We start from the raw sequence: 461,373 nt of genomic DNA on the forward strand, positions 1-461,373 counted from the left end.
TGGAACATAACGTAAGTCAATCGCCTGATTATTAATGAACAATTCAGGGCGATAGCCATTAGTAACCGGATCCTTGCGTTGCTTACTAGTATAGTATTCATATAGGCTAGGCAAACTCTTATTAATCATTTCAGCAGTAATCTTAGTCTGATTTTCTTGCAAGAATTGTTTAATATCTGGATCTGCTAAAACTTGTTGATAAATTTCTGTCAAATTATACTTTTTAACCAATTCTGGATCTAATTTACTAATCAAATTGCTAATCGCTTGCATCATCTTGCACCTACTTCATACCATTCTTATCTTCAAGATTTTTAAAGAAATCCTTCAAATCTTTAGAAGAAATATCTTGATTAACTGCCGCTTGCTTTTTACTCCAGTCAGTTCCCTTTTCAACACGCTTATTAGCACCATAACGTGAACGCGGCTGCCTTTGTGCTTTTTTCTTTGCCCGATTAGCCATATACTCCAGTGCCTGTGCTCCGGTTTTTACACCATGCTGGAGCCAATCATGTAAAATCGTATTAGCAAGCCGATAAGAAACCGTTGAACTTTCTTGTAAGCAGGCATAGGCCAAAATATTAAGCAACTCCGTTTGCACATTTTGCTTGTTGTATAAATTATCAAGCACCTTATATTCACTAGCATCAACATAGTCATGCTTAGCAGTCTTTAACTGATACAGAAATTGCGCAGGTGCCTTTTCTTTTGCCATGGTTAAAATTTGCTGCTCACGTGAATTAAACTTTTGCTTTACTTGGTCAGAAGCATCCTGATTTTCAGACTTAAGACGAGCTTTAGTATCCACACTATGAATATTTTCAGCAATCGTTTGCTTAATTAGTGGCATATTCAACTGATAGCTACCGTGCAAACAAGATAATGTTTCATCAACAAATTCTTGCTCTGACAAGCCATACGTCCGCATCAGTCCAGCAATATCCGCTTGATGTTGATCAATTTCACTAGGCGCAATTTGGTATATTTCAAATTGCTGTTTCATGAATTCCCAATCAATGTGTTCTGCTTGGTTAATCTGGGCTTTAGTTGGCCGCTTGACTTGATTTTCTTGTGCGGCTTGTTGCACATCTTCAGACGGACTGATGGCCTCTTGACTAGGTAAACGAAAGACTTCCATGAATGAAGCAGAAACATCTTGCGCGGTTTGTAAGCCATTAAGTTGATTTTCATCCTGCTGACTTTCCCTAGCAAAACTATGACTTAAGTCATGAAAAGCAGCTTCACCCACCTTTTCTTTTAACAGGCTAGCTAATAAGGCAGTCGCAAAAAATTCGCTACTGCTAGGTACTGCATTTAAACTGAATACCAAAACTTGACCCATGATTTCATTGTCGAGCAGCCTTGTTTGCAGTAATCCTACGCCTTCAAGCTTGTGAATTGCGGCAAACAGATCTTGCAAACTACAATCTAATTGTTCTTGCAAGCTATATAAACCTTGGGCATCAGAGATCATCGCAGTTTCGCTATAATCTTCATTTAAAGTTAAATAAAGTGAACTGCCAAGTCCCCCAAGTAGCGGCTGATATAGTTTCAGCAAGATTCTCAGGTCACGTGGAAAAATTGGCACTCGATTATTAATTAGAAACGGCTGCTTTGGATTAGCACTTTCAAACATCAACTAATCTTCCTGCTCACGTTTAGCAATCATATCTTCCATAGTCTTCATGAAACTGGACATGTCTTTGAATTCACGATAAATGGAAGCAAAACGAATATAAGCTACATCGTCAATCTTCGCCAATTCATCCATAACCTGCTGGCCAATCTTTTTAGAAGAAATCTCACTGCCACCTTGCTGACGAATTTTATTTTCTACATGATTAACCAACTCTTCGAATTGACCACTAGTAATTGGGCGTTTTTGACCTGCCGCCATTACTCCATGTAAAATTTTCTTCCGGTTAAATGGTTCACGAGTACCGTCATTTTTAATTACCAACAATGGGGTTGTTTCAACTCGCTCAAACGTAGTAAACCGAAATCCGCAGTTCTCGCATTCGCGACGGCGTCTAATCGCGCGGTTCTCATCACTTGGACGTGAGTCAATCACCCGCGAAGCATTCTGACGACAATGAGGACATTCCATATAATCAACCTTCTTTTAACTTAAACATTAATTGAGCTAACTTCGCATTCAATTCTGCTACAGTACCGGTATTTTCAATTACATAATCAGCTAATTGGACTTTTTGTGCTAGCGGCATTTGGCTGTTAATCCTAGCTAAAGCAGCCGATCTAGTCAATTGATCCCGCTGCATCAATCTTTCAAGCTGCAAACTTTCGGGCAAAGCAATCAATAAGGTTTGATCACAATAACTTTGACCATTAGCCTCAAACAGCAATGGTACATCAACAACTATTAATGGTACATTTGCTTGCTTATGATGCGTAATTTTAGCCGCAATTGTCTGAAAAATCAAGGGATGAGTTAGTTTGTTTAACTTTGCTAACTGCTGTTTATCATTAAAAACTAGCTGACCTAATTTACGTCGATTAATCGTTTGATCAGAATTTAAGTATTCCGGGCCAAACTGTGCACTAACTCTTTGATAGCCTTCTTGACCAATATTCAAAATATCATGACTAATTCGATCACTGTCAATAACTGGCACACCTTTAGTTTGAAAGAAAGCATCAGCAGTACTTTTGCCACTGGCAATGCCGCCTGTTAATCCAAGGACAATCGTCATTAGTATGTCACCTGACAATTTGGACAAAAAGTAGTCCCGCGACCATTGACTTTAATCTTTTCTAGTTTAGTCCCACAGCGCTGACAAGGCTCGCCTCGGTGACCATAAACTTTCAGCATCGTTTGAAAAGCACCCGTTTGTCCATTCGCATCAAGATATGTATGAACCGTAGTGCCGTGTTGTTCAATTGCCAATGCAATCAAAGAATTGATATTGTCATGGAGTTGGGCAATTTTTTCTTGTGGAAGATTGCTAGCAAGACTTAAGGGATGAATTTTTGTTTGCCAAAGAACTTCATCAACGTAAATATTTCCTAATCCAGCAACAATCGACTGATCAAGCAAGGTACTCTTAATATTCTTGTGTTTATGACTTAGTCGCTCTTGCAAATACGCCGTGGTAAATTCTGCAGAATTAGGTTCAACACCTAACTTGCTGATACCAGTAACTACTTTTTCAGTGCCTGTTTCGACCAATTGCATGCGGCCAAACTTGCGAACATCGTTATAACGTAAAGCTGTACCATCAGTAAAAGCAAACTGCACATGATCGTGTTTATCTTTAGCAGTATCAATTGCAACTAAACGATATTTACCTTCCATGCGCAAATGTGAGACAATCGTTAAATTTCCGCTTAACCGAATCAGTAAAAATTTGGCATAACGATCAATCGTCATAATCTTTTTGCCAGTTACTCGCTTAACAAAATCTGCCGCGTCTTCTGTAATGATTTTAGGATACCACAAAGTCACTTCCGCAATAGTTTTATCCTTAATTAATGGTAAAAGTGTGCGGCGAACTGTTTCTACTTCAGGCATTTCAGGCATTAGACGTCACTTCCTTACTTAGCATCATACCAATTATGTCCCCACCCAGAATCTGCTACGAGCGGTATATCAAGTTTTACTGCAGACTGCATAACTTCTGGAACCAGCTTTTTAATGGTTTCCAGTTCCTCTTTAGGCACATCAAAAATTAATTCGTCATGGACTTGAACTACCATTTTGGTCTTAAGTCCTAATTCAGTCAATTTTGCTTGCATATTCATCATAGCAATCTTAATAATATCAGCTGCAGAACCCTGAATTGGCGAATTAATCGCTGTTCGTTCAGCAAATGACCGTACATTGAAATTCTTAGCGTGAATATCTGGTAAATAGCGACGACGATGCATAATTGTTTCTGCATAGCCTTTTTCACGGGCTACTTTCACTGCTTCATCCATATAATTCTTAATTTGCGGATATTGTTCAAAGTAATTATCGATAAATTCTTTGGCCTGCTTACGACTAATATTTAAGTTTTTCGACAAGCCATAATCAGATATCCCATAAACAATCCCAAAATTGACCGCTTTTGCCCGGCGACGCATGAGCAGGGTGACTTCGTCTGGCGATTCCAAATGAAAAATTTTCATAGCAGTATGTGAGTGAATATCATACCCCGTTTTAAAGGCTTCTTGCATATGTTCATCCCCAGAAACTTGGGCTAAAACTCGCAACTCAATCTGGGAATAATCACAAGAAAAGATATAACCATCTGGTTCACTTGGAACAAAGGCCTTTCTAATCTGCTTACCCTCTTCAGTACGAGTTGGGATATTTTGCAAATTCGGATCGACTGAAGACAGCCGCCCAGTAGCAGTCAAAGTTTGCAAATAACGTGTATGAACTCTGCCATCTTTTTGAATGACATCAAGCAACCCTTTAACATACGTTGACTGAATCTTAGCTAATTGGCGATAAGACAAGATTTCAGGAATAATTGGACTCTGATCTTGTAATTGATTTAGCACATCAACAGAAGTAGAATAGCCAGTTTTGGTCTTTTTGACCGGTGGTAATCCCAGCTTTTCAAATAAGATATGACCTAGCTGTTTAGGAGAATTAATATTAAATTCCTCACCTGCATGCTCATAAATCTTGTGTTCCAAGTCTGTTAATTCTGCTGCAAATTCATCTTGCAATTTGGTCAAAGTAGTAGCTTCTACCTTGATGCCATTCATTTCCATAATTGCCAAAACCCGCGCAACAGGAAGTTCAATGTTAGCAAATAAATCGTCTTGCTCATGGTCTTGCAATTTATCTAGTAGCTGCTCTTTAAGATTAGCGATTGCCTGCGGTTTGCTGGCTAAGTGACTATACAGAACCTGCTCATCTTCAGGAATCCGTGTCTTTTGACCCTTGCCATAAACATCATAATCACTCTTAACTGTATAATCTCCGTATAACCGGCAAACCTCACCGAGATCGTCAGAATTGTTTTCATTATTAATTAAATAAGACGCCAATAGCATATCGTAGTCAATTCCGGCAATTTTGATACCCAAACGGCTTAAGCCAACCATTGTGCGCTTGAGATCAAACACATCTTTTTTAACTGTTTCATCTTCAAGTAGCTGTTTCAATTCAGCCGATTTAAGCAGGTCTAAATTAGCACTAACATAGGTTTGCTGACCAGCTTCAATTGCAAAACCAATTATGTCGGCCAAATGATAATTGGCTCCAAGCATCCCTAAATAAAAGCTAATTCTAGTTCCAGCTTGATCAACTAACTTTGATAATTTTGACTCGGTTAACTCAGTATATTCAATCTTAACATCAGCAGCTTGATATTCCGGTGTGACTTCATCGCTACTATCTAATTGTTCTAAGAACTTCCGAAAATTCATTTTTTCATAGAACTTCCGCAGTTGTTCTTGATCTACTTCTTTACGTTTCACATCGGCTAACCCAATAGTTACTGGACTATTACGATCAATTGTCGCCAACTTTTTAGCTAAAAAGGCCTTGTCCTTGTCGTTAATCAAATTCTCTTTAAGCTTTGATTTTTTCATATCAGCAACATGATCATATAGCTTTTCCACTGAGCCGTATTCCTGAATCAAACGTGAAGCAGTCTTGGGTCCAACCTTGGTTACCCCGGGATAATTATCTGAGTTATCCCCCATCAAGGCTTTCATATCAATAAACTCGGTTGGTGTAACTCCATTGACTTCTTTCATATGTGCAGGGGTATACGCTTCTAAATCCGAAACCCCCGACTTAGTTACCATAACTGTTGTTTTATCTGATGCTAATTGCGTCAGATCTTTATCGCCTGTCACAACTGTAACTGTAAACTTTTGTTCTTCACCTAGTCTGGCAAAAGTACCAATAATATCGTCTGCTTCATAATCAGCTAGTTCATAAGTAGAAATTCCTAAATCATGCAATAATTCCTGCACGTATGGTAGTTGTTCCAATAATTCAGGCGGAGTTTTTTGACGTCCACCTTTATAGTCATCATACATTTTATTTCTAAAAGTGGTTTTACTCTTATCAAAAGCAACCAAGGCATAGTCTGGCTCAATATCTTTAAGCAAAACGTCAAGCATATTCTTAAAAGTATAAATGGCATTGGTATGTAAACCTTCAGCGTTTTTAAAATTTTCCAGTTGCCGATACAATGCGTAAAAGCCGCGAAAGGCAATTGAATTACCATCTATTAAAAGTAATTTTTTATCAGCCATTATTTCTCCTTATTAATTTAATCTGGGTAATCAGTCCTGTTACCATTTTAGCAGCTTTTAGCAGTAGCAAGCTAGATAATAGTGTCAGGATAAAAAAAACTAGTCGCTACGCAACTAGTTTTTACTCAAATTCAAATTACTGCAGTAACTTTTCAAACGCAGTTTCATATTTAGTAATATCGCCAGCGCCCATAAAGATTATGACACTATCACGATTTTGCGTTAAATCTCCAATATTGTCTAAATCAATCACCTCTGAATTGGGAATTTGTGCTGTCAAATCTTCACTGCTAATATCACCAGCCTGCTCTCTTGCTGATGCATAAATTGGTGTTAAATATGCTTTATCGACGCCACGCAAAATATTAACAAAGTCGTCAGCATATTTTTTAGTTCGTGAAAAAGTATGCGGTTGAAAAACTACAACCAGTCGTTTGCCAGGAAATTTCTGCCGTGCGGCCTGAATAGTTGCCCGCATTTCTGTTGGATGATGCGCATAATCATCAATAATATTAAGATTACCGTAATCCACTTCAGCAAATCGGCGCTTGGCTCCTTGATAAGATGATAATCCTTGCTGAATAACAGCTTGTGGCACCTTTTCAGTATAAGCTACGGCAATTACAGCTAAAGTATTCAAGATATTATGATCACCAAACAAGTGCACAGTGTATCTACCAATATTTTGCCCATGTGCTAAAGCAGTAAAAGTCGATCCAGTAGTAGAGCGATTAATTTCAACTGCTTGGAAATCATCATTTTCATCAAATCCATAGGTATATTTAGGAATATCAGTTTGCAATTGCTGCAAATGTTGATTGCCTCCCCAAACAAATAAGGCCTTCTTAGTCTGCTTTGCGGCTGTTTGAAAGGCAGCAGTATAATCAGCTTGATCCTTAAAATAATCGGGATGATCAAAATCAATATTAGTCATAATCTGATAGTCTGGATGGTAGGCCAAAAAATGACGACGATATTCATCAGCCTCATAGACAAAGAATTTAGAATCAGCAACGCCCTGGCCTTCACCATCACCAATCAAATAAGAAGTTGGCACAGCCGCACCTAACACATGGGCCAAAAGTCCAGTTGTTGAGGTCTTACCATGAGTACCAGCTACTCCAATACTAGTATGCATCTTGACAACTTCTTCAACCGTATCAGGATAACTTTGCCAAGCAACGTTGTTAGCTGTACATGCCGCTACCTCAACGTTATCTGCTTTAAAAGCATTACCTTTGACCACTACTTGACCAGTCTGCTTAATATTATCCGCAGCAAAATCAACTACCTTGATCCCAGCTTTTGCTAATGGTTCCTGCGTAAAAGTATACTTGGCAATATCGCTACCAGCTACCTGATAACCTAGATCATGCAACAGCAATGCTAATGCAGCCATACCAGTACCTTTAATTCCGATAAACCAAATTTGTTTGTCTTTATCTAACATCTTACAATTGCTCCAAAATATTATTTTATAATCAAGAAACATTTTACCATTATTACCATTAAAAAGCAGTCTGAGCAAAAAGGTAATAAAACTTTTTTAACAAAAAAAGAACTTCATCAAGAAGTTCTAGGCTATTTTAAAGTTGAATTTTACCATTAGCCAAAAGTTCGTCACACTTTTGTGCTTCAAAAGCAGCACCTACTGTAAAATCATCTGGCACTACCATAATACCGCGCTTTTGTTCTGCATGTGGCAAACCTAATTCACGTGCCGCACAAATCATGCCAAATGAATCAACACCGCGCAAGGCACCTGGCCAAATTTGCTGGCCATTTGGCATTAGCGTCCCTGGCAATGCGACAACAACCTTTTGACCTTGAGCAATGTTAGGAGCTCCACAAACAATTTGGACTTCACGATCATTACCAACTTCAACGGTTGTGACGTGCAAATGATCAGAATCTGGATGAGGATCACAGGTTTTAACATAACCATAAACCAACGTTGGCTCACCATACGCTAATTGAGTGTCAAAGCCCACCTGTGACAATTTTTCATTAAGTTTAGTTAGCTCTTCATCAGTTAGCTCAACTTGACCGTCTGGCAATTTATCATAATCAATTAGCTGGTCAACATTAAAAAAGTTATAGCCAGTAACATTGCCCTGTTCATCCGTAACTTGAGTAATGTCATTTTTTTCAATATAGCTACTCTTACCTTGATCTTGAGCCAAAATCACAATTAGAGTATTGGGATAACTACGTTTGTTTATACTAGTAATCATTTAAAAATTAATCTCCTTCACTAATCTAGGGATCGCAAAAATTGCTCTACTTCATCCTTAGTCTTACGGTTCTTATTAACTAGTCTACCAATTTCTTTACCATCTTGGTAGACAACAAATGATGGAATTCCCATAATATTTAAATCCTTAGCCAAGTCAATACAACCATCTCGATCGATTTGATAAAACTTGCTCTTATCAAAATCTGCTTCAATTTCTGGTAAAAAGGGATCTAAAAATCGACAATCTGGACACCAATCTGCCGAAAATTCCAATACTGTTCGCCCATTTTGGGTAATTTCAGCTAATTTTGTTTGAGTTAATTCTTTAATTTGTTCCATCACTGAACTCCTTTGATTTAATAATAATTATTATTTTACCTCAAAATCTGCATGAACAGCATAAATTGGATTACCTTGTGCAGCAAATTTGTGCTCATATTCAGTTTCAACATTTGTTTTAGCAAATTCTGATTGTTCATGATGCAAATCAACTGACACAAAGTCGAAATTCATGCCATAGTTATTCATACTCTTTAGCGAATAAGCAAATAACCCCGCATTGTCAGTTTTAAATTCAAGCTGGCCACTTGGCTGTAATACTTCTTGATATTTCTTTAAAAAAGTATGGTAAGTTAGTCGCCGCTTTTCATGACGAGCCTTAGACCAAGGATCACTAAAGTTAAGATAAATCACATTGGTACTGGCAGGTGCAAAAAAGCAATTAATATTAGCCGCATCAGCACAAAGAATTTGCAAATTAGTCAGCCCTTTTGCAAGTTTAGTCCGTAAAATCATCCCTGCTGCAGTCATTTGTAACTCTAAAGCGATAAAGTTCTTTTCAGGATGCTGCTGAGCCAGAGTTGTAATAAATTGCCCTTTCCCTGATCCAACCTCTATTTCAAGTGGCTTAGAAAAATCGCTAAATCGTTTTGTCCAGTCAATTTTGCGTTTTGGATCAGGTCGATCAAGCACACTTTCTGGGTGTTCAGCAACTAATTTAGTTGCCCAAGGCTTATTACGTAATCTCATCTATGAAATCTTCCTCTTCTTAATTTTATATGGTAAATAAATCCGCGTGATGCACAGGCTAAATACTAATAATATTCCAATAGCTGCCCACAATTGCCCATTAATCGGTAAAATGAGCAACCAAAATAGACTAACAATTAACCATTGCAATAACAAGCCAAAAGTTAAGACCGCAATCAAATCTTGACCACGCTTGCCCCGATCAATTGGATATACACGATACATTAAGTTATCGTCAAATTCTTCAGCCATCGGCAATAATTGGTAGACTGTTAAAAAAATTACCAAGCACGCTAAACCAAGTGCCCATGATGTCTCCTGAACCAGCCAAGAAATTAAAACAGCAAACATTGTCATTCTAACTAATAAGTTCAAGTTTTCCGGATTACGTAAAAGCGAGCGTCGATATAAAAATTTATTCGGATTTTCCTTAGATAATGATTTAGGTAACAGAAAATCCAAATATTTACGACGTTTAATGCTAACTCGCTTTTCTTTGACATCGGTAAACATACTAAAAGCGGCATAGACACGATTTTTCCGCTTGTTTTCCTGATTAACTGCGTATTGCCAATCAAATAATTTAGTCGCAGTTGGTTTTGCATGCAACAGTACCACTGCAGCGAGCAATAAAATAGTCACTACTACCATACTAATTGGTAGCCACATTCCAATTACAAAAATTAGCAAAAAAGCCAAGTTAAGCCAAGTTAAGTTAAGCTTTTTGCCAAAATAAAGATTGCGCTGAGATAATTGCAATTGCAACACTTTGGCAGCCAACACAGCCAACAAGGAAGCACCATAAATTAATGGACTAATCTCTGCTTTAATTGTAGCAAAAGGAAATAAAATTCCGGCAATTACTAATGTCATAAAGATTGGCAATAGTAAACTGTAATAAACCATTGGCTTCAGATACTCAAGCATTTGTTCATCTTGTGGCAATAAAAATTGTAAATCTGCTCTATCAATTAAGGTAACCAAGTTACCCATTAATAATGGTAGCCACAAAATGGCACCTACTAGCGGACGGTAAAACCACAATCCTTGTGGCATGGTCTTCATACTCTGGGCATACCAAAACATTAACGCACCAAACAAGAAAATCAAGGCCAAGACAAAAAAATCATTAAAAACCAAAGTCAAATACTTAAGTGATTTGCGGAAATTTTTTTGCAGTCGTTTATTCGCTAACTCACGCATGCTGTTGCTCCTGATTTAAAATCTGATAAAGCTTATCAAAAGCGTCAGTCGGTTTTAACCCATAATGCGTCCGAATTTCATCAAGACTGCCAATAATTTCAATTGTGCCATTATTTAAAACCGCATAATTGGAAATTGCTTGTTGCGCATCAGCCAACACGTGAGTAGTCATTAAGACCATTTTACCTTGACTAATAGCCTGCTTAATTAAATCAATCAGGTTCGCAACTGCCAAGGGATCAAGCCCAGTGAACGGCTCATCAATCACTAATAAATCAGTCTGCGGCAAAAAAGCCGTCACGATCATCACTTTTTGTTGCATGCCTTTAGAAAAATGAATTGGCAACCAATCCATTTTATTGTCCAAACGAAACATCTTCAATAGCTCGTCAGCCCTGCTCCATGCTGCTTGCTCATCGAGTTGATAACTTAACATCGTTAACTCAAGATGTTCTTTTAACGTTAATTCTGGATACAAAACTGGTGTCTCTGGAATATAAGCTAATTTTTGCTTAAAAGCCGTTGGTTGCGCCGCTAAGCTTATTCCGTTCAAACTGATCGTACCCTTTTGCGGTCTTAACAAGCCTAAAATATGCTTAATTGTCGTTGATTTTCCAGCACCATTAAGGCCAATTAGCCCTAAGGCTTGGCCCGGCTTTATTTCTAAGTTAACCTCTTTAATAACTGGTACTCCAGTATACCCACCAGTTAGGTGCTCAATTTTTAGAACCATATTTCCTGTCTTTCTTTTAATGAATTTACTCAATTTATATGATAGCATGATATTAAAAGAAACTAAATTTTGAAAAGAGGTTTTAATATGAATAAATTAGACAAAGATTGTTTATTTTGTAAAATTATTCGCGGCGAAGTAGCTAGTTATACCGTTTTTGAAAACGAAGACGTCAAGGCGTACTTAGATATTTCACAAGTAAATCCTGGACATACACTGCTAATTCCTAAAAAGCACATAACTAACTTTTTTGATTACAGCGCTGAAGATGCTCAACAATATCTGCAATACATTCCAGTAGTTGCCAATGCTATCAAGAATTTTGATCCTAAAATTACAGGGATGAACGTTACTACTAATAATGGCGAAAGTGCTGGGCAAGTAGTAATGCACTCACATATTCACTTTATTCCACGCTTTGCAGGTGATGGACTAAATAATCAAACACGCAACAACGCAGATAACTACGAACCAGCAGATTATCAAAAAATTGCTGATGCGATTAAAGCGCAATTTTAAGGGAAAATGATGAAACACTTTAGTCTAGGAGTAATTTTAGGAGCTGTTATTGGCGCGGGACTTTCGCTAGTACCTGATAAACAAGGAACCCGCCTGGGTAAACACTGCAAAAAAAGTATTATACAAACCACGCAGGACTTTTCCAATCTTTCTTCAGCAATTACGGATGTTAAACAAGCAAAAGCTGAACTAACTAATACTTTGCCTCAAGCCAAAAAAACAGTTACTGAACTCCAAAATGATTTAGAATATTATCAATTGAACATAGACAGACAATTAACTGAGATAAAATCGGAAATTAATCAGCTAAAGTAATTGTAAAACTGTTTAAAAATAGTAAAGAATGTGTGATTTTTCTGTGAAAATCGCTAAATACAAAATCTTATTAAGCAATTTGTGTTATATTAATGGACAGTGATTTAAATTTGTTAAGGATGTGGAGAATTTAATCTTATGAATAAATATATTAAAAAAATTGCTGCAGTTGTTGCTGTAGCTGGTATTGCATTGTCAACTGCTGCTTGTTCTAATGGCGGCAAGACCGTTGCCTCATACAAAGGTGGCAAGATCACTCAAGACGACTACTACAAAGAAATGAAGAAGTCTCAGGCTGGTCAAACTGCTTTAGCTAACATGATTATCAATCACGTTTTAGATGAACAATATGGTAATAAAGTTCCTAAGGACAAAGTTAATAAACAATTTAATAATTACAAAAAGCAATACGGTTCTCAATTCAGTGCCGTTTTACAACAAAACGGTATGACTGAAGATGGTTTTAAAGATAACCTCAAGACGACTTTGCTTTCTGAAGCTGCTCTTAAAGACATCAAGAAGATTTCCAAGAGTCAAGAACAAAAAGCTTGGAAGTCATACCAACCTAAAGTTACTGTGCAACACATTTTAGTTTCTAAGAAATCCAAAGCTCAAGACATTATCAACCAATTAGATAATGGTAAGAGTTTTAAGAGTTTGGCTAAGAAATATTCACTAGATCCTGGTACCAAGGATAAGGCTGGTAAATTACCTGCTTTTGATTCTACCGATTCTAGCCTTGATCCAGCTTTTAAGAACGCCGCTTTTAAACTTAAGACCGGTCAAACCACTAGTAGTCCAGTTAAATCACAATCTGGCTACCATGTAATCAGAATGATCAAACATCCAGCTAAGGGATCATTTGCTTCACACAAGAAGGAAATTGATAACGAAATTTATCAATCCATGTCCCAAGATCAAGAAACTATGCATGATGTCATTGCTAAGGTCTTGAAGAAGGCAGATGTTTCCATCAAGGATGACGACTTGAAGAACGTATTATCTTCATACATTCCAAAAGCAAAAGATAAAAAATAATACTAAATTTTAAATAAGTAAAAAAGAAGTTCCATCTGGAGCTTCTTTTTTTATTCTAACTTATGTGAATTACTCAATGCTTCATCAATCTTAGGACGATAGAACTTTCGCCCACCTTGACTCATAATATTATTAGTAAAATGCCCTGGCTTAGTATTCTGCAAGGCATTGGTTATGGCATAAACTGCAGCATCAAGATCATCAATGCGGTGCAGTAACTCAGCTTCTAAAGTTGCCGGCAATTTAGGAGACCCATATTCATACTTACCATGATGCGACAATACTAAATGCCGTAACATCAACAAATCTTCAGATTCGGTATCAATCTTTAATTCACTAGCGGCCAGCATAATCTGTTCATCAATCAAAACTAGATGACCGATTAAATTGCCTTCTGCAGTATATTGGGTTGCCGCCGGTCCAGTTAATTCTAAAACCTTACCCATATCATGCAAAATACACCCAGCATAAAGCAATGACCGATTAACCTGAGGATAATTATCAGCAATTGCCTTGGCATCACGCAACATCGAAAGTGTATGGTAGGCTAAACCCCCACGAACAGCATGATGGTTACTTTTACCAGCTGGATAATCAAAGAAACGTTTATCCCACTTTTTTAGTAAGTAACATACGATCTGATTCCAGGTTGGATTCAGAACCTCAAGGACATACTGATTAATTTCATCTTTCATGTTCGAAATTTCTTCCGGAGCAGCCTTAATAAATTGATTAAGGTCATACCCTTCCTCAGGTCCGACCACTCTTAAACTATAAATTTTAATCTGTGGTTGATCTTGATACTCTTCACGCTTACCATTTAATTCGACCAACGTGCCATCATTATAAGTAGCCGCATCCCGTTCACTAGCATCCCATAGATTACCACGTATCTCGCCAGAACTATCGCCAAAAGACATAGCCAAATATAGCTTGCCTTTCTTAGTATGACGCAGTTGCGAATTTTTAATTAAAACTACCAACTCCAGCTCTTCACTATCATTGTAATCCAGTAAACGTTTAAACATTTTCTGTCCCCTTCGTAAAAGTTAGTGGCTGAAGTTGCAATTGCTTCGCCACCTTAGTTTGCGCCGTAAAGATTAAAACTTGATTATTCCGAGCAATTTGCTCCAATAATTGCTCAATCTGCTTGGTTCTTTGCTCATCAAAATTAACAAAGGAATCATCAATTAAAATTGGTAAATTAATTTGATCCTTAATCTGTTCAGTGAATGCTAATTTTAAGGCAAAGTAGAGTTGTTCTTGGGTTCCACGCGATAAATATTGGGCACCAATATTTTTGCCATCATTCCGCGTAACCGCTATTTTTTTAGAAAACTCAATATTATTATACCGATTTTCCGTTAATAAGCGCAAATATTCCTTAGCAGCAATAATCATTTTCGGAAATCGCTCATTGGAAGCTAAATCCAGTGCTCGATTAATCCACTTAGCAGCCGACAAATTAGCTAGATATTCTCTACTCAAGCGTTGAAATTCTGTTTTAGTATTTGCCAATTGCTGTTTAGCAGAAAAAACAGCTGTCGAATTAGCTAGATTGGTCATCTTAACCTTAGTTTCAGCGATCTTTGCTTGCTGTTGGCCTAATTCTTTTTGTACAACAGTAAGCTTCCGGTTTAAATCTGCTTGCCTATCAGTTATTACTGTCTGATTTTGCGCCAAATGTTCTAATTGGTCTAAATCAGAGCCTAAATTAGCTGTTAAAGCAGCAATTTCAGTCTTAATAGTAGCTTGATTTTGTACTTGCTGCTGCAATTGATCATATTCAGCTAGATCCTTAACATTCGCCTGTGCAAAATTAGTCTGCAATTTTAATTCTGTTTCATGTAAAGCAGCCTGACTTTCAGCTAAATTAGCTGCTAGGCTTGCCTTAGTTGCTTGCTGTTTTTGACTCTTAGCTACTAACTCTTCTACTTGGGCAAAAGCTGTTAAAACTGCCGTAAAACTAGCCGCTACCCGCTGTCCTAACAATGCACTCACTTGCTGAGCAAGTGAAGCTACTTGAGTATCTATTTCTTGCATGTGTTGCAGATTGCTTTGCTCATTTTGCTTTTGTAACTGATACTGGCGCCAATCATTAAACAAATTTGCTAGATCAACTTTGCTTGCATCTACATGATATTTTTGTAAAAAGTCTGCTTGCAACCGATCAAAATTAGCCTGTTGTTTTTTGTAAATCTGCTGCTCAGCACGAAACTTTTTTTGTCGGTTTAATCCTAGCAAAATGCCAGCTCCACCAAATACTATTGCTAAAATTGCCCAAACTTTAGGCATGAACATTAATAATATAATCCCTAACGCGATTAAACCAGCCCCACCAAATAAGAGGTTTTTCCCCGTATCCTTGACAGCAGATTCACCTTTAACTTTCTCAGGGATCTTTTGATAATCTGCTTGTAAATTGTTAATTTGCTCTTGATCAAACTCTGCAACTGCTGCTAAGTCAGGATTTAAGGACAATAACTGATGCTTAGACGTAGCTATTTCCGTCGTCTTTTGCTGACAGTTCCGATATTCAGATTGCCATTGCAATAATTCTGCTTTTTGTTGAAGTAGTTTTGTGGCATTTTCAGCAAGTGGCTGTCCTTTAAGTTCATCCAAACGAGTTTGTACTGATTTAATTGACTGTTGTAAACTCTGTTGCTGCAAATATAATTTTTGCGTTGCTTGGTAGTTAGCTTGATCAAACTTAACTGATTTGACCTGCTTTTTTAACTCCTGCAATTTTTGATAACTAGGCAATAATTTTTGTAATTGCGCAACTTTGCCTATTTCAGCTTGCAAATCGCCTAGTTGGGTTGAAGTCTTGTCCTGCAACTGTGTTTGCTCCGCAAGCTGTGCTTCAAGTCTTTGATAGTCAGTAAATTCCTGTTCTGCTTGAACAAGCTGCTCACGATCTTGGCCTAGCTGCTTGAGCAATTGATTAATTGGTGGCTTACTGCCACCTTTTTTGAATAAGTCACTAGCTGCTTGAATAAAAATATTCCGCTGATCGATTAGTTGATCACTATTAGCAGCTCCTAAAAAATAAATTCGTTCTAGCAATTCATCTTGGCTGATATTAGTCACATTGGCTAGCATATCTTGATTAAAAATAAAGCTCTGTGCGTAAAAATCAGCATCGATGTTTTTTAGTTGATCAAAAAACACACTTTCTGGAACTATCTGGTTGTCACGCTTAACTGTTAGAGTTCCTAATTTTGAACCTTTGCCACTAGCATACAAGCGTTCTAATTCATAATGGCTACCTTGCTCATCTTCAAAAAAGAGCGAGCCACCCATTGGACTAACTCTTGCCAAAGGCTTGTAATCTTCAAAAAATGGACCAGTTCTCTTAGATAAATGAAAGCCGAACATAATCTGCTTTATGAAGGCAACAATCGTACTCTTGCCTGCTTCATTAGCGCCAAAGAAAACATTAAGACCATGATGTGGCACGGCTAAAGTAAAATTCGAAAATTGACCAAAATTAACTATCTCGATTCTAATCAGTTTCATGCTCAATTCCTTTCAACCGCCGATTCAGCTCCACTTCAGTTAATTGCTGTACCTCCTGCTTAAACTGCGGATCTTCAGCTAACTGCGCGGCGTAATCATCTTTTTTCAGCCAATCTTTAGCTAATTCAGCAAATTCTTGATCTGTAAAAAGCTCTGTTTTTGCCTGCTCAAAATAAGGCCGATCACTTTCAGCAATTTCTAAATGTTCCGTAGTCACAAACCGCACATCGACTAACTGAGAGTTTGCTGTCAACTGCTGAGAAATCTGCTGCCAAAATCCACTATCTTGCATTAGTTCACGCTGTGCATCGGTTAAAAAATCAGCACCAATAATTTTCAAACTGTAATACGTTGTTACTTGTGGATGTAAATTAGCTAAAATTTGCTCTTGTAGGTCATTAAGACTAACTTCGCTACTTAATTCAATTTTAGTCTGCTCCCAAGTAATCGGACTAGTCGGCACAAACGTGATAGAAGTTTGTCTAGTAGCTTCATTGATTTCTCCTAAATAACATCCCTTAGCACCAAGCTCATTAATATGTCGACCCTGAATATTACCTGAATAGACAATCAGCGGATTCTCAGATAAAACTTGTCGCAAATGAATGTGACCCAAAGCAAAATAGTCATAATTCAAATTTTTTAGATCACTTGACCTAAAAGGAGCATAAACATTTTGATTGCTTTGACCGGCTTTTTCCTGTGCATGCATCAATCCAAAAGTGTACTGACTACTTTTAGCTGGAAATTGTTCTAACATATCGGTTGTAATGTGATTATTAAGATATGAAAAGCCGTTAACCGCATAGTTAAAGCCAGTCTTAGTCTGGCAAGTAATAGTTTCCACCTGCTCGCGATTGCCTAATAGCTTAAAATATGGACTATCTGGTATTAACAAATCACTTTCCTGCATATGATCATGATTTCCAAAAATCATCACTACTTGAATTTCAGCTGCAGTCAATCGACTAATTTCTTGAGCAAAAAATAACTGACTACTCGGATCAGGTCTAGCACTATCAAAAGTGTCGCCAGCGATCAGCACTAAATCAACTTGCTCTGCTAATGCCAAGTCAACAATCTTAGTCAACGACTCATTAGGTGCCTGACGAATCTGTGAAAATTGCTCAGATGGCAAAAAAGATAGCCCCAAAAATGGACTATCTAAATGTGCATCTGCTAAATGAATAAATTTCATTGTTATAATTATTTTCTAAGATCATTATATAGATCATTAATTGGCTTAGTCAGTGTCTTTTGAACGTCATCAATTATCTTATACAATCCTTGCTCTGCTTGCAAAAGCTTCATAATTGTAGCATCTTTTTGCACTTTTTCATCCAATTTTTGGTACTTGTCTTGCAGCTCTTGTGATAATTCTTCACCTTGAGCCTGAGCATTCATAATTTGTGATTGGATCTGATCCATTTCCTTAAACAATGCTAGACTAGTTGCGTTCTGCTTAACGTCATCAAGTGCAGCCGACAAAGCCTTATATTCATCAATCTCTTGTATGTTAGCAGCTAATTCATTAGCTGAATCATAAATATTTACCATAAAGTCCTCCTAAATTAATGTCCTAAAAAACCTTTGAAATCATTATACCATTCATTAAACTTTTCACCCGCAGATTCTATCCCTTTTTCAATTTTTTCGCCTAGGCCACCAGTCCAATCTTTGCCAGAACCATTATGCTTGATAATTTGTCCAGGTGCCTTTTCACTAAACTGATTTTGCGCGGTATATGGCAAAATTCCTTCCATCTCAGCTTTATAGAGTTTAGTAATACCAGTTTCAGAGATGCCATGCATATAATGCTCACGATTAGTCCGATCAAAACCAACCCACGTAGCAACCACAACATCTGGTGTATAGCCAACAATCCACTGATCTTTGGTTCCAAAGCCATACGAATTAGGAACTTCAGTTGAACCAGTCTTACCTGCTACCCGATAACCTGCTGGTTGGGCCGCAGTCCCCGTACCATTATTAAAAACGCCTAGCAACATGGTCGTCATTTCTTTAGCAGTATTATTCGAAACAACTCGGTGAGTTCCCGGATCATGATTTTCAGCTAAGACATTACCACTAGCATCAGTTACCTTGGTAATAAAATAAGAATTGTCAGGTAAATTACCTTTATTGGCAAAGGCAGAATAAGCACGTGCCATCTGCAGCGGTGAAACACCGCTAGATAATCCACCTAAAGCTAATGCTAAGTTTTGATCTTCTTTTGGTACCTTTAGCCCAAAGTTCTTGGCGGACTCAACCCCTTTAGCAACTCCGATTTTGTCTAATAACCAGACTGCTGGAACATTTTTACTTTGAGCTAAAGCCGAATACATGGGAATCTTGTCAGAATAAGCATTATCAACGTTATGTGGTTCATAATTGTTCTTACCAAACTGCTGTAATTTATTGGACAGCGGCGAATCATAATGATAACCAGCTTGCAGTGCAGGTGCATATGAAACCAGTGGCTTAATTGATGAACCAGGTTGACGTTTCATTTGAGTGGCGCGATTATAACCACGAAAAATATGCTTACCGCGACCACCAATCACCGCACGCACAGCTCCAGACCCCGGATCCATCACCACGCTAGCACCTTGAGTTTGAGTACCATCAGCAGCTGACTGTGGAAATAGCCAATCTTGTTTAAATTTTTCTTGTAATTGGCCCTGATAGTCCTGGTTTAAAGTTGTGTAAATCTTTAGGCCCTTATTCATTACGTCTTCTTCTTTTAGTCCATAACGACTAATCGCTTCATCAACCACAGCATCAAAGAAATAAGGATATCGGTAACCATTCTGATTATGATAAGTATCTTGTAAAGTAAGCCCCTGGCTTTTAGCGCTTTTAGCTTGCGCATTTGATAACTTATGGTTGCTAACCATTAAGTCCAAAATCAGATTGCGCCGCGATAAAGCATACGACATATGATCAATCGGATTATATTGGCTAGGGTTACGCAAAATTCCGGCCAAAGTTGCGCCTTCACTGGCAGTTAATTGACTCGCATTCTTACCAAAGTATTTTTTACTAGCATCTTGAACGCCCCAAACCCCGTTACCAAAATAAGAATTATTTAAGTACATAGTTAGCACGTCTTTTTTGGAATAAACATGATTAATTTCCACTGAAAAAAATAACTCTTCTAATTTCCGTGAAAAAGTCTGCTTTTGCGTTAACAGGGCATTCTTAGCTAATTGTTGGGTAATGGTTGAACCGCCACCCGAAATCTGACCGTGATGAATCACTAGCCCCAAAGCAGAACGAGCCATCCCTTTAATACTGAAACCAGGATTAGTCCAAAAAGTTCTATCTTCAGTTGAAATTACCGCGTTCTTGACATTTGACGAAATTTGATTATATTCAACAAAGGAACCTTTTTGCGAATATAGCGAGCCGGCTTTTTGACCTTTAGCATCGTAAATCGTCGTCGTTGTTGACAAAGAGGCTTTCAAGTTAGCAATGTTGGAAGTCTTAACTTTGACAGTATAATACGAACAAATCAAAAAAGTTATGCTTAGCAAGATCAAAATGATCCAGCGACCAACGTAAAAGCGGCGGTCAAATCGCTGCCACGCGCCACGAAACCCGTTTTTCTTTGGTTCATTATTGTCCATTGAATCTGCTCCTTTTAGAAACACCTAAAATTGTACCATATCTAAGAGGACTGGTTTATTTTACCAGAAATACTTAACAAATATTTATGAGCTATTATTTTACCCTTAATTATCCCAAAAATCTCAAACCGTGTTCGGTCAGCGATTTGTTAAAAACATTATTAATTCCGCGCAAATGGCGCCACTACCTGCGCAGTGATCAAAAAGTGCTGATTAACGGTTGCTATCGGTCAGTTAATCAGTTGGTTTATCCTAATGACAAAATTGAACTGACATTAGATCGGGTTGAAAGTCGTCAAAGCAATTATCCATCAAGTAGCAATTTGCCCGATATTATTTATGAAGACGCTAATCTATTAGTAATTAACAAGCCAGCTGGTCAAAAGACACATCCCAATCAAGGTGAAACTAATACTGCATTAAATGACTGCGCTACTTATTTAGGTCGAAGTCCTTATATTGTCCACCGATTAGACATGTTAACTTCTGGTTTATTGTTAGTTGCCAAAAATCCAGCTGTGGTTCCGATTTTAAATCGTGAATTAACCACTAAAATCTTTCAGCGTGAATATTTAGCTACCGTCGCGCATGCAGATAAGCTAGCTGGCACAGGTAGTATCAGACAACCATTAGGACATGACCCCCACGACCAACGTAAACGTATGGTGCAACCTGATGGCTTAGCTGCAGTTACGCATTACCATATTATCCGATACATGCCAGATAACACGGCTTTAGTTAAGCTTACTTTAGAAACGGGGCGTACTCATCAAATACGGGTTCACCTAGCTAGCCTTGGGTCTCCCATAGTTGGCGATCCTTTGTATAACTCCGAATTTCAACAGGGCGAATTCCTACACCTAACAGCCTACCGAATGTCATTCATTAAACCTTTTTCCTTTGATAAAGTTCAAGTAGAGTTACCAAATGCAAAGCGGCGATTTTGATTAATGGCTATTCTGTGTAATAATCAACTTAATGCCATAATGACAAAACTATCACTAGATCTTACACTGATATATGGAAGACTAACATGGATTATCAAAAACGCTTAGCTACTCTTAGCGAGCTCAAAAAAAGTTAGACACATATCGCCCTTTGTCTCCATTAGAGATTAAACGACTAGAAAAAAATATTAGAATTGAACATGTTTGGTCATCAGCCGCAATTGAAGGTAACACCTTATCTGAGAATGAAACAGCCGCCATTATTGATAGCGGAATAGGAGCAACTATTCATGGTAAGACGATCAAAGAAACACTAGAGATACTTGACCTAAATCGAATAGCCACTTTAGAAACTAGTCAACCTAAATCAGAAGCTGGTGCTTATCGGACAATTGAAGTATATCCTTATGGCTCAAATAAAAGACCCTATGCACTTCCATTTGAAATTCCAGAAAAGATGCAACAATTACAAAATTGGAGTGATCAAGCTAGAATAAACTTGCATCCTGTTCAATATGCCACTGATTTACATCAAAAATTTGTTACTATCCACCCATTTAGGGATGGTAATAGTCGTACAGCAAGACTACTAATGAATCTAGTTTTAACCGAAAATGGATATCCTGTTATCAACGTTAATCCATCAAAAAATGCTAGAGATAAGTACATGCAAGCTTTAGCCAGCGCAGAATCACCGGAAAATAATTCACAGCCATTTAGGGATTTAATTGCTGACTACGTTGAAAAAGAACTAAATAATAGAATTGACATCCTGCATTTAAACGAAAAATATACTAAAGAAGCTGAAGAATCATTTAAGGACAGTAAAATTAATTGGGATAAACTAGAACAGGATGCCCGAGCAAAACTTAAAGCTCAAAAGTCAACTTCGAATTTAAAAGCAAAAGATTAAAAAAGCAGATACGCAAAATCAGCGTATCTGTTTTTTAACGGTCTTAACTTATCTAAGTGTAATTACTCGTTGACACTTTGCTGCCACATGGTCATCATGAGTGACAACTACTACTGTTTTGCCAGAATTATTAAGTTCCAGCAACAAATCAATGATTTCATCACGATTTTTACTATCTAAGGACCCAGTCGGTTCATCTGCTAAAACCAGTTCGCTGGGCTTAATCAGAGCGCGAGCTACTGCAACTCGCTGCTGTTGACCACCAGATAATTCGTAAACTCGACTTTGAACATATTCTGCCAAACCAACTTTTTCAAGAGCTGCCCTGATCAATGTTGTCTTCTCTACCTTAGACTTTGACACATACTTCAATGCAAGTAATAAATTTTGCATAACCGTTTTTTCTTCAATTAAAGCAAAGTTTTGGAATAGATAGCTTATCTGTTCCCTAATAATTTTTTGCGCTAAACGACTATTTGGTCTGACATTGACATGCTGATCAAAAATATATTCTCCACTATCAACTTGTTCAATTAAGCCCAAAATATTCAAAAGGGTACTTTTTCCTGATCCGCTAGGACCAATAATTGCTACTAATTCGCCTTTAGCAATTGTCAAATCAAATTGATCTAGAACTACTTTAGTACCGAATTTTTTAGTAACCTGCTTCATTTCAATCATGATAGTCCTCCTTTTAAAAGAAATGGTAGATCGCGAGATTCCACTGACTGGATAATTAAGTTAAAGATTGCCAAATCACTTACTAGCATGATAATAGCAAGTACTAAAGGAACGATTGATGCCTTTAAAACTAGTAGTGAAGCAAATTCACCAATTCCTAAAACAAAAATAATTAGCATTTGTAATAAATAACGATCAAAGCGGCGGAATCCAAGTAATCGTTCAACAGCGAGTTGCTTTTGTTTATTCAAAATAACACATAGAGTCAAGAAAACTGTTGTAAACAAATTGATGATTAGAATAACGATTAAAGCCACCACTGTTGCTTTTAGCCCTTGATACGATGAATCTAAACTAGTAGACAAAATTGAATTTAAAGTGACAAACTTCAAGTTTAGTCTCTTAATCTTAGGATTTTGTGCTAGCTGATGCAGTTGCGTCTTCATTTTTTGATTATTTACAAGTTTAATTGGACTATTTTTATCAGTGTTACTTAATGTCATCTGTTGACTATCTGTCATTTGAGACTCTTCAACGATTTCAACAATTGGATTATTAAAACGTTTAGGTAAAGCAACATTATAGGTAATGGGATTTATTGATTCATCGTAATATTTGAGCTGAATGTTAACTTGTGTTGGCTTAATTTTATTCTGTTCTTTACTGGATAAATCATTATACCTAAAACATTGGAGTAAATACTTAATTTGCTTGGCATGTTTACGTTCCTTTTTCGGAACTAAAAAAGTTGGTTTTCTCGATTGTAAATACGACTGCAACTGCGGTAGTTTAGCTTGGACAAAATTACGGTTGGCTGAGATAATCGATATTTTTTGATTTGTCTGTTGCCGCCAAGAATTTTGTTCAGGTAGGATATCTTTTACTGAATAAACAGCACTATTCACATAGTAGGCTCCCTTATCTTGAGCCAATTGACGAAACCATTTACTCATAGTCCGATTAGCTTCGTGTTCATTAGTCAAAATATATTCACTCGTAGAATTTAATGTGAATAAGTTCCCTTCTTTTTCCCATTGTTCTTGAAGTTGATAATTCTCAATTGCCTCTTTAATCCCACTAGACATACCAAAAAGTAAAATTCCAGAGGCAATCGTCATCAAAATTTTTAAACAATAAGCAACATTAATTCCCAAATTGAAATGAAAACTACCATTTAATAAATCTGCAATTGACACTTTTTTAATCAAGAAAAAGGTAAAAGCATTAGCAAGCAAATACAACAACAGAATTACCAATTGCCCTAAAATAAAAGTAAATATTAAGCCATGTGGTTGATAAGGAAATAGCAAGTAAGTGGTTAAATTTAAGATAAGCGCTGTAGCAATAATCGTAATAATTCCAAAATTAATTAATGTAAAAAAGATATCATTATTTTTCCAACCATTGAGCTTCTTAATACCAATTGTATTTGCTTGTGCAGATGGATAATAGGCATTAACCAATAAGAAAACCAGCACAGTTAAGAAAAGAATAAATCCTATAATAACAATTGTCCTGTTGAAGTATTCTGTCTTCCTACCAGCACTTGGAGTAGTTAGTTTCTGCCTAGATATTCCATAAAAATGCGACAAACGCTTAAGAATAATTTTCTTATCTGATCTACCTGGAATAATCGTATAAACCCCATCAACCGTCCTTTTATCTTTAAAGTAACGTGCTAATGGTTGCAAAATTATGCGATTGCTTTTAGCAAAAACCGGAATCGTTCCTTTTTGAGTAGCTCTATTAGTTTGAAAGCTAGCATAAAATTCGTTATTGTTAGCATTGTCAAGACTAGCAGTTTTGGACAAACGGAATGATTTTGTAGGAAAAGTTGCAGGATTACTAATCACTGATTTTTGAACGGTATTATTAGTCCCGTTAGTAGTTAAGACAACCGACAATCCATACTGCTTAGATAACTGTTTAAAGAAGGCTAATTCTTCGTCGGGACTAACCTGGCTATCTTGAACGTAAATCTGATAAGAGTCAGTTGTTTGACCCATTTTAGCTACTTCATCATAATCTTTTGACTGATAAAAATTAATAGTCATTAAATAAGTCAGAATCGTGACAATGACTAAACAGGCAGAAATCACTTTTTTCATGATTGTCCTCCATAAAAATAGGTATAGTTAATAACGAGATTAACTATACCTACAATTAATTAACTTAATCTAATACACATTCCAGTAGTACGATAATCCCGTAGCTGGAATTTTATTATACGTAGCCTCTGCAGTTACGCCTTTTTTGGCAACGTTACGATGTAAATCACCATTATGTGCAACTGATGCACTATGCTTTTTAGTACCATGATAATAATTAGACCAACCATAGTTCCATTTATATCCATAAGTCCAGTTGCCACCACCAACATTTTTAGCTAATACGGTACTCACTGGAGCAACTGACAATAAAGAAGTAGAAACAGCTAAAATTGAAAATTTCTTCTTCAAATTTCTTATTTTCATAATAGTTACCTCCTTCATAACTATTAAATAAACTAAATAAGGAAACTCGTAAATATCAAAAAGTAATAATAAGTATGTTGTAACTTAGTCACGCTTCCTTTGCAAAAACAATAATAATAAACTTATTTTACTCCTTAATAATTTACAGGACTTTTGTTACAAATTTATAATATAACATTTTTCACTTTTTGCAAGCGCTTTTAAATATAAAAATATCTTTATTTATCAATACTTTATACAAGTGTTTTGATTGCCTAAAATAACTATTAAATATAAAAAAGAACAGACCATTCAGTCTGTTCTTGAAATCACTCTATTTTATTTATAAAATTCGCCAGTTGATGGTGAATAACGCGCCTTGATTTTACGGTTAAAGTAATACGACGGAGTCAATCCTTTTTCTTTAATCACCAATGCCTTAATCTTTTTGTTATTATAAGTCATCGACTTGATTGACAAATACTGGCAATATTTCGGCATTTTCTTCCCTGGATAAATTAAGTACTTGTTCTTGTTATACTTACGCACAGTCACCTTGTGATAATACGGTTTGGTATCCGATGTATAAAAAGCTTCCTTATTTTTAGTATATTTCTGAATAGTATAGGAATCATCAGCATTATAACTATACCATGATCCACGAAACTTCTTAGGAACGGTATGACTAACCGTACTTTTGGCATTAACTGCTTGACTACTATTAGGAACAACCACTCCTAGACCAATTACTAAGCTAAGGCTAGCAATTACAATGGCTAAAATTCGCTTTTTTCTTTTCATAATACTCCTTACATAACTAAAACAAATATAACTTATCTTTGCACATACTATAACTGTTGTCTACAAATATGATTATATCATTTATATCTAAGTACTAAAAGCAAATTTTGCAAAATAAAAAAGCCCAATTACTCTTTCAAATAATCAGACTTCCTTTATTATGCTTATTAATATTATTCTTCGTTCAATGAACTCTTGTCAAATGCTGCAGACTTAACCTTGTCATCAATTGATGGAGTACCAAGCCAGCCGATCATTTCCTTCATTGAATTAGTGATTGCTTCAGTACCTGGAAGCAACAATTTACGAGGATCATAGCCTTTACCAGCTTTATCTTCATCTTTGTGAGCTTCAAAGTATGCACGAGTAGCTTCTTGGAAAGCCAATTGGAATTCAGTGTTAATGTTAACCTTTGAAATACCAAGAGAAATAGCCTTCTTAACTTGTTCTTCAGGAATACCTGAACCACCGTGAAGTACCAATGGTACATCAACAGCATCAGCAATTTCCTTCAAACGATCAAAGTTAAGACCAGTCCAACCTTCTGGGTAAACTCCGTGGATATTACCAATACCACAAGCAAGTTTGTCAACACCAGCAGCAACGAAAGCCTTAGCATCTTCAACAGAAGCTAATTCTCCACCTTCACTACCTTGGTTTTCACCAATCTTACCAATTTCAGCTTCAACTGAAATGCCGCGTTCATGAGCTAACTTCACGATTTCCTTAGTCTTAGCTAGGTTCTCTTCAGTTGAAAGTGCATGACCATCAAACATAACTGATGAATAGCCGAGTGCGATACATTCTTTAGCTGATTCAAAATCACCGTGGTCTAAGTTCAAAACAACAGGCACTGAAATGTTCATTGCGTCCATTTCGTCTTCAACTAAGTCCTTAACAACCTTGTAACCACCCATGTACTTAGCAGCTCCAGTTGAAACTTGAATTAATACTGGAGTTCTAGTTTCTTCGGCAGCTTGCAAAATTGCACGTGTCCATTCCAAGTTGTTAGTGTTATAAGCACCTACTGCATAATGGTTTTTACGAGCGTCTTTAAAGATTTGATTACCATTATCTAAATATGCCATTAAAAATACCTCCTATAAAACTTACAATAATATTGTACCGTATTAATTAAAAATTGAACAATCTTTTCTTCTGATGTAACCGCTGTTTTGAAAAATATTTACAATTACATTTCCTTAGGTGCATTTACCCCTAATAATCGCAATGCTTCGGTCAATACAATCGAAGTTGCTTCAACTAAAGCTAGACGTGCATTGATTTGCTCATCTTGGGTTAAAATCTTCACATTAGCGTAATATTTATTGAACTTCTTGGCCAAATCTAAAGCATACTTAGCAATAATTGACGGTTCAAATTTATCATTAGCACGAGCGATAATCCGTGGAAAATCAGCAATTGTCTTAGCAACACTAAAAGCCCAATCATCGCTTAAGGCAAGATCTGTCAAACTTGGTTCTTGTCCAATTTTAGCAGCCTTGCGCAAAACGCTTTGTGCCCGGGCATTGGTATATTGCACATAAGGACCAGTATCACCTTCAAAGCGCACTACTTCATCTAAATCAAAGTCAAAATTATCAGTCCGGTTGTTCTTTAAATCATGAAAGATTACGGCACCAACACCAACATCATGGGCAACTTGTTCTTTATTAGCTAAGTCTGGGTTCTTCTGTTCAATTTGTTTTTGAGCCAAGTCAACTGCATCGTTTAACACCTGATCAAGAAAAACAACGTTACCCTTCCGAGTTGATAGCTTCTTGCCATTCTGCGTAATCAAACCAAATGGCACATGCGTAATTTCGTCTGACCAATCATAACCCATACGCTTCAAAACTGCCTTAAGTTCCACAAAGTGATTAGATTGTTCATTACCAACAACATAAAGCATCTTAACAAAATGATAATTATTCATTCGGTAAATCGCTGCTGCTAAATCTCGAGTCAAATAAATACTTGTACCATCGGATTTAACAATTAATGCTGGATTCTCTTCACCAATATCAACTACTTGAGCACCATTTGATTCATAAAGCAAACCTTTATCTTTCAATTCATCAATCACAGGCTGCATTTTATCATTAAAGAAGGCCTCGCCTTTATAAGAATCGAACTCAACCCCTAGTTGTTTATAAATCCGTTTAAAATCAGTTAGCGAAACATCTCGGAACCATTGCCACAATTCAACAGCTTCAGAGTCCCCTTCTTCTAGCTTCTTAAACCAAGCACGCCCCTCATCATCAAGGCTTGGATCTTTTTCAGCTTCTTCATGGAATTTGACGTAATATTTAAACAAATTCATGATCGGGTCCTTTTTGACATCTGCCTCAACACCCCAGTGCTTATAAGCAGCAATTAGTTTACCAAATTGGGTACCATAATCGCCAATATAGTTGATCTTAATTGGGGTATAGCCAACCTTTTGCAAAGTTTTAGCAATTGAATTGCCAATCACTGTTGAGCGCAAATGTCCCATCGACATCGGCTTAGCAATGTTAGGACTAGACATATCAATTGGCACATTGCCTTCGCCCAATTTTTGATCACCATAATGCTCTTTTTGCGTCAAGACATCTTGCAGTGTCAGCGAGATCAGCTTTTCATGGTTAATTGAGAAGTTAACATATGGGCCTGCAGCCTTGATACTAGCAAAATCACTGCTAGTCAATTCCGACGCAATCGTTTGTGCAATTTCTGCTGGATTCTGATGCAAAACCTTAGCTAAGGCAAAAGCCGGAAAAGCATAATCCCCCATCTTTTCATTCTTTGGTCGCTCAATCAGCGAATCAATCTGTTCTTTGGGCAAATCAACTTTGCTAGCAATTAGCTCAACCACTTTATCCTTAAAATTCATCTTTAACCTCCTAAATGCAATAAAAAAGTCTCTTCCTACATTATCGTAAGAAGAGACGAGTTTTTACCCGCGGTACCACTCTTATTGATACAAAGTATCCGCTTATTAATTTACTAAGTTATCAGTTAGGCACGCCTTCAGCCAATTCTCTTACTTGCCTTTCACCAATTGCAAATTCGCTATCTAGAAAAATTGAATTACTACTCCTAACCCCTTTAAATCATGATTATAACAGGAAAATCGTAGTTAGCCAATCTTTTTACTGATTTATTCTGATTTCTTTTATCAAAAAAACAACGAGATAATTGTGGTATAACTAACTTAACAATTTATTGGGAAAGGATTTATTATGAAAAAACATAAACTTTTCGCTTTGCTTATCACCTTTTGTGCACTAATTAATACCCAAGCTAATGTGCAATCGGTGCAAGCTGCAACTTACCACGTTGTCAAACAAAAGAATTACTCAAAGATTAAACCTTATCATGCTAAAGATCCTGACAAAAGCGTCAAGATTTGGAATAAAAAGCATACCAAAACTATAGGTAACTTGCAAAATTATCCACACACAACTTGGTATGCTTCAGCTTCAGTTACTATGAAGCATGATTCAACTAAAGCTATTTATTATAAGGTTAAAAGCGGTAATAAGAGGCACTCTGGCTATGTCTGGCATGGCTATTTAACTAAGGGGAAATATGCAGCTACTAGCACCCCTACCACAACATCAGTATTATTTAATCCACTAAATCCAGAATATGGCATTCACACTAAAAATATTGATAATACCTTAAACAATCTGGTAGTTAGCCTATTTCCAAATACTATTCATGATAAGCAGACTCAATTAGCTGCTGACCTTTTTGACCACTATGTAATTGGAACCGAGGATTGTATAAAACTGGAAAGTTACGCAAAATTAAATAATCAAAGTGACTTTAAAAACTTTATATACAACCAATTAAAAAAGGAATTAACTAAATATAACAAAACCTTTACCGACTTTAATGGTTATAAGATTGGTGCTTATGTAGATCCAAAAAATAAACAGACTATTGTTCTATTAAAGTCACCTGAGTCAACACCAACTAAGTTACCGACCGTATTTTATGATCCCAAAAATTATGCTGGGGTAACTTCTTCTGAGTATATTGATACAAAACGTAACGATGAGTTAATAAGTCTCTTTCCTGGAACTATCAAAAACGATCAAGTTCAATTAGCTGACAATTTGTACCAATCATATTTTGATGTATCCGCTGACTATCCAGAGCGCTATGATGACATTTGTAAAGATATTCTTGGTAAAAATTATAAGAAAAAAGTGGTTTTTGTTAGGAGCATGTTAGGTTGGAAAGATTCAACATACACAGAAGGAAAAAGTGATGAAGAAATCTACGAAGCTGCTAAAAAAGAAATTGCAAAAGACTTAAAACGTCAGCATAAGAATTTTGATGACTTTAAAGGATACAAAATTGGGGCTTATTTCTGTCCTAGCACTGAAGAAAATAACTATGGTGTTACCCAAATTATCTTAGTTCCACCAACAGTTAAATTACCCAAAATAGGTAAATGTACTTTTACTATTGATGATGTGCCATTAGACTAAAATCGATCTTACCATACAGTTAAATTCCCAGTTAGTGACCGATTGTGCTCCTGCAAATAAGGTTGGACAACTTTAATTAGTACCAGTCAATTTGATAAATACGCTGCTTAGTTATTCTTAGGCGTTTACCTGTTTCAAAGTCCTTAGCCTTTTTATGATACGATACTGTTAAGTACAGAGTATTTGCGTCAGTAACTTGGATACTTTCAAATTCAGAAATGTACCCAAGTATATCCATGTGCTCACTATCAAGATCAGCAAATTCCCATTGGGCTGTATCAGTAATACCCCAAGGAATTTTGACAATTTTTCTTGGCAACTGTTTTAGATCACCCTGTTTAGGAGATTTTTCACTAGAAATATAGATATTAAGGTTATCATCTATATCATAACCTTGAATTGAACCACCTTTTGGATCATGTTGAAGATTACCTAAAATATTGACAAAGTTATCAATTTTAAACGCAGATTGACATGATAAGTCCATAATTGGTACGTCAGGAATATGCTTTGGATTATTTGCTGCCTTGTCAAGGGCATTGTTAACCTCTGCTAAATTATAAATAGAAAAGTATCCAGTACCTGTAGTATCTACGCTTGCAATAAGCATATAGACATAATTAGGTGAAACAGCTGCCTCAACACGCTTCATATTTTTACCCAGATAATTGATGTCAAATTCTTTACCTGCACGATTAAGGTACGACAATCTTGGCATATCTGTATTGTAATAAATATGTGTAGTACCAGATGATGGAAATTTAACACGGGCAATTTGGGTATTCCAGTTTGCATTGTTAGGTTTGGTACCCACAAACCATGATTCTGGCTTATTAGCATATTCCCAAGTTTGTGTATGACCACCAGCATTATATCCCTTAGTTTTATCACCATGTAAAATTAATGCTGGCGTTTTATTAAAAATACCTGTTGCTCTAGAACCACAAATTACATATGTATCAGTTTGGCTATTACGAAGTTGCAAAGCATAAATATTATTCTGCGTTACGTTACCATTTTGAATTACAACTTTGTAAGCACCAGATAGATCTTTTAATAATGATACATTAGGGAATTTTTCCTGCATTTTTATCAGTCCTTTTTAAATAAATATTCTTTATAAGCAAATTCCTTAAAATTATGATTGATGTATCACTGTTTTATGAATTATGCAAGTAAAAAGTCCAGAAATTCACTAAAATTCCTGGACTTGCTTAGAATTATTTATTGCAAATTTATCGCTAGTCTCTGCAACTATCAGAGCAGGTCTACGTTTACCACCCTTACCATTAACAAAAGTGATGTAAGCAGTAACAATGTCAGACATTCCTAAATCAGTATTTTTCACTCTCATTAATCCATTCTTCTAATTCATGGTCTGTAGCTATTTCTTCATTTGGTAATCCTTTAAAAGCATCTGTTAAAGCAATGTTTGTTTTTTCACGTTCTGTTAAAGCAACATCAAAAGGTAATTTACCTTCAGCAGCAACTCTAGAGTAAAACAACATAATTGCCGTAGTTGGATTTATTCCTAACTCTTCAAAAACTATAGTTGCATTATCAGCTATAGTCTGATCGAGTTGTACTTGTCTTCTTTTTAGTTGAACTTTGCATGTAAATCGCGCTTTCTTTATACTTAAATTATACTATAAAATGAGCATTTAATATTAACTTTGCTTATTTTTATAAAAAGGATGCTTGATACAGAGTCAATCACTTTTATTACGATCATTGATTAATTTCGCTAAAAGTATTTAAAGGCTGCAACTTCTTTCCAGCAACATATTTAAAATCTTTAGCTTTAATATATCCTTTCGGTTGATTATATATTGCACTAAAGTCACTGGTGGGAGCAAGTTTGTATAGTAACTCAGTTTTTGATTCACTTTTAATCCATACATATGTTGCTGCTGTAACTACTAAATCTGTCCCTTTCTTTATATGTTGATTATATTCGACATCATCAGGTGTAAACAGTTCCCCTTGAGCTGTATAGTCATGTGTATCCTTTTTGGCAGCTACATGCATAAAGTTAGAAAAGGTTGGTAATAAAGCTTTTGATCCAAGCTTTAAAAAACTTTTTTCTATAAAATTATTTGTCCCCTTAATCCGATAATAAGTAGTTAGCCCGTCATAGCCGTCACCCATCTCAGTAAAGTCTGTTGATTCAGATTGCTTATCTAATATTATCTTTTTACCTATTTCTAAAGTCTTTTTGATCTTATTATTCTTAGTATCGTATAATGGTGCTACTTTTGTAGTTGGAGAATTTGCTATAGTAGTAGCTTTAATTTCATTGGTATAAAGATAATTATCGTTGATACTATCAACATTTACAGCCTTAATATAGCCACCATGACCTAGGCTATAGTATTCCTTGCCCTTGATTGTCTTATATGGCAGGTAGAACCAATTCCATTCATCATGGAAGGAATATCGTTTAGTACTTGGATCAGCAACTGGCTTAACTTCCTTGGCATATTCAACTGACTTGTTCTTCTTTAGTAATGAACTCTTACCTTGGAACTTTTTTAATTTCTTGCCTTTTTTTGTTATATACTCGAGCATTATGGTTAAGCTCTAAAGTTCCCTGCTCGTCAGCCGGATCTTTGGTTGTATCTTCTACTGCATGAGCTTGATTAGTGTTGGTCATTAACGATACTGCTGGAGTGGTTAACAACAATGTTGCCGCTAGTCCTAGCAGAGCCTTATTTTTCTTCATATTGGTCCTCCTTATAGCATTTTGTAGTCTGCTATTTTTAGTCTAATAGCAATCAAAAAACAGCCGATTTATTAAGCAGAAACTAAATCAATTTCAAGTTTTAAGCCCAACCCTTTGGCATATCTATTCAATGTTGCTAATGTTGGCACTGAATCTAACATTTCTAACTTTGCTAACTGTGGCTGCTTCATACCAATTTTTTTTGCAAATACTACTTGCGGGATATTACGTCTAATTCTCTCCGCATAAAGCTTTGCCATAGTGTCAATACTTACTTTTTCATCTTCTGAAATAGACGAAAAGCTACCCTCGATATCATTAAGTTTCATCTAATCACTGCCTTTCTAACCAGTCTTCTAAAAGATTAATTGCTCGCTGAATTTGTTTTTTATCAGTTTTATTCTGCTTCTTAGTATAGTGATTCAGTAAAATAAATTTATTTTCGTCATAACTAGCATAAAAAATTCTATCCGGTAAAGGACGCAATTCCATAATAGGATATTTATAGCCTTTAAGAATTTTAGATTGCGGTGGCCTAATATTGGGACCTAGGGCTTGCAACAACTTTAATTGATACCTTACTTTTTTAAGTACTCGTTTATCTTCTGTTTGTGAACTATTATTCAACAAATCTAGCCAATCTTTTATTTCACTATGACCACACTTATCTTCATAAATTTCTACATCATACATTGCTTTCCCTCAAATATAGCAAATAGGTTATATTTGCTATTATAACTTACTTGCTATATTTGAGCAATTGCTCATTACTAAGCACTTTAAAATCTTCTGCATATTTTTTAAGCTTTGAATTTCTTCTTTTACCCATCAGTATCCCTACATTAATGATCTCCACTACAAAATTATGCAACAAAAAATTGAAATTAATTAAAAAAATATATTACTTATTACTTGATAATATATCACGTCCACCAATGAATCTTGTATCAGATACTTTTATAAATCCGACACCTTCACCACTTGTATAACTCTGTCCAAGTTGATAGCACTGTTCCACTTTATTTTCTTCTTTAATCCAAATATCTCTTACTTGTGTGACTATAACTTCAGAATTTTTCTTAAATCTCGGTTTATTAAAATTCGAATTAAATCTGGCACCTTTTTCAGTATACATATATGAGTCATTTATAAAAAGTACATGTGTATAATTACTATATAGAGGCAAATTATGCCTAATATTTCCTTTTACATTATTTTTATTGATAAAGCCATTTGTGCCTTTTATGCGATAAAAAATAGTACCTCCATTGTAGCCATCACCTTTTTCAGTAAGATCAAAAATATTTGCTCGTCTATCCAAAGTGATTTTTTGACCAATTTTTATACTTTTATTTGTTTTCTCACCTTGTCTATTATATAAAAATATTTTGTAATTATTAGATCCCCACTGTTTTCCAACCCCAGATACGCTGTTAGTTACACAAAGGTTTCCATTAATTTTAGCAACATTCACTGCCTTAATATAGCCACCATGTCCTAGGCTGTAGTATTCTTTACCCTTGATTGTCTTGTATGGTAAATAGAACTAATTCCATTCATCATCATGGAAGGAATATCGTTTAGTACTTGGATCAGCAACGGGCTTAACTTCCTTGGCATATTCAACTGATTTGTTCTTTTTCAGCAATGAAGTTTTACCTTGGAACTTTTTTAATTTCTTGCCTTTTTTGTTATATACCCGAGCATTGTGGTTAAGCTCTAAAGTTCCTTGCTCGTCAACTGGATCTTTGGTTGTATCTTCTACTGCGTGAGCTTGATTATTGTTGGTTATTAATGATACTGCTGGAGTTTGCCGCTAGTCCTAGCAGAGCCTTCTTGTTCTTCATATTGATTCTCCTTATAACATTTTGTAGTTTTCTATTTTTAGTCTAGTAGTTATCCGTTTACTTGTCCATTCTTACAAAGTTAAGCAAACTAATCTTGTAAATCCTCTTTACTAATTTCTAGAGAAGGATAATGTCCTAAACCTGGTAAATATGTATCCTCATCGCAGCTATAAATCATATAAAGATCGTCATTTTCTTTATATTCATTTAATTTTTCAAATTGTTCTTTTGCTAGCTCTACATCTCTAGTTATATATACCACTGAAACAACGCCAATTTTTTGATCATTTTTTAATTCCGTAGTACCTTTAAGAATCAACTTGAGCTTACCATCATTTTTAAGTACCATTTTAATATATTCATCCATAACAACTTTACCTCTTATTTGCTACATTAATATTTATAAAATTAATATCAGATTATCGTTACTTTAGCATACATATAAAGCGACTTCAATTTTATATAAAAATAAGTTAGTGTAAAGTATTTGTGGAGAAAATAAAAAATAGAAGATTGCCTTCTGAATGTAGTTTGAACAAAATTACATTCAGAAGTAACACGACATAATTGCCATGATTGAATTCAGAACTTATAATTTAAATAATCTACAGTCTGGCTTATAATTGCCTTAAAACATTAGTTAATATTTTGAGGTGAATTATGAAATTAAATAAAAAGCTTTTACTTGGAGCTATTAGTAGCGTTTTAGCTTTGGGAGTAGGATTAGCATCAACTCAGGTGTTTAATTCTAATACTGTCACTGCTGCCACTAACACAATGAAACTGGCTCATGGGGCTTATGTCTACAACAAACAAGGTAAGCGACTGAAAAAATATCGGGGTAGTAAAAATAAAACTCATTTCCACAAAAATACTAATGTAAAACACCAAGGAACAATTAAGTCAATTGAACGTGATAGTAAGCAATACTATCTTTTAGATGATGATAATTATAATCAGTCATGGTTGCCGTATAAGAAAATTAAAGGTAAATATTATTACAATATTGGTCATGGTGGCTATATTAAAGCCGTCAATGTCAGTAAAATTAACGGCCAACCGCTTTACGTTGCTGACGCTACTGTTACACTCAAAATAACAGGTCCTGTATCCAAGAACTTTAGTACCGGAACTGGAACTAGTAAAACTAAACTTAAAAATGGCATGAAAGTAAAGATAGATTATATATGTTCAACCCTTTCAGGAAATGGATATGAAAATTGTTACCACATTGCCAATACTAATGATGCTATCTTTTCAACCAGTCTGGTCAAAAATAAACCACATCAAAGATTAGCAACCAAAACAAAAGATACTTATATAAAATTAACCCCAAATAGTAGTGCTTACAACATTTCAAGTCTACAAAACTCTGATAGTATTACCATTTCCGGTCCAGAAGCAGTTGACTATATTCCGGTAATTGAAGCATTATATCTTTGGGTACCACAAGATAACAAAACTGAACTTTTCTACTGTATGGCGAATTCTGATGACACAGCGTTTTTATACCGAGCTGTTGAAGCCAATGCTTTCTATATTAAAGCTGCTGATACCAAATATATTTCAGGACCACAGTTAACTCCCATTAACACGCCTGAGGAAGCTAAAAGTGATAGCAAAATTGCGACTACTTCTGACAAGCAATCGTTACAAAACTTAATTGATCGAGAAGCAATAGTTAAGGCTACTGAAAATTATAATGATGCAGCCTATTATCGCTACAAAAAATCATATGATAAATACCTAGACTATGCTAAAAAGATTAGTGCTTCTAAAACACCAACCATTATTGAAGTTAAACAAGCAGCTTGGTTATTAAACAGAGCTCAACAACTTATTGCAATTACAAAGGAAGAAGCAAACAATTCAATGGTGGGGGTAAGACCTGTCGTATATTAAAAAATCTAATTAAGTAAAAAGTTCGTTGCTTGAGCAACGAACTTTTTTAACACACTATTATCGAACTTTTGTTTGACAAACTTATGTTCTGATGATATATTAATCGTGATCTCGAGATCATATTAACTTGTTTTAAATTTTAATTTTATAATTCGAAAGGAACAAAATATGAAAGCAATTACCTATCCCAACATTTCTTTAGCTGCAAATTTAAAAACTGGTGGTAACACCGGAGTTTATCAAAACGTGGTACAAAAAGGCAATGTTGGTTCTAGTTATGTTTATGCTATGCAATTACATAAGAAACTGGACTCAAAAACTAATAAAAAGGTTGAACTCAACTCTGTACTTCGAGCTGTACCTAAAGCTAGTCCTTCCACTCCAATTACCTATGGATCCGCCATATTAAACATGAAAGATCTGGCCTGTAGTCATAGTCAAACTTGGGAATACGCTGGTAGAAAAGGAGAATGGTTTATTGGGACTAAGGGTGTTAAGACAGATCCTGGCAGTAAGTATAAGTGGGCAACACAAGTAGCTCGAGTATCAATGCCACCTGATAAAACAACGTATACTAAGAATACACAATTACCTAGATTATCACATCTTGATCAAGCTGGTGGTTTTAACATTAATCTTAAGCGATCGGAAGCTGCAATATCTCCTAATCACATGTACTTCTTAATTGCTACTATTGATCTTAATAATAACGGATATTTTTCTCTCTATAGACTTACTGATATCAACAATGCGTTAGATGAATATGGAACTACTGCATGCAGTATTACTAACTTACAACCAGTTATTGAGTACCCAGCATTTAGTATTTCCAATATGGCTGGAATTGGTGGCTTAATAGGTTCTATCCAAGGCTATGATATTGATGATGACTGTAATATTTATATTTCCAGTGAAACCCCGCCTTCTGAGGGTAGTTCCTCAGAACCACGTCATATTTACAAAATACCATGGGGCGCTGACGCCACACAACAATATACTTGGACAGATATCAACTTAATTAATAATACAAATGTTGATTACAAAGGGTATGCTACTGAATTTGAAAGTGTACAGGTCATTGATGAAAATCATCTTTATCTAACAGTGGCTTATCATGGATATTACTATAAAAAGAATTCAAAAGGTAAAAAGATAAAAACCTGGGGAACAATCAATAATCGAATTTACGAAATTCAATGGTAAATATAATTTAAACTAAAAATATCGCTAGGTCTCTGACCTAACGATATTTTTGTTTATTTTTCTAATGAGTCCTCCGTTTACTCGTCCATTCTTACAAATGTCACTTTTATGAAATCGCTAACCTTAATCCTAGCCCTAAAAACAACAAACATGTTATGCTAATTGAGACAGAGCTATTCAAGCATTACGTTCTGCCATGGTAAACTTCACCATTTTAATCATTAACAACATTATTCTTAGTAATAATGCTGTTTTTTTATTTTTAGTGACTATAATAGTAGTCTTCATCGTTATTTGAATCACTGCATTCATTACCGATTTTCGAAAATAAATTTATTACTTGGGATAGCTATTTTTATAACTTGTACGAAAAAACCTCCAAGCTGGTTTTAACTTGGAGGTTCGATTTAACCAAACCAATACGTACGATGAATTGTCTTAAATAAATGTGTACGTTTGCTATTAGAGTAATACTTTATAATAGTTTCTTGACCTATTCTAGCTGTATAACCTACAGGAGTTTTAGCCATAATATTTCTTAAATTCGAAGTTGGCCAAACATCTGGATGCTGTGTGGCTATTGCACTACTAACTGTATATATACCATATATGGTCTTAGCATATTTGTTAACAATTAATGGAGATAAAACAGTTTCAGTAATTACCTTTGCTACACGCTTAGTTTTCGTAGACATGACATTAGTTGTACCTGACCATTTACTCTTAGAAAAGTTTGAATATCCTAACTTTTTATATCCTTCAATACTATTTGGACTAGCACTGCTACGTAGCGAATCATCATTAAAAGATACTGGTTGTATTTTTTCAGAATCTTGATAAGATATAGTACCAACAGATACTGGTTGTACTTCTTCAGAATCTTGGTAAGATATAGTAGCATCGCTTGCATTAACTTGACTAGAACTACTAATTAACAAACCACCACTAATTAAACATAATATTGAAATTGCATATAAAGATTTTTTCATTCGAATTCACACTTTCTTTATACATAGTCTACAGTTTAGCATTATCATAAAATTTAAAAATAGGAGCTTAACCATGTACAGCAGCATTATATATTTATTATTAATCATTTCGATATCAACTTGGACATATCAGAAGCATATATCTGATAATAGATTGAAATATATTGAATACACTAGTAACACTTTATTAGTAATAGCAATTATTACCCAATTTATATTTCTGATATTCTTTAAGAAGTCTTTTTTGATCAGTGATGATAGTAGTAAAATTATTTTAGCAATAGTTTTATTACTGTCGGCATGCATATTTAAGATTGTTAATACCAAAAGTAAATATCATAATTTTTTAAAAGAACTATCTAATCAATTCCTGATACTTGCAATTATGCTTTTTATTGATGGAAATGTAGTCCCTTTGTTTAACTAGACCAACAAAGCTTTTACTTTTCATGTTATCTCTTCCCTTCAACTTTATATCATTTAAAAAAGAAAATCGTGTCTTTAATGACACAATCTGACAAAAAACAAGCAAAAGTGATCCACCTCACTTTAAACAAAATTGCTACCATGTAATAGCCAAAAAACAGCGTTTAGCACCCTTTCCATTAACAAAAGTGATATACAATGTCAGACGTTCCTAATCAATACTTTTTGCTTTTATTAATCCAATCTTCTAATTCCTGATCTGTATCTATGCAAGATAATGTTCACTTTCTGTTAGGCAAGATCAATCTGACAATAAAAAAACCAACAGCTCTAATATCTATTGGTTTTTGTCTATTCATTTTTAATAATTACCTTTGTTCCAGTGGGAATATTATCTTTAAGCCATAACGAGTCGGCTACACTTAAACGAATACAACCATGAGAGGCTGGCTCTTTACCCAATTTTCGTGCTTGCGTCAAATTATATTTACCATTATTCTTGGTTGGCACGGAGTGAAACAGATAGACATTCTGTTCATCCCAACTGGTCCAATTATTGGCACCTTCATTCAAGTTTGGATTATAAAAGGCGTCTCCTCGCCCACCTTGAATCTTAAAAGTGCCAAGTGGCGTCAATGATTTACTCTTCTTAAACAATCCACCACTAGCGAGCATCGTATAAATTCGTTCATTATTACGTAAAATATAAACTCGATTTCCTTTAAGTGAAACCCGAATCGTTAAATCATTTTCTATTCGCTTAATTTTAGGATATGCTCTAACCTCACTTGATCTGCGCCAATCATAGGGTTTGCGTAAAGTAGCAGGATCGCGATATGGACGATAAGTTGGCTGCGATTTTTTGACCAAGGATTTTTTAGGCGCTACTTGTTTAACATCAATTTTATTTGGTGGCATTGAAACTCGCGCTAAACTAATTACTCCAATTAATGCTATTGCTAAAAAAGTACCCCATTTCAGCAACCTATTTTTCATACGCTCTTCCTCTTTTCCGCTTTATATCACTTATTTACTAGCATACTGCTGCATTAACTGCGACAACAATTCACTCAGACTAGTTGGCTTAACCACATAATTATTTTGGGCTAACACATCCCCTGCTAGAGAATGCAGATATACAGCAGCTAAAACACTGTCAAGCTCGCCGCCAAATTGCGCGGTAAACCCACCAATAATTCCTGCAAGGGTATCACCCATTCCACCAGTCGCCATACCAGGATTGCCGGTTGGATTGACAAAAACTCTGCCCTGATTATCATAAACATGTGTCTGATTTGATTTTAATACTAAAATCGCTTTTTGCTGATCAATCAGCTCATTAAACGCTGCTAAATTAGCACTGTCAGTTTGATAAGGTATCTTTATTCCACTTAAACGTTGCCATTCCATTTGATGCGGCGTCAGCACAATTGTCCCGGCATGCTTTGGCAACAATTGCCGCTCTTGAGCAAGTATATCAAGCGCATTTGCGTCTAAAACTAATGTCTGTTTGCTAGTAGTATATTCTCCTATTAGTTGTAAAATTTGTTTAGCAAATTTACCAGTTCCTAATCCTGGACCACAGACTACAACATCGACTTTGCCAATCAAGCTAGCTAAATTATGATCACGCCAATCAAGATACATTGCTTCAGGGTCGCGAGCATGAAGTGCGGTTAGATTAAGCGAATGCGTCGCTACGGCCACTAAGCCCGCACCAGTATTGAGCGCACCCTCTGTAGCCATAATAATTGCACCACCATAATTTTCGTTGCCACCGATTAGCAATACGCGACCATAATCTCCTTTGTGTGTTGCGCTATGTCGTTTTTTAATCACTTTGGTCAAAATATCTGCTTTAATTTCACTCATATTATTCTCCAAAAAGCCAACGCCAGAAACGAACAAATATATTAACTTTGTCAGTTGCTTGCAATGAGCTAGCTGGCATACGTAAACCAGTAGGATTCTGTACAGACAACAACTTCTGCTTGCCAACTTTAAACTGATAAGCATTGATTATTTGTCCGCGCTTTATTGGCGCCTCAACACTCGAATTGACTAATTCTACCTGCAATTTTGGACCATTTACTGGTAGCCAAATCGCTGAGGCACTCTTCATTCCTAGATTAACCTGCTTTTGCTTACCATTCTTAACCTTCATCTTGGTTAAACCCGTGATTACTTCGTTTGGTTTAAAGATCAATGGTCGATAATTCTGATAGAGATATTGCAATAAATGGCTAGTCTGAACGAAACGAGCCGGATCCGTCGGACTCTTGTGCGCTGCTCCAAGTACTACCGTAATAACACGTGCTCCCTCATGTTTAGCTGTAGCAATAAAACAAGCACCAGCTGCATCTGTTGTCCCAGTCTTGAGACCATCAACTTTTAGTTGCGGTTGATATTGCGGCAAGCCTTTAAGCATCCAATTAAAATTAGTCATAGGATAGCGCTGATTTTGATCAACAAAATCACGTCTCGCAATCGTAGTAGTCTGTACCACATCAGGAAAATCCTGCAATAATCGCTGCCCGACAATTGCCATATCTCTAGCGGACATTTGATTTTCTGCATCAGGATCTGCATTAGGGTATGCATCACTGCCGACACTCTTATTAGGTAATCCACAAGTCGTATAAATTTTGGCATCCGTAATTTGCCACTTACGCAGCTGCTCGCGCATCTGTCTTACAAATGCCTGCTGCGAGCCACTGACAGCTTCAGCTAGTAGCATCGCAGCACCATTAGCTGACTCAATTAAAGTTGCTTGATAAAGCTGTTTAACCGTGTATGAATGCCCTGCTTTTAATGGTACATTGGAAAAATCCCGATTGCCTGCTACTTTGACAATTGCCGGCGTTGGTGTAATTTTAGTTTGCCAAGTAATTTTTTTTCGTTGAATTGCCTGCAAAGTCAGGTAAGCTGTCACTAACTTAGTCATTGATGCAATTGGTAGCGGCTGATTAATATTTTTGCCGTATAAAAGTTGACCAGATTGACTATCGATCGCAATTGCCGCCTTAGCATCCAATTGCAAATCATTATGATAATTAGCAGGCAGCTCTTGGGCACTGACTTTATGAATTGGCAGCAGTAATAATACGGCTACTACAGCAATTATTACCTGCTTAACTCTTCTTTTACAATTCATAGAATCTCCTTTACCAAAAATTTTTGAGATAAATTACTATTTATGCTTACATTTTACCAAATTTTTGGTATGATTATTACTGTATTAAAAATTCTTAAGCCCCGATGGCGGAATTGGCAGACGCGCAGCGTTCAGGTCGCTGTTTAGGTAACTAAGTGAAAGTTCGAATCTTTTTCGGGGCATCAATCTTTAAGAGCTAATCAAATTGATTAGCTTTTTTTGTAAAATCAACCTCAAATTTCAGTAAAGGAAGGCCAATATGCGAAAAAGATTAACTAAATCTCATAATAAAATAGTTGCTGGTGTATTCGGCGGAATCGCTGAATACTTTAATTGGGATAAGGCTTGGACTAGAATCTGTGGTTGCGCGCTAATGCTTGTTTCCGGTTGGGGTATCATCCTTTACATCGTTGCTGCTATTGTAATGCCTGAGGCAAATCACCACACTCATGTTACAGATGGTGAATTTCATCAATCATAAAATTGCATCTTGTAACAGCAATTGATAAAATAAAGTTCCTTGGCAGGGGCAGCCAAAAGTAAATCAGCTTTTGACAAAACCAAAAAGACGCTATCATTCACAATTGAATGATGGCGTCTTTTTTATGCTTTAATATGCAATTTAGCTAAAATTGCCGTAAATTTATTACCTAAAATCTTTTGTGCTAATTCTGACTTAATCGTCATAACTACGTAGAATATTGCACCAACTAGTACTGCAATAACAACAATAATCAAAGCATGCAAGCGATTAGCAGGACTTAGGAACAGTTCCAAGCCTTTTTCTACTGCTAATACTAGCAAAAACATTAATACTGAAAATGCAGTAATCCCGATAAAACGGCGACTAGTTCGACTAGCATTGAAATGATAATTAACCCTTAAATGCTTCAAAGCCAACCAAATAATTGCTAACATCCCAACATTAGTCGCAACTAGCGGCCCAAAGGCCTTAAATAAGTATACCATTGGATATTGCACAACAAACTTAATTATCAACCCAAGAATCAGATATTTAATTGCCAGACCATTTTCAGATAAACCTTGCAAAATTGCTGTCAAAACAGTAAATAAACCTAAAGTGATTGCCGTAAAAGCTGAAAGATACAAGATGTTGGAACCCAGCTGATCAAAGCCATAAAAGATAGTATAAATTGGCTTGGAAATTGCTGCCATACCAAACGCTGCCGGTATCATCACAAACAAAAATAAATCAATAATACTACCAATCTGTCTGGAAATGCCATGCTGATCATGTTTCGTGTGTGCTGCAGATAATAGTGGAATTGCCGTAACCGCCATTGCGCTAGCTAGCGAGACAATAATCATAATTAGCTTGTTAGCATTAAGTGCAAATAAGGCGTACCAAGTTTCAATCGTATTTGTAGATACCTTCATGATACTAGCAATCATCGGATGAAAAGTATACTGATCAATCAAATAGAATAATTGAATTCCAGCATCTGTTATAACGAAAGGCACTGCTTGACCAATGATTTCCACAAATAAGTCTTTAGTAGAAACTTGTACCTTATTAGCAGAATTAGCCACTAATTCGTTCATCTGCTTGCGTCGAGAAAACAAAAACCACGCTAAGATACCAATCCCAAAGGCCGCCCCAATTGCAGCAGCAAAGTTCGACTGGACAACTGCATCAACATAAGAACCGTGTTGCACTTGCATAATGACATAAGCAGTCAGAAGTATCCATGTAACCCGCGCAAGCTGCTCCACAAATTGTGACATTGCGGACGGCATCATGTCAGTATATCCCTGGAAATACCCGCGCATAAAACTCAAAATCGGAATAATTAAAATCGCATACGACAAACTCCGCATTACTGCAATTTGGCGTGGATCGCTACTTGACCCATTTGATGCTAGTAGTGGCGAAGCAAAATACATTACCGCCGCCGAAATTACCCCTAACGCTGCCATTAGTAGTAAGCCTTTGCGGAATAGCTTTTGTCCAACCTCATATTCATTTAGCGCGTTATATTTGGCTACCTGCTTAGCAACAGCACCAGGAATCCCAGCAGTTGAAATCAAAATAAAGATACTATAAATATTATAACTTCTAGCAGTTAACGCATTAGCGATATTACCATAAGGTGCCATCCACATAAACCAAGGAATAATATATAAAGCACCTAAAATACGAGAGGTAATTGAGCCAAAAGTCATCCATGCACTACCTTTGATAAAGGTATCTTGCGTGCTTTGTTCTTTCAAATTATTTTCTTTCATTAATTTTCCCTAAATCTAATGTTCTAACTATCCTATTTTGAAACAAACAGGCAGATTAACAACAAAATAACTATTCTTTTTAGGAAAAATTAAATTTTATTTAGCTACAATATTAACAATCTTGTTTGGTACCACAATTACTTTTTTGATTTCTTTGCCAGTCAAGAACTTTTGCACATGTGGCAACTCTAAAGCTTGTTCTTGGACCTGATCTTTCGCAGTATCCTTATCAATCTTGAAACTACCACGCAGCTTGCCATTAACTTGAACCATAATTTCAACCGTGGCTTCGACTAATTTAGTTGCATCATAAGTCGGCCATTTGGCATAAGTAATCGATTCATCATGACCAAACACCTGCCAAATTTCTTCCATCATGTGTGGAGCAACTGGCGCCAGCAATTTAATAAAGCCTTCTGCATATTCAACTGGGATCGTTTTGGCCTTTTGTGCAGCATTAACGAAAACCATTAATTGTGAAATAGCGGTATTGAAATGATAATCTTCAAAGTCTTCAGTAACTTTCTTAACGGTTTCGTTATAAACCTTATCTAGACTACCATCATTTTCCGCAACAATATTTTCTTGCGGAATTGCCTTAAGATCAAGATCATTAACAAATAATCGCCAGACCCGATCTAAAAACTTCTTAGTCGAAGCAGGGCCATTATCGTCCCAATCAATTGACGCATCTAGTGGCCCCATGAACATTTCATACATCCGCAAGCTATCAGCACCGTATTCTTCAACCACATCTTCTGGGTTAACCACGTTACCCTTAGACTTGGACATCTTTTCATGATTCTTTAAAATCAAGCCTTGGTTATATAAGCGCTGGAATGGCTCTTCATTAGGAACGATCCCCAGATCATAAAGCACCATATTCCAAAATCTAGCATACAGTAGATGCCGCACAGCGTGCTCTGCACCACCAATATAGATGTCTACTGGTAGCCACTTCTTCAAAATATCGTAATTGGCTAGTTCCTTGTCATTATGTGGATCAGCAAAGCGTAAGAAGTACCAAGAAGAACCAGCCCAATTCGGCATCGTATTAGTCTCTCGCTTACCCTTGCGGCCATTTTTATCAACAACATTAACCCAATCTTTTAGATTAACTAGTGGACTCTCTGGAGTCCCTGAAGGCTTAATATCGGTTGCATGTGGCAGGACCAGCGGTAATTCATCTTCTGGAACCAGTGTGGTTTCGCCATCTTCCCAGTGAATCACTGGAATTGGCTCACCCCAATAACGTTGACGACTGAATTCCCAGTCACGCAGTTTGTAGTTGACCTTCTTCTCACCAACATGATGTTCTTCAAGCCAAGCTAAAATTTTCTCTTTGGCATCATCTACATTTAAGCCATTCAAAAATTCGGAATTGATGTGTGGTCCTTCGCCAGTATAAGCACTCTTACTGATGTCGCCACCTTCAATTACTGCTTTAATCGGTAAATGGAATTTTTGTGCAAATTCATAGTCACGATCATCATGAGCGGGAACTGCCATTAGCGCACCAGTGCCGTAACTTGCCAAAACATAATCAGAAATCCAAACTGGAATTGCTTCATTATTAACCGGATTAATGGCATAAGCACCAGTAAAGACTCCAGTCTTATTCTTATTTAAGTCTGTCCGTTCCAGATCAGATTTAGACTCAATTTCTTTAAGATAAGCGTCAACTTCAGCCCGATGTCCATCAGTCGTAATCTTTTCAACCAATTTATTTTCTGGAGCAAGTACTGCATAAGTTGCGCCAAACAAAGTATCAGGACGCGTAGTAAAGATGTCAAAAGACTGATCAGAATCTTGAATCTTGAAAGTAACTTGCGCACCTTCAGAGCGACCAATCCAATTACGTTGCATTTCTTTAACAGGTTCAGGCCAATCAAGGTTATCTAACCCTGCCAATAATCTATCCGCATAAGCCGTAATCCGCAGCATCCATTGCTTCATGTTCCGCCGATAGATTGGATAGCCACCACGCTCGGTTTTGCCATCAACAATATCCTCGTTAGCAACAACAGTTCCTAAATCCGGTGACCAGTTAACTGGCGCCTCAGCCTCATAAGCCAAGCCATTCTTGTACATTTGTTCAAAAATCCATTGAGTCCACTTATAATATTCCGGATCACTAGTCGCAAATTCCCGATCCCAATCATAAGAGAAACCCAATTGGTTGAGCTGCTTCTTAAAAGTTGCGATGTTTTCTTTAGTAACAACAGCTGGATCTTCACCCGTCTTTAACGCATATTGTTCAGTTGGTAGACCAAAAGCATCCCAACCCATTGGGTGCAAAACATTGTAGCCTTGTGCCCGCTTCATCCTTGAAACAATATCAGTTGCCGTATAACCCTCTGGGTGACCAACATGTAGACCTTTGCCTGACGGAAAGGGAAACATATCTAAGGCATAATAATTTTTCTTCTTAGGATCAGAACCAGTCTTAAAAGTATGGTTCTTAGCCCAATAATCTTGCCACTTTTTTTCAACAACTTTGTGATTGTACATATTCTTTACCTCATAAAAAAAAGCCCTATGAACTCACTTCATAGGACGAATAATCGCGGTACCACCTAAGTTTCACGCTCGCACGTGACCCTCAAACGCTTCCTTAACGCGGAAAGCACAACGAAAGGCTTGTTCTAGGCTCAGTTCACAATTTATTTTTTAAGTCTTGCACCGACCGACTTTTCTCTAAAGAAAAATAAAATTGCTATTAGTTCCTAACCTTTATTTTTTATTTAATAATGATTATAATTTACCACAAACACTAAAAAAAACAAGGGGAGAATATTATTTGAACAATACAAATCAACCAAAAACAGATACGATTGTGCCCGCAAGTATCTTTTTGGTTATTTACGCAATCTGGGCTATTCTAGTTTCTGCGGGCAGTAATTTTATTCAGCAATTCGATAAAATCGTAATTGGGATCGTTACCAACAATAACGAATCTATTACCCAATTTACTAAATCTTTTACTAATTTGGGTAATACCAGCGTAATTATTGCTGAAACTATAATTTTAGTAATAATTTTAGTAATTTTTAAAAAATATGCTTATGCCTTTTTTACAGCTGGTACTATGATTGCTGCTAATGGCTTTAATTGGATTATTAAACATGCAATTGCCAGACCAAGGCCAAGCGTACATCATCTCGTCTATGCAGATGGTTACAGTTTTCCATCAGGACATTCTGTCGGTAGCGCAACTTTATTTGGCATTTTAATCGTTTTAACACTTCTGTTAGTTAAAAATAAGCCACTCAAAACAATTATGTGTGCAATTTGGTTTTGCTTTCCCGTGTTAATCGGTTATACTCGAATCTTCGCGCATGTCCATTACCCTTCAGATGTAGTCGGCGGTTTTCTTGAGGGAATCAGCTTTTTACTAATCGGCTATTCTTGCTTGTATCATTACTATTATGCTAAATCATAACTTAATTTACTAACGTCAAAAAAGCTTTATTGCGTTTTAATCTGCAATAAAGCTTTTTTAGTTAGCGACTATTATCACGACGCTGCTTGCGCTGACGTTTTGCCTTGCGAATTTCATGACGTTGTTCAAGTCGGCGTTTTTGTTGCTTATCTTGTTCAACAACCCGCTTAATCTTTTTCTTATAACCAGGTTTGCGTTTCTTTTTAGCTTTTTTAACGTAGCCATTCAAGTGGTTATCAACCTGATGGGCAGATTCTTTGCGATTATTGCGGCGTGCGTAATGTTTACGCGGGACTAATTCATCATGCTTAATTTCCACAAAATCAAACTTGATGCCTAGCTTTTCTAAACCAGCAATCTTCGGCATTTCTTCTTCACGAATTAAAGTGATGGCATGACCAGAGTGACCGTTGCGCCCAGTTCGCCCGATGCGATGCACCACAAACTCTAAATTACGAGGAATTTCATAATTAATCACTAAACTGACGCCGTCAATATCCAAACCTCGCGCTGCTAAATCGGTTGCCACAACATACTGATATTGACCTGCAGCCACTTCACGCAACGCCCGCTTGCGTTCACGCTCAGTAATTCCCCCGTGAATTTTAGCCACCTTAAGACCTTGATTTTGCAAATAAGCAGTTATTTCATCCACCTTTTGCTTGGTATTAGCAAAAACTAGTGCTAAGTATGGCTGTCCCATGGTTAATAACTTATATAAGATAGTCTTTCGATTTTTGGCACCAACATCGAGCAAGTCATTTTTGACAGTCGGTGAAATCACACTAGGATTATCAATTACAATTTGTTTGGGTTTAGCCATATATTTACGCAAGAAGTTCATCAATTGGACAGGTAAAGTGGCTGAAAAAGCTGCTAAAACTGCTTTTTTCGGCAATCTTTGCGCAATAAAATCGATATCAGCTAAAAAGCCCATGTCCAAAGTCATGTCTGCTTCGTCAATAATAAAGTATTGTACGTAATCTAAAGGCAAAAGCTTCTTTTCCACAAAATCATGTAACCGACCTGGTGTGGCAATTATCAATTGAGGATTGTGATTAGTTAACTTAGTCAACTGTCTTTGGCGATCACTACCTCCAGCTAAATGCGCAATCGAAATCTTTAAGCCCGCAGCATCCCGCAATTGTCTAGCAACTTGGTACAGTTGCTCGGAAAGTTCACGACTTGGCGCAGTAATTATCGCTTGGGGAAAAGCCAGCTGCTCATCAAGCTCATTTAAGATTGGTACCAAAAATGCGTGCGTTTTTCCTGACCCAGTAACCGCCTGTACAACAGCGTTTTGCTGATCAAGTAATACTGGAATCACTGCTTCTTGCACCTTAGACGGCGTAATAAAATTAATTTTGCTCAATCCAGCTTGCAAGGCAGGCTTTATTCTTTCAGATGTAAAAATATTATTCATAATTTTTTTGATATTCCTTAGTTACTTGGACTAATTCTGCGAAAATCTGCTTTACTTCGGTCAAATCTTTCGCATTGGCACCACTTGCTAAGGCGTGTCCGCCGCCATCGTGTTTAGCAGCCAATTCGTTAATTACTGGACCTTTAGAACGATAATGTACTCGGTAAGTACCATCGGGTTTTTCCACGAAAACATTCCACGCAATGATATCTTTAATCCGACCTGGAGTTGAAACCGTGCATGAAGCTTGTTCAAAATCAACCCCCAATTTGGCTAAGGTTGCTTGTGATAGCACCGCATACGCAGCACCACTTGGGTCAGCTTCCATATAATCTAAAACGACTGCCTGTAGCTTCGCTTGTTCAAAAGTTACATCACTGATCTGACGAGCAATTTCATTAATATTAATACCAGTAGCTGTCAATTTAGCTACCACATTAAAAGTATGCTCAGTAGTTTCCGGATACATAAAGCGCCCTGTATCCCCAACAATTCCCGCATACAAAGGATAAGCGACTTGGTCAGTAAGTGGCAAGCCTTGTTCAATAATAAAGTCAGCCACAATCTGTGAAGCGGCCGGTGCATCAGCATCGACATAGCTTAAGTCAGCATATGGTTCAACATCAGGATGGTGGTCAATCTTAATTAACAAATCACCCTGATCATATAATTTGTTAGCAATCCGAGCAGTGTTGGCAGTATCGGTAGTAATAACTAGTGCTCCCTGATAATCTGTAGGCTCAACTTGATCCATTTGGTTAATCCAGCTTAAGTCGCCCTCGTCATTTTCACCTGCACATAGAATACGCTTAGCAGGAAATTTAAGTTTCAAACTGCGAGCAAGCCCAGCTTGTGACCCCAAAGCATCCGGATCTGGACTAGTATGCCGATGTAAAATAATAGTCGAAAATTGTTCGATTTTTTGATAAATTTGCGCAAAAGTGCTCATAAATTCTCCTTCAGATTTTTAAATATCAATATTTAGTTTAACAGAAAAGTTGGCTTAATCCGAAAACAAGTCTAAATCGATGTCAGAAAAATTAGCCTCGCTAAAATCTGTTGCAGTGACTCCCAACAATCTAATCCCGTCATTAAGGAAACTACTAGAAATTTGCCCAAACAAGTCACGGGCAACTTCATAAATCTGGGTACCATCATTAGTTGCCTTGCTTAGTTTTTGCCGTTTAGTGACCGTTACAAAGGAGTTATTGCGCGTTTTTAGGACAATAGTCGTTGCATAAAAGTTACGCTCTTTTAACTTGTCTGCCAAGCTACTGGCATAATTACGCAAATTGGTTAGAGCTGCTTGTTCTGCATAAACGCAGGGTTCATACGTGCGCTCAATACTAATTGATTTGCGATTACGCTCGTCATCTGGAACTACTCTAGATAAGTCAATGCCATGCGCGTGTTCTGCCATCAGATAGCCCATGCGATTAAAAGTTTTAATTAAGTCACGAACGTGAATTTCTCGTAAATCTTTACCCGTATAAACCCCCATTTTATGCAATTTTTCCTGGGTTTTAGGACCAATCCCATGAAACGCGGCAATCGGTTGTCTTGCCAAAAAGTCCTTAGCTTCACTAGGTAAAATGACAGTTCGCCCCATTGGCTTTGAATATTCAGAACCCATTTTAGCCAAAAACTTATTATAGCTGACCCCAAAAGAACAATTTAGCCCTAATTCTCGGCGAATTCTAGTTTGCAAGTCGATTGCTAATTGCACGGCAGATGTACTACCCAACTTATTTTGCGTAACATCAAGATAAGCTTCATCTAACGCAATCGATTGCACTAGATCGGTCAGATCATGCATCAATTGGTGAATTTGTGTTGAAACTTCATGGTATTTTTCAAAATCAGGCATCTTAAAAACTAATTTTTCTGCCGGAACTAACCGCACCGCCTTAATGGCTGGCATAGCAGAATGAACTCCATATTTACGAGCAACATAATTAGCAGTAGCAACCACTCCATGCCCATGATTTTGCCTTGGATCTTGCCCAATTATCAACGCCTTATTTTTCAACGAAGGATCGTCACGCATTTCAACTGATGCATAAAAGGCATCCATATCAAGATGGATAATGCGCCGATGCAGATCATTTTGAGGTAATAAACCGTCGCTCGTATCACTCATAGATCCAATGTTCTGTTGGTCTTTCAAAAATTTGGTCAGCTTCCTTAGGTCCCATGCGGTATGGCAAATATTGGGCAGGTTTTTGACCAGCTTGATCAGCCTTTTGCCAAGCCGACTCAATTGCATCAATAAATTTCCAATAAGCTTGCAATTCGCTCCAATGGGTGAAGTTAGTCGAATCATTGACAAACACGTCATGCAGCAATCTCTCATAGCCATCTGGAACTTCAGCTAACTCATCTTTAGAAAAATTATAATCCAAATTCTCACGGCGAATCCCAGTTTGACTAATCTTTTTACCATTAATCGTAATATAAATTTCCATATTAGGGTCAACAATAAGCGTAATATTATTCGAATGAGCTTGACCGTATGGATTAGATCTATGCTTTAAGACAATATCAATTCGGGTCTTCTTTTCCTTAAGTTCTTTACCCGTTCTAAAATAGATTGGCACATTGGCTATTGGACCATTTTTAAATTTCATCTCACCTGCTACAAACGTTTCAGTAGCCGAGTCTTCTGCCACATTGGCTTCTTGCAAATAACCAAAAGTTGTATCACTACCAAGATATTGCCCACGAACAAAATGCTGAGCAATTTCTGCTTCACTGGGAATAATTAGACCTGCTAAAAGTTCTTGCTTAGCTTCATGAATACTGCTGGCATTCAGGTCCTTAGGCTCAGGCATCGCCAGTAAAGTCACAATTTGAAAAATGTGATTTTGCACCATGTCTCGCAACGCTCCTGAAGTATCATAATAACCACCACGCGCTTCGACCCCTAAGCGTTCAGCCAAAGTAACTTGGATATTCTTAATTTCGGAATTATTCCACACATTTTTAATTAGCGGATTAGTGAAACGCATTGGCAAAATATTCTGCACCATTTCCTTACCTAAATAGTGATCAATGCGAAAAATATCATCTTCTGCAAATGATGCCGTTATTTGCTGATTCAACTTCTCTGCGGACGCTAATTCATGACCAAATGGTTTTTCCACCACAATCCGATTAAAACCTGAACTGGTTAAATGTTGATCATTTAAGTGAGTCGCAATTGTCCCAAAAAAGCGTGGCGCCATTGCTAGATAAAAGATGCGATTACCTTGAGCGCTATAACGATCATCAAGTTCTTGCGCTAATTCCTTGAGCGTTTCATAATGCCCAACATTAGTAACATCATGTGATTGGTAATAAAAGTGTTGTGTAAAGTCAGCCAAATTATTCTCATTGACTTCAGTATGAGTTTCATGAACTGCATCAGCTATTTGTCCCCGCAAATATTCATGAGTCCAAGGACGTCTTGCAGTCGCAATCACCGCAAAGTTATTACGAATTAGACCTTGTTCATATAAGTTAAACAAAGCTGGATATAATTTTCGATGCGCTAAATCACCACTACCGCCAAAGATGATCATTACCACTGGAATATTTTTCATAAGGACATCCCTTTCATTAACTATCATGTTACCTCTATTTTATAATATTTTTAGTCAAATATTAATCCTCGCAATCTAGAAATTAAAAAAAGGCACCAATGTTGCAAATTGATGTCCTCTTCTATTAGCTGCCAGTACTCTGGTACTTAGTCAAAAATAGTCGCCAAATTTGATAAATCGCTAGAAAAAATCCTAAGCAGACCGCCGGAATAATTAGCAGCCAAAACCACTCATGCTTAACTGCGATTGCCTCCTGCGGAATCGAAGCCACCCAGCCTAGCGGTATAACCCAAACCAAAAATATTTTTAATACGTTTGAATAAATTGCTAATGGATACTTGCTAAATTCAAAAAAATCAAAAACCGTTTCTGCCAAATCTGCTAAACCATTAGAAAACAGTGCGGCGATATTGCCAAGCAATGCAATTCCTAAAAAAATTAGTGACGTAAAAATAGCTATAAACAAAAACATTAACATGATATACCAGGGATTGTGCAAACGGATATCAACGCCAATTAACAAAACTAACGCCACTAATAAATCTCCCCACGCATCATCATCTACACGGGCATTAATTAGCTGAAATAGCGGATTAACTGGTTTAGCTAAAATTTGATCAAGTTCACCATTATGAATATAATCAGCAATGTTTAACGTGTTAATAAAAAAACAGCGAAAAATTGCAAAAGCCAGTGTTGCCAAAGTATAGGTCAGTAGCAGTTCAGTAAAATTAAAACCTTTGATTTTAGGAACCACATTAAACATAAAACGTAAGGCAATGATATTTAAAAGATTTTGCGTTATCATTCCAATAATCGCAAAATAAAAATCAATATCATAAATTGCTAGTGATTTGAGATTAGTTCGTAAATAACAGCTAAATAATTTTAAATAACGCATCGCTAACCTCCTTGAATCACAATTGAATTAACCGCATGCTTAAATAGTAGTTGCCATAACAAGTAAAATAATACTACATATCCTAACTGAATTAAGATAGTTTGACTCGCTAAAGTAAAAGTTGGATTTTGCGCTAATAAACCAATTGCGCCAAACGTATACTCAAATGGCAAGCAATGTGCAAGAGCTTTAATTACTGGCGGATAAAAGTTAGCCGGAAAGAGATTGCCAGAAAAAATCAACAAAATTGCGGATTTGAAAGTTGTAATTCCCCAAATACTACATGTATAAAACGAAAAAGTACCAATCAACAATTCCAGTTCATAATAAAGCAAATAGGCTAGCAGCCCACTGATAATCATACTTAAGCTACTTGATATCGGTATTTTAAAATCTAAAATCCAGCAGTAAAGTATGATTTCAGGAAGACCAATTATTAGTAATTTAGCAAGTGAATAGCCAATATCTTCCCACAGCAGCTTAGTAAATAACGATAGCGGTTTAATTAAATCAATTGCGATGTCGCCATTAGCAATTTCATGATAGATTTCATAACTCGCCTTAGGAAAGAGCAAACTTAAAAACTGCATTACTAACAGATAGCTGATCGTCTGCTGAAATACTTGACGCGGACGTCCTTGCAAAACAGATTGCCATAAAGAATACTCAACTACAAATGAAATTACTGCTGAAAATAATAAGAACACCAATGCTAACTTAGAGGATAAACCTTTTTTGAATCCGATTTTAAGTAATGAGAATCTAATTTTCATCCGCTGCACCTGCTTGAAAATTAGTTTGTTCTAATAAATACTCCAACTTGCGATTTTCAATCGTGACTTGCTCAACAGCATAATTATCAGTTATTTGTTTAAGTAAATGTGAAACATTTGAACGCTTGACTGCAGAAATCTCATATTCACCACTTGGTAAGCGCACTAAATTAGGCAAATCAAGCTTTGGATCAGCACAGGTAAACTTAATTGTCACTGGTAGATCAAGTTGCCTAATTTCCTGCATGCTTTTGTCAACTATCACCTTGCCATGGTTAAGAATTATTGCCCGATTACAGACACTTTCGACTTCAGTTAAATCATGGGAAGTAAAAATAATCGTTTTCTTCTTTAAGCCGTTTAAAAATTGGATAATACGCTTTTTAGAGATTATATCCAAACCAATTGTAGGCTCATCTAGAATAATTAGCTCAGGATCATGAATCAAAGCCGCAATAAACTCCGCCTTCATTCTCTGACCCAAGCTCAAGGTTCTGACTGGCTGATTAACAATCTCTTTAGCATCAAGCAAAGTAGTTAACAGCGTTAATTGCTCTTGAAATTTTTCTTCAGATATCTGATAAATCTCTTGGTTCAGCTTAAATGTATCGCTTGCTGGCAAATCCCATCTTAACTGACTTCTTTGACCAAAAACTATACCAATCTTTAAAGCATTCCTCTGCCGATTTTTTACTGGATCTAGTCCAAAAGTGCTTATTTTGCCTTGTGAAGGCTGCAAAATTCCCAGAATCAGTTTAATTAAAGTTGACTTTCCTGAGCCATTTAAGCCAACTAGACCAATACGCTCCCCAGAATTAAGCTTTAATGAAATATTTTGAACAGCAGCAATTTTTTGCGAATGGTGCTTCCATAAGCTAGCTGACTGCTTTTTTTGATAAAAACGAGTGAGATTCTCCATCTCAATTAACATGACTTTTACTCCATTCATTAGTTAATGAGTATTCTGCCATGCTAGAAATTAAGAAATTACTCTAATTTAAAGTTATTTTCTATTTGCCAGATTAGCAGAATTACTCGTTTGCTTGGTTAAATTTGTGTTTAAAATTGTATTTTTCATAGTTACCACCTTATCTTAAAAATAATATCTTCAGTATAAGTCACATGATTAAAATTGCAATAGAAAATTAAGGCAAAATAAAAAAGCACCAATAGGTACTTTTTTAAAAAGTTAATTATTCAGCACTTGGCTTGTCTTGTTCAGCTTGATCTGCAGGCTTATCAGGAGTTTGTGCTTGTTCTTCAGTTGATTCATTTGCTGCAGTTTCAGCTTGCTCTTCTTGCTTGGCTTCATTTGCTGGAATAGCAGCCGGATCAGTAGTATCGCTTGAAACAATCTGTTGCACGGCCATCCGGCTGAAAGTCAGGTAAATACCATCAGCATCAACAACCACTGTCTTATCCTTAGTATTAACGGAATCAATCTTAGCATGCAAGCCATCAATCAAGATAACATCGTCACCTTTTTTCAATTGATTCATCATTTCTGCTTTTTTCTGTTGTTGCTTTTTCTGCGGTTTAATCATCGTGAAGTACATCAGGGCAAATAACACTACTAAAAGAATTATTGACCACATGCTACCATTCATACCGCCACTAGCTTTTGCTAAAAATAAAGTATTCAATTCTACACCTCATATTCAAAATTTTCGAACAAGATTAACTATCTAATTATACAAAAAAATAGCAACAATTGCACGGCTAACCCGGAATTGGTAGCCCTAATTGTAAATAAGCCTTATCAGTGACCATCCGGCCACGTGGCGTCATGATAATAAAGCCATTCTGCAATAAGTATGGCTCATAAAGTGATTCAATAGTTTCCACATCTTCACCTGCATTAGCTGCCAAAGTACGCACACCAACTGGCCCGCCATGATAGTTTTCAATCATTACCCGTAATAACTTGCGATCAGTTTGATCAAGTCCTTCATTATCAACTTGTAATTGCTCTAAAGATGCCTTAGTAGTTTCAAAAGAAATCACCTTTTCACCTTTAACTTGGGCAAAATCCCGCACCCGTCGCAATAAGCGATTAGCAACCCGCGGCGTTCCTCGCGAGCGCCGTGCCAGCTCATGAGCTGCCTGCGGCGCAATTTCAATCTTAAATACCTTACTCGACCGCTGAATAATTTCTTCAAGTTCTGGCAGTTGATAATATTCTAAGTGTGCCATGATTCCAAAGCGATCACGCAGCGGAGCAGATAACTGTCCTGCCAAAGTCGTTGCTCCCACTAAAGTAAATGGTGGCAATGGCATATGCACTGCATGCGTAGTTTGTCCCTCACCAATCACAATATCAATGTAATAATCTTCCATAGCGGAATACAATACTTCTTCAATCGGCTTTGACAACCGATGAATTTCATCAATAAACAACACATCTCCCGGTTCAAGTTCAGTTAATAGTGCCACTAAGTCACCAGCTTTTTCAATTGCTGGCCCACTAGTACTCTTCAAATTAACTCCTAGTTCATTGGCAATCACAAATGCCAAGGTCGTTTTTCCTAAACCAGGCGGACCATAAAGTAGCACATGGTCTAACGCTTCGTCACGTTTTTTAGCAGCCTCAATATAAACCGCTAATTCTTTTTTGACTGCCGCTTGACCTAAATAATCCTTTAAAGTTTGCGGACGCAGCGACATCTCACTAGCTGTTTCTAAATCTCCTTGACTTTCTCCAGAAACGATTGGTTCTTCTTTATCTGTCACTTGTTTCACTTCCTTTGCCGTATCAGATTCTTGCCCAGTATTACTTCTTTAACAATAATACCAAGCCTTTTTTAATATATTGGTCAGCACTAGTTGCCTCTTCTTTAGCAAGCTTATCAGTTATCCGATCAACTTCTTTTTGAGTATATCCTAGCGCCAGCAATGCTAACAGTGCATCATTTAACTCTGGTGAAATATCCTGTTTAGTTGTCTGATCAACTCGCTGCACATAATCGCCTAATTTTCCTTTTAAATCAAGCACGATTTGCGAAGCAGTTTTTTTGCCGACACCTGGAAATTTAGTTAAATACTTTACTTCACCTTGTTCAATGGCTTCAGCTAGCGAATCGCTGTTTTCTGCGGCCATAATTGCAATCGCAGATTTCGGTCCAATCCCACTAACGCTAAGTAATTTTAAAAATAGCCCTTTATCCTCTTCAGTTTGAAAACCATAAAGGGTTATCCCCGTATCACGCACAATTTGCTCAATATAAACTTGAGCTTTTGCTCCTTCATGATAACTATAAGGCGTTGGACTAAAAACTTTGTAACCTACACCGCCACATTCAACTACGATAAAATTGGGCATAATCTTAGTCACCACACCCGTTAAATATTCATACATTTATTACTCATCCTTTTTAAACATTTTTTGTAGTTGTGTTGCTCGCAAACACACCAATACCACATTTCCCTTAGCATCGTGATAGGGATCGCTTATTTGGCGCAGTCTTGTCAATATGTCTTCGCAATCAGCACAGTTTAACTTGCTCCGGCTAGAGACCATTTTCTGAGCCTGATCAGCAGCAATCCGATTAATTAAAGTAACAGAATCAGTTTGATCCACATTTAAATAGCTATCAATAATCGATCTAACCGATGTTTCTAAATTGTCACTTTGCAGCCAAGTCGGATATGACCTTAAAATAAACGTGTCTTGACCAAACTCTTCTAAAAACAAACCGATTTTCTTAAGTTCAGGGAGTTTGGCTTGAATTTGAATAAAATCTAAGTTGCCAAAAGTTAAGGTTAACGGTGTTAATAACCCTTGCTCAGTAATTTTTTGTGCCGTAATTTGCTGTTTAAGTTCCTCAAATTTGAGCAATCTTCTTGCCGCTAGCTGATCCACTAGATAAAGGTCATTATTAGCGCTAGCAACGATATAGTTGGCTGTTTGACCAACCAAGGTTAATTCCGGCAAGCTATTAATTAATAATTCAGCCCCACTTGTCATGACTTCAGCAGTTTGATTAGTACTTGAAAAAGGTCGCAAAACCTGCTGTTTTTGGACATTTTGCGCCCAAGTTGCAGTAATCAGATAGCGTGAATCATCTCGAGGCACAGTCAAATCAACGTATTTTGCTGGCTTGCGACTAGTAATTTTGGCTGGTTGACTTTCGTGAACTTCTGAAGATTCTGGTCGCTTAGTGTCGACCACATTTTTATTTAAATTAAATTTCAATTGATCGACTAAAGTGTCCTCTTTGCCACCAGCAAGATTAGCAAGCGCATCAGATTGCGTAGTTGCTCGTAGCAAACAATCGCTAATAGCGCTAGTTACCAATCGGCTCAATTCCTGTTCCTTTGATAAGCGAACTTCTTGCTTAGTAGGATGCACATTTACATCAACGAGCAAAGGATCAACCGTAATTTTAATAATAGCAATTGGATAATGCTTAGCAGACAATTGGCTACCATACCCAGCCATCACAGCCGCAGCCAACTTAAAGTTCTTAATATACCGACCATTAAGTAAAATCGAAATAAAATTTCGCGTCGAGCGGGTCAATTCTGGTTTAGAAACTAGGCCGCTAACTGTAAAATCATCATTACTCTGCTCAAAAGGTAACATCTTTTCAGCAGTATGCCGACCATAAATACTGGAAGCGGCTTGTTGCAAATTGCTATTACCAACGGTTTTTAGTAATTGACGTCCCTCATTAGTTAGGGTAAATGCAATTTCTGGATAACCTAAAGCAATCCGATTCACAATATCTACTAATTTCATAATCTCGGTTCGCTGACTACGTAAATATTTTAATCGAGCAGGAGTATTATAAAACAGATCTTTAACTGTAATCTTGGTTCCTTGTGCCCCGCCAGCTTCTTCTTGACTAGTCTTAACTCCTGCACTAAATTTAGCCAGCGTTCCAGCCGCACTACCAGCATTAGTCAAAATTTCCACATGACTTACCGCAGCAATCGAAGCTAAAGCTTCACCCCGAAAACCCAGTGTTCCAACCTTAAATAAATCATGTTCATTATTAATTTTACTCGTAGCATGTCTTTGAAAGGCCAGATCAATTTGATCACTGCGAATTCCACTGCCATTATCCTGCACGACAATTTGCTTTAATCCACCATCAATAAAATCGATCCGAATTCTGCTACTACCAGCATCAATCGCATTTTCCACTAGTTCCTTAACCACACTAGCTGGTCGCTCAATAACTTCACCAGCTGCAATTTGATTGGCTAAATTTTCTGATAATTCATGAATTTGTGCCATGATTATTCATCCTTTAAGTCCGCTTGCCAATTCGCAACTATTTGCATAATTTCCAGTGGGGTTTTATCAGCTAGATACAACCCATTAAGTTCTTTTAAGACATCTTTTTCCTTAACTGTAACTTCATCAGTCGTCACCTCTGGAGTTTGACTAATCATATCTTCATCGGTTTCCGTTGCAAACAAATCAAGTTGATGCGTGCTTGGTCCAAGGCTACTTCCTTGAGCCTCTAGACGATTTAATAACTTAGTTGCTTGACGCAAAACCTTACTTGGTAAACCAGCCAATTGCGCAACATGAATTCCGTAGCTTTGATCTGCAGGCCCTGGCAAGATTTTATGCAAAAAGATTAATTTACCATTTTCCTGAGTTGCCCCAACATGAATATTTTTAAGACGTGGTAAAGTTTGTTCTAAATCCGTTAATTCATGAAAATGAGTCGCAAACAGTACTTTGGCTCCTACTTCATCATGTAAATATTGGACAATTGCACCGGCCAGGGCCATCCCATCATACGTTGCCGTTCCGCGACCAATCTCATCAAATAGCACCAGACTACGTTTAGTTGCCGCTTGCAAGGCGTCATTTGCTTCAGTCATTTCTACCATAAAGGTGCTTTGCCCAGAGATCAAATCATCAGCGGCACCAATTCGCGTAAAAATTTGGTCAAAAATCGGTAATTCAGCACTATCTGCCGGGACAAATGAACCAACTTGCGCCATAACAGTTATTAACGCTAACTGCCGCATATAGGTGCTTTTGCCTGACATATTCGGTCCAGTAATCAAAAAGATATCTGTTTCTTCATCAAGCTGCACATCATTAGGGATGTACGCACCAGCCTGCATTACTTGTTCTACAACTGGATGACGACCATTAACGATCTTCACGTTCTGGCTGTCAGTCTGAAAATGTGGTCGACAATAATTGTTGGTCTCTGCGACTTGGGCAAACGAACAATAGACGTCAATTGCTGCTACTTGTGAAGCTAACTCCTGTAAGGCAGAAATATACTTTTTCACTTCTTCACGCAATTTGACAAATAAATCATATTCCAAATCTGTCGATTTAGTTTGTGCCTCTAAAATTAGATTTTCATGTTCTTTTAGTTCTGGCGTTATATAACGCTCGGCATTAGTCAAGGTTTGCTTACGAGTATAACGCTCAGTTGGCACCTTATTTTTATTAGAATTAGTCACTTGTAAATAATAGCCGAAAACCTTATTATAGCCAACTTTTAGGTTCTCAATTCCAGTCTTTTGCCGCTCTTGAGCTTCCATCTCTGCTAGCCATTGCTTACCGTTATTCATTGCGTCGCGGTAACGGTCGAGTTGCTGGTCAACACCTTCACGAATTAGACCACCTTCAGTTGTAGAAATTGGTGGCTCAGCTACCAAAGTATCGCTAATCAATTTAGCTACCCCTTTTAACGGATCAATTTTTTGCGCGAAGTTTTGTAAAGCTGAACTATGAGACTTAGTCAAAGCTGCTAAAATCACTGGAACAGCAGTAAGTGAATTGGCTAATTGAAGCAGTTCACGTGCATTGACATTACCAAAAGCAATTCGACCAGTCAGCCGTTCCAAATCATAGACTCCCTTTAGCGCATCTACGACATTTTCGCGAGTAAAATAATCGTCTACCAATGCTTGTACCATTTCTTGGCGCTTATTCAATTCATTAGTTGAAAGTAGCGGTCTGGCTAACCATTGTTTTAACAGGCGACCACCCATTGCGGTATGCGTCTTATCGAGTACCCAAAATAGCGAACCCATTTTTTTGCCAGTCTTAGCTGACGCTACCAATTCCAAATTATTTTGTACGGTATGAGACATTTGTAGATATTGACTGACTTCATAACTTTGTGCAATTTGTAAGTGGGCTAAACTACGTTTTTGGGTAACTAGCAGATAACTAACTAATTGCTTAACAGCCGTCTTTTCTGCTTGATTAGTTAGCTTTTGCTGAGCAAACGCTATCTCTGCATGTGTCTTAGTTAATTCAACTGGTTTTGAAACTGTGATATTGGCTTTGCGTAACGTTTCCTGCTCCTGATCGCCCAAATATCCACCATAAACAACTTCTTTGGTACGCAATGATAACAGCTCATTTACCACAGTGGCAAATGTTTTTAAGTGAGTCGCAAAAATTTCACCAGTTGATAGATCGCTATAAGCTAATCCGAAGCCGCTTTTGGTAGTAACGACTGAAGTTAAATAATTAAAGTCTTTTGCTTCACTAGGCTTATCATTCATCTTGGTACCTGGAGTAACCAGCTGAATAATTCCACGCTTAACCATCCCTTTAGCATCTTTAGGATTTTCCAGTTGCTCACACAAAGCTACCTTATAGCCTTTATCAACTAAAGTATCAACGTATGAATCAACTGCTACATGGGGCACACCTGCCATAGGAATTGGATTGGCAGTTTTATTTGAACGATGTGTCAGAGTCAGCTCAAGAAGCTGCGCACCTTTAACTGCATCATCTTCAAACAACTCATAAAAGTCTCCGACCCGATAAAACAGAAAAGCATCGGGATATTGCTTTTTAATTTCATAATATTGTTCCATCATAGGCGTCGTACTTGAATTAACCATTTGTTCCTCTTCTTTATTTTATTTATCATTACTATTATACGCTAAAGGCAATAGTAAAAGAAAAATCCCACTAACAAATCCTTAAATATTTGTTAGTGGGAAATTTTTTAGTTAAGCTATATGTCCTTCAATGCTAGCAATATCTTCCTTGCCATCCATCTTAACAATTGCTTCAATGGCTGCAGTAATGCCTTTAACATCATCTGCTAAACTCAAGCTAGGAGTATCTGGGCGATCAACAACTTGCTCAGGCAAAAATGGAATATGAATAAATCCGGCCTTTAACCCGTGAAATTCCTTATCAATCATATACTGAACTTGATACATAATATGGTTGCAAACATAAGTGCCAGCAGTAGTTGAAACCACACTTGGCACACCAGCATCCCGAATTGCTCGCGCAATTGCTTTAACCGGTAATTGCGTGAAGTATGCATTTTGTCCATCTTCATGAATTGGTGTGGCTAGTGGCTGATAGCCCTTATTATCTTTAATCCGACCATCGTCAAAATTAATTGCTACCCGTTCTGGAGTCAAAGCATAACGACCACCAGCTTGACCGATATTTAAGACATAATCAGGTTGATGCTTGATAATTGCTTCATGCACTACTTCAGCACATTCACCAAAAACAGTAGGAATTTCTAGCTTAACAATTTTTGCACCAGCAATTTCATCATCTAAGCGCTTAACTGCTTCAATTGCTGGGTTAATCTTATCTTCACCAAAAGGATCAAATCCCGTTACTAAAATCTTCATTTTATTTACTCACCACACGTGTTAAGATAGTATTAAAATATTATCTCTATATGATATTAAAAAAAGAGTTAGCTGTCAAAGTAAGATTTTAAGAACTAAGATAATAATCCTAATAATTTTGCTGCCTGCTCATATACTGCTTCATCAGAACGTTTACCCACACAAACAATATCGATAATCTGAATTGCTTGATTATTTTGTTTAAAAACTATTCTTAAACCTAATCGTCGCATCTTAATTTCACGACACATTGACAAATCATATTTTTTCTTTACAAGTGGCTTACCAGCCTGCATACCACGTTCAGTAATTCTCGCAATCCCTTTTTTAATTTGGAGTTTTTGAGAACCATCTAATTTTTGATACTCCGTTACCGCTTCTTTAAACCATGATAACTGATACATTAATCCCACTCATCCGGAATTTGTTCCAAATTTTTTCGCCAATTTTTACCAAGAACTTCTTCATTAGAAAGATTTGAGTCTTTATCTGAGTTTATCCGTTGTTCAATTTTCTCTTGATAAGCATCCTCAGCCACATTATCAATTATAGCCTGAGCTTTTTCAATAAAATCAACGATTGAATTATACTGGTCTATGTCTAACACAACCCCAACTTCCTTATTATTATTAAGAACATAGACTGGCTCTTGCGTTTTTTTTGACAATGAAAAAGCCGTCATTGGTGCTTTTTTTATTTCAGAGATTGAAGTTAACGGTACATTTATTCTACTTGCTAAAACCATTTTATACCTCCATACAGTCTTTTTATAGCACTAATTATAGCACCTTGTTTAGTGCCATAGCAAAGAAATTACCAAAAACAAAAAATTGCTCATCACAAGCAATTTTTTAAAATTATTTAATTATCTATTTACAAACCATAATAAATTAATTAAATTATCCAATAACACAGAGCTAGCCTAACTCCAAAAAAGCCTATCATGACCAATAAATTTTGCACTCCGACTGGCCAATGATAAACCGGACAAAAAGTACACGCTAGCCATAGCAGACTCAAACCTAGCAACGTTAATAATGAATAACCCCAGTTACCGTAGTCAAAGGCAAATACATGTACCAACAAGAAGATGACTAAGTATTGCCAAACCTGTGGGGCAATATTTTTTATTAGTTGTTTAAAAGTCGGTTTGCGAACCTGCATTAGCGGACTAATATTATGTAGCCCACTTCGTGGCAACCAAACTGCTAGAGAATCAAAGAAAAACAAGTTAGTCGCTAATAAGGCAAATACCATCGGCTTAGTAATCCAGGCAAAATTAATCTGCCATAACTTGGCAGCAGATAGATAGCTAGACCAATTCACACGCGCTAAACAGACTAACAAAGCACTGACAGCAGCATAAGCCAGAAAGATTCGCTTCTTATTCATCTTCATCACTAAGTACACCGCCCTGCAAATTTAAACGGCGATCATATTTAATTTCGGCAATTCGGTCATGACTAGCAACAATTACCGTTTTATTCTCTTGCTTAAGTTTGATTAGCAAATTAGCAAATTGTCTAATACTTGCTTGATCAATCCCGCGAGTCGGCTCATCAAGCAAAATAATATTTTGATCTTCCATAACTGCTTGAATAATACCCACTTTTTGCCGCATACCAACCGAATACTTAGCAATAGCTTGATTATCCGCTGGATCTAGTTCGAAATATTGCAGTAATTCGCTAACTTTTGCTTCATTAAAATTATGGTTAAGATTAGCCAAGAACTGAAGATTGGTCATTGCGGATTCATATTCCAGAAAACCGGGATTCTCAATTAAGGCGCCAATAACATCGTTTTGTCCCAACTTGACTGTGCCACTATCGGGCTTTAGCAGACCAGTTACAATTTTAAAGATCGTTGACTTGCCTGAGCCATTAATTCCTGAAATATGAATCAACTCACCAGCTTGAGCGGATAGTGTCACATCCTGTAAAACTTGCTTACGACCAAACGACTTTTTTAACTGTTTAATTTCTAACATAATAATTCTCCATTAATATCCACCATAAATCCGATGAACTGCTCGGTATAGTGGATCATATAGCGGACTATACAGTATCAAAGCCTGCTTTTCAAAATAGAAATGATACACCAAATCGATAATAATAACGATGAATACCAATAATTGCGGATAGCGCATTTGATAGGCACCAACTAGTAGCCAAGCCATTAAGATCAGCACCGCAACATGTAACAGCAGTAATGCCGTACCAAGTAGAGGACTGCCATTACGGAAGAATGGAAAATCAGTCATCAGATAAGGAATTATCAGTCCAGCACAGAAGAGTAGACAATCTAGAGTTGCCAAGATTAATAAACGGGCAATCATCTTATTAGTCCATTGCCGCACGCCAACCAGTAAGTTGATTTTACGAAAAGTTAAAATCTGGTTGTAAATTAAAATTAAAACTGCTGGCTGCAAATACAATGATACTAAATTGGCATTAAGATAGGCATTGGGTAATTCCATCGTGGCAGGCTCACTTTGTGTAGTTAAATACCAACCACCCCATAAGCCAAGTAACGTAATGATTAAACTGGTTAAAAATAGCTTTCGCCAAACATGTTTAGCTTGCATGATTAGGCCTCTTTTCGCTGCTTACTATACCAAATCCCAATCAAAAGCGCTGCTATTGCTAAATAAATAATAGCAGCAATTACAAATGATAGTCCCGGCTTAATCGGTGGAGCTTCACTGATAAAAGTATACTGTCCGGGAGCAATTAGAGTATAGACAAACCAAGAATACGAAAATACTCGCCAAACTAAACTATGTATATTACCCAAAATTGGCAATAAAATCAATATCAGACCTAATACAGGCCCCATTGCAAAATACAAAGCCGTTTTCCGAACAAATAATCCCACACTAAAAATAAAAATAGCAAAAATACCCCAGCCAATCGCGGCAAATATGATAAATAAAATGATCTCCGTTAAATCGTTGTTAGTCAGGTTACTAGGTCTAAAACTATTTAGATCTGGATCGGCAAAATTATAAACAAACGGATAATAAAACCAGTTAATTAAGCCCATTTCATAAAGATTGGTTAGTAAAGAGATTCCAGCACCAGCTAAAAAAGTAGTGGTTATTCCTCGTTTAAGAAAGCCCCTATAGCCAATACGCTGCTGAAGATTTACTAAACTATTATTCTTTAGATAAATAAACAAAACAGAACCGAGCAATGGAAAAAGAAACATTTCCAAAATATCAACCATAATATTGTCATTTAGCCCTGATTGAAGCTCAAAAAAAGTATGTACGGAAATATTGCCTTGCTTTAAGAGGCCAGCCCTGTCTTTAAAAGTAGTAAATGCATATATTGTTATCAATATCAAATAAAGTATTACAGCAATGACGATTATCTTTTTAGTCCTTTTTGGCATAAAACTACTCCCTAACTTATGCTCACTGTCCTAATCAAACTAAAAGGGGATAAAATCCCCTTTTAGTTTCATATTTATTGTAATTACAATAAATAGACTTTACTTACGATCAGCACTAAAGTGCAGTTTTACTCTACTTGAATTTGGTTCAACTGCTTTAGACCGAACATCTGCATAGTATTTATAATTGACTTTGCCAGAATTGTCACTCCCATATGTAGTCTGATCCTTGTACAAGCCAGTTTTTCCTGATCTTGCTGACGCATTGCTATTAATCAACTTTACATTATAGCCTAGTGCATTAGGAAGTGCATCACCATTAAATGATGCTACGTTAGAATTGTTCTTCTTAGTGTTAGGAGAACCATAAGAACTCCATCCTCCACCAGCACTAACCGTTTCAGTAGTAACCGTCCATGTACCTTTGGCAGCTCCTACAACTGCAGTTCCACTTAATGCTACCACAGTTCCAGCTGCTAATATTGCTTTACCCCAGAAATTATGTTTAAAAAATGTCATTTTAACACACCTCCATAGATGTTAATAATTTTTTTGCAAAGATACAGGTAATTTCAAGCTTGAAATCAGCTATTCCCTTGCTTTATAACGATTCCAAGGACTTAATATCCAAAACGCGTTTCTAATGTCCTTAAGAGTATATTACCACCCTTTTGTAAAAAAAATAAAGCGATTTCATATATTTATTATGTATTTAATATGATTTATTACTTTTGCTTTTAATAATTAAATATCTTATGATATTATATGAGAATCAATCATACTTATCTGTGCAACTAAATTAGTATTGTATACCAAACAAAGCAATGATACTATTAATCAAAACTTTTTAAACAGTTACAGTTATAAATAACAATGATAGCACACAAAAAGAACCACTCAATCGAGTGGTTCTTTTAAAATATTAACTATTTAATTACATCATTCCTGGGGCACCAGCAGCTGCAGCATTTGGATCAGCAGCAGGCTTGTCTTCAGGAATATCAGCTACAACAGCTTCAGTAGTCAGCAATAATGCAGCAATTGAAGCAGCATTTTGTAAAGCAGTCCGAGTAACCTTAGTTGGGTCGATAATTCCGGCTTCAACCATGTTTTCCCATGCGCCATCAGCTGCGTTATAGCCAATTTCATTATCCTGTTCTTCAAGCTTGTTCAAGATAACTGAACCATCTTCACCAGCATTTTCAGCAATTTGACGAACTGGAGCAGTTAAAGCAGTCAAAACGATGTTGATACCAGTTTGTTCATCTGGAGTATCACCCTTAAGATCTTTAACGGCACCCTTAACATCAACTAAAGCAGTACCACCACCGGCAACGTAACCTTCGTCAACCGCAGCACGAGTTGAGTTCAAGGCATCTTCAATCCGGTAACGACGTTCCTTTAATTCAGTTTCAGTAGCAGCACCTACGTGGATAACCGCTACACCACCAGTTAATTTAGCAAGACGTTCTTGCAACTTCTTCTTGTCAAAGTCTGAAGTTGATTCTTCGATTTGCTTTCTAATTGAATCTTCACGATCCTTGATTGCATCAGCAGCTCCGCTACCATCAACGATCGTAGTTGAGTCCTTAGTTACAGTAATCCGGCGAGCTTGACCTAATTGCTCAATCTTAGTGTCCTTAAGGTCAAGACCAAGATCATCGGTAATCACTGTACCACCAGTTAAAGCAGCAATATCTTGTAATTGTTCTTTACGTTGGTCACCAAAGCCAGGAGCCTTAACAGCTACCACGTTGAAAGTTCCACGAACCTTGTTCAAGACTAAGGTTGGCAATGCTTCACCAGAAACATCATCAGCAATAATCAATAATGACTTACCTTGTTGTACAATTTCTTGTAACAATGGCAAAATATCTTGAATATTAGAAATATTCTTATCAGTGATTAAGACGTAAGGATTATCCAAATCTGCTTCCATCTTATCGTTGTCAGTTACCATGTATTGTGATAAGTAACCGTGATCAAATTGCATACCTTCAACTACTGACAATTCAGTTTCAATTCCACGTGAATCTTCGATAGTAATAACACCGTCATTGCCAACTTTTTCCATTGCTTCAGCGATTAAATCACCAACTTCTGTAGAAGCTGAAGATACAGAAGCAACTTGCGCGATTTGATCTTTAGAAGAAACATCGTGACTTAACTTGTGCAATTCATCAACTACAGCACTAGTAGCTTTTTCAATACCGCGACGAACACCAACCGGGTTGGCACCAGCAGTTACGTTCTTCATACCTTCACGTACAATTGCTTGAGTTAAGACAACAGCAGTAGTAGTACCATCACCAGCAATGTCATTAGTCTTTTGTGCAGCTTCAGCAACTAACTTAGCACCCATGTTTTCATAGTGATCTTTTAATTCGATTGACTTAGCAATTGTCACACCATCATTAGTAATATCAGGGTTGCCGTATGATTGCTCTAAAACAACATTTCTCCCCTTAGGACCAATCGTAGTCTTAACAGTGTCAGCTAACTTATCAACACCCTTTAATAAGGAACGTCTTGCTTTTTCTGAGAATTTAATATCTTTTGCCATTCTTAATTCACTCCTTAACTATTCAACAATTGCCAAAATATCTTTTTCATGAAGAACTAAATATTTTTCGCCTTCATATTTGACATCAGTACCTGAATACTTGTCGTAAAGAACAACGTCACCCTTTTTAACGGTCATTAGAATCTTATCGCCATTATCTGCAAAGTTACCTTGGCCGATAGCAACAACTTCACCTTCAGTTGGTTTTTCCTTAGCGTTGGAAGCTAGGACGATACCGCCAACAGTCTTTTCTTCTTCTTCTTTAACTTTTACGATCACGCGATCACCGATTGGTTGTAACACGTTTGTCCCTCCTATAATCAAAATTTTAACTTTTTAATAATTATTAGCACTCTTATTACCCAAGTGCCAACCTACAAATATGATAATAACCCCTTTTGAAATAGAATGCAAGTAAAAATTAGCACTTTTTTGGTTAAAGTGCTAATTTCTGCTTTTATCATGAAATCTTGCCATGGCAAATACTCAAATTACTTATCTTCATCAGCCTTATCAGCATCCAAGAAATAAATCAGCGTCTGCAATTCTGTTGCCAAATCAACATTTTGAATGCGCACACCACTTGGTGCCGAAAGTCTGATCGGAGTAAAATTCATAATTCCTTTGATTCCAGACTCGATCATTTCATCAGCCGTCTTTTGCGCGGTATTAGCTGGCACAGTTAAGATAGCGATCGAAATTTGTTGATCACTGAGTTGTTTAGTTAGCTCACTCATCCCATAAACCGGTACACCACTCAGTATCTTACCGGTGATTTTTTCATTGATATCAAAGGCACAAGAAATCCGAATATTGTTGCTACGCTTAAAGTTGTAGTTGAGCAGCGCATGACCCAAATTACCAACACCAACCAATGCCACATTAGTTAAGGTGTCTTGGTTCAAAATTTTCTTAAAAAAGGTCAGCAAACTTTTGACGTCATAACCATAACCTCGCTTACCCAATGCGCCGAAATAAGAAAAGTCGCGCCGAATTGAAGCACTATCAACTTGAACAGCTTCAGATAATTCAGTTGAAGATACTTTCTCCTTACCGCTATCATTCAGGATAATTAAGTACCGATAATAAAGCGGCAGCCGCTTGGCCGTTGCCGTTGGAATTTTAATTGTTTCCATTATTTAAAAAGCCTCCCAGATTTTATTTGTGAACCAAATATTAATTATCCTTATTGTACCCGTGAAGCTTAGCTATTTGCAAATATTTTTTTCACAATCTACGGATAACTTTGCAAATTTTCTGGCGATTTTTGACACCGCTTAACCTGCTAAGCTTACTCTTTGCCTACTTCAGCTAACCACTTACCTCAATCTTACAGACAAACTGGCCAGCAATCAGTACAATTGGCATATAAGTTAAGGAGGTGAGACCGTGAAGTTAATTTTTGAAACTAATCCAGAAATTGATCCACAAGAGCCAACAATTATCATTCAAGCGGCAAAACAAACTGAGAAAGCAGCAGCTATTATGGCGGCTCTTGAACATTTTCAAGCAGAAAAAAGTGACATTATTCCTGTCAAAACTTCGCAACAGCTTAACATGGTCAAAACTAAATCGATCATTTTAGTGGATCTTGTCGATAATCTATTAGTAATTTATACAGTTGATGGCATTCTTAAAACTAAAGAAACTCTAGTCAGTTTTCATCAAAAGCTAACGCCTAAACACTTCTTGCAAGTTTCAAGACAAGCCATCATTAATGTTGACTACTTATTAGCTTTAGAAGACAGTTTTTCTGGTAACCTGACAGCAAAACTGGCTCATCAGCTTACGACTAGCGTTAGTCGCAAGTACGTAAAGGATTTAATGCATTTTTTAGGCATTTAGGAGATTAAAAATGAAACAAAAAATTATCAATATTCTTGTCAACGGTACTACTGGGATTGGCTTTGGCTCTTTTTCATACTTGTTGATTCTACTATTTAAGATACAGTCTGCATTTCCAACAGCAAAAAATATTATCAGTATTTGGATTATGAGTTTTCTAATTGGACTTTTAACCCACCTCTTTAGTCAAGGGATTACCATTAAGACATTGCTGATCCACTTTAGTGCTACCTTTGCGCTAGTAGTTGCCATGATCGCCTATAATGGCTGGATCACCAGTCCTACTAATATTTTAACCTTTAGTGGAGCCTTTTTTGCTATTTATCTGTTAATCTGGGCAATTGTGATTTTCTTTGAGCGATTATCAATTAACAAAATCAACCGTAAGCTAGCCGAAAAGCAGCGAACTACTAATAATTAACCATGACTTTTTACCTTTAAGACTATCCAATAAAATCCGGCTTTATGCTAAAATAGTTTTTAGGTGAAATAAATGATAATTGCACAAGGACATGATATCGAAAAACAATTCGGTGCTAATATACTATTCAAAAATGTAAATTTTTCTATTGCTGATAATGCCAGAATTGGCTTAGTCGGCTCAAACGGAGTTGGCAAAACCACTCTGCTGAAAATTATGACTGGACAAGAAAGTTCAACTCATGGCGAATTCACTATCAATAAAAACGTCGACGTTGGCTATATTGCACAGGAAAACGGTCTAAACGAAGAAAAAACAATTTGGAACGAAATGCTAGGCGTTTTTGAGAGCTTAATTAAGCTCAACTCTAAAATCCAAGCTATGCAAGAACAAATTGCTCAACATCCAGAAAATAAAGACTTATTAATGCAATACGATCAATTACAATTTGACTTCGAACAGCGTGGTGGCTACACCTACCAAGCTGACATCAAGAGCATTCTCAATGGTTTTAATTTTCCACAACCGACTTGGTCTAAGCAAATTGCGAGCCTTTCTGGTGGTGAAAAAACTCGTTTGGCTTTCGTTAAGCTGTTGTTGCGCAAACCACCGCTATTACTGCTAGACGAACCGACTAACTATTTAGATATTGATACCTTGGATTGGCTTGAAAACTATCTTAAAGGATATTCTGGAGCAATTCTGACGGTTTCGCATGACCAATACTTTTTGGATCATTTAGCTAATCAAATTTTCGAATTACGCTTTGGTAAATTAACTACTTTTAAAGGTAACTACTCTGATTATTTAGCACAGCGTCAATTACGTGATCAGCAGCAAGAGCAGGCCTATGAAAAACAGCAAGAGCAAATTAAAAAGGATGAAGAATTCATCCAAAAAAATATTGTTCGGGCAACTACTACCAAACGAGCCCAAAGCCGGCGTAAACAGTTAGCCAAAATTGATCGCATCAATCCTCCTAAGCATCAAAGTAAGGTGCGGATTAACTTTCAGAGTGAACGACCATCTGGTAAAGAAGTACTAATCTTAAATAACTTAACCATTGGCTACCCAACTAAAACCATGGTTAAAAACATTTCATTGCAAGTAAACAAGGGAGATCGCGTAGCTGTCATCGGGCAAAACGGGATTGGTAAATCCACTCTCTTAAAAACCGTAATGCACGACTTAAAGCCCAAGGATGGATCCATTAAATACGGTGCCTCACTTGACATTGGTTATTACGATCAGGAATTGCAGCAGCTCGATTCCAGCAAGACCGTTCTCGATACCATTTGGGATCGCCATAAAACAATGCCTGAACGCGATGTACGTTCTGTTTTAGCCAGTTTCTTATTTACTGCACAAGATATTGACAAAACCGTTGGTCAACTTTCTGGCGGTCAAAAAGCACGATTAACGCTGACAGTCTTATCGCTTGAACACAACAATTTTCTGTTAATGGACGAGCCTACCAACCACTTGGACATTGAAGCTAAAGAAGTCCTTGAACAAGCCTTGCAAAAGTTTGATGGCACTCTGCTGTTTGTCTCACACGACCGTTATTTTATTAATCAATTAGCTAATAAAATTGTTGCAGTTAAAGACGGAGGTGCCAAAATTTATGAAGGCGATTACTCCTATTATTTAAATGAAAAAGCTAAAGAACAACTGGCCAGTCAGCAAATTCAGAATGAACAAGAGCAACCTGTTGACACCAGTAAACTTAACTATCAACAACAAAAGCAACGTGATTCACAAAAACGTAAGTTAGAACGCCAAGTTGAGCAGGCTGAAGCAAAAATCGAAGAGTTAGAACAACAACAAACTGCTGTTCAAACAGAAATGGCTGATCCAGAGATTGCTACTGACTTCAGCAAATTAGGACCACTACAAGAAAAATTATCGGCCGTACAAACAGAACTCGATCAAGCAAATCAACTTTGGGAAACCGCATTAACTGAACTAGATGAATTTTAAAAAATGACTAAGAATTAGATCTGATAGATCAAAATTCTTAGTCATTTTTGTTCAATAGCTATTCCAACATACTGTCAGCATACGGCAATTCTAATGATGGATCAGCATTCAGCGTTAAATCCGCAAACTTACCTTCATTGTATAAATTATAAGCAGCTGCGCCAATCATTGCCGCATTATCACCACACAATTTAAGTGCTGGTAGAATTACTTTCGGTTGCATAGAATCAGGTAACTTAGTAATTTCCGTCTGCATCTGCTTACGCAAGCCAAGATTAGCTGCTACTCCGCCACCCAAAATAAAAGTTTTAGGTTGATATTGTTTGATTGCCCTAATTGTTTTGGTGACTAAAACGTCAACGACAGCAGCCTGAAAACTAGCTGCTAAATCATATTTATTAAGTTCTTGATGAATTTGGTCAGCATGATGACAGGTATTAATAAAGGCACTCTTTAATCCAGAAAAAGAAAAGTCATAACTAGAATCATCAATCATCGCCCGTGGAAAGTTGAACGTATCTTGACCCTGATGTGCCCACTCGTCAATCGTTTTTCCCGCTGGATACTGCACTCCTAAAACGCGACCAATTTTGTCATAAGCTTCTCCTGCCGCATCATCTCTAGTATCACCAACAATTTCAAAATGAGTAGGATCTTTTAACAAGACAATTTCGGTATGCCCACCAGAAACTTGCAAAGCCAAAGCAGGATACTCAATTTCCGTTTCTAGTTGAGCTGCCATAATGTGACCCATAATATGATCAACTCCGATTAGTGGAATACCAGTAGCCATCGACGCAGCTTTAGCCGCACTAACCCCAATTAATAAAGCTCCTACCAGTCCTGGACCATAGGTAACCGCAATTGCATCAATATCCTGCCAAGTTGCATTAGCCTTAGCCAATGCCTCTTTGGTAATTTGACTAATCACTTCAATATGGTGCCTGCTGGCAACTTCGGGGACCACTCCGCCAAACCGTTGGTGACTTTTAATCTGTGTAGCTACAATTAGGCTTTCTACTTCACGCCCATTTTTAACGACTGAAGTGGAAGTTTCATCACATGAACTTTCATAAGCCAAAATTCGAACATCTTTTTTGCTCTTCAAAATAAAATCTCCTCTGTCACAACGAATTAATGACTATACTTCTTCCACATAATCACTATCAGGTGCAAAAGGCTGACCGGTCTTTTGATGCCAATCAACTTCAGCTTGTGTACGCCGTAAATAATTTGGTAACAATAGATCTGGATCAACTGGCTGCACGGATTCAGCTAATTTTCCGATTAGACCGGCATGAATCAGGTTTTGCCGCTCAGTACCATAACTAATTGGCAGAGGCAATTGTGTTAACGCTGATGCTTGTTTATCAAAGCCGGTACCTAAGAATTCGATTTTACCAAAAGAATTAGTATTAGCAATTTGTTTAACCGCCTCAAACAAAGTGGTGATATGATAATGGCCATCGGCAAGCACATTAGTTAGTTGACCACCACGTTTGATATATGCTCCAGCAAAGTAATTGTCATTACGTGCATCAATTCCAGCAACAATTAACGTGTTTTCTGCAGTTGAACTAGCTGCTAAGGCTTCAAGCGTTGAAATACCAACTAATTCCTTATTTAAAATACTGGCAAACATCTTCATGGTAGTTACCCCAATCCGCAAACCAGTATATGAACCAGGACCATTAGCAACTGCAAAACGATCAATATCTGCTAACGCTAAATTATTACTAGTTAAAATCTCATCAATCAATGGATCAAGGTGTTCACTATGATTCCGTTCATCAGGTTCACCTTTTTCCACCAGTACTTTTTGTCCATCATTGAGCGCTACACTCAGATAATTAGTTGCAGTTGACACACTTAAAATTTTCATTTCAGATTACTATTCCCTTTTTAAAAATCTACCTTTTTATTTTAACACGAGAAATGGTCTGTAAAACAAAGAAGCTAACAAACATTTGTAACCAAGGTACAATTATTTCCTTAGGAATACGTTGAACTAGTGCAGCCCGATAATCTAAGCTATATAAAATATGCAACCACAATGTATTCAAGCCAATATTAATAATCAAGGTAACCATAAGCGTTGCTAGCACAATCCGCCAAACTTTAACGGGTTTTTGATAAAAAAAGCAACCATAAATCATTGGCTCAAGCATTGCACTGATAGTGAAACCAACAAAGAACCCACCTTGGTTACCAAAGATAGCTGACGAAATTAAGTCACCGATGCCACCACCGACTGCTCCCCAAACCGGACCAAACAAATATCCCAATAGAACACTACCAATAAATTTTAAGCCGACGTGTACCGCAGATGTCCCAAAACTAAATCGTCCCAGTATAATTTGCATCGCCACAATTATGCCAAGCAGAACTAACTCATTTAAATCAAGTTTGAGTAATTTTTTTGAAGACATAGCTGCCACTTCCTTTCATTAAAAAAGCATGACTGCGTCATGCCTGTTTAATTATATTATACTTGCCGCCAAGTTAGCTCACATATTGCTCTAGCAGCCTCATTATCCTTAACGCAATGATAAGTTTTACATTCGTTTGCTGCACAATCCGTGCTAAGAGCAACTTGCGGTTCTTGTCCGTAACTAACTTCTTGGTTAAACTTAATATCAATTTTTTGGACTACATGTGTTCTTAGAAAATCACGATCTAAAGTATCGATAAACCAGCTAAAGTAGTGACCATTAGTCATGTGATGATTAGTATCTAAATCATCATAGCGCACACGATATTGTCTTTGAAGTTGATACTCACTATGAGCACGCAAACGAGGAAATTTGGGGATTTTTTTTAATAACGGAATTCCTAATTCAGTCATCATCTTTTGATCCGTTGGAACCATTTTACGTTTTTGCAAATCAAACAAAACCCATTCACTCTTAGCTTTAATCAGCTGATTACCAGCTTGATCGGTAAACGTAAAATCACGATATTCTAAAAAGCGATTATATCCTGTTGCCTGAGTACTAACTGTAACTAAATCATTGGGTTTAGGCAAAGTATTAACTTCAATCTGATATTGCGTTACTACCCAGCCTAATCCCCTTTTGGTTAATGCATCGGTACTAGCGCTGCCACTGACTAATTGATGTTCAGAAACACTCATCATTAAATCAACCATTGCTGGTAATTTTAAGCGTTCATTTTCATCACATTCATAAAATTCAATGCGTTTTTGTTCACTATACTCCATTAGCTTCCTCTACTTATGATTATACTGATCATACAACATATTCTTAGAAACGTGCTGCTGCTGAGCTACTGCCCTAATTGCTGACTTTTTAGTCTGACCTGCAGCTACTTGCTGATCAACTAATTTAATTAACTCCGGCCAAGTTAATTGCTGTGGTTGCTCCGTATTTGGTGAAACCAAAATCACAAACTCGCCACGCGGCGGCGTTTGTGTAAAATAGTCCGTCAATTCTGCAACAGTCCCACGAATAAATTCTTCATGAATTTTAGTTAATTCACGTGCCGCTACAATTTTACGATTAGCTGGCAAGACTGAAGCCATATTGGTGAGAGTCTTAAGCAATCGATGCGGTGCTTCATAAAAAATTGAAGTTGCCCGTGCTTCATTCATCTGCTTAAAAAACACCTGTTGTTCACTAGTTTTGCGCGGCAAAAAACCATAATAGGTAAATGGTTGCGCATCAAACCCAGATGCAATCAAAGCTGTTGTAAACGCTGACGCACCAGGTAATGGCACAACTGGAATATCGTTTTTTAAACATTCCTGTACCAAAATAAAACCAGGATCAGAAATCACCGGCATCCCCGCATCACTAATTTCGGCAATCACTGCACCATCTTGCATCAGCTTAACTAGCTCTGGAGCCCGCTGCTTAGAATTATATTTATGAAATGACAACATGTGATTATGAACGCCAATTTTCTGTAATAAAATCCCACTGGTTCTAGTATCCTCAGCCGCAATATAATCAGCCTGAGTTAAAATTTTTTTGGCACGAATGGTGATATCTTCTAGGTTTCCAATCGGAGTTGGCACCAAGTAAAGCTTTCCTGTTTCTTGCGCATAACTACTTTGCTGCTGCATTATCTAACCTTTGTGTACTTTCTTTTTTTCACCAAAATTATCAAGAATATCCAAGCAAAACATGCAATCTGAACTAGGATCACGATGTGAACCATAATACATATTACAAATATGATAGCCAGAATTATAAATTTGCCTTAAAGACTCTAGTCCACTCTGAGTTTTAATCGTTCCATTATGGGCATTCGTCATCTTGTCTAGCTTCTCGCGTAGAAGTTGATTTTCTACCTTTAATTCCGTATTTTCTTTAAGTGTATCTAAAATATCATTTTCTAAGCTCGCAATTGTCTTAGTCATATTAACCATTGAGTCATGCAGCTGTTGCAATTTTGAATAAGAATCCACCTGTAAAAACACCTACCGTTTCTACTGCAAAGCAAGATAAGTCAAAAGATTACGAAAACTGACGTTACTATGTTGCATGCGATCAATTTTCAATAAGTTCTTTAATATTTTTGCTCCAGCTTGCTGTTTATGTGTTAAATCTTGTTGTGCCAACAATTTTAACATATTAATAATATAATTTTGTGTTATTTTTTTCTTAGCTAATTCACCCAATTTATGTGCACTAACAACGGCTAAGGCATTTTTTTCACTTAATTCTTGATAAAAATACTTAATTGACTGATCTAGCGCTTGAGTATCTCCTAGTTCAGCCAAGTCTGCTGAACTGAAACCAGCCTGCATTAAGAACTTAGTCCTACTATCTGCTAGTACTTCACCAGCAAAATTAATAATCTGCGTCCGTGAACGAACGGTCGGCAAAATCTTATCAGCATTATTAGTGATTAAAATGGTAACAACTGGTGCAACTGGCTCCTCAAGCAAGTTCAGCAAAGCATTACTGGAAGGTAGCGTTAACTTCTGGGCTTCTTTAATGAAAAAAAAGCGGCAATCACTCTGCACTGGACTTTTAGCAAGTTCGGACTTTAATACGCGCACCTGATCAATCCCAATCGTCTGTTTATCGCCTCTGGTAATCTCCAAAACATCGGGATGATTACCTGAGATAATCTGCTGACAAATTCGACAAGTCCCATCAGGCCGATCAGCACCAGTACAATTATATAAACAGGCTAACCAATATGCCGTATTTAGCGCTTCTTGCACATCCGTTGCAACGAACAAATAACTCTGTGCCAATTGCTTTTGCTCGAATGCCCGTTTTAAAAAAGCCGCCTGTTTAGCATTTTTCTTGGTAATTTCAATCGTCATTAAAATTGTTTAAACTCTTCAACTGGTAAAACAAAGCAGGTTGCTCCACCAACAGTAAATTTAACGGGTTGATTGCTAACTTCAAAACCAGCCATAGTCATGTTAGGATTCATATATTCCTCACGCGCCTGAGATTCATCCTTAATAACCTGCAGGACTCTTTTAACATGATCATCGTCTGTTCCAATTAAAAAAGTAGTGTTTCCTTGGCTCAAAAAGCCACCCGTTGTAGCCAACTTGGTTGCTTGAATGTTTTCTTTGACAAAGGTTTGTTGCAGCCGATTGGCATCTTCTTTTTGTACAATTGCAATTATTAATTTCATTAAAATCAGTCCTTTAGCAACTCTTTTGGTAAACGTTTTATGATAAGTTTAACACAGTCGTCTACCACATCTGTAAGCAAACGATTAGCATCAATTACCTGAATTCGTTCCGGATACTGCTTAATAACCGTTTGGTAACCTGCATAAACCTTTTGATGAAAAAGTAACTTTTCTAGTTCCAAGCGATCTTCTTGACCTGAGCGTTGTTTAGCAATCCGTGCCAATCCGATTTCAGGCTTAACATCTAAAAAGATCGTTAAATCAGGGGCAATCCCTTTAGTCGCAAAATCATTAATTTGTTTGACTTGCTTAATCCCCAAATCACGTCCAACTCCTTGATACGCTAGCGAACTGTCAACAAACCGATCCGAAAAAACAATTTTGCCTTCTAAAAGAGCTGGAATCACCGTCTCCTTCATATGCTGACTCCTAGCCGCTGCATAAAGCAAAGCCTCTGTTTCAGCACTCATCGCGTCGTTAGCCGGATCCAAAATCAACTGACGAATTTGTTCCGCAATCTTCGAACCTCCTGGTTCACGAGTCACAAGATATGGTACTTTTAAAAATGGCGCGATTTGCGTAACCATTTGCTGAATTACCGTGCTTTTACCTGACCCATCTGGTCCCTCAAAACTTACAAAAAAACTTTTCATAAAACTCTCCCTGCTTTTATTTTACAGAAGATTTTTCGTTCTGAACACCCTAACCAACTTTTATTTTATAAAAAAGAAAAAAGCCTACTTCAGTAGACTTTTTAGTCAGAAATTGCATTAGTATAACCACTAAATCTAGTATTACGCCGCCGAGCCTCATTATATAAGAACGAGTACTTAGCTTGTAAAATTTTATTAGCCACAATATTATCAGTTGACATATCTAATGTGGTTGGTGCAAGTGTTTTTTGCACAGCGATTTCAGATTGCAATTTTTCAACCATCATGACCAATCTCTGGTCACCTAACTTTTTAACTTTATTGCGTGCCATTTAAATCGCCGTTCTTCCTTGAACTGCCCGTTTTAAAGTAATGGAATTAGCATATTCAATATCACTACCAACTGCCAAACCTGCTGCTAAGCGGGTAACCTTAATTCCAGCTGGTTTAATTAGTTTACTAAGATACATTGCAGTTGATTCACCTTCTGGAGTGGAATTCAATGCCAGAATCACTTCTTGAACACTATCAAGCTTTTGCAGGCGAACAATTAGCGACTTAATATTAATCTCTTCAGGTCCAATACCATCCATTGGCGATAAAACTCCATGTAAAACGTGATATAGACCGTCATATTCACCCATATCTTCAAACGCCATGACATCTTTAGGTTGTTCAACTACCATAATCATTGTTTGGATACGATCAGGATTAGCACAAATTGAACAAGGATCTTTTTCAGTAATATTGCCACATACTGAACAACGATGCAGCTTATCCTTAACCTCACTAAGCGCACTGCTAAAATCCGTTACATCTTTATCCGGCATATCCAAAGTATAAAAGGCTAAACGAATCGCGGTTTTCTCGCCAATTCCCGGTAATTTCATATAAGAATCAATTAAATGTGCAATTGGTGCTGGATACTGCACTTAAATCATACCCTTCGTATATTTTCCTAAACTGGCTTGCGTTGCTTCATCAATTCCTCTCAAGCCCTTATTAACTGCATCAATTATTAAATCTTGCAACATATCTGGATCATCTGGGTCAATGGCTTCTTGATCAATCTCAAGGTTCTTTAAACGATGATCACCTGTCAAAGTAGCCGTTACTAAATCTTCCGCAGATTTACCAACAAATTCTTGGCTGGTAATATTTTGTTGTTCTTGCGCCATTTGATCCTGCATCTTTTTGGCTTGCTTCATCATTTGTTGCATATTCATGCCGCCCATCGCGCCAAAATTAGGTTTTTTACTCATTATATTCTCCTTAAATTTCAATCCTTAACATTAACCGTATCGCCAAATAACTCCTTAGCCTTTTGAATAACTTCCTGGCCAGTGTCTGATTCTTGCTGAGTATCTTGATCCTGCGAGCCACGCTTTTTAGCCAATAATTCTTTACCGTGAGTCTGTACAAATTCTTGGCGCACCTTAAGCCAATCCTCATCAGGCACCAAGACAATCTCATAATCATGCTGAGTAAATTTGGCAATTTCTCCAGTTAATTTAGCTAATAAATCATCATCAGAACTAGCTTTTTCAAACCATAAGGTGTACTTACACTTCATTACTACTTGTTCAGGACTAGCTGCAACCGGCTCAAGCACGTCTAGTAGTGCTCGCTGCGAGACGGCTAAAACCGACTGTAAATCAGGCCAGATATCTTTAATGGCTTGCAAGTCAGTTTTAGTAGCACTTTCTAGCACCTGGTATACCTGCTCACGATTTCGTTGATTAATTCGCTGAGTAGTTTTGACCGACCGTTTTTTCTGCTTCGGTTTAGTCGCAACTGGCTCGTTTGCTTTAGTCGAAGAACTTGGTCCATCATCAAGATGAAAAATCTGATTATTCTTGCCAGCTGGTTTTTGGGAAAGTTGAGCAACTTGGTCAGCCAGCTTAACAACCTGTTTTTTTAAACTAGTAACTTCGTTAGCTAAATCTGCATCAGCAGACTGCAATTGACTAGGGTGTGCTTGCGACGTTGCTGTGTCGTTAGTACTCTCAACAATAAAAACTTCTAACGGGATTTGTTGCTGATTAGTATAGCGTAAATCGTTTAAAGCAGTATTAGCCGCCTTAATCAATTGAAAGTAGCGCTCAACTGGCACACTTTTAATTTGATCAGCAAAACCAGTCGTCATAAACGTGTTCTGGTCATCACTGCCTGCCTTAATTACCATTAAAGCGGTAGTCGCCAAATCAATAATTTCATCCAAGATATTCTTAGAACTAGCACCATTTTTTAGTTCATCTTGAGCTAATGTTAAAGCCTGACTGGCATCATGATCTAGCAGTGCCAGCAAGAGTTGCTCAATCTGCTCTTTAGCCGCAAAACCGGTAATCTGCAAGGCATCTTGATAGTTAACCGAATCTTTTTCATAACTAAGCAATTGATCTAAAATGCTCAGGGCATCCCGCATACCGCCATCAGCTACTTGAGCAATTACTGCCAGTGCTTGATCATCATACGCAATTTTTTCTTGATCAAGAATATAGGTCATTTGCTTAACTAGCTCTGTTGCTGGTAACCGTTTAAAATTATAACGCTGTGTCCGTGAAATAATGGTTGCCGGAACTTTTTGAATTTCGGTAGTTGCTAAGATAAATACCACATGCTCAGGCGGCTCTTCCAAAGTTTTCAATAAGGCATTAAAAGCGCCCATTGACAACATATGTACCTCATCAATAATGTATACTTTATATTTACCCTGAGTCGGAGCATATTTTACCTTATCACGAATTTCACGAATTTCATCAACACCATTATTTGAAGCCGCATCAATTTCAATAATATCAGGCAAAGCCCCCTGATCAGCAGCTTGACAATTAGCACATTCATTACAAGGTTCACCATCCTGTAAATTAGTACAGTTCAACGCTTTAGCAAAAATCTTGGCGCAAGAAGTTTTCCCAGTTCCGCGCGGTCCCGCAAATAAAAAAGCGTGCGAAATCGTGCCACGCTCAATGGCATTCTTCAGAGTATTCGTAATGTCTGCTTGACCAACCACACTTGCAAAAGTTCTCGGTCGCCACTTACGGTATAACGCTTGATAAGCCATGATAATCTTTCTCTAGTAAAAAACTCTTAACTCTTGTTTAAGAGTTAAGAGTTTGTAAATGTCTAATAAAAGGCACATGCCTGAAGCGACCTTAGTGCTGCTACCTTCCGGTCCTGACACGCTTCGGAGGTCAAACATTGCCCAATAAATATAATACCGTATTTTGACTAAAGTTGCCACTATTTTGCCGATTTTTTTGCTGATTTTTGTTTCTGTCTAATCTCTTTAAAAAAACTTTTCATCATCTGACTAGCACGATCGCGATATAACCCACGAATCACGTTGGGATGATGATTAAATTTAGGTACAGCAAATAAATCAACAACACTTCCACCAGCACCAGCCTTAGGATCAAGCGCACCATAAAAGACATTTTTGATTCGCGCATTGATAATTGCTCCAGCACACATGGGACACGGCTCCAAAGTTACAAAAAGACTACAATCAATTAAACGCCAAGTCCCTAAGTTAGTACAAGCCTGTCTAATCGCAATCATTTCCGCATGTCCTGTAGCGTCTTGGTTGAGTTCGCGCCGATTATAACCACTACCAATTACTTGTCCGTCAGGATCAATTATTACTGCACCAATTGGAACTTCACCCAAGTTTTGTGCGATTTGCGCCTGATCAAAGGCTAGCTGCATATATTTCTGCTTGTTTTCACTAGTAAATTCCATTAATTATTCACTGCCTGCAAAACATAATAGCCTTTATCACGAGTCAAAATAGTGCAGTTACTATAGGTCTCTTGAAGCAATTTTCGACTACTCGGTTCGCCCTGCTTTTTTTGAATAACTTCTAGTAAAATACCACCATTAATCAAATGGTCTTGAGCTTGCGCAAGCATTTGCGTAACTACATTTTTACCAGCCCGAATAGGCGGATTGGTAATAATTAAGCCAAACTTCTTAGTCGAATCAATCTGTTCATAAATATCTGAAGCATAAATTTCCACATTAGTTATCTGATTTAATTTTGCATTTTGCCGTGCTAAATCTAGCCCGCGTTCATTAACATCAACTAAATGAACCGTATGCTGCGGCCAAATTTTAGCAGCAAATAATCCCAAGGGGCCATAACCCGCCCCCAGATCTAAAATATCTCCTGCAGGAAGTTGCACATCACTCAATGCCTTAATCAAGACGCCAGAACCATAGTCAACCCGCATTTTAGAAAACACACCAGCATCAGTTTTAAACTTCAAATTAATGCCATTAGCACTATAATCAACTAGATGCTCATCGTGAGCAGCAGTCGGATTAGCAGCAAAGTACATTTGATTTTCTTCTTTAGTCATTTTTGCTCATTTCTAAATTACAATCTACTATTTTATTCTAGCAAAAAAGACGCTTATCGACAAAGCGTCCTCATCTTCATTAATTTAAATTATCATAAGTAAAGTTCATTAACTTGGTCGTATCAGAAAATTCATCGGGATCGTTAAGCACAACCGTTATCAGACCGTCGTCTTTTTGACTACTACCAACAAAACAATAACCTGCTCGCGGCGTCCAACCTGTTTTCATACCATCAGGTTTGAGGGACTTTTGATAAAATTTTTGACCCGGTAATGTGCGATTTTGGTTAACCAGCTTTTGCCCAGCAACCACTTTGGAAGTAGTTTTAAAGTATTTCATTAACTCTGGATAATCATTAGCAACATGATAAGCAATGATCGCTAAATCTTTAGCGGACAACAAGTTCCCGGAATTAAGATCACCTTGTACCCAATAACCATAAGGAGATAAATCATCATTTTCTAAACCTGAAGCAGAAGTAAAGGTCGCTTTTAGTCCCCACAACTTAGCTTGTTTATTCATCATTTTGATGAATTCTTTGTTTGAACCAGCAACCCACTGTCCCAGCCGAATCGCCGAATTATTAGCTGAATTAATAATGGTTGACTGCATCACTTGCCTAATCGTATATTTTTTCCCACTCTTAACATGAAAACTGTCAAAATTAGGATTATTCCCCATATTAACTAAGGTTTTGGAAAACTTAACTTTTTTATTCCAGTTTTTAGATTTATTATCAATTTTACGAGCCGCCAAATAGATCGTCATTAATTTACCTGTTGAAGCAGTTAAGTATTGCTTGTTAGCATTCTTTTGTACCAATACTTCACCCGTTTTGCGATCTAAAACTGCATAAGCTTTAGCCTTAGTTTTTGGTTTCTTAGCCTTAATGACCTTACTGGTTTCGCCAACCGTTTCGGCTTGTTCAGTGCTATATTCAGTAGCATGAACAGAAACATCACTACCAATAACTATCAAGCTAATAAAACCGATACCTATTAATAAGTATTTTTTTAGTTTAAATTTCAATTGGAAACACTCTTTCATCAGTTATTATTTTTTATCTTAGCACATAACCTTTACAAACCAATTACATCCAGAACAACTTTATTGTTCATTCTAATTACTATTGCTTTTTACGTCTAATGAAATATATAATATTAGTATTAATATTTTATTTATAGGAGTTATATATGAAAAAGACTAAAGTCATTACTAAGCTAGTAACTTTTTCTGCCGCTATTTTGTTAGCTGCACCTGTGGCAATGCCAACTGCAGTCGCTTTGGCAGCAGAAGAACCTACTAGCTCAACTGAAGCCCAACCTACTTCACCAGCTACTGATGCTGGCCAAACAGCTAACACTACTAGTCCAACAACTACAACTAATGAAAAACCAGCAGGGACTGCTACTACCACGGCTGCTAAGCCAGTGGCCAAGCCTGCAAAAAAGAAACAATCTTCAACTAAAGCCAAAAAAGTTAAGTCTTTTAAAGTTTATATCATCAAGAAGAATTATGGTATTTACACTGGTAACTTTGCTAATAAGAAATCAGCTTCGAAGTACTTCCACAAACCATATACTGTGAAGAAGTCATTCAAGCACAACAAGAAGACTTATTACTGGCTATATAAAGGCAAGAAGACGATTGGTTACATCAATAAAAAGGCTGTAGCTAAATCCAGTCAAAAGAAACTGGTCAAAGTACCTTACGTTAGTCAATACACTCCGGTTAAAACTCCTTGGGGTTGTGCCGGCGCATCTTTAGCGATGATGCTAGGCTACAAGGGCCAAAAGATTACCACTTCCTTATTACAAAAAATCCAAAACAACTTACCAATGCAGCCAACTAAGGGTGGCCAAAAGGGTAACGTTTATACTGGCGAAGGCTTTGGCTATGTAATTAGTCCCGGAGCTTTAACCAAGTATGGTCATACTTTTAAAAAAGGTAAGGATCTAACTAATATTACCAGCAAGAAGCCGACAGTTAACGACTTCAGAATGTATATCCAAGCTGGCAAGCCAGTTTTGTACTACGGCTTTTCTTCATATCAAAAAGCTGGCGATTACAACCGCAATCACTGTAAGGTAATCACTGGTTACAAGAATGGTAAGTTCAGGGTTTACGATCCACTATACTACTCCAAGAATGCTGGCGCTGGTACTGGTGGTAAGAATATGAACTACGACCATGGTGCTATTGCTTGGGTAACCAAAAAGCAAATTCAAAACGAATATAACCATAAAGCAATCACTTTTAAATAACTTACAGACTAAAAAGAACTTCAACTCAATGAAGTTCTTTTTTTAACCATCATATTCTACTGCTTGTAGCTGCTTGATTTTATCATAAACTTGACCACGCTCTCCCGCATCAAGCTCTAAGACTAGATTGTCACCATTGGCAATTTTGGTCTGACCATTAGGAATAACATCCCTTCCGCCACGATGGATTACCTTAACCAAAGTGTTTTTGGGCCAAGCTATCGCTGCAATTTTTTGGTCAACTAGATTGCTATCCTCGTAAATAGGTATCGTTAATTGATCGCGTTGGCCGATAGTCGCGGTTCTGCGTGTCTTTTGCTTATCCATCATCGCTTGGGCCAAGCTATCATAAATTGGCAAGCCTCCCAACAATTCATCAACTAATAGCGATATAAACGAAACCACCGCTAGCGGCATTAAATGCAAAAGAGAACCAACCATTTCAGTAATTAAGATAACTGCTGTAAATGGGGCTCTGATAATTGCAGCAAAATAACCTGCCATTGCAAAAATAATCAGGTTAATGACTAGTTTTTGTGGTAATAGATGAAGTTGCACCATGAAAAGGCCATAGACAGCACCAATTAAAGCTCCCATTGTTAAAATAGGTAAAAAAATTCCACTCGGCAGTCCCGAATCATAGGAAATAATTGAAAAAATTAGTCTAATCACATAAAAGGCCAATAACAGACCAATTATTGACCAACCCGGTTTAGTGATTAACTTAGGCAAAGCCAAAATTAGGCGATTACCTGGACCAGTAATTAATGGTAAGAAATAAGCAATTGGAATTAAAAGCAGTAACGGAATGAAGCCAAAAAGCCATTTAGGTAGAAATCTAACTTTTTCATATAATTTTTTACAATTAAACAGACCAATTTTATATAAATGGCCCAAAATACCTAACAGTACACCTAAAATTAATAAATGCCAATACAATGGAATCGGGAATGAATAGTTATAAGTAAGTGCAAGTGTAGCATGTTGCCCAAACAAATTAGAAACAACAAAATCGGCAATCATTGCACCTGCCAACGCATTTAACCAGACGCGTTGTGAAAAGTTATGAAAAACTTCTTCCAAAACAAACAACGCTCCACTTAGCGGTGCACCAAAAGCCGCAGCTAAACCACTTGCTGCCCCGGTTGCAATCAAAACTCGAATATTGGTTTTAGTTTGCTTAGCAGTTTCACCAACGCCTTGGCCAATAGTTGCTCCTAATTGCAGTGACGGTCCTTCAGGGCCCAAGAATAGACCTGTACTAATAACCAAGATACCACCAATTAATTTCCGCCATAAAATTGGAAACCAGGAAAGCGATAAATTTCCTTGCAATTGCAATTTTACTTCGGGAATTCCTGAACCACCAACATGGCTATATTGCTTCACAAAATAGCCAGCAATAATCCCAACGATACATAAACCAATCACAATTACGATTAGCCAGTAAAGATTAGCGTGTGCCAACTGAAATAATTTTAACCAAAAGGACGTCATCCTTTCGATCCCCAAACGAAAAATCCCAACAACTATTCCTGTAAATAATCCAACTAAAAGTGCTTGTCCCAATAATTTTATTTCTGAGCGATTGCGCACAAAGCTTCATCCTCCTTGACATACATAAGTTTGCTTTTCCATTTTACACCAAAACAGCTAAAAAGTGAGGTTAATTCTATACTAGTATCTCTTATCAGATTACTAGTTGCCAAGACATTGACAACGCCAGTTAACTTTATTGCTCAAATCATTCAGACACACTAAAACCCTGAAATTAGATTATCCTAACTCCAGGGTTCAGGCTAGCTTTTAATTGCCTTATAATTTTTAACTATTTTGATGAACAACTTTAGTCTTAGCAACTGGGAAAATTCGTTTAGCATAATAGTATGGTCGGAAGTTTGCGTTAGAAACAGTTACACCCCAATTTGGCCATGAATGCAATACCTTATTCTTGCCTAAATAAATCCCAACATGATAGTTACTTGGCTTAGGTTTACCATAAAAAATAATATCGCCACGTTTAAGGTTCTTTAACTTAACCGTTTGTAGAGTTTTACTTTGAACTAATGAGCGACAACCCCATTCATGAGTTGCATGCCATTTAGGGTTAGATGGGGATGGATCAATTCCCGCAGCATACATACATTGCATAATTAAACCGGAACAATCAACAGAGGTACCTGGCTTTTTAGAAGTAAAATCAATCCAAGCAGTACCTGCATTCTTATATTGATATCCACGATTAATAAAGGCCTTAATATAATCTTTTCTAGTAGAAGCATAATTCAAGCTCTTGTCAAGTGGACTAACATAGTAGCCTTTAAGATGCATGCTCTTGTTGTGAATTTGGCGGTACTTCTTTGGAATTTGATAACGACGAACAGTTGAGATACCAATTTTTTGGCTTTTAACAGCAGTAGCATCATCAGTGGCCGGTGCAGACAGGCGCCATGTAGAATGTTGATGGTGATACCAAACACTAGGATAGGTTATTTTAAAATTACCATTTTCATCAGTATGGTATGTTTTTTGATTAATATACTTTTTACCATTCCACTTTTGTAACTTAACCTCACGCTTCCCCTTGCCGTTTAAGGAAACTTGATCAGTAATCTTATCTCCAGCTGTCCACTTATATTTAGTATGCAAACCGCTAAAAGCAGACTTTGTCTTAGCTTCCGTAGCAGCTGGCTGTGAGTCTGCCGTTGGCTGTGCTACATCAGTCGAATCTTGAACTGGTGGCACAGTATTTGTACTCTCTTGAGCAGCAACAACGGTATTAGCTGTCCCCGATAATAATAGGATAGCAGCTAACCCTGTATATAGTTGTTTACGATATTTCATATTCTTTTCCCTTCAAAATAAATAAACAATATTAATAACTTAATGCCCTAAGGCCATCTCCACGCCAATGTGGCATAAATTTTTTCTCACTAATTGATGACTTTTTACCAGTCCAAGGATCGTTGTAATATAACTTACTTTTATGATAGCCGGTTAGAGTTAATGCATGATTGGCTAGACCGTCAATTCCTTTAACCCAAACGACCACTAAATGCGAGCGTAGCAATTTTTTCTTAATTGACTTTAAACTTTTACCGCTCATTACACTCGCCTTGCCCAAATAATGTTTAACTACTCCCTTGATTCCATCTGGTGCTACCCAATATCCCGCTGGATATTCTTTATACGGCGAACCAATAAAACCACGATTAGGATTATTGCTGCGCGGGGTCTTTTTGGCAACAGTCAATTTAGAAACCTTTACTCCAGCAAAATTTAGCATCATCGTCACTGCAGTCATTTCGCAACCGGTTGGCAATTCAGGCTTTTGACTAATTACCTTTGCCTGATTTTTGATACCCGTAATTTTGCCCTGCTTAATCCAATAGTGTGCTTTTTTAGTGGAAATCGATTTTTCACTTCTGCGACCATTAGCACGATAATAGCTATAATTTTCTTGATGCGGAGTTTTACGCACGCCAGTCAGCATCTGACCTTTTTTATCAAACAAATAATTAAAATTTCCAATCTTAACTAGACCTTTGACTAGATGGCCTGACTTATAGTAATAAGTCTTCTTTCCAACTTTAACCCAGCCATCCTTTTCAGTATCTGCTGTGGTTTGAGTGTCATTCGTACCTGTATCAGCTTGGCCATCATCGCTGTCTGCTGCAACAATACTAGTTGGCCAAGCTAACTTTATAACCAATACGATGGCCAGCAATACCAAAATTATTCTTCGCTTCATACTCACTCCCTTAATTCCAAGCAAATTATTTTTCCATTATATTAATTTACTCTTTTAGGAAAATAAGTACAATACTTTATATAAAAAATAACACAATTTAATCATAACTACTCAGTTAAATAGCCTTAAAAAGTTAAAATTTTACTTGTAAATTCAAAACTCTAGACCTGATTAATAATTATTATTTTTATAACATGATTACTGATAAAAAATAGAAATTTAATCATTACTTGTAAAAAATATCGACTGTGCTTTGTACAATTTATAATATAGCCCTTTCAAGCTCACTAGCTTGTTATGATTTCCCTGTTCAACCAATTCTCCCTGATTAAAAACATAGATATAATCGCTCTTTCTAGTGGAACTCATTCTATGGGAAATAAACAATGCTGATTTGTGGTGGGTCAATTGTTCAAATTGATTGAAGACTTCTTCTTCAGAAATTGGATCTAATGCTGAAGTTGGTTCATCTAATACGTAAAACTCACTTTTACGATAAGCAGCACGGCCAATAGCAATTTTTTGCAATTCTCCACCAGAAAAGTTAATACCTTCATCATAACTAGTTTTAAGATAATATTCTCTTGTTAATTGTTCAGCATCAATACTTGTTCTAATTTTATTTCTCTTGATAGTTAATTGTCGCAATAACAAATAGCTAAATCCAACACTGATAGCAATTATCACTAAAACAATTGGACTTATTTTTATAGTCAAAATTGAAATAACAACCAGTGAAGCTGCAGATGATATAAATTTAACCAAGCTTGGTATGAAAATCCCAGCACCAGAATTTTCATTAAAAAAAGCATACTGTGTATCTGAAAATCTTCTATCCTGTATTTTATTTGACAAGCTGTCAGCAAATGGCTCACTATAATACAATTCAGCATCTTCAATATCAAGTCTCATAGTTAGCTTGGTGTTTTCCCAAAACATTTTTCGATTATACCAACTATCAAACCATGTTAAAATTCCTGTTAAAACACATAAAGCAACTAGAAAACTAAATTTAAAAGTTATATGACTTTCAGAAAATGCCCATATTACAACTGCCGGTAAACTAGCATCTAAAATAGAACTAACTAATTTAACAATACTACTTAAAAGTGGCCAACTTTCTAAATAAAGCCGTTCCTCTTTCATAAATTTTCTTAGCCAGCCAAGGTTTTGTAATACATTATATTTCATAACTATTTCCTCTACACATGAATGCTACAAAAGAAAAATTTGATTCCAATCTTCTATATTAGGAATCACAACAAGAAAGAAGTTCAAGGATTATTCCACCGCTACCTTACTCAGTCAAAACGACTAAAAAGATTGCCATTTGCCATCTAGTTGACTATTATTTGCCTATTGCAGTTAATTTTCCTTAGTCACGTAGTCATTAACATCCAGCTTATACTTTTTCATAGTTGCGGGTTTACTACTCGAATCCGTGATAAATAAATCTAGCTCGGTCTTATCATCATTAAACTTCACTTGGCGATTTTGAAAATTATTAGTTTTCGGATATTTCAGGTAGCTAGCGTGGTCTGCTAAAGTAACAATCTTTTCAGCTTCATCATCAGTTATGTGCTGCAAATCCTTGACAGGAACCCTTTTCCCATCATTTAAAGTTTGGTCAGCACCCTGCAAATTAGCTATTGCTGCCTTTATTTCTGTATCTGAGCTAATCAGTGCGTCATAAACTCTTTGCCCCTCCGTTATTGCACTATCATAATAAACTTCAAACTGCGAATAACTATAGCGTTCACTTGCTCGTACTTTTGGTGCTTCATCCAGTAATGCTTTTAACTCGGCCCGATTAGCGTCAGTTGCCAGTGCCTTGCCGCTCATGGCATCAGCTTCTGTATTAACAATTTGCAGCCTTGGACCGTAAGCATATTTAACATCGGCAGCTTTGACTAAATTATAAGCATCCCATGTAGCCCAGCCATCTTGAAATTGATAAAACAATTCTGCCTTACTTTGTCCAGGTAGCCGAAGATACAGTTCCTTAGTGACACCATAAGTGCTATTACCCTTCTTGAGTGTCACCTTGCGTTGGCCATGATTAGTATGTTCCTTGGCTAATTCACCGTTTTCGTTATATAAAGGTGTATTAGCAATAACTGCAACTTGTTCATACTTGGCATATGGCAATAAATTTTTAGTAGTATAAGTCGGTGTTAAGCTATCACCATCTTCATCATATTCCTCGACAAAATACTTATCGGTTCCCTTAATCCTCAACAGGTAGTATGTTCCCGAATCAGTACGAAAAGTTCCCCAATCATTGTTACCATCTACTTGAGCATCAAATGTAACCTTTTGACCCAATTTAAAATGCACTGGTTGCTTTTGATCACTTGTAGCATCATAAACTTTAATCGTATTTTTCTCGTCAAGCATCTTTTTCGTCAGCTTGATTGTCACCCGATTGGTCATCAATTCCTGTTTGTTGACTGTATCAACATTGGCCGCCTTAATATAACCACCATGACCGATACTGTAATATTCTTGTCCCTTGATTACTTTATATGGCAAATAGAACCAATTCCATTCATTATCATGAAATGAATACTGCTTCGAATACGGATCAGTAATTGACTTAATTTTTTTCGCAGCTTTCACGGTCTTTTTACTAGATATAAGTGCGCTTGAGCCTTGGTAATACCATAATTTCTGTCCTTTTTTATTATAAACACGTGTCTTATGATTTAGACCTAACTTAACCGTAGTTGCAGCAGCTTGCACTGAAGCTGAACAATTTAGCAACATAGTAGTTGGTGCGGCAGCCAATGAGACTGCTGTTAATAGCAACACTAGTTTTCTGTTTTTCATTTTATTATTTACCTCAAAGCAAATCATATTAAATATTTCTATTAGTAATAATTATACACCTAGCTATTAGTCAATCGCTTTAATTATTTGCCCGTACTTCCACAACAAATTAATTTTATTATCGTAATCTTCTAAATAATGATAAAGTAATTTTCGTTGTACAAAAACGAGAAACAAAAACCGCACAAGCTCTAATTTTGAGCTTGTGCGGTTTCTTATTAGCTTGACCAGTTGGTCAGTAACTATTTCAAAGTTACTGAAGCACCAACTTCTTCAAGCTTAGCCTTAATGTCGTTAGCTTCGTCTTCAGAAACGCCTTCCTTAACGTTCTTAGGAGCACCATCAACAAGGTCTTTTGAGTCCTTAAGGCCAAGACCAGTAAGGTCACGAACAGCCTTAATAACTTTAACCTTTTCTTGGCCAGCTTCTGTCAATTCAACGTCATAAGTTGATTTAGCAGCAGCTTCAGCGCCAGCACCTGCAGCAGCAACTGGGGCAGCAGCAGTAACATCAAATTCATCTTCAATAGCCTTTACTAGGTCATTTAATTCAAGAATTGAAGCACTCTTTAAGTCTTCAATAATCTTTTCAGTATCTAAAGCCATATTTAAGTATCCTCCGAAAAATCAGTATCAGATATAATTTACAATATTTTATTCTGCAGCTTCATCTTTTGAATCAGCAACAGCCTTAACAGCACATGCGAAGTCGCGCACAGGAGCTTGTAATACAGAAACAAGCATTGATAGCAAGCCTTCACGACCAGGGATAGCAGCGAGTTCCTTGATTTCTTCTTTAGAAGTCAACTTACCCTCAAGCATACCACCTTTAATCTCGATCACATCAATGTCATCTTCATATTTTGAAACAATACGAGCAGGTTCAGTTACGTCATCAGCATTATCTGTATAAATAACAGCAGTTGGACCAACAAAAGTATCATCAAGACCTTCGATACCAGCTTTAGCAGCAGCACGTCTTAGGTAAGTATTCTTGATAACTTTCATCTTAACATCGTTATCACGAAGTTCCTTACGCATATTAGTAACTTCTTCAACTGACATCCCTAGGTAATTAATTACCAAGATAGCCTTTGCACTCTTAAGTTCTTCAGCAAACGCGTCAACGTATTCAGCCTTTGCAGCAATAGCAGCTTTACTCAATTAGATTCACCTCCACAAATTCATTAATAAATCCTAATAAGGCCAAAAACTCCATGCCAAGCAAGACATGGAGTTCCTCAAAAAGTCTTCATTATCTTCCGGCCTCGGCGGGAAATTAAGGCGTTATGCCACCCGAGTCTTAGGTAGAATTTACTCTGATCAGTATAACAGTAACAGCTTTCCAACGCAAATTTTTTATTCAATCTTTGGCTCTGCTAATTCGAATAATTCACCTGAAGTTTTGTAAATAACCCAGCTGGCCAAATTAACAATATGATCACTAATCCGTTCTAGCAATCTGATAATCACAAAATAACTAGCGGATGCTACCGCCACATTGGTATCTTGTTCAACACCATCAATAATAACTTTTCGTGCTTCTTGATAGTCATTCATTACTGTTTCGCGGTCAGACAACATTTTGCGGGCCGTCTTCTCATCCTCTTGGACATAGGCAGTCAATACCTGAATTAGCATTTTGCGAACTTGGTGGGTCATTTTCGAAATAATGTCTTCCACCGCTTTAATTCGCGGATTACCCTTAACGCGAATCGTTTCCAGCGCGATGCTAAGTGCATTTTCGCCAATTCGCTCTAAGTCAGTTGTTGCTTTTAAAATGCTAATCACAACTCGAAAATCAGTTGCCACTGGTTGCTGTAATGCCATTAGATCAAGGGATTTCCTTTCAATTCTGATGGCTTCTTTAGGGACAACATCAGCTTCAGTAATCATTTTTTGGGCCGATTTTTTGTCATGATCGACAAACGACCTGGTCCCCTGATCGATTAAATCATTAACTAAAACTCCCATTTCCATAAATTGCGTATTTAGTTTTTTCAATTCATCTAAAAATATCTCGTGCACTTTGCTACCTCAAACTTTCTATCCAAAACGTCCATTTAGATAATTACTGGTGATTTCTTTTTTTGGTGCCAAAAACATTTCCTGAGTGGAACCTGCTTCAATCAAATCACCATTCATCAAAAAGGCAACTTGATCAGAAATACGACTGGCTTGTTGTAAATTGTGGGTCACCATGATAAAGGTATAATCTTGCTTTAGGCCAAGCAATGTCTCTTCAATTTCGGCACTTGAAATTGGATCTAGCGCTGAAGTTGGTTCATCAAGTAAAACCACTTCTGGTCTAATTGCTAGCGCACGAGCAATACAAATTCGCTGTTGTTGTCCACCAGAAAAATCCTGAGCATTGCGTTGTAAATTGTCCTTAGTTTCATCCCAAATAGCTGCTTGCTTAAGACTCTCCGTTACTCGTTCTTCAATAACGTCTTTATCTTTAATTCCAGCAATTTTTAGCCCATAAGCTACATTATCAAATACTGAGAATGGAAATGGCGTTGGCTGCTGAAACACCATCCCTACTTTTTTACGTAATACAACTAAATCCAGCCTAGATTGATAGATATCTTGATCTTCTAGCAGAACGTTGCCAGTAATCTTAATGCCTTCAATATCATCATTCATCCGGTTCAAACAACGTAAAAGAGTAGATTTACCACAACCGGATGGACCAATTAAGGCGGTCAATTTTTGCTTGGGAAAAGCCAAGTTAATTCCATGCAACGCTTCAAAGCTACCATAGTTTAACTTGACATTCTTGACTTCCATAATGTTTGTCATAATTTCGCTCCTTTAGCCAAAACTCCCCTGAATATATTGCTCAGTAATTTCACCTTGAGGGTTAGTAAAGATATTAGTTGTCGTATCATATTCAAGTGCTCGTCCTAAATGAAAAAAGACAGTATAATCGTTAATTCGTGACGCTTGCTGCATATTGTGCGTTACCATGATCATCGTGTACTTACTCCGCAATTGCTTAAGAGTATCTTCAAGTTTAGCTGTGGAAACTGGATCTAATGCACTTGCAGGCTCATCAAGTAATAAAATTTCAGGCTTTAGTGCTAATGCCCTCGCAATACACAAGCGCTGCTGTTGTCCACCCGACAGAGCTAAAGCACTTTGATCAAGTTTATCTTTAACTTCATCCCATAGCGCTGCTGCCCTAAGGCTTTCTTCAACTGTTTGCTCAAGTTTAGCCTTGTTTTGAGAGCCATTGGCCTTTAGCGCATAAGTAATATTTTCCCTAATTGATTTAGGAAAAGGGTTCGGTTTTTGAAAAACCATCCCGATCGCTTTGCGTAGCTCATAAACGTTAATCTTTTTTTGATTTACATCTAAACCATGAAACATGATTTGACCATCAACTGCCGCCACTCGGTCATTCATCCGATTTAGAGACCGTAAAAAAGTCGATTTTCCTGAACCAGAAGCACCAATTAAAGCGGTAATCGTATTCTTTTTAAAGCCCAAACTAACATCAAACAACTTTTGATTAGTCCCGCCATAACGAACACTTAAGTCCTTGGTGGTAATCGCACAATCTTGCTGCTTAAAAGTCTTAATGTAAGCCTGATTTTGCATATTTTCCATAAAAACTCCTTACTTTGCCCTAGCACTAGTCAACCGCTTATATAGCCAGTTACCTAAAGCACGTGCACCAAAGTTAAAAATGATGACTACGATGATTAACAAAGCAGAAGTCGCTGCCGAGACCACATTAACATCAGGAACAATTCCTTCCGTATTTACTTTCCAAATGTGAACCGCCAACGTTTCAGCTGGGCGCATCACATTAAGAAAGCTCGTTGGACTAAAGATATTCCAATTAGCATAATCGATTGTAGACCCACTTTGACCAGCCGTATATATCAAGGCAGCTGCTTCACCAAAAACTCTTCCAGCACTCAAGATAACCCCGGTAATTATTCCAGGTAAAGCTGCTGGCAAGACAATCCCGCGAATCGTTTTCCAATTAGATAAACCTAACGCCCAACCCGCTTCACGCTGAGCTTGTGGCACACCATTAATTGCCTGTTCAATATTGCTAGTCAAAATCGGCAAATTAAAAAAAGTTAATGCAAGAGCACCAGCAATAATCGAAAAGCCGAGTCCAAACTGAACGACAAAAACTAAGTAGCCAAATAGCCCTACAACAATTGATGGTAGCGAACTTAGAATCTCGATTGTCGTACGAATTAACCTGGTTAGCCAAGTATCTGCCGCATATTCAGCCAAATAAATTGCTGCCCCTAAGGCAATGGGTAACGAAATTAATAAGGTTAAGACTAATAGATATAGTGAGTTAAACAATTGATCCCGAATCCCGCCGCCTGCTTCAAACGACGATGATGCCTTAGTCAAGAAGTCCCATGACAAATGTGGCACACCCGACAATAAAATATTACCAATAATTCCAATTAATAATAGAATTACTAACCCAACTAAGAAATAAATAACACCAGTCGCTATACGATCGTTCCTTTTTGAATTCATTTAATGTTAGCTCCTCTTTCCAATCAAGCGTACCAAGAAGTTGAAAAATAACGACATTGCCAATAACAGCAACGCTAGTGACCAAAGAGCATTGTTAGGTAAAGTTCCCATAACCGTATTCCCCATTTGGCTAGTCAATTGACTAGTTAGTGTGGCTGATGGACTAACTAGGTTAGCCGGCATTAACACTGCGTTACCAATTACCATTTGAACAGCCAAGGCTTCTCCAAAAGCCCGCGCCATTCCAAAAATAATTGCAGTCAAAATTCGTGAACGAGCAGCTCGCAGCACCACATGATAAATCGTCTGCCACCTAGTTGCCCCTAAAGCAGCTGATGACTTGCGTAATTCTTTAGGAACAGCTTTAAAGGCATCAACAGTTAGTGAAGTAATTGTTGGTAATACCATAACAAATAAAATTAAAGTTGCGGCTAAAATACCAAAACCAGTACCACCAAAGATAGTTCTAATCGCTGGTACTACTACAGTTAATCCCAAAAAGCCATAAACTACTGACGGAATACCAACTAACAGCTCCATTACCGACTGTAACAAGTTAGATCTTTTTCCTAATTCAAATTCTGTCATAAATAAGGCAACAGCAATCGCAAAGGGGGTAGCGATTAGTGCAGCCAGCAAAGTGACGGCAAACGACGTAACAATCATCGCTCCAGCACCAACATGACTACTGCCAGCACTGGGATTCCATTCGCTTGAAAATAAGAAGTGCCCAATATTTACTTTGTCACTAGTAAAAGTTGCCAGGCCATGCATCCCGACAAAGCCAATAATCGCAATGATCAAAATACCAATTAAAATTATCGCCAAGAAAGTCAACCCTTTACCCCAGCGTTCCTGACGAGTTTCCTTTGAAGCTTTAGTTAACTTCGCAACATCTACATTTTGTGGAGCTGTCTTTTTAAATTTAACATGCGGCACCTTTTGCTCAGCAATCGCTTGTTCAACAACTTCCTGTAAGTCCTGCTTATTTTTGCTCATGTGGATCACCTATTTTTGTAATTTTATTTTTGCTATCACGTGATACTTTCATTTCATGAATACTCAAGTAACCAGTCTTAGGAACCAAATTTTTCTGGACTTTTTCACTTAGTACATAGTCAATAAACGCAGCAGTTGACTTATTTGGTTTACCCTTAGTATACATATGCTCATACGCCCAAAGCGGCCACTTATTAGTCAAAATATTATGATTTACTGGCTTAACTTGATTAATACTTAATTTTTGAATATGTGAATCATTAGCATAAGGAAAAGAAATGTATGAGATCGTCCCTGGAGTAGAACTGACAATCTTTTTGACTGTCCCATTAGAGTCTTGCTCTTGTGAATTAATTGCCTCTTTACCTTGCAAAATTAAATCTTCAAAAATTGTCCTAGTACCACTACCACGAGAACGATTAATGACAATGATCGGTAAATTCTTGCCACCCACTTGCCGCCAATTAGTGATTTTACCAGTGAAAATTCGCATTAAATTTTTAGCCGACAAGTTGCTAACACCAACATCCTTATTGGCAATTGGAACTATCCCTACTACCGCAATTTGATGATCAACTAACTTCCGGGCATTAATTCCCGGTTGTGTTTCGGCGAATACATCAGCGGTACCAATTTCAACAGCACCAGCCTGAACTTGACTTAGCCCGGTTCCTGAGCCGCCGCCTTGTACGACAATGTTACTACTTAGATGAGCAAGATGATAATCATTACCTGCCTGTTCGACTAGTGGCTGTACACTACTAGCACCAACAACCGTAATTTTGGCTTGATCTTTACTACATCCCACTAATAAAAGTGGAACAAACAAAATCAAGGTTAATAAACTGCCCAAGTTATTTTTACGCATTGTAATCCCTCAATTAGATATTAAAATTCTACCCTAGTTTACCAAAACTTAACAGAATGACCAATCATAATTGTCGAAATTGAGTAAAAAAAAGCAATCTGTTAAAAATAACAAATTGCTTTTTTACTTTTTAATTAACTTAATTATTCTAAGTTTAGTGGATCTAGCTTAATCCCTGGGCCAAAGGTTGCAGCAACGGCTACTCCCTTAATGTATTGACCTTTAGCAGCTGATGGACGAGCACGTAAAATAACATCACGCAATGCGTTAAAGTTTTCAATTAATTGTTCGTCAGTAAATGAAACTTTACCAATAGCTGCGTGAATAGCGGCTTGACGGTCAACGCGGTATTCAACCTGACCGGCCTTAACGTTCTTAACAGCCTTTTCAATGTCCATAGTGACTGTACCAGTCTTCGGGTTTGGCATTAAACCTTTAGGTCCCAATACTCTACCCAAACGTCCTACTTTAGCCATCATCATTGGTGTTGCAACAACAACATCAAAGTCTAAGTAGCCATTTTGAACTTTTTCAACTAAGTCATCTGAACCGACTTCATCAGCACCGGCAGCCTTGGCTTCTTCAGCTTGTGGACCTTCAGCAAAGACTACTACTTTTTGGGTCTTACCAGTACCGTTAGGCAACACAAGTGAACCACGGATTTGTTGGTCAGCTTGCTTTGGATCAACACTCAAGTCGTATGAGACCTCTACTGAAGCATCGAAGTTTGCATATGAAGTTTCTTTAACTAACTTCATTGCTTCGGCAATTGAATATAATTTCTTTGAATCTACTTTTTTAGCAGCTTCTGAATACTTTTTACCATGCTTTGGCATGTGATTTCCTCCTTAATATGTGGTCAAACAAACATTTCAGTTCTCCCACCTAAATTGTTATAAATAACAGGATTAGTCTGCGACTTCGATACCCATGCTTCTAGCAGTACCTTCGATCATCCGCATAGCAGCTTCAACATCTGCAGCGTTGAGATCCTTCATCTTAGTTTCGGCTATTTCCTTAACTTGGTCCTTGGTTACCTTACCAACTTTCTTGGTATTTGGTTCACCTGAAGCCTTTTCAAGGTTAGCAGCTTGCTTCAAAAGCACTGGAGCTGGTGGAGTCTTAGTAATGAATTCGAATGAACGATCTTCATAAACTGTGATGACTACAGGAATAATCATGCCCTTTTGGTCAGCTGTTCTAGCATTGAAGTCCTTAGTAAAACCAACAATGTTAATCCCCGCTTGACCTAAAGCAGGACCAACTGGAGGTGCAGGTGTTGCAGCACCAGCTGGGATTTGTAATTTGACAACATTAATAACTTTCTTTGCCACGGTCAAAACCTCCTTGATTCCGTGATGTGGTGAAAATGGAGAGGTAACTTACTTCTCCTCCCACAGTAATAAAAGTACTTAAGTATTTTAGCATTAACTACGGATAATTGCAATTTTAACTAATAAGTTAGTCAATCTTTTTAACTTGCTCATAATCAAGTTCAGTCGTAGTTTCTCGACCAAACATATCTACTGAAACAAATAATTTATACTTATCAGGCTGAATTTCTGTAATCTTGCCTTCAACACCATTAAAGGCACCATCGATAATCGTGACTGTTTCACCAACTTCAAAATCAACTTGTGCTCTTTTGGCCGGTTCACCTTGCTGGCGCAATAAGCGATTGACTTCTTCTTCAAGTAGCGGTGAAGGCTTAGAACCACCACCGTGAGAGCCGACAAACCCAGTAACATTAGGTGTGTTACGAACCACAAACCAACTTTCATCAGTCATGACCATTTCCACCAAAACATACCCTGGAAAAATCTTTTCTTCGACTTGTTTTTTCTTATCCTTGACCGTTTCAATCTTTTCTTGTTCCGGCACCATTACTCGAAAAATATAATCTTGCATTCCCATGGTTTGCGCACGTGATAACAGGTCGGACTTAACCTTATCTTCATAACCTGAATAAGTATGCAATACAAACCATTGCTTTTTCGTTGTTTCAACCATTACTTAACTCTCTTTTCTATTTTGACCAACAAAAAAAGCCTCTACGTAAGAGGTTTTTCTAACTGAAACTAGTATAACATACATAGGAAAATATTGCTATTACATCACTATCTGTGTCAGACTGCTAAATAACAAATCCAATGCACCTAAATATACCGCAAACAAGATTGAAGTACCAACCACAATTGCAGTATCATGGCGATTTTGCTTAGCTGTTGGCCAAGTTACCAATTTCATCTCATGTCCAACACTCTTTAAAAATTTAATCACTACCGCTTACCTCGTTTCCTTATGCAGAGTTTTTTTACCACAATGCTTACAAAATTTATTGAGCTCAAGCCGCTGTGTGCGATTCTTACTGGTGGTAATTGAATAGTTACGCGAGCCGCAAACGCTGCAAGCCAAAGATGCTTTTTTCACTACCATAATCTCACTTCCAAACTATTGTAGTTTATCAAAAAAATCAAGCTGGGGCAATTAATTTAATGATTAGCTTACTTTTTTAATTGTTCATCAGCAAAGGCAATAATTTCTTGATCACTTTTTTGCAATAGTGGCAACATGGCGGTTTCTGCTGCTACACTATCATTGCCAGCCTGCTCCATAAAATAATTCCATAAAAAGCTTCTCATTGTTTCAGTATCGCTACTATTATCAAGAACCTGCCTCATTGGTTGATCCAAAATACTATTTTGACTGGTTTCTCTAGTCATTTACGACTCCCCTTATCATGCACAAGCAAAAATTATTTAGTTACACGACTATCAAGCATCTGGTACAGCAACACCCCAGTTGCCACACTAGCGTTAAGTGACTGGACATGTCCACGCATTGGCAGAGTCAGCATTTGATCCATTTGCTCTTTTAGCAATCTGGAGATACCCTTACCTTCATTACCAATCACCAGAACTGTCTTACCATTAGCATCCCATTGCCGATAATCTGTTCCTTGCATATCAGTGCCAAAAAGCCAATAACCACGCTTTTTTAGCATTTGACTAGTCTGGACTAAGTTATTGACCCTGGCAACTGGTACATAATCAATTGCCCCAGTCGATGTCTTGGCAACCACCGAAGTTAATCCAGTAGCGTGACGCTTAGGAATAATAATCCCATCAACTCCGGTAGCATCTGCTGAACGCAAAATCGAACCCAAATTATGCGGATCTTCAATTGAATCAAGCATTAATAAAAAGGGACGCTTATCCTCGTCTTCAAATCGATTCAGCAATTCATCTAAATCCGCATATTCAAAGCTGGCAATAGTCAAGACCAAACCTTGATGATTACCACCTTGCACTAACCGATCTAGCTTATTCTTAGGCACAGTTTGCACTACGATACCCTTTGGTTTAGCCAAGGAAAACACTTCGTTAGCAAAACTTTCCTGAACGCCCTCTTGTAAAAACACCTTATTAATCCGCTGCGCAGATTGAGTCTTTAAAAAATCTAAACCTGCATGTTTACCAAATACAAAATCTTGCTCATTTGAAGTCATATTGCTCAATTCCACCTTCCTCTACTGTCTTAATGCACCACGAAGTTAATTCCGCAATGCGCGCTTCTTGACCTAATAGTTCTAAATAGCCCCAAACGGCTTCAAAACCAGTTGACATCTGATAAGTTGACAAACTGGTATTTTTAGCTTTGGTATGACTCTTAGCATTGCGTCCGCGGCGATATGTAGCTAATTCATCTGCTGTTAGCAAATCATCTGCTTGTAATTTAGTAATTAAAGCTGCTTGGGCTTTAGCCGAAACATAGTAGGTTGCCTCACGTTGCAAAACCTGGGGCTTAACAATTCCGCCTTTAATTAAGTGCTGTCTAATTCTAATTTCATAAACTGCATCACCCAAATAAGCCAAAGTTTGTCCATTTAACGTATCTGGATTGACTTGTTCTTCCGTTAATTTTTTAATTTTAGTCACGACTCCACCTCGTTCCTTGAGCAGTATCTTGAATAGTTATTCCCATTTGCTTTAATTGGTCACGGATCTGGTCGCTTAATGCCCAGTCTTTATTCTGTCTTGCTTGCTCGCGCTTAGCAATTAATTCAGCAACTTGTTTGTCATCATCAGCTTCCTTGGCAATTAAGCTGGACGTATCAATTCCAAAAATTGCTAACCAAGTGGTTAATGCTTGTTGTACTTGTTTCAAAACAGGTTTATCCACCTCAGCTTCACTAAGATGTGCATTAATTATTGGCAAAAAATCATAAATTGCCGCTAGAGCATTTTGCACATTAAAGTCATCGTTCATTGCGGAATCAAATTTTTGTTTAGTCTCAGCTAAAGCTTGTTCAAGTTGCTTTGCTGGTTGGCTTGACGTATTATCAGTTAATCGATAAGCCAAATTAGTCAAGGTGTTCTTAAAGCGCTGCAAGATAATCTGTGCCTGCTCTAAATTTTTAGCCGAATAATTTATCTGCTTGCGATACTGCACACTAGCCATAAAGAAGCGCAACACCTGTGCATCAACATCTTGCAGTATGTCATGAACGGTAACAAAATTATGCAGTGACTTAGACATTTTTTCTTGCTGATTACCCACCGTTACAAAGCCATTATGGAGCCAATAGTGGACAAATTGCTTGCCAGTTGCAGCTTCACTTTGAGCGATCTCATTTTCATGATGTGGAAATTCCAAGTCTTGACCACCACCATGGATATCAATGGTTTCACCCAAATATTTAGTAGCCATAACAGAGCATTCCACATGCCAGCCAGGACGCCCCAAGCCCCAAGGAGAAGCCCACGCAATTTCATCAGGAGCTTTTTGTGCTTTCCACAAGGCAAAGTCAATTGGGTCTTCCTTACGCTCTTGCTCACGAACATTAGTGTGTTGCGAAGCACCTTCTTCAAGCTCTGCAATATTTTGACTACTTAGTTGACCATAATTTTCAAATTTTTTGGTACGATAATAAACGTCACCATGACTTTCATATGCATATCCTTTAGCAATTAACTTCTGAATAAAGGCAATAATCGCTGGTATTTCTTCAGTTGCACGTGGATGCAAAGTTGCTGGCTCAACATTAAGTGCTTTAGTATCAGCTAAATAAGCCGCAATGTAACGCTCAGCTAGCTTAGGTACCGTCGTTTCTTCAGTTTGTGCTTCATTAATCATCTTATCATCAACATCAGTAAAATTTGAAACATAATTCACCTGATAGCCGTGATATTCAAAATAACGTCTAATAGTATCAAAAGCAACAACACTGCGGGCATTGCCAATATGAATGTAATTGTAGACAGTCGGGCCACAAACATACATCGAAATTTGCCCCGGTTTAATTGGCTTAAATTCTTCTTTTTGCTTGGTCAAAGTATTATAAATCTTCATGGCCAGTTTGCCTCTTCCTTAAATATAACTATTTCCTATTTTAGCAGAATTATGGTTTGCAAACACTATTGGACAATAAAATTAACCACAAAAATAGCAATGCTGCTCCTTAGCGACATTACTATCATAAAAAATTATTGAAGATAAGCTCTTGTGTAGTCGTCTTCACCAACTGGATGGCGCAAGACACCTTTTAGTTTAGGATTAACAAGGTGGCTTTCAACCATTTGATATAGTGGAATAACTGGCATAGTTTGGTTTAATTGCTGCTGCATCTGGCGTAATTTTGACCAATAAACTTTTGGTTCACTGGCAAGACTAGCAGCATGGTAAAGTTTATCAAATTTTTGATTATGGTATTTACCCTTATTTTGCGGATTACTGCTACTCAAAATATCCATAAAACTAATTGGATCAGAATAATCAGCAAGCCACAATGTTTGTCCCAATGAGAACTTACCATTACTAGTTTCACTAGATACCGCCTTTTCAGGTATATTGCGGATTTCTACCTTAACTTTAGGTAAATGCTTCTCAAGCGAATCTTGCAAAAATTGTGCAACATTCTTAGTAATCGTTTGATCATCACCTAGTAGTTCTAAATTAACTGTCTTACTTAAATGGCTTTCTTTTAGCCCTGCTTGCCAAAGCTTTTTAGCCTTAGCAACATTGTATTTGTCCTTAGGTGTGGTTTCTGTAGCGAAATCCTTGTTACTAGTAGGATCATTAGCCAAATCTTTAGCAGTATAAGTATAAGCTGGCAGTGAACCATCTGCCAACACATTTTTAGTTAGCGCCTTGCGATCTAGCACTAGGCTAATTGCCTGACGCATCTTTTGATTAGTTAAAGGTTGCCCACCGCGCAAGTTAACCCGCAAATAATAATTGCCGGCTTTACGTTCATGGACAATATTTTTGTCACCTTGCAATTCTTTTGCTGTCACACCGGTAATGGTTGCATCATCTAACTTGTTACGTTCAAATAATTCATGTGCAGTATTAGCATCCTTGACAACTAAATACTTTAAACTAGTTAAATGCACTTTTTTCTTAGCATAGTAATATTTGTTTGGCTTTAATACCCAACTATCATTTGACCCATCCCACTTAGTAACCTTAAAGGCACCATTATAATAGACATACTTTGACTTGGTACCATACTTGGTTTTAAATTTCCTTAAAGCTGTGCGATTCTCTGGGAAAAACGCTGGCATCACCATCATCTTATCAAAATATGGCATTGGGTGTTCCAATTGTACTCGTAAAGTATGATCATCAAGTGCAGACACTCCCAAGCTGCTAACAGGTTTTTTGCCAGCAGTAATGTCATCGGCATTCTTTACTCCAGAAAAAATATAATTGTAGCCTGATTTGGACTTAGGTGAAACTGACCGCCGCCAAGAAGCAACGAAATCCTTAGCACTAACTGCCTCACCGTTACTCCATTTGGCATCTTTGCGTAAATTAAAAGTGTAAGTCAAGCCATGATTAGTTGGTTTAACTACTTTAGTTGCCATTGCAGGAGCTGGCTCGTGCTGACTATTCGCTTTATAAAGCCCCTCCATTGAATTCTCTAAGGTATTCCAAGTTGGCAAATCTGCATGTTCAGAAGTATCTAGTGATAATAAATCACTAGTCTGCATTAATGTCAGCTTTTGAGCAGGCTTAGCACTAGTACTTGATTTCTGTTCATGTCCACAGCCAGCTAATAAAACTGCCGAACTAGCTAGCAATGTCAATAAAAATTTATACTTCATCAGTTAATTCTCCTCAAAATCGGTCCGTTTCTACATCTGTTAAAAATTCTCCTAAAGTCTGGAAGAATGCCTTAGGATTATCACTGCTGTGACAATGGCCACCATCAGGTGTCAATACTAAGCGCGAGTTTGGCATCTCTTGATGCATGCGCTGCGCAACAGCTAACGGCATTGTATCGTGATCGCCAAAGGTCAATAGCGTTTTATTAGTAATCTTGTGTGTATCGCTGCGGCGATCCCAATCTTTCAGGGTTCCAGTCATCACAAACTCATTATTTCCCTGGAAATAATTATAAACTGGTGTAGCATTAGTCGATACGGTATGATGTCCAGCATTTTCTGGATGGCGCATAACATAAACTTGATAGAGCTTAGCAACCAATTCATTATATTTTGGATCGTCAAAACGATTTTCCGCTTCAACTTCTTTCATATAATTAACTTCAAACTCTGAAAACATTTCATCGCGTAAACGATTAATATTTGTAATGTACTCTGGAATATTGTCAATCATGCTCATAATTATTAGCCCTTTAAGATGTTGACCATATTTTAAGGCATACTCTTGGGCCAATAATCCACCCCATGAATGACCTAGTAAATAAAAATTATCCAAGCCCAGCTTTTGTCTGACTTCTTCTAATTCTGATAAATAATAATCGATGGTCAAATATTTTTGATTAGCTGGATCAGAAAAATCAGGTTGATCGGAATAAAATGAGCCTAGTTGGTCATACATTGAAACCTCAACGCCGTAATTGGCTAATTCATCGCCAAAGTTTTCAAATTCCTCATGATTACTCCCTGGTCCTCCATGGACACATAATAATTTAATTTTGCCACTGCCCACAGTCCGGGTAAATAAATGAAATCCATTAGTTAATGTTACAATTTTGCTTCCTGTCATTTTGTTCTACTCCTTTATTTTTTTGATAAAAAAAGCGTCCTATTTAAGAATAAATCTTAAATAGGACGCTACTAGCGCGGTACCACCTAATTTTGCTTTTTGCTTTACCAAAAAGCCTCTTTCCACAAACGGCAGACTAAGCTGCGATTTGCTGCGAAAATAACGGATGCATCCCGGCAATACTTACTAGTTTTCAGCTTGCAGCTCAAAAGTGATTTTCAGTTAGTAACAGTTACACCTGCTTGCACTAGACCAGGTTCGCTAAGCAATTATTACTTCTTACTTACTTTTTCTTTGCTTTTATTTTTTTATCATTTTTATTTAACTTAAATCATAAGGCTAATCTTTCTACTTGTCAATTACTTTTTTTAAAAATAAATTACAAAGTCTTATTTTATTTTTATCTTTTTACGCTAAAATAATATTAATTGGAGGTACCAAAATGAAAACTTTTCTTAGCAATTTTTTTAAACAACATCAGCTGGTAAGTACGATGGCTTTAATTAGTATAATCACTGCCATCTTAGATATAATTCGCTATCCAAAATTGGCTTTTGCCGATCTGATATTAGGAATTGTTATTGCGGCAATTGGCTTTTTAATTGAGCCACACATTAAACCAGTTAAACAAAGCTGGTCTGAACTATTTATTGCAGGTGGATTCGTAGCATTGTATTTGCTAAGTATTCTAGGAGCTGCTTTTCTAATTCGCTACCTATTTAAGCTATAAAGCATTACATCAATCTCAAAAATCTCCTCTTGAGCACAATCTTGCTTAAGAGGAGATTTTATATTTCTACTACTTCTTAAATAAAGAAAAACGCCACTTAGGTGTTTCTTTTTGTAACATCAACTTGCCGTACACTCGGCAAAGATACCATAGGAAACCGCAAATCGTGACTAACAATAGCAACAAGGATACCAACACTTCCCACGAATTAACCTTGTCCGCAAACATTCTCACCGGCATCAGATATGATGAAAATAAAGGAACGTACGACAAGATTTTAACCAAAATGTTTTGCGGCTGATTGATAAAAGTTATTGCTATTAAAAAACCGGCTATTGCTAACATTGATGCTGGTTGTGCAGCTTTAGCAGCATTATCACTACTTTTGACCAATGCGCCAAAATAAGCTGATAAGACAGTATAAGCAACTACTCCTAGCACAATATACAACACTATTGAACCAGTAAAATTATGTAAAATTTCTCCTAAAACTGGCTGATTAGCAGCCAGCCAATCTTTGGTCGTCGGAATAGTTTGGGCAGTGGCTAAAGCAGCTAAAGCCATTAAGACATAAGCGACTAGTTGTGTCATAATCATCAACAGTAAGGCAATAATTTTGCCGCAGACATACACTCCGGGCGTGGTACTCGAAAAGATCACTTCAATTATTTTATGACTTTTATCACCAGCTATTTCCTGGGTAATAATTGACGCATAAGTTAAAACAATCATATAAATAATAATCAAAACAACCATAATTGTAATATAACGTACATCATCATTATTACTAGAATTATTCAAACTAACAGTTTTTAAATTTGGTTGCACTTGCAAAGCCTGCAATTGTTGACTAGTTAGGTGCCCTTGACGAATATTCAGGCTACTTTGCAATTGAATTAAAGTTGCATTAATATCAGCTTTTTTAGGCGTATTGGCATTATCACCATGATAAAAAGTGGCCTCTAATTTGCCATGAGTGTTAGTTAAAAGCAAGTAACCCTTAATTTGATCTTGCTTAACTGCTTTTTTTGCCGCAGCTTGCGTAGTAATTGATTGCTTAATCTTAACTTTACTTTGCGCAGCATAATTTTGCCGCAAATCTGCTTGTGAACTAATTACTGCTATTTGTGGTTTCGTCAATTCCCCACTATTAACAGCTGCAAGATAGCCTGCTCCAAGACTAACTGCTAACAGCAAAAATGGTCCTAAAACTAGTAACAAAAAACTCCAAGATTTAACTTGACGGCTATACGTTTCACTAATAATCGTCCATAATTTACGCATTAGCTGCACCAGCTTTCATACGAAAAATTTCTGCTAGACTAGGCGGCTGCTGACTAAATTCTTCAATATAATTGCCATTAGTTAATTGCTTAAAAATTGCTGGTCCAAAAGTCTCATCACGTAACTTAAGTAAATACTGTCGCGAATTGCGTCGTATTACTTCAGCAACTCCTGGAAGTTTTTGTAGCTGCTGCTCAGACCAATCTGTCGTAATAAATAAATTCACCCTGCCAAACTGGGCCCGCACTGACTGTGTGCTACCCGCTAAAACAATTTGTCCCAAATTAAACATTACTAACTTGTCACAGACAGCTTCGACGTTAGCCATATTGTGACTAGAAAAAATAATTGCTGCGCCATGTTGCTTAGCTGCTATAATTGCCGTTTTAAGTAATCCTGCATTAACTGGATCTAATCCACTAAATGGTTCATCTAAAATAATCAATTTTGGCTTATGAATTAAAGTGCAAATTAATTGCACTTTTTGTTGATTACCTTTAGACAATGATTTTATCTTAGTCTGTCTATTTCCCTTAACTTCAAAACGAGCTAACCATTGATCGATTAATTCATTACTAGCCTTGAAATCCTTCAACTTAGCCAAGTATGAAATTTGTCGTCCAACAGTCAAATTAGGCAACAAACTACGTTCTTCTGGCAAATAACCAATTTCATCAAACGCCTGCGCCGTAATCGACTGACCGTTCCAAGTAATACTCCCTTGAAACTTAATCAACCGTAAAATACTATGAAATAAGGTCGACTTACCTGCACCGTTTTTTCCAATTAGCCCCAGAATTTCTCCAGGTTTTACAGTAAAGCTAACCTGCTTGAGGGCCGCTATTTCGCCATAATTCTTACTAACCTGGTCAATTTTTAACATAATTTCCCCTTTAAAAAAATAAACTCCCACTTATAAATTCTTTACTTCAGATTATCCCATTCCTTTCTTGAAAGCCAATACATAATTAATGGCAAAATGACAAAACCAAAAATCATGGTTGCAACAGCAAACCAATTTACTCCGACAACTTGACCATTATCCACTATGCCAAATTGCACTCGCCAGTTATATTCAATTAACATAAAGATCACAATCAAAATTGAAAAAATTGGTGCAATTAAATCAGTCCAAATATTTTTGTGTGCAGCAATCGTCGGCTGCTTAGCACGTCCACGGTAAAATTGAATGACTGCTGCTGGCACAATGGCAAATTCCAAAAAACGCACAATCGAACCCAAGGTAACTAGATTAGTTAAATCATATTGAAACGCCATCGGAATTACTACTGCAATCACGGCCGAAATATAGAAAGCACGGCTAGGAAAGTTCCTCTTGGTTCTTTTAGTTAGTTTCTGTGATAACTGATGTTCTTTAGCCATTGCTTCTAAAAAACGTGGGGCACTAAAGCTATAAGCAAAGTTAATTCCCAGCATAGAAATAATTGCTCCACTCAAAATAATGCCACTTAAAAGCGGATTATCAAAAATTGCAGCAAGTGCCACTACCTGACTAGTCTTCATTAAAGCACTTGGATTTAAAATCATCGCAACTGCTAAGACGCCAATATAAATAACGGCAATTAAAATTACTGCTAATGGAATAGCTTTCGGCAAATTTTTTTCTGGATCGGCCATATCTTCTGCACCTGAAGCCACTGCTTCAAATCCAGAAAAAGCATATAAAGCTGAAACAACCGCCATCATAAAAGTGCTAAGTGTCACTGCCGGCACAATATTTTTGCCACCCTCTTTAATGCGATTAACTGCACTCAAATCAAAATTCGCACCAGATTTAAAAATTAGAAAGCCTCCTGCAACAATGATGACCACTAAAGCTAGTGTTTTACAAATTGTCGACAAGTTCATAACATATTTAGTGATTTTTTGACCAAATAAATTAACTACCGTATCTAACAACATGATTAGCACTAAACCAATGGTAATTAGCCAGTTATTATCTGCCTCACCGCCAAGTAAAGCAATAACCGCCTTAACAACACCAACTAGCCCTGTACTCCAAACGGCATTATTAGCAAAGTAACAAGTAATTCCAATATAAAAGCCAAACTTATTACCAAAAGCTGCTTTAGCATAAGCATAAGAAGCACCAGACTTATTAACATATTTAGAAGCAGCTGCAAACGGCAGTGCCAAAACTGCGGCAAAGACTGCTGCTAATAGATATACCCATAGTGCTTTACTGCCGACTTGCCTAACAACGCTACCGGGAGTTAAAAAAATCCCCGAACCAATAATTAAATTGATTGCCAAAAAGATAATTGCAATAAATCCTAATTTATCATTTGCCTGCTGCTTCATAATTTTCACCTCATGCTTAAAATCTTCAACTGAATTATCAACATTATATGGGAAAGCAGCAGATAAAGCTAGCAAAAAATAAAATTATTATTAGAACATTAAAAAAGCATTACTGCTTAATCACAATAATGCTTTCTCATTAATTTAAAGTCCGTTCGCACTCATCTGTTGCAAAGTCAGATCAAGGTGCTGCATAACTCGTTTTTTACCTAATAATTCCATTGCTTCGCCAACACCAGGTCCAACCATTGATCTAGTAGTCGCAATCCGAATCGGCATAAATAACTTACGTCCTTTAACTCCAGTCTCTTTACGTGTTGCTTGCACAGCATTCATAATCTGTGTTGCGGTAAAACGCGGCAGTAATTCAAGCTGATGTTTAAACTCCTCAATAACTGGTCGCGCTTCATCTTGCCGAAACTCATCAAGTTCTTCAGCTGATAATTCTTTTGGAGAAGCAAAGAATATCTTCGCTAAATCCACGATTTGCTTAGTATACGACATTTGCACAGAATAAATATTAACTAATTGCCTTACCCATTCCAACTTTTCAGGTGTAGGATCCGCTTCAACCAGCCCTGCCTCTTGCAGATTGTTCAAAGCCAGATCAAGCAATTGATCACGGTCAGCATGCTTGATGTATTGGTTATTAATCCATTCCAACTTCTTTTGGTCAAAGGCGGCTGGTGACTTAGATAAGCGATCAGGATCAAACTGTTTAATCAAATCCCGTTGATTAAAGATTTCACTTTCACCAGCAGGCGACCAGCCAAGCAAAGTAATGAAGTTAAACATGGCATCTGGCAAATAGCCTAAGTCGCGATATTGTTCAATAAACTGTAAGACAGATTCATCACGCTTAGATAACTTTTTGCCAGTTTCGGCATTAATAATCAAAGTCATATGACCAAATTTCGGTGGTTCCCAACCAAACGCTTCATAAACAGCTAATTGCTTAGGAGTGTTAGAAACGTGGTCATCCCCGCGCAATACATGAGTAATTTGCATTAAATGATCGTCGATAACAACGGCAAAATTATAGGTCGGCATACCATCACGTTTTTGGATAACAAAATCGCCGCCAATTGTATCTGATTCAAAACTTAAGTGACCCTTGACAATATCTTCCCAAGCATAAGTTTCCATTTCGGGAATATGAATCCGTACAACTGGTTTTAAACCCTTAGCTGCTGCCGCATCTTGTGCCTGCTTAATTTCATCAGCAGTCATACCTTCATATTCATAAGTATAATGCGGTGCTACACCCATAGCCCGTTGTTCTTCGCGCTGCTCGTCTAATTCTTCAGAAGTCTTATAAGAATAATAAGCTTTACCTTCATCAAGCAATTGTTGCACATATTTTTGATAAAGAGCTTTACGCTCAGATTGACGATAAGGGCCGTAATCGCCACCCTTATCAGGACCCTCGTCCCAATCAATTCCCAGCCAATGTAAATTATCCATCTGAGAAGCGGCGCCACCCTCAACATTACGTTTTTGGTCGGTATCTTCAATTCTTAATACAAAAGTTCCCTTATTATGCCGCGCAAACAAATAGTTAAATAATGCTGTTCGCGCATTACCAATATGTAAGTGACCCGTTGGACTTGGAGCGTATCTTACCCGAATTTTTTGTTTTGCCAAAATACTTGCCTCTTTCAAAATAGTAAATTCAATGCTTTTAGTTTACCCGTTATGAGCCAAAAGTTCAATCTTTCCTAGCCTAAAACTAGCTTTAGTGCCTGTCTGATACTAGCAACTGGAATTACTTCAATCCCCAAGTTTTTCAAACCGGCTTGCATATTATGTTTAGGAATATAAATTCGCTTAAACCCTGTTTTAGCTGCTTCTTTAATCCGTGCTTCGATTTTATTAACCCGGCGAACTTCTCCAGTTAAGCCAACCTCACCAACAAAACAATCAGTAGGGGAAATCTCTTGATTTTTATAACTAGATGCAATCGCCATAATCACTGCCAGATCAACAGCAGGCTCATTTAACCGAATCCCACCAGTTGCCGTCAAATAGACGTCTTGATTCTGCAACATTAGGTTGCCTCGCTTTTCCAGAACTGCCAAAAGCAAAGCAGCCCGATTATAATCGATACCAGAAGTCGTTCTCTTAGCGTAGCCAAAGGCCGTTGGCGTTACCAAAGCTTGAATTTCAGCAAGCAGCGGCCGCGTTCCTTCAAGTGAAACCACAATTGCCGAGCCAGTTGACTGCGGCAAGCGTTCATCGAGAAAAATTGCTGATGGATTGGTGACTTCTTGTAAGCCCTCGTTAACCATCTCAAACATCCCAATTTCATTGGCAGCACCAAAGCGATTTTTAACAGAATGCAAGATTCGATAAGCATGGTGTTCATCACCTTCGAAATAAAGTACTGTATCCACCATATGTTCCAAAATCTTAGGCCCGGCGATTGTTCCTTCCTTAGTCACATGCCCAATGACAAAAACGGTAATAGCCTGCATCTTGGCAATTTTCATTAGTTCACTGGTCACTTCTCGAACTTGTGAGGCGGAACCAGTCATCGAATCAAGACTGGGCTCGTTCATCGTTTGAATAGAATCAATAATCACAAAATCCGGCTCAACCTCTGCAATTTGCTGGCGAATATCCTCCATGTCGGTTTCCGGGTAGAGTAACATATCACTAGCACCTAGGTCCAAGCGATTAGCTCGCAGTTTTATTTGACTTGCAGACTCTTCTCCTGAAACATATAAAACTTTATATGTTTTAGCTAGATCACTCATAATCTGGAGCATTAATGTGGACTTTCCAATTCCGGGATCGCCACCAATTAAGACTAAAGACCCTGGAACAATACCGCCTCCTAAGACACGATTCAATTCCTTAGAACTTGTCAAAATCCGTTCTTCTTTTTCCGCTTGAACACTATTTAATTTAACGGGATCATTAGTACCAGTCTTTTTAATTAACCGGCTAGGACTTCCCTTAGTAGAACGGTTAGCAACTGCTTCGCTTTCTTGTTCAAATTGGTTCCAAGCACCACAATTAGGACAACGTCCTAAATAACTTGCCGAAACATAGCCACAAGAACGACACTCATACTTAGTTTTTATTTTAGCCATTAATTCTCTTCCTTATTAGTTGAACCAAAACCATTCATCCGTTTACGGCTAACTGGTAAATCCTGATCAGTTTTTAAATAGTGGACAAATATCCCCTGCCCGATTCGATCACCTTTACGAATTTGCAGCGGTCTAACACCATAATTAATTACCTGCATAAAAATTTCGCCCTCATTATTCGGATTATTGTAATAATCAGCATCAATTACTCCAATTCCGTTAGGCAAACTCAAATTTTTCTTCATTGTATTGGACGAACGATTAGCAAGCAGCAATACCTCGTCATCTGGCATATAAGCCTTAATTCCAGTCGGAATCAGCAACGGCTTTAACACATGATCAGCTAATTCATAATCTGGTTCGTATAATTGATGTCCATTTCTGATTAAGCGAAAAATCCGGACAAAGTTTAACCGCCAAATACTTGGCACTAATACGTCTTTAGCGGCCTCCAAGTCATAACCCGCACTAGCAATCGTCTGTCTTCTAGGAAGGTTAATATTTTTATTTTGATACTTAGAAACTCTTTCAAATCCACGTGTCTTAATCATACTTATCTCCTTATTATGCTCCAGACACTATTCTACAATAAATTACGCATTTTATTGAAAAATCTTCTATAATAAATACAGAAATAGCAAATTTATTCTTAAAAGGAACCATTTATGTTTAATCTTAACGATCCCCACCAATTTTTCGAACTTTACGACGATGACGACGTTTTAACTTGCCGCTGGACAATGGATAAAATGCAGCGTCAAGACGGTGAAGTTTGGGTAATGAATCACCTTTTTATTAATCCACAAGCAGACAGTAATAAAATTCTAACAGAAGAAATGGAATTTATTTTAGAAATTGCTCAAGAAACTAAAACACCTATTTGGCCGCTAGATCCCATGGTAATTGACTATTTTAATAAGCATGATGAATTCTCTAAAATTTGGTATCATAAACCAGCAACCAGCTGAAAAAAATTAATTTACAACTTCTAATTTCACTGTATTCAGATAAATAAAATCCGTAACTTTAGATTTAAAGTTGCGGATTTTCATCATTTTTTTGCTTTTTTATACTAATTAATCAAGTGAATTTTCAACTAAATTCTTTTGAAATTTAACTAATAGACAACAGCAACTAATAACTATTGCCAAAATACCACTAACTGAAAATACATTTAATCCTATCCCTTTAACAGCATTAGTCAACGGATTTATAACAAACGGACTGACTACGCCACCAATTGAATAAATAGCCACATAAATTCCTAGAGCCATTGAAACACTATTATCATCAACAGCAAGTGAAATTAAATATGGAAACTGCCCCATTGCAATGCTCATTGCTGCTCCGACTAAAAAACTGCCAATAAAAACAACTATTAATGAATGAATCATTCCAATTAATAAATATGAGATACCATATATCAAAAACGACAAAGCAATTGAAGAATATCTAAACTTTTTGCCAATACTACCAACAACTAGGCCACAAAACATGCCGCCAATTAAGGATATAGTCGAAGTAAGAGCTGCCTGTGACGTAGCCCCAAGTTGTTGCTTAGCAACAAATAAAGAAATGTTATTGTTTAGTACATTGTTTAAAAGCATCGTAAAGAATGCCCATAATGAAGAATAAAAAACGTATTTATTTAGCTTTATTTTGGTATCACCATCGTTTACAGAATCGTTATCACTAACATTTTTGGGATGTAATGGGAGAAGTAATAAAACAACTATCAAAATAAAGAAAGAAAAAAGATAAATCCAATAATTATTTACCCAATTACTTGTAGCAGCTATTTGACCGCCACCCATAATAAAGACAATGCCACCAATATTGATAAAAGTAGTCGACAAACCCATTGTCGATTCGCGCTCATTTTTAGGTAAAATTTGCGAAATCAATACTTGCGTTAAATTTGTACACGCACCTTGTCCTAAACCTACTAAGCAAGAACAAACAATTAAAAATAGAAAACTTGTATGAAGCACTAGGGGCAGCATACCGCCAATTATGACCAATAAAATTGACGTAATAGTTAGAGTTTTAAGGTTAATTTTGCTTGCTGTTAATTTTCCTATTACCAAACCGGCAATCATCATAAACAAATTTGGTAAAGAGGTCAACATTTGCACACCAGTATTACTCAAAGTAAAATATTTAGCAATTGCTGCATATGATGGTGTAATTGCTAGAGCAGCCATACCAATCATGCTGACAGCTAAAACACCAATTCTTGTTTTTGTAACATATTCTTTAGAAATTGCCATTATTTCACTTCCCACTACAAATACTCAAAACAGCATTGCGACCAGAAAACGCTGCATATCCTGCCGTACTTCCCGGCAAGGTAACAGCATAAGTATCACCTACTAGCATACCTGCAGCATCATTACCAACTGCATATAATCCTGAAACAGGATAACCATAACTATTTAATACAGCATTATCATCGTTTACTCTAATGCCACCAAGTGCACACGCCATGCCAACACCTAATTCAATCGCATAGTATGGCCCTTGTTGAATTGCCGTTAAGTAGGATGGAGATTTACCAAAATCAGTATCCTCTCCTTTAGTAACAAATTCATTGTAATGCGAGATAGTCTTTTCTAAATGTACTAGACCTAATTTTTTAGATAATTCCTTAATTGAATCGGCTTTGGTTAAATATTTTTCATTATGATCGAGATCACTAGCAATTTCTTTTGACAATTTGTCTAATTTCTTTGGTGAAACTGGTGAGTTGCCTAATTCTTTGTACAAGCCAATATTAGTCAAATGGTCAACTGCAGCTTGATCAAGAATTGAAAATGTTCTTGACTGTATCAAAATACTACCACCAGCATGACACATATTATCATTGACATCTTCGTTTACAAATCTATCACCACGTTCATTAACCCATAAAATTGCTTCTTGGGTAGCAGCTGCAGCTAATTGAGAGTCCATATGCATAAATGGCGGTTTTACCTTATCAAGAATTGCTCCACCACCATATTGAATAGCTCCCATCTGATAATGCTCAGCACCAACCTTCCATGCAAGCTGAATTCCATCACCAGTTGACTTACCATCGCTAACTGATAATAGTCTATCAGTTAATGGAGTTCGTTTCTTTACCATTTCTGGATTGTCAACATAACCACCAGTAGCCAAAATGACATTTGAAGCAATTAATTGACGTTCCTGTCCAGTAGCTTCATTTTTGATTAGTAACCCAGAAATATGACCATTTTTCTGCAAGAGTTTTTGGGCACTAATACTAGTAGCAATCTCAATTCCAAATTCATCTACTTTTTCCAATACAGTTTCAATTGCTTGATGACCACCGCCAGAAAAAGTATGAATTGTTGGCCAACTTTTACCTTGTGGACCTACCTTAGAAAATTCCACTCCTAAACTATGCAGCCAATCTATGGTCAGACCGCTATTATCAATATATTTTTTTAAATGTGGTGCATTAGCTTCATAATGTGAATAAGTCAATTCATCTTGCAATAGACTTGTCGAATCTATTACAACATGCTCCTGCTTTTGCAAGTAACTATCTACACCCATCGCACCTTCAACATAATTTCCATCACCGCCTAAAGTGCGTCCTTTTTCAATCACCAAAGTATCAAGATGTCTTTCACCTGCACTAACTGCAGCAGCTAATCCAGACAAACCACCACCAACAATTACTAGGTCATATTGTTCTTTTTTAGGAAACATAATTTTGCTCTCCTACTTTAAACCAACAGAAACGCCACCATCACTAAGAATGGTTTGACCAGTCATAAATGTAGCTTCACTTGCAACAAAGACAAATACTTTAGCTACTTCAGCGGCTGTTTCGCAACGCTTCATTGGTACAGTTGGCAAAATCTTTTCCAAAAAACCGCCTTCATTTAAAGGTGTCTTAGTCAAGCCTGGCGCAACACAATTTACCCTAATATTATTTTCAGCGTAATCAACTGCAGCAGCTTGAGTCATTCCCATAATTCCATTTTTTGCAGCATTATAAGCGCCCATGCCACCAGGATTATAAATACTACCTAATGCTCCAGTATTTACAATTGAACCATATCCTTGCTTCAAAAATAATTTAATTTCTTCACGCATACATAGAAAAGTACCGCGTAAATCTAGATTAATCGTTTTGTCAAAATCATCATCTGTTAATTCAGCAAATGGCTTAAGAACACCACCACCAGCATTGTTAACAACATAATCAAGTTTGCCATAATCAGAAATAATAGTACTTAATGCAGCTTGAATACTGTCAGTTTTCATTACGTTAAGTACAATACCAACAATTTTACCGTTATAATTCTTGTTCATATCAGCAGCTACTTCTGTAACCTTAGGATTATAATCGGTTAAGATTACATCAGCTCCTTGTTTAGCGAATTCCTCACTAATTGCATAACCTATTCCCTGAGCAGCTCCAGTAACCATTGCAACTCTATCTTTTAACATTTTAAAATCCTCCTAATTTAAAGTTTTAATTGCTTCTTTAGCAGCAATCCAACCTGAGACAAAAGCAAAACCATTTGCAATTCCTTCATAACTTGGATAACCATCTGAATAAAGCCCATTTGCATTATTACCAACAATATATAAGTCTTTAATCGGTGTACCATCTTCCCTTACTGGTTGACAATTTCGATCAACATTCACACCATCTAAAGTTCCTAAAATTGCACAATGTTCAATAATTGCATAAAATGGTCCATTCTTTACGCTAAACATTAACTCATCTGCTGATTTCAAAAATGCATCGTCTTTTTTTGTAACAACTGCATGGTTATATGAATCTAAGCTCCGTTTTAAAGCAGAAAGTGGTAAACCCAATTTTTCTGCTAATTCATCGATTGTTTTAGCTTTAACTACCTCTCCTGTCTTAGTTGCATTATCAAAGTCCATTTGAATATTTGGCAATGGTCCAACATTGATTTTTGGTTCTTGGCCAACATCACAAAATTGCCGTTCAAATGTATCTTCTAAATCTACTGTTTTAGTTTTCAATACATCTAATGTAGTTTGGTCAACTACTACATAATATTTACCATGAACGTTATGAGCAGCGTTACCCCACATGGCAAAATCATAAACAACATCTTCATTAACAAATCGGTTAGCAGTTTGATCTAGCCAAAGTAGCGGTAAATTAGTTAGCGTTTCTACTGCACTTTCACGTTTCATTGGATTAATTGTCATACTTGGCGCACAGCCATGAGCAAACAAAGCAGGGCTATGTCTTAAATCGGCTCCTAGTTTTGCCGACAAATTAATTCCAATCCCCGTAGATTTTCTCTCACCTAGATTAAGCAATTCAGCAGCATCAGAATAATTCTTCTTCAGCATTTCTTCATTGCCACAATAACCGCCATCTGCAAAAATAACCTTTTGAGCTTCTATCCTAACTTTATTATTTTCCTTATCTTGAGCAATAACTGCTTTTAGCCCATTATCATAGTCAATATCAATTGCTGCTGTTTCTAACAATACTTTATTTTGGGCTGCTTCAAATTTTGCTGGTAATTTATCCCAGTTGATAACTTTTTCTTTAAAATTAGTAAATTTGTGATAAACAAGTGGATCATGTAGATGAGCCTTTTGTTCACTTTGCTCAACCACCACCGGTAAACCCATCTCTTCTAAACGATCAATATTTGCTCCTGATTCTTTTAAAAAGCGGCTAAGTAATTCACCATTCACGAAGAAATGATTATAGTCGGTTAATCCTCTAAAGGCATCAGAATAACTATATTTAACTCCCTTTTCTTTTTGTTGCTCTGAATCAATTGCAAATACTCCATGAGCTCCAAATTTTCCTGCTCCCCCAACTTTGTTTCCTTTTTCTAAAAGGACAAATGGTACTCTTTGTTGATAAAGTTCAAAAGCTGCTGAGATTCCTGATGAACCCGAACCAACAATCACAACTTTAGTTGACATACTTTTCATAAGCTTTAACCTTTCTATGTTACTCATTACATAGAAATTGTAATTCACTTCACATAAAAGCGCTAGCATAAAAAAGTTGCCACTGATAACTTAAAGTTGTGTCCTAGAAATTATCTTTCCCAAGTCTCTTTGCTTATCACTATTTATGCCAGCAACTACATGAAATTTGTTTTTTAAATGATCAGGAGAAAACTTGTATATATTTTCACATATATGGGTAGAATTGAAAGTAGATGGAACCATTGTCATTCCGCCTTTAAAATTAACATTTAAATAAGCTGCAGAAAAACTATTTACTTCAGCTACATCTCTATATAGCCACCCATTTTGACTATAGGACTTGAGCATAGCAGTTTGAATATCCAAAATACCTGTAGATTTCCAGTCCTGCATATAAATTCTGGAATTCTGTGCCAAAGCCTTTAAATTATTATGATATTGCTTGACCTGTTCAGCATTAAAAATCAAGTCAAAATCAACAGTGTTCAACGGAAAGGTCATTATCTTATTATTACCAGTAAATCCAAGTTGAAAACCAATTAAAATATCGTAATTATTCTTAACAAGTCGACTAATACTTGTGTCAAAGTTTTCTTCATCAAAACAGATTTCATAATTATTAGGTAATTTGCTAGCAAGCCCGGCTGCTTCATTTTCTAATCCCTGTAAAAAATGAATTCGCAATAATTTTTCTGGATGTTCCTCTGGATTATGCCAAATTTCGTTATAAGAGTTGAGAATTTCAACTGCTCTCTCATAAAAAACTTCTCCGGTCGGAGTCAATGATAATTCACCAGAAGTTCTATTGAGCAATTTATGACCGAGATTATTTTCTAATTTTTTAATAGCTGAACTAACAGCAGTTTCAGAAACAAAGTTTCTTCTAGCAGCAGAAATAAAGCCATGTGTTTGCACTACATCAACAAAATACTTAACTGGCATTAAATTATAATTCATAATTGAAAGTCCCCACCAAACTGTCTTAACTAAATTCAGTATATTATAGAAAGCGCTAAAATTAAACAAGATATTGAAATTAATATCACAAGTATCTTTTTATAACATAATAGACGTTGCAGCTATAATAGGCTAAAATAGAATACATACCAATTTTCAAGGAGGAAAAATTTATGACTAAAGAAATTACTGAGCAAGCAGTTGCCGAATTTACTAAAGATTTAGCAAACCATGCTGGCAGCAATATTGCTGCCAATGCCGCTCAAGAAAATGGCATATACAAGGCCAGCCAAAATACTCAATCAAAGATTGATTTAGAACCAACTTTTTCAGTAGAAATTGCCACGGGCAAACCGGCTGATCAAAAGCAATCTGGACGTTGCTGGATGTTCTCAGCCTTAAACACCATGCGTCACCCTATGCAAAAAGAATACAAGATTAAGGATTTCGAATTATCCCAAAATTACACTAACTTCTGGGATAAATTTGAAAAGTCTAACTGGTTCTTTGAAAATGTAATTGCATCTGCCAATCAACCTTTAGGCGATCGCAAAGTCGCCTTCTTATTTGCCACTCCACAACAAGACGGTGGTCAATGGGATATGCTCTGCGGCTTAATCGAAAAATACGGAATTGTCCCAAAGTCGGTTTATCCAGAAACTGCTAACTCTAACAATTCTAGTGCCTTAAATGATACGCTAAACACGTTATTACGTAAGGACGGCTTAGAATTACGTGAGTTAGTCAATGCTGGTAAAACAGACCAAGAAGTTGAAGACCGTAAAAATGAGATGTTAAATGATGTCTTTCGGATTTTGGCTATTTCATTGGGTGTGCCACCAACGAAATTTGATTTTGAATATCGCGACGATGACAATAATTATCACCGTGAAGCTGGAATCACGCCCAAAGCATTCTTTGACAAATATGTGGGCATGAATTTGGAAGACCACGTTTCAATTATCAATTCACCAACTGCTGATAAACCTTATCACCAAGTCTTCTCAGTTGAATATCTGGGTAACATCGTTGACGGTCGCCAAGTCCGTCACCTTAATTTAGAAGTTGCTGAAATGAAAGACCTAATCATCAAGCAATTGCAATCAGGCGAAGTAGTTTGGTTTGGCTCTAATGTCGGTAAAGATTCAGAGCGCCAACTTGGCTTGCTTGATACTAAGATTTATCAACGTGATCAATTGTTTGATATTGATCTCTCAATGTCTAAAGCTGACAAACTTGATTCTGGCGAAAGCATGATGGATCATGCGATGGTTATTACTGGCGTTGATTTAGTCGATGACAAACCAACTAAGTGGAAGATCGAAAACTCTTGGGGCGACAAACCTGGTTTTAAAGGTTACTTCGTGATGAGTGATGCTTGGTTTGATGACTTTGTTTATCAAGCTGTCATTAACAAGAAGTTCTTGTCAGATAAAGTTAAACAAGAATTTGACGAAGGCAGCAAGAACCCAACGCAATTATTACCATGGGATCCAATGGGTGCTTTAGCTTTCAAATAATTTTACTAGAAAAAATAAGGGCGTTACTTTGCGAAAGTAACGCCCTTTTTATTTGCCAATTAATCTAAAGATACAGTATGTAGTTTTAGTCCGGCAACTTCAGCTTGACGATGGGAAATCAAGATCACACTATTTGTTTGCTTGAGCACTGCTTCTAGCAAAACCTTGCTGGTCGGAAGATCGACACTAGAAAAACTTTCATCTAACAAGACCAATTTATCTTTGACAGCGACTAATCGTGCTAGTGCCAGACGCTGCCGCTCCCCACCTGATAAACTCTCAACTTGCCAGTTATCATTAACGCCAAAAGTCTGCTTTGTCTTTGCAACTGCTTGCGTCTTGAGCTCACGCCCCAAAGTAACATTATAGTCAAGCGATTCTGGAAAAATGGTAATATTTTGTGGAACAGCCACAATTATACGGTTGATTTGCTCACGCGATAACTGACAAAGATCAATCCCATTTAACAAGATCTGCCCAGATTGTGGTAATAATTGCTTGGTCGCAAGCCGAAATAGCGTTGTCTTACCTCGTCCAGATATCCCAGTTAATTGGTAAGTTTCACCTGCAGTAAATTTATATGAAAAATTATCAATAATGTCAGTTTTGGTATTCGGGTAACTAAAGCTAACGTTGCGAAATTCAAGTGACTCAAATTGGTCATTCGGCAAACTTATCTGTTGTTCATCATTATCAGTTTGAGCATCAATTTGTTTGAACTTAGCGAATAGTCCAGTAACCGACATCATTTTCGCAAAGTTATTGTTAATAATTCCTGCTGAATCAAACACCTTGGTAGCTAGTTCTGCTGTTGCCAAAATTGCCCCAGCGCTAACTACACCCTGAAAATGTAAATATCCAGTCATTCCCAAAACAACTAACTGACTGCCAATGTTAATCATTCCAGTTACCAAGCCAACCGCACCCTGACGACAAGCGTTATGCACATTGGCGCGTTTAACAAATTGAGAACCAACCTTAGTTAAGTGTACCAACTCCTTTAACGCATTAAAGGCAGACAAGGTTTCGTAGCCATGTAAAGCACTGCTAGTTACTTGCAGAAATTTTTCATTAGCAGCCGAAATTTCGCTGGCTCCCTTGGTTAAAAAGGGTTTAACCAGCTTGGGCACAGCAATAATTAAAATTAACAAAATAAGAGCAATGCTAAAGAGCAGATAACTGTAATTAAGTAAGGCACCTAGAGCAAAAATAGCATTACCACTAAACCTAATAATCACAAACAAAGAATTAATACCTTGTTGCCTAATTAAGTTAACATCATTTTGTAGCCAGGACTCATAATAATCAACCGATTTTTGTTGGAATTCCAGTGTAGACAAGTGACTTAAGCTCTCAACTAAATCAGTTCTAATCGAAGTAACTATCTGTTGCGTCACCAATTCTTGTAGATAACCCTCTATAAAAGTCAAAACAAAGGTAATGAGCCAAATGCCAAAGATGAAAGCTAGTGTTGTCATGAAGGCAGTAAATTTACGGGCTATTAGAAAGTTGGCTAATTGTGCCATTTGGGTAGCTGCATAAACCTGTAAGAATGAGTTAGATAACAGCAATATACTAGCTAAAACTACTAATAAAAAATGCTGCTTCAGATATTTAAACATGCCTACCCTCCAAAAATAAACAAAAATTACTGTTGATCTATTATTTAATAATTTGCTTATTTTTGCAATGCTTTTTTAATTGCTAAGCAGAAACTAACACTAGCTATTTTAGTTATATTTAGAAAATCATAAGTTACCTATTCTATTGCGGAATTAAGGCCAAACAAAAAATGCAAACTACCAATAAGACATCGGAAACTTTGACTTTTTCCTTCAAGACAATACTGCCAATAATCACACTATAGAGGTTGGTCATGTTGAGAAAGACCCAGGCGATACTGGAATTAGGTGAAGAGGTAGCCAGAGTATTGGTCACTTGTGCTAGTAAGGTAAGCACTGCCCGCGTCAAGTAAATTAGCGTTAATTGGCGATCGGCTCTTGCCAGCTGCATTTTTAAACCATGATTTTTTACTACAAAAGTAATAAATGAAATAATAAACCGAATATAAATGGTCGCAATCGTGAAATAAATTAAATCAATCGCCTTAATTAGTCCTTTGGTTAACAGCGGCGAAAGCGCGGCTTGCAGAATTAATAACGGTGCAATTACTATGAAAGTTTGCAAAAGAACTTGCAAATTTAAACCATCACGCCTTTGCTTAAAAATAACATACACAACCACAATTACCGTAGAAATAATTGAAATGAGGTATGAGCCACCATTAAGATAACCCATAGTTATAAAAATGGCCAATGGAATAAACAAGTCGGTTAACTTACTTAAAACAATTGACTGCATGATAGTTACTTTTTTAAATACATAACTATAACCATAAGCAACCAATTGGGCTAATAGCCCATAGATTAATACTCGAAATAAGTAACCGGCAGTGAGTTTAGGGCCAGGGATTTTAGTTAATAAAATAATTAAAAAGATCGTTACTAGCAAGGTACTACACAAGTTGTTGATAAAGTTAACATTAATTGAGCTTTGCTTGCGATACCCCATCTGATAGCGATCGATCACCGAAATTATTCCCCGTGAAAAAGCCGAGATACAAGCAAAGGTAATTAAAAGCAGATTACTGATTGGCATTGGACTACTCCTTCAAAACAAATAGACTCACTTTTTATTTATTTTACTATTTTGTCAGAAAAAATGTAGAGTATTTTTTAGCCAAGTTGCTAACCTGCTAGGTCAATTACTTGATCATACTTAGCCAAATCAGCAGTGTGATAGTGATGAATTACTTCTATAAAAGTTAAATCTGATTGCAATAATACTTGATGAATCGCATTAGAAGTTGCTTGATCAAGCGATGAATTAATTTCATCAAGTAACAAAATTGGTCGTTTAGACAGAATTGCCCGTGCCAATTCAATTCGCGCTAATTGCCCACCAGATAATTGATCCGCATTATCCCCTAGTTGATAATCAAAGCCTTTTTCCGCCACCATAGCAGTCAATTGCAATTGCTCACAAACTTTTTCGACTGCTTTGATAGGTAACTCCTCACCCAAAGTTAAGTTAAACCATAGAGTATCCGCAAAAATCACAGGCGCTTGACTAGCATAAGCAAATAGCTCGGAAATTTGTCCTGCTTTAAATTCTTGATTATCAATCATAATTTTTGCTGCTTTACCAAACTTACCAGATATCATAAATTGCAGCAAAGTAGATTTGCCACTACCAGAAGGTCCAATAATTGCTACCTTTTCTCCTGAATTAATCGTTAAATTAAGTCCACTAACTAGCTGCTGATTAGCCCGAGTTAAAGTAATACCTGCTAAACTTACCTGCTTATTAAAAGTGGTTACAACCGCTGGCATTTTAGCATTTGACAAATCTAAATAGTAATTTACCTTTTTAACAATATCTTTGGTAGTTGACAAGTGATTACGTTCTTCCAAGATTTGCATCAGCGGATTAACAAACGAATTAGATAATTGCACAATTGCAAACAAAGCGCCAATAGTAGTCTGATTATGCAACACCATTAACCCACCTAAATAGGCCGGAATAACGAAGGTACCATAAATTCCCACAAAACCGACAATGGTTTGAATATTATCGCTTAACAAGTTCATCCTGCACAGAGCCTGTTCTAAACGTGAAATCTTTGGTCGATTTTCCGCAACTGCATTGGCCTGCTTGCGATATAGCTTTAACGAGTCCGTGCCTGCTAAGATATTTTTGATTTGACTAACATACTTGCCATTAGCTTTAGTCCACTGGTTAGCAGACTTGCGTATCGGCTTTTGCAGTAAAGCTGAAAGTAGTATTGGTATAGCAGAACCAATTAGGAAAAATAAAGTTAAAAGCGAATTAATATAAATTGCATAAATTAGCGAAACAACTACCGTAACAAAATAAAAAACGATATTAATTTCCGCGTTAAAGCGATTAGTTTCCAATAATTTAAAATCATTGGTCAAAAATCCTAAAGCTGAGGCATTATCTTCAGTCGAAGTCCGCAGCATCCCTGCTAGGATCTTACCACGCAACAAAGTATTGACTTCTCTAACCGCGTTATTCTTCAAATAATTGTAGCCTAATTCAGCCGCTAAGACGATTAACAATAAAACGAGGGCATTTGCAAACATCTGTGGTAATTCATGTAGATCACGCTTGGCTAAGGCATTAGTCATCGTTTCCATTATATAAGCCATCACAATATTCCGCGTACTAGCAATCACGCCCAACACTACCAGTGCCACAAGTTTCCATTTAGCATAATATTTTATAATCATAAAAAAAGCCTTTCTAACAGTTAAATTGATGTTAGTTTAAGGCTTTTTTAAGACTATTTACAAGGCTATTTGACCAAGTGGTTACTCTAGCCAGCTAAGTGGCGGCATTTAATGTCTCAAAAGTTCGATTGTAATTTTCATTATTCTATACCGACAGTTTGCACAAATCGCAAAAACGCTGCTTGACCTTGCGGCGTTTGTTTAAAGACACCGGCATCCGCCAAAACACGGACAAATACCTGCCCTAACGCAGTTTGTAAGATCTGAGTAACATTTTTGGGATTAATTTCAAAATCAGTTTTTAACTCATTGGCCCAAGCAAGATGAATTGACTTAATCTTGTTAGGTTTATCTAAGAGATATTTTTCGACTTCATGTAATTCATCCTGCAGTCGCGGCGGCAAAATTGCTAAGCCCATTACCTCGATTAAGCCAATATTTTCCTTTTTGATATGTTGCACGTCAGGATGCGGATGAAAAATTCCGTCTGGATATTGCTTAGAAGTTTGATTATCACGCAAAACTAAATCTAGTTCAAACTGATCATCGTGCATGCGGGCGATTGGGGTCAACGTATGATGTGGCGTTTCACCAGTAAAGGCGCGAACATTGACGGTTTCATCGCTATAGGTGTGCCAAGTGGTTAAAATTTTATTTGCCAGTTCTACCAACTGCTCTTTTTTAGAACTACGCAAGCGAATAACTGACATCGGCCATTTCACAATTCCAGCCGTCACATCAGTAAAGCCGCGAAAAGATAGCTTCGTCATTATTGATGCTTTAGCCATCGGAAAGTCATGCCGACCACCTTGATAATGCTCATGAGTTAAAATTGAGCCACCAACAATTGGTAAATCAGCGTTGCTACCGACAAAATACCCGGGAAACTGCTCGAGAATTGTCAACAGGCGCTCAAAAGTTTGTCGTTCAATTTTCATTTCTTGGTGCTTAGCCGCTAAGAAAATACAATGCTCGTTAAAATAAGCATAAGGTGAATACTGAAACCCCCAATCTTCTTGCCCCAGTTGAAAACGAATAACCCGGTGATTACTACGCGCTGGATAAGCCATTCTCCCCAGATAACCTTCGTTTTCTAGACATAATTGGCATAAGGGGTAGCTATGATTGGCCTGCTTTTTAGCCGCTGCAATTTCCTTGGGGTCCTTTTCAGGTTTAGCCAAATTAATGGTGATTTCTAAATCACCATATTCGCTAGGCGTAACAAAATAGACATTTTTGGCAATTGCACGAGTTTTGATATAGTCGCTACTTTTACTTAAAGTGTAAAAATCGTTAATTGCTTGAGTCGGACTATCCTGATAAGTCTGCCAAAAGCGCCAATTGACCACACTTGGCCTGGGCACGATTAACTCCATTAACTGCGCTTCTAGTATATCAGCCTCATTATTTGATGTACCGCATTTACCAGCTACCTGTGCAGTTTTAACTAGTTCAGCTTTTAAGTCTAGCAAGTCACCGCTACTTGTCTGCTGATGAAGGGCCTCATCGCCAACTAAGCGCAAAACACGATTAGTCAAATAAATTCGGTCTAAGTCAGTATAGTCGCTCATGCTAATCACCTGATCGACAAATTCTTTTACTAAATTGGACTTTTTCATCTTAATAATCCTTACTAAATTTTATTGCCAAACTTTTGCACCATCAGCCGTTTCAGCTAAGTAAAATGAAGGTGGATACCCAATTTTTTGTTCATAAATGGCACCAACTTGTTCTTGAAAAGCAGTGACTTGCTCCTTTTGCACCAAAGCAATTGCACAGCCACCAAAACCAGCACCAGTCATTCGCGCACCCAATACCCCAGGCTGCTGCCAAGCCGCATGTACTAGAGTATCAAGTTCCTTGCCAGTAACCTCGTAATCATATTCTAGTGAAACATGTGAAGCATTAATTAAACGACCAAAGCGGGCTAAATCACCATCCTCTAATGCCGTCTTTGCCAAGAGTGTTCGGTTATTTTCTGAAACCACATGACGCGTTCTCTTTAACAGCTTTAGGGGTAGCAGATAACTATATTCATCAAGTGTCACGCTATCAAGATCACTAAGTGAATCAAGTTTTAATTGGTTTTGCAAAATTTGCAGTGCCTGTTCACATTCTTTTCGCCGTTCATTGTATTTCGAATCTGCTAGTTCTCTACGTTTATTAGTATTCATGATAACAATTAGATTGTCTGCCAGTTTTAACGGTACTTGTTGGTAAGCCAAAGTGGTAGTATCAAGTAAGATCGCCTGGTCCTTTTGACTAAGCGCTACGGCAAATTGATCCATTACCCCAGAATTCACCCCAATAAACTCATTTTCGGTTTTGACACCTAATTTTACCAAAGCGAGTTTACTAATATTTAACTTAAATTGATCCTTGACAATTATTCCAATCAACATTTCTAAAGCCGCTGAAGAGGACAAACCGGCACCATCAGGAATATTACCATTAACGTAAATATTTAGGCCATGATCCAATTGATAGCCATTTACCAATAAAGAATACAACATCCCTTTAGCATAATTTACCCAAAAGTCAGTTTGAACATATTTTAAATCAGCCAAATCTACTTCAATTGTCCCAAGTTCACTAAAATTGGCGGAGTAAAAGCAGAACCTACGGTCACTGCGCCGACTAACTGCACCATAAATTCCTAAGGAAATAGCACATGGAAAAACTTGCCCACCATTATAATCAATATGCTCGCCTATTAAGTTAATTCGTCCGGGTGAAAAATATAACCTAGTCGGCTTCTGCCCAAAAACTTTCAAGAATTCATCTACTAATTCTACTTGTTGCATTATTTTCACCTATTTTTCTAAAAAGCGCTCTCAAATACTTATCCCCATTATACTTGATTTAGGTGTAACATTAAAGTAGTCAAAAAAAGACACTGCTAATGCAGCGTCCTTTTTACCAAATATGCAACAATCGATCTGGATGCAACTTACTCAAATTAAATTGATGAACCTCTTGCGGTCGACTTTGAGGAAACTTTTCCGCAAAATCGGCTAAATTAACCAAGCCAGTTGAATACGTCCAGACCCCCTTAACCTTTTTGATTGGTTCTAGCATTTCATTTCTAATGGGATAAGCTGAAATGAGAAAATGCTTGTGATGAAATTTAAAGACAAAAAATGGTAACCGAAATTCATCCACAATTTCCGTTTTAGTTTTACCAATCGTAATCACATTGCGATAAGTGCCATACTTGGCCGTAAATTGATCATTAAACGAAAAATAAAAATTAGAAATATGCACATGGGGAAAATCCGCTTCAGCAACTTGATCTGGTATTGCCATCACATGGGCAAACCGATCCAAATTACTTTCTCTTTGCGCCAAAGCACTATCCATCTGGTTAGGGCTAATCACATGCACCCATTCAGGGAGTCGAAAATTATCCTTATATGTTAAATACATCTCCCTAATGACATCTGGCTTGACCCAATCATATTGCTTTCGCACTTCATTACGATTAAGCAAATTCCGTAAACTCTTATGATACATCAAATCAACAACGAATAATTCATAACGATAACGATCGACCCACGGTTTGTAGTGCTCAATATTGTCTGTCACAATATGTGTGCTATCAACAATTACCGTTTCACCGCGTTTCATTTTTTCTTCTACGAGAAAGTCAACTAGCTGCTCCGTCTGCTTGTTTGCATAACGCGGAATTACTTGATGCAAGTAATCGGTATCTTCTTCATAATAATAGGTTAAATTTGCCAATAATAATCTAATCTGATCACGACTGATTGAATATGGCTGTAAGTGGTGACGAGCAATGAAAGAAGATTTACCGGAGCCAGGTGCGCCTCGTAATAAAAATATTTTACGCATACCTTTACTCCAAACTAAGAATTTAAAATTTATTTAGTATCGTAATAAATTCTACCATATATCTTGCGAAATCCTTAATCAGAAATAAATTGTCAACCTAACTTTAACTCAAAATCTTTTTATCAATAATTTCTAGCTGATCATCTAACGTGTACACAATTGGCTCAGCATTGGGGACTTCAAGATTCACAATTTCCTGATCAGTGATTTTTTCTAATTGCTTAATCAGTGCCCGTAAACTTGAACCATGAGCGACAACCAATTGATCTTCTGCTTTAGCTAAACGACTGGCAATCTGATTATAATAGTATGGCAACAGTCGTTGCTGAGTTTGATACAGGCTCTCTGCCTGCGGCAGATGGGCAAAGTCACAGTTATGATAGCGACGATCAATGATTGGCTTGCCCTTAGGAGGTACTGCATAAAAGCCACGCCGCCATTTCAAGATTTGCTGTTCACCATAAATCTGACGTGACAGATCTTTATTAAGACCACGTAATTTACCATAATTCCGCTCATTTAATCGCCAAGTCTTAGTAATTGGCAAATATAAAAAATTACTCACATCTGCAATAATATTGGCTGTTTCAATGGCCCGAGACAAAATTGAAGTATGCAATCGTGTCGGCTTAAAATCTGCTAGCTGGGTAATTAATTGACCTGCATTTTCAGCCTGCATCCGACCCTTTTTGGTTAGTGCAACATCGTTCCAACCGGTGTAGATATTGGCTGAATTAGCTGTACTTTCACCATGCCTAACCAAGACTAACTTGACCATTGCTTAATTCACCCAGTGCATAATTAGCATCACTATACCGCCGATAGTAAAAATAATCCCCAACCACATAAAAGCTTTTGCAGCTCCATTACGTTTTTGCTGACGACGATTATAAGCATAAGATAAGTCATAGAGGCCAACGATTAACACAATAATTGCGGTAAAAATATTAACTTTCAATTTTTTCTCCTAATTTTCTGACTTTTGCTGGGAAACAATCATTTCATCATATTTGCCACGATCACACTCTGCTTGAAAATTAAGGTGATTAATTCCCAACTTTTGTAAATCATGACTAAGTTGCTGCGTTAGCTTTTCAAACTCTTGCACAGTTAAATCCGGTGCTACATTGACGTGCGCGTCTAACATAATATAGTCATCGCTATAACGCCAGATATGAACATGATGAATATTCTTAATTGCTGGAATTGCCAACACAATCTTATTTACCTGATCTAAATCAATATCTGGATTAGATTCCATTAACACATTTGCTGCTTGCTTGGTAATTTGATAGGCTTCACGCAAAACAAAAATAGAAACTACCAACGTCATGATTGGATCAAGCAGACTAACTTGCCAAAAGTAAATGAAAATTGCACCAATCACCACTGCTACACTTGATAAGGCATCACTCAACATATGCAAAAAAGTTGAGCGGACGTTTAAGCTGCCTTGTGCATCCTGATGCATGGTCAACATCGAAATGACATTAGCCAGTAAGCCAATTATCGAAACAATCAACATTACGCCACCATTGATTTTAGTTGGTTGCCAAAAACGTTCGATTGCTTCAGCAAACAATGACAAACTAATAAAAATCAAGATAATACCATTGGTAAACGCCGCTAAAGTTTCAGCTCGCTCATAACCAAAAGTTTTAATTTGATTACGCTTGCGATTACTAATTAAATGCGCCACAAACGAAATAATAATTGCCCCAACATCACTCAGATTATGGACGGCATCAGATAATAAGGACAGTGATCCTGAAATAAAGCCGCCACAAAATTCAGCAATCGTGATCACGATATTGAGCAATGTTACCCAAAAATAGCGTTTAGTAGTCTGATCTTTCATCTTGCATGTCTCCGATTAATAATCTAGATAAATTACGCCTGTCTACAACTGTTTTGCATTAACATTATAGTCAACAATTTCAAATTTACCATTATCATTCAAAATCCCGCGACTGACACTGCCATTGTCAGGAAAAACAATATCATGCAGTCCATCACTCTTGCGCCAATACTTAATGCCTAGTGTTTTAATAAAGTCACCGTGTGACACCAATAAGACCCGCTTCTCATTTCTAGTCAATTCAGTTAGCACTTTAACTGCTCTAACCATGCGCTCATCTAGTTCTTCTTTATCTTCAGCCAAGTGCCTTGGATCAGCCTTTTTGGTAGCCTGGCGAAATTCGTAAATCCCAACTTGATTAATAATCTTAGTGACATCCGTTTCTTCGCCAATTCCAGCTGCTAGACCAACTTGCTGCCAGGTATCAACTACATCATCACCTTCAAAAGAGCCAAAAAAGACTTCCCGAAATTCCGGTAACTTTTTAATTTTACCAATTTCTGAGACTCGGTTAGCATCCTTCATCAAGTGAACCGTATCAATTGCTCGTTTTAAATCAGAAGAATACATATTATCAAAATGGACTTGGCTCAGTGCCTCAGCTGTCCGTTTTAGATCATTGATACCCTTTACCGTTAGTGGTGAATCACACCAACCTTGGACCTTATTTAGTTGGTTAAACATGGTTTCGCCATGGCGAATTAAATATACTTCTGTACTCATTGGCATGTTCCTTTCCTAATAAAATTAGTTTATCAGACTATCAGCCAAGATGCTTACTTAGCTAATTTTTACTTATAAAAAAGTCACAACTAACCTACCACAATTATATCTATTATAATGGTATCTAAGAAACAAATAAAGAAGGTAATCATCCATGACCAAATTTGAAACATTGATCTTCATCCCTGAAGGAAGTCTGCTAAATGAAAAACTAGCACAAAGAACAGCTCTTAGCCAGACCTTAGCAGTATTAAAAGAGGGTTTTGGGCCTAAGGAACGTTTGCAGTACACTGAAATACAGGAACAAGCCAAGTTATTGGGACTAAATGAACGCATTGAGTTAACTTTACAGACTTTTTGCAAAGCAAATTATCAAACTGCCAAACCAATCTTTTGGCAAAAATTAGCTCACCAAACCCAATTAGTCAAAGGCGCAATTTCCTTTTTAGAACAAATTCCGGACCAAGTAAAATTAGTTTTATTGGCTAAGGAACCCAAACAAGTTATTAGCACTCGCATAACAGATAGTAAATTGCTAAACTTTTTTAGTGCATGTTATTTTAGCGAAGATTTCTCTGATACTTTTACCCAAACAATTTTAGGGCAAGTATTGCAAGCAGAACCTGCAATTAATCCTGCAACCTGCTTGGTTATTGGAACAGACTTAGCTGACGAAATTCAGGCAGCCAATCAAGCCAATTTAGCCTCTGTTTGGCTTGCTCCCAAAAAAGTTAAGCTGCCGATTAATCCGCGTCCAACCATGCATCTAACTAGGTTAAGTGATTTATTATTTTACCTCAACCTAAGCTAGTTTATAATAAAAGAAAAGAATTGTGAGGTAATAATAATGACAAAAATTGCGGTTGTTTTTGCAAATGGTTGTGAAGAAGTAGAAGGTCTCAGTCAAGTCGATGTCTTTCGCAGATTAGGAATTACTACAGATATGGTAGGTTTGACTAGTACAGAAATTATTGGCGACCATCAGATCAAATTAATCTGTAACCAAGTTATCGGGTCAGACCTGCTTGATTATGAAGTGGTCGTTTTTCCTGGTGGCAAGCAAGGTGCAGAAAATTTGCGCGCTAGTCAAGAACTTGGCGATATCATGATTAGCCGTCAAGCTGCTAATAAGTGGAATGCTGCTATGTGTGCGGCACCAATTGCGTTTGCACATTATGGTTTACTAAATAATGCTGATTATACTTGCTATCCTGGTTTTGATAAGCAAACTAAAAAAGAGGCTCCTAGCGGTCATTTTAAAACTACGATAACCGTTACTGATTACCAAAATAGAATCATTACTAGCCGTGGTCCAGCTACTGCCTGGGCCTTTGCATATGCGATTGCTGAAGCTGTTGGTGTTTCAACTAAGGAGTTGAAAGAAGGCATGCTCTACAATTATTTAGCCAATAATATTAAGGATAGTCTTTAAGACTATCCCAACTAAAAAACAGCTGCAGATAGCAACTGTTTTTTTAGTTTAAATAAGTTCTTTGACATTAATTGATTCAATAAATTCAAATTTTTCCTGATCATAAGTAAATTTCAGAATACAACAATTGTGGAAATTCTTAACTCGCTTTTTAATATCGGCATATGGTAACCATTTTTGCAAAAACATAAAACAAGCGCCGCCGTGGCTGACTGCTAAAACCCGCTGATGATCTGGCTGATTCATAATATCTGTCAAGGTTGCGTTCATCCGCTCTTGCACTTGCAAATCTGACTCGCCACCAAATTGCAGAAAAAAGTCACCATAAGAATGACGCTGACTATCATCTTGGGGATTTAATTGTTCACTTTGGCCTTCAAAAACGCCAAAGTTCCACTCCTTGATCCCTTTTAACCTTTGGTAAGGTTGGCTAGTAATATTCTCAAGCGTGTCACAAGCTCGCTCTTGCGTTGAGGCATAGGCATGATCAAAACTGATATTATTTTTCCGAAAGTATTGTCCTACTTCTTTGGCATCTGCTATTCCTTGTTTAGTCAATGGTGAGTCTGATGCCCCTTGAATCCGGTGTAATTGATTGAATAATGTTTGCCCGTGACGCATTAAATATAGTTCTTTCATGATTTACTCCTTACCTATTTTACATTTAATCTTTGTCTAGCAATATTGTACCATCTGGCGGGTTTTGACTTATTGCGCCAACAATTCTATGTGGTACATATGGTTGCTCAAGATACGAAAGGTCAGCTTTAGTCAATTTAACTTTTAATGCCTGATTAGCATCATCAAAATGATTTGCCTTCGTTGCACCAATAATTGGTGCTCCTACACCCTTGGACCATAACCAGGATAAAGCAATCTGCGACATCTTAACTTGGTATTTTTTAGCTAATTCAGCTACCCTACTGGTAATTTGCATATCAAACTGTTTAGTATGATCGTATTTCCCTTTGGCAACCTGATCAGTCTGACTACGCAAAGTATCTGTATCCCAGTTAGGACGTGCTAAACGACCGGCTGCAAGAGGGCTATATGGCATCAAAGTAACATTTTGCTGCTTACAAATTGGCATCAATTCATGCTCATCCTCACGATATAACAAATTGTAATGATTTTCCATTGCCGAAAATTGTGCCCAACCATGCTCACGCGCTACCAACTGCATATTGTAAAATTGATAACCATACATGGCTGATGCGCCTATCGCACGCACTTTCCCCGCTTTAACTAAATCATTTAAAGCCGACATAGTTTCTTCAATTGGCGTTTCATAGTCAAAGCGATGAATAATATATAAGTCTAAATAATCAGTACCTAAACGTTTAAGTGTACCATCAATTTCTCTGGTAATTGCAGCTTTTGATAAACGTCCTGGATTAAAATAAACTTTTGAAGCTAAGATTACCTTATCTCTAGCAATATTGCGTTTAAGTGCTTTACCCAAGTATTCTTCACCAGTACCTGCAGAATAACTATTAGCAGTGTCAAAAAAGTTGATTCCCAAAGATAACGCATGAGCAACTACTTCTGCAGTTTTTTCTTCATCCAGAGTCCAATCATGCATAGTACCGGCTTGGCCAAAACTCATCCCACCGACACATACTTTTGATATTTTTATATTTGTCTGACCTAAATTTATATATTCCATTTTCTATTGCCTCTGCTTAATACACAATTACATCCTTTTCTTATTATATTTTCAAAAAAGCAGTATGTCTAATACTTATTTTATATATTGAGGTATAATAAATATGCATATCAATAATTTATTTAGTGGGAGTAAAATATGGAACTTAGAGTATTGAAATATTTTTTAGCAATAATCCAAGAACATAATATTTCAAATGCAGCTAAAAAATTACATCTTTCTCAACCAGCAATTTCACGACAAATTGCTGATTTGGAAAAAGAACTAGGCACTACATTATTCAAGCGTGGTACCAAAGTTATTGAATTAACACCTGACGGTGAATATTTGGCCAATCAAGCTACACAAATTCTTACTCTAACTAGTAAAACGGTTGCTAACCTAGGTAACAACCGTGAAATTAAAGGTAGTATTATGATTGGCTGTTCTGAGGCACCCATGATTACTATTATTGCTGACACAATTAATAACATTAAAAAGATAGCACCTAACATTACTATTAATTTACATAGTTGCGATGCTAACGAAGTCCAGACTAAAATTCAAAATGGTCTGTTTGATTTTGGTTTTGTATTGGAACCATTTAATAAAATTAACTATAATTTTTTAAACTTGCCTGGAACAACTCGCTGGGGAATATTAACTAGAAAAGATTCAGCTTTAGCACAAAAAAGTCAGATCACAGTAGCCGACTTAGATTTGCAACCACTTATCATGCCACAAAGACCAGATAGTCGCAGCCTATTAAACAATTGGTTAGGCGAAAGTGAGCACAATTTTCAGGTTATTGGCAATTATAATCTACTTAATAACGCCGCAATATTGGCTGAAAGTGGCGTGGGTCATGTACTTTGTTTAGATGGTATTATCAATACAACACAATCAAATCTAGTTTTCATTCCATTAGCGCCAAAAATACTCATTCACTCAATCTTAATCTGGCCAAAAACTGCGTCCTTGTCACCAGCTGCGGAGCTCTTTTTGAGCCAGTTAAAACAAATCCTAACTTAACATTTTATTAGGTAATCAACTCATCTTGCTGAATATGGTAAGTGCATCCAATCAGCCACTTCATCCCAAGGCACTTGAACAGCCGCTCCCTTAGCACAAAAAACCGAATCGGGTGTATTATCTAAATCACTAGTTGGCTGATAATTACTTTGCGCAATAATTGCTGCAGCTTGACACGGCTGGTATCCCGCAAAGCTACATTCTAATTGTCCCTGACCATGGGTATACGATCGCAAAGTTTGGGCATAATTTTGCATTTTGACAACTGGAGCCTTACCCTTAATCGTTTGCGTTGCTTGTTGGCCATTTATTTTAGGCAATTGAAATGTAGCATTCATTAACTGCAAATCATTAAGCGCACGTCCTACTTGCTCTTGATTTACTGTCAGACTAAATTGATACCACGGTTCAAGCAACTGACACTGTCCTTGCTTCTTTAAAACCATTAGTCCCTGTCTAACAGCTCGCCACGTGGCCTGCCGAAAATCGCCACCAACAGTATGTTTGTTACTATATTTCCCGCTAATCAAAGTCAGCTTTACATCAGTCAATGGCGCCCCAAGTAACACCCCCAGATGTTCTTTATTTGTCAAATCACTCATAATCTGCTTTTGCCAATTTGTTGCCAGCATATCATTGGGGCAGTTATTGGCAAAGGTCAGGCCACTGCCAAGAGGTCCTGGTTCAAGTAATAAGTGAACTTCTGCATAATGACGTAATGGTTCAAAGTGACCTACTCCCTCGACTAATTGGGTAATTGTCTCTTGATAAAGCACCTTACCTTCAACAAATTTAAGTTTTAAGTCATATCTATCAGCTAGTAATTGCTGTAAAATTTCCAATTGCACTTTACCCATAATCCGAATACTAAGTTTCTGCTGGTGCTGGTTCCAAAGAACATGCAACTGCTGATCTTCATCTGCTAATTCTCGTAGCGCTTCAAGACAAATTAACGGATCGTACTCTCCAGTAGCAACTTCATAGGTTAGAACTGGTTTAAGCTCCGGCTGCACACTATCTGAAAGTTTTCCTAAACCTTGACCTACATAAGTATTTTTTAAACCCGGAATCGTACAAACTGCTCCAGCTGTAATCCTGTCAACTCCTTGATACTTATCTCCTTGATAAACTCGGAGTTCACTTACCTTTTGCTCACTACCTAAAGGCTGCCGCGGCTGCAATTTACCAGCAAAAACTCTCAGCCATGTTAACCGCTCACCTTTTTGATTATGTGAGATTTTAAAGACTCGTGCACTAAATTCCGTTTCTTCAGAATGATACTCTGCTGTCCAATCATTCAACCCTGTTAAAAATTTACTAATTCCTGTTAATTTGAGTGCTGAACCAAAAAAGCAAGGAAATACTTTTCGCTGTTGAATAAGTACTTGAATTGTTGCAGTTGCTAACTTCCCCTTAGCCAAGTATTCGCTGAGCAATTGTTCATCTTGTAAAGCAAGTTCTTCATATGCTTCAGCTGATAAATTAGTTTTATCAGCAAAAGATATGCATTTGGTAGAGAGATTTTCTTGTAATTGACTCATTAAACAACTAATTTCTTGATTAGCGACATCCATTTTATTAACAAAAATAAAAGTAGGAACTTGATAGTGATGCAATAGTTGCCAAATTTTACGTGTATAACTTTGCACTCCAGAGGTAGCTGAAACTACTAAAATCGCATAGTCTAACACACTCAGGACTGCCTCTGTTTGACTAGCAAAATCAATATGTCCTGGAGTATCAAGTAAAGTCAGCTGCGTTGTTTGATATTCTAGATTAGCCTGGTGTGAAAAAATAGTGATACCACGTTGTCTTTCTAGTTGATCAGGATCTAAAAAAGCATCTTGCTTATCCACTCGACCTAAATGGCGAATAGCTCCAGACTGATAAAGCATTGCTTCTGCAAGCGATGTCTTTCCAGCATCAACGTTAGCCAAAATACCGATTACAACCTTTTTCATAGCAATTCCTCCGTTCACCAATTAGTAAACAAAAAAAGTATCCCGCAAAGGATACTTTTTTGAATAAACGTAATGTAAATTAACGTTTTGAGAATTGAGAAGCCTTACGAGCCTTCTTCAAACCTGGCTTCTTTCTTTCGACCATTCTAGGATCACGAGTTAGGAAGCCTGCCTTCTTCAAAGGACCACGGAAATCTGGATCAACTTCAAGAAGAGCACGTGCAACACCTAAACGAATCGCACCAGCTTGACCAGCAAAGCCACCACCGTTAACATTAACGTTAACGTCATATTGACCTTCTGTTTCAGTTAAAGTCAATGGTTGCTTTAAATCCTTAACCAAGTTAGGAAATGGGATGTATTGATCAACATCCTTATTATTAACTGTAATTTTTCCACTGCCTGGTACCAAACGTACACGCGCAACTGCATCTTTGCGCCGACCAGTACCTGCATATGCAACTTGTTGTGCCATTATTTAACCTCCTAGATTAATTTTTTAATGTCTAATTCTTCAGGCTTTTGTGCTTCATGCTTATGATTAGCATCTGCATAAACGTGCATCTTCAAAAATTCTTGATGACCAAGAGTGTTCTTTGGAAGCATACCCTTAACTGACAATTCAACTAATCTAACTGGATTCTTGGCAAGCAATTCACCAGCTGGAGTGGCCTTCATACCACCAAGATATTCAGAGTGATGGTAGTAAATCTTATCAGTAGCCTTTTTACCAGTCAACTTAATCTTGGCAGCGTTGATAATAATCACGTTATCACCAGTATCAACATTCGGTGTATATTGAGGCTTATTTTTGCCTCTTAATATAGTGGCTACTGCAGTAGACAGACGACCTAAAGATACATCTGTTGCGTCAATAACATACCACTTACGTTCAATTTCATTAGGTTTTGCTAATTGTGTAGTACGCAATGTAATTTCCTCCGTTTATACGTTGTTTGAAAACAATAAGTTTCCGGGGCCTATCATGGACAAACATACTGTACTAGAATACGCCATTTTTACTAAAATGTCAATGTTAGGCTAAGTCTTGTCGATATTTTTCAGGTACGTCTTCATAAAAAACATGGTATAGATATAACCCACTTGCTTGAGCTGTTTCCCTGACTTGTTCACGATCTTTAGCCATTATTACCCGGGGAATATCATCTATAGGTCGTTTATCATTACCTATTTCAAGTAAAGTAGCCACTAAAATCCGCACCATATTATACAAAAAGCCAGAGCAAATAAAGTCAAAAATCACTTCATTGCTAGCCTCATCTTTTTCAACATTGACATAATACATAGTGCGAACCTTATTTTTTATTTGGCCACCACTTGCCGCAAAACTTGTAAAATCATGCCTTCCCAGTAAATCATGCCCAGCTAATTTCATCTTTGCGATATCAACTGGATAAGGATAGTGACCGGTATAAAATCGTTTGAAAGGATCAACGAACTTATCCAGACTAACTCGATATCGATACCATTTACCTTTAACACTGTAACGGGCATGAAAATCCGAATTAACAATTTCACACTCTTTAAAAACAATATCTAGCGGCATCATTGAATTTAGCGCAAACAACATTCTTTCAGGAACAATCGGATTGCCTTCATAAATAAATTGAATTACTTGACCTAGCGCATGAACACCAGCATCAGTTCGACCTGAGCCTTCAACCTGAATCGTCTTACCCTTAGACATTTTTTTCAGAGCAGCTTCAATAGTACCTTGAACCGTTCTCTGGTTTGGCTGTGACTGGAAACCATGAAATAAATACCCATCATATGCCAGGGTCATTTTATAATTAGTTTTCATTATGCAGTCCTAAAAATTATTAGTAATATAATTAAACTAGCAAAATAGCCTAAATTATATAGATCATATTTTGACCAGCGTAAAATACGATATTTGGTTCTGCCTGCATCACCGCGATAGCCACGTGATTCCATTGCCGTTGACAAATCAAGGGCTGTTTCCAAAGAACTAATAAACAATGGCACTAATAAAGGCGTGATTGCTTTAGCGCGCTTAATCAAGCCTCCGTCATTAAAATCAGCTCCGCGAGAACGTTGTGCATTCATTATCTTAACCGTTTCATCAAATAAAGTTGGCACAAAGCGAAGTGCAATCGACATGACTAAGGCAATTTTATCCACAGGAACTTTAAACAATTTCAATGGCGTCAGAAGCCATTCCATCGCATCCGCAATTTCAAGCGGCATCGTAGTTACCGTCATTACCGTTGAAATTAAAATAATCACCGTAAATCGAATAAAAATAAAGACTGCATTCTCTATCCCATAACTTGAAATCGCGAGAAATGCCCACTGCCAATAAACAGTTCCACCCACTGTGAAAAATAATTGTAAGACAGAAGTGAAAAAAATTAGCCAAATCATTGGCTTGACGCCATCCCAGAAAACTCGTGGTTTTAGCTTTGTTGCTGCAACTGCTAACAAGCTATATATTGTTACAATTGCATATGTGACTGGATTATTAGCTAGAAAAATGATCAAAATAAAGAAGATGGTTGCTAGCAGTTTTCCACGCGGATCCATTTTATAAACAAGTGAATTTCCCGGGACATAACGTCCAATTAAAATCTTACTCATCTAAACTACCTCCGCAAATTTTCTGCAATTGCTTTCACCAAGTCATTACTTGTAAGCGGCAGCTGTGGAAAAGTATAATTATGCAAACGACTGGCAAACAGCATTGCTTTAGGTTCATCTAAGTGATGTTGTCGAAGCCAACTGCGCTTCTGAAAAACTTTGCTTGGACGATCATGCTTTATCATTTTTCCTTGTTCCATAACAATTACGTCATCGGCATAATCTACTACATCATCCATATTATGAGTTACCAAAATAACAGTGTGCCCTTCTGTTTGATATTCAGCAAATAGTTGCATAATTTGCTTGCGCGCTTGTGGATCAAGTCCTGCGACTGGTTCATCTAAACAAAGAATATCTGGTTCATAAGCCATTACCCCAGCTATTGCTACCCGACGCATCTGTCCGCCAGATAATTCGAATGGAGATACACTAGCAAGTGAATCAGGCAATCCCACTTTTTTCAACCATTTTTTTGCTAGCTCATTAGCCTCTGCATTATTATAACCGAAATTTTTTGGTCCATATGCAATATCATCTAAGACAGTACTTTCAAATAATTGCGATTCTGGAAATTGAAAAACTAAGCTCACTCTTCGTCGTAATTCTTTTAAATTTTTATTGGTTGTTTCAGGTGTAATTGTCGTCCCAGCAATTTCAATTTTCCCTGTTGCAGGCTTAAGTAAGGCATTAAAATGCTGCATTAAAGTCGACTTGCCACTACCAGTATGCCCAATGATTGCTACAAAAGAGCCATCTTGTATTTCAAAATTAATATTCTCCAACCCAATTTTTTCAGTTGGCGAATCTTGTGCATAAATATAGCTTACATTTTCGAATTTAATTGACATAAGTAATTGATCATCTCTTCTTCTGAATCAATATCATTAGGCAGTTTGATGCCATCTTGTATAAGTCTTATTTTTATTTGTTGAAAAAATGGCACGTCAAGCCCTAAATCATCAAGTACTTGTGTTTGATTAAAAATCTTTTTGGTTGATCCTTGATCAACTAGCTTGCCATCATTCATAACGATTACCTGATCGGCTTGACTAGCCTCATCAATATCATGCGTAATTGAAATAACTGTTAAATGATATTTTTTTTTCATTTGGCGCACAATTTCCAAAATTTGATTTTTTCCTTCAGGATCAAGCATTGAGGTTGCCTCATCTAAAATAATAATTTTAGGTTTAATTGCCAAAATACCAGCTATTGCTACTCTTTGCTTTTGTCCTCCTGACAAATTGGCAGGCTCAACATCACTACTTGAAGACATTCCTACTGCTTCAAGAACTTTAGGAATAATCTTCAACATCTCATTACGAGCAACACCACGGTTTTCCAAACCAAAAGCCACATCGTCAGCTACAGTAGCGCCAACAAATTGATTGTCAGGATTTTGAAAAACTACCCCGACCTTGTTTCTAATCTGCCAAACTGTATCATCAGTTAGCTCTACACCATCAACTTCAATATACGGTTGTCCCTGTTCATCTGGAACTAACAAACCATTAATTAATCTAATAATAGTTGATTTGCCACTTCCATTATGCCCAATTACTGCAGTCCATGATCCCCTTTCAACTTCAAAACTAATCTGATCTATTGCTGGCTTTTTAGTTTCGGGATAAGTATAACTTACGTTTTTAATCTTAATAATACTATTTGCAGCCATTTTTTCACCGTCCTATAATCTTTTCTATTGTACCAAAAATGACCAGTTATTTGTGATATTACTTAATTTATTTTTTTATTAAGTATTAATTTTAATTATAATTTTTCCATTCTTAACTATAACTTAATTAATATACAGTAAAATATATATTATATAAAAGGGTGGTGATCAATATGGGCTTTACAATGCTACTATCAACATTAATTATTGGAATAATTTTACTTGTTATAAGTTCCAAAATTACATCTAAATTTTGGAAGATGTTAATAATTACAGTCGGAATAGCTCTACTTTTACTAGGGATAATTTTGTTATTTGCACCTGGATTCTCACATCAAGTATATGACCAGCTATACAATTTATTGAATTAAGTGTCTAAATAATTAAAATGGCTACTAACAAGATAAAATATAAATCTGTTAGTAGCCATTTTTATAAAAAAGCAAAAAAAATCATCCATGAAGAGGGATAACTTTTATTATCTAAGCTAGACTAAACTTTCGTCATCATCTTAACGCTTATTCTCACTTTCATGGATAATTCTTAATAGCTATTAAGTTTGTTGTTCTGAAACTAAACTAATTCAAGAACAACCATTGGAGCTGCATCACCCTTACGAGGGTTAGCTAACTTCATAATTCTAGTATAACCACCATTACGATCTTTGTAACGTGGAGCAATATCACTAAAAAGCTTTTGCAATGCTGATTTAACAACTACTGCATCATCTTCTTCATGGATATCAGCAACTTCATCGCGAACAAAAGCAGCAGCTTTTCTTCTTGCGGCCAAGTCACCACGTTTACCTAAAGTAATCATTTTTTCGGCTGTTTTACGAATTTCTTTGGCACGAGTTTCAGTAGTAACAATCCGCTCTTTAATGATCAGTTGAGTGGTCATTTCTCTCAGCATTGCTTTCCTATGTGCACTGTCCCAGCCTAATTTACGGTATGCCATCAAGTTTACCTCCTTTTATTTTTCATTAATCTTCTTGACGAAGTGAAAGTCCTAAGTCAGCTAATTTGTTCTTAACTTCTTCCAATGATTTACGACCCAAATTACGTACTCGCATCATATCTGCTTCAGTCTTATCAGTTAACTCTTGCAAAGTATTAATGCCTGCACGTTTAAGACAGTTATATGAACGAACAGATAAATCTAACTCTTCAATTGTCATTTCAAGTTTTTTCTCTGCTGTGTTGTCTTCTTTTTCAATCATAACATCATCAAATTTTGTACTTGCATCAGCAGTTTCAAACACTTTGAAGTGTTCTACTAAAATTTTAGCAGCAAAACTAAGGGCATCATTAGGTTTGATTGAACCATCAGTCCAAACTTCTAAAGTAAGCTTGTCAAAGTCATCCCTTTTTCCAACCCGAGTCGATTCAACCTGATAATTAACTTTTTTAATTGGTGAGAAAAGAGAATCTACTGGTATAACCCCAATTGGCATATCTTCACTCTTATTGTCACTCGCCGCTACATATCCACGACCATTTTTGACAGCAATTTGCATATGCAAGTGACCGCCATCAGCAATAGTACAAATATATTGATCTGGATTCAGTATTTGAACATCTGAATCAACTTTAAGATCATCGGCAGTTACAGTAGCCGGTCCTTCAATATCCAACTCAATAAGCTTTTGTTCATCTGAAAGAGACTTTAATTCAAGTTTCTTCAAATTCAGAATCATTTTAGTTACATCTTCGCGAACACCGGGTACTGTTGAAAATTCATGCAAGACACCATCGACTTGAACATAAACCAGACCGGTTCCTGGGATAGACGTAAGTAAAACTCTACGTAATGAGTTACCTAAAGTAGTACCAAAGCCACGTTCAAGTGGTTCAATAATAAATTTGCCGTAAGACTTCTCTTGGTCAACAACGGTAATATTGGGTTTTTCAAATTCAATCATTACTAGGCCCCTTTCAAAACGCAATGTTCTTCATTAAGAACAAAATTATACACGACGACGTTTTGGTGGTCTGGAACCATTGTGGGGAACTGGAGTAACATCACGAATTGTAGTGATTTCAAGACCAGCGGCTTGCAGTGATCTAATAGCAGATTCACGACCAGCGCCAGGACCCTTAACAGAAACTTCTACATGTTTCATGCCTTGATCCATTGCACTCTTAGCTGCTGCTTCTGCTGCCATTTGAGCTGCAAAAGGAGTAGACTTACGACTACCCTTAAAGCCCAATGCACCAGCTGAAGACCAAGCAACTGCATTACCTTGTACGTCAGTAATCATGACTAAAGTATTATTAAACGTTGAATGAATATGCGCAACGCCCTTTTCAACGTGCTTCTTCACACGACGCTTACGTGCTGTTTTTGGCATCAATAAACCTCCTTATAAAATTTATCTATTCTTTTTACTACCCTTACGAGTCCGTGCATTATTCTTGGTATTTTGTCCACGAACCGGAAGGCCACGACGATGGCGAATGCCGCGGTATGAACCGATATCAATTAACCGCTTAACATTCATGCTAACTTGTCTACGCAAGTCACCTTCAACACGGTATTTGTCAACTTCCATCCGCAGCTTTTCTTGATCATCTGGAGTCAAATCTTTTGAACGGATGTCTTCAGAAACACCAGCATCTGAACAAATCTTTTGAGCTGTTGGTTCACCAATACCATAAATATATGTTAAAGCAACAACTATTCTTTTATCTCTTGGTAAGTCAACACCAGCAATACGTGCCATAAATTGCACCTCCTATTTTATTTTTAACCTTGACGTTGCTTGTGCTTTGGATTTGCAGAACAAATAACCATTACACGACCATGTCTTTTAATAATCTTACAATGTTCACACATTGGTTTAACAGATGGTCTAACCTTCATGTTTACCCCCGTTATTACTTTATAAACCGATACGTAATTCTACCTTTTGTTAAATCGTAAGGAGAAAGTTCCACAGTAACACGGTCACCAGGCAAAATACGAATGTAGTGCATTCTAATCTTGCCGGAAACATGTGCTAAAATAACAGCTCCATTTTCCAATTCAACTTTAAACATAGCATTAGGCAAAGTATCTACAACCTTACCTTTTACTTCAATGACATCATCTTTTGCCAAAGTCTTTCCTCCGCAATTAAACAGTCATACTTTGAGATTATAACACGTCCAAGCAAATATCTAAATTATTAGTTATCGCTTAAAACAGTGTCTACACTTTCAAAAACTTTTTCTGGAGTTTGTTCACCATTTACAGTTGTTAGCAAACCCTTTGCTTGATAAAAGTTTTTCAAAGGCGTATTCATCTTTTCGTTAACTTCTAAACGATTCTTAACTACTTCTGGTTTGTCATCTTCACGTTGATAAAATTCATGACTACCACAACGATCACAGGTGTCTTTTTCTTTAGGCATCTTAGTAATCTTGTTATAAGTAGCACCACATTTTTTACACATAAAGCGAGCAGATAAACGCTTGACTAGAGTATCTTCTTTAACTTCAAGCGAAATAACTTTTGTTAAAGGTTTACTAAGCCTTTTAGTGATTTCATCCAACATTTCAGCTTGGACAGTTGTTCTTGGAAAACCATCCAAAATATAACCATTTTTAATGTCAGGCTGAGCCAGACGTTCCTCAACTAATTTAGCAGTTACTTCATCAGGTACCAAATTACCTTTGTCAATATAACTTTTAGCTTCAAGACCAACTTTAGTCTCATTAGCCATTGCTTCCCTAAACATATCCCCAGTTGAAATATGAGTTAAGTGATATTTATCAACAATTTGCTCTGATACCGTACCTTTGCCAGCTCCAGGCAATCCCAAAAGAAATAAGTTAATCATTTTTCCATTTCCTATCTGATGAATCCAATATATTCTCTCTTCATTAATAATCCATTAATTTGACGAGATAGCTCCAAAACTACTCCAATAACAATCAAAAGGCTTGTTCCACCTAAACCAATTGAACTAGGTAAGTCCCAGAAATTAGTAGCAAGCTGTGGCAATAAGGCAACTAAACCTAAGAAAACTGATCCAACCGTTGATAATCTAATCAACAATTTTGAAACGTAACTTTGGGTATCCTTACCAGGCCAGACACTTGGTATATAAGCACCTTGTTTTTGCAAATTCTTAGCCAGCTTCTCAGGGTTAACCTGAACAAAAGCATAGAAGAAAGTAAACAAGATAATTAGTACAGTGTAAATGATAACACCTGGTGTCGTTTGCATACTAAAAATACTGGTCATTACTTTGTACCATTGCTGATCGCCTTGAGTTCTTTGAAAGAGCATTAGAATAGTTGCAGGTGTAATAATAAACGAACTTGCGAAAATTACTGGAATAACACCTGAAACATTGACCTTTAATGGCAAAAAACTTTCTGAACCACTGACAGTAGCCCTTTTTGTATATTGAATTGGAATACGACGATCTGCCTGTTCAACCCATGTAACCAATTGCGTTACGATGAGAATTGCAATGATAATCGCGATGAAGAACAAAATTCCTTGCCAACGATCACTCGCGTTATTATTTATAACGTCCTCTTTGAAAATTTGCCAAAGACCACCTGGTAGTCGTGCAATAATTCCACCAAAGATTATAACAGAAACACCATTACCTAGTCCTTTGTCAGTGATTTCATCACCAAGCCAAGTAAGTAGCATAGTGCCGGCAGTCATAATTATGGCAATTTCTACATAAGTCTGCCACGTTTGCGTTTTTACTAATCCCATTTGTGTTAACGAATTGAAACCAAGAGTGATCCCAATACTCTGAACAAATGCAACTACAAGTGCAAGCCAACGAGTGACCTGATTTGTTTTACGCCGACCTACTTCTCCTTGCTTTCCCCATTCAACTAAAACAGGAACAATATCCATTTGCAACAGCTGAATAACAATTTGTGCTGTTATATAGGGAGAAACTCCGAGAGAAAAAATTGAATAATTATCTAGTCCACCACCTGAAACAGTATCCAACATTGGTACTAATCCAGTCTGAGCAACTTGAGTGATCGCTTTTGCATTAACACCGGGAACAGTGATATTGGCACCGATGCGATATAGCAAAAGGATAAAGAGTGTAAAATAAATTTTATTTCTAATTTCTTTATCCTTAAAGGCGTTCTTCAAGGTCGAAAACATTAGATCACCTCAACAGATCCACCAGCTGCTTCAATAGCTTTTTTGGCAGCAGCGGAAACTTTATTAACCTTTACATTTAACTTAACTTTTAACTCGCCTTTAGCAAGTACTTTAACACCTGATAACTCTTTCTTTACCAAGCCTTTTTCTTTTAGATCAGTAATAGTTACATCACTGTTATCTTCAAACTTGTTTAAGTCATCTAAATTAACAATTGCATATTCTTTACGGTTGACATTCTTGAAACCACGCTTAGGCATAGTTCTAAACAATGGCATTTGGCCACCTTCAAAACCTAAACGAGTATGTCCGCCTTGACGGGCCAATTGACCCTTTTGTCCACGACCAGAAGTCTTACCATAACCACTTGAAGTACCACGTCCAACACGTTTTCTAGTATTGCGTGAACCCTCTGCAGCATGTAATTCATGAAGCTTCATTAATTCGGCACCTCCTCAATAAATTATTTATTAATTTCTTCAACAGAAATTAAGTGAGCAATCTTCATCAGTGCCCCACGTGTAGCAGCATTGTCTGGCAGAACAGCTGAGCTGTTAACTCTACCTAAGCCAAGAGCCTTAACAATTTTCTTTTGGTTAGGTAGACGGTGCGCAGCACTTCTAATTAAAGTAACTTTTAATTCAGTCATTTATTGTCTCCCTAATCTAAATCTGCGTGGCGAAGCTTTTCAACTTCTTCACTCGTTCTAAGTTTTTTCAAACCATCAATTGTTGCACGTACAACATTAATTGGTGTATTGGAACCAAGTGACTTAGAAGTAACGTCAGCAATACCTGCCATATCCATTACGATACGAACAGCACCACCAGCTGCAATACCTGAACCAGCTGGTGCAGGCTTAAACAAAATACTACCTGAACCATAGTGACCAATTACTTCGTGAGGAATGGTAGTACCAACCGTAGGAACATTAATCATGTTCTTTTTACCAGCTTCAACAGCCTTACGGATTGCTTCTGGAACTTCTTGAGCTTTACCAGTACCAAAGCCTACACGACCTTTTTTGTCGCCAACAACTACCAAGGCAGCAAATCTCATTCGCTGACCACCCTTGACAACCTTAGTGACACGATTAATTGATACTAACTGATCTTCGATGTCGTCTTTATTTCTGCGATTATTACGAGAATCGTTGCGGTTTGCCATGTATTATTCTCCTTCCTAGAAATCTAATCCGTTTTCGCGAGCAGCATCTGCCAAAGCTGAGATACGGCCATGGTATAAATAACCACTTCTGTCAAAAACAATATTTGTAATATTCTTAGCTTTTGCTGCTTCAGCGATTGCTTTACCAACAGCTTCTGCTTGTTCTACTTTAGTGGAATCCTTAGCAATGGAATCATCTAAAGTTGAGGCACTTGCTAGCGTTACACCCGCTACGTCATCAATTAATTGAGCGTAGATGTTTTTGTTTGAACGAAAAACGCTTAAGCGTGGGCGCTCAGCAGTACCAGAAATCTTGCCACGAATACGTTTGTGACGCTTTAAGCGTAACTTATTTTTATCTGGTTTTGAAATCACAATTTCACCTCAAAAAAATTAATTATTATTTACCTGTTTTACCTTCCTTACGACGTACGTATTCGTCAACATAACGAATACCTTTACCCTTATAAGGCTCAGGTGGACGTACACCGCGGATTTCAGCGGCAAATTGACCTACACTTTGTTTAGAAATTCCTTCTACTTCAATTTCAGTTGCTGAAGTAGCTTTAACGGAAATTCCCTTAGGTGCAGTCATTTCAACTGGTTGTGAATATCCAACGTTTAAAGTTAACTTGTCACCTTGAGTAGTAGCACGGTAACCAACACCAATCAACTTTAAAGTCTTCTTATAGCCATTAACTACGCCTTCAACCATTGAAGCTAAATTAGCTCTCTCAGTGCCATGAAGTGCTTTATCATTTTCATTTGAACGAGAAAAGTTGATTTTGCCATCAGCTTGATTGAAAGTAATCTTTGGGTCAAAGTATCTAGTTAATTCACCCTTTGGGCCCTTAACAGTTATATTGTCGCCTTCTTTGGTAACAGTGACACTTTCAGGGACCTCAATTGTTTTTAAACCTATACGGCTCATTGCATGTTCTCCTTTCTGTCAGAATTACCAAACGTACGCAAGAACTTCGCCACCGACGTTTTTCTGTCTTGCTTCCTTATCGGTAACTACACCGGCAGAAGTAGAAACGACGGCAATACCTAAACCATTAAGAACTTTAGGTAAGTCTTCAGCACTTACATAATTTCTAAGACCTGGCTTAGAAATACGTTTTAAACCTGAAATGACACGTTCTCCGTTTGGACCATATTTCAAGAAAACCTTGATAATGCCTTGTTTGTTATCATCAGCAACTTCGTAATCACGGATAAAACCTTCGCGTTTCAAAATTTCCGAAATAGATTTTTTAATATTTGATGCAGGAATTTCAACTGAATCATGCTTTGCCATGTTGGCATTTCTAATTCTAGTCAAATAATCTGCGATCGGATCTGTCATGACCATTATGCTATCCTCCTAACCGTATTACCAACTAGCCTTTTTAAGACCTGGGATTTGACCTTTGTGAGCTAAATCTTTCAAGCAAATACGGCATAAGCCAAACTTACGGTATACTGAGTGTGGACGACCACATTGCTCACAGCGAGTATATTCGCGTGATGAAAATTTAGCAGGACGATGATTTCTGATTTTTTGTGATGTTTTAGCCATTAATGTCCTCCATTATTTTGCAAACGGCATACCAAATTGACTTAAAAGCTCACGTGCTTCTTCGTCTGTATTGGCAGTAGTAACGATAACAACATCTAAACCTCTAGTACGGTTTACCTTATCAAAGTCAATTTCGGGAAAAATCAATTGCTCTTTAATACCTAAAGTGTAGTTGCCACGACCGTCAAAAGACCGACTTGAAACACCGCGAAAGTCACGAACACGTGGAAGAGATACGTTGATTAACTTATATAAGAAATCATACATTCTATTCCCTCTAAGAGTAACCTTAGCACCAATAGACATACCTTCACGCAAACGGAAGTTAGCAATGGATTTCTTAGCCTTTGTAACCAGTGGCTTTTGACCAGAAATCAAAGTTAATTCTTCAACAGCTTCATCTAAATTTTTAGCATTAGAAACTGCATCACCAACACCCATGTTCAAGACTACTTTTTCGATCTTTGGTACCTGCATAACAGAGTCATAACTAAATTTTTCCTGCATTGCTGGAACCATTTTTTCTTTATATTCTTGAGCTAAATAATTTGCCATTTGTATCCTCCTCTCTATTCCTTATCTTCTTTTTTGTTTTCAGCTTTTGCAATAACTTTAACATTGGATGCGTGAATTGAACCTTCTGATTCAACCACACCACCGTTAGAATTATTTTGTGAAGGCTTTTCATGTTTCTTAACAGTATTTACGCCTTTTACAACCACACGGTTTTTCTTGACATTAACTGAAAGAACAGTACCTTCTTTACCTTTATCTTTTCCGGCAATAACTTTTACTTTGTCACCAGTTTTAACAAACATCAGTGCACCTCACTTAATTATAAGACTTCAGGAGCAAGAGAGACGATCTTCATAAAATCGTGCTCACGTAACTCACGTGCAACAGGCCCAAAGATACGAGTACCACGTGGGCTCTTATCTGCATTAATAACTACGCCAGCATTCTCATCAAACTTGATATATGAGCCATCTTCGCGACGAGCGCCTGATTTTGTTCTAACAATGACAGCTTTAACAACGTCACCTTTTTTGACAACGCCACCTGGTGTTGCTTGTTTAACAGTTGCTACTACGACATCACCGATGTTACCGGTCTTACGCTTTGATCCACCTAAGACTCTAATAACTAATAGTTCTCTAGCACCAGAGTTATCAGCAACTCTCAAACGGGATTCATTTTGAATCACTGTTTAATCCTCCCCTCATAAAATCCGCAAAATTAAACAGATTTTTTAACAATTTCTACTAAACGGAAGCGCTTTGTACGAGACAATGGACGAGTTTCCATGATACGAACAGTATCGCCAACTTTAGCTTCATTATTTTCATCTTGTGCATAATATTTCTTAGAATATCTAATGCGCTTCTTATAAACAGGGTGATTCTTATAAGTGTCAACAACAACAGTAATTGTCTTGTCGTTCTTATCAGAAATTACACGACCTTGATATACATGACGATGATTTCTTTCGATTGATTCGCTCAAGTTAATAACTCCCTTCCACTAATCTTTTTTCAGTGCATCTTCACTGAGAATTGTTTTAATTCTAGCAATGTTTTTACGGACTTTACTTAGGCGAGCGGTATTTTCTAATTGACCCGTTGCTTGTTGAAAACGCAAATTAAAAAGTTCTTCTTTATATTGCTTTTCCTTATCCAACATTTGCTCAGTGGTTAGCGCTCTGATATCCTTAGTCTTCATTAGAATTGCCACCTACTTCCGAACTTTTAGCTACAAACTTACATTTGATTGGTAATTTAGTTGAAGCAAGTCTTAAAGCCTCACGAGCAGTTGCTTCATCAACACCACCAATTTCAAACATAATCTTTTCTCTTTTTACTACAGCTACCCAGCCAGCAGGTGCACCTTTACCAGAACCCATACGTACACCAACACCTTTAGCAGTGTATGACTTTTGAGGGAAAATTCTGATCCAAACTTTACCACCACGCTTCATGTAACGAGTCATCGCTACACGAGCAGCTTCAATTTGTTGAGTAGTAATCCAGTGCGATTCGAGGGCTTGCAAGCCATATTCGCCAAAAGCGATTGTCTTGCCACCTTTAGCAGCACCACGCATCTTACCACGGAATTCACGACGGTGTTTTACTCGTTTTGGTACTAAAGGCATTATTTGTTTCCTCCCTTCGCAGCTTTAACGGGTTGCTTACTCTTAGTAGGCAAGACTTCGCCACGGTTGACCCAAACTTGGACACCAATTTCACCATATGTAGTGTAAGCATTTACCCAAGCATAATCAATATCAGCTCTCAAAGTTTGCAATGGAACACGACCTTCTGTGTGCCATTCTCTTCTTGCCATATCAGCACCATTTAGACGACCAGAGGTTTGCACTCTAATTCCTTTGGCACCTGCACGCATAGTTCTTTGAGTAGCTTGACGCATTGCACGTCTAAAAGCAATACGTGCTTCTAGTTGACTAGCAATACTATCAGCTACAAGCTTGGCATCAAGATCTGGTTTCTTAATTTCAACAATATTGACGTGAACTTGTTTCTTAGTTAAAGCATTTAATTCTTTTCTTAATGTTTCAACCTCAGAACCGCCCTTACCAATAACCATTCCTGGTTTTGAAGTATTGATTGAGACATTGATTCTGTTTGCTGCACGTTCAATTTCAACAGTAGAAACAGAGGCGGATTTTAACTTTTTAGAAATAAATTTTCTAATGCGTAAATCTTCATTTAAAGTTTCCTTATAACCTCTGTCAGCATACCATTTAGATTCCCAATCGCGAATAACGCCGAGACGGAACCCATTTGGGTTAATCTTTTGACCCATTAATATACCTCCCTTAATCGTTCTTTTCTGAAACTACAACAACTATATGGCTAGTTCTCTTATTGATTGGAGAAGCCATACCTTTGGCACGTGGCCGAAATCTCTTTAAAGTTGCACCTTCGTTAACATATGCTTCAGATACGTATAAATTTGCACTCTCAAGATCGTAGTTGTGTTCTGCGTTAGCAATAGCTGAACGTAAAACTTTTTCAACGATTGGGGAAGCAGCTCTAGGCGTGAATTGCAAAATTGCTAACGCTTCAGCAACGTCTTTACCACGAATTAAGTCGATAACTAAACGAGCTTTTCTTGCAGTAATCCGAACAGTTCTTGCTTCAGCCTTAGCTGAACTAATTTGTTCTGCCATTTAAGTGTTTCTCCTTCCTTTAAGCTTTTGCAGTGGCTTTATCGTCAGATGTCTTGTGTCCACGGAATGTTCTCGTTGGGACAAATTCACCTAATTTATGACCAACCATGTCTTCAGTAATATAAACTGGAACATGCTTTCTACCATCGTAAACAGCTATAGTCAAACCAACAAAGGAAGGGAAAATAGTTGAACGACGTGACCAAGTTTTAATAACTTGCTTCTTATCCGCATCAGCTTGTGCATTGACCTTTTTTAACAATGACTCATCAGCAAAAGGCCCTTTTTTAATACTACGGCTCATTAATTAACCCTCCTTTTATTATTTGCTACCCTTACGGTGACGAATAATTAACTTCTCGCTGGCCTTCTTAGAATTTCTAGTCTTAACGCCACGACTCTTCTTACCCCAAGGAGTCATAGGTTGTGGACGTCCAACTGGAGCTTTACCTTCACCACCACCATGTGGGTGATCGTTAGGGTTCATTACAGAACCTCTAGATTGAGGACGTCTACCCAACCAACGACTACGACCAGCTTTACCAAGTTGAATTAATGAATGTTGCTCATTACCAACAACACCAATAGTTGCACGACAAGCAGATAAAATCTTACGAACTTCACCACTTTGTAGTCTAACTAAGGTATAGTTGCCATCAACACCTAATACTTGAGCACTAGTACCGGCACTTCTAACTAATTGACCACCTTTTTCAGGTTTCAATTCAATATTGTGAATTGAAGTACCAGTAGGAATATTCTTAAGTGGTAAAGCATTACCTGGCTTGATGTCTGCATCAGCACCAGATTCAACAACATCACCGACTTTTAAGCCTTTAGGTGCCAAAATATAAGTTTTCACACCGTCAGTGTAGTGAAGAAGAGCAATATTAGCAGTTCTATTTGGATCGTATTCGATTGTCTTAACAACTGCTTTAGTATTGTCCTTATTACGCTTAAAATCGATAATACGGTACTTTTGCTTATGTCCACCACCACGATGTCTACTAGTAATATGACCATATGAATTACGACCTGCTGTATGTGATTGTGATTCTAACAGAGTCCGTTCTGGCTTGCTAGTAGTAATCTCAGCAAAGTCGGAAGAAGTCATATTACGGCGACCATTTGTGGTTGGCTTATAAATTTTAATAGCCAATTGACTGACCTCCTATTACTTGTTTTCTTTATTCTCTTCGTCTTTGAAAATCTTAATGTCATTTGAATCGTCAGTTAAAGTTACGATTGCTTTACGACTGCGAGCGGTCTTACCAGTGTAACGACCAACACGTTTGTCGCTTCCGCGAACATTCATGATATTAACTTTTTTGACTTTAACATCAAAGATTTCTTCAACAGCATTGCGAACTTGTGTTTTGGTTGCGGTCAAAAGCACGTTGAAAGTGTACTTCTTATCATCCATTAAGTTCGTTGACTTTTCAGTAATGACAGGTCTTAAAATGATATCATGTGCACTCATTTTTCTGAAGCCCCCTCAACATTCTTTTCTAGCTTTTCCACAGCGTCTTTAGTCAAAATCATCTTGTCACAATTAACAACATCTTCAACATTTACGCCATTAATAGTAACTACTTTAACCTTAGGTAAATTTTTAGCCGAAAGTTGTACGTTTCTATCTTCTGAAACAATTAAAACCTTACCTTCAACTTTTAAACCATCTAAAGTTGACTTAAGCTCTTTAGTCTTTGGAGCAGCCATAGTCAATTGATCTAAAACAACTAAGTCATTGTCAAGTAATTTTTGAGAAAGAACTGACTTGATAGCCAACCGGCGTTGCTTTCTTGGCATTGAGTATGAATATGAGCGAGGAGTTGGGCCAAATACTACACCACCACCACGCCATTGTGGTGATCTAATGGAACCTTGACGAGCACGTCCAGTACCCTTTTGCTTCCATGGCTTTTTACCACCACCGCGAACTGCAGATCTATTCTTAACTTTAGAAGTACCTTGACGCTTACCAGCTCTTTGTCTGATAATTGCATCAAACACAACACTTTCGTTTGGTTTAATCCCAAATACTTGATCATTTAAAGTAACTTCACCAGCATCTTTGCCTGTTTGATCGATAACTTTTAAATTAGCCATTCTTGTCCTCCTTTCTACTTATTAATCTTAACAGCAGATTTAACAGTAATTAATGAGTTCTTAGCACCAGGAACATTGCCTTTAATCAGCAAAACATTCTTATCTGCTACAACTTTTTCAATTACTAAGTTTTCAATGGTAACTTTCTTAGTACCCATGTGACCTGGTAATCTCTTACCCTTTGGTACACGATTAATGATTGAACCCATTGAACCAGGAATTCTGTGATATCTTGATCCGTGAGTTTCTGGTCCACGTGATTGGTTCCAACGCTTAATGTTACCCTGGTATCCATGACCTCTTGTAATTCCGGTAACGTCAACAACGTCGCCATCCTTAAATGTGTCCACAGTTATTTCTGAGCCGACTTCGTAGTCCTTAAGCTCAACTCCGCGGATTTCACGTATGAAGCGCTTAGGCGAAGTCTTTGCTTTAGAAGCATGACCCTTTTCTGGTTTGTTGCTCAAAACTTCACGCTTATCTTGGTAACCCAATTGCACTGCTTCATAGCCGTCTGATTCAACAGTCTTAACTTGCATAACAACGTTAGGTGTTGCTTCGACAACAGTTACAGGGACAAGGATACCATCTTTAGTGAAAACTTGAGTCATACCGACTTTTTTTCCTAAGATTCCTTTGGTCATGATTACACCTCTTTCTCTTTAAAAATTATAATTTGATTTCGATGTCTACACCACTTGGTAGATCGAGCTTCATTAAAGAATCAACAGTCTTAGGTGTTGGATTTAAAATGTCGATTAACCGCTTATGCGTGCGCATTTCAAATTGTTCACGTGAATCCTTGTTCTTATGTGGTGAACGAAGAACAGTAAACAAAACTCTTTCAGTTGGAAGTGGAACTGGACCTGAAATTTCAGCACCAGTTCTCTTCGCAGTAGCTACAATCTTAGCAGCTGATTCATCGAGAATACCATGTTCGTAAGACTTAAGTCTTATTCGAATAGATTGACTTGCCATTGAATTACCTCCTTATACGTCTTCTTTAAAAGATGACTGGCCTCCGCAAAAATTACCGGCTACGCCTCCTGTGGCAATGCAGCCTGGTGTGCCGCAACCTTTTGCATCAACGCTTTACTACATTTCGCGGCTTAAGACAGAATATGCCCTAAACACACAAAGACTAGTATACCTGCTTTTAGTTGAAATATCAAGGCTTACAGGCTTTTAATTATTTTTTTTAGATCATTTTCTAACAAAATTACTGATTAAAATAAATTGTATTTTCACCATATAAATATTTTATAAAAAACTAAAAATATCTACTTACAAAAAAAGAGATACTGGCTCTACCAGTATCTCGATTTAAAATTATTATAGTAAGCTATTCGGATTTTCCACCACGTTGCTTAATAATATCTTCTTGAATTGACTTAGGAGTTGGTGAATAGTGATCAAATACCATTGTAAATGTCCCACGACCTTGAGTTGACGAACGCAAAGTTGTTGCATAACCAAACATTTCAGCAAGTGGCACCATTGAATTCAATACTTTAGCACCTGAACGATCTTGCATGTTATCCATCGTACCACGACGTGCAGTAATCGAACCCATTACATCACCAAGATATTCTTCAGGAGTAATTACTTGTACCTTCATGATTGGTTCCAAGATAACAGCACCAGCCTTAGGTGCAGCATTTCTTAATGCATATGAAGCAGCAACTTTAAAGGCAGTTTCACTTGAATCGACTTCGTGATAACTACCATCATAAAGTTTAGCCTTAACATCAATCAGTGGATATCCAGCTAAAATACCATTCTGCATTGATTCTTGCAGTCCAGCATCAACTGAAGGAATAAATTCACGAGGAACTACCCCACCAACAATGGCATCTTCGAATTCGTAGCCTTTACCGCGATCATTTGGAGTAAATTCAACCCAAACATCACCATATTGACCCTTACCACCGGATTGACGAACAAACTTACCTTGAGCCTTGGCACTCTTAGTGAATGTCTCACGATAAGCAACTTGTGGCTCACCAATCTTAGCTTCGACATGGAATTCACGTTTCATACGTTCAACCATGATCTGTAAGTGTAATTCACCCATCCCAGAAATCAAAGTTTGCCCAGTTTCAGCGTTAGTTTCGGCTCTAAAAGTAGGATCTTCTTCAGTCAGTTTTTGCAAAGCAACATCAAGTTTATCACGGTCAGCCTTTGATTCAGGCTCAATTGAAACTTGAATAACTGGATCTGGAACTTCCAAACTTTCCAAAATTAATGGATGATCTGGATCAGTCAATGAATCACCAGTAGTAGTGTTTTTCAAGCCGATTGCACCGGCAATATCACCTGAAAAGACTTCTGAAATTTCACTTCTTGAGTTAGCATGCATCTGAAGCAAACGACCAACACGTTCACGACTATTCTTAGAAGCATTCAACACGTATGAACCTGATTCAAGTGAACCAGTATAAACACGAATATAAGTTAAACGACCAACAAATGGGTCAGTAGCAATCTTAAAGGCTAAAGCTGAGAATGGCTTGTCATCTCCTGCAACTAATTCAACTTCTTCGTCAGTCTTAGGATCATGAGCAACATAAGGCTTAACATCTAATGGTGATGGTAAGTAATCAACCACACCGTCAAGCATCATTTGTACACCCTTGTTCTTAAATGCCGAACCAGCAAAAACTGGGAAAGCCTTTAAGTCCAAGGTAGCCTTACGAATAGCAGCTTTTAATTCATCGATAGAAATTTCATCACCATTAAGGTACTTTTCCATGATGCCATCATCAACGTCAGCTACTTGCTCAATTAATTCATTACGACGCTTTTCAGCTTCTTCTTTGTATTCATCAGGTACTGCAACAGTTTCCCAACTTGAACCAAGCTTATCTTCGTCGTAAATATCAGCTTCCATATCAATTAAATTGATAACACCTTCAAAAGTATCAGCAGAACCAATTGGCATTTGTACTGCTATAGCGTTAGCATTTAACCGTTCATGTAAAGAAGTAACTGATTTATCAAAATCTGCACCAATTTTATCCATCTTGTTGATGAATACGATTCTTGGAACACCATAAGTTTCAGCTTGACGCCAAACATTTTCAGTTTGTGGTTCAACCCCAGCTTGTGCATCAAGCACAGTTACAGCACCATCAAGCACACGTAATGAACGCTCAACTTCGATAGTGAAGTCAACGTGTCCTGGTGTATCAATAATGTTAATTCTGTAGTCTTTCCATTGAGCTGTAGTAGCAGCTGATGTAATGGTAATCCCACGTTCTTTTTCTTCATCCATCCAGTCCATTTGGCTGTCACCCTCGTGGGTTTCACCAATTTTATGGATTTTACCAGTGTAGTAAAGGATACGTTCAGTAGTGGTAGTCTTACCCGCATCGATGTGGGCCATGATACCAATATTACGCGTCTTTTCTAATGGAAATTCACGCTTATTAGCCATAAATTCTTATCTCCTTAAAAAATTAATCAAATTAGAAGCGGTAGTGAGCAAATGCCCGGTTAGCTTCAGCCATCCGGTGAACATCTTCACGCTTCTTAACTGCTGAACCAGTGTTATTTGAAGCGTCGATAATTTCATTAGCTAAGCGTTCATCCATTGTGTGCTCATTACGTAAACGTGCGTATGAAACAAGCCATCTTAAACCTAAAGTAGTTCTTCTTTCTGGACGTACTTCAACTGGAATTTGATAGTTAGAACCACCGATCCGACGTGCTTTAACTTCCAAAACAGGCATCACATTGTTCATTGCTTCTTCAAAAACATCAAGTGGCTCTTTATCGGTCTTGTCCTTGATAATATCAAAAGCATCATAAAGAATAGAGGAAGCCTTAGCTCTCTTACCATCAACCATCAAATGGTTGATTAACTTGGTAACAAGTTTTGAATTATATACTGGATCTGCTAAAACGTCTCTTTTAGTTACATGTCCTTTTCTAGGCATTATTTAACTCCTCCTTAATCTTTCTTGGCACCGTACTTGGAACGACCTTGTTTTCTGCCGTCAACACCAGCAGTATCAAGCGCACCACGAACAATATGGTAACGAACACCAGGAAGGTCCTTTACACGTCCACCACGGATTAAAACAACAGAGTGCTCTTGCAAATTGTGGCCTTCACCAGGAATATATGCAGTAACTTCGATTAAGTTTGACAAACGAACACGGGCATACTTACGTAATGCTGAGTTTGGCTTCTTTGGTGTCATAGTACCAACACGAGTTGCAACACCACGCATTTGTGGTGCTGGGTTGAATACTAATTCCTTCTTCATACTGTTGTAGCCGTAACTTAGGGCTGGTGATTTTGATTTAGTCGTCTTAGTGTGACGGCCTTTTCTTACCAATTGATTAATGGTTGGCATTAAATGTTTCCTCCTAAAAAAATAATTGTTGTGTTCACACATCCAGGAGTTTCTTTTTTAGATCCTGAATAATCATTAAAAACATACAAAATCTATTGTACTCGCTTTTAGAGATAAATCAATTGCTATTATTTATTTTAAAAAATAAACTGCAATATTTTTCATACTTATGTTTGAATTAAAAAACTAAGGAGCTTATTATGGAATGGTTTTATTCAATTACTAACTTTTTAATCGGAGCTTGTGTTGCCTCACACGCTGCCCTTATCTGCGATCGGTTTGATCAAGCAAATTTTTGGTCTCCACACTCTTACTGTCAAATTTGTTATACCGAACTAGGCTTGCTGGATGAAATACCACTAATTTCTTATCTTTTTTTGCACGGTAAGTGCCGCTATTGCCACAATCCTATTCCAGTGAAATTACCAATAATTGAAGCATTCGGTGGTTTCTCCTTTATAAGCCTGGATTTGAGTCAATCCAATGATCTCTTAACCTGTATTATTCTTTTTTCGATTTTATTAGCCGCGATTTGCGATTTCGAAGTGCAAGAGTTTCATCTAGTGATGATTTTGCCAGCAATTTTTTTAGCTTTCATTAGACTTACTAGCTTGTCTCACTATCAATTGCTTGATTACCTAGAATTTTTGCCAATTTCACTACTATTGATAACGTTCGTTTGGCAACACAAACTTGGTAGCGGCGACTTAATTATTTATCTAGTTCTAGTATTTTTCTTTAGTCCTCATTTCGCTAATCTAGTTTTTTTAACTGGATCAGTTTGTTTAATTTTGTACTTTTGTTTCCAACGTAAAAAATATTCAACACAAAAAGCAGTTGCCTTTATCCCATATTTATTCTTAGGATTAATATTGCAACTGCCTTTCAACTAAAAAGTGTTCTACTAAAAATAATAGTAGAACACTTTTTTATCTATTTTTGTGGCACCTTTGCCTTGTCAGCTTCCTTCATCTGCTTTTCAATATCAGCAATTGAATAAACAGACTTCGGCTTCTTAACATCAGCATCAGGTTCCATATCACGGTAAACTGGGAGACCAGTACCAGCCGGAATAATTTTTCCGATAATAACATTTTCTTTTAATCCAAGCAATGGATCATTCTTGCCTCTAATAGAAGCATCAGTCAGAACACGAGTCGTCTCCTGGAACGAAGCGGCAGACAAGAAACTGTTAGTTTCGAGCGCAGCCTTAGTAATACCCAAAATTATGCTCTGTGCAGTTGCAGGTATCCCACCAGAAATAATAACTGATTTGTTACGTTCCTTAAATTGATCGATATCTAAAGTTTCACCTGGTAATAGATCTGTTTCACCTGGATCAAGTACTCGAACCTTTTGCAGCATTTGTCTAGTCAATACTTCGACGTGTTTATCAGAAATATCAACCCCCTGCATTCGATAGGCTTTTTGAACTTCAACTAAAATATATTCTTCAGTAGTTAAAGTATCAGTTACCTGAATTAATTCTTTTGGATCGACTGATCCCAAAGTCAGCTTATCACCACGGCGAACCTCATCACCTTCTGCAACAGCTACTGAAGCAGTATATGGCACACTATAACTTCTAGTATCAATCTTACCTTTAACAGTAATTTCACGTGTATGCTCCGCCGGATTTTCTTGAACTGAATCAATTACACCGTCAACTTCAGAAATAACCGCACGACCTTTAGGATTTCTTGCTTCAAACAATTCTTGCACACGAGGCAACCCTTGAGTAATATCCTCAGCACCAGCAACCCCACCATTGTGGAAAGTACGTAAAGTAAGTTGCGTACCTGGTTCACCAATTGATTGAGCGGCAACAGTACCAACTGCTTCACCGACTTCTACTTCTTCAGCAGTAGCTAGGTTCATTCCGTAACATTTACGACAAACACCATGTGAAGTATCACAAGTTAAAATCGAACGAATCTTAACGTTAGTTACACCAGCATCACAAATCTGATGTGCTAGCTTTTCATCTAACATTACGTCAGGACCAACAATTGTTTCACCTGTTTGTGGATCTTTAACAGTTTCACCAGTAAAACGTCCAAGTAGTCGATCAAACAACGGCTCGATTAATTCGTCACCTTCCATGATGGCGTGAACCACAATACCACGGTCAGTTCCACAGTCTTCTTCACGAATAATCACATCTTGGGCAACATCAACCAAACGTCTAGTTAAGTAACCAGACTGAGCGGTCTTTAGCGCCGTATCAGTCATTCCCTTACGAGCACCGTGAGTTGACATGAACAGCTCCAAAACGGACAAACCTTCTTTAAAGTTTGAAGTAACTGGAATTTCAAATAGTCCACCGTTAGGAGTAGCCATCAAGCCACGCATTCCGGCCAGCTGAGTAAAGTTGGAAATGTTACCACGCGCACCCGAGTCAGCCATGATTGTAATTGGATTATGTGGATCATAAATTTGGGCAATTTCGTCCTGAACTTGATCCTTACAATCATTCCAAATACTAATTACACGATCGTGACGTTCTTGTTCAGTAATCAAACCACGTCTGAATTGCTTAGAAACTACGTCAACTTGCTTATGGGCTTTGTCTACCTTTTCATCTTTATCATCAATTTCTGGAACATCAGTCATCCCAATAGTAATACCAGAAGTTGTTGAACTAGTATAACCCAAAGTCTTTAAGTCATCTAAATAATCTGAGGTTCTTTGTACTTTATAGTACTTATAAATTGTGGCAATTGAATCCGATAAGAATGACTTCTTAAATGGAGTATCCACTAAGTCAGATCCAATATTATCAATCTTCTCATAAATATCTTCACCTGGTTCTAAGAAATACTTCCTAGCCAGTGGATTATTCAAGTTCTCTTCAGTTGGTTCATTAACATAGAAGTAATCTTCAGGGAAAATTTGGTTAAAAATCGCCTTACCATAGGTAGTTACAAAAATACCATTTTCGCAATCCTTAGGCCAAGTTTTATCAGGCATCGACGCAGCATTAAGCCCAATAATAGTATGGTAATGAATTATCCCATTGTTATAAGCTATTGTAGCTTCAGCAATCGAATTAAAAATCATGCCCTCACCCTCGCGGCCACGTTCTGCTTGGGTTAACCAATAATTACCTAACACAACATCCTGAGATGGAGTTACGATCGGCTTACCATCTTTAGGCGCCAAGATATGGTGCGAAGCCATCATTAACATTCGTGACTCAGCTACGGCTTCATCAGATAATGGCACGTGAATCGCCATCTGGTCACCATCAAAGTCGGCATTATAAGCCTCACAGGCTAATGGATGTAACCGAATTGACTTACCTGGTACCAAAACCGGTTCAAAAGCTTGAATACTCAATCGGTGCAATGTCGGCGCCCGATTTAACAAAACCGTTCTTTCTTTGATAACATCTTCAAGTACATCCCAGACATCATCGTCTTCACGATCAATCTTACGCTTAGCACTCTTAATATTGGATGCAATTCCGCGCTTAACCAGTTCATGCATTACAAATGGCTTAAACAATTCCAAAGCCATTGGACGTGGAACACCACACTGGTAAAATTTTAATTTTGGTGAAACATCGATAACCGAACGACCAGAATAATCAACCCGTTTACCAAGCAAGTTTTGACGGAAACGTCCCTGTTTACCCTTAAGTAAGTGTGATAAGGATTTTAAAGGTCTATTACCTGGTCCAACAACTGGTCGACCGCGGCGACCATTATCAATTAAGGCATCAACAGCTTCTTGCAGCATTCGCTTTTCATTTTGCACAATAATATTTGGTGCATTTAAATCAAGCAATCGCTTCAACCGATTATTACGATTAATTACCCGCCGATATAAGTCATTCAAATCAGAGGTAGCAAATCGTCCACCTTCCAGTTGCACCATTGGGCGTAGGTCCGGAGGAATAACTGGAACAGCATCCATTACCATCCACTCAGGACTATTACCCGAATCCTTAAAGGCATCTAAAATGTCTAATCTACGAATAGCTCTAGTCCGTTTTTGGCCAGTTGCTGTTTCTAGTTCTTTCTTTAAATCAACGACTTCTTGATTTAAGTCAACTTTGCGTAATAAATCTCGAATGGCTTCAGCACCCATTTTAGCAGTAAAGCGATTACCATACTTGCCTTTTTGTTCACGATATTCAGCTTCAGTTAATAACTGCTTAAATTCAAGATCTGTATCACCTGGATCAATCACGATATAAGCTGCAAAATAAATTACTTCTTCTAATAACTTTGGTGAAATATCAAGAATTAATCCCATTCTTGATGGAATTCCCTTGAAATACCAAATATGAGTAACAGGAGCAGCTAATTCAATATGACCCATCCGCTCGCGTCTGACTTTAGCGTTAGTAACTTCAACCCCGCAGCGATCACAAACAATTCCGCGATATCTAACACCCTTATACTTACCACAGGCACAAGCCCAATCTTTAGTTGGTCCAAATATTCTCTCGTCAAATAAACCATCTTTTTCTGGTTTCAGAGTACGATAATTGATCGTTTCCGGTTTTTTGACTTCACCGTATGACCAGCTACGGATTTTATTAGGTGATGCAAGTCCAATTTGCATACTTTCAAACTTATTTACATCGATCAAAAGCTTAACCTCCTACTTATTTAGAAATTTTGGTGTCATCATTAGAGTTATCAGTCACTGGTTCAGCATTTGCTGGTAACTCTTTAGTGTCTTCGTCTTCAGACTTGACAGTTTCTTGGGCTAACTTTTTCTTTTCTTGTTCTTCAGCCATCTTCGATAAGGTATCAATATTTAAATGCTCATTAGAATCTTCATCCATATCCCGCAACTCAACTTCCTTATGATCCAAATCAAGTACACGGATATCTAGTCCTAATGATTGTAGTTCTTTTACCAAAACTCGGAACGATTCAGGTACACCTGGCTTAGGAATTCGCTCACCCTTGACGATTGCCTCATATGCCTTGACACGACCAACAACATCATCTGACTTGTAAGTCAAAATTTCTTGTAAAGTATACGCAGCACCATAAGCTTCCAGAGCCCAAACTTCCATTTCACCAAAACGCTGACCACCAAATTGTGCTTTACCACCTAAAGGTTGTTGAGTAACCAATGAGTAAGGCCCAATTGAACGAGCATGAATCTTATCATCAACCATGTGAGTTAACTTCAGATAATGCATAATTCCGACCGAAACACGGTTATGGAACGGCTCACCTGTACGACCATCATATAAAACAGTCTTACCATCTTTGTCAATTCCTGCTTTATGAACTGTATCCCAAACATCGTCCTCATTAGCACCATCAAAGGCTGGGGTAGCTACATGGATACCCAACGTATTAGCAGCTCTACCTAAGTGCAATTCCAAAAGCTGCCCGATATTCATACGTGACGGAACACCCATTGGGTTCAAACAAATATCAACTGGCGTACCATCTGGTAAGTAAGGCATATCCTCTTCAGGCATAACAGCTGCTACCGTACCCTTATTACCATGTCGACCAGACATTTTGTCTCCGACTTGAATTTTACGTTTCTGCGCAATATATACCCGCACTAGCGTATTAACACCTGGTGAAAGTTCATCGCCTTTTTCACGATTATAAACTTTTACATCACGGACAATTCCGCCACCACCGTGTGGTACACGCAATGAGGTATCACGTACTTCACGAGCTTTTTCACCAAAAATCGCATGCAATAATCTTTCCTCAGCTGATAATTCAGTAACTCCTTTAGGCGTTACCTTACCAACTAAGATGTCCCCATCATGAACTTCGGCACCAACCCGAATAATACCGTGCTCATCAAGATCTTTTAATGCATCCTCACCAACATTAGGTAATTCACGTGTAATTTCTTCTGGTCCTAGTTTAGTATCACGGGCTTCAGATTCATAATCTTCAATACTAATTGAAGTATAGACATCATCTTTGACTAACCGCTCAGATAGCAAGATTGCATCTTCATAGTTGTACATGTTCCAGGTCATGAAAGCAATTACTGGGTTTTGTCCCAAAGCTAGTTCACCATTATCCATAGTTGGACCATTCGCAATAACTTCACCCTTGACAACTTGATCGCCTAATTTGACAATTGGCGTTTGATTGTAAGATTTAGAGTTGTTGGAACGACGATACTTTTCAAGTGTGTACTTATCTAAAGTATCATCCTCACGGCGAATGCGAATTGTATCAGCATCAACATATTCGACCTGACCATCTGCTTTAGCAAGCAAAGCCGCACCCGAATCATGAGCTGCCCGATACTCCATCCCAGTACCAACTAGTGAGCTATGCGGATTAATTAATGGAGCTGCCTGACGTTGTTGGTTAGCACCCATCAAGGCACGATTGGAGTCATCATTTTCCAAAAATGGAATACATGCCGAAGCAACCGACACAACTTGCTTAGGAATAACGTCCATATAGTCAATCTTGTCTGGACTAACTTCGACGTTGTCTTCTTTTTGACGTGCTAAAACCAACTTATCTTTAAAAGAACCATCTGGATTTAACCGCGTATTAGCTCCAGCAATCGTATAATTATCCTCAACGTCAGCGGTCAGATAGTCAATCTTGTCAGTAACTTTGTGAGTCTTCCATGAAACTCGCCGATAAGGAGTCTCAATAAAACCATACTTGTTAATAACTGCATATGTGGCAAGTGAGTTAATTAACCCAATGTTAGGACCTTCTGGAGTTTCGATTGGGCATAAACGACCATATTGAGTATAGTGAACATCCCGAACTTCATATCCAGCACGATCACGTGTCAAACCACCAGGCCCTAATGCAGACATCCGACGCTTATGAGTTAATTCGCCTAAAGGATTATGTTGATCCATAAATTGCGACAATTGTGATGAACCAAAAAATTCTTTGATGCTGGCAACAATAGGTCTAATATTGATCAATTGTTGTGGAGTAACTGTTGCTTGATCCTGAGTAGACATCCGTTCACGAACTACTCGTTCCATTCTGGATAAACCGATTCGTAATTGATTTTGCATCAATTCACCAACACGGCGAATCCGCCGATTACCCAAGTGGTCGATATCGTCAACGTTACCAATACCATCTTGTAACAAGAAAAAGTAATTGATTGAAGCTAACACATCAGCTGGAGTTAAATATTTAATATTCTTGTCAATATGACCGTTAGACATAATCTTAACAACACGTTCAGGATTATCTTTAGAAAAGACTTTAATTTCTTGAACAGTAATTGGATCAGGTAAAACCCCCTCTTTTGAAGGCTCATACGTTACCATCTTAAAATCATCACGGTCAAGATAAGGATCCAAAGTATCCATGACAGCATGAGTCATTACCGTACCTTTTTTAGCAATAATTTCACCAGTATCTGGATCTGCTAAAGTTTCAGCTAAGGTTTGGCCATAAAGGCGATTCTTAAGCGACAATTTTTTATTGACCTTGTAACGACCAACAGGTGCCAAATCATAACGACGTGGATCAAAGAAACGTGAATACAACAATGAACGTGACGAATCTGTCGTCTTCGGTTCACCAGGACGCAATCTTTCATAAACATCCTTTAAAGCCTCTGCAACACGAGAATCAGCTGGATTCTTATGGACATCCTTATCCAAAGTAAATTGCAGAGTATCACTCTCACCAAACATATCTAGAATGTCACTGTCAGAGCCAATTCCCATTGCTCTAATTAAAACAGTTAATGGCAATTTACGAGTCCGATCAACTCGAACATATGAAATATTCTTAGCGTCAGTTTCATATTCTAACCATGCACCCCGATTAGGAATAACTGTTGTACCAAAGATTTGCCGACCATTTTTATCATAATCACCAGAATAATAAACACTCGGTGATCTAACCAATTGTGAAACAATAACTCTCTCAGCACCATTGATAATAAAAGAGCCAGATTCAGTCATGAGTGGCAAATCGCCAAAGAAAACATCCTGGGTCTTAATCTCACCGGTTTTTTGGTTAGCGAGTTTAAGCGTAACATGCATCGGTGCAGAATAGGTTGCATCGTGATCACGAGCCTCATCAACCGTATACTTCGGTTTTTCTAATTTATAGCCCATATATTCTAGGGAAAGTTTACCAGAATAATCACTGATTGGCATAATATCATCAAAAACTTCCTTGATACCCTCATCAAGGAACCACTTGTATGATTCAGTCTGTACATCAGTCAAGTTAGGTAGATCCAGCACTTCTTTAATGCGTGAAAAACTACGTCTTGTCCGGTGTTTACCATAGTTAACTACGTGTCCATTTAACAAAGAGAAACATCCTTTCTGTTGGAGAAAGCAAATATTACATTTCGATTACAAAAATAAAAAACTGGAATTTTTTGCATAAAAAAGACAAAAACAACACACGTCATTTTTGTCTTTTATTATTCTGCTGGACAATAGATCAGCAAAATTCTGAAACTCAGCATTTTTAAATCAACAATTATAGTAACAAGTTACACTTCATTTGTCAATTAACTAAGCTTGATTTACTAGCACTATTGCCAGCTTTAACTACAGCAAATTTCAATTTTTGATGACTGCTGCCAATCTTTAATAAATCTCCCGACTGCAGATCACCAGCAATCAGCAGTGAAGCAATTTTGTCCTCAATATCAGTTTGAATAGCTCTACGCAGAGGTCTAGCTCCCCACTGCGGACTATAACCATCCTTAGCAATTTTGTCTAATGCAGCTGGTGACAGTTTCAACTGAATTCCTTGCTTTTGCATGCGAGTAACTAATCTTTGAACTAGCAAAGTTACAATTTGCCGTAATTGCTTTTGATCAAGCTCATCAAAAATGATAGTTTCATCAATCCGATTCAAAAATTCTGGTCTAAAGAATTGTTTTAGAGCTCGATCAATGCGCTCTTTTTGTTGCTTTGCCTGACTAGTTTCATTAGCCGCAAAACCTACTTGTTTGGTTTCAAACAAAGAACGTGAACCCAAATTAGAAGTCATGATAATAATTGTATTGCGGAAATCAATTTTTCGACCCTTAGAGTCCGTTAAAAAGCCGTCATCTAATACTTGTAATAGCAGATTAAACACATCAGGATGCGCCTTTTCTACCTCATCTAGCAAAATCACTGAATATGGGTGGCGGCGTACCCTCTCAGATAACTGACCACCTTCATCATAGCCAACATAACCTGGTGCAGAACCAATCAATTTACTACTGGCAACCTGATCCATATATTCTGACATATCAATTCTAATTAAATTATTCTCAGAATCAAAAACTGTTTCAGCAATCGCTTTGGCAAGTTCCGTCTTACCTACACCTGTTGGTCCTAAGAACAAAAACGAGCCAATTGGGCGATTTTCATCCTTGATACCACTACGACTACGCCTAATTGCACGACTGACTGCCTTAACTCCTTGATCCTGACCAACAATCCGTTTGTGAAGCTCATGCTCTAGATCGGCTAATCGTTTGGTTTCGCTTTGAGTCATTTGAGTGGCTGGTACGCCAGTCAAAGCAGAAACTACTTGGGCAACATCTTTAGGTAAAACAGTATCCTGCCCCGAAACACCTTGTTCCAACTTAGCATTCAATTGAGCTTTACGATTTTGTAAAGCATTCTGCTTTTCTTGTAAAGTAGCTGCTTGGACAAAATTCTGATTAATTGCGGCCTGATTTTTTTCATCAGTAATAGTTGCAATTTGCTTGGTCAGTTGCAATAACTGATTGCTAGGTTGATTAGGCTGATGTGCAATCTTAACTGCCGCACTAGCTTCATCAATTAAATCAATCGCTTTATCTGGTAGATACCGATTAGAAATATACCGAGTAGCCAAGTCAACCGCACTAGCTAATGCTGCATCTGCAATTTTAACGTGATGAAATTTTTCATACTTAGGCTTTAAACCTTGCAAAATTGCCAAAGTTTCAGCTCGTGATGGTTCGTCTAGGCGAACCTGCTGAAACCGTCTCGCCAACGCTTGATCTTTTTCGATATACTTTTGATATTCGTTATAAGTAGTAGCACCAATCATTTGAATATCGCCACGAGCAAGTGACGGTTTCAATATATTAGACGCATCAATTGATCCTTCTGCACCGCCAGCTCCAACTATCATATGTAATTCATCAATAAAGAGAATAATTTTGCCATCACGCTTGATTTCTTTGAGAATATTTTTTAAACGTTCCTCAAATTCACCACGATATTTGGTACCGGCAACTAATCCCCCCAAGTCTAATGAGATTACTCGTTTATTAAGTAAGTCAGCTGGCACTTTTTTATTGACAATCGCAGTTGCAATTGCTTCAGCAACCGCAGTTTTACCCACACCTGGCTCACCAATCAAAACCGGATTATTTTTAGTTCGCCGTGACAAAACCTCAATTACCCGACTTACTTCTTGCTCGCGTCCAATTACGGGATCAATTTGATTATTTTTAGCCTGTTCATTAAGGTCTACTGAAACTTGATCCAAAGTCTTAGTCAAACTTTTAGCCTTATTTCTTCCAGGATTTGTCGGTTTAGCATCAATCAAATCATCGTAATCTTGATAATTCTGATTATCAGGAGGAGTAATCGCCAATGCTTTTTTGACATTAAGTCCTAATTCATGAATATCAACATTTAAATTACGTAAAATAACAGCGGATAAAATTTGCTCACTAGAAATCAAGCCTATTAGCAGAAATCTTGAATTAACTTCGTCATACCCCATATGAACAGCCATATTTTTAGAATAAGTCAATGCCATACCTAAACGGGGAGAAATTTCCATGTAAGATGTTTTAGCTGCAGAGCCGTACCCTGTATATCGTTCAATTTCTTCACTGACTGCCTTAGGAGTAACGCCCCATGAACGCAAATCTTTCCCAGCTTCGCCATCAGATTCAATCACCATCGCCAATAATAAATGTTCAGTTCCAATCAGTCGATGATGAAATTTTTGCGCTTGTTCACGTGCAATTTCCATAATTTGATTTGCACTTTTGCTATAAGAAGTTTCCATCGATAGCACCACCTTTTAATAACGTAATATTTGCCTTAATTGCCTTATGATTTTTTGTCAAAAACGTTGTTACCATTATACCAAAGACCTTTAAGCCACGCTAATATTCTGGTTTTTACAAGCAACAAAAAAACTGCCCATTCTCGGACAGTTGGTATCGGGAAAACAGGATTCGAACCTGCGACCTCTACGTCCCGAACGTAGCGCTCTACCAAGCTGAGCTATTTCCCGTTTAATAAAAAGACTCACCGAGATCGGTGAGTCAATCATATTAAGCGGAAGACGGGATTCGAACCCGCGACCCCCACCATGGCAAGGTGATGTTCTACCACTGAACTACTTCCGCAAGACATATTTTATTATAGCAAACTATTTTAATTTTGCAAACTATTTTTGAAAGAAAAAGAGAGATTCCGTTAACAGAATCTCTTTTTGACTAATTATATTGCTTACAATAAGTTTATTCTTGCTTTTGTTTAGCTAAATCAGCTTGTAACTCACGTTCAATTTCTTCATCTTTTTCAGGACGCATCGTTGGGAAGAGTAAAACATCCCGAATTGCTGGCGCATCAGTTAGAAGCATCACTAACCGATCAATCCCGATACCTAAACCACCTGTTGGCGGCATACCATATTCCATGGCCCGCAAATAATCCTCATCGATCATATCGGCTTCATCATTACCAGCCTCACGTTCAGCCATTTGAGCTTCAAAACGTGCCCGTTGATCATCTGGATCGTTTAGTTCAGAAAAAGCATTACCATATTCTTCACCTAAGATATAAATCTCAAATCGGTCAGTAAATCTTGGATCATCAGCATTTTTCTTAGCTAAAGGCGAAATTTCAACTGGATGTCCGTATACAAAAGTTGGATCAACAATTGTTTCTTCACAGTATTTTTCAAAGAAAGCGTTGATAATATGACCTACTTGCCAAAAACTTTCAACCTTAATGCCATGATCTTCAGCAAGTTTAGTTGCTGTTTCTAGTGACATCTTTTCCCAGAAATCAATTCCTGTCTTCTCTTTGATTAGATCAACCATATGAACCCGTCTAAATGGTTTACCTAAATCAATATCAGTACCTTGGTAATTAACCTTACCATCATTGCTAACAACTTTAGCAGCAGCGCGGATAATACCCTCTGCTTCATTCATTACGTCATGGAAGTCCCAATATGCAGCATAAGTTTCTAATTCAGTAAATTCTGGATTGTGATGTGTATCAATTCCTTCATTACGGAAAACCCGGCCAATTTCATATACCCGCTCCATATCACCCACAATTAGTCGCTTAAGTGGCAACTCAAGAGCAATCCGCATATACAAATCAATATCTAAAGCATTGTGGTGCGAAATAAATGGACGCGCTTCTGCACCACCCGGAATATTATGCAAAACTGGTGTTTCGACTTCTAGAAAATCTTGCTTATTTAAATAATCACGAATTGCTTGAATAATCTTACTTCTATTAGCAAAACGCTTACGACTTTCATCATTAGTAATTAGGTCAAGATACCGTTGCCGATAAATCTGTTCAACATCCTTAAGACCATGGTATTTTTCAGGTAATGGACGCAATGCTTTCGATAAAAAAGTAACGTGAGTAGCTCTAATCGTTAACTCACCAGTATCAGTCTTCATGACTTCGCCATCAATACCTAAAAAGTCACCAATATCTGCCTTCTTGAAGATTTGATAATTTTCTTCCCCAACGATATCTTTACGCACATAAATTTGAACTTTTCCCGTACGATCATATAGATCAGCAAAGCCGACTTTACCCTTGCCACGCTTAGCACGCATCCGACCAGCTACTTTGGTCTTAGGCATATCATTGTTCAATTCATCTTTATCTTCTTGACCGTATTTTTCGTTTAAAGTACTTGCCAAATCTTGACGATCAAATCTTCTTTGTCCAAATGGTTCAATTCCCTTGTCCCGCAATTCTGTCATCTTTTGGCGACGAACTACAAGTTGGTCATTCATTTCATTTTTTGCCAATTATTTTTCCTCCATTACTAGTTTAGTTTTAACATTTTTAGCTTTCATTGCCTGTCGCTTTTCATATTCAGCAACAAAATTATCAAGTAAATCATAAACTTCCTGAGCAGTCCAAACCTCATTTATCTTAGCGCGAGTTCTGGCTGAACGCGGGATTCCTTTTAAATAGTAGGCTGCTTGCTGACGAAACTCAGGAACAGCTATCCGCTCACCCTTTAAGTCAACTAATGCCTGCAGTTGGTGTTTAGCCGTAGCAACCTTTTCAGCTACTGTTTGCGGAATTAACTTTTCACCAGTATCAAGATAGTGAACCATATCTTTGATAATCCATGGATTACCAAGAGCAGCTCGGCCAACCATTACCGCAGTTGAACCAATTTCTTTTAGGGCTTTTTGAGCTAATTCTGGAGTAGTGATATCTCCATTAGCAACAAATGGTACATCAAGAACCTTAGCTACTTCATGTAACGTTTCCCAGTCTGCTTGTCCTTGATACATTTGCTTACGTGTACGACCATGCATCGCGATCATACTGGCACCTGCCTCTTGAGCAGCCAATGCATTTTCAACCGCAAAAATATGCTTACGATCCCACCCAATTCGCATTTTAACGCTGACAGGTTTAGAAACATTCTGAACGACAGTATGCACCATTTGATAAATCTTGTTTGAATCAAGCAACCACTTCGAACCTGCATCAGTTTTAGTAATCTTGGGCACAGGACAACCTAAGTTAATATCAATAATATCAGCAGCAGTGTGTTGATCAATATATTGCGCCGCCTGCAATAGAGTCTGCTCAGTACCACCAAAAATTTGAATACTCATTGGATGTTCACGCGGATCAACCTTGATCATCGACATCGTCTTTTTATTTCGGTAAATAATTCCATGATCAGAAATCATTTCGCAAACTACCATTCCGGCACCAAATTCTTTACAAATCATCCGAAAGGCAGAATTTGAAACTCCTGCCATTGGTGCGACAACAACGCGATTAGGAATAGTAATATCGCGAATTTTCCAGCTATTATCCACTAAATCATCCTTTCAAATACCCTAACATCATACCAAATCCTGCTTGATTAACAAAACTTCTTAATCAAAAAGCGGATAAATTGAACTCTTATTTTTCAATAAAAAATTTACCAGGAGCAACACGGTTATAATAACGCAAAAAAGTTTTTTTAGTCCGATCATCAACAGAAAAGTTAATCACACCAGCATTCTGTACTTCACCAATTAATGTAATGTCAGGTACTTTTAAAACATTCTGCACTAGCGAACGAGAAGCGGTCCCATGAAAGACCACCAAGACAGATTCATCTTCATGCTTTTGCACTAACTCATTCCAAAATTCCATTAGTCGTGCAGCCAAGTGTTCATAGCTTTCACCATGACAATAATCACTATAATTTTTCTTAAAATAACCTAGCTCATCAAAGACTTGTGGATAATTAACACGGACTTCGGCACTAATTTTGCCATCCCAATCACCATAATCCATTTCCTTAAGCCGGTCATCAGTAATAATTTCCCGTTTACCTTGGGTTAAAATTTCTGCTGTTTGCTTGGCCCGAGTTAATGGACTAGCATAAACACAATCAATTTTATTAATATCAAAGCTATTATGTAAAGTTTCTACTTGTTTAATTCCCGTTTCATTTAGAGGTAAGTTAGTTCCTGAACCATTGATGGCGCCAGTTTTATTGGTATCTGTTTGACCATGACGCACAACATACACGTTTAGCATTTTTGCACTCCTTTTCAAATTTCTTTAACTTCTCCATTATAAACAAGATTATTACTTACTGCACCCTGATTTTTAACTTAATCTGATTAAAAAATACTAGTTAAGTTTTTGATCCAAAATATTTTGTAATTGTTCTTGAGTAAATTGATACTGCTGCGAGCAAAAATTACAAGTCAATTCAGCCCCATGATCTTCGGTAATCATCGCTTTTAGTTCAGACGACTTGAGTGTTCTTAATAGTTCAGTATACTTTTTTCTTGAGCAATCACATTTGAAAGCAACCTCATCTTTAGTCAAAATTTTGCAGTCAGTTCCCAAAATCTTGCGAGCTAAATCCTCAGGGGTCATGCCAGCCAAAAAAGAAGTCGATAATGCCGGCAACTCATTAATTCGATTAATTGTCTGATCAATTAGGCTATCACTAGCTCCCGGCAATGCTTGCAATATAAAGCCACCAGCTTCACCAATTGTATTGTTAGGATTTACAAATACTGACAAACCAACTGCAGATGGAATTTGCTCTGATTTAGTTAAATAATAAGCAACATCCTCAGCAATTTCTCCAGACACGATTGGAACCTCACCTGTATAAGGTTCTTTCAATCCCAAATCTTTAGTTACTTGCAGCCAACCTGATCCAACTGCACTTTTAACATCAATGTGCCCAGCCTTTTTCGATGGTAAAGCAATATGGGGATTTTTGACATAGCCTTTGACTGTCAGGTTTGATTGAGCAGTGACAACTGTCGCTCCCACAGGCCCATCTCCTAAAAGTCGCAAAGTCAGTTCTTCTTTGTCACTCAATTCGGCTCCAGCTAGCAAAACACCAGCAATAAGTGTTCTACCTAAAACAGCCGAAGAAGCTGACCAAGTATCCTGCCTAGTCTGAGCCTCTTGTACTAGGTCTTTAGCCGTAATCGTCAACAACCGCAAATTTTTAGTTTTATCTAATGCCTTAATTAAATAGTCACTCATTAATATTCTCCTAAAAAAATAGAGCCCTTTACCAGGCCCTATTTATATTAATCTTGTTTTTGATCATCCGTTGGATGGTCATCGTTATTAGCTTCAGACTGTAATGACGATGCAGGTGCCGTGTCAGACTTGGTTGTCTGTTCACTGTCCTTTTGTTCAGCATTAGTTTGAACTTCATCATCTGCTTGTGTCTTGTCTGCAACTTGTGCCTTTAAACTTTCCTTTTTCTCAGCTGCAGCCTTAGCTTCTTCATAAGTAGAAGCCTTTGACTCACTAGGAAATTGTTCAGTTTTTTCTGGCATTTTACCAGTTTCATACAAGGACATAATTTGTTTTTCGTCTAAAGTTTCATATTTTAGCAAAGCTTCGGCAATAATACGATGCTTTTCGCGATTGTTCTTAACAACTTCAACCGCTTTTGCATGAGCCTCATCTAGTAATTGCTTCACTGCTTCATCAATTTTAGCTGAAGTAGCTTCACTGTATGGCTTCATTCCATAAGGATTGGTTTCGCCCTCTTTTTCAAGTTCAACCATTCCTAAAGACTCGGTCATCCCATAATTAACAACCATACTGTGAGCAATTTGCGTAGCCTGCTCAAAGTCATTAGAAGCTCCAGTTGATTGATCACCAACTACAACTTCTTCACCAGCACGACCACCCATCAGACCAACTAATTGCTCCATTAACTGCTTCTTAGTTAACAAGAATTGGTCATCTTTGGGTAGCATCAAATTGTAACCACCAGTACGACCATGAGGTACAATTGTTACCTTGCGCACTGTTCTTGAATCACTTAATACCAACCCACAAATAGAGTGTCCAGCTTCATGGAACGCCACGCGCTGACGTTCTTTCTTAGAAATAAGACTGTTCTTTTTAGCTGGTCCAGCAATTACACGATCCTCTGCTTCATCAAGGTCAAGAGCAGTAATTTCACCACCATTACGACGTGCTGCTAGCAAAGCTGCTTCATTTAATAAGTTGGCCAAATCTGCCCCAACAAAACCAGGAGTTTGTCGTGCGATTTCTTTCAAATCAACATCGTCAGCCAATGGCATATTTTTGGCATGAACTCGTAAAATAGCTTCACGTCCGCGCACATCAGGAGTCCCAACTAATACCTTACGGTCAAAACGTCCTGGACGAAGTAAAGCTGGATCCAAAACATCTGAACGGTTAGTCGCAGCGATCACAATTACTCCCTCGTTGCCTTGGAATCCATCCATTTCAACTAGTAATTGATTTAATGTTTGTTCACGTTCATCGTTACCGCCGCCACTGGCACTACTACCACGGCTACGCCCAATTGCATCGATTTCATCGATAAAGATAATACTTGGTGCATTCTTTTTAGCATTAGTAAACAGATCACGCACCCTACTAGCACCAACACCAACGAACATTTCAACAAAGTCTGAACCAGAAATCGAGAAGAATGGTACATTGGCTTCACCAGCAACTGCCCTAGCAAGTAAAGTCTTACCTGTACCCGGAGGACCCTCAAGTAAGACACCAGAAGGAATTTTGGCTCCTAATTTAGTAAATTTAGCTGGATTCTTCAAAAATTCAACTACTTCTACTAATTCTTGCTTTTCTTCCTCCTCACCTGCAACATCCGAGAAACGAACTTTATTTTTCTTCGGATCCTCAGGTTTAACATGTGAACGACCAAAGTTCATAATGCCGCCATTGCCGCCGCGGCCACTACCGCCGCCACTTTGGCTAACCATCATCCAGAGCATCACGATAAAGAGAATAGTTGGTACCAGCATCACAATGGTTGATAGCCAACTACCTGACTGGGATTCCCCTTGGGTCGTCATCTTGGTATTACTCTTTTGTGCCAAATCTTGCACATTAGCCACACTTGAATCATTTTGCAACATCGTAGTTGAAAAGCGTTTTACCTGTGAGCCAGAATTACCATTTAAGAAGTCAAAACTATTTTTTGTTTGTCCCTTAGTTTCTTGAGCATTTTTATAGCTCCCCGAAACGGTATAAACACCGTTAGCAGGCTGAACATTAAAGTTTTTAACTTTGCCCTGACGCAAGTCCTTAACAAATTCTGAGTAACTAATATTTTCACTGCCACCTGATTTGTCTGATCCACCAAGTGCCCAGTTAATGCCACCCAATAATAAAAGGAAGACAACAATATAGAACAAGCCGTTCGAAAACAGCCGATTCCGGTTATTTTTCATAAAAAGCCTCCGCAAAGTTTATAGAAATATACGAATAAAAGTTTAACACAAATTTCACTAATGCTCTAATATTTTAAATTTTTTTACCATTTTTTTGATATACATAATAATTAATCATATTTTGATTGCATTCCTGATTACGGTATGTTTGCTCAATAAAAACTGGTTCCCCATCAGCATAAATCGTTAAGCAGTATGGCCGAAGCACGTTAGGAATCCCTTTTTGGGCAAACTTTTTCTTACTTTTAACATGCTGACCGTTTCGTAATCTTAACTTAGTTCCAGCTGCAAGTGATCCAGCATAAAAAGTTACCTGATCTGGAGCCAAAAAGCAATCTAATAGAGGGAAAGCTCTCAGCTCTTTAGTAACCAAAAATTGACGATCCAAAAAGTTAAAAACATGATTTAAGCTAATTGCATTAATTTCCACAGGCTGTGGCAAGTTATCTTTAACCAAATAAAAATAATCTTGATAATTAATCAATTTAAAGTTAGCCAAGTTTTCGTTTACTCGCCTTTGAAACGTCTGCCAAATAAAATTCTGCCAATAACTAGTTTGCTCAGATACAGATAAAGTGCTAAGTACTTTACTAGGCAAACGATAGGAACAACCCAAAAATTCTTGGGGCTTAGGAAGATGCTCAAAATTGCGTTCAGTAATTTTACTCAATACTTCCATTTGTCTGCTAAAGCGTACCGCATTCGTACCAACTTGCGCATTTTCTTGTTTTAACAGTGGGATGATGTGATGACGAATCCGATTTCGTAAAACATCGTCCTCATCATTAGTTATATCTTTTACAAAAGTAATTTTTTTATCTTGGACATAATCTAATAATTGTCCTTTTTTCACAGTCAATAAGGGCCTTAATAAAGTAATTTCTTCCCTTTTAGTAACTGCCTTTAAACTATTCATTTCATTAGGATTACCTGAACGAATAAACTTCAAGATAATATTTTCTAGCAGATCATCATTATGATGAGCAGTTAATAGATAGTCGCCATGCTCCTGACGCATTACCTTTAGTAAAAAGTCATAACGATACTGACGTGCCGCAGCTTCAATCCCAACTTTAGGATGAGCAGACTTAGGCCAATAACCATTAACTTGCTTAATTGGTTTATCTTGGCAATATTCAGCAATGATTCTTGCTTCTTGCAGTGAATCTTTTCGCAACTGGTGATCTAAATGAGCGGCGATTAACTGCAGTTGATAGCGTTCCTGAATTGTATTTAATAAATCTAGTAAAGCCATAGAATCGGGGCCACCACTGACGGCTACAACTAAAGTTTTACCAGTTAACGCCAAATGGTTTTGTTTAAAAAATGCATCAATCTGCATACTTCACCAAATTCGCTGTTAATTTTACAGTTTCACTTTTAGCAGCACTGAGTGTCTCAGTCAAAACAGTCTGAAAATCTGCTGGCTTAGTAGACGAAAATGGATTAGTTGGATCAAGCAATTCAGGATCATTAACCCGCATTTTAGATAATGCTAGCTTACCATGGTGATTATGTAACACAACCACTCGAATTGTTTGCCCAACTTGATAATTATGACTTTCACGCAGCCAATTATTACCAAAGTCACTATGATGAATCAACCCAGTTTGATGATCAGCTATAGTGATAAAAATCCCTAGTTTAGTAATATTATTAATCTTGCCAGTAAGTCTTTGTCCCACTTGATATTTCATTATTTATTGCTTTTTCCATCTGGAATATTATAAATCGTTTCATTTGGCTTGGAATACAAAAATTTGAATCGCACCAATTTCGCTACATAATCTGGGTCTTTTAGGTCATCACGTTTAGTCGATAGTGCCCGTTTCTCATGATTAATTTGCTTTAAAGACTTTTTAGTAGTTTCAACTTGCTGATTGATTCTAACCGTTTTAGCATGAGTAATTGCTATCTGCACACCTAAAACCAAGAATAGAATTGCAAAAATGGCCGCAATCCGATTCCGCCGATTACGATGAACTTCTTTTGCTCTTTTTTCTTGTTGACGCTTTAAACGCGCTGCTCGCTCTTGTGGGCTGAGTGAATTATAAATACGTGGTCCCTTCATCATGATTATCCTCTATCACTAAAACAATTTAATTCATTATAGCAAGGCCAACTATAAAAGTCATTAAGTCTAGCTACTAATTAATCTAGCAATTCATATAATTCACTTGCTTCAGCTTTTTTAGTAGTTTCCCTAATTGCACACACTTTAGCCTTAACTTGTCTTGAACCATAGCCAACTTCAATTATGTCACCTATTTGGACATCGTAACTTGATTTAACAACTCGATCATTAACCTTAATTCTTCCTTGATCGGCCATTTCTTTAGCAATGGGTCTTCTCTTAACTAACCGAGAAACCTTTAAAAATTTATCAATTCTCATTTTAAACCTCACTTTATCTTTGAATAATATCACTTGCTGCCGTTAAAAACGTTGTCAACTCATTAACTAACAAGCGATCATTACACTTTGCTGGTAATTCAAGTAAAACTAACAGTGATTTTTGCGGATCCAATGTGATTTTTGCTTTAAGTGAAACATGTTCAAGTGCCTTAAACACATTAGGTCCCTCAAGCTGGCGACTTGCAGATTCAGTAAATTTAACCTGAACTTTCAAATCAGTACGGCTAATACTTACCACCTGAGCTAAATCTGCCATAATTTTTAAACTCGAGATTGCCAATAAATTCTCAACTGGCACCGGATAATCGCCAAAACGATCTATCAATTCATCTTGAATTTGAATCAGCTCATCAGAATCAGCAGCTTTGATTTTTTTATAAAATTCAATTTTTTCTTCCTGATCACCGATATAAGTATCTGGAATATACGCTTCCAATCCCAAATCAAGCTCAGCATTGGTTTTCTTAACAACCTTCTTACCCTTACGTTGCTTGATTGCATCACCTAACATCTGAGAATACAAATCATAACCAACGCTATCAATAAAGCCATGCTGCTGAGCACCTAGCATGTTCCCGGCACCGCGAATTGACAAGTCTCGCATAGCAATCTTAAACCCTGACCCTAACTCAGTAAAATCTCTGATGGCATCAAGCCGTTTTTCACCAATTTCAGTCAAAACTTTATTAGGCTGATATAAGAAATAAGCATACGCTAATCGTGCACTACGACCAATTCGGCCCCGCAATTGGTAAAGCTGACTTAATCCATAACGATCCGCATCTTCAATAATCATTGTATTCACATTCGGCATGTCAATGCCTGTTTCAATAATCGTAGTCGTTACCAAAATATCAAACTCACGATTTAAAAATCGATATAAGGTATCTTCCATTTGGGTTTGACTCATTCGACCATGAACGCTGGCAATTCTGGCCGTTGGAATCAAGTCCTGCAATTGATTGACTACCTCATCAATATCGCCAATTCGATTATGCAGATAAAAAACTTGTCCCTGCCGCTGCATTTCTCGCAAACATGCATCTTTAACTACACTAGGGAGCTGTTCCATAACATAGGTTTGGATCGGATAACGATTTGAGGGTGGAGTTTCCATTACCGACAAATCCCGCACACCAACCATTGACATGTGCAGCGTACGCGGAATTGGCGTTGCGGTTAAAGTAAGTACATCAATATTAGCTTTTAATTCTTTTAACTTTTCTTTATGTTTAACCCCAAACCGCTGTTCTTCATCGACAATTAGTAAACCTAGATTTTTAAAATGAACGTCTTGTGAAAGTAAACGATGCGTGCCTACAACTAAATCAATTTTACCAGTTTTTAACCCAGCAATAATTTTTTTAGATTCAGCAGGAGTTTGAAAGCGTGACAACATGGCAAAGTTGACTGGAAAGTCCTTAAAGCGATCCTGGATAGTTTCATAATGCTGCTGAGCCAAAATTGTGGTTGGCACTAAAAAGGCAACTTGTTTATTATTTTCAATTGCCTTAAAGGCTGCTCTTAAAGCCACCTCAGTTTTACCAAAACCAACATCACCTACTAATAACCGATCCATCGGCTTAGACTGTTCCATGTCATGTTTAATTTCCTTAATTGATCGTAATTGATCAGGGGTTTCAACATAAGGAAAAGCCGCTTCAAATTTATCTTGTAATTCATCGTCCTTTGCAAAAGCAAAACCTGTTTCAGACTCACGTTTAGCATACAAATCAATTAAATCATCGGCAATATCTTCAACTTTAGCTTGAACTTTGCGCTTAGTCTTAGCCCATTCGCTGCCACCAAGTTTGCTAATATGGGGATGCTTGCCTTCGGAAGTAACATATTTTTGAACTAGGCTAAGCTGATCAGCTGGCACAAATAATTGATCACCTTTTTGATAAGTAATCGTAATATAGTCACGCTTGACGCCATTATTTTCTAGGGTCTGAATCCCCTCAAAACGACCAATCCCGTGATTAACATGAACCACATAGTCTCCCGGTTTTAATTCAGTATAATTACGTAATCTTTGGGCATTCTCGAGTGTGGGGATCCGCTTTTTATGATGAGTTGTCTTGTTAAATAACTCATGCTCAGTTAAATAAATTAGATTGCTGGTAGGTAAATTAAAGCCGCTGCCAAAACCACCAACTGTAATTTGGGTTTGCCCTAAAATTAAGTCTTCTGGTGCAACAATTGGTGCAGCTACATCAAAATCTGCCAAAGTCTGACTAATCTGATTAGCTCGTTTTTCATTGTCAGCTTGTAAAATCACAGTTTGTCCACTTTTTTGGTAAGATTCAAGTTCAGTCTTAAGCAAAGGCATTTGACTAAAAAACTGTTCTGGCTCACGGGTTTTCCAATCAAACAATTGACCTAGTCTAATTCGCCCCATGCTGCGCTGAAATAGTGAAAAATATATGCGATGATGAACATCTTTTGTCCATAATTCGTTAAAATTAGCACGCAACTCTTGGCCAGGAAGCATACCTCCAGTTTTTAACTCATCATCAATAAAGCCAGCATTCTGTTGATCAACCGTTTTAATTGCTTGATCAATCAACGGCCAATCATCGACCAAAATCTGACCTTCCTTTGCCAAATAATCTAACAAGCTACTAGACTCTTCAAGCAAAAAATCAATTAAAAAAGCATAATTTTGTGGTAATGTTTGATTCTTTAACTCATCAAGAGTTTGAGCAAAGTGTTCTTTAATTGCCGCTTCAGAAGCTGGTGCCGACTCCATAGCTGCCAAGATTGCGTCTGCTGCACGCGTAAAATCTTCGGTCGTAAAAATTCGATCCTGCGCCGCACCAATTACCACTTGCTCCAATGTTTTTTGACTGCGTTGGGTTGCTAGATCAAATACTTTAATCGTATCAATTTCGTCACCAAAGAATTCCATTCGGATTGGATTTTCTTGATCAAGTGGATAAATGTCAAGAATATCTCCTCTTAATGCAAATTCACCCGGTTTAGCAACCAAATTTTCTCTAATATAACCAGAATTTACCAACCAGTTAGTCAAATTAGTCAAGTCAGCTTCTACACCTGGAGCAAACTCGCGCCTAGCATTAGCAAAATCCTCTGGTACTGATAGCTGATATTGCAAACCCTGCGGTGTAGTGACGACTATTCCCAGCTTTTTACTCAACAAAAAATTAAGCGCCTGAATCCGATCGCTTAACTCGTCAGGCGAACTGACCGCTGTCTGTGTAGCAATAGTAGCATCAACTGGAAAATTATAAACTGTATTATTCGGCAAAATCGCACTTAACTCACTAAATAGCTTTTGCGCCTTATTTTCATTTTCTTCAATCAAGATTAAGGGTTGCTGCAACTGCTGCAGCAATTCTACTAGCAGCAAACTAAAGGCACCAGCATTAGCCCCAGTTAACAGCGAATTTTTTACTTTAGTTGTTTTAGCAATAAAATTTGTTAAACTTTGATCTTGTTCCAGTATATTTGTTAAACGCATATTAATTATATTTATTCATCAAAAATTGACTACTTTTACCCGCAATAAAATCAGCAATAATCTCACTGCTCGTAGCGAATGCAGCAGTCATTTGAGTTTGTTGCTGACTAGTAAATGGTGACAAAACCCAAGAAATAACGCTTTCCTTAGTAGCGTTATCTGGATGACGAATACCAATTTTTAGCCGATTAAAATCACTACTACCCAAATCACTAATAATGCTTTTGATACCGTTATGACCACCAGACTTGCCGTTAGCCCGAATCCTAATTTTGCCAAGCGCCATGTCCATATCATCATGAATGATTAAAATATCTTGCGAGGCAACTTTAAAAAAATGGGCTACCTGGGCAACTGAACGTCCAGAATCATTCATGTAGGTTTGTGGTTCAAGTAAAATAACATCTTCGCCAGCTATTTTCTGTTTAGTGTATTTCCCTTCAAACTTTTCACGTTCTAATTGTAAAGCATTATTATTTAAATAATAATCAAGTGCCATAAAACCGGTATTATGCTTTGTTCCATCATATTTTTTCCCTGGATTACCCAAGCCTGCAATAATTTTCATTAAAAAATCCCCTTATTTTTTATCGTATTAATGATAGCATACTTATCGACATTTGATTTTGAAATTGCTATCCTTTAACTTTTAGTCATAACTAACTATTTAGTTAGATTCCGACATAAAGTCCAACTTTAATATATTTTTATTTTAATATTTGTTTAATCGCAAAGCTTTCTATGCTATAATTACTTAGATTATTTTTTCAATGGAGGTAATTTCGTGCTTATTAAATCCTTGGTTATCAAAAAAGATTACCTAACAACTGTTAATGAACATGCTACGCTTGAAGAAGCGCTAAAAATTCTTGAAGATTCCGGTTTTCGGTGTGTGCCAATTTTAGATGATACTGGAACAATCTTTCGTGGTAACATTTACAAAATGCATATTTATCGCCATAAATCACAGGGCAAGGATATGAGTTTACCAGTTACCGAATTACTCAAAAATGCTACTAAAACTATTAAAGTCAATTCACCATTTTTTAAAGTTTTCTTCACAATCAGGGACTTACCTTACATCTCAGTTTTAGATGAGAGCGGTAAATTCTATGGTATCTTAACCCACTCACGTTTATTAGACATGCTATCAGATGCATGGAATATTAAAACTGGATCCTATGTTTTTACGGTCTTAACCAATAATGACCGTGGCAACTTGGTCAAAATGACAAAAATTATCAGTAAATATTCAAGTATTGCAGGAACCATGAGTTTAGACGCTGCTTCTGCAGAAAAAGGCAACCCAGTTCGCCGTATTTTGTTCACTTTACCCGCTGATGTTAAAGAAGACACTTTAAGAGAAATCGTCAAACGCCTTGAACATAAGGGTTACGTTGTAGCTGAAATCGAAGATTTACAAGCCGGCATGACAATTATGAGCGATGAAAACCCCGGTATTTATTTAACTGATGATCAGAATTAATGAAGCTTAATTTCAAGATTAAAGCGTTGCTAACAATATGTTAACAACGCTTTTTTAGTCGTCTAGATAATATGTTCTTGGCAAACGCTGCGACAATGCACACGCAACCTCATAATGAATAGTCCCTAAATAATCAGCTGCGCGCTTCAAACTATTAGGAGCTTTGGGATCTTTTGATAACAAAATTACCTGGCTACCAACTGGCATTTCATGTGGCAAACGCACCATTAACTGATCCATGCAAACTCGACCAACAATCGGACAATAAGCGTCTCCAACCTGAATCTTAAATCCTTGAAACTTACGATTAAAACCATCAGCATATCCAATCGGGACAGTCCCAATAATTTGATCAGTCTCTGCTACATATGTTGAGCCATAACTAATTCCTTGACCTTGATGAACTGTGTGAACTTGGACAAGTTCGCTCTCAAATGATAATGCAGGTTTTAACTTTATTTCACTAGCTATATCCGGACTAGTAGGATTAGATGAAGGGTTTAAACCATACATTCCTATCCCAAATCTGACAATATCACTCTTAACCTGCTTATCAAAAATACTAGTCGCAGTATTAGCAACATGAATCCACTTAGGCTTAACTTTTAGCAGATTTTTAAAATGGGTAAAAGATTGCACCTGCTTATCAAAATAAGCACTATCTGCACTATCGGCTGAAGCAAAGTGAGTATACATTCCTTCAACAGTGAAATATTTATTGGTTAGTAAAAAGTCATTAGCAGCCACAAATTCTTCATCTGTATTAAAGCCGATACGTCCCATACCAGAATCAATCGCTAAATGAATTTTTAATTGCAAATCTGTCCTGGCCAACCTAATCGCTGCTTGTTTTAACCAATCAAGATCCGGGACAGTTAACGAAATGCTATTGGCTGCTGCCAATTCGACGTACTGAGGTGACGTTACTCCCAAAACTAAAATTGGTAATACAATCCCCGCACGACGCAATTCTAAAGCTTCATCCAAAATTGCTACACAAAAGCCGCTTACTCCAGCATTGACAGCTGTTTGAGCTACCCTAACAGCGCCATGACCATATGCATCTGCTTTAACTACCGCAAATAACTTCTGTCCCGGTGCCAAATGCCGCATTTCTTGTTCAAGATTTTGTTTGATTGCCCCTAAGTCGACTCGGACTACCGCTGGGCGATGAATTCCTACTACCATTATTTCTCCAACACAACTAACGTAACAATTTCATGATTATCATGACTAATACTCGGAAAAATTTTCCCAGCAAACTTATTCGAAGTAGTAACAGGGTGGCCCAAATCATCCCAGAGTGTTTCTACATCCTGCAAGCCAACATGCTTTCCCAATCCCGTTCCTAATGCCTTAGAAAAAGACTCTTTGATTGAAAATCGTCCACCTAAATATTCAACTTTTCTTTTGCCATGTAGCCTTTGATACTGCGTAAATTCATCAGCAGTCAATACTTTTTGGGCAAAATTGTCGCCTTTAGCAACAATTTTTGCTACACGTGCTACCTCAATTACATCTATTCCAACGCCATAAATCATTATATTACCTCAATGAACAAATTATCATATAAAAAAAGAGTTGTATAGTAAAGACAACTCTTTTTGTAAATTTATTAATCTTTTTTATTTTTAATCACAAAGTTGTGACCACCGTGATGGCCACCACTATGACGATTGCGATCACCGCCGCGATAATTACCACGACTCCGATTCCGATCACCACTTCCACGGTAATTGCCATGACCGCCGCGTGAACGTCCACCGCGTCCGTGACCGCCGTTACCACCACGATGGCCACCTCTGCCACCACGATAAGGCAAAGGTTTTTCTGAACTAATTTTAACTTCAACATCAGATGAATCTTTTGATAAATTCTTCAAAAATGCTGAAACCAAATCAACAGCAGAATAATTATCTAATAACTCACTAGCATCCTTAGTATACTTTGATAAATCATCCTTCATCAAATCTGTTACTTTAGACTTAGCCACCTTTAATTGACCCTGTAAAGCCTGGTCATCAGTTGGTGGCATTAACGGTGTCATCTTTTTCTTGGTTAACTGCTCGATTGTCTTCATATAACCAATTTCATTTGGTGTAACAAAAGTAATTGAGTTACCGTTTTGTCCTGCACGACCAGTACGACCAATACGGTGAACATAAGAATCAGGATCTTGTGGAATATCGTAATTGTAAACGTGCGTTACACCAGAAATATCTAGTCCACGTGCCGCAACATCAGTTGCCACTAAAATATCTAATTTACCAGCTCGGAATTTCTTTAAAACGCTCATTCTCCGTGCTTGAGTCAAATCACCATGAATACCAGCAGCATTATAACCACGTGCCTGCAATCCGCGAGTCACTTCATCAACGCGACGCTTAGTCCTTACAAAGACAACCGCTAAATCCGGACTTTCGACATCGAACAGGCGACACATAATATCAAATTTTTCAGAGTCTTTTGACCGGACAAAATATTGATCAATCAAATCAGCAGTTAATTCCTTAGCCTTGATTCTAACGATTTCTGGATCCGTCATAAACTTTTCACTAATTCGCAAAATCGGCTTAGGCATAGTAGCACTGAATAGTAAGGTTTGCTTACGATTCTTGACATAACCAAGAATGCTTTCAATATCTTGGATAAAGCCCATATCAAGCATTTCATCAGCTTCGTCAAGCACAATCGTGCTAACATCTTCAAGACTAATAGTCTTGCGCTTTAAATGATCAAGCAACCGCCCTGGTGTTCCCACCAAGATTGCTGGTACATGGCTCTTGAGTGAACGAATTTGGCGACCGATATCTGCCCCACCATAAACAACTTGCACACGTGCATTTTCATCACGGCCTAAACGGAAAAGTTCTTCTTGTGTTTGAATTGCTAATTCACGCGTGGGTTCGATTATCAAAGCCTGAATTGTCTTATGTTGTTTTTCCAGGTTTTGTAAAATCGGTAAAGCAAAAGCAGCAGTTTTACCAGTACCAGTTTGAGCTTGACCAATTACATCCTTACCTGCTAATGCAAGTGGAATAGTCTGCTCCTGAATTGGTGTTGCTTCCTCAAAGCCCGAACGTTTAATTGCCTTCAGCAATTCATCATTTAATCCTAATTCCGAAAATTTCACTAAATTCTCCTTATCTAAGCCGCTCTAATACTTTTTCAAGGTGCATTCCATGCGACCCCTTTAAAACGACAATGTCATGCGGCTTAATATCGCTTTTTAGATCAGCAACCATGTGTTGCATCTGATCTTCTTTATAATAATGTAAATATTCTGGCGCGTACTTATCTTTTAGCGCAGTTGCAAGATAACCCATTTGCGTGCCAAATAAATATACTTCGTTAATCACTCTGGGGTCAAGACTATCGGCCAGGTCAGCATGCAAAGCAGCTGAGTTTTCTCCTAATTCAAGCATATCACCTAAAACAGCAATTCGCCGGCTACCAACTGGTACTTGAATTTGACCAAAACTAGTCAATACAGCTCGAACAGCAGTTGGATTGGAGTTATAGACATCACTCATAATGTCTTCGCCTACGTCGCCTTTTTCCCACTCCATCCGATTAGCAGTAGGAGTAAAACTAGCTAACGCCGTTGCAATCTCTTCATCACTTTCACCAAAATGACGACCAACACAAAGCGCTGCAACAGCATTCGCCACATTGTGCTTACCAATCATTGGAATGGTGAATTGATGCTCAGAATCATTTACGTTAAAGCTAGCATGGTGCTTATAAGTTCTAAAACTAGTTGCAAAAACCGTATCATCCTTATTAAAACCAAAAGTTACTTGTTCTTGCCCAACATGCTCACTGCGCTGGCGCAACAATGGTTCATCCCCATTATAGATGAGTACGCCATCTTCACGCAAGAAATCAGTAATCTCCATTTTAGCGTCTGCAATTTTTGCCCTAGAACCTAAAAATTCAATGTGAGCTTCACCAATCATGGTAATAACTGTCACATCGGGATGCGTTAATTCGCTTAAGTGATGTAGTTGACCAGCGTGATCCATACCCATTTCCAAGACTAAAATTTCAGTATTAGGCTTCATTTCTAAAATGGTCATTGGTACGCCAATCTCATTATTGAAATTACCCTCAGTTTTATGGACGTTAAATCTTTTAGCTAAAACCGCAGCCGTCATATCTTTGGTGGTTGTCTTACCATTTGATCCTGTAATACCAATAACGGTTGGATTAACCTTTTCTAGATAATATTGCGCTAACTTTTGCATACTCAATAACGGATCGTCAACCTCAATAACTGCTATTTTATCAGGTTTATTGGGATGACCTTTTTGCCATAAAGTAGCAACTGCCCCATTATTAATCGCGCTATTAATGAAGTCATGACCGTCTCTTTGCCCTTCAAGTGGAACAAATAAACCACCAGCTGCAATTTTTCTTGAGTCAAAAGCAACAGAAGTAACAATAATTTGTTCGTCGCCTTCACAAGTTGCATTTATTGCCTTGGCAATTTCTGCCAGTTGCATTTTCATTTGAGTTTTCTCCTGTAAAAAGAAATTTCACATAGCAATCATTACACTTATTCTTGACTTAGTATAACAATTAAGTTTCACATAAAAAAGCAGTCCCAATGGGACTGCTTGCACCAGATCAAAGGTATTACTTGCTGCTTGTATTGAAGTCCTTGCCGTATTTCTTGTTGAACTTCTCAATTCGACCATCTGCTTGAGCAAACTTCTGCTTGCCTGTGTAGAATGGATGTGAATCAGAAGTAATTTCAACCCGAACTAATGGGTAAGTCTTACCTTCGTAATCAACTGTTTCATCTGGTTTTAAAGTTGAACCTGCAAGGAACTTAGCACCTGTAGCTGAGTCCATGAAGACAACTTCTTGATAATCTGGATGAATGCCTTGTTTCATGTTTATTACTCCTTTGCCATGACTCTATCTCAAGTCATAGATTAATCGATTAACGTTAACTACCTTAACATTTTTAGAAGCAAATTTCAAGATTTATTATATTTTTCATTAGTCTAGGACAATATCACTAGGCTTTACTTCTTTACCAAAATAAGGTTTTAACTCTTGATTATAGTCATTAATAAAGAATTGCCGTTTGTTTAACTTAGCTAGATCCTTATTTACCCAATTTAACAACGACTTATTACCCTTTTTAACCGCTGGTGAAATAAATTGCTGTGGCCCAATATTCTTAATGCCAACTGTATAATTTGGATTATGCTTTACCCAAGCATATAAATAAGAATTGTCGTCAGCCAAAGCAGCTGCACGTTTATTCTTGATTGCATTAAACTGTTGTGTCTTAGAATCAAACTTCAGCAAGTCAACGCCTTTTTGTTTAGTGAAGTAATTTTCAGCAGTTGTACCTTTGGTTACAATTAAGTTCTTACCTTTTAATTGGCTAGCCTTAGTCACTGGATTTTTCTTAGGTGAAATAACCCCGACTGATACTTTCATATAAGGCTTAGCAAAATCCACAACTTCTTTACGTTCAGGTGTAACTGTAAAGTTAGCCAAGACTAGATCTGCCTTATTAGCATTCAGCGTATCTACTCGGTTATTAGCATTGACTTGAACAAACTTGACTTTAACACCCATATCTTTAGCTAATTGGCGAGCTAAACGGACATCATAGCCAACCCGTTTGCCATGATCATTAACCCAACCATAGGGCGGCAAATCGCCAAAGACAGCTACTTTTAATGTTCCGCGTTTTTTAATTGCACTCACACTGCTATCATTAGCAGCAGAATTATTGCTACTAGATGACTTAATTCCGAAAAAGGCAGCAATTGCAATCACAACTACTACCAAAACACCAATCACAATATTTCTAGTCTTATGTGTCTTCATCATTTCTCCTTTAAAAATCCATACTAGTCAAAAAGTCCTGTGCACGCTTAGTTTGCGGTTTAGTGAAAAATTGTTTGCCGGAAGTACTTTCTACAATTTGACCAGACTCTAAAAATAACACCTGATCAGCTATTTGAGCAGCAAAGTTCATTTCATGCGTCACAATAATCATGGTCATGTGCTGCTTTTTAGCGAGATTGGTCATAATTTCTAGCACGCCACGCACCATTTCTGGGTCAAGCGACGCCGTAACTTCATCAAACAACATCATTTCTGGCTGCATTGCTAGAGCTCGCACAATCGCGATCCGTTGCTTTTGCCCACCAGACAATTCTCGCGGATAAGAAGCTGCGTACTCTGATAAACCAACTTGCTTTAATAATTGAGTTGCCCTTTTTTTAACTTCTGTTTCAGAACGTTTTTGTACTTTAACTGGAGCTAATAGAATATTGTCAAGAACAGTCAAGTTAGGGAATAGATCATAACTTTGAAAAACCATGCCAATCTTTTGGCGTAATGCTTGCCAATTTTGCTGTGTGGGCTGAATCTGTTGTCCTTTAAAATAAAGCTGGCCATCACTAAAGTCTTCCAGTCCATTCAGACAGCGCAAAAGTGTACTTTTGCCTGAACCAGATGGCCCAAGTAACGTCAACACTTCTCCTTCATTCAACGTAAAATTAATATCTTTTAATGCTTGCCAATCACCATAAAATTTATTCAAATGGTCAACACGTAAAATTTCTTCTGTCATTTATTTCACCTACTTTTGTTTAGCAGACAGGCGCTTGGCCCAAGCTGATAGTGGATAATCAATTGCAAAGTACAAAATAAAAATCAAACCATAAATCCAAAAGACTGCATTAGGATACCGTTGATTATTAGCTTCCATAATTTGCTGTCCAACCGCGATAACATCAATAATGCTGATCGTCATTAACAATGATGTGGTTTTAATCACTCGCGTAGCCAAATTAATTGTAGCCGGCAATTCCAATTTAGCAGCTTGTGGAAGTAAAACGTACCGAAATAGCTGTACCTGACTCAATCCCAAGGCAAGTCCAGATTCTTTTTGCGTTACTGGAACCGATTCAATGGCTCCTCGCACAATATCACTAAATTCGGCAGCTATCCATAAAGAAAAGGCAATCACTGCCATCCAGCTAGCTGGCCAGTTAATATGCAAAGAACGCGGTAAAATATAATATGCTAAATACAATAAAACAATTGTTGGTACAATTCGAAAGAATTCCAGGTATAGCCGTAAAATGAACCGAACTACTTTGTTTGGTAGCGTTCGTAAAATCCCAAAAATTGTCCCTAAGATCAAGCCAATAATTAAGCTAACTGCAGCAATCCAAACAGATGTCCACAATCCCTGCATCAGCCTTGCAAAGTTGTCACCGGCAAACAAAACATTAATCGCCGAATGTTCCATAACGAACTCTCCTTTCCCAATAATTAAGTAATAAGATTACCGGAATTAAAATAATCGCATAGGCAATTACCAATATTAGTAGATATTCATTTGACCGATAATACATACCGATTAAGTCAAGAGCGGTATTGGTTAATTCTGGAATAGCAATTACTGAAAAGATGGAAGTTTCTTTGATTAAAAAAATAATATTGGCCGTTAAAGCGGGCATGCTCAAAGCAAAGCCTTGTGGAAAAATAACATATCGAGCTAACTGAAACTGATTCATCCCCAAGGCTTTACCATCATCAATTTGATTGGAACTGACTCCACTAAAGCCGCCACTAAAGCCTTCAGCCATATAGCCACCGCCTAAAAAGATCAGTCCAATAATCCCACAAGTAGTTGCTTTCAATTTTAACCCCAACACTGGAAAAGCATAATACAAGAAGAACAATTGAATTAATAATGGCGTATTACGTGCTACTTCAACATAAACCGTTACAATTTGGTTTAAAATTGGCACTTTGAAATACTGGATTAAACTACTGATGACTCCAACAATTAGCGAACCCAAAATTCCAACTAAAGCTAGACCAATGGTTAATAAAAAGGCCTTACCAAAAATTGGTAAACTTTGCGCAATAATTTGCCAACTCATCTTTTACCCCCAATTCCTAATCAAACTACTGGCACTTATTTGCGTCCAGCTAACCGTTACTAAGAAAAAGAACTACGCGTCTATGTGACTTTGCGTAGTTCTTTCCTATTGTCAATAAAAAAGTAGAATACAACTACAGCACCAAATAGCAAACAGTTAATTTATTTAAACATTGAATTGGACAAGTTTGAAGCTGCATCGTAGATTATATTCCTTTCTTACTTATTATCTGTAAGTGTCTTATATGCTATGCTTTTACTTACTTTTTGTCAATCTTTTTATCCAAAGTATGAGCCAGTAATCTCACTTTTTTATGATAAAAAAATAGAAACTCTACAAGAAGTTTCTAAGTTTATTACTAATTTAAAGTCGTACTAAATAAATTCTGTCACCGCCGCAGCAATTAAGATGATTACTAAACCAATAATGGTAATTATCAGCTCTTTTTTAGTCTTTTTTTGTCCTAAGAACCAAATACCTGTTAAAGTTGCCAAGATAACTGAAGTCTGTGACAAAACGAAGCCAGTCGCTAAGCCATTCATATTGGGTTGTGCCGAAATTAGATAAGTCAAAGCAGCAAAAGCAAAAAAGAACCCAGCAAAAATTTGTTGATATGAAACTAACTCTTTAAATGGATTTTGCTTCGGATTTTTAAGAGAAACATAAATACCATAGCCAATCCCAGTTAAAAGCATCCCAATTGCTTGCGGTAAAAATGCATGTTGCCCATCAACGCGGGCTGCCTGCGGCGCAGCTGAATATAACCAATAACCAATTTCACCAAATAATAGCCAGATAACTGCTTTTTTAAGCAAATTCGTTTTTTGTGCTGTTTTATTTTCGCTCCAAACTGTCATATAAGCACCAATAATAATTGCTACTAATGCTAACCCACCGATAATTTTAGCTTTGACTCCGGGCCAATTTCCTAGGGCAATTACACCCCACAAAGAGGCCCCAAGTAATTGAAAGGCAGTGGTAATTGGCATGACCCTCGAAGAACCAACCAAGTTAAAGGACATGAAAGTGACAATTTGGGCACTAGCCCAGCCAATTCCAGAAATAATTGACAGAAATAATGAGCTTCCAGTTGGTAGTGAGTAACCACCAATCAAGGCAAACGCTAATCCAAAAATAAAGGTACCCAAGGTAGTTCCTAAAATTTGATTAGCTGGCTTACCACCAATTTTAGACGCAATAGTCGGAAACAATCCCCAACCAATCAATGGTCCTAGCCCAACTAGTAATGCAGTCGTATTTAATGTAGCTATTGGCAATGTTTGCTCCCCTTTTTAAAAAATCACGTTGCTTTCAAGCAAAATATTAGCATATGGGGTCATTTCACCAGTTCTAACAAATGCCTTACAATCACTCAGGCTGGCTTTTAACTCTTCGTGGGTAATAAACTCAATTGGCGTATCAGGCAGGCGTTCTTTAATACTAGCTAACATTTGTGGATTTTCCGATTTGATTTCGGTTGCTAGAAAAACGCGCTGAATTTCTAGTTCTTCTAGAACATTATTTAATACGTCCATAAAACTAGGTATGCCCTTAGTAACTGCCAAGTCGATTTTCTCGGTTTCCTGAGGAACAGGCGTTCCAGCATCACCAATAGCTAATTTATCAAAGTGCCCCATTGTAGCAATTACTCGTGATAAATTTGAATTAATAACTGCAGTTTTTTTCATTTGTTACCTTTCTATTTATTAACTTGTTCAATCTCAGCTTGATAAGGAATCGCCGGTTGTGCACCATAGCGGCTAACCGTCAGTGACGAAGCCTTGTTAGCAAACTTAATTGCAGCTGCCAAATTACTAAAATCGGGTTTAAGTACACTAACCATAGCGCCAATAAAAGTATCACCTGCAGCAGTGGTATCAACCGCCTTAACTTTAAAAGCTGGAACTAGTGCGCTTTGACCATTAATATCATAAAAAGCACCTTTTGAGCCAATAGTAATTACCACCGCAGCAATTCCTAAAGCATGCAACTTAGCAGCTGCTTTGCGAGCATCAGCTTCAGTTGTTACATGCACTCCAGTAATGGTTTCAACCTCTGTTTCATTAGGCGTAATCATATCCGTCAACTCAAGCAGTTCTACTGGAATCTGCGTCATTGCCGGAGCAGGATTTAAAATCGTTTTAGCACCAGCTTGACGTGCTAATTCAAACCCTTTAATAGTTGCCTCAACTGGCGTTTCAAATTGGGCTAGTACAAAATCACTGTTAGTAATCAAAGCACGATTTTGAGTTACTTCTGCGCTGCCAAAAGCAGCATTGGCACCTGCATAAATAATAATTGAATTCTGTCCTGCATCATCAACGCTGATAAAAGCTTGACCAGTTGATTCCTCCTTAACAACCTGAATGCCTGATGTATCAATTCCATCTTGTTTTAACAAATCCAGCATTTGCTCTCCGGGTGCATCATTTCCTACTGCACCAATAAAGCTAGTTTTACAGCCTGAACGTGCCGCAGCTACTGCTTGGTTTGCTCCCTTACCACCGGCTGCGCTGTAATGCTCTTTAGCATGGATTGTCTCCCCCGGCTTGGCCATTGCCTTAACCCGTAAATTAGTATCCAGATTAATACTGCCAATCACTGCAACTTTGTTCATCTGTATCTCCTTTATATCGTGTTATTTTTGTTTTCATTAAAAATGATAGCATACTTGGATTCGCTTTCAAACATATAGCGATTAACACCAATTTATCAGGAACAATTTTGTCTTTAGCTGCTTTTGGCATATAATGACAAAGATTATTTAATTAAGAGAGGTCACAAATCATGAAAAGACAATTAAATCTTTTTGCCGCCTTAGCTACCGTCATGGGTACCATGATTGGTGGGGGAGCATTTTTTAAAATTGCCAGTGTTTCTAGTCTAACCCATAATGCCTGGTTAAGTATTCTGGTCTGGCCACTAGCTGGTTTAATTGCACTCATGGCCGGCTTAAGTGTAGCGGAACTAGCCGCTAGCTTCCCAGAAGATGGTGGCGCCGTAAAATATTTAACTGTCATTTATGGACCCAAAATTGCTTTTCTGTTTGGCTGGTCACTAATTATTATTTATTATCCAGCTAATATTGCAGCACTTTCGATTGTCTTTGCAACTCAATTAAAACAGTTACCACATCTACAAGCTTTATCGACCACAAGCATTGCCTTACTAGTTATGCTCATCATCTTATTAATTAATTGGCTTGGCTCGAAATTAAGTAGTGGGGTGCAAAAATTAACTTTAATTATCAAATTATTACCTATTTTAGCAATCGGTATCTTCGCAATCTGGTCAAACCAAACCAATCAATTAGCTGGTGCACCAGGTCCTCAGATCACCTCAGCTACCAGTGCCTTTTCCTTTGGTCAGGCTCTACTTGCCGTATTGTTTGCCTATGATGGCTGGCTCAGTATCGGTAACTTAGCCAATGAAATTAAGAATCCAGCCAAGACATTGTCCAGAGCAATTACCTGGGGACTACTAGGTGTCAGCGTGATTTATACCTTACTTAATTGGGGCTTCATTAAAACTATTCCTTGGTCCAAAATCGTTGGCAATCAGGGAACTGCACTATTAGCTGCTCAAAAACTCTTTGGTAGTTTTGGCGGCCTTATGATTAGTTTAGGAATTCTAGTTTCAATTTTTGGTGCAATCAATGGTCATTTGATGGCTGGTTCAAGAATGCCTTATACCCTAGGTAAACAAAAAAAGCTGCCTCAAGCAGCCTTTTTTGCCAAATTGAATCCCAAAACCTTAGTACCAACTAATAGCATGCTTTTCGAATGTGCAATTGCAGTTATCATGATTTTTTCAGGAACCTTTGATAGTTTAACTGATATGTTGGTTTATGTTTCCTGGATTTTTTCCTTATTATTATTTATTGGTGTCTTTATCTTGCGCAAACGCGAACCTGATTTACTGCGTCCATACAAAATCCCCTTATATCCCTTGCCACCCATTCTAGCAATTATTGGTGCGATATTTATCATTATTAACACCACACTGACACAGCCTAAATTGGCATTGACTGGCATTTTATTAACTTTGACCGGTTGGCCAGTGTATAACTGGACTAATAAACATAATAGAGCCTAAATGAAATAACCTCCAATCTATCTTAATGACATGATTGAAGGTTATTTTTCGATAAAATGAATTTTTAACTAAAAAAAGATTAAGTATTTTATAAAAAGTACTATAATTAGTTCTAAAAATAATTAATTGCTTTAGGAGGACATTATGCGTAACCAAAAAAATTCTTTAACAGCTTTAACTATGACTGGAATGTTTGCGGCCATCATTTATATTGGCATTTGGATCTTACGATTTCCGATCCCGGCAATTGTTGGACGGCCATTTATTCACTTCGGCAATACGTTAACTGTAGTTGCAATCCTTTTTTTAGGTAGTCGCAATGGTATTATTGCTGGTCTAATTGGGCTTGGAGGCTTTGATATCTTAAATGGTTATGCTGCCACTTCATGGCTAACCATGATTCAAGTAATTATTCTTGGCCTAGTTGTTGATGGCTTATTTCGCTTAGCTAAATATCACGATACTAAGAAAAATATTACGATTATTGCGGTAGTTGCAGGAATTACCAAACTAATTACCAGTTATCTTGCTTCTATTGTTGAAGCACTAATGGTTGGTACTAGCTTCAAAGTAGCGATTATTTCCTCATTCTTTAGTCAAACTGCAACAGTCATCAACTCAATTTCCACAGCTATTATGGTACCAATCATCTACTTCTTTGTCCGTAAAATCTATCATTCTATCAAAAGATAGATTAACTAGCCATACATTTCTTAATCAAATAAGCTAAATTAAAAATTGTTCTTTCTTAAGATAGAAATGCTTTACCCAAGTTGTCAACAGAATATAAAAGATTAGTATCACTAATACGAACCATAAGAAACTTAAAGGTAGCTGGCCAAATTGTAACGGCTCTGCCAAGAATGAAAATGGAATAATCGTACCAATAACTCCCGCACCAAAAGTAGCTAGCGTAACCGGTGGCGTTGCATGCTGCTTAATAAACGGTAACCGGTGGTCACGCAAGGCGTGAATCACCATTTCTTGTGTCCACAAAGATACAATAAACCAGCCAGTGTGGAATAAGGCAATAAACGCTGTTTTTTGAGCTGGTGCAAGCGTGCTAAAGTTGCCTCCCACTAATTCAGGACAGATTACAAAATACAACATTCCGAAAGTGATAATATCAAAAACAGAAGAGGTTGGGCCAAAGTAAAACATAAATTTCGGTAGTTTTTTAGTTGACCAAGTTCGCGGCTGACTTAAGTAATCACTAGACATTGAGTCAAATGGCAATGACAAACAACTAGTCCCATATAGTAAGTCTAAAATTAATAGCTGTAAGGGTAACATCGGTAAGAATGGTAAGAATGATGAAGCTAGCAGCACTGATAGGATATTACCGAAGTTAGATGACAGAGTAATTTTAATATACTTCAGGGTATTGCCAAAGACTTTGCGTCCAATTCTTACGCCTTCTTCAAGCACATTCAAATCTTTGTGTAATAAAATGATATCGGCAGATTCCTTAGCAATATCCACTGCAGTATCAACCGAAACAGATACATCAGCTGCTTTCATGGCTGGTGCATCATTGATACCATCACCCATGTACCCAACGGTATGCCCATTTTCTTTCAATAAATTAATAATCCGAGTCTTATCTTCAGGTGATAATTTGACGAAGATATTGCATTCTTCCACCATCTTGGCTAGCTCTTCATGGCTTTTATCTACTAAATCACTGCCAGAATAAACGGTATCTACGTTCAATCCCACTTGCAAGCCAACCGTTCTAGTGACAGCTTCATTATCTCCAGTTAGGATTTTGACGGTAATACCGTCAGCTTTTAACCTTGCAAGTGCTGCCTTAGCACTTTCCTTAGGTGGGTCAAGAAAGGCTAAGAAGCCACACAAAATCAAATCATTCTCGTCAGTAACCGAAAATTCACCAACAGGTGCAGGATTATTTTTATAACCCAACATGATAATCCGCAAACCATCATCATTCATCTCGTTAACTTGAGCCATAATCTTGTCTCTTCGGGCAGCCGTTAACGGTAAAATCTGGCCATCTACTTCCACCTTGGTTGACACACCTAGCATTTCCTCTGCGGCGCCTTTAGTCACCAGCAAATGCTCACCATGTTTATGGTCAGAATTAGCCATTACCACACTCATTCTTCTTCTTGAAAAGTCAAACGGAATTTCATCGATTTTATAATAATCACGCTGAATTTCGTTGATGTCGAGCTCGTCTCCGGCTGCTTCAATGATTGCCTTATCGATCAGGTTTTTCATCCCAGTTTGATAATAAGAATTAAGGTAACTTAATTCCAAGATTTTTTTACTTTCATGCAAATTCAAATCATAGTGGCGTTCTAGAACCACCTTATCTTGTGTTAAAGTCCCAGTCTTATCGGTACACATCACATCTGCCGAGCCAAAATTTTGAATTGCATTCATCTTCTTGACAATTGTGCCATGCTTAGACATTTCAATTGACCCTTTAACTAAATTTGTAGTCACAATCACTGGCAACATTTCTGGAGTTAGACCCACTGCAGTAGCAATCGCAAAGACTAACGCATTTAGCCAATCTCCTTTGGTTAAACCATTAATTAAAAAAACCAGCGGAGCTATGACCAAGGTCATCGTAAGTAGTAACTTAGAAATACTCTTAATACCAGCATCAAAATTGGTATTCTTAACATCATTTTGGGAAATATCATGGGCCAATTTACCAAACATGGTGTCCGTCCCTATTGCAAAGACAACACCTAACCCAGACCCAGAAACAATAGTGGTCCCCTCGTACAAAATATTAGGGTAGTTTAAATAGTCATTATCTTGACCAATACTCGGCTTTTTACTAGCAATCTTTTCAACTGGATTAGATTCACCATTTAATGAACTCGATGAACAAAACAAGTCTTTACTAGATAGTAAGCGCATATCTGCCGGAACCATATCTCCTGCTCCAAGACGGATAACATCACCAACTACCACTTGACTGGTGGCAATCTCCTGCTCATTACCATCACGCACAGCAGCGGTCGTAACTGAAACTAATTTGAGTAAACTATTTACCGCATTAGAAGATTTAACATTTTGAACATAGCTAGTAATTCCAGAAATAAGTACCATTGTTACCATAATGATTACTGTACTTAGATCGCGATCTCCTTTGGGAGCAAACAGATAATCGCTGCATAACGACACAATTGCCAGTATCAATAAGATTAGCGTGAATGGTGTCACAAAAGCTTCAACTAAGAAACGTAACTTTGAATTCCCCTGTTTAGTGGTAATTTCATTAGAACCATATTCTTCACGATTTTTAGTCACCTGCTTACTAGATAAGCCATCACTGCTGGCATGCAGTCTAGCTAAAGTCTCAGAGCGGGATTCTTTTGCGATAGTCTGAACTAATTTTAAGTCCTTACCATTGCCTAAATCACCAGTTTTTCTTAACATTGTCATCACTCCTCATTTAGAATTTTCCAAATAAACCAAAAAGAGCCGCCTAAAACTGCGTTAGGCGACCCTTTAATTAAACAAGGTATCTTCATCACTCGTCGTTCAGTTTTAACACTACGTGACGTAAGCAATTGCTAGCCATCTGGATGTCGCCTTATGTCGACGACACCTATTTAACCCGTTGGCATCTCTGGATGTTTCTGGGCGATAGCGTATATTCACGTAGGAGTCTCACCTAACAGTTCATTTGTTTATTTAATTGACAATGTGAGTGTAATGCAAAAGCTACACATAAGTCAAACTTTTTTACTTGTTTTCTACATGAGAATGCTTTTTTAAAAATAATGCTAAGCCGCTAATCACTAGCACTAGCGCCAATGCAATCGGTAGCGCCATTCGGTGCGGATGCGTAATTTGCGCTCGTTCATCGTTAGTTAAATCATATTGATCTAACGCATATTGATATTCCTGATCAATTGTAGTGGCACAAGCCTTAAAGACAAAACGCAATCCTACGTTAAACTCTTTTTGATTATTGCTACGCAATTTTTCTGATTGTGAACGCAAAATATTGCCCCGCACATCAGCGCTAAATGCACTATGCAAATCTTTGCTCGAATAAATTTGTACGTTGCGCTTCTTTTTTTGCGAGCCAACTACAATAAAAACTGTTCGATGCAATTTATTCAAGTGCTTGGGAGTTAGATGCTCGATTCCTTTTTGCGTGCGCACCACGATCCGTGGCTGCTCACTAGTTTGAAAATACCGATCATTTTTCGCCCTAATTAATTTACTGGTTTTACGATCTAAAAGCTGACTGTTATCTTGAATATTAGCGTTAGTAAAAGCAGTGGTCATAACAAAAAAGCCCATAATGACACTAATTAAAGCCAGCTTAATTTTCAGCATCCTCCAATTTACGGGCCAATTGCTCCACGTACTTACGATCGATTTTAATTTGTTCATAGGGAACCCCACAATCTTCAAACAGTGCAATTGCTAACGGATTATCATGATAGTCAAAGTAATAATTAACCTTGGTAATTCCCGCTTGAACTAGTGCCTTGGCACAGTTATAGCAAGGAAAATGTGTTACATAGATTTCCGTATCAGCAGTTGATACACCATTTTTGGCACACTGAATTAACGAATTCATTTCTGAATGAATGGTACGTACGCAGTGACCATCTACTAACTGATGACCAGCATCATCACAATGTGGTTGTCCCGTTACAGAACCGTTATAACCAGTACCAATAATCCGGTTGTCTTTGACTAGTACATTGCCAACTAACGCACGATCACAAGTTGAACGTTGCGCAATGACTAATGCCTGCATCATAAAATATTGCTTCCAAGGAATTCGCGCCCGCATCATTGATTACCTCTCAAAATAATTTAGACCAATTGCTGAGCGTACTTGGTTCAAAGTTTCATTAGCAACTTCATTAGCCTTTTTGGAACCAGCAATTAACATATCATAGACTTCGGACGGATTTTGCTCATACTTAGCGCGGCGCTGCCGAATTGGCGCAAGCTCTTTTTCCAAGACCTGATATAAATACCGCTTAAGCTTAACATCCCCTAAGCCACCTTTTTGATAATCTGCCTTGAGCTCTGCTACCTGATCCTTATCAGGATCAAAGGCATCTAGATAAGTAAAAACTGTATTACCTGCAACTTTACCCGGATCTTCAACATGAACGTGGTCTGGATCCGTATACATTGACATAACTTTCTTTTCGACCGTTTTAGCATCATCAGACAAATAAATCGCATTATTCAGTGACTTCGACATCTTCGCGTTACCATCAAGTCCTGGCAATCGTCCTTGTCCTTTTTGCGGGAAATAGCCTTTAGGTTCAACTAATACGTCACAATCATAAACCCGATTAAAAGTACGCACAATTTCGCGTGCCTGCTCTAACATTGGCTCCTGATCATCACCAACTGGCACTGTATCGGCTTTAAAAGCAGTAATATCCGCAGCTTGTGAAACTGGATAGTTCAAAAAGCCAACTGGAATAGAATCGTTAAAGCCTTTTTGCTTAATTTCGGTTTTAACAGTTGGATTACGCTCTAGCCGACTAACCGTTACTAAGTCCATGTAGTAGGCTGTTAATTCAAACAAAGCAGGAATTTGCGATTGTACAAAAATCGTTGATACTTCTGGATTAATCCCAACAGCCAGATAGTCCATAGCCACTTCTAATAAGCTATTACGAATCTTTTCTGGATTACGCGCGTTATCTGTTAAAGCCTGGGTATCTGCAATCATAATATATGGATGATATTCACCAGAATTTTGTAATGCTACCCGATTTTTTAAAGATCCAAGATAGTGACCGATATGCAACTTACCAGTTGGCCGATCAGCTGTCAAAATAGTTTTTTTTGTCATTATTATTTGCCTTCTTTAACAAGTTAAATAGTTTTATGCTATGTTATACTTGATTTTACCAAAAATTAAGCGATGATTAAACTAGGAGAACAAAATGTGTAACCAATTCCAATTACCTAGCCTAAGCGCAATCAAAAAATATTTAGCAACCGATTTACATTTGCCCTTAGTAGAACCAGCTGCTACTTTACCGCAAAACCGGGCAATCTTTCCTAAAGATCAAGCACCAGTGCTAATCTATCAAAATCAGCAGCTACAACTAATTAGCAAATCTTGGGGCTATCCAAGTCCAATTAATCAACAAAAAGTGCTTTTTAATGCCAGAGTTGAACGCTTTTTTGAAAGTAAAGCTTCAATGTGGGATACTTCATTTGCTAAACAGCGTTGCCTAATCATTGCTGAACAATTTTTTGAGACTGGCAAACAAACTTACATTGCCAATCAAAGACGCTACCATGAACGTTTTAGTTTTCGTAATCCGGATGAACCATTGACATTGATTGCTGGAATTTATCAAGCTGATCGATTTGCCATGGTTACAACTAGCCCCAATGCAGTGATGTCCCCGATTCATGACCGCATGCCACTGGTAATCACACCTCAAGAATTACGCCAATGGTTATTTCAAAACTTTTCTTCGCTAGTAAATCGCAGCACAACTCCATTAGCAGCTAGCAAATTACCTAACAGAAACTAAAATTTAGTCTTGGTTTTAACATTAAAACATGGTAAACTATTTTAGTAATGCGGGTATAGTTTAACGGTAGAATATTAGCTTCCCAAGCTGAAGATGCGGGTTCGATTCACGCTATCCGCTTATTAGTACTTAAATAGTAAAGTTGATCATAATTTCAGCTTTACTATTTTTTTGTTTAACTACTCAAAAAGGGTTTGCACAGCCAAGTTACTGGGCAAACCCTTTTAATATAATCTAATTTTACGTCATAATTAATAGAATAACACCGTTGACTACCGCCAAATAAATTGGCATCCAAATGGTCTGTGTATAAAGATACGACCACGCAAATAAACAGCCAAAAATCGCATTAACTACCAGTAGCGAAAACGAAAACTGCCAATTAAGTATACTAAACAACACTCCTGAAAAAATGATACCGCAAATTGCTACAACCATCGTATTACGCCTGAAAGCATAATTAAAAAGAAAGCCTGAGGTCAAAAATTCTTGCAAGATCGGCAAAATAATTCCGATAGCCACTAACAAAAACCAGTATGTCGTTACCGACTCATGCTTTAAATAAGCGGTTTGAAAATTGTATAGTTGCAATTTACCCGTAGCTTGTAAATAAGCCACGCTGATTCTTAGCGCCGTGACAACTAAGGTTAATCCAACGATCAAGCCGAAGTTTCCCAGCCAAGAAGCCGAGGCAAAATTATGGTCAAAATAGCGCTGCTCGCGATTAAAACGATAAATATAGAATAGTAAAATCATTAATGAAATTACTCCAAATAATATCAAATCCCAGATATGCAGCGGTGAATTCAAAGTTACTAATTTAACTACACCAGCAACCATTAAGTAACCGATGAAATAGACAATATACCTAAATAAATTGCCCTCTCTAGATCTTGGTGTATTCACAAAATTACCTCTATCTAATCATGTACCTTACAAGTCCCATATTATAGCAAAAAAAGGTCACTTTATGAAATATCAAACGATTTTTTCTGATCAATTTCAATATTATTAATATTGGTTAATGCCACTTTTTGCTCTGCAATGATGATCGACTCTTCATCATAACCTGTGACAAAACCGACCAAGTCCGCTGGTGGCTGCTTGTCCTCATTCAGCTCCTTAAGCTGCACACGTACTACTTTATGATTACTATATGCCTCTAATAACTTGCACCCAATATCCTCTAAGCTCATTGCTGGTTTTAACGAATTATGCACGGCATTGCGCCGCTTTTGCTGATTAATACTTAATGTATGGTCACTTAAAAAATATCCTTGCCACTTTTGCATCCCGCGATCATGATAATTTTTAAAGAAGGCTAAAACTATTTGGTCGAACTCACTCATAAGCATTGCCTCCACTATGTCCTCCGACCAGACCACTGCGTCTAATGGCCGTTGCTCCGTCTAGTAGACTAGAAGCCTTAACTAAGCTGGTAAAACCATATTTTTGACGTATTTGATCAACCGTTCTATTAAACTTGCGCTTTTTAAGTTGCTGTTCAGTTGGCTCTAGCAAACTCAATTGCTCACTCGTATCTGGAGTTAAATGGCTATAATTCACGCTTAAATTGCGCACAGCTTCATGATGCCAATTGGTACGAAAAAGTGCGATTAATTCTTGTACCAGCAAGTCGTTGTCATTAGTTGGAGTTATTTTATGCTGCACATTAAAACCTTGGTGCTTACCAGTTTGCTCATACTGGGCAAAACCTACCATTAAACTCACACAAGCAGTTTGCAAGCGGTGTGCACGAATTCTGGCAGCAACTTGTTCGCCAATTTCGCGAATCACTATTTCAATTTCGCGCTGAACTATATAATCCTTAGTTAAAACTTGTGAATTACCATAACTCTTTGTTTTAGAGACATATTTTTGACTGATAATACTCCGATCAACTCCCCAACTAAGTGCAAATAATTGCTCACCGATTACGCCAAATTCCTGCTTTAAAATAGCTGGATTCGCATGAGCGAGTTGATACATAGTATTAATTCCCAATCGCGACAAGCGCTTGGCTGTTGCCTTACCAATTCCCCATACATCTGTTAAATTAGTAATTCGCCAAATCGTATCTGGTACATCAATATAATGCCATGAGGCAATCATCGACTTACGATGTTTAGCCTCAAGATCCATCGCTAATTTTGCTAATAGTGGATTTTCACCGATGCCACATGTCGTATATAAACCTAGTTGCTCACGAATTTCTTGTTGAATCTGACGTGCAACTAGATATGGATCTTCACCAAACAAGCGCCAAGATTTAGTCATGTCAATCATCCCCTCATCAATCGAATAGACATGAATATCCTCTTGAGCTGCATATTTTTGAAAAACATCTAGTACTTGCATGCTACGCTTAATATATAAATTCATGTGCGGTTCAACTAACATGAGGTCTGGAGCCACACTTTTAGCTGGTAAGTCACGTACACGCATTACATTAGTCAAGCCATACTTCTGTTTGGCTAGTGGAGAGGCTGCCATAATTAATCCCGAACCAAACTTAGTATCCGGCTGATGCGAAACTACAGCAATCACAGCCTTCATTGGATTAAGTCCTAGCCGTAACGCCTCACAGCTAGCAAAAAAAGATTTATTATCAATCATAAAAATCACACGATGTGGCTCATAACGGTAATCATACATTTTAGTCGCCTCTTTTGATGACAAACGTTAGTTCGGATAACTAATCACTTCAATTATACAAACGTTCGTTCGAAAACGCAAGGGCAAAATAAAAAAACACAACCTGAACAAAAGTTGTGTTTTAATAATTGATTACTGTTTATCGGCAGCCAACTGGCGCATTTTACTTTCACTTTTAGCTGTATAAAGTAAGAAAACAATCGCTAATCCCGAAGCTGCATATAATACAGTGTTGCTTGCTATCCAGCCAAATTGATTAACTAAAATACCGATAACAGCTGTTGCTAGTGTTTCACCGAAGATATATTGGAAAAAGCCCATAAATCCAGTCGAAGCACCAACCGCAAACTTCGGAACGACTTCGTTTACCATCAGCCCGACTAGCGTTAATGGTGCATAGATTAGATTACCCATAATAATTAATGCAGTCAAAATTAAAGCATGGTTATTAGTGAAGAAATAAACTGTTAAACAAATTAACACTCCAACTACACAAGCAATTGAAACCTGAGCCCTACGTCCTTTTAGCCAATCGGAAATCGCACCAATAATAATTACGCCAGGTACCGAAGCTAATTCAAAAATTCCAATCACCCATTTAGCTTCACTAGGATCAAATCCCTTAGTCTGAACTAGATATGACGGAATCCAACTTTGGATGCCATAGCGTACTAAGTAAAGTGACATCGAAGTTAACGTTACTGCCCAGACCAGCTTATTCTTCAAAATATATTTAACAAAAATTTGTGTCACACTTAAGTCAGTTTTATCAGAGGTAGAAACTTGCCCATCATCTAATACTACCTTGTCACCTGTATAAGTTGAAATATCTGGCAAGCCAACCACAGCGGGACGATCAGCTCCTAAAACTAAGATTAGAATACAAATTACAAATGAAACTGCAGAAGCCGTATAGAAGACAGCAGACAGCGAGCCTGCAAATAAGAAAGTAGCAAGCTGCACAATTGCCACACAAATAAACGAACCAGCATTATGAGCAGACGACCAAATAGAATACATGGTACCACGTGTTCTTGGTCCCCACCATAACTGGATCATGCGCTGACAAGCCGCTGCTCCCATTCCTTGAGTAACCGCAATCAGTAGCATTAAAAACATCATTATATATAAATTATGCGTTGAACCCAAAAAGATATTCAAAAATGCTGATAACAATAATCCAACCATTAAATAACGGTTAGAGTCGCACTTATCAACTAGTGCTCCCATAAATAACTTGGCAATCCCATAGCCAATGCCAAAACATGAAAGTACCAAACCGATATCGGCAGTGGAAAAATGATAAGCCTTCATAATATCGTTTTGTTCAGTAGTAAAAACGAGTCGGATAATATAATAGCCAATGTACCCAATACAGGTAGCTAGCAACACACCAAACTGCCGCCACTTATACGTGCTAGCGACTTTATCTTTTGGAACTAATTTTTTGGAATCTGGTTGAATCAACATGAACTTGAACATTTTTATTTCCTCCATTATCATCCTATGATAGCACTTTCAAAGAAGATAAAAAATATCATTTAGTAATTATCTTAAGCAGATTTACGGATTCATCAGCAAATCTGCTTACACTTGCAGATACCATAAATTTATGTAGGTTGTTCACAAGGGGTCATTCAACCGCCAAAATCGTAACCTCATAACTACCAGCCGGAGCCTCCACGGTAACAGTAGACGGAGCCGATTGTTTCATAACAGCCTGCCCCAGTGGTGAATCAAAAGCAATTTTATTTTCAGCTAAATCTGCTTCCATCCGGCCAACAAGTTGATATTGTTCAGACTCTGATTCATCTTCAAACTTTAGAGTGACTAAATTTCCTAGGTCTACTTGACCATTTTGTTTAGGCTCAATTACTTCGGCATAACGCAATTGCTTATCTAAATACCGTAATCGACTTTGCAAATGTCCCAAATCACGCTTGGCTTCAGTGTACTCAGTATTTTCTGACAGGTCTCCTAAACTTCGCGCCTCTTGTAAAATTTTTATTCGTCGTGGACGATCTTTTTTTAGCTGCTTAATTTCAGCTTCTATTTTATGATAGCCTTCTGGTGTCATCTTTTGATAATAAACCAACTAGTTACTCCTTTGCCATTCACACAAGTTGTCCACAGGGCAGCTTGCAATTTTTAGCACTCAAAGCAATTAAGTGCTAATTGCTTTATTTTTTCTAAGTCACCTTCTATAATAATCAGTGTAAAGCAGAAATGAAAGTTTCTACTTACAAAACAGTTTTGAAAGGAAGTTTTTTATTATGAGTAATGATATGATGAATCATCGTGGTGACATTTTCGATGCAATGAACGACTGGTTCGACCTTCCACGAAAATTCTGGGATAACAATAGCGGTCGCAATTTAATGCAGGCTGACGTTGCTGAAACTAAAGACAACTATGTGGTCAAAGTGGATTTACCAGGAATGGATAAAAGTGAGCTTAAACTTAATTACCAAAATGACACTTTAAGCATAGCTGGAACCAGAACTTTCAACCAAGAAACCACTAATCAGAAGAATTTAATCCATCGCGAAAGAAGCATGGGACATATTTCACGCAGTTTTAGATTACCTAATGTTGAAGCTAGTCAAATTCATGCTAAGTATCAAGATGGTGTTCTAACTGTTACTTTACCTAAACGAGTAGCTAGCGAGCAAGATAGCTCAATCAATATTGACTAAATTTTTATAACTAAATAAGCTTTAACCGAGTTCTCCAATTGAACTCGGTTTCTTTTTGCCTTAAAATAAAAGGTAATTCTAAAATTCAAAGGAGACTATCATGGGACATAAACTAACTCAACAAGAAGTGGAAAAGTTTTCCGCTAATTTTAACGAAAATCCGCAAAATCAGGTTGTTGCACGTGCTACACAAAAAAACGGCGTTATGAATGCCGCCTATAATGATCGCGTTCAATCAGAACTAACTCGGGTTTTTTCCACCGAATTAGACACCCAAAATGTGACTAACCAGCGCCAATCCGGTCGTTGCTGGGAGTTCGCTACTTTAAATATTTTACGGCATAACTTTGGCGAGAAATATCATGTCAAGAACTTTACTTTTTCACAAAGCTATAACTTTTTCTGGGATAAAATCGAAAGAGCAAATATTTTTTATGACAACATCATCAACACAGCAGACCAAGAACTAGACAGCCGCGAAGTTAAAGCATACTTAGCAGACGCTGGTGAAGATGGTGGTCAATTCCATATGGCCGCTGCTTTAGTCGCTAAATACGGAATAGTGCCAACATATGCCATGCCCGAAAACTTCAACACTAACAATACTGCCGGTTTTGCTAAAGCATTAGGCGACAAATTACGTAAAGACGCCTTGGTTTTACGTAAATTAGCCCAGGCAAATAAAACCGAAGACTTAGAACAAGCTCGTGAAGAGTTTTTGAGTGAAGTTTACCAAATGACTGCTATTGCAGTTGGTGAACCACCTAAGAAATTTGACTTGGAGTATCGTGATGATGACAAAAAATATCACTTAGATAAAGATTTAACACCAATAGAATTTTTAAATAAATATCTAGGTGACGTTGACTTTGACGATTATGTTGTCCTAACTAATGCGCCTGATCATGAATATAATAAATTATATGGTCTGCCATTCGAAGATAATGTTGCTGGTTCATACCGAATTAAGTTTTTAAATGTACCGATGGATTATCTAGAAACTGCCGCAGTTAGTCAGCTAAAAGATGGCGAGGCTGTTTGGTTCAGTAACGATGTCGGTGAGCAGAGTGACCGTAAAACCGGCTATCTTGACACTAATCTTTATCAATTTAATGACCTCTTTGGAGTTGACCTAAAGATGTCTAAGGCAGATCAATTACGTACTGGTTCAGCTGCCTCAACTCATGCGATGACTTTAGTTGGTGTTGATGAAGACCACGGCCATATTCGGCAATGGAAAGTTGAAAATTCCTGGGGTGAGAAAAACGGTGACAAAGGCTTTTTCGTAATGTCCAATGATTGGTTTAAGCAATACACTTATGAAGTCGTTGTCCACAAGAAATACCTAACAGCTGAGCAAGTTGCATTGGCTGAAGGCCCAACCTACGACTTACCTGTTTGGGACTCATTAGCATAATTATCAATAAAAAAATTCTGACAGCTAAATTGCTAGTCAGAATTTTTTTATTGGTAATTATTTAGTTTGTTCTAAAAGTTCATCCCACTTGTGGAAAAATAATTCTTTATTTGCCTTAGTTACCAAGGTTATCTCTTTACCAGCTGGATCCTCTACCAGCCTACCTTGGGCAATTCCTGAAGTAATCACTTTAACATGATGCTCGGCAGTTGCCGAAACTACTTCTGGATACAAAGCGCTAATTGTCGTTAATACATCCCAGAAATAAAGTTGCGCACTAGGAATTGGTGGATTTACTAATAAACTATAGCCCTGTCCCACCAAATCCATTGCTGGATATTTACGCAAACTAGCCCAATGAAGCCGTAAATCATCGGTTAACGGCAGCTCTTCACTACTTTCTAGTCCAATTACCTGCATCGGGATGCTTGAAGCAAAGACACGTTCAACAGCCATCGGGTCCCAATAAGCATTCCATTCTTGGCTACCGTCAGCATTAACCATTGACACATTTCCATGACCATCAAGTGAGCCACCCATCCAATATAACTTGGCAATTTTTGCTTCAATAGTTGGATCCACTTCTAAAGCACGAGCTAAATCCGTCAATGGACCAGTCATTACCAGAGTTACTGGTTCTTTAGCTGTCTTAAGTTTGCTAACCATATCCAAATGAGCAGGCTTAGCTGCCTGCTTAGTCACCATCTTGCCTGATTCATTTAAAATTGGTAAATAATTAAATGAATAAGCCGCAGAACGCCAAGCTTCAGGAAATTGGTTGACAGCCCGCGAGTCTGATTTGGCAATCTCTAATTGGTCACTGCGCAGATTAAAGCGATCAGTCATTTTGCGACAAACTTCAACCGCTGGATCAACATAACCATCAGCGTCAATTGCACTAACTCCTAGTAGCTTAATATCTGGAGCTTGCAACAATAACAAATATGACACCAGGTCATCAATATTACCATCGTGGTTAAAATAAATTTCTTTCATTAATCTTTTCCTTAATTCTACTTAGATTTAATATAATTTTCGCCATCAGCAGCCGGGGCAACGGATTTACCAAAGAATAGTACCAGAACTATAATCGTAATCACATATGGTGCAATCTGCATATAAACTGCCGGAATATGATTGAAGAATGGTAATTGGTTACCAATAATACTGATGCTTTGAGCAAAACCAAAAAATAACGACGCTAGCATTGCACCAATTGGATTCCATTTCCCAAAAATCACTGCTGCCAAGGCCATAAACCCTTGTCCGACAATCGTAGATACTGAAAAGTTCCCAGCAATTGCTTCAGCGAATACGCCACCACCAATGCCACCTAAAAAGCCTGAAATTAGGACCCCAGCGTAACGCATGCCATAGACATTAACTCCTAAGGTGTCAGCAGCCTGCGGATTTTCCCCACAAGCACGTAATCGCAGACCAAAACGGGTTTTATAAAGTACCCACCACAAAACGATTGCAACTAAAATTGCCACCCAGGCAGGAGCAGAAGTGCTCTTAAACAAAATTGGTCCAATTATCGGAATATCAGCTAATCCTGGAAAAGAAAAATAGCCAAAACTTTGCGTAATATTTTCGGTTTGTCCCTTATCATACATCGCTTTAATTAAGAATACACCTAGAGGTGGTGCCATCAAGTTCAGTACGGTGCCGCTAATAATGTGGTCTGCATGAAAATTAATTGTGGCGACTGCATGCAATAACGAAAAGATTAACCCGACGATTCCACCAATTAAGGCTCCTAACCATGGAGTAGCCTTGCCTAAAGTAGATGCACAAGTCAAATTAAAAACAATTGCTGCAAAAGCCCCCATCGTCATAATTCCTTCTAGACCAATATTGGTTACCCCAGAGTTTTCACTATAAACTCCACCTAACGCGGTGAAAATTAAGGGCGCGGAATAGACCAAGGTTGAGGACACTAACAATGCTAATATAGCAACAAAACTCATCATTCTTCTCCTTTAGACGCAACAGGCTGCGTAGAACTTTCATTTTGAGTAACCAGTGGTGATTTCGCCTGCTTATTTTTAAACATTAGCCCAATTACATACTGAATCGCAATAAAGAAAATAATCGCCGCAATGACAATTGAAACAATCTCATAAGGAATCCCGGCGATAGTCTGCATTCCTAAACCGCCAATTTTTAAAATCGAAAACAATAAGGAGGCTAGCAAAATACCAATCGCCGTTCCACCACCGAGTAGCGCCACGGAAAGACCATCCCAACCGATATCTAAACTTGCTGTTTGAGTAAAATAATTTTGGTAAGTTCCCAAGCCTTGCACAACTCCGCCCAATCCGGCAAAGCCGCCAGACAACAGCATTGATAAAATGATGTTCTTCTTAGTCGACATCCCAGCATAACGACTAGCAAACGGGTTCGCACCAACTGCGCGAATTTCAAAACCAGTAGTCGTCTTCTTCATCAAATACCAAAAAATCACTACTGCGATCAAGGCTAAAAAAATCCCTGCATTAATCCGTGAATCGCCAAACATCTCACTTAGCCAATTAATCTTCAAACTACCATTAGCAGCAATCGTTTTAGTCGTATCCGTATCTAATCGTAATTTACTAGACATTACTTGCTGCATTAGGTGCTGGCAAGTATAGAGCACAATATAATTAAGCATAATGGTAGTAATAACTTCGCTGGTACCAAATTGTGCCCGCAAATAGCCAGCAATGCCAGCAACTATTGCACCTGCCAGCCCACCAGCAATCACTGCCAATGGCAATAAAACCACTTTGGGTAAATGTGGATTAGCTAAAACGATCCAAATCGAAGTCAACCAACCAGCCTGTGCTTGTCCTGGCAAACCAATATTAAAAAAGCCCGCACTAGACGCAATGGTAAACCCAACCGCTGTAAAAATTAATGGGGTAGCTTCACGAATTGTCTCACCAATCCCATTCAGATTGCCCAAAGCACTAGTAAACATTGAAGAGTAAGCCGTTAGCGGATTATAATTCCAAATCAGCATAATAACTGCTCCAACTAAAAAGCCAGCTATAATTGAAATAATTGGTACCAAAATTTTCCTGGTTTTTGCTGTTATTTTAAGCAAGAGCGGTACCTTCTTTCTTAACTCCAGTCATCAATAATCCTAACTCTTCATCACTAGTAGTTTCAGGCTGAACTTCTCCTGAAATTTGACCGTCATGCAAAACGATAATGCGATCAGATAATTGCATGATTTCATCCAATTCATAAGAAATTAACAAAATTGCCTTCCCTTGTTCTCTTTCAAGCAAAAGCTGCTTATGAATATATTCAATCGCACCAACATCTAAGCCACGTGTAGGTTGAAAAGCAATGATTAAATTACTATCACGATTAAGTTCCCGAGCGATGATCACTTTTTGCTGGTTTCCTCCTGACAAGGCACCAACCTGAGCATTAGGTCCAGTAGTACGAATATCGAACTTATTAATTAACTCTTGAGCATTATGTTTAATGGCATCTTGGCGCAAAATATGGTGCCTTGAAAGTGGTGCTTGATAATAAGTTTGTAAAGCTAGATTATCGGCAATCGTAAACGGTAAAATTAGACCATATTTTTGACGGTCTGCTGGAATATGAGCAACTCCATTTTCAGTAATTTGCCGAACCTTATGATTAGTCATATCTTGATTATTAATTATCACTTGACCTGTATCAACTGGCGTGAGACCGCTCAAAGCCGCAACTAGTTCGTCTTGACCATTGCCATCAATTCCAGCTACACCTAAGATTTCACCTGCTCGCAAATTAAATGATAAGTTCTTCAGTGCCGCAATCCCCTGCTTATTTTTAACCGCCAAATTATCGACCTTGAGTACAATCTCACCAGGTTTGCTAGCAGTCTTGGTCAACTGCATATTCACATGATGCCCAACCATTAGCTCAGCTAAACGGTTATCATCAACTTCAGCCACATTAAAACTACCCACGCTTTTACCAGCGCGAATAACAGTTACTCGGTCAGCCGCACGCTTGATTTCAGCTAATTTATGAGTAATTAAAATAATCGACTTACCCTCTTTAGCTAGTTCTCGTAAAACTTGAATAAATTCGGTAATTTCTTGCGGTGTCAGTACAGCTGTTGGCTCATCAAAAATCAAAATATTCGCACCACGGTAAAGCACTTTCAAAATTTCCACCCGCTGCTGCTGCGCTACCGTAATATTGCTAATTTTTTGGTCTAAATCAATATTTAGTCCATAACGCTTAGAAAGCTGGGTAATTTGCTGCTTAGCCACTTTAAAATCTAATCTTGGCCCGCTAGTAGTTTCATGTCCCAAAATAATATTCTCAAGGACCGTAAAGGAATCCATTAACATAAAGTGCTGATGCACCATGCCAATACCCAAGTTTTTAGCAACAGTAGGATTTTTAACTTCCGTTTTTTGCCCATTAACCCAAATTTCACCAGCAGTTGGCAACAGCAGACCTGATAAGATGCTCATCAAGGTCGACTTACCCGCACCGTTTTCTCCCAATAGTGCTAAAATTTCGCCTTGATGCAGCGTGAGATTAATATCATCGTTGGCTTTGAAGCCATCGAAGTCTTTCACAATATGACGCATCTCAATTACATTAGTTGCATTTTTCATTTCACGTATTAGTCCCTTTTATCCAATAAATACGAACTTTTAGTATTAATTATATTATAAAAATACGTATAATTTCAATATATTATTGCAAATTAATTTTTTTATTTTTAAAATTGCTAAAAACACGAACTATTTTTCAGGATGAATTGGAACTTTGATTTCACCGTTAAGAATTTTTGACCGAGCAGTACGAGAATTTTTCCAAGCAGCAGCTGAAATCTGTCCACGCGTAATGGCAACCCCATCATCTTTAAGACCGTAAATTAAATTCTTACCGCCAGGAAACTTCCCCGCATATGCTCTGTTAGCAATATCTTGAGCCGCGATATTAACCCCAGTAATTACAGACGTTAAAATACAATTCTCTTGCTTGCCTGACTTAGTCTTATACTTACCTAAATATGATTGATCGACATCGACGCCAATGGCCCAAACCCGCTTACTTTCTGGTCGCGTCTGATTAAGTGACTTAGCTTCTTGAAAAAGGCCATTACCAACAGGTCCAGCAGCATGAAAGATAATGTCAGCTCCCTTAGCATACATTGATTGGGCGATCGCTTTACCTTTATCAACGCTAGTGAAATTACCAGCATATTGGTTCATAATAGTCACCTTTTTGTGCATTTTTTTAGCTTGATCATTGACCCCTTTAGTAAAACCAGCGTCAAACAGATCAATAATATTGCCGCGCACGCCACCGATAAAACCAATCTTATTAGTCTTAGTTTGCGTAGCTGCCACAACACCAGCTAAGTATGCTGCCTGCTCGCTCTTAAAGTTAGCAGAAGCCACATTTTTCTGATTCTTAATTACCTCATCAACAATGACATAATTCTTCTTAGGATTCTTCTTGGCAGCCGCGCTAACTGCATCCTTTAAGTTATAGCCAATTCCAAAAATCGTTTGATAACCAGCCTTAGCCGCTTGAGCAAAATTGGGTTCAAAATCAGCATCGCTGCTTGATTGAAAATATTGGTAACCATTCTTGCCACGTTTTAAGTTATGTTCCTTACCATAAGCCTTAAAGCCGTTCCAAGCCGATTGGTTAAATGAATTATCATTTACACCAGTAGTGGTCGTAACTAGCGCAATCGAATGTTTAGCACTACTACTTGAATTGCCACTGCCACCTTGCTTTTTTCCCGAACAAGCTCCTAACACTAAACCCGTTGCCAACGTTAATGCCGAAACAGCCAATAACTTCTTGAACTTCACTTTCATGATTGAGCCTCCTAAATAATTTATCCAGTAACCAAGATAACAATATTTAGTGGCTATGTCAAAATACAGATACAAGATGCAGTATTGACCTGACGGGATTTGTAAATTGGTCTAGAACTGAAACGAAGCCTATCAGATTAAGTGATTGCATAAGCCAAGTACAAAAAGTTGAAAAATTTTTGTACTAACCAAAAAACGAAATTCAAGTATGAATTTCGCTTTAAGTTATAAGACTTATTTAGTTGCTGTCGCAACTTTAATTTTTCCAGCAATAATTTGTTTACGAGCCTTTTGTGCTGCATTCCAAGCAGTTGCATCAAGCTTGCCCTTAGTAATGGAAACCCCATTGTCCTTAAGTGTGTATACTAGATGCTTGCCACCAGGGAATTTGCTATTTGCTGCATCTTCAGCTAGTGTCTTAGTGGCCACATTCAATCCCTTCAAAACGGAAGTTAAAGTGAAATTATCCTTCTTGCCATCCTTAGTTTTGTAGTTACCCAAATTGGATTGATCAACATCAACTCCGATAACCCAAACCTTTTTAGCACTCGAACGAGTCTGGTTATAAGCCTTAGCTTCTTGAAAAATCCCATTGCCAGCATTACCAGCGGCTTGGTAAACAATATCACAATTACTAGAATACATTGATTGAGCAATTGACTTCGCCTTATCAGTTGAAGTAAAGTTACCAACATACTGCATTGAAACAGCGATCTTCTTGTGCTGCGCCTTTGCTCCAGCTGCCACACCTTGTTTAAAACCAGCTTCAAATAAACTAATAATCGCTGATTTGGCACCACCGACAAAGCCAACTTTCCCAGTCTTGGTCGTATACGCTGCTGCCACACCTGCTAAATATGATGACTCATTACTCTTAAAGGTAACTGATGCCACATTCTTTTGACCAGCAACAACATCATCAATGATTACAAAATTCTTTTTTGGATTTTTCTTAGCTGATGCCTTAACTGCATCCTTTAAGCTATAGCCAACGCCAAAAATCGTTTGATAACCTGATTCCGCAGCTTGATTAAAGTTAGGCGTATAATCAGCTGCACTACTAGACTCAAAGTATTGATAGCCCTTGCCTTTTTGATAATGATGCTTTTTGCCATATTCTTTAAAGCCTGACCAGGCCGCCTCATTAAAGGAATGGTCATCTACACCATTACTATCAGTAATTAAGGCAATACTATCTTTAGTATCCTTCTTGCCTTGGCCACTTTGTTTTTTTCCCGAACAAGCAGTTAGGGTCAAACTTAAAATTGCTGCTAAAGCTCCCAAAGACAATAGACGCCGACTTTTTTTATTCACGATTCGTAAACCTCCATATAAATTATTAACGAACTATTTTACCAAATAATAATATAAAAGTACGTATAATTGCAATACTAAAACTGAATTTATTTTTGCATTTGATAATTTTAAATAAAATACGAACTTTATTTTTAAAAATGATTAACAAAATAGACCAACTTTACGTTGGTCTATTACTTAGTTTTCAAAATTTGCTGAAGTCTTGCAGTTAGCTGGCTTGGCTGTAAATTAAGCTGCTCCAAATCAGCTAAATTAATCCAAGTAGGTATGTAGACATTACTTTCACTTGTTCTAGCAGCCTCTTCACCGCTAATTTTGGGAGCGTCACTACTAATAACTTGACCCAAAAAGAAAATTTGCTGCTCTACTCCGACCTCTGATAAGGCAAATACTTCCTTCAAATCACTAGGTTTAAATTTAATTTGTAACTCCTCAGTAATTTCACGAATTGCAGTTTGCACAGGAAGTTCTACACCTTGCGCGCCGCCACCTGGCACTACCCAGTATTCACGTCCATTCTTAAAACGGTGGATTAATAAAACTGCATCAGTTTGAGGATTATGGATAATCACTCGAGCACGCATTTTAAACTTCCCACTCTTGCATAAATTTATTAACAAAATCCCGCATATATTCAGTTCGCTGATATGCCTCTTTTTGACCACCAACTGTATTCATTAGCTGCTCTAGCTTAAACAATTTTTCATAAAAATGATTAATCGTTGTTTCTGTATGCTCACGATACTGAGCATGACTCGTTAACTCTGCCGGCTTAATTTGTGGATCATATATCACATTGCCATGCGCGCCACCATAGGTAAAGGCACGGGCAATTCCCATTGCACCAAGGCTCTCAATTCGATCAGCATCTTGTACATATTGTCCTGATAATGGTAATTGATAATGGTGCTCAATGTTTTTGGAAAAAGACATGTGCTGCATAGTAAACAGAATATCTTTAATTTCTAATTCAGTAAAACCAACCTCTACTAGCAAAGCTTCAATCTCAGCTAAGACTCGGCTGGGATCAGGACAAATCTTCTCATCAATTGTGTCATGTAAATAGCCAGCCGTCTGAATAATTGCAACCATGCGACTATCCTGATGGGCACTTGGTTCATCTTTTAGATACAATTTACTAGCTAAATGTGCCACACGCTGACCATGGTAAAAGTCATGACCAGTCTTTTCGTCTTTTAATTCTGTCTTAACAAAATGAACTACTCGTGTTAAATCCAACTCTAAGCTTCCTTTCTCTAAGTTAATCAAGCCACTTCCCAGATTTGAACTGGGGACCTCCTCCTTACCACGGCGGTGCTCTACCTTCTGAGCTAAAGTGGCATCTTTATTGTACCAAAAAGCAGCATTTTTGGTAGCCGATAATTACAACGCTGATTAAACAAAACAGGCTACTAGCATTTATACTAATAACCTGTTTACTAATTATTTAAATTTTTAAGATAATTCTGGTACCAATAATATGAATCCTTCTTAATCCTTTTACCACTACCATGGCCTTCATTATCTAAATCGACGTAAATCATACCATAGCGCTTAGCCATTTCACCCGTAGATGCACTAAGCAAATCAATACCGCTCCATGCCGTATAACCAATTAACTCGACACCTTCAGCTGTAGCCTGGTTGATAGCTGCCAGATGCTGGTCAAAATAATTTATTCGATAATCATCATGAATTTGCCCATCACTAGTAACTGTATCGCGTGCACCCAAACCATTTTCAACAATCATCAATGGCTTTTGGTACCGATCATATAATGTATTAAGTGTAATCCGTAATCCCAAAGGATCAATCTGCCAACCCCATTCGCTAACTTGGAGGTTAGGATTTTTAACTGAAGCAAAGGCGTTGCCAGCAGTCATATTCTGATTAATTTTAGGATCTGTCGAAACACAACGACTGGAATAATATGAAAATGAAATAAAATCAACTGTATGTCGTAATGTATCGCGATCTGCTGGCGTTATATCTAGTTCAATATTCTGATCCGCAAACAGCTTAGCTGCATAACTTGGATAATATCCTCTGACTTGGATATCCGTAAAGAAATATTGTTCACGATTTTTTTCTAGGGCACTCATAATATCTTCTGGCGCACATGAATATGGATAGACATCCCCTGCCGCCAGCATACAACCAATCTGGTTAGTCGCATCAATTTCATGTGCTAGTTTAGTTGCTGAAGCGGAAGCAACTAACTGATAATGTGCTGCCTGGTATTTGATTTCCGCTTCATTTTCTCCTTGGGTAAAAGATAAACCACCACCAACAAACGGCAGATTTAAAATCATATTAATTTCATTAAAAGTAATCCAATAATGGACTTTGCCCTTGAAAGTGGTAAACAATACTTCACACAAGTGTAAATATAGGTCAATTAGTTTACGATTACGCCACCCACCATAACTTTTGATTAAGTTAATTGGTAAATCAAAATGACTAATCGTAATAATTGGTTCAATACCATACTTCAAGCATTCATCAACTACATCGCTATAAAATTGCAATCCAGACTGATTAGGCGTAACTTCGTCGCCATTAGGAAAAATCCGTGACCACATAATTGAAAAGCGAAAAGAATTAATCCCCATTTCAGCTAACAGCTTAATATCTGACTTATAAGTATGATAAAAATCGATTGCCTGATGAGCAGGATAATTTTTCTGTTGCGGTAGATAATTTTCCAGAGCATAAGTACCATTTAACATACATTGCAATCGCTGCTTTTTATCGCTTGGTAACACATCTGCCATGCTTAGGCCTTTGCCATCTGCTTGGTAAGCACCCTCAATTTGACTAGCTGATGTTGCCACTCCCCAGAGAAACTTTTTCTTAACCAAAATAACTCGACTCCTTAAGCTTTTTCAACAAGATCAATTGTCATGACATTTTTAATCGCTGACATATCAAAACCCTGCATATCAACTTTAAATTCCGGACTAGCCATATATTTCTGATTCAATTCATTCAAATCCTGATCAGCATCACATTTAACTAATGCCAGAACCTGCTGTTCTTCATCTGCTTTATTATCAGTACGAAAAACATTGCAAGTAGTAATACCATATTTTTTTAGACTAGGTATATGCCTTGTCCAATGAACATCTAAATAAATCTTGGCATTCTTTAAGTTATTAATCGTATATACTCTTAACTGATACATTATTGCTCCTTAATCCGTTACTTGAAACACAGTTCGTTTTTCTAAAATCTCACTACCAGCCTTAGCTGTTAATACTAAAGTTCGTTTGCCTGAGTTAGTGATAATCATCATGGCAATTGGATCATAACCTGCTTTTCTAATGGCATTAACATCATAATGCGCTAACTTTTGTCCTTGAAAAACTTGGCTATCTTTTTCAACATAATTAGTAAAATATTTTCCGTTAAGTTCAACGGTATTAATCCCCAAATGAATTAATATTTCTAATCCATCTGCGGTCGTAATCCCTAAGGCATGTTTTGTAGGGAAAACTAACGTTAATTTCCCAGCTACCGGTGCAAAAATATCGCCAGTTTTTGAGTTAAATGCTAACCCTGTTCCTAAAGCACCACTAGCAAAGGTTTCATCGTTAACTTTTGCCAAATCAACTACTTGTCCAGCGGTAATAGCTGTTAACGTAGCAGTTTGCTCATTGGTTACAACAGCCGTACCAGTTGAAGCATCTGCTTTAATAATTAACAAGCCAGCAACAAAGGAAACAACTAGCGAAATGATCATGGCAATTATCGCATTCAAAAGATTTTGCGGCGTTTTAGCAAACAAAGCCAAGGCTAAAATACCTGGGCTAGCCATAGCTGTTGAAGTTACAAAAGTTAACCCAGCATACAAGCCACCAGCAGCGCCACCAATTATAGCGGCATACAGTGGCTTTTTCAGTTTTAAGTTAACCCCATATAACACTGGCTCAGTAATTCCCAACAGCGCGGTAATTGAAGTTGAGACTGCAGTTGAACGAAGTTTACTGGCTTTATTTCTAACCGCCACAGCAAAACCCGCTCCCGCTTGAGCCGTATTGGCGCACAATCCAGCTGGTGTAAAGAAAGAATCATAGCCAAACTTGGCAATTGATTGTAAGGCAATCGGAAACATTGAATAATGCATCCCCATCATAACTAGTAATGGTGAAAAAGCACCTAAAATAGTAGGAGCAAGCCATGGCACTGTATTATTTAAAAATGCAATTGCCATTCCTAGTAAGTCGCCTACATAGCCGCCAAGTGGTCCTAAAACAACTAAGCCTAAAATAGCATTGACTGTAATCGAAATTGTCGGAGTCGCAAACATCGCAACAGTATCGTTAAAAATACTATTCAGCCATTTTTCTATTTTAGATTGAACATAAACAATCAACAAAATTGGAATTACACTTGAGCCATAATTGACCGCCTTAATTGGTAAGCCAAACAAAGCAATTTGATGGCCACTATTTACCATCGCAGCAAAAGTGGGATGTAATAGCACCCCCGCCAAAGTTACTGCAATAAACGGATTTGCCTTTAATTTTTTAGCAGCAGTATAAGCCAATAATACTGGCAAGAACTGAAAACTTGCATCAGCAATTAAAGATAGTATTTTATAATTTTGACTGGTTGTAGTTAATAAGTTAAGGGCAACAAAAATAGCAATAAAACCTTTTAATAACCCACCACCAATAATTACTGGTAAAATTGGCGTAAAACTACCAGAAATAAATTCAATCAGCCGTGAGAATATTCCCTTTTTTTCTTGTGGCTGACTACTTAAATTAGTCTGATTAACTTTAGGCAGCAACTCCACAAATGCTTCATAAACCTTAGCAACATTAGGTCCAATGACTACTTGCACCTGTCCAGCCTGATAAACCGCATCAACTACACCAGCAATTTTTTTAATATCAGGCAAACTCACCTTATTAAAATCAATCACATTTATTCGTAATCGAGTCGAGCAATGAGTTACTTGATCAATATTTGTTTCATTACCCAAAAAATGTAGAATTTCTTGAGCTAATTTTTGATAATCCATAATGTTCCTCTCTTTCTACCAATAAATTTAGCATGACTGCGGTTTCAAAAAAATCACTAAATTTAAGCTAAAAGTCTGATAAGCAACTTTAATATTAAATCTGTTGCTTATTGAACTTTTAAGTTAAAATATACGGTGCAACTGTTTAGTAAAAAGGATACAATTAATGGCAACAGAAGATTTACGAGTTAGAAAAACTAAATTAACCATTCAAAAAGGGTTTGCTGAATGCATCAGTAAAAAAACTTTTTCAAAATTAACCATTCAAGATCTGACCCAAGCAATGATGATTAATAAGTCAACCTTTTACAAATATTATCAAGACAAATACGACTTAAGAGATACAATGGTTCAAGAAACTCTCAAAAGTTTTGTACAATATCTCAATATTTCTTTTCTAAATCCAAGTAAAAGTGACACTCTAGCACACTATCGTAATCGCTTAATCAAAATTCTCTTACCCATTTTTCATCATAAAGACTGGCTAAATGTTCTTTGGTCAACCAATCTTGAACTCGACGTTTTCAACGAAATGCAAACAAAGTTAGCCCAAAAATTTAAAACACACATTTTAACCAATGATCATCATGATGAAAAATTTAACAACTTACAAGCAAATTTATACTCTGCTTCGATCATGCAAATCTTAAAATGGTGGTTCTATGAAAGTCCAACATCTTCAGTAGAAAATATTGCCGATATTATTATTAAGTGCTTAAAGAATAGTACAAACATTAACCTTAAAGAAACAAACTAAAAAAGCTGCTGAGAAAAAATTCTCAGCAGCTTTTATCTTCTTCATTTGATTAATCTTTAAACTTAACAGCTGTCCCGTAGGCTATAACAGACTGCATATCACCACCGATTGACCCAGAATCAAAGCGCATCATGACGATTGCATCTGCACCCTTATCTTGAGCAGCTTGCCGCATGCGACTCAAAGCCTTATTACGTGATTCTTCCATCATTTTAGTGTAACTGCGGATTTCTCCACCAACCATTGATTTCAGTCCCGCACCAAAGTCTTTAATAAAATTCTTGGATTGAGTTGTTAACCCAAAAACTTCACCGACAATTTCATATTCTCGACCGGGTATGTTCTCCGTAGTTGTTACCAACATTTGCTCTGCAGCCATTCTGCTTCCTCCCTAAAATGATTTAGTTTAAGCATACCACTAATTTAGTCAAAGATTGTCATTTTTAAACTATTTAATTGTAACCAGAGTATACTTCTTCTTACCCTTACGAACGATGACATATTTTCCAGCAAATGCTGAACTAGGATTGACTTCGAAATCAACTGATTGTTGACGGTCGCCGTTTAGATAAATTGCACCATTTTTGACATCTTCACGGGCTTGGCGTTTAGAAGATTCAATCTTAGTATCAACTAAAAAGTCAATAATATTTTGTGGTTTATCTTCAGCAACTGCAGCTGGTGCACTCTTAAGACCTTGCTCAATCTGCTTAACAGATAAATTCTTGATATCACCAGAAAATAGCGACTGAGTGATCATTTGTGCTTCACTAAGTCCAGAATCCCCATGAACAAACCTAGTTACTTCTTCAGCCAATCGTTTTTGTGCTGTCCGCTTCCATGGCTCTTTTTCAGTCTCCTGCGCTAAATCTTCAATTTCTTCGCGACTCAAGAAAGTAAAGTACTTAAGATACTTGACTACATCACGATCATCTTGATTGATCCAAAATTGATAAAACTCATACGGACTAGTCTTCTCTGGATCAAGCCAAACTGCTCCTCCAGCTGACTTACCAAACTTAGTGCCGTCTGCCTTAAGCATTAGCGGGATCGTTAGACCAAATGCTTGCTGATCAGGTCCCGCTAGCTTGTGAATTAGATCAATCCCGGCAGTAATATTGCCCCATTGGTCACTACCACCAATTTGTAGTTGTACGCCATAATTTTTATTTAGCTGATAAAAATCAATTGCTTGCAAAATTTGATAGGCAAATTCAGTAAAGGAAATCCCACTGTCCAAACGGCTAGCAATTACGTCCTTATTCAGCATCGTATTAACTTGGAAAAATTTACTGTAATCACGTAAAAAGTCAATTAACCCAATTTTACCTAACCATTCAATATTATTTACAATTTCAAAATTTTCAGTACCAAACAACTGTTCCATTTGAGTAGTTAATGCTTGCTCGTTGTGCTTTACCTGCTCAGCTGTTTGCAAAACTCTCTCAGATTTTCGACCAGAAGGATCACCAATCGCACCAGTACCACCACCGATAATGATTACTGGATGATAGCCTGCCTCTTGGAATCTTTTTAAGATCATAAAGGGAATTAAGTGTCCAATATGCAGCGAATCACCAGTCGGGTCAACTCCGCAATATAAAGCTAGATCATCATGAGTTTGCAAATATTCACGTAGTCCTGCTTCATCAGTTTCTTGATTAATGGCGCCACGCCATTTTAAGTCCTCAATAATATCAAAATTTGCCATTTTTTCCTCCAATAAAAAACGTCCCTAGATTCAATTAAGAATCTAGGGACGACTAAATTACTTCTTAGCCGCGGTACCACCCACGTTCACGTATTATCACGTGTCTCAACTTGGTTTCTAAGGTAACCACCCCATTAGTAATTCGTAACCACAACCTGCCTAGCTCACACCTACCACTAGTTCTCTGTTCTCTGAGTCGAAGCACTACTTAAATTCATTACAAATGATAATACTAATTTATTTCTAATTAGTCAATACTAGTCCAATTTATTTGTAAAAACCTTTACTCTCTAATCCATAAGCCTTGCCAGAAGTCATATCATATTGAATCATTTCATAATCAGCTAACAGTTCTTGTTGCTTCTTAGTCAATGATTTAGGGTCAACAACCTGACCCTTACGTCCAATTAACTCAAAACCTTTATCACCTTTGAAGTTAATTGAAATAGCTGGCAGTTTCTTATGGACCTCAGTTAGCAATGCTTGATATGGTGTCACTTTAGAGTCTGTCTGTTCTAGCATCATGGCAATGAAGTCACTAGTATTGACATAATTATTGGCCTTGCGTGGCAGTCTAGTTTTGGCACCATGTTCACGTGCATACTTATTAGAATAGATAAAGTAACGGGTTGAATGCATCTGTAATGGGTATTTGGCTGTGTAATTTTGCGATAAAATACTTGGATAATGATCACCGTAGAAGACCAAAGTAATTGGCTTCTTAACCTGATCGATTTGACCAATAAATTGCTTAACAGCTTTATCTGTATATTGAGTACCCTTGATATAAGTTGACATCTGTTCACGTACAGCAGCTGTCTTGAACAAATCACCTGAAACTTTACCCATGTATTCATTATCTGGATACCAATCATTATATGGCATGTGATTTTGAATCGAAATCAGATTAATAAATTGTCCACCTTTACGTGAATTAATCTGACGCATACCGTTACTGTAAGTTGTAAAGTCAGAATTATAACTGTTTTTACCTAACTTCTTCTGATCGACAATCTTATATTTTGAACCTTCATAAGCAAATTTATCAAACTTAAAACGATGATAATCTTCCATCCGTGAATAATAGGTTCCGATGAATGGATGAATCGCCGACTTATAATCAAAATTCATCCCAATAGTTGGATAAAAGTCATAATTGGGAACAACCTGAACATATGGTGTCAAAGTTGACTTAAATAACCCCATATTAAGTCCTGTAAGTGTCTCCCACTCCATATTGGCAGTACCGCCACCGTAACCGGCACTAAGCATAGTACCATAAGTTGAACGTGACTTCATCGATTGGATAAACTTAACCGGATTTGGCACATCCTTATCAATTCTAATCGTTGGGAAAGTATTCGGATCAACAAAACTCTCACTTAAATTAAAGACAATTGTTTGCTTGTCCAGATCATTCTTACGAGTTTTATTAATCTTGTTAGCAACCTTGGCATATTTATCATTTAAATGATTAATCGTAGTTTTAGAATAATTGGCCGGTTGATCCATAATCTGTAAATCAATATAATTTAGAAAATTAAGAACTGGTCCATTAACCTGAATATCACGTTCAGGGTTACGAAATTTCTGCTTATTATCAAAGCCATGACTAATATGATAAATAACTCCGCCATCATGATTGAATCGTAGTGGTGTCAAAAACAAGAGTAAGCTAATTAGTGCCCAAATTCCACGCCGCTTCCACGAACCTTTTTTCTTAATTGGATATTTATGCTCTAAAAAGATATCTAAAATAATCACAACTACTAAGGCAATCACAATGGCAATGACCATCGTCTTACCAATCATTGGTAACAGCGTATTTAAATTGACAATTTCACTTAATTCAGTTGGATAGATTGGTTCACCACGTAAGTTAAGCTTAATCTTGTTAGCAACTGCCCAACCAATACCAATCACACTGACTAACATATTAGACGTCCAATACCTTGTCGTAACAAAGTAAAAGACAGAAAATAGGGCATCAAGAAAGATTGTAGTCAGCACAATTGCGAAAAATTTAGTTCCTAGTAAATAAACAATCGCATTAATCGTCGAAGCTGTATTAATCTGAATTCGTAAGTTATCTGATTCAATTAAGAAAGAAGCAAAACTAAGTACGTAAAACCAGGCCCAAGTTAGTAAATTAACCCGATTACTAATTACCCAGCTGGTAAAATGACCCCATGCCGTTTCACAAATCTTAGCCAAGCTCGATTCTTGATTAAGGTAATGAATTACTTTAGCAAATGGCTTAACTTTAAATAAGTAACGCTCAAGTAGACCACTCCAAACCCAAGCAATAACTGCCATTATGATTAACAAGATTAATTTGTTAAGTGCCGAGGAATCCGTAAAGCGAAATGCGTTCATAAATTTACTGGAAATCGGAGCGTCCATAAAGATAATTATCGGAATGAATAAGTGCATCTGTCTACTGCTAAAAGATACAATTACTTTTTTGAACAGTAAAAAGACTGCAATCACCATTAATAACATAAACGGTGAAGAAGGGTTATTTAAAAATTCCCGATTCCAATCACCGCCGCCATTGCCAGAGATAATCTGTGACCAATAAACCGCATCAAAGCCTGGCACACCAATTAAAACTACAAAAAAGGACACTAAGCCAGTAACTAGTCCTGCCCAATAGAGCTTACGAGGAATTTCTATATTAGCTAAGAACATTCCCCAGCTAAAGAACAAGATTAAATAAAGCCCATAAAGCGAATATTGAAAGGTTAAATTACCGGCGCTTAAAGAAAAGCCTAAGACCGTTAACAAACTCAAAATTAGTAAATTTTGTTTTTTAGTTAGGCGATGCTGTAAGTCGTACAAATAAGGTTGCGCCAGCAAACTAAAAAATAGACCAGCAAACAAGACAGAAGTACTAGTAATAATTGGAAATAACATTCCCCAAACACGCCACATATTGAAGCGTCCTGGTGACTTAATAAAAAATAAGACATAGTAAATGATTAAAGTTACAATGGCCATCAGCCAAAACTTAAAGCTTTCACTAGGACGTTGCTTCTTTTTACTATAAACTGCACCAAAAACTAACGGAACAATTATCAAAGTCGCATTATGCAACATATTCGGCATAAAATTAATAAACGAATATGAGGTTCTAGCAGCGGCTCCTTTTAGATTGTACATCTGCACCAACATAAAAAAAGTAGCAGCTAATAGGCAGATTATTTGCCAAGCTTTTGAAGTTTTTTTATTTTTATTCATTTTTCTAGTTATACATCCTCACTAAAAGATTACTGCCCAAAGATTATTCCATTAACTGACCAATTTTTTTCTTAACAGTGGTTAAAACATCAACACGTTTAGCCTGCCCTGTAAAAAAGTCACGTAAATCAAACCTGAACTTATACCCCATGACCAGAGTAATTATCGCTAAAACCACCCCTGCTTGTGTGAACTGTGTAAACTCATAAAGTGTAAACAATAACATAAAGGTTAATGGAGGGATAGTTAGGTTTTTTAGCCAAATCATCAGTAGTAGGGCAACCAATAAGCTAAGAGCACCAGCCTTTAGATCATAGCTAATAGTCAAAATAGCAGCGATAGTTACACCTTTACCACCCTGAAAATGATTCCAAATTGGAAAGCAATGACCTAATACTAAACCTAAACCAGTATACAGCAAATTCAGTCTTCCTGGTAAAAAATAATGCACAATTAATAAAGCAGCGATACTTTTAGTAACATCACCAATGCAAGTAATAATACCCCATTTTTTGCCAAAAACAGCACCAACATTAGCCGTACCGGGATTGCCTGAGCCAACTTTAGTCGGATCCTGATGCAACCAAAAACGGCCCACCAACATAGCAAACAGCAAATTCCCAAATAAATATCCAATTATTAAAGCCCAAAAGTGCGCCATTAATTATCATCCTTTTCTATCAACTGTTGGCTAGAATTACGATAAATATGATAATTCTGTGCTTCAGCATCACTAAACTTAAATCCCTGCTGTTGATTCAGTTTATTTTGCTGAGTTTCATTATTATTAACTGTTTCTTGCGGCAGACCCAGTTCTTGTCTTAAATAGTCTGAAACTCGCTGTAATTCTTTAGTAGATTGAATTTGGTAGGCAGCATCATCAACCATGGCGCTGTGACCATGTAAATAATCATTTTTGACATGTTTAGTCGATGAACGATAATTAAAAGCAATTGCTTCTAATGCTTTAAAAGGTAAATTAGTTTTAACATTACCAGAAATTGCTTCTAAAACGGAATCAAGTTTAGGTAAAGTATTCAATGATAAGGACTTTTGAATTAAAGCCGTAATAATTTGTCGCTGCCGTTTCTGGCGACCATAATCGCCCTCAGGATCATCATAGCGCATTCGCGAATAAGCAAGCGCACCACCGCCACCCATATGGGTTAGTTGACCTTTTTTAAAGATATAACCGCCATACTCAAAACTAAGGGTTGGCTTGATATCCAGCCCATCAACATCTCGAATTAATCGCATAATTCCTTTCATATTAACTAAAGCATAATACTTAATTGGAATGTTAACTAACTGCGAAACACTGGACATCGCCATCTTGGCACCACCTAATGGATAAGCCGCATTAATTTTTTCAATTTGAAATTTTTCTGCGCCAACCATTTCAGCCATAGTATCTCTAGGAACAGACATTAAGGTATAGCGTTTTTTACGTGGATTAACAGTGGCAATAATCATCGTGTCAGTATTACCGACTTTTTCCTTACGATCAAGTGCACCAGTATCTGTTCCCATTAGCAAAACTGCAAATTCATTTTTTCCATTGAATTCATCATTTTTAATTTGAACCTGATTATGACGATCATAAGTATTATCAACAGCATTTTTAGTTTGATAATAAATATAAGCTGAATAAATCGCAACAGCCAAAACACCAGCTGTTAAGATCCCTAGCACCCAACCTAAAATTCGCCGCTTCTTATGATAATCTTTTGCATGTATTTCGACCCGGGTCTTATCCGGGTGCCTATCGTTATGAGTCATAATTTATTTACCTGAATAATTAATTAACAATGAATGTATTATAGCAAAAAAGGCAAATCAATGCTGATTTGCCTTTGATTTCTTATTAAAATCATTACAATCTTAGTTAAGCGTCAAGCTGAGATGATATTCCGTATTACTGTCACCAGCAAGAAGCTTGTCATCTTGAACAGCGCAAACACGTCCGTCACCGACTTGCAAATTCAGTTGCGGTGACGATAATTCTAATTTAAGCTCATCTTGCGTTAATTCTACATTTTCCATGATTGGTTCAATCTGCCAATCTACAAGCTGATCTAATACCAGTTTTAAAGAAAATGGCATCTGCTTATGCGAATTGTTTTGTACATAGCATTTTACTGCTATCCGGTTTCCTTCAAGTTGATAAGTCAAAATTACTTCAAAATGATACGGAAACTGCTTATAGCTAGCAGTATCATCGATTAAAGCAAAACTGACTTGTGTATCTCCCTTATCAATTATCGTCCAGGGCAATGAACTCGCCAAATTATCTTTTTGCTCATTTTCAGCAAAAAAAATCGCAAGCTTACTTTGGTTAATTCCATTTTTGAAATAATCACGCTGATTGTTAGGTGAAATCACACTAACCAGTTCTGCCCCCTGCTCATCAATCGACAGTCGTAAAAGAGAATTTTCAATTGTCTGCATAATTCACTCCAAACTTTTTCCCATTTAAAAATAGCACTCAAACCCTAACTCTGTCAATTTTGATTAAAACTAGCAATTTGGACAATCAGAGAAACTTTCCTAAGTGAGTATCAATTATAGTGCCACCAAGTTATACTCGTTTAATAACTTTTGAGTTAAATTGATAGTCAAAATCAGTTCAATATAATATAATTAGTTTGTTCGCGAGAATTATAATAATTGATTTTTGGAACAAGTTAATACAAAAAGTACCTCAGTTTCTGAGGTGCTTTTTTGTTTAAATTCGATAATTTATTCGATCACGCGCTGCTTCAGTCAAGTCAGCTGATACTGGTGCCACAAAAGAGCCATCATCTGCAAGCTCAATATCATCAATTGCAGTAATTTTAGGCAATTGTGCTTTATTGTATAACCTACTTGCCAACGTATCAGCAGCCATTTTAAGTGATTCTCGCAAGCCTTGTCCTTCAGTAATCGCGCCCTTAACATCAGGAAAGCTAATTACATACACATCATCTTCCAATGGTTTAAAAATGGCAGGGTAGGTAACAATTCTATGGTCCATTCAACAATCCTCCTTGTTTACGCTATCATTTCTCCTATAGTAATCATATACCTAAAAGTGCGAAATGTAACAATAAATCATTAAAAAATTAGTTTTAGTAAAACAGCGCCAAAATGTTAACATCTAAATCAAAATCAACATTTTATTTTTATTCAACTTAAAAAAATTTATAAATATTATCATGCTGATTTAATCTTAAATATCAAAAAAGCAATCATCAAAATTTAATTGAAGATTGCTTAATTTTTATTGTTGATATTCTACTAAAGTTTGACAAAGCAAACGACCAACTGACTGCAAAAAGGTTACTGCCTGGCTTCTTTTGCCAGTGGCATATTTAGTCATTACCACACAGTCAAGCCAAGCATCACCGAGATAAAAACGTGCAGCATCATGGTCATACCCAAGTAATTCACCAGTTTTATTGTACGTTTTAATTTTAGTATATTCACCAATATTAACTGGCCAAACCAATTTATCATGACTCATTTGATGGTGCAGACTTACCTGCACGGTTTGTCCATATTCATCTTGATAATCAAAACAAGCTGCTAATAATTGCGCTATGCTTTTAGCAGTTGCCAGATTCTCGCCATTAACTGCTAGTGCCATCAAGCGCCGCTGCAGTAATACTTGAGGATAATTTTGGTTAAGCCATGCCTGAATTTTAGCTAATTGCCAAGTCGATAATAACGCATTGGTAGCAGTATTATCTGACTGAATTAACATCAGCTGTAACAGGTCTTTTACCGTATATGTCTGCGGTGAAAGTAATTGCAGCGTTCCGGCACCACCAACAATATCTGCTGGTAATAAAGTAACTTTTTCTGTTAATAATTCTGGCTTTTTAAGAGCTATTTGTTGCCCATATTCAGCAATGCCTAATTTGATCAGGCTTGCACATGGCCATAGCTGACTAGAATTAATTGCAACTTCCATTCCCCACGAACTAGATAGGTAAAGTTGATAATCAATTTGCGGTTGTAATTTAGCAATTTTTTGTTTAAAATCTGACATTATTTTATCCGTAATTCTGGCCCATTTAATATCAGTCCTTCTGGAACTTCTTTAGTCATATAAACAGAATCAAGATCAGCAAATTTTACATTCTCATGACTCGCTGCAAAGGCAATTGCCGCCTGAATACTATTGGTTGGCTCAATCATGCAGCCAATCATGCAGGAAATCCCAGAGGCAGCACAAATATCATTAATTTTTTCAGCTTCAGACAATCCACCGGTTTTCATTAATTTAATATTTACGTAATCCACTGCATGCTCACTGCATAGGCGAATTACATCTTGATAAGAAAAGGCACTCTCATCCGCCATAATTGGCAAAATGTGCAGCTGCGTTAATTCTCTTAAACCTGCAATATCATTTGCCGCTAATGGCTGCTCAACAAATTCAATTGGCAAATTGGCATTAGCTAGTTCACGCAATGCTTGAGCAGCTTCCATCCGGCTCCAGCCCTGATTAGCATCAAGGCGCAGCTTAATCTGTGGTCCTACAGCTTTACTGATTGTTGCAATTAAATGCAAGTCCGCTGCAATCCCATTAGAACCAACTTTGATTTTTAATGTAGTAAAACCTTGCTTAACAAACTCTTGGGCAGCCGCGACCATTTGATCAAGTGGCTTAATTCCCAAAGTCATATCAGTAGTTACCGCAGCCTGCCTACCGCCAAGCAATTTAACTAAACTAGTCTGATAAGTCTGACAACGTAGATCGTATAAGGCAAATTCAACAGCAGCCTTAGCCGGTTGATTATCTTGAATCGCGTTTTTTAAAATTGCTAAATTGCTAGACCAATCCTCAAATTCACAACCAATTAAGCTGGGAATGATAACATCTTCTAATACTGCTCGACTACTTGCTAAAGTGTCACCAGTTACCACCTCATTGGGAGTACCTGTACCAACCCCAATTAATCCATTAGCCAATGTGACCTTTACCTGAACTGCTTGAGCAGCAGTGACAGTATGACGAGCCGTTGTAAATGGAGTTTTTAGCGGTAAACTTACTATTCCTACTGTTATTTCAGTGATTTTTGTCATTGATTCCACTCTCTCTTACGTCCAAAAAAGGCTTGTAATAGTTGCCTTCTAGTATGCACAAAGCCTTTATTAGTTCTAGTCGGATAAATTCGATTAGTCAAACAAACAAAGCCAGTGTGCTTTTGACGATCAAATGCAATTGATGTGCCAGTAAATCCGGTATGCCAGTATTGCTCATCATGACTCCAACGTTGCCAACCAAGAGTACGTGCACCAACATCATACTTTGCCAGCAAATCGAAAGCCGCTTGCGGCATTACCTGTTCATTAGGTGTTAATCCGCTTAAAACACGGGTAAATTTAGTCAAATCAGTTAGCGTACCAAACAAACCTGCATGACCACTAACACCATTAAGTAAATGTGCCTTATAATCATGCGCCTCGCCCTGAACTAGACCGCGTTCTTCCTGATATTCAGTTGGCACACAAAGGCTAGTGGCAATATGTAACTCTGGTTGATAGAAGGTATGTGCCATATTCAATGGTTTAAACACATGCTCTGTAATACTTTCTAATAAATCACCATCAACTTGAGCAATAATCCAACCTAATAAAATAAAGTTTAGATCTGAATATTCCGTTTTAGTCCCCGGGGTTACTTGCGGTAAACTTGCCAAAACCTGTTCTTGTAGCTCAACTGACGTTAATTCATGTACATTAGGCAAATCGGCAACTAGCCCTGTTCGATGCAACAACAATTGCTCAATAGTTAATTCCTTAGCTGCTGCTTTAGGCAAAAACATACCTAAAGTATCAGTTAAATTAATCCGTCCGTTAACAAGTAATTGTAAACATCTGGTAGTAGTCGCAATCACTTTAGTTAACGAAGCAAGATCATAATATAAATCAGGGCTCACGGGCTGATGCTGTTCGCCTTTACCCGTAAAGCCCCAATATGTATATTGATTCTGTTGCTGACTAATTAAACTAAAGCTGACACCATAAATTTCTTGCTTAGCAATAGAGTCCTTTAATTCAGTTGCAATTACTTGCTCCTGCATAACTATTTTTCCTCAAGAAAAGTTGCAATTGAAGCATCTGATTCGTTAGGAACCATCTGGGCTGTAATCTTGATCCCCTGATCCAGCAGACGATTAATTGTCGCAACATCATCTGGTGTCAAATTGACTGACTTTTTAATTGCCTTCGAGCCTTCTTTTTCAGAGATATTACCCACATTGAAGTTAGTAATCGGTGCTCCGCCATCAATCAGGGCAGCCATATCAGCAATGTTTCTAGTGATAACAAAAACTTTGTCATTAGTGTATTTAGCTCCCGGTTGTAAATTAATAATGGCCTTTTCAATACTAGAAATAGCCAATTTTTTACCTGCTGGACGAGCCATCTTTAAAGCAGAAATTTGTAAATCATCATGAACTACTTTATCATTAGCAACCATTAAACGATCAGCACCAACAGTATTGGTCCATACTGTTGCAACCTGACCATGGATCATTCGCTCGTCTACACGAGCTGCTACTACTGTCATCCTCTTACCTCCAGATTAAAATAGATTAGCAATAAAGCTGCAGATTGGTTGTAAATTTCCTAGGACTAAGCCTAACGCAATTAGTACGAAAATTAGCTTCGTTGAAGTCATCTTTTTCTTACCTAAAATCCAATAGGAAAATAGTGCAATTAATAGTGGCAATAATCCTGGCATAATCTGATCCAGCATATCTTGCACATTCATCGAAACTTTACCAACCTTATAAGTTAAGTCAAGCTTGTAATTAATTACTGAAGGAATCATCCCGCCAACAACTGTTAATCCCAGAATTGACGCTCCTTCAGTGAACAGTGACATCTTATCTGAAAAGGTTGTCGCAACCTTGCGCCCTTCCTTTAAACCAATCATGAATAGTTGCCAACGTGTCCAAGTCATAGCCAAAAACCCAATAATTGGCACAAGTAGACCAATCCATTGACCTGCTAAAGCTAGATACGCTGCAATTGAATAAATAATTGCGTTATAAATCGCAATAAAAACAGTATCACCAACACCAGCAAATGGTCCCATTAATCCGGTTTTTAATCCAGTAATGGCTTCTTCACTTTCATCAGTTAATCCCAGCTCGTCTTGCATCGCAATATCTGCACCAACGATAATATGACTCATCTGAGGAGTAGTATTAAAGAAAGCAGTTTCCATCTTTAATGCTCGCGTCATCTTCTCTTTGTCATCTTTGTATAATTTTTTCAAAGCTGGAATAACGGAATAAGCATAACCTAGTCCTTCCATTCTTTCATAATTCCAGCCTAATTGAATTCCTAACCAAGTATGTACAAAGACTTTGCGAATATCTTTTTTATTCAAATGTTTTAAATTTAATTTAGACATCGATGTCAACCTCCCCATCACTAGAACCTGTTGTTACCGCTTCTGATGTACCAGTTGCAGGCTCGGGTGATGCCGAATTTTTAGTAGCATTGGTAACGTGAATTGCAGCTAAAGCCAAACCAACTAGGGCTACACCGAGTAAGGAAAAGCTCTTAGCAAAGTACGCCATCAACACAAAGCCAATGATGAAATATGCAAAATACTTCTTAATAGGTAGATAACGTAACAAAATCGCAATTCCCATTGCTGGCAAAATAATTCCGGCAGTCTTCAAGCCGTTCATCAGCCATTGTGGAATCCAAGCATTAATTGCCTTAACTACAGCTGAACCGAAATAGAGTCCGACAAAAACTGGAATTGCACGTGACAGTGTCCACGGTAAGATACCTAGCAAGTTAGCCCTTTCAACACCTTTATAGTCACCTTTATCTGCATACTTATCCGCTAAACTCTGAAAGTATGAGTTAGTCAATCGACCCAAGATATCCATCTGTGTCAACAATAAACCGATCGGAATCGCCAAGCCAATTCCATATGCAACACCGCGATGCGCAATAATCGCAAACGCCGTTCCCATAACAGAACCTGATAAAAAGTCAGGTACAGTTGCTCCGCCGTATGTTCCAACACCTAAAGTTGTTAGTTGCAACGTACCGCCAATTAACAAACCTGTTTTCAAGTCACCCATTAACAAACCAGTTACTGCACCAGCAAATACAGGTGAATACAGGCCGATCTTACCGGCCAAGGAATCTAATTGGGCAATTGCAACATATAATGTCAAGCAAATTAAAGTTACCCATGATATTGCCATTTTAATTCTCCTTCGATCTTAAAATTTATGTAAAACTATTTTTACTAATATCTTAGTATATCAGAAAAAAACTGATAAAAATATTTTTGATAAAAATAAAGAGACACAAATAATTATTTTCAACCATTCGTGTCTCTTGTTTTTTTGAGTAGAATTACTTCAATTTCTCGTTGACATCTGCAATGCCATCTTTGGCCATTGAAATTAATTGTGCCTTATTTAATCCGTTGTCCATCATCGATTGATTAGCAAACTCAATAATTAATGGCAAGTTAATCCCACTAATTACCTGAATATTAGGATATTTAGCCAGCAACCTGATTACCACATTAGAAGGAGTCCCACCTAATAAATCAACAGCTACCACTGTCTCTTCATCCTCAGTTTGATTCAAAAATTCTTCAGCAGCACTTTGTAAATCATCAGGACCCTGATCTGGGTTAAGACCAATTGCTTGTACATTGTCAAGTTCACCCATGATTAGCTCTGCACTACCTAGAGCTGCCTTAGCCATTTGTCCATGGCTCATTAATAACATCCGCATACTTTCACATTCCTTTCAATTACAAGTTTTTCAAACATACCAATTTTAGCATTAAATATTGTCGGTAGACAAATTTTTGTCGATATCAAAATAGTTAGTTTTCTTTTCTAAATAATCGCCAACCACTCAAAATCACAGTAATTGCACATATGATGATTGAAATTAAGAAAACCACGTGCATCCCAAAAATAAAAATTTCTGGTTCTTTAGGTAAATAACCCGTTACTCGTGCTCCCTTAGCATGACTCATTGCAGTAAATAAGACAGTGGTCGCACTTGAGATCCCAATTACCATCCCAAGATTTCGTGACAGCGAATTAATACTACCTGCAACACCCAAGTCCTTTTGCTTAACCGAACTCATAACTAGCGAATTATTAGGAGAACTGAAAATTCCACTACCTAACCCCATAATCGCAATACAGCTGATAAATAGCCAAATTGATGAATTCAAATCACAGAAGAAATAGCCAATCTGACTAATCAGCATTAAAACTAGACCAATAAATGTAATTAGTTTAGAACCAATCTTGTCAGAAGCCGTCCCAGCAACCGGAGCGACAAATAGTTGCACAACTGGCATAATCATTAAAATATATCCTGTTGTACTAGGAGCTAAATGACGAGCATTTTCTAAATAAAATGGCGTAACTACATTAAAGAAGAAATTTGTAATAAAAATTAACAGGGCACATAGTAAACTAATCGAAAAGTCTAAGTTCTTAAATAAACCAAAGCGTAGTAGCGGATTAGCAGTATGATTCTCAAGATAAACAAACCAAACAAAACTAGCAACACCAGCGATTAACATCAAAATAACTGGTAAAGCACTAAATCCCAACTGTTGTCCTAAAAAGATGCCGCCAAACAGCGTAACCATTCCTAAAGCAAAGCTAAAAGTTCCTAGCTTATCAAGTGATGTTTTAGCAAATGTAATATCTTTAGGCAAAACAACAGCACCAATAATTGCTGCAATTATTCCGACTGGCACATTCAACCAAAAAATATACGACCAAGATAGCTGGCTTAAGATTACTCCGCCTAGTCCAGGACCCGCGATCGAACCCAAAGCTACGAATGAACCAATCGTCCCCAAAGCCCTACCACGTTCTGTTGAAGGAAAAATTTCTGTAATTATTCCATTATTGGTAGCCATCGTCATGGCGGCACCAATTGCTTGAATTGCTCGCGCAACTAGCAGAAAGACCAAGTTTACTTTAATTCCTGATAACAGTGAACCAGTAATAAAGAAAATTGCCCCTAAACGAAAGATTTTGATTTTTCCATGTAAATCACTTAGCTTACCAAAAAATAAAATTAAGCTACAAATAACAATCAAATATAGCGATGAAACCCATTCAGACTGACTCATCGTAATACCTAGATCGCGACTAATTACTGGCAATGCAATATTGACAATCGTACCGTCAAGCGTTGACATGAAAGTAAACAAGCCAACTGCAACCAAAATCCACCAACGATTTTTTTGCACCTTAGTGTCAGCTTGATAACTTAAATTCTGTGCCATTATTATCTCCCTCTTTCAATTTTATAAAATTCAAAGAATTTATCACGTAACTATGACACACAAATTATACACTTTATTTCATCTTTTAAAATGGCTTTTTAGTAAATTAATCTGTAAATAGCAACACAAGCAAAATACACGATTCAAAAAATCAAACCGTGTATTTAATTAGCTATTTTTCAATAAACTGATAGCAAAAACTTTCTAGCTTCTTTGGGCGTTTTTGCACTAAATAATTGCTCAATATCCCCACTACCAACAATATCAACTAGTTGTTCCAAAGCCCGCTCATGCTCACGATTTAATCCAGGTGATAAAACAAAAATACATTTTACCCAGACACTTTGATCGCGCGCCTTTATTTCTAATGGCATATCTAATCGAACAAGAGATAACCCAACTGCGCGACTACTATCACTAGGAGCAGCGTGGGCTAAAAATATATTATTTGCAATTAACATGTATGGACCATATTTCTTAATCAGTTTAATAATCTCTTGAAGATACGAATTAGCAATGACTCCATCTTGCTCAAGTATTTGACAACCTATTTGTAAAGCTTCTTCCCAAGAAAGACTTGGTTTATTCTTCAAAAACTTAATATGATTAGTTGGTAATAAACTTGCCAAACTTGGTAAATCAAATTGATTATTTCTATTATTTTCTGGAAAAATAAATCTATCTAAATTTGAACGCAAGCCATTTTCATCTTTTACATCTGCATATTCATTAATAATAGTCACTAGTCTGTCTACCGCACCTGCGTTATGTTCAATTTGCCGCGGCATATTTTCACGCAAAAATTTTTCAATAATATTCTGATCATGCTTAGTCAAGACTGCCTTGACATTTACAACCGGAATAGGATAAGTTGCAGTATTCAAACTAGCGGTACTAATTATTAACTTTGCCTGGTAATTATAGTTAAATACTTTGGGGATATCACGTATCTCTAGTGGTAGTGAAAACTTAATCAGTGGATATAATTTAGTTAACTCATAATAAAGCATTGCTGAAGTACCGATGCCACTAGAACATACTACTAGAACTTCTGCCAGTGAAGCCCTTTTTACCTTATCTGTATTAGAAAGATCTTGATAATCCTGGTTGTTTGCCGAGCCAAAATAAAGACAGATCAATGCTATCTCATCACTTGGTAATTTCTTATGTAAATATTGTTCAAGCGGTACACAAGCAATTGCCGTAAATTTAATTAATTCTGGATATTGTCGCTTAATTTCATTAACTTCATTTGAAGTAAACGGAATTCCAAATTTTACTCGAAAAAATGTCGCATATAAATGATTACACAAGACTTTGGTGAAAATTTTATAAGAAATTTGTTGTTCTGTTAATTGCTCATATCTAAAAATCATTTCTTGAGCAATATGATTTAAATCATCGTACAATTTTTTATTAACGCACCCAACTTCTGTGGCTTGTGAACAAAGAATAACTTTACTTAAAAAAGTAACTTCACCTTTAGAATAACTTTCCCCAACAAATAAATTCAAAATTTCTGTGCAAGTTGGTAATACAGTCGAAGTATTAGTGTCGATCCAATAATAGTCTGCATCATCTCGCAGACTATTATCATTTACAATTCGCCATTTGCTAAAGACCAACAAATAAGTTAATAGCTTAATTGAATTTTCAGAAAAATTCATCTGTAATTGCTGTTGAGAATTTAGAATTATTTGTTTAGCTTTTACCAATGAAAAGTCTAGCTGTTCAATAAACCTAAGAACCAGCTTATTATCATGTATTAATAATTCATAAATAGTAGTTCTGATATCGATTTCATTGCCAGTAATCTTATGCCCTAAACGTGAACTCGTAATAGTCAATTGTGGGAAACTTTTTTTAATAATTTTAAAGTCACTAATGACTGTATTACGAGAACAATCAAACATTGTCGCGAATTTATTAATTGAAACATTATCATTCTTATTAATTAAAAATAAGATAATTGCTGTTTGTCGCTCATCAGAACTTAAATCCTTGTGTGAATATTCAGTCAAGTTAGGCAATATCTCAGAGTCTGATGTTAACTGCAGCTTGGTTCGATCTGATATTTTATATCCATAGTGTGATACATTAATAATCTTATCTAAATTATTCTCCTGTAAAAGCTGATTAATCATACTTAACCAATTAAAGGAAGTTCTGCGTGAAATATTAAAGTTTGCCATAATTTCATTTAGACTAACAAAATCAGGTGCCTTTATTAAGTAATCTAACAGTTTCTTCACATTTAATAATTTAGTAGATTGCTTTTTTATCACACTAATCACCCTTCTTATTTCTTAAAATTGTTTAGAAGTTCAAATCCTTAATGATCTCATCAATTACTTGATCAATCCCAATATTAGTTAGCAATGCAAGTCCATTAACAACTGGTACTTTAACCTCATCATTGTCATATTGGGTAGTTGTAATAACTAAGTCATAATCAGAAGACAGCGATTGAACCTGTGCAACTGAGGATTGCCCTAATGTATATTGCTCTTCAGTAATTCCGCGCTTTTTTAATTCTTCTTGTAACTTATTCATTGCAGATGTACTAGTAACAACTCCAGCACCACAAGCAACTAAAATCTTTTTCATAATAATTATCTCCTTATTCTTTTTGATATAAACTTAAAATTATTTTTTATCTTCATCACTAGTCAATTGTTGTTCTCCAGCAATAATTTTGCTTCTATTCCACCAACATAGTCCGATGATTAAAATGAGTCCAATGGCATAAGCAAAGATTTTATACGGTGCAATCTGTACAATTAACCAAGGAAATGGATTTGAACCGTAATCAATACTAGAAATAAGTGAGGAACCTTTAGGAATTGCAAAGTGAGCTGCACGAGCACATTTAGTGACTAACGGTGCCAAATTAGTGCCAATCCATAGTCCTAAAACCACATTAACTGCACCAATGATAAATGATCTAAAGAAATCACCATGAGTAACCGAAACAATTAATGGAAACATGAAAACAAACCCTACTAGCCCAATCGTTGGTAAAAACTTGTTTCCTGGTAAAATAAACGCAAATAGCAAGGCTACTGGAATCATCAACGTTGCACAAGCTAGAACAACAGGACTACCAATTCCAACCGCAGTGTCCATACCAATATAAATTTTTCTTTTACCAGAGAACTTCTTTTGGGTAAAAGATTGAATTGCATCAGACACAGGAACCACACCTTGCAAAAGTAATGCAGCCATCTTAGGGGTAATAATCATGACAGCGGATAGAGTTACACCCATCAGCATTATCTTTCCTAATTTAGTGGCAATTGTCATTCCTGGAATAAAACCATAAGCTAAAACACCAATGATAATACCAATCGCAAAACCCAACAGTGTTGGTTCTCCCCATGAACCAAACTTCTTATTAAAGTCTTTGGCATCCATATGAATTTTATTAATACCTGGAATTTTATCAATAATCCAATTGATTACTAATGCGATTGGCACAAATGAACCTGCATAGCCATGTGGCACCGAAATTCCTGGTAATCCTAAATACTTTTCAGAAAGTGGCGCAGTTCTATCGGCAATCACCATAATAACAATCATGTTCACACTAGCTAAAAACAAGCTAAGTACAATGTCTTTAGTCAGAGCATAAACAAGCGAACCACTGAACGCAAAATGCCAAAAATCCCAAATATCAACATCAATTGTTGAAGTAGTTTTAGTGACTAACATCAATAAATTAATTGCAATTCCTAACGGAATCATACTAACTCCAACTGCTGTGCCATAGGCTATTGCTGAAGCAGATGGCCAACCTACATCAATCACTTCTAAATTTAAATGCATTACCTGAATCATGTTTTTGATTGCAGGATTCATAACATCGGTTAGAATCGAAACTGTTGCATTTAATCCAATAAATCCTATTCCGACCATTAACCCGCCACGTAAAGCCTTAGTAAAAGGTACACGAACGCACAGTCCAAATATCAACATAATGATGGGAATTAAAACAGTTGGCCCCAGACCAACAATGTACATGATAAAATCGATAATTGATTTCATAACAAGTCCTCCTAACTATTCAATATATTTTGAAATACTTTTATAAAGCTGCGCACTATTGTTAATTAGGCACAAGCTGCTTAGTAGCTCTTGATTTTGAAACAGCGCCATTAATTTTTGTAACATTTTAACTTGGCTATGTGGATTTTTCAGTGCAAGCATAACCACTATCTGCACATCCAAGCATTCATCAGTCACAGCCATATTATGAAACTTAACTGGATGTGCTAAAGTAGCAAAAGTAATTGCAGCCTCATTGACATACTGAACATCGGTATGCGGAATAGCGACGGCTACTTTGCCGCTAGGCAATCCAGTGGGATGAACTCTTTCACGATCTTTAACTGCTTGTTCAAAAGTGCTCTTAACTTTTTTAGTATCCATTAAGTGATCAGCTAGATAATGAATGATTTCATCAGAAGTTTTAACTTCGACTTGTGCAAAAACTAAATCTGGACTTAAAATTTCCATTTATTCACCTCCTCAAATCCTATTTATCACACAATTAATTTAAGCATTAAAAAAAGCGCTTTATAAGTCACAGAGATTAACTAAATTTAGTGCACTTAATTGACTACTAGTCTTACTTATGTTTAGCAGGATCTTTTGATGCTGCACTATTTTGCCCATAATAAGCATTCTGACCATGCTTGCGATAATAATGCTTATCTAATAAATATTGGGGCAATTGACTATCTGCCCTAGTTAATTGCAAAGTGTGATAATCTTCTTGGGCTACAACTTCTAAAACCTTAGCATTATAAACTGCTTTTGCTGGATCTTCTCCCCAACAAAACGGCCCATGTTGACTAACTAGTGCTCCTGGTGTTGCTGCATAATTAAGACCACGCTCTTGAAAAGTTCTAACAATTGCCTTCCCAGTATTAACTTCATAATCTTCTGTAATCTCTGCCTCGGTTAAAGCATCCGCTGCTGGAATAGCATTATAAAAGGTATCGGCATGAGTCGTGTTCATCGCTGGAATATCCATTTTGGCAGCCGCAAACGAGACAGCCCAAGGTGAATGCGTGTGAACTATCCCACCAATTTTGGGAAATTCGTTATATAAAACCGTGTGCGTTGGTGTATCACTGGAAGGATTAAGTTCACCTTCAACAACCTCACCTTTTAAGTTCACCACTACCAAGTCGGCCGGCTTCAGTTCTTCGTATGCAACACCTGATGGTTTAATCACAAACAAGCCACTGACACGATCAATTCCCGACACATTTCCCCAAGTAAAAGTCACTAAATCTAGTTTTGGCAATTGCATATTAGCTTGGTAAACTTCCTCTTTTAACTTTTCCAACATACTAATTCATCCTTTCTAAACTTATAATAGTCATTCAATCATTAGTTGAACCGAACCATAAGACAAGTATTGATAATATTTTTAGTGCAATCGTTTAACTAAATTAAAGAATTATAGAAGCTTTTAAGTAGTCCCTAGCTTACTTTGTTTACTAAAATTCTGTATACAAAAAATCCAGCTCAGAAATTCTAATCTCTGAACTGGATTTTTTTGTATATTAAATAGCTATTATTTTCTTGGATCGGACGTCAACTTGACAAAAGCATTGATAACACTCAGACCAATTGAAATTACCAACGCCCAACCTAAAAAGCCGTGTGGTGTATTATGTGTCAAGATTGGCTGCGTAAACAAAGTTTGCTGTTTTACCGCAACGATTAGTAACACTATCGTAATCAGCCAACTAAGCGTAGTTAATCTACTAAACAGTTTAGCCACCATTATTCTACCTCTAATTCTTCATTAGTTTTAAATTTGTAAATTAGGACCATACCTAAAATTAAATTGACTAGCAATTCTAAAACTACACACTGGACATCAGACAATGGTAACAAATCTTCCCAACAAGTATTAAAAAACCATGCGTTAAAATCATTAGCAAAATGTAGCAACATTGGTAAAAACAAATTTTGACTACGTAAATATAGCGCCCCATAAAGAAAGCCACCTCCGGCAGCCGATATTACTTGCAACATAAGTTCTTGAAGATTTGGTTGATCATTCAAAATGACATGCCCTAAACCAAAAATAATAGAGGTAATTAGCAAAGCCCAAAAAACTCCCAATTTTTGTTGCTTCATTCGCCTAACTAATGCAACTAAAACAATACCTCTAAACCAAAGTTCCTCAAAAATTGCTGGACCAAAGGTAAAACATAGATTAGACAAGTCAGTAGCGTTAAAACCAATCTTAGTCGTCGTAATACCATATACTTCGCTTAAAAGAGCAAAAAGACCAATTATAATGACTTCAGGCGACCAGCGCCAGTTGCCAAAATCCAATGGCTCCTTCAACCACTTTTTATTTAACCAAAGCAAAAACCAGACAGCAATAATATATCTCAAAACTGTAAAGGGCGGCGCCAAACTTTTTATTAAAGATACAGCCGTGGTCCTACTTATCCTTGCCAAACGATATACTACGGTAGCAACTAAACTAGGTGCTAGAAAATTAATAAGAATAGCAATTATGACAAACGCCAATTCTATTACGATTGTAAATAAAATCGGTGACCAGATACTCTCATTATTAAATTTTATTTTTTTCATTCTTTTCCTCCAATATTATATAATAATATTATTCCTGAATTGTCAAATTAAGTGCAACAGTTATTGGTCTATGAAGATATATATTGCTTGAATAGGTTTTCTGCTGTTTGGTAATGGAGGATTCGACGATGCTTACGATTAATTGCTTTAGTTGCTTTTTGAACATAGTCATCCGTCTTATCTTGCATACTTTGACCTTTGGGAAAGAACTGTCTAAGTAGACCATTGCAGTTTTCATTGGTTCCTCTTTCCCAAGGCGAATACGGATGTGCAAAGTAAATCTTGCAGTGCTGTATTTGAACCATATCCGCAAACTCTGAGCCATTATCAAACGTGATCGTCTTGTACCAGCTTGGATGTTTATCAATTTCTTCTTGGAGAAGCCTCAAGCAAGTAGCAGCACGGTAATCTGGAATCTTGATAACCACTTCAAAACGAGTTACACGTTCAGTCAAGGTCATTAAAGCCGGCTGATTCTTACGCCTAACACCTTTAACTAGGTCACCTTCCCAGTGCAACAGCGTTTTTCGATCTTCCACTTCTGCTGGACGATCTTCAATCGAATCACCTAGATGCTTCTTGTGCAGCGCATGTCCACCATGATTGTGACGACGTTTGCTTCTACGCCTCTTCAGTTTCATTGGTAGATCAATATTGCTTATATCGAGCAATCCTTGATCGATATAGCGATAGACTGTTGGGGTACTAGGACAAGGATAGCCAGGCATAGTCAGTTTGAATTCACCAACGAATTCATCGATGCTGGTTGCGTCAAACTTAGTCTTAAAGCGTCTTGAGAGCATTTTGAAGAAGACTGAAAAATGCCTAAGTGGATCGCGTTTATAGCAATTTAAACGTTTTTGATCATGATAAATTTGGGCAGTATCGGCATAGTAATGCTTGTAGAGAAAATAATTATGATCACGTTGAAGTACACTGCCACGTTTGATTTCACGGCTAATCGTTGACTTATGACAACCAACCTCTTGGGCAATAACTGTACGAGAAGTGATGCCAGCATCAAGCAACGCTTGAATTTGACCACGCTGCACACTGGTTAATTGATGATAACGGCTAGACATGCTAGAATTTGAATTGGTCATGAAGATTTTCCTTTCTTGCTTTTTGATACAATTCAAGTTTAGGTCTTCATGACCTTTTTGTTTAACAATTAACGTTGCACTTCAATTTTAAATTCGGGTAATAATATTATTAACTAATAATCACTTTTTGTAAACACCAACATAAACCCAATTATTTCTTGCATACCAAAAGACTACTGCCATGCAGTAGTCTTTCAGCAAGTATATTTGTTGTTTAAAAATTATAATGACCAGAAATACTAGTCATTACGCACTAATAATTTTTGCTACTCTTAGAAAATAAACTGCTTTGTAGTTTCTTTCCTTACTAATCTAACTTGCTATCATTCTCACCTTCTCTCACAAATCGATTATAATTTATAAGCTGTATCACTTACTTAGTACAATACTATGTCATAGCTAACTTGTCAATAATATTGGTAGCAACTTTATTCTTAAAGATTAGCGTTAGTAAGACAATATCAAGTAGTGACACTTACCTCAATCCAGCCACTCATTTATCTAAATAAGCTCCAACATAAAAAGCCTTGCATTTCGCAAGACTTTTTTGTATTGACTATTACTACTAACCATTATCATTGACTTGCAGTTCTCGATTAACTTTAGCGCGACCATCTTGATAATTAAACACAAAGCCAGGTTGAACATTAAACAGGTAGACGTTAAAGTCCAAACTACCATCAGTTGCGACAGCTTGCAAATTAATTCCGCGTGCCATTAATTCCTGACCTCGAAAAATTGGTGTTGCCTGATAAATCACTCGCTTGTTAGCACGCAAAGCTGACCTAACTTTACTTTCAAAGACTGTCTGAATTTTTTGATTAGCAAAAGCTGACTGAGTAAACAAGTTCTTGGGATTGTTCTGATCACCCGATTGATTATCAGGATTGTAATTACCACTCTGATCAATCCCAGCCGATACCGAATAAGCAATCAGATGTCCCCGATTGTATACTTGCGTCTTACCACGATGATTATAATGCCAAGCTGTTGGTTCCACATACTGCCGTACTCTTAAGTCACCGCTAGCAACGTTACGTTTCTCCAGAAAAGCAGTATTTGAATGAGATGTGCGATTCAGACTATCTAAGTCGGCATAGATCACCCGATTGACCTTCCAAGCATTTTTAATCAAAGTGGACTTATTCGCATTAACTGTAATGTATGCATCCCCGCCACTCTTAAAGTCTAATTTAGCTAATTTATCATAATCTTTTTGTGCCAAACCGCCATAGGCTGTTGTTGCTGGTTTAGCATGATCAATTTTGCTTGAAGTAGAACTTTGACCTGTAAATTGCTTTAGAAAATGACTGCCGTTAGGATCACTGCCACCTTTAGTTGATATCAGCCAAATTGCCGCAATCATAATAACTACAACTGACCAGAAGTTACTATTATCTTTGCGTTTGCTACGTCTTCTTTTCTTACGCGCCATTGCATTCTCCCCTTAATTAAACTCAATTAAGTATAACTAATCGAACTTCAGTTTGCAAGATGGCAAATAAAAAGTGCCATTTTATAATGACACTTAGTTTACTTTCTAGCCCATTCATCAAGCATATTTAAAAAATACTTTTCAGATAACCGCTTAATTTTACTACCTGTTTGCTGATAATTCTCCACCTGTTTTCTAAGTGGATCATTTCTGTCAAAAAACGTGTGATCGTCCACAATCAAATAATCAGTATCAGCTGTTAACTCAAGTTGTGCTTGACCACCCAAGTTATTAACCATTTTGCAAGCTTCTGAGTTATCCATTGCTAGATTGGGTGCAAAAGTGATTTTTTTATTTTTAACTGGATTACGAAAACCAATCTGCTCGTTAGTCAAAGTTTCCGCCAATAAGTCAAAATTCTTAAGCTGCTGCTTCGTTTGAGCAAGTAAATCAGGGGTAAAATGCAAGCGAAAATCATCGTAAACCTTTTTGGTATCAAGGGAATCAGCTAAACCGTGATGCTGCTCAGTCTGAGCAATCCCAGCACGCTGAATGCAATCAAGCAAACGATTGCGCTGACGCGGATAATAATTACGAGCAAAGCGCAAAACATCAACATAATCATTATTTAATTCTGGTAAATGAAACTTTTGCGTTAGGTCATATAAAAAATTTAGGTCAAAGTTAACATTATAGCCAATGATGATATCTGAACCAATAAAAGTGCGAAATTGAGTCATAGCAGTTTTTACCGGAATACCTTCAGCAAGTAACTGATCTTCCGTAATCCCATTAAGTTTGGTAATCGCACTCGGTACATGATTAAACCACGGATAATAGACTAGTTGACTATACTGATCAACCACTTCACCGCCGCGAACTTTAATTGCACCTAGCTCAGTCACATGATCACGATATGGACTAAGGCCTGTTGTTTCAATATCTAGCAAAGTATAATCGGACAGAAACTCTGGTCGTTCACACCCTTTACCCCGTAATTTATCTTGGGCACCTGACACTTGCAGGACACCGTTAGTTATCGTAATACTCATTTTATTACTCTACTTTTCTGCTAAACTTTTAATTAATGTCGCACTATCTGCATTAACAGCTGCACTGCGATCCTGAATCACTTCGGGTAACTCATCTTGCGAAAAATCGGCTGCTACATATGACCACTGAGGAAATTGTTCAACTAAACTAACCAGTGGAGTGAACAACTGAGAGCTAGCTTCATCAACACCTAATTCTAGAACAGTGACCTTTTTATCTTCATTACCAGTTAGAAACCAGCGAAAACGACTATTAGCATCACTTTCTGGATAAAAATGATTATTAAGTGGCAAATGCAGTTCCAATGGCTGCTGGCAAACTTCACATTTAGGCACTAACTCTGCTGACAAATCATGATTTTTTGCTGCTTGGATAAAAGTTTGCACCACCTGCTGATCATCATGTAAGCCATGATTAATGCCACTCGAACATTGCATTTCAGTCCAGTTGCCAGCTACATTAAAAATACGATTGCCATTAAAATCAGCTCGCTCAAAGAAATCTGCAAAAGTTGTTGTCGCGATAAAATACCTTTTTCTTCCTATTATATTGTGCAAATCTTGCATTGCTTGACTAGGTTGATAATTCAGAGTGTATTCTTGAATTAGTTGACTCCATACCAGCCACTGTTCTTGCCAAGAAGGGAACTTATATTCTAAAGCCTCCTGCACACTTGTTACACCATATTTTTGCACCACAGTTGCAAAGTTATTTTGGAAGTCTTTTTTATCCAAAATATCTAGGCCTTCAATCTGCGCTAGCCCATTACCAGCCGTCACAATAACAACTTCTGCATCAGCAATCAGCTGCTTAGCTTGTTTTAAATTTTCCATTTATACCTATTTTCTATTTTTGATATCCCGTAAAGGAAAGTTTCCCATCATTAAAGTCAGCTAGAAAAACATCGCTAACATTATTAAAACCGGCCTTTTTGACTTCTTGCGTAATCCAGTCTTCATCCTTGTGCATTAATTCCAGTACATCTTGGTTGACCTGACCATCATTTATCACCGGAAACCGCACATTAGTCTCATCATTCCGAATAACCGTTAACTGGCCATTCTTTTCAAAAATACAGTTCTTAACCTTTTCAACCGAATAAATCCCCTGACTGCGCAACTTAAACATTAATTCATTGGCTGAAATCCCAGCAGACAGACAGTTTCTAACCAGAACTTTGCCATTCTTAATTACTTGAATTGGATCGCCATCAATTACCTTACGTACTAGGTTACTATGCTCACGAGCAAACTTCAGGATAAATACTACTAAAGTCCAGACTACCAATACTAGCAAAAATTGCAATACCGAAACATTGGCATTATAAATAACCCCACCGATAATGCCACCGAGAACATAATTTTGCAATTGATCCAAAGCGGTAGTAGGAGCCAAATTACTTTTACCAAAAACATTAATCTGAAAAATTAGAGTTAAAACACCAAGTGCAAATTTAATAAAAAGTTGTGTATAGTTCATACTATTCTCCTACTTTTGAATCTTAACTTTATGATCAATTACATAGGCTTGAGTCAAAGTATAACTATTATTATCATCATTAAGATTTAATTGATAATCAATATTCTTTGAATCAATCCGGACAATAATGCCATCTTTTAAGGTAGTTGAATTGACCAATACATCAGATTTAGGCACTCCTTGATCACGAGCAATCGATTTAATAAACGGCACAATTTGTACTGATTGCGATTTAACTAAATTAGTTTGCACATATTTTTCATATTGCGTTCCAGCAAATACTAACAAAAATAATAACGCGATAATTCCTAAATCACGATACCGTGTATCAAAACGGTGCCGCAAATATAACAACGTAAACACAAACACAGTTAGTGCCGCTGCAGCAATCAAGACATACAGAATAGTTTTATTAGTATTTTGATTCTGCTCAATATACTTCAGTGTATAAAAATTCATCAGCTTGTCACCTCGAATAAAAACAACTTTTTTATAATTGAATCTATATAAACAAGTATAACAAAAAGTAGTTAGACTAGATCTAACTACTGCTTAGGATTATTTAATTTTCTGAAGCGGCTGATGAAGTATCTGGTTCTGGCTTTGCTTCCTCTTTTACTTGTTCTGCCTTAGTTGAAGCGCCTGTTGAACTATCTGGATCAGAATTACGCCGATAAGTTGCTCCAGTTGTAGCATCAGGATCAACTACCAACTTTTGTCCAGTAGTTTCACAGAAGTATTTAACCAGTGGGTATAAATCTTGAACCCATTCATAAATACCAGCATAGTTTCCTTCATCGTCTTCCATTCGCTTATAATAATGCAAAACCAGTTCTTCTAAATTACCAGTTGGTACTGGCATATAAACTGCTTCATGACCATCTGCTTTAGTCCGTAAAGCGTGCACCACCTTTTTAGCATTAGGGATAACATCGCGAATATCTGGATGAATATCTTTCATAGTATCGCCAACTTGTTCGGGAACCCGCTTAGCCTTCATTTTGGCATTCGGATCAACCGGACGGTTATACCATAAGAACTGATTATTTTCATCAACAAATGTTAGTTCGCCAATTGTACTGCGCAACATCCAATTGAGCTGATTAACGGTCATCAGGCCACTATCGAGTTTCACATAATCATCGCCACTAGCCGCGTGAGTCTTCTCTGCCGCCTTATCAAGCCAATCTGGATCTTCCTTGTTCAATCCATCGACCGTATAGCGACCATTACCTTGGGCTGCAAAGTCTTCTTTTAAGTATTCAGCTTTATCCATATTTTGTAACCATTCTGGTTCTGACATAAATTTCCTCCAGTATTTCACAATTTAAATAGTAATACTAAAATTATAGCAAGTAACCGCTTAATAAGCAATTAGCAACATTAATGACAAACAACTAGTTTTGATGTAAATACTGCCCATAAAGAAAATTTTCTTTACTAATAATATCAATACTCATAATATTTTTGATTTTAATTGGTGTATTCTTTGACTTATCTTCAATCCCAAAGTCTATATTATAACTTTCCTGGTCAATCATTAAAATTTCATCGTCAACTGACAAAGCTTTTCCTTTTTCATAGTAATCGTCTTCAGCTTGGTAAACAGTTATTACAAGACCATTTTTACAACAATACTCAAGGATTTCTAATATACTGGTTTTAGGTACAACATCATAAATATTCTGTAGTTTTAGATTATCAAAAGAATTATTTTGTTTCTGATAATTAACATAATATTGAAAAGCTTTAGTATAATCGTTATCAGTTGTTATTTCTTTGATATCCTGTTTATTATATAACACATAACTATCAAGACACCCATCCGTATCGATTGCTTGAAAAATATAATAATCTTCAAATTCATCAACTAGATACCCTAACAAGAAATCTTCTGTACCATCTGACTTAGAATAGACTTCCAATAAAGTATTTTTATTTATATTCTTTGTTTTAATCATTAATGGTCCTTCTATTTGCTACTTTTCTTTCTTTTTATGTAGACTAAAAAATTATATGCATTTATTGTACAAAGCAGAGGTAACTTTAACGACTGACCCCTGTCATAATTACTCCTACAATAGTAATACTGCCTATCTAATTCTCAAACAAAATTATAATATTTAAGATTGACTTTTACCAAAAAAATACAAAACTATTTTTATTTCACGCTATGAGCTAAAATAGTAGTTAATAGTTTAAAAAGGAGCAAACAATGAAAACTGGTACTAAAATTATTACTTTAGATAATGGCTATCATCTGTGGACTAATACCCAAGGTGATGGCGACATCCACTTATTAGCACTGCATGGTGGTCCTGGCGGCAATCATGAATATTGGGAAGATACTGCTGAACAACTAAAAAAACAAGGCTTGAATGTACAAGTTACAATGTACGACCAGCTTGGCTCACTTTATTCTGACCAACCGGATTACGACGATCCGGCCATTGCCAAAAAATATCTAACTTACGAATACTTCTTAGATGAAGTAGACGAAGTGCGTGCAAAACTTGGTTTAGACAATATTTATCTTATCGGTCAAAGTTGGGGTGGCCTCCTAGTCCAAGAATACGCGGTTAAATATGGTCAGCATCTTAAGGGCGCAATTATTTCTTCCATGGTCGATGAAATTGACGAATACGTTGCCTCGGTTAATCGCCGCCGCCAAGAAGTATTGTCACAAACTGAAATCGACTTTATGCACGAATGTGAAGCAAACAATAATTATGACAATCAACGCTACCAAGATGATGTTCAAATTCTCAACATCAACTTCGTTGATCGCAAGCAGCCTTCTAAACTTTATCATCTAGGCGATATTGGTGGTTCAGCTGTTTACAATGCTTTTCAGGGTGATAATGAATTTGTAATTACTGGTAAGTTAAAGGACTGGCACTTTAGAGATCAGCTAGACAAGATTACTGCTCCAACTTTAATTACCTTTGGCGAAAATGAAACTATGCCAATCGCTACTGCTAAAACAATGCAGCAACTAATTCCTAATTCCCGATTGGTAACCACTCCAAATGGTGGTCATCATCATATGGTAGATAATCCTGACGTCTATTACAAACACCTAGCCGACTTTATTAAGCAAGTCGAAACCGGCACTTTCAAAGGAGAATAAGCAAAAAGGACTGACCTTGATTTAAAAATCAAGGTCAGTCCTTTTTTGCTGTTATAACTCTGTATTCTTGCGCTGCCTTTCATATTGTTGCAGTGCCGTTAAAACCTGTGGCCATTCGCGTTTAGGCAAGATTAATTGTAATTTATTATGATAAATTGGAAAGTCGCTAGCTTTCATGCCCGTAATCTTCGCTAATTCTTGATCTGACAAGTGGTATTCGTAAACAATTCGCTTAATCTCAACTGACGCATGCCCGCGAAACCACGATAAACAGAAAAAGCATAATGCAAAAATTCCCGCTATTAAAATTGTTAATGTTAAGTTCCAATGAAAATTACGCCAGCAAATAAAAAACACTGCAATAAAGGCTATTAAAGCTGATATTAGACCATAAATCATCGGAAAAAAACTTCGTTTTTGCATAGCTGCCCCTTTTTAAAAGCTTAATTACCAAAAATTCCTCTACCATTTTCAGAATTACTATTACCTGTTTGATTAGCATTATCCGCATCAGCTTCAGACGTTACCGCCGAACGGTAAATCTGATAATTGGTAAACGGTGCAGGATCCTTCCACTTAATATTATTATTTTGTTCGTTTAACTTATTAAGTCTAGTTTCATCATTATCTAAAGTCTGTGTTTCTAAATCAAGATTTTTTCGCATTGTATCTGACGTCTTTTGTAAGGCTTCAGTTGACGCAACCTGAATAGATGATCCGTTAATCCAGGCATCATGACCTTGCAAATAGCCACTATCTAAGTCATTCATACAGCTGCGATAATTGAGTGCTAATGCCAACATGTCATTAAAGGTCAAATTGGTTTTGACATATTTAGTAAAGATTTTGACTAACTTACGATAATTGGCAATCGTATTAACTGACATCGCTTGATGCACAACCGCTGTAATGACTTGTCGTTGCCGCATTTGCCGACCATAATCACCACGGGGATCATCATGGCGCATACGCACATAAGCCACAGCATGTCGACCATTCAAATGTTGCTTACCTTTATGGAAATCGCACCAATCATATGAAAAATCAAACGGCACTTTAACATCAACCCCACCGACTGCATCAACCAAATTCTTGAGCGCTTTCATATTAACTTCCACATAATAATGAATTGGTACATTGACTAAAGCCGAAACAGTCTTCATTGATGCTTTGCTACCGCCAATGCCATAAGCTGAATTGACTCTAAACATATCATATTTATCTCCCGGATCGCCTAGGATATTAACCAAGGTATCACGGGGAATTGAAGTCATGGTTGCCTTACTTTTTGCTGGGTTTGCCGTTGCTAAAATCAAAGTATCCGAATTGCCCTTATCGTGACGACCTTCCATCCCTTGGTCTACTCCCAAAACCAAAACCGAGATCGGCTCTTTATTAGCAATACGCGCAGAGGTTGCAGAATTATTGCCATTGCCATCAATGGCCGTATGCAGCGCAAAATACATATGTGCTGCAAAAGCCAACCCAAAACAAACACAGAGTATTCCGATAATTCCAACAATTCGCAGCAAGATACCACTTTTTAACGCCTGTGCTGGCGCCGCAAAAATATGATTACGATGTAGACTAGTAGTAGAAAACTTTTTATGGTAATCTTCTCTACGTTTAGAATTTTGATCCATTCCTTTTTCTATTTCCTTCCACAATTATCCAATGATATTTGTAACATGTTTGAACTTAAACTAAAATATTACTGAATATAATTAATAATATCTTATTTTTTAACCATTTAAGCAAATAATGGCTAACATTAAGTAAATATTTAATAAGGAGAATTTTTGATGACCATTCCAACAAGAGATCAAGTTGAAGATAACTTAAAGTGGGATTTAACCCGCGTCTTCAAGTCCGACCAAGACTGGGAAGATGAATATACAATAGTTAAACAGGAAATACAAACCTTAACTAGTTTACAGGCAGAATTTACCCAAACTGCTACCAATTTATTTACCAGCTTAAGTAAAATTTTAACTGTTGAACGTAGATTAGAAAAGCTCTATGTCTATGCTTCAATGTCCAGCGATGTTGATACGAGTAATGCTCATTATTTAGGTTATGTCGCCCAAAGCCAAACTTTAATTAGCCAATTTGAAGCCGCTACTTCTTTCATTAAACCTGCTATCTTAGCGCTGCCGGCAGATACACTCACTAATTTTAAAACTAGTGAACCTAAATTAAAACAGCTTGACCATTGGCTAGAGCAAATTACCCGTCTGCGGCCGCACACCTTGTCTGCAAACGAGGAAAAGTTAATCGCAGATACCGGTGATGCGATGGGTGTCTCTGAAAATACTTTTAACGTCTTGACTAATTCAGATTTAGAATATGGCTACGTTCAAAATGAGAACGGCGAAATGGTGCAATTATCTGATGGCCTTTATGATACTTTAATTCAGTCTCAAGATCGGCAAGTTAGACGCGGCGCTTTTGAAACAATGTATGCCACTTATGGTCAGTTTGAAAATTCACTCGCCTCAACGCTAAGCGGTGTAGTTAAAGCACACAATTTTACTGCTCAAGTTCACCATTACGACAGTGCTCGTGACGCAGCTCTAGATGAAAATGGCGTGCCGACTATCGTATACGACACCCTAATTCAAGAGGTTAATAACCACTTGGACTTACTGCACAGTTACGTTGCCTTACGCAAACAAATCTTAGGGCTTAAAGATTTACAAATGTGGGACATGTATGTACCTTTGACTGGTAAACCTGCGCTGTCTTATACTTTTACTCAAGCAAAAACAGCAGCCAAAAAAGCCCTGGCTCCACTTGGACAGGACTATCTTAAACAAGTTGATTATATTTTTGATAATCGCGTAATTGATGTAGTTGAGTCGCAAAATAAAGTTACAGGTGCATATTCAGGTGGATCATATGATACCGACGCTTATGAATTGCTTAACTGGACTGACAATATCGATTCTCTCTACACTCTTGTCCACGAAACCGGCCATTCTGTCCACAGCATGTATACCCGCAAAAACCAGCCTTATGTCTACGGTGACTATCCTATCTTTGTTGCTGAGATTGCCTCAACCACTAATGAAAATATCCTAACCGAATATTTGCTCGATCACGTCACAGATCCCAAAACCCGTGCCTTTGTCTTAAATTATTATCTCGATTCATTCAAAGGAACGCTATTTAGACAAACTGAGTTTGCTGAATTTGAACAATATATTCATGAACAAGATGCCAATGGCAACCCATTAACTGCAGACAAATTAGACAAGTTTTATGGACAATTGAATCAACATTATTATGGCGATAGCGTCGCACCGGGTGGTGAAATCGCCAAAGAATGGAGCCGCATACCGCACTTTTATTATGACTTTTACGTTTATCAGTACGCTACTGGCTTTGCAGCAGCTACCGCATTAGCCAACAAGGTGGTCCATGGAACTGATCAAGATCGCGCTGCCTACCTAGATTTTCTTAAAGCCGGTTCTAGTGCTGCTCCAACTGATATTATGCAGCATGCAGGAGTTGATATGACTAAGCCAGATTATCTTGAAGATGCCTTTACAACTTTTGCTAAACGTTTAGATGAATTTACAGAGATTGTTCAGCACGATTTTAAATAAGGTAAACAAAAAGCCATGTTTCTAAAGCATGGCTTTTGTATAAGACTAATTAAACTACTGCACTTGTAATCATTAATGACTTTTTGCAACTTTTTTATGAGTAGTTTTTTTATGGTATTTTTTGAGATTTTTCTGATTATACTTAGCTAACCATTTATTTGAATCATTATTATTAACCCAAAAATAACGTCCTTCAGTCGCTTGACCAATGCCAGGAATATTACCAATAAATGCCCATGGCCAATTAGCCGGAGCCTCTACAGTTACAATCGAACCTTTTTTCAAGTTCTTTTTTTGAACTAATCGCTGTTCATAACGCGGCTCGCTACCATTAATTTTCCATAAGCTTTGCTTTTTAGTAGTAATCATCTTCCTAGGCTTCCACCAATAATGTGAACTTTGTGCCGGGACTGCTTGAACATCTTCTAGCGAACCTATACTGGTAAAAGTCAATACTAAAGCTGGTAAAATTGCTAAAATCAACCATTTTTTCTTCATCATAGAGCCTCCTAAACTAAAGATACAGTATTATTTAGCTTCAGCTTAACAGCTTAATATATGCAGAGCAATTTTATTGTTTTGCAAAAAGTCATAAATACGACTTGCAACTTGGCCCTATAAATAATATAACAATTAAGGAAATAAAATATTTCTCACATCAAAAAGCGGGAGTACCCTAGGCACTCTCGCTTTTTATTTTGGCCATAAAAACTGACCAATTCGCCGATTGACATGTGGATTTTCATGCAACTTACTATGCTGACCGTCTGCGCCCTTAATCTCTACTTCCTCATACTCGCGGGTTTTTCCATGTAAGAGATATCGCAGCGAACGCGCCGACACGACACTGACTGAACCATCAGAATTAGTGCCATCTTGCTTGTTACCATAAATATTTAACACTTGCACATCAGTAGGGAAATTTTCACGATGGCGTAATAAATAGCGATAGGTATCGTTAAGATGTCTGGGACACCCGTTTTTTTGCAAGTAATTATGATTGACTTGATCATCTACCCCAATAATCCCAGCAAAGTGTCCACCAAGACTTACTTGTTTTACTAGCTTAGGCAGACTTTGCTTAACACCATATCGTTCCTGATAATACGCTAGCGTTAGATTTCCCATCGAATGCGCGACAGTATTATATTGCTTAATGTGATACTTCTGCTTTAGTAGCAACATTAAATGATAAATCCAATTACTAGTAGTAAAATAATCACTATTTTTATTGTCCTGCATGACTACCTGAATTATTGGTCGCTTAACCGTCTTAGGCCAGTTTCCTTGTAAATGAATCTTGCCATTTTTTTGCACGGTAACAGTCAAAACCTTACGTGCATGGTCATGTTTTACGGCATAGGCAATCATCCCAGCAGTTGAGCGTCCACTAGCACCCCAACCATGCAGATAAATTGTTGGTGTTGACTTAGCACGATTAGCAATTTTACCTACACTAGTGAATCGATCGCCTTGCAACACATAGGTCTGGTTCTCAATAGGTAGCTTCGCTTTATACCAACAAAGTCCACCAAAAATCAGCAATAAAATTAGCAATCCGCTGCTAATTAATATTTTTCGCCGACGAGTCATTTATCTAATCCAAGTGCAGCCAAATATTGACAATAAGCCTTTCCAGCTGCTTGCAAATCAGTATCACTGATTGCCATCGCATTATAAACAATAAATAGAGACAAAAATTTAGTACCAATTAAGTTGCTAGTACTACGAAATGGCAATAATAGTTCCGGCAGTGTTACCCCGAACTCTCCATCATGTTGATACTTGCTTTTGGGTGCTCCCGCAGAAATTGCCAGTAATAATTCTTTACCGTGCAACTTGTTACCACCGCTACCGTAAGCCCAACCATGTTCTAAAACCTGATCCTCCCACTTTTTCAGTAACGGTGGACAACTATACCAATAAAATGGAAATTGTAAAACAATCCGATCAGCCCAAGCTAATGCTACTTGTTCTTGCTGAACAACAATCTTTTCATCTGGATAAAGACGATACTCATCATAAATCCGCAAATTAGGGAGCTTGCTTTGCTTGACCTGATCAAATAAATGTCGGTTTACTTTTGAAAGAGCTAAATTTGGGTGAAAAGTTAATACTAAAACATTCATTATTTCTACTCCTGATTACCAAGGCTGCTTAGTTGGTCCAATAGTAAATTCACTGACATTAGTATCTGCTGGCTGATCAATGGCAAAGGCTACAACATTAGCTACGCGATCAGGACTAATTTGATATTGGTCGTATGTCTGCCCCATATCACGAGCCGTTGCTTCATCTGTAATCTGCTCCAGTAATTCAGTCTTAATTGCCGCTGGATAAATTGTCGCCGTTCGAATATTGGTACCTTCCTGTGCTGATTCCATTCGCAAAACTTCCATCAAATCTTTTAGCCCCCATTTAGTTGCGCCATATACCGCACCATTGGTGTAGGCTTTTAGACCAGCTACTGAAGAAGTCGCAATAATATGGCCAGATTTTTGCTTAGTAAATTCTGGTAAGACTGCTGCGATTCCATTTAGCACTCCTTTAAGATTGACGTCAATAATACGATCCCATTCAGTAGTTTTTAGCGCAGACAAAGGCGAATTTGGCATTAAACCGGCATTTAGAAATATCACATCAACTTGACCAAAAGCTGCTTTAGCTGCAGCAACCAAGTTAAGATTATCTTCCTTATTGGTGACATCTGTTACTTGATAAATCGCTTGACCACCCGCATCCGTAATTTCGCTAGCTAAGGTTGCTAATTTATCAGTTCGTCTAGCACCTAAAACTAATTTGGCACCCTTTTGGGCTAATAAGCGTGCTGTTACCGCGCCAATTCCTGAAGAAGCCCCTGTAATAACTACTACTTTATCTTTAATTGCCATAATTTTTCTCCTTCTTAAACTCTGTTAAACTTACTTGCAAGCGTTGTAAACCATCCAGCAACATTTGACTTGGACAAGCAAAATTCAGCCGCAAAAAGTTTGAACCATTACCTCGATAAACAGCACCAGCTGCTACAACCAGACCGGTTTTCCTACGAATAAAGTCTGCTAAAGCCTGTGAATCATTGGTATAAGCCGACACATCGAGCCACATCAAGTAGGTAGCTTGCCCAGATGTTATTTTGACCTCTGGGATATTTGCCATGATAAACTTCTCTGCTAAATAATAATTAGCCGTCAGCTGCTTTTTCAAGCCATTGAGCCATTCGTCAGCCTTAGTATAAGCCGCGATACTACCAGGAATCGCCAGCAGGTTAGGCTCAGTTAGTTCGTCATTATTCAACCCGCGACTAATCTGATTACGCAAATTTTCATTAGGAATAATCACTGTTGCCGCGTGTAGTGCTGCCACGTTAAAAGCCTTACTTGGCGAAGTTAAGCTAACAACTTCTTTATCCGCCAAATTTGCCAATGCAGCTAGCGGTATATATTCCTCTTGCCCCCAGACTAAATCGCCATGAATTTCATCACTAACCAACTTCACATGATATTTCGTGCATAACTTAACCAGTCGCTCAAGCTCAGCCTTAGTCCAAGTTTTGCCCACTGGATTATGTGGATTACACAAAATCATCATGGTTGTTAGTGGCTGCGCCAATTTAGCCGCTAAATCCGTCCAATCAATTTCATAATGATAATTTTGATAAACTAAATCGCTAGTTAAAGTATGACGACCATTATTTTCAATTGAATGATAAAAAATATCATAAACTGGCGCTTGCACCAAAATACTGTCGCCAACATTAGTGACACTGCGAACAATCGATGATAAAGCCGGAATAACACCATTGACAAACATTAACCAGGATTTCTCTAACTTAGTATGATGCTGCCCTTGGAACCAATTAATGAGTGCCTCATAATATGTATCAGGGACAATTTCATAACCAAAAACACCCAAGTCTAGTTTTTCTTTCATCGCCGTAACTATTTCTGGAGCTACAGCAAAGTCCATATCTGCCAAAGACATCGGTAATTCATTTTCATCAACATTCCACTTAACAGAGTTAGTCTGTCTACGCGGAATAATGGTAGTAAAATCATATTCCATAGTTTGCACTCAATCTTTCTGGGTAATAATCTTAGTCTTGCTAGGATCAATTTTGGTATCATCCATAATGAGCGTACCAATTTTTTCTGCTTTAATTACGCCACTAATGGGATTTTTGACACTAGTAATTTCCGAAGCTATCTCTGCATCGATCTCAGTTGAATATTCAAATGACAAAGTTGTTTGCAATAAACGACAATTTCTCATAGTTAACTTTTCAACATAGCACAGACCCTGATCACTTTCGATAGTACAGTTAATCAGCGTGAGATTTTTAGTATTCCACCCCAAATATTCGCCATTAATCACTGAATCTGATATCGTGACGTTTTGACAATTCCAAAATGCATCTTTAGTTATCAAAACTGAATCGTGAATCTCTACGTCACTTGCTCCATCAAAAGCATAATTACCAACTACTCTTAAATTATTGGCCTTAATTTGTTTACTGTTCATCCCAAAATAATCGCCAGTAGCTTGCACATTTTCTAAAGTCACTCTCTGACAATCCCAACAGGTTTCTTCTGCATCTGCTAAAGTTACGTTGGTTAACTTAAGGTCTTGGCAACGCCGAAAATTTTTCGGAGCTTGCAAGACAGAATCTGTTACTTTAAGATGATTAGTGTACCAAACACCTGAGCGAGCCATCGTTTCCCAAAGCGTATTTTTAACTTCAACCTGATCGCAATACCATAACGGATATTTCCACTTAAAAATATCTCCGGTCAGTTGCAAATTTCTCCCTTCTTTTAAGGGAGATTCTCCGGGTCCAAAAGTAGTATTGCTAATTTGGGCATCTGTTAGTCCAAAGAGTGGGCGTTCACCTTCATAATATTCATCTTGATATTTTTTCATTTTTTACCTTCTTATTTTTTAACTTAAAAATGTTATGATTAGTACCACTAATGCAAACATAATAGGAGCAAGTTTGATGGAATTAAGAGTTTTACGGTATTTTTTAACCATTGTGAACGAGCAAAGCATTTCCCATGCAGCCAATAAATTACATATTTCTCAGCCGACAATTTCACGGCAAATTCATGAACTAGAAAGCGAATTAGGTGTTAGCTTATTCGAGCGCAATCATCGCGGTATTAAGTTAACTAGTGCCGGCGAATACCTAGCCAATCAAGCCAGACAATTAATTGCCTTAGCCGACAAGACCAGCGCCAACATCAATAAAGAACACGAAATTAGTGGTAGCGTCTTTCTTGGTTGTGCCGAGATTCCCATGATGAGCACAATTGCTCAAACAATCGCTAATTTAACGCATTCTGCTCCCAAAATTACGGTTAATCTGCACAGTTGTGATGCCCGAGAAGTCCACGAAAAAATGCAAAATGGTATTTTCGACTTTGGAGTTACCGTAGAACCCATAAATAAAACTGATTATAATTTTTTAGTATTACCAGGAAGTACCGCTTGGGGAGTTTTAACTCGTAAAGATAATCCGTTAGCCAACCAAACTGGAATTAACGTTGATGACCTACATAATCAGCGAATGATTGTTCCGCAACAACAAAGCAGTTTAGAGGTCATCAATCAATGGCTTGGTAGTAGCTTCAAAAAACTTAATGTGGTTGCCACCTATAACCTACTATATAATGCTTCACTACTTGCCCAAGCTAGAGTCGGCTCAGCAATCTGTTTAGATGGCATTATTAATACAGTTGATACCGATCTAGTCTTCATTCCCTTAGTTCCTCGCCAAACCGCTCAAGTTTGTCTAATCTGGTCTAAAGCACTGACTCTTTCTCCAGCCGCGCAAAAGTTCTTAACTGAACTCAAACTGCTCTTACCAGTCAGCTAGTCTTGCTAAGTCTAAAGTTCATGCAAGTGGTAGGCTTCTTTGGCACTATCAACTTGTAAAATTACTGGCTGCTTACTATCAAGCGCTGTTATTGCCGCCAAATCTTCCTCAGTCAGATTAAAGTCTGCTAGCGCAAAGTTTTCTTGCATACGTTCTAAATGCACCGACTTAGGAATAGCTGAAATCTCACTCTGTTCAAGCCATTTCAAGACTACTTGAGCGGCGCTTTTACCATATTTAGCACCAATCTTAACTAAAATCGGATTGGTAAATAAATGATTCTGACCTTCCGCAAATGGGGCCCAAGCCATAGGCGTAATCTGATACTTAGCCATTAATTGTCGTAAATCTTGCTGCTGACAAAACGGATGCAATTCAATCTGATTCACTGCTGGAATAACCCCACTAGTTAAAATCAAATCAACCAGTCGATCTGGCAAAAAGTTACATACACCAATCGCTCTAATTTTGCCAGCTTGGTACAATTCGCTCATTGCCCGCCAACTGCCCTGATAATCACCATAAGGCATATGAATTAAGTAAAGATCCAAATAATCTGTTTGCAGATTTTTTAATGTTTGCTCAAAAGCTGCAAGTGTTTCTTGATAACCATCTTTAGTTAGCCAAACCTTAGATGAGATAAAAAGCTCATTACGCGGAATTGAACTACGCTTAATCGCCTTGCCAACGGCACTTTCATTCCCATAATTGGCAGCAGTATCGATCATTCGGTAACCAGTTTTTAACGCGGATAGCACACAAGCCTCACATTCTATTAAGTCATTAATTTGAAAAGTGCCAAAGCCTAACTGCGGCATAGAGACACCATTGTTTAATTTGATTCGCTTCATATTTTTCCTCCTTTATGATTGATTGAGTTAATCTTACAAGTGGAGCGCTTTTTTGTCTAATACCTATAATAAATGCTTACCTATGCTTTTTAGCTATATTATGGCGATAAAAAAGCCGCTCCTTTTTGATAAGGAACGGCTCAGACAAGTTATTTATCAGCCTTAGCTTCAACATAATGATCGTTTAACCACCAGTTTAGCATAAGTAAAATTGTATCGTATAACAAAAATATTCCTGCATCACCAGCTAAATTAATTTTTGGCAATGGATACGTCAAATATCGGTAAGGGATATTGAACAAAGCATGGTCAATATTGACGATAACATGACGCAAAATATTATAACCAGAAACGATTAGCCAACTAACAACAAAAAGTAAGATAATTCTAACTGTCCACTTGACCAACCTATGTGACATATTTGGCCAAAAATCAATTAGCGCTACACTACTAAAATTCAGAAAGCTAACTGTTAAATAAATCGCTATTCCGATTAATAACAAGACTAGCACAGTCAAAACATACTTATTAATCACTACTCCAGACAAGTGGGTCATTGAATAATTAAAGTTATAAAATATTTTTCTCATACTAGTATCAAAAAAAGAGAAAATAAATAACGCGATAATCAATTCAACTCCCAACAACAAGTCAAAGCAGATAAAAGCACTACCTGAACTAACTGTGTTTATTACATACAGTTTGCTATCATTAATTGGTAGCAAGCGCCAGGTCTGATCACGATTAAAACGCTCATTCTGCTGACAACTATATACCAAATAAATCATATTGGCTAAAATGCCTAGTAAAATAAATGCTGTTTCAAAACTATCGGGATACAAATTCAGACGTTCTTTGGCATCATAATTAAAATTCAACATAAGAGAAAATACAATTGTTGCAAATAATTGTAAGCAAAACACTTTGTAAGTTGACTTTATTTTTTGTTTAAATAAGGTTTTGAATACTACCCAATACTTGACCATCAGCTTTTCTCCTTATTGACCTATTTTCATTTAACTTAGCATAGTCGTCGTCAAAACATACTAAGGTCAACAAACGTTTTACCAAATATTTAGAATTGTACAGTCACTAAGAAAACTTATATATCTCCGATGTATTTTATACTTTCAAATTTTCCTGCCAAAATTGCCATGCTAAATCTTGGTATAACTTGCATCCTGCCAAATAGTCATCAATTGCAATGAATTCGTTAGGCTGATGATCGCTCACGCCAGCAGCTGGTCCCAAGATAATAATCGGAAAGTTATTCGAAGCCTGAATATATTCTGAAGCATCTGTTGCGCCAGTCCCAGCAACTAGCTCACCTCCGCGACCAAGACTTTTGCGTACTACTCGCTGTGCCAATTTAGCTAGTTTAGTATCTGCTTGACTAGGCAGCGGCACTTCCGGATAACTGTACCGAATAGCTAACTGCGCACCTTGAGCATTCAATTCGCTAATAATCTGTTCTAGCTCAGTCATAATTTGCTGATTCGGATAAAGTGGAGTGGTTCGAATATTACCACTAAGCCAGGCCTGATCTGGAACCGAATTAATTTGATTACCGCCCTGGATTTGACTAATTACATGAGTTAACCCTCCTAAAACGGGATCTTTTTCAGTATGACTTGCCATTAAAGTTTGTGCTTCTTGAGCAAATTTTACTAACGGCATAATTGCATTGCGCCCTAACTCTGGTGTCGAAGCGTGCACACCAATCCCTTTCGACGTAACATAATAATCAATAATTCCTTTATGAGTTACTCGAATATTAAAATTAGATGGTTCGCCAATGACTAAGCCAGCCAGCTCATCCGCATACCCAGCTTTAACCAGTTGGGCAGCTCCAAATTCGCCAATTTCTTCACCAACTGAAGCTAGCAAACGCAGCCGACCAGGTAATTTTTTACCACTATTTAATAAATCCAGCATACTAACAACCATTGCGGCTAATCCGGACTTCATGTCACTGGCACCACGGCCATATAATTTTCCAGCTTTAATAGTGGGTGTAAACGGTGGCGTTTGCCAATTAGCTAAGTCGCCAGCATCAACCACATCTTCATGCCCTGAAAAGCCTAACATTGGTCCACTTTCACCAAGCGTAATTACCAAGTTATCGCGTCCTGGCGCATAAGTAACCCGATCAATTTTAACAGGATAATCTTTAAATAGGTCAGTCAAATAATCGGCAATCTGACTTTCATGATCATTAGTTGTATCAAGTGCAATTATATCAGTCAATATTTTAATAGCTTGTTTATTTTCCATAGTGGCGCCTTCTTATTATGCTTCTAATATCTTAGCTAAAAAGTCCTGTGCCCGGCTTGTCTTAGGATGAGCAAAGAATTCCTGCGGTGTAGCTTTTTCCTGAAGATAACCATCAGCCATAAACCAAACCTCATCAGCTACTTTTTTGGCAAAACCCATTTCATGCGTTACAACTACCATGGTCATTCCCTTTTGAGCTAAATCTTGCATAACTTTTAGCACTTCGCCAACCATTTCGGGATCAAGCGCCGAGGTTGGTTCATCAAAGAGCATAACTTTAGGATTCATTGCTAGAGCCCTGGCAATTGCCACCCGCTGTTGCTGACCTCCTGATAAACTAGCAGGAAAAGCATCAGCCTTATCAGCCAAACCAACTTGTTCTAGCAGTTCAATTGCCTTAGCCGTAATTGTTTCATCCGGAGTATTTTTAACTTTAGTCGGAGCCAATTTAATATTTTCAAGAACGCTCATATGTGGGAACAAATTAAACTGTTGGAATACCATTCCCATTTCTTCACGTAAAGTATTAAGCTCTGTTTCACTTAAAGCAGTCAATTCCTTGCCCTCAAACAAAACTTTCCCTGAAGTCGGTTCATCAAGTAGATTTAGACAACGCAAGAAGGTACTTTTACCTGCACCTGACGGTCCGACCAAACAGATAACCTGTCCATCATTAACCTCAGCATTAATATCTTTTAAAACTTCATTCTTACCAAAAGTTTTTTGTAAATGTTCGACTGCCAAAATTGGTTTAGTACTAATCATGATTCATCTTCCTCTCAAATATTTTCATTAAACTAGACAAACTAAAGGTAATAATAAAGTACAGAATCATAGTAATTACCAATGGCATGACGCCCCGGTAGGTATCTGCCTGGACAATCCGTGATTGATAAATTAAGTCTTTGACCCCAATAACTGAAACAATCGAACTTTCCTTAATCAAAGAAACAAATTCATTTCCTAAAGCTGGCCAGATATTTTTCATTGCTTGTGGCATAATTACGTAACGCATCGTAGCTGAACGTGATAATCCTAGTGACCTTGAAGCTTCCGTTTGCCCAACTGAAACCGAATTAATCCCCGAGCGGATAACTTCTGCCACATAAGCAGCCGAATTAAGTGACACAGCAATAATCCCTGATAATAAGGCTGGAATGTTAACAATCAAACCTAAGCCAAAATAGATAAATAATAACTGCACCATGAGCGGTGTACCACGAACAAATTCAATATAAGCAGTAGCAATCGAATGAGCAACTTTATTGTGACTTAACCGCATTAATGCTAGTACTGCACCTAGCAAAAAGCCGAAGAAAACCGAAATTGCTGAGATAAACAAGGTGTAACCAACACCAGCAAAAAAGAAGTCTTTATAAGCCCACATTGAATTGGATGACTTGGTTGCTTTTTTAGATTTGCCAGTAGTTAGGTACTTGCTAACTTTAGGTAAATATTGCTTCTGAATTAATTTGTCGGCTTTAATCTGCTCAATTGATTTGTTGGCCGCATTCACTAAACTTTGAGCCCCTTGATGAAAGGCTACCGCTTTGCCCATATCACCTGTTTTAAATCCTGCAGGTATATGCGTTAAGCCAGCCGTATTTTGTGAAAAAGCTTCAGCAGTTTCTTTATCAACGGCTACTGCATCAAACTTATTAGTTTTTAAAGCTAAGACAAGATCATTATCCTTATCCATTGTTTTTAGTTTAACTTTTTTAGCTTGTTCTTTAATCAAATCAGTCTGCAAACTTCCCGTTTGCGCTCCAATTGTTTTACCCGCAAAGGAATGATAGCTATGGTATTTTTTAGCATCAGCTTTTCTAATAATTAATTCTTGTCCACTATTTTCATAGACCTCACTAAAATCAACACTTTTAGCCCGTTTCGGAGTCCTCGTCATTCCCGCAATTACCATGTCAACTTTGCCAGTTTCAAGACCAACTAACAGTGAGTCAAAATCCATCGTTTTGATAACTAATTTGACGCCCATATCTTTGGCGATTTTTTTGCCAACTTCGACATCTATTCCCACTACACCGGATTTGCCATGCTGATTTTTAACAAATTCAAATGGCGGATAATCAGGACTAGTGCCCATCACCAGCTTACCTTTTTGCTTAACCTTTTTTAAATAATTATCGGTTGCTTTTGGCGTCTTAGCAGCTTGCACATCTGTGCTATTAACAGTTGCTGCACTTAGCAGCATTAGTAGCGCAAAAATTGCTGCTAGCCATTTTTTTATCTTTTTCATTGACTAATCTCCCATTTTTATTTATGCAAATATTTCAGCTATTTACTACAACAAGTCAATGCATCGTCGCCTAATCACAAAGTACATTTTTTCTCCCTAAATAAAAAAAGCTCGCCTTCTTCTTACATTACGTAAGAAGAGACGAGCTTTTACCCGCGGTACCACTCTTGTTGACACAAAGTATCCGCTTATTGATTTATCAAATTATCTATCAGGCACGCCTTCAATTATTCTTCTAGTCTGCCTTTCACCACCCGCAAACTCGCTAATAGAAAAGATAATTTACTACTCCTAATATCTTTAATTCATGATTATAACAGAAAAAAAGACCTTGTCCAATCTTTTGTGAAATTAAATTAATATTTTATGATTAAAAAATGATATTTGAAGCTGCTAATACACTATTTACTAGTAACCAAAATTTTTGCAAAATAAAAACTGCTTACTAAGTTTTATAAGACCAACTTAAGTAAAGCAGTTTTTTATTTTTAAGCTTCAGAAGCACCAGAAACTACATCAGCACCAGTATTCTTTAATTGGTTATCACCAGTTACTGGGTATGGCTTAAGTCTAGAAGGATCCGTATCCGACTTCAAATTGTCAGCAGTATAACTAATATTAGTTAATTTTGCATGCTTAACATCTTCAATTGTCTTGCAACCAGTTAGTTGCATATCAATTAGTAATTCATCATTTAATTGCTTAATGACTGACTCGACACCTTTAGCACCACCAAGAGCTAAGGCATAAAGATATGGACGACCAATTCCAACTAAATCAGCACCCAGGGCCAACGCTTTGAAGACGTGTGAACCACGACGAACTCCTGAGTCAAAAATAATTGGTACCCGATGGTTTACTGCCTTAGCAATTTCTGGCAACATATCAATCGTCGCTGGGCCACTATCAACTTCTCGACCACCATGATTAGTGACATAGATACCGTCGGCACCAGCGCCCATTGCTAAATAGGCATCTTCAGCGCACATTACCCCTTTAACATAAACAGGCAAGCCAGACATTTCCTTAATTCGCTTAACGTCTTCAGGTCCAATCTTTTGTGCAGAAGAAGCATACATCTGTGCCACAGTCTGGCCTTCACCTTGTGCTCCCTGATAACGACTGAAGAAATCTAATGGAACTGGGAAAGCAAATTGTGTTCTTAAGTTAGCTTCACGATAACCAGAAACTAGTGCATCAACGGTTAAGAAAATTCCGTTATAACCAGCCTTTTTAATAGCATCAAAGACCATCTGGTTGAAATCCCAATCCTTACTTAAATAAAGTTGGAAGAAACGTGGTGCATCAGGCGCTGCAGCAGCAATATCTTCAACACTCTTATTACCATAAGTACTTGATGAAAATAGCGCGCCAGCGGCTGCGGCACCCTTTTGGGTAGCAACTTCCGCATCGGTATGAGCTATTCCGTGACAAGCAATTGGGGCAATCATAATTGGAGTTTTTAGCTTCAGTCCCATAAAGTCAGTATCAAGTTGCGGATTTTCCATATTAGTCAATGCTCGAGGCACAATTTGAAAGTGATTAAAAGCAGTCGTATTATTGCGCCAAGTCCATTCATTCTCAGAACCAGATGCGATGTAGTAGTAAGCACCTTCTGGCATCACTTCTTTAGCACGCTCCTCAAGCTCATCTACATTAATCATACTAATCGCTTCATCGCGATCACTTTGCGGAAAACCGTTATAATAAACTGTCATTGCAAAAACTCCTTTTAATATAAAATTATTTTAGCCTTATTATACTCGAAAGCACTTTCAAATGTTAGTGAAAATAATAAAAGAAAGTTTGCCCATCAATTATCATATTTACTAATTATAATTACGCAGCAAAACTATACTTAAAAAGCCAATAACGGCTCACGAATTACCCATACAAAGTTGTAAATTACCTTTTCAGTAAATTGACAAAATATACCACTAAATAAATTGTTACTTCAATTACAGAAATAAAAAAAGTGACTGGCAAATTGGTAATAAAACCTAAATATAGCCCTAGCCAAACTCCAACTAATGCAAATAGGACTGACCAAGCAATAATCGATCCGACAGTGCGACCAAGGTAATTCGCACTAGCCGGCGGCAACGTTAATAAAATAAAGACTAACAAAGAGCCAACAATTTGTGAACCCACTGACACTGCCATTGCTAGTGCCACTAAAAAGACCACACTAACTAAATTGCTATTAACCCCATGTGCCAGCGCTCCAATATGATCAAAGGAATCGAAATTAAGCGGTCGCTGAATTGAAAAAATTAACAATAACACGATTAACGATAGCAAAACCATTTGAATAACGCCTTGTTTATCCACACCGATAATACTACCAAATAAAATGTTAGTCGCATATTTACTACTAGTACTAGAAATCGCTAAAAACAAAACTCCTAGTCCAACAAATAATGCAGAAATTGCACTAATTGATGCCTCTTTCTGATCACTATGTAAAGATAATTCGCCGACACTCACCGAGCCAAACAAGGTAAATAATAACATTCCCCATAAGGGACCAATGCCTAGCCAACCTGCAAAAGCAGCACCAGCAAAACCAATTTCCGACAAAGTATGTGCCAAAAAGCTAAAGTTGCGGCTAACTACGTAGACACCAACTATGCCACAAGTAATGGCAATAAAAGTACTAGCAACAAATGCATTACGCATAAATTCATATGCAAACATTACTCATACGCCCCCTCAAATTGGGCCATTTTTCCTTGCTCAATTACACCATGATTTAAGTACAAATAATTTTCCATATATTTACGAGCTAAGGGTACATCGTGAGTTACAAACAATACAGTAATAGCATGCTTTTGGTTTAAGTGTTTAATTAAACTCATCAACTCATCTTTAGCAGTCGGATCCAAACTAGCAGTTGCTTCATCCAAAATAATCATATTGGGGTTATCAAGCAAAGCCTGTGCTAGATACGCACGTTGCTTTTGTCCACCAGAAGCCTCGCCCATCCGAACATTTTTGATATCTGCCAAATTTGCCTCAACTAATTGCTTATTGATTGCCTGTTTAGTTTTGCCAGTCTTGAATAATGGGGCATTCAAACCAACAAAAGCAGCAATTGACAATGGATATTCAGCATCGATATTGCGAAATTGCGGTACATAGCCCAATTTAGTATCTTGAGCAAACCTAAATGAACCTTTAGTAGGAGTATGCAGCTGCATTAAAATATTAATTAGGGTGGTTTTACCAGTACCATTAGGTCCTAAAAGAGCAGTCATTGAGCCTCTTTTTAGTTTGAAATTTATATCCGAAAAGACCATTTTTTTATCAAAACTCATTGACAAGTTATTGACTTCTAAAATATTAGACAACTTGACCCTCCTAACCTAGGGCTTACTTAAAGTTCCCAGCCTTAACATATTCATTAACGTCAATTGGATAATACTTGCGATTACCAATCTTAACCTTACCGCCATATGTTCTCACTGAATTACCACTATATAATTTGCTATAACCGATACGACTACCACTATTATTGTATAAGTAGGCATTGTGGGTTAACTTACGCATTCTACCTTCAACGTTGCTGGCTACAACATATTGATTACTGCCAATTTGTAAGTATTTTTTATTATTGATAGTCTTATCGCCGTAAATTGTCAATTTGTTGCCCGGCTTTTTCATAGCTGCATCAGTAGCCAGACCATCAGCATCATAAATAATGGCATCATGCATTAGCGTCTTAGTGGCAATCGGTGCAGGCAAAACTGGTTCAGTTGGCTTTTCAGGCTTTTCACTCGTAGTAGTGGTATCAGTTGCTGGGTCAGTCGCAGGTGTAGTTTGCAAATCATAGTAATACTTAATTAGATCATAGAATTGATCCATCGAGTAACCAAACTTAGCAAAATAACCATCTGGATCAGTATGATCCGTTCCACCTAAAAAGTTAGATACAGCATGATGGGACCAAATCGTACCTTTGCCATCGTGAACAGCATTATCTGGCTCAAGGTTAAAGCGGTGCAACATCTTAGCAACATAGATTGCATCGTTATTCACCCCTTTGGCAAAGTCAGCTTGATTGCTTTCTTCACATAATTCTACCTGGAAAAAACGATTGTTAGCATTAGCTCCTGCGCCCCAAACACCATAATTAGGCGTCATCATTTGAATAATTTGACCTTTATCAACAAACGCGTGGACGTAAGAATACATATTCATCCATTCGCGGTTAAAATAAATTGCTTCATCATGGGCACTTGCACCTGGAGTTGCAGTTTCGTGAATTACCACTCCTTCTGGCTTGCCATTACGGTACTGCAGCGGACCATTAGCATAAAAGCAGTTGTAGACAATCCCCTCTTGTTCTAGCATCTGATATAAATAGGTAACACCACTATAACTATTCTGCTTAGCTTGCTCATTAATTGAACTTGCCGCTGCTACTTGATCCACTTGATGAACGGTTGCAGGAGCAGCTATACTAGCAGCCAGTGCCAATGCAGCAATTAATTTTTTCATTGTTATTTCCTCTTTTGACTATTTTTGCACAATTTTGGCTAGTTTCTGATAATTATCAGTTAGCCACTCAAGATAAGTGGTTTTATCAGGAATAGTCTCTCTTACTTCTAAAACTGGAACATTACTTTTTTTCGCCTGTTTGACAAAGTTATTAACTACTGGACTGGTGGCTTGCGTATTATTTACGAAAAACGCAATTTTATGTTCCTTTATCCCCGTCGTCATCTTTTGAATAGTTGCCGGACTTGGATCAGTTTCGTTTTCAATAGCTTTTTCAAAGTCTTGATTGGCCACTTTCAAACCCGATGCCTGCAGCGCATAATCAAAGACAGGCTCGCTAACATAAACTGGTTTGTGTTTAGTACCATCTATTTTATCCGCTAGCTTTTTGACTTTGGTAATTTTAGCTAAATATTTATCTGCATTAGCTTGATAATAGTCGCGGTGTTTAGGGTCTTTTTTACTCAGTTTTTTAACTAAATAATTAACATACTTGGTAGGCATAGTTAAACTATACCAAATATGTGGATTAGCGTTTTTAGCTAATCCCATTACATCTTCACCAACTAAGATTGGTTTTTTGTCGACCGACGAAGCCAGCTTATTCATCCAGCTATCGTAACCTAAGCCATTAGCAACAACCAAATCTGCATTAGATAATTTCTTGGCATCATTAGTCTTAGGCTCAAAATCATGTGGATCCATGCTTGCTTTATCAATGATCGGCTCTGCTTTTCCGTATTTACCAACAATATTTTGCGCAATATCGGCATAGATATTCGTTGTGGTGACAATCGAAATTTGGTCATGCTGGTGACTGGAATCTGTATTACCTGTGCAGCCACTCAAAGTTAAGAGCATTGTCCCCAAAACAACAACTAAGGACAATAATTTCAACTTGATCTTTTTTCTCATTAATCTAGATATCCTTTTCCAAGTAGTAATCCATCTAATAAAATTACTAACTAATAAATTAGCGTAATTTCATAACTTCAAAATCTACTTATAGTTAACAATATTATACACTAAAAACAACAAAATCTTAGAACCTACTTATTTCAGCTAACTGATTTCAGTTAAATAAATCGTACTAGTTACTTTTATTAAGCGTAATTAGTACGATTTAAATATAAATTATCGTAATACAATTGTCAATCATTTTTTGAAAGTAATTTATTTTACCAAAATAATCAAGCCAGATAAGCAATTAGTTAAGCGTAATTTATCCGATTTGTAGCTAGTTACGCTAGCTTTTCCCAGTCAAGCCAAAATTATGTTAATTGAATATTAGTTTTTTTACCAGCAAAGGTGGTAAACTAATATTGCTTAACTATTAGGCCCAAACACTTTGAAGGATGAATTTGATGGACAAATTAGCAATCGCACTAAATATTTTAAAAAAGAATCACTATAAGTTAACCAAGCAACGACAAGAAATATTGACTTATTTATACAATCATGAAGACTACTATCTTTCTTTAACCCAGCTTGACAAGCACTTACGTCAGCATTTTCCCAAAATGAGTCATGACACGATTTACCGCAACGTCAAAGAAATGCAAGAAATTGGTATTTTAGAAACTAAGATGTTTGCCAGTGGCTTACGAGTTAAATTTCAATGTGACTTTATTTCCGCTAATCATAGCCATTTTATCTGTGAGGAATGCGGGCGGACAATCGAACTGCCACTACCTGACTTTACTAAAGCCCAAATGCAGTTAACTGGTTTTAAAATTAACGATTATCAAGTTGAAGTTCATGGCATTTGCAATCAGTGTCAATTGGACAGTAAAAAAGTAGAGTAGCGAATTTGCTACTCTACTTTTTTAACTTCGCTAAAAGGCACCTCCACCGGAGCCGCCACCAAACCCGCCGCTGGAACCACCTGAAAAGCCGCCACTTGAGCCCGATGATGACGAAGAATAATGTGAAACACTCTTTTCAAAGCTACTTTGAAATGCTGCTTCAAAACTAAGACCAGTATAGTAAGAGGAGTAATAACCAAAGTACAAACTATCATTATTATCCAATCGATCTAGGTCAAACTCAATCTTTAATTGTTTAAGCACTCGTTTGGACAAGCCAAAGCTAACCGCATAGGGCATGATCTGTTCCCATAAGATTAGGTCACCAACATCTTTCATCTTAAATTGCCCAATATCTTGCAGCATTTTTTTAAAACCGCGAACTTGATTAGTAACTTCTGCACCTTTTTTGGTATAAATAGCGATTCGCTTAATTGCTATTAGATACACAGTTATGTCAGCAATCAGTAAAATTGGCAGACAAATTAACGTAATCATTTTCTGCAATTGAAAATGGAAAAAGATTAGACCAAGTACCAAGCAAACCATGCTCAAAATACTCAGACTGCCTACCGTTGTCTTAAGATTATCAAGCTTATTCTCATAACGCGTCGAAAGAAGTCCTTTACCTTTAACAAGATTGCGCTGCCTGGTTTGCCACCTACTAAAACTGCGACCCAAATCATCCTTTTTATATTTACGTAGACCATAAGTAGTAAAAGATTTTTTATCTCCCACCTTATTAAACAAAAGCTTGAGCAACTTATCCTGCTTGAGTAGCTCTTCATCAACTAGGCTAATCCGATAATATGTTTTGCGTTTTCTCTGATAACTAGTTAACTCTAGACGTTTTTGCCTAACCAAATCGAGCAAATAAGCTGTAAATGCCTTACTATCTGGCTCCTTAGCTGTATCCAGAACTTGGGCAGCAACCGGATTTACAGTTGGAATTTCATAGTTATGCACCAAATCATTTATCTTCTGTGGAAAAGTTCCAAACCGCTGAGCTCTAAGACCACGATAAATTGCTAAACCACTTAAACCAATTCCGCCAATAACTAGTAGCCAGCCAACTATATACCACAGTCTTAGACGTTGACGAACTTTTTTAAGTTCCTGATTGGCTTGACGAGCTAAATTCCGTTCCTGCTTTAAGACAGCTTGCCGCTTATTCTTGTCAACCCGCTTGTGATTAGCCTTAGTTACGGCTGGTGGAAAGATCGTGTCAACTTCAATTCCGCGATCTTTATCCAAGTTTTTAGCTGTCATTGTGATCTTGCCTTGGTCAGGCTGCACCTTAGTATAACCACCAAGAGGACCATGCGCCCATGCCTGTAACTTGTTGATTTTCCCAGGAAACAGTACTTGTGCACGAACATTATCAAGATCTTCATCCCAGCCATCACCAACAATCATAAAATTCAGGCGAGCAATATCGCGATAATTGGTGATCGCATTCGTAATCGTATAATAGTAGGTCACTCGAAATTTACTATCAGCAGCAATCTGATGAAATAACTTAATCTTGTAAGTATTATTAGCAGAAGCTAAAGTGTAACTATGGTTGGCCGTTTCTTTAGCATCATCAGCTTTAATCTTAATTTTTAAGTTAGTTAATTCTTGCCCTTTGGCTAAATTTTGTTGGTAATAAACACCATGCGCGTCATCATCAAAGTCATAAGTAACTTGCTGCTTAATCTTCAATGAGCCATTTGTTTGCACCCTAGCAATAACATTCAAGTTAGTAATATCGTAATCAATATCGTCAGCTTTAACCGTTGTTGATAGAAAAAGTAGCCCTAAAATTAGAATTAGGAAATTCCCAGCTTTTAATAATTTTCGTTTCATTCATACTCCCCTAGTAATTGTTTAACAAAAACCTTCCTTCTAAGTTTACCATAAGCTATAATCAGTCAAAAATGGATTACGTGTTAGCATCCTCTAAACCACCAAATTATGATAGGAATAATAATCCCCAGACTTACCACTAGTACCAGTAATGCAAAAATTTTGACCGGCTTTTCGTGATTAAGTAACAAAATTATGGCTAAACACAATAACATCAATGCCACTATACCGCTCCAAATTATTGTCATATATCTACCTGCAAAAATCCTTTTTAACTAACAATAACATAAAAAAGCTTATCAACAACTAGTCGATAAGCTTTTTTACTTTTATCTAAAAATTATTTTTCCACCGGTTTTTTCCACAAGCCGAGAATTACCCCTGCAACAATTGCACCGATAATGGTCGCCACAAAGTAAAGCAAGATATGATTGGCCAGCGGCGATACCCATAGACCACCGTGTGGTGCAGGAACTCCGATGCGCCACATGCCAACTAGTGCTCCACCAACAGCAGAACCAGCGATACATGATGGAATAACATGCGCAGCATCAGCCGCAGCGAACGGAATTACTCCTTCGGTAATGAATGAGAAGCCCAAAATCCAGTTAGTAACACCTGCACGGCGCTCATCTTCAGTAAACTTATTCTTAAAGAAGGTCGTACCAATAGCGGTTGCTAGCGGTGGTACCATACCACCAACCATTACAGCTGCCATCATTACCGCTGCCACTTTAGAATTAGGATCATTAGCAAAAGCACCTGAAGCAAAGACATACGCAGCCTTGTTGAAAGGTCCACCCATATCAATTGACATCATTCCAGCTAGAATGGTGGTTAAGACTACCAGATTTCCTGTACCCATTTGATTCAAGAAGTTAGTAATCGCAAAGTTAATGGAACTAAAGATTGGGTTGATCACATAGTACATTACCAAAGCAATTAGCAACAAACTCAAAATTGGGTAAATCAACATTGGCTTCATACCTTCAAGTGATTTAGGCATTTTGGCACATAATTTCTTTAGTCCAACTACGATATAACCAGCAAGGAAACCGGAGGCTAACCCGCCCAAGAATCCAGCCGGTGACTTGGCATTACTTAAAACATTGGCCACATACGAGCCACCATAAGCACCACTATAAACAGTGGCCATAAAACCACCGACAAAACCAGGCATTAAGGCCGGTAAATCACCAATTGATTCAGCAATATAACCAGATAGAATTGGTACCATGAAGGCAAACGCCATGTTCCCCGCATTGTTCAAAAAGATAAAGGCTGGAGATTTTGGTCCACCTGCATAGTTTTCCACAATGAAGGAAATTGCCATCAAAATTCCGCCACCAATAACGAACGGTAACATATGGGAAACACCATTCATTAGGTTCTGATAAATAGAATTCCAAAAGCTTTGCTTACCACCTTCTGATTCAGCAGCAACTTTTTCATCAGAATGATAGATCCCAGCTTTATCTTGTAAAATATCTTCGACTAGCTCATCTGGTTTATTGATTCCATCAACTACTGGACGCTTAATCAGCGGCTTACCATCGAAACGTGGCATGTCGACTTTTTTATCAGACGCGATAACTACACCTTTAGCTTGCTTAATTTCAGCCGCAGTTAGCTTATCCTTAACACCTTCAGAGCCGTTAGTTTCAATTCGAACATTGGCACCCAGTTGCTTACCAGCCTTAATCAAGGCTTCTTGTGCCATGTACGTATGCGCAATCCCATTAATACAGCCAGTGACACCAACAATTAATGGCTTATCTAACGAATCATTAGCAGCTGTCTTTTTAGCCTCGACCTGTTCCGCATCTTTTTGCGCTTCTGCCTGTTCAAATAGATCGATTACTTCTGTAGGTGTTTGCGCCTTTTTCAGCATACTTACTAACTCTGGATCAACTAAAAGACCAGATAACTTAGCCAAAGCCTCTAAGTGCGTATTATCAGCACCAGCTGGCGCGCTAATCATGAAGAACAAGTAGACTGGCTGACCATCAAGTGCGTCAAAGTCAATCCCTTGCTTACTCTTAGCAAACAATACTCGCGCCTTATTAATCGACTTGTTGCGCGCGTGTGGCATTGCAATGCCATCACCAATTCCCGTAGTAGATTCGTGTTCACGTTCCCAAATCGACTTGATGAACTCGTCTTCATCATTAACAATTCCGGTTTTGACTTCTAAATCAGCCATCTCCTTAATTGCATCTTCCTTGTTAGTCGCTTTTAGCGACATAATCATGGATTCAGGAGCTAAAATATCTTTAATTTCCATTATTGTTCCCCTTATACTTTATGAAATTTGTTCTACTGTAATTTGTGGTAAAACTGCATCAATTTGACTTTTGATAGCAATATCTTTAGTAAAAGCAGTGGCTGCCCCGCAAGCCATTCCCATTTTGAAACATTCACTCAGATCACCAGCTTGGACATAAGTACCAACAAAACCAGCAATCATCGAGTCGCCAGCACCAACTGAGTTAATAGCCGTGCCAACCGCGGCATTAGCATGATAAGCATGTTTAGCCGTGACTAGATAACCACCATTACCAGCCATTGAAACCATCACGTTCTGCGCCCCTAAGTCAAGCAGCTTACGTGCCGCATTGAGCATCTCCGCATCTGAATTAAAAGTCGTGTTAAACAGCTCAGCTAACTCATGATGATTAGGCTTAATAACCAGTGGCCGATAGCTAAGCGTGTCAAGCAACGCCTGACCTGTTGTATCAATTACAAATTCCGCCCCCGCTGCTTTAATCGTAGGCAGTAATTGTTGATAAAAGTCTACTGGCAAACTTGGCGCTAGTGAGCCACTTAGCACCACAATATCGCCTTTTTGCAATACATTTAACCGATCCTCAAAAGCAAGAATTTCCTGTTTAGTAATCGTCGGCCCAGCTGCATTGATTTCAGTTTCCTTACCAGCGTGTAGTTTAACATTGACCCTAGTGGCATCCGATATGGTAACAAAGTCGCTGACAATCCGACGTTGATTGACTTGGCGCACTAATTCTTTACCAGTAAAACCGCCAATAAAGCCCCAAGCAGTATTGTCAACTCCCAGCTGATTGAGGATTTGCGAAACATTAATTCCTTTACCCCCTGCCAGAAACGAACAATTATTGCTACGATTGACTTCACCCCAATCTAGTTGTTCCATTTGAATGACATAATCCAAGGCTGGATTGACCGTAACTGTATAGATCATCCTTTGACCTCCTCTAAATTAATTTTTGTTGGTAATAATTGTTTATGCCGAGCATTTAACTCTGGCGTAATCACGATTACTTGGCTAACATCTGCAAATACTGCAAAATTACGTTCACCAATTTTAGAAATATCTGCCAAAACATAAGCCTGCTGTGCCTGTTTAATCTCAAGTTTCTTAATTGCGGCTTCTTCAGGATCAGGTGTGGTTAATTTACCACGTTCGTCTAAGCCATTAGTCCCAACAAAGCTAGCAGCAAAGTTCATTGACTCCAGCTGCTCGATAGCTGCTTGTCCTACTGCCGCATGTGTATCTGACTTAACTCGTCCACCCAAAAGCAACGTATTAATCCCGTGATTAAGGGCCCCTAAGGCTGTCTCTAGACCGTTAGTTACCACCGTAATCCCTGGAATATCTGCCAAAAATGGCACCATTTCATAGACACTTGTTCCTGCATCCATAAAAATATAATCATTTTCATGGACATAATGTTCGGCAGCATATCTGGCAAGCAAAACCTTTTCCTCGTGATTCAAACTAAAGCGAATATGCTGCGACACATCATGAGCAAACTTTTTAACAGACTGGGCTCCGCCATGAACTCGCTTAAGCAAGCCTTTTTCTTCCAGCTGATTCAAGTCACGACGAATCGTAGATTCCGATGTCGTAGTCAATTGGCAAAGATCACCGACTTGACACAGTCCGTGCTGATTAACATAATTTTCAATCAAATTTTGCCGCTCTTGTGTTAGCATCACTTTCACCTCACCCAATATTGTATTCGGTTCCAGCTTCAAAAGCAATCATTTTCGTGCAAAAATATGCATTTTCATGCAAAAACAAGCAACACCAACAAAATGTAGTATCGCGTATCAAAATCAGGTATATTATGAATAAACTATTGAGAGGAATTGTTATGACTGAAATTTCAATTATTGTTGCCGCGTATAACGAAGAAAAGCTACTAGCTCGCTGTTTAACATCCCTAATTAAGCAGGACTTTAACCAAGATTACGAAATAATTGTAGTTGACGATGGTAGCCAAGACCAAACATTAGAGATTGCGCAAGCTTTTCAAGCAAAAAATAGAAACAAAATCAAAGTTATTCACCAGACTAATCAGGGACAAGGACTGGCTAGAAATACTGGGCTAAAACAAGCCAAAGGTAAATTTATTGGCTTTACTGACGCTGATGATTGGGTAGAACCAAATTATTTATCCACCTTGTATCGTAATATCAATAAATATCAAAGTGATATCGCAGTTTGCGATGTACACAAAGTTTGGGTGGAAGAGAGCTACGAGCAAGACGTACGTAGTTTACCTAGTACTGAAGGCTTGATTGACATTGCCCAATATATTACCGAAGCCCAAAATAATTCGTATTCCTGGAACAAATTATATCGCCGTGAAATTTGGCATAAATATCATTTTAAACAGATGGTTTACGAAGATTTAGATCTTATCATTCCGATTATTAGTCATTGTCACAAGCTGTCTTATGTACCTGAACCGCTTTATAATTACTATAAACACGCAAGCAGCACTACAACTTCATACCGTAATCCACGGTTGTTTGATATTTTTACAGCATATCGAGATTTAATCAGTAACTGTGCGCCAAAATACCGCGAAGCAGCAGAATATGATGCGCTTAAAAGAATGCTGATTAACCTAACAACACCGGGATTTAGATATTACTTGGCTTACTTCATTGAATTACTGCAGCAGCTAAATTTAGGTGATAATGATTTAATTAAAAGTAGTAAATTTTATCCAGATTATCAATATTACAACCAATTTGAGCTATTACCTAGAAACTTTTATTGCGAAGAAAATAATAATTTAACTGACTGGCTCATCTACCAAAATAACGAACGCTTTAAAACTTTTGCTATTAACAATTCAACGCAATTACTTACAGAAGTTTTACACAAGGGTGGTGTTATCGTTTTTGAATCGCTCAAGCCACAGTCTCCAATTGGCTATTTACGTGCCACAGGTAACTTTATAGTTATAGATAATAATAACTGCGTAATGCTGGGAATCAAGCCGTTTCATCCGCTAATTAATTATTTAATCCACCAGAATGGCGACTTTTTAGTTAATCTGAAACAAATTGCTAGCAATCCTCAAAACTATGCCCAGTTATTATTTGATGTCAAAATCAGCACTTTAACAGAATTACAAAACTTTGTGTTATTAGCATAAAAATAGAGTCTGAAAAAATCCAACATGAATTTTTCAGGCTCTCTTTAGTTAATCCATTAAATAATGAACTGCAGCAAGACCCGCGGTTTTAGCCGCAATAAGTAGCGAACGCTCATCTAACATAAAATTAGGGCTATGGTGGGGATGCGTCTGACCATCATCAACGTCACAGCCAATATATAAAAAGGAACACGGTTTTTGCAAAGCATAATAGGAAAAATCTTCTGACGGATCCTGTGCTCCAAGATCACTAACTTCAGTTATCTCCGGAACATTAGCAACTTCCGCTTTTAGGCTCTTAACTATTTGCTTAGTGAAATCAGGATCGTTATACAAAACCGGTACATCTTTAACAATTTCGTATTCAACTTTTACGCCGAACATCGCTTCTGTCCCTTTAATTAGTTGTTCAAGTTGCTGCTCGATAACTGTACGCGTACTCTCCTGCATAATGCGAATATCACCCTTAAGGGTAACTGATTCTTTGATGGCATTGCTGGTACCAGCCCCATCAAAAGACCCAATTGTAACACTAGCATGGGCATTGGGCTCAACCCGGCGCGAAACAATCGTTTGCACCGCCATGACAAAATATGATCCTGCGACAATCGCATCGTTGGACAATTGTGGCATGGAACCATGTCCACCCTTGCCAATAAACTTAACTGTAAAGTTTGAACGACCAGTTTGACTCTCACCTAGATGATAAGCAACCGTGCCTAGCGGCATTGTCGACATCACGTGCAAGCCAATTACGTGATCAACGTTATCTAGAACGCCACCAGCAATCATCTTTTGTGCGCCACTAGGAGCTTTTTCCTCAGCCGGCTGATGAATAATGCGGATTGAACCACGTAGCTTATCCTTAAGCTCAATCAAGTTTTTGGCTAAAACCATTAAATACGCAGTATGAGCATCATGGCCACAAGCGTGCATTACCCCACGATTTTGTGACTTAAACGATAAATCATTATCTTCGTCAATAGCCAGACCATCAAAATCTGCCCGCAATCCTAACTTAGGACCAGGTTTACCACTATCAATGTCAACCGTGATGCCATATCCAGTACCACAATCTTTGACCGTACAAGCCATCCCTTGATAAAAGCGTTTGATATAATCATGTGTCTCCCGTTCCTCATTTGAGAGTTCCGGATGTTCATGTAAATGTCGCCTAATAGCAATCATTTTATCTTCGTCACGCTCAAGACGCTGCATTAGTTCTTGCTCAATTGACATTTTTATTCTTCCTTATTATATTTACCATTGCATGCCTACGTTAGCTGCTAATGCTCGATCATAAATTGACTTAGCAGTAAGCAAATCTTGAGCAGCAATCCCCACAGTTTCAAAAAAGATAATTTCCTGATCATTTTCACGAGCTGGCAAGTCGCCCGAGATAACTTGTCCCAGGTCTCCAACAAACTTGTCTTGATTGATCGTCTTCTGCTTGAGTGGAATAATTAAATCACCAGATTCTGCCAAAACCGCTTCTTGCGAATCGAAATAGATTTTATCCGTACGTTGCAATAATTCAACTGGTGTTTCTTGCATTTGTGGTTGATATGCGCCCACACCGCTCACGGTCGCACCAGCTTTAACTAACTTACCATCGTAAACTGGCTGCGTTGAAGACGTGACCGAGATAATTAAGTCCGCATCTCTAACTGCTTCATCAGCAGTAGGTACTGCAACTATCTTAGCGCCATAATTTGCAAGTTGCTCTGACATTGCTTGCGCAAATTCTTGTGCCCGTGGATAGTCACGGTCGCTAACCTCAACTAATTCTAACTTGCGCGCATTCAGCATCGCTTCTAATTGCGTAGCTGCTTGACCACCTGTGCCAATTACGGCTCCTTTAGTACAATTTTGCTTAGCCAGATTTTGAAACGCAACTCCTGATGCAGCCCCTGTACGTAATTGAGTAACATAATTGCCATCCATCATGCCGTTAATCACGCCTGTATTAGTATCAATTGTCAATACTTGAGCATTAATGGTCGGCAAATTTTGCTTAGGATTATCTGGAAACATGTTCAAGACTTTGACACAAGCAGCGTCTGCGCTCTCGCAAAAGGCTGGCATACATAAATATGAACCCGTTTGCTGCCGATTAACAATTTGGGTACGTAATGGTACCTCAACTTCCCCTTTTGAAAACAATCTGAATGCTTCAGTAACTGCAGTCATTGCATCCTTTAAGGTATAACATTTTTGAATATCGGCTTTTTTTAGTAGTAGCAAGGTTAATTCCTTTCATTAACTCATTTATCTTTAGCCTTATTATAGCTCATTTTAGAACTTACAGTTCTATTGGATCACGGAAGAACCAACATCTAAACTACTCCACTAGAAACAGCTACTTAGTCACATCAACCCATTCAGCAGGTTGAGCGTATTTTTCTAACTCTGCTAAAGTCAGTTCGATCCCAGAATTGGCTGAGCCGGCTGCTGGATAGACAACCTCGTGCTGCTTAAGACTTTGATCAAGATAAACTTTAACATTGGGCTTTAACGCGAACGGACAAACCCCTCCAATTGGATGACCAACTACAGATTCCAATTCATCAGGTTTCACCATTTTAGCCTTTTGTCCAAACGCTGCCTTAAATTTAGCATTGGCAATTCTGGCTCCTCCCTCCGTGACAATTACAATAGGCCCCTCTTTTAAATTGAAAGCCATAGTCTTAGCAACTTGATTTGGCTCTATATCCAGAACTTTTGCTGCTTGTTCGACTGTAGCCGTTTCATGATCAAAAACGTGAATTCGTTCTTCTAATTGATACTGACTGAAATACTCTATGACTTTCTCAAGTGACATTTTATCTCTCCTATCATTCACTATATTATTAAAATATTATGAAACAGATTTTAAAATTAGTAAACAATTTTCTTTAGCAAAAAACTGCCCTGCCATTTCTGACAGGACAGCTGATTAGTATGGTTAGTCAACCAACTTAATTTTTATCTTCTTGATATCTAGTATTAAATAATGGACTAATTGGCTTATGCTCTTGAATGCACTTAATTGCATCCCCCATCAGCGGTCCTACTGAAACTAGCAAGGTCTTATCAAGCTGCTTTTCTGCAGGTTGTTGAATTGAGTCAGTCAAAACTAAGTTTTTAATCGGAGAATCATTTAGCCGCTTAACCGCTGGCCCAGAAAGCACGGCATGTGTACTGCTGGCATAAACTTCAGTTGCTCCTGCATCAATTAAGGCTTGTGCAGCTAATGTAATCGTGCCAGCAGTATCAATCATATCGTCAATGATAATTGCACGTTTACCTTTAACATCACCAATAATATTCATTACTTCTGCCACATTAGCACGCGGACGCCGCTTATCCACAATCGCAATTGGTGTTCCTAAAAATTCAGCTAACTTCCGCGCCCGAGTAACACCACCGTGATCTGGTGAGACAACTACGGCATCTTTTTCTAAGTGATTACTCAAGAAGTAATCTGCTAATAGTGGTGCTCCCATTAGATTATCGACTGGGATATCGAAAAATCCTTGGATTTGCGGTGCGTGTAAGTCTAATGATAAAACCCTGGTTGCACCAGCAGTTTGCAACATATCTGCTACCAGCTTGGCAGTAATTGGCTCACGTGAGCGCGTCTTACGATCTTGACGAGCATAGCCATAATATGGCATCACAATATTAATCGTCTGCGCACTAGCACGCCGAACCGCATCAATCATAATTAGTAGTTCCATTAAATTATCATTGACTGGTGCACTAGTTGATTGAATCAAATATACGTCCTTGCCACGCACAGATTCATCAATATTAATTTGAATTTCACCATCGCTAAAGCGTTGCACACTTGACTTACTTAGCGGCACACCAACGCGATCAGCAATCTTTTGAGCAAGCGGACCGTTTGAATTAAGGGCAAACAACATTATATTGTCTTTATAAGACATAATTTCCTCCGTAAAAACATGTTAACAACTTATTATTCTACCAAAAGTTGACTAAAAAAGGACGCTTTTCTCTTTATTATTCAACTTTAACACGCGACATTCAAGTCTTTGGAGCTATTTTAACTAGAAAAAGTTAAAAATCTATAATATTCTTCCTTAAACCAAAAATTCCCCAATCTGTGATCTTACTTAACAAAGAAAGTAGTAGATTGGAGAATATTTGATTTTTATCAATAATTAGCTACTTATCCGTAACTTCATTATTAAATACATCAGTTAACGTCTGACGGAAAAGATCTGTCCATACTTGATATCCAGCGTGTCTGGGATGGATAAAGTCATTAGCTGACACATACTTAGTCTTATCGGAACTGAATAAATCATGAACTTCTTGATTGTGATAAATATCAAGCAAGGTGAAATGCCATTTCTTTTGTAATTGGTATGTTAAATCTACCATTTGTTGATATTTAGCATTGTTTTCATAATAACCTGTATACAGGATAATCGGGCAATGCCAAGTATCCTCAGCATACTTAATGATATATTCCATCGCACCAGCAACGGTATTAATATCAAAGTCCTGCAATTCTTTAGAATCACTCACTGATCCAAGTTTGTAACCAGAATTAGCATCATTAGTCGAAACTTGCAAAACAAAGGCGTCAAGTGGTTCATCTGCTAAAGCATTTTTACCCTTGCTAGCACCAGCAGCAGTATTACCATCTTTCATCTTTAGTAAACGATGAACATAAGTGTTACTACCTTGACCTGCCAGCGTTGTTCCTGTGACTGCTTCTTTAAAGGCTACTAAGCCGTCTTGTTCACGTAAGTTATCCACAAATGAATGATTGTGATCTTGCCAACCAACGGTTACTGACGAACCTAAGAAACCGACACGTTTACCGTTAAGAATTGAAGCAAACTTATGGCCAGTATCTTGATAAATTACATAGAGGTCCTGGGGCTTGTTACTGTTATATTGATATCTTAACTTCTTAGGATCGACCTTTTCACCAGCAGCATTTTTAACTTCACCAGTTACTTGATATTCTTCATTATAAGTATCAACTACAGTTTGTGGCATTTCGATATCAAAACCAGCATTAACCACGCCAGCTAATGACACTGGCTTTTGTAAGTCAGTCTGGTTGCCGTCAACATAATGAACGTTAACTTTACCTTTTGGTTCCTCAACCTTGGTCGTAACTTGACCATTGTCCATGGTTTTACCATCAATAATCGTCTTGGTTTTAGCTTTAACTGCCAAATATTTTTGACCATCCGCTGCTTTAACAAAATTTTGCTTAAGAGTAGTTAACAATTCCGGATTATCCCAGTCAATCTGTGCATTAATCTTGAGCTGTAAATTATTATCATTAATCGCTGTTTTGCCATCACCAAAAGTTATCGTGTAAGTCTGAGTTCCATTAGCATTGTTCTTAGGATCACTCACCTTAGCAGTCTTAAGAATTTTAGCTGCATCTTTTTGGTAATTATAATTATTAAGTTCTAAGTTTTCTGGACCAGTTAACTTCGCATATTTAGGTAAAGTTAATTGTACTTGATATTGCTTAACAGTTTGCGCAGTTGGCTGATTAGGAAATGCTTGATACAAACGAACTTGGGCAGTACCAGGAGTTTGATCATCCACCTGATCATCACTTGTTTCAGTAATCTTGCCTTGCTTATTAATTGTTCCAACTAGATCGCCATATGGCACTTCTTGGGCAATATATGGTTCACTAACATTACGGCTAAACATTGCATTAGGATAAGTTGAACCAGTCTTTACATTAGTAAAATTCAGTTCACCATTGTGGAAAACATAAAGAAAAGTTGTCTCGGCGTTATAAGTTCCTGAACCAGTTTGTCTGCTAGCACCACGCACATCGAAATATTGACCATTACTATCGAGATTCCCACGCAAAATCCCTTGTTTATTACCAGTAGGAGCAGGACCATAAACACGATCACCATTCTTAAGCATTTGCTGCTTATCGAAAGCATACATAAATTGAGTATTTACACTTGGAAATTCTACCGTACCAGTCGCTTTAACCGGACTTTGATCATCTGAATAGACAAACTTCACGTTGATATCCCAGCGTGAAGACACATCAGTCTGGTAATAGCCACGTGGTGCAGCACTGTTAGTCCACAAACTGAACCAATTACGCCGATTATATGATGTACCAAGATTTAGGTATACACTAGCTCGGCTGTTAGACTTAGCCCAATCGTGACTAGTATTATCGCCTTTCAACTTAAAAGTATAGATTGCATCAACCCAACGCTTATTATGGTGTAAATAATGTGGCACTGTCACAGAAGCTGATTGACTATTATCAATTAATTGAAACGATTTACTAGATCCTTGTGAAAAACTATGCCCGCTTGCAGGTTCTAGATTAACCAAATTACAATAGCGCTCTGGCTGCCAATAATTATCTGGTACAATCATTCCCAAAGAATTATTTTTCCTAGCTAGCGGTTGCTCATTATTAATCGGACTGACCAATTGTTTAAATTTAGTATCTGTTAAATCTGCCCATTGGTCCACTTCTTTATTCCCAGTTTGATAGCTTTCTGCATCAAACGTCTTAACTTCAGCACTAACAACTGACACACTGCTAAATAACAATGCGAACCCAGTAGCAGCAGCTAATAAAAAAGCTCGCTTCGTACTTTTCATAAAATCCCTTCTTATAATTACATTAATAAAACATTTTCACTGTGGATAATTTTAGCAGCTTTTCAATGAGTTTACTACACTATAAATAAAAAGTAATTAATGATTTATTTTTTCAATATAATAACCATAAAATAAAAAACAATTTTCACTAGCTAGCGAAAATTGTTTTTTTATTATGAAAATTTATACTTAGAACTATCTAATCAGCTTGTAAAACTTGACTAACATTACCATGATTAGCTTCTAATAAGCTAGCTGCTTCTGCTTGAGCCTTACCTGTTTTAAGCATCACAATAGCTAAAGCAACATTATTATCAGTTTTCTCTAGTGTGGTCAATGCTTCCTGTTTAGTAGCACCAGTTGCCACATTAATAATGCGACATGCACGATCAACTAATTTTGCATTAGTCGGCTGCACATCAATCATGACGTTCTCGTACACCTTACCTTGCCGAATCATGATTCCAGTAGAAATCATATTCAAGATCATTTTCTGAGCACTACCGGCTTTCATTCTTGTTGATCCAGTTACAACTTCGGGACCAACAACTGCTTCAATCGCAATATCTGCATGTTCACCAATAACTGAATCAGGTACACAAGCAATTGAAGTGGTTAATGCACCAACTTCTTTAGCATAATCAAGGCAGCCGACTACATATGGTGTTCGACCACTCGCTGCTAGACCAATGACTGTATCGTTAGCCGTTAAGTTTAAATTCCGCAAATCCTGCTGACCTAATTCAGCAGAATCCTCTGCACCTTCAACAGCATGATACATTGCTTTCTGTCCACCAGCAATCAAACCAATGGCACGCTCAGATTTAATTCCATAAGTTGGCACTAATTCTGCTGCATCTAGCACCCCTAGACGACCACTAGTTCCAGCACCTACGTATATAAGGCGTCCGCCTGCCGCATAAAGTTTAGCAGCTGCATCAATCACTTGGGCAATTGGTTCAGCTTGTGTTGCTACCGCCTCAGCGACTTTTTGATCTTCACGGTTAATCGTTTTAACCATTTCAAGCGTTGACATTGTGTCAATGTGGGTGGTAGCTGGATTACGTGTTTCAGTTACTAAATTTTTGATTTCCATAAATTCCCTACTTAGTTGTTACTGTCATAATATTTTGGTCGGATTTAACTGCTGCTGGTGTTATTGGTGACATCTGCTTAACCTGATCCATATTAGTTACCATGGTCATAATTACTGTGTCTTTACCAGCTGCTTTAACAGCCTGCAGATCCATTTGCGCTAATTCTTGGCCACGTTCAACTGTTTGTCCAGCCTTAACTTTAATATCAAATGGTGCACCCTTCAAATCTACTGTATCAATTCCGAAATGCAACAACATTTCCAAATTACCTTGTTCCGACTTCATAGTAATCGCATGCTTAGTTTCCATAACCGCTACAATTGTACCAGCAACTGGAGCAACAATTGTACCTGAATCGGGTACTACTGCAAAGCCATCACCAACCATTTTTTGTGCAAAAACGTCATCATTAACTAAACTTAAATCTTCTAATTGACCACTAACTGGACTAACTAGATTAACTGCTACGCTCTTAGTTGTAGTAGAAGGTTCAGGCACAGCTGTTGGTGCTACTACAGATTCAGGCTTGGCATCTTCAACCAGTGAACCATCTTCATTCTTAGCAACCATAGCTGACTTAGGAACACCCCAAAGATAAGTTACGATAAAACCACCAATATAAGCAGCTAATAGTCCAATACAATATTGTAACCATTTGTGATCAGCGATTAATGGGATTAAGGCTAAACCAGAAGTACCAATCGCAATCGACCCTACGTTACCGAATGCACCAATTACGGCACCACCGATACCACCACCGATACAAGCAGTAATAAATGGCCGACCTAGTGGCAATGAAACACCGTAAATTAACGGTTCCCCAACACCCAAGATACCAACAGGTAAAGCACCTTTGATTAACTTAGTCAATTCCTTATTTTTGCGACACTTAATCCAAAGAGCTATAGCTGTACCAACTTGACCAGCACCAGCCATTGCTAACATTGGTAATAGAGGTGTATAACCCATTTTTTGAATCATTTGTAAGTGAATTGGCGTCAAGATTTGATGTAAACCAAACATTACCATTGGTAAGAAAGCTACACCTAAAACAAAACCTGAAACTGGACCACCAACTTGCAGAACCCAATTAATACCACCAACTAGTGAATTAGATACCCAACCGGCAATTGGCATCACAATGAAAATAGTGAACAATCCCATAATTAACAAAGTCAAAAACGGTGTAAAGATAATATCTATCGAATCAGCGATATGTTTATGGAAAAACTTCTCCACATAAGACAACAGCCAAACTGAGAGTAATACCCCAATAATTCCTCCTTGACCAGCTGCTAGCGGCTGACCATTGAAAATGTTGGGAATAGTGATTGGTGCTACTACACCTGGTAAGAAGACAATTCCACCAATAATCCCACCAAGTCCGGGAGTTGCACCAAATTCTTTGGCAGCATTGATCCCAACAAAGATATTAAGATAGCTAAATAATCCACTAGCAATTACACTAAGAACAGTTATGCCTAATGTCCAACTTGCTGGCAACATTTTAGCAGTCAGCATGTTTTTCAAGATACCTGCCACACCAGAAATAAGTCCGGCACCAACAAAAGCTGGAATTAACGGTACAAAAACAGCCGAAATGTGTTGTAAAGCCGTCCGCCACCAAGTCTTCTTCAGACTTGCCTTGTGCGCAGCATGAACTTCATCAGCTTTTTGCGTTACTGCGTTTTTATCAGCAGCATAAGAGTTAGCCTGTTCTGGGAAAGGATCATTTTCCTTTACGCCAGCCTTAGCTACCATACTGGCCGCAACCTTGGTATTAACACCCGGTCCCAGCACAATCTCTAGAGTATCGCCTTCGACCACTCCAAGTACACCGTCAATCTGCTTGAGTCCAGCAAGATTAACTTGATCATTATCGCGAATCGCAATTCGAATTCGGGTCATACAATGATACAAGGACTTAACATTGGCAACACCGCCAATTTGAGCGTAAATTTCTTCGCCCATCGTACTATATTTATCAGCACTCATTCTCGTAACCTCCTACATTAAAATCAAAAACATTATAATACCAATTATACAGCTTTGCAAATCTAGCTTGTTATAGCAATAGCAGACTAAATATACCAATAATAGATTATTTTTTAAATTTAAAACTCTTCCGATAGTCTTGGACTACCTGCCGTGAAGCAGTAATAGCCTTGAGACTTTTCTTATAATTACGGCTAAAATAAAGATAAAAAATAACATCAATTAAATAAAACTGACCCGTCAAAGAATTCGTTGCTCCCACACGCACATCTGGCTCAATTGGCTTAGAGGTAGTCAATGCTAAATCCGCTAGCTTAAACAGGCTATTGGAACCAAACATTGTCAACGTAATTGTAAAGATATGTTGCTCTTGAGCATAACTAGCTAGGTATAAGCATTCCGGTGTTTCTCCAGAATTAGAAATGAGCCACAAAGTATCGGTTGCCTTAGCACTGCTAAGCTGTGCTAGCAAAACATTGATGTCCTCTTCCCAAACAACGTTGTAACCAATTCTGGTCCACTTCTGATAAATATTCTTAGCAGAAAGAGCTGACGCGCCAACACCAAAAACATAAATTGTCTTGGTCTTTAGTAAACGATCAACCACCGCATTACATATATCTTCTTGAAGTAAGTTTTTAGTTTGATTAATATTTTCAATTTCATTACTAATCAACTTATTACAAATCGAAGTAAAGGACTCATCAGCAGTGACATCAAGTTTTTCATCAGCATCAGCATCAGTCTGATTAGCTAGGTCAACCGAAATCATCACTTTCATTGCAGTATAAGAATCTATTTGCAGACTCTTAACTAGTCTTGAAACTGTTGCCGCACTTGTCTTAGAAGCCTGCGCCAATTCACTAATACTCATCTTAACTGCTGTTTCAGGGTGCCCTAAAATATAATCGGCAATCTTCTCTTCAGAAGTTGTCAGATTTCTCCGAGTTGCTTCAACTCGATTCTCAAAATTCATCTTTTCACCTACTAGTTATAATTTGAATTCGTTTTCATTATATCCCTTTTGAAAAAGTATTTCAACATCAATGATAAAAAAAAACTTCTTTTTTCAAAAGCTCGTTAAATACGCACTTTAAAACACAATCGCTACTTTATTTAGTTTTTAGCAACCTTAAAGGTTAACCTACGGCCCGCATCAATCTGCGCCAAAATTGGCAAATCTGCAGTTACCACTCTACCAAGTACATTCACACGCTCATCAGCTGGTAAATCCTTCTTAGTAATTTGTAACTCACCTTGATAGCGTAAATAGCGACTATTATCACAAGTAATCGTTCCTATTGGACGAGGCAGCGATTCCGATTGCGGCGTGACATCAAAGGACTGCCGCTTTCTACCTTCAACCAAGCGTACCACATCACGCGCTACATCTGGACGATTATGCCAAACTTGACTACTTAGTTCAGGCAACTCTTTTGCTAGATGCAAAGTTAAGGTATCATTCTTCAGATAATCAGTAAAACTGGCAATTGCTTCTGACGACAATGCTGCATCCCCAACAAAGACATGGTCACAATTTAATTGTTGCAATTCAAGCATTGCCGCTAGCGGATTCTCACCACGTTGCTTTTCAAGCGTTGGTAGTCCAGCATAGATTGGACCACGTTTAGTGCTATCTCCACCGATAAAGCCCATAGTTTGCAAGTTTTGCTTATGCAGCCAAGCGTTTTTTTGCTTAAACCAATTAGCATCAAGACCACTTTCAGGGCGTGGATAATAATTGTGCCAAGCTTGCAAATGATCAAAATCTGCTCCATGTTCACGCAATGCGGTAATCTCGCTAGATGTGATAGTGCTGGCATTAAGGGCGATAGGCATTGATCTAGACAGCTTAGCAATTAGGCTGGCATCAACTCCATCATCGATTCGTAATCCAGTCAAATTCAATTGCTGAATTTGCTCAAAGTTTTCAAGGCTAAGCCCCATTCGTGCCAAACCCTCCTGTGACACATCGGCCACGATATCGATATCCAAATTTTTGCACCATTTAGTCAATTCACCCAAACGAGTCAAAACGACGCCTGCATCATCTTCTGGTATTTGCAGTGATGTAAAAACAGTCGCAAAGCCAGCATTATGCATCGCCAATAAGTAATTATAATCTTGAGCCGTTAAATCACGTCCCAGATACATTGAAAAACCTAGCATTTTATCCCCTTTACCTTGTAAATAATAGCGGTTTATAATTAGTTAATGTTACCACATTTTATACAATTAAAAAAAGCGACCCTAGAATTTCTCCAAGTCGCTTAATTTTATTAGCTAATATCTCTACTTAGTTGTAGCGTAATCAGCAATATTTAATTTTTGAGCAAAACTATTTGAACCAGTAATTGTGAGAGTCGAATTGTTATCACTAAATTGAATAGCATTAACATCAACATCGTTAGCAGTTGCAGCAAGACTAGCAATTTGGTCAGCTTCAGCAATCGTCAGATTGTTCAAGTCCACAACCACTATCTTCTTACCATTAAGTGCTGCTTGAGCAGTATTAATTTTCTTAAGTGCATCATTAACTTGCCCAATAGTTGAGCTACCTGTGTTAATCTGATTACCACTAGTAATAGCCGAATCATAATTATCACGCAAGGTCTTAGCCGATAATTTATACGCGTCACTGCCTTTAACCGTTGCAGCTTGGTTGAGAGCTTGTTGCAAGGCAGTCTTGTCTGATGGCATGGCAACCGTAATATCATTCTTAGCATCTTGCGGCGTATTTACTGGACTTAATTTTGGTCCACTAATTTCACTGACATCGTCATCTTTAATATAGCCGCCATTTTTATCACTTTGCAGTTTATAGAATAATTCTGCCTTATTATCTGCTGAAACCCAGATGTACCGCAATTCAGTTACGCGTGCAGTATGACCTTTGGCAAAAGTTTGGGTTGGTTGCACAACTCCCAAATTGTTATAAACACTGGCATCTTTACCCAAAGTAATGATAGTTTGCGAATGGTCGACACCTGGCTTATCATTAGCGGGTTCAAGCTGTTTACCAGTAATTACACCAACATTACTCTTCTTAACCCATTGATCGTCACCAGGATAATTACTGTCGTTAATGTGGAAGTATAGTTTCTTACCAATGTATTCTAATTTATCAACTGTAACTTGTTTACCTTTTTTGATTGAGTCATGTTCAGTATTACCCTCGCCATCATAAATATAGGCATTATGATTCAAGGTAATGACAGTTGATTCTTTTTGATCATCACTTGGCTTATTAGCAGGTTTAGGCTTGTTATTAACTGGCTTTAGGTCTGGGCCCGTTGTGCTGGCTACATTAGCTGACTTGATAAATTGATCGGTCTGACCACTTATTCTGTAATACAATTTTTTGCCAATATAAATTAATTGGTCAACACCAACTTTAGTACCTTTTTTAAGCTTCTGCTTATCGGTCTTGCCATTAGCATCATAGATGTAAGCATTCTTTTTTAAAGTAGCAGTGGTAGTCTTAGCTTTTTTTACTTTCTTGCCATCGACATAGCCAACGTTAGTCGCCTTAACATAAGCATTATTGCCTAAAGAATAATACTGCTTACCAGCGATTTTTTTCTTGCCGTTATAATTGAGCGTCACACCTTTAGCAATAGTGGTATACTTCGAGCTACCCATATATTCCTTTAAGCGCTTACCGTTTTTGTCATAAACATAAGCATTATGGCTTAATTTGATTGTGCCCTTCTTGGAAGCAGGTTTCTTAGTTGAAGTCTTCTTAGCAGCCTGTACGGTTGTCGCTTGAACCGCAGGTACTACAGGACTTACACCCATTAGCGTTGCAGCCGAAACCATTAGCAATTTATGACTTAATTTCATATATTTCTACCTCACATCAATTTTAATCAATTATTTATCCAATATTGTAACTTAAATACTTGCTGTGTAAACCATTGTTACCAAGTCGTTAATGATTCTTAACACAATTACCTTTTTGTAAAAAAGGTAATTCGTTATTGCCAATCTGTACTTTTAGATAAAGCTAGTTTTTGCCAATAATCTGGCTTATTAACTTGTCTGCCGCGTGCAATAGCCAGTTCATGGCGACCAACATCCTTAGTAATTGTTGAATCTGCGGCCACAAAAGCATGATCAGCTACATTAACTGGAGCAACCAGCGTCGCGCCAGAACCAATAAAGGCACAATCACCAACATTGGTACGATCCTTTTTAACGCCATCAAAATTAGCAAAAATTGTACCACAGCCAACATTTACTCCGCTACCAAGTGTTGCATCACCAATATACGTTAAATGACCAACCTTAGAGTTAGTACCGATAGTCGCATTTTTGATTTCTACAAAGTTACCAATGTGAGCACCGCTACAAATAATCGCTTGGGGACGCAAGTGCGAATTAGGACCGATATCCGTGTGATCAGCCATTTCAGCTTCTTCCAAAGTTGATGACGTGATAGTTACAGCATCACCAATCTTTGAATTGGTAATCCGTGAACCCGAAGTAATCAAGCAATTGCTACCAATTTCGGTAGTGCCTTTGATAACAACATTGGCCTCAATCGTCGTATCGCAAGCAATCTTGACACTGGCATCGATATAAGCCGTATCTGGATCAACAAAGGAAACACCATTCTGCATATGCTCTTCATTAATTCTTTTTTGCATGATTTTTGTAGCTTGAGCCAGTGCCTTTCGGTCGTTAACACCAAGACTTTCACTAAAATCATGCATTTTATAAGCACCAACTCGCTGACCTTCATTACGCAAAATCTCTAATACATCAGTCAAATAATACTCGCCCTGAGCATTATCGTTATTTACCTTTTTTAGCGCAGCAAATAACTGCTCATTATCAAAGCAGAAAACACCAGTATTGATTTCTTTAACTTTTAGTTCATCAGAATTACCATCTTTTTGCTCAACAATTCGCAAAACATTGTCTTGCTCATCGCGAATAATTCGACCATATCCATATGGATCAGGCGCTTGAGCTGTCAAAACCGTAGCGGCATTACCCTTTTTTTGATGATAATCGAACAACTTTTGTAGTGTTTGACTAGTAAATAATGGAGTATCTCCAGTAATTACTAACGTTGCACCAGTTTTATCTGCTAATTCGCTTTGTGTGGTTAACACTGCATCACCAGTGCCTAACTGCTTTTCTTGCAGAACAAACTTAGACTTTCCCTGTAAAACCCGTTTGACATCATCAGCACCATTACCAACAACGGTCACAACTTGATCAGGAGCAATTGCCTGCGCTGCATCAACTACATGTTCAACCATCGGTTTACCACAGACTGGATGCAAGACCTTATACAGCTTCGACTTCATTCGGGTACCCTTGCCAGCGGCAAGGACAACTACAAACTTTTTCATTAATTTTAACCTCTTTATATTCTTAAATTGCAACTAGATTCTAGTATATCATTTAATACTAAAAGCGGTTAAAATCGGTATGGTCCACAATGTTGCCAGGTTGGGCTACGATATTGCCTTTTTCACTATCAACCTTTTCGATTTTGACTAAAGAAAGATGCCCTTCAATTAACTTCACATCATCAAAATCTGCTTCACACAAAACGCAAACACCCGCAATAGTACTATTAAATTCTTTGACTAATTGCTGCATCCCTGTCAAAGTACCGCCGGCCATCATAAAATCGTCGACTAGCAAGACATTGGAGTTTTCTTCCAAGACCCTTGTTGGTAATTCCATCTTGGAAACCCGATCTAGAGAAGATGAAATATAGTTCACAGAAACCGAGGCACCTTCTGTTACCTTAGAATGTTTGCGAGCAATGATGAAAGGAACGTTCAAATACTGCGCAACTACTTGAGCCAAAGGGATTCCTTTAGTTTCTATTGTCATTACCACATCAATATTGGAGTAAGCATAGCGCGTCGAAATTAACTTACCGATTTTATCCAAATATCTGGGATTGCACAAAATATCAGATAGGTAAACAAATCCTCCCGCCAAGATTCGTTGGGGGTCTTCGATCAGCTCAACCAATTCTCGAAGATATTCTTGAGCATGGTTTTTACCCCAAAACGGAATATACCGTACCCCTCCTGCAGCTCCTGCTAAAGTTTCTAAAATTCCGTCCTGGTTGCTAGCTAAAGTGTGCTTTAAGATTGCTAAATCCTCAGAAATCGATGATTTAGCTGCACCATAACGCTTTACAAAAAACGGTAGTGGAATTAATTTATGTGGTCGTTCCATCAAATATTTAGTCATATCGACTAACCTCTCTGAACGTTTCATAATTTCTCCTTTCTAATGTTTGTCTTTTAGTCTTTTAATACTATACCTTAAGCCAACAAAAAAGACACCAACATTTTTACAAAATGTCAATGCCAAAAGTTCTATTGCCTAATTTTATTCGGTTGCCTTAGCTCCGTCATCAAATTTCAAAGAAATATTTTTGGTTAACAAATCAGTGTAACTGTAAGATACATGTTCAAAATTATTCTGATCTTGATCTAAATCAACTACAAAAACTGCTGGAAAGGTCTCTCTCAAAACACCGCGACGTTTTGTGATCTTCTTACGACCAGCTCTTGCAACAACTGTTATAGGATCACCTAAATGTGAATCCAACTCCTGCTTAATGGTAATAATTGATGTTGGCACTAAATAACAACTCCTTTAAGGGTTAATTTTACCACATTTTAGTAATTATTGCAATTATTACTAAATCAGAGCAGATATCTGTCATGTGCTAGAATAGGAACCAATTATATTAGAAAGGTTGAATAGTTTTTATGCAAGAAAATCAGACTACTGAGCAACGTCATTTATCAAGTCATCACCACATGCGTATTCAATGGAAAGAGTTTTTTAAAAGTCCAGATGACACACCACTTAAAAATATTACCTTAGTTGAAAAAGGCTCGTTAGTTGGCAGAATTGGCTTGATGCTACTATCCTGTGGAACTGGGGCATGGCGGGTTAGAGACTCGATGAATATTATCGCCCGAGCGCTTAAGATTACCTGCTCAGCTGATATTGGCTTAGTTTCAATTAACTATACTTGCTTTGATGTTAACAACAAATCTTATTCACAAACTCTATCTTTACCAACAACTGCAGTCAACATGAATAAACTTAACCAATTGGAAAACTTGGTACGCCAATTTGAAACTGGACAAAAAGAATGGACGATCGGTGAAATTCATCAAACTCTAGATCAAATTAATCATCATAGCTTAAACTATTCAACTATCACTACTGCTTTGTGTGCTGGAATCGCCTGTTGCTGCTTCATTTTCTTGCTTGGTGGCGGTCTTCCAGAAATGTGCTGCAGTTTTCTTGGAGCACTCATTGGCAACTATGTTCATGGACTAATGGGTAAAAAGAAGATTACCCTAATTGCTAAAATCGCAGTAGCAGTTGCTATATCTTGCGGAGTTTATTTTTTATGCTTTTTAATAGGACAAAAATTATTAGGTTGGCATCATGATCACGTTTACGGCTACATCGGTGCCATGCTCTATGTGATTCCTGGATTTCCATTTATTACTTCGGGACTTGATCTATCTAAACTAGATATGCGCTCAGGTTTAGAACGCTTAACCTATGCAATTCTAATTATCATGATTGCTACGATGGTCGGTTGGGGCGCAGCATTAAGCCTCAATCTAACGCCTGGTTCAATGCCGCAACTACATTTAAATTTTTTACTACTAACTTGTTTTCGATTACTTGCCAGCTTTGGCGGAGTGTTTGGTTTTTCAATTATGTTTAATTCTTCATTACCAATGGCAATCGTAGCAGCGCTGATTGGTGCTTTAGCCAACACACTACGCTTAAGTTTAGTCGACTTAACTCATTTACCAGCTGCTCTAGCAGCCTTTATCGGAGCATTACTTGCCGGATTAATTGCCAGTTTTGTTCGAGATAAAGTCGGCTTTCCGCGAATTGCGATTACAGTTCCTGCTATCGTCATTATGGTACCTGGACTATATATGTATCGCGCTGCATTTGATTTTGGCGTCACCCAGATTAACGTTGGTGCCTATTGGATTATGAACGCGCTAATGATTATTATTGCATTGCCAATGGGGCTTTTAACCGCCCGCATCTTAACTGATGCAAAGTGGCGTCATGCAGATTAAATTTGCCCACGAAAAAAGACTGAAATTTAGTTGTTTCAGTCTTTTTTGATTATTTATGTTCTGCCTTAGCAACTGGTAAGAAAAATGAGCTCACTAAACCAACCAATGCAAAAATTAACATCAAAATAAAGCCCCAATGATAGCCCTGTGCTGCCCCATTATTTGTACTAGCATGAGCCGAGTTTAAGGTAATTACCATCATCACTAACGCTGTACCAAGCGAACCACCGATTTGGCGAATTGTAGAGGAACCAGCATTAGCATGGGCGGTTAACTTGCCAGTAACTTGGTTAATTCCAGCTGTAAAAGTCGTCATCATTGTAAAAGAAATCCCCACCATGCGCAGAGCGTAACATGAAGCAATCAGTACCAAACTGGTTTGATTATTAAAGTCAAGCATCGGCAAAGTCCCTAGCAGCAACATCATAAAGCCAAATAGTGATAATTTCTTGATCCCCAGCTTATCATATAGACCGCCCGAAATCGGATTACAGATAATCATAACTAATGCTCCTGGCATCATGACCAATCCAGCAGTCAATGCGCTTTGACTACGGGTTGTCTGCAAATATAGCGGCAAGACTAACTCAATCCCGACCATCGCAATATTACTAATGGTACTTAGCATTGTACAAAGGTCAAACTTTAAATTTTTAAAAACGCGCACATCTAATAGTGGCTCACTTAATGTTAATTGTCGCCGGCAAAATAGATAAATGATCACCAAACCACCAATTAGACATAAGCCTAAGATGAGCGTAATTTTCCCAGTATTACCAATCTCAGACAGAGCGTACAAAATTAAGCCAAAACCGAAAATTGCTTCTAAAAACGAAATAACATCAGTGGTAACATTTTTAGGCGTAGTAATATTTTGAATTGCAAAGCTCGCTAATAGTACCACTAATCCACTAACTATGCTTAAAACAATGAATAACATTTGCCAGTCGGCATACTTTAAAATTAAACCAGAAATAGTTGGTCCAACCGCAGGTCCAAAACCAATTACTAATCCAGTAATTCCCATTGCTATTCCCCGTTTTTCAGGAGGAAACATTAGCAAAATCACATTTTGAATAAATGGCATTAAGCCACCAGCTGCAACAGCTTCAATGATTCGACCAATCAGCAATACCGGAAAATTAGGTGCAAAAACACAAATAATTGAACCAGCAAAAAAGATACCCATCATTGTCAAATAATTCTGCTTTAGGCTAAACGATTCGAAAATCCAAGCTGACATTGGAATCATTAACCCAACTACTAGCAAATAACCCGTAGTCAGCCACTGTGCTGTAGCCTGAGTAACATTAAAAGAACGCATAATTGTTGGCATTGCATTATTCAAAAAAGTCTCAGCCAGCAATGATACAAACGCACCAAATAAAAGTACGCACATCATCCAAATTCTTTTTGATTGAGAAATAGTTTTGCTATCTTGTTTCATTTTTACTCCTTTTATGTAGTAAGCTACCTTTTTTAGAAAAAAACTAAAAATTACCAATAATTTTATTTAAAAATTGTTCTAATTGGGCAGTTTCTGCTTCGGTAAGACCCAACACAATTTGCTCATTAATCCCATTCATGATTGCATGAATCTGAGCAATATTCTCTTTAAGTAAAGCAAAACCTGTTGCCGATAAAGTCAAGACAATTTGTCGTTGGTCACTTTTTAAACGAGCAGTTTCAATTAAGTTGCTAGCTTCGAGTCGCCTTACAATTCCCCGAATAGTCGGATGACTCAAAACAAATGTATCTGCAATTTCCTTCTGGGTAACAGTTCGGCCGCCAGCATCATATAAGTAAACCAACAGTGAAATTTGGGCACCAGTTAAAGAATAATCTGCAAACAGATTCGCAAACTGCTTATTTAATTCTTTTTCAATCAATGTATTGGCAATTTTAATTTTTGGTCCTAGTCGCTGTAAAAGTAGCTTAGTAATTTTTTGTTCCATAATTATATAGCATACTACATTTATTATTACTTTGCCACAATATACAAAAAAACACGAAACTACTAGAGTTCCGTATTTTAATAAATATTAATTATAGTTCAGCACCATTAGTAGCAATAACATGTTGATACCAGGCAAACGAGTCTTTCTTGTAACGCGCTAGACTACCGTGACCTTGGTCATCTTGGTCAACATAAACAAAGCCATACCGCTTGGACATTTCGTTACCACTAGCACTGACTAAGTCAATACAACCCCAAGGTGTATAACCGATTATGTCAACGCCATCTTCTAAGGCTTCACCAATTTGCTCAATGTGATCATGCAGATAAGAAATTCGATAATCATCATGAACTTGGTGATCAGTAGTTAATTCATCTTTAGCTCCTAAACCATTTTCAACAATGAAAATTGGCTTATGGTAGCGATCATATATCTTATTTAAGGTGACTCTTAGACCAACTGGGTCAATTTGCCAACCCCAATCACTGGTCTTAAGATATGGATTCTTCTTGGTACTCATCAAATTACCAGCAGCTTCTTCGCCATCACCACCAGCGATACCCGACATATAGTAACTAAAACTGACAAAATCACAAGTATTTTCCTTGAGAACCTGACGGTCTTCAGGGGTAATATCAAGAGTAACATGATTATCTGCAAACAAGCGCTTAGCGTAGCTAGGATATTCGCCATTTGTCAAAACATCCATCATTAGGAAGTTAGCATGATCAGACTCAACACTAGCCATCACGTCTTCAGGCTTAGAAGTAGCTGGATAATTCTCAATTCGCGCAATCATCGATCCCATTTGAGCAGCAGGATCAATTTCATGAAGCAATTTAGTTGCTTGGGCTGCTGCTACTAATTGATGATGCATGGCAGTATAGTTAACTTGAGTTGCTGATTGATCACCATTTTTATCAGCTAAAATTCCGCCAGCCAGGTAACCAGTCATTGTAATAAAGTTCATTTCATTAAAGCTAATCCAGTATTTGACCTTGCCCTTGAATCGCTTGAATAAAATTTCTGTGTAATGAGTAAAAGCAGCAATCGTCTTCCGATCCGCCCAACCATTTTGCTTAAGTGACAAAGCCAACGGAAATTCATAATGACTAATAGTTACTAATGGCTCAATATTATATTTGAGCAACTCATCGATGACATTCTCATAGAACTGCAAGCCCTGCTCATTCGGCTCATCATCATCGCCATTGGGCAAAATTCGTGCCCAAGAAATTGAGAAGCGGAAGGTTTTAAAGCCCATCTCAGCTAACAATTTAATATCTTCTTTATAATGATGATAAAAGTCGACACCATAACGCTTAGGATACAAGCCTGTTTGATCGTTTAGCGCAGCCTCAACCTTTTCAGTAGTCATCGGTGCAAGCATTTGCTGCATCCTTAGTTTAGGATCTGGTTCATACTTGGCAGTATCAGCAGTTGTCCAACCTTTACCATCTTCTCTAGTCGCCCCTTCAAATTGGTTGGCAGCCGTAGCACCACCCCATAAAAAGTTTTCCGGAAAACGATATACTTTACTCAATTAAAAGTTCCTCTCTATTATTCAACTGCTGCGGCGATGTTATCGCCAACAACAATATCTTCAGCCTCAACCATCGAAATCACATCAACATAATCGGCAGTATTAGTTACAATACATAAAATTACTGGATCATAACCAGCAGACTTAACTGCTTCAACGTCCATTTCCATTAGTAAATCACCTTGATTTACATGGTCGCCTTTTTTAACATGAGGGATAAAATGCTTACCCTTAAGTTCAACTGTATCAACTCCCATGTGAATTAGCAACTCAACGCCATCAGTACTCTTTAGTCCAATAGCATGATTAGTTTCCGCAACTAGTGTTACTTCTCCTTCAAAAGGTGCCACGATATCATTAGCACTTGGTTCAATGGCAGTAGTCTCACCCATAATTTGCTTAGCGAATGTATCATCTTTAACTTTCTCTACTGGAACATTTTTACCACTAACTGGAGCAACAATCTTAATCTGCTTGCCAGTACTTTGAACAGGAGTAGTTGCCTCATTCTTAGTATCAACAGCTTCTTCAGTTGCTTTACGCTTGCCATCTCCATCAAAACCAATTAGCCAAGTAGCAACAAAAGCAATTGCAAAGGAAGCAATCGAAACAATAATTGCAATAATTAAATTCATACTATTATGCGGATCAACGAATCCTGGAATAGCAATTAACCCTGGCATTGACATCCCAAATGATTTGGTTTGGAAGATATTCATTATGGCACCACCAATACCACCACCAATAATAGCGGCAATTAGCGGACGCTTTAACTTCAAAGTCACACCGTACATTGCTGGTTCAGTAATTCCTAATACAGCAGAAATACCAGATGATAAGGAAACTTGTTTCATATCTTCATTTTTAGTCTTGAAAAATACAGCAAAAGTAGCACCAGCCATTGCAAAAGTAGCACAAATAGTTGATGGTGTTAAGAAGTTATCAAATCCCTGTTGACTAAAGATTTGTAAGCCAATTGGACTTAGTGCCCAGTGCATCCCAGTCATGACTAACAATGGCCAGAAGCCACCTAATAAGGCTCCTGCTACAAACCCAACATTATCAAACAACCAGAGGATGATACCAGCTAATCCATTACCAATATAATTACCTAAAGGTCCTAAAATAGTTAACGTAACCGGTGCAACAATTAACATAGTTAGCATTGGACTAAACATAATCGTAATTGATTTAGGCATCCAACTCTTAACCCACTTGTAGACATACTTTAAGAACCAAACGGCTAGCATAATCGGAATAACAGATGAGCTATAAGATAGATAAGGCATTGGCAATACACCAAATAACTTCAGCGTGGCAATATGCTTACCCGCAGCTAGCGCGTTATAGCCGTTAACCATTGTTGGATATAGCAAAATCCCGGCAATACTCATGGCCAAGTATTCATTGGTCTTTAACTTTCGTGCTGCAGAAACTGCCAATAAGAATGGCAAGAAGTAAAAAGCACTATCTGAAACCATTTGCAAGATTGCAAAACCAGCGCTACTTGGTGCCATTAACTTGAAGGATTGAATAATTGCAACAACCCCTTTTAATAGACCCGCACTGATCACGGCCGGCATAGCTGGCGTAAATGTTCCTGAGATAAAGTCCATTAATTGGCTAAGAATATTTTCTTTTGGCTTTTCGTCCGATTCATTATCATTAGTAGCAATATTGCCTAATTGACCCTGTACCGCATCAAACGCATCCTCAACTTCATTGCCAATAATTACTTGAAATTGGTCACCTGAAAATTGTGCCCCCATTACGCCATTAACTTTTTTGATTTCATCCAGTTTAACAAGATCTTTATTAACTAGGTTAAAGCGTAACCGCGTTACACAGTGCCAAGCATTAGTGATATTCTTTTTACCACCCGACAGTTCAATTACCTGCCGCGCCAATTCATTATAATCCTTTTTCATTTTTTCTCCTTTTTCAAAAAAATAACCAAATAAAACTAAAGTACTCCTCTAGTTTTATTTGGTTATGCCTGATTTAACAGTAACAGTCCAAATATTATTGTCTTCTCGTCACGCGATCAATATGCAGAGTTAGATAAAATAACTCCTCTTGACTAACTTGACAAGCAATCTTTTCCGTTAACATTTCTCCAACCTGCTGGGCAGCTTGATAAGCTTTTTGATAATTCTGCTTTACAATCGCGAGTAGTTGCGGATCAACTTGGGAAACTGGTTCTTTGCCGTGATGCATTTGCCGCAAAATAAAGAAGCGTAAATGCGTCACAAAACGCACGTAATTAGCAGAATTCTGATCCAAAATCAATTGATAGTGATACTGCACAATTTCAATTGCACGATTCGTTAGTTCAGCCAGTTTAGCACTTTGCTCCTGCCCAATATCATTGTTGCTTTGCGCATCAACATAATGATAAGTTAAAAAGGTTAGTTCACTTTTTGGTAGTCTAATTCCCGTTTGCTGCTCAATGAAATACAATGAATCAAGAGCAGCATCATATTCTTCAGGATAAGTTTTTCGCACTTCCCAGCGCAAATTTTCGGGATAATCCGTGTTTGCACCACGCTTTAAAGCATAATCCAAATGATCAGCTAAAGCTAAGAAGTGACTGTTATTAAAGTCAACGTTTTTTAAACGTTCTTGCACCCTTTTCGTCAATTCCTGCGTTAGAGTTAAGACCTGTGGGTCAATATCTTCAAAAGATTTACCAACAACTTGACTATCTTGCTTCAATTCTTCTGGACGAAAAACACGTTCAATTTGGCTATCAGCTATTTTTTGATTTACTTTTTTATTAAAAGAAATTCCTTTACCACCAACAATTACATGTTCATCACCATCAAGTGCCCAAGCAAAATTGTTATTGATTTTCTTTTGAAAGTACATCGCATCACCTCTATTCACTCCATAAAAAATACGCTAAAGAAAACTCCACTAAGTAGAATCAGACAGAATATTCTTAAGCGTAGGTTATGCCGAACATGTAAATCCGTAACAGTCCTATTTTTATTTGATTACTATAGCAAAGCTGGTAAGCGGTGTCAATAATATTTTTAACTTAATTTTTAGTTGCTTTTCTCATCCAAATATAATGGATTAAATAACAAATTGCTACAAATGGAATTGTACAATACAATGCAATTCGCTGTTGTGGATCAAACCAAATTAAAATGCAGGACAATCCGCTAGCAATTAAAGCAAAGTATGGTACAAACGGCCAGCCAGGCGTACGAAATCTCAATTCACTTAGCTGATGGCCTTCTTTTAAAAAGCGTTTGCGGAAGTTAAGTTCACTTAACGCAATCGCCATCCAGACAATCACGACAGCTAAGCCAGAAATCGATACTAATACTAGATAAACGGTATCAGCTGCCACAACACTAGAAACTAACGCAAAAATCCCACCCAGCATACTAAAGACTAACGCCACATTGGGTGCACCGTTCTTGTTAGTCTTGGCAAAAAATTTAGGAATCGTCCCTTCATTACCTAGTGACCATAACATTCTTGACGAAGCATACAACCCAGAATTAGCTGCCGAAACAATCGCCGTTAACACGACAAAATTCATCAGATCGGCTGCAAACGGAATATGCATTTGCTTTAAAACGTAAACAAAGGGACTTTGGGTAACACCTGCCACTTTGTAGGGAATTAAAGCTGATAAGACAACAATACTCCCGACAAAGAAAATAATTAGCCGCCACAAAGTTGTGTGAATTGCTTGTGGAATCGTCTTTTCTGGATCCTTAGCTTCGCCAGCCGTCACGCCAATTAGTTCAGTCCCAGAAAAGGCAAAGTTAACAGTTAACATCGTCGTAAACACGCCATACCAACCATTAGGGAATAAACCATTTTTAGTCAAATTACTTAATCCTGGCGCATGATGCATCCCTTCAAGCGGAATAACCCCAATAATTGCCAAAAAGCCCAAAACAATGAAGCCAACAATCGCAAACACCTTGATGGCTGACAACCAAAATTCACTTTCAGCAAAAATGCGTACCGAAAAGAAGTTAATCAAAAAGATTACTACCATAAATACCAAGCTCCAGCACCAGACTGGCACTTGCGGAAACCATTGCTGCATAATTAATCCGGCCGCCGTGAATTCTGAGCCTAAAGCGATTGTCCATGTTAACCAGTATAAGATCGCAACCACAAACCCCGTTGCTGGTCCAATATAGTTTTTAGCATAAACATGAAATGACCCTGTATAAGGCATCGCCACTGCCAACTCGCCAAGACACAACATTACCGTATACACGATCAGTGCCCCCAACAAATAAGCCATAATTGTTCCAACAGGTCCAGCTTGATGAATAGTATAGCCGGAACTCAGGAACAGTCCTGTTCCAATTACCCCACCTAACGAAATCATACGAATATGTCGTGATTCCATTTTACGTTCCAAATGTTTATTCTTACCCATACTTTTATTCCCTCTTGTTTATGTGGATTAAATAAGATTATAATAATTAAAATAATATTACTGTTACTTGCTAATTACAATAGCTTTTTAAGGAGATATGATGGATTTATTACAAACTTGCCAACATAAGGGACTGGTCCTGGACGGTGCTATGTCCGATGAGTTAGAAGCACAAGGCGTTGATACCAATAACAAATTATGGACAGCAACTGCACTAACTAATAACTTACCAGCCGTGTATCAAACCCATCGAAATTATTTACAGGCAGGCGCACAATTAATCATCACCAACACTTACCAAGCTAATGTTCAGGCGTTTGAAAAAGCTGGATATACTGGTCAGCAAGCGCAGACCTTTATTGGCAATGCAGTCAAAGTTGCGCTAAAAGCTAGAGATGACTATGAAGCAATTACCGGCAACCATAACTTTGTGGCTGGTACAGTTGGTGCTTATGGCGCTTATTTAGCTGACGGCAGTGAGTACCGCGGTGACTATATTTTAACGGACGATGAATATTTGGCTTTTCATTTACCACGTTTACAAACGATTATTGAGCAAAAGCCAGACTGCATTGCGATTGAAACCCAGCCCAACCTAAAGGAAGTTAAATGCCTTTTAACTTGGATGGAAAACAATTATCCTAAATATCCAGTTTATGTTAGCTTTACTTTGCGCGATGCCCAAACTATTAGCGATGGCACTAGCCTAGCCGAAGCCGTTAGTACAATTGATCAATTCTCCCAAGTTTTTGCAGTTGGCATTAATTGTACTAATCCTAACCTAGTTACAGCTGCAGTTAAGGTAATAAAGCCACTGACTAGTAAGGAAATTGTGGTTTATCCTAATCAAGGTGCTTCTTATGATCCGACTACTAAGACTTGGCAAGACCTACCAGAAAAGATCGATTTTTACCAAGCAACTAAGAAATGGTATGCTGCTGGTGCTCACCTAATTGGCAGCTGCTGCACCACTAATCATGAGCAGACTGCAGAAATTGCTCGTGCATTTAATGAAATTAACTAGTTGCGTCAGAAAAAGAGTAGCTCAATGCTACTCTTTTTTGGGTTGTTCATTTGCTCCATAATACTTTGGCTGTGACCAATTAACTTCAACTTGCGATAACCAAGTATGCAACCGCTGCCCCAGCTGCTGCGTCATTTCACTGGTCATTGCTAATTGCCGTTGGCTAATCTGATCAACATGAACTCCAGCTAAAACGACACACAATCCTGGAAGACTATCCTTAATGATAGTCAAGATTTGTTTAGCTAAAATACCATCTTTATGCAAGCGATTATCATGACTAGGAAAAGGACGATCCTGAATATCACCAGTCTGATCAACAAAACACACCGTACCAATATGTGGATGATCACCGCCAAATATTTTAATTGCCAGATCAGGACCAATAAATTCTGCTTCCAGTGTAATTGAAAAACCCAGTGCTGTTACTGTTGATTGAAAACTTTGCTTTGTCATAATTTATCCTCTTAATATCTTATTTGCTACTTTTTTCCAAACCGAGTAAGCTGAATAGATAACTAATTTAGTTATAGTTTATTTTAGAGGAGCTGAAGCTAGATGACAAATAACAAATGGGACTTACGTAAAGTCCTGAGTGAAATTGAAGACGATCCGCAAAATTATCATGAAACCGATGTAGCTGTCGATCCTGATGCAGAACTAGCTGGTGTTTACCGTTATATCGGTGCCGGAGGAACTGTTGAGCGTCCTACTAAAGAAGGCCCAGCAATGATGTTTAACAACGTCAAAGGTTTTCCAAATACCCGCGTCTTAATTGGCTTAATGGCTAGCCGTAAACGGGTAGGTAAAATCCTCCATCATGATTGGCGCACTTTAGGGCAATATTTTAATGATGCTGTAACTACACCCGTGGCGCCAGTTTTAGTTGACGAAGCAGACGCGCCCAGTCACGAAGCAGTGCATTTAGCAACAGAGGACGGCTTTGACCTACGCAAATTAGTAGCAGCACCAACCAATACCCCGCAAGACGCTGGACCATATATTACCGTTGGTGTCGTCTTCGGTTCCAGTATGGACAAGTCAATTTCCGACGTGACTATCCACCGGATGTGTATTGAGGGCAAAGATAAATTAGCAATCTACATTATGCCAGGCGGTCGCCATATCGGTGTATTTGCTGACGAATACGAAAAAGCTAATAAACCGATGCCAATTACTATTAGTATCGGACTAGATCCCGCTATTACCATTGGTACCACTTTTGAACCGCCAACCACCCCACTTGGTTATAACGAACTAGGTGTTGCTGGAGCTTTACGTAAAGAAGCCGTTGAATTAGTTAACGGTGTCTCTGTCGATGAAAAGGCGATTGCCCGTGCTGAATACACCATTGAAGGCTATATTATGCCCCATGAAAGAATTCAAGAGGATATTAACACCCACACCGGTAAAGCAATGCCTGAATTTCCTGGTTACGACGGTGATGCCAACCCAGCTGTTCAGGTCATTAAGGTCACTGCCGTAACACACCGTCAAAATCCAATTATGCAAAGCGTAATCGGTCCTAGCGAAGAACATGTTAGTATGGCAGGCATCCCAACCGAAGCCAGCATTTTGCAATTAACTAATAAAGCTATTCCAGGCAAAGTCGTTAATGTATATAACCCACCAGCAGGCGGCGGTAAGCTAATGACTATCATGCAAATTCATAAAGATAATGAGGCCGATGAAGGTATCCAGCGGCAAGCTGCCATCTTAGCCTTTGCTGCATTCAAAGAATTAAAAACTGTCTTTTTAGTTGATGAAGATGTCGATATCTTTGATATGAATGATGTTGTTTGGACTATGAATACCAGATTTCAAGCTGACAAAGACTTAATGGTTTTATCTGGGATGCGTAATCACCCACTAGATCCATCGGAGCGGCCAGAATATGATCCGAAATCAATTCGGTTCAAAGGAATGAGTTCCAAACTAGTAATCGATGGTACAGTGCCATTTGATATGAAGGATCAATTTGAACGAGCACAATTTATGAAGGTACCAGATTGGCGTAAATATTTGGAGTAAGTAATAATGAAGAAAATAATAATTGGCGTTTCTGGCGCTTCTGCTACCACTTATGCGATTGACTTACTCAAGAAAACCAGCCAAATGCCTGACGTTGAAACTCATTTAGTCATGAGCACCTGGGCTAAAAGGAACTTAGCAGTCGAAACTAGCCTCACCCTAGCAGAAGTTACAGCTCTAGCTAATTACACCTACGATGAACACAATCAAGGTGCAGCTATTGCGAGCGGGTCATTTCTAAGCGATGGTATGGTAATTGTGCCAGCCAGCATGAAGACTGTATCAGGTATCGCTCAAGGATATGCCGACAACCTGATTGGACGAGCTGCCGATGTCATGATTAAAGAGCAACGTAAATTGATTATCGTTCCGCGCGAAACACCACTTAGCGTTATTCATCTTGAAAACTTGACTAAACTAGCCAAAATTGGAGTACAAGTTATTCCACCAATTCCAGCCTTTTATACTCAGCCTAAAACTATCCAAGATTTACTTGATCATCAAACAATGAAAATCTTAGACGCGTTAGGAATTAAAAATGAAGTAGCTAAACGCTGGCAAGGAAAGTAAAAAAAATTACTAAATTTAATAACCCCCGAAATTAGAACAACTAATTTCGGGGGTTATTTTATTATAGTTAAATTATCTACACTAGGGAAAAAATAAAGTCGCTACCTTTTGATTTAATTTTGTAAACTTTTTGCTACAAAGTTAATTTCATAAAGCATTGAACCTGCAATTGTTTCTGTTTTTCCTGAACGAGTAATTTTCAATTCTGTGGTCGCCAAAAATCTAGTATAGGTTGGTTGCATTCCCATTTTATCGAACTGCCTCTGCTTATCAGTAGGCGACATTCCATAGATATCAATCGTATTGATCTCCTTAGGGTTGCTAATAGTATACTCAACTTGAATATCTGGATGGGTAAAAACGTAATGCAATTTTTTAGGCATCACCTTATTGGTTTCTTTTTGCACATAAGTATCCAAAATCTCAACTTTAACATCATCAGCACTGGTATTTTCAAAAATTCGCTTGCCCTGATTATCATCAATAGTTAATAATGGGATTCTCGGTTGGCCAAAGCGATCAGCACCGACCATGTCATAAAGTAAGACACTATAATTACCAATGTTTTGTCTACCCCAAACCCAATGATGAAAAGCGTTGACAGGACTGATATTAAACCATTGGTGGTTATAATAAGCCGATCCAGTAACTGCTTTTTCTTCGCCTGCAATTGTCACCTTACCACTAACAGATAATTTAGTCACACAAATGAAGTTATAATAATATTCGTCATTTGGTCCAAAGGTAATATAGCCACTACCAGGTCTAAATGGCTTCACTTGGGCTTTAAAGTGCAAATCAATTGCCGTCTGATGCTCAACAGACTTCTTGCCTTCCATCACAATTTCTTGATCAGGTTCTGGTTCAATATGAATATCATATTCTTGCCAATCTTTACCAACTAAAGTACTTGGACCCCATTTTAAGTCAAGCTTATCTCGACTAGAGAAGGTATCTTGCACGTCATACAACCGATAATCATAAAATGGCTTACCAGCTGCACTAGTATAATTAATAGCAACATTCGGATTATCCCCTGCCTGATCAACATGATCAACTGACTTAGGCCTAAAACCCAAGACAAGCGTTGATTTATCATCAAAACTACAATCTAAGTACCAAACTTCAGCATGACCTGGTTGATCATTGTCCCTGCGACCATCTTCTGAAGCTTCGACTTTGTTTGGGTTAATTCCTAACTTTTTATAATCCTCAGGACGATTCATAATTCTACCTTGTGACATTTTAATACCTCCTGCTAAGAAAAATTTAGCTCTAGTTAGTAAATATTATTTATTTTCTGGTAATTCAACGTGCATTTCAGGAATTTCTTGCCAAACGACATGGTCTAATGACGGCACTCCGCTCAATGAAGCTGATGCTGGGACTGCAAAGTCAAGAAATGCTTCACGAAATTCTTCAGCTGTTGGATCCTCTTGTGCTGAAAGCATTGTCTTTGCATAATCATCATGATTGGTCGATTCATCAATTAACATCCAAATCTCACGGTCAGGATTGTCTGGATCCTCACGGAAAAATGTCCTAGATAAAGTATATCGAATCAATGCTGGATTCTGGCGTTGATAGTCCAAAGCCTTATCTAAAGCCGCTACCATTTTTGCATGGTTCTTCCTTAACACATAATAGTGCATTGTTTCTATTTCGGTCAATTTTATAGTCCCTTTCTATATCTATAAGCTACCTTTCACACTAAATAATAAACTTAAGTTTATTATTTATTATGACTGAAGTATAATACGAATATCGCTTATGTCAACCAATAAACTATAACTAAAAGTTTAATATCACAGAAGGTAACTACTTATGACCAAATCAGAAGACAAACGAATTCAAAAAAGCAAACATGCAATTAAAGAAGCTTTTTGGCAGCTACTGGAAAACAAAGACTTTTCGAAAATAAGTATTAAAGAAATTCTAGCCCTAGCTAAAGTTAACCGCGCAACTTTCTACAAATATTTTGCTAATAAATTTGAATTGCTTGAGTCTGTCGAGCAAGACTTAATTTCTGAGTTCGAACAGACAGCTAATCAAGCACCGCAATTATTCACTAAGGAACTTGATTCTGCACAACTGGAAAATTACTATCACGAATTTATCAATTACATTTATCATAATAAACAAAAATTTTCTGTTTTATTATCCAGTGCCAGTGCACCAGCATTCATTAGCAAATTAACTACAGCAGATCAAAAGATCTGGCAACAAAAACACTTAACTGAATATCTTGCAATTCCAGAAAACTATGCTTCAGCAGCTCTAACCGGATTAATTATTAACCTAATCGTTGAATGGGTGAAAACCAATTTTAAAAAAAGTCCTCAAGAGTTCAGTGAACTATTAGCTACCATTATTAGTCCAATCATTACTAATGGAATTTTCTTTAACTATCAAACATAGTCTGACTAAACTCCACTTTTATTCCCAGCAAAAAAATTGACACATGACTAATATCAGCTTATGGTGAAGTTGTATAGTAGTAAGTAAATTACTAGCAATCATAAAGGACGAATCACATGACACAACGAGCACGTTTAGCTGATACTAGCGAAGATTTTAAGAAATATGATATAAATAAAAATACAGTTGCCACTTGGGAAGATGGTATTAGAACTAATCCAAATACCAAAGGAACTTATGAATGGTGGTATTTTGATGCTAATTTAAACGATGGTTCTCAGTTAGTAATTACCTTTTTTGCTAAATCCGCGGTTAATCCTGGTAGTGAGTTGGAACCTTCTATAGATATTGAACTTACTCAAGCAGATGGCAGCAAAGTTAGCGATCATCTTGAATTTACGCCAGCAGAATTTTCAGCTGCCAAAGATGAATGTAATGTCAAAATCGGGCAAAATTACTTCAGAGGCAATCTAAAGCATTATCAAATCGGGGTGTTTTCTCCGAAGATTACCGTTGAACTAGAATTTGACAACGTCACTCCTGCCTGGCGGCGTAATGTCTGTATCTTTTTTGGTGATCACGATGAAAACAACTTTGGTTGGTTACCTGCCACTCCGCGCGGCAAAGTTACTGCTAAAGTAACTATTGCGTCAAAAGAACAAACTTTAACCGGCGACTGCTATCATGATCATAATTGGGGCGATGTCGCTCTAATGAAAGTTATGCATCACTGGTACTGGGGGCGCGCTAATATTGGCGATTACACGGTTATTTCTAGTTATATGACTGCTGAGAAAAAATATGGCTACCAAAAGTTACCAATTTTCTTTTTAGCTAAAAAAGACCAAGTTTTAGCTGATAATCCTAAATACATGACCTATTCTGAGCAAGACAAACAAATCGATGAACAAACCAAAAAGCCTTTTCATAATCAAATTATTTACGATTATAATGATGGTAAGCATCACTACAAAATATCTTACCTTCGCGAAAAAACGATCAGCAGAATCTCTTTCATCGATCAAATTTCTGGAATTAAGAAGTTATTAGCCAAATTAGCCGGCTTTGATGGCGCATACTTACGGTTCTCCGGTAAGATTAAGTTAGAGGTGTTTGATGGCGACCAAATTATAGAAACACAGTCTAGCCAAGGTTTATGGGAAGAAATGTATTTTGGCAAAACGCTGGATGTTTAAAAAATAGATAAATCAAAAATAGTCTTAATAGCTCTTTATTCCAGCTATTAAGACTATTTATTTTAAGCCATATTAGTAACGCACGTATAAGTCCCTATACTAATTTAGTTAACTATTTTTCATAACTGTGAATTGGTGTCTTTAGAACGCCATAAGCATCTTGAACACCTAACCAACCAAACATTTGTGAAACGATACAAATGTTGATTGTTGTTTGCCAGCCCAATGCTGAACCAGCTGTAGTACCACCAGCATACAAGCCTTCAATAGGTCTACCTTTACGGTCCATAACTTGACCATGGGGGCCAATTACAATTCCACCACGCGTACAGCAAGGAGTTGAAGTAATTCTAGAAGCATAAAATGGTCCTTCATCAATTGAATTAAGCCAAATCGGCTCTTTAATGAAGTCACTATCTGTACCCTGAGCACACATTTCATTGTAGCGCTTAACTGTAGCTTTTAACTTATCTACCGGAACATTAATCTTAGCTGCCAATTCTTCAATAGTATCAGCTTTAACGGTAATACCATCCTTAACATCACGTTCCAACTTCTTACGATTATTCATACCTGGTGATGGCCAACTAGTAGTTACACCACCAATGTGCAAGACACCATTTTCTTTGGTCTTAGCTTTTTTATCCAACTTTTCTTCTGTCTTGTCATCAAAGATTGACCAGGCTTTATTATCTGGTGTTTGCCAAAAAATGCCATCTGCAATTCTCATTTCATTGGCTGTATCACAAAACAATGGATTTTCTCCAGCCTTGTACCCACCTTCATTAATGAAGCGTTCACCATTATGATTAACATACAATTGCGGTAAACAAGCATATGCTGGCCAGTAAACGATGTCAGCTAAACTAGTCGAGTTTGTATGATTATTAAATCTAACATCTGAAGTTAAAAAGCTATCGCCCCAAGCAATTGATTCCATATCAGCACCAGCTTGTAAAGCCATAATGTGGCCATCTCCAGTTGATTGCGGGTAAAACATATCATGAGAATATCTTTCCTCACGTGGATAGAAGTCCTCCATCATTTCTTGGTTCTTACCAAAACTACCGGTAGTTAAAATAACGCCTTTATTAGCATTATATCTAATATATTCTCCAGCTTCATTTTTAGCAATTATACCCGTAACCTTACCATTACCGTCTTGAACCAATTGCTCACCGCGCATATTCAAAATAATCTGAGCACCATTTTTTTCCATGTACTTCTTTAACGGTACAAACCAATCTGGTTCTGGATAACCTGGTCTTCCATAGGAAATACCATATGGGCCCCATCCTGGTTCAAGTTCCAACCTAATATCCGAGTTTTCTTCTATAATCGGCTTAATCCAATCAATTAAAGGACCACTCTGATCAACAAAAGAGGTTACTACTGCTTGATTAGCCATCGACCAGTGATCATCGCGCATTAAGTCACCAATAATTGTTTCTCTTTCCTCAGCTGTAAAAGTTTTACCAGCATCACGTTGAAATTTTGAATCAAAAGCCCATTCAGCTTGACGAACAGCAGCAATATGTGGCATCTTATCTATAACTATTGTTGAACCTAATTCTGATGCTTTTGCAGCGGCGACCATTCCGCCTAAGCCTGCTCCAACTATCACAATATCAGCTGTTCGAGTTTCTTTGATATCCTCTATAGCTTGTGGTTTCTTACTCCACTTTTCAATGATTTCAGTACTTGTAGTCATGTTAACTTCCTTTCTCAAGTAAAACGATTGTGCCTACAATGTTGTTATACTATAGTATTTTTGAAAGCGCTAGCTTTGGAGGAGTTATTGTGACAGATAGTAAAAAATGTAACAAGCAATATACTGAAAAGGAAACTTTAACCAAAAAATATCTTTTTATTGCCTTAATTCAACTAATGCAAAGAAAAAAGTTTATTAAAATAAAAATAAGTGAAATTTGTAAACGGGCTGGAGTTTCAAGAACCTCGTTTTATCGCTATTATACTCACAAAGAAGATATTCTAATTAACTATTTAGATAAAGACTTCAAGAACTTTTTTAGTCAAACCATAAAAAAGAAAGATATTACTAACCATGACTTTTGGAACGCCTTTGTAGATAAGGTACTTAAAGATGACTTTATCGACTTTTTAGAAGATCATGATTTAAATGAATTATTAATTACTAATACCAATATCTATACCAAAGAAATGGTAGAAAAATTTTTTAAATGGGATTTAGAGAGTGGAAATAATAAGCAATTATTTTATTACAGTGTTGGTGGTTTGCAAAGCTTAATGACCTATTGTATTTTAAATAGCAATAAGGTTTCCAGAGAATCAATAGTTGCAACCATTGAACAATGTTTTCCAGATTTACAATAAAATTTATTCTTTATAAGGCAATTAATACATGGTCTAAGCTACCTTTATCTTAGCTTTGCCCAGTAAGACTGAACTAATTACAACAGATAGTGAACTAAAAGCCATCGCCAATCCTGCTATTTCTGGGCTGAGAACAATATTTATACCAGCGAAGACTCCTGCGGCAATTGGAATTCCCAAGATATTATAAATAAACGCCCAAAATAAATTCAATTTTATTCTGTTAAAGGTCTGCTTACTTAATTCTAATGCTTTAGCAACGTCGAGCAAATTATTTTTAACAAGGACAATGCCACCAGAATCAATAGCAATATCTGTCCCAGACCCCATGGCAATACCGACATCAGCTTGTGTTAAAGCGGGAGCATCATTAATTCCATCACCGACAAAGGCAACTTTACCAGAAGCTTGTAATTCTTTGATTTTATTAGCCTTATCTATCGGCAATACATCAGCGATAACTTGCTCGATACCAACTTGCTTGGCAATTGCTTGTGCAACTAACTTGTTATCTCCAGTTAGCATCACTGCTTGTAAACCTTGCTTTTTTAACGCGGTGATTGCTGTTTTAGTAGTTGGCTTAGGAGCATCCTGAATAGCAATCACACCAATAACAGACCTGTTAAGTCCCACCAAAACAACTGTCTTAGCTTCTGCTTGCAATCGCTGTATGCTTTTTTCTACTTCAGAATCAATAGTTAAATTCTCGTTACTAAATAGCTTGCTATTGCCAACCAAGACTTTTTCTCCAGCAAGTTCCCCAACAATACCTTGTCCTTCAACCGCCTTAAAATTATCAACTTTAGTAATTTTGGCATTATGCTCTTTGCCACCTGCTAAAATGGCTGCTGCAAGAGGATGTTCAGAAGCTGCTTCTAAACTCGAAGCTATTGCTAAAATCCTGTTTTGATCTTCACCGATAATATCAGTTACTACCGGGGTGCCGTTGGTAATGGTACCAGTCTTATCAAAGACTACTGTATCCAAATTGTTGGCTGCTTCTAACACTTCACCATTTTTAATTAAAATTCCCATTTTGGCACCCTTACCAGTACCAACCATTAGTGCCGTAGGTGTAGCAAGACCTAACGCACAAGGACAAGCGATTACCATTACTGAAACCGCAAAAATGAGTGCATCAGCAATATTGGCGCCAATCAGCGAATACCAAATAATAAAAGTCGCAATGGCAATTATTAGCACTGTGGGAACAAAAACGTCGGAAACTTTATCGGTTAAATTTTGAATCGGTGCATGGCTATTTTGGGCTTTTTTCACAATGTCAACTATTTGGGATAACATAGTATCGCTGCCGACTTTTTGCGCTTCAAAAATCAGAGTGCCATTAGTATTGATGGTTGAGCCAATTACCTTGTCACCTATTTTCTTTTGCACGGGCATACTTTCACCTGTGACCATTGATTCATCAATCGTTGAACTGCCGAAAGAAACTACGCCGTCTACCGGGATTTTTTGTCCAGGCTTAACTTGGACGAAATCTCCAACATTTACCTCATCAATTGGCACTTTGACAAAAGCTCCGTTCCTTCTTACCAATGCATCCTTCGCTTGCAAACCTGCTAGCTTGCCGATTGCATTAGAAGCGTTATCGCGCATCTTTTCTTCTAGAACTTGTCCTAGCAAAACAAATGTGATCACAAACGCTGCACTCTCAAAGAAGACACTTTTACCTGTCACCATTGCATAAATGCTGTATAAATAAGCCGTTAAAGTACCAAGCGCAACCAGTGTATCCATATTGGCATGGTGCTTGCTGAATGATGCCCAAGCAGACTGAACAAAGGGCCTAGCCGCAATTAGCATAATAATTGTAGTTAAAACGCACATGGCCCATTCCGGTAACATCCAGCCTGTAAAAGGTTCTACAAGCATTGATACTAGCATTGGCAACGATAATATTAATGAAATCCAAAAACGAGTTTTAAGCTTCATTACTCAACCACGACTTTTCCAAAAAACATCTCCATACCACAACTAAAATCATAATTCCCCGATTTTAAAGGCTGCAGATTAACCGTAACTGGCTGATTAAGCGGTAATTCAGCAGAAAAAGCTAGCGTAGTAGAACTCACGTAATTTAAACAGCCTTGATCACTAGTTCTGATAAAAGTAAGTTGTGCAGGAAGGTTCTTTTTTAAAATGACAACATCAGGTTTAAAGCCACCATCAACAATTATTTTGGCTTGATTTTGCTCCATCTTAATTACCTCCAAACTATTTTACGATTAGCGTGCCATGAAACATGTTCATGCCGCACTGCCAGCTATATTCACCTGGCTTACTGGTATCAATCTTTATCTGTTCTGCTTTACCCTGCGGCAACTCTTGATTAATCCCAAAGTCAGGGAAAATCACATGATCGAGACAGCTCGACGAATCACTTCTTGTAAAGTTGAGCGTTGCTGGTACGCCCTGCTGCAAGATTATCTTTTCTGGTGAGTATCCACCTTTAACTTCAATAGCAATCTTCTGATTATCAGATACTACATTTGCCGCTTTAGCTTGCACATCACGTTTGCCGAAAAACCACCAAAAAATAAAGCCAATTAATATTAATCCAATAATTGCTACACTGATCCTCATAATTATTCTCCTCAATTGTTGTCTACACTTGTAAACTTATGATTATGATACCACATGATTTACATTTGTAAACATTAATGCAACTTTTTGGCTCAAATCATACAAAAAAACAGGCTGATTGCCTGTTTATCAAGGATTATTCAATTTTATAATGCAAGTTAGTTAAGTCCTCGCGGCCTTCATCAATATATCCAGTATATTCTTCAACATTACCAGCAGTTGGAATAAACAAAACCTTATTAGTTTTTATGTTACTAGTCTGAATGAAATCTTCAAACTGTTCAACAACTCCAGCAAAATAAGAACATAAAAAAATTTTCTTCATTTTTCCTCCAAATAGTGATTTTTAATTATTAATATTTACGTATTATCATAAAAACAGGTTTACCCCAAGTATAAATACTATCGATTCTTGTTTTTAACCAAACGAATCTCACGATCAAACATTTGTCTCATATGATCATTAAGACTGTGAGCAATAAAAATAACTGTTTGTTCACCAGAAGTAACTTCACGCAAAATTTCGATTGTTGCTTGTTGATCAATGGCACTTGTTCCTTCATCAATCAGAATAATTTTACTTTGATGAACCAATGCCCGAATTAAAACAATTTTTTGCCTTTGTCCTCCTGAAACATTTAATTTATTTAAATTAATTATCGTATTTAGTCCTGTAGGAAAATGGGAAATATCACTTCTAAACTGAATTTTCTCAATCAATGGCGTTAATTTAGGTTTTAGGCTTACACTAAACATTGTCATGTTGTCAGCAACACTTCCTGGAAACAAAACTGGTTCTTGTGGAATATACCCAACTTTGCTCATGTCTGGTATGATTCTTTGTCTTGTTTCATTCCTGAATAGCACTTTACCCGTTGTAGGTGTAATTTCACCAAGTAAAATTTTCAGTAAGTTAGTTTTACCAACACCAGAATCACCAGTAAGCAATACTTTTTCACCCTTTTTAACATTAAGGTCTGGAAAAGTTAGTCGCTCACCATTAGGAAACTTAAGACTTAAATTTTCTGTCATCAAAGAAACTGGTGTCTCCAAACTCTTTTCCTGTTTTACCGAACTTTGTGTGGCAGAATCCGCAATTTGCTTATTGAGGGACTTACTTCCCTCAATTCGCCCATAAGCCGCAATCATTTGTTCAATTGAGCTAGCAAGATAATATTGACAGTCCACCACAACGATCCAAGCACCAAATTGAACGTGATGGTTTATAATCAACCATCCCGCTAGGATAAAAAGTAAAAAGCTAAAACTTTCCGAAATTAAACCGTTAATTACCACTAAAGTTTGTTGCAAACCAACTTGTTTAACATTCGCATCTTCTAACTTTTTAGAATCTACCTGGATTACTTTAAATAATTTAGCACCTGCTAAATATCGGCGTAATTCCGCTAATCCAGATAGCCACTTTTCAAGGCTATCAAGATAAATTTTATTAGCACTAGAAATATGCAACGTTGCCTTTTGCAACTGCTTATTCAATAATTTAGGCAAGATTAACGAAATAATTGTCATTGCAATACTAATTACCAGCAATAACCAATGAAAGTTTAGCAACAATAAAAAAGCAAAAACAAAAAAGCTAATGTCCATAATAATATTGCACCAAGATGCAAAATAATCCCAAGTTACCTGTTCAATATCATTAGTTAGACGATTTTGTACTTGTGAAACTTGATGATCAGCTTGATCATAAAAATAATGCTGAACTATTTTACGGCGCAAAGTTACGCTATATTCTTCTGCTTGTTTTGTAAATAATGAATTAAACCAACCTTGAGTAAAATAATCAACTAGTGAAACTAACGCCATAATTGCAACTAGCAAAAAAGCAAATGGAATTTGCCATTTTTTTATGGCTGTTGTTATTATTGCAAGCAAGCCAGTATTAACTAGATGCATTGCTGGAAAGAAAGCTGCTGTAAAAATTATCAGAATACAACGTAATGGATTTTGCTTAAAAAAGTCTTTAATCGTCATTATTTTGCACCTTCTTTAGCTTGTAAATTAATTTGATAATCAAATTGCTGCATTAATTTCGGGCTAAAATTGTGTGCTACCATCAGTAAAGTTTGCTTAGTTTGCAATAATTCATGAACAATTTTAGCAGTTGCATTACTATCAATTGCGCTAGTTGCTTCATCAAGTAACAACATCTGTGGTTCACAAATTTCGGCTCTAGCCAAAACTATCTTCTGCTTCTGACCACCTGATAAATTATCTTGATCCAAATTAACTTGCGTTTTTAAACCAGCAGGAAAGTTACCTAAATCAGCAGAAAGCTGCATTTTTTCTGTAACTTTAGGAACTTTTTCAACTAAATTGTTGGCAAACATTGTAATATTTTCCGTAATACTAGTAGGAAATAAACTGCTATCTTGAGCAATATAACCAACCATAGCATTTTGAGGACTAATTACTTGTCCATTATCTGTTTGATAGATAACTCGTCCTCGCTGTGGTATTAACTCACCCAATAAAACTTTTAATAGTGTAGATTTACCACTACCAGAATCTCCCGTTAGCAATACTTTATCACCTGCATTAATTGTAAAATCAGGATAGGTAATTTTCTCACCATGTTGATATTCAACTACTAAATTTTTAACTTGAACACTATTAACTGGCACTACTTGCGGCAACGAAATAAACTGGCGTAATTTTCCAGTTAGATCTCGCAACTGCTTAGTTGAATTAATTGATGTAATTGCATCAACTATATCCCATAAACTATTGAAAATATTCGAACAAAAGCTAGTAGCAATAACCCAACTGCCAAAATCAATTTGATGATTAACAAGCAAAACAAGAGCATAGCCCATAATTCCAATTTGTCCAAGCGTATTGCCAATACCATTAATTCCAATTGCAATGCCATGCAGATTCTCTTTTTTGATATTTGCTTGAGCTAAAGCTTGACTAGTGCGATCCAATTCCTTATTCACTTTTGAAAAAACGCGATAACGCCGTAATTCAGTTAAGCCTTGAAACCAATTACTAATAGTTTCAAGCAATTCTGAATTTTGCATCGCTGCAGTGGCAGTTGCCGTTGATAACTTTTTTTTCATGATTTTTGGTAATAGAAATACAATAATCGCGACAACGATAGTTGCTAAAATCAAACTCCAATGTAATGTAAACAAGGCACTAATCGATAGCATAATCACAAGTAAAGATTGCACAATAATAGACCAAGGCTCTAAATAATCAGTCGTTAAAATTTTCATATTACTGCTTAATTCATTTTCTATTTTAGAAATTTTATCCTGACCATTTGCATAATAATGGCGTAAAATTTCATCTCGTACTCTGTGGATATATTCCTGTATCTGCTGATTAAATTTATAAGTTGCCGTCGCAAGTAATGCAGTTGCCATAAATTTAGTAACAGCTTGAGTAATTATCCAAACCAGAAAATTAGAAAAGTTCTGTTTACTAATCGCATTTATCGCATATTTAAGTAAATATTGTGATCCAGTGCTTGAAAATGAACTAAAAATATAAATAACTAAAATTAAAATAGCTCTTGGTCCGTTGACTCTAATAATTTCTTTAATACTCAATAAATTCCCCCTTATTTTCTTTTTTAATTAAACACTAATATTGACTTATTAGCAATACTTTAATGTTGTGAAAATGTCAGTAAAACTTTAAGAGATTTAATTTTCATATCAAATTATTTCTAGTCACACTTAGTCACACAAAAAGCAGGCAATTAAGCCTGCTACATCAAGGGTTACGTTCATTTCTAAAAAATTAATGACGACAAATTTCTAACTTATTTTACTTTGTGTGACCTACAGTGTGACTGACCACAACATTTCACATTAATTTACAACTATTTAAAGTACTTCATAACAAGCAAAAGCCCGTCATATCAAGATTGATACAACGGGTTTTAATGCGATATTTGCCTTTGTTATGCTGATTGCCAGAATCGAACTGGCGACCTTTTCTTTACGAGGGAAACGCTCTACCAACTGAGCTAAATCAGCAACTCGTAACGTTTAAATTATACCAGAACTAAAAAAGGCGTGCAAATTAAATTGCACGCCTTTGCTGATTATTGCCAATCAAGGCACAATTCTTGCTCATGCAATAGTTGCGGTAATTGGTCACGATCAATCCGCTTGTCGTTCAGCTTGTCGCCAGTAATTTGCTTAGTAAATGAATCAATGCGGCGATTAGCATCCCGCAAATCATAGTAAGTCGTCACTTCAGCATCATAATCTGCTAAATCACTTACTTTAAAATCGCGTGGATATTCATTTTCAAAGGTAGTAAATTTCAGTGGTAAACGCGGCTTGAGTTGTGGCTGTTGATCAGGTACACCTACCTGCATTCCTAACGCTGGAAAAGTTAACTTAGGCAAATCCAGAACTTTGAGCATTTCTAACGGGTGGTCGTTAATCGTACCAAGTGGCACCATGCCCAATCCCATGCTCTCTACCGCATTGGCGACATTTTGAAAAGATAACAAAGTATCATCCAATCCCTGAAAGAAAATATCAGTCGTATGCACTCGTCCATCATCTTGTCCCAATTGCTGACGAATTTGCTGATTACGATATAAATCCACGACAAAGATGAACAAATCACCTTCTGAGCCAACATATTGTTGGTTACACAATTGCCGAATTTGCGCTCTCTTATGTTCGTCCGTAATATGCAATAACGAAGCATTTTGCATAAACATGCTGGTGGCTGTATGTTGAAAAACCGTGTATAAAGTAGTTAACTCGTCTGCACTTAAAGTTTCATCCTTAAATTTACGAATTGAACGATGCTCAAGTTGCCGATCAATTGTTTCATTATGAATCATTTACTTACCTCTTTCTCTATTTTCTTACTAAAAGTAAGTTTATGGCAAATTTCACTTAGTGTCAATTAACCCATTTTGCGAAAAGTTAAACTTTTTTCCTAATAGCTATGGTAAAATTTAACTAAAATCAGATTCTTAATTGGAGGCAATTATGCGTATATTAGTCGTTGGTGGAGCCGGTTATATCGGTTCAATCGCAGTCAAGAAGTTGCTGGCAGCTGGCAATCAAGTAATCGTATTGGATGCTTTATACACCGGTCATCGAAAATCGGTCGATCCTAAAGCCAAGTTTTACCAAGGCGATCTCCAAAATCAGTTCTTGGTCAGCCAAATTTTGCGTAATGAAAAAATTGATGCAGTCATGCACTTTGCCGCATATTCTTTAGTCCCAGAGTCTGTAGCAAAGCCGCTCAAATATTATGACAACAACGTTTCTGGCATGATTGCTCTGCTGACAGCAATGAAAGATGCTGATGTTAAGTATCTCGTCTTTTCTTCTAGCGCTGCAACTTATGGTATCCCGCAAAAACTGCCAATTACCGAAGATTCACTGCTGAATCCGATTAATCCTTATGGTGACACCAAGGCCATGATGGAAAAGATTATGCATTGGGCAGACAAGGCTGACGGCATTAAGTCAATTGCCTTGCGCTACTTCAACGTTGCTGGTGCTTTAAGCGATGGCAGTATTGGTGAAGATCACAGCCCAGAAACCCATTTAATTCCAAATATTTTACGCAGTGCAGTTTCAGGTGATGGACAATTTACTATTTTTGGTAATGACTATGACACTCCTGACGGAACTAATGTGCGCGACTATGTCCAAGCTGAAGATTTAATTGATGCTCACTTGTTAGCCTTAAATCACTTAGTCAAAACTAATCAATCAGATGTCTTCAATTTAGGTACAGCACACGGTTATTCTAATTTAGAAATCCTGCAAGCTGCTTGTAGCGTAACTGGCAAAGAAATTCCTTATACCATTGGGCCACGCCGTGCCGGTGATCCAGATTCGCTAGTTGCTGATTCAACTAAGGCTCGCACTATTCTTAACTGGCAGCCTCGTCATGAAAGTGCAACAGAAATTATGACTAGTGCTTGGACGTGGCATCAGACTCATCCCCAAGGCTATAATGACTAAACAAAAATGACTAGCAAACTGAGCTAGTCATTTTTTATTTCATTAATTATCGTATATAAATCCATATCGTGAAATTGGTTATCATGCTTAAGTTCATCTCGTAAAAGTGCCACATGGGTAAAATTTAAACGTTGTGCAACAGCACGACTGGTCGTATTTTTATGATCTGCTAATAAGTTAAGTCTGTGCAAGCCTAATTCATTAAAAGCGATGACTACTAATTGCCGCACACTTTCAGTCATAATCCCTTTACCCCGATATGACTCGCCTAACCAATAGCCAATTTCCGCACTTTCATTAGTCCAATCAACTTGATGTAAATCTAACATTCCCGCTGGCTGACCAGCAACAGTAATCACCAATTCTAACATTTCATAATTAGCAGTTTTAGTTCTAGTCATTTTGATAAATTTCGCTTCATCTTCTACACTCGACATCGACTTAGCCCAAGGCAGAAAGCGAGCAAGACTAGCACGACTGTCAGCTACTTGTTGATAGATCGCTTCTGCTTGATTGACTTCTGGCAAAACCAGTTGAATTGCTAAATCATTAACCATAAACTCTGTAAGTTTAAACATTTTTAACCTCCTTAACCATTTCTTAATAATACTGATATTTCGGCAAAAAAACAATCTTATTTACCACTATCATTTAATATTAACAGTCCCAGTAAAGCATAAATCATTCAAATTTGCTACAATAATAAGGTGTTATATATTATTTAAGAATAGGAGTAGTTTAATGAGTAAGGAAGATCCTAAAAATAGCACTGGCTATGAGCGTACCCTGACCAATGCACATATTCAATTAATTGCGTTAGGCGGTACCATCGGGACTGGGCTATTTCTCGGTGTGGGTAATAGTATTCAAGCAGCTGGTCCAAGTGTAATTTTAATTTATATTATTGTCGGAATTTTTCTGTTTCTATTAATGCGGGCATTAGGCGAATTAATTGTTTCCGATTTATCCAAGCATACCTACATCGATTTCATCGAAAAATATTTAGGTAATGATATTGGCCATATCACAGGTTATCTCTATTGGCTTAGTTGGATTACCTTGGGGATGGCTGAAATGACCGCTTTAGGAATTTACTTTCAGTATTGGTTCCCTCATTTACCTACTTGGATTCCAGGGCTGGTTACTATTGTTGCTTTACTATTTATTAATCTGCTATCAGCTCGACTATTCGGCAACCTAGAATTTAGTTTTGCCATTATTAAAATTGTGACGATTATCGCTTTTGTATTACTAGTTGGCTTTTTACTAATAAAAGGCGATCAAACCAACTTTGGTCCAGTCGCACTTGATAATCTAGTCAAACATGGTGGCTTTTTTGCTAAAGGCAGTTCTGGCTTCTGGTCAGGATTTCAAATGGTGATTTTTAGTTTTGTCGGCGTAGAATTAGTTGGTTTAACCGCTGCTGAAGCTCAAAATCCACAAACCACAATTAAAAAAGCAATTAATGAAGTACCACTAAGAATCATTTTATTCTACGTGCTAGCTATTGTCGCTATCCTAGTAGTCATCCCTTGGAATAAGGTAGCCACTAATTCTAGTCCATTCGTCCAGGCGCTTGGAGCAACTGGAATTCGGAACGCTGGCTCAATTATTAACTTCGTGGTTATCTCTGCCGCGGTTTCTTCAACCAACAGTATTTTATATAGTGCGGGACGCATCCTGTTTTCAGTCTCATTTGATGGTAAAGGAAAATGGAGTCAAACCTTTGGCCACTTGCGCAGACAACTACCACAAAACGCATTGATGCTATCTGCCTGCCTAATGGCAATAGCACCAATTATTATCGTTGTAATCGGTGATCAAGCGTTTAGCTTTATTTCATCAACCTCAACAAGCATGTTTTTAATCATTTGGTGTTTGATGCTTTTAACTCACATTGCTTACCGTAAAAATACAGCTCCTGATCAGCTAACTGAATTTCAGATGCCGGGATTCCCATACCTTGATTACGCAACTATTTTATTCTTTGTCTCAATGATTGTTTTACTGCTTATCCTACCAGACAATCGTGTTTCAATGATTGCTGCGATCGTGTTATTTGCAGTTTTAGCTGCTAGCACTAAAATATTTCGTACAAAACAAAATTAATTAAAAAAACACCTCCTTAACTATCAAAATTAAGGAGGTATTTTTATGCTCTATTTAGTAAAATTAGCTTTGATTTTTTGCCATAAAGTTAATGACTTGCGCATTTTATCAGCCGGAAAATGATTACGAATTGCATGTAGCGTCTGCTTGTTTTTTCGTGTTGAAAAAATAAACGTTCCATTACTTTTAGTCCGTAATTCAAATCGCGGAATATAATGTCCACCAAAATGAACATCTGCCACAACATAGGTGATTTCATCCCATGGTATCTGGACATAATCTTCAAGATGACGGTCATTATAGAATTCAAAAGCATGATCGCCAATCATTACCTTGCCATAAGTCGCGACGCCCCGAAACCAAGTCGCGCTAATTGATAACTCACTTACGGCATTACTCGATTTAACCATATAAAATTAAAGAACGTGCAAAACATGCAGGACAACCCCAACAATGAAAATCGCAATGATGATCACAATTGGTGAAATCTTCTTCTTGAGTAACCACATACAGAAGAATGTCAGCAATAATCCGGCTAATCCCGGAATTAAGCTATCAAGATTCTGTTGCAGCGTCGTCGTCTTAAAATTAGTTAACGACAATCCTTGTTGCTGTTGCAACAACGCCTGTTGAATTCCTTTAGCACCTGCTGGTAATGATCCCCAATCAATGTAGCCACCTTTTTGTACAGGTGTCTTAGAAACAATTGGCGTGAAGTTAATATTAACCCAACGCTCAATTAACGAACCAAGGACAAACATCCCCATCATTGACGCGCCACGGGTTACCTTTTGCAGCAATCCACCAGATACATCGTTAGTAATTGCTGAACCAGCTTTATAACCAAATTCTTGCGTATACCACATGAATGCTAAACGCACTACGTTCCAAATTACGAAGAATAAGATTGGTCCCAAGATATTACCTTGAATCGCCATCGATGCACCAAGTGCACCGACAATTGGCCGAACCGTGTACCAAAAGACTGGGTCACCAACACCAGCTAAAGGTCCCATCATTCCGACCTTCACACCTTGAATCGCCTCATCTTCAACTTCAGTCCCATTAGCCTTATCCTCTTCTAGCGCTAAGGTAACTCCTAGAATCGGGGAAGCTAGATACGGGTGCACGTTAAAGAAGACTAGGTGCCGCTCTAAGGCTTCTGCTAATTCATCTTTTTTCGGATATAACTTTCTTAAAGCCGGAATCATCGAATAGACAAAACCACCATTTTGCATTCTTTCATAGTTCCAAGAAGCCTGCAAAAATTGCGAGTGCCACATAACTTTGAAGCGGTCGGCCTTGGTCAATGTTATTTTTTTATCAGCCATTATAAAATCCTCCTCTTAATATCACTTTAATAGTCATCAATAATATCGCCGAGTGGATCACCAGTATCGCTTGCTTGCGAATTAGTACCACCATTGCCGCCTTTTGATTCAAGTGCCAGATACATAATCGCCATCGCTAGACCAATTGCGCCTAGAGCAATCAAGGTTAAGTCCTTAATTGCTGCTAATGCAAAACCGATAGCAAAGAATGGCCATACTTCTTTAGAAGCCATCATGTTGATAACCATTGCATAACCAACAGCCACCACCATGGCACCACCGATTGACATTCCATCACTTAACCATTTTGGCATTAATCCAAGCCAATACTGCACAGTCGAAGTTGGAATTAATAGTAGTAAGCCAGCCGGAATAGCAATTCTTAATCCTTGTAAACAAACATCAATCCATTGCCACATATTAATCTTGCGCCAATGACCCTTTTTAGCTTCTGCATCCATAATATGGACAATCCCTGTGGAAATCGTCCGTACGATCATGGTTAAAAACAATCCAGCAACAGCTAACGGCATCGCAATTCCCGTGGCCATCCCGATACCATCAGTACCTTTGCCACTTTGAACTAAAATAATTGCCGATGCTACTGAAGCTAGCGCTGCATCTGGTGCAACCGCCGCACCAATATTAGCCCAACCTAAAGCAATCATTTGTAAATGCCCACCAAGAATAATCCCTAAGTCAAGGTGTCCAGTTACCAAACCGATTAATGTACAGGCCACCAATGGTTGGTGAAACTCCCATTGATCCAAAATTCCTTCCATCCCTGCGAGAAAGGCAATTAGAACCACTAAAATCATTTGAATAGCGTTCATTTTTTCGCTCTCCTTTTATTTATTCTTTTGCTCATCAAGTAAATTCTGTGCCTTATTGAGAATTGGTTCTAAAGCACCCGTCTTATCAGTTGGTACCTTACGCACATCAAACTTAACACCCAATTTTTCCAGTTCGTGGAAAGTATCCACGTCTTTTTGATTCATTGATAACACATTATTCGCATTAACATCGCCTGGTGTATACGACATCGAACCCACATTGACCGTTTCGATCTCAACACCGGCTTTAATTACTGCTAAAACATCTTCAGGATTTTCAAACAATAGCAAAGCATTAGTATCACCAAAACGTGGGTCTTTAGCAATTTCAACCATTTTAGCTAGTGGAACTGTATGTGCCTTAACACCAGCAGGCGCTGCCTCACGAATCATACTTTTGCGCATTTCGTCTTTGGCAACACTATCTGAAACCACGATCACCCGATCAGGATGCATCGTCGGAATCCAGCCCGTAGCCACCTGACCATGCAATAACCTTGAATCAATTCGTGCTAACACAATCTTAATCTTACCGTCACCCACAACGGTACCTTCAGGAATTGCTTGTTTTGTTGCAATTTCCTTTGGTGCAACTTGCTTTTGACTTGCTTGAGGCATCAACTCAACTGGCTTAGTTTTAACACCATCTTTAGCCGGTTCCACAATTGCAGTCGCGATTTCATGCGCCGAAGCATCCGGATTAGTCAAACGCTGCGTTAAAGCTTCAACAACCATTGGTAAATTCATCCCAGCAACTGCTGCCCAATTAGGATGTTTTTCAAGTAACCCATTAGCCTGATTAAAGGGGGTTCCTCCCCAAAGATCAACTAAAAATAGTACATCCGTACAATCCTTAAATGCAGCTACAGCCTGCTCCATCTTATTGCGAATATCATCTGGCCCTTCTTCAGGTGTCAAAATGACATGGGCAAAATTTTCTTGTTCGCCAAACAGCATCTGCGCAGATTGCGCGATCCCATCAGCGAACCCACCATGGCTGGCTAATATAATTCCCACCATGCGAATTCCCCCTTTTAAAATAAATGTATCCGCTCCAATTATACCATACAAGTAGAGTTAATAAATAACTTATCCACAGTAAATACCCGTCAAAACCCAATGATATCAACAAAATAGTTTTTGCTGTGGATAAAATAAAAAGCTCATGAAAGTCTAATAGTTTCATGAGCTAAGCTTTAAAAATATTTTATAAGTTGTGCCTGATTAAGTTATTTTTTGGTAAGCACCGTGACAGCCTCAACATGAGGAGTCTGTGGAAACATATCAACTGGATCGATTCGATTAAAATAATATCCTTGCTTTTGGAATTCTTGTAAATCCCGCACCATAGTTGCAGGATTACAAGAAATATAGACAATCTTTTGCGGACCGGTCTTAACTGCGGCTTCAATAAACTCCGGTGTCAGGCCTTTTCTTGGTGGATCAACAAAAATCACATCACTTGTAATTCCCTTTTTAGCCCAACGCGGCATTAGTTCTTCAGCTTTACCAGCAAAATATTTGGCATTATGAATATCATTTAATTCAGCGTTATTATTAGCATCTTTAACAGCATCACGCACTACTTCGATTCCGCGGACACTTTTAACATGCTTAGCAACGCTCAGACCAATTGTACCGATTCCAGAGTACGCATCAATAACAACATCTGTTGGCTTAAGTTGCGCTTGCTTAATGGCCAAATCATACAATCTTGGTGTCTGCTTAGAATTGATTTGGAAGAAACTTTCAGGTGAAATTTTAAATTCAACTTCACCTATGCGATCTGTAATTTGCGGTAAACCAAACACTAAATAATCCGTTTTACCCAAAATAACGTTAGTTTTCTTAGGATTATGATTCAGTACCAAACTAGTGACACCGGCAATCTGTTTAATTTCTTCTGCTACTTGCGGTAATTGTGCAAAATCTTTATCTAAGCAAACTAAAATTACCATGATTTCGCCAGTTGCCTGACTGCGACGTACATCAAGATAACGTACTTCACCGCTATTGTGCACCTCATCATAAGCTGGAACTTTGTTCTCCCGCAAAATATCCCTTACTTTAACTAAAACTCGGTCAATTTCTGGATCAGTAGTAAAGAAATTAGTTAGTGGGACTAAATCATGGGAATGTTTTCTAAAAAAGCCAATCTCAAGCTGTCCATTGACCATTCTCACTGGAACTTGGGCCTTATTACGATAACCAGTTTGATCAGGACTTGGCACCGTTTGACCAACTTCAACTTGGTCTAAGTGAGCCTTTTTGAGTAAATTTACTACCTGCTCACGTTTAAATTCAAGCTGCTGATCATAACTAAGATGGGCTAGTGAGGCTAGACCTGTTTGCACCCATTGGTTGAGTTCAATTTCAACTCGATTGGGACTCTTCTTAATAATTTTTTCAATCTTAGCAAAGGCAAAGCGCTTCTTAACTTTTAACACCTTTGCACTAACTACTTCACCTGGCAAAGCATTAGTTACAAAAACTGTCATACCCTCATAATGTGCAACACCCATTGCTTCGTATGACAAATCGGTAATTTCTAATTCAATAATTTGATTTTTTTCCATCTTCGGTCCTTTTTTACAAACACTATTTATAATTATATTTTACTAGGGACAATTATTTTAAACAATAAAAACAAATAAAAAGCCAAGTAACATCATGATCTGATCCTACTTAGCCTCAAAATCAACAATTATTCTTCTGTTTTACGTCCTTTATAGAGAAAATTAAACACAAACGAAACAATAATCGCAATAAAGGAAATAACGTAGACACCTTTTAAAGCACTAAACAATACTTGCCGTAGTTGTGGAACTAAGTTAGCTGCTAATTCCTTGGCTTTAGCTGAAGAAACAATTTTATTCATCATTCCCTGTGTTAACTTGGGATAATGACGTAATTGATCAGCAACTACCGTATTAAAGGCAATTCCGTAAATAGAAACTAACATGGTTTGTCCTAAATATTTCATCAATGTATTAAAAGAAGTAGCAACCCCAACGTTTTCAGCATCAACTAAAACTTGCGAACGAACTTGTGCAGCCGTTATTATTGAACCAAAGCCAAAACCATTTAACGTTGCAATTACGCAAAAGACCCAAAATGGAGTATGTAGAGGAACTATTAATAACAACACATCAGCAACTAATAGTAGGCTCAATAAGCCAAAGAAGGTATTACGAACTCCCCAACGGCTGAGCATACCACCAATAAAGAATGAGCCAACGACCCACATAATTGAACTTGGTGTTACTGCAAAGCCAGCAATTGTGGCACTAGTCCCCAAAATTCCTTGCATCCAGGTTGGAATATAAAATTCAAAACCAATAACAATTCCAGCGATAAATAAGGTAATTAAGTTTACTGCTAAAAATTCCTTATTCTTTAGCATTGACAACGGCATAATTGGATCTGCTGCGCGCTTTTCTGCATGATAAAAGGCAACTGCACTAATCCCAATTAAAATAATCAGCAAACCAATTATTACAGGCTTTAACGTCCCTAATTCTTGCAAAGTAAACATTAAAGTCAACAGCAAAACCGTTAGCCAGCATGTTCCCTGCAAATCTAATTTAGCACTCTTCTTTTCTTTTGGCTCTTTCAAAAAAATGACTACTAATGCCAAAGCAATCAACCCAATCGGAACATTAATATAGAAAATCCAATGCCACGACAAGTTTTGCACAATAAATCCACCCAGCAGTGGCGCAATAACTGATGCAACGCCCCAAAAGCCAGAATTTAATCCCAACATTTTAGTCCGTTTTTCTAAAGTATACATATCGGCAATGATAGTCATGGCAACAGGCTGAACGGCACCTGAACCAAGTCCTTGAATAACCCGAAATAAGATTAATTCGATCATATTATTGGCTTGACCACAAAGTGCAGAACCAATAACAAATAAAGCAATTCCAAATAAAAAAACTGGCTTACGGCCAATGCTATCCGCCAGTTTTCCATATAAAGGAGTTGATACAGCCGTCATAAATAGAAAAATTGAAACAACCCAATTCATTATTTCTAAACCATTTAAATCAGAAACAATTGTTGGCATAGCAGTTGACACAATTGTCCCTTCAATTGCAGTCATAAAAGTTGTCATAAAAATCGCAATTGTAACTATTGGTACATTGGTTTTTTTCATATTTACTCCTCTTCTAAATTATTTATTTTGCTTGATAAAATCGCATAAAGCTGCAACTTTATCTGTTTTTTCCCATGGTAAATCAATGTCAGTTCTACCAAAATGGCCATAAGCTGCAGTTTGCTCATAAATTGGCCGCTGTAAGTCAAGCATTTTGATAATTCCTGCTGGACGCAGATCAAAAATTGTTCTAACCGCCTTAGTTAGCAATTCGTCACTTACTTTACCGGTCTTGGCAGTGTCAATCATTACAGAAACCGGATGAGCGACTCCAATTGCATAAGCAAGTTGCACTTCGCAACGTTCAGCTAACCCTGCAGCTACAATATTTTTAGCAACATAACGTGCTGCATAGCTAGCGCTACGATCAACCTTAGTCGGATCTTTACCTGAAAAGGCACCACCGCCATGACGTGCATAGCCACCATAAGTATCCACAATAATTTTGCGACCAGTTAAACCAGAATCACCTTTGGGTCCACCTATCACAAATCGACCTGAAGGATTGATTAAGAATTTTGTCTGCTTATCAAGATACTTAGCAGGAATAACTTGCTTAATTACCTGCTCAATCATCGCTTGCCTAATTTCTTTATTTGAAATTTGATCATCAGTTTGAGTTGAAATCAGTACAGTATCTACCCGTTGTGGCTGATTTTGTTCATTATATTCTACTGTTACTTGCGCCTTGGCATCTGGACGTAACCACTTCAAAGTATCATCTTTACGCAATTGTGCTACCTGTTGCATTAGGCGATGCGCAAGTGAAATCGGTAACGGCATTAACTCAGGCGTTTCTTTAGTCGCAAAACCAAACATTAACCCTTGATCACCTGCACCTATTTGATCAAGTTGATCCGTATCAACTTTTTGCTCACGAATTTCAAGCGAATTATCGACGCCCTCGGCAATATCCGGTGATTGCTCATCAATATCAACTAATACCGCACAATTATTACCATCAAAACCAAGTTCTGGCTTATCATAACCAATCCGTAAAACCGTCTTACGCACAATTCCCTGAATATCAACATATGCGCTAGTCGATATTTCTCCAAAAACGTATACGATACCCGTAGTAACGATCGTTTCACAAGCCACATGGGCATCAGGGTCTTGCCTAATAATTGCATCCAAAATCGCATCTGAAATTTGGTCCGCGATTTTGTCAGGATGTCCTTCAGAAACCGATTCTGAAGTAAACAATCTTTTTTCCATAATAGTCCCCCTATATAGACAATAGCTATTCGGTTACAAGGCATCTCCACTTCAATGTGGATCCTCTCAGGACTTGAACCGATAATATATTTCGTTCTGAATTATACCATATAAAAAAGACTACCGATAACCGATAGTCTCAGAACGATGGAGGATACAGGGCTCGAACCTGTGACCTCCTGCTTGTAAGGCAGATGCTCTCCCAGCTGAGCTAATCCTCCAAAGTGACCCGTACGGGATTTGAACCCATGTTACCGCCGTGAAAGGGCGATGTCTTAACCACTTGACCAACGGGTCATAATTACAATATTTTGAATTTAATAACCAAATCCATGAGTAATGGTGGTGCAATTACTACACCACCACTACTCAATGGAGGATACAGGGCTCGAACCTGTGACCTCCTGCTTGTAAGGCAGATGCTCTCCCAGCTGAGCTAATCCTCCAGTCTACCACTTCAAAACATAATAGCATAATAATTATGTATTGTCTACTTCAATTAGCAAATAAGCGACAAACATAATACGGAGTGTGAGAGATTTGAACTCTCGATACAGGATTAACCCATATACATGATTTCCAATCATGCTCCTTAAGCCACTCGGACAACACTCCAACGCGCTCCGGCTGACAGACTCGAACTGACGACATCTTGATTAACAGTCAAGCGCTCTACCAACTGAGCTAAGCCGGAATATTAAAAAAGCACGGCAACGTCCTACCCTCGCAGGCAGTTTCCCACCAACTACTCTCGGCGTTAAGAAGCTTAACTTCTGTGTTCGACATGGTTACAGGTGTTTCCTTCTTGCTCTTGCCACCGTACTTTTTATTCTCTTTGAGTTTTTACACTCAAAACTAAATATAATCTACTCTTTTTACCGTTCCACTCTCTTTCCAAATTGCACTCGCTTTTGGTCAAGTCCTCGACTGATTAGTACTAGTCCGCTCCAAGTATCACTACTCTTCCACTCCTAGCCTATCTACCTCATCGTCTTTGAGGTGTCTTACTACTTTACGTATGGGAAATCTCATCTTGAGGGGGGCTTCGCACTTAGATGCTTTCAGCGCTTATCCCTGCCATACTTAGCTACCCAGCTATGCCTTTGGCAAGACAACTGGTACACCAGCGGTATGTCCATCCCGGTCCTCTCGTACTAAGGACAGCTCCTCTCAAATTTCCTACGCCCACGACGGATAGGGACCGAACTGTCTCACGACGTTCTGAACCCAGCTCGCGTGCCGCTTTAATGGGCGAACAGCCCAACCCTTGGGACCTACTACAGCCCCAGGATGCGACGAGCCGACATCGAGGTGCCAAACCTCCCCGTCGATGTGAACTCTTGGGGAGATAAGCCTGTTATCCCCAGGGTAGCTTTTATCCGTTGAGTGATGGCCCTTCCATGCGGTACCACCAGATCACTAAGCCCGACTTTCGTCCCTGCTCGAGTTGTCTCTCTCGCAGTCAAGCTCCCTTTTACCTTTACACTCTATGAATGATTTCCAACCATTCTGAGGGAACCTTTGGGCGCCTCCGTTACTCTTTAGGAGGCGACCGCCCCAGTCAAACTGCCCGTCTGACACTGTCCTAAATCTCGCTTAGAGATCCTAGTTAGAGTAGCCATCAAACAAGGGTAGTATCCCAACATTGCCTCTGATAATACTAGCGTACTATCTTCTCTGGCTCCTACCTATCCTGTACATGTTTAACAGCTACCCAATATCAAATTGCAGTAAAGCTCCATGGGGTCTTTCCGTCCTGTCGCGGGTAACCCGCATCTTCACGGGTATTATAATTTCACCGAGTCTCTCGTTGAGACAGTGCCCAAATCATTTCACCTTTCGTGCAGGTCGGAACTTACCCGACAAGGAATTTCGCTACCTTAGGACCGTTATAGTTACTACCGCCGTTTACTGGGGCTTCAGTTCGAACCTTCGCTTGCGCTAAGCTCTCTCCTTAACCTTCCAGCACCGGGCAGGTGTCAGCACCTATACGTCGTCTTACGACTTTGCAGATACCTGTGTTTTTGATAAACAGTTGTTTTTGGTATATTCACTGCGGCTGGTTCTTACACCAGCACCCCTTCTTCCGAAGTTACGGGGCTATTTTGCCGAGTTCCTTAACGAGAGTTCTCTCGCTCACCTTAGTGTTCTCCACTCGACTACCTGTGTCGGTTTGCGGTACGGGTACATTAGCTCTCACTAGAAGCTTTTCTTGGCAGTGTGACTACTTCACCTTCGCTACTTTTATTTCGCTCCTCATCACGTCTTGTGATTATCGAAAGTAAGCATTTGACTCACTCTCTCACTTAACGCTTGAACATGGCTTCCAGCGCCATGCGTGCTTCACCTTCTGCGTCCCTCCATCGTTATTAACGATCTAATGCAGTACAGGAATCTCTACCTGTTGTCCATCGGCTACGCCTTTCTCGGTTTACCTTAGGTCCCGACTTACCCTGGGCGGACGAGCCTGCCCCAGGAAACCTTAGTCTTTCGGCGGATAGGATTCTCACCTATCTTGCGCTACTCATACCGGCATTCTCACTTCTAAGCGCTCCACTTATCCTTTCGATTAAGCTTCTCCGCTCTTAGAACGCTCTCCTACCACGCATTACTTTCATAATGCATCCACAGTTTCGGTACTATGCTTAGCCCCGGTAAATTTTCGGCGCAGCGTCACTCGACTAGTGAGCTATTACGCACTCTTTTAATGATGGCTGCTTCTAAGCCAACATCCTAGTTGTCTACGCAACTCCACATCCTTTTCCACTTAGCATAGATTTTGGGACCTTAACTGGTGATCTGGGCTGTTTCCCTTTCGACTACGGATCTTATCACTCGCAGTCTGACTCCAGTGCGCAGATATCTGGTATTCGCAGTTTATCTGAATTCAGTAACCCTTGACGTACTCTTCGTCCAAACAGAGCTCTACCTCCATTATCTTTTCTCGCACCAGGCTAGCCCTAAAGCTATTTCGGAGAGAACCAGCTATCTCCAAGTTCGTTTGGAATTTCACCGCTACCCACAACTCATCCCCGCAATTTTTAACTTACGTGGGTTCGGTCCTCCAGTGCGTTTTACCGCACCTTCAACCTGGTCATGGGTAGGTCACTTGGTTTCGGGTCTACATCAAATAACTCCTGCGCCCTTTTCAGACTCGCTTTCGCTACGGCTCCGTCCTTTTATGACTTAACCTTGCTATTTAACGTAACTCGCCGGTTCATTCTACAAAAGGCACGCCATCACCCTTTAACGGGCTCTGACTACTTGTAAGCACACGGTTTCAGGTTCTCTTTCACTCCCCTCCCGGGGTTCTTTTCACCTTTCCCTCACGGTACTGGTTCACTATCGGTCACAAGTGAGTATTTAGCCTTACGAGATGGTCCTCGCTGCTTCAATCGGAATTCCTCGTGTTCCGACCTACTCAGGATACTGCTCAGCGTGCTTGAAATTTCGCTTACGGGGCTCTCACCTTCTCTGGCTTATCTTCCCAGATAATTCTGCTATCTCTTACACTACCTTTATTGCAGTCCTACTACCCCAAATGATAAATCATCTGGTTTGGGCTCTTTCCGTTTCGCTCGCCGCTACTATGGAAATCGATTTTTCTTTCTCTTCCTGCAGCTACTTAGATGTTTCAGTTCACTGCGTCTTGCCCTTATTAGCTATGTATTCACTAATAAGTAATACAATTTCTTGTATTGGGTTCCCCCATTCGGATATCTCCGGATCTCTGCGTACTTACCGCTCCCCGAAGCATTTCGCTGTTTGTCGCGTCCTTCTTCGCCTTCTTGTGCCTAGGCATTCACCGTGCGCCCTTCTTTTCTTGACCTTACCTTTAAGATCTTCTCTCTCGGTCGCTCGTGCAATCTGTTTTTCTCTTTGATTGTTTCTCGGTTTTTTCTAGATTATATTCAGTTTTCAATGTCCTAACTTGAGGTACTACCCTCAAAACTAAACAATGTCTTCGTTTCTGTGTGCTTCCTTGCTCCTAGGCTTCTTTTAGTATTCCTACTCTCCACCTATTCGCTCTTCCTTAGAAAGGAGGTGATCCAGCCGCAGGTTCTCCTACGGCTACCTTGTTACGACTTCACCTAATCATCTGTCCTACCTTAGACGGCTGACTCCTTACGGTTATCCTACCGGCTTTGGGTATTACAGACTCTCATGGTGTGACGGGCGGTGTGTACAAAGCCGGGAACGTATTCACCGCGGCATGCTGATCCGCGATTACTAGCGATTCCAGCTTCATGCACTCGAGTTGCAGAGTGCAATCCGAACTGAGATTAGCTTTAAGAGATTCGCTTGCCTTCACAGGTTCGCTCCTCGTTGTACTAACCATTGTAGCACGTGTGTAGCCCAGGTCATAAGGGGCATGATGACTTGACGTCGTCCCCACCTTCCTCCGGTTTGTCACCGGCAGTCTCATTAGAGTGCCCAACTTAATGCTGGCAACTAATAATAAGGGTTGCGCTCGTTGCGGGACTTAACCCAACATCTCACGACACGAGCTGACGACAGCCATGCACCACCTGTCTTAGTGTCTCCGAAGAGAACGTCATATCTCTATGATTTGCACTAGATGTCAAGACCTGGTAAGGTTCTTCGCGTTGCTTCGAATTAAACCACATGCTCCACCGCTTGTGTAAATTTCGTCGTCAATTCCTTTGAGTTTTAACCTTGCGGTCGTACTCCCCAGGCGGAGTGCTTAATGCGTTAGCTGCAGCACTGAGAGGCGGAAACCTCCCAACACTTAGCACTCATCGTTTACGGCATGGACTACCAGGGTATCTAATCCTGTTCGCTACCCATGCTTTCGAACCTCAGCGTCAGTTACAGACCAGAGAGCCGCCTTCGCCACTGGTGTTCTTCCATATATCTACGCATTCCACCGCTACACATGGAGTTCCACTCTCCTCTTCTGCACTCAAGAAATACAGTTTCAGATGCAATTCCTCAGTTAAGCTGAGGGCTTGCACATCTGACTTGTCTTCCCGCCTGCGTTCGCTTTACGCCCAATAAATCCGGACAACGCTTGCCACCTACGTATTACCGCGGCTGCTGGCACGTAGTTAGCCGTGACTTTCTGGTTGATTACCGTCAAATATATAGCAGTTACTCTATACATCCTTCTTCACCAACAACAGAGCTTTACGATCCGAAAACCTTCTTCACTCACGCGGCGTTGCTCCATCAGACTTGCGTCCATTGTGGAAGATTCCCTACTGCTGCCTCCCGTAGGAGTTTTGGTATCGTGTCTCAGTCCCAATGTGGCCGTTCAGTCTCTCAACTCGGCTATGCATCATTGCCTTGGTAGGCCTTTACCCTACCAACTAGCTAATGCACCGCGGGTCCATCCTTTAGCGACAGCTCGAAAGCCGCCTTTTATAGCTTGATCATGCGATCTTACTTCTTATTTGGTATTAGCACCTGTTTCCAAGTGGTATCCCAATCTATAGGGTAGGTTACCCACGTGTTACTCACCCATCCGCCGCTCGCGCTTTTAGCTTCCTACCCGAAGGTATTCTGTTAAAATTGCTCGCTCGACTTGCATGTATTAGGCACGCCGCCAGCGTTCGTCCTGAGCCAGGATCAAACTCTCATTTTTATCTGTTTGTTTGAATGTTTGCTCATTCGTTCTCCAAGATTTGCATCTCGGATTTATTTGCTTGCGAAATTGACTTCGCTCTTGTTTTGGGCTTTTACACCCGCACACTTTTGCGAAAACATTGTTCAGTTTTCAAAGTACTACCTGCTGCTTATAGCAGCGCTTTTCTATTTTAGCAGACGGTTTTGATCTTGTCAATAACTTTCTGCTCTTTATTTCTCGCTAACCTGATTAAGCTAACCAGCTCTCTCAAGCGCAAGTAATACTTTACCCTCTTTTGCTTTCTTCGTCAAGTTTGACTATTTGTTCGCTAATTAGGCTAATTAGTAACTTAAAAAGTTACGATTAATCCTTTTTAAAACGGATATCTTTGATTAAAAACAATTTTGTTGATGTTATTATTCGGTATTAAGTGCTTTCAGTATAAAATTTTATTCAAAACTTTTTCTAAAAAAATAAAAAAAGAGATCATAAAAGATCTCTTTTAGCTTTATATCAAGCTTGGTTGCTTAACAATTTTTTTCATGCCATTCATATATGGGACTAAAACTTCCGGTACAGTTACTGTACCATCTTCATTTTGGTAATTTTCTAAAATAGCTGCAACTGTCCGGCCAACCGCTAGTCCAGAACCGTTAAGTGTATGTGCTAAATGCAGCTTACCATCTTCCGCGCGGTAACGAATTTGCGCACGCCTTGCTTGGAAATCTGTACAGTTCGAACAGCTAGAAATCTCCCGATACTTTTCTTGTTGAGGCATCCAGACCTCTAAATCATAAGTTTTAGCACTAGTAAAACTAGCATCCCCAGTCGCTAGTGCAACAACGTGATATGGTAAATCTAGTTTTTGGAGTAAGCTTTCTGCATTATGGGTCAATTTATCTAACTCTTCCCATGAATCCTCAGGCTTACATACCTTAACCATTTCTACTTTACGAAACTCATGCATTCTAATTAAACCACGCGTATCACGCCCAGCCGAACCAGCCTCACTTCTAAAAGCTGGAGAAAGGGCAGTTACATTAATTGGCAAACGATCTTCATGGATAATTTCATCACGGAAATAATTAACCAATGGTACTTCTGCTGTTGGAATTAATGTCAGCTCTAATTCCTTTTCGGGATCATCATTATCAACAATCGTATAGACGTCTTCAGTGAATTTCGGAAATTGTCCAGTTCCCTGCATTGATTCTTTATTAACTAAATATGGAGGAATAACTTCTGTATAACCAGCTTTGGTATTTTCATCCAAAAAGAAGTTAAAAACTGCACGCTCTAATAATGCACCGGCACCTTTATAGTAGACAAAGCGTGCACCAGAAACTTTTGCTCCACGATCCCAGTCTAAAATATCTAAATCAGTTCCGATATCCCAATGTGCTTTTGGTGTAAAAGCCAATTTAGTCGGTTCATGCCATTTACGAACTTCCTCATTATAATCTTCATCAGGACCAACTGGTGCAGAATCGTCAGGAAAGTTTGGTAGACGTAGCAATATATCATTCTGCCTTGTAGTTAATTCATTAACTTTAGCGTCTAACTCTTTAATTTGGCTGCCAGTTTCGCGCATCTCTGCAATCGCCGCAGAGGCATCCTCTTGATTGCGTTTAGCTTGAGCAATTTTTTGAGAAACAGTGTTACGTTTAGCCTTTAACTGCTCACTTTCATTCAAACTCTGGCGCCGATCAGCATCGATGCCAATTAATTCATCAATTTGTTCAGGCTTAATACTACGCGTAGCTAGTTTCTTCTTAGCCCAATCCGGATTATCTCGAATTACCTTAATATCTAACATTTTTAACCTCCACAAAAAAAGAGCCAACTCATCCCTAAATCTTGGGACGAATTGGCTCTTGCATCGCTTCGCGGTACCACCCAGTTTCAGTTGTCATTACCACAACTGCACTCAATTAGCTTGGGCGATAACGGTGCCGCAAACCGTGCAATGATTAGTTGCCCACAATTGAAGTCTGGAAACGACGTCTATTCGCTCACACCACCCGCGAATTCTCTGTATATAGTCTTAGGACTCCGTGTTTTTATTTATTTTAAGCCATTGCGCTCTTTCAAGCAAATAATATTTCACTTGATTAGTAAAATAATTTTTATCAGTTGGCTGACTGGCAGTATAAATATACTTAAAGCCTAACTTCTTCAACAACTTTTGCGCACGTAAGTTGCTGTTAAACGTACCAGCCCAGATTTGAGTTTGAGCTAACTCTTTAAAAAAATAATTAAATAATACCCGCAGAGCCTGAGTCATATAACCATGCCCTTCGTAATCTCTATCTAATAAAAAGCCAACTTCTTTAGTCTTAGCCAAATCACCAGATTCACCGCGTGAATACAACTCAACTATTCCAATCAACTGATCATCTGTCTGCAAACATACCGCATAACTATTATCTCGCTGTTGATACTGCTTAATCGCAGTTTTGGCTTCAAACAAACTGGCATAGTGAGCAAAACCTGCTGTCTTGCGATAATGATCATCTTGCCCCCACTTAAGCAGAGTTGCTGCATCCGTATCAGCAAATTGCCGCAAACATATGTCTGCCATCACTTGCCTACTAACTTGAGCAGCCAGTCCATGCCAAACATTAAAGCAAAGCTATATGCCGCAATCGTCCACGGTTTACCCAAAATAATAATCCAAAAGTACGTTGAGAATTTCATCTCGGTTAATCCGGCTAGTAAACATAAAACATCATCTGGTGCCATCGGCGCTACAATACAAATACCGAAGAACCAGTTGAATTTATGCTGGTCTTTAGTCCATTTCATATACTTTTCAAGAGTCTTTTCAGAAACAATATGCAAAATAAATGGTCGACCATAATAACGCGCCAAAAAGAAATCAATAATTGAGCCAATGCAAACGCCAATGTAGTTATAAATAAATCCCGCAATTGGTCCAAAAAACACAACTCCTCCAAGTAGGGAAACACCTCCAGGAATAATCGGAAACACTACTTGAACAATTTGAATTAACACAAAAATTACAGGACCAATAATCCTTTTATCTGCTAAATATGCACGCATCTTTGCTTGATTAGTAAAAATTCCTAGCTTATACCAGTAAATGCATAAAAGAATAATAATGATTCCGCTAACAATAGTTAAGATGTTAATCAAACGGCGACTGGCTTTAGGTGACAGCTGCATAAAAAACCTCCCTGACTTTTAAATTTTATTCTACCAAAAATCACCTTGATATAATTGCTTTTTAGCACATTAAGGATAATAATTACCATAATTTAAGAATATTAATTAGTAATTATCCGGAGGATATAAAATGGATATTTGGCAAAAATTATATCAAGCAGCCAAAGTTGAATACCACCCGCAAGACGTTACTCCCTTTATTTATGCACATAATGTCGTCAGTGCGCTTGAAGCTGCAGACGGTCAAATTTTTGTTGGTTTTTGTATAGAAAGCTGCAGTGGTGTACTTGATCTTTGCGCTGAACGAGTCGCCGCATTAAATATGTATGTTAACAGCGGACAAACTCAAATTAAACGAATCATTGCCTTTCGCGATCAAGCTCCTTCGGGCAGTGGGTCTGGCATGCCTTGTGGAGCGTGCCGCGAATATTTAATGCAATTGGATGAACGAAATCGCAATTTAGAATTTATGGTCGACTACCAAAAACGCCAAACAATCACCCTTAATGAACTAATGCCTAATTGGTGGGGCAATGAACGATACCAGTCTGCTAAACAAAAATAGTAAGGAACTAAAGTCTATGATCAAAGTTGAAAATAATGTTGTTTATGATGAAGCAAACCAGTTAACGTGTGATATTTACAGCCCTAGTGACACAACTATTGCCCATAAAGCCCTAATCTTTTGGCATGGTGGCGGTTGGATTCGCGGGGATAAACAAGACGTTAAAAACTTAACTACTGCCATAGTTGCACAAGGCTTTACCACCTTTGTCCCTAATTATCGACTCGCACCTAAAAACACTTTTCCAGCTGCTCACCACGATGCCATTAATTTTGCTAACTGGCTGCTAGAATCAAAATATATTAGTCAAGAAACCCTGAGCATTGCTCAAATAGGTGCCAGTAGCGGTGGCACCTTAGCCTTGCAACTTGCTGGTATGTTCGGTTTTCCAACCGTAACTTGGTCAGCACCTGTTAACTTTTCAGATTGGCTAAAAAATCACAGTAGTACAAAACCGGCGCTTGACGCCAAGAATAAACTCGGCTTAACTGACCAGTCAGAAATTAATAATTGCTTCTATAAATATTTCACCTTAACTTATGCCGGCAGCAATGATTGGCAAAAGCTCACTAAGCTAGACGCTAAGTCCTATAATTATCAAAACTTAGCTGACCTACTAATGTTTAACTCAGCTGCCGAATTAACCCCACTTACAGACGTACTTGACTTTATTGATAGTCTAGCTAGCCAAAATCATGGCGTAACCTTACAAATAATTCCCGGAGATAAACACGCTATGGCCTATGCAAGTCAATACCTGAGTGCTTCCCTATCATACTTAACTCGCAGCCTACAAAAACTTAATAATTAGTAAACTTGAGCTAATTACTAAAGTTAATTTTGATAGCGTTTTATAATATGTTTAGTAATCTAAAATTAACATGATTTTTAATGAGGTACAAGATGGCAAAATATCAATCAATTAATCCGTACACTAATGAAACTTTTGCAAACTATTCATACTCAACCAATAGCCAAATTGACGAAGCAATCAATTTGGCAAATGCACTGTACCATAAGTGGCAGCACGAACAACCCCAGAATCGGGTTGAGATTTTACACCAAATTGCTAAGACCTTGCATGAACATGAATCCGAGCTAGCCGAAATAATGACCCGTGAAATGGGCAAACTAATCGGTGAAGCTAAGGGTGAGGTTGAACTCTGTGTTCAAATCTGTGAATACTATGCTAATAATGGGTTAAAAATGTTAAAGCCGCAAAAAATCGATTCTGCCTTGGGTAATGCTTATTATCTCAAGCAAGCAACTGGCGTAATTATCGCTTGTGAGCCATGGAATTTTCCTCTTTATCAAGTGATTAGAGTCTTTGCTCCTAATTTCATCGTGGGCAATCCAGTATTACTCAAGCACGCTCACAACGTACCAGGTTCAGCCGCATTGACTGCTAAACTTATTAAGCAAGCTGGAGCTCCTGAAGGGAGCTTAATCAACCTTTATCCAAGTTATGACCAATTAGACGATATTATCGCCGATCCACGCGTTCAAGGAGTGGCTTTGACTGGCTCTGAGCGTGGCGGGGCTTCCGTTGCTGAAAATGCCGGTAAAAATCTGAAAAAGTCAACTATGGAATTAGGTGGCAATGATCCATTTATCGTTTTGGCAGATGCTGACAAGCAAGTTTTACAAACTACCTTGCATGCAGCAAGAACTTACAATGCAGGACAAGTATGTACTTCTTCTAAACGAATTATTACCGTTAAATCTCGCTACGAAGAAGTCTTACATGAGCTTAAATCCGCATTTGCTAATCTAAAAACTGGCGATCCGCTCGATCCAGAAACTACTTTAGCACCGCTTAACTCACAAGATGCTAAAGAAAAATTAACTAAACAAGTTGAGCGAGCAATTGCAGCAGGGGCTAAAGTATTCTATCAATATCCTGAAATTGATAGTGATGGTGCTTTCTTTAGGCCGATTATTCTAACTGACATTGACCAAAATAATCCAATTTTTGATGAAGAATTATTCGGTCCTGTCGCTATGGTCTACCAAGTTGAAGATGAGGACGAAGCAATTGCCTTAGCAAATAACTCTAGCTATGGGTTAGGTTCATCAATTATCAGTAGCGATATCGCACACGCCCAAGAATTAGCTGCACAAATCGAGACTGGAATGACCGTGATTAATGGCACCTGGATTTCCTCTGGTGAATTGCCATTTGGTGGTGTTAAAAAGTCAGGTTATGGTCGCGAACTAAGTGAATTGGGAATGATGGCTTTTGTTAATGAACACTTAGTCATCGACTTAAAGCAGTAAAAAATATGTAACTAAAAATACTGGACTTGCAAGTCCAGTATTTTTTATTGTCGTTTTTTAATTAGATTATAACAAGTAAGCCCTGTTGTCATCACACTAGCAAATATTAAGAAATAGATCGAAGTTCTAAATGACACTACATAAACAACTAGCTGACTTGTAACGTGATTAAACAACCCAACATTAGCCCTAGCATCAGTTGACAAGCGGAAAAGCAAATAAAGCAAAAATACAGATTCAATTAATGAAATCATAAAGGCTAACCATTGAGCTTTTTTCGTATTTCTTAGCGTATTGCGCATAATTATCAAAGGAAAAATAATTAACAAAACCCAGATTAAACACAACTGGATCCCAATATAAACCGTTGTACTATTTCCAAACATCCGACCCACTAGTCCCATAAAGACTTTCGTTAACGAAACTTTATCCACTGAACCTGACGTGAATAGAACTACTAAACTAATCAATGCCGTTAAAATAATTGAAAGTTGAACATAATTGACCGGTTGTTTAACTATATCTGAATCAGATTGTTCCGATTTAGGGTGACGCTTTTGTCTACCATCCTCAATTTTATTAAAAAAATTCGAACCAAGTTGATTGGCTTTCTGCGTTAACCGCTCATCAACTGTATAACGTTCAATTCGATCTTGTCTAGCACAAACCCAGAATAGTGCAAGCAGCAGCAAACAAAAACACAGCCAGCCAAGACCACGAGAAAAGCTCATGACAATCAACAACATTATTCCAACTAAGAATACAATCATACTATTTTTATGAATCCAAAGAAGCATCTTCTTTACAGTTGAGTTTTGTTTTTCAGGGTAGAATTCTTGCCGATAAATCTTCCGACTAGCAATTTTCGCTCCTGCATGCTCATCTTCATATTTTTCCTGTTCATATTGATCTGAGAAAAATGTATCACGATATTTTTGCACATTAAAATGACAATTAGGACAAATTTCAACATCATCTGTGATTTGCCTACCACAATTGGGACAAGTAGTCATAGCTTAAAACTCCTTAATCTTTATATGTCAGTGCCGTTTTAAGTTAATGATAAAGCAAAACCATAGTTTTACAAGTTGAAATTATAATTCTAACTAAAAAGATTACCAATTTACTATTACATAAATCAGTAATCCCTTTTCTTTAATTATTTATTTTTTCGACTCTTTTTTCTAAAAGTTGGTTCATACGTCAGCTTAATAGCTGCTGGCAAAATTAACGGTAAGATAAAGACTAAGATAATCAAGCCAATGATTACTGCTAACGCAACTTCGATTAATGTTGGTACACCTGAAGGAATTAGTGCCGCAAAGGTTCCACCCAAAATAATTGCTGCAGAAACCACAACAGTCCCAATCACTCCACAAGCCTTTAAGATACGTTCGCTTAATTTGCCATGATCTAGACTGCGATATCGTGTCATTAAAAAGATACTGTAATCAACACCTAAGGCAATCAGCATAATAAAGCTGAAAAACGGTGTATTCCAAGTTAAGGTATTATTGCCTAAAATTGCTTTAACCAGCCATTCTGTAATTGATAATGAACAGAAGTAAGCTAATAATAATGTTCCTAAAATATATACTGGCTGCAATAATGATTTAGTAACAAAAATTAAGGCAATACCAATTCCCACCAGCATAATTGCAGCAGTCTTAACGAAATCATCACTGGCTATTCGCTTAGTATCAGCAATTTTAGCACTTTCACCGCCCATGGCAACTGTCGCCTTATCAAGACGTGTTCCTTGCAAGGATTTCTGCGCCATCAAGCTTAAGTCTTGTACTCTGCTAACCGCGCGATCAGCACTTGGATCTGAATTAAGCACTACCATGAGCATTGCCGACTTCTTATTAGGGCTAAGATATACTTTGATCGAATTCTGGAACATATCTGTTTTGAGATATTCTTGTGGAATGTAAAAAGTATCAGCCGCACTAGAACTAGCTAGTCCAGTTAAATAGGCTGCTCCTTGGCCTAATCCGCTATTGACCTCATCAACTCCAGTAGTAATTTTCGGTACACCGGTAGCCAATTGTCCTGCCCCGGTACTTAATTGTCCGGTACTAGAGTTGAGTTGACCAACACTACCTGCTAAATTAGCTGCTCCAGAACTTACCTGATTAGCCGCTGCAGCAAGACTACCGACACTTGACTGTAACGATCCATTCGCATTACCAGCCATCGATTCATTTAAAGCTGCATTTGCCGCTTGCATAACTGCTGCTTTCTGCTGCTTAGTTAGGCCAGGTACACTAGATAAGTTTCTAGATAAACTTTTACGATACACCTCAGCTTGAGTATTCGAGCCTTGTGAGCTATTGGTCAGTTGTGAATTAAGCTGGTTCAGTCCACTTGTAAGCTGCTGACTGCTATTCTGCAATTCAGTTGCACCTGCTTGCAGTGAACTAGTACCACTCTGCAGTTGATTAGTTCCAGTCTGCAGTTGATTAGCACCAGTAGCTAACTTTTGACTAGACTTGCTTACTTTACCTAAACCAGTTCGAGCATCATCTACACCATTATTGACTGTATTTAATTGGTTATTGACATACAACTGCTGAATGTTTTCACCATAAGGTTGGGTAACCGAAGTTGCAAACGCCACTCCTTTAGAAGCCTGCAATTGTCTGGTTAGCTGATCGATTATCTTTAAATCAGCTTCATTATCTAAACGGTGATTACTCTTAATATATAAAGTTGATGGCTCTGCCATTCCAGCTGGGAAATGCTTTTTAACAACTAACATCCCTGCTTTAGCAGGATTATCATTACTAATTTCAGCTGTATCATCATAATTTAAATGGCCCGAATATAATAGAGCAAACGGTGCCGCTACTACTGCCAAAATCAGCAAATAAATTATAGGATGCGCTAAAGAACTTTTAGCAATCCCATGCCACATCTTATTTTCATGTTCTTTAGGAATTTCTTTAACTGGCCAGAACAGCTTGTCACCTAAAACTGCCATGAAGAATGGATTCAAAGTTAGCAATACTAATAACAATACTGCTACTCCCACTGCCACTCCTACTGCTGATTGGTAAATCGAAAATTTTGCTAATCCTAAAGCAGCAAAACCAATTAAAATTGTCGAACCTGAAAATAGGATTGTTTTCCCAGCAACTTTGAGTGCATCTTTCATTGCCTGATAACGAGTTTGACCCTTACCCAGATTTTCCTTAAATTTGTCATAGAGCAAGATATTATAATCTGTACCTATCCCAAATAAGACAATAATCATGAAGACTTGGGTAAAGTTAGAAAATGGAAAATTATTGTGTTCAACTAGGTTAGTTACAAGAGAAAACGAGGTAATAAATGCTAGCCCAACAGTTAATAATGAAACCAACGGTACAATTGGTGATTTAAAGACTAAAACCAAAACAATAAAAATAAAAATTACTGTGATTAGCTCAGTCTTTTTGATTCCTTCTTGAATTGAATCAGAAAAAGCATTCTGTAAAACGTCCGCTCCAGTGACATACGTGCTAACTCCAGTAGTCTTGACAGCATTAGTTAATTGCTCTTCGACTTCATTAATTGCCGCATGCTTTTTAGCCACATTAAGCTGCATTACCCAAGTAGTATTATCCTTAGATTGTAATCGTTTCTTGGTAGCAATATTTTCATCAGGTGCTAACACCTGCTTAATTCCATACTCAGACTGATGTTCTTGTAAATTAGCAACAGTATGATTGATCGCCTGCTTATCGGCTTGCGTCAATTTACCTTTTTGCTTATTAAATACGACAGCAATCTGGTAGGTGTTTTTTTGTTTTGGACCCCAATCTGTTTGAATTGATTGAGCTACCTCACTTTGAACATCTTGGGGTAACGAAACTCCAGAATGTTGCCGTGTTAACCCCGTAATATTAGGTAAGGCTATTAGCGAAACCACCAAAATCAAAATCCATGCAATTAGCGAAAAAACATGATTCTTTACTAGTTTTTGCAATCTACTTTTCCTTTCTATATCCGCAATTATGCTTGCGATTGAACTAACTGTAAAATTAACTCATGATAACCACGATCAGCTTCAGCTGCGCTCTCCTTAGTAAAAGATGCAGACACATCCAAAAAAACATAACCTAAAACTGCACCAATTAGTGCGTGGAGCGAAACTTTACTATCACCACGAATATTCAACTTCTCAGCTAACTCAATTATCTTAAGAATTTCTTGATTAATTGCGTCGTCTTGCTGATATTCATTTAAATGATACAGGATACTGAGTAATGCTTGATCGGTCAAGATAAAGTTACGCACAATATCCGCAAACTTAAGCAGTGCCTCAACACCAGAAAAACCTAGTAGGTTTTCAATTAATTTTTGGCTCAACAACTTAATTCGACTTGCACCAACCAAAGATAATAATTGCTTGCGTCCCGAAACATAATGATACAACGACTGCGACTTAACTCCTAACTCTTTAGCAAGACTTGGCAAAGTTAGCGCCGCTAACCCGTGTTGATCAATCAGTTCAGTTGCTTTAGCAATCAACTTGTCTAAGTTTAAGTCCCGCTTTTTGACCAATATTAATCAGCTCCTTTTAGTACCTGAATAATATAGCACTACAATTAGAAGAAAACAATTTACACTTTGTAAATTATATTTAATTAAAGAAGTCAGCGACGGTCTTGCTCAAGCGTGTCAGTTTGCGAGCGCTATCACTCCAAACACTAAGACAATAAGTATGACCACCTCTTTGTACTAAAATTACGGCCGCCTTCTTATCACCAATTGCATACACCGTGCCATTAATTCCAGAAGCCAGTTTAGGCTTATGCTTAGTCGAATTAAGCGATCCTAGAGCCAAATTGGCATGTTGTCGGTCAAGGGTTTTATTTTGATAAAGATCAACCATAATACGAGCTAAATCCGTTGCAGTTGTCTGAGAGCTAAGTTTTGTTTTGGTGTGCTTAATACTCGTATCAGTTGCTCCCATCTGCTTAATTACTGGCGCAATCTTAGAGCCAACTTTACGCATTAAAACATTAGTGGCAGTTTGATTACCTTGAAGCATCGCTTGCTTCAGATAAGTAACACTATAAGCAATTCCTGCGCTAAGCATTTTTTCCCCCTTAACGCGATCAGCTTTTTTAACTTTAAGTACACTATGCCCAGAAAGATTCCCATGTTGTTCTTGATAATAAATTGTTACTAATAAAAATAGCCGACTGCTTACCTTGGCTTGATGTGGCTTAGATGTATTAGCAACTTGTGCAAATTTGGGTGAATTCAAATCTTGCAGGCAAACTTGATAACTATCATTCTTGCCCATTATCTGACTAATCTTTTTAGCCCAATCTGCTTGACTACCCTTTTTAACTTTGACTTCACTTGGATACTCCATCCCAGCTACTTTAGGTTCAGCCTTAGACTTTTTATTTTTACGTTTAACTACACTACTTCGATTATGATCAATTACTTGCAAACTTGCATGACCCAGCTGCTTAATGTTAGCCGTATACAGCATAAACGCGAACAGCGTCGCTATTAATGAACCAATGATTACCTTATTTTTCATCTTTTATGTCTCACCTCAAAACATATGGTGTCGCTTCATCAAGAAGATTAACCAAGCCATTAAAATAATGGCGAATATGGTAATCACTATCCAATCTGTTGAACTGTGATCGACTGGCAAGCTAACGTTCATTCCATAAAAACCCGTTAAAATTGTCGGAATTGTTAAAACTAATGACCACACAGTCAAGAACTTCATCGTATCATTCAGGTTATTATTCATCATATTATTGGAAGTCGCTGACAAAGTCTTAGTCACTTGCTGCGAAATTTTCACCATTTCAGAAGCCTGATTTGATTCAATTAAAACATCATCGAGGCGTTCTCTAGCATACTTAGTAAAATCCAATTCTGATATTTTTAAGCTGTGCAACATCATCAAGTCAGTCTGAATTGAACTTGAAAGGTAAACCAAACTTTTTTCAATGTTAGATAACTCAACTAAGTCATGATTGTCAATATCGTCTGATAATTTTTGATCTAAGCCATTACGTTCAACATCTAATTGAGTAATCGCTCTTTGAAAGTATTGTGCTGCTGAAAGCAAAAATTTCATTAACAATTCGGTAACATCCTCTGCCCTGGACAGCTTATTACGCATTAACCGATCATTAAATTCCTCAAAAACATAGCTAGTTGATTCTGTATGGAAGGTAAAAATGTTTTCACCCGAAACCAGAAAAGTAATTGGATGCGAAGTAAAATGTTTAATGCTTTTACTGGGCCAAATCGGCACATCATAAACCAGCAAGTGAATCTTAGTGTGGGTATCATAATCATAGTGTGGTCGCTCGTGTCGGTCGGAAATATAAGAAATCATGTCTGGGGTAAAATTAAATTCATCCTGGAGTTTTCGACTATCTGCCTCACTTAAGTTGTTGATATCATACCATCTATATCTAGTTTCGATGGGAAAATTTTGTTCTTTAATCATCATTTTCACCCCTTGAATAAGTTATCCATTGACTAAATCAAATTAGTTTTCGCACTTCTATTATCTTACCATTCAAGCTCAAAACGACAAATAAAAAACAGACAATTACGTCTGTTTTCAGTAAATAATTTCTATTGTTGCCAAGCGGCATCAAATTTAGTTTTGCCAGTTTTAATAGCAGTCTTCATGTTCTGCTTTTTCTGAGCAGCTGATAAGATTGATTGCATAATTGGCTTTAGCTGGCTATAAGTTGCTCCAGCATTTTTAATTACTGGCACACTATACATCGCATTAGCTTTAGTAATAGTTTCTAACTTAGCTGGCAGTTTGAACTGACTGTCAGTCTTATAGGTAGCGGATTTAGCAACCTCTGTATTAACTGGCATATAACCTGTGGCCCTAGCCCATTTAGTTTGACTCTTTTTAGAAGACAAGAACTTCATATATTTAAAAGCTGCCGACTTTTGCATAGCACTAGCATGATCAAACATATAAATATCTGTCCCCTGCTGCATTGTATATTTACTTGGCCGCGGTGCAACTTCATATTTAAAGCCCTTTTTGGCTGCCTGCTTAATCCAAGTTTCAGTTGAAGACGACGTTACCATCATGGCTAGTTTTTGATTAGTAAATGGAATATATAGATATTTATCTGAACCTGGCATTCTAAAGTAACCAGCTTTTTCACCATCGGCAAAGTAATTAATCACTTGCTTAGAGTCTGTACCCGCAAAATTAATTTGCTTAGAAAAGTTCTGACCAGCATTTTTCATTCCTAAGACATAGTAATTATCTAAATTATCAAAGCCGGCTCCAACCACCTGATGATGACTCTTACGATAGATAGTTTGTGCCACCTGTTTTAATTGCGCCATCGAGCCAGGCACTTGCTTAATGCCATATTGCTTGAGCATCTTAGGATTATAAATCAGCAGCTCAATCGACTTATTAAAAGGAATCCCATACTGGACACCATTAATTTTGGCACCATTCAGTAAGTCTTGCTTAATGTTACTTGGTTGCTTACCCCAACCAACTTCTTCGTTCTTCATGTAAGGACTAAGATTAACCAACATTTTATTTCTGGCTGCACTTTCTAGCCAATCTGGATAAGCCTGCGTAATCGTTGGCAAATCCTTAGGCGATTGCATTGTCGAATTAAGCTTGGCTTGCAAATCAGTGTACGCACCTTGCTGCTCTAGTTTAACCTTGATTTTAGGATTTTGCTGTTCGAATTGCTTAGTTAAATCCCTAAGAGTTTGCTCCTGCTGTCCCTGCATTCCATGCCAGAAAACTACCGTAGTTTTTTTAGTAACTTTGGGAATTGCTTGTGAATCAGAAGTAGTTTCCTGCTTAGAACAAGCCGCCGTCCCAATTAAAGCCGCAGCCATTACCGTTAAGACAAGTAGCTTTTTACCGAATTTCATTTTATATTTCCTCCAAAATGGGATTAATCTCTAACAATTAATCACCAGATATTAAATACTTGTTAATTTTATAACAAGGTAAATAAAATAGCAACTAAATTTTGCAGTAATATCCGTGTTATTTGCATTTTTTTACCATTTTTTTAATTAAAGTTCGTCTTTTGTACAAAAATATAGCTAAATCGATAAATTCGTTCCAATTATCAAGTATTAAATCAAAAAGCAGACCTGTCTTTAAATAGACAGGTCTGCTTTATTAGTAAAAATACTTATAACTTAGTTTTATTGTTTCCAGGCAGCATCAAATTTCGCTTTACCAGTCTTAATGCTGTTATCAACATTCTGCTTCTTTTGAGCAGCAGACATAATGTTTTGCATAATTGGGTTCAGCTGACCATAAGCAGCTCCAGCATCTTTAACCACTGGCACACTATACAGATGCTTCATTGCACTGCCAAGCTTGGCTGGCAATTTAATCTGCTGGTTGTCCTTGTATTCCTTAGAATTAACCACTTGTTGGTTAACTGGAATATAGCCAGTCGCATTAGCCCACTTGAGTTGGCTTGATTTTGAAACTAAGAACTTAATATAACTAAATGCTGCAGACTTTTGGGTAGCACTAGCATGATTGAACATGTAGATATCAGTTCCCTGTTGCATGGTGTATTTACCGGGACGCGCGGCCACATCATAAGTAAATTTTTTACCAACACCTTGCTTAACAAAACCTTCTCCAGCAGAAGTACCAATGTACATTGCGACTTTTTGGTTGGCAAATGGTCCAGAAAGATAATGCTCTGAGCCTGCTACTCGGAAGTAACCTTTCTTAACCCCATCAGCGTAGTAATTGATAACCTTCTTAGAAGTATCACCGGCAAAATCAATCTTCTTAGAAAAATCAACGCCCTCATTCTTCATCCCTAAAACATAATAGTTAGATAGTGAGTCAAAGCCAGCACCAACTACCTGATGATGACTCTTCTCATAAATAGTCTGGGCGGCTGTTTGCAACTCTGCCATAGTTGTTGGCGCCTTCTTAATGCCATACTTCTTAAAAAGATCGGCATTATAAGTTAAAGTTTCAATTGATTTGTTAAACGGAATCCCATACTGGACACCGCCAATTTTAGCACCATTTAGCAATGCCGGCTTAATATCAGATTTCTGACTGCTTCCCCAACCAAGTTTTTGATTGTTGATGTATGGCTTCAAGTCGACCAGTAATTTATTTTTCGATGCCGTATATAACCAGTCAGGATATGCTTGGGTAATCGTTGGCAAATCTTTAGGTGATTGCAACGTCGAATTAATTTTGGCTTGCAGATCGCTATACGCTCCCTGATTTTCTAATTTGACTTTGATTTTAGGATTTTTCTTTTCGAATTCCTGTGTCAATTGCTTTAATGTCTGCTGCTGAACCCCAGTCATGCCATGCCAAAAAACGATATTAGTCTGTTTGGTAATCTTGGTCGGAATTTTATCCGCACTTGATGATGACGAAGAACTATTGCCATTAGAACACGCTGCTGTTCCTAGCAAGGATAAGCCAATTGCAAATACAGCTGCAATTTTTCTACGAAACTTCATTAGGTATATACCTCCAAAAAACAAAAAACTAAACAATATTTTTTTGATTTACTAAAGCGTAATTGTTTGCTTACGTTTAGGTAAAATCCTTTTTCCAAATGGGTTCTCTACCAACTCCGGATGCAATGTGTGCACCGGAATTAACGTTGGCGGCTGAACCAGTTCAATAATCTCTGCCAGTTCTTTTTGGTCAGCATGACCTGAGCAACGTAAGGCTCTAAACTCAATTTCCAATTCTTTAAATTGCTGGACAAACGGTGCATAACTGGGATCAAAATCCCCTAACGGCTCAGCGTTGGAATGCAGGTATAATCCGCCCGGTTGCAAACTAGCAAAATCATCAACCACTTGCCAAAGATATTCATGTTTATCTTGTAAAAGCTGACTGTATGGAATTGCTAACTTGGGGTTTAACTCAGAAATCTTTTCTTCTCTAGGTAAGTAATAATAGTAAGCATCTTTACCCAATTGCTTAAGTAGCTGCGCACGCTTAGCATGTAAAACTACCGTACGCGGCGAATTTGCCATAATCTGCAGCAATCGCTCCACGTTAGTTGGATAAGTATTAAAAGTAATCTGCCGGTTAGGGTTAGCTTTTTGCAACTCTACTACTTCCGCCGTCAATTCTGTTTCACTTTTTGGTCCTTGAAATTCCTGATCGTCTTTAGAAGCGGCTTCTTCCGGCCAAGAATACCCAGTTGCTTCAGTAATTAACACGTCAGAATGCTGTGCCCTTGTTAAAAATTGCTTGACCCAATCAGGATGATAGCCATGCAACCGAATATCGCCAGTATATGCAACTTCCCGATCCGGTGTGGTCACAATCAATCCTGTTGCACCATAGGCATCATGATCACTCGACCAAACTTCTAAGCTAATCTGACCAACTCGCACTGTTTCGCCAGGCTCAACGGCAGTAATTGGGCGAGTATAACTAGACTGACGTCCTGCTGCTGGCAAAAGAAAATCACCTGCTGCATTTAAAATTGGTAACATTTTAGCCGTTAACGGGCCTGCAAAGACTGGAATTTCCGGTGCAATCAGGTTAAGAGCCTTACTATGATCTAAATGCAGATGAGACAGATAGGCGCCAGCATGCTGCCAGCGCTCAGTATCTAAAACGACTCCAGTAATTTTTGGATCATAAAAGTTGGCTACATCACCAATCAGCTGATTTTGAATTAACGTCCGATAATTTTCATCAGGTAAAGCTAATTCTGGACGATAAACTTCTCCTAAATCAAATAACACATGATCGTGGCCATAAGCTACTTCAATCATAGGTCCGCCAATAGTCGTCAAGCCATTATAAAAAGTGATGGTAGTCTTATCCTTTAATATCATTGCGCACCACCCCCCGAATAATCTGCTTTCTAAAGATTAAATACAGAATTAAAATTGGCAAAATTGTTAACGTCGCCGCGGCCAATTGCAATTGAGTTTCACTACCCGCATCAGAAGCAAAGGCTGATAACCCATTATTGAGCAAGCGCATATTATCCTCATTAGTGACTAGCAGTGGCCATAGAAACGAATTCCATCCGGAAATAAAACTGAGTAGGCCTACAGTAAATAAACCACCCTTAGACATCGGCACTAAAATTTTCCAAATATAGTCCCAATCACTTGCTCCATCGATTTTGGCTGCTTGATAAATCGTATCTGAAATTGATCCGAAATAGCTTTGTAAATAATACATATAAAAGATTGAGGTCAAAAATGGTAATACCAGTCCAATATAGGTGTTAAGCAGTCCCAGATGAGCAATCGTATTATAATTGGTAAAAATAATTGCTTCCCCTGGCACCATTAATAATGACAGCAATACCATCTGGATGAAGCCCTTACCTTTAAAGTGCAAGTTAACCATCGCAAAGCCGCCAAGCAACGCATTAAACAAACTGACCAAAGTAGTTACGGTAGCAGTTAAAATCGTATTGAAGAAGTAGTGACCAAACGGTGCTCTAGCAAAAACTTTAGCATAATTGGACCAGTTAAAATGATGCGGAATCAGTGTTGGTGGAATTGAGGTGGTTTCTTGGAAATTCATCAAACCACCTAAAATCATATAAATAAACGGAAAAACAGTAATAACAGCAAAGATAATTAAAATGAGATAACTAAATAAAACGCCCCACCGAATTTTCTTCATTTACTTTTCTCCAATCTTATTCATCATTTTTCGTTGCAGGAATGTGGCTAGTAAAATAATCAAAAATAGAATAACTGTTGCCGCCATTGCCACTCCTGGTGTCCCAACAGTTTGGAACTTGTTATAGATATAAAAGACTGCTGTAGTTCCAGAATTACCAACTCCTGCTTGCCCGTTGAATAGTGCATAAACCGAAGTGTAAATCTTAAAAGCCCCGATTACATTCATGGTTAACAAGAAGGCAATTGTTGGTACCAGCTGTGGCATAGTAATTCGCCAGAATTTATCTTTACCACTGGCACCATACATATCGGCAATCGTATAGTAATTAGGATCAATATTTCTTAATGCACCCATCAAAATTACGATATTAAAAGCCAGCGAACTCCAAATTCCAAAAATAATAATTGTAGTTAGTGACATTGCCGGGTCATCAAGCCAATTAGGTGCTGGTAAATGCAAACTACGTAAAATAAAATTGAGCATCCCATAATCGCCGTTAAAAATATAACGAAAGACAATCCCAATTGCGATCGTCGAGGTAACATAAGGCATGAAAAAGGTAGTCTCAAAAAAGGCTTGATGCTTTACCTTACTAAAAATAATCCACGCTAGCATAATCGAAATTGCAAGACCAATTGGCACTGAAACGACTGCATAGAGAATCGTATTTTTCAATGCTAACCAAAACTCGGGATCTTTAAAAATATACTGATAATTGCTTAAGCCGGTCCACGTCAGATCAATTAAAGATCCCTTTTGAAAACTCATGCCAAAAGCACGCAAAATCGGATAAATACTGAACAAAGTCACAAAAATGATTGTCGGTGCCAAGAAAAGCCAAGCCTTTTTTTGATTTTTCTTCATTATTAATAAACTCGCTCCCCATCAAAAGTAAATAAGAATACCCGATCAAGCCGCATGGCTAGATTTACCTGTTCACCTGGGCTAATTGGTGTTTCTAAATCAATCAGTGACCGCAGTTGCGTGCCATCATGCGTAAACTTCAAGATACGCTCACGCCCAATTAATTCAATATCGTCAATCTCAGTAGTTAAAAAGCCGTTAACATCCGGTTTAATATTTTCTGGTCGAACAGACAGATAGTAATCTCCGTCTGGTAATTCCCGTTTAAACCGCGACTCATCCAAATCTGCTAGCTCAATTGTAAAATTGCTGCCCGCAAGTTCAGTCGCAGTTTTCGTTACCTTAAAATTATCAATCACTGGATTACCAACAAAGTTGGCTACAAAATAATTGTTAGGTGCTAAATAAAAGTTCTGTCCCAAATCATCTTGCTGAATTACTCCATCATTAAAAAGAATAATCTTGTCACCAATTGACAAGGCTTCTTCTTGATCATGAGTGACAAATAAAGTCGTAATCCCAACGGATTTAACTAAGTCGCGGATTTCTTCACGAATCTGTAAGCGCAAGCGTGCATCTAAGTTACTTAATGGCTCGTCCATTAACAAAATTTGCGGCTCCTGAACTAGCGCCCGAGCAATTGCCACTCGTTGCTGCTGACCACCAGACAGTTTACCTGGTTTTTCATCAGCTAATTCCGTAATTTGAGTTAACTTCATATATTTACGGGCAACCTGCTCAGCCTCAGCTTTTGATCGCTTGTTTTTGCCAACAGTTAGCGGAAACATGACGTTCTGCAGGACAGACATATGCGGATAAAGCGCATAATTTTGAAAAACATAGCCAATTTGTCGGTCTTTTGAAGCCACATCAACGACTGATTTCCCACCAAAACGGATATCTCCACTAGTAGGTTCAAGCAGTCCAGCTAAAATATTCAAAATAGTAGTCTTGCCACAACCAGATGGCCCTAATAAACAAACTAAATCTCCCTTTTTAACCGAAAAGCTGACATCCTTAATCGCTTCATGGCCGTTATCATAAACCTTTTTTAAATTCTTTACTTCGACGAATTTGTTATTATCCATTCATTCACACCACAACATCTTGTATCTATCTTTAATTTATCCCCTTAATTTTAAGCTAAATAGTAGTTAAGCACAACTATCTTTAATTGCTTTTTATTTGAGTTTTAGCTTTAACTGCAGAGAGATTTTTGCGTAATTTCTCTATTTTTACTACAATTAAGCTAATCATTAGCAGCCCCAAAACTACTTAGTTAAACAATGGCACAATTTAAAATTATTAAAATACAGGAAAGATGATTACATGATCAATAATACTCCCCAACCGGTTAAAGCTTATCTTGCTGGTGTCAACTTAAATGATCCTAACTTCGACTATTACATGAGCGAATTAGCTAACTTAACTGAGGCTGACAATATGGAAGTCGTCGGTCAAAGTCAACAAAATGCCCAACAAGTTGTCAGTAGCACCTATTTAGGTTTAGGTAAAATCAATGAAATTAAAAATTTAGCACACGGGCTTAAAGCAAAAGTACTGGTACTTAATGATGAGTTATCACCAGTTCAAATTCGTAATCTGGAAAATTTAACTAAGCTTCGAGTAATTGACCGCACAGAATTAATTTTAGAAATTTTTGCTAGTCGAGCTCGCAGCAAACAAGCAAAGTTGCAAGTTCAGTTAGCACAATTACAATATGAATTACCGCGTTTGCACCCTTCAGAAAACCAGCTAGATCAACAGCGTGGTGGGGGATTTGCTAACCGCGGAGCTGGTGAATCTAAGTTAGAACTAAACAGACGAACCATTGGAAAACAAATTGCTGCAATCAAAAAAGAACTAAAGGCAATTAACGGTCAAGAAGCAATTAAAGCTAAACGTAGAAATCAAAAACAAATTCCTAAAGTAGCTCTGGTCGGGTATACCAATGCTGGCAAGTCAACCACCATGAATGGATTACTAACAGAGTTTGCCGAAGATAGCCGTGATAAGCAGGTTTTTGTTAAGAATATGCTGTTTGCAACTCTCGATACTAGTGTCAGACGTATTGACCTAGCACACAATTTCAGCTTTATTTTATCCGATACAGTTGGTTTTATCTCTAAATTACCACACAATTTAGTCGAATCGTTTAAAGCTACTTTGCAGGAAGCCAAAGATGCCGACTTATTAATTAATGTAGTTGATGCCAGCGATCCAAATATGATGCAAATGATTCGCACAACCCAAAGCGTTTTAACCGAAATCGGGATTAAAGATATCCCAATGATTACTGCCTATAATAAAGCTGACCTAGCCAAGCGTAATTATCCGCAAATTGAAGGAAATGATATTTTGTATTCTGCGACCGATCAAGCTTCCATTAAATCGCTAGCAAATTTAATTACTAACCGGATTTTTGCAAATAATAAAAAACTAGAACTTTGCTTGCCACTTAGTGCTGGTAAAGTTCTAGCTAGATTACATGAAGAAGCACAAGTCCTTGATGAGGATTTCCAAGCTGATGGTATTCATGTTCAAGCTTACTTATCACCTAAAAACCAACAAAAGTTTCACCAATACATCATTTAAAAAGAAAAAATAAGCAGTTAATTATGTTGCAATGCACTAATTAACTGCTTATTTTAATTAATCTAAAACTCTTTTAGCTACCGACGGATAAAAGTATGAACTAATCGTTTGCGTAATGACTCCCTGGTCAGGATCAGCAGCATTAACATACTGATTGTCACCAATATAAATTCCCACGTGATATGGCGCATCAGTTGATCCCCAGAACAACAAGTCGCCAGGTTGTAATTGATCCATCGACACGTTCGTGCCGACTTTTACTTGATCTGTAGTTACTCGCGGCAAGTTAAGACCAGCTGCCTCACTATAAACATATTGGACTAAGCCCGAACAATCAAAACTGTCAGGACCATTCCCGCCCCATGTATAAGCTTTCCCTACCTGACTCTTAGCCAGTTTAACTACATCAGTTTGTGAATCGCTGTTACTAGTAGTTACTGTTGAATTGGCTGTAAGTGTAGTGTCACTAACTTCATTACTAGGGGATTTCTGTGGCTTTTTTGCCGGCTTTTTATTACTAGTCGTTGTTTGTGTTTGTGGCAACTCAGTTGTGTAACGTGCCTCAATCCACTCATTAACCCCAACTTTATACCACAAATTTCCTTTTTTATCAGTTGCTATATCTGCTACATTCCACTTACTCTTATTTTTGGCTTCGAAATTAACCAACTGGCCGTTTTCATAATTAGTCCAGATTTTAACTCCTTTACCAGCTAAATAATTGATTTGAACTCGCTTAATGGGATTCTTTACTTTAGTAGCAGCCACTGTTTTAGGTGTTGACACAGCAGCAATGCCTGTTAGCGTTAACGCCGCGGCCAAACTCATCTTCAAAAAATTGTGCTTCATTGACTTATTCTCCTTTTTGGTAGCGAAAATGATCAAAAATTACATTCATTCTTATTTTAGTCGCTTGAGATTTTTAATCAAGTTATGTAATTTATAGCAAAATAAAAGACACTTACAGAGTTAAAGTGCTTCTAACTGCTTATTAACAGTTGGACCGAATCACTTTAGTTATCTAAGTGTCTGGTATTTCATTTTATGCGTTATTAATTATAGAACTCGCTTAGCAACCGCAGGATAAAAGTAAGTACTAATACTTTCCTTAACTACCCCTTGACTAGGTGATGCAGCGTGAACATATTGGTTATCTCCAACGTAGACCCCAACATGATAAGGAGAAGTTGTTGAACCCCAAAACAATAAGTCCCCTGGTTTTAAACTCTTCATTGAAACAGTTTTCCCTTGCTTAACTTGTGAATAGGTTGTTCGCGTAATATCCTTACCGGCTGCTTTATTATAAACATATTGTGTTAGTCCTGAACAATCAAATGAACTGGGACCACTAGCTCCCCATGCATACGATTTGCCCACTTGCGAGTTAGCTAGATCGACAACTGCCTTAGCACTTTTAGTAGTGGTCTTGGACTTCTTAGCTTTCTTACCAGCCTTAGTCGTATAACGAGCCTGAATCCATTGATTCTTACCAATCTTATACCAAGTATTACCTTCGTTATCAACAGCGCTAGCCAGTACATTAACGGTCGTCCCATCTTGAACACGCTTGCCAGTAAAGCTAGGATTTTGATAATTATCCCAAACATTAATGCCATATCCAGGTACATAACTAACTTGCACCTTCTTAGTCGCAGCCGCAACGTGAGAAGTTGTAGAATTGGTTTTAATAGAGCCGATAGCTGCCATTGCCGTAATACTCAGGGCAGCAGCAGTAGTAAATTTAGCTAAGTTACTCTTAATCTTCAACTCATATTCTCCCATATTAACTCAAGTGGTTATGGCTAATCCAGGCGCCACCTTTAATATCTAATTACATAATTTAGTTTACTCACATAGTATTACAAAAATGTTACAAAAATAATACTGTTAAGTAAAAAAGCCATAAATGGAGAAATTCCATTTAGGCTCTTTATATTACTTTAAATATCAAGGAAATTATCTATTAGACTTTAAGTTAAGCTATTAATTATTCAAGTACTCGTTTAGCGGCAGATGGGTAAAAGTAGGTACTAATAGTCTGTTTACGAACTCCTTGATCAGGAGTAGCAGCGTGAACATACTTGTTACCACCAACATAAATACCAACATGATAAGGTGAATCGGCTGAACCCCAGAATAGCAAATCGCCCTTCTTGAGCTTATTCAATGATACCTTTTTGCCAACCGTGACCTGTGAATAAGTTGTACGAGGCAAAACCTTGTCACCAGCTTTTTTATAAACATATTGCACTAGACCAGAACAATCAAAACTGTTTGGACCAGCTGCACCATAAACATAGCTTTTGCCAACTTGCTTTTTAGCTAATTTTGTAACTGCTGAACGCTTCTTAGTAACCGTACTGGCATCTACATCATCAACACTAGCAGCCGAAACTACACTGGCAGTTGTCACTCCAATAACTAAAAGAGCTGCCATTACCATGAATTTAACTAAACTATGTCTATGTCGCAAAACTATTTCCTCCAACGTGCTTAACTTTAATATCTAGAAAGGATAAACTCCATCGGTTCATCAATTCAACTGACAAAATATATCTTACTCACTAAATGTTACACGTTCGTGTCAAACGAGCTACAAAATATTTAGAATTATTTTGTAGCGGAGCTGTTTTTGTAAAAATTACTTAGTTATTAAATTTGTGACTATTTTTTGTAATTCCAATTTGGTCTTGGTCCAATCATCATTAACTAAGATATGAGCATCTTTTTTCAAACTTTCCGGCAATCTGTTTAACTCACCACCACTGAGACGTTGCTCAATTTTAGCTGGATCATCACCGCGTTTAAGTAAACGTTGAGCCAATTGCTGTCTGGTTGTTGTCGTTAAATATAAAAAATACACTCGCTCTTTTAATTGTTTAAGATATGAAGCAGCACCCTTAATATCAACTATTAATGAAGCAAGTTCATGAGTTTGCCAGACTGTGTCTAGTGCTTCTTTGCTTGAGCCATATTGATATGAGCCATATGTTACATGTTCAAAAAAGTGCAATTTGGCAAAGCTGTCATCACTTTCAAAATGATAGGACTGTCCCTGGATTTCCCCAGGTCGAATTGACCTAGTAGTATGAGTCACAACCCGTGGAATATCAAATTCATTTGCCAAATATTCTGAAACAGTGGTTTTGCCAGCACCACTTGGACCAGCAATTAAAATTAATTTTTGCAAAATTTAGACTCCCTTTACTTGAAAACAATCGACTTTTATAATATCTTTGCTATTATAATTAAAACATGGGTAAGAGAGGAAACAAAGTTCATGATCAAAAAAGCAGACGTAAAATTAGACGACATTGTCAGTGCAAAATCTGAAGAAGAACTTACTAAGCCGTTTATTGGCAAGGTAGAAAAAATCTACGAAAATTCTGCCATGTTAGCAATTATTGATTACGATCCAGCAGACAAAACTGCGGTTAGTGACCTCAACAAAAAGCTTGTAGTCAACTTTAAGAACTTAAAACCCGCACCTAAGCGCAAGGTTAAAGAAATTCAAGCTTTGGCTAAAAGTGATGTTAAGGTTGAAAAAATTGCCACTCCTGAAACAACGGATGAAGATTCTAAGAAAAACACTAAGGACACTAAAGATAATGCCTAAAAAGCTATCTTTTAATTAAAAAGTTGCGAAATACGTTCTTCGCTCTTTTTTTTTATGCTTTTTTTCCCTAAAATTAAACTAACAAAAATTTTATGGAGTAAAAAACATTGAAAGAAAAAGTTAAAACCATTTTATTTTGGTTCATTTTAAGTCAACCCTTTTTAGATTTATACTGGTTTTATCATGGTAAATTAGCTAATCTCTTGCCCTTTACCTTACCAACAATTATTCGTATTTTAGCTGTTGGGGCACTAATTGGCTTATATTTTAGCCAGAAAAAATCCTGGCAGAAACTAACTAAGCAAAAATGGTTAATAATTTATCTAATTTTACTAATTGCGTATACAATTTTGCATTTGATTCATGTCAAAAATTTTACCAGTGTTAGCCCAACGGATTATGGCTACTCTAGTAGCAGCGAAATTTTTTATTTAATTAGAATGATTTTGCCACTAATCATTTTATATTTAACTAATGAGCTGCAATTTGGAGAAAAACAACTACGACTGATAATTGAAGGACTTTCTGGATTGTTTTCAGCTACTATTGTTTTGTCAAACTTATTTGTAGTTTCACTCAAGTCCTATGAACATGGCACAATTAGCGCTAATATCTTTGCTTGGTTTTTTGATCCTAACATTGGCTACTCACACATGGCTTCTAAGGGCTTTTTCAACTTTACCAATATGGTTTCAGCAGTACTCTTCATGCTACTACCAATGATGCTGTATTACTTATTTACTAACTTTAACTGGCAAATCATTACTCTAAATATTATCCAAGCCTTAGCTATGATTGAAATCGGGACCAAGGTAGCCGCAATCGGCTTAATCGGTGGGATTATTATCAGTTTACTAGTTTTCTTGTTACACAAATATTTAATTAAGGATATTACTAAAGGCGGCAAAGCTTTTAGCGTGGCAATCCTAATTGGGATCGGATCCTTAGCAATTTTGCCTTTTGGGCCCGCAATTCAACGCTATAATTATGAAATTTATCTCGCCAAGCAATCAGATCATGATCTTACTGATGAACAGCGCGAACTTGATAAAGGTCTTGCAAAATACCCTAAAGGTAAACAACGGCAAACTTTTTTACGCAAATATATTAAGCAAAACTACCAGGCATATGCTTTGAATCCTAAATTCGTACTTAAAAGCTATCCTTACCAATATGATCCAGAGTTTTGGCTAAAAATGATGCAGGAACCAGGTCAAACGCGCATGCAAAATCGTTATGTTGAACGTGCAATGCTAAATCAAGTAGTCAAAACTAATCATAACCATTTGGATAAGTTTCTAGGAATCTCTTATACTCGTGAAAATAACATCTTCAACCTTGAGCGAGATTTTTTGGCACAGATATATTCACTTGGCTGGATTGGTATGTTGCTATTGGTTGGGCCATACGCAATAATTCCTATCTATGCAGCTTATCAGTGGTTACGATATCAAAAGGCGCGCACTTACTTAACAAGCTCACTCCTAGTTTCAAGTGGTTTTATGTTGTTTGCAGCATTTTCATCTGGCAACGTGGTCGACTTCTTGACAGCGAGCTTTATTTTAGCATTTACCGAAGGTGCCCTTTTATCGAGTGTTAAAAAGTCTAATTAAAAAAATAAAACGGCTAATCCCAATGGACTATCCGTTTTATTTTTGTTTGATAAATGAGGCATCTGGAATTCGAATCAGATAATACCGCGTTGCATTATGCCCAGCATGCATCCCAATTCCATTTTGCCAAACCTTTTTATAGGTAGCAGTATAAGTGGCAACATAGGCCTTTTGATAACGACGATCCATCTTATGCAATTGTTTTTCATCATACGGTATCCGCTCAGCATTTAGGTCTAATGGATTTTGACCATAAACAACTGTGGCAAAATCACTAGAGACTTTAACTTTTTTACCTGAACGATAATATGTATAGGTCTGTGTCCCGATTTTTTTCTTTTTGGAATCAAGCGTTACATAACTCGAGTTCCCCTCTCCTGTACTCATGACGAGTGGCTGATACGTAACCTTTGAAGCAATCAACTTAGTATCATCAAGATCAGGATTATCCAGCATAGTTTGCTTAAATAGCCAAACAGCACTAACCAACAAAATCGCAATTTCGATAATATTCAATAAAAAATTAGGCCAACTGAAGCGTCGGTGCTGCTTAATAATCATATTAATGCGCCGTTTACGAATATGTTGAATCACAAATACTGCATAAAGAATGACGACAACCCACAATAGGATGCCCAGTAAATTCCAGCTAAACATAGTGCCTTTCCCCCTGTCGTTGATGTGATCATTATAATGTAAAAAATCACATTTGAATAGCTAGCTTTTTTTAGCTTTGGTCTGTTTGCCCTTCTTCGTAGTTGACTTCTTATTACTTGTCTTAGTGACTTTTTTAGTCGTCGTTTTTTTAGCAGGAGCTGCTGGCTTTTGATATTCACGCACCTGCTTTAATTTAGCCGAAATCTCAGCAGTTAGCTTGGCTATTACCTCATTAGGGTTTTGATTAAGTTCTTCTTGCGTAGCCAATTGATCAATTCGAAAGTTAGAGGCATTTAAATAATCAGAAGCAGTTTCAAAATAAACCAACACTGGATACTCTTCGTCTTCATTAAAAAAATTAGCTACTTTTTTGTAATTACTGTAAGGCAAATTAATCAAGTTAGTTTCTAGGCTAAATCTGACTGGTCGCTGTCCAGTTACCTCAAGAGCAATTTGACTTAAAGAATCATGTTTAATTGCCGTCGCAGTTTGCTCTACCATCTTCTTAGCATAAGCCTCAATCTTAGACTTAGACTTACTTATTTCGGCATATTTAGCAGTTTCTAAATCTTGTAAATAATCTTCTTGTTCAATCTTAGTAGTTAAATCTTGTAAATTAATCTTCAAACTAAAAATTCCTTTTTCACTTTATTAAAATAGCTAGTACTTTTCTCTACCTTACTCAAAATTAGCTATAAAAACAATTTATTTTTATTTATTTTTAAAAAACATTAATTTAAAAAAACAACAAATTATTGGTTTAAGTATTACGCAAACTTTTCCAATTGTACATCATTAGGCTTTTTTATCTACCAGTTAAATAACACTTAGATTTTAGCTTTGAGCAAAAATAAAGTTTTTGTTAATTGAAGCGAATTCATGCTTCATAGCACTTTACAAGCGTTTTCACAAAGAGTAAATTTATAGGTAGTAAGAATTTTTGCTAAATTTTTTAACTGAAAGGTAGACGAATATGTCAGATAAAGTTTACACAGATTATTTCTATAACGAAGAAGACTTTGACAAGAATCATGGCATGGGTTACAAAGAACTCCATATGCCAGAAGGTGTTGAAGCTCAACCTTTAATTGTGCCACCAGTTTTGGAACCTGATAAACAAGAAGGTAACGATGTGTGGTTCACAATTGAATCCCAAGAAGGCGAATTCCAATTTTTGCCAGGTAAGAAGACACATACTTGGGGCTACAATTTCCCAGTTCTTGGTAAAACTATGGTTCTAACGCGCGGACAACACGTTCACGTAACTTTGAAGAACAGTTTGCCAGAACTAACTACTTACCACTGGCATGGTATGGAAGTCCCAGGACCTGGTGCTGATGGTGCTTGTCACTCACCAGTATACCCTGGAGAAGAAAAACACATTGACTTCACAGTTAAGCAACCAGCTGCCCTAACTTGGCTTCATGCTCACCCATGTCCATCAACTGCTATGCAAGTTTGGATGGGTCTAGCTATGGGAGTTGTCGTAACTGATGCTAATGAAGCTCAATTGCCAATTCCTAAGACTTACGGTAAAGATGAATTCCCAATCATCTTGCAGGATCGGATTTTCCATGAAGATAACCAATTCGATTACAAGGCTGATTACAATTCAATGGGTGTTTATGGTGATACTCCAGTCATCAATGCTGTTGTTAAACCATATGTTGATGTTACAACTCAAAAAGTTCGTTTGCTCTTCTTAGGTGGGTCAAACCGGCGTGAATGGCGTTTACACTTTGATAATGATTTAGTCATGACTCAAATCGGTGGTGACGATTCATTCCTAGAGCATCCAGTTAAGATGACTAAAGTTTTAATCGGACCAGGTGAACGTCAACAAGTAGTTGTTGATTTTGGCGATTACCAAGAAGGCGACGTAGTTAACCTTTACACTGATGACTTCAAGTTAGTTGAATTTAGAATTCATAAATACGAAAAAGACGACAGTGTCATTCCTGATACTCTGTTCACTCCTCATGATCCAGTTGTTAATCCAAATGCTGAAGTTCCTAAGGTTACAATGGATAACCACAACATGATGAATGGTCAACAATTCTCAATGCAAAGAATTGACATGACCCAACCAATTATGCAAGCAGAATACTGGGACGTAACCAATACCAATGATAAGAAGAACGGTATGCTTCACCCATTCCATATTCACGGTGCCCACTTCTTAGTTGTATCACGTGATGGTCATGATCCTTATCCAAATGAAAAGAATGTTTACAAGGATACTATTGAAGTAGCTCCTCAAGAAACTGTTCGGGTTAAGGTTTACTTCCAAAACACTGGTGTCTTCATGTATCACTGTCACATCATCGAGCACGAAGATGCTGGTATGATGGCACAAATTCAAATTGTTGATCCTAAGGATCCAGATAAGAAATACAATTTGATGGACATGGAAACCTTAACTAAGGCTTTCTCAGAAGAAAAAGGTATTCCTGAAGATGAAGTTTGGTGCCCAGGAATGGATGTTGAAGGCATGGACGTTAAGGGTGAAGATCACTCAATGGACGCAATGTCTGGCGCAAGTCACCACTAATTTAACTTAAAAAATACCAAAAAAATCACTCAAATTAATTTGGGTGATTTTTTGCTTATAAAGAAGATTTTATGGTTAAATAGTTACATGAATAAAAACAAATTTTCCTACAAATTTTGGACGTATGCTATCTTAGGAGTCGCTTTAGTGGGGATCGCCTGCTTTACGCTTAATACTACTACTTTTAAAGATAAATTCGCCTGGCTTACACTTAAAACAGAGCAAAAACTAGATGTACCACTTGAAAATCAATTTCCCGAATTACCTAATGGCTGCGAAGTAACCTCACTAGCTATGCTCATGCAGTATTACAATATCAAAGTTAATAAATTAGATTTATCCCAAAAAATTGATCATGTTGATTCTTTTACTGACAATGGGCAATATCGCGGTAATCCTAATCTTGGGTTTGTCGGGCTAATGAGCCAGGCTAATGCTGGCTGGTGTGTCTATCATCAACCGCTTGAAAGAGTTGCTCAGCAATATACTAACCGAATACAAGATTTTACTGGGCATGATTTTATCCAAGTCATGAAATTGGTTTCCGATGGTCATCCAGTCATGATTATTACTACACTTAAGTTTAAGCGCGTCCACGATATGCAAACTTGGCATACTAAGCAAGGCAAGGTTCATGTGACCCCCTCATCACATGCTTGCGTAATCAGTGGCTATAATAAGAAAAGTAAGGTAGTCTACGTCAATGATCCTTATGGTCATAAAAATAAGGAAGTTTCTTGGCAACAATTAGAAGCTAGCTATAACCAGCAAGGTAAGCAAGCCCTGTACATCAAATAAAAAGAGCAAGTCCAATTAAGAACTTGCTCTTTTTAAATCGAGGCCTATAAAATAATAGGTGACTACTTCTGTTCACATCAGGTTGGTCAACCACCAACACTTCCCGTGTCTGTCACTTAAGACGGGCGTCCTCATACAAATACGCATCTCGCGTTTTTGTCGACTCGTATAATTAATTATAGCGATTTAATTGCTAAATGCAAATTTTAGTTTGCACTCGCACCGCTAGCAGTATCTACTTTTTCAGCTGATGATAAAGGCTTTAAGTTTTCACGTCCGTTAATTAAAAATGGCGTATTTTCTTGTACTAATACATCAATCATTACTTTAGGAATATTTAAAGTAGGTGCAGATTCGGCTGTGATTGCTGTCTGAATTTGGTCTTCTTTACCGTCTTTGATTTTTTGGATAAAATTAGGCTCAACAATCGATTCCCTACCAATAGCAATAATATCACCATGATTTAGAGCATCCAACGCGTCATCAGCAGTGTGTACACCAGATGAAATTATTGTAGTAGCCCTGTCACCAATTGTTTGCTTCAATAACTGACCATAGCTTTGATTGCTATCTTTTGGACCAGCATTGTATTTAGTAAACAATGAATAATGAACATAATCGATACCTTCATCAGCAATTGCACTAGCCAATTTTAAACCATCCTCAACTGTATAACCAGAAGTATTGGCCACATCTTTAGTCATTTGGCTAGGCATATCCTCTTCAGGAGTCATCCGAAAACCGATAATAAAACCAGGCTTATCTTTGGCTGCTTCTTTGACGGCCTTAAGTACTTCTAATGGGAAGCGCATTCTGTTTTCTAAGCTGCCACCCCACTTATCCGTGCGATGGTTATAAAAAGGTGAGAAAAATTCGTGAACTAAATACCAATTGGCACCATGAATTTCAACACCGTCAAAACCTGCTTTAATTACTCGTTTAGTTGCATCAGCAAACTCTTGAATAACCTGCTCGATCTCTGCTTCACTCATTCCTTTTCCTGGAGTAGGATCAGCTGCAGTGGCAGGCATATCACTTGGGGTTTGCACATAACCATATTTAGCTGCTGAACCAGTTGCTTGTTTTCCGGCATGATGAAGCTGAACAATTGCTTTATTACCATCTTTTTTCATAGTTTGAGCTAGCTTAGTTAAGCCTGGAAGAAATTTATCATCATCCAAACCTAATTCGCCCTCATAATAACCCTTGTCAGATATATAAGATGCACCAGTAATTAACATTCCTTGAGATTTAGAACGTGTAGCGAAATAATCAATTGCTGTTTGTCCTACGGTTCCATCTTTTTCGCCATACAAGGTTAACATCGGTGACATCGCAGTATGAGTTGGAATTGTACCACCATTTTCAAAAGTATATTGAGTCAATAATTTACTATATTTTTCGTTCATAAAAATTTACACTTTCTTGATAAAGATAATTTAGTTACTTTTTGTATATTTGAGCAATTTAACCAGCACTTTTACCGCCATCAATTGTAAACTCGGCACCCGTTGTAAATTCAGATTCATCTGAACCTAAATACGTACAAATTTGGCCGATATCTTCTGGTTTACCAAGATGTCCCATTGGAGTACCAGCTGTAAACATCTTTTCCAATTCAGGTGTTACCATCGGCGTCTTTATTGCACCAGGATTAATTACGTTGACCCGAACGTTATATTTATCATTAGCACCATCTAGTGCCGCAGCTTTAGTAAGCAATCTTACGCCACCTTTTGAAGCACTATAAGCATCAAATGTCGGGCTACTTATAATGCCACCTAATGATGCAATGTTAATAATAGAACCACCTTTGCCCTTCATCACTTTCATGGCATGCTTAATTCCTAAAAAGGTTCCAATTAAATTAACATTGAGCACATTTTTAAAATCTTCTAGCGATTCTTGATCAACCGGAACCGGCTTACAGTCAATACCAGCACAATTAATTAGAATATCTAAATGACCGTACTTCTTGACAACTTCATCAATAACTTCGGTCCATTTTGATTCATCAGTGACATCTTGATTAATAAAATCAACATCTTGCTCACTATTAACTAATGCTTTTTCTTGTTCACTTTCTCTGATGTCCGTGATAATAACTTTAGCACCTTCGTTTAAATAGCAATGAGCTATGCCCATCCCTATTCCACCAGATCCACCGGTTATTATTGCAACTTTATTATTTAAACGTTTCATGTTTATACCTTCTTTGATTACGTTTTCATAAAAATTACTAGGTAAGAGTAACATTACAGGTAAGCGTTTTCAATATAAAGTAAACAATTTCACAATTTTATTAAGATAGTTATATAAAAACAAAAAGTGCCTAACTTTACGAATGCACAGAGCCTATTGACAAGTAGCTTGTAGTAACTTATATAGGTTATTTTTATAACAAAAAAGAAGACACTTCAAACTGTATTACCTAATATCCATAAATCTTCTGCAATTCATGGTTTTAAGGAGTTTTACTCTGTCTTCTTTTGATAACTATTCTACTTAATATTAAAAAGTCTAATCTTGCTTTTTCTAGTTTTAACTGTGTATTAATAACGAACTTTTTCAACCCTTTTAGGCAAATTGGCATTGCTTAATCCTTGAACACTCAACTTCTTTAGCCTCTTTAACATTGCGCAAATCACTTTTAAACGACTAGAAGCCGACACGTTGTCGACTTTCAAGCCTTTATATATCAATGTTTACACGACAGCTAGACGCTTAACTGGCTCATTTTTAGGTCATTAAAATAATTCACTATGAGTTCCAATAGCAGCTAAATACACTACTGTTTTGGACTGCGAATAAATTAATAAGTGATCGCCTGCTTGACCATTAAGATGAATATCAATTATTTTAATGGTTACTCCTACGGATTACCTAAACCCTTTTTAATTTGCTTAATTAATTTCCGTTTAGCATGAATCGGGTGAGGCTTAAAATAACTTGGAATACTTTTACCTTCTATTAACTGGTTCACGATATATTTCCAAGCTGTGCGTCTTTGAGAATCAATTTCTTCTGGTAACTGTTCTTTAAAAACATCGTTCCAATTAGGATCAATCTGTCTCATAGCAAATTGTTTCTTAAATTGACTAGAAAAGCCAATTTCTTTTTTACTCATCCAGCAATTCCATTAATTCTTCATAACTATGTGCTTTGGGCAATTTCTTAGTACCATTCATATCCGCCTTTATCTCTGCCAGAGATGCTTGAACAGTTGCACTAAGCGTAGGAATAATGTATTGCTTTGGCAAACCTTCAGTCGCAACTTCAGTTAAACTCATTCTAACAAAATCAGAAATACTCAAGCCATGCTTTTCTAGTTCCTTACTAGCTTTAGCTTTAATGTCTGGATCCATTCTCGCTTCAATTCTTGCTGTTTGTGCCATTATAATCACCTCAGTTTAAATTGTACCATCATCGTCGTACAAAAATAATTACAATAATCGCATGCTTAGTGTAAAACATCCTAAAGTAGATAGCAGATAGAAGTATGACGATACTTTTTCTACTTTTTCTTTTACAATTAAAGTTGAAATTGAGGTCGTCACAATACTCAATTTTTCTGAAATTTATTGGCTACCTGCTTTTTTAATGCCTGTAATATTATGGAAGCCAGGAATAAAAATACATGATCCCGATAAAATCACGGAATCATGTATTATTTATACCTATTTTCTTACTTTGTTTTAATTAAAAAAGGTCATAGGAAATTCGTAAATTCTATTCTCTTTTGTGGCGTCAAGGTCAGGGTCTGTCCAATTCTTATGATAAGAAATACCAATGAACATTGTTTGCAGATCTGAAGTAAGTTGGATTCCTTCGGTTTCTATAGCATGGGTTCCTGTACACCATTCTGACCATTTGCTATTATTTAAAACTAGGCTTCTACATGAGTTATTAGGTCTGAATCTAGTAACTGATGGAGATGATTCAGGTGTTGCATAATATGGAGTTTCAGTTCCAGATGAAACATAAATGTTTCCGTAATTATCTAATTCAAAGCCTTGAATAGAGGCTTGAGGTAATGCTGTGCTACCTAAGCCAGGAATAGGTTGCAAATTACTTGAAATTTGAGGAATAGTTTCTAAATATGTTTTACTTCTTTCATCCATTTGTTGATTAATAAGATCCATATCATAACGAGCAAAATAGCCATTATTCTGTTTATCAACAGCACCAACCAGTAATTCAGAATAGTTATTTCCTTTACTTATTGCTCCACCTACACGTTTTAAGCCACCTGTCATACCAACAGCTTTATCAATATGAGCAAGTCTAACTACTGATGTATTAGTGTTAATTGTTCCTGGGTTGTTAAAATTAAGTCTCGCTAATTGTAGATCCCAATATTTTTTAACAAACTTGTTGGGATTATTTTTGGATGGATAAGTTGAAGTTTGATCTGCTTCTGTAGCAATAAGCAAATAAGAATTTACACCATCTTTAAAGAAATCCAATGTTTGACCGTGTCCAAAGTTTCTCATGTGTACAACTTTAGCTCCAGTAAAATCAACGGTTTGATAAGTTGAACTTTCTGCAGGTTTTTTAGTTCTACTAATATATGCGTCTTTACCATAACCGCCATTGCTGCTATGTAACTGAAGTGCATAAACATATTTACTTCCAATAAAAAAATTTTGTACAACATTTTTATATGGTAATCCAGTTAATTTGTATTTTAAATGTAACCCATCATTACCGTGCTTAATAATAGGATTTTTATCTATTGCCATTTTATGTAGTTCCTTTCAATAAACAATTAATAACAAAAAATTTCAGCTGAAAGAATTAAGTTCTTACTTAATTCAGTTTCAATATTACTGCAACAATATCTGCTATTGCGGAAATAATTATGCAAATTTTCGGCAAATATGATATAACGTAAGCAACACTAAATTAAAGGAACTACAAAAATGAAACCAGAAAGCTTTATAAAAAAATGTGTAAGTATAGTTGCATTAATCTCATGCATAGCATTATTTCCACAAACCTCTCATGCAGCTACTTATAAAATAATTAAGCAGTCTTCTAATCATCCACACGGACGGTATCGTACTAAAAATCCGAAGGTAAGTGCACCCATTTGGAATAAAAAGCACACAAAAAAATTAAATAATTTAAAAAGCCAGGAATCCAAAAATTGGTATGTTTCGGACTCAGTAAAATTTAAACATGGTAATAAAAAATCCACTTTTTACAAAATAAGTAATGACGATAATACAATTTCAGGTTATGTTTGGCGAGGGTATTTAACCGAAGGTGCAATGGTACCTAAACAATTTTGTTTAAGTGGTGATACTGTACCAATACCTGAAAAGTGTGTTGATGAAAAGGTCAATCAAAAAATTACTCAATTATTTTCAGAAGTTATCCCAGATAAACAGGCTCAATTAGCAGCTAATCTACAAGCAACTCGCGCTCAGTTACATGTTGGGTCGCCAGAAGATATAGCTAAAGAAGAAGAACTAACTGAACTAGGCGAAGATAATCTTAAGCTTATTACCAAAATTAATGTTGAAAAGCCATATACAGGAACCTCTGACAATTTGTTGACTTTTGAAAAGGAACAAATAAGTAAAGAACTACAAAAACAAGGAAAAACACTAAATAGTTTTAAAGGTTATCGTATAGGCGCTTACGTTTTTCCAAAAATCAAGGATAAGTTTACTGGAGTGACAGGAGATTTTTATGGAAAAGCGGTTATTTATTTAATTCCACCTGAGGTCCAATTACCAAGGCAAAATACTATGTTTTATGATCCAATTGATTCTAATTGGGGTACTGGCGACGCTATCAATTCTACAAAGATTGACAAAAACCTGAATAATAAATTAATTAGTCTTTTTCCAAAAACAAATAGAAATTTGCAAGTACAAGTAGCAGCAGACTTATCTTATCCAGATACTATTCCAGATCCGGATGATAGTGAAGGACCTGATTATCATAATAAGACGCTTAAAGACTTGCTCGGGAAAAAAGGCTATAAATCAGCGATAGTTTTAGACACCTATATTAATAGCGGAGATTATAATGATGAAGAAATCTATAGTATAACTAAAAATAAGCTAAAAGTAGCTTTAAAGAAAAAGCATAAAAAATTTGCAGATTTTAAAGGTTATCGCATAGGGGCTTATATCTGTCCTATACATGATGATCATGTTGATAAATATGGTGAAACTGAAGTAATTTTAGTACCACCAAAAGTTAGGTTACCTAATGTAGGTAATCTAACTTTTGGCCTTGATGATGTTAAATTGAATTGAGTATCTGAAAAAAACGGCTCTTTTGCAAATCCTGTTGATGGAGAATAATATTTAATTTGAAATACTTTAGGCAATCATGCTTAAAGTATTTTCTTTTAGCACGGTATTTTTTGCTTCTAACATAATTCTAGCAGTCATGTTGGAAAAGTTACGATAGCCATAAGCTGTGCGCTGAATTTGCTTAATCTTGCGATTAGTTCCTTCAACGCAGCCATTAGAATACTTGCAAATAACCACATTAAATACAGCTTTTCGATTACGTTTAAGGTCTTAAGCGTTATTTTCATCTGCCAGCCCACAGGCCCACATCGGTTTGGCAGTTAAATAATTTAGCCATTTGCTCAGGATTATGTTCAGTTAATGCTTTACTCAAGTCCTGCATTAAATCATAAGTCGCCTGCAATTTTGGATCCTTCTACCACAAGCTGCTCTTGCGTTAGGCAGTCTTTTAAATGTTGATAATACTTAACTTTTTTAACTTCTAGCTTACTGTAAGGTGTTAAATATGATTTAAGCAAGATGTAACGCCGATCACGACGGTAAGCTTCAAGTTCGCTTGACATAAGGCTTGATTTTCCTGCTTGATCAGCTTTTCTTTGGGAGTCATGTTTAGGGCGTCCTTTCGGTTTAATAACAACATTATACCCGTTTTCTTGATAAGAACGTACCAAATTGGCTAACATACCACCGCTTTTAAGCCCTAAGTCTAGGGCAATACTACCTAAAGATTCATGATTTGATTAACTAGCTTGCGCTTTAAACTCTATGGAATAGTTGGTATACGGGCGTTCTAAGATGTTTAAGCCGTACCGATCAATTTAGTAATAAAATCGGCAATTAGTTGGCAAACTTTAGGGAAATAAACGGCAAATTTTAGGTAATTGTGGTATAACTAATTTAACAATTTATTGAGAAAGGACTTACATATGAAAAGAACTAAAGTTATTGCCTTACTAACTACCGTTTGTGCACTAATTAATACCCAAGCTAATGTGCAATCGGTGCAAGCTGCAACTTACCACGTTGTCAAACAAAAGAATTACTCAAAGACTAAGCCTTATCATGCTAAAGACCCTGACAAAAGTGTCAAGATTTGGAATAAAAAACATACCAAAACTATAGGTAACTTGCAAAATTATCCACACACAACTTGGTATGCTTCAGCTTCAGTTACTATAAAGCATGACTCAACTAAAGCTATTTATTATAAGGTCAGAAGTGGCAACAAAAAGCACTCTGGTTATGTCTGGCATGGTTATTTAACTAAGGGAAAATATGTAGCTACTAACACCTCTACTGCTACAGCATTCTTATATAATCCGATAGATCCAGCAAATTTAGACGGAATAGATACCAAGAATATTGATAGCACTTTAAATAATATGGTAATTAGTCTATTTCCAAATACTATTCATGATAAGCAGACTCAGTTAGCTGCTGACCTTTTTGACCACTATGTAATTGGAGCTGAGGGTTGTATACAATTGACAAGTTACACAAAATTAAATAATCAAAGTGACTTTAAAAACTTTATATACAACCAATTAAAAAAGGAATTAACTAAATATAACAAAACCTTTACCGACTTTAATGGTTATAAGATTGGTGCTTATGTAGATCCAAAAAATAAACAGACTATTGTTCTATTAAAGTCACCTGAGTCAACACCAACTAAGTTACCGACCGTATTTTATGATCCCAAAAATTATGCTGGGGTAACTTCTTCTGAATATATTGATACAAAACGTAACGATGAGTTAATAAGTCTCTTTCCTGGAACTATCAAAAATGATCAAGTTCAATTAGCTGCCAATTTGTACCAATCATATTTTGATGTATCCGCTGACTATCCAGAACACTACGATGACATTTGCAAAGATATTCTTGGTAAAAATTATAAGAAAAAAGTGGTTTTTGTTAGGAGCATGTTAGGTTGGAAAGATTCAACATACACAGAAGGAAAAAGTGATGAAGAAATCTACGAAGCTGCTAAAAAAGAAATTGCAAAAGACTTAAAACGTCAGCATAAGAAATTCAACGACTTTAAAGGATATAAAATAGGTGCATACTTCTGTCCTAGCACTGAAGAAAATAACTATGGTGTTACCCAAATTATCCTAGTACCACCAACAGTTAAATTACCCAAAATAGGTAAATGTACTTTTACTATTGATGATGTGCCATTAGATTAATAATTATCTTAAAGCGATTCTTATTGAATCGCTTTTTTATTTTTTCCCACAAATACTTCTTAATAGAACGCCAAGTATTAATTGCTAATAAATAAGCGATATCAAACTGTTCCTCTATAATTTATTGATTCATCGTTTCAATATCAATCGTCTTATCAATCCAATCACCTTCAAAAAAGTCACGTTCATGGCTCACAATGATTACACCACCTGGAAAATTAACTATGGCTTTGCGCAAGGCTTCTTTAGTATCACGATCCAAATGATTAGTTGGTTCATCCAAAAACAACAAGTTAGCAGGCTCAAATTGCATCTTAGCCAGCTTAACCTTTTCCTGCTCACCACCCGACAACTTTTTAAGCGGGCTCATTGCCTGCTGGGCAGTTACACCTAGTCTTGCTAGTGCTCCTCGCAATTCTTTGGGCTTTTTACGATCAAATTCTTCTTGGAGATATTGCAACGGTGTCATATTATTATTTGGCCAAGTCAAATCTTGCTTAAAATAAGCTATTTTGGCAGTCGTTGACAATTCAAAGTTACCAAAGATTGGCTCTAGCTTACCAAGTAAAGTCTTCAATAGTGTCGTTTTACCAATTCCATTAAAACCAGTAATCGCGACCTTCTCATTGCCACCAACCGAAAAGTTAAAAGCTTCTTTAACCAAGGCTTGTTCATAACCGATCACTAAATCTTGGGTCTGCAATAACAGATTAGAAGCTGTTGCCACATACGGAAAGTCAAAGTGGGCTTGCCGATTAGACTTAGGCGGATTCAGAACCGTCATTTTCTCTAATTGCTTTTCACGTGACTTGGCACTCTTAGACCTTGTTCCCGCCTTATTCTTACGAATGTAGGCTTCCGTTTTCACAATTTTGCGCTGCTGATTAGCATAGGCCTTAAGGTAAGTCTCTCGATTAGCAGCCTTTTGCTTCATTGCCTGTTTCAGCGTTCCAGTGTAACGGGTAATTGTGCCAGAATCCACATCAATAATGCAGTTAGTTATTCGTCCTAAGAAATCATAATCATGGCTAACGACAATAAAAGCACCGGCAAAATCATTCAAATAATCAACTAGCCAATCAATATGACCCACATCAAGATAGTTAGTTGGCTCGTCTAACAGCAAAACATCAGGCGTTTCTAACAGTAATTTCGCCAGAATAATTTTAGAACGTTGACCACCCGAAAGTTGTGCTACATCATGGTCATAGCCAAGCTCTGCCAGACCCAATCCTGAAGCAACCCGCTCAATTTCAGTATCAATTTGATAAAAGTTATTCTCTTCTAAGTAAGTTTGCAATTTACCTGCTTTAGTCAGTAACTCTTCATCACCATCAGTAGCATACTGCACATATAAGTCATTTAATTCTTGTTCTTTTTGATAAAGCCCAGCAAAAGCTGTACGCAAAAAAGCCCGAATAGTTACTCCCGGCGTCAATTTAGCATACTGATCTAGGTAACCTACCGAAATTTTATTTTGCCATTTAACTTGTCCAGTATCCGGCAACATTTCTCCAGTCAAAATTTTTATCAAAGTTGACTTACCCACGCCGTTTTGACCAGTCACTCCCATGTGATCTTCTTTATTAAGGACAAAGTTTGCAGCTTCATATAAAGTTTTATCCACAAAACTCTGTCCTAAATTTTTAACCGTTAATAAACTCATTGGCTATCCCCTTAAGCTGAAAAAATACAACTCGTTCTAGTATATAATAAAGTTGTCTTTTTTGCTGGAGACCAAGATAAATTGCATAAACTTAAATATAAGTATTACAACATTTACTAAATTTAATCGCCAACCCGCTTATTATCTACAAATTTTTCGTAAGCTACCTGTTCAGAGGTTTGGGTGATTTCTATCTGGTCAAGATTAAAGCACGCTTGATGAAGTTGTTCTTCTGGAATTTGAATTTCATGTGTTACCGTCGCATTTCCGATTAATTCTAACCAATAACCACTTTCAGTCTGATGAATCTGCGTCTGAACCACGCCACCAGGATTATATACAGTTATTAGCTGTTCTAATTGAACTTGCGTAGGATAATTTAAATAAAAAGCTAAGCTAGTTGCCGACATTCCCGTTCCACAAGCATTAGTAAAACCAACGCCTCGCTCATAAGTTTCCACAAATAATCGATTTTTTCCTAAAATTTGAGCAAAACTAACATTTACACCAGCTGGAAAATAAGGGTTAGCTTGATTCAACTTATGACCTAATTCTCCAAGTTCACGATGTGCTAACTTAATATCATGAACAAAGCTGATTAAATGTGGATTAGGCACAGCAATTGCGGTAAAAGCTAAATTTGAATTAAGCTGCGGCAATTTTTGGTTAATGATTTTGCTTAGACCAAAATTAGCAAATTGCAAATCCGCTTGTGCAAACGAAACCGGAGCTATTTCCACACTAAAAGCTGGCACACTAGGTGCTAAATCTGGATAACGCTTGACTTGCAGGTCGGCCTGCGGTGTTTGTACAATAAATGCTGTTTCTCTGTATTTTTCAGCTAAATAGCGCGCCACCGTCCGCAAGCCATTCCCACACATCAGTGCCTCAGAACCATCGCGATTAAATATCTTCATCTGTGCTAGTGCATCGGCATTAGTTGCCTGATCAATGACTAGTAAGCCGTCACTGCCGCCAAGCAAGCCTGACGCATGGTTGGTTATGTTAATTGCTAATTGTTGTAATTCACTAATAGTTAACGGTTGTTTCAGGACTGTTTGATCTAAAATAAAAAAACTATTCTGTGAGCCGTGGACTTTTTGCAGACTAATCATTTATTCTTACCTCATTTTCAAAAAAATTATGATAAATTTGCCGAACTGCTTCAGGCGCATCTACTCGTCTAGTTCCTAACATCATTGAAATACGTGAAGCTCCCTGATTAATCATATAAACTCCAATCTTTTTCTTAGCTAACGATTCAATCACTTGCTCCATAACGCCAACTTTACTTCTCATTCCTTCTCCCACAACCATGATAATGGCATAATCATCAATCCACTCAAGGTGGTCTGGTTGCAATTGCTCTTGAATGTCACGGCACATTTTTTGACGAAGCTCAGCCGTAAATTGCCGCTGATCAAAAATCACCGTTAAGTCATCAATTCCAGAAGGCATATGTTCATACGAGATATGATACTTATAAAATATTTGTAGTAGTTTCAGGGTAAATCCAACCTCTTTATTCAATAAATATCGATGAATATATAAAGCGGAAAAATGACTATCAGCAGCTACCCCAGTAACTATCGTATCAGGCTTGAAATTTTTCGCTGGAACAATCACTGTTCCTCGTGCCAGTGGATGATTAGTATTTTTAACTTCAATGGGAATGTTAGCAGCAATTGCTGGTAATATCGCTTCATCATGAAAAACTGAAAATCCAGCATATGACAACTCCCGCAATTCCCGATAAGTCATACGTTTAATTGCCCGTGGTTGTTTTACTATCGCTGGATCGGCTGCATAAATTGCATCAACATCAGTAAAGTTTTCATAACCATCAGCATGCAAACCGCGTGCTAGAATCGCTCCCGTAATATCTGAGCCACCACGTGAAAACGTCGCGATTTGCTGAGATTTAGTTAGACCATAAAAGCCGGGAACTACAATATATCCTCTAGGAAGTTGAAAATTAGCTAAATGCTCATAAGTTTCTTCCAAAACTTGTGCATCTTGTGGATTAGCTGAAACGGTGATTCCTAATTTGGCACTGTCAGCAAAGTGGGCAGAAATGCGCAGTTTTCTTAAAATTAGCGTCAATAACTGTGCATTTAAGATTTCACCATGAGCCTTAAACGCTGCCATTAAATAATCATCATTAGGATATTTATTTTTAGGCAGTTGTAATAAAATTTGCTTTAACGCCGCAAGTTCTTCTGTTTCAAGATCAAAATAATCAGCAATTGCCTGATACCGCGCCCAAATTTCAGTTTGGATGACTGCTGTATTCTCGTTTTTCAACGTTTTTTTGGCATATACAATTAACAAATCTGTTACTTTGCGATCGTCAGGAAATCTTTTCCCTGGTGCAGACGTAACGATAACTTTGCGCTCTGAATCTGCTTGAATAATCTTAATTATCTTCTGGACCTGCTTACCATCTGCTAGCGAGCTACCGCCAAATTTTACAACTTTCATTTGCACTAAAACTCCTTTTCCAATGGTCAATTTTTAAAATCAAAAATGATTAGTTGCCATTCTAGCATGTATTTTATAATCTGCAACTCAGCTGATTTTTATTTTCTAGTCAAAAAATAATTTTAATCCAAGTCTCTTGACATGCTGACCAAAAGAAGTTAGTATTTGCACTATCGAATGAGGTTGCAATAACCATCAGTAAGTTGACCGAGCTTTTGCTTAGCGTTGAAGCCAACTGAAAGGGGAAATTGCCGAAGTGCTAATCGTAATAAGCAAGTGATTAGTTGCTGGGGCATAGTTTAAGAGACTATGAACTGTCGCAGAATAAATCTGCGGAGCGCTATCGACAAATTGATCCCAAAAATTTAAAGGTTCTTTTGTTTCAAGCGTAAACAAAAGAACCTTTTTTAGTTAGTAAAGCTGGAGGAATGTAGCTTGGTTAAGACAAATACACAAGGACATCTGACAATTGGCGGTTGTGACGCCATCGACTTAGCTCATAATTTTGGTACACCATTAATCGTTTATGATGTGACCAAAATCAGACATCAGTTTGAGCAATTTCAAGCCGCTTTTGATGAAACCAAGATCAATTACGAAATTAGTTATGCTTCAAAAGCACTAGCAATCAAGGCAATTGACCAGGTTATCAATCAAGAACAAGGGCACCTTGACGTAGTTTCCAGCGGTGAACTAATGACTGCTGTTGCAGCGGGCTTTCCCATGGCAAAGGTCAGTTTTCATGGGAACAATAAAACCCGTGCTGAACTAAAGCTAGCTCTCGACCAGCACGTTGGGACGATTATTGTCGATAACTTTTACGAATTAACACTTTTAGAGCAATTATTAGCTGGAACTGCCAGCCAAATAAATGTCATGTTGCGACTAGCACCTGGAATTACTGCTCACACTCACGAATACATCCAAACTGGGCAAGTTGACAGCAAGTTTGGCTTTGATATTGCTTCAAGACAAGCAGAACAAGCTTTAAAACAAGTGTTAGCTAGTCAACATTTGCATTTAATTGGCTATCATGCCCATATCGGTTCACAGATTATGGCGGTTAACGGCTTTAGTGCCTTAGTAAAAAAACTAGTCAAACTGTCTGCTAATTGGCAAGAAAAATATGGCTATCAACCAGCAGTTTTAAATTTGGGCGGTGGTTTTGGCATTCAATACACTGCAAATGATCATCCATTACCACCCAAAAGCTTTATTCATCAAATTGTGACCGACTTAAAAGCTGAAATCGCTGAGACTAATTTAAATTTACCAGCGATTTGGCTAGAACCAGGTCGCGCAATCGTAGGTGCTGCTGGTTATAGTCTCTATACCATTGGAGCGCGCAAAGAAATTCCTAATCTCAGAACCTATATCAGCGTTGATGGCGGCATGGGCGACAACATTCGACCGAGTCTTTACCAAGCTAAGTATCAAGCGCTCCTAGCGAGCAACCCTCTAGCTGCACCAACCCAAACCGTGACCATTGCTGGTCGTTATTGCGAATCAGGAGATATTTTAGTGAAAAACCAACCACTACCAGATATTAGTCCGGAAGATATCTTAGCAGTGCTAGCCACTGGAGCTTATGGCTATTCGATGGCCTCCAACTATAACCGAGTTGGACGACCGGCAGTGGTTTTTGCAGAAAACGGACAAGCAAAGCTAGTAGTTAAACGAGAAACCGCTAGCGATTTAATTCGACTAGATTTAGATTATCTCAATTAAGCGAGGCAAAATTATGAAAAAAGATGCACAAGAATTAATTAATTTGATTAGCAATGCAGATAAAACAACTCCAGTTAAAGTTTTTTTACAGGGAAAATTACAGCAATTAGCTATTCCCTCAACCATTCAAGCTTTTTTAGATGACAAAATCGGCGTACTATTTGGCGACTGGCCGGTAGTTAAAGAGTGCTTGCAAGCAAATGCAGCACTCATCAGCGATTATCATATTGAAAATGAGGCCCGTAATTCTGCACTGCCATTGTTAGATCTTAAAGAAGTGGACGCTCGGATTGAACCAGGGGCAATTATACGTGACCAAGTAACGATTGGTAAACAAGCCGTTGTTATGATGGGGGCAGTCATTAATCTTGGTGCCGAAATCGGCGCTAAATCCATGGTTGATATGGGCGCGGTTATCGGTGGCAGAGCAATTATCGGCGAAAATGTTCATGTTGGCGCTAATGCCGTAATTGCTGGTGTCATCGAACCTGCCTCTGCCCAGCCAGTAATGATTGGCGATAATGTGTTAATTGGCGCTAACGCCGTAGTTTTAGAAGGAATTACAGTCGGAAGTGGCGCTGTAATTGCAGCAGGGGCCATTGTTACCAAAGACGTTGCACCAAATGCAGTGGTCGCAGGTGTTCCTGCTAAAGTAATCAAACAAGTAGATCTTAAGACTAAAAGTAAAACTGGCTTAGAAGATCAGCTGCGAAAGTTGTGACTTAAATGCCTGCACTCAATGAACAACAATTAATTAAGATTAGAAGACAACTCCATCAAATCCCTGAGCTGGCTTTAGCAGAACATGAAACCCACAAGTTACTGTTAAAAATTATTAGCAGCTTCCCGCAACAATACCTAACAATCAAGGAATTTTCTGAGTTGCCAACTGCCATTATGATTTACGTTCAGGGTAAAAATCCGCACAAAACGCTTGGTTATCGTGCTGATATTGATGGACTACCAGTCAGCGAACAAACTGGGCTGCCATTTCAATCAACCCATCCCGGCATAATGCATGCTTGTGGTCATGATCTCCACATGAGTGTTGCTCTGGGCATTCTCAGCTATTTTGCTGATCAGCAACCTACTGATAATTTAGTCTTTTTCTTCCAACCTGCCGAAGAAAGTGAAAGTGGCGCTAAATTAGCTTATGATCTTGGACTTTTTCAAGGAAAATCACACATTACTGAAATCTACGCATTGCACGATACGCCTAAACTTGCAACAGGTAGTATTGGTACATGTCTTGGAACCTTATTTGCCGGAACAACCGAAATTAACGTCGACTTTTACGGTCGAGATGGTCATGCCGCTTATCCCCAAAATGCTAATGACATGGTGGTCGCAGCAGCAGAATTCGTCAACCAAGTACAGACAATCATTTCGCGCAGTATTGATCCCTTAGAGGCTGGCGTCATTACCCTAGGAAAAATGACTGCTGGCAGTGTACGCAATGCCATCGCTGGCAGTGCTCATATCGAAGGGACTATTCGCGGTTTAAGCCAACCAATTATTGAGCAAATTAAACAGCGTCTGCAAGCAATTGCTCAAGGAATTGCTACAAGTTATAACGCACAAGTAAAACTTGACTTTAACCAAGGCGGTTATTTCCCAGTGAAAAATGATCCTAAATTAACTAAGCAATTAATTAATTTTTTACAGCAAAAATCCGATATTGATTTTGTCAAAACATCCCCTGCCATGACTGGCGAAGATTTTGGTTATCTTCTAAGCAAAATTCCCGGCACCATGTTCTGGTTAGGAGTTGGCAAAACTAGTGCACTACATTCAGCTACTTTTGTACCGGATGAACGCGCAATCATGATCGGCGTCAAAACCGTTATTGGTTTTCTAGAATATCGAATGGCGAATTTATAATATAGGAAGGAAAAATAAAAATGTTACTACAAGAAGCAGAAATTATAACTGCGATTATTACCCCTTTTAATGACGATGGATCGCTTAATTATGCTGGTCTTAAGCAACTAGTTAACCATTTAATTGCCCATGGCAGTCAGGGCTTTGTCTTTGGCGGTACAACTGGCGAAGTTGCTACGCTAACTTATGATGAGAAAATCGCGCTTTATCAAAAAGCCGTTGAAATCGTAGCAGGTCGGGTACCCATTATCGCTGGCACTGGTTCTAACAATACCGCAGCGACTATCGAGTTAACTCAAAAAGTCAGTCAAATTGCTGGGATTGATGCATTACTCGTGGTCGTACCATATTACAACAAGCCTAATCAGCGCGGGATGTTGGCCCATTTTACTGCAATCGCTGATCATTCAGACTTACCAATCATAATTTATAATATTCCCGGTCGCACTGGTGTCACGATGACTAACGAAACGGTTTTACAATTAGCAAAGCATCCCAACATTATCGGCGTTAAGCAATGTACTACCACCGAAGATTTAGAATATCTCGTAGAACATGCACCAAGCGACTTTTTAGTATATAGCGGTGAAGATAAGCAAGCTTTAGTCGCTAAAGTAATTGGCGCTCAGGGAATTATTTCTGTTGCTTCCCATCTTTATGGTGACCAAATGACGCAAATGTATCAGGCGCTTAAAGCTGGTAAGATTGCTGAAGCCGGTAGTTGGCAGCGGCTCCTTACCCCAAAGATGGACGCATTATTTTTATTTCCATCACCTTCTGGAGTAAAAGCTGTTTTGAACGCCCAAGGTTTTCATACTGGTAGCTGCCGCTTACCAATTGTTGATTTAAACGAATCCGAAAAACAACAATTAGCCCAGGCACTTGAACTACCCAATTATAATTTAGCTGCGCCGCTTGTTTTAACGTTAGGAGAAAATCATGCTTAAAGTATTTTTAGCCGGTTTTAACGGTTCAATGGGACAAGAAGTTGTTAAGTTGATCGACTCTTTACCTGATTACGAAATAACTGGTGTGTTAGCGCCGCATCTAACTAGCCTAGATCCCGCCACTTATCAGTTAGCTTCATCTGTCAAAATGTTTAAAAAGTTGACTGATATTACTGGTCAGTATGACATTTGGATTGATTTTACTGTTCCGAGCGCTGTTTATGACAATACCAAATTTGCCATAGAACACAACATTAAACCCATAATTGGTACTAGCGGCTTAACCGACGAACAAGCTGCTAAACTACAAGTTTTAGCAACCGATAAAAAAGTTGGCGGTATTATTGCCCCCAACTTTGGTCTATCAGCCATTTTATTAATGAAATTTGCTCAAATTGCAGCTGCTTACTTTCCAGATGCCGAGATTATCGAAATGCATCATGCCGATAAAAAAGATGCGCCTTCAGGAACTGCCATTCAAACCGCGCAAATCATCGCGCAAAATCGCAATCATCAACCCGAAGCAAACTTTGCAAATAATCCCGCACGTGGTGCTGACAAATATGGCATTCCTATCCACGCAGTTCGTTTACCCGGCTACGTTGCCCATGAACAAGTGCTCTTTGGCGGCGACGGTGAAGCTTTAACGATTAGACAAGATTCTTTTGATCGCCATTCCTTCATGCACGGGGTTAGATTAGCGCTTGAAAAAGTTAGCGACTTGCATAACCTAGTTATTGGCTTAGAGAACCTTATATAATAGGAAGAAAGAAGAAAATATCATGCCACAATTAGCTACAGACTTAATCGAGATTGAAAATCAGCGCTTGGCTGTTACCACCCCTTCAGCTATCCGGAAGTTTGACCAAGAAATTTCAGATATTCCAGAAATTATTAAATTAACTTTAGGAGAACCTGACTTAAATACTCCAGAACATGTTAAGCAAGCTGCCATTCACAGCATTGAAAATAATGAATCCCATTATGGCAGACAAGCTGGAAATCTCCAGTTATGTAAGGCAATCAGTGCTTATCTTAAGCGCAAACAAGAACTAGTTTATAATCCTAATAGCGAAATTATCATTACCGTTGGTGCAACCGAAGCAATCGCCACCGCAATTATTTCTCTCTTTAATCCTGGCGACGAAGTGATTGTGCCAACTCCTATCTTTGCTCTTTATTTTTCCTTATTGCAGCTATTTGGAATAACAGCTGTGACTATTAATACTGCAGATGACGATTATCTTCTAACTCCTGAAGCACTTAAGCGAACTTTAAAGCGACATCCACAAGCAAAAGGAATTATTTTAAATTATCCTAATAACCCAACCGGGCGTGAATACCCACCTAAATTAATTAAACAACTCGGCTCGCTTTTAGCCAGTCAGCAGCTCTATGTAATTTCTGATGAAATTTATAGCGAATTACTTTATAAAGCGCAAAAACATTACTCGATTGCTCGTGTTATTCCCGAGCGAACTATTTTAATTAACGGCTTATCAAAGTCACACGCAATGACGGGCTACAGAATCGGTTATCTTGCTGGTCCGCAAGCAATTATCAAAAAGATGACCACGACTCATGCTCTTTTAGTTACCACCGTGGCTAATACTACTCAAGCAGCCGCTACAGAAGCACTATCGCCTGCTGGTGACCTAGATCCACAAGCTGCTGTCAAAATATACACCGAACGCCAGCAAGTTTTGAGCGATGGCTTAACCAAATTAGGCTTGAAAGTAATTCCACCTGAAGGCGCATTCTATCTCTTCGTTAAAATCCCAGAAAAATATCAAACCGATGATAAATATTTTGCCAAGTTATTGGCGACAAAGGCACGTGTCGGTTGTATTCCGGGTAGTGCCTTTGGTCCTGGTGGTGAAGGTCATATTCGCTTTTCCTATGCAGCAAGTCTGACTGACATTGAGAAAGCAATAAACAGAATTGCACAGTTTTTAAATAACGGAGGTACTAAGCATGAACGGTTATAATGTGGCAATCTTAGGAGCAACGGGCGCCGTTGGGAGTCGCCTAATCGACCAACTGGCTCAATCAACTATCCCTGTTAAAAATTTAAAATTATTGGCTTCTAAACGCTCGGCTGGCAAAATACTACAGTTTAAAGGTGAATCGCTAACTGTTGAACAAACAACTGTTGACTCATTTAAAAATATTGATTTAGTTCTCGCTTCTGCTGGCGGTGAGGTTTCTAAAAAATTCTTGCCAATTGCCGTTGAGGCAGGTGCTGTTTGCGTTGATAACACCAGCGCTTTTCGCATGGATCCCGATGTGCCACTAGTTATCCCAGAAGTGAATCGCAATGCTTTAAAAAAACATCACGGAATTATTGCTAATCCTAACTGTTCAACCATCCAAATGGTTTTAGCTCTAGCACCGATTCGACAAAAATTCGGTTTAAAACAGGTAATTGTTTCAACTTATCAGGCAATTTCTGGAGCCGGACAGGCAGCATGGCAAGAATTATTGGATCAAACCAAGCAACACTTGTATGACAAACCAATGACTGCCAAAATTACACCAGTCAAAGGAGCAGCTAACCATTATCCCCAGGCTTTCAACTTACTACCGCAAATCGATGTTTTTGAAAAAGACGGCTACACTCATGAAGAATGGAAAATGATTCATGAAACTAAAAAGATTTTGCTAGACGACATGGATAGCCCAGACATTAAAGTCACCGCAACTTGTGTGCGCGTACCAGTAGAAATTGGTCATGGCGAATCGATTTATTTGGTTACTGCAGATAAAACTGCTACAGTTAGTGACTTACATACGTTATTAGCTACCGCCCCTGGCATTATTGTTCAAGATGAACCCGCTAAACAACTATATCCACAACCGCTAACTGCCGCGGGTAAACGCGAAACCTTTGTCGGTCGAATTCGTCTTGATGAAGAAAATCCTGGCGCATTCAATATATGGGTTGTTGCCGACAACTTGTTAAAGGGCGCTGCCTGGAATACGGTGGAAGTTGCAGAATGTTTAGTTGCAGATGATTTAATGTAAAACAAAAAGATGGTATCTCCGAATAACCTAAATTAGTTAAATAATTTTTATCTTACCATCTCATTTAGGATTATAATTAAGTTAACAATTAGTTTAAGAGGAATTTTTAAAATGAAAAGAATAACCCATTTTCAAAGAAAAGCCAAATCATTACTAATAGCAGCTACAATTCTAGTGAGTATTGGCACATTAGGATTCAAACCAACTTCAGTGGCTGCAGCAGAACCTAGCACCAACACTTTTGCTACTTTATGGAGCGGACAAGATGGCGAATGTAATTGGTCATACGATATTATTACTAGAACCTTGACCATCAGCAAGGGGACCAACGGACAGCAACTAGGAACTAAGCCAATTGCAAATTTAGTTTCTTGGAGTTCAACAATTGAACGCATTGTCTTTGCTACACCAGTTATCTTACCTATTAACTCTGATAGTAAGTTTAATAATCTACATAATCTGATTAGCATTGATAACTTTGACTTAGTTGATACCAGTCAAACGGTCAATATGAGCAATCTATTTAGTAACAATCCCAAGTTAACTAAACTTGATTTAAGTAAAATTAATACTATTAAAGTCGCCAATATGACCAACATGTTTGCTGGAGATATAAAATTAACCAGCCTCGACTTAAGCCAGTTAAATACTGAACACGTTAAAAAGAAACAAAACATGTTTACTGGCTCTGGTCTAAATAAAACCAAACCCAATAATGATCAAACAGCTAATAGCATTATCGTTAATGATCATAAAAATTAGTTAAACAAATAAAGGAGCTGAAAAAGCTCCTTTTTGTTTACAATTAATTAGCGCTAACCCATTAATTTTTATTATTTTAATTCCTTACATTTGCCTTACATTGTAAAACTAGCTATACTAAACACTATTAACGAAAGGAGTCTAATTATGCAAAATCTAACAAAAATTAGTTCCAAAATAACCAGTAAGAATCAAATTACTATTCCCAAGACCGTTAGAAATATCCTCCAAGTTAATCCTCAAGACAAAATCGAATGGTTAATCTCTCCAGACGGAAGAATCACTGTCACTACTGATAAACCAAATTTATGGGATATCATTGACGAACAAGAAAAGCAATACGGCAGTATTGCTACATCTGAAGTCGAATGGGGTGAAGATATCGAAAGTGAGGATTTTGACTAGTGCAATTGCAACAAGGAGATATTATTTGGATTGACCTTAATCCAGCCAAAGGTACCGAAATAAAAAAGACTCGCCCATGCCTTGTTGTCAGTAATGAGCACTATAATCGACACTTCAATACCATAATTATTGTGCCTATTAGTTCTTCGAAAAAATATTTGACTGAAGAAAAATATCTTCAATCACCAATGTTTATTACTATTCAACAAGAAAAAGTACATGGTACTGCACTATTGCAACATTTACGTGCAATTGATCCTACAAAACAAACAAACTGCCGAGTTGTGGCAAGACTTGAGCCAAACAAAGTAACCCAAATTAGTACAATTATTAAACAATTCTATTAAATTAGTATCAATATAAACAAAAAGGAGCTCGAAAAGCTCCTTTATTTTTTATGGTTAATTAATGCTCAGTATTTTTTACCAGCCAAACCACTTCTTTTACTTCAGCTTTAGTAGCTGAAGCCGAGTTCAAGACCTTAGCCGCATTTGCCAAAGCATTTTCATAATTAACATTATCACCAGTTAAATTATTCTGTCCATCTTTAAACAGCTGCAATAATTCCTTCTTGTCATCAGCCGTTGCTATTGCCTGATCTGCTTCAGCCTCTTGTTCAGTATTCACAGGTTCCAATTTAACATAATCATTATCAAGCTTGATATCACTTGCTTTAACAAAACCATTACTAAAAGTTAGCCGGTTAGGATCTGTTGCTGGAATCTGCTCATTAGTTTGCCTTAATACATGATAATAAAGTTCTGCTTTTTGCTGAGTCTTATTCCACAGGTAAAACAAACCATCGACACTGACAGTTTCATCTTTAGCAGGCGTCAGTGGCTTAGATAACTCTACTGCCTGATTATCATAAAGCTTAAGCGGCTCATTAGAAACAGCCGTAAACTTCCTCAAAGCAATATCATTGTAATTAACGATTGGCACTTCATTTCTTATCTTTACTTTCCAGTCATCAATGTATTCATTAGGATAATCATGTAGGCGATAGCAAGTATCATAGTAATCACCATCCTCATCATCTTGAGTAAAGGACAAATCTAGCTTAATTTTTTGTCCTTTCTTGAGCTTATGGAGAGCCTTTACGCCAGTAAATGAAGTTGTACTGGTATTTTCTCTAACAATAGCACTAACGACACCATTATATCGTGCCACATAGCCATCAATTCTTGCTACATTAATAGCCTTAATATAACGATTCTTACCTAATGAATAAAAATCCTCGCCCTTAATCCGATGAATTGGTAAATAACACTGTTCTGTCTTCCCCTCATCCAGATATTGATAATAGAAATATTTAGGCATTTTATTGGTCTTTTTTACTTTACCGGCATGCTTAACCAACGTATTATTAGCTAGTACTTTAGTCGTTTTTTTACCAGCTTGGTTATAAACTTGAGAAGCATGATTGAGCAACAATTTACCCTTTTGAATATTTTTGCCGTTCACTGAAAAGACATTAACGGCGCTAATATAGGCATTTTTGGCAAGCTGATAGTACTTCTTGCCCTTAATTTGTTTAGTCTTACCAGTATAATCAAATTCACCAATATCATCACTATCAATATAGGAATATCCATTTGCATCCGGTTCAGCAAAGCCAAGCCCAGGAATATTATTATAATATCTATATCGCTTACCATTACTTTTATAAATAAAAGGATTGCCAATAGTTTCTAACTTATGCTTAACAGCCTTTTTAGCTTGCACAGTTTCCGGTTGAACAGTTGATATTATTGGGCTTATCCCTAGCAATAATGCAGCTAGAAACATCCCTAACTTTTGAAATTTTTTCATTTTATGATACCCTATCGCGTATTAATTTCCCTTTATCAACAATATAATAATATTTATCTTTAATTTTAACCGCATCTCCGTAAGTTCTATATGGTGTATGAGCTGGAATTTCACCTATTCTTTTACCCTTATTATTATAAAGCGGGATTGCTTTATCTTGCCATTCAACTTCGTTCTTCATTCCAGTGATGTTACGCACTGGTACATAAAGTCCCTTGCCAACTAAATAAAAAAACCGCCCAGCCGCATAGTTAATATTGTCTTCTTGAGCAATTTCATGAATTTTGACATACGAGCCAGCTTTTAGCGTAATCGCATTGGCTCTATGACCTTTTTCATCATATAGATAGGTACTGTGCATGACTCGCTGCAGCTTTTTACCTACTTTAACCTGCTGCTTTTTGCTAACCTTGAAGTTACTTAGTGATAAAAAGTGTTGGTCATCCAAAACATAGAACTTATGACCCTTAATTTTTTTCGTACCATTAACGTTAACAATTGAACCAGACTTCAACAATGTCTTATTAAGTTGCTTACCCTGCTCGTTAAATAAATAGGTATCCTTTTTAAGCTTGACTTGTTTTTGCCCAGCAATCTTGACGGTTACCTCAACAAATTTAAATGTACCATCTGGTAAAACTATTCCTACTCTACCATCGGATAAACCATTAATGATTGTCTTAGGCTTCCTGATCCAAGAAAAAGTTGTGCCTGCTGGCATATCCTGCCAATTAGCCAAACTTAATCTAGCATAATCATCATTTTGAGTTATTTTAGTGTTAGTCGGAATAACTACTTCTTGCCCCTTGGGCTGAGCCACTGGTGTAATTGCATCATAGTCAATTTCCGCTGCCGAATCAGTAGTATCAGCAGCAAAAACAGGTCGATTGGTATTTGCTATGTAGCTAAAGAATAATAAACATGAGCAAAACGCTAGTTTAAGACAATTCCTAAGTTTCTTTTCTTTCATTGTTTTTCCTGATTCTTAACATCAATATAAGTTTACCTTTATCATAATTCTTTAGTTAACCAGTGTAAAGCGCTTATATTATATTTAAAAGTAGCAAGAATAATTTAGCTACAATAAAAGCCATTGAGTCTGTATTGACTTAATGGCTTATTTGAAACCTTTAACTATTCTGCTTGAGTAATTGCTTGGACAGCGTTTCGACCAGAAAATATACAATAACCTGCATGAGTACCCGGTACATTAACACCGTAGGTGTCACCATAAAGAACAGCTGACCCATCACTACCAATAGCATACAATCCCTTAATCGGTCGACCTTCAGTGTTCAGAACTTCATTATCAACATTAACTCGCAACCCATCGCCAGTCGTATATGCTCCTACTCCTAATTCAATAGCATAAACTGGACCATCTCCTGTGATTGGCAACATATACTTAGCTGGCTTATGAAAATCGGTATCTTCACCATTTTTAGCCATTTCATTATAATGCTTAACATACGCTGGCAAATTTGGCGTATTAATTGCATGTGCTAATTCTTCAATAGTTTCGGCTTTATGTAGGTATTTGCGACCATCTTTTTCTGCTTGTTCAATATCAGCCCGCAAAGTTGGATAACGATCTTCAGGAATTACCGGTTTCATTGAACGTGGATATGACTTATCAGTAAAATCATCTAAAATATTTTGACTAAAGATACAGAAAACACGATCCTGCCGATTCATCGCATTGCCTTCATTTGCCCAATTAACTACGCAGGCACTTTCATCAACAAAGCGCTCACCTAGTTCGTTAACCCACATCTGCGGTTGATCACAAACAGAACTCCAAATTGCTGTACCCCAGAGTTTAAATGATGGAACAGTTTTATCTTTTAATTGTCCACCAAACATCATTGACATACCTGTAAAATACTTTTTAGCACCAAGTTGCCAAGCCAAGCGCAATCCATCACCTGTACTTTTGCCAGAATTAACTGGAATAACATTCTCGGGATTCTGATGAGGCGTTTGACTAAATAATTTTTCATCGTTTAAGTATCCGCCAGTTGCTAAAATCACATTCTGCGTATTAACAATTTCAGTTACCTTATCGGTAACATTTTCTAAAACAACCTCATAGCTCTGATCTTGGACTTGCTTTAAATCAGTAACTTTAGTCAGCGTTTTAATCGTTAGCCCCCTTTTCTTAGCATATGGTTCTAGACCATTATGGATCGCATCATGCCCTTTACCTTCAAACAGGTGCCAACTTCTAACGCTAGTTCCCATACTAACTACCATGGCAAACTTAACTCCACGCTCTTCAAGCCAAGAAACATTCTTACCAGCACTGGCAATATACTTCTGCCACATCTTGCCGTCACCTTTATAGTGTGAGTATTCCAGCTCTTCTTTGAGCAGCTCGGTTTTATCAATTACCGCATGCTCTTTTTTCTGTAATTCAGAATCAGCTGCAAAGACCCCTTCAACGTAGTTACCAGTCCCGCCTGTGGTCTTGCCTTTTTCAATTAATAACGTCTTTAAATTATTATCAACAGCTTCAGTAGCAGCTGCAAAGCCAGCTAGTCCAGCACCAACAACCACTACATCATATTTTTGAGTCATATTTTTATCCTTCTTTATCTGTCTTCACCATTTGGGCAGCATCAATTCCGGCCAAACGACCAGAGATATAGGCAAAACCAAGTGTTCCACCTTCAAAATCAACATAAGCCTTGCCATACATTCCTGAGGCATCTGCTCCTGTAACATACAAATTAGTTACAGGTTCACCAGCAGGTGTAAGAGCGTGCATCTTTTCATCAATTGTAGCACCGCCAAGTGTACCCAAATTGCGTGCGATAAATTTCACCGCATAAAATGGTCCTTGTTCTACAGGAATCATACGCTCAGGATCAGAAAAGAATAACTCGTCTTCTCCTACTTGTTTAGCATGATTATATTGGTTAACAGACTGTTGTAAATTAACTGAATCAACACCCATTTTATCAGCCAATTCCGAAACGGTCTTGCCAACAAACACTACGTCAGTTGTTGACAGCTTCTTGAGCAAGCTAGTAAAATCAGTTTTTTCATGTTCACGCTTGATACTCTCAGCGGTATCAGTTGGAAAATTAAATTCCATGTAAAATTGTCGTTTATTCTTCCATTTGTCATAATGTTCCTCAATTGCCGCAGTACCACCTGCTTTAATCTTATCAAGCATGGCTTGATCAAAAATAACAAATTCAGTTTGTTTAGGCTGCTCAGACAACTCAGCACCATGTACAGCAAAATCCAAAGCATGCGTTTCACTAGCATAGCGTTGTCCACGAAGATTAACCCGTAAGTTGGGAAAGTCTGCTAAAGCATTTAATGGCAGCCAATCTGGACCAACTAACTTAGCCATCGCATTAGTATCTTCATTGCTAAAAGTCTGCCAGAAATAATGCGTTGAACCATTAATATGATGAGCAGTGCCAGCATCCCAAGCCATATTTAAGCCATCACCAGTGTTTTGCAAAACTTGACCTGGTGTACTAACATCACCCAAATATTTCTTACGCATTTTAGGATTCCCACCAAAACCACCAGTAGCAATAATAGTTTTTTGAGCATGAACTTCAAGCTCACTCTCATCACCTTGCGCAATTAATCCAGTAACTGCACCAGTATTATCTTGCAGTATCTTTTTACCAGTAAAACCAAAATACACCTTACCGCCTAATGATTTTAACTTATCTATTAAGTTAGTAATTGCCTTAGTTCCACCTTCTTGATAACCATGGAGTGTTGCGGGCATACCAATATGATCATAGCTGCCACCTGTACCGGCATCAACCAGTTTCATAATAGCGCCATTTTCATTAAGCCAATCAACAGTTTTACCTGATTCATCAATAATCCGGCGCACTAAAATTGAATTCATGTAGCCTTGAGAAGCATCCATATATTCGTCATAAAGCCATTTTTTAGATACTACTTTTCCTGCGTCTTTTTGCTGCTGACTGTCAGCCGCAAACATCCCTCCAGCAAAAGTTCCCGCTCCAAGTGGGGATACTGTCTTTTCAATCAACGCTACACTTACACCTTCTTGCTTAGCAGCCAGAGCAGCCGCAACACCGGCTGACCCAGCACCAACCACGGCGACATCAACGTCAATTACTTCTTTAGTAGTACCTGTATTCTTTGATCCATTAGACTTTAGAGCAGTAAAATCCACATCTGCTTTAGTCAAAGCTTCTTTGACACCCGTAATTATTCCGCGAGAGGTTTCCGAAGCACCAGACACAACATCAACATCAACAGATTGCTCATTAATAATTTTCTGTGCCATTTTTTGGAAAGCATTGGCAGCCAAACTATCCGGAGCAAAATTATTCATAGCCTTGATCTGATTTATCTTATCTTGACCAATTTCAACTTCAACATTAATTAACTCATCTTTACCCTGACCTGAGCCAGTATATTTACCAGGTTTATTTGTAATTTTATTTTTCATTTATAACCAAAATCCTTTCGAATCCTATCCGTGGCGACGTGCACTGTTAGCATCAGGTAATAGTGCAATAAAAATCGCTGTTAAAGCAAAAACTGTCCCCTGAACGATAAAAGTAGTTACATAGCTCTTACCAGCAATCGCAGAAATAATTACCGGTACACAATATGAAAGTAGTAATGAAATCGTACCAACTAAGCCACCGGCACTACCAGCATATTTAGGTCCAATTTCAGGAAATTGAATTGGCATTGCTTGCATAATTGGTCCAGTCATTGCACCTAGCAGTCCACCCAGAATTAAGTTAGCTGTTAATACTATTCCTAGCGGCATGTACCAAGTAATTGCCATTGAAATACCACCTAAAATAGTAATCAACATCATTAATGGTTTAGCACGTTTTGATTTATCAACAATTGCTGGACCAAAGGCACTACCACACATACTGCCTACAGTGGCAATTGCCGCAATCGTACCGGCTTGCGTCGGTGTCATTCCTCTAGCTGCAAAAGCTTGAGGTAAAATTCCAGAAAAAGCTTCACTTGCACCCATACCGAAGCCAACAGACATTGCAACAATCCAAGTCTTTTTACTTTTAGCAGCAACTTTAAAGAAGTCCCATGAAGATTCCTTGTGTTCGGCTACAACTTCTTGTTTAGGTAATTCCTCACCAGCTGGAACATCCTTAACAAAAACAATCCAACAAACTGCTAAAATAAGTAAAACAACTGATGAAAAAATATAAGCGGTCTGAACATTAGGAAACATTGGTCCCGTAATTTGCGAAAGCATGATTCCAACACTGGCTGATGCAAAGAAAATTCCCATCGCCATGTTAGTATCTTGTTTAAACCAAGTCCCAAATAATTTCATCGTATTAGCGTTGAGTAATGCCATGTAAACTCCAAATAATAGCAGTATTATCATCATTGTAATAAAGTTACTAGCCCATAAGCGACCGAATGCTCCAATAACCGATACAACTAAACCAACTGTAACTATTTTCTTAGCGCCAAACTTATCTGCTAATGACCCAGCAGGAATACTGAGAAACACGGCAATTAACATCGGCGCCATCAATAAACTCGAAAATTGTGGTTGAGTCAAATGTAGCTCCGGCATAATCTGAGTGGCTAATGCAGATATTTGAAACTGAACATAATTGCTAATCATATCAAGTGATGCTGCAATCGCTAAGATCACCCACCGATAATTAGAAAGTTTTGGTAATTGTTTTTCTTCCATTATTAAATCTTCTTTCTTAAATAAAATTAATTCTCACTAGCAAACTGCCCAGCTAATCGACCGAATGTTTGAGCATGACTACAAGTAAGTCCTGGTACTCTGTCTGGATAACTACCCCAGAAGAACCCTCCACTAGCATTACCTGCTGCATAAAGATGTGGAATTGCCTGCCCTTTTTTATTAATGACTTGCATTTTGGTATTAATTCGTAAACCATCTAGTGTGGCTAGCAGACGGCCACCCATAATAACACCATAGTATGGTCCCTTTTTAATTGGGAACAATCTAAACTGTTCTTTACCAAAATCCGTATCAATGCCTTGGTCATACATTTTGTTGTATGTCCTAACGCTAGCGACTAAGTTATCTCCTGGTAAGTTTAATTTCTGGGCCAATTCTGCAATTGTATCTGCTTTTTGAATCATGCCATCCGCAATTCGGCGCTCAACCTCAGCCTTATTTTCTTCAGTGTTATAAATTCCTGGAAAACCTAACCGTGAACAACCTTGCGTCTTAAATTGAGCTAGGTGATCCATAGTATCTCCTGACCAAATTTCAGCCTCCAAATATCCTGGTTGCTTAGCTGCCGCATTAATATCAAATTGGTACGGAACACTTTCGTTGCCAAAACGTTCCCCATATAAATTAACTTTGAGTAATGGGTAAGCTCCCATCCAAAAATAACCCGGATCTTTATAGTCAACCACATAGTGCTTTTCTGCATCTGTACCAACATGAACTGCACCACGATCAAAGATAATTTCTGCTGGTTCTTCATCTCGAGCAGCACCAGCCTTTAACCCTGCTAAAATACCTGACCCATCATCACGTGGACTATCAGAATAGACATTTTTCTTATAACCTAGTGGATCCCACTTCTGCATTAGCTCAGTGTTAGCACCATAACCACCTGTACAAATGATGACACCTTTTTTAGCATAAAATTCCGTCTTAATACCTGAATTACGATCACTAGCAACAATTCCTGTAACACTACCATCATCAGCTGTTATCAACTCTTCCAGCTTGGTGTTGTACTTGAGAGTAACTCCAAGTTCCTTGAGTTTATCCATGATCCAATCACCGTAGTGTGCCCAATCATTATCTGGAGTAGCTACTGCTAATTCAGTATTAAAAGCAGTGTTGACTACAGTTTCATAATTTGCATCTACTTGAGGTTTTAAAATACCGCCATTAGGCTTTAGAATATTGTCTTCTAGCCAATTAGCTGTTTCATCAGTGTGGTTAGCCCATGTCCAAAGTAACCGCTCATCAACATTATCTTGAAAAAACAATGTTAAAAAATTTATTAGTTTAGCTTTATCAACCTTTATCCCAGCTCTTCTTTGTGCATTACTGTCTAAAGCCGCAAAAAAAGACCGAAAAAGAAATCTTGAGCTAGCCATTTTATCAATTAATAAAACTTTAGCCCCATTTTCTGCGGCAGCCATCGCTGCCATGGCACCAGCATTACTAGCACCTGCTACTATCACATCATAAGTATCTTTCATCTTTAATCCCTCACTAAAAAGAATTATCTTAATCCGCTTTCATAATACTATTATTCAAGTGAATCTTTGCACTTAATTTAGAATTGAGGATTACATAATGGAATAAACAAAATATTTAGATACAAAAAAAGCTCGTAATAGTTAAATTAGTAAACTATTACAGGCTAAAAATAATTATTATATTTTCTACGATTTATTTTTCAGAGGAACAACTTCTCTAATGGCACTTTTCAAGGCTTTGCTAATCTTTTCTAAGACAGCTTTATTATTGAATGAATCCATATATGCCACTCCATATGGTGAAATTTCATGATAATCAACTGGAATATAGCTAGCTCCATTAGCTTGATAATCAGCAATAAAATTAGGTAAGATGCCATATCCCCAGCCAGCTTTAACATAAATATCCATTGTCATATAATCTTGAACAAACTTGACATTTTGCGTTCCCATATCTTGAATTAATAAATTTTGATATTGGATTTGTACATTGAGTGAACTATTAGGATCAATTAAAAAGATATTTTCATCTCTAAGATCATTTAGTGTTACTAACTCTTTTTTAGCTAGAGCAGAATCCTCAGGACAAGCTACGACAAAGTGTCCAGAAATTAACGATTCAAATTGCACATCCGGCACAATATCTACATCATCACGAGCAATAATACAAACGTCCACATGATGATTAAGCAATTCACCAATAGAATTCTTCAAGACAAAAACAAATTGTACATTTAATTCACTATCTGATTTGCGTAATTTTCGTAAAAAGATTGGCAATACTTTTTGTTCTAACGGTGTATCACAAACTCCAACACGTAATAAAGTTTCCGTATTATTTTTTTGATTCTGCAAATAGGCAACCGTATAATCCATGTCATCCACTACGTTGCGGGCAACATGATAAAAATATCTACCAGCATTAGTAAGTGAAATACGATGGTGGGCACGATTAATTAAAGTTACACCAACAGTATTTTCTAAATCTTTAATGTTTTTCGATACTGCCGATTGTGAAAAATTAAGCCTCTCAGCAGCTATTGTAAAACTAGAATTATCAACTGCTTTGATGAAACATTTTAATTGGGTAAAATTCATTTTAAACTCTCCATTATTATTGAATTATTCAACATCGGATTAGAGTTTTTCTTTTAATGTGATTTAATTTTAAATTATAAAAGCGGATACTTATAAACTAAGTATATTACTCTTGTGATTATTTGTACAATGCTATTTATTACTTTTTATAAGCTTTTTTCCTAATGCAAAGTTTCCAATAGTAGCAGATTTATTATTTGCAAACATCGGCATCGTAATATATTTGTCCAAGTTGGGCATCTCTACATAACCATTAAGCATAGCATTTAAATCTTTTCTGACTTTTTTCAAAAATGGCTCACTTGTCACACCACCGCCAAAAACAATTTTTTCTGGACGTAGGATAAGTGTTGTTTGCATCGCAGCTTGAGCAACGTAATAGCTCATAATATCCCAAACATGATTTTCCAGAGAAACACTAGCACCTTTTTGACTAAGCCGAGCTTCAAAAGTAGGCCCAGAAACTAAGCCCTCTAAGCAATCATTGTGATATGGACAAATTCCTTGAAACTCTATATCATCTGGATGTCTTTTCACAAAAACATGCCCCATTTCTGAATGACCCAAACTACCTACAATTTTGCCTTCCAGTATTGCTCCACCACCTACTCCTGTTCCGATAGTGTAATAAACCAGTGAACTAACTGGCGTCTCAGATAACTTAGACGCAATGTATTCACCATAAGCCGCTCCATTTACATCTGTGGTAAAAAATATCGGAATATCTAATGCTGTTTGCAAAATGCTAACAATATTAACATTTTGCCAGCCTGCCTTAGGTGTAGTAGTAATGCAGCCATAATTAGCTGCCGTCTTTCTAATTTCTATTGGTCCAAACGATGCAATACTAAGAGAGTCCAACTTATACCCTTTAAAATAATCTATAACTTTCGTAAGTGTTTCTTCAGGCATAGTTGTCGGCAAGACAATTTCATCTTTAATCCGATATTCTTCATCACCTACTGCACAAACAAACTTTGTCCCTCCTGCTTCGATCGACCCAATTAACATATCTACCTCCATAATTAATAACTAGTTTTGATTAACATACTAATAGCATCTTTAATCTCTTGCGGATTTTTACTTCTATCAATAATTTGACGAAAACTTGTATTTCCTTGTAAATCAACTATAAAATCAAACAGCTTCTGAATACTTAAATAATCTTCTCTTGAAATTGCTAGTAAAAATACATATTTTACCTCATTGTTCTCATCCCAAAGAATTGGTCTTTTTAATCTTGCAAATGAAACCTTAGATTTTTTTGTGGCATACCCTAGAGAATGTGGAATGGCAATCTTACCGCCAATTGCAGTAGAATACATTTTTTCTCTCTCATATACTTTTTTCATATAATCTTTAGTTACAACTTTTTGGCTCTCTAAATTTTTGATTAGCATATCTAGTAGTTGACGCTTTGTCAATTGCTCATCTAACAAATAAATATTATTTCTATCAAATAACTTATCAATTGCACCATATGGATTATTCAAAGATTTTAAATAATCAGACAATTGCATAAGATCATTATGAAAATTTGCCAAGTCAATTTTTATTACCGGTATTGGTGAGTTATTTAATGGAACAGTAGCTATTAAAAAATCATTGTTAGCAGCGCTACCTTCTAAATATTCATCATAAGTATACGTACCTGTAATATTGATAAAAGAACTAAATTGCGTTTGCAACTTTGCCTTGATTAAGGCAGCCATAGAAGCCCCAGTACTACAAACCAAAGCAACATTTTTCTTGGCAGATAATTCTCCTTGTCTTTCAACAGCAGCACCAATATGAAGCGTGATAAAAGATACTTCATCATCATTAAGATGCAACTTTAACATATTTTCTAAGACGGGTGCCGCATAAACCGTCATTTCATAAGCATAAGGAAAAGTAGACAAGATCACGTTCAGTAATGGATTCTTTCTGTCACCATTCATTTTTTTGATCTTAACCAAATTTGTTAAATGTTGAATTAAATTAACATGCAGTTCTTGATCGTTTAACAAATCAATTGCAAATTTAACTTTGATATTTGTTAAAAAAGTAGTTACCGCTTCTTCAATGCTTTTACTAATATCAAATTTACTATTTGTCACACATTCAGGATAATTTATAGCAAAATGATAAATTAAATCATTTGCTTCATTTTGATTAAATTTTATTTGAAACTTTTCTTCAATCTTTCTTGATAAGACCAACAACGAATTTAAAACTGTTTGATCTATTTTTAAGATATTACTTGAGTCTAAATGATGTCCTAACTTAACTCTAGAAATACTTAATGCTACATGCAAAATTATGTTCTTAGCATTGATATCCGTTATTTTATAATTATAATGTCGTAAAAAGCCATGAACAATTTGCTTAAGCAACTCTAAGTCAACATTATAAAAAATGGTCTTTTCTTGTTCTGTAAAATCAACAATATAGGTATTGGCTTTTTTATTTATTAATCTAGTAATTATAAAATTTCTTTTCGCTAGTTCTGAACCTTCCACAAAATAATTATCCTGATTTTTAGAGATTTTTAAATCAAATTTTGAAAATTCCTTTTTAATTGTTACCAAATAACTAAAAAAAGTATTATCACTGATAAAAAATTGCTCTGTTAATTCGGTAATGTTTACCACATCATTAACTAACAAATATTGTTCAATTTCTTGAATTCGCTCTAAAAAATTTGACGCCGGCAATTTACTCTGCCTGATATCCAGTAACTTTTTACGAGTTTGTTTAGAGACACCTTCGATATAAAATCCTGCCATACGTTTATTCTTGATTTGCACATTATATTTATCCAACTCTTTATTTAATTCTTGGATATCATTTCTAATCGTTCTGGTACTAACACCAAAGTTTTGAGCTAAAAATGAAGCAGAAAAGTATTTATTAGAAGAATCATTCAATAGAATTTTCAGGATATTGCCTAATCTTTTATGAGAAAGTTCCATACAAGTCAACCTCTTCTCAATCGATTAAAATAATAGAACTAGTTAAGCTATTTAACCTTCTATATTTTTTTAATCATGGTAATCATATCATAAGGCTGTATCTTAAAGCTTTGAGTTACAGTTTGCTCTAGGCCATCTACTTGAATATATCCTTGATCCTTTAAATAAGACATATCCTTTGCAAACTCAGTCATATTTGATAAACGTAAAACTAAATGGTCTTTGAGCGTATAAGCAGGATATAGAGCTGATACCTCAACATCAGGAATAATTGTTAACCATGTTTCATCCGTACCTAACTGTGAATCCCCAGTTGGATTTTCAATATCCCACAACTTATTGTCTAAGCGATTTACGAATAAATTATATTGCTGCATTTGATAGCTAACCGAAGGTGAATACCAATGATTCATTTCTTGAGAAAGTTTATCTTCTGATAATTCTTCATCGCACGGCGCATATAACCCAAATTCAAATTCATTTATGCCAATTTCCTGCGCCATCGGAGTCGGCATCATCACATGCCCAACAGAAGTCGTATCCCCTGATGCTCTACCCGGGCGCCATAATAAATCTGGTTTACCAAGTTCTCCAGTTGTTGCCATTAAAGTTATATAGAGAGCATCATCGACTCGCTCATACTCTTTTTGACCTTTACCCAAAAAGTACAAACCATTTTCGGCATCTTTTAAGCCAACATAACGATCAAAAATATAGATATTTACTGGCTTTTCAACAAATTCATCATTCCAATTATCAGCAATAGGAATATTCTTAGTTTTAGTAAAACCACCTTGAATTTGGGCATGAACAAATTCAGTATTAATTCCCGTTTTAAGCCTAAGTCGCAGCCGATGTGAAAAAGCCTGGTTATCAATCTTTAACTTTGCTGCGACAATTTTAGCTGTTGAGCTTAAACTTAAAACTAGTTTATATTTAATCACAGCCATATCTTTATCCGACTGTTTTACCCTATCAGCTAAAGTAGCTGGAATTTGCCATTCACCTGATAAGACCAATTGCTCAATATCTGCTGAACTAGTCTTTTTAAGCTTACCATTCCATGGCAACCGCATTTCACTATCATCGATTAAAGGAGAAAAGTCATATGTATCACCATCATTGGCTTGATCATAGATACTTATAATATCTGTAAATACTTGATTTTTATTTATTAACTTGAATTTTCCATCTTTAAAAATAAGCTTAACGTTGTCGTTAGAAATCGAGTCTCCCTGCACTTGCTCTAGTGCTGGCATTGACGATTCACTATCTTCAAAATGAATCACCCGATAGCCTAATCCTGCCATCGTTATTGACAAACTGACTTTTAGCTTAAAGTAACCTGGTTCATCCTTAAATTCATAACCATTTGGCGTTAGTTGCATTATATGCGGACGAGGCGGAACCTCTTCTTTAGCTACTATAACCGCATCATATTCTTTAGGAAAACAAACATTCTCACTAGAACTTATTATTTCAACTATCTTACGACCATTAAATTCATAAGGATCAGTATTAAAGACCATTACATCATGATCTGATAAGGCCAAACTTTGAGCTATTCGTTTCTTAATATAATTTTCAACACCATCTGCAATTTCGAACGCTTGCTTAAATCGATGATTAATATCTTCTGCCACATTGTCTGTAACACTCCCACCCAACGTATCATGTGGTTGCACATTAAATAATAACTTCCATAGTTTAATCACTATTCCGTTAGATATGGGCACTTTAGCAAACTTCGCAATTACCATTAATGGTTCTAACCGACGAGTAATTATTTGTTCAAGTTTAAAATTATTGCGCTTGTTTCTTGACCTAACTGATGAAATAGTGCGATGAACTCTTGAGTAGGTTGGATATCTTAATTCACCCTGATATTCCGGTAAATCTTTTTGATGTAATTTAGCCATAAATTCTGGATAAGTACTAATAACTAGCTCATTTTTAGAATACTTATTAACCTCAGTTATGGTTTCAGAAATGTTATGAATAATATTCATTTGATCAATCCCTGAAGGTACCAAGACTTCAGCATTATGACCATTTAGAGCTTCAAATTCAATCCCTTGGTCTAATCTGTTTTTTACAAAATCCTGTAAATTATTCTTAGACTCTAAGTCTATTTGACCCGTATAATATCCCAAAGGAAAATTCGCTGCAAAAACAGCTTTGCCACCTAATGCTTTCCACTTAAAGTAAACTGAGTTAGCCTGTCTCTTAAAATTGGTACCGCGCCAAGATAAAAAGTCATGAATCCCGACTTGATTCAAAATCATTGGTAAATTCGCATTAAAACCAAAAGTATCAGGCAAATATCCTAACATCATTGGTTCACCAAAGTTTTCCTTCGCATCTAATATCCCAATTATTAAGTTTCTTACTAACGATTCCGCATTTGGTATTAGTGCATCAGTCTGCGTATACCATGGTCCAATAAACAGCTGCTTACGCTCTACTAAGTTATGAATTCTACTCTTAGCTTCCGGATGAATTTCAACATAATCGTCAATAATCGACATTTGACCGTCTAAAGTAAAATTAGCTTCTGGATGTTCCTCCAATTCATCAAGCACTTGCGTAAACAATTGGTCACTCAGCACTTGTGCATCTTGGGTAGTGAAATACCATTCTCTATCCCAATGGGTATGATTTACAAAATAAGCTTTAACCATAATTTCTCCTATACTTCAAAATAAATTGTTACAAACTTTGCATGTTCTATTTGTGGAATTTCTACAATATTCGCTTTAATCGTCAAATCCTTAATCTTGTTTCCTTTCAAGTTAACTAGTTGAACCAATTTAGGATGCTTAGCAAATATCATGCGATCAGTTACAACATGAAACAGTGGATTATATAATCTGACAATATATCCTGCGCCCTGTTGACTCTTTTCAATCGTACTAATAGTCAAATTTCCATCGGTTTTAAATAAACTAAATTCCTGTTCATATGAACGAGAAACTGGATTAAACGGAAAAGTTAGCCTACCATTTAAAAATTCCGCATACTCGTAAACTAGCAACGGAGTTTCGAACTCTTTTACAATATTTGCTAAATCAGTCTGATCATATTCTGTTTGTTCAAGAATTAAGGCAAAATCAAATGATAGTTTTTTATTTAATTGGGCTGCAGGAGTTGGTACCGTTTCATCGCCCGAAGCACGCCCTGGGCGATATAATAAGTCTCTCTTCCCAAGCATTCCATACGTTCTAAAAATAGTTAATCTAATAACTCGATTATCAATACCAACACATTCATATTCTCTAACACCATTTGATACAACCCCCATACACCGGGTCTTTTGTGACAAAGCAACAAAACTTTGCATAGTGTTGATGGAAATAGGTCTTTCCTGCCAATTATCTGGTGACTTGCTCCATTCAGCCAATTCACGCTCTTTAACCAAGGGGCGTTTGATACTACCAAATTGAATATCAGCAATACTAACTTTAGTCATGATTTGACTATCAAAGTTCACACATAAGCGATGACTTTTTGCCCATCTATTATCAATATCGATTTTAAAATTAATAATTTTAGACGACTGGTTTAAACTAACTTCTAATTTGACAGGCATACTAACATCAGTTATCTTTTTAGCTCGTTTTTGTAAATTACTTGGAACTTTAAAGTCAAAGCAAATAATTATTTTACTTCTTAATTTGTTGGAATAAGTCCTAATTCGATTTTCTTGTTCAGTTGAATAAATAACCAGATCATCCTCAGGCGGTGAATAGTTGTAGGAATCACCATCATCACCATTTTCTTCTATAATCGCTTGATTTCGATAATTATAGTTATTTAATTTATCTAAAATATCCAAACTACCGTCTTGATTAGCCTTAATCTTATAAAAGTCATTCTCAATTACACTATCTTTTTTAGGTTTATTAAGCCCTAAAATACTATCTTCCAATGGCAATAGATAGCACTGCCTATAACCAAAAGCGGGAATATTAGTTAAATAAAGATCTATATTAATTTCATATACTTTTTTGGGATAATAAATCTCCCTTCCAGGATCTAGCTGAATTGTTGAACCTAAAATCAACTCCGTTACATCTTTAATAGAATTAACTTCATATGATATTTCACTACCATCATTAGCTTGTAGTTTAAAATTCCTACTTGGTGAGTACAGTGTCTTGTTAACAACATCATTTCTTACAAAGGGCAAAGTATTAAATACCGTCAGAGTAATGGGATTATCATTGTTGCTAATCTTAGTTGCAATTTGGCGCAGCGTAATATCAACTAACCCTGTTGCGATATCAGCTACTTGTTTATATCGCAATTTAATATCTTCATTGACAGCATCAGAAACACAATTTCCCATTGAATCGTGGGCAGCATTCTCGAACATTTTCTTCCAAATATCCTGTACAGCAGCTCTCGGATATTCCAAATCAAAGTAGTCTCCCATTACAAGCAGCGGTTCCATGATATTACTTAAATAATATTGCAACTTAGTATTATATTTTTTTATATCTGCCCTAGAAGAATATATCGATTTATGAACCCGCATATCTCGACCACAATCTTGCTCTCCGCTTAAAACGACTAGATTAGGATCATCAGCTTTAACAGCGTTAATATAATCCATTATTGTAGAAATTTTAAACTGATACTTACTGTTGCTTTTATTAAGCTTATCAACAAAGCTAGGTAAATCGAAGCGAATTGGCGCCATATCTGAGCCATTAGGTAACAATAAATTATTAGTTGTTGCCTGCTCAGGTATTATTTTAAATGGTTCTCGCTCCATAATCTCTTTCAACTTGGTCTCATCGATTACTCCTCCTACAAAATAGCCAGCTGCCATCCGGTAAACATTGATCTTAGAACCATCTTCACCTTGCCAAATAAACTCTGATTTTTTGACATTATCAGTTGAAAAGCCACGATAAAGGACTGCATCAGTTATACCTAAATCTTGATATATTTGCGGCATACTAGACTCTTGACCAAAGGAGTCTGGCACATACGCTACATTCAGATATCCACCTAATCGCTCACTTTTCTGCATACCAATGAGCAAATTATTTACTATACTTTCACCTGAAACCAAATATTGGTCAGTTTGGGTATACCATGGACCAATGTTCAACTTATTTGTCTGAACCAGTTTTTTAACTCGATCCATGTCTTGCGGACGCCAATGCAAATAATCAACTATTAAAGAGGCTTGTCCATCTAATAAAAAACATTTGTAATCCTCGTTATTTTCCAGTAAATTAATCACATCTTTTAAGTCTTTTAGTAAATACACTTTCGCCTTAGCAGCAGAAAAGAACCACTCTCTATCCCAATGTGTATGGGGAACAATGTAGACTTGCTTAACCAATTTTTTGCTCCTTATAAAAAGGCTATAGTTTAAAATCTTGATCAACTTCAAAACTATAGTCTTCACTCACTTGTTATTGAATATTCAATTGAATATCATCTTCATTAACATTTTCTTCGCCTGTTGCATCTTTATCAGTAAAATCTGCAATTAGTGGAGCAACTACTGCGATAAATAAAGCACAAACAAGGATTCCAGCAATATAAGCAAAAACATTATCAGCTGTTAAGATTCCTGGTAAGCCGCCAAGTGGTGGTACGTGTGAACCTACACCCAAAAAGGCAGCCGTAGCAGAACCTAAAGCACCACCTATCACATTAACTATAATCAGTTGCGGTGCCTTCATCATAAATGGAATCGCACCTTCCGTAATACCAAAAGTCCCCATAATCAAGTTATTGTGACCCATTTCCAATAATTCAGCCGAAAAACGTTTTTTAGGCCACATAAAACTCATAATTGCGTAGCCCATTGGAATAGCACAAATAGCAATATTGGTATACAGACATGGTTTATATATTCCCTCAATCATAAAGAAGTTTCCTACACCCCATGCTGCCTTGTTAACTGGACCACCAAGATCAACACCAATCATGCCACCCATAATAGCAGCAAGCAAAATTGCATTGGTTTTTTGATTAATCATGTACTTAACCCAAGCAGTTAATCCAGAATTAATCCACGCTAACGGTGGTGTTAAAATTACTCCAACAAACACCGCGACAGCACCCACAGTCAATAATGGCATAACGATTAATTCAATTGCGGAATTCCATTTTTCAGGTACTTTAATCTTTTTACACCAACGTGTTACATATCCTGCAATGAGCCCAGCAGCAATTGCACCTAGAAATCCCAAGTTATTATTGGTCGCTAATTGTCCACCAATGAAGCCAGCCCCAAGCGCTGCTTTATCACCCAGTGCATAAGCAATGTAACCACCTATTACTAGGTTTACTAAACCTATTCCAATCCAACCAACTGAATTAATTTGGTACAGCATATGGAAGAAACCTGTGCTTTTAGCAAATTTTGACAAGTCACCATAACCAAAACACATTCCAATCAACTGCGGTATCCCAACAATCAAGGCACCACCTATTACTGTTGGAATCATATACGAGATTCCACTCATAATAGCGCCTTCCCATTCCTTCAAAATTCGTTTCAATTTCTAATCCTCCTTTTTAATTGCTGTAGCACATTTTTTTAAGACAGCTTTTGGTGCCTGAATACATGTATTAATGTCAACCCGAATTACAGGTTTACCTTCAAAGCGTTCCATACTAGTAATTTTTTGGTCAGAAGCAATTAAGACAAAATCTGCTTTATCTGCTTCTGTCTGGGTGATCGTATTAACTGGTCCCATCATTCCTTGTTGTTCAATCTTTACATTCCAATCAAGCTCTTTACCTGCTTTTTCTAAGGCTTTAGCAGCCATTGGTGTATGTGCTAAGCCTGCTGGACAAGCTGAAACTCCGACTACATTCATAATTTTTATTCTCCAATCTTTTGATTAATAAAATCTGCTATTTTTGTTTTAGAAGTTAATGTCCGCAGTTTTACTTTAAAATCTTCCTCAAGCAAAGCTGTTGATAAATTTGCTAACATCTTTAGGTGAGTATTACCCGCATTTTCTGGCGGAACCATTAAGGCAAAAACATCTGTTACTGGCTTATGATCATATGTTGGCCAATCAAGTGGATTTTTTAATCTGAAATATAAGAAACCAGTTTTTTTAATTACCACAGATTTAGCATGTGGTATTGCAAAACCATCTTCTAGTCCAGTCGAAAATTCCTGCTCTCTTTCTAAAAAACTATTATTCAGTTCCTTAGGATCCATGGTAAATCCCGCATTAACTGCAGCTTCAGCAGCATAAGTTAAAAAAGCAGTAACACTTGCTACATTTACTTCTAAAAAAATATCATCCGCGGAAAAATTCATTAATTATTCACTCCTAGTTTTTGAAATCGATTACATTATTAATCATAATACCCGTTAAAGACTTTGTAATTAGGTAATATTTCCAATTAAGTTGGAAAATACATATTTTAAAATATGCTGTAAGTTACCAAGGCTCTATAAGCTAAATCGCTTTTTCATCCTTTAAACTTTATTTACAGATGAACAACAAAAAAGGCCTCAACTATCAATTAAGATAATTGAGACCTTCTTAGCCTAAATAATTTAAACAATTATTACTTTGCTTTATTCAGCGCGTCTTTCACCGCATCCTTTAAGCCGCGACTAGTGCTAGACGCTCCAGAAACAGCATCAACGTCAACTGTGTTCTCTTTAACCATTGCAGTTGGCAGCTCTTTAACAGCCTTCAAGCCGTAATCGTCAGATTCAGCTTGCTTTAAAACTTCTACTTGTTCGATATCCTTGCCATTAGGTGTAGTTACTCTGACAACTAGCTCATCACCCATACCCTGCTTAGACTTACCAATATATTGATTTGCCCCAGTAGCATATTGCTCTTCTTTAAGATCAGAGGTTAAATCTGCATTGGCAGATGCAGCCGGTTTTTCACTGACAATCGCTGCCTTAGTTTCAGCTGCCATTTCACCAGCAATTTTACCAAAAATCAAACATTCAGCTAAATTACCACCGCCTTGGTACTGATTAGCACAAATTCCGCCAAGTTCACCAGCAGAATACAAATGAGGGATCGGTTCACCTTTAGTGTCCAAAACTTCAGCTTTAGGATTACGTCTTGGTCCACCTTGCGTGTTCAAAACAGTTTGTGCCAACCGGACAGCATACACATTCTCCCCAGCGAATTGACGTAAAGTCTTCGGATCACGGTGATATTCTGCATCATTTTGGGTTTCAGCTGCCTGATTAAAGCGACTTAAAGTAGTTTCAAGAACTGCTGAATCTACACCAATCTTAGTTGCTAAATCTGAAATTGAATCTGCTTTAACTACATTTTCAGTAAATGGCTTGTATTGTCCAATAATCTCATCAGCCATCAATTCTTGATATTTAGTTTCATCAAAAATCAAGTATGGGTGCTCTTGATTTAGTGGAACTTTCCATTGACCATGGTTCTTAATATGACCGTGGCGATTTTCTTCAGCTTCATTGAAGTATCTAGTACCGTCATCACCAACTACAAATGAACTACCGTGTGCAACAGCCTGGTTCTGCTCGCCAATCATCAAGCGGCCCCGCTGTCCATCTGCAACATAAAATGACATTCCGTGCAATAAGCCTAATGATTCAAAGTTAGCCATATGCCAAAAATCAGCACCAACTTCTTGGGCCATTGTAACCCCAGCACCTTGATTATAAAGGGTGCCTAATGGCGCTAACTTTTTAGCTCCTAAAAAGTCTTCTACCATTTCCTGATTATTTTCAAAACCACCAGTTGCCATGACCACACCATTCTTGGCCTTGATATTAAGCAAATTATGATCGCGTTCAATTACGACACCCAAAATAGCTTTAGTTTCAGGGTCTTGGATTAATTCTCGCGCTGGCGTGTTATAAAATACGTCAATTTGATCTTGGCGCTTAACCACTTGATCCTTTAGGTTTTGCCACAAAGCTGCATCAAATAAACCTTGGTGCACTGTAGTAAAATCGTAGTCCTCTGAGCCAGCATATTCTGGATATTCTTGATAGGCACTCTTCATTTGCGGTAAATATTCTTTAACACTACATGGCTCAACATCTAAGTATTTTTCAATATATTGCGGCATCTCAACCATGCCGTTGACCATAGTAGCAATCATATCTTCATCAAGATTCATTGGTGCCGTTAAATTCTGATAATATTGCTTTGACTTAGCAAAATCAGTTCCAGTTCCAATTAATTGAGCTGAATAACGAGTATTACCGCCTTCGTGTCCTTCAGGAGCTGAGTCAACCAACATTACTTTTGTACCTTTATCAGCTGCAAAGCGTGCTGCTGTCGCACCTGCACCACCAAAGCCTAAAACAATTACATCATAACTGGCTGCCCAGTTAATATCTTTAGTATAATTCATTATTTTTCTCCGCTAAAAACTACTTTAAATTAACAAGTTAATTTTATCACTTTTAATAAAATATGAAAGTGCTTTTTAAAAAACGCTACCATTAATTAAAAGCTTGTTTCAATAAATATTACTACACTCTTTACTCATATCTTTATTAAAGATTATATTGCCTATCTTATATTTGAATTATCAGTGTATTTCATTATTAAAAATGTCATACTCTTATTTATTCTTAGAAAAAAAGCTTCTATATTGACTTGGATTAATTTTTGTACGCTTTTTAAAATTTCTGCTAAAAGAAGTTGTGCTTTTGTATCCAAGCTCTTCACTAATATCATGAATGGATTTATTAGTAAGCGACAATAATTTTTTCCCCATTTCAATTTTTGTTTCGCCTAACTTATCAGAGAAACTTTGTGAAAAAATCTCTCTAAACATTTTTGAAAAGTAATTTGGCTGATAATTAAAATGCTTTGCAATAGTTACTAAATTGACTGTTTTAATATGCATTACCATATATTTCAAAATTGCACCACCTTTCATTTCTTTTGACGTATAACGAATATTTTTGGTTCGGGGAAAATGAGAATCCGAAGCAGAATTGCTTTTTGTCCGAACACGTAATAGTTCTGTAAGTAAAGCAATTACTAAAATTTGTATTTCATAGTGAAGATAACGATCTACACTATTACTCTGCTCTAAAGTTGCTATTTGGTCACAATAACCGTGACAATACTGCAAATGCCGAAAGATAAGAAAAGTGCTGCCTTCATTATCATGCTGCAAAAAATCAGAAATCAGTGAGTTATCACCAGCAATAAAAATCGGTCTGGCCATTAGTAAATCAATTTCTTCAAAAAAAGTTCTAATTACTACTTCAATCTGTCTATCGGGAGAAGCCAAAGAAATAGATTTAAAGGAAGACAGTAAAATAAGGTCCCCTGTATGTAATACAATTGCTTTTTCATCGACATTTAAAATACAACCAGTCAAGCATTCAATTATGTAAATTTTACTAGCATTTTTATGTTTTGTTTGTTCTAATCTAAGCGGCAAAGTAATCAGCATTTTAGTTTTAAAAATTTTCATCATAGTTATCATTATCACATGGAAATAATGATAAGTAGCAACAATGTTTAACTATTTTATTGATAATTATTAACCTTTAAACTTATAAAAAGAACTTCGGGATGAGTAATTTTCTCGTTTTAGCTCCATCTGTATTATCTCTTAATCAAAAAATGACAGCGATTAATTAAAGCATTATCATAATTAAGATTTAAATCACAAACTTTAATCATGATTATGGAAATTGTTGATAACTTTAGGAGAACATAAATGGAAAAAATAATGAATACTGATGTTTTAGTTGCAGGCGCGGGTGGTACTGGTTTAGCTGCTGCTTATGCTGCAGCACAACAAGGATCAAGTGTAATTATCATAGAAAAACAAGATAAAATTGGTGGTAACACTAAAATCTCAAGTGGCTTTTTTGCAATCGACTCACAAGAACAAAGAGATGCTGGATTAAAATTAACAACTAAAGAAGCTATTGCTCAACTAGCTGAATACAACCATTTCTTATCAAATGGTGCTTTACTTGCCAAAATCGTAAATACTTCTGCTGACACTTTGGCTTGGATTGAAAAAATGGGTATGGAAATTAAATTAAATCCAACTTCAAAGACAACTCAATTCGCTCATCGCAATGATAATTATCGTGGTGGATCTTATCATATGTATCAAAACAAAGAAAAAAGTTATCAAAAGATTGAAGAAACTTTGAAAAACATTGGAGTTAAATTTGTTTTCAATACATCAATGAAAGATTTGCTGCTAGAAAATAATCAGATTACAGGAATTAAGGCAGAAAAAGACAGTCAAGAGCTCATTATAAAGGCAAAGTCAGTAGTTGTTGCTACAGGCGGTTACGGTGGCGATTTTAATAAAGTATCTAAAACAATGCATACGAATAAATTAAGAAAGCTTGGCGTACCCAATAATGGTGAAGGCATAGACGCAATGGTTAAAGCTGGAGGTGTCGACATAGACAGTCATGCCTTAATCCATGCTTCACAATTAGCCAAATCGACAGTTACTCAAAATAGCTCAACTAAACATTTAGCGGGATTCTCATCTAATCCGTTAACACAGCTACTACTAACACCACAATTATGGGTAAATAAAAAAGGTGTTCGTTTTGCTAATGAAGATGTAGTCTATGACACAGTTGAATGGGCTAATGCAGCTTGGTCACAAGGTGGAATCTATTTCTTCATTGTTGATCAAAATACATTAGATACTTTTACTAAAAACAAAAATCTAGAAGAGGTTTCACAAGCTGGTCCAGGTGCAACCACAGATAGTGGTGACTTTACACAACTAGCCAATGACGCCGTTGCTGGCAAAACAGCCTTTACTGGTCAAACATTGGATGAACTTGCAGAAAATGCTGGCCTTAATAAAGAAGCATTTAAAGATTCAGTCACTAAATATAATCTGGCTATTGAAAATAAAAATGATCAAGAATTTTCTAAATCAGCTAAATCTTTACTTTATTCAATTAAAAAGGGACCATTCTATGCCTTTATTGCTCAAGCAACATATCTTGGTACCGTTGGCGGTGTACGTGTAGATGAAGACTTGGCTGTTTTGGACAAAGAATTAAAACCTATTCCTGGTCTTTATACTGGTGGAGCCAATGCAGGTGGTTACTATGAAGGCCATAGTTATCCAGCCTTTGAAGGTCTAGCCTCAGGTTTTACTTGGACCTCTGGGCGAATAGCAGGTACAAATGCTGCCATTTATGCTAATAAAATAGGTAAGACAAATGAATAGTAATAAAGCCTACATTTCCAAAACCCGTCTTGGTATCTTAGCCGTTAGCTGCATGGGAATGGCAGCATTAGCAATAACACCATCATATGCGGCGATAGCCAAATATTTTAGTTTGGATAATACTAGTGTTCAAATGCTAACCTCTTTACCGAATTTATTCATGATGCTTGCTGGACTGATCGTTGGAAAACTCACTGCTGGCAAGCTTAACCTTAAAACTTTAACTTTGACATCAATAATTTTAGTGGTAATTGGTGGTTTAATTCCACTAATTTATCATGAGAATTTTATGGTTCTTTTACTTAGTTCTTGCCTAGTCGGTCTAGGACAAGGTGCTTGTACTAATTTATCACAAGTACTAATCTCACAAATGCTACCCATAAGTGAGCAAGAATCCACTATGGGCTTAACCACTACATTTACTAATATTGGCGGAATTATTTTTATTATGGGTGGCGGTCAGTTAGCCGCAAAGATTGGCTGGATAAACAATTATTGGATTTACTTATTCTCATTCTTTATTTTACTAACTGCTATTTTGCTAATTCCTTTACATCCACAAGTTGAGCAAGATACTTCTACTAAAGTAAGTTCTAAAATAAAAATAAATAAATATATCTTTTATTGCGCTGCATGGGGATTTTTACTTATGTTATTGAACAATGTACTAAATAACAACATTTCTTTGTTCATAGTTCAAGAAAAACTGGGAGCAACATCTCAAGCAGCAATGACATCAACAGTTTCTTTAATTGGTGGTATGCTATGCGGTTTAATCGTAGGAAAAATTGGAAGTAAGTTCAAATATTCTTCAATTGCTCTTGCTTTTCTTCTATATGGTATTTCTTATTTAGTAGTGGGACTTGGTCATTCATTATTTTTAGCATTTCTAGGCAGCTTCTTTGTTGGAGCAGCTATGAGTGTAGGTATGGGACAGTTTCCTTACTTAATTTCAATCTCTGTTGATAAGAATAGTGTGTCTATGTCTTTAGGAATTTATACTGCAATATATTCAATTGGTGGTATCGTCAGCCCTTTTATAATTAATCCATTAGTAGCATTAGTTAAAAATATTGGACTTAATGTGTTTTCTGTCAGTGGCTTAGTAGCTCTTGCAATTGCTGTTGTTTGTTTTTTATCAAAATTCCAGAAAAATTTAGTAACAGCATCTAATACTCAAAAATAAAGAAATTAAATTATCCAAAAAATTCTGTTATCTATAAATACTTTCGTAGTATTTAATTAACAGAATTTTTTCTTTGAAACATTTTTCCACTAACTTCATGAATTATCATTGATACATCCCTCAAGATTATCCAATTAAAAAAGCCATCTCGGCTTAATACCGAAATGACTTTCTATTAGACCAGCTTAGTCGTCTAATTTTTCTTTATTAGTTACCTTCAATTGATCATCAAAAGTATAAACAACTGGTTCACCAGTCTTCATTTCTAAGTTCATGATATCTTCATCAGAAATATTTTCAATGTACTTAGTTAAAGCACGCAATGAATTACCATGAGCAGCAATAATGACATTCTTACCAGCTAATAAATCTGGAGCAATCTTGTCTTCCCAGAATGGCATTACTCGACCCAAGCAGACCTTTAGGTTTTCAGTCCGTGGAATAATGTTCGGGTCAAGATCGGCATAACGACGGTCATGTACTTGACTGTACTCTGAATCATCAGCCAATTTTGGTGGTAAAACATCGTATGAACGACGCCAAATATGAACCTTTTCATCACCATACTTGTCAGCAGTTGCCTTTTTGTTTAAACCTTGCAGACCACCGTAATGACGTTCATTAAGACGCCATGACTTGGTTTCTGGTACCCAAAGTTGTCCACTTTCTGCTAGAGCATAATGTAAAGTCTTAATTGCCCGAGTCAAAACAGAAGTATAGGCTTGGTCAAATTCCAAGCCATGCTTCTTGAGCAACTTACCTGCATTTTTGGCTTCTTCAACACCCTTTTCTGAAAGGTCGACATCAACCCAACCAGTAAATTTATTTTCAAGGTTCCATTCACTTTGTCCGTGACGAATCAAAACTAATTTCGACATGAAATATCTCCTTTTGCAAATTAAATGTTTCACTTACTATTTTACACATTTACATTTTATTTTCATAGGGTTAACCATTAAAAATCGTTTTTAAAATTTTGCTTTTACGATACAATAGACATAATTAGATTTCATAAAAGAAAAGAGCAAAATTAATCATCATGAAATTCAAAAAGTTATTCTTAAGTCTTGGGCTAGCCACGGCTCTACTTGCTGGTGGTTGTGCTAAACAAGAAAAGCAAAGTCAACCAGTTTTAAATAAAACACAAGTTATTAAAAAAGCACAAAAGTCATTTAAGAGTGGTGAAGCTACCCAAACGGTAATTTTGGGAACCGATACTGATAAACAAAAGGTTAGTACCAAAGCTACTTTTGGTGGAAATCCAACTGTTTTTCATATTAATTATCAAACAACTAGTAAAGGCAAAACCCAAACTTCTGAAGAATGGGCCGACCATTCAAACCATTTATACATTAATGGACAAAGTTCTTGGTATAAAGCTAAGCTCGACCAAGTTACTGGTCACACCTATGCAGATCTGCTTGATAGTATCATGCACAATGAAATGCTAATTGATCCACCAGCTAAGCTGACTGATGCTTACAAGATGAAGCGTAAAGGCAACACCTACATACTAACAGCTAATCTCAAAGATAAAAAGATCATGCAACAAGCTGTTGATCCAGTCTTTATCACTGATACGCAGAGTCCAAAACAACAAAAAGTTTATCGTCAGTTAGAAAAGGCTGGTAAATTTCAAAGTATGACTGTCAAGTTAGTGGTCAAGAACCAAAAGATGACTTCATTTAGTTACCATGTCAATCTTAAAGTTGGCAAATTAATGAAATTTACAGTTAGCCAAAGCTATAATAATATGGGTAGCCAAGACTTCCTTAAAATTCCAACTAATGCACTTAATGGCAAGCCGTTACCAAAAGCAAAGCCTAAAAAGAAATAGATTATTCTAAATAATGTCCTCTATTTTAATAGCTATCCTACAACTTTCACTAAAGCTGTAGGATAGCTTTTTTGATATTTCATTACTAACCAAATTGATAAAACTGCTTGCGTACCTGATTACCCCCAATATTTACCCTAATCATGATATACTTTTAGTAAATTAAAAATACGAAGGAGTTCCTCATGAAATTTAAAAAGTTAATTATTGCTGCACTAGCAACCTTAGGTTTAACTAGCATTGCTTTAACAAGCAGCCAACCAGTTGCTGCTGCACTGTCCAAGAATAAAGTTATCAAGATTGCCAAAAAAGATTTAAGTAAAGTTACTAGCGCAAAAGCTAATATTAATCTAAAACTTAAATACAATAAAAACACCGCCAATTTTCAGACCACTGGAATTTTTGGTGGCAACCCAATGGTAATCCACTTGATTAGTTCAAGTAACAGCCAAGCCGATAATGGCAAGACCACCAACAATAATGTTAACCAATGGATTGATAGTGCGCAAAATCAGAGCTATACACTTCAGGACAATGCTTGGGAACCAAAAGCTTTAACCCAAACTGAACAGCAACAATTTGCTCAAATCAAAAATATTCCCAAAAAGTTAGGCTCGAATGCAAACTTTACTAAGCAATTAACTAAACAGGCTAAAGTGAAACACACTGGTAGTACTTATACCCTTACTGCCAATATTACCAACCAAAAGATAGCCAAACAATTAATTACTAGCTTTGCTAAAGGGCTTAACTTAAATGATAAACAACTAGCCAAATCTCTCAAAGTCCAAAAAGTTAATGTTAAAATGATCATCAAGCAACAAAAACTGACTAGTTGTCAATTACAGGCTAAAGCAACCTACAATAAGTCATTAGCACTCAACTTAAAGGCCGATTTAACCAAACTCGGTGCTTACAATCAGTTAACAATTCCCAGCAATATAATTAATGCAGGTAACAATTAGCTAATCTATTATCAAGATGATTTTTTTAATAATATGGAGGGATTAATTATGAAATTAGGAATTATCGGTAGTGGCAATATTGTCCACGACTTTTTGACTACCGCTGGTCAAATTGACAACCTAGAATTAGCAGCTATTTCGACTACTAAGCGTAGTGAACAAATTGGACATGATTTAGCAAAGCAGTACGGTATCAAGCAAGTTTATACAGACAATACCCGCCTAGTTAATGATCCAAATGTTGACACCGTTTATGTAGCAGTGCCTAACTCCTTGCACTATGAGGTAGTCAAGCAAGCAATTGAGGCAGATAAAAATGTAATCTGCGAAAAGCCTTATACCGAAACAACTGTTGAAGCCAAAGAATTAAAACAAATCGCTGATGAACACGATGTGATTATTGTCGAAGCCATCACTAATATTCATTTAGAGAATTACAAGGCCATTAAAAAGCTAATCCCTAAAATTGCTCCCATTCACATTATTTCACTTAACTATACTCAATATTCTAGTCGCTACGATAATTTCTTAGTAGGTAAGATTGCCCCCGTTTTCGATCCAGCTAAAGGCGGTGGAACTCTAACCGACCTAAATATTTATAATATTCATTTAGCTGTCGGTCTTTTTGGCAAACCTAGCCACGTACAATATTATCCCGTTATGCAAAGAGGAATTGACACCTCGGGAATTTTGAACCTAACTTATCCAGATAAACAGGCTGTTTTAATCGCAAGTAAAGATAGTTATACTACTCCACGCTCATTTATCGAAGGAGAAAAAGGTTCTATTTACTTTGACGGTTCCACAGGTGTACTTGATAGCTTTACCGTCGAGCTTAGAAAAGGTGAAACAAAGAGAGTAAAGCTTAATCAGTATGATCATCGAATGGCCAGCGAATTCAATGACTTTGTCACCATTATTGATAATCATGATACTGAAACTGCCAATCAACTTTACGATCACAGTATTGCTGTGATGGATGTCTTAGCAGCCGCTAAAGCATCAGTCCAATAATTTTATTCTTAATTAGATAAAAACAGGTTATTGAGCAAGTATTGCCCAATAACCTGTTTTGCTTTCTTCAATTATCTGTTACTTGCTACTTTCGGCACGTGACTTATATTCACCTTCAGCAGTATTAATAATCAAGTTCTCGCCTTCCTTAACAAAGTCAGGAACTTGTACTACTAATCCGGTTTCCATAGTAGCTGGCTTACCAGAGCCAGTAACCGTTGCTCCCTTAATGCCAGGCTCAGTTTGCGTAACCTTCATTTCCACTGTTGATGGTAATTCAACCCCCAGTAACTTGCTATCATTAGCAAATTCCAATTGTACTTCAATATTAGGAATCAAATAAAGTTTATCATCACCAAGTTGTTCACTAGATACTTCATATTGCTCATAGGTTTCTGTATCCATGAAGGTATACACGTCACCTTCATTATAAAGGTATTGTGCCTTCTTTTTGGTAATATCGACTAAATCAACCTTTTCACTTGGGCGCATCGTCTTGTGGACTACTGCGCCACTTTCGATGTTACGTAAGTCCATTTGCATAACAGTATTACCCTTGCCAGGCTTATGGTGATTGGCCTTTAGCACCCGAATCAGCTTACCATCCTGATTAAAAACCATACCTTTTTTTAAATTAATTGCTTGTACCATTGCTTTTGTCTCCTCATAATTTTAATGAAATAATATTTTACCTGTTTAAAAACACGCTGGAGGCAAAGCAAATTTTTTAATTAATAATAAATAAATCGTATTCATACCAATAATTATAACAAATTAAAAGTGTCTGAGGTAGATTTGATCGATTAAATGACCCGTAGTTTTATGCAAAATTAGTGTCGCCCGTTGCTTAGTCGGTGCAATATATTCTCGCAAGTTAACCAAATTAACCATTTGCCATGTCTCTTGTGCCAGTTGTAAAGCATCTTGACGCGGACCATTGGCCATTTGGTAATAAAAGTTATGCGGATTATGCTTATTCATTTCCAAAACTCGGTCAAACCGCTGCATAAACCATTGCTCAATTAATTCTTCAGGCGCATCAATATAAATTGAAAAATCAAAAAAGTCACTAGTAACGATTTGCCCATTAGTTGGTAATTGCAAAGTATTAATTCCTTCAATAATCAGGATATCGGGCTGACGAACATGACCATATTGCCCAGGTACAATATCACTAAGTTCTTGAGAATAAATCGGATAACCAATATCAGCTTTACCACTTAAAACATCTTGCAAAAAGTTATTGAGCAGCTGCATATCATAGCTTTCTGGAAACCCTTTGCGCTCAAATAGATTACGCCGCTTCAATTCTTGATTAGAATAGATAAAGCCATCGGTAGTCATTAAGTGAACTTTTAATTCCGGATAAGTCCGACTTAGCAATAACTGCACCAGTCTTGCCGTAGTCGACTTACCAACAGCTACTGATCCTGAAATACCGATGATAAATGGTGCTGGCTTGAGCTTTTTCTGCAAGAAATCACATTGTTTTTGTTGTAAAGAGCGTTTTTCTTCATAAGCCAAATGCAGATACTTAACCAAACTACCATAAATCTGACGGACATCGTTTAAGTCCACCACATCACCCAGTGACTTAATTTTGGCCAACTCATCTGCCGTAATCTTAACCTGATCAGCAGACGAAAAAGAGGCCCACTGATCCCGATCAAATTGTAAATAATTCTTCATCTATAATTGCCCTTCAATTCTATTTCTTTTATTATAAGGTAAATAAGAATAATAAAACAGAAAGGATATCTAAAATGGCAGAGATTATTTTATTCGGTGATTCAATTTTTAATGGTTATCGAGCTGGACACGATACCGATTTAGTCACTAACAATTTACAGACTAAATTAGGGGCAAGCTTCGCAATTAAAAATGTTTCTCTTAGCGGCGCAACCACTGCAGATGGGCTTAAGCGAGTTAATTTAATTGACTCAGCAGCAGATATTGTCGTAGTCGAATTTGGTACCAATGACATGGCAACTTGGGGCATCCCTAGCAACCAATATACCGACAATTTAACAAAAATAGTTACCCAAATTGGCCCTAATAAAGTAATTATAGTCGGGCCATTATCCCAAGATCCATATAATAAAGACATCATGCAATGCTACGACGAACAGAAATCAGCACATTATCAACAAATTGCCCAAATCATTGCGAACAAATATCATATCCCTTTTATTAATATGCACGATGCGTTCAGCCAATTAAGTAATATCTCAACTTATTTCCAAGAAGATGGTCTACATTTAAGTGACCAGGGTAATGAACTATTAACTAGCTTGGTTACAACCGCAGTCAAAGAAAAAGCCGCTAAATAAGCGACTTTTTTTACTTATAAATCATAATACATCATAATGTGCTTCACGCCAGCTTCTGTAAATACTTCACCTTGTGCTTGATAGCCTAAATAATCATAAAACGGCTTAGCTTGCATTTGCGCATGACAATATAAACGATTAACACCCTTATTTTGCAGGTATTCATGAACTTGACTTAACATCTTGGTTCCCAAATGTTGTCCGCGTGCTTTTTGAGCAACAGCAACCCGTCCTAACATCCACTTGCCATCTTCTTTAAACAAGCGACATACTGCTTGGGCAGCACTCTCATCATCATTTAACAAATAAACTTGAATCGCTATTAAGTCATCATCGTCAAGCTCAGGATCCGTAATTTTTTGTTCTGTCACAAATGTATCAATCCGTAATTTAGCAACACAGAACATTTCCCGTCCGGTCATTTCAGCTATCCGTTTAAACTTAAATTGCTCTTTACCTGTCATTTTTCTTACCTACTTTTCTACATATGTAGCAGGGTCTACTGTAAGCAGCCGGCTCTTTTGGCCTACATAAATCAAATCAAGCTGATACATTGCTCGCGAAGCAATCGTATAAACCAGTTGTGTTTCATCAGCTTCATGATAACATTCATCAGAAGCATCCCACATCACAACCGCATCGAATTCCAAGCCCTTGGCTAAGTATGACGGCAAAACTAGTGTACCATCAACCAAACGTTGATTAGCTGTCGCGATTAAAGTTGCCTTACTTCCTGTCTGCTTTAATTGCTGGCTAACATACTTAGCACTAGCTAAATTCTTAGTAATAATAGCTGTTGTTAAGTTAGCTTCAGTATTATCCTTTAAAATTTGAACCAATGCAGCAATTGCCTCGTCGCTATTATCGCGTTTCCAGAGTGCTGGCTTGGGCCCTTGTCGATTAAACGATTCAATCTTTTCACCTTGACGCAACACTTGCTTAGTAAAATCAGTTAACTGCCTAGTTGACCGATACGACTTAGTTAATTGCACCACATCCGTTTTTTCTGGATCAAATAGACTACTAATCTGCTTCAAAAGGTCGCGGCTATCATCTTTAGTAAAAATTGCCTGGTTTAAGTCCCCTAACATCGTGAATTTTGCTCGTGGGAAGTTAAATTTAAGATAACTCAACTGAAACGGCGTATAATCCTGAATCTCATCAATAAAGGCATACCGCATTTCATAATTGACTTGCCGACCAGTTATCAAGTCATACAGATACAAATAAGCTGATACATCGTTCATGTGCAATTGGTGTTTTTTTAAACCCTGCTTAACCTGTGTAATATGCTCAGACCAGTCAGCCGCACTAATTTGCCATTTGGCTAAATCAATCATCTTGGGAACAGCTCGCAAAAAGCTCAAATATTGTGCCGGCATATTAAGATAACTATTATGCTGAATTTGTTGATAGACCTTATCAAGTTCTTTCATTACAATCTTACGACCTAGAAACTTCTCTTCTTTTTCTTCAGATTCAAATTCCTGATCAGGTTTATCATACAAAGCATTAAGTTGCTCTTTACTTAAACTCTGAATTGCATCACTAACCCACGGCTTTTTAGTTTCCGAATTAATCTTGCGATTAAGTGACTTGATCAATTCCTCGCGAGTTACATCAATTCGGTTAGTTAAATTATAGTTTTCATTGTACGAGTAATAGATCTCATTGATCTTTTCTTTAGTAAAATAAGGATGCTTAGTATCACGAAAATAGATATTCTTAAAAATCAATCCTCGCTTATTTAGATGCTTGGCGTAGTGCGTTAATAGCTTAAAGAATTGCGTCGAATCTTTAAAACGGCCAATTGCAGAACTGGCAGCTTGATCTTCAAACTGATCAAAGAGGTTTTCAACTTCCATCTTTGGTAAACGACGAGCAACAAACTGCCAATAGGTCATTTGTACCATATTTTGTTCGCCCATTTCTGGCAAAACATTTTTGATATAATCATTAAACAACTGATTCGGACTGAACATGATTACGTCACTACTGGTTAAATTACCACGATACCGATAAAGCAGATAAGCGATCCGTTGTAAAATAGCCGACGTTTTCCCAGATCCAGCAGCACCTTGCACAAATAACAAATCTGCACTAGTGTTTCTAATAATCTTATTCTGCTCTTGCTGAATCGTAGTTACGATTGACTTCATCTGCGTGCTTGACTTTTCACCCAAAACTTCTAAGAGCATCTGGTCACCAATTGATTCATTGGTATCAAACATGTTGACAATTTTACCATTTTCAATCATGAACTGGCGCTTCTTAGTCATATCAACAGTAACTTCGCCTTCAGGCGATTGATAAGAAACTTGACCAAGCTTACCGTCATAATAAATTGAAGAAATCGGTGCCCGCCAATCATAAATTAAAAAGTGATTGTCTGGATCGGCAAAAGACCCTAGACCAATATAAATCGTCTCAGGTTTTTCACTGCCTTCTTTAAAGTCAACTCGCGCAAAAAATGGCTTTTGCTCGAGGCGATTAACTGTACCTAATTGTTTAGCAGATTGCTGCCAAGCATTTTCCCGTTCATCTAGTAATTGCTGTTGTTGATGAATAGACAATGCCGTTTCCATCGAAGTCGAATAGCCATCGTAATCTAATTTAACATCGTCAAAAAAGTGTGAATTAAGATTCCTTGCCTCACCTTCAGCAGACTTAATTGCCGAAGTTAATTCTAACTTCTTTTGTTTAATCATCTTTAACAGATAGTCAAGATGTTGCTGCTCAAACTGTTTATCATCTGTCGCTTTTGTCATAAAGTCACCTATTTTCAAAACTTGCATTCCATTTTAACATGAATTTGCAGTTATATATAATATCTCGAGCTGATTTATAAAGTTTAATAATAATTCATGAAAAAGTTAATTTTTTCTTCTATAATAACAAGTGTTGGAGGATAACTAATCAATGAAAAAACCGCTAAAGTTTTGGCGTAAATTCATATATGCCATAATCGCTGCCTTAACCTTTACTAGTACCGCAACTGCTCTTGAGCCTGATAATTCACAGTCAAGTTTCCCAGATGAAATCGTTGCAGCCAAAAAAGCTAAGAAGTCTAAAAAGGTCAAGAAAAAAAGCAAAACCAAAACTACTAAAAATAAAAGTAAAAATTGTCACTGGAAAAAGCCAACTGCAACAGTTTATCTTGACCTAAATGATGACCCCGAATTAGTTGATGCTAGCAATGAGGCAATTAAAGCATGGAATGATACCAATGCTTTTACTTTTAAAAAGAGCAAGCAAAAAAAGTCTCAAATTACGATTGAACCAATGTTTGATTCTGAAACAGACGCGGCAGGACAAACCCAAGTTACCTATAATCCCAAAAATAAGCTCATTGCTAAAGCCAAAATTCAGTTAAATACTTTCTACCTGTATAATTTGATATACGGCTATACTCACCAAAGAATTGTCAACACAGTTGAACACGAGTTGGGCCACGCGATCGGGCTTGATCACAACCAAGGCAAATCTGTCATGTATCCATCAGGTTCGCTATATGATATTCAGCCAATTGATATCAAAAACGTTAACAAAATCTATCAGAAAAAATAATTGGAGCAAATCATGAAAAGAATCTATATCGTACGCCATGGACAAACTTATATTAATCGCTACAACAAAATGCAAGGTTGGTGCGATACTCCGTTAACCCAAAAAGGTATTACTGGCGCTGAGCAAGCTGGTGAAACACTACGGGATGTCCCTTTTGATATTGCTTTATCAAGTGATTTAAAACGGGCTAGTGACACTTGCGACATTATTATTGAACATAATCAAAATCATGATGAATTGCAGCATATAGCTAGTCCATATTTTCGTGAGCAATTTTATGGATACTTTGAAGGAATGGATAGTGACATGGCTTGGCAAATGATTGGTGGGCCTCATGGTTACCAGAATCATTATGACTTGTTAAAAAACGAATCAATCGACACTGCCAAAGATTGGCTTAAAGAAGCCGATCCGTTTCATGATGCCGAAAATGCTGCAGAATATTGGGCACGACTTGATAAGGGATTTAAATTAATTAGTGAGCTGGATGGTGCTGAAAATATTCTATTGGTAACTCATGGATTTACTATTCGTAGCATTGCAGCACGTTACAGTAATTTCGATATTAGTGTCAGCCCACGCAATGCCTCGATTACCATGATGACGATGACTAACCAAAAAATGGAAGTTACTTCTTACAATAAAATGGAACTATAACCATTAACATTTTATTTTTTATAGAGTACAATAAAATTAAAATAAAACAAAAAAGTCTATGGGGTGCCCGTTATACTGGCTGAGATGATACTCATAAACCTGATCTAGATAATACTAGCGCAAGGGATAGACTAACTTGAAAAGTCCTTTGCACAATCTGCGCAGAGGACTTTTTTATACTACCAAGGAGTAAACGATGACTAACCAAGGAAAACAAACTGAAAAATTAACAATCCTAGCAATTATGATTGCACTAGATGTAGCGTTGTCGCCACTTTTTCGAGTCGAAGGGATGGCTCCTATGTCAAGTGTCATCAACGTAATTGGCGCAACTATGTTAGGCCCAGTTTACGTCACCATTATGGCCACCATGTGTGGCATTATCCGCATGCTTATTTTGGGAATTCCACCGTTAGCTCTGACTGGAGCAATTTTTGGCGCACTCCTTGCTGGTATCTGCTATAAAATAACTGGCAAACTTTGGGCCGCCTGTCTAGGCGAAATCTTTGGTACTGGCATTATTGGTTCTTTACTATCTTTTCCAGTAATGGTTTGGTTCACGGGTAGTGCCAATAATCTGTACTGGTTCGTTTACACGCCTAGATTTATTGGTGCAGCCCTAATCGGTTCAACGGTTGCTGCCATCATCATGCTAAAGCTTGGTAAAATCAAGCAATTTCAAAAGGTACAAAAATTATTTTTTTAGATAAATAACCAAAAATAGCATTCCCGCTCAATCTTTCTTGATTTGCCAGGAATGCTATTTTTTACTACTTCTTTTTAATTAATCATCTTTTGAGTGTCTTTCACCAATTTGAAATTCTGCTTGATGTTCAAACATATACTCAACTGACATTGGTTCGTCTCCAGTCAATTTTTTAAAGTCATCTGTATAAGAACTCATTTTACCCATTCGCACAGCTTTAGAAAATGAAACCATTCCATCTGATGAAAACGGTGCTTCAGAATCTTTTTTAAATTTACCAGAAGTATTTCTTGGAACTCCCATTGCATCAAAAAGTTGATAATTTTCTTCATCAGTAATTTCTTGATACTTAATATTATTACCGGTGACTTTATTAGCAATCGCAACAAAATCACTGATAGTCATCAGATCCTTACCATTAATATTCAAAATTTTATGATGCAAATCGTCAGCTAATGTAGCATAAGCAACCGCTTTGGCACAATCTTTACGTGAAATATACGCCATCTTACCGTCACCTTGACTATTAGCTAAATCCTTACCTTGTTTTACGAAAGTAAAGTAATTAGTAACCATCGCTTCTGCATATTGCGAATTACGTAAGATAATATAGTCTAACCCACTCTTTTGAATATAGTCTTCAGTATAAGCATGATCAATCTTTTCAATACTTGGATTGGTTGGATCGCCAGCGTTAACTAATGAAGTATAAACAATCTTGGAAACACCAGCTTCTTTAGCAGCATCGATTACATTTTTGTGTGCCCGTTGTCTTTTTTCCCCTACAAAAGGCATCGAAATTAGTGCCAAGACATCTCCGCCAGCAAATTTTTCGGCTAAACCATCACTAGAATTAAAATCTGCTTGACGAGTTTCAATTCCTTGATCAGCAAAGTTTTGCAATACTTGTTCATTATAGCCACAAAAGATCAAGTTCTCTTTGTCACTAAGTTTCAATAAATTCTTAGCAGCTTGACCACCTAAATTACCATCAACACCTGTTAAAATTATTTTGTTCATGTTTTCCTCCTATTTAGCAATCGCTTACAGTTTATGTGATTTTAAGAGCAAAGTCTAATATGAATATTTAATACAGTAACACTTTTTCTTATGAAAGCTGTATTGTAAAGTTGCTAAGTAGCTTAACTATTACAAAAATACCAAGGTTAATTTTCAGACAAAAAAAGTAGTTAGAACTAACATAGTCGTCTAACTACTTTTTTAAATTATTCAATTATTTTATAAATCATTGGATAAGGTTTAGCTTCATCCGCAATCTCAATGCAGTCATAAAGCATTTCTTTAATGTCAGTAACATCTTCACGATTAGCATGAATAGTTAACAAGGATTCGCCGGCTTCAACGCGATCGCCGACTTTTTTATTAAGTTCAATACCGACACCATAGTCAAGTGCATCATCGGCCTTTTGACGACCACCACCAAGTTTCATGCTGGCAATTCCAACTTCATCAGCCGTTAATTGTGCTACATAACCACTAGTTTTAGCAGGTAGAGCAATTTGATATTTAGCATGTGGCATTACACTATAATCATCAATTACTGACCCATCTCCGCCTTGAGCAACTACCATGGCTTTAAAGCGATCTAGAGCCGAACCATCAGCAATTGTCTGTTCAAGCAACTTTCTTGCCTCATCAGTTGTCTTAGCTTTACCACCTAAAACAACCATATGACTACCAAGAGTTAAAACCAATTCGAGTAAGTCCTGCGGTCCATTACCTTTAAGAACGTCAAGTGTTTCTTCAATTTCTAAGGTATTGCCAACCTTGTTACCTAGTGGTTGGTTCATGTCAGAAATTAGTGCCATGCACTTCATACCGACACCCTTACCGATTTCTACCAATGCGTGCGCCAATTCCTCAGCCTCTGGCAAAGTCTTCATAAAGGCACCAGAACCAGTCTTAACGTCGATAACCAAAGCATCTGTTCCAGAGGCAATTTTCTTACTCATGATTGAGCTAGCAATCAAGGGAATTGAATCAACAGTGTCAGTTACATCCCGGAGCGCATAAATCTTTTTATCAGCGGGAGCAATATTCCCAGTTGCACCAATAATTGCCAACTTCTCTTGTTTAACTTGATCAATAAACGCTTGCTCACTAATTTCAACTTGATAACCCGGAATTGCTTCTAGCTTATCAAGCGTACCACCTGTATGGCCTAATCCGCGCCCAGAAATCATGGGTACAGGAATGCCCACGGCAGCTACCATAGCAGCTAACGGCAAGCTGACTTTATCACCAACGCCACCTGTTGAGTGCTTATCAACCTTAATTCCTGGAATTTCAGACAAATCCAAGTGATCTCCAGAATTCATCATATCTAGAGTCAAAGTTGCTCGTTCATGATCAGTCATATTATTAAAGTAAATGGTCATTAGCAACGCACTAGTCTGATAATCAGGGATTGTGCCATTAACAACACCATCTACAAAAAACTGAATTTCTTCATCTGTTAGTTCATGACCGTTTCTTTTTTTGTCAATTATGTCTACCATTCGCATAGTATTCACCTCATTATTGATAGGTGAGTAATTCCTGTGCAATTGCTTGATCCAAAATAAACTCGTTAGCATAGCCTGCTTTAATGACCGCATAGACTGTCGGTGCCTTTAAGATGCCGCTGGCAATCAAAACAGAATGGGCTTTAGTCTTAAGATCGGCTAACTCAATCCCAACTGTACGATCATTCAATTCACGACTAACAATCTCACCATTACTATCAATAAAGCGAGAAACAATGTCACCAACTGCATCTTGTTGCAGGGCCTGCTTTTGTGCATTGTTGAAATATCCCAGTTGAAAGAGCAACGCGTCTTTACGAACAGTTCCTACACTAAAAATAGCAATATTAGCCTTGCGACCAAGCTTCAAGGTATTCTCAATAAACCGGTCTTGCTCGACAATTTCCTTAGTTAACTTATTGTCAAAAAATGGCGGTAATGGTAAGAAATGAGCCGACGCATCTAGAGCATTAGCCAGCTCTGTCACACTCTCGTCAGCATAAGTTTCTTCATTATTGATATTTACTCCGCCCTTAAGCTGGACAACAGACACGTCAGGAACAGAATGCTTTTCTAGTTGCGAGGTAACCATATGAATCGTTTGCCCCCAGCCAAGACCGATAATATCGTGTGGCTTAACCAACTGAGTCAGATACTGTGCAGCATATGCACCAACACCTTTAATCGCAGTCAATTCACCATTAAAGTTATTAGGCACAACCAAAATCTTGCACTTAAACTTTTCAGATAATTGTTCGCTAAGATTAGCAGTATCGACTAAGGGATTACTAATTTCAATTTTGACCACACCAGCTTCACGTGCAAGTTTCAACAGCCGCGAAACCGTTGGTCTGGAAATACCCATATCACGAGCTATTTCCGTTTGTCCTAAGTTATCTTCATAATAAAGCCGTGCAACTGCTGCACTCTGGGTTAGTTTTCTCTTATCATATTTTTCAGGCATTGGCTATCTCCACCATAATTGACAAAATACATTCTTCAATGAACTATTCAGATTATTGAACTTAATCAAGTTTACCATAATCTAGTTGGGAATTAATCTCTGCCTTTTAATATACCACAGACGCTTATCTAGTAATGCCTACGTCATTTATAATTTCAGTTACCTAAGCCTTGGATCTTATTTGTAAAAGAATTACTCTAATTATTTTTTATTTTAAATCTGCCAAAAAGCTGGTACCAACACCATTACCTTCAACCCCAAAGTTATCCAGAACTGTTGCACCAAAGTCAGAAAAAGTATCTCTAATACCTAAACTATTTGGATTCTGCATACTTGGTGAATATGCTAGTAACGGTACATATTCTCTAGTATGATCGGTACCCTTATACGTCGGGTCGTTACCATGGTCAGCCGTAATTAGCAATAAGTCGTCATCATTTAGATTATTAATGACTTTGCCTAAACGTTCATCAAGTTCCATTAAGGCTTGACCATCTCCTACAGTATTGCGACGATGACCATACATTGCATCAAAATCAACCAAATTGATGAAACAAAAGCCAGTAAAGTCTTCTTGCATCACGTGATCGACATGATCCATGCCATCCATGTTACTTTCGTTATGAAAGTTTTCATCAATTCCGTGACCTGAGAAGATATCCATTGTCTTACCAACAGCGATTGTCTTATAACCCGCAGCTTGCAGATGATCTAACACCGTCTTACCGCTTGGTTCCAAAGTAAAATCATGCCGATTAGCAGTTCTAGTAAAGTGACCTTTACCACTACCGACGTAAGGCCGAGCAATGATTCGACCAACCATATATTCTGGTCCATTAACTAGACTTCTGGCATAACGCGAAATCCGATACAATTCTTCAACCGGAATTACATCTTCATGTGCAGCAATTTGTAAAACTGAATCACCTGAAGTATAGATGATTAAGTCACCAGTTTCCATTTGGTGTTCACCAAGCTCATCAATAATCTTAGTTCCAGATTCTGGACGATTACCGACAATTTTACGACCGGAAAACTTGGATATTTTATCTAGCAAATCGTCTGGAAAGCCATTAGGAAAGAAACTTAGCTCTTGCATTACAGGCATCTCCATCATTTCCCAGTGACCATCAAGACTGTCTTTACCAACTGAAACTTCTTTCATCTTACCGTAAGCACCGATTGGCCTAGCCTGCACAGGCACACCTGCAATAGGAGTATCACGTAAATTAGCTAAACCTAACTTAGCAAAATTAGGTAATTTTAGTTCACCTTTAAAATACTCACCGATATGACCTAAAGTGTCAGCACCAACATCATCAAAATCAGCAGCATCTGGTGCTTCTCCAGTACCAATTGAATCCATTACTAGACCAAAAATACGTTTATATTTCATTTGTTTAGCCTCTTTAAAAATTAAGCCAAAATGTCAACAGTTGCACTCACACCCAAACGACTAGCACCAGCTTCAATCATTGCCATCGCTTCATCATATGAGTGGATACCACCTGAAGCTTTAACGCCCAAGCGATCGCCAACAGTTTCCCGCATTAACTTAACATCTTCTACCTTAGCACCAGCAGAACTAAAACCAGTAGAAGTCTTAACAAAGTCTGCCCCGGCTTGTTCAGTTAACTTGCAGGCACGAACCTTTTGTTCATCATTCAAAAATGAAGTTTCAATAATCACTTTAAGAATCTTGCCTTGAGCATGAACTGCTTCAGTAACCGTCTTAATATCAGCTAACACTGCATCATCGTTACCAGCAATTAATTCACCAATATTGATTACCATATCAATTTCTTCGGCCCCATCGACAATTGCCTTAGTTGCTTCATCAGCCTTGGCCTCACTGCTCATAGCTCCTAGAGGAAAACCAACTACACAACAAGTATTAATGTCAGTACCCTTTAATTCTTCAGCCACTAAACTTGCCCAATAAGAATTAACGCAAACTGAAGCAGTATTGTATTCCTTAGCCTCAGCACAGGTCTTTAAGATATCCTCCTTAGTTGCATTGGGTTTCAAAAGTGTGTGATCTAAATATTTAGCTAATGTTGTTTTATCCATGTTCAACAACTCCTTTCACTTTAAAGTATAACTACTTTTTTACAAATGTAAATGTTTTAGTTGAACATTTGTAGCATTTTTGAAATTGAATTTTAGATCAAGCCTTTCGTAAAAGCTTATGAACATAATTTCACATAAACTGTTTACATATGTAAAGAATCGTGCTAATCTATGCAAGTCAAGTTAAAAGGCAATTGGTAGCGCAATCCTTTTAGTAATTAATTTAAAATCAACCTACTCCAGATTAATTATTAGCCTTGTTTAATTTGGACTGTATTATTTAGTAGAAAGGTTTATCTTCATGCAATTTTTATTCTTACTAACCGGAATGGCCCTAGTCTTCATTATCGGCTGGTTAGTCAGTAACGATCGTAAACATATTAAGTTTAAGAAAATCGGTATTATGTTTGCATTGCAACTGCTGATTTCATTTCTTTGTTTAAAAACTTCTGGCGGTGTCAGTGCAATGGGCGCAATTTCTAACTTTTTTGGTTGGTTAATGACCCAAGCTGCTGCCGGCGTTAATTTCGTATTTGGCGGGGTAGTAATCAAAAAGGGATCCTCAGTCTTTTTTCTAGACGTGCTAATGCCTATCGTATTCATTTCAGCCTTAGTAGGAATTCTCAATTATCTAAAGATCCTGCCTTTTATTATCAAATGGACCGGCTTTTTGCTTAATAAGTTGGCAGGAATGGGCGACCTTGAGAGTTACTTCGCTGTTTCGACTGCTATTTTAGGTCAGCCCGAAGTTTTCTTAACAGTTAAAGAGCAAATTCCTAAACTAGATGAAAAAAGGCTCTACACTATCTGTGCCTCTGCTATGAGTGCAGTATCAGCAGCTGTATTAGCGTCATATATGCAACTAGTACCTGGCAAGTTCGTAGTAACTGCTGTCTTTTTAAATATCTTATCTGCACTAATTGTTACCTGCATCGTCAATCCATACGATGTAACAGCAGATAACGAACTACATGTTGAAGCAGAAAATACGACTGAAAAGGAGCCCTTTTTCCAAGTCGTGGGCAACTATATTCAAGATGGTTTTAATATGGCAATCACCGTTGCCGCAATGTTAATCGGCTTTGTTGCCTTAATTTCATTTTTGAACAGCGCCTTTACTAATATCTTCCATATTAGCTTCACTAGCATTCTTGGTTATATTTTCTCACCGATTGCCTTTATTATGGGTGTACCTGTGCAAGATGTTACCAAGGTAGGTAGCTTGATGGCCACCAAGATTTTAACTAACGAGTTTGTTGCTTTAGGTGATCTAACTAAAATTGCTGCAACTTTGACGCCTAAGGCTAACGCGATTATTTCATCTTATTTAATCTCCTTTGCCAACTTCGGCGTGATCGGTATTATTACTGGCTCAATTAGATCGATTAGCAAAAAGGCCGGTACGATCGTTTCTAAGTTTTCAATGAAATTACTGCTTGGTGCAACTTTGGCCTCAATTTTGACTGGTACGATTGTTGGAATATACTTCTAATTCAGTTATTTACAAAAATTATAACGAGCGTTTTTTACAAGCGCTCGTTTTTAATTAGCAGAAAACCTACTTAAACCTTAAAGATTTTTATTAAAAAACATCTGCAGTAGTCAAATATCACTAAAGCAATTATAATTAAGATAAGGTTTAATAAGGAGGAGAATTTCCTATTATGAAGAAAACTACAATTTGGGCAATTGTTGCAGCAGCAGTAATTGCCATTGGCGGGGGTGTCATTTATGGCACAGAAAAAGCCAGCAGCAACAAAGTAGATGCTGCTTATGAAAAGGCGATGAACAGTGGCAAGGAAGCTGTTAAAGATCAAGATTATGTTGCAGCTCGCAGTGATTTTGCAAAAGCCAATGAAGTCAAACAAACCAAAACCGCACAAATTTATGAAAAGCAAGCTAATAATATGCAAGCAGCCGTTAATGCTACTAAAGATGGCAAATATAGTACTGCTTTACAAAAAGTAGCTGCGGTCACTAATGAAGATAATGGCTATTCTGTTTTAAATAAGCAAGGACAAAAGTTAAAAACAACCGTTAACGAAGTACAAGACAATTACCAACACGAAATCAAACCATTGCTGGCTGATGCTAAAAAAGCCGAAACTGATAGCAAATACAGTGAAGCAATTAAGCAGTATCAAAGTATCTTAGACTTGCCTTACATTAATGGCAAATACTATGCTACTTATAAACAAGAAGCTGAGGACGGCATTAAGGCTGCTCAAAAAGCTAGCCAAGTTAATAATGATTCGACTACCAACAAGCAATCCACTCAAGCAAATACCAATAGTTCTTCTACAAACAAGGCCAATGAAGATACTGGTAATGCTGGTAAGACTGGTGAAGGCTCTATGGGCGATCACAAGGTGCATGGCAAGACCGTAACAGACGATCAAATTACCCAATTGCGTAAACAAGTTGGTAGCCTAGGCTTTGATGCAATGTCTTGGAGTCCGCAAGACTTAATTGATATGTACCGCAAGAGTGGTCGCAGTAATATTAACCAAATAACCAAAAAAGATATTCAAACTTATCTAAAACCCTAACTAATATCCTCGTTTTAAGGATAAATTACCGCAAAAGTTGCTTTTAGTGTGTAAACTCGGTAGAATGACTATTGACTTTCACGTTTCCTATTTTTATTAAAGGAGTGTCTGCTTTGACTGAAAAAGAAAAAAATACCAAAGATAATGAAGAAACAATTGATCTTGAAGTAGTAGTGCCACAAGCTAACTGGAAAACTATGCCGCAAGAAGAATTTACTAGCCAACCTGATTATTTACAAATTTTTGCCGATTTCTATATTGCTCAATTCAACGAGCGTGATTTAGAAATTATGGATGCTTATGACACTGACGCCAATATGGTTGATATTAACCATTACATTATTGATAATATTAACTTTTCACGGCGCGAATTAGTTAAGCATGTTTTGCAATATCACGGACAAAATTTCCAAAATCTAGTTGATGAAATTGTCAAACAAGATAACATTGCACCAACGGAAATGACTACTTATCAAGATTGGGAAAATTGGTATGAGGACAGACGTTCCCACATTACTAATTCTTTGTCATAATTACTTGTAATATAGTTAAAAAAAGAACAAAATAGATGCTTAGAAGAGAATGTCATTATGACGTTCTTTTTTACTTAAAAATAAATATATTATTGTTATCTACAGGGAGTATGCAATAACTATGAAGCAGAATAAGAAACGAATCTCAGCTGCTGGACTTTTGATTACTATTGGGATTGTTTATGGAGATATTGGTACCAGTCCGCTTTACGTAATGAAGTCAATTTTAGCTGGTAATGGCGGCATTGCTTCCGTTAATCGTGAACTAATTTTAGGTTCAATTTCATTAATTTTTTGGACTGTCACTTTGTTAACCACAGTGAAATACGTGTTAGTTGCATTAAATGCCACTAACCGTGGTGAAGGCGGGATTTTTGCTCTTTATGCTTTAGTTCGCAAACGTGCCAAATGGCTGGTAATTCCTGCCTTATTGGGCGGTGCCGCATTGCTGGCTGATGGAACGCTAACTCCCGCAGTAACCGTTACGACTTCGATTGAAGGCTTAAAGAACATGCATTTCGGTGCTAATGTTCCTGTGCCTAACCAAGGAGTAGTAATTATGATTACCATCATTATCTTATTACTGCTCTTTTCAATCCAAATGCTAGGTACTAGTAGTATTGGTAAAGCCTTTGGTCCCGTTATGTTTATTTGGTTTACTTTCTTAGGGATTATTGGACTAATTAATCTGCGACAAGATTGGTCAATTTTGGCCGCGCTTAATCCAATTTGGGCAATTAAGATTTTGTTTAGTCCAGCTAACAAAGTTGGAATTTTCATTCTTGGATCAATTTTCTTAGCTACAACCGGTGCCGAAGCTCTTTATTCAGACGTTGGTCATGTTGGTAAGGCCAATATTCGTGGTTCTTGGCCATACGTATTCATTTGTTTAGCACTAAATTATTTAGGACAAGGTGTCTGGATCTTGCAAAATCCACACTATCAAGCTAATGGAACTGAACTTAACCCTTTCTTTGAAGCTGTGCCAAGCAGTTGGCGGTTATTCGCCATTATTTTGGCAACATTAGCTGCAATTATTGCTTCACAAGCTCTAATTACTGGTTCATTCACTTTAGTTTCTGAAGCTATTGGGTTAAAGTTCTTGCCTAGGATGAATATTAACTACCCTACTACTGAACATGGCCAGATTTATATTCCTGCGATTAACAAAATGATTTGTGCCGGAACCATCGCAGTAGTAATTTTCTTCCAAACATCGCAACACATGGAAGCCGCCTATGGCCTGGCAATTACCGTGACTATGCTAATGACAACATTATTACTATTCGAATACCTAGGTAGCAAACAGCAACCGCTAGTTTTACGATTAGGCTTCTTGTTAATTTTTGGCTTTATTGAAAGCATGTTTTTAATTTCTAGTTTAACTAAATTCATGCGTGGTGGTTACGTAACTGTCTTAATCGCTGGTCTAATCGGCATAGTCATGTTCATCTGGTACTTTGGTAATCAAGTACGGGATAAACATGAAGGTGCTCATACTTACGTTCGCTTAGACGAATGTACTGATATGTTAACTGATCTTAGTCACGATGAAGACTATCCAATTTATGCTACTAATTTAGTCTATATGGCTAAAGTTAAATATAATAAGTTCATTAAGCGTGAAGTGATGTACTCAATTTTGGATAAGCGACCTAAACGTGCTAAAGCGTATTGGTTTGTTTCCGTGAATATTACTAACGAACCTTTTACCGCAAAATACGCGGTTAACACCTATGACACCAAGAATGTAATTAACGTTCAGCTCTTCTTAGGTTTTAAAAAGCAAACTAGTGTCAACATTTATCTGCGGCAAATTGTTCATGATCTTATTAAGGATGGGACAATTGAAGCTCAGCCCCAAGAATATACTACTACGCCTGGACGAGACGTTGGCGACTTTTCCTTTGTAATTATTAATGACATGGTCAGCCCTTTAACTAAGCTAAGGGGCTATGAAAAGTGGATTGTTCAAGCTCGTGTCTGGCTCCAGAATCTCTCATCTAATCCAGCCACTTGGTTTGGTTTAGAATATACTGATACAGTAATCGAAAAGGTGCCACTAATTTTAGGTAAACCAGAAGGCAACCTGCATATTAAACGAGTTGCTCCCAAAGACTATTCCAATTTAAAAAATGCAGACAACAACTAAATAATACAACATAAAAAAGACCCTACTCCAAATGGAGTAGGGTCTTTTCGTGTAATTCATCTAGCTAAAATAGCTAAAAAACCTAATAAATTTTACCAGATGTGCACGCGCTCAGCTGGATCGAGCCACATACCATCAGTGGGTTTTACACCAAAGACTTCATAAAAGTCATCTTGACACTGAATCTGTACGTTAGCTCGATCTGGACCGGGCGCATGCACATCAACCGCTGTTTGCGATTTAATGGATTCAACTAATTGCTTATTAGCCCAAATCCGTGCAAAGTTTTCAAATAATTTCTTTAAATCATCATTTTCATTCTTTGCGGCTTCAACGGCAGCGGTAAGACCACCTTGATCAGCAATATTCTCTGATACAATTTGCTTACCATTTAATTTAACTGGACCATATTCAAGACCGTCAAATAAGTCAATTTCTGCTTGAGTTCTCTTTTTAAACTCGGCATAATCTTCGTCAGTCCACCAATTAGTCATATTCCCAAATTTATCGAATTGAGCACCATTATTATCAAATGCATGCGAAACTTCATGGGCAATCACAGAACCAATTCCACCAAAATTAGTTGCTCTGTCTTGCTTCAAATCGTAAAACGGCGCTTGTAAAATCGCTGCTGGGAACGTTAGATCATTTCTTTGAGGATCATAACATGCATTAACCAAGTTGGCTGGCATTGCCCAAACAGTCCGATCAACTTCTTTATGCAATTGTTCCATATTATATTTTTGTTCAGCAATTGCAAATGCACGATCATTCGAATACAAGCTTCCGCCTTGACTAGCGGGAGTTACTTCCAAACGATTATAGATGTCTTCAATTTTTTCTGGGTAGCCAATCTTCAGTTCTAAAGCTGTTAATTTACCAACTGCTTTTTGCTTAGTTGCTTCTGACAACCAATCATTAGCTAGCAAGCGTTCCTCATATACATCAAGCATTCGGTGAATCATATCTTCAACATCTTTTTTGGCTTCAGCACCAAAATAAGTTTGCCCATAATATACACCAACAACTTCGCTAAAAGCTCCATTGGCAATATGATAAGCCTGTTTTTCACCACTAGACAGTTCAGGTTGTCCGGACAATGCTTGACTGAATGGAAAAGCTGCTTCACGAAAATCTTGTGATAAATCAGACGCTGCACCATTAATAAAGTTAACAATCATCCAACTCTTGATTTCAGCAAAATTAGCTTCATTAATGATCTCATTGATATGATCAAGATAACGTGGTTCTTCCACATTAATTCGATCAGGCTCTTCACCAACAACTGCTACCAGGTATTGCTTAATCTTGAAGTCTTTGAACTTAGCTTCAAAGTCAGCAATCTTCATCGGATTATAACAAGCTGGATAATCAGCCCACTCTTCAGCCGACTTAACCACCTTAGCAAGTCTTGCATCAAACTTAATTGCATCTGCTGCATATTGTTCTGCTTGCTCAGTCTCAATTCCTGCCATTTCCAACAGCTTAACAGACTGCTTTTGCAAAATAGCTAACAACTTAGGAGCATCTTCAGTCTCATAAGTAGTAGTGTCTGGTAAATAGGTTCCTGGACCTGAAAATCCCAACAAATTAACCTTAGTATTCTTCATATCAGGATCAACACTAAGTCCAAATGGAATTGAAGCAAAACTAGCTAAATCAGCTGCGTTCAAATTATAATCAGAAAAGTCTTTAAGTTCTGTCAACCTTGTCAAGTCAGCTTTGATTGGCTGTGCTCCATCAGCATTACGCTTATCAAAGTCCTTAGCTAATTTATACAAATTCACTGCTTTGTCGAGATTAGCAATAGCGGGGACAGCCTTTTTGCCAGCTGCAAAGTCCGCAAAGTCTTGCATTAAGTGCTTTTCAACATTGACATCAATCATGTCAAACGCTGCCATTCGTGAACGATCGGCAGGAATGTCAGTCTTTTCTAACCATTCAGAATTTACGGCTAAGTAAATATTATCTTGTGGTCTAGTACCTACTTTAGGTTCAATCACACCACCACTGCCACCGCGGACAGCACTAATATTTTTCATTCAGTAATTCCCCCTCTTCATCTAAAATTTACATAGTTTAATATTATCATTTTATTGAATCATTAAACATTAAAAACTCTTTACAAAATCATTTATACAAAGTAATATCTTTGCGCAATTTGGCATGAAGCGGCACTAATAAAATAATCATCAGTAAAATACCAATCGCTGCCACCATAAAAAACGGTAAATAACCGGCATGGTCAATAATCATCCCGCCAAATAACGGACCAAAGGCTTGTCCGGTACCACGAGCCACATTAATTTCACCTTGATACTTACCTTTACTACTCATTGGCGACAAATCATTGATATAGGCAGGGACAGCCGGAAAGGCGGTTGATTCACCTAACGTTAAAATGAACATCGATAAAGCAAAATGACCAAAATCACGCGCAAAAATCAATGTAACAAAGGAAATAGCGAACATAAATGTACCAAAAATGATTTGCTGGAATAGGTTTTTAAATAATCGCGGAAAACGAGCCAGAATCATTTGCATAATCACAATTACTGCGCCATTCAACGTCCATAATAAACTATACATATGGAATGGTATCCCAAGTGAAACCATGTAAACGGAAAGATTAGACTCCCAATTCATATACATTAACCAGGTTACTGCTAATGAAACCAAAAATCCCATCATTAACATAAAATTAGGTTTAGGCATCGGTTCAGCTTTGGGAATATTGCCACCAGTCTTTTTTTGACTTTGCCGCTTTTGATGAAAGCTAATAATTGGCCGATAATTAATCGCCGCATTAATACAAGCAATTACAAATAAAGATGCAGCCAAGATAAATAAGAATTCAATCGAAAAATCATACAAATAACCAACAATTAGGGTCCCAGTCACTGTCCCTAAATTTTGAGCAAAATAGATTAAATTAAAAACATACCGCCCTGGATATTTCTTTAAACTAGTTGCTATCGAATTAATTAATGTAGCATTCCAACCACTAATAAAGCCAGTAATCGTGAGCCAAACCCAATATTCTGGCCAACCATGAAAAAAGGCCATTAAAAATAAAACTACTGCATCTAAACCTAGACCAGCAACTATTAACGGATATGGATCGCAGCGATCATATAATCGTCCTGCAACCAGCGACCCCAAAACATTGCTAGCACAATTACAAAATAGTACTATTCCAATAACTGACAAGCTAATGTGGAGCTGCTTATTCAGATAAACTGATGTTAACGGCCAAACAAAGCTTTCACCAATCCACGTGGCTAACTCACCTAGAAGTAACCAACGTAATTTGATTTCTGTTTCATTATTTGATCCATGTGTAAGTTTCATTTTTTCAGTCCTTTCTATCATTAAAGTCCATCTAATAGTTTAGCAATAACCCATAAAAAAGAACACCCTCAAGCAAAGAAAAAAGACAACTTCAGCTTGATCCTGAAATTATCCTTTATCATAGTTAGTTTTTCTTACCAAAGAATTGTCCTTTATTAACTTGGTAATATTCCTTATATCGTGCGTAATAATTATGGAACATATACCTCATTAATAGCCAACGCTTAAAGCCATGATCCTTATCATAAAAAACCGTCGTACCATAGCGACCTTCATGGATTAGTTCCTCAGCAATTTGCTTGGCTTTGTTATCATAAGCATATTGCTTAAAGATTTTTACTGGAACACCTAGCCATAAAACTTGCTTAGACTTAAGTTTATTCCCGTAAACAGTTGGCTTATCCTTCAAAGTATCGTAGACATAATCATCAATATACCATTTAGCTAGATTATAGCCATTTAACGTGACGTAAAAGCTCGAACGACCTTGACGCAGGTTAATTTCGAAGAATTTAAACTCACCATCACGCTCATCGTATTTCAAATCGAAGTTGGCCATTCCAGTATAATTCAGGTCTTCCAAAAAAGCCTCAACTTGTTCATACAACTTTTCATTAAACTCTGGCAAAATCGCCATATAATTGCCAATTGCCTGTGGTGTTGGATCTTCTAACAATGGATGTCCTAGACACAACATTTTGAGACGGTGATCTTTACCAACATAAGCATTCAATACACGCATGTTAGAATCATCACCTGGAATAAAGTCTTGCAAGATTAAATCAGCCTGATAACCATTATTATAGATTTTGCCTACAATATCTTGGAGTTCTTCTTCATCATGAATCGTAAAGGCCTTTTTACGCCCTTCAAACTGGACATCAAGCCAAGAAACTGGATCTTCCGGCTTAAGTTCTACTGGATAATCAAACGGAAAGTCCAAATAGTCTGCATTCTTAAAGTCAGCCTTAGTAATAATTTTAGTCTTTGGATATGGCAAGCCATGCTCCTCAGCTATCTGATAGAAGCCTTCTTTAGAGATCAGTTTTTCCAGTAAATCATAGTCGATATATGGCACAACAAAGGTCTGTTGTAACTCTTCTTTATGCTTAGAAAGCAGCTCGGCATACCCGTCACCACAAGCAATCAAAATAACTGGTTCTTGGTGGTCTTGATAAAGTTGCATCTGCTCACGCATGACTTCGATAAAAGTTGGATCCTCACTAAAGCCATGGTGCAATTCAACATCAACAATCTTCGAATAACGTGTTGGCGCTAATTGTGTATCAGCCAATGCCTTGACACTAGTTCCATAAGCCTCATTGAATGAACGAGCCATTCCATATACGTTAATATCACTACCAAGAATGATTGGTGTAAAATCTTGCTTCATTTTTAAAATCTGCTCCTAATCAAACTAGCTTTCCTTGTTCAAGTAAACTAGCTACTTCTGGTTGCACGTGCTGATACTTAGCAACTGTTCCTTCGTAATCAACGAAGAACAACTTGTACCACACAAGGAAAGTATAGATCGTCCAAATTTGCCGACGTGCTGAACCATCACCTTGATAATTATCATCTAACATTTGCAAAATCTTTTGCTGATCAAAAATATCGCTAACAAAGTCTTCACTAAATAACTCACGTACTTGCTTATAAAAACGTGGCTCTTTTAACCAGGCTTTGATTGGGGTCGGAAAGCCTAATTTAGGTCGTTTAGCCCATTCATCTGGCAAAACCTTTTCACTCGCTTTACGTAAAGCATATTTAGTGTCATGTTTATTAACTAAATATTCCGTTGGAATTGAATTTGCCCGTTCAGCAATCTTACGGTCAAGATATGGCACCCGCAACTCCAGTGAATGTGCCATCGAAATCTTATCCGCCTTTTGCTCAATATCATTTAACATAAAGTGATGCAAATCAATGTACTGCATTTGACGTACATTATCAAGATTTTTAACTTTCTTAAAATCGTGTTGATAAATACCGTTAACAGTTAGCTTGTTACGATATGATGGCTTCAAAATACTATTGGCATCATCAGCAGTGAAGATAGTGGGATAATCCATATCGTAGATTACTGACTGCCCAACATAAAACTCACTTGGCTCAGCTAAATTAGTATACAGGTGAACCTTGCCAGGAAAGTTCGGCATTTTCTTAACCTTGTGCGCTAATTTTACCCGATTTTTCTTTGGCAGTTTTTTCAATTGAGAAGTAAAGACTTTAATCACACTATTATGAGTATGCATACCGTAATTGACATAACCTGCAAATAATTCATCAGCACCTTCACCTGATAGAGCAACAGTCACATGCTTGCGCGCCATTTTACACAGATACCACAGCGGGATGATCGACGGATTAGCATCTGGCTCATCCATATGATATTGCATTTCCGCAAAGTCATTCATGGCCTCGTCTGCATTCACTTTATCTGAGAAAAATTTCCAGCCTTTGATATCTGCTAAATCTTTCGCCTTTGAAGCTTCATCATAAGTCGCATCATCAAAAGAAATTGAGAATACATCATCAGGATCTAAAATACTCGTGATATAACTCGAATCTACCCCTTCTGATAGAAATGCCCCAACTGGTACATCAGCGTTATGATAAAGTTCAACCGTTTCTTTCAGGTCCTCGTCAATCTTTTCAACCGTTTCTTCAAAGCTAAGATTATTAGCTTGATATTCAGCATCCCAATATTGATGAGTCTTCATCTCGCCAGCATGATATTCAAACCAGTTCCCAGCTGGAAAACGATAAACTCCCTTAAAGAAGGTTTCATCTAAATCATTATATTGGTTCATTAAGTATGGCTTAACAGCCTCAGTGTTTAATCGCCGCTTAAAACCAGGAAAAGCCAAAAAACTTTTGAGTTCAGATCCTACTAATAAATGGCCATTTTCGTTACTATAATATAGCGGCTTAATACCAAAGAAATCTCTAGCACCATACATTGTCTGGTTTTCATCATCCCAAATAATAAAGGCAAACATGCCACGTACTCGTTTAAGCAGGCCATCCATACCCCACTCTTCAAAACCATGCAATAATACTTCCGTATCAGTCTTAGTAGTAAAAGTATGACCAGCGGCAATTAATTCTTTTCTTAACGGCTTAAAGTTATAAATTTCACCATTAAAGATAATCGCCTTGGTATTGTCTTCATTATAGATTGGCTGGCTGCCACCCCGTAAGTCGATAATTGATAGCCTTCTAAAGCCAAGTGCAACCTTATCATTAGTGTAAAAGCCATCTGAATCTGGCCCCCGATGTTTAATCGTCGCCATCATCTTACCAATGGCGGCTTGCTTGTCATTTATTGCTGGATCGTAAAAAGCGACAATTCCGCACATATTTATCTTTCCTTAATCAGTTTTTTTAGTTTTATCAGTTCTTTTAATTAACTTTTCTATTATATGCTAAAAGGCGGTGGTTTTCCAAACTCCCCGTTCTTATTTAACTAAATATAAAAGAATCTACGCTTAGAAGCAGCACCGTACCCAAAGACCTGAATCAAGTGCTTAGTCAAATCAATATTTACAATATAACCTGCAAATTCAGTTTGAGAATCAAGCTGACGATGCCAATTTTTATTGTATTTGGTAGTCAGTGAATGACTTTCACCCATTAAAGCTGAGCAATTAAACAAAATATATTGAATGCCATTAATGCGATACTGGTCTTCACGATGCCGATGACCGCAAAAGTAAGCGATAATTCTAGCATTTTTAATTTTAGTAAAGTCGAAATCATTGGTTAGGCGGAACTCTGCCGGAATTCCTTGCACAGAATGCATCCGACCCTTTTCACGCTGGTTAAAAGCCACCAGCAATTCATGCAGCGAACGACCATTATACTTAAGAGCATTTGAACCTTTACGATTAATTGGATTAGCATGACTCATTAAAATAATTTGCTTATTTGATGACTGCGTCAAAATTTCAATAATTTCCTCAATCTGATCTTCACGAATCGCCAAAGTTAACTTCTCATCATATTTTTTTTGTCCCTGAGCATTTAAGATATATGGTACATCCGAAGTATTAACGGAGATGAAACGCAAATTACCGACATCATAGTAACAGACTCCGTGAACCCGTGACACATAATTAATCCCCTTTTGAGCATACATCTTGGGCCACATGATTTTTTCAAATTCGTTTTCAGGAAAAGAGGCACGCAAATCATGATGCTCATCATACTTATCGTTTTCATCATGATTACCTTTAATTAGCACTGCTGGCACTTGACTATCGCAAAATGAATCACGTAGTTTAGTTAATTCGCTCTCACTTAAAAAACCAGTATCAGAGCCGTCAATCCAGTCACCTAAGTGTACTTTTAAATCTAGTAGCTTTGCTTGGTCAAGATAAGAAAACTCGTTAACATGCGTTAGACCATTCCAACCATAAAAGTCACTACTATTACGGTCTTTATAATGTGTATCAGAAATTACACTCACGTTGATTGAGTTATCACCTTGCCGAATATGCTTGCTCACCCGTTCAACAAATTGATCCAAATATTCTTCTACCACATAGCGCCGCCCAGTCTGCGGACTAACAAAAGCACGATAACGATCTAGTTCCGGATTAAATTCACGCACATATTCTGGAGCTAACTTTTCGGTACTTTCTAAGCTAAGTGCCTGATGTAATAAATCATTTTCATCTTGATAAACAGTTAAGTGATACTCTTGTCCGCGCGGAGTTCCTTCATCAGCGCCAACCTGATACTCGCCAACACTGCGATATGATTGCAGCGGGTCTAAGCTAGCTTTTTTAGAATAAATAGGTCGTTTTCTAACGTCCTTAACATGACTGGCCATACCTACAACTTGCTTAAAAATATTCATTATTTGGCCTCAAAGCTAAAGAAAAAGCCGGACTATACCCAGCTTTTAAACAACTATACCCGATTTGCCAAAGCGTGTGCTGCCAACCCAATTGATAAGACAGCATCTTTAGACAAAACAGTCTGTAAATCTTTACCGGCAACAGCCTGGACAGCACTGATTACCTTAAGGCTATAAGTAATAACATGATAATCAACTTCTGCATTATAAAAATCATCCTCATAAGGATTTTCATGATTATAAGTCAAATTAATTTGGTTTTGATCAACAAAACCATCCACATGATTAGTTAACACACGATCATGTAAATCTGCCAGTTTTTCTGATAACTTAATCAAGGTCAATTTATGATCACTTTCTGACTCATAATATTGTTCTTGCGTCATGTCAAAGTATTCTTTAATCGGCTTGTGCAGAATTTGCAAGCTATCAATTGCTTCATAGACAGCTTCCGCATTAAAATCTTGTTCATTATTTAGAATTTCAGTTTGATTTTTGGCCAAATTGTCAGCCAAAGTCATTGTTGCTAATTCTTCCATGATTTCCTCCTAAATTAACTTCTATTATAACAAATACGGCTATTAAGTAGTACCTTTATTATTTTTAAGCGATTTCAGACTTAAACATCACTTTTGATTAAATTAACTAATTCAAAAACAACCAGCTAAAACTAACAATATTTTTGAGTATAGTTATAGTTTAAGCCTAAATAAAGTCAAGCAACTTATTATTCGTTAATTTATAGACATTATTAATAATTAAGGATAAAATTAACCTTAAATTGCTAGGTAATTAAAACACAAGATAAGGGAGTAAGATGAAACGTAAATTTAAGTTAATAATTGCCATAATTGTGGCGATTATCACACTCAGTCCGCTTAATACAGCTACTGATAACAATAATAATCAATCAGTAGTACTGGCGGCCACTAAAGCTAAAAAGCAAACCCATAAAAGTACTACCAAGTTGCGTCGCAACTCACGTATTTATAACGCTAAGGGTAAGGCCACTAAACATAAACTAAAAAAGCATACCAAAGTCGCTATTGACCAAGCACGTTACATTGGGAGTAAGCTCTACTATCGTCTTGCAGGTAGCAAATATTCGGGTAAAAATCTCTGGATTAAACAAAGTAACACGGGAAAAGTTACCGGCTCCAAAGTTAAAGTAGTTAATCAGCAACCTAAAAAAACGTCCAAGGCAACTATCGGCGGCAGCGGCAATCTATTGCAACCAAAAGTCGGGACGCGTCCACAAGATAATTTGTATTTAGCAGTTAATTCTACTTGGATGCAGCAAGCTAAAATTCCAGCAGATGAATTCCGGACAAGCTCATTTGACGATATTAACTCAAAAGTTAACCAGCAATTAAGTCAAGATATGGCAGACTTTGCTAACGGAAAAAAGGCTGTGCCTAATATTCCAGATCTCAATAAGGCTGTTGAACTATATAAGATTGCCCGTGATACTGATAAACGTAATCACGATGGTGCAAAACCAATTAAGGCAGATCTGGCACAACTGGAAAATATTAAAGACTTCGACGACCTTAATGCTAAAGCAGCAGACTTAGACAACACTATTATTGACTTTCCAATTGGATTCTATGTTAGTCCAGACATGAAGCACGCTCAAACCAATGCGCTTTATTTTAGCGAAATCGGAACTATGTTGCCTGATGCAAGTAATTATAGTAAATCAGAATTCAAAAAACTAAAAAGCTTGCTAAAACAAAAAGCTATTAAGCTATTAACCATGGCAGGCGTCGATAAGACTCAAGCAACCACCTATGCAGCAGATGCACTTAAATTTGATCAATTAATTGCTAAAAATACTGGCTCAGCTGAAGAAAGTGCTGATCTTACTAGCAATTATCACCCAATGAAGTTGCAAGATTTCAAAGCCAAATTTACTGACTTTGATATTCAAAAGTTCCTACAAGGAACCGTGGGGCAAGAACCTGAGCAAATTTTGATAACTGATCCAAGCTTCTTAGATAATGTCAATAAAGTCATTAACCGCAAAAATTTTGATGGCCTTAAAAGCTGGCTAATTGTCAACTTTATTAATGATGCCGCTGAAGACCTTTCTCAAGAATTCCAAGAAGCATGTTTACCATACGCTCAAGCTATAAATGGCACAACCAAGTTAGCGTCGGCAGATAAGCAAGCTTTCGCCACTGCCGATAGCGCCTTTGACGAGGTAATTGGGATTTATTACGGTAAGACCTACTTTGGCTCAGCTGCCAAAAAAGATGTTACAACCATGATTAACCAATTCTTGCAGACATATGAAAAAAGGCTACAAAATAACAATTGGTTGTCTGAAGCAACTAAACAACAAGCAATTGCTAAGTTAAAAGCGATGGTTGTCAAGGTAGGATACCCAGACAAGGTGTCAGAATCTTACCATCATCTAAAAGTGACCCCAGCAAGCCAAGGCGGAACTTTATATTCTAACAACCGCGCAATTGCAATTGAAGAAAATAAAGAAAACTATGCCCAGTTATCTAAGCCAGTTGATCGCACTGAATGGAGCATGACTGGTGACACTGTTAATGCTGGTTATAATGTGTACAGCAATGACATTACCTTCCCAGCTGCGATTTTACAAGCACCTTTTTATGATAAAAATCAAAGTAAAGCCGCTAACTTGGGCGGGATTGGTAGCGTAATTGGTCACGAGATTTCTCACGCTTTTGATAACAATGGTGCCCAATTTGACAAATACGGTAATTTAGACAATTGGTGGACCAAGCAAGACTACGCTGAATTTCAAAAACGGATTCAAGCAGAAATCAAATTATTTAATGGCATTAAATATGGTTCAGGAAAAGTAAATGGCAAGCAAACAGTGTCAGAGAATATTGCTGATCAGGGTGGTTTATCCACGGCAATTGAAGTAGCAAAGAGTGAAAACGCGGATTTGCGTGAATTATTTGAAAGTTATGCACGAATTTGGCGTATCAAGACAACTCCTCAAGAAGCCAAATTTCTATTAGCTCAAGATGTTCACGCACCTAGTCCGTTACGTGCCAATGTGCAAGTCCAATGTCAAGATGACTTTTATAAGGTCTTTAACGTTAAGCCGGGCGATGGCATGTGGCTGGCTCCAAGTAAACGAGTAAAGATTTGGTAATTTTAACCAACATAATTAAAAAAGCTGCACATATTATTGTGCGGCTTTTTTAGTTTGCAATATTTCAATTTAAAATTAGCGCTTATCTAAGATTTGATACGCCTTAGCTAAAAGTATTTCCAAATCCTTTTCCTTAACGTGACCCACAATTTTCCCATGTCTACCTTGAAAATCATAATTAGGCATCTGAAAAGTAATCACACTCCCTGATAATTGACTGGCTAAATCTATAATTGGATAATAAAGATTAGCTTTCCCTTTATTTAAATCGTGAGTAAAAAGCATGCAGACAACTAGTCCAGTTTTTTCGTTGTAACTAGTATTAGAAATTACAACCGCTGGTCTCTGAGTATTTCCAGTTTCTGGATTATGTCCTCCTTCTTCATGCCCTACATGAGGTTCGGAATCAATCCAAATAAGATCTCCTTGCTTAGGATACCTTACCATGCAATATTCTCCTTACCCACTTGCATTGTATCGGGATTGCCAACATCTGACATTTCTTTTCTAAAGTCAACATTATCATAATCACCATTAAACCAAGGATTTGCATCAATCGCTTTGTAAATTAATGTGTCACTATCTTCCTGAACTAATTTAAATTTTTGTCCTACTTTAACCTTTGCCTTAGCCGGAATCGTTAATGACACCGAGTTACCAGTCTTTCTAGCTATAATATTACCTAAGTCTTTTTCCATTTTACTTGCTCCATTCCATTTATGTAACTACAAGTATACACCGGTTAACTTGCTTTTCAAACAAAAAATCCCTAATTGTCAGAATTACACTAACAGTTAAGGGATTTTTAGGTTGTTTTAAAAAATACTAAATTATTCCGAACATATGATCCTTATTAGTATCAGCATTACCTAATGAGTCAACATCAACAGAACCTGTGTTGAGTGTCTTTAAGCTAATCATATTAACAAACATGTACGACATGTCCATAACTTTACTAGTATCAAAGTTACCTATATCTAAGATGGTAACCTTTTGAGCATTAGAAAACATATAGGACATATTAGTTACTTTACTGGTATCAAAGCTTCTGACGTCTATAGCTGTCACATTAATATTATCTTCAAACATATGCGACATATTGGTTACCTGACTAGTATCAAAATTACTTAAATCTAGATTAGTTGAGGCTTTATATCCCAAAAACATATAGGACATATCTGTTACTTTACTGGTATTAAACTTGCTAACATCAAGACTCTTTAAAGTATGATCAAAGGAAAACATAAACGACATGTCTGTTACCTTACTGGTATCAAAGCTACTTATATTTAAGTTTTGTAAACTAGTATTACCATAAAACATACCTGACATATCAGTGACTTTACTGGTATCAAAATTGCTCAAATCCAGATTAGTTAGATGACCAACAGGCTTAGCAGAACTAGTAGAATCAATAGGTGACATATAAAACATACCTGACATATCAGTGACTTTACTGGTATCAAATTTACTTAAGTCAAGGCTCTTTAAATTTTGATCTCCTGAGAACATAAATGACATATCCGTTGCCTTGCTAGTATCAACTTTATTTAGTCCTTGAATGTCAGTTAAATTATCTAAATCCTTGAATATCGCTCTAGCTTTTTCTGAAAATGAAATTTTTGAGTCAATAGATATGTGGTGAACATCAGATGGACTAATACCCTCTTTTTTGAGAATTAGATAGATTGGATCTCCACCATACACATTTCCTTTATCACTAGCTTGAATATGCAAAGTTTTAGTAGCTGGATTAAATCTCAGTTCACAATCTCCGTCTTGTCCAAGATATGTTCCTAAGTTATCACTTGGAGTAGTTGAATCTGTGTTATTGTCACCATTATCTGGCTTACTTGGGGTAGTTGTTCCCGAATTATTGTCACCATTACTTGGTTGGTTCGGCGTAGTAGCACCTGCATTTTGAAAATGACTACCATAAAACATATTATCTTTATTAGTATTAGCATTACCTAGTGAGTCAACACCACTAGCTGTGCGAAGTGTTTTCAAGCTAGTTGTATAGGCAAACATGTATGACATATCCATAACTTTACTAGTATCAAAACTACTTATATCTAAACTAGTTAAGCTAGCATCATTATGAAACATACTTGCCATATTAGTTACATTACTGGTATCAAAATTGCTTACATCTAAACTCTTAAGTTTTGGATCGAAAGCAAACATTTGATGCATATCTGTTACATTAGTGGTATCAACTTTGTCTAACCCTTTAATTTCCATTAAGTTGGGCAACTTCATAAATATTTCACTGGCATTACCCAAGAAGGTAATTGGAGCATCTAGTACAATAGATTTTATATCTGAAGTATCAATATTTCCACTAGGTAATATTTGAGTGGCAAATATAGCATTACCGTATTTATTGCCCGTTTCACCAGGTTTAATATGTACTGTTCCGGTTGATTTATTATAAGTAACATAACAATCACCAGATTTTCCTAAAAATTCGTCATTTGACGCTGAAGAATTATCACCATTGCCACTTGGTTGACTTGGCATAGTAGTTGAACCTGTATTACCACTACCAGTTGCAGCGCCACCATTGTTTGGCACAGCTGGCTGATTGTTGTCAGCAGGTTGATTATCAGGCTTAGCAGGATCACTCGATGCTGGTTCAAAAGCTGGCGTAGCTGCTTCTGTCTTAGAAGCAGGAATATATTTACAATTACCTAATGAGTAATATTTCTTGCCCTTAATCTTTTTAGTACCATAAGTTGCGACAGACTTACCAGCTTTAAAAGTCTTTTTACCAACTTTCTTACCTTTACTGTTATACATTCTGGTCTTCTTAGTAACAGTTACAGTCTTGGCTAGCTTAACGCTACCGGCCTTAACATATTTGCCATTACCAAGTGAATAGTACTTCTTACCCTTAATAATCTCAGTACCATAGACATTGATCTTTTTGTTCTTCTTTAAAGCTTTCTTGCCAACTCGCTTGCCTTTAGCATTATAAGTGTACGCATTCTTTTTCAATTGCGCTTTTTGCTTTGCTACTGCTTTAGTCTTAGCTGTTTCAGTTGTCTGTGGGGCAGCTTTTGCTACAGTAACATTAGCATTGGACAATACAAGTCCACCTAAAACACCACCAACAGCAGCAGTTCCTACTAACACTTTATGACTTATCTTAGTCAAACTTTTTTTATCGCTATTAGTCAATCTCTCTACCTCCGAATATACCTAATTCTCCAATTTGGCTTTAAGTATATTCTTTTTTTTTTTAATCAAGTTAAATAACGAAAGCTTGCAGCTTCAATTAAGACCAGCTAAGTAACATTAATAGCGGTTTTATAAACAGCCAGGTATTTTTATAATAGATAAATAGCTCCAAATAAAATAACATATAATATATTGTACATTGAGCTATTTCAATTTAACTCTATACCAATAAAAAAGTGATAGCAGCAAATTGATCAACTTGCCTTACTATCACTATTAAGTAAATATTTTTTATTTTTCTTTATTCAAAATTATTCAACCAAGTAAATTGCTTATTTTGAATAGCATCATAAATATCATTTAATTCTTTAGTTTGAGATTCACCCATCTTAGAATTCAGCTTCTCAATACTATCAATAATACTTACTACATCAGTACCAACTTGTGTCTCTTTAAATGGGTTGATAATTGCCTTAATATCATTATAGATTACTGGCAAGCTAGTTTGCACAGCACTGGGATCATGCAAATTAGTTCCCTGTAATTGTGTCAAAATATGCGCAAAGCTGTTACCCATAGCATCAAAGTCCAATCCCTGCGCATCTTGCCCAATCTTCAAAATTGAATTGTAAATGCTAGATAGATCAAATTGCGAAGTTGTTGCTATATCTCCAATTGCATTTAATGTAGCATCAGAATTACCTTTTAGAGCTAAAATACTATTATAAGCAGTTTGAATCTCCGCAACTTGTTTATCTTGAACGCTATCGCTAAGAGTTGTTAACCCCTTTAAGATATTGACTACATCCGCTTGAACTTTTTCACTTTGCTCAGGATCCATTTGCTTCAAATCATTATTACCAGCCAAATCATTTTGTAAACTATTTACTGCATAAAAAATTTGTGCTAATCCTGGACGTAATTGAGTTGCAACATCAGCAACTCCCTTTAATGTTTCATCATCACCATGATAATTTTCAAATGCACTATAAATCCCTTTAAGATTATCAATTTGAGTTTGATCTAAACTATTACCAACGTTTTGCATACCATGAAAGATAAGGTTAAGGTCTGCTTTAAGACCTTTATTAGATAATCCATTAATTATTGCAGTCAACTTTAATCCGATTGAAACAGCTTGTGGTTCAGTTATATCATCCCAAGTAGCTGGTAAACTTCCAATCTCAGTCATAACTTCAGCAAGATCCTTTTTAATAGCTTGATATTCGCTAGGAGTCAGCGAACTACGCAATCCTTCCAAACCCTTAGCAACTTGATCAACACCTGGGCGCATAGCAGTTGCTACAGAACTGGCCTGTTCAGCAACTTTACTTACCTTAGCTGGCGTTGAGTTTGAGTTGTCACTACCATTATCGGGCTTATTCGGAGTAGTTGCTGGCTTATTATCACTTGGTTTATCAGGTGTAGTTATCGCACCAGTTCCATTACTATTACTTGGCTGACTGGGAGCAGCAGTTCCAGAGTTACTTGGTGCTGCTGAAGTGTTAGTGCTAGTTGCGGAACCGTTTGGTTTATTTGACTGATTATTTTCAGTTGGTTGCTTGTCAGGTTTGGCACTTTCACTTGGGGCAGGTTTAGCTGCCGAAGTTTGCTTTTTAGCATTAGCTACTGGCAAGTATTTGCCATTACCAAGTGAATAATATTTCTTACCCTTAATCTTCTTTGTACCATACGTTGCAACCGATTTACCAGATTTAACGGTTGTCTTGCCAGCCTTTTTACCCTTACTGTTATAGAGCCGTGTCGTCTTAGTAACTGTTACTGTTTTAGCTAATTTTACATTATCTGCCTTAAGGTACTTGCCGTTATCAAGCAAATAATACTTTTTTCCCTTAATGACTTTAGTTCCATATAAGTTTACAATTTTGTTCTTTTTTAAAGCCTTCTTCCCAACCCGTTTACCTTTTTGGTTATAAGTATAAGCGTTTTTCTTCAATTGTCCCTTCTGGACTGTTGTTGCTTTAGTTGCCTTACTCTTAGCTACTTCAGCCACTTGCGAATCTGCCTTTACCAATGCACTATTAGCATTAGTCATTGCTACCGAACCTAGAATACCTCCAGCCACTGCTGCGCTCAGCAATATCTTATATCCTACTTTTGTTATTTTTATTTCATCATTTTTATACAAAGTATTCTACCTCCGAATATACCTAAATTAAAAACTTTATTTTTTAAGTATATTATATATTTCGATTAAATCAATTTAAATAACAAATGTTTCTCAATCTTTTTAAATTAGTTAAATAACCTAAAAGTTGATAAGATAAATAACATAATCGTTTTAAAATTATAAATAAAATAACTTATATTATTTTAAAAAGCAATCCTTTTCCGTTGCCGCAACATAAAAAATGATAGTAGCATGCCCAACTAGGCTCTCTACTATCATCATTAAGTAAACATTTTTATTGTAAAATTTAAGTTCTAAGGTTTAACCACTGTTCCAGAAGTACCCTGAATAATTTGGTTAACATTATCTAAGGAGCCAATGACTGCTTCTTTGCCACTTGCTTCAACAAAATTAATTGCCGCCTGTACTTTAGGCAACATACTGCCTTTAGCAAATTGATCTTCAGCAATATATTTTTGTAGTCCTTGTACACTCACATCACCCAAGCATTCTTCATCGGGCTGACCAAAATTAATACAAACGCCAGCAACAGAAGTTAAAATAATTAACCGATCTGCATCCACAAGTTCAGCCAATTTAGCTGCACTAAAATCTTTATCAATTACAGCTTCTTTACCCACAAGTTGCTGATCAGTCTCTACCACCGGAATTCCGCCGCCGCCAGCAACAATTGGTACAGTGCCATTATCAATTACTTGTTGAATTGCACGATACTCTTGAATTTTTTGTGGCTTAGGAGAAGGAACAACTCTTCGGTACCCACGTCCTGAGTCTTCAACAAAAACCCAATCGGGATTTTGATGTTTCATTTCTGCCATTTCGGTTTCATCATAAAACGGACCAATTGGTTTAGATGGCTGACTAAATGCCGGATCCTGCCCATCAATAACAGTTTGGGTTACGATTGAAATAACGTCTTTAGCAATCCCATTTTTAGCCAGTTCTGTTTGCA

At 37.5% G+C, this 461,373-nt stretch carries 440 protein-coding genes, 11 tRNA genes, 3 rRNA genes, 1 other RNA gene, 2 pseudogenes, 4 riboswitches and 2 other annotated features (2 of these 463 only partly in view); of the genes and pseudogenes, 78 read left to right on the forward strand and 379 right to left on the reverse strand.

Annotated elements, in window-relative coordinates:
• The 12 genes from dnaI to OZX59_RS03270 all read right to left on the reverse strand — a co-directional run.
• Nucleotides 1-273, reverse strand: the beginning of a protein-coding gene (gene dnaI / locus OZX59_RS03215; RefSeq protein WP_277126981.1) for a primosomal protein DnaI. The gene continues 627 nt to the left of window position 1, outside the view; only the first 273 of its 900 coding nucleotides appear in the window; its start codon is at nt 271-273; its stop codon lies off the left edge, out of view.
• Between the two features lie 10 nt (nt 274-283).
• Nucleotides 284-1,636: a DnaD domain protein gene (locus OZX59_RS03220; protein WP_277126705.1), complete on the reverse strand. Its 1,353-nt coding sequence runs from the start codon at nt 1,634-1,636 to the stop codon at nt 284-286.
• Nucleotides 1,637-1,639: 3 nt separating this feature from the next.
• On the reverse strand, nt 1,640-2,107 hold the full coding sequence (gene nrdR / locus OZX59_RS03225; protein ID WP_277126706.1) for a transcriptional regulator NrdR: 468 nt from the start codon (nt 2,105-2,107) through the stop codon (nt 1,640-1,642).
• Nucleotides 2,108-2,111: 4 nt separating this feature from the next.
• Nucleotides 2,112-2,711, reverse strand: coding sequence for a dephospho-CoA kinase (coaE, locus tag OZX59_RS03230; RefSeq protein ID WP_277126707.1), 600 nt, complete (start codon nt 2,709-2,711; stop codon nt 2,112-2,114).
• On the reverse strand, nt 2,711-3,538 hold the full coding sequence (gene mutM / locus OZX59_RS03235; RefSeq protein WP_277126708.1) for a DNA-formamidopyrimidine glycosylase: 828 nt from the start codon (nt 3,536-3,538) through the stop codon (nt 2,711-2,713). The genes coaE and mutM overlap by 1 nt, the downstream gene beginning before the upstream one ends.
• Nucleotides 3,539-3,552: 14 nt before the next feature.
• The gene (polA, locus tag OZX59_RS03240) at nt 3,553-6,222 is read right to left on the reverse strand and encodes a DNA polymerase I (RefSeq protein WP_277126709.1); all 2,670 of its coding nucleotides are present in this window, start codon (nt 6,220-6,222) and stop codon (nt 3,553-3,555) included.
• A 136-nt stretch (nt 6,223-6,358) separates the two neighbouring features.
• Nucleotides 6,359-7,672, reverse strand: coding sequence for a UDP-N-acetylmuramate--L-alanine ligase (gene murC, locus OZX59_RS03245; protein ID WP_277126710.1), 1,314 nt, complete (start codon nt 7,670-7,672; stop codon nt 6,359-6,361).
• A 136-nt stretch (nt 7,673-7,808) separates the two neighbouring features.
• Nucleotides 7,809-8,456 (reverse strand): YtpR family tRNA-binding protein, encoded by a 648-nt coding sequence (gene ytpR / locus OZX59_RS03250; protein ID WP_277126711.1) that lies wholly within the window; start codon nt 8,454-8,456, stop codon nt 7,809-7,811.
• 20 nt (nt 8,457-8,476) lie between these two features.
• On the reverse strand, nt 8,477-8,797 hold the full coding sequence (locus OZX59_RS03255; RefSeq protein ID WP_277126712.1) for a thioredoxin family protein: 321 nt from the start codon (nt 8,795-8,797) through the stop codon (nt 8,477-8,479).
• Between the two features lie 30 nt (nt 8,798-8,827).
• On the reverse strand, nt 8,828-9,487 hold the full coding sequence (gene trmB, locus OZX59_RS03260; protein ID WP_277126713.1) for a tRNA (guanosine(46)-N7)-methyltransferase TrmB: 660 nt from the start codon (nt 9,485-9,487) through the stop codon (nt 8,828-8,830).
• Nucleotides 9,488-10,690, reverse strand: a complete 1,203-nt coding sequence (locus OZX59_RS03265) for an ABC transporter permease (RefSeq protein ID WP_277126714.1) — start codon at nt 10,688-10,690, stop codon at nt 9,488-9,490.
• On the reverse strand, nt 10,683-11,423 hold the full coding sequence (locus OZX59_RS03270; RefSeq protein WP_277126715.1) for an ABC transporter ATP-binding protein: 741 nt from the start codon (nt 11,421-11,423) through the stop codon (nt 10,683-10,685). Before OZX59_RS03270 ends, OZX59_RS03265 begins: the two co-directional genes overlap by 8 nt.
• A gap of 87 nt (nt 11,424-11,510) precedes the next feature.
• Between OZX59_RS03270 and OZX59_RS03275 the strand changes: the two genes are divergently transcribed.
• The 3 genes from OZX59_RS03275 to OZX59_RS03285 all read left to right on the forward strand — a co-directional run bounded on the left by OZX59_RS03275 (nt 11,511) and on the right by OZX59_RS03285 (nt 13,295).
• Complete coding sequence (locus OZX59_RS03275; protein ID WP_277126716.1) at nt 11,511-11,942, forward strand: HIT family protein; 432 nt, start codon at nt 11,511-11,513, stop codon at nt 11,940-11,942.
• 9 nt (nt 11,943-11,951) lie between these two features.
• Nucleotides 11,952-12,257, forward strand: coding sequence for a hypothetical protein (locus OZX59_RS03280; protein WP_277126717.1), 306 nt, complete (start codon nt 11,952-11,954; stop codon nt 12,255-12,257).
• Between the two features lie 138 nt (nt 12,258-12,395).
• Nucleotides 12,396-13,295: a peptidylprolyl isomerase PrsA gene (locus OZX59_RS03285; RefSeq protein ID WP_277126718.1), complete on the forward strand. Its 900-nt coding sequence runs from the start codon at nt 12,396-12,398 to the stop codon at nt 13,293-13,295.
• A 50-nt stretch (nt 13,296-13,345) separates the two neighbouring features.
• Here OZX59_RS03285 and OZX59_RS03290 read toward each other — a convergent pair whose 3' ends face one another.
• The 5 genes from OZX59_RS03290 to OZX59_RS03310 are packed head-to-tail and all read right to left on the reverse strand — an operon-like array spanning nt 13,346 to nt 20,443.
• The gene (locus OZX59_RS03290; RefSeq protein WP_277126719.1) at nt 13,346-14,323 is read right to left on the reverse strand and encodes an HD domain-containing protein; all 978 of its coding nucleotides are present in this window, start codon (nt 14,321-14,323) and stop codon (nt 13,346-13,348) included.
• Nucleotides 14,316-16,814 carry an AAA family ATPase gene (locus tag OZX59_RS03295; protein ID WP_277126720.1) on the reverse strand — a complete coding sequence of 833 codons (2,499 nt, stop codon included), beginning with the start codon at nt 16,812-16,814 and terminating at the stop codon, nt 14,316-14,318. Before OZX59_RS03295 ends, OZX59_RS03290 begins: the two co-directional genes overlap by 8 nt.
• The gene (locus tag OZX59_RS03300) at nt 16,801-18,012 is read right to left on the reverse strand and encodes a DNA repair exonuclease (RefSeq protein ID WP_277126721.1); all 1,212 of its coding nucleotides are present in this window, start codon (nt 18,010-18,012) and stop codon (nt 16,801-16,803) included. Before OZX59_RS03300 ends, OZX59_RS03295 begins: the two co-directional genes overlap by 14 nt.
• 8 nt (nt 18,013-18,020) lie before the next feature.
• Complete coding sequence (locus OZX59_RS03305; protein WP_277126722.1) at nt 18,021-18,371, reverse strand: YlbF family regulator; 351 nt, start codon at nt 18,369-18,371, stop codon at nt 18,021-18,023.
• 14 nt (nt 18,372-18,385) lie between these two features.
• On the reverse strand, nt 18,386-20,443 hold the full coding sequence (locus OZX59_RS03310; protein ID WP_277126723.1) for a PBP1A family penicillin-binding protein: 2,058 nt from the start codon (nt 20,441-20,443) through the stop codon (nt 18,386-18,388).
• Nucleotides 20,444-20,529: 86 nt separating this feature from the next.
• Between OZX59_RS03310 and OZX59_RS03315 the strand changes: the two genes are divergently transcribed.
• Nucleotides 20,530-21,390: an RluA family pseudouridine synthase gene (locus tag OZX59_RS03315; protein ID WP_277126724.1), complete on the forward strand. Its 861-nt coding sequence runs from the start codon at nt 20,530-20,532 to the stop codon at nt 21,388-21,390.
• Between the two features lie 151 nt (nt 21,391-21,541).
• A complete protein-coding gene (locus OZX59_RS03320; RefSeq protein WP_277126725.1) occupies nt 21,542-22,303 on the forward strand; it encodes a Fic family protein in 762 nt (253 codons plus the stop codon).
• Between the two features lie 48 nt (nt 22,304-22,351).
• Here OZX59_RS03320 and OZX59_RS03325 read toward each other — a convergent pair whose 3' ends face one another.
• From OZX59_RS03325 to argS, 6 genes are all read right to left on the reverse strand, one after another.
• Nucleotides 22,352-22,984, reverse strand: coding sequence for a putative bacteriocin export ABC transporter (locus tag OZX59_RS03325; protein WP_277126726.1), 633 nt, complete (start codon nt 22,982-22,984; stop codon nt 22,352-22,354).
• Nucleotides 22,981-25,092 carry a hypothetical protein gene (locus tag OZX59_RS03330; protein ID WP_277126727.1) on the reverse strand — a complete coding sequence of 704 codons (2,112 nt, stop codon included), beginning with the start codon at nt 25,090-25,092 and terminating at the stop codon, nt 22,981-22,983. Before OZX59_RS03330 ends, OZX59_RS03325 begins: the two co-directional genes overlap by 4 nt.
• Nucleotides 25,093-25,161: 69 nt before the next feature.
• Complete coding sequence (locus OZX59_RS03335) at nt 25,162-25,458, reverse strand: lactococcin 972 family bacteriocin (RefSeq protein WP_277126728.1); 297 nt, start codon at nt 25,456-25,458, stop codon at nt 25,162-25,164.
• Nucleotides 25,459-25,776: 318 nt separating this feature from the next.
• Nucleotides 25,777-26,238 carry a hypothetical protein gene (locus OZX59_RS03340; protein ID WP_277126729.1) on the reverse strand — a complete coding sequence of 154 codons (462 nt, stop codon included), beginning with the start codon at nt 26,236-26,238 and terminating at the stop codon, nt 25,777-25,779.
• A 173-nt stretch (nt 26,239-26,411) separates the two neighbouring features.
• Nucleotides 26,412-27,326 (reverse strand): class II fructose-1,6-bisphosphate aldolase, encoded by a 915-nt coding sequence (gene fba, locus OZX59_RS03345; protein ID WP_277126730.1) that lies wholly within the window; start codon nt 27,324-27,326, stop codon nt 26,412-26,414.
• A gap of 104 nt (nt 27,327-27,430) precedes the next feature.
• Entirely contained in the window at nt 27,431-29,113 is a 1,683-nt protein-coding gene (gene argS, locus OZX59_RS03350) for an arginine--tRNA ligase (RefSeq protein WP_277126731.1), read from the reverse strand.
• A gap of 349 nt (nt 29,114-29,462) precedes the next feature.
• Here argS and OZX59_RS03355 point away from each other — a divergent pair, with 349 nt between their 5' ends.
• The gene (locus tag OZX59_RS03355) at nt 29,463-30,722 is read left to right on the forward strand and encodes a hypothetical protein (RefSeq protein ID WP_277126732.1); all 1,260 of its coding nucleotides are present in this window, start codon (nt 29,463-29,465) and stop codon (nt 30,720-30,722) included.
• A 76-nt stretch (nt 30,723-30,798) separates the two neighbouring features.
• On the opposite strand, the gene OZX59_RS03360 is transcribed toward OZX59_RS03355, so the two are convergent.
• The 9 genes and pseudogenes from OZX59_RS03360 to OZX59_RS03400 form a co-directional block, all read right to left on the reverse strand.
• Nucleotides 30,799-31,809: a helveticin J family class III bacteriocin gene (locus OZX59_RS03360; protein WP_277126733.1), complete on the reverse strand. Its 1,011-nt coding sequence runs from the start codon at nt 31,807-31,809 to the stop codon at nt 30,799-30,801.
• Nucleotides 31,810-31,917: 108 nt separating this feature from the next.
• Entirely contained in the window at nt 31,918-32,076 is a 159-nt protein-coding gene (locus tag OZX59_RS03365; protein ID WP_277126734.1) for a hypothetical protein, read from the reverse strand.
• 374 nt (nt 32,077-32,450) lie between these two features.
• The gene (locus OZX59_RS03370) at nt 32,451-33,290 is read right to left on the reverse strand and encodes a hypothetical protein (protein WP_277126735.1); all 840 of its coding nucleotides are present in this window, start codon (nt 33,288-33,290) and stop codon (nt 32,451-32,453) included.
• Nucleotides 33,238-33,444: a hypothetical protein gene (locus OZX59_RS03375; RefSeq protein ID WP_277126736.1), complete on the reverse strand. Its 207-nt coding sequence runs from the start codon at nt 33,442-33,444 to the stop codon at nt 33,238-33,240. Before OZX59_RS03375 ends, OZX59_RS03370 begins: the two co-directional genes overlap by 53 nt.
• A gap of 71 nt (nt 33,445-33,515) precedes the next feature.
• Nucleotides 33,516-33,773, reverse strand: a complete 258-nt coding sequence (locus OZX59_RS03380) for a helix-turn-helix transcriptional regulator (RefSeq protein WP_277126737.1) — start codon at nt 33,771-33,773, stop codon at nt 33,516-33,518.
• Nucleotides 33,774-33,777: 4 nt separating this feature from the next.
• Nucleotides 33,778-34,137 (reverse strand): type II toxin-antitoxin system RelE/ParE family toxin, encoded by a 360-nt coding sequence (locus tag OZX59_RS03385; protein ID WP_277126738.1) that lies wholly within the window; start codon nt 34,135-34,137, stop codon nt 33,778-33,780.
• A 208-nt stretch (nt 34,138-34,345) separates the two neighbouring features.
• Nucleotides 34,346-34,918 (reverse strand): hypothetical protein, encoded by a 573-nt coding sequence (locus tag OZX59_RS03390; RefSeq protein ID WP_277127028.1) that lies wholly within the window; start codon nt 34,916-34,918, stop codon nt 34,346-34,348.
• Nucleotides 34,919-34,930: 12 nt separating this feature from the next.
• Nucleotides 34,931-35,236 (reverse strand): annotated as a pseudogene (locus tag OZX59_RS03395) (SLAP domain-containing protein); the annotation flags it as partial.
• Nucleotides 35,237-35,379: 143 nt separating this feature from the next.
• Nucleotides 35,380-35,658 (reverse strand): hypothetical protein, encoded by a 279-nt coding sequence (locus tag OZX59_RS03400; RefSeq protein WP_277126739.1) that lies wholly within the window; start codon nt 35,656-35,658, stop codon nt 35,380-35,382.
• A gap of 293 nt (nt 35,659-35,951) precedes the next feature.
• Between OZX59_RS03400 and OZX59_RS03405 the strand changes: the two genes are divergently transcribed.
• Together OZX59_RS03405 and OZX59_RS03410 are read left to right on the forward strand one after the other, a co-directional pair.
• Nucleotides 35,952-37,193, forward strand: coding sequence for an SLAP domain-containing protein (locus OZX59_RS03405; RefSeq protein ID WP_277126740.1), 1,242 nt, complete (start codon nt 35,952-35,954; stop codon nt 37,191-37,193).
• A gap of 168 nt (nt 37,194-37,361) precedes the next feature.
• Nucleotides 37,362-38,396, forward strand: coding sequence for a helveticin J family class III bacteriocin (locus tag OZX59_RS03410; protein ID WP_277126741.1), 1,035 nt, complete (start codon nt 37,362-37,364; stop codon nt 38,394-38,396).
• Nucleotides 38,397-38,803: 407 nt separating this feature from the next.
• On the opposite strand, the gene OZX59_RS03415 is transcribed toward OZX59_RS03410, so the two are convergent.
• From OZX59_RS03415 to OZX59_RS03430, 4 genes are all read right to left on the reverse strand, one after another.
• The gene (locus OZX59_RS03415; protein ID WP_277126742.1) at nt 38,804-39,385 is read right to left on the reverse strand and encodes a hypothetical protein; all 582 of its coding nucleotides are present in this window, start codon (nt 39,383-39,385) and stop codon (nt 38,804-38,806) included.
• A gap of 777 nt (nt 39,386-40,162) precedes the next feature.
• Nucleotides 40,163-40,807 carry a L,D-transpeptidase gene (locus OZX59_RS03420; RefSeq protein WP_277126743.1) on the reverse strand — a complete coding sequence of 215 codons (645 nt, stop codon included), beginning with the start codon at nt 40,805-40,807 and terminating at the stop codon, nt 40,163-40,165.
• A gap of 30 nt (nt 40,808-40,837) precedes the next feature.
• Nucleotides 40,838-41,683, reverse strand: a complete 846-nt coding sequence (locus OZX59_RS03425) for an NAD(P)H-hydrate dehydratase (RefSeq protein ID WP_277126744.1) — start codon at nt 41,681-41,683, stop codon at nt 40,838-40,840.
• Between the two features lies 1 nt (nt 41,684).
• A complete protein-coding gene (locus OZX59_RS03430) occupies nt 41,685-42,965 on the reverse strand; it encodes a D-alanyl-D-alanine carboxypeptidase family protein (protein WP_277126745.1) in 1,281 nt (426 codons plus the stop codon).
• 98 nt (nt 42,966-43,063) lie between these two features.
• On the opposite strand from OZX59_RS03430, the gene OZX59_RS03435 reads away from it, so the two are divergent.
• Nucleotides 43,064-43,147 (forward strand) — tRNA-Leu (locus tag OZX59_RS03435).
• Nucleotides 43,148-43,224: 77 nt separating this feature from the next.
• Entirely contained in the window at nt 43,225-43,446 is a 222-nt protein-coding gene (locus tag OZX59_RS03440) for a PspC domain-containing protein (protein ID WP_277126746.1), read from the forward strand.
• Nucleotides 43,447-43,568: 122 nt separating this feature from the next.
• Here OZX59_RS03440 and OZX59_RS03445 read toward each other — a convergent pair whose 3' ends face one another.
• Both OZX59_RS03445 and leuS read right to left on the reverse strand, forming a co-directional pair.
• The gene (locus OZX59_RS03445) at nt 43,569-45,212 is read right to left on the reverse strand and encodes a polysaccharide biosynthesis protein (RefSeq protein ID WP_277126747.1); all 1,644 of its coding nucleotides are present in this window, start codon (nt 45,210-45,212) and stop codon (nt 43,569-43,571) included.
• Between the two features lie 96 nt (nt 45,213-45,308).
• Nucleotides 45,309-47,723, reverse strand: a complete 2,415-nt coding sequence (gene leuS / locus OZX59_RS03450) for a leucine--tRNA ligase (protein WP_277126748.1) — start codon at nt 47,721-47,723, stop codon at nt 45,309-45,311.
• 289 nt (nt 47,724-48,012) lie between these two features.
• On the opposite strand from leuS, the gene OZX59_RS03455 reads away from it, so the two are divergent.
• Complete coding sequence (locus OZX59_RS03455; protein ID WP_277126749.1) at nt 48,013-48,654, forward strand: phosphatase PAP2 family protein; 642 nt, start codon at nt 48,013-48,015, stop codon at nt 48,652-48,654.
• A gap of 61 nt (nt 48,655-48,715) precedes the next feature.
• On the opposite strand, the gene OZX59_RS03460 is transcribed toward OZX59_RS03455, so the two are convergent.
• The 23 genes from OZX59_RS03460 to OZX59_RS03570 form a co-directional block, all read right to left on the reverse strand.
• Nucleotides 48,716-50,077 (reverse strand): DEAD/DEAH box helicase, encoded by a 1,362-nt coding sequence (locus OZX59_RS03460; protein WP_277126750.1) that lies wholly within the window; start codon nt 50,075-50,077, stop codon nt 48,716-48,718.
• Nucleotides 50,070-51,026 (reverse strand): bifunctional oligoribonuclease/PAP phosphatase NrnA, encoded by a 957-nt coding sequence (locus tag OZX59_RS03465; RefSeq protein WP_277126751.1) that lies wholly within the window; start codon nt 51,024-51,026, stop codon nt 50,070-50,072. Before OZX59_RS03465 ends, OZX59_RS03460 begins: the two co-directional genes overlap by 8 nt.
• Before the next feature lie 54 nt (nt 51,027-51,080).
• Nucleotides 51,081-52,217 (reverse strand): DNA polymerase IV, encoded by a 1,137-nt coding sequence (gene dinB / locus OZX59_RS03470; RefSeq protein WP_277126752.1) that lies wholly within the window; start codon nt 52,215-52,217, stop codon nt 51,081-51,083.
• Nucleotides 52,210-53,658 carry a glucose-6-phosphate dehydrogenase gene (gene zwf, locus OZX59_RS03475; protein ID WP_277126753.1) on the reverse strand — a complete coding sequence of 483 codons (1,449 nt, stop codon included), beginning with the start codon at nt 53,656-53,658 and terminating at the stop codon, nt 52,210-52,212. The genes dinB and zwf overlap by 8 nt, the downstream gene beginning before the upstream one ends.
• 124 nt (nt 53,659-53,782) lie before the next feature.
• On the reverse strand, nt 53,783-54,559 hold the full coding sequence (locus OZX59_RS03480) for an ABC-2 family transporter protein (RefSeq protein ID WP_277126754.1): 777 nt from the start codon (nt 54,557-54,559) through the stop codon (nt 53,783-53,785).
• Between the two features lie 2 nt (nt 54,560-54,561).
• Complete coding sequence (locus OZX59_RS03485; RefSeq protein WP_277126755.1) at nt 54,562-55,332, reverse strand: ABC-2 family transporter protein; 771 nt, start codon at nt 55,330-55,332, stop codon at nt 54,562-54,564.
• Entirely contained in the window at nt 55,322-56,263 is a 942-nt protein-coding gene (locus OZX59_RS03490) for an ATP-binding cassette domain-containing protein (protein WP_277126756.1), read from the reverse strand. Before OZX59_RS03490 ends, OZX59_RS03485 begins: the two co-directional genes overlap by 11 nt.
• Nucleotides 56,264-56,525: 262 nt before the next feature.
• Nucleotides 56,526-56,975: a preprotein translocase subunit YajC gene (gene yajC / locus OZX59_RS03495; protein ID WP_277126757.1), complete on the reverse strand. Its 450-nt coding sequence runs from the start codon at nt 56,973-56,975 to the stop codon at nt 56,526-56,528.
• Nucleotides 56,976-57,051: 76 nt separating this feature from the next.
• Nucleotides 57,052-58,062 carry a Holliday junction branch migration DNA helicase RuvB gene (gene ruvB, locus OZX59_RS03500; protein WP_277126758.1) on the reverse strand — a complete coding sequence of 337 codons (1,011 nt, stop codon included), beginning with the start codon at nt 58,060-58,062 and terminating at the stop codon, nt 57,052-57,054.
• Nucleotides 58,063-58,102: 40 nt separating this feature from the next.
• On the reverse strand, nt 58,103-58,687 hold the full coding sequence (gene ruvA / locus OZX59_RS03505) for a Holliday junction branch migration protein RuvA (protein ID WP_277126759.1): 585 nt from the start codon (nt 58,685-58,687) through the stop codon (nt 58,103-58,105).
• 3 nt (nt 58,688-58,690) lie between these two features.
• Nucleotides 58,691-60,571 carry a DNA mismatch repair endonuclease MutL gene (gene mutL / locus OZX59_RS03510; protein ID WP_277126760.1) on the reverse strand — a complete coding sequence of 627 codons (1,881 nt, stop codon included), beginning with the start codon at nt 60,569-60,571 and terminating at the stop codon, nt 58,691-58,693.
• A 2-nt stretch (nt 60,572-60,573) separates the two neighbouring features.
• A complete protein-coding gene (mutS, locus tag OZX59_RS03515) occupies nt 60,574-63,147 on the reverse strand; it encodes a DNA mismatch repair protein MutS (RefSeq protein ID WP_277126982.1) in 2,574 nt (857 codons plus the stop codon).
• 135 nt (nt 63,148-63,282) lie between these two features.
• Nucleotides 63,283-63,930 (reverse strand): pyroglutamyl-peptidase I, encoded by a 648-nt coding sequence (gene pcp, locus OZX59_RS03520; RefSeq protein WP_277126761.1) that lies wholly within the window; start codon nt 63,928-63,930, stop codon nt 63,283-63,285.
• Between the two features lie 95 nt (nt 63,931-64,025).
• Nucleotides 64,026-64,334 (reverse strand): addiction module toxin RelE, encoded by a 309-nt coding sequence (locus OZX59_RS03525; protein ID WP_277126762.1) that lies wholly within the window; start codon nt 64,332-64,334, stop codon nt 64,026-64,028.
• Entirely contained in the window at nt 64,334-64,675 is a 342-nt protein-coding gene (locus tag OZX59_RS03530) for a type II toxin-antitoxin system Phd/YefM family antitoxin (RefSeq protein WP_277126763.1), read from the reverse strand. The genes OZX59_RS03525 and OZX59_RS03530 overlap by 1 nt, the downstream gene beginning before the upstream one ends.
• Nucleotides 64,676-64,824: 149 nt before the next feature.
• Nucleotides 64,825-65,331: a hypothetical protein gene (locus OZX59_RS03535; protein WP_277126764.1), complete on the reverse strand. Its 507-nt coding sequence runs from the start codon at nt 65,329-65,331 to the stop codon at nt 64,825-64,827.
• Nucleotides 65,315-65,920, reverse strand: a complete 606-nt coding sequence (locus OZX59_RS03540) for an ABC transporter ATP-binding protein (protein ID WP_277126765.1) — start codon at nt 65,918-65,920, stop codon at nt 65,315-65,317. The genes OZX59_RS03535 and OZX59_RS03540 overlap by 17 nt, the downstream gene beginning before the upstream one ends.
• A gap of 12 nt (nt 65,921-65,932) precedes the next feature.
• Nucleotides 65,933-66,517: a hypothetical protein gene (locus OZX59_RS03545; protein WP_277126766.1), complete on the reverse strand. Its 585-nt coding sequence runs from the start codon at nt 66,515-66,517 to the stop codon at nt 65,933-65,935.
• 2 nt (nt 66,518-66,519) lie between these two features.
• The gene (locus OZX59_RS03550) at nt 66,520-67,326 is read right to left on the reverse strand and encodes a hypothetical protein (protein WP_277126767.1); all 807 of its coding nucleotides are present in this window, start codon (nt 67,324-67,326) and stop codon (nt 66,520-66,522) included.
• A gap of 99 nt (nt 67,327-67,425) precedes the next feature.
• Entirely contained in the window at nt 67,426-67,845 is a 420-nt protein-coding gene (locus OZX59_RS03555) for a choline-binding protein (RefSeq protein WP_277126768.1), read from the reverse strand.
• 415 nt (nt 67,846-68,260) lie between these two features.
• Nucleotides 68,261-69,889 carry a chaperonin GroEL gene (gene groL, locus OZX59_RS03560; RefSeq protein WP_277126769.1) on the reverse strand — a complete coding sequence of 543 codons (1,629 nt, stop codon included), beginning with the start codon at nt 69,887-69,889 and terminating at the stop codon, nt 68,261-68,263.
• A gap of 18 nt (nt 69,890-69,907) precedes the next feature.
• Entirely contained in the window at nt 69,908-70,192 is a 285-nt protein-coding gene (gene groES, locus OZX59_RS03565; RefSeq protein ID WP_277126770.1) for a co-chaperone GroES, read from the reverse strand.
• A 188-nt stretch (nt 70,193-70,380) separates the two neighbouring features.
• A complete protein-coding gene (locus tag OZX59_RS03570) occupies nt 70,381-71,025 on the reverse strand; it encodes a redox-sensing transcriptional repressor Rex (protein ID WP_277126771.1) in 645 nt (214 codons plus the stop codon).
• Nucleotides 71,026-71,278: 253 nt separating this feature from the next.
• Here OZX59_RS03570 and OZX59_RS03575 point away from each other — a divergent pair, with 253 nt between their 5' ends.
• The 3 genes from OZX59_RS03575 (at nt 71,279) to OZX59_RS03585 (ending at nt 74,135) form a co-directional block, all read left to right on the forward strand.
• Nucleotides 71,279-71,734, forward strand: a complete 456-nt coding sequence (locus OZX59_RS03575) for a LytTR family DNA-binding domain-containing protein (RefSeq protein WP_277126772.1) — start codon at nt 71,279-71,281, stop codon at nt 71,732-71,734.
• Nucleotides 71,735-71,744: 10 nt separating this feature from the next.
• Nucleotides 71,745-72,155 carry a DUF3021 domain-containing protein gene (locus tag OZX59_RS03580; RefSeq protein WP_277126773.1) on the forward strand — a complete coding sequence of 137 codons (411 nt, stop codon included), beginning with the start codon at nt 71,745-71,747 and terminating at the stop codon, nt 72,153-72,155.
• Nucleotides 72,156-72,227: 72 nt separating this feature from the next.
• A complete protein-coding gene (locus OZX59_RS03585; protein ID WP_277126774.1) occupies nt 72,228-74,135 on the forward strand; it encodes an ABC-F family ATP-binding cassette domain-containing protein in 1,908 nt (635 codons plus the stop codon).
• A 58-nt stretch (nt 74,136-74,193) separates the two neighbouring features.
• On the opposite strand, the gene tsaD is transcribed toward OZX59_RS03585, so the two are convergent.
• The 17 genes from tsaD to OZX59_RS03670 all read right to left on the reverse strand — a co-directional run bounded on the left by tsaD (nt 74,194) and on the right by OZX59_RS03670 (nt 85,801).
• Entirely contained in the window at nt 74,194-75,243 is a 1,050-nt protein-coding gene (gene tsaD, locus OZX59_RS03590; RefSeq protein WP_277126775.1) for a tRNA (adenosine(37)-N6)-threonylcarbamoyltransferase complex transferase subunit TsaD, read from the reverse strand.
• Nucleotides 75,244-75,276: 33 nt separating this feature from the next.
• Nucleotides 75,277-76,017: a tRNA (adenosine(37)-N6)-threonylcarbamoyltransferase complex dimerization subunit type 1 TsaB gene (gene tsaB / locus OZX59_RS03595; protein WP_277126776.1), complete on the reverse strand. Its 741-nt coding sequence runs from the start codon at nt 76,015-76,017 to the stop codon at nt 75,277-75,279.
• A 28-nt stretch (nt 76,018-76,045) separates the two neighbouring features.
• The gene (locus OZX59_RS03600; RefSeq protein ID WP_277126777.1) at nt 76,046-76,564 is read right to left on the reverse strand and encodes a folate family ECF transporter S component; all 519 of its coding nucleotides are present in this window, start codon (nt 76,562-76,564) and stop codon (nt 76,046-76,048) included.
• Nucleotides 76,565-76,620: 56 nt separating this feature from the next.
• Nucleotides 76,621-77,355 carry an acyl-ACP thioesterase domain-containing protein gene (locus tag OZX59_RS03605; RefSeq protein ID WP_277126778.1) on the reverse strand — a complete coding sequence of 245 codons (735 nt, stop codon included), beginning with the start codon at nt 77,353-77,355 and terminating at the stop codon, nt 76,621-76,623.
• Between the two features lie 9 nt (nt 77,356-77,364).
• The gene (rsmI, locus tag OZX59_RS03610) at nt 77,365-78,219 is read right to left on the reverse strand and encodes a 16S rRNA (cytidine(1402)-2'-O)-methyltransferase (protein ID WP_277126779.1); all 855 of its coding nucleotides are present in this window, start codon (nt 78,217-78,219) and stop codon (nt 77,365-77,367) included.
• Between the two features lie 3 nt (nt 78,220-78,222).
• Nucleotides 78,223-78,564 carry a DNA replication initiation control protein YabA gene (gene yabA / locus OZX59_RS03615; protein ID WP_277126780.1) on the reverse strand — a complete coding sequence of 114 codons (342 nt, stop codon included), beginning with the start codon at nt 78,562-78,564 and terminating at the stop codon, nt 78,223-78,225.
• Nucleotides 78,565-78,585: 21 nt separating this feature from the next.
• Nucleotides 78,586-79,434 carry a DNA polymerase III subunit delta gene (locus OZX59_RS03620; RefSeq protein WP_277126781.1) on the reverse strand — a complete coding sequence of 283 codons (849 nt, stop codon included), beginning with the start codon at nt 79,432-79,434 and terminating at the stop codon, nt 78,586-78,588.
• Nucleotides 79,434-79,757, reverse strand: a complete 324-nt coding sequence (locus OZX59_RS03625; RefSeq protein WP_277126782.1) for a cyclic-di-AMP receptor — start codon at nt 79,755-79,757, stop codon at nt 79,434-79,436. The genes OZX59_RS03620 and OZX59_RS03625 overlap by 1 nt, the downstream gene beginning before the upstream one ends.
• 5 nt (nt 79,758-79,762) lie before the next feature.
• Nucleotides 79,763-80,410 carry a dTMP kinase gene (tmk, locus tag OZX59_RS03630; RefSeq protein WP_277126783.1) on the reverse strand — a complete coding sequence of 216 codons (648 nt, stop codon included), beginning with the start codon at nt 80,408-80,410 and terminating at the stop codon, nt 79,763-79,765.
• Between the two features lie 101 nt (nt 80,411-80,511).
• Entirely contained in the window at nt 80,512-80,742 is a 231-nt protein-coding gene (locus tag OZX59_RS03635) for a YaaL family protein (RefSeq protein ID WP_277126784.1), read from the reverse strand.
• The gene (gene recR / locus OZX59_RS03640) at nt 80,743-81,342 is read right to left on the reverse strand and encodes a recombination mediator RecR (RefSeq protein WP_277126785.1); all 600 of its coding nucleotides are present in this window, start codon (nt 81,340-81,342) and stop codon (nt 80,743-80,745) included.
• Nucleotides 81,343-81,672: a YbaB/EbfC family nucleoid-associated protein gene (locus tag OZX59_RS03645; RefSeq protein ID WP_277126786.1), complete on the reverse strand. Its 330-nt coding sequence runs from the start codon at nt 81,670-81,672 to the stop codon at nt 81,343-81,345.
• Nucleotides 81,673-81,689: 17 nt separating this feature from the next.
• Nucleotides 81,690-83,474 (reverse strand): DNA polymerase III subunit gamma/tau, encoded by a 1,785-nt coding sequence (gene dnaX, locus OZX59_RS03650; protein WP_277126787.1) that lies wholly within the window; start codon nt 83,472-83,474, stop codon nt 81,690-81,692.
• A gap of 53 nt (nt 83,475-83,527) precedes the next feature.
• Nucleotides 83,528-83,628, reverse strand: an RNA gene (gene ffs / locus OZX59_RS03655) — signal recognition particle sRNA small type.
• Between the two features lie 25 nt (nt 83,629-83,653).
• Nucleotides 83,654-84,151 (reverse strand): tRNA adenosine(34) deaminase TadA, encoded by a 498-nt coding sequence (gene tadA / locus OZX59_RS03660; RefSeq protein ID WP_277126788.1) that lies wholly within the window; start codon nt 84,149-84,151, stop codon nt 83,654-83,656.
• Nucleotides 84,151-84,771, reverse strand: coding sequence for a class I SAM-dependent methyltransferase (locus OZX59_RS03665; protein WP_277126789.1), 621 nt, complete (start codon nt 84,769-84,771; stop codon nt 84,151-84,153). Before OZX59_RS03665 ends, tadA begins: the two co-directional genes overlap by 1 nt.
• Before the next feature lie 79 nt (nt 84,772-84,850).
• A complete protein-coding gene (locus OZX59_RS03670) occupies nt 84,851-85,801 on the reverse strand; it encodes a serine hydrolase (protein ID WP_277126790.1) in 951 nt (316 codons plus the stop codon).
• A 164-nt stretch (nt 85,802-85,965) separates the two neighbouring features.
• Here OZX59_RS03670 and OZX59_RS03675 point away from each other — a divergent pair, with 164 nt between their 5' ends.
• Entirely contained in the window at nt 85,966-87,036 is a 1,071-nt protein-coding gene (locus tag OZX59_RS03675; RefSeq protein WP_277126791.1) for a C39 family peptidase, read from the forward strand.
• A 42-nt stretch (nt 87,037-87,078) separates the two neighbouring features.
• Here the strand turns inward: OZX59_RS03675 and OZX59_RS03680 are convergent, their stop codons facing one another.
• From OZX59_RS03680 to OZX59_RS03795, 24 genes are all read right to left on the reverse strand, one after another.
• Nucleotides 87,079-88,632 carry a ClC family H(+)/Cl(-) exchange transporter gene (locus tag OZX59_RS03680; protein ID WP_277126792.1) on the reverse strand — a complete coding sequence of 518 codons (1,554 nt, stop codon included), beginning with the start codon at nt 88,630-88,632 and terminating at the stop codon, nt 87,079-87,081.
• Nucleotides 88,633-88,860: 228 nt separating this feature from the next.
• Nucleotides 88,861-89,880, reverse strand: a complete 1,020-nt coding sequence (locus OZX59_RS03685; RefSeq protein WP_277126793.1) for an NlpC/P60 family protein — start codon at nt 89,878-89,880, stop codon at nt 88,861-88,863.
• 31 nt (nt 89,881-89,911) lie between these two features.
• Complete coding sequence (locus OZX59_RS03690; protein WP_277126794.1) at nt 89,912-90,787, reverse strand: C39 family peptidase; 876 nt, start codon at nt 90,785-90,787, stop codon at nt 89,912-89,914.
• 219 nt (nt 90,788-91,006) lie between these two features.
• Entirely contained in the window at nt 91,007-91,978 is a 972-nt protein-coding gene (locus OZX59_RS03695; RefSeq protein ID WP_277126795.1) for an ATP-binding cassette domain-containing protein, read from the reverse strand.
• Nucleotides 91,979-92,152: 174 nt separating this feature from the next.
• Complete coding sequence (locus OZX59_RS03700; protein ID WP_277126796.1) at nt 92,153-93,616, reverse strand: SLAP domain-containing protein; 1,464 nt, start codon at nt 93,614-93,616, stop codon at nt 92,153-92,155.
• A 242-nt stretch (nt 93,617-93,858) separates the two neighbouring features.
• The gene (gene rplL, locus OZX59_RS03705) at nt 93,859-94,221 is read right to left on the reverse strand and encodes a 50S ribosomal protein L7/L12 (protein WP_277126797.1); all 363 of its coding nucleotides are present in this window, start codon (nt 94,219-94,221) and stop codon (nt 93,859-93,861) included.
• A gap of 48 nt (nt 94,222-94,269) precedes the next feature.
• Nucleotides 94,270-94,779, reverse strand: a complete 510-nt coding sequence (rplJ, locus tag OZX59_RS03710) for a 50S ribosomal protein L10 (RefSeq protein ID WP_277126798.1) — start codon at nt 94,777-94,779, stop codon at nt 94,270-94,272.
• Nucleotides 94,780-94,813: 34 nt separating this feature from the next.
• Nucleotides 94,814-94,941, reverse strand: a sequence feature (ribosomal protein L10 leader region).
• A 33-nt stretch (nt 94,942-94,974) separates the two neighbouring features.
• Nucleotides 94,975-95,643: a phosphate signaling complex protein PhoU gene (gene phoU / locus OZX59_RS03715; RefSeq protein ID WP_277126799.1), complete on the reverse strand. Its 669-nt coding sequence runs from the start codon at nt 95,641-95,643 to the stop codon at nt 94,975-94,977.
• A gap of 18 nt (nt 95,644-95,661) precedes the next feature.
• Nucleotides 95,662-96,417, reverse strand: a complete 756-nt coding sequence (pstB, locus tag OZX59_RS03720; protein ID WP_277126800.1) for a phosphate ABC transporter ATP-binding protein PstB — start codon at nt 96,415-96,417, stop codon at nt 95,662-95,664.
• A gap of 12 nt (nt 96,418-96,429) precedes the next feature.
• The gene (gene pstB / locus OZX59_RS03725; RefSeq protein WP_277126801.1) at nt 96,430-97,227 is read right to left on the reverse strand and encodes a phosphate ABC transporter ATP-binding protein PstB; all 798 of its coding nucleotides are present in this window, start codon (nt 97,225-97,227) and stop codon (nt 96,430-96,432) included.
• A gap of 9 nt (nt 97,228-97,236) precedes the next feature.
• Nucleotides 97,237-98,130, reverse strand: coding sequence for a phosphate ABC transporter permease PstA (gene pstA / locus OZX59_RS03730; protein WP_277126802.1), 894 nt, complete (start codon nt 98,128-98,130; stop codon nt 97,237-97,239).
• 6 nt (nt 98,131-98,136) lie between these two features.
• The gene (pstC, locus tag OZX59_RS03735) at nt 98,137-99,129 is read right to left on the reverse strand and encodes a phosphate ABC transporter permease subunit PstC (protein ID WP_277126803.1); all 993 of its coding nucleotides are present in this window, start codon (nt 99,127-99,129) and stop codon (nt 98,137-98,139) included.
• Nucleotides 99,116-99,997, reverse strand: a complete 882-nt coding sequence (locus OZX59_RS03740; protein ID WP_277126804.1) for a phosphate ABC transporter substrate-binding protein — start codon at nt 99,995-99,997, stop codon at nt 99,116-99,118. Before OZX59_RS03740 ends, pstC begins: the two co-directional genes overlap by 14 nt.
• Before the next feature lie 143 nt (nt 99,998-100,140).
• Nucleotides 100,141-100,833, reverse strand: coding sequence for a 50S ribosomal protein L1 (gene rplA, locus OZX59_RS03745; protein ID WP_277126805.1), 693 nt, complete (start codon nt 100,831-100,833; stop codon nt 100,141-100,143).
• Nucleotides 100,834-100,905: 72 nt separating this feature from the next.
• The gene (rplK, locus tag OZX59_RS03750) at nt 100,906-101,331 is read right to left on the reverse strand and encodes a 50S ribosomal protein L11 (RefSeq protein ID WP_277126806.1); all 426 of its coding nucleotides are present in this window, start codon (nt 101,329-101,331) and stop codon (nt 100,906-100,908) included.
• Between the two features lie 127 nt (nt 101,332-101,458).
• Entirely contained in the window at nt 101,459-102,007 is a 549-nt protein-coding gene (gene nusG, locus OZX59_RS03755; RefSeq protein WP_277126807.1) for a transcription termination/antitermination protein NusG, read from the reverse strand.
• A 99-nt stretch (nt 102,008-102,106) separates the two neighbouring features.
• The gene (gene secE / locus OZX59_RS03760; RefSeq protein ID WP_277126808.1) at nt 102,107-102,277 is read right to left on the reverse strand and encodes a preprotein translocase subunit SecE; all 171 of its coding nucleotides are present in this window, start codon (nt 102,275-102,277) and stop codon (nt 102,107-102,109) included.
• A gap of 6 nt (nt 102,278-102,283) precedes the next feature.
• Nucleotides 102,284-102,433, reverse strand: a complete 150-nt coding sequence (rpmG, locus tag OZX59_RS03765; RefSeq protein WP_277126809.1) for a 50S ribosomal protein L33 — start codon at nt 102,431-102,433, stop codon at nt 102,284-102,286.
• A gap of 68 nt (nt 102,434-102,501) precedes the next feature.
• Entirely contained in the window at nt 102,502-102,720 is a 219-nt protein-coding gene (locus OZX59_RS03770; RefSeq protein ID WP_277126810.1) for a hypothetical protein, read from the reverse strand.
• Between the two features lie 32 nt (nt 102,721-102,752).
• Nucleotides 102,753-103,505 (reverse strand): 23S rRNA (guanosine(2251)-2'-O)-methyltransferase RlmB, encoded by a 753-nt coding sequence (rlmB, locus tag OZX59_RS03775; protein ID WP_277126811.1) that lies wholly within the window; start codon nt 103,503-103,505, stop codon nt 102,753-102,755.
• On the reverse strand, nt 103,492-103,935 hold the full coding sequence (locus OZX59_RS03780) for a ribonuclease III domain-containing protein (RefSeq protein ID WP_277126812.1): 444 nt from the start codon (nt 103,933-103,935) through the stop codon (nt 103,492-103,494). Before OZX59_RS03780 ends, rlmB begins: the two co-directional genes overlap by 14 nt.
• Nucleotides 103,928-105,349 (reverse strand): cysteine--tRNA ligase, encoded by a 1,422-nt coding sequence (cysS, locus tag OZX59_RS03785; protein ID WP_277126813.1) that lies wholly within the window; start codon nt 105,347-105,349, stop codon nt 103,928-103,930. The genes OZX59_RS03780 and cysS overlap by 8 nt, the downstream gene beginning before the upstream one ends.
• A gap of 134 nt (nt 105,350-105,483) precedes the next feature.
• Nucleotides 105,484-107,106, reverse strand: coding sequence for a peptide ABC transporter substrate-binding protein (locus OZX59_RS03790; protein WP_277126814.1), 1,623 nt, complete (start codon nt 107,104-107,106; stop codon nt 105,484-105,486).
• A 13-nt stretch (nt 107,107-107,119) separates the two neighbouring features.
• Nucleotides 107,120-108,013, reverse strand: a complete 894-nt coding sequence (locus tag OZX59_RS03795) for a proline iminopeptidase-family hydrolase (RefSeq protein ID WP_277126815.1) — start codon at nt 108,011-108,013, stop codon at nt 107,120-107,122.
• A 58-nt stretch (nt 108,014-108,071) separates the two neighbouring features.
• Nucleotides 108,072-108,317 (reverse strand) — a binding site (T-box leader).
• Between the two features lie 138 nt (nt 108,318-108,455).
• On the opposite strand from OZX59_RS03795, the gene OZX59_RS03800 reads away from it, so the two are divergent.
• Nucleotides 108,456-108,743, forward strand: coding sequence for a hypothetical protein (locus tag OZX59_RS03800; protein ID WP_277126816.1), 288 nt, complete (start codon nt 108,456-108,458; stop codon nt 108,741-108,743).
• 69 nt (nt 108,744-108,812) lie between these two features.
• Here the strand turns inward: OZX59_RS03800 and OZX59_RS03805 are convergent, their stop codons facing one another.
• The 6 genes from OZX59_RS03805 to OZX59_RS03830 form a co-directional block, all read right to left on the reverse strand.
• Nucleotides 108,813-110,027 carry an ABC transporter permease gene (locus OZX59_RS03805; RefSeq protein WP_277126817.1) on the reverse strand — a complete coding sequence of 405 codons (1,215 nt, stop codon included), beginning with the start codon at nt 110,025-110,027 and terminating at the stop codon, nt 108,813-108,815.
• Nucleotides 110,020-110,910 carry an ATP-binding cassette domain-containing protein gene (locus tag OZX59_RS03810; protein ID WP_277126818.1) on the reverse strand — a complete coding sequence of 297 codons (891 nt, stop codon included), beginning with the start codon at nt 110,908-110,910 and terminating at the stop codon, nt 110,020-110,022. The genes OZX59_RS03805 and OZX59_RS03810 overlap by 8 nt, the downstream gene beginning before the upstream one ends.
• Before the next feature lie 41 nt (nt 110,911-110,951).
• On the reverse strand, nt 110,952-112,349 hold the full coding sequence (locus OZX59_RS03815; RefSeq protein ID WP_277126819.1) for an APC family permease: 1,398 nt from the start codon (nt 112,347-112,349) through the stop codon (nt 110,952-110,954).
• Nucleotides 112,350-112,493: 144 nt separating this feature from the next.
• Nucleotides 112,494-113,993 (reverse strand): glutamate--tRNA ligase, encoded by a 1,500-nt coding sequence (gene gltX, locus OZX59_RS03820; protein WP_277126820.1) that lies wholly within the window; start codon nt 113,991-113,993, stop codon nt 112,494-112,496.
• Between the two features lie 74 nt (nt 113,994-114,067).
• A complete protein-coding gene (gene radA / locus OZX59_RS03825; RefSeq protein ID WP_277126821.1) occupies nt 114,068-115,444 on the reverse strand; it encodes a DNA repair protein RadA in 1,377 nt (458 codons plus the stop codon).
• Nucleotides 115,444-115,992: a dUTP diphosphatase gene (locus OZX59_RS03830; protein WP_277126983.1), complete on the reverse strand. Its 549-nt coding sequence runs from the start codon at nt 115,990-115,992 to the stop codon at nt 115,444-115,446. Before OZX59_RS03830 ends, radA begins: the two co-directional genes overlap by 1 nt.
• A 117-nt stretch (nt 115,993-116,109) precedes the next feature.
• On the opposite strand from OZX59_RS03830, the gene OZX59_RS03835 reads away from it, so the two are divergent.
• The gene (locus OZX59_RS03835; protein ID WP_277126822.1) at nt 116,110-116,412 is read left to right on the forward strand and encodes a hypothetical protein; all 303 of its coding nucleotides are present in this window, start codon (nt 116,110-116,112) and stop codon (nt 116,410-116,412) included.
• A 108-nt stretch (nt 116,413-116,520) separates the two neighbouring features.
• Here the strand turns inward: OZX59_RS03835 and OZX59_RS03840 are convergent, their stop codons facing one another.
• The 5 genes from OZX59_RS03840 to OZX59_RS03860 all read right to left on the reverse strand — a co-directional run bounded on the left by OZX59_RS03840 (nt 116,521) and on the right by OZX59_RS03860 (nt 122,353).
• Nucleotides 116,521-117,714: an MFS transporter gene (locus OZX59_RS03840; RefSeq protein ID WP_277126823.1), complete on the reverse strand. Its 1,194-nt coding sequence runs from the start codon at nt 117,712-117,714 to the stop codon at nt 116,521-116,523.
• Nucleotides 117,715-117,718: 4 nt separating this feature from the next.
• Nucleotides 117,719-119,161: an FAD-binding protein gene (locus OZX59_RS03845; RefSeq protein WP_277126824.1), complete on the reverse strand. Its 1,443-nt coding sequence runs from the start codon at nt 119,159-119,161 to the stop codon at nt 117,719-117,721.
• A 12-nt stretch (nt 119,162-119,173) separates the two neighbouring features.
• The gene (locus tag OZX59_RS03850; RefSeq protein WP_277126825.1) at nt 119,174-119,908 is read right to left on the reverse strand and encodes an SDR family NAD(P)-dependent oxidoreductase; all 735 of its coding nucleotides are present in this window, start codon (nt 119,906-119,908) and stop codon (nt 119,174-119,176) included.
• A 12-nt stretch (nt 119,909-119,920) separates the two neighbouring features.
• Complete coding sequence (locus OZX59_RS03855) at nt 119,921-121,396, reverse strand: FAD-binding protein (protein ID WP_277126826.1); 1,476 nt, start codon at nt 121,394-121,396, stop codon at nt 119,921-119,923.
• Between the two features lie 90 nt (nt 121,397-121,486).
• Nucleotides 121,487-122,353 carry a LysR family transcriptional regulator gene (locus OZX59_RS03860; RefSeq protein ID WP_277126827.1) on the reverse strand — a complete coding sequence of 289 codons (867 nt, stop codon included), beginning with the start codon at nt 122,351-122,353 and terminating at the stop codon, nt 121,487-121,489.
• 173 nt (nt 122,354-122,526) lie between these two features.
• On the opposite strand from OZX59_RS03860, the gene pepC reads away from it, so the two are divergent.
• On the forward strand, nt 122,527-123,873 hold the full coding sequence (gene pepC / locus OZX59_RS03865; protein WP_277126828.1) for an aminopeptidase C: 1,347 nt from the start codon (nt 122,527-122,529) through the stop codon (nt 123,871-123,873).
• A gap of 59 nt (nt 123,874-123,932) precedes the next feature.
• Here pepC and OZX59_RS03870 read toward each other — a convergent pair whose 3' ends face one another.
• The 10 genes from OZX59_RS03870 to OZX59_RS03915 form a co-directional block, all read right to left on the reverse strand.
• The gene (locus tag OZX59_RS03870) at nt 123,933-125,495 is read right to left on the reverse strand and encodes an ABC transporter ATP-binding protein (RefSeq protein ID WP_277126829.1); all 1,563 of its coding nucleotides are present in this window, start codon (nt 125,493-125,495) and stop codon (nt 123,933-123,935) included.
• A 142-nt stretch (nt 125,496-125,637) separates the two neighbouring features.
• A complete protein-coding gene (locus OZX59_RS03875) occupies nt 125,638-126,531 on the reverse strand; it encodes a hypothetical protein (RefSeq protein ID WP_277126830.1) in 894 nt (297 codons plus the stop codon).
• Nucleotides 126,532-126,620: 89 nt separating this feature from the next.
• Nucleotides 126,621-128,186, reverse strand: coding sequence for an ABC transporter ATP-binding protein (locus OZX59_RS03880; RefSeq protein WP_277126831.1), 1,566 nt, complete (start codon nt 128,184-128,186; stop codon nt 126,621-126,623).
• Between the two features lie 140 nt (nt 128,187-128,326).
• On the reverse strand, nt 128,327-129,805 hold the full coding sequence (gene galT / locus OZX59_RS03885) for a UDP-glucose--hexose-1-phosphate uridylyltransferase (protein ID WP_277126832.1): 1,479 nt from the start codon (nt 129,803-129,805) through the stop codon (nt 128,327-128,329).
• A 21-nt stretch (nt 129,806-129,826) separates the two neighbouring features.
• A complete protein-coding gene (locus OZX59_RS03890; protein WP_277126833.1) occupies nt 129,827-130,990 on the reverse strand; it encodes a galactokinase in 1,164 nt (387 codons plus the stop codon).
• Between the two features lie 112 nt (nt 130,991-131,102).
• Nucleotides 131,103-132,038: an AAA family ATPase gene (locus tag OZX59_RS03895; RefSeq protein ID WP_277126834.1), complete on the reverse strand. Its 936-nt coding sequence runs from the start codon at nt 132,036-132,038 to the stop codon at nt 131,103-131,105.
• Between the two features lie 103 nt (nt 132,039-132,141).
• Complete coding sequence (locus tag OZX59_RS03900) at nt 132,142-132,816, reverse strand: 2,3-diphosphoglycerate-dependent phosphoglycerate mutase (RefSeq protein ID WP_277126835.1); 675 nt, start codon at nt 132,814-132,816, stop codon at nt 132,142-132,144.
• Nucleotides 132,817-132,819: 3 nt separating this feature from the next.
• Nucleotides 132,820-132,996: a hypothetical protein gene (locus tag OZX59_RS03905; protein ID WP_277126836.1), complete on the reverse strand. Its 177-nt coding sequence runs from the start codon at nt 132,994-132,996 to the stop codon at nt 132,820-132,822.
• 9 nt (nt 132,997-133,005) lie between these two features.
• A complete protein-coding gene (locus OZX59_RS03910) occupies nt 133,006-133,896 on the reverse strand; it encodes a cation diffusion facilitator family transporter (protein WP_277126837.1) in 891 nt (296 codons plus the stop codon).
• Between the two features lie 42 nt (nt 133,897-133,938).
• Nucleotides 133,939-134,619 (reverse strand): histidine phosphatase family protein, encoded by a 681-nt coding sequence (locus tag OZX59_RS03915; protein ID WP_277126838.1) that lies wholly within the window; start codon nt 134,617-134,619, stop codon nt 133,939-133,941.
• Nucleotides 134,620-134,773: 154 nt separating this feature from the next.
• Here OZX59_RS03915 and OZX59_RS03920 point away from each other — a divergent pair, with 154 nt between their 5' ends.
• Both OZX59_RS03920 and OZX59_RS03925 read left to right on the forward strand, forming a co-directional pair.
• The gene (locus OZX59_RS03920; RefSeq protein WP_277126839.1) at nt 134,774-135,430 is read left to right on the forward strand and encodes an HAD family hydrolase; all 657 of its coding nucleotides are present in this window, start codon (nt 134,774-134,776) and stop codon (nt 135,428-135,430) included.
• Nucleotides 135,431-135,466: 36 nt separating this feature from the next.
• Nucleotides 135,467-136,051, forward strand: a complete 585-nt coding sequence (locus tag OZX59_RS03925) for a DJ-1/PfpI family protein (protein WP_277126840.1) — start codon at nt 135,467-135,469, stop codon at nt 136,049-136,051.
• A gap of 48 nt (nt 136,052-136,099) precedes the next feature.
• Here OZX59_RS03925 and OZX59_RS03930 read toward each other — a convergent pair whose 3' ends face one another.
• Together OZX59_RS03930 and OZX59_RS03935 are read right to left on the reverse strand one after the other, a co-directional pair.
• Nucleotides 136,100-136,690, reverse strand: a complete 591-nt coding sequence (locus tag OZX59_RS03930) for a histidine phosphatase family protein (RefSeq protein ID WP_277126841.1) — start codon at nt 136,688-136,690, stop codon at nt 136,100-136,102.
• Nucleotides 136,691-136,715: 25 nt separating this feature from the next.
• A complete protein-coding gene (locus OZX59_RS03935) occupies nt 136,716-137,717 on the reverse strand; it encodes an aldo/keto reductase (protein ID WP_277126842.1) in 1,002 nt (333 codons plus the stop codon).
• Nucleotides 137,718-137,855: 138 nt separating this feature from the next.
• On the opposite strand from OZX59_RS03935, the gene OZX59_RS03940 reads away from it, so the two are divergent.
• Entirely contained in the window at nt 137,856-138,728 is an 873-nt protein-coding gene (locus OZX59_RS03940) for a LysR family transcriptional regulator (protein ID WP_277126843.1), read from the forward strand.
• A 20-nt stretch (nt 138,729-138,748) separates the two neighbouring features.
• Here the strand turns inward: OZX59_RS03940 and OZX59_RS03945 are convergent, their stop codons facing one another.
• The 39 genes from OZX59_RS03945 to rpsL all read right to left on the reverse strand — a co-directional run bounded on the left by OZX59_RS03945 (nt 138,749) and on the right by rpsL (nt 162,497).
• Nucleotides 138,749-140,689, reverse strand: a complete 1,941-nt coding sequence (locus OZX59_RS03945) for a TetM/TetW/TetO/TetS family tetracycline resistance ribosomal protection protein (protein WP_277126844.1) — start codon at nt 140,687-140,689, stop codon at nt 138,749-138,751.
• 79 nt (nt 140,690-140,768) lie between these two features.
• Entirely contained in the window at nt 140,769-141,164 is a 396-nt protein-coding gene (gene rpsI / locus OZX59_RS03950) for a 30S ribosomal protein S9 (RefSeq protein ID WP_277126845.1), read from the reverse strand.
• Nucleotides 141,165-141,175: 11 nt separating this feature from the next.
• Entirely contained in the window at nt 141,176-141,619 is a 444-nt protein-coding gene (gene rplM / locus OZX59_RS03955) for a 50S ribosomal protein L13 (RefSeq protein WP_277126846.1), read from the reverse strand.
• 106 nt (nt 141,620-141,725) lie between these two features.
• Nucleotides 141,726-142,511 carry a tRNA pseudouridine(38-40) synthase TruA gene (truA, locus tag OZX59_RS03960; protein ID WP_277126847.1) on the reverse strand — a complete coding sequence of 262 codons (786 nt, stop codon included), beginning with the start codon at nt 142,509-142,511 and terminating at the stop codon, nt 141,726-141,728.
• On the reverse strand, nt 142,511-143,308 hold the full coding sequence (locus OZX59_RS03965) for an energy-coupling factor transporter transmembrane component T (protein ID WP_277126848.1): 798 nt from the start codon (nt 143,306-143,308) through the stop codon (nt 142,511-142,513). Before OZX59_RS03965 ends, truA begins: the two co-directional genes overlap by 1 nt.
• Nucleotides 143,309-143,313: 5 nt before the next feature.
• Nucleotides 143,314-144,159, reverse strand: a complete 846-nt coding sequence (locus tag OZX59_RS03970; protein WP_277126849.1) for an energy-coupling factor transporter ATPase — start codon at nt 144,157-144,159, stop codon at nt 143,314-143,316.
• Nucleotides 144,135-144,986, reverse strand: a complete 852-nt coding sequence (locus OZX59_RS03975; protein ID WP_277126850.1) for an energy-coupling factor transporter ATPase — start codon at nt 144,984-144,986, stop codon at nt 144,135-144,137. Before OZX59_RS03975 ends, OZX59_RS03970 begins: the two co-directional genes overlap by 25 nt.
• Nucleotides 144,987-145,559: 573 nt before the next feature.
• A complete protein-coding gene (gene rplQ, locus OZX59_RS03980) occupies nt 145,560-145,943 on the reverse strand; it encodes a 50S ribosomal protein L17 (protein WP_277126851.1) in 384 nt (127 codons plus the stop codon).
• Nucleotides 145,944-145,968: 25 nt separating this feature from the next.
• Complete coding sequence (locus OZX59_RS03985; protein WP_277126852.1) at nt 145,969-146,907, reverse strand: DNA-directed RNA polymerase subunit alpha; 939 nt, start codon at nt 146,905-146,907, stop codon at nt 145,969-145,971.
• A gap of 45 nt (nt 146,908-146,952) precedes the next feature.
• Nucleotides 146,953-147,336 (reverse strand): 30S ribosomal protein S11, encoded by a 384-nt coding sequence (gene rpsK / locus OZX59_RS03990; protein WP_277126853.1) that lies wholly within the window; start codon nt 147,334-147,336, stop codon nt 146,953-146,955.
• 21 nt (nt 147,337-147,357) lie between these two features.
• Nucleotides 147,358-147,708 (reverse strand): 30S ribosomal protein S13, encoded by a 351-nt coding sequence (gene rpsM / locus OZX59_RS03995; protein ID WP_277126854.1) that lies wholly within the window; start codon nt 147,706-147,708, stop codon nt 147,358-147,360.
• Between the two features lie 23 nt (nt 147,709-147,731).
• Complete coding sequence (gene rpmJ / locus OZX59_RS04000) at nt 147,732-147,848, reverse strand: 50S ribosomal protein L36 (protein ID WP_003647815.1); 117 nt, start codon at nt 147,846-147,848, stop codon at nt 147,732-147,734.
• Nucleotides 147,849-147,862: 14 nt separating this feature from the next.
• Nucleotides 147,863-148,084: a translation initiation factor IF-1 gene (gene infA, locus OZX59_RS04005; RefSeq protein ID WP_034980408.1), complete on the reverse strand. Its 222-nt coding sequence runs from the start codon at nt 148,082-148,084 to the stop codon at nt 147,863-147,865.
• Nucleotides 148,085-148,152: 68 nt separating this feature from the next.
• Nucleotides 148,153-148,806 (reverse strand): adenylate kinase, encoded by a 654-nt coding sequence (locus OZX59_RS04010; protein WP_277126855.1) that lies wholly within the window; start codon nt 148,804-148,806, stop codon nt 148,153-148,155.
• Between the two features lie 11 nt (nt 148,807-148,817).
• Complete coding sequence (secY, locus tag OZX59_RS04015) at nt 148,818-150,113, reverse strand: preprotein translocase subunit SecY (RefSeq protein WP_277126856.1); 1,296 nt, start codon at nt 150,111-150,113, stop codon at nt 148,818-148,820.
• Nucleotides 150,113-150,553 (reverse strand): 50S ribosomal protein L15, encoded by a 441-nt coding sequence (gene rplO, locus OZX59_RS04020; protein ID WP_277126857.1) that lies wholly within the window; start codon nt 150,551-150,553, stop codon nt 150,113-150,115. Before rplO ends, secY begins: the two co-directional genes overlap by 1 nt.
• Before the next feature lie 23 nt (nt 150,554-150,576).
• Nucleotides 150,577-150,762 carry a 50S ribosomal protein L30 gene (gene rpmD / locus OZX59_RS04025; protein WP_277126858.1) on the reverse strand — a complete coding sequence of 62 codons (186 nt, stop codon included), beginning with the start codon at nt 150,760-150,762 and terminating at the stop codon, nt 150,577-150,579.
• An 11-nt stretch (nt 150,763-150,773) separates the two neighbouring features.
• The gene (rpsE, locus tag OZX59_RS04030) at nt 150,774-151,280 is read right to left on the reverse strand and encodes a 30S ribosomal protein S5 (protein WP_277126859.1); all 507 of its coding nucleotides are present in this window, start codon (nt 151,278-151,280) and stop codon (nt 150,774-150,776) included.
• Between the two features lie 15 nt (nt 151,281-151,295).
• Nucleotides 151,296-151,655, reverse strand: a complete 360-nt coding sequence (rplR, locus tag OZX59_RS04035) for a 50S ribosomal protein L18 (RefSeq protein ID WP_277126860.1) — start codon at nt 151,653-151,655, stop codon at nt 151,296-151,298.
• A 25-nt stretch (nt 151,656-151,680) separates the two neighbouring features.
• Complete coding sequence (gene rplF / locus OZX59_RS04040; RefSeq protein ID WP_277126861.1) at nt 151,681-152,211, reverse strand: 50S ribosomal protein L6; 531 nt, start codon at nt 152,209-152,211, stop codon at nt 151,681-151,683.
• 24 nt (nt 152,212-152,235) lie between these two features.
• Entirely contained in the window at nt 152,236-152,634 is a 399-nt protein-coding gene (gene rpsH, locus OZX59_RS04045; RefSeq protein ID WP_277126862.1) for a 30S ribosomal protein S8, read from the reverse strand.
• A 21-nt stretch (nt 152,635-152,655) separates the two neighbouring features.
• A complete protein-coding gene (locus OZX59_RS04050; protein ID WP_277126863.1) occupies nt 152,656-152,841 on the reverse strand; it encodes a type Z 30S ribosomal protein S14 in 186 nt (61 codons plus the stop codon).
• Between the two features lie 12 nt (nt 152,842-152,853).
• On the reverse strand, nt 152,854-153,396 hold the full coding sequence (rplE, locus tag OZX59_RS04055) for a 50S ribosomal protein L5 (RefSeq protein WP_277126864.1): 543 nt from the start codon (nt 153,394-153,396) through the stop codon (nt 152,854-152,856).
• A gap of 14 nt (nt 153,397-153,410) precedes the next feature.
• Nucleotides 153,411-153,659 (reverse strand): 50S ribosomal protein L24, encoded by a 249-nt coding sequence (rplX, locus tag OZX59_RS04060; RefSeq protein ID WP_277126865.1) that lies wholly within the window; start codon nt 153,657-153,659, stop codon nt 153,411-153,413.
• A gap of 17 nt (nt 153,660-153,676) precedes the next feature.
• Entirely contained in the window at nt 153,677-154,045 is a 369-nt protein-coding gene (gene rplN / locus OZX59_RS04065; RefSeq protein WP_277126866.1) for a 50S ribosomal protein L14, read from the reverse strand.
• 32 nt (nt 154,046-154,077) lie between these two features.
• Nucleotides 154,078-154,344: a 30S ribosomal protein S17 gene (gene rpsQ / locus OZX59_RS04070; protein ID WP_277126867.1), complete on the reverse strand. Its 267-nt coding sequence runs from the start codon at nt 154,342-154,344 to the stop codon at nt 154,078-154,080.
• 18 nt (nt 154,345-154,362) lie between these two features.
• Nucleotides 154,363-154,560, reverse strand: a complete 198-nt coding sequence (rpmC, locus tag OZX59_RS04075; RefSeq protein ID WP_277126868.1) for a 50S ribosomal protein L29 — start codon at nt 154,558-154,560, stop codon at nt 154,363-154,365.
• A complete protein-coding gene (gene rplP / locus OZX59_RS04080) occupies nt 154,550-154,990 on the reverse strand; it encodes a 50S ribosomal protein L16 (protein WP_277126869.1) in 441 nt (146 codons plus the stop codon). Before rplP ends, rpmC begins: the two co-directional genes overlap by 11 nt.
• Nucleotides 154,990-155,661 carry a 30S ribosomal protein S3 gene (gene rpsC, locus OZX59_RS04085; protein WP_277126870.1) on the reverse strand — a complete coding sequence of 224 codons (672 nt, stop codon included), beginning with the start codon at nt 155,659-155,661 and terminating at the stop codon, nt 154,990-154,992. Before rpsC ends, rplP begins: the two co-directional genes overlap by 1 nt.
• Nucleotides 155,662-155,674: 13 nt before the next feature.
• Complete coding sequence (gene rplV, locus OZX59_RS04090) at nt 155,675-156,028, reverse strand: 50S ribosomal protein L22 (RefSeq protein ID WP_277126871.1); 354 nt, start codon at nt 156,026-156,028, stop codon at nt 155,675-155,677.
• Nucleotides 156,029-156,047: 19 nt separating this feature from the next.
• Complete coding sequence (gene rpsS / locus OZX59_RS04095; RefSeq protein ID WP_277126872.1) at nt 156,048-156,332, reverse strand: 30S ribosomal protein S19; 285 nt, start codon at nt 156,330-156,332, stop codon at nt 156,048-156,050.
• 18 nt (nt 156,333-156,350) lie between these two features.
• Complete coding sequence (gene rplB / locus OZX59_RS04100; protein ID WP_277126873.1) at nt 156,351-157,187, reverse strand: 50S ribosomal protein L2; 837 nt, start codon at nt 157,185-157,187, stop codon at nt 156,351-156,353.
• A 15-nt stretch (nt 157,188-157,202) separates the two neighbouring features.
• Nucleotides 157,203-157,508, reverse strand: coding sequence for a 50S ribosomal protein L23 (rplW, locus tag OZX59_RS04105; protein WP_277126874.1), 306 nt, complete (start codon nt 157,506-157,508; stop codon nt 157,203-157,205).
• Nucleotides 157,505-158,137: a 50S ribosomal protein L4 gene (gene rplD / locus OZX59_RS04110; RefSeq protein ID WP_277126875.1), complete on the reverse strand. Its 633-nt coding sequence runs from the start codon at nt 158,135-158,137 to the stop codon at nt 157,505-157,507. Before rplD ends, rplW begins: the two co-directional genes overlap by 4 nt.
• A gap of 14 nt (nt 158,138-158,151) precedes the next feature.
• Nucleotides 158,152-158,781 (reverse strand): 50S ribosomal protein L3, encoded by a 630-nt coding sequence (rplC, locus tag OZX59_RS04115; RefSeq protein ID WP_277126876.1) that lies wholly within the window; start codon nt 158,779-158,781, stop codon nt 158,152-158,154.
• A gap of 25 nt (nt 158,782-158,806) precedes the next feature.
• Nucleotides 158,807-159,115, reverse strand: a complete 309-nt coding sequence (rpsJ, locus tag OZX59_RS04120; protein ID WP_046327486.1) for a 30S ribosomal protein S10 — start codon at nt 159,113-159,115, stop codon at nt 158,807-158,809.
• Between the two features lie 364 nt (nt 159,116-159,479).
• The gene (fusA, locus tag OZX59_RS04125; protein ID WP_277126877.1) at nt 159,480-161,573 is read right to left on the reverse strand and encodes an elongation factor G; all 2,094 of its coding nucleotides are present in this window, start codon (nt 161,571-161,573) and stop codon (nt 159,480-159,482) included.
• 31 nt (nt 161,574-161,604) lie between these two features.
• Nucleotides 161,605-162,075: a 30S ribosomal protein S7 gene (gene rpsG / locus OZX59_RS04130; RefSeq protein WP_277126878.1), complete on the reverse strand. Its 471-nt coding sequence runs from the start codon at nt 162,073-162,075 to the stop codon at nt 161,605-161,607.
• Nucleotides 162,076-162,089: 14 nt separating this feature from the next.
• Nucleotides 162,090-162,497, reverse strand: coding sequence for a 30S ribosomal protein S12 (gene rpsL / locus OZX59_RS04135; RefSeq protein ID WP_277126879.1), 408 nt, complete (start codon nt 162,495-162,497; stop codon nt 162,090-162,092).
• A gap of 200 nt (nt 162,498-162,697) precedes the next feature.
• Here rpsL and OZX59_RS04140 point away from each other — a divergent pair, with 200 nt between their 5' ends.
• Complete coding sequence (locus OZX59_RS04140; RefSeq protein WP_277126880.1) at nt 162,698-163,390, forward strand: A24 family peptidase; 693 nt, start codon at nt 162,698-162,700, stop codon at nt 163,388-163,390.
• A 40-nt stretch (nt 163,391-163,430) separates the two neighbouring features.
• Here OZX59_RS04140 and rpoC read toward each other — a convergent pair whose 3' ends face one another.
• The 16 genes from rpoC to pth all read right to left on the reverse strand — a co-directional run bounded on the left by rpoC (nt 163,431) and on the right by pth (nt 186,868).
• Nucleotides 163,431-167,096: a DNA-directed RNA polymerase subunit beta' gene (gene rpoC / locus OZX59_RS04145; protein ID WP_277126881.1), complete on the reverse strand. Its 3,666-nt coding sequence runs from the start codon at nt 167,094-167,096 to the stop codon at nt 163,431-163,433.
• Nucleotides 167,097-167,112: 16 nt separating this feature from the next.
• Nucleotides 167,113-170,757, reverse strand: coding sequence for a DNA-directed RNA polymerase subunit beta (rpoB, locus tag OZX59_RS04150; protein WP_277126882.1), 3,645 nt, complete (start codon nt 170,755-170,757; stop codon nt 167,113-167,115).
• Between the two features lie 202 nt (nt 170,758-170,959).
• Nucleotides 170,960-173,464 (reverse strand): ATP-dependent Clp protease ATP-binding subunit, encoded by a 2,505-nt coding sequence (locus OZX59_RS04155; protein WP_277126883.1) that lies wholly within the window; start codon nt 173,462-173,464, stop codon nt 170,960-170,962.
• A gap of 157 nt (nt 173,465-173,621) precedes the next feature.
• Nucleotides 173,622-173,695, reverse strand: a tRNA-Pro gene (locus OZX59_RS04160).
• A 43-nt stretch (nt 173,696-173,738) separates the two neighbouring features.
• Nucleotides 173,739-173,810, reverse strand: a tRNA-Gly gene (locus tag OZX59_RS04165).
• 114 nt (nt 173,811-173,924) lie between these two features.
• Nucleotides 173,925-175,469, reverse strand: coding sequence for a lysine--tRNA ligase (lysS, locus tag OZX59_RS04170; protein WP_277126884.1), 1,545 nt, complete (start codon nt 175,467-175,469; stop codon nt 173,925-173,927).
• Entirely contained in the window at nt 175,470-176,507 is a 1,038-nt protein-coding gene (gene dusB / locus OZX59_RS04175; RefSeq protein WP_277126885.1) for a tRNA dihydrouridine synthase DusB, read from the reverse strand. It abuts the gene before it with no gap.
• A gap of 88 nt (nt 176,508-176,595) precedes the next feature.
• Nucleotides 176,596-177,222 (reverse strand): histidine phosphatase family protein, encoded by a 627-nt coding sequence (locus tag OZX59_RS04180; RefSeq protein WP_277126886.1) that lies wholly within the window; start codon nt 177,220-177,222, stop codon nt 176,596-176,598.
• Between the two features lie 96 nt (nt 177,223-177,318).
• A complete protein-coding gene (gene hslO, locus OZX59_RS04185) occupies nt 177,319-178,197 on the reverse strand; it encodes an Hsp33 family molecular chaperone HslO (RefSeq protein WP_277126887.1) in 879 nt (292 codons plus the stop codon).
• Nucleotides 178,198-178,244: 47 nt separating this feature from the next.
• Nucleotides 178,245-180,401, reverse strand: coding sequence for an ATP-dependent zinc metalloprotease FtsH (gene ftsH / locus OZX59_RS04190; RefSeq protein WP_277126888.1), 2,157 nt, complete (start codon nt 180,399-180,401; stop codon nt 178,245-178,247).
• A 73-nt stretch (nt 180,402-180,474) separates the two neighbouring features.
• The gene (tilS, locus tag OZX59_RS04195) at nt 180,475-181,743 is read right to left on the reverse strand and encodes a tRNA lysidine(34) synthetase TilS (RefSeq protein WP_277126889.1); all 1,269 of its coding nucleotides are present in this window, start codon (nt 181,741-181,743) and stop codon (nt 180,475-180,477) included.
• Entirely contained in the window at nt 181,733-182,101 is a 369-nt protein-coding gene (locus tag OZX59_RS04200) for a S1 RNA-binding domain-containing protein (protein ID WP_277126984.1), read from the reverse strand. The genes tilS and OZX59_RS04200 overlap by 11 nt, the downstream gene beginning before the upstream one ends.
• Nucleotides 182,098-182,475, reverse strand: coding sequence for a septum formation initiator family protein (locus OZX59_RS04205; RefSeq protein ID WP_277126890.1), 378 nt, complete (start codon nt 182,473-182,475; stop codon nt 182,098-182,100). The genes OZX59_RS04200 and OZX59_RS04205 overlap by 4 nt, the downstream gene beginning before the upstream one ends.
• A 77-nt stretch (nt 182,476-182,552) precedes the next feature.
• A complete protein-coding gene (locus OZX59_RS04210; RefSeq protein ID WP_277126891.1) occupies nt 182,553-182,795 on the reverse strand; it encodes an RNA-binding S4 domain-containing protein in 243 nt (80 codons plus the stop codon).
• Between the two features lie 13 nt (nt 182,796-182,808).
• Nucleotides 182,809-186,300: a transcription-repair coupling factor gene (gene mfd / locus OZX59_RS04215; RefSeq protein WP_277126892.1), complete on the reverse strand. Its 3,492-nt coding sequence runs from the start codon at nt 186,298-186,300 to the stop codon at nt 182,809-182,811.
• 1 nt (nt 186,301) lies between these two features.
• Nucleotides 186,302-186,868, reverse strand: a complete 567-nt coding sequence (gene pth / locus OZX59_RS04220; RefSeq protein WP_277126893.1) for an aminoacyl-tRNA hydrolase — start codon at nt 186,866-186,868, stop codon at nt 186,302-186,304.
• A gap of 216 nt (nt 186,869-187,084) precedes the next feature.
• Here pth and cbpA point away from each other — a divergent pair, with 216 nt between their 5' ends.
• Nucleotides 187,085-187,786 carry a cyclic di-AMP binding protein CbpA gene (cbpA, locus tag OZX59_RS04225; protein WP_277126894.1) on the forward strand — a complete coding sequence of 234 codons (702 nt, stop codon included), beginning with the start codon at nt 187,085-187,087 and terminating at the stop codon, nt 187,784-187,786.
• Between the two features lie 54 nt (nt 187,787-187,840).
• Here cbpA and alr read toward each other — a convergent pair whose 3' ends face one another.
• The 12 genes from alr to rbsK form a co-directional block, all read right to left on the reverse strand.
• Complete coding sequence (gene alr, locus OZX59_RS04230) at nt 187,841-188,974, reverse strand: alanine racemase (RefSeq protein ID WP_277126895.1); 1,134 nt, start codon at nt 188,972-188,974, stop codon at nt 187,841-187,843.
• On the reverse strand, nt 188,974-189,327 hold the full coding sequence (gene acpS / locus OZX59_RS04235; RefSeq protein ID WP_277126896.1) for a holo-ACP synthase: 354 nt from the start codon (nt 189,325-189,327) through the stop codon (nt 188,974-188,976). Before acpS ends, alr begins: the two co-directional genes overlap by 1 nt.
• A 74-nt stretch (nt 189,328-189,401) precedes the next feature.
• On the reverse strand, nt 189,402-190,919 hold the full coding sequence (locus OZX59_RS04240; RefSeq protein WP_277126897.1) for a DEAD/DEAH box helicase: 1,518 nt from the start codon (nt 190,917-190,919) through the stop codon (nt 189,402-189,404).
• Nucleotides 190,920-190,929: 10 nt separating this feature from the next.
• Nucleotides 190,930-192,297, reverse strand: a complete 1,368-nt coding sequence (gene murF, locus OZX59_RS04245; protein WP_277126898.1) for a UDP-N-acetylmuramoyl-tripeptide--D-alanyl-D-alanine ligase — start codon at nt 192,295-192,297, stop codon at nt 190,930-190,932.
• Between the two features lie 127 nt (nt 192,298-192,424).
• Complete coding sequence (locus OZX59_RS04250) at nt 192,425-192,685, reverse strand: type B 50S ribosomal protein L31 (protein ID WP_277126899.1); 261 nt, start codon at nt 192,683-192,685, stop codon at nt 192,425-192,427.
• Nucleotides 192,686-192,793: 108 nt separating this feature from the next.
• Nucleotides 192,794-193,639, reverse strand: a complete 846-nt coding sequence (locus OZX59_RS04255; protein WP_277126985.1) for a transporter substrate-binding domain-containing protein — start codon at nt 193,637-193,639, stop codon at nt 192,794-192,796.
• A 10-nt stretch (nt 193,640-193,649) separates the two neighbouring features.
• The gene (locus tag OZX59_RS04260) at nt 193,650-194,390 is read right to left on the reverse strand and encodes an amino acid ABC transporter ATP-binding protein (RefSeq protein WP_277126900.1); all 741 of its coding nucleotides are present in this window, start codon (nt 194,388-194,390) and stop codon (nt 193,650-193,652) included.
• Between the two features lie 9 nt (nt 194,391-194,399).
• Complete coding sequence (locus OZX59_RS04265; protein WP_277126901.1) at nt 194,400-195,074, reverse strand: amino acid ABC transporter permease; 675 nt, start codon at nt 195,072-195,074, stop codon at nt 194,400-194,402.
• On the reverse strand, nt 195,055-195,714 hold the full coding sequence (locus OZX59_RS04270; RefSeq protein ID WP_277126902.1) for an amino acid ABC transporter permease: 660 nt from the start codon (nt 195,712-195,714) through the stop codon (nt 195,055-195,057). The genes OZX59_RS04265 and OZX59_RS04270 overlap by 20 nt, the downstream gene beginning before the upstream one ends.
• A gap of 374 nt (nt 195,715-196,088) precedes the next feature.
• Nucleotides 196,089-196,985, reverse strand: a complete 897-nt coding sequence (locus tag OZX59_RS04275; protein WP_277126986.1) for a GRP family sugar transporter — start codon at nt 196,983-196,985, stop codon at nt 196,089-196,091.
• A gap of 21 nt (nt 196,986-197,006) precedes the next feature.
• Nucleotides 197,007-197,402: a D-ribose pyranase gene (gene rbsD, locus OZX59_RS04280; protein ID WP_277126903.1), complete on the reverse strand. Its 396-nt coding sequence runs from the start codon at nt 197,400-197,402 to the stop codon at nt 197,007-197,009.
• 11 nt (nt 197,403-197,413) lie between these two features.
• On the reverse strand, nt 197,414-198,331 hold the full coding sequence (gene rbsK, locus OZX59_RS04285; RefSeq protein WP_277126904.1) for a ribokinase: 918 nt from the start codon (nt 198,329-198,331) through the stop codon (nt 197,414-197,416).
• Nucleotides 198,332-198,501: 170 nt separating this feature from the next.
• Between rbsK and OZX59_RS04290 the strand changes: the two genes are divergently transcribed.
• Nucleotides 198,502-199,809, forward strand: a complete 1,308-nt coding sequence (locus tag OZX59_RS04290; RefSeq protein ID WP_277126905.1) for an amino acid permease — start codon at nt 198,502-198,504, stop codon at nt 199,807-199,809.
• A gap of 144 nt (nt 199,810-199,953) precedes the next feature.
• Complete coding sequence (locus OZX59_RS04295; protein WP_277126906.1) at nt 199,954-200,502, forward strand: ECF transporter S component; 549 nt, start codon at nt 199,954-199,956, stop codon at nt 200,500-200,502.
• 33 nt (nt 200,503-200,535) lie between these two features.
• Here OZX59_RS04295 and mgtA read toward each other — a convergent pair whose 3' ends face one another.
• The 4 genes from mgtA to trpS all read right to left on the reverse strand — a co-directional run bounded on the left by mgtA (nt 200,536) and on the right by trpS (nt 205,630).
• Nucleotides 200,536-203,226, reverse strand: a complete 2,691-nt coding sequence (gene mgtA, locus OZX59_RS04300; RefSeq protein WP_277126907.1) for a magnesium-translocating P-type ATPase — start codon at nt 203,224-203,226, stop codon at nt 200,536-200,538.
• Between the two features lie 89 nt (nt 203,227-203,315).
• A riboswitch (M-box (ykoK) riboswitch) is annotated at nt 203,316-203,479 on the reverse strand.
• A gap of 56 nt (nt 203,480-203,535) precedes the next feature.
• Nucleotides 203,536-204,138 (reverse strand): TPM domain-containing protein, encoded by a 603-nt coding sequence (locus OZX59_RS04305; protein ID WP_277126908.1) that lies wholly within the window; start codon nt 204,136-204,138, stop codon nt 203,536-203,538.
• Nucleotides 204,125-204,604 carry a deaminase gene (locus tag OZX59_RS04310; RefSeq protein ID WP_277126987.1) on the reverse strand — a complete coding sequence of 160 codons (480 nt, stop codon included), beginning with the start codon at nt 204,602-204,604 and terminating at the stop codon, nt 204,125-204,127. Before OZX59_RS04310 ends, OZX59_RS04305 begins: the two co-directional genes overlap by 14 nt.
• A gap of 6 nt (nt 204,605-204,610) precedes the next feature.
• A complete protein-coding gene (trpS, locus tag OZX59_RS04315) occupies nt 204,611-205,630 on the reverse strand; it encodes a tryptophan--tRNA ligase (RefSeq protein ID WP_277126909.1) in 1,020 nt (339 codons plus the stop codon).
• Nucleotides 205,631-205,724: 94 nt separating this feature from the next.
• Here trpS and OZX59_RS04320 point away from each other — a divergent pair, with 94 nt between their 5' ends.
• Both OZX59_RS04320 and OZX59_RS04325 read left to right on the forward strand, forming a co-directional pair.
• Nucleotides 205,725-206,327, forward strand: a complete 603-nt coding sequence (locus tag OZX59_RS04320) for an SOS response-associated peptidase family protein (protein WP_277126910.1) — start codon at nt 205,725-205,727, stop codon at nt 206,325-206,327.
• A 49-nt stretch (nt 206,328-206,376) separates the two neighbouring features.
• A tRNA-Gly gene (locus tag OZX59_RS04325) sits at nt 206,377-206,447 on the forward strand.
• 120 nt (nt 206,448-206,567) lie between these two features.
• Here OZX59_RS04325 and OZX59_RS04330 read toward each other — a convergent pair.
• The 5 genes from OZX59_RS04330 to greA all read right to left on the reverse strand — a co-directional run bounded on the left by OZX59_RS04330 (nt 206,568) and on the right by greA (nt 211,077).
• A complete protein-coding gene (locus tag OZX59_RS04330) occupies nt 206,568-207,233 on the reverse strand; it encodes a type II CAAX endopeptidase family protein (protein ID WP_277126911.1) in 666 nt (221 codons plus the stop codon).
• Between the two features lie 62 nt (nt 207,234-207,295).
• Nucleotides 207,296-207,676 carry a hypothetical protein gene (locus OZX59_RS04335; protein ID WP_277126912.1) on the reverse strand — a complete coding sequence of 127 codons (381 nt, stop codon included), beginning with the start codon at nt 207,674-207,676 and terminating at the stop codon, nt 207,296-207,298.
• Nucleotides 207,669-208,982, reverse strand: coding sequence for a nucleotidyltransferase (locus OZX59_RS04340; protein ID WP_277126913.1), 1,314 nt, complete (start codon nt 208,980-208,982; stop codon nt 207,669-207,671). Before OZX59_RS04340 ends, OZX59_RS04335 begins: the two co-directional genes overlap by 8 nt.
• Before the next feature lie 132 nt (nt 208,983-209,114).
• A complete protein-coding gene (locus OZX59_RS04345; RefSeq protein WP_277126914.1) occupies nt 209,115-210,464 on the reverse strand; it encodes an MFS transporter in 1,350 nt (449 codons plus the stop codon).
• A 151-nt stretch (nt 210,465-210,615) separates the two neighbouring features.
• On the reverse strand, nt 210,616-211,077 hold the full coding sequence (gene greA / locus OZX59_RS04350; protein WP_277126915.1) for a transcription elongation factor GreA: 462 nt from the start codon (nt 211,075-211,077) through the stop codon (nt 210,616-210,618).
• 178 nt (nt 211,078-211,255) lie between these two features.
• Between greA and OZX59_RS04355 the strand changes: the two genes are divergently transcribed.
• Together OZX59_RS04355 and OZX59_RS04360 are read left to right on the forward strand one after the other, a co-directional pair.
• Complete coding sequence (locus OZX59_RS04355; RefSeq protein ID WP_277126916.1) at nt 211,256-211,678, forward strand: Hsp20/alpha crystallin family protein; 423 nt, start codon at nt 211,256-211,258, stop codon at nt 211,676-211,678.
• A 100-nt stretch (nt 211,679-211,778) separates the two neighbouring features.
• Nucleotides 211,779-213,095, forward strand: a complete 1,317-nt coding sequence (locus OZX59_RS04360; protein ID WP_277126917.1) for a C1 family peptidase — start codon at nt 211,779-211,781, stop codon at nt 213,093-213,095.
• 57 nt (nt 213,096-213,152) lie between these two features.
• Here OZX59_RS04360 and OZX59_RS04365 read toward each other — a convergent pair whose 3' ends face one another.
• From OZX59_RS04365 to OZX59_RS04420, 12 genes are all read right to left on the reverse strand, one after another.
• Entirely contained in the window at nt 213,153-214,091 is a 939-nt protein-coding gene (locus OZX59_RS04365) for a nucleoside hydrolase (protein ID WP_277126918.1), read from the reverse strand.
• Between the two features lie 17 nt (nt 214,092-214,108).
• Nucleotides 214,109-215,065 carry an ABC transporter permease gene (locus OZX59_RS04370; protein WP_277126919.1) on the reverse strand — a complete coding sequence of 319 codons (957 nt, stop codon included), beginning with the start codon at nt 215,063-215,065 and terminating at the stop codon, nt 214,109-214,111.
• Nucleotides 215,065-216,186 carry an ABC transporter permease gene (locus tag OZX59_RS04375; RefSeq protein ID WP_277126920.1) on the reverse strand — a complete coding sequence of 374 codons (1,122 nt, stop codon included), beginning with the start codon at nt 216,184-216,186 and terminating at the stop codon, nt 215,065-215,067. The genes OZX59_RS04370 and OZX59_RS04375 overlap by 1 nt, the downstream gene beginning before the upstream one ends.
• Nucleotides 216,179-217,714, reverse strand: a complete 1,536-nt coding sequence (locus OZX59_RS04380; RefSeq protein ID WP_277126921.1) for an ABC transporter ATP-binding protein — start codon at nt 217,712-217,714, stop codon at nt 216,179-216,181. Before OZX59_RS04380 ends, OZX59_RS04375 begins: the two co-directional genes overlap by 8 nt.
• A gap of 129 nt (nt 217,715-217,843) precedes the next feature.
• Entirely contained in the window at nt 217,844-218,935 is a 1,092-nt protein-coding gene (locus OZX59_RS04385) for a BMP family ABC transporter substrate-binding protein (protein WP_277126922.1), read from the reverse strand.
• 234 nt (nt 218,936-219,169) lie between these two features.
• Nucleotides 219,170-220,249, reverse strand: coding sequence for a BMP family ABC transporter substrate-binding protein (locus tag OZX59_RS04390; protein ID WP_277126923.1), 1,080 nt, complete (start codon nt 220,247-220,249; stop codon nt 219,170-219,172).
• Between the two features lie 176 nt (nt 220,250-220,425).
• The gene (locus OZX59_RS04395) at nt 220,426-220,836 is read right to left on the reverse strand and encodes an NUDIX domain-containing protein (protein WP_277126924.1); all 411 of its coding nucleotides are present in this window, start codon (nt 220,834-220,836) and stop codon (nt 220,426-220,428) included.
• Between the two features lies 1 nt (nt 220,837).
• Nucleotides 220,838-221,491, reverse strand: coding sequence for an HD domain-containing protein (locus OZX59_RS04400; RefSeq protein WP_277126925.1), 654 nt, complete (start codon nt 221,489-221,491; stop codon nt 220,838-220,840).
• Between the two features lie 29 nt (nt 221,492-221,520).
• Nucleotides 221,521-221,593: transfer RNA gene (locus tag OZX59_RS04405), tRNA-Thr, on the reverse strand.
• A 98-nt stretch (nt 221,594-221,691) separates the two neighbouring features.
• The gene (locus OZX59_RS04410; RefSeq protein ID WP_277126926.1) at nt 221,692-223,113 is read right to left on the reverse strand and encodes a 6-phospho-beta-glucosidase; all 1,422 of its coding nucleotides are present in this window, start codon (nt 223,111-223,113) and stop codon (nt 221,692-221,694) included.
• 14 nt (nt 223,114-223,127) lie between these two features.
• Entirely contained in the window at nt 223,128-223,436 is a 309-nt protein-coding gene (locus tag OZX59_RS04415; protein ID WP_277126927.1) for an NIPSNAP family protein, read from the reverse strand.
• Between the two features lie 9 nt (nt 223,437-223,445).
• Nucleotides 223,446-225,281, reverse strand: a complete 1,836-nt coding sequence (locus OZX59_RS04420; RefSeq protein WP_277126928.1) for a beta-glucoside-specific PTS transporter subunit IIABC — start codon at nt 225,279-225,281, stop codon at nt 223,446-223,448.
• A 166-nt stretch (nt 225,282-225,447) separates the two neighbouring features.
• On the opposite strand from OZX59_RS04420, the gene OZX59_RS04425 reads away from it, so the two are divergent.
• Entirely contained in the window at nt 225,448-226,038 is a 591-nt protein-coding gene (locus tag OZX59_RS04425) for a hypothetical protein (RefSeq protein ID WP_277126929.1), read from the forward strand.
• A gap of 49 nt (nt 226,039-226,087) precedes the next feature.
• Here OZX59_RS04425 and OZX59_RS04430 read toward each other — a convergent pair whose 3' ends face one another.
• The 30 genes from OZX59_RS04430 to OZX59_RS04575 form a co-directional block, all read right to left on the reverse strand.
• The gene (locus OZX59_RS04430; protein ID WP_277126930.1) at nt 226,088-226,417 is read right to left on the reverse strand and encodes a heavy metal-binding domain-containing protein; all 330 of its coding nucleotides are present in this window, start codon (nt 226,415-226,417) and stop codon (nt 226,088-226,090) included.
• A 69-nt stretch (nt 226,418-226,486) separates the two neighbouring features.
• Nucleotides 226,487-227,749 (reverse strand): tyrosine--tRNA ligase, encoded by a 1,263-nt coding sequence (gene tyrS, locus OZX59_RS04435; protein WP_277126932.1) that lies wholly within the window; start codon nt 227,747-227,749, stop codon nt 226,487-226,489.
• Between the two features lie 267 nt (nt 227,750-228,016).
• Nucleotides 228,017-230,989, reverse strand: a complete 2,973-nt coding sequence (locus OZX59_RS04440) for an LTA synthase family protein (protein ID WP_277126933.1) — start codon at nt 230,987-230,989, stop codon at nt 228,017-228,019.
• A 43-nt stretch (nt 230,990-231,032) separates the two neighbouring features.
• The gene (locus tag OZX59_RS04445) at nt 231,033-231,650 is read right to left on the reverse strand and encodes a glycerol-3-phosphate acyltransferase (RefSeq protein ID WP_277126934.1); all 618 of its coding nucleotides are present in this window, start codon (nt 231,648-231,650) and stop codon (nt 231,033-231,035) included.
• Nucleotides 231,650-232,768 carry an LCP family protein gene (locus tag OZX59_RS04450; RefSeq protein WP_277126935.1) on the reverse strand — a complete coding sequence of 373 codons (1,119 nt, stop codon included), beginning with the start codon at nt 232,766-232,768 and terminating at the stop codon, nt 231,650-231,652. The genes OZX59_RS04445 and OZX59_RS04450 overlap by 1 nt, the downstream gene beginning before the upstream one ends.
• Nucleotides 232,769-232,870: 102 nt before the next feature.
• On the reverse strand, nt 232,871-233,437 hold the full coding sequence (locus OZX59_RS04455) for an aldose epimerase (protein WP_277126936.1): 567 nt from the start codon (nt 233,435-233,437) through the stop codon (nt 232,871-232,873).
• 277 nt (nt 233,438-233,714) lie between these two features.
• Nucleotides 233,715-234,002: a type II toxin-antitoxin system HicB family antitoxin gene (locus OZX59_RS04460; protein WP_277126938.1), complete on the reverse strand. Its 288-nt coding sequence runs from the start codon at nt 234,000-234,002 to the stop codon at nt 233,715-233,717.
• Between the two features lie 246 nt (nt 234,003-234,248).
• On the reverse strand, nt 234,249-235,019 hold the full coding sequence (locus tag OZX59_RS04465; protein ID WP_277126939.1) for a serine hydrolase: 771 nt from the start codon (nt 235,017-235,019) through the stop codon (nt 234,249-234,251).
• Nucleotides 235,019-236,059: a dipeptide epimerase gene (locus OZX59_RS04470; RefSeq protein ID WP_277126940.1), complete on the reverse strand. Its 1,041-nt coding sequence runs from the start codon at nt 236,057-236,059 to the stop codon at nt 235,019-235,021. Before OZX59_RS04470 ends, OZX59_RS04465 begins: the two co-directional genes overlap by 1 nt.
• Nucleotides 236,056-237,060 carry a serine hydrolase domain-containing protein gene (locus tag OZX59_RS04475; RefSeq protein ID WP_277126941.1) on the reverse strand — a complete coding sequence of 335 codons (1,005 nt, stop codon included), beginning with the start codon at nt 237,058-237,060 and terminating at the stop codon, nt 236,056-236,058. The genes OZX59_RS04470 and OZX59_RS04475 overlap by 4 nt, the downstream gene beginning before the upstream one ends.
• Nucleotides 237,061-237,062: 2 nt before the next feature.
• A complete protein-coding gene (locus OZX59_RS04480; RefSeq protein WP_277126942.1) occupies nt 237,063-237,548 on the reverse strand; it encodes a PTS sugar transporter subunit IIB in 486 nt (161 codons plus the stop codon).
• Nucleotides 237,549-237,563: 15 nt separating this feature from the next.
• A complete protein-coding gene (locus OZX59_RS04485; RefSeq protein WP_277126943.1) occupies nt 237,564-238,400 on the reverse strand; it encodes a PTS system mannose/fructose/sorbose family transporter subunit IID in 837 nt (278 codons plus the stop codon).
• Nucleotides 238,393-239,214, reverse strand: a complete 822-nt coding sequence (locus OZX59_RS04490) for a PTS sugar transporter subunit IIC (protein ID WP_277126944.1) — start codon at nt 239,212-239,214, stop codon at nt 238,393-238,395. The genes OZX59_RS04485 and OZX59_RS04490 overlap by 8 nt, the downstream gene beginning before the upstream one ends.
• Nucleotides 239,215-239,368: 154 nt before the next feature.
• Nucleotides 239,369-239,758 carry a PTS sugar transporter subunit IIA gene (locus OZX59_RS04495; RefSeq protein ID WP_277126945.1) on the reverse strand — a complete coding sequence of 130 codons (390 nt, stop codon included), beginning with the start codon at nt 239,756-239,758 and terminating at the stop codon, nt 239,369-239,371.
• A 94-nt stretch (nt 239,759-239,852) separates the two neighbouring features.
• Nucleotides 239,853-241,286, reverse strand: a complete 1,434-nt coding sequence (locus OZX59_RS04500) for an MFS transporter (RefSeq protein ID WP_277126946.1) — start codon at nt 241,284-241,286, stop codon at nt 239,853-239,855.
• Nucleotides 241,287-241,465: 179 nt separating this feature from the next.
• Nucleotides 241,466-243,571, reverse strand: a complete 2,106-nt coding sequence (locus OZX59_RS04505) for a PTS sugar transporter subunit IIA (RefSeq protein ID WP_277126947.1) — start codon at nt 243,569-243,571, stop codon at nt 241,466-241,468.
• Nucleotides 243,572-243,602: 31 nt separating this feature from the next.
• Nucleotides 243,603-243,893, reverse strand: a complete 291-nt coding sequence (locus tag OZX59_RS04510; RefSeq protein ID WP_277126948.1) for a PTS sugar transporter subunit IIB — start codon at nt 243,891-243,893, stop codon at nt 243,603-243,605.
• Nucleotides 243,894-243,932: 39 nt separating this feature from the next.
• The gene (locus OZX59_RS04515; RefSeq protein WP_277126949.1) at nt 243,933-245,330 is read right to left on the reverse strand and encodes a PTS transporter subunit IIC; all 1,398 of its coding nucleotides are present in this window, start codon (nt 245,328-245,330) and stop codon (nt 243,933-243,935) included.
• Between the two features lie 15 nt (nt 245,331-245,345).
• Entirely contained in the window at nt 245,346-245,801 is a 456-nt protein-coding gene (locus tag OZX59_RS04520; protein WP_277126950.1) for a PTS sugar transporter subunit IIA, read from the reverse strand.
• 112 nt (nt 245,802-245,913) lie between these two features.
• Complete coding sequence (locus OZX59_RS04525; protein ID WP_277126951.1) at nt 245,914-246,642, reverse strand: L-ribulose-5-phosphate 4-epimerase; 729 nt, start codon at nt 246,640-246,642, stop codon at nt 245,914-245,916.
• 228 nt (nt 246,643-246,870) lie between these two features.
• Nucleotides 246,871-247,083, reverse strand: coding sequence for a hypothetical protein (locus tag OZX59_RS04530; RefSeq protein WP_277126952.1), 213 nt, complete (start codon nt 247,081-247,083; stop codon nt 246,871-246,873).
• Nucleotides 247,083-247,910, reverse strand: a complete 828-nt coding sequence (locus OZX59_RS04535) for a type II CAAX endopeptidase family protein (RefSeq protein ID WP_277126953.1) — start codon at nt 247,908-247,910, stop codon at nt 247,083-247,085. Before OZX59_RS04535 ends, OZX59_RS04530 begins: the two co-directional genes overlap by 1 nt.
• 68 nt (nt 247,911-247,978) lie before the next feature.
• Nucleotides 247,979-249,013, reverse strand: a complete 1,035-nt coding sequence (locus OZX59_RS04540; protein WP_277126954.1) for an IS30 family transposase — start codon at nt 249,011-249,013, stop codon at nt 247,979-247,981.
• A gap of 565 nt (nt 249,014-249,578) precedes the next feature.
• Complete coding sequence (locus tag OZX59_RS04545) at nt 249,579-250,448, reverse strand: DNA/RNA non-specific endonuclease (protein ID WP_277126955.1); 870 nt, start codon at nt 250,446-250,448, stop codon at nt 249,579-249,581.
• A 98-nt stretch (nt 250,449-250,546) separates the two neighbouring features.
• Nucleotides 250,547-251,500: an exonuclease domain-containing protein gene (locus tag OZX59_RS04550; RefSeq protein ID WP_277126956.1), complete on the reverse strand. Its 954-nt coding sequence runs from the start codon at nt 251,498-251,500 to the stop codon at nt 250,547-250,549.
• A 9-nt stretch (nt 251,501-251,509) separates the two neighbouring features.
• A complete protein-coding gene (locus tag OZX59_RS04555; protein WP_277126957.1) occupies nt 251,510-252,334 on the reverse strand; it encodes a Sir2 family NAD-dependent protein deacetylase in 825 nt (274 codons plus the stop codon).
• Between the two features lie 13 nt (nt 252,335-252,347).
• The gene (locus tag OZX59_RS04560) at nt 252,348-252,980 is read right to left on the reverse strand and encodes a DUF421 domain-containing protein (protein ID WP_277126958.1); all 633 of its coding nucleotides are present in this window, start codon (nt 252,978-252,980) and stop codon (nt 252,348-252,350) included.
• Between the two features lie 9 nt (nt 252,981-252,989).
• On the reverse strand, nt 252,990-253,439 hold the full coding sequence (locus tag OZX59_RS04565) for a DUF3290 domain-containing protein (RefSeq protein WP_277126959.1): 450 nt from the start codon (nt 253,437-253,439) through the stop codon (nt 252,990-252,992).
• A gap of 103 nt (nt 253,440-253,542) precedes the next feature.
• Nucleotides 253,543-254,283: a PAS domain-containing protein gene (locus tag OZX59_RS04570; RefSeq protein WP_277126960.1), complete on the reverse strand. Its 741-nt coding sequence runs from the start codon at nt 254,281-254,283 to the stop codon at nt 253,543-253,545.
• A 94-nt stretch (nt 254,284-254,377) separates the two neighbouring features.
• Nucleotides 254,378-254,941, reverse strand: coding sequence for a hypothetical protein (locus OZX59_RS04575; protein ID WP_277126961.1), 564 nt, complete (start codon nt 254,939-254,941; stop codon nt 254,378-254,380).
• A 254-nt stretch (nt 254,942-255,195) separates the two neighbouring features.
• Between OZX59_RS04575 and OZX59_RS04580 the strand changes: the two genes are divergently transcribed.
• On the forward strand, nt 255,196-256,110 hold the full coding sequence (locus OZX59_RS04580; protein ID WP_277126962.1) for a proline-specific peptidase family protein: 915 nt from the start codon (nt 255,196-255,198) through the stop codon (nt 256,108-256,110).
• A gap of 51 nt (nt 256,111-256,161) precedes the next feature.
• Here the strand turns inward: OZX59_RS04580 and OZX59_RS04585 are convergent, their stop codons facing one another.
• The gene (locus OZX59_RS04585; RefSeq protein WP_277126963.1) at nt 256,162-256,533 is read right to left on the reverse strand and encodes a hypothetical protein; all 372 of its coding nucleotides are present in this window, start codon (nt 256,531-256,533) and stop codon (nt 256,162-256,164) included.
• A gap of 20 nt (nt 256,534-256,553) precedes the next feature.
• A complete protein-coding gene (locus OZX59_RS04590) occupies nt 256,554-257,753 on the reverse strand; it encodes an LCP family protein (protein WP_277126964.1) in 1,200 nt (399 codons plus the stop codon).
• 159 nt (nt 257,754-257,912) lie between these two features.
• Between OZX59_RS04590 and pepF the strand changes: the two genes are divergently transcribed.
• Nucleotides 257,913-259,718, forward strand: a complete 1,806-nt coding sequence (gene pepF, locus OZX59_RS04595; RefSeq protein ID WP_277126965.1) for an oligoendopeptidase F — start codon at nt 257,913-257,915, stop codon at nt 259,716-259,718.
• A 72-nt stretch (nt 259,719-259,790) separates the two neighbouring features.
• On the opposite strand, the gene OZX59_RS04600 is transcribed toward pepF, so the two are convergent.
• The 6 genes from OZX59_RS04600 to OZX59_RS04625 all read right to left on the reverse strand — a co-directional run bounded on the left by OZX59_RS04600 (nt 259,791) and on the right by OZX59_RS04625 (nt 264,635).
• Nucleotides 259,791-260,219: a hypothetical protein gene (locus OZX59_RS04600; protein ID WP_277124732.1), complete on the reverse strand. Its 429-nt coding sequence runs from the start codon at nt 260,217-260,219 to the stop codon at nt 259,791-259,793.
• Nucleotides 260,220-260,411: 192 nt separating this feature from the next.
• Entirely contained in the window at nt 260,412-261,311 is a 900-nt protein-coding gene (locus tag OZX59_RS04605; protein ID WP_277124733.1) for an alpha/beta hydrolase, read from the reverse strand.
• Nucleotides 261,308-261,847 carry an NAD(P)H-dependent oxidoreductase gene (locus tag OZX59_RS04610; RefSeq protein WP_277124735.1) on the reverse strand — a complete coding sequence of 180 codons (540 nt, stop codon included), beginning with the start codon at nt 261,845-261,847 and terminating at the stop codon, nt 261,308-261,310. Before OZX59_RS04610 ends, OZX59_RS04605 begins: the two co-directional genes overlap by 4 nt.
• A gap of 15 nt (nt 261,848-261,862) precedes the next feature.
• Entirely contained in the window at nt 261,863-262,609 is a 747-nt protein-coding gene (locus tag OZX59_RS04615; protein WP_277124736.1) for an SDR family oxidoreductase, read from the reverse strand.
• Complete coding sequence (locus OZX59_RS04620; RefSeq protein ID WP_277126988.1) at nt 262,599-263,780, reverse strand: MalY/PatB family protein; 1,182 nt, start codon at nt 263,778-263,780, stop codon at nt 262,599-262,601. The genes OZX59_RS04615 and OZX59_RS04620 overlap by 11 nt, the downstream gene beginning before the upstream one ends.
• A 9-nt stretch (nt 263,781-263,789) precedes the next feature.
• On the reverse strand, nt 263,790-264,635 hold the full coding sequence (locus OZX59_RS04625; RefSeq protein ID WP_277124738.1) for a DUF3737 family protein: 846 nt from the start codon (nt 264,633-264,635) through the stop codon (nt 263,790-263,792).
• A 76-nt stretch (nt 264,636-264,711) separates the two neighbouring features.
• Between OZX59_RS04625 and OZX59_RS04630 the strand changes: the two genes are divergently transcribed.
• The gene (locus tag OZX59_RS04630; RefSeq protein ID WP_277124740.1) at nt 264,712-265,590 is read left to right on the forward strand and encodes a LysR family transcriptional regulator; all 879 of its coding nucleotides are present in this window, start codon (nt 264,712-264,714) and stop codon (nt 265,588-265,590) included.
• Between the two features lie 11 nt (nt 265,591-265,601).
• On the opposite strand, the gene OZX59_RS04635 is transcribed toward OZX59_RS04630, so the two are convergent.
• The 10 genes from OZX59_RS04635 to OZX59_RS04680 all read right to left on the reverse strand — a co-directional run bounded on the left by OZX59_RS04635 (nt 265,602) and on the right by OZX59_RS04680 (nt 276,384).
• Entirely contained in the window at nt 265,602-266,441 is an 840-nt protein-coding gene (locus OZX59_RS04635) for an aldo/keto reductase (RefSeq protein WP_277124742.1), read from the reverse strand.
• 149 nt (nt 266,442-266,590) lie between these two features.
• Entirely contained in the window at nt 266,591-267,427 is an 837-nt protein-coding gene (locus OZX59_RS04640; protein WP_277124744.1) for a hypothetical protein, read from the reverse strand.
• 136 nt (nt 267,428-267,563) lie between these two features.
• The gene (locus tag OZX59_RS04645; protein WP_277124746.1) at nt 267,564-268,715 is read right to left on the reverse strand and encodes an ArgE/DapE family deacylase; all 1,152 of its coding nucleotides are present in this window, start codon (nt 268,713-268,715) and stop codon (nt 267,564-267,566) included.
• A 15-nt stretch (nt 268,716-268,730) separates the two neighbouring features.
• Entirely contained in the window at nt 268,731-269,480 is a 750-nt protein-coding gene (locus OZX59_RS04650; protein WP_277124748.1) for an amino acid ABC transporter ATP-binding protein, read from the reverse strand.
• Nucleotides 269,473-270,969, reverse strand: coding sequence for an ABC transporter substrate-binding protein/permease (locus OZX59_RS04655; RefSeq protein ID WP_277124750.1), 1,497 nt, complete (start codon nt 270,967-270,969; stop codon nt 269,473-269,475). The genes OZX59_RS04650 and OZX59_RS04655 overlap by 8 nt, the downstream gene beginning before the upstream one ends.
• A gap of 488 nt (nt 270,970-271,457) precedes the next feature.
• On the reverse strand, nt 271,458-272,687 hold the full coding sequence (locus OZX59_RS04660) for a lactate oxidase (RefSeq protein ID WP_277124752.1): 1,230 nt from the start codon (nt 272,685-272,687) through the stop codon (nt 271,458-271,460).
• A 187-nt stretch (nt 272,688-272,874) separates the two neighbouring features.
• On the reverse strand, nt 272,875-273,666 hold the full coding sequence (locus OZX59_RS04665; RefSeq protein ID WP_277124754.1) for a metal ABC transporter permease: 792 nt from the start codon (nt 273,664-273,666) through the stop codon (nt 272,875-272,877).
• Entirely contained in the window at nt 273,666-274,286 is a 621-nt protein-coding gene (locus tag OZX59_RS04670) for an ATP-binding cassette domain-containing protein (protein ID WP_277126989.1), read from the reverse strand. The genes OZX59_RS04665 and OZX59_RS04670 overlap by 1 nt, the downstream gene beginning before the upstream one ends.
• Nucleotides 274,287-274,341: 55 nt before the next feature.
• The gene (locus OZX59_RS04675; protein WP_348636454.1) at nt 274,342-275,469 is read right to left on the reverse strand and encodes an SLAP domain-containing protein; all 1,128 of its coding nucleotides are present in this window, start codon (nt 275,467-275,469) and stop codon (nt 274,342-274,344) included.
• Nucleotides 275,470-275,487: 18 nt separating this feature from the next.
• Nucleotides 275,488-276,384, reverse strand: a complete 897-nt coding sequence (locus tag OZX59_RS04680; protein WP_277124756.1) for a zinc ABC transporter substrate-binding protein — start codon at nt 276,382-276,384, stop codon at nt 275,488-275,490.
• Nucleotides 276,385-276,833: 449 nt separating this feature from the next.
• Here OZX59_RS04680 and OZX59_RS04685 point away from each other — a divergent pair, with 449 nt between their 5' ends.
• On the forward strand, nt 276,834-277,274 hold the full coding sequence (locus OZX59_RS04685; protein WP_277124758.1) for a Fur family transcriptional regulator: 441 nt from the start codon (nt 276,834-276,836) through the stop codon (nt 277,272-277,274).
• Nucleotides 277,275-277,304: 30 nt separating this feature from the next.
• Here the strand turns inward: OZX59_RS04685 and OZX59_RS04690 are convergent, their stop codons facing one another.
• The 4 genes from OZX59_RS04690 to OZX59_RS04705 form a co-directional block, all read right to left on the reverse strand.
• Nucleotides 277,305-279,122 carry a DUF2207 domain-containing protein gene (locus tag OZX59_RS04690; RefSeq protein ID WP_277124760.1) on the reverse strand — a complete coding sequence of 606 codons (1,818 nt, stop codon included), beginning with the start codon at nt 279,120-279,122 and terminating at the stop codon, nt 277,305-277,307.
• Nucleotides 279,123-279,462: 340 nt separating this feature from the next.
• A complete protein-coding gene (locus OZX59_RS04695; protein ID WP_277124762.1) occupies nt 279,463-281,406 on the reverse strand; it encodes a fructose-specific PTS transporter subunit EIIC in 1,944 nt (647 codons plus the stop codon).
• An 18-nt stretch (nt 281,407-281,424) separates the two neighbouring features.
• The gene (gene pfkB, locus OZX59_RS04700; RefSeq protein WP_277124764.1) at nt 281,425-282,339 is read right to left on the reverse strand and encodes a 1-phosphofructokinase; all 915 of its coding nucleotides are present in this window, start codon (nt 282,337-282,339) and stop codon (nt 281,425-281,427) included.
• Entirely contained in the window at nt 282,336-283,094 is a 759-nt protein-coding gene (locus OZX59_RS04705) for a DeoR/GlpR family DNA-binding transcription regulator (RefSeq protein ID WP_277124765.1), read from the reverse strand. The genes pfkB and OZX59_RS04705 overlap by 4 nt, the downstream gene beginning before the upstream one ends.
• Nucleotides 283,095-283,255: 161 nt before the next feature.
• Here OZX59_RS04705 and OZX59_RS04710 point away from each other — a divergent pair, with 161 nt between their 5' ends.
• Nucleotides 283,256-284,551, forward strand: a complete 1,296-nt coding sequence (locus OZX59_RS04710) for a glycosyltransferase family 2 protein (RefSeq protein ID WP_277124767.1) — start codon at nt 283,256-283,258, stop codon at nt 284,549-284,551.
• Between the two features lie 48 nt (nt 284,552-284,599).
• On the opposite strand, the gene OZX59_RS04715 is transcribed toward OZX59_RS04710, so the two are convergent.
• The 13 genes from OZX59_RS04715 to OZX59_RS04775 form a co-directional block, all read right to left on the reverse strand.
• Nucleotides 284,600-285,790 carry an amidohydrolase gene (locus OZX59_RS04715; RefSeq protein ID WP_277124768.1) on the reverse strand — a complete coding sequence of 397 codons (1,191 nt, stop codon included), beginning with the start codon at nt 285,788-285,790 and terminating at the stop codon, nt 284,600-284,602.
• Nucleotides 285,791-285,811: 21 nt separating this feature from the next.
• On the reverse strand, nt 285,812-286,795 hold the full coding sequence (locus tag OZX59_RS04720) for an ornithine cyclodeaminase family protein (protein ID WP_277124770.1): 984 nt from the start codon (nt 286,793-286,795) through the stop codon (nt 285,812-285,814).
• Nucleotides 286,796-286,910: 115 nt separating this feature from the next.
• Complete coding sequence (locus OZX59_RS04725; RefSeq protein WP_277124772.1) at nt 286,911-287,372, reverse strand: YbaK/EbsC family protein; 462 nt, start codon at nt 287,370-287,372, stop codon at nt 286,911-286,913.
• A 136-nt stretch (nt 287,373-287,508) separates the two neighbouring features.
• Nucleotides 287,509-288,480, reverse strand: coding sequence for a ribose-phosphate diphosphokinase (locus OZX59_RS04730; protein ID WP_277124774.1), 972 nt, complete (start codon nt 288,478-288,480; stop codon nt 287,509-287,511).
• A gap of 241 nt (nt 288,481-288,721) precedes the next feature.
• Complete coding sequence (locus OZX59_RS04735) at nt 288,722-291,175, reverse strand: SGNH/GDSL hydrolase family protein (RefSeq protein WP_277124776.1); 2,454 nt, start codon at nt 291,173-291,175, stop codon at nt 288,722-288,724.
• A 199-nt stretch (nt 291,176-291,374) separates the two neighbouring features.
• Nucleotides 291,375-292,271: an N-acetylmuramic acid 6-phosphate etherase gene (gene murQ, locus OZX59_RS04740; RefSeq protein WP_277124778.1), complete on the reverse strand. Its 897-nt coding sequence runs from the start codon at nt 292,269-292,271 to the stop codon at nt 291,375-291,377.
• A 7-nt stretch (nt 292,272-292,278) separates the two neighbouring features.
• A complete protein-coding gene (locus OZX59_RS04745) occupies nt 292,279-294,267 on the reverse strand; it encodes a glucose PTS transporter subunit IIA (protein WP_277124780.1) in 1,989 nt (662 codons plus the stop codon).
• A gap of 106 nt (nt 294,268-294,373) precedes the next feature.
• Nucleotides 294,374-295,243, reverse strand: a complete 870-nt coding sequence (locus OZX59_RS04750) for a MurR/RpiR family transcriptional regulator (RefSeq protein ID WP_277124782.1) — start codon at nt 295,241-295,243, stop codon at nt 294,374-294,376.
• 140 nt (nt 295,244-295,383) lie between these two features.
• The gene (locus tag OZX59_RS04755; protein WP_277124784.1) at nt 295,384-296,436 is read right to left on the reverse strand and encodes a MupG family TIM beta-alpha barrel fold protein; all 1,053 of its coding nucleotides are present in this window, start codon (nt 296,434-296,436) and stop codon (nt 295,384-295,386) included.
• Between the two features lie 123 nt (nt 296,437-296,559).
• Nucleotides 296,560-298,110, reverse strand: coding sequence for an SLAP domain-containing protein (locus OZX59_RS04760; RefSeq protein WP_277124786.1), 1,551 nt, complete (start codon nt 298,108-298,110; stop codon nt 296,560-296,562).
• Between the two features lie 134 nt (nt 298,111-298,244).
• Nucleotides 298,245-299,630, reverse strand: coding sequence for a bifunctional UDP-N-acetylglucosamine diphosphorylase/glucosamine-1-phosphate N-acetyltransferase GlmU (glmU, locus tag OZX59_RS04765; RefSeq protein ID WP_277124788.1), 1,386 nt, complete (start codon nt 299,628-299,630; stop codon nt 298,245-298,247).
• A 58-nt stretch (nt 299,631-299,688) separates the two neighbouring features.
• Nucleotides 299,689-300,519: a pur operon repressor gene (gene purR, locus OZX59_RS04770; RefSeq protein ID WP_277124790.1), complete on the reverse strand. Its 831-nt coding sequence runs from the start codon at nt 300,517-300,519 to the stop codon at nt 299,689-299,691.
• A 114-nt stretch (nt 300,520-300,633) separates the two neighbouring features.
• Nucleotides 300,634-300,888 carry a Veg family protein gene (locus OZX59_RS04775; RefSeq protein WP_277124792.1) on the reverse strand — a complete coding sequence of 85 codons (255 nt, stop codon included), beginning with the start codon at nt 300,886-300,888 and terminating at the stop codon, nt 300,634-300,636.
• Nucleotides 300,889-301,019: 131 nt separating this feature from the next.
• On the opposite strand from OZX59_RS04775, the gene OZX59_RS04780 reads away from it, so the two are divergent.
• On the forward strand, nt 301,020-302,372 hold the full coding sequence (locus tag OZX59_RS04780; RefSeq protein WP_277124794.1) for a threonine/serine exporter family protein: 1,353 nt from the start codon (nt 301,020-301,022) through the stop codon (nt 302,370-302,372).
• A gap of 49 nt (nt 302,373-302,421) precedes the next feature.
• Here OZX59_RS04780 and OZX59_RS04785 read toward each other — a convergent pair whose 3' ends face one another.
• The 6 genes from OZX59_RS04785 to OZX59_RS04810 form a co-directional block, all read right to left on the reverse strand.
• Nucleotides 302,422-303,819 carry an MDR family MFS transporter gene (locus OZX59_RS04785; protein WP_277124795.1) on the reverse strand — a complete coding sequence of 466 codons (1,398 nt, stop codon included), beginning with the start codon at nt 303,817-303,819 and terminating at the stop codon, nt 302,422-302,424.
• Between the two features lie 43 nt (nt 303,820-303,862).
• Complete coding sequence (locus OZX59_RS04790) at nt 303,863-304,327, reverse strand: MarR family transcriptional regulator (RefSeq protein ID WP_277124797.1); 465 nt, start codon at nt 304,325-304,327, stop codon at nt 303,863-303,865.
• A 91-nt stretch (nt 304,328-304,418) separates the two neighbouring features.
• Nucleotides 304,419-305,873 carry a family 1 glycosylhydrolase gene (locus OZX59_RS04795; protein ID WP_277124799.1) on the reverse strand — a complete coding sequence of 485 codons (1,455 nt, stop codon included), beginning with the start codon at nt 305,871-305,873 and terminating at the stop codon, nt 304,419-304,421.
• 17 nt (nt 305,874-305,890) lie between these two features.
• Nucleotides 305,891-307,801, reverse strand: a complete 1,911-nt coding sequence (locus OZX59_RS04800) for a beta-glucoside-specific PTS transporter subunit IIABC (RefSeq protein WP_277124802.1) — start codon at nt 307,799-307,801, stop codon at nt 305,891-305,893.
• A gap of 94 nt (nt 307,802-307,895) precedes the next feature.
• Nucleotides 307,896-308,741 carry a PRD domain-containing protein gene (locus tag OZX59_RS04805; RefSeq protein WP_277124804.1) on the reverse strand — a complete coding sequence of 282 codons (846 nt, stop codon included), beginning with the start codon at nt 308,739-308,741 and terminating at the stop codon, nt 307,896-307,898.
• 172 nt (nt 308,742-308,913) lie between these two features.
• On the reverse strand, nt 308,914-310,287 hold the full coding sequence (locus tag OZX59_RS04810) for an amino acid permease (RefSeq protein ID WP_277124806.1): 1,374 nt from the start codon (nt 310,285-310,287) through the stop codon (nt 308,914-308,916).
• A gap of 100 nt (nt 310,288-310,387) precedes the next feature.
• Here OZX59_RS04810 and mmuM point away from each other — a divergent pair, with 100 nt between their 5' ends.
• A complete protein-coding gene (gene mmuM, locus OZX59_RS04815; protein ID WP_277124808.1) occupies nt 310,388-311,311 on the forward strand; it encodes a homocysteine S-methyltransferase in 924 nt (307 codons plus the stop codon).
• A gap of 27 nt (nt 311,312-311,338) precedes the next feature.
• Here the strand turns inward: mmuM and OZX59_RS04820 are convergent, their stop codons facing one another.
• Nucleotides 311,339-311,767 (reverse strand): amino acid decarboxylase, encoded by a 429-nt coding sequence (locus OZX59_RS04820; RefSeq protein WP_277124810.1) that lies wholly within the window; start codon nt 311,765-311,767, stop codon nt 311,339-311,341.
• A gap of 102 nt (nt 311,768-311,869) precedes the next feature.
• Between OZX59_RS04820 and OZX59_RS04825 the strand changes: the two genes are divergently transcribed.
• Both OZX59_RS04825 and OZX59_RS04830 read left to right on the forward strand, forming a co-directional pair.
• Nucleotides 311,870-313,342, forward strand: a complete 1,473-nt coding sequence (locus OZX59_RS04825) for a UbiD family decarboxylase (RefSeq protein WP_277124812.1) — start codon at nt 311,870-311,872, stop codon at nt 313,340-313,342.
• 6 nt (nt 313,343-313,348) lie between these two features.
• The gene (locus OZX59_RS04830) at nt 313,349-313,912 is read left to right on the forward strand and encodes a UbiX family flavin prenyltransferase (RefSeq protein ID WP_277124814.1); all 564 of its coding nucleotides are present in this window, start codon (nt 313,349-313,351) and stop codon (nt 313,910-313,912) included.
• A 113-nt stretch (nt 313,913-314,025) separates the two neighbouring features.
• Here OZX59_RS04830 and OZX59_RS04835 read toward each other — a convergent pair whose 3' ends face one another.
• Both OZX59_RS04835 and OZX59_RS04840 read right to left on the reverse strand, forming a co-directional pair.
• A complete protein-coding gene (locus OZX59_RS04835; RefSeq protein WP_277124816.1) occupies nt 314,026-315,156 on the reverse strand; it encodes a lipocalin-like domain-containing protein in 1,131 nt (376 codons plus the stop codon).
• Between the two features lie 45 nt (nt 315,157-315,201).
• Nucleotides 315,202-315,582: a hypothetical protein gene (locus OZX59_RS04840; protein ID WP_277124818.1), complete on the reverse strand. Its 381-nt coding sequence runs from the start codon at nt 315,580-315,582 to the stop codon at nt 315,202-315,204.
• A gap of 154 nt (nt 315,583-315,736) precedes the next feature.
• Here OZX59_RS04840 and OZX59_RS04845 point away from each other — a divergent pair, with 154 nt between their 5' ends.
• Nucleotides 315,737-316,330: a TetR/AcrR family transcriptional regulator gene (locus OZX59_RS04845; protein WP_277124820.1), complete on the forward strand. Its 594-nt coding sequence runs from the start codon at nt 315,737-315,739 to the stop codon at nt 316,328-316,330.
• A 116-nt stretch (nt 316,331-316,446) separates the two neighbouring features.
• Entirely contained in the window at nt 316,447-317,526 is a 1,080-nt protein-coding gene (locus OZX59_RS04850) for a lipocalin-like domain-containing protein (protein WP_277124822.1), read from the forward strand.
• A gap of 112 nt (nt 317,527-317,638) precedes the next feature.
• Here the strand turns inward: OZX59_RS04850 and OZX59_RS04855 are convergent, their stop codons facing one another.
• On the reverse strand, nt 317,639-319,237 hold the full coding sequence (locus OZX59_RS04855) for an FAD-binding protein (protein WP_277124824.1): 1,599 nt from the start codon (nt 319,235-319,237) through the stop codon (nt 317,639-317,641).
• Nucleotides 319,238-319,326: 89 nt separating this feature from the next.
• Between OZX59_RS04855 and OZX59_RS04860 the strand changes: the two genes are divergently transcribed.
• Nucleotides 319,327-319,881: a TetR/AcrR family transcriptional regulator gene (locus OZX59_RS04860; RefSeq protein WP_277124826.1), complete on the forward strand. Its 555-nt coding sequence runs from the start codon at nt 319,327-319,329 to the stop codon at nt 319,879-319,881.
• Nucleotides 319,882-319,914: 33 nt separating this feature from the next.
• On the opposite strand, the gene OZX59_RS04865 is transcribed toward OZX59_RS04860, so the two are convergent.
• The 8 genes from OZX59_RS04865 to OZX59_RS04900 form a co-directional block, all read right to left on the reverse strand.
• The gene (locus OZX59_RS04865; RefSeq protein ID WP_277124828.1) at nt 319,915-321,834 is read right to left on the reverse strand and encodes a copper-translocating P-type ATPase; all 1,920 of its coding nucleotides are present in this window, start codon (nt 321,832-321,834) and stop codon (nt 319,915-319,917) included.
• Complete coding sequence (locus tag OZX59_RS04870; protein ID WP_277124830.1) at nt 321,834-322,100, reverse strand: cupredoxin domain-containing protein; 267 nt, start codon at nt 322,098-322,100, stop codon at nt 321,834-321,836. Before OZX59_RS04870 ends, OZX59_RS04865 begins: the two co-directional genes overlap by 1 nt.
• Before the next feature lie 16 nt (nt 322,101-322,116).
• The gene (locus OZX59_RS04875; RefSeq protein ID WP_277126991.1) at nt 322,117-322,491 is read right to left on the reverse strand and encodes a cupredoxin domain-containing protein; all 375 of its coding nucleotides are present in this window, start codon (nt 322,489-322,491) and stop codon (nt 322,117-322,119) included.
• Nucleotides 322,492-322,621: 130 nt separating this feature from the next.
• On the reverse strand, nt 322,622-322,810 hold the full coding sequence (locus OZX59_RS04880) for a Type 1 glutamine amidotransferase-like domain-containing protein (RefSeq protein ID WP_277124832.1): 189 nt from the start codon (nt 322,808-322,810) through the stop codon (nt 322,622-322,624).
• Between the two features lie 77 nt (nt 322,811-322,887).
• The gene (locus OZX59_RS04885) at nt 322,888-324,480 is read right to left on the reverse strand and encodes an ABC transporter ATP-binding protein (RefSeq protein ID WP_277124834.1); all 1,593 of its coding nucleotides are present in this window, start codon (nt 324,478-324,480) and stop codon (nt 322,888-322,890) included.
• Nucleotides 324,480-326,063, reverse strand: a complete 1,584-nt coding sequence (locus OZX59_RS04890; protein WP_277124836.1) for an ABC transporter ATP-binding protein — start codon at nt 326,061-326,063, stop codon at nt 324,480-324,482. The genes OZX59_RS04885 and OZX59_RS04890 overlap by 1 nt, the downstream gene beginning before the upstream one ends.
• Before the next feature lie 359 nt (nt 326,064-326,422).
• Nucleotides 326,423-326,495: transfer RNA gene (locus OZX59_RS04895), tRNA-Thr, on the reverse strand.
• Between the two features lie 68 nt (nt 326,496-326,563).
• Nucleotides 326,564-327,322 (reverse strand): NADPH-dependent oxidoreductase, encoded by a 759-nt coding sequence (locus OZX59_RS04900; RefSeq protein ID WP_277124838.1) that lies wholly within the window; start codon nt 327,320-327,322, stop codon nt 326,564-326,566.
• A gap of 151 nt (nt 327,323-327,473) precedes the next feature.
• On the opposite strand from OZX59_RS04900, the gene galE reads away from it, so the two are divergent.
• Nucleotides 327,474-328,463 (forward strand): UDP-glucose 4-epimerase GalE, encoded by a 990-nt coding sequence (gene galE, locus OZX59_RS04905; protein ID WP_277124840.1) that lies wholly within the window; start codon nt 327,474-327,476, stop codon nt 328,461-328,463.
• A gap of 23 nt (nt 328,464-328,486) precedes the next feature.
• On the opposite strand, the gene OZX59_RS04910 is transcribed toward galE, so the two are convergent.
• Nucleotides 328,487-329,041 carry a GNAT family protein gene (locus OZX59_RS04910; protein WP_277124842.1) on the reverse strand — a complete coding sequence of 185 codons (555 nt, stop codon included), beginning with the start codon at nt 329,039-329,041 and terminating at the stop codon, nt 328,487-328,489.
• 163 nt (nt 329,042-329,204) lie between these two features.
• On the opposite strand from OZX59_RS04910, the gene OZX59_RS04915 reads away from it, so the two are divergent.
• On the forward strand, nt 329,205-330,572 hold the full coding sequence (locus tag OZX59_RS04915) for an amino acid permease (RefSeq protein ID WP_277124844.1): 1,368 nt from the start codon (nt 329,205-329,207) through the stop codon (nt 330,570-330,572).
• A 50-nt stretch (nt 330,573-330,622) separates the two neighbouring features.
• Here OZX59_RS04915 and OZX59_RS04920 read toward each other — a convergent pair whose 3' ends face one another.
• From OZX59_RS04920 to OZX59_RS05005, 18 genes are all read right to left on the reverse strand, one after another.
• Entirely contained in the window at nt 330,623-330,982 is a 360-nt protein-coding gene (locus OZX59_RS04920; protein ID WP_277124846.1) for a DUF956 family protein, read from the reverse strand.
• Nucleotides 330,983-330,988: 6 nt separating this feature from the next.
• Nucleotides 330,989-331,903: a PTS system mannose/fructose/sorbose family transporter subunit IID gene (locus OZX59_RS04925; RefSeq protein WP_277124848.1), complete on the reverse strand. Its 915-nt coding sequence runs from the start codon at nt 331,901-331,903 to the stop codon at nt 330,989-330,991.
• Nucleotides 331,904-331,929: 26 nt separating this feature from the next.
• Nucleotides 331,930-332,736 carry a PTS mannose/fructose/sorbose transporter subunit IIC gene (locus tag OZX59_RS04930; RefSeq protein ID WP_277124850.1) on the reverse strand — a complete coding sequence of 269 codons (807 nt, stop codon included), beginning with the start codon at nt 332,734-332,736 and terminating at the stop codon, nt 331,930-331,932.
• A 15-nt stretch (nt 332,737-332,751) separates the two neighbouring features.
• Nucleotides 332,752-333,756, reverse strand: a complete 1,005-nt coding sequence (locus tag OZX59_RS04935) for a mannose/fructose/sorbose PTS transporter subunit IIA (RefSeq protein WP_277124852.1) — start codon at nt 333,754-333,756, stop codon at nt 332,752-332,754.
• A 209-nt stretch (nt 333,757-333,965) separates the two neighbouring features.
• Nucleotides 333,966-335,312 carry a 23S rRNA (uracil(1939)-C(5))-methyltransferase RlmD gene (gene rlmD, locus OZX59_RS04940; protein ID WP_277124854.1) on the reverse strand — a complete coding sequence of 449 codons (1,347 nt, stop codon included), beginning with the start codon at nt 335,310-335,312 and terminating at the stop codon, nt 333,966-333,968.
• A gap of 128 nt (nt 335,313-335,440) precedes the next feature.
• Nucleotides 335,441-336,895 carry an MDR family MFS transporter gene (locus OZX59_RS04945; RefSeq protein ID WP_277124856.1) on the reverse strand — a complete coding sequence of 485 codons (1,455 nt, stop codon included), beginning with the start codon at nt 336,893-336,895 and terminating at the stop codon, nt 335,441-335,443.
• Between the two features lie 18 nt (nt 336,896-336,913).
• Entirely contained in the window at nt 336,914-338,113 is a 1,200-nt protein-coding gene (metK, locus tag OZX59_RS04950) for a methionine adenosyltransferase (RefSeq protein ID WP_277124858.1), read from the reverse strand.
• Nucleotides 338,111-338,197, reverse strand: a riboswitch (SMK box riboswitch). (Overlaps the previous gene by 3 nt.)
• A gap of 64 nt (nt 338,198-338,261) precedes the next feature.
• Nucleotides 338,262-338,334 (reverse strand) — tRNA-Val (locus tag OZX59_RS04955).
• Between the two features lie 4 nt (nt 338,335-338,338).
• A tRNA-Glu gene (locus OZX59_RS04960) sits at nt 338,339-338,410 on the reverse strand.
• A 76-nt stretch (nt 338,411-338,486) separates the two neighbouring features.
• Nucleotides 338,487-338,559, reverse strand: a tRNA-Val gene (locus OZX59_RS04965).
• A 79-nt stretch (nt 338,560-338,638) separates the two neighbouring features.
• Nucleotides 338,639-338,728, reverse strand: a tRNA-Ser gene (locus OZX59_RS04970).
• A 6-nt stretch (nt 338,729-338,734) separates the two neighbouring features.
• Nucleotides 338,735-338,807: transfer RNA gene (locus tag OZX59_RS04975), tRNA-Asn, on the reverse strand.
• Between the two features lie 11 nt (nt 338,808-338,818).
• A 5S ribosomal RNA gene (rrf, locus tag OZX59_RS04980) occupies nt 338,819-338,935 on the reverse strand.
• A gap of 89 nt (nt 338,936-339,024) precedes the next feature.
• A 23S ribosomal RNA gene (locus OZX59_RS04985) occupies nt 339,025-341,942 on the reverse strand.
• A 208-nt stretch (nt 341,943-342,150) separates the two neighbouring features.
• Nucleotides 342,151-343,718, reverse strand: a 16S ribosomal RNA gene (locus tag OZX59_RS04990).
• The 16S, 23S and 5S rRNA genes sit together here with 5 tRNA genes alongside, the layout of an rRNA operon.
• 490 nt (nt 343,719-344,208) lie before the next feature.
• On the reverse strand, nt 344,209-345,516 hold the full coding sequence (gene serS / locus OZX59_RS04995; protein WP_277124860.1) for a serine--tRNA ligase: 1,308 nt from the start codon (nt 345,514-345,516) through the stop codon (nt 344,209-344,211).
• Nucleotides 345,517-345,744: 228 nt separating this feature from the next.
• Complete coding sequence (locus tag OZX59_RS05000) at nt 345,745-346,281, reverse strand: GNAT family N-acetyltransferase (protein WP_277124862.1); 537 nt, start codon at nt 346,279-346,281, stop codon at nt 345,745-345,747.
• Complete coding sequence (locus OZX59_RS05005; RefSeq protein ID WP_277124864.1) at nt 346,281-346,886, reverse strand: TVP38/TMEM64 family protein; 606 nt, start codon at nt 346,884-346,886, stop codon at nt 346,281-346,283. The genes OZX59_RS05000 and OZX59_RS05005 overlap by 1 nt, the downstream gene beginning before the upstream one ends.
• 130 nt (nt 346,887-347,016) lie before the next feature.
• Here OZX59_RS05005 and OZX59_RS05010 point away from each other — a divergent pair, with 130 nt between their 5' ends.
• From OZX59_RS05010 to OZX59_RS05020, 3 genes are all read left to right on the forward strand, one after another.
• The gene (locus OZX59_RS05010; RefSeq protein WP_277124866.1) at nt 347,017-347,451 is read left to right on the forward strand and encodes a cytidine deaminase; all 435 of its coding nucleotides are present in this window, start codon (nt 347,017-347,019) and stop codon (nt 347,449-347,451) included.
• Between the two features lie 16 nt (nt 347,452-347,467).
• Nucleotides 347,468-348,262, forward strand: a complete 795-nt coding sequence (locus tag OZX59_RS05015) for an alpha/beta hydrolase (RefSeq protein ID WP_277124868.1) — start codon at nt 347,468-347,470, stop codon at nt 348,260-348,262.
• A gap of 92 nt (nt 348,263-348,354) precedes the next feature.
• Entirely contained in the window at nt 348,355-349,728 is a 1,374-nt protein-coding gene (locus OZX59_RS05020; RefSeq protein ID WP_277124870.1) for an NAD-dependent succinate-semialdehyde dehydrogenase, read from the forward strand.
• 44 nt (nt 349,729-349,772) lie between these two features.
• Here the strand turns inward: OZX59_RS05020 and OZX59_RS05025 are convergent, their stop codons facing one another.
• The 11 genes from OZX59_RS05025 to OZX59_RS05075 form a co-directional block, all read right to left on the reverse strand.
• The gene (locus OZX59_RS05025) at nt 349,773-350,741 is read right to left on the reverse strand and encodes a zinc ribbon domain-containing protein (RefSeq protein ID WP_277124872.1); all 969 of its coding nucleotides are present in this window, start codon (nt 350,739-350,741) and stop codon (nt 349,773-349,775) included.
• Between the two features lie 146 nt (nt 350,742-350,887).
• Nucleotides 350,888-353,698, reverse strand: a complete 2,811-nt coding sequence (locus OZX59_RS05030; RefSeq protein ID WP_277124874.1) for an MMPL family transporter — start codon at nt 353,696-353,698, stop codon at nt 350,888-350,890.
• Nucleotides 353,699-353,724: 26 nt separating this feature from the next.
• Nucleotides 353,725-354,276, reverse strand: a complete 552-nt coding sequence (locus OZX59_RS05035; protein ID WP_277124876.1) for a TetR/AcrR family transcriptional regulator — start codon at nt 354,274-354,276, stop codon at nt 353,725-353,727.
• Between the two features lie 79 nt (nt 354,277-354,355).
• Nucleotides 354,356-355,270, reverse strand: coding sequence for a serine hydrolase (locus tag OZX59_RS05040; RefSeq protein ID WP_277124878.1), 915 nt, complete (start codon nt 355,268-355,270; stop codon nt 354,356-354,358).
• 15 nt (nt 355,271-355,285) lie between these two features.
• The gene (locus tag OZX59_RS05045; protein ID WP_277126992.1) at nt 355,286-356,203 is read right to left on the reverse strand and encodes a magnesium transporter CorA family protein; all 918 of its coding nucleotides are present in this window, start codon (nt 356,201-356,203) and stop codon (nt 355,286-355,288) included.
• Between the two features lie 131 nt (nt 356,204-356,334).
• Nucleotides 356,335-357,630 carry an extracellular solute-binding protein gene (locus tag OZX59_RS05050; protein ID WP_277124880.1) on the reverse strand — a complete coding sequence of 432 codons (1,296 nt, stop codon included), beginning with the start codon at nt 357,628-357,630 and terminating at the stop codon, nt 356,335-356,337.
• A 282-nt stretch (nt 357,631-357,912) separates the two neighbouring features.
• Nucleotides 357,913-359,217: an extracellular solute-binding protein gene (locus OZX59_RS05055; protein ID WP_277124882.1), complete on the reverse strand. Its 1,305-nt coding sequence runs from the start codon at nt 359,215-359,217 to the stop codon at nt 357,913-357,915.
• 51 nt (nt 359,218-359,268) lie between these two features.
• Nucleotides 359,269-360,561 (reverse strand): MBL fold metallo-hydrolase, encoded by a 1,293-nt coding sequence (locus OZX59_RS05060; protein ID WP_277124883.1) that lies wholly within the window; start codon nt 360,559-360,561, stop codon nt 359,269-359,271.
• The gene (locus OZX59_RS05065) at nt 360,545-361,369 is read right to left on the reverse strand and encodes a carbohydrate ABC transporter permease (RefSeq protein ID WP_277124885.1); all 825 of its coding nucleotides are present in this window, start codon (nt 361,367-361,369) and stop codon (nt 360,545-360,547) included. Before OZX59_RS05065 ends, OZX59_RS05060 begins: the two co-directional genes overlap by 17 nt.
• Nucleotides 361,370-362,236 carry a sugar ABC transporter permease gene (locus tag OZX59_RS05070; RefSeq protein ID WP_277124887.1) on the reverse strand — a complete coding sequence of 289 codons (867 nt, stop codon included), beginning with the start codon at nt 362,234-362,236 and terminating at the stop codon, nt 361,370-361,372. It abuts the gene before it with no gap.
• Nucleotides 362,237-362,238: 2 nt separating this feature from the next.
• Nucleotides 362,239-363,324, reverse strand: a complete 1,086-nt coding sequence (locus OZX59_RS05075) for an ABC transporter ATP-binding protein (RefSeq protein WP_277124889.1) — start codon at nt 363,322-363,324, stop codon at nt 362,239-362,241.
• Between the two features lie 241 nt (nt 363,325-363,565).
• Between OZX59_RS05075 and hflX the strand changes: the two genes are divergently transcribed.
• Nucleotides 363,566-364,831 carry a GTPase HflX gene (gene hflX / locus OZX59_RS05080; RefSeq protein ID WP_277124891.1) on the forward strand — a complete coding sequence of 422 codons (1,266 nt, stop codon included), beginning with the start codon at nt 363,566-363,568 and terminating at the stop codon, nt 364,829-364,831.
• 57 nt (nt 364,832-364,888) lie between these two features.
• On the opposite strand, the gene OZX59_RS05085 is transcribed toward hflX, so the two are convergent.
• The 4 genes from OZX59_RS05085 to OZX59_RS05100 form a co-directional block, all read right to left on the reverse strand.
• Nucleotides 364,889-365,680, reverse strand: coding sequence for a C40 family peptidase (locus OZX59_RS05085; protein ID WP_277124893.1), 792 nt, complete (start codon nt 365,678-365,680; stop codon nt 364,889-364,891).
• A gap of 207 nt (nt 365,681-365,887) precedes the next feature.
• The gene (locus OZX59_RS05090; RefSeq protein ID WP_277124895.1) at nt 365,888-366,598 is read right to left on the reverse strand and encodes a C40 family peptidase; all 711 of its coding nucleotides are present in this window, start codon (nt 366,596-366,598) and stop codon (nt 365,888-365,890) included.
• A gap of 220 nt (nt 366,599-366,818) precedes the next feature.
• A complete protein-coding gene (locus OZX59_RS05095; RefSeq protein WP_277124897.1) occupies nt 366,819-367,304 on the reverse strand; it encodes a C40 family peptidase in 486 nt (161 codons plus the stop codon).
• A 168-nt stretch (nt 367,305-367,472) separates the two neighbouring features.
• The gene (locus tag OZX59_RS05100) at nt 367,473-368,021 is read right to left on the reverse strand and encodes an AAA family ATPase (protein WP_277124900.1); all 549 of its coding nucleotides are present in this window, start codon (nt 368,019-368,021) and stop codon (nt 367,473-367,475) included.
• Nucleotides 368,022-368,114: 93 nt separating this feature from the next.
• Here OZX59_RS05100 and OZX59_RS05105 point away from each other — a divergent pair, with 93 nt between their 5' ends.
• Nucleotides 368,115-368,447, forward strand: a complete 333-nt coding sequence (locus tag OZX59_RS05105; RefSeq protein ID WP_277126993.1) for a DUF2187 domain-containing protein — start codon at nt 368,115-368,117, stop codon at nt 368,445-368,447.
• Between the two features lie 107 nt (nt 368,448-368,554).
• Nucleotides 368,555-370,060 carry an O-antigen ligase family protein gene (locus tag OZX59_RS05110; protein WP_277124903.1) on the forward strand — a complete coding sequence of 502 codons (1,506 nt, stop codon included), beginning with the start codon at nt 368,555-368,557 and terminating at the stop codon, nt 370,058-370,060.
• 36 nt (nt 370,061-370,096) lie between these two features.
• On the opposite strand, the gene OZX59_RS05115 is transcribed toward OZX59_RS05110, so the two are convergent.
• On the reverse strand, nt 370,097-370,717 hold the full coding sequence (locus OZX59_RS05115) for an LVIS_2131 family protein (protein WP_277124904.1): 621 nt from the start codon (nt 370,715-370,717) through the stop codon (nt 370,097-370,099).
• A gap of 60 nt (nt 370,718-370,777) precedes the next feature.
• On the reverse strand, nt 370,778-371,344 hold the full coding sequence (locus tag OZX59_RS05120; RefSeq protein ID WP_277124906.1) for a hypothetical protein: 567 nt from the start codon (nt 371,342-371,344) through the stop codon (nt 370,778-370,780).
• Nucleotides 371,345-371,690: 346 nt separating this feature from the next.
• Here OZX59_RS05120 and OZX59_RS05125 point away from each other — a divergent pair, with 346 nt between their 5' ends.
• Together OZX59_RS05125 and OZX59_RS05130 are read left to right on the forward strand one after the other, a co-directional pair.
• The gene (locus OZX59_RS05125) at nt 371,691-373,268 is read left to right on the forward strand and encodes a multicopper oxidase domain-containing protein (RefSeq protein WP_277124908.1); all 1,578 of its coding nucleotides are present in this window, start codon (nt 371,691-371,693) and stop codon (nt 373,266-373,268) included.
• 87 nt (nt 373,269-373,355) lie between these two features.
• Nucleotides 373,356-374,066 carry a C39 family peptidase gene (locus OZX59_RS05130; protein ID WP_277124910.1) on the forward strand — a complete coding sequence of 237 codons (711 nt, stop codon included), beginning with the start codon at nt 373,356-373,358 and terminating at the stop codon, nt 374,064-374,066.
• 206 nt (nt 374,067-374,272) lie between these two features.
• Here OZX59_RS05130 and OZX59_RS05135 read toward each other — a convergent pair whose 3' ends face one another.
• The 5 genes from OZX59_RS05135 to OZX59_RS05155 form a co-directional block, all read right to left on the reverse strand.
• Complete coding sequence (locus tag OZX59_RS05135) at nt 374,273-375,475, reverse strand: NADH-dependent oxidoreductase (protein ID WP_277124912.1); 1,203 nt, start codon at nt 375,473-375,475, stop codon at nt 374,273-374,275.
• A 58-nt stretch (nt 375,476-375,533) separates the two neighbouring features.
• Entirely contained in the window at nt 375,534-376,268 is a 735-nt protein-coding gene (locus OZX59_RS05140) for a glucose 1-dehydrogenase (protein ID WP_277124913.1), read from the reverse strand.
• A gap of 670 nt (nt 376,269-376,938) precedes the next feature.
• Nucleotides 376,939-377,193, reverse strand: a complete 255-nt coding sequence (locus OZX59_RS05145; RefSeq protein ID WP_277124915.1) for a hypothetical protein — start codon at nt 377,191-377,193, stop codon at nt 376,939-376,941.
• The gene (locus OZX59_RS05150) at nt 377,186-377,461 is read right to left on the reverse strand and encodes a type II toxin-antitoxin system RelB/DinJ family antitoxin (RefSeq protein WP_277124917.1); all 276 of its coding nucleotides are present in this window, start codon (nt 377,459-377,461) and stop codon (nt 377,186-377,188) included. The genes OZX59_RS05145 and OZX59_RS05150 overlap by 8 nt, the downstream gene beginning before the upstream one ends.
• A gap of 300 nt (nt 377,462-377,761) precedes the next feature.
• A complete protein-coding gene (locus OZX59_RS05155) occupies nt 377,762-378,808 on the reverse strand; it encodes a helveticin J family class III bacteriocin (RefSeq protein ID WP_277124919.1) in 1,047 nt (348 codons plus the stop codon).
• Nucleotides 378,809-378,988: 180 nt separating this feature from the next.
• Between OZX59_RS05155 and OZX59_RS05160 the strand changes: the two genes are divergently transcribed.
• Complete coding sequence (locus OZX59_RS05160; protein WP_277124921.1) at nt 378,989-380,338, forward strand: hypothetical protein; 1,350 nt, start codon at nt 378,989-378,991, stop codon at nt 380,336-380,338.
• Between the two features lie 66 nt (nt 380,339-380,404).
• Here OZX59_RS05160 and OZX59_RS05165 read toward each other — a convergent pair.
• Both OZX59_RS05165 and OZX59_RS05170 read right to left on the reverse strand, forming a co-directional pair.
• Nucleotides 380,405-380,637 (reverse strand): annotated as a pseudogene (locus OZX59_RS05165) (transposase); the annotation flags it as partial.
• An 87-nt stretch (nt 380,638-380,724) separates the two neighbouring features.
• Nucleotides 380,725-381,021 (reverse strand): hypothetical protein, encoded by a 297-nt coding sequence (locus OZX59_RS05170; RefSeq protein ID WP_277124924.1) that lies wholly within the window; start codon nt 381,019-381,021, stop codon nt 380,725-380,727.
• A 243-nt stretch (nt 381,022-381,264) separates the two neighbouring features.
• Between OZX59_RS05170 and OZX59_RS05175 the strand changes: the two genes are divergently transcribed.
• On the forward strand, nt 381,265-382,530 hold the full coding sequence (locus tag OZX59_RS05175; RefSeq protein ID WP_277124926.1) for a hypothetical protein: 1,266 nt from the start codon (nt 381,265-381,267) through the stop codon (nt 382,528-382,530).
• 121 nt (nt 382,531-382,651) lie between these two features.
• Here OZX59_RS05175 and OZX59_RS05180 read toward each other — a convergent pair whose 3' ends face one another.
• The 3 genes from OZX59_RS05180 to OZX59_RS05190 all read right to left on the reverse strand — a co-directional run bounded on the left by OZX59_RS05180 (nt 382,652) and on the right by OZX59_RS05190 (nt 386,677).
• Nucleotides 382,652-384,196: an ABC-F family ATP-binding cassette domain-containing protein gene (locus OZX59_RS05180; protein WP_277124928.1), complete on the reverse strand. Its 1,545-nt coding sequence runs from the start codon at nt 384,194-384,196 to the stop codon at nt 382,652-382,654.
• A gap of 122 nt (nt 384,197-384,318) precedes the next feature.
• A complete protein-coding gene (gene dapF / locus OZX59_RS05185; RefSeq protein ID WP_277124930.1) occupies nt 384,319-385,311 on the reverse strand; it encodes a diaminopimelate epimerase in 993 nt (330 codons plus the stop codon).
• Nucleotides 385,304-386,677: an aspartate kinase gene (locus OZX59_RS05190; protein ID WP_277124932.1), complete on the reverse strand. Its 1,374-nt coding sequence runs from the start codon at nt 386,675-386,677 to the stop codon at nt 385,304-385,306. Before OZX59_RS05190 ends, dapF begins: the two co-directional genes overlap by 8 nt.
• 169 nt (nt 386,678-386,846) lie before the next feature.
• A riboswitch (Lysine riboswitch) is annotated at nt 386,847-387,028 on the forward strand.
• An 84-nt stretch (nt 387,029-387,112) separates the two neighbouring features.
• Between OZX59_RS05190 and lysA the strand changes: the two genes are divergently transcribed.
• The 10 genes from lysA to OZX59_RS05240 all read left to right on the forward strand — a co-directional run bounded on the left by lysA (nt 387,113) and on the right by OZX59_RS05240 (nt 395,771).
• On the forward strand, nt 387,113-388,405 hold the full coding sequence (gene lysA, locus OZX59_RS05195; RefSeq protein WP_277124934.1) for a diaminopimelate decarboxylase: 1,293 nt from the start codon (nt 387,113-387,115) through the stop codon (nt 388,403-388,405).
• A 10-nt stretch (nt 388,406-388,415) separates the two neighbouring features.
• Nucleotides 388,416-389,126, forward strand: a complete 711-nt coding sequence (gene dapD / locus OZX59_RS05200) for a 2,3,4,5-tetrahydropyridine-2,6-dicarboxylate N-acetyltransferase (RefSeq protein ID WP_277126994.1) — start codon at nt 388,416-388,418, stop codon at nt 389,124-389,126.
• Between the two features lie 5 nt (nt 389,127-389,131).
• Nucleotides 389,132-390,286, forward strand: a complete 1,155-nt coding sequence (locus OZX59_RS05205; RefSeq protein ID WP_277124936.1) for an N-acetyldiaminopimelate deacetylase — start codon at nt 389,132-389,134, stop codon at nt 390,284-390,286.
• Nucleotides 390,287-390,306: 20 nt separating this feature from the next.
• On the forward strand, nt 390,307-391,233 hold the full coding sequence (gene dapA / locus OZX59_RS05210) for a 4-hydroxy-tetrahydrodipicolinate synthase (RefSeq protein ID WP_277124938.1): 927 nt from the start codon (nt 390,307-390,309) through the stop codon (nt 391,231-391,233).
• Entirely contained in the window at nt 391,226-391,993 is a 768-nt protein-coding gene (gene dapB / locus OZX59_RS05215) for a 4-hydroxy-tetrahydrodipicolinate reductase (protein ID WP_277124940.1), read from the forward strand. The genes dapA and dapB overlap by 8 nt, the downstream gene beginning before the upstream one ends.
• A gap of 22 nt (nt 391,994-392,015) precedes the next feature.
• Entirely contained in the window at nt 392,016-393,221 is a 1,206-nt protein-coding gene (locus OZX59_RS05220; protein WP_277124942.1) for an aminotransferase class I/II-fold pyridoxal phosphate-dependent enzyme, read from the forward strand.
• Nucleotides 393,208-394,257, forward strand: a complete 1,050-nt coding sequence (locus OZX59_RS05225; protein WP_277124944.1) for an aspartate-semialdehyde dehydrogenase — start codon at nt 393,208-393,210, stop codon at nt 394,255-394,257. Before OZX59_RS05220 ends, OZX59_RS05225 begins: the two co-directional genes overlap by 14 nt.
• Before the next feature lie 111 nt (nt 394,258-394,368).
• On the forward strand, nt 394,369-395,019 hold the full coding sequence (locus OZX59_RS05230) for a BspA family leucine-rich repeat surface protein (protein ID WP_277124946.1): 651 nt from the start codon (nt 394,369-394,371) through the stop codon (nt 395,017-395,019).
• A gap of 147 nt (nt 395,020-395,166) precedes the next feature.
• A complete protein-coding gene (locus tag OZX59_RS05235; RefSeq protein ID WP_277124948.1) occupies nt 395,167-395,424 on the forward strand; it encodes a type II toxin-antitoxin system PrlF family antitoxin in 258 nt (85 codons plus the stop codon).
• Nucleotides 395,424-395,771: a type II toxin-antitoxin system PemK/MazF family toxin gene (locus OZX59_RS05240; RefSeq protein ID WP_277124950.1), complete on the forward strand. Its 348-nt coding sequence runs from the start codon at nt 395,424-395,426 to the stop codon at nt 395,769-395,771. The genes OZX59_RS05235 and OZX59_RS05240 overlap by 1 nt, the downstream gene beginning before the upstream one ends.
• A 58-nt stretch (nt 395,772-395,829) precedes the next feature.
• Here OZX59_RS05240 and OZX59_RS05245 read toward each other — a convergent pair whose 3' ends face one another.
• The 16 genes from OZX59_RS05245 to OZX59_RS05320 form a co-directional block, all read right to left on the reverse strand.
• Entirely contained in the window at nt 395,830-397,236 is a 1,407-nt protein-coding gene (locus tag OZX59_RS05245; RefSeq protein WP_277124952.1) for an SLAP domain-containing protein, read from the reverse strand.
• A 1-nt stretch (nt 397,237) separates the two neighbouring features.
• The gene (locus tag OZX59_RS05250; protein ID WP_277124953.1) at nt 397,238-398,206 is read right to left on the reverse strand and encodes an SLAP domain-containing protein; all 969 of its coding nucleotides are present in this window, start codon (nt 398,204-398,206) and stop codon (nt 397,238-397,240) included.
• Nucleotides 398,207-398,370: 164 nt separating this feature from the next.
• Nucleotides 398,371-399,813, reverse strand: a complete 1,443-nt coding sequence (locus OZX59_RS05255) for an FAD-dependent oxidoreductase (protein ID WP_277124955.1) — start codon at nt 399,811-399,813, stop codon at nt 398,371-398,373.
• A gap of 4 nt (nt 399,814-399,817) precedes the next feature.
• Nucleotides 399,818-401,689, reverse strand: coding sequence for an FAD-dependent oxidoreductase (locus tag OZX59_RS05260; protein WP_277124957.1), 1,872 nt, complete (start codon nt 401,687-401,689; stop codon nt 399,818-399,820).
• Nucleotides 401,690-401,713: 24 nt separating this feature from the next.
• Nucleotides 401,714-402,931, reverse strand: coding sequence for an MFS transporter (locus OZX59_RS05265; RefSeq protein WP_277124959.1), 1,218 nt, complete (start codon nt 402,929-402,931; stop codon nt 401,714-401,716).
• Between the two features lie 26 nt (nt 402,932-402,957).
• A complete protein-coding gene (locus tag OZX59_RS05270) occupies nt 402,958-404,442 on the reverse strand; it encodes an FAD-binding protein (protein WP_277124961.1) in 1,485 nt (494 codons plus the stop codon).
• A gap of 186 nt (nt 404,443-404,628) precedes the next feature.
• Nucleotides 404,629-405,540, reverse strand: coding sequence for a LysR family transcriptional regulator (locus OZX59_RS05275; RefSeq protein WP_277124963.1), 912 nt, complete (start codon nt 405,538-405,540; stop codon nt 404,629-404,631).
• A 132-nt stretch (nt 405,541-405,672) separates the two neighbouring features.
• Nucleotides 405,673-406,551, reverse strand: coding sequence for an ROK family protein (locus OZX59_RS05280; RefSeq protein ID WP_277124965.1), 879 nt, complete (start codon nt 406,549-406,551; stop codon nt 405,673-405,675).
• A 14-nt stretch (nt 406,552-406,565) separates the two neighbouring features.
• Nucleotides 406,566-408,494 (reverse strand): PTS sugar transporter subunit IIA, encoded by a 1,929-nt coding sequence (locus OZX59_RS05285; protein WP_277124967.1) that lies wholly within the window; start codon nt 408,492-408,494, stop codon nt 406,566-406,568.
• A gap of 59 nt (nt 408,495-408,553) precedes the next feature.
• Complete coding sequence (locus OZX59_RS05290; RefSeq protein ID WP_277124969.1) at nt 408,554-411,175, reverse strand: glycoside hydrolase family 38 C-terminal domain-containing protein; 2,622 nt, start codon at nt 411,173-411,175, stop codon at nt 408,554-408,556.
• An 8-nt stretch (nt 411,176-411,183) separates the two neighbouring features.
• The gene (locus OZX59_RS05295) at nt 411,184-413,850 is read right to left on the reverse strand and encodes a glycoside hydrolase family 38 C-terminal domain-containing protein (RefSeq protein WP_277124971.1); all 2,667 of its coding nucleotides are present in this window, start codon (nt 413,848-413,850) and stop codon (nt 411,184-411,186) included.
• Between the two features lie 73 nt (nt 413,851-413,923).
• Nucleotides 413,924-415,021, reverse strand: a complete 1,098-nt coding sequence (locus OZX59_RS05300) for a PTS fructose transporter subunit IIC (RefSeq protein WP_277124973.1) — start codon at nt 415,019-415,021, stop codon at nt 413,924-413,926.
• 3 nt (nt 415,022-415,024) lie between these two features.
• Nucleotides 415,025-415,342, reverse strand: coding sequence for a PTS fructose transporter subunit IIB (locus OZX59_RS05305; RefSeq protein ID WP_277124975.1), 318 nt, complete (start codon nt 415,340-415,342; stop codon nt 415,025-415,027).
• Nucleotides 415,343-415,347: 5 nt separating this feature from the next.
• Nucleotides 415,348-415,797 (reverse strand): fructose PTS transporter subunit IIA, encoded by a 450-nt coding sequence (locus OZX59_RS05310; protein WP_277124977.1) that lies wholly within the window; start codon nt 415,795-415,797, stop codon nt 415,348-415,350.
• A gap of 254 nt (nt 415,798-416,051) precedes the next feature.
• Nucleotides 416,052-417,848 (reverse strand): FAD-dependent oxidoreductase, encoded by a 1,797-nt coding sequence (locus tag OZX59_RS05315; RefSeq protein ID WP_277124979.1) that lies wholly within the window; start codon nt 417,846-417,848, stop codon nt 416,052-416,054.
• Nucleotides 417,849-418,061: 213 nt separating this feature from the next.
• Nucleotides 418,062-418,931 carry a helix-turn-helix transcriptional regulator gene (locus OZX59_RS05320; protein ID WP_277124980.1) on the reverse strand — a complete coding sequence of 290 codons (870 nt, stop codon included), beginning with the start codon at nt 418,929-418,931 and terminating at the stop codon, nt 418,062-418,064.
• A 246-nt stretch (nt 418,932-419,177) separates the two neighbouring features.
• On the opposite strand from OZX59_RS05320, the gene OZX59_RS05325 reads away from it, so the two are divergent.
• Nucleotides 419,178-420,677 carry an FAD-dependent oxidoreductase gene (locus OZX59_RS05325; protein WP_277124982.1) on the forward strand — a complete coding sequence of 500 codons (1,500 nt, stop codon included), beginning with the start codon at nt 419,178-419,180 and terminating at the stop codon, nt 420,675-420,677.
• Nucleotides 420,670-421,863, forward strand: coding sequence for an MFS transporter (locus tag OZX59_RS05330; protein WP_277124984.1), 1,194 nt, complete (start codon nt 420,670-420,672; stop codon nt 421,861-421,863). Before OZX59_RS05325 ends, OZX59_RS05330 begins: the two co-directional genes overlap by 8 nt.
• A gap of 185 nt (nt 421,864-422,048) precedes the next feature.
• Here OZX59_RS05330 and OZX59_RS05335 read toward each other — a convergent pair whose 3' ends face one another.
• Complete coding sequence (locus tag OZX59_RS05335; protein ID WP_277124986.1) at nt 422,049-422,741, reverse strand: 2,3-diphosphoglycerate-dependent phosphoglycerate mutase; 693 nt, start codon at nt 422,739-422,741, stop codon at nt 422,049-422,051.
• Between the two features lie 161 nt (nt 422,742-422,902).
• Here OZX59_RS05335 and OZX59_RS05340 point away from each other — a divergent pair, with 161 nt between their 5' ends.
• From OZX59_RS05340 to OZX59_RS05350, 3 genes are all read left to right on the forward strand, one after another.
• Nucleotides 422,903-423,700, forward strand: a complete 798-nt coding sequence (locus OZX59_RS05340; protein ID WP_277124988.1) for a DUF6612 family protein — start codon at nt 422,903-422,905, stop codon at nt 423,698-423,700.
• A 185-nt stretch (nt 423,701-423,885) separates the two neighbouring features.
• Entirely contained in the window at nt 423,886-424,665 is a 780-nt protein-coding gene (locus OZX59_RS05345) for a hypothetical protein (protein ID WP_277124990.1), read from the forward strand.
• A 48-nt stretch (nt 424,666-424,713) separates the two neighbouring features.
• A complete protein-coding gene (locus OZX59_RS05350) occupies nt 424,714-425,679 on the forward strand; it encodes a Gfo/Idh/MocA family oxidoreductase (protein WP_277124992.1) in 966 nt (321 codons plus the stop codon).
• A 78-nt stretch (nt 425,680-425,757) separates the two neighbouring features.
• Here the strand turns inward: OZX59_RS05350 and efp are convergent, their stop codons facing one another.
• Both efp and coaA read right to left on the reverse strand, forming a co-directional pair.
• Entirely contained in the window at nt 425,758-426,330 is a 573-nt protein-coding gene (gene efp / locus OZX59_RS05355) for an elongation factor P (RefSeq protein ID WP_277124994.1), read from the reverse strand.
• 123 nt (nt 426,331-426,453) lie between these two features.
• The gene (gene coaA, locus OZX59_RS05360) at nt 426,454-427,368 is read right to left on the reverse strand and encodes a type I pantothenate kinase (protein WP_277124997.1); all 915 of its coding nucleotides are present in this window, start codon (nt 427,366-427,368) and stop codon (nt 426,454-426,456) included.
• A 74-nt stretch (nt 427,369-427,442) separates the two neighbouring features.
• Between coaA and OZX59_RS05365 the strand changes: the two genes are divergently transcribed.
• A complete protein-coding gene (locus tag OZX59_RS05365; RefSeq protein ID WP_277124999.1) occupies nt 427,443-428,009 on the forward strand; it encodes an SGNH/GDSL hydrolase family protein in 567 nt (188 codons plus the stop codon).
• A 14-nt stretch (nt 428,010-428,023) separates the two neighbouring features.
• Here OZX59_RS05365 and OZX59_RS05370 read toward each other — a convergent pair whose 3' ends face one another.
• Together OZX59_RS05370 and helD are read right to left on the reverse strand one after the other, a co-directional pair.
• A complete protein-coding gene (locus OZX59_RS05370) occupies nt 428,024-428,473 on the reverse strand; it encodes a GNAT family N-acetyltransferase (RefSeq protein ID WP_277125001.1) in 450 nt (149 codons plus the stop codon).
• Between the two features lie 9 nt (nt 428,474-428,482).
• On the reverse strand, nt 428,483-430,777 hold the full coding sequence (helD, locus tag OZX59_RS05375) for an RNA polymerase recycling motor HelD (RefSeq protein WP_277125003.1): 2,295 nt from the start codon (nt 430,775-430,777) through the stop codon (nt 428,483-428,485).
• A gap of 151 nt (nt 430,778-430,928) precedes the next feature.
• Here helD and OZX59_RS05380 point away from each other — a divergent pair, with 151 nt between their 5' ends.
• From OZX59_RS05380 to thiW, 3 genes are all read left to right on the forward strand, one after another.
• Entirely contained in the window at nt 430,929-431,576 is a 648-nt protein-coding gene (locus tag OZX59_RS05380; RefSeq protein ID WP_277125005.1) for a matrixin family metalloprotease, read from the forward strand.
• 12 nt (nt 431,577-431,588) lie between these two features.
• Complete coding sequence (locus OZX59_RS05385) at nt 431,589-432,233, forward strand: histidine phosphatase family protein (protein ID WP_277125007.1); 645 nt, start codon at nt 431,589-431,591, stop codon at nt 432,231-432,233.
• 49 nt (nt 432,234-432,282) lie between these two features.
• Nucleotides 432,283-432,377: riboswitch (TPP riboswitch) on the forward strand.
• A gap of 52 nt (nt 432,378-432,429) precedes the next feature.
• Nucleotides 432,430-432,939, forward strand: a complete 510-nt coding sequence (gene thiW / locus OZX59_RS05390) for an energy coupling factor transporter S component ThiW (RefSeq protein WP_277125009.1) — start codon at nt 432,430-432,432, stop codon at nt 432,937-432,939.
• 78 nt (nt 432,940-433,017) lie between these two features.
• Here the strand turns inward: thiW and OZX59_RS05395 are convergent, their stop codons facing one another.
• The 5 genes from OZX59_RS05395 to deoC all read right to left on the reverse strand — a co-directional run bounded on the left by OZX59_RS05395 (nt 433,018) and on the right by deoC (nt 438,498).
• Nucleotides 433,018-433,959, reverse strand: a complete 942-nt coding sequence (locus tag OZX59_RS05395; protein WP_277125012.1) for an NAD(P)H-binding protein — start codon at nt 433,957-433,959, stop codon at nt 433,018-433,020.
• A gap of 206 nt (nt 433,960-434,165) precedes the next feature.
• The gene (locus tag OZX59_RS05400) at nt 434,166-435,464 is read right to left on the reverse strand and encodes a pyrimidine-nucleoside phosphorylase (RefSeq protein ID WP_277125013.1); all 1,299 of its coding nucleotides are present in this window, start codon (nt 435,462-435,464) and stop codon (nt 434,166-434,168) included.
• Nucleotides 435,465-435,477: 13 nt separating this feature from the next.
• Nucleotides 435,478-436,428: a sugar-binding transcriptional regulator gene (locus OZX59_RS05405; protein WP_277125015.1), complete on the reverse strand. Its 951-nt coding sequence runs from the start codon at nt 436,426-436,428 to the stop codon at nt 435,478-435,480.
• A gap of 208 nt (nt 436,429-436,636) precedes the next feature.
• A complete protein-coding gene (locus OZX59_RS05410; RefSeq protein WP_277125017.1) occupies nt 436,637-437,824 on the reverse strand; it encodes a phosphopentomutase in 1,188 nt (395 codons plus the stop codon).
• 20 nt (nt 437,825-437,844) lie between these two features.
• Nucleotides 437,845-438,498 carry a deoxyribose-phosphate aldolase gene (gene deoC / locus OZX59_RS05415; protein ID WP_277125019.1) on the reverse strand — a complete coding sequence of 218 codons (654 nt, stop codon included), beginning with the start codon at nt 438,496-438,498 and terminating at the stop codon, nt 437,845-437,847.
• A 301-nt stretch (nt 438,499-438,799) separates the two neighbouring features.
• Between deoC and OZX59_RS05420 the strand changes: the two genes are divergently transcribed.
• From OZX59_RS05420 to OZX59_RS05435, 4 genes are all read left to right on the forward strand, one after another.
• Nucleotides 438,800-439,990 carry a nucleoside transporter C-terminal domain-containing protein gene (locus tag OZX59_RS05420; RefSeq protein WP_277125021.1) on the forward strand — a complete coding sequence of 397 codons (1,191 nt, stop codon included), beginning with the start codon at nt 438,800-438,802 and terminating at the stop codon, nt 439,988-439,990.
• Nucleotides 439,991-440,162: 172 nt separating this feature from the next.
• Nucleotides 440,163-441,047 carry a hypothetical protein gene (locus OZX59_RS05425; protein ID WP_277125023.1) on the forward strand — a complete coding sequence of 295 codons (885 nt, stop codon included), beginning with the start codon at nt 440,163-440,165 and terminating at the stop codon, nt 441,045-441,047.
• Nucleotides 441,048-441,160: 113 nt separating this feature from the next.
• Complete coding sequence (locus OZX59_RS05430) at nt 441,161-441,580, forward strand: hypothetical protein (protein WP_277125025.1); 420 nt, start codon at nt 441,161-441,163, stop codon at nt 441,578-441,580.
• A 121-nt stretch (nt 441,581-441,701) separates the two neighbouring features.
• On the forward strand, nt 441,702-443,732 hold the full coding sequence (locus tag OZX59_RS05435) for a KUP/HAK/KT family potassium transporter (RefSeq protein WP_277125027.1): 2,031 nt from the start codon (nt 441,702-441,704) through the stop codon (nt 443,730-443,732).
• Between the two features lie 92 nt (nt 443,733-443,824).
• Here the strand turns inward: OZX59_RS05435 and OZX59_RS05440 are convergent, their stop codons facing one another.
• From OZX59_RS05440 to OZX59_RS05465, 6 genes are all read right to left on the reverse strand, one after another.
• The gene (locus OZX59_RS05440) at nt 443,825-445,774 is read right to left on the reverse strand and encodes a M13-type metalloendopeptidase (protein ID WP_277125029.1); all 1,950 of its coding nucleotides are present in this window, start codon (nt 445,772-445,774) and stop codon (nt 443,825-443,827) included.
• 88 nt (nt 445,775-445,862) lie between these two features.
• Entirely contained in the window at nt 445,863-447,083 is a 1,221-nt protein-coding gene (locus tag OZX59_RS05445) for an MFS transporter (RefSeq protein ID WP_277125030.1), read from the reverse strand.
• Between the two features lie 124 nt (nt 447,084-447,207).
• Nucleotides 447,208-448,476: a carboxylate--amine ligase gene (locus OZX59_RS05450; protein WP_277125032.1), complete on the reverse strand. Its 1,269-nt coding sequence runs from the start codon at nt 448,474-448,476 to the stop codon at nt 447,208-447,210.
• A gap of 19 nt (nt 448,477-448,495) precedes the next feature.
• Nucleotides 448,496-450,445, reverse strand: a complete 1,950-nt coding sequence (gene asnB / locus OZX59_RS05455; protein ID WP_277125034.1) for an asparagine synthase (glutamine-hydrolyzing) — start codon at nt 450,443-450,445, stop codon at nt 448,496-448,498.
• Nucleotides 450,446-450,552: 107 nt separating this feature from the next.
• The gene (locus OZX59_RS05460; RefSeq protein ID WP_277125035.1) at nt 450,553-451,947 is read right to left on the reverse strand and encodes a metallophosphoesterase; all 1,395 of its coding nucleotides are present in this window, start codon (nt 451,945-451,947) and stop codon (nt 450,553-450,555) included.
• A gap of 53 nt (nt 451,948-452,000) precedes the next feature.
• Nucleotides 452,001-452,486 (reverse strand): hypothetical protein, encoded by a 486-nt coding sequence (locus OZX59_RS05465; protein ID WP_277125037.1) that lies wholly within the window; start codon nt 452,484-452,486, stop codon nt 452,001-452,003.
• A gap of 278 nt (nt 452,487-452,764) precedes the next feature.
• Between OZX59_RS05465 and OZX59_RS05470 the strand changes: the two genes are divergently transcribed.
• Nucleotides 452,765-455,086 (forward strand): M13 family metallopeptidase, encoded by a 2,322-nt coding sequence (locus OZX59_RS05470; RefSeq protein WP_277125039.1) that lies wholly within the window; start codon nt 452,765-452,767, stop codon nt 455,084-455,086.
• 75 nt (nt 455,087-455,161) lie between these two features.
• Here OZX59_RS05470 and OZX59_RS05475 read toward each other — a convergent pair whose 3' ends face one another.
• From OZX59_RS05475 to arcC, 5 genes are all read right to left on the reverse strand, one after another.
• Nucleotides 455,162-455,533 carry a type II toxin-antitoxin system PemK/MazF family toxin gene (locus tag OZX59_RS05475; RefSeq protein ID WP_277125041.1) on the reverse strand — a complete coding sequence of 124 codons (372 nt, stop codon included), beginning with the start codon at nt 455,531-455,533 and terminating at the stop codon, nt 455,162-455,164.
• On the reverse strand, nt 455,527-455,784 hold the full coding sequence (locus tag OZX59_RS05480) for a hypothetical protein (protein WP_277125042.1): 258 nt from the start codon (nt 455,782-455,784) through the stop codon (nt 455,527-455,529). Before OZX59_RS05480 ends, OZX59_RS05475 begins: the two co-directional genes overlap by 7 nt.
• A 127-nt stretch (nt 455,785-455,911) precedes the next feature.
• Nucleotides 455,912-458,269 carry a BspA family leucine-rich repeat surface protein gene (locus OZX59_RS05485; protein ID WP_277125044.1) on the reverse strand — a complete coding sequence of 786 codons (2,358 nt, stop codon included), beginning with the start codon at nt 458,267-458,269 and terminating at the stop codon, nt 455,912-455,914.
• Nucleotides 458,270-458,570: 301 nt separating this feature from the next.
• A complete protein-coding gene (locus OZX59_RS05490; protein ID WP_277125045.1) occupies nt 458,571-460,418 on the reverse strand; it encodes an SLAP domain-containing protein in 1,848 nt (615 codons plus the stop codon).
• Between the two features lie 296 nt (nt 460,419-460,714).
• Nucleotides 460,715-461,373, reverse strand: the 3' portion of a protein-coding gene (gene arcC, locus OZX59_RS05495) for a carbamate kinase (RefSeq protein WP_277125047.1). It continues 283 nt past the right edge of the window; only the last 659 of its 942 coding nucleotides appear in the window; its start codon lies off the right edge, out of view; the stop codon is at nt 460,715-460,717.

The organism is Lactobacillus sp. ESL0681 (genome assembly GCF_029392835.1).
In the GTDB taxonomy this organism is placed as follows: domain Bacteria; phylum Bacillota; class Bacilli; order Lactobacillales; family Lactobacillaceae; genus Lactobacillus.

Excerpts from the sequence above, each read along its gene's own strand:
- OZX59_RS03220 (WP_277126705.1), bottom strand. The coding sequence starts at position 1,636 with ATGTTTGAAAGTGCTAATCCAAAGCAGCCGTTTCTAATTAATAATCGA.
- nrdR (WP_277126706.1), bottom strand. The coding sequence starts at position 2,107 with ATGGAATGTCCTCATTGTCGTCAGAATGCTTCGCGGGTGATTGACTCA.
- coaE (WP_277126707.1), bottom strand. The coding sequence starts at position 2,711 with ATGACGATTGTCCTTGGATTAACAGGCGGCATTGCCAGTGGCAAAAGT.
- mutM (WP_277126708.1), bottom strand. The coding sequence starts at position 3,538 with ATGCCTGAAATGCCTGAAGTAGAAACAGTTCGCCGCACACTTTTACCA.
- polA (WP_277126709.1), bottom strand. The coding sequence starts at position 6,222 with ATGGCTGATAAAAAATTACTTTTAATAGATGGTAATTCAATTGCCTTT.
- murC (WP_277126710.1), bottom strand. The coding sequence starts at position 7,672 with ATGTTAGATAAAGACAAACAAATTTGGTTTATCGGAATTAAAGGTACT.
- ytpR (WP_277126711.1), bottom strand. The coding sequence starts at position 8,456 with ATGATTACTAGTATAAACAAACGTAGTTATCCCAATACTCTAATTGTG.
- OZX59_RS03255 (WP_277126712.1), bottom strand. The coding sequence starts at position 8,797 with ATGGAACAAATTAAAGAATTAACTCAAACAAAATTAGCTGAAATTACC.
- trmB (WP_277126713.1), bottom strand. The coding sequence starts at position 9,487 with ATGAGATTACGTAATAAGCCTTGGGCAACTAAATTAGTTGCTGAACAC.
- OZX59_RS03265 (WP_277126714.1), bottom strand. The coding sequence starts at position 10,690 with ATGCGTGAGTTAGCGAATAAACGACTGCAAAAAAATTTCCGCAAATCA.
- OZX59_RS03270 (WP_277126715.1), bottom strand. The coding sequence starts at position 11,423 with ATGGTTCTAAAAATTGAGCACCTAACTGGTGGGTATACTGGAGTACCA.
- OZX59_RS03275 (WP_277126716.1), top strand. The coding sequence starts at position 11,511 with ATGAATAAATTAGACAAAGATTGTTTATTTTGTAAAATTATTCGCGGC.
- OZX59_RS03280 (WP_277126717.1), top strand. The coding sequence starts at position 11,952 with ATGAAACACTTTAGTCTAGGAGTAATTTTAGGAGCTGTTATTGGCGCG.
- OZX59_RS03285 (WP_277126718.1), top strand. The coding sequence starts at position 12,396 with ATGAATAAATATATTAAAAAAATTGCTGCAGTTGTTGCTGTAGCTGGT.
- OZX59_RS03290 (WP_277126719.1), bottom strand. The coding sequence starts at position 14,323 with ATGTTTAAACGTTTACTGGATTACAATGATAGTGAAGAGCTGGAGTTG.
- OZX59_RS03295 (WP_277126720.1), bottom strand. The coding sequence starts at position 16,814 with ATGAAACTGATTAGAATCGAGATAGTTAATTTTGGTCAATTTTCGAAT.
- OZX59_RS03300 (WP_277126721.1), bottom strand. The coding sequence starts at position 18,012 with ATGAAATTTATTCATTTAGCAGATGCACATTTAGATAGTCCATTTTTG.
- OZX59_RS03305 (WP_277126722.1), bottom strand. The coding sequence starts at position 18,371 with ATGGTAAATATTTATGATTCAGCTAATGAATTAGCTGCTAACATACAA.
- OZX59_RS03310 (WP_277126723.1), bottom strand. The coding sequence starts at position 20,443 with ATGGACAATAATGAACCAAAGAAAAACGGGTTTCGTGGCGCGTGGCAG.
- OZX59_RS03315 (WP_277126724.1), top strand. The coding sequence starts at position 20,530 with ATGAGCTATTATTTTACCCTTAATTATCCCAAAAATCTCAAACCGTGT.
- OZX59_RS03325 (WP_277126726.1), bottom strand. The coding sequence starts at position 22,984 with ATGATTGAAATGAAGCAGGTTACTAAAAAATTCGGTACTAAAGTAGTT.
- OZX59_RS03330 (WP_277126727.1), bottom strand. The coding sequence starts at position 25,092 with ATGAAAAAAGTGATTTCTGCCTGTTTAGTCATTGTCACGATTCTGACT.
- OZX59_RS03335 (WP_277126728.1), bottom strand. The coding sequence starts at position 25,458 with ATGAAAATAAGAAATTTGAAGAAGAAATTTTCAATTTTAGCTGTTTCT.
- OZX59_RS03340 (WP_277126729.1), bottom strand. The coding sequence starts at position 26,238 with ATGAAAAGAAAAAAGCGAATTTTAGCCATTGTAATTGCTAGCCTTAGC.
- fba (WP_277126730.1), bottom strand. The coding sequence starts at position 27,326 with ATGGCATATTTAGATAATGGTAATCAAATCTTTAAAGACGCTCGTAAA.
- argS (WP_277126731.1), bottom strand. The coding sequence starts at position 29,113 with ATGAATTTTAAGGATAAAGTGGTTGAGCTAATTGCTAGCAAAGTTGAT.
- OZX59_RS03355 (WP_277126732.1), top strand. The coding sequence starts at position 29,463 with ATGAAAAAACATAAACTTTTCGCTTTGCTTATCACCTTTTGTGCACTA.
- OZX59_RS03360 (WP_277126733.1), bottom strand. The coding sequence starts at position 31,809 with ATGCAGGAAAAATTCCCTAATGTATCATTATTAAAAGATCTATCTGGT.
- OZX59_RS03365 (WP_277126734.1), bottom strand. The coding sequence starts at position 32,076 with ATGAGAGTGAAAAATACTGATTTAGGAATGTCTGACATTGTTACTGCT.
- OZX59_RS03370 (WP_277126735.1), bottom strand. The coding sequence starts at position 33,290 with ATGCTCGAGTATATAACAAAAAAAGGCAAGAAATTAAAAAAGTTCCAA.
- OZX59_RS03375 (WP_277126736.1), bottom strand. The coding sequence starts at position 33,444 with ATGAAGAAAAATAAGGCTCTGCTAGGACTAGCGGCAACATTGTTGTTA.
- OZX59_RS03380 (WP_277126737.1), bottom strand. The coding sequence starts at position 33,773 with ATGAAACTTAATGATATCGAGGGTAGCTTTTCGTCTATTTCAGAAGAT.
- OZX59_RS03385 (WP_277126738.1), bottom strand. The coding sequence starts at position 34,137 with ATGTATGATGTAGAAATTTATGAAGATAAGTGTGGTCATAGTGAAATA.
- OZX59_RS03400 (WP_277126739.1), bottom strand. The coding sequence starts at position 35,658 with ATGGATGAATATATTAAAATGGTACTTAAAAATGATGGTAAGCTCAAG.
- OZX59_RS03405 (WP_277126740.1), top strand. The coding sequence starts at position 35,952 with ATGAAATTAAATAAAAAGCTTTTACTTGGAGCTATTAGTAGCGTTTTA.
- OZX59_RS03410 (WP_277126741.1), top strand. The coding sequence starts at position 37,362 with ATGAAAGCAATTACCTATCCCAACATTTCTTTAGCTGCAAATTTAAAA.
- OZX59_RS03415 (WP_277126742.1), bottom strand. The coding sequence starts at position 39,385 with ATGAAAAAATCTTTATATGCAATTTCAATATTATGTTTAATTAGTGGT.
- OZX59_RS03420 (WP_277126743.1), bottom strand. The coding sequence starts at position 40,807 with ATGAAAAATAGGTTGCTGAAATGGGGTACTTTTTTAGCAATAGCATTA.
- OZX59_RS03425 (WP_277126744.1), bottom strand. The coding sequence starts at position 41,683 with ATGAGTGAAATTAAAGCAGATATTTTGACCAAAGTGATTAAAAAACGA.
- OZX59_RS03430 (WP_277126745.1), bottom strand. The coding sequence starts at position 42,965 with ATGAATTGTAAAAGAAGAGTTAAGCAGGTAATAATTGCTGTAGTAGCC.
- OZX59_RS03440 (WP_277126746.1), top strand. The coding sequence starts at position 43,225 with ATGCGAAAAAGATTAACTAAATCTCATAATAAAATAGTTGCTGGTGTA.
- OZX59_RS03445 (WP_277126747.1), bottom strand. The coding sequence starts at position 45,212 with ATGAAAGAAAATAATTTGAAAGAACAAAGCACGCAAGATACCTTTATC.
- leuS (WP_277126748.1), bottom strand. The coding sequence starts at position 47,723 with ATGTACAATCACAAAGTTGTTGAAAAAAAGTGGCAAGATTATTGGGCT.
- OZX59_RS03460 (WP_277126750.1), bottom strand. The coding sequence starts at position 50,077 with ATGAATAATATTTTTACATCTGAAAGAATAAAGCCTGCCTTGCAAGCT.
- OZX59_RS03465 (WP_277126751.1), bottom strand. The coding sequence starts at position 51,026 with ATGAGCACTTTTGCGCAAATTTATCAAAAAATCGAACAATTTTCGACT.
- dinB (WP_277126752.1), bottom strand. The coding sequence starts at position 52,217 with ATGAGTGATACGAGCGACGGTTTATTACCTCAAAATGATCTGCATCGG.
- zwf (WP_277126753.1), bottom strand. The coding sequence starts at position 53,658 with ATGAAAAATATTCCAGTGGTAATGATCATCTTTGGCGGTAGTGGTGAT.
- OZX59_RS03480 (WP_277126754.1), bottom strand. The coding sequence starts at position 54,559 with ATGCGTTATTTAAAATTATTTAGCTGTTATTTACGAACTAATCTCAAA.
- OZX59_RS03485 (WP_277126755.1), bottom strand. The coding sequence starts at position 55,332 with ATGAAAATTAGATTCTCATTACTTAAAATCGGATTCAAAAAAGGTTTA.
- OZX59_RS03490 (WP_277126756.1), bottom strand. The coding sequence starts at position 56,263 with ATGTTAATTGAGATGGAGAATCTCACTCGTTTTTATCAAAAAAAGCAG.
- ruvA (WP_277126759.1), bottom strand. The coding sequence starts at position 58,687 with ATGTATGAATATTTAACGGGTGTGGTGACTAAGATTATGCCCAATTTT.
- mutL (WP_277126760.1), bottom strand. The coding sequence starts at position 60,571 with ATGGCACAAATTCATGAATTATCAGAAAATTTAGCCAATCAAATTGCA.
- mutS (WP_277126982.1), bottom strand. The coding sequence starts at position 63,147 with ATGATGGAACAATATTATGAAATTAAAAAGCAATATCCCGATGCTTTT.
- pcp (WP_277126761.1), bottom strand. The coding sequence starts at position 63,930 with ATGAAGATTTTAGTAACGGGATTTGATCCTTTTGGTGAAGATAAGATT.
- OZX59_RS03525 (WP_277126762.1), bottom strand. The coding sequence starts at position 64,334 with ATGTATCAGTTATCATGGTTTAAAGAAGCGGTAACGGAGTATCAAAAA.
- OZX59_RS03530 (WP_277126763.1), bottom strand. The coding sequence starts at position 64,675 with ATGGTTTTAGCAAGTAGAATAAATGTACCGTTAACTTCAATCTCTGAA.
- OZX59_RS03540 (WP_277126765.1), bottom strand. The coding sequence starts at position 65,920 with ATGTTAGAAATTAAACAGTTAAAAAAGTCGTTTGGTCGTAAGCAAGTT.
- OZX59_RS03545 (WP_277126766.1), bottom strand. The coding sequence starts at position 66,517 with ATGCAAGCTAAACATGTTTGGCGAAAGCTATTTTTAACCAGTTTAATC.
- OZX59_RS03550 (WP_277126767.1), bottom strand. The coding sequence starts at position 67,326 with ATGCCAAAAAGGACTAAAAAGATAATCGTCATTGCTGTAATACTTTAT.
- OZX59_RS03555 (WP_277126768.1), bottom strand. The coding sequence starts at position 67,845 with ATGACATTTTTTAAACATAATTTCTGGGGTAAAGCAATATTAGCAGCT.
- groL (WP_277126769.1), bottom strand. The coding sequence starts at position 69,889 with ATGGCAAAAGATATTAAATTCTCAGAAAAAGCAAGACGTTCCTTATTA.
- OZX59_RS03570 (WP_277126771.1), bottom strand. The coding sequence starts at position 71,025 with ATGGAAACAATTAAAATTCCAACGGCAACGGCCAAGCGGCTGCCGCTT.
- OZX59_RS03580 (WP_277126773.1), top strand. The coding sequence starts at position 71,745 with ATGAAACAAAAAATTATCAATATTCTTGTCAACGGTACTACTGGGATT.
- OZX59_RS03585 (WP_277126774.1), top strand. The coding sequence starts at position 72,228 with ATGATAATTGCACAAGGACATGATATCGAAAAACAATTCGGTGCTAAT.
- tsaB (WP_277126776.1), bottom strand. The coding sequence starts at position 76,017 with ATGAAAATTTTAAGTGTGTCAACTGCAACTAATTATCTGAGTGTAGCG.
- OZX59_RS03600 (WP_277126777.1), bottom strand. The coding sequence starts at position 76,564 with ATGTCTTCAAAAAAATTACTCAAACTTGATTTAAATGAGTTAGTTCTG.
- OZX59_RS03605 (WP_277126778.1), bottom strand. The coding sequence starts at position 77,355 with ATGGAGTATAGTGAACAAAAACGCATTGAATTTTATGAATGTGATGAA.
- rsmI (WP_277126779.1), bottom strand. The coding sequence starts at position 78,219 with ATGCAGCAGCAAAGTAGTTATGCGCAAGAAACAGGAAAGCTTTACTTG.
- OZX59_RS03620 (WP_277126781.1), bottom strand. The coding sequence starts at position 79,434 with ATGACGATTGAAATTACCAAGAAAAATGCTAAACAGGCGGCTTTTTTA.
- OZX59_RS03625 (WP_277126782.1), bottom strand. The coding sequence starts at position 79,757 with ATGAAATTAATAATTGCAATTGTACAAAAAGAAGATGCCAATCGGCTG.
- tmk (WP_277126783.1), bottom strand. The coding sequence starts at position 80,410 with ATGAAAAGTTTTTTTGTAAGTTTTGAGGGACCAGATGGGTCAGGTAAA.
- OZX59_RS03635 (WP_277126784.1), bottom strand. The coding sequence starts at position 80,742 with ATGGCACGCAATAAAGTTAAAAAGTTAGGTGACCAGAGATTGGTCATG.
- OZX59_RS03645 (WP_277126786.1), bottom strand. The coding sequence starts at position 81,672 with ATGAGTAAAAAACCTAATTTTGGCGCGATGGGCGGCATGAATATGCAA.
- dnaX (WP_277126787.1), bottom strand. The coding sequence starts at position 83,474 with ATGGCTTATCAAGCGTTATACCGTAAGTGGCGACCGAGAACTTTTGCA.
- tadA (WP_277126788.1), bottom strand. The coding sequence starts at position 84,151 with ATGGAATTTACTAGTGAAAACAAGCAGAAATATATGCAGCTAGCCTTT.
- OZX59_RS03665 (WP_277126789.1), bottom strand. The coding sequence starts at position 84,771 with ATGACTAAAGAAGAAAATCAAATGTACTTTGCTGCTAATCCGACTGCT.
- OZX59_RS03675 (WP_277126791.1), top strand. The coding sequence starts at position 85,966 with ATGAAAAAGACTAAAGTCATTACTAAGCTAGTAACTTTTTCTGCCGCT.
- OZX59_RS03685 (WP_277126793.1), bottom strand. The coding sequence starts at position 89,880 with ATGAAATATCGTAAACAACTATATACAGGGTTAGCTGCTATCCTATTA.
- OZX59_RS03690 (WP_277126794.1), bottom strand. The coding sequence starts at position 90,787 with ATGAAGCGAAGAATAATTTTGGTATTGCTGGCCATCGTATTGGTTATA.
- OZX59_RS03695 (WP_277126795.1), bottom strand. The coding sequence starts at position 91,978 with ATGAAATATAATGTATTACAAAACCTTGGCTGGCTAAGAAAATTTATG.
- OZX59_RS03700 (WP_277126796.1), bottom strand. The coding sequence starts at position 93,616 with ATGAAAAACAGAAAACTAGTGTTGCTATTAACAGCAGTCTCATTGGCT.
- rplL (WP_277126797.1), bottom strand. The coding sequence starts at position 94,221 with ATGGCTTTAGATACTGAAAAGATTATTGAAGACTTAAAGAGTGCTTCA.
- pstB (WP_277126800.1), bottom strand. The coding sequence starts at position 96,417 with ATGACAAACATTATGGAAGTCAAGAATGTCAAGTTAAACTATGGTAGC.
- pstB (WP_277126801.1), bottom strand. The coding sequence starts at position 97,227 with ATGGAAAATATGCAAAATCAGGCTTACATTAAGACTTTTAAGCAGCAA.
- pstA (WP_277126802.1), bottom strand. The coding sequence starts at position 98,130 with ATGAATTCAAAAAGGAACGATCGTATAGCGACTGGTGTTATTTATTTC.
- pstC (WP_277126803.1), bottom strand. The coding sequence starts at position 99,129 with ATGAGCAAAAATAAGCAGGACTTACAGGAAGTTGTTGAACAAGCGATT.
- OZX59_RS03740 (WP_277126804.1), bottom strand. The coding sequence starts at position 99,997 with ATGCGTAAAAATAACTTGGGCAGTTTATTAACCTTGATTTTGTTTGTT.
- rplA (WP_277126805.1), bottom strand. The coding sequence starts at position 100,833 with ATGCCAAAGCATGGTAAAAAGTATTCAGAAGCTGCTAAAAAAGTAGAT.
- nusG (WP_277126807.1), bottom strand. The coding sequence starts at position 102,007 with ATGGTTGAAACAACGAAAAAGCAATGGTTTGTATTGCATACTTATTCA.
- rpmG (WP_277126809.1), bottom strand. The coding sequence starts at position 102,433 with ATGGTAGTGAAAAAAGCATCTTTGGCTTGCAGCGTTTGCGGCTCGCGT.
- OZX59_RS03770 (WP_277126810.1), bottom strand. The coding sequence starts at position 102,720 with ATGACTAGAGAAACCAGTCAAAATAGTATTTTGGATCAACCAATGAGG.
- rlmB (WP_277126811.1), bottom strand. The coding sequence starts at position 103,505 with ATGACTTCAAATGAGCAAGATTTTGTATTTGGTAAACATGCAGGTTTA.
- cysS (WP_277126813.1), bottom strand. The coding sequence starts at position 105,349 with ATGAAGATTTATAATACTTTGACCAAGCAAAAAGAAGAATTTAAGCCA.
- OZX59_RS03790 (WP_277126814.1), bottom strand. The coding sequence starts at position 107,106 with ATGAAGTATAAATTTTTATTGACATTGCTAGCTAGTTCGGCAGTTTTA.
- OZX59_RS03795 (WP_277126815.1), bottom strand. The coding sequence starts at position 108,013 with ATGACAGGAAGCAAAATTGTAACATTAACTAATGGATTTCATTTATTT.
- OZX59_RS03800 (WP_277126816.1), top strand. The coding sequence starts at position 108,456 with ATGAAAACTTTTCTTAGCAATTTTTTTAAACAACATCAGCTGGTAAGT.
- OZX59_RS03805 (WP_277126817.1), bottom strand. The coding sequence starts at position 110,027 with ATGCGTAAATTATGGACGATTATTAGTGAAACGTATAGCCGTCAAGTT.
- OZX59_RS03810 (WP_277126818.1), bottom strand. The coding sequence starts at position 110,910 with ATGTTAAAAATTGACCAGGTTAGTAAGAATTATGGCGAAATAGCGGCC.
- OZX59_RS03815 (WP_277126819.1), bottom strand. The coding sequence starts at position 112,349 with ATGAAGCAGCAGGCAAATGATAAATTAGGATTTATTGCAATTATCTTT.
- radA (WP_277126821.1), bottom strand. The coding sequence starts at position 115,444 with ATGGCTAAAATAAAAACTAAGTATGAGTGTCGTTCTTGTGGCTATGTT.
- OZX59_RS03835 (WP_277126822.1), top strand. The coding sequence starts at position 116,110 with ATGTTTAATCTTAACGATCCCCACCAATTTTTCGAACTTTACGACGAT.
- OZX59_RS03840 (WP_277126823.1), bottom strand. The coding sequence starts at position 117,714 with ATGGCAATTTCTAAAGAATATGTTACAAAAACAAGAATTGGTGTTTTA.
- OZX59_RS03845 (WP_277126824.1), bottom strand. The coding sequence starts at position 119,161 with ATGTTTCCTAAAAAAGAACAATATGACCTAGTAATTGTTGGTGGTGGT.
- OZX59_RS03850 (WP_277126825.1), bottom strand. The coding sequence starts at position 119,908 with ATGTTAAAAGATAGAGTTGCAATGGTTACTGGAGCTGCTCAGGGAATA.
- OZX59_RS03855 (WP_277126826.1), bottom strand. The coding sequence starts at position 121,396 with ATGAAAAGTATGTCAACTAAAGTTGTGATTGTTGGTTCGGGTTCATCA.
- OZX59_RS03860 (WP_277126827.1), bottom strand. The coding sequence starts at position 122,353 with ATGAATTATAATTTAATGCCAGTTAAGTATTTTGTTGATGTAGTGCAA.
- pepC (WP_277126828.1), top strand. The coding sequence starts at position 122,527 with ATGACTAAAGAAATTACTGAGCAAGCAGTTGCCGAATTTACTAAAGAT.
- OZX59_RS03870 (WP_277126829.1), bottom strand. The coding sequence starts at position 125,495 with ATGTTTAAATATCTGAAGCAGCATTTTTTATTAGTAGTTTTAGCTAGT.
- OZX59_RS03875 (WP_277126830.1), bottom strand. The coding sequence starts at position 126,531 with ATGCCAATCAGTAATCTGCTTTTAATTACCTTTGCTTGTATCTCGGCT.
- OZX59_RS03880 (WP_277126831.1), bottom strand. The coding sequence starts at position 128,186 with ATGATTATAAAATATTATGCTAAATGGAAACTTGTGGCACTGGTAGTG.
- galT (WP_277126832.1), bottom strand. The coding sequence starts at position 129,805 with ATGAAAAAGTCCAATTTAGTAAAAGAATTTGTCGATCAGGTGATTAGC.
- OZX59_RS03890 (WP_277126833.1), bottom strand. The coding sequence starts at position 130,990 with ATGCAACAAGTAGAATTAGTAGATGAATTCTTGAAAGTTTTTGGGCAG.
- OZX59_RS03895 (WP_277126834.1), bottom strand. The coding sequence starts at position 132,038 with ATGCGTAAAATATTTTTATTACGAGGCGCACCTGGCTCCGGTAAATCT.
- OZX59_RS03900 (WP_277126835.1), bottom strand. The coding sequence starts at position 132,816 with ATGGTCAAGTTAGTCTTGGTTAGGCATGGTGAAAGTACAGCTAATTCA.
- OZX59_RS03910 (WP_277126837.1), bottom strand. The coding sequence starts at position 133,896 with ATGAAAGATCAGACTACTAAACGCTATTTTTGGGTAACATTGCTCAAT.
- OZX59_RS03915 (WP_277126838.1), bottom strand. The coding sequence starts at position 134,619 with ATGAGTACAGAAGTATATTTAATTCGCCATGGCGAAACCATGTTTAAC.
- OZX59_RS03920 (WP_277126839.1), top strand. The coding sequence starts at position 134,774 with ATGACCAAATTTGAAACATTGATCTTCATCCCTGAAGGAAGTCTGCTA.
- OZX59_RS03925 (WP_277126840.1), top strand. The coding sequence starts at position 135,467 with ATGACAAAAATTGCGGTTGTTTTTGCAAATGGTTGTGAAGAAGTAGAA.
- OZX59_RS03930 (WP_277126841.1), bottom strand. The coding sequence starts at position 136,690 with ATGAAAGAACTATATTTAATGCGTCACGGGCAAACATTATTCAATCAA.
- OZX59_RS03935 (WP_277126842.1), bottom strand. The coding sequence starts at position 137,717 with ATGGAATATATAAATTTAGGTCAGACAAATATAAAAATATCAAAAGTA.
- OZX59_RS03940 (WP_277126843.1), top strand. The coding sequence starts at position 137,856 with ATGGAACTTAGAGTATTGAAATATTTTTTAGCAATAATCCAAGAACAT.
- OZX59_RS03945 (WP_277126844.1), bottom strand. The coding sequence starts at position 140,689 with ATGAAAAAGGTTGTAATCGGTATTTTGGCTAACGTTGATGCTGGAAAG.
- rpsI (WP_277126845.1), bottom strand. The coding sequence starts at position 141,164 with ATGGCACAACAAGTTGCATATGCAGGTACTGGTCGGCGCAAAGATGCA.
- truA (WP_277126847.1), bottom strand. The coding sequence starts at position 142,511 with ATGAAAACTAATTATAAAATGACCCTGGCATATGATGGGTATTTATTT.
- OZX59_RS03965 (WP_277126848.1), bottom strand. The coding sequence starts at position 143,308 with ATGAGTAAGATTTTAATTGGACGTTATGTCCCGGGAAATTCACTTGTT.
- OZX59_RS03970 (WP_277126849.1), bottom strand. The coding sequence starts at position 144,159 with ATGTCAATTAAATTCGAAAATGTAAGCTATATTTATGCACAAGATTCG.
- OZX59_RS03975 (WP_277126850.1), bottom strand. The coding sequence starts at position 144,986 with ATGGCTGCAAATAGTATTATTAAGATTAAAAACGTAAGTTATACTTAT.
- rplQ (WP_277126851.1), bottom strand. The coding sequence starts at position 145,943 with ATGGCATACCGTAAATTAGGCTGGGACAGTGCACATAGGAAAGCAATG.
- OZX59_RS03985 (WP_277126852.1), bottom strand. The coding sequence starts at position 146,907 with ATGATTGAATTTGAAAAACCCAATATTACCGTTGTTGACCAAGAGAAG.
- rpsK (WP_277126853.1), bottom strand. The coding sequence starts at position 147,336 with ATGCCAAAAACAGCACGTAAGCGTCGTGTGAAGAAGCACGTTGAAAAG.
- rpsM (WP_277126854.1), bottom strand. The coding sequence starts at position 147,708 with ATGGCACGTATTGCTGGTGTTGACTTACCAAGAGATAAAAGAATAGTT.
- rpmJ (WP_003647815.1), bottom strand. The coding sequence starts at position 147,848 with ATGAAGGTTAGACCATCTGTTAAACCAATGTGTGAACATTGTAAGATT.
- OZX59_RS04010 (WP_277126855.1), bottom strand. The coding sequence starts at position 148,806 with ATGATTAACTTATTTCTTTTGGGATTGCCTGGAGCTGGCAAAGGTACG.
- secY (WP_277126856.1), bottom strand. The coding sequence starts at position 150,113 with ATGTTTTCGACCTTGAAGAACGCCTTTAAGGATAAAGAAATTAGAAAT.
- rplO (WP_277126857.1), bottom strand. The coding sequence starts at position 150,553 with ATGAAGCTTCATGAATTACATGCTGCAGAGGGTTCACGCAATACTAGA.
- rpmD (WP_277126858.1), bottom strand. The coding sequence starts at position 150,762 with ATGACTGAATTAAAAGTTACTTTAATTAGAAGTGCTGCGCACCGTCTA.
- rpsE (WP_277126859.1), bottom strand. The coding sequence starts at position 151,280 with ATGGCAAACCGCAACGATTCTCGTAATAATCGCAGAAATAAAGACGAC.
- rplF (WP_277126861.1), bottom strand. The coding sequence starts at position 152,211 with ATGAGCCGTATAGGTTTAAAAACAATTGAGGTCCCTGAAAGTGTCACT.
- rpsH (WP_277126862.1), bottom strand. The coding sequence starts at position 152,634 with ATGGTCATGACAGATCCGATCGCAGATTATTTGACTAGAATTAGAAAT.
- OZX59_RS04050 (WP_277126863.1), bottom strand. The coding sequence starts at position 152,841 with ATGGCTAAAACATCACAAAAAATCAGAAATCATCGTCCTGCTAAATTT.
- rplE (WP_277126864.1), bottom strand. The coding sequence starts at position 153,396 with ATGGCAAATTATTTAGCTCAAGAATATAAAGAAAAAATGGTTCCAGCA.
- rplX (WP_277126865.1), bottom strand. The coding sequence starts at position 153,659 with ATGTTTGTTAAAACTGGTGACAAAGTAAAAGTTATTGCCGGAAAAGAT.
- rpmC (WP_277126868.1), bottom strand. The coding sequence starts at position 154,560 with ATGAAGACTAAGGATATCAGAGCGCTAACCACTGAGCAAATGTTGGAT.
- rplP (WP_277126869.1), bottom strand. The coding sequence starts at position 154,990 with ATGCCTTTAGTACCAAAACGAGTAAAACACCGTCGTGAATTCCGTGGT.
- rpsC (WP_277126870.1), bottom strand. The coding sequence starts at position 155,661 with ATGGGTCAAAAGATTAACCCAAATGGGTTCCGTCTCGGCGTTATTCGC.
- rplV (WP_277126871.1), bottom strand. The coding sequence starts at position 156,028 with ATGGCAGAACAAATTAGTTCAGCTAAGGCTGAAGCAAGAACTGTTCGG.
- rpsS (WP_277126872.1), bottom strand. The coding sequence starts at position 156,332 with ATGAGCCGTAGTATTAAAAAAGGGCCTTTTGCTGATGAGTCATTGTTA.
- rplW (WP_277126874.1), bottom strand. The coding sequence starts at position 157,508 with ATGAGTGCACATGATATCATTTTAAGACCTGTCATTACTGAAAAGTCA.
- rplD (WP_277126875.1), bottom strand. The coding sequence starts at position 158,137 with ATGGCTAATTTAAAAGTTATCGATCAAACAGGCAAAGATGCTGGTGAA.
- rplC (WP_277126876.1), bottom strand. The coding sequence starts at position 158,781 with ATGACCAAAGGAATCTTAGGAAAAAAAGTCGGTATGACTCAAGTTTTC.
- rpsJ (WP_046327486.1), bottom strand. The coding sequence starts at position 159,115 with ATGGCAAGTCAATCTATTCGAATAAGACTTAAGTCTTACGAACATGGT.
- fusA (WP_277126877.1), bottom strand. The coding sequence starts at position 161,573 with ATGGCTAATAAGCGTGAATTTCCATTAGAAAAGACGCGTAATATTGGT.
- rpsG (WP_277126878.1), bottom strand. The coding sequence starts at position 162,075 with ATGCCTAGAAAAGGACATGTAACTAAAAGAGACGTTTTAGCAGATCCA.
- rpsL (WP_277126879.1), bottom strand. The coding sequence starts at position 162,497 with ATGCCAACCATTAATCAATTGGTAAGAAAAGGCCGTCACACTAAGACG.
- OZX59_RS04140 (WP_277126880.1), top strand. The coding sequence starts at position 162,698 with ATGGAATGGTTTTATTCAATTACTAACTTTTTAATCGGAGCTTGTGTT.
- OZX59_RS04155 (WP_277126883.1), bottom strand. The coding sequence starts at position 173,464 with ATGGAAACTTCTTATAGCAAAAGTGCAAATCAAATTATGGAAATTGCA.
- OZX59_RS04180 (WP_277126886.1), bottom strand. The coding sequence starts at position 177,222 with ATGCTAAACGTGTATGTTGTGCGTCATGGTCAAACAGATACCAATAAA.
- hslO (WP_277126887.1), bottom strand. The coding sequence starts at position 178,197 with ATGAGTGACTATTTAATTAAGGCATTAGATAAAACTAAAAATTTGCGG.
- ftsH (WP_277126888.1), bottom strand. The coding sequence starts at position 180,401 with ATGAAAAATAACCGGAATCGGCTGTTTTCGAACGGCTTGTTCTATATT.
- tilS (WP_277126889.1), bottom strand. The coding sequence starts at position 181,743 with ATGCAGATTGATGCATTTTTTAAACAAAACCATTTGGCGTTAACTGGT.
- OZX59_RS04205 (WP_277126890.1), bottom strand. The coding sequence starts at position 182,475 with ATGATGAAGGGACCACGTATTTATAATTCACTCAGCCCACAAGAGCGA.
- OZX59_RS04210 (WP_277126891.1), bottom strand. The coding sequence starts at position 182,795 with ATGAGAATTGATAAATTTTTAAAGGTTTCTCGGTTAGTTAAGAGAAGA.
- mfd (WP_277126892.1), bottom strand. The coding sequence starts at position 186,300 with ATGCGTTTAACAAATATACTGGAACAAGATCAAAGTTTAACAAATTTT.
- pth (WP_277126893.1), bottom strand. The coding sequence starts at position 186,868 with ATGAAAATTATTGCAGGCTTGGGTAATCCAGGGAAAAAATATGATGGA.
- alr (WP_277126895.1), bottom strand. The coding sequence starts at position 188,974 with ATGGTAGTAGGAATTCATCGCCCAGCGGTAGTCCGAGTCGACTTAGGG.
- acpS (WP_277126896.1), bottom strand. The coding sequence starts at position 189,327 with ATGATTTATGGCGTTGGAATAGATGTAATTGAGGTAGCACGTGTAGCA.
- murF (WP_277126898.1), bottom strand. The coding sequence starts at position 192,297 with ATGAAAATGCAACTGGCAGAAATTGCCAAGGCAATAAATGCAACTTGT.
- OZX59_RS04250 (WP_277126899.1), bottom strand. The coding sequence starts at position 192,685 with ATGAAACAAGGCATTCATCCAGATTATCAAGAAGTTGTCTTCATGGAC.
- OZX59_RS04255 (WP_277126985.1), bottom strand. The coding sequence starts at position 193,639 with ATGAAGACACATAAGACTAGAAATATTGTGATTGGTGTTTTGGTAGTA.
- OZX59_RS04260 (WP_277126900.1), bottom strand. The coding sequence starts at position 194,390 with ATGACAGAAGAAATTTTACGTGTTGACCATTTGAATAAATTTTATGGT.
- OZX59_RS04265 (WP_277126901.1), bottom strand. The coding sequence starts at position 195,074 with ATGGAACATTCGGCGATTAATGTTTTGTTTGCCGGTGACAACTTTGCA.
- OZX59_RS04270 (WP_277126902.1), bottom strand. The coding sequence starts at position 195,714 with ATGAGTTGGCAAATTATTGCGCAAAGTTTACCAATTTTTGGTAAGGCC.
- rbsD (WP_277126903.1), bottom strand. The coding sequence starts at position 197,402 with ATGAAAAAAACTGCAGTTATTAATTCAAATTTATCACGAGTAATTGCT.
- rbsK (WP_277126904.1), bottom strand. The coding sequence starts at position 198,331 with ATGAACAAAGTTGCAGTGATTGGCAGTATTAATCTGGATACTAATTTA.
- OZX59_RS04290 (WP_277126905.1), top strand. The coding sequence starts at position 198,502 with ATGAAAAGACAATTAAATCTTTTTGCCGCCTTAGCTACCGTCATGGGT.
- OZX59_RS04295 (WP_277126906.1), top strand. The coding sequence starts at position 199,954 with ATGCGTAACCAAAAAAATTCTTTAACAGCTTTAACTATGACTGGAATG.
- mgtA (WP_277126907.1), bottom strand. The coding sequence starts at position 203,226 with ATGTTAAGAAAAACTGGTGATTTAGGCAATGGTAAGGACTTAAAATTA.
- OZX59_RS04305 (WP_277126908.1), bottom strand. The coding sequence starts at position 204,138 with ATGCTGAAAATTAAGCTGGCTTTAATTAGTGTCATTATGGGCTTTTTT.
- OZX59_RS04310 (WP_277126987.1), bottom strand. The coding sequence starts at position 204,604 with ATGCGGGCGCGAATTCCTTGGAAGCAATATTTTATGATGCAGGCATTA.
- trpS (WP_277126909.1), bottom strand. The coding sequence starts at position 205,630 with ATGACAAAAAAAACTATTTTGACAGCTGATCGGCCAACTGGTAAGTTG.
- OZX59_RS04320 (WP_277126910.1), top strand. The coding sequence starts at position 205,725 with ATGTGTAACCAATTCCAATTACCTAGCCTAAGCGCAATCAAAAAATAT.
- OZX59_RS04335 (WP_277126912.1), bottom strand. The coding sequence starts at position 207,676 with ATGAGTGAGTTCGACCAAATAGTTTTAGCCTTCTTTAAAAATTATCAT.
- OZX59_RS04340 (WP_277126913.1), bottom strand. The coding sequence starts at position 208,982 with ATGTATGATTACCGTTATGAGCCACATCGTGTGATTTTTATGATTGAT.
- OZX59_RS04345 (WP_277126914.1), bottom strand. The coding sequence starts at position 210,464 with ATGTTCAAGTTCATGTTGATTCAACCAGATTCCAAAAAATTAGTTCCA.
- OZX59_RS04355 (WP_277126916.1), top strand. The coding sequence starts at position 211,256 with ATGAGTAATGATATGATGAATCATCGTGGTGACATTTTCGATGCAATG.
- OZX59_RS04360 (WP_277126917.1), top strand. The coding sequence starts at position 211,779 with ATGGGACATAAACTAACTCAACAAGAAGTGGAAAAGTTTTCCGCTAAT.
- OZX59_RS04365 (WP_277126918.1), bottom strand. The coding sequence starts at position 214,091 with ATGAAAGAAATTTATTTTAACCACGATGGTAATATTGATGACCTGGTG.
- OZX59_RS04370 (WP_277126919.1), bottom strand. The coding sequence starts at position 215,065 with ATGAGTTTTGTTGCTATATTAGCATTGTTAGTGTCCTCAACCTTGGTC.
- OZX59_RS04380 (WP_277126921.1), bottom strand. The coding sequence starts at position 217,714 with ATGAAAAATGCAACTAATGTAATTGAGATGCGTCATATTGTGAAAGAC.
- OZX59_RS04385 (WP_277126922.1), bottom strand. The coding sequence starts at position 218,935 with ATGAAAGTGAAGTTCAAGAAGTTATTGGCTGTTTCGGCATTAACGTTG.
- OZX59_RS04395 (WP_277126924.1), bottom strand. The coding sequence starts at position 220,836 with ATGCGTGCTCGAGTGATTATCCATAATCCTCAAACTGATGCAGTTTTA.
- OZX59_RS04415 (WP_277126927.1), bottom strand. The coding sequence starts at position 223,436 with ATGTATCAGTTAAGAGTATATACGATTAATAACTTAAAGAATGCCAAG.
- OZX59_RS04420 (WP_277126928.1), bottom strand. The coding sequence starts at position 225,281 with ATGGATTATCAAAAATTAGCTCAAGAAATTCTACATTTTTTGGGTAAT.
- OZX59_RS04425 (WP_277126929.1), top strand. The coding sequence starts at position 225,448 with ATGGCAACAGAAGATTTACGAGTTAGAAAAACTAAATTAACCATTCAA.
- OZX59_RS04430 (WP_277126930.1), bottom strand. The coding sequence starts at position 226,417 with ATGGCTGCAGAGCAAATGTTGGTAACAACTACGGAGAACATACCCGGT.
- tyrS (WP_277126932.1), bottom strand. The coding sequence starts at position 227,749 with ATGGCAAATTTTGATATTATTGAGGACTTAAAATGGCGTGGCGCCATT.
- OZX59_RS04440 (WP_277126933.1), bottom strand. The coding sequence starts at position 230,989 with ATGAATAAAAATAAAAAAACTTCAAAAGCTTGGCAAATAATCTGCCTA.
- OZX59_RS04445 (WP_277126934.1), bottom strand. The coding sequence starts at position 231,650 with ATGGCGCACTTTTGGGCTTTAATAATTGGATATTTATTTGGGAATTTG.
- OZX59_RS04450 (WP_277126935.1), bottom strand. The coding sequence starts at position 232,768 with ATGACTCATAACGATAGGCACCCGGATAAGACCCGGGTCGAAATACAT.
- OZX59_RS04455 (WP_277126936.1), bottom strand. The coding sequence starts at position 233,437 with ATGCAGACAATTGAAAATTCTCTTTTACGACTGTCGATTGATGAGCAG.
- OZX59_RS04460 (WP_277126938.1), bottom strand. The coding sequence starts at position 234,002 with ATGGACCATAGAATTGTTACCTACCCTGCCATTTTTAAACCATTGGAA.
- OZX59_RS04465 (WP_277126939.1), bottom strand. The coding sequence starts at position 235,019 with ATGTCAGATTTTAAACAAAAAATTGCTAAATTACAACCGCAAATTGAT.
- OZX59_RS04470 (WP_277126940.1), bottom strand. The coding sequence starts at position 236,059 with ATGACAAAAATCACTGAAATAACAGTAGGAATAGTAAGTTTACCGCTA.
- OZX59_RS04475 (WP_277126941.1), bottom strand. The coding sequence starts at position 237,060 with ATGCAGGAGCAAGTAATTGCAACTGAATTAAAGGACTCTATTGCTAAG.
- OZX59_RS04480 (WP_277126942.1), bottom strand. The coding sequence starts at position 237,548 with ATGACAGTAGTAGCAGCTCGTGTAGACGAGCGAATGATCCATGGTCAG.
- OZX59_RS04485 (WP_277126943.1), bottom strand. The coding sequence starts at position 238,400 with ATGTCTAAATTAAATTTAAAACATTTGAATAAAAAAGATATTCGCAAA.
- OZX59_RS04490 (WP_277126944.1), bottom strand. The coding sequence starts at position 239,214 with ATGGCAATATCATGGGTAACTTTAATTTGCTTGACATTATATGTTGCA.
- OZX59_RS04495 (WP_277126945.1), bottom strand. The coding sequence starts at position 239,758 with ATGCGGATGTTATTAATGAGCCATGGACAAATGGCTAAGGCAGCTCTA.
- OZX59_RS04500 (WP_277126946.1), bottom strand. The coding sequence starts at position 241,286 with ATGGCACAGAATTTAAGTTATCAAGCTGACACTAAGGTGCAAAAAAAT.
- OZX59_RS04510 (WP_277126948.1), bottom strand. The coding sequence starts at position 243,893 with ATGAAAAAGATTTTAGTTGCTTGTGGTGCTGGAGTTGTTACTAGTACA.
- OZX59_RS04515 (WP_277126949.1), bottom strand. The coding sequence starts at position 245,330 with ATGAAATCAATTATCGATTTTATCATGTACATTGTTGGTCTGGGGCCA.
- OZX59_RS04520 (WP_277126950.1), bottom strand. The coding sequence starts at position 245,801 with ATGGAAATTTTAAGTCCAGATTTAGTTTTTGCACAAGTCGAAGTTAAA.
- OZX59_RS04525 (WP_277126951.1), bottom strand. The coding sequence starts at position 246,642 with ATGTTGGAAAAGTTAAAAGAGGAAGTTTACCAAGCTAATATGCAATTG.
- OZX59_RS04530 (WP_277126952.1), bottom strand. The coding sequence starts at position 247,083 with ATGGTGGCTAAACTGTTTAGTAGATTAACTACGCTTAGTTGGCTGATT.
- OZX59_RS04535 (WP_277126953.1), bottom strand. The coding sequence starts at position 247,910 with ATGAAAAAAATAAAATTTAATAATGAGAGTATCTGGTCACCGATTTTA.
- OZX59_RS04540 (WP_277126954.1), bottom strand. The coding sequence starts at position 249,013 with ATGACCAATTCAAATTCTAGCATGTCTAGCCGTTATCATCAATTAACC.
- OZX59_RS04545 (WP_277126955.1), bottom strand. The coding sequence starts at position 250,448 with ATGGCGCGTAAGAAAAGAAGACGTAGCAAACGCAAAGATAATAGTAAC.
- OZX59_RS04550 (WP_277126956.1), bottom strand. The coding sequence starts at position 251,500 with ATGAGTATTACGATAACTAACGGTGTCCTGCAAGTGTCAGGTGCCCAA.
- OZX59_RS04555 (WP_277126957.1), bottom strand. The coding sequence starts at position 252,334 with ATGGAAAATTTAAAACAAGCTAAGCAGCTGATTGCTGATGCAGAAGTT.
- OZX59_RS04560 (WP_277126958.1), bottom strand. The coding sequence starts at position 252,980 with ATGAACTATACACAACTTTTTATTAAATTTGCACTTGGTGTTTTAACT.
- OZX59_RS04565 (WP_277126959.1), bottom strand. The coding sequence starts at position 253,439 with ATGAATTTTTATACACTGAAGTATATTGAGCAGAATCAAAATACTAAT.
- OZX59_RS04570 (WP_277126960.1), bottom strand. The coding sequence starts at position 254,283 with ATGTCAGAACCAGAATGGTTACAAAATATGGATAAAGCTGAATACTTA.
- OZX59_RS04575 (WP_277126961.1), bottom strand. The coding sequence starts at position 254,941 with ATGATTAAAACAAAGAATATAAATAAAAATACTTTATTGGAAGTCTAT.
- OZX59_RS04580 (WP_277126962.1), top strand. The coding sequence starts at position 255,196 with ATGAAAACTGGTACTAAAATTATTACTTTAGATAATGGCTATCATCTG.
- OZX59_RS04585 (WP_277126963.1), bottom strand. The coding sequence starts at position 256,533 with ATGCAAAAACGAAGTTTTTTTCCGATGATTTATGGTCTAATATCAGCT.
- OZX59_RS04590 (WP_277126964.1), bottom strand. The coding sequence starts at position 257,753 with ATGGATCAAAATTCTAAACGTAGAGAAGATTACCATAAAAAGTTTTCT.
- pepF (WP_277126965.1), top strand. The coding sequence starts at position 257,913 with ATGACCATTCCAACAAGAGATCAAGTTGAAGATAACTTAAAGTGGGAT.
- OZX59_RS04600 (WP_277124732.1), bottom strand. The coding sequence starts at position 260,219 with ATGATGAAGAAAAAATGGTTGATTTTAGCAATTTTACCAGCTTTAGTA.
- OZX59_RS04605 (WP_277124733.1), bottom strand. The coding sequence starts at position 261,311 with ATGACTCGTCGGCGAAAAATATTAATTAGCAGCGGATTGCTAATTTTA.
- OZX59_RS04610 (WP_277124735.1), bottom strand. The coding sequence starts at position 261,847 with ATGAATGTTTTAGTATTAACTTTTCACCCAAATTTAGCTCTTTCAAAA.
- OZX59_RS04615 (WP_277124736.1), bottom strand. The coding sequence starts at position 262,609 with ATGGCAATTAAAGATAAAGTAGTAGTTATTACAGGGGCTTCTTCAGGA.
- OZX59_RS04620 (WP_277126988.1), bottom strand. The coding sequence starts at position 263,780 with ATGGAATATGATTTTACTACCATTATTCCGCGTAGACAGACTAACTCT.
- OZX59_RS04625 (WP_277124738.1), bottom strand. The coding sequence starts at position 264,635 with ATGAAAAAATATCAAGATGAATATTATGAAGGTGAACGCCCACTCTTT.
- OZX59_RS04630 (WP_277124740.1), top strand. The coding sequence starts at position 264,712 with ATGGAATTAAGAGTTTTACGGTATTTTTTAACCATTGTGAACGAGCAA.
- OZX59_RS04635 (WP_277124742.1), bottom strand. The coding sequence starts at position 266,441 with ATGAAGCGAATCAAATTAAACAATGGTGTCTCTATGCCGCAGTTAGGC.
- OZX59_RS04640 (WP_277124744.1), bottom strand. The coding sequence starts at position 267,427 with ATGGTCAAGTATTGGGTAGTATTCAAAACCTTATTTAAACAAAAAATA.
- OZX59_RS04645 (WP_277124746.1), bottom strand. The coding sequence starts at position 268,715 with ATGGAAAATAAACAAGCTATTAAAATATTGACTGATATAATTGCACTT.
- OZX59_RS04650 (WP_277124748.1), bottom strand. The coding sequence starts at position 269,480 with ATGATTAGTACTAAACCAATTTTGGCAGTCGAACATTTACAAAAAACT.
- OZX59_RS04655 (WP_277124750.1), bottom strand. The coding sequence starts at position 270,969 with ATGAAAAAGATAAAAAAATGGCTAGCAGCAATTTTTGCGCTACTAATG.
- OZX59_RS04660 (WP_277124752.1), bottom strand. The coding sequence starts at position 272,687 with ATGACAGTTTATTATAACGGTTTTCCGCAAAGTGATCGCGATGAAGCG.
- OZX59_RS04665 (WP_277124754.1), bottom strand. The coding sequence starts at position 273,666 with ATGTTTGCATATGAATTTATGCGTAATGCATTTGTTGCTAGTACTTTT.
- OZX59_RS04670 (WP_277126989.1), bottom strand. The coding sequence starts at position 274,286 with ATGAGTTTTGATAAAAAAATGGTCTTTTCGGATATAAATTTCAAACTA.
- OZX59_RS04675 (WP_348636454.1), bottom strand. The coding sequence starts at position 275,469 with ATGAAAAAATTAATTGCTGCATTGGCACTGGCTGCTAGTATAGCTGCT.
- OZX59_RS04680 (WP_277124756.1), bottom strand. The coding sequence starts at position 276,384 with ATGAGAAAAAAGATCAAGTTGAAATTATTGTCCTTAGTTGTTGTTTTG.
- OZX59_RS04685 (WP_277124758.1), top strand. The coding sequence starts at position 276,834 with ATGGACAAATTAGCAATCGCACTAAATATTTTAAAAAAGAATCACTAT.
- OZX59_RS04690 (WP_277124760.1), bottom strand. The coding sequence starts at position 279,122 with ATGAAACGAAAATTATTAAAAGCTGGGAATTTCCTAATTCTAATTTTA.
- OZX59_RS04695 (WP_277124762.1), bottom strand. The coding sequence starts at position 281,406 with ATGGAAATTAAAGATATTTTAGCTCCTGAATCCATGATTATGTCGCTA.
- pfkB (WP_277124764.1), bottom strand. The coding sequence starts at position 282,339 with ATGATCTATACAGTTACGGTCAATCCAGCCTTGGATTATGTCATTCAA.
- OZX59_RS04705 (WP_277124765.1), bottom strand. The coding sequence starts at position 283,094 with ATGCTAACACAAGAGCGGCAAAATTTGATTGAAAATTATGTTAATCAG.
- OZX59_RS04710 (WP_277124767.1), top strand. The coding sequence starts at position 283,256 with ATGACTGAAATTTCAATTATTGTTGCCGCGTATAACGAAGAAAAGCTA.
- OZX59_RS04715 (WP_277124768.1), bottom strand. The coding sequence starts at position 285,790 with ATGTCAATTGAGCAAGAACTAATGCAGCGTCTTGAGCGTGACGAAGAT.
- OZX59_RS04725 (WP_277124772.1), bottom strand. The coding sequence starts at position 287,372 with ATGTCACTTGAGAAAGTCATAGAGTATTTCAGTCAGTATCAATTAGAA.
- OZX59_RS04730 (WP_277124774.1), bottom strand. The coding sequence starts at position 288,480 with ATGTCTTATAAAGACAATATAATGTTGTTTGCCCTTAATTCAAACGGT.
- OZX59_RS04735 (WP_277124776.1), bottom strand. The coding sequence starts at position 291,175 with ATGAAAAGTACGAAGCGAGCTTTTTTATTAGCTGCTGCTACTGGGTTC.
- murQ (WP_277124778.1), bottom strand. The coding sequence starts at position 292,271 with ATGGAAATCAAAAATTTAGTAACTGAAACACGTAATCCAGCTACCACC.
- OZX59_RS04745 (WP_277124780.1), bottom strand. The coding sequence starts at position 294,267 with ATGAGTGCTGATAAATATAGTACGATGGGCGAAGAAATTTACGCTCAA.
- OZX59_RS04750 (WP_277124782.1), bottom strand. The coding sequence starts at position 295,243 with ATGAATTTTGAGAATCGAGTTGAAGCAACTCGGAGAAATCTGACAACT.
- OZX59_RS04755 (WP_277124784.1), bottom strand. The coding sequence starts at position 296,436 with ATGCTAGGTTTTTCAATGTATCTGGGACGTGATTTAACGGCTCAAGAT.
- OZX59_RS04760 (WP_277124786.1), bottom strand. The coding sequence starts at position 298,110 with ATGAAATTAAGTCATAAATTGCTAATGGTTTCGGCTGCAACGCTAATG.
- glmU (WP_277124788.1), bottom strand. The coding sequence starts at position 299,630 with ATGAAAAAGTTTGTAGTTGTCCTTGCCGCTGGCAAGGGTACCCGAATG.
- purR (WP_277124790.1), bottom strand. The coding sequence starts at position 300,519 with ATGAAACGTTCAGAGAGGTTAGTCGATATGACTAAATATTTGATGGAA.
- OZX59_RS04780 (WP_277124794.1), top strand. The coding sequence starts at position 301,020 with ATGCAAGAAAATCAGACTACTGAGCAACGTCATTTATCAAGTCATCAC.
- OZX59_RS04785 (WP_277124795.1), bottom strand. The coding sequence starts at position 303,819 with ATGAAACAAGATAGCAAAACTATTTCTCAATCAAAAAGAATTTGGATG.
- OZX59_RS04790 (WP_277124797.1), bottom strand. The coding sequence starts at position 304,327 with ATGGAACAAAAAATTACTAAGCTACTTTTACAGCGACTAGGACCAAAA.
- OZX59_RS04800 (WP_277124802.1), bottom strand. The coding sequence starts at position 307,801 with ATGAAAAAGGATTATAATGAATTGGCGCGGCAGGTAATTGAACTGTCG.
- OZX59_RS04805 (WP_277124804.1), bottom strand. The coding sequence starts at position 308,741 with ATGTACTTTCAAAAGAAAATCAATAACAATTTTGCTTGGGCACTTGAT.
- OZX59_RS04810 (WP_277124806.1), bottom strand. The coding sequence starts at position 310,287 with ATGGGTAAGAATAAACATTTGGAACGTAAAATGGAATCACGACATATT.
- mmuM (WP_277124808.1), top strand. The coding sequence starts at position 310,388 with ATGGATTTATTACAAACTTGCCAACATAAGGGACTGGTCCTGGACGGT.
- OZX59_RS04820 (WP_277124810.1), bottom strand. The coding sequence starts at position 311,767 with ATGACAAAGCAAAGTTTTCAATCAACAGTAACAGCACTGGGTTTTTCA.
- OZX59_RS04825 (WP_277124812.1), top strand. The coding sequence starts at position 311,870 with ATGACAAATAACAAATGGGACTTACGTAAAGTCCTGAGTGAAATTGAA.
- OZX59_RS04830 (WP_277124814.1), top strand. The coding sequence starts at position 313,349 with ATGAAGAAAATAATAATTGGCGTTTCTGGCGCTTCTGCTACCACTTAT.
- OZX59_RS04835 (WP_277124816.1), bottom strand. The coding sequence starts at position 315,156 with ATGTCACAAGGTAGAATTATGAATCGTCCTGAGGATTATAAAAAGTTA.
- OZX59_RS04845 (WP_277124820.1), top strand. The coding sequence starts at position 315,737 with ATGACCAAATCAGAAGACAAACGAATTCAAAAAAGCAAACATGCAATT.
- OZX59_RS04850 (WP_277124822.1), top strand. The coding sequence starts at position 316,447 with ATGACACAACGAGCACGTTTAGCTGATACTAGCGAAGATTTTAAGAAA.
- OZX59_RS04855 (WP_277124824.1), bottom strand. The coding sequence starts at position 319,237 with ATGACTACAAGTACTGAAATCATTGAAAAGTGGAGTAAGAAACCACAA.
- OZX59_RS04865 (WP_277124828.1), bottom strand. The coding sequence starts at position 321,834 with ATGAAGCTTAAAACTCGTTTTTGGATTTCATTAATATTATCGTTGCCA.
- OZX59_RS04870 (WP_277124830.1), bottom strand. The coding sequence starts at position 322,100 with ATGGAGCAAAATCAAGCCAAAATAATTGTTGATGGTGGCTTTAAACCT.
- OZX59_RS04880 (WP_277124832.1), bottom strand. The coding sequence starts at position 322,810 with ATGAAGAAAATTTTTTTATGTTCTTATTTTGCTGGAGTTGTTGAACAG.
- OZX59_RS04885 (WP_277124834.1), bottom strand. The coding sequence starts at position 324,480 with ATGACGATTAAAGACTTTTTTAAGCAAAATCCATTACGTTGTATTCTG.
- OZX59_RS04900 (WP_277124838.1), bottom strand. The coding sequence starts at position 327,322 with ATGATTCATAATGAAACAATTGATCGGCAACTTGAGCATCGTTCAATT.
- galE (WP_277124840.1), top strand. The coding sequence starts at position 327,474 with ATGCGTATATTAGTCGTTGGTGGAGCCGGTTATATCGGTTCAATCGCA.
- OZX59_RS04910 (WP_277124842.1), bottom strand. The coding sequence starts at position 329,041 with ATGTTTAAACTTACAGAGTTTATGGTTAATGATTTAGCAATTCAACTG.
- OZX59_RS04915 (WP_277124844.1), top strand. The coding sequence starts at position 329,205 with ATGAGTAAGGAAGATCCTAAAAATAGCACTGGCTATGAGCGTACCCTG.
- OZX59_RS04920 (WP_277124846.1), bottom strand. The coding sequence starts at position 330,982 with ATGGTTAAATCGAGTAATGCCGTAAGTGAGTTATCAATTAGCGCGACT.
- OZX59_RS04925 (WP_277124848.1), bottom strand. The coding sequence starts at position 331,903 with ATGGCTGATAAAAAAATAACATTGACCAAGGCCGACCGCTTCAAAGTT.
- OZX59_RS04930 (WP_277124850.1), bottom strand. The coding sequence starts at position 332,736 with ATGAACGCTATTCAAATGATTTTAGTGGTTCTAATTGCCTTTCTCGCA.
- OZX59_RS04935 (WP_277124852.1), bottom strand. The coding sequence starts at position 333,756 with ATGGTGGGAATTATATTAGCCAGCCATGGTGGGTTCGCTGATGGGATC.
- rlmD (WP_277124854.1), bottom strand. The coding sequence starts at position 335,312 with ATGGAAAAAAATCAAATTATTGAATTAGAAATTACCGATTTGTCATAC.
- OZX59_RS04945 (WP_277124856.1), bottom strand. The coding sequence starts at position 336,895 with ATGAAAAAAACCAATGTACCAATAGTTACAATTGCGATTTTTATGACA.
- metK (WP_277124858.1), bottom strand. The coding sequence starts at position 338,113 with ATGGAAAAAAGATTGTTTACTTCAGAATCGGTTTCTGAAGGACATCCT.
- serS (WP_277124860.1), bottom strand. The coding sequence starts at position 345,516 with ATGTTAGATATTAAGGTAATTCGAGATAATCCGGATTGGGCTAAGAAG.
- OZX59_RS05000 (WP_277124862.1), bottom strand. The coding sequence starts at position 346,281 with ATGGCAGACATATGTTTGCGGCAATTTGCTGATACGGATGCAGCAACT.
- OZX59_RS05005 (WP_277124864.1), bottom strand. The coding sequence starts at position 346,886 with ATGCAGCTGTCACCTAAAGCCAGTCGCCGTTTGATTAACATCTTAACT.
- OZX59_RS05010 (WP_277124866.1), top strand. The coding sequence starts at position 347,017 with ATGGATATTTGGCAAAAATTATATCAAGCAGCCAAAGTTGAATACCAC.
- OZX59_RS05015 (WP_277124868.1), top strand. The coding sequence starts at position 347,468 with ATGATCAAAGTTGAAAATAATGTTGTTTATGATGAAGCAAACCAGTTA.
- OZX59_RS05020 (WP_277124870.1), top strand. The coding sequence starts at position 348,355 with ATGGCAAAATATCAATCAATTAATCCGTACACTAATGAAACTTTTGCA.
- OZX59_RS05025 (WP_277124872.1), bottom strand. The coding sequence starts at position 350,741 with ATGACTACTTGTCCCAATTGTGGTAGGCAAATCACAGATGATGTTGAA.
- OZX59_RS05040 (WP_277124878.1), bottom strand. The coding sequence starts at position 355,270 with ATGAAAAATAAGGTAATCATTGGTTCATTAATAGCGACGCTGTTCGCG.
- OZX59_RS05045 (WP_277126992.1), bottom strand. The coding sequence starts at position 356,203 with ATGATTAAAGAACAAAATTTTCCCATCGAAACTAGATATAGATGGTAT.
- OZX59_RS05050 (WP_277124880.1), bottom strand. The coding sequence starts at position 357,630 with ATGAAATTCGGTAAAAAGCTACTTGTCTTAACGGTAATGGCTGCGGCT.
- OZX59_RS05055 (WP_277124882.1), bottom strand. The coding sequence starts at position 359,217 with ATGAAGTTTCGTAGAAAAATTGCAGCTGTATTTGCAATTGGCTTATCC.
- OZX59_RS05060 (WP_277124883.1), bottom strand. The coding sequence starts at position 360,561 with ATGATATTAAAGGATAAGACTACCATCACTTTTTATAATGGCTTGACG.
- OZX59_RS05065 (WP_277124885.1), bottom strand. The coding sequence starts at position 361,369 with ATGAAGAAAATTCGGTGGGGCGTTTTATTTAGTTATCTCATTTTAATT.
- OZX59_RS05070 (WP_277124887.1), bottom strand. The coding sequence starts at position 362,236 with ATGAAGAAAAATCAAAAAAAGGCTTGGCTTTTCTTGGCACCGACAATC.
- OZX59_RS05075 (WP_277124889.1), bottom strand. The coding sequence starts at position 363,324 with ATGGATAATAACAAATTCGTCGAAGTAAAGAATTTAAAAAAGGTTTAT.
- hflX (WP_277124891.1), top strand. The coding sequence starts at position 363,566 with ATGATCAATAATACTCCCCAACCGGTTAAAGCTTATCTTGCTGGTGTC.
- OZX59_RS05085 (WP_277124893.1), bottom strand. The coding sequence starts at position 365,680 with ATGAAGCACAATTTTTTGAAGATGAGTTTGGCCGCGGCGTTAACGCTA.
- OZX59_RS05115 (WP_277124904.1), bottom strand. The coding sequence starts at position 370,717 with ATGTTTAGCTGGAATTTACTGGGCATCCTATTGTGGGTTGTCGTCATT.
- OZX59_RS05125 (WP_277124908.1), top strand. The coding sequence starts at position 371,691 with ATGTCAGATAAAGTTTACACAGATTATTTCTATAACGAAGAAGACTTT.
- OZX59_RS05130 (WP_277124910.1), top strand. The coding sequence starts at position 373,356 with ATGAATAAAAACAAATTTTCCTACAAATTTTGGACGTATGCTATCTTA.
- OZX59_RS05135 (WP_277124912.1), bottom strand. The coding sequence starts at position 375,475 with ATGAACGAAAAATATAGTAAATTATTGACTCAATATACTTTTGAAAAT.
- OZX59_RS05140 (WP_277124913.1), bottom strand. The coding sequence starts at position 376,268 with ATGAAACGTTTAAATAATAAAGTTGCAATAATAACCGGTGGATCTGGT.
- OZX59_RS05145 (WP_277124915.1), bottom strand. The coding sequence starts at position 377,193 with ATGAGTAAAAAAGAAATTGGCTTTTCTAGTCAATTTAAGAAACAATTT.
- OZX59_RS05150 (WP_277124917.1), bottom strand. The coding sequence starts at position 377,461 with ATGGCACAAACAGCAAGAATTGAAGCGAGAATGGATCCAGACATTAAA.
- OZX59_RS05155 (WP_277124919.1), bottom strand. The coding sequence starts at position 378,808 with ATGGCAATAGATAAAAATCCTATTATTAAGCACGGTAATGATGGGTTA.
- OZX59_RS05160 (WP_277124921.1), top strand. The coding sequence starts at position 378,989 with ATGAAACCAGAAAGCTTTATAAAAAAATGTGTAAGTATAGTTGCATTA.
- OZX59_RS05170 (WP_277124924.1), bottom strand. The coding sequence starts at position 381,021 with ATGTTAGCCAATTTGGTACGTTCTTATCAAGAAAACGGGTATAATGTT.
- OZX59_RS05175 (WP_277124926.1), top strand. The coding sequence starts at position 381,265 with ATGAAAAGAACTAAAGTTATTGCCTTACTAACTACCGTTTGTGCACTA.
- OZX59_RS05180 (WP_277124928.1), bottom strand. The coding sequence starts at position 384,196 with ATGAGTTTATTAACGGTTAAAAATTTAGGACAGAGTTTTGTGGATAAA.
- dapF (WP_277124930.1), bottom strand. The coding sequence starts at position 385,311 with ATGATTAGTCTGCAAAAAGTCCACGGCTCACAGAATAGTTTTTTTATT.
- OZX59_RS05190 (WP_277124932.1), bottom strand. The coding sequence starts at position 386,677 with ATGAAAGTTGTAAAATTTGGCGGTAGCTCGCTAGCAGATGGTAAGCAG.
- OZX59_RS05205 (WP_277124936.1), top strand. The coding sequence starts at position 389,132 with ATGCCTGCACTCAATGAACAACAATTAATTAAGATTAGAAGACAACTC.
- dapA (WP_277124938.1), top strand. The coding sequence starts at position 390,307 with ATGTTACTACAAGAAGCAGAAATTATAACTGCGATTATTACCCCTTTT.
- dapB (WP_277124940.1), top strand. The coding sequence starts at position 391,226 with ATGCTTAAAGTATTTTTAGCCGGTTTTAACGGTTCAATGGGACAAGAA.
- OZX59_RS05220 (WP_277124942.1), top strand. The coding sequence starts at position 392,016 with ATGCCACAATTAGCTACAGACTTAATCGAGATTGAAAATCAGCGCTTG.
- OZX59_RS05225 (WP_277124944.1), top strand. The coding sequence starts at position 393,208 with ATGAACGGTTATAATGTGGCAATCTTAGGAGCAACGGGCGCCGTTGGG.
- OZX59_RS05230 (WP_277124946.1), top strand. The coding sequence starts at position 394,369 with ATGAAAAGAATAACCCATTTTCAAAGAAAAGCCAAATCATTACTAATA.
- OZX59_RS05235 (WP_277124948.1), top strand. The coding sequence starts at position 395,167 with ATGCAAAATCTAACAAAAATTAGTTCCAAAATAACCAGTAAGAATCAA.
- OZX59_RS05245 (WP_277124952.1), bottom strand. The coding sequence starts at position 397,236 with ATGAAAAAATTTCAAAAGTTAGGGATGTTTCTAGCTGCATTATTGCTA.
- OZX59_RS05250 (WP_277124953.1), bottom strand. The coding sequence starts at position 398,206 with ATGAAAGAAAAGAAACTTAGGAATTGTCTTAAACTAGCGTTTTGCTCA.
- OZX59_RS05255 (WP_277124955.1), bottom strand. The coding sequence starts at position 399,813 with ATGACTCAAAAATATGATGTAGTGGTTGTTGGTGCTGGACTAGCTGGC.
- OZX59_RS05260 (WP_277124957.1), bottom strand. The coding sequence starts at position 401,689 with ATGAAAAATAAAATTACAAATAAACCTGGTAAATATACTGGCTCAGGT.
- OZX59_RS05265 (WP_277124959.1), bottom strand. The coding sequence starts at position 402,931 with ATGGAAGAAAAACAATTACCAAAACTTTCTAATTATCGGTGGGTGATC.
- OZX59_RS05270 (WP_277124961.1), bottom strand. The coding sequence starts at position 404,442 with ATGAAAGATACTTATGATGTGATAGTAGCAGGTGCTAGTAATGCTGGT.
- OZX59_RS05275 (WP_277124963.1), bottom strand. The coding sequence starts at position 405,540 with ATGAATTTTACCCAATTAAAATGTTTCATCAAAGCAGTTGATAATTCT.
- OZX59_RS05280 (WP_277124965.1), bottom strand. The coding sequence starts at position 406,551 with ATGTTAATTGGGTCGATCGAAGCAGGAGGGACAAAGTTTGTTTGTGCA.
- OZX59_RS05285 (WP_277124967.1), bottom strand. The coding sequence starts at position 408,494 with ATGGAACTTTCTCATAAAAGATTAGGCAATATCCTGAAAATTCTATTG.
- OZX59_RS05290 (WP_277124969.1), bottom strand. The coding sequence starts at position 411,175 with ATGGTTAAAGCTTATTTTGTAAATCATACCCATTGGGATAGAGAATGG.
- OZX59_RS05305 (WP_277124975.1), bottom strand. The coding sequence starts at position 415,342 with ATGAATGTAGTCGGAGTTTCAGCTTGTCCAGCAGGCTTAGCACATACA.
- OZX59_RS05310 (WP_277124977.1), bottom strand. The coding sequence starts at position 415,797 with ATGAATTTTTCCGCGGATGATATTTTTTTAGAAGTAAATGTAGCAAGT.
- OZX59_RS05315 (WP_277124979.1), bottom strand. The coding sequence starts at position 417,848 with ATGAATTATACTAAAGATATTAACTGGGCAGCCAGTTATGATGTAATT.
- OZX59_RS05320 (WP_277124980.1), bottom strand. The coding sequence starts at position 418,931 with ATGATGAAAATTTTTAAAACTAAAATGCTGATTACTTTGCCGCTTAGA.
- OZX59_RS05325 (WP_277124982.1), top strand. The coding sequence starts at position 419,178 with ATGGAAAAAATAATGAATACTGATGTTTTAGTTGCAGGCGCGGGTGGT.
- OZX59_RS05330 (WP_277124984.1), top strand. The coding sequence starts at position 420,670 with ATGAATAGTAATAAAGCCTACATTTCCAAAACCCGTCTTGGTATCTTA.
- OZX59_RS05335 (WP_277124986.1), bottom strand. The coding sequence starts at position 422,741 with ATGTCGAAATTAGTTTTGATTCGTCACGGACAAAGTGAATGGAACCTT.
- OZX59_RS05340 (WP_277124988.1), top strand. The coding sequence starts at position 422,903 with ATGAAATTCAAAAAGTTATTCTTAAGTCTTGGGCTAGCCACGGCTCTA.
- OZX59_RS05345 (WP_277124990.1), top strand. The coding sequence starts at position 423,886 with ATGAAATTTAAAAAGTTAATTATTGCTGCACTAGCAACCTTAGGTTTA.
- OZX59_RS05350 (WP_277124992.1), top strand. The coding sequence starts at position 424,714 with ATGAAATTAGGAATTATCGGTAGTGGCAATATTGTCCACGACTTTTTG.
- efp (WP_277124994.1), bottom strand. The coding sequence starts at position 426,330 with ATGGTACAAGCAATTAATTTAAAAAAAGGTATGGTTTTTAATCAGGAT.
- coaA (WP_277124997.1), bottom strand. The coding sequence starts at position 427,368 with ATGAAGAATTATTTACAATTTGATCGGGATCAGTGGGCCTCTTTTTCG.
- OZX59_RS05365 (WP_277124999.1), top strand. The coding sequence starts at position 427,443 with ATGGCAGAGATTATTTTATTCGGTGATTCAATTTTTAATGGTTATCGA.
- OZX59_RS05370 (WP_277125001.1), bottom strand. The coding sequence starts at position 428,473 with ATGACAGGTAAAGAGCAATTTAAGTTTAAACGGATAGCTGAAATGACC.
- helD (WP_277125003.1), bottom strand. The coding sequence starts at position 430,777 with ATGACAAAAGCGACAGATGATAAACAGTTTGAGCAGCAACATCTTGAC.
- OZX59_RS05380 (WP_277125005.1), top strand. The coding sequence starts at position 430,929 with ATGAAAAAACCGCTAAAGTTTTGGCGTAAATTCATATATGCCATAATC.
- OZX59_RS05385 (WP_277125007.1), top strand. The coding sequence starts at position 431,589 with ATGAAAAGAATCTATATCGTACGCCATGGACAAACTTATATTAATCGC.
- thiW (WP_277125009.1), top strand. The coding sequence starts at position 432,430 with ATGACTAACCAAGGAAAACAAACTGAAAAATTAACAATCCTAGCAATT.
- OZX59_RS05395 (WP_277125012.1), bottom strand. The coding sequence starts at position 433,959 with ATGAACAAAATAATTTTAACAGGTGTTGATGGTAATTTAGGTGGTCAA.
- OZX59_RS05400 (WP_277125013.1), bottom strand. The coding sequence starts at position 435,464 with ATGCGAATGGTAGACATAATTGACAAAAAAAGAAACGGTCATGAACTA.
- OZX59_RS05405 (WP_277125015.1), bottom strand. The coding sequence starts at position 436,428 with ATGCCTGAAAAATATGATAAGAGAAAACTAACCCAGAGTGCAGCAGTT.
- OZX59_RS05410 (WP_277125017.1), bottom strand. The coding sequence starts at position 437,824 with ATGAAATATAAACGTATTTTTGGTCTAGTAATGGATTCAATTGGTACT.
- deoC (WP_277125019.1), bottom strand. The coding sequence starts at position 438,498 with ATGGATAAAACAACATTAGCTAAATATTTAGATCACACACTTTTGAAA.
- OZX59_RS05420 (WP_277125021.1), top strand. The coding sequence starts at position 438,800 with ATGCAATTTTTATTCTTACTAACCGGAATGGCCCTAGTCTTCATTATC.
- OZX59_RS05425 (WP_277125023.1), top strand. The coding sequence starts at position 440,163 with ATGAAGAAAACTACAATTTGGGCAATTGTTGCAGCAGCAGTAATTGCC.
- OZX59_RS05435 (WP_277125027.1), top strand. The coding sequence starts at position 441,702 with ATGAAGCAGAATAAGAAACGAATCTCAGCTGCTGGACTTTTGATTACT.
- OZX59_RS05440 (WP_277125029.1), bottom strand. The coding sequence starts at position 445,774 with ATGAAAAATATTAGTGCTGTCCGCGGTGGCAGTGGTGGTGTGATTGAA.
- OZX59_RS05445 (WP_277125030.1), bottom strand. The coding sequence starts at position 447,083 with ATGAAACTTACACATGGATCAAATAATGAAACAGAAATCAAATTACGT.
- OZX59_RS05450 (WP_277125032.1), bottom strand. The coding sequence starts at position 448,476 with ATGAAGCAAGATTTTACACCAATCATTCTTGGTAGTGATATTAACGTA.
- asnB (WP_277125034.1), bottom strand. The coding sequence starts at position 450,445 with ATGTGCGGAATTGTCGCTTTTTACGATCCAGCAATAAATGACAAGCAA.
- OZX59_RS05460 (WP_277125035.1), bottom strand. The coding sequence starts at position 451,947 with ATGAATATTTTTAAGCAAGTTGTAGGTATGGCCAGTCATGTTAAGGAC.
- OZX59_RS05465 (WP_277125037.1), bottom strand. The coding sequence starts at position 452,486 with ATGGAAGAATTAGCAACAATGACTTTGGCTGACAATTTGGCCAAAAAT.
- OZX59_RS05470 (WP_277125039.1), top strand. The coding sequence starts at position 452,765 with ATGAAACGTAAATTTAAGTTAATAATTGCCATAATTGTGGCGATTATC.
- OZX59_RS05475 (WP_277125041.1), bottom strand. The coding sequence starts at position 455,533 with ATGGTAAGGTATCCTAAGCAAGGAGATCTTATTTGGATTGATTCCGAA.
- OZX59_RS05480 (WP_277125042.1), bottom strand. The coding sequence starts at position 455,784 with ATGGAAAAAGACTTAGGTAATATTATAGCTAGAAAGACTGGTAACTCG.